Genomic DNA, 356,960 nt, shown 5'->3' with positions numbered 1-356,960 from the left:
CCGCCCGAGCCCACCCCGCCGGACGACCCCCCGCCCCCCCCGCCGCCGCCAATGGATTGCGCGATAATCCCGCGGGCGCCATTCCCTCCGGTCACGATGCGCCCCAGATTGGTCACGCTGACCGCCGCACCCGTTCCACCCCTGGACCCTGTGCCCCCGATCGCGACAAGACCATATGAGTTCGCACCCGTACCGCCGCTGCCGCCGATGGACTGGGCCATGACCCCATCGGCGCCTGCGCCCGAGGTCAGAATGCTTCCGGTACCCTGCACGGTTGCGCTGACGGCATCCCCGCTGCCGCCGTTCGAACCGATGCCGCCAAGCGACAGGGACACCAGACCGCCGCCCGTTCCACCCGAGCCGCCGCCACCGCCGATCGATTGGGCGACAATCCCGCGCGCGAAGTCACCTCGTGTCTCAATCGCACCGCCATGCGAGACAGTGACCCTGCCCCCGTTGCCGCCATTGTCCGCACCGCCGATCAATGAGACCAAAAGGTTACCGCTGGTTCCGGCTGACCCGCCGGAGCCACCGATGGACTGGGCGTAAATCCCGTTCGCGTAGTCGCCCGTCGTCAGAATACTGGCGCTCGAGGTCGTATTCACCACCACCGTACCGCCACTGCCGCCATACCCGCCGTCACCGGACGAGCCGACCAAACCCCATTGCGACCCGCCGTTGCCGCCGTTGTTCGAAACACTCAGCGCATAGATACCATCGGCCGAGTCCCCGGACGTGGAAATGTCACCCCGTTGCGTGACGGTCACATTGCCACCATCGGCCGAGTGGCCGCCTGTGCCACCACCCGGTGCTGCGAAACCGCTACCACCGTCGCCGGCTTCACCACTGCGACTGAACGCAAAGATCCCGTCGTTGTTGCTTCCCGAGGTCTGAATCGCGCTGCTGGAAGCCTGTGTCGCGTTGACCGTACCGCCTTCGCCGCCATCCCCGCCATCGCGCCCGTCCCAGAAACTCAGATAAGAGTCGCCGCCCTGCCCGCCGTCACCACCAACGCTGCCCACTTGCCAACCGACATTACTGGTCGCGTTGACATCTCCGGTCAGGGTCTGGGTCTGCGTTGGGCCATCGGCACCATTGCCGCCCGAGCTTGGCGGCACAACAAGCGCGCCATCGCGCCCGTTGCTGCCATCGCGCCCGTAGACAACCTGACTCACACCATTGGGGCCGGTGACATTTTCAGTCGGGGTTACAGCTCCAGGGGTGCCGGAACTGTTAAAACTGCTATCGTATTGAGCCTGGGTCAGTTGTGTCGACAAACTGGCGGTGCCCGTGGCGCCCGCACTGCTGATCTGGGCAGTTGTTCCTGTTATCGATACAATTTGAAAAGCAAGCGGGGGATTGTCGTCATTGTAAATCGTGTCGCCCGCTGCCTTGACCAGAAAGACATAGCCGTCCGCAGTTTCCACAAAGGCAGTTGTCCCGGCAGTTGGGGTCGAAGCGGGGTCCACGATCAGACCGGTGACAGTAGTATCCAGACCGGTCACCGGGTTGTTGACAGTGTCTCCAACGATGGAATCTGCGGTCGGCGCCGCCATAGAAGACGTTGAAACCAAAACAAAAAAGGAAACTGCATACAGCAGATTTGAATTCTTTGTCACTGCTAAGATCCCGCAACCCAATTCACCAGCACTGATGACAACAAGGCGTAGACCCGAAAAGCAGCAAGCTGCAATTCGACGTTTCCCCATCACCACGTCAAACAGAATATGCGCAAGCTAAAGGAGAATAGATTTCTAAAATTAGCCTAAAATTGGTTTCGAACAGAATATTGCCAAAATACAACACTCCGGATGAACCGATTGATTGGCGCGCGGTTTCTGCGGCAGGGCAACAAAGGCGGCGCGTGCGTATTAGCGGAAGCACCAGCCTGCGACCGTCAAGGATGGAGCCGCGTCACGAACTCCGCGCCCGGAGGCACAGCGGGTGCGTTACAAGTTCGCTAAAACTGCCTTCCAAAACCGAGCACCTCACTGTGAGGAACAAGCCTCGCCATGAGATTGCAAGAGGGTGGCTGTGGGAGACACGAGCCGTCGTTAAGCGGTCATCACTATCAAGAAAACACAATATTAAGACCCAAGCCGGGAGTGGGTAGACGCCTGGCAGTGCTGTCAGACAAATTCGAGCTAGTCTCAGCAAGATCAGTAGCGCTGCCCTTTATGCCACGCAAAGATCGCACTACTCGGCGAGAGCGGCGGTGCGTGTCAGCTTGAAGGTGTCTCGGTCGGCGAGCGATCTTTACTGGCTGAAGCGGTTGTATACGGAGGAACGGGCGGAGGCGAATTTCTCCAAACTTCACCTGTGCCTGAAACGCTGCATGGCGCGTTCTCGTCTTTTCCACCAATAGCGAACAGTTTCGTGGCTCACGTCGATGCCTCGCGCGTGCAACAAATCCTCGACATTCCGAAGCGAGAGCGAGCATCGGATGTACAGCATCACCGCAAGGCGGATGATCTCGGGACTGGTTTTGAGACTTGAACGGCGATTGTTTAATCGTGCGCGAAGGCTACGAGAGCCTCCTACCCGCCTCAACCCAAGTTCTTCCGACATGACCTTATTGATAATAACTCCCCCACATTAACTTGACAAAAATACTATGAAAATCTACTCCGCATCCAGAGCGTGCATGGCACGTGCATCAGCGAGACCGCTGCAGCCGATATATGACGCTTAAGGTCCAGCCAGACATTGAGGGACAGCAAACCCGTGCAGAGGTGAAAACACCCAAGCCAAGCGGGGATGCTTTCGTGTTTCAAAACACATAACGCGCCGACGAAATCCGTCGACGCTTGGAGACGGAATATGTCAACACGAAGCAAGGTTCTGGCAGCAGGGCCATTGATGATATCTGTTGGGCTGGCTGCTCAGGGCGTTCAGGCCCAATCAGAACCGGACGAAATCGTTCTGGACACCATTACGGTCGAAGGTGACGACACCCGACCTTTAGAAAGCGTCGAAGGGTATGCCGCCGAGGCCGCCGGAACGGCCCTGCGCGGTTTGCCCGGGGATTTGAGAACGACACCGCGTTCAGTCACTGTGATCACCACTGAACAGGTCGAAGATCAGGGCGCGCAATCTCTTGAGGATGCAATTTCATATACACCTGGTGTAACCGTTCAGACCTATGGCCAAGACGGGCGTTACGACCAGTTTGCGATCCGAGGCTTTGAGGCCAACACGTCTTCGAACTACCGTGACGGAATGCCACTTCGAACCTATGGCTGGGGTGCGTGGCGGACTGAATTGTTTGGTGCTGAGCGGATCGAGGTTCTGCGTGGCACAACATCGGATCTGTATGGTGCGAACCAGCCTGGCGGCATTGTAAACTCGGTCACAAAACGCCCGAGATTCACTTTCGGCGGTGAGGTTCGTGGAACACTGTTCGGCTACGGTGGCGGCGAAGTTGCAGTTGACGTCACCGGTCCTGCATCGGATCGACTGGCCTATCGTTTTGTCGGTGTCTACAACAATTCGGGCACAATCTTCGACGAGGTGGATCAAAGCCGTATCTATCTCGCTCCATCCTTTACCTGGAAAGCGACCGACCGAACCAACCTTACGGTCTTTGCGCAATATCAAAAAGATGATGTGCCCGACAGCTATGTGATCGTACCCGAGTACGGGTCACTGCGTCCCGACCCCGTGGCGCATTATGGGAATGATTTCTATCCGAACAACCCAGACCGAAACACGATCGAAACGACGCAGAAATACGTCGGGTATGAGTTGGATCACGAGTTTGACAACGGACTAACATTCCGCTCCCGCGCGCGCTTTGCGCGAAACGACTGGTTCAACGAAACTGCCTATACTTCGTTCTTCTTATCTTCGAGCGGGGTTCCAGACGCCATCGACACTGGCGTTTTGACAAACTTCGATGTGGACCAGCGTACCGACGAGACCAGCCTGGATAACGCTCTGATGTATAAATTCCAGACGGGTAACATCGAAGGGACCATCATCGGTGGGATTGACTACTACAAAGCTGACTATGACAACACTTATAGTTTTGGGCCGGGCGGGTTCGTTGACCTGCTGAACGGAACCATAACTCCGGTGCCTCCCGCACCTGCTGTCACGGCAGAGTCGCAGGACATCACGCAGACGGGCCTGTACGTTAACGGCTACGCGACCATAAACAACAATTGGGTTGTTAATCTTGGCGTGCGGCAAGACTGGGTTTCGCGGGATTTCCAACAGACATCGGCAACTGGCACTCTGGATCAAGACAACGACCAAGACTACACCAGTGCGAATGTCGGCGTATCCTACAACTTTAACAATGGTGTAACGGTCTATGGTAACGCCTCGCGTTCCTTTGACCTTCCTCCATTAGGCGCGGATATCAACGGAAACCCGCTGGATGTAGAAAGGGCAAAGTCTTACGAGGTTGGAACGCGGTTTCAGCCCTTGGGCACTAACTCGCTCGTAAGCCTGGCACTGTTCCAGATTGACAAGACGAACACGACGCAGCCGGTTCTGGGCACGCCGTTTGTGCAACAAACCGGCGCCGTCCGGTCGCGCGGCGGCGAGTTGAGCGCCAACTACAACTTTGCAAACGGGCTGTCCGTTCTGGCAGCGTATACCTATCTCGACGCTAAGTTCCGTGATGACGCGACATTCGGCGACAACCGAGTGGCTCGAGTTCCGGAACACTCGGCGTCGATCTGGCTTAGCTATGCTGTACCGCAAGTCGAAGGCCTGACCCTCGGCGCAGGCGCACGTTACATCGGTTCGCGTTTCTCAGATGAGGCGAACACTGCTGAATTTGAACTTGACTCGGTAACGCTTGTCGATGCGTCGATCTCTTACGAGTGGGACAATTGGCAGGCAATCCTTGCAGGTCGCAATCTCGGTGACGAGGAATACCTGACCTATTGCTTCGGAACACCTGGTGCATTTTCGAACGGTTGCTCCTACGGCGCTGGTCGCTCGATCGAGGCTTCACTGACTCGCCGATTCTGATTTGAAAACGGCCTGGGTGGGACAATCCCTGCCCAGGTCATTTGCATAGGACAAGACAAATCATGCGCAGATTATTGACCTGTATGGCATTGGCACTTCTTCCCGTAGGGGTCAGCGCCGATTCATTTCCGGTCGAAATCGAACATCGGTTCGGCGTCACCGAAATCGAGACGCAACCAAAAAAAGTCGTTTCTCTCAGCTTCATCGGTCATGACTTTTTGTTGGCCCTCGGGATCGCGCCTTATGCATTGCGAAAATGGTACGGTCCCGATCGTTTTGGTGTTTGGGCCTGGGGGCACGATGCACTGGGGGATGCAGAACCCATTGTTATGCAGGGCGAAATCAATATCGAGCAGATAGCCGCAATGCAGCCCGATCTAATCCTGGGTCAGTGGTCCGGAATGACCGAAAGAGATTACACCCTGCTTTCGCGCATCGCGCCGACGGTGGCACCCAAAGCTGAATACGGTGACTATGGCACTCCGTGGCAAGAGATGCTGCGAACTGTCGGCTTGGCGACAGGGACATCGGAGAAAGCCGAAGATGTAATTGATCGGCTCGAGGGTCGGTTTGCGGCTATACGCAAAAGCCACCCTGAGTGGCGAGGGGCGTCATCCGTGATGGTGTGGGCCGGGGAAACCGGTGCTTATACGGAACGGGACATTCGCGGTCGTTTTCTGGAGGACCTCGGATTCGAAGTGCCGGAGGCCGTCAATCAACGCGGCACCCTGGACAACTTCTATGTACTAATCCCTGCTGAGGACCTGTCACCTATAGATGCCGACGCTTTGGTATGGATCGACGCGGGCGGCTCTGCACCCGTGCTCAACCGCATGCCTCTACGTCCAACGATGCGGGCCTACAAAGAAGGGCGTGAGGTATATGCCGACCCGCTCTTGTCAGCTGCCCTGTCTCACTCAAGCCCCCTCAGCCTCGACTACGCGCTTGATAAACTCGTGCCCCTGCTGGAAGCGGCGATGGATGGTGACCCAACAACAGTTGTTCCTTCGTCGCGCGATGCCGGCATTCTGCCTGAGGGTTTTTGAAATGACCGTCCAAACAACTTCCGTTCCCTCGGAACCGTCACGCGCTGAAACTCGGAGCCTTTGGCTCTGTGTGTCGGTGCTGGGGCTTCTCGTGCTTTCGGGACTCGCGCTAAAACTCGGATTGCGATCAATAGACTTGTCGCACGTATGGTCGGCTTTCACTGCGTTCGATGTTCAGAGCCCCGACCAGATCGTTATCCGAGAGATCAGACTGCCGCGTCTCGCTGCTTCGGTTCTGGCTGGTGTTTCGCTGGGGATGGCCGGGGCTTTGATGCAAGGCATGACGCGCAATCCCTTGGCTGATCCGGGCCTTTTGGGAGTCAACGCCGGGGCGTCGCTGGGCGTTGTTATTTGCATTCTGGTCTTGGGTGTGACCGATCCCGCCGCATTCATCTGGATCGCGCTTGGAGGCGGCCTCGTCGCATCCCTTCTAGTGTTTCTCTTGGGCGGCGGGAATCAGGCAAACCCGGCGCGTCTGATCCTGGCCGGCGCCGCAGTGTCGGCTCTGTTTCTGGCTCTCAGCCGGTCGCTGTTGTTGATCAGTCAGCAGACCCTGGATGTCTACCGGTTTTGGGTTTTGGGCGGGTTTGATGGCGTCGATTTTGACACCATTCAAGCTCTGCTCCCGTTCTTCGTAGTTGGCGTCGTGATCGCGCTGTTTGCCGCATTTGCTCTGAACGCGTTGATGCTGGGCGAAGACACTGCGCGCAGTTTGGGAGTGCGGGTGGGGTTCGCACAGGTTCTGATCGGTCTGGCGATCGTCATGCTATGCGGTGCCACAGTTTCGATGGCTGGCCCGATTGCCTTCGTCGGTCTGATCGTTCCGCACCTAGCCCGACGCGTAGCCGGAGCCAACATGTGGTGGATGCTTTTGTTTTCGGCCAGCTTCGGTGCCGTGTTGATGACGGCAGCTGATCTGCTGGGCCGCCTGCCCTTGTTCGGAGGCAACATGCAGGCCGGTGTCATGTCGGCCATGATCGGTGGGCCGATCCTAATCTGGCTTGTTCGTCGCTACGGAGTGACCAAGCTATGATTCTGCGTCTGCCCTATCTTTCCTTTCTGTTTTCCCGTCGCGCCATAGTCGCCGGTTCGGCCTTGGCAATTCTGCTTGCGATCACCCTAACGGTTTCGGTGAAGTTGGGTGCCTTTCCGCTCTCATGGTCCCAGATCATTGCGACCTTCGCGCGGCGGGCTGATGACGTGCAGCAAATGATCGTTCTGGACCATCGTCTCCCTCGTATCCTGACTGCAATTGGAGCCGGTGCAGCATTTGGCCTTGCCGGAGCAATGTTTCAGACAATGCTACGCAATCCACTTGCGACCCCGGACGTGATCGGGTTCAGCGCGGGTGCCAGTTGCGGGGCTTTGCTGGCCATGATCCTGACCGGAGGGTTCATACTGCCGGGCGCACTTGCCGGCGGGTTAGTGACCGCGGCCGCCGTCACCGCGCTTGCATGGCATAATGGTCTGCAGCCCTATCGCCTGATCCTGATCGGTATCGGGGCCAGCCTGACCCTATCCGCTGGCGCAGACCTATTGATGACCAAGATTGATGCTTTAACTGCCGCCGAAATGGCCAAATGGCTGATCGGAACGCTCAACACGCGCGACTGGAGCGATGTGAGATTGGTCTGGCTTGGCCTGACCTTTCTTTTCCCTCTGGCGCTTTGGCTGCAATTTCCTCTGAGCCGGATGGCGATGTCAGACGATATCACCACCGGTCTGGGACTTCCTCTTTCACCGCTGCGTTTGCTTGTAACCGCCTGTGCGGTAGCCCTCGTCGCCTTGGGTGTAAGCGTGGCGGGCCCCCTGCCCTTTGTTGCCTTTGTATCTGGCCCCATCGCGCGACGCATCGTGCGCGGCGGAAGCCCAGCAATGTTACCCGCGGCGACGGTCGGAGCTTTGGTCACTCTGTTGGCCGACATGGCAGCACGTTCATTTCCAATCGTACAACTACCGGCCGGGGTATGCACCGCAATGATCGGGGCGCCTGTCCTTATGTGGCTGCTTTTGGTGCAATTTAGAAAAGGAACCCTCTGAGATGTCTCAGCCCTCTCGTCTCATGGCCAAGGATCTCTCGGTTTCCTTTGGCAAATCTTCTGTTTTAAACGAGCTATTCGTGACAATCCCGGACGGAAGCCTGACTGTTATCGTCGGTCCCAACGCATGCGGGAAATCCACGTTGCTCAGATCGCTTGCGCGATTGCAATCGGTGCAAAAAGGGCAAGTCGTCCTGGATGGCAAGGCAATCCACAGGCAGAGCAGCCGTTCGGTAGCGCGCCGCCTTGCGATCTTGCCGCAGATGCCGACCGCACCCGAAGGCTTGTCCGTTCACGATCTGGTCGTCCGAGGACGTACACCGCATCAATCCGCACTCCGTCAATGGTCTAAAGCGGACGCTGCAGCAGTTGCCAATGCTTTGGACAAAACGGGTATGGCGGATAACGCCCATCGCCCATTGGAGTCCCTGTCCGGAGGCCAAAGGCAACGCGCCTGGATCGCGATGGCATTAGCTCAGGATACCGACATACTGCTTTTGGACGAACCGACAACCTACCTTGATCTGCCACATCAGATCGATCTGTTGACACTGGTGCAGAAACTGAACCGGGAAACCGGACGTACGGTTGCCATGGTGCTGCACGACATCAATCTCGCTGCACGCTTTGCCGATCACATTGTCGCTTTGAAAGATGGCAAGGTACATCGCGAAGGATCGCCAGCCGAAGTGATTACCGAACAGACAATGGATCAGGTCTTTGCCCTGCCCTGCACCGTGATCGCTGATCCGGTGCACGGAACCCCCCACGTTATTCCAGCCTGAGAGGAGGCTTCGATGACCATCCGCCCCGAATTTTCTCTGCACGCCGAAACCACATTACCCGAACTGAGTTTTCCGGCGATGCGTATGGTGATGTTGCACGAAGCGCAGGAACACGACCTCCCGGTCATCGAAGACACTGATGAGCGTGTCACGCTGGAAACGCCGTTTGGTCACTACAGCTTTGGCGCAGTGCCCGGAGGCGTCACCGCGACGGTGTCAGCCGCCAAGCAGGATTGGCTATTCATGCTTAAGGAGAGCCTTGTTGAGCATCTGATGCACTTTGCACCGGATGCCGCCGCCGTGCTGAGATGGTCAGATGCTGAAAAAGCCGGTGGCCTGCCGCCCAATTTTCACTTTGCTACGGTTCAATCAGTTCGCGCCATTGGAACGTGTTTTCTGCGCGTTCGGATCAAGGCTCGGGGTTTGTCCAGTTTTCAGGATGATGCAATTCACTTTCGTATCGTTCTGCCCCCGGAAGGAGTTGACGAAGTAGAGTGGCCCTTTGTTTCCGAAAACGGAGCAACGGTTTGGCCCAAAGGCGACAAGGCGCTGCACAGGCCGGTCTATACAACGCGCTGGATCGATCGCGACGAAGGTGTGATGGATTTTGACGTGTTTCAACATGACGGTGGTCGCGTATCGGCGTGGGCCAGTCAGGTTGAGCCAGGAACTAAAGTAGCTGTGGTAGGTCCCGGGGGCGGCGGAATCCCCGACACACGGCGCATTCTGATGTTTGCTGACGAAACCGCCCTGCCCGCAGTCGCACGTATCCTTGAAGACTTGCCGGAAGACAGCGAAGGACACGTTACCGTTCGGGCAGAGGGCGGCCCCGAATGTGCCTATCCTCTCAGCGCGCCCAGTGGAGTTTCGATAACCTGGCTTGGTCCGGAAAATGACCAAAATCTGTCTGATATCGCATTGGCTGAGCACAACGAATTTCCCGACCATTTCCTTTGGTTCGCCTGCGAAAAGGCGGACGCACAGAAAGTCAGGGCTGCCTACAAGGTGAAGGGCGGCGATCCGGCAACTTCTTACATTGCTGGCTATTGGAGCAAGTCATGAAACTCTTCGTATTCTTCACGTGTGATTTTTCGAGCATCGGCGTTCGGGCAGCACTTGGCTTTCGACGGGTAGGTCTGACAGACTTTTTCAAGGCGCGATAACAGGCCGTTCCTTTGCCGGTTTGCCCTCTGTTCGGATCCGAGTAGTTGCGGCGGAATTGCCTCAATGTATGACCTCCGGGACAGATGTACTGATCGTTCCCGGCGTCCCATTCGAAGTCCGCATGGGTCCAGATTCCGTCGTTGCGCCCGGATTTATCAAAGACAGGAATGTGCGGCACGATCTTGCGGTCGACCAGCCATCCAAGAAGTGGCCCGGTGCCGTAAGCGGTGCCGGCGATCAGCCGTTCGGGGTGCAGATCGAACTTGTCCTCTACCCGGTCCAGCATGGTTTTGGTTGATCCGACCTCAGCTTGTCGGATGGACCGTGTGGCTTCCACATCCGTTGCCTGGCAGTCGTTTGCTTTGCAAACGATGTGAGGGGACGATGACGCCATGGTCCGTGTCGATCAGATAGTTGCCGGAATAGCTAAAGAATGCTGGACCTTTACGGGCCGCCGCCCATTGGCTTGCAGGGTCAGAATGTGAGGCGAAATTGGGCTGCACCTCACGCGCAGCTCTGAAAGCCGTCTCATCCAGAGTGTTGAGATACTCCTTCACAGCACGGAGCGCATTCGCCGGATCAATGGCCGATACGTCCCATTCTTCTTTTGGCGTTGAATTCTGTTTAATGGCATCGGCTTCGACTGCCATGCGCTGCCCGTTCACCAGACCTTCTTCGATACACCGCGCAACAGTCGTCTCGAACAGATGACGCAGCAGTTCGCTCTCGCGGAAGCGTCCATGCCGGTTCTTGGTAAACGTCGAGTGATCAGGCGCGCGGTCAGTCAGATCGAGACGACAGAACCAGCGATATGCCAGGTTCAAATGCACCTCTTCGCACAACCGTCGCTCGGAGCGGATGCCGAAGCAACAGCCGACCAGCAGCCCGGGATCGACGGAGGGCCGGCCGGTAGGGCTATAGAAATCCGCCAGATGGGCACCGATGACACCAAGATCGAGGAACCGATCAATCGAACGCAACAGGTGATCTTGAGGGACATGGTCCTCAAGCGAGACTTCGTAGAACAACGCCACCTGCATTGCCTGCTTCGGTCCCAGCATCGCCAATCCTTCCGCTCGTCGAGGAAATTGATTCAGCGACTTACTGCGCGATCAAGCAAAAGTTCTTCAACGCAATACGCCCAAAGCGGACTTCCACGTTCCAAATGCGATGTCGCTCTGCTGTCCGTCAAAGCTGCCTTTGGTGTGACGCATAGCATTTCAGCACCTGAATTGACGGCAGTCCGGCTCAAAGAAGACACTAAGCAACTCTGACGGTGCCGCTGCGCAGCATCAGAAGTGCGAACACTGGATTTTCAAACACACGGCGTCACAGAAGTTTATATCTTCAAGTCGTTCGCCTTGTCGCCAACGATCTCGAGTATTCTGTTTCTCTGAATCTTTCCTGACGGTCCTTTAGGAAGCTCCGGCAAGATATGAACTTCATCAGGGGACTTGAAACGCCCCAATTGAGCTTCACAAAGTTTCGTCAGGCCCAGAGATGTCACTTGGGACCCTTCGCGAATTTTGACAGCTGCCTCGACGGTTTCACCATAGCTTTTGCAGGGACGCGCAAAAGCGGCGGCTTCAACAACATCGGGATGCGAATAAAGCGCTTCATCAATCTCTCGGGGCGCAATGTTTTCGCCACCTTTTATGATCAGCTCCTTCAATCGGCCGGTGACAAAAACATAACCGTCCTCGTCCATGCGGGCGAGATCACCGGTTCGTAACCACCCGTCAGACGTAAACGTGCTCATGGTTGCGTCTTGGTCGTTGAGGTACTCCAGCATTACATTTGGTCCGCGAATGACCAATTCACCTTCTGATCCGTGTGGAACCTGTCGAAGGTTCGCGTCAAAGATTGCCGCCTCGTTCCCATATGCAATGCCGGGTGAGCCTATCTTGCGAACGCCTGGAGGCAACGGATTGGACAGAATTTGTGCCGAGGTTTCCGTAAGACCCATAGTTTCCACGATGGGGATCTCGAAACGGTCTTCAAAGGCGCGCTGTACATCCGGCGCCAATGCCGAAGACGCAGAGCGACCGAAACGCACTCGCTGGCGAGTAAGCGCATCCGGCTTGGAACCCGAATGTAGCAAGTGTGAAATGATAGTTGGTACAACTGAAAACCAGGTTGCCTCGACTTTACCAAGGTTGTCCCAGAAACGGCTGACCGAAAATCGTTCGCACATAGCCAACGACCCGCCTGAGACAAGCGTTCCCATGACTGTCACGCACAGCCCGTTGATATGGTAGATCGGCAAAACGCAAAACCCGCGATCAGCCTCGGACAACTCATGAGCGATCATAGTCGTCCAGCCGCCTGCCAGCAGGCTGGAATGTGTGTGAACCACGCCTTTTGGACGCCCAGTCGTTCCCGAGGTGTACATCAACAGCGCATGGCTATCGGACGAGATGCTGTGCAAGTTACCGCCATTGTCGACAACATCTGCAACTTGTAACGGGGTGATCCTCGCAGGATCGGCTGTGCGCTCGAAGAGTTCCATTTGTCCAGGATGCACAAAGCTATAGCGTGCACCACTGTGTTCCAGTGCATAGGCCACGGCGCTGTCACCAGCGACAAGGTTAATCATCGTCGCCCGGAATCCGCCATACAGGACGCCGAAAAGGATCTCTAGCGCTTCACGGCAGTTAGGGTATAGGATCGCAACGCTTTCTCCTTTCTCCACACCCAGGCCGGTTAACATAACTGCGATGCGGCGGGACGTTTCGCGCAATTCCCCCCAACTCAGGTCCGATGCCCCGTCCGGAAATACGAACCCGGTTCCGCCATGACTTGCTCTGTGATCCAACCAATCGCGGACGGATCCTGCCGGTGGTTCCATCATTTTCCAACCTCCGACCAGTATTCGCCGAAAACCTCCTCCAGCCCCGGTTCGCGCGGGGGGGTTTCCCGAATGATCTTGGTGGTTTGGACGAAATGCCGCCAATGCAGGTTGGTGTCGATGGAATTACCACCCCAGCTGCCACAACCCATCGAAAGGGAAAAAGGCATCCCATTGGTGAAGCTACCACCCGTGGCAAAGGTATGCGGCTGATTTACGATGACCCGGCAGGTTGGCAAATCACGACCCAGCCCAATCGCACGCGCGTCGTCATCAGTATGGATGCCAACCGAATGCCCGGCCCCCTGGTGCGCCAAAATGCGAGACGCAAGGGCCTTGGCCGCCTCAAAATCTGCAGCACGATAGAGAGCCAGGACCCGACTGAGCTTTTCGCCTGACAAAGGATGATCCGGGCCGATTCCGTCTGTCTCCACCGCCAGATATCTAGTCCCCTCAGGTACTTTGCCCGCCATCCCCAAGGCTTCGAGCATATTTTCGGCGTCCTGGGCTATGACTGAACGGTTGAGATGTCCATCAGGCCAAAGTCGCGCCACGATATCACTTGCCTCAGAGGACGGCACCAAAGCGCCGCCCTCGGCAGCCATTGCGGCCACGAACGCGTCATAGACAGCGTCCACCACGACCAGCGCGTTCTCAGAAGAACAAGACGTCGCGTTGTCGAAACATTTTGAAGCCGTGATTTTGGCTGCCGCTGCCTGCAAATCAGCGGTCTCGTCCACAATCACGGTCACGTTGCCGGCACCAACCGCCACGGCCGGGGTACCACAGGATTGCGCACGGTGGACATTATTCTGGCTACCAGTACAAATCACCCGATCAACAGTTTCCATAAGACATTGCGTCTTGGCCTTTGATCCGGGTGCGGGGATCATCTGAACCAAATTGCGGTCCAGCCCCAGCTTGTCGAATTCGGAATGGATGTAGTCAACCAACATTTCGCAGGACGCCACGCCTTTGGGTGAGGGTGCCACCACGATGGAGTTGCCGCCTTTGAGCGCGTTGATGATGTTGTTCGCGGGCGTCGCGGCGGGGTTGGTTGACGGCACAACCGCACCGATCACGCCGATCGGGCGGGCAATCTCAGTGATGCCAGTTTTCGGGTCATCACTAATGATACCATGAGTTTTCGCGCCAGCGATATCCCGTAACAAACCCAGCGTCTTTCGGTGGTTCTTTGTGATCTTGTCCGGCACGTTGCCCAGACCGGTGGTTTCAACCGCAGTTTCCGCCAGCGTCCGATTGCGCGTTGGTTCCATGATGGCCCATCCCGCTGCCAGTGCTGCTTTGTCGTATAGCGCCTGACTTCCACCAGCTTCGAAATCCCTCTGCGCCTTGCGCGCCTGAGCTACGATACGATCTACTTCGGCTATTTCCGGTGAAATCCCGTCCTGAGCGTTCATCTTGGTCCTCGATATGTTGTTCGGGGCGGACCAACTCCGCCCCACTATGTCCGTCCGGATTAGAGACCGGCCAGCAACTCGTTCAGTGTTTGCTGACGCTGCGCCCACATCTCGATCACTTCGTCACGTGTCATGATGTGCATAGGGGAACCGCCAGCCTCCATTTTCTTGGCGACGCGAGAATTGGCGAACATCTCGGGTACGGTTGCCGAGAGTTTCTCGATAACTTCGGGTGGCGTACCTTTGGGCACCATCACACCTCGGAAATTGACTGAGGAGTTGTCTACATCCAGACCCTGCTCCATCATTGTCGGTACGTCCGGCAGGAACGCATTGCGCTCTAGATCGGCAACGCCAAGGATTTTGACATTTCCAGCTTCTTGCGCGCGGAAAGCATCGGAAAGGTTGTTGATACCGCCCATGACTTCACCGGCAATCACCGCTTTCATGGCCGCAGCCCCGCCGCCTTTGGTCGGGATGTAGGCCATTTTGGTTCCAGCAGCCTTGTCGATCTGTAAGGCTGCAATATGGTGGCCAACAAAGAGGCCTGCCCCCGATACAGTTAATTTCCCAGGGTTTTCTTTGGCAAAGGCAACCACGTCTTCCATCGAGTTGAATTCGCTGTCCGCACCGACCACGAAAACCGCTGGGTCAGCGCCCCAGTTTGCGATGGGTTCAAAACTGTCGGCCGAATACTCAACGCCACCCTTAATCGATTGAGCAATAAAGTGCGGCACGTTGTACGCCGCCAGCGTATAACCATCCGGGTCTGCCTGAGTGGCAAACCAGTTCCAGCCTACGCGCCCGCCGGCGCCGGGTTTGTTGATAATGGCTATGGGCATCCCCAGCGCATCCTCGTTCCCGGCGGTCATGGTGACGATCCTCGCCTGGAAATCGGTCGCACCACCTGCACCGTAGCTGACCATCAACATAAGTGGTCGTTCAGGATAGTCCTCGGCCGTCGCCGTGCCTGTCAGGCTCATAAGGGCCAATGCCGCCCCTGCTATCATTCGTCTCATTTGCGTTTCCTCCCAGATAAGGTTCAGCCACGTGGATCATGTGGTCAGAACAGAATTTCCTTTGGTGTGTAGACGTTTAGAAGCATGGCGAAGAGACCGTACATCACCGTCACAAAGACACCCGTGATAATGCAGCGCTTCATCCAGCTTTTTGCCTCGTCGTGCGGGGCCGGGTCGTAAATCGACAGTAAAATGAAAAATGCGATTGCCGTGGCTGTATAGAAGCCCAGCGATTTGGCGGCCCAGAACACGTAGATAAGCGTAATGACCAAGCCCGGCAGCATGTTCAGGAACATCGTGCGTGTTACACCATTTCCGACCTTGGACAGGCCCATCACCGCTTTGCCAAATGTCCACCCGGCCAGAACCACGAAAACTGATGCGATTAGACGCGGGAACAGGAATGCCTCGGCCGGTTGCTGGGTATAGCTGACCCAGGTCACCCATAGACCGACGGCAAATACCAGACCCGACCCGAATACGTGTTGCGAGCGGTTCATGCCTGCGCCTCCTCTTTGGTGGTGTAGCGACGGTGGCGCAATTCCATCCAGACCGAGTAAGCGATTGAGGCAAGCACCACTGCAATCAGCAACAGGTTCAGTCCACCAGTTAAGAAATACGAAGCCTTGCCGACGGTCGCGTCGGCGATCATCCCGCCTTGAATAAAGTTGGCTTCGGCGATGGGGCCAAGGATCAGACCCAGCACCAGCGGTGCGGCAGAGAATCCGAAACGTTCCAGAAAGAACATGCCGATGCCAAGACAGGCCATGACATAGACGTCGCCCATCGACCCCTGCACCGAATAGGCCCCGAATACAGACAGTGCCAGAACGATCGCTGCCATCACCGATTGCGGGACTTGGGCTACACGTGCTGCGAGCCCGGCGACATAGAGGCCAAAGACGCACATCAGAACCTGTCCAATCAGCATCGAGTTGATGAATGTCCATGCCACGTCTGGATGGTTATCGAAGAGGTCGGAACCCGGGAAAATCCCATGTATCAGCAATCCGCCCAGCAGCACGGCGGCGGTTGGGCTACCTGGGATCGAAAGGGTCAGCAGCGGCACCAAAGACGGGCCCACCATCGCGTTATTGGCAGACTCCGCGGCGATTACGCCTTCGGAATGACCTGTGCCGAACTTGTCTTTCTCGGACGAGAATTTCTTGGTCTGATCATAAGCGACGAGCCCCGCGATTTGCCCTCCAACACCGGGGATCAGACCGATGATCGACCCAGTCAATGTTCCGATGCTCAATGCTCGAGTACGGCTGAAAAGCTCTCGGAAAGCTTCGAGGATAGAATGCCGTTGTACTTCAATCACTTCGGCACCGGTGTTGTGGCGACCCTTTGCGAACATTGTCAGCACCTGCGGGATCGCGAACAGGCCAATCAGCGCGGCGATGATATTGATGCCGCCGCCCAACGCGGGGTGAAAGATAAAACGTTGCGCCCCCATGATGTCGTCAAAGCCAATTGTGGCCAGCCACAACCCGATACAGCCTGAAAGCAGACCTTTGACCACCGAGGCGGAATCCAGCGTCCCGATCACTGTTACGCCCAGAATAGCCAGCCAGAACAGATGTGACGGCCCGAAAGCCAAAGCCCATTTCGCCAACACGGGGGTCAGAAAAATCAACAGAAGCACGCCAAAAACGCCGCCCACGGCCGAGGCCAGAAACGACAATTGCAGCGCCCGAGCACCCTGCCCCTGTTTGGCCATGGTATGCCCGTCCAACGTCGTTGCGATATTTGCTGGCGCACCGGGGATCTTAAGCAAAATAGCACTGACCGCACCACCTGCGACGGTCGACGTATAGGCCGCACCCAGTAGGATCAGACCTTGCGCAGCCTCCAGTTGAAAGGTGAACGGGATCAGTAGTGCGACCGCCATTGTGGGCGACAAGCCCGGCGTCGCCCCCAGGATCAGCCCCCCAATCGTGCCCCCCAACAGCAGCATGAAAGACAGCGGCGTGAATACATCTCCGAAGTAATAAATGAAGTCCATTCAGGGCCTCCCAACCCATCGGTTCATGTTTTTACTTTTGTTGACAAATCAGGGTAGGCGATGAAAATAGTATTGCAAATGTTTTCATAAATTCGACCAAACGGGAGAATATTATGTCTAATTTACAAAAGGGTAAGGTAGATATTGTAGCCGTCGCAAAGGCCGCAAAAGTGTCACCGTCAACAGTGTCCCGCACGTTCAATCACCCGAATTTGGTCAGCCCCGCGACTCGGAAAAAGATCAATCGGGCGGTGCAAAAGTTGGGGTATATCCGAAACCGTGCTGCGCAGACGATGCATGGCAAACGTTCCGGTACCATCGGCCTGGTGGTCCCTACGATCAACCACGCCATTTTTGCCGAGGTCATTCAGGCCTTCTCGGACTCAATTGATAAAGCCGGATTCAGCCTGTTGCTAGCGTCCCACGGATATGACCTTGATCGGGAATACGCGATGGTCCGCAAGTTTCTTGAACACCGCGTCGACGGAGTAGCGCTTGTAGGATTGGAACACTCCGACGCCAGCACCCGACTGATCGAACAGCAGAAAATACCCGCGCTCGCTATTTGGAATTATTCGGAAGATTGCATCCTTCCGTGTGTCGGGGCCGACAATCGGCTGGCCGGGCGTCTTGCAACAGAACACCTACTGGCCTTGGGGCACCGTAACATTGGGCTGATCTTTCCCCAAACCAATGGTAATGACCGCGCGCAACATCGAATTTCTGGCGTACATGCTGCGCTTACCGAAATGGGTATATCCGTTCCGAGTGAGCATGAGTCCGAAGCCCCATATAGTGTGTCGCAAGCCAAGAAAGCGGCCATATCCCTTTTGACCGAGCGCTCTCGTCCAACTGCTCTACTTTGCGGAAATGATGTCATCGCGCAGGGAGCATTGTTTGCAGCCCAAAGCCTTGGATTGAAGGTCCCCGACGACCTGTCAATCATCGGCATCGGAGACTTTAAAGGATCAGCAGACGTGGAACCGGGCCTTACCACCATTCGCATCCCAGCAGAAACCATTGGAAAGCTAGCCGGCGAAAGATTTACCGACTACATTACCTCAGAAGATTCAGCTCCTTTTAAAATCTGCTGCGAGCTGGAGCGTGTCGTTAGAGGAACGACAAGCCCTGTGTCCGTATATTAGCCGACTTGGACAGACTATTCCCCCAACGGAATTTGCTAGCAGTTGGACGTTTTCTGGAACGCGAATACAAACCGCTTTAGTATACTAGGTTGACTGAATCTAAGTGTATCGAGTGTCCGCTTTGTGTTCTTGAACAAAGTCGTAGTGCAACCGCGGTGTAGGTCAGCTTTCCAGCCCATTCGGCCCCAATGACCAGGGTTTCGCTGGATGATTCAAGGCCGACCATCGGCCTCGGACTTTGTGTTCTGTTCTACCGCCGTCTGATCTGTTCGCGAGTGCCCTAAAGACGTTCGATATTGATCCAGTGGTCGCGGCCTAGCGCCCGGTAGACCCCCAGTCCCTTGGACCAGTTCAGAAAATGGGCAAAGCTGTCGACCTGATCTTCGTTTCGCACGCGTATAAAGGACTGCAGCTCCTGTTTGAACACCGCCAACAAGGGCGCGTCTGCCTGCAGATACACCTTACCCTATTCGACAGGACCGCAAGCGGCCTGGAACCGGGCTTCCTTGTCCGATTAATGCGTTCGTAGCACCGACGGCCATCACGAAACAACTCGTCCAAAAGCGGTTTGCCTGGGGCAGCATCTTCGATCAGAACGCGATCCGGATACCAACGACCGACAAGCTGTAACGTCTTGGCTTTCAGGTGTGAGTAGTCTACCTGCCCGCGCCAGACCTCGATGAGGTATCACACATTTTCGCCGAACCCCCAAGGTTGTGCAGGCTGAGAGGTCGGACCGGGGATCCGCAGAGATACCCATATCCCAGCTTTGAACGACCAGTTAGAACCAGCGGCAATCTTCGATGGTCTCGTAGGTACGGAACAACTCCCAGCTCAAGGGCGATCCGTCTGGCGCAATCGGGTTCTGCTGATGCTGGCAATTGAACTAGGCCGCGCCCATTTCGCCACGCTTGGTATCCCGCGTGTCCTGATCCAGACTCTAGGGATACCAAAGATCACCCGGTTTGCGGCGCATGGTATTTCCACGCACAGGAGGAACCTGCCCCATAGTCTTGTGCGATAGCGGATAGATTCAAGTACCGATAGGTACCGCGTTCGAACAGGTAACCCGGCGGATCCATCTCGTGCAGCCGTTGCGCGACCATAACCACACGCCCTTCGCACGGGCTGTCAAAGCGCGGCAGCAAGGTTCCCTCAATAACCTCCTGTGCCTTGACCAGCTCGGCTTCGGAACCTGCATCATCCGCTTTCAGCAGATCATCGACGATGATGTAATCAGCGCCATGGCCAGTAACAGAACTGCCGATGGAGATGGCCTTGCGGCTGCCTCCCTTTGTGGTGCGGATTTCTCCTGGGATGTTGCCCGTACGCGCCAGATCCGGCCCGTAGCTCACAACAATGATCTTGGCGCTCGGTGAGCGCCCCAGAAGATAAGCGACATATACGACGGCCATGGTGATCGATTTCAGGCTCCGGGGCGGAATATTGATGATCAACCACTTCGCGCACCGACACCGTGTCAAAAAGACGCCACACGAAGGGGAAGATTGTCCCGACAAATCTCGCGAGCGGCTTGCAGGACCATATTGGGATCGGGAACCGCCACCTTCCGCCTCATTATTTTCCGGACCGCCCCCGCCCTCCGGGTGGCTGGAAAAGAAGTCCCGGAGGATATCGAAGTCGACACCGTCCGGCTCAACCGCAAGAGCGCTTGCTTGCGCGTCCATGTCACTCGTGTTGAACAGATCGGCGTCGACCTCGAGAAGCGCCAGCGCAATTTCGTGTCGCGCTTCAACGCACCAGCCGTGAGCCGCTTGGCAATGCCTCCGCATTGGAAATCCGAGTTTCGTGGTTGCCTTCGCGGACTGTGATCTTGGCTTCCAGTTCGCGTTTCATACTGTCATTCACGCCTTTGGCACCTTTCGACCGCTCTTTTGGATTGCCGGGTCGGCCTTTTTTGAGCCGGGTTACTTTGGGCAGTTTACCGTAACCCTCGTCATACTCTTTCGTATCGCCAGACATGATCTGTCTCCAGCTTTGAGGCGACGTCAGCTGGCAGCAGAACGCGCATCGAACGTCTGACCTGTCACGGCGTGCACGACGCCCTGACCAGTCATCTGCTGCCAACGGCGGATAACAACATCGACGTAAACAGGGTCGATCTCAATGAGTCGCGTCTGATGTCCGGTTTTCTCAGCTGCCAGCAAGTTCGCGCCAGATCCGCCAAAAGCATCCAGCACGACATCGCCGCGATGGCTCACATTGATATAACATCTGCCACCAGTGCTTTAGGCTTCACTGTAGAATGATCAGCAAGATCCGCTTCGCGCCCTGCCCCAAAGCTGTTCACACCGGCATGATCCCAGACATTGGTCCGGTTGCCCCCTTGTTTGCCCAGTTCGACATTGTTGATTTTCGTCGTCCCCGGCTTCTTGAAAATCGCGACCAACTCGTGCCTGGAGCGGTAGAGGCTGCCATCCCTCCGCGGGTCTTGTTCCAAACGCAGAGCTTGGTGAGATCCAATCCGCCTGCCTTGCCCGCCGTAATCAATCCTTCAATGTAACGCCAGAGCAAGCGCTGGCAATGATCAAGCGGGACGCTGGCAAAGCTTTTCTAGATCTTGAGAAGGCAGTCGGTAGTAATTCCACAAAGGCAAAACAGATCCGAGCAGCACAGATCGCTGCTGACAAAGCCACCGCTTGAACACAGAAACGAAACTGTTGGAGCAGCCCCGGTACAGCGGCGCATACAGCCCCAAACTGCACTGAGACAAGGGGGGGTAACCGTCGCAAGGAGTGCAGCGGCGGTGCGGTCTCGGCAACCGCCCATCCCATAGGAAACGGTCGGACGTAAAACAAACGGAACCAGTCGACCACAGCCACTCCTTCCTGTGCGAACCGACAGGCACCCCCGCTACAACCGTCGCGGGGGTGGAGCTCCTTAGTCGGGAATATCTGGTTCGTCACCCCAGCTGGCCACACCTGCGACAGACCCCATTGCTGAACCAGCGACATTGGCGGTGGTGAAGCTGTAACCTCGGGCTGCGCTTTCGGTTGAGCGATAAATTAAGCGACCACCATCAATTGTGCCAACATAACTACCGTTTGGTCCAAAAACCCGGTCATTCGCTATTTTCCCGACAAGCTTGCCCGAACGGCTGTAAACCACATCACCTTGAACCTGAAGCGGGCGACCATTCTTTGTATAAAGGTTCATTCAAAACACCCTATCGTTACGCAGTTCTCACTACTTGCTGCAAAACTGCTACAAATTGCTCACTCAAACCAAGCACCTTTTCAATGACGAACAGCAAGTTTTCATCTTACAGCAAGGCGGCTAGGGAACCATGGCCTATCGTTAAATGGCCGTTTTCTATAAAAATATGAGGAAAGCGACCAAGTCAGGAACGGGCAAACGAGTGGCGGGGAGACAGGGATTCGAACCCTGGGAACGCTCTCACGTTCAACGGTTTTCAAGACCGCCGCATTCGACCACTCTGCCACCTCCCCGCGTGAAGCCGGGTCTAAGACGAGTTGAGCGCAGAGGCAAGCCATAAAGCGGGAAATCTTGCCGAAGCGAAAGCAGTAGTCTTTCCTTGGCCCGATGCCCGCGCTATGATCCGCGTGAAAGACCGCACGAGACTGGCATCAAGAACCAGCGAACACGCGGTGGGGCGCGGCCAGCATGGCCTTGTCAGGCAAGGGATTGAGAAAATGGAGCGAGCTACGGGCACACGCTTTGGGCCACAACGGCTGGCAATTCTGGTCGTGGCGTTGACGGCATTGGCCGGGTGCGAGGAAGGGTTGAACCCGCAAGAGACCCCGACCGAAGATGCCGCAGCTGAAAATGCAGACAACACCAATCGGTTTGAATTGTTCCCCGAGGCTGCATCCGGCAAACAGCGCGATGTTGAAGCGCCCGAAGTATTTCAGGTAACCGAAGCGGGGCTTTGGGATGGGCGGCCATCACTGGGTGGCATCTGGGTGGCGCATCCCGACGTCACGCAACCCGAGCGGGTGGTGATCAAGAACACCGCCAACAACAAATCCGTCACCGGCGCGCTGTTTCGCCGCGAGCGGAACCTGCCGGGACCTGCACTGCAGGTCTCGTCTTCAGCCGCAGAGAAATTGGGGATGCTTGCTGGCGCTCCGACCAAGGTTCAGGTTGTGGCACTGCGGCGCGAGGCGATAGAAGCGCCCCCTGCCCCGGCGGAAACAGAACCAGCCGATGACAGCGATGCGGCGGAAGGAACCGAAGCCGCGACCGAAACCGCTCAAGGCGAGGCATCCGAAAAGCCCGCGAAGCGTAAGTGGTGGCAGAAAAAGCCGTCCAGCGAGACAAGCTCTGGTGCAGCCGCCGTTGCAGGGGCAGCGGCTGGCGCAGCCGTCGTTTCATCTGAGGATGATGCCGCCCCTGCTGATACTCAGGGTACGGAACTGGCCGCGGCAGAGCCGCAAGCGCCCGAAAAGCCGGCCAAACGCAAATGGTGGCAGAAAAAGCCGAGCGACGAGGCAAGCGCTGCTGCTGCCGGGGCCGCCGCCGCAACGGCTGCCGAAGCCGCTTCGTCAGACCCTCAGACCGCCGCCTTGAGCGACCCGGAGCTGACACCTCCGGCTGAAAAACCGGCCAAACGTAAGTGGTGGCAGAAAAAGAACCCTGACGAAATCACCGAAACGCCTTTGGACCCGATTGCCGGGGCCGCAGCAGCCATCGAGGCCTCCGAGCCAACCGCCGCGGCAGCTCCAGCGGCAACAAGCGCCGCAGCGACTGGTAGCTTGTCAAAACCCTATGTTCAGGCTGGCACATTCAGTGTCGAAGCCAACGCCAAGAGTGCAGCGGGCAAGATTCGCCGCAACGGTATGCCCGCCGAAGTGTTTGAGCTGAAAAGCGAAGACAAATCGGTCTGGCGTGTTCTGGTTGGACCGGTCACAACCCGCGCGGAACGCCGGGCACTTTTGAATGACGTGAAAGACCTCGGGTTCACCGACGCCTTTACGGCCAAGAACTGACAGAACAGGAGGCCCATGATGCTTTCCGCTTTGCGATCCACTACCCTGGCCCTCGGGCTTGCGCTTATGGCGCTGCCAGCCCATGCGTTCGACACAACCGCACGCGCAGCCTATGTGATTGATCAGAAAACCGGCACTGTATTGCTGTCGAAAGATGCCGATCAGCCTCTGCCGCCCGCGTCCATGTCGAAACTCATGACGCTCTATGTCGCGTTTGAAGCCCTGCGCGATGGCCGCCTGACGCTGGATGAGACGTTGCCGGTCTCGGAACACGCCATGAGCTATGGTGGCTCGACCATGTTCCTGAACACCCAGGACCGGGTGCGGGTCGAGGACCTTTTGCGCGGGATCATCGTGCTTTCTGGCAACGATGCCTGCGTGGTGATTGCCGAGGCGCTCAGCCCCGACGGAACAGAGGCGGGGTTCGCGCGGTTCATGACCCAGCGCGCGCAGCAAATGGGCATGAATAACTCGAACTTTGCCAATTCCAACGGATGGCCGGCAGCCGGACATATGATGTCGGTGCACGATCTGGCGGTTCTGGCCGACCGGCTGATTACCGATTTCCCGGAATACTATCCGCTCTTTGCAGAAGAAGTGTTCGAATTCGATGGCCGTGCGCCCTCGAACGCGCGCAACCGCAATCCGCTGCTGAAACTGGATATCGGGGCCGACGGCCTCAAGACCGGCCATACGCAGGAAGCCGGGTACGGCCTGGTTGGTTCGGCCAAACAAGGCGATCGCCGGATTGTCTTTGTTCTCTCCGGTCTCGATAGCGTCGGCAAGCGCGCAGAGGAGGCTGAGGCCGTGGTTAACTGGTCGTTTCGAAATTTTGTCGAGAGGACAGTTGCCAATGCGGAAGAACCGGTAACTCAGGCCAAGCTTTGGATGGGTGCTGAAAAAACGGTGGGCTTGGTCCCCGAAGATGACTTGACCCTGTTGTTCCCGGTGCTGGGCGACAAGGATATCGAGGCCGAGGTGGTCTATGACGGCCCGATCAATGCACCCGTCAGCAAAGGCGAGCAACTGGCCGAACTGGTGATCAAACCCGAAGGCTTGCCAGAAATCCGGCGCCCTCTGGTGGCGGACAAGGATGTGCCTCTGGGCGGGTTTGTCGTCCGAATGATGACCGTTGGCGGTATCGTTCTGAAAGACGTGATCAGCACCCCATTGGAGCAAATGTGACAGCGCGCGGGACGTTTCTGACCTTCGAGGGCATTGACGGATCGGGCAAGTCCACGCAGGCGCGCCTGCTGGCCGAGCATCTGCGACGCGAGGGCCGCGACGTCGTTCTGACCCGCGAACCGGGCGGCTCGGACGGGGCCGAGGAAATCCGCAGCCTTGTCCTGCAAGGCGATCCTGATCGCTGGTCAGCCGAAACCGAGATTCTGCTGTTCACCGCCGCCCGGCGTGATCATCTGGAGCGTACGATCGAACCCGCTCTGGCCGAAGGTAAAGTTGTGATCTGTGACCGGTTCGCCGACAGCACCCGCATGTATCAGGGCCTGTCGCGCGGTGACCTGCGGGGTCTGGTCGATCAGTTGCACAAACTGATGATCGGACGGGAACCTGACCTGACTTTGCTGATCGACATGGACCCGGAAACGGGGCTGTCCCGTGCCAAGGGCCGCCAAGGGGCTGAGGAGCGGTTCGAGGATTTCGGCCTTGACCTTCAACAGCAGATGCGGGCCGGTTTTCTGGGCCTGGCCGAGGAGTTCTCGGACAGGTTCCGCGTGGTGGATGGCAATCGAGACATGGACAGCGTCGCGCAGGATGTGACAGACATTGTCATGGTAGCCCTGCGATAGACCAGACATGAGCGACGACACACCATCACCGGATCAAGCCCCCGGCGCCCCGCATCCGCGCGAAACCGTCCGGCTATTTGGGCAGGATGCGGCGGAACAGGCGTTTTTAACAGCGTACAACTCTGACCGACTGCACCACGGCTGGTTGCTGACGGGTCCGCGTGGTGTGGGCAAGGCGACGCTTGCCTGGCGCATCGCGCAGTTCCTGCTGGCCACACCTCCCGCGGATGACGGCGGATTGTTCGGCGCTCCGCCACCGCCTGACACGCTGGACGTCGACGCGGATCACCCCGTCGCGCACCGCATTCAAGCCGGGGCCGAGCCTGGCCTTGCCGCAATCACCCGATCCGTGAATGATCAGGGACGGCTGCGAAACGAAATCGTTGTCGACGACATTCGCAAACTGGGGCGGTTCTTCGGTCTGTCCTCTGCCGACGGCGGTCGGCGGGTCGTCATCGTGGATTCGGCAGATGAGATGAATGTCAGCGCAGCCAACGCGCTGCTGAAAATGCTCGAGGAGCCCCCCGCGCGCACGACATTACTGTTGATCTCACACCAACCCTCGCGCTTGCTTCCGACCATTCGGTCGCGCTGTCGCAGCTTGCGGCTTTCTCCGCTTGGCACCGACGACATGCAGGCCGCGCTGCATCAGACCGGCACAGAGATACCCGGCCAGACTGACCATCTGGCTGCGCTCGCAGCCGGGTCCGTGGGCGACGCGGTCCGTTTGATCAATCTCGGCGGGCTTGAGATTTACGCGGAACTGGTTGCCATTCTCGGCACGTTGCCCCGCTTGGATCGGCAACGCGCCTTGAAGCTGGCGGAAACCGCCGCGCAACGGGGCGCAGCCGAAAAGTTCGACCTGCTGCTGTCGCTGATCGATGTGGCCTTGTCCCGGCTGGCCCTGACCGGCGCGACGGGCGCAGCGCCGATGCCCGAGGCCGCCCCGAACGAGGCGGCAACCCTGGCGCGCCTATCGGGCTCGCCGCGTCAGGCCCGACAATGGGCCGAGGTCGCCGCGCTCATCACCGCGCGGGCACGTCATGGGCAAGCGGTGAACCTTGACCCTGCCTCGCTAGTCCTAGATACGGTGTTCAAGATACAGGAAACCGCCGGTCACCGCTGATGAGCCTCACCCCCGAAATTACCGACAGCCACTGCCATCTGGATTTCCCGGATTTCGACGGTCAGCTGGACGATATCTTAGCCCGTGCCGCGCAGGCTGGCGTGACCCGCATGGTGACCATCTGCACCCGGTTGCGCAACGAACCCACCGTGCGCGCCATCGCCGAGGCCCACGCCCCGGTATTCTACGCTGCGGGCACCCACCCGATGAGCGCCGCTGATGAGCCGATGGCCACGGTCGATGAACTGGTCACTCTGGCCAAACATCCGAAATTCGTGGGCATCGGCGAAACCGGTCTTGATTACCACTACACGGCCGAGTCGGCCGAAGTGCAAAAACAATCGCTGCGCATCCATATCGAAGCCGCCCAGCGCACTGGCTTGCCCCTGATTATCCATGCACGCGCCGCCGATGACGACATGGCTCGTATTCTGGCGGAAGAGTACGGAAACGCCCCTTATTCTTGCGTCATGCACTGCTTTTCTTCTTCTGCGGAACTGGCGCGGGCCGCGCTTGATCTTGGATTTTATCTATCGATGTCCGGGATCGCTGCCTTTCCCAAGAGCCAGGCACTGCGCGATATCTTTGCCGCGGCACCGATCAATCGCATTCTGGTTGAAACCGATGCGCCGTACCTGGCACCGCCGCCCCACCGCGGCAAACGGAACGAACCGGCATACACGGCTCACACCGCTCGCAAGGGGGCCGAGGTGTTCGGGATGAACTATGCCGAATTCGCCGCACAAACGCAGGCCAATTTTGACCGGTTGTTTACCAAAGCCGCCACGTACAAGGCCGCTGCATGAACGAGCTGCGCCTGACAATACTGGGCTGCGGATCTTCCGGCGGTGTTCCCCGACTGGGCGGCCACTGGGGTGACTGCGACCCAGACAACCCCAAGAACATCCGACGCCGCTGCTCTCTGTTGGTCGAGCGTGCAGGGCCAGAGGGGACAACCTCGGTCCTCATCGACACCTCGCCTGATATGCGCAGCCAATTGCTGGATACCGGAACGGGACGTCTGGATGGCGTGCTCTACACCCATTCCCACGCCGATCATACAAACGGGATCGACGACCTGCGGATGATCGTGTTCAACATGAAAACCCGCGTACCCGTTTGGGCCGACGGTGATACCCAGAACGATTTGCTGAGCCGATTTGGCTATGCCTTCGTTCAGCCCGAGGGGTCGCCTTATCCGCCAATACTCGACCTCAAGACAATCGATGGCCCGTTCGAGGTTACCGGCCCCGGCGGCCCCATCCCTTTTCGGCCGTTTCGAGTGAATCACGGTTCGATTGATGCCCTTGGCTTCAGGATGGGTAAGGTCGTCTATCTACCTGATGTCGCTGACCTTTACGACGAGAGCATGGCTGAGCTGGCAAACCTGGATTGCCTTGTCATCGATGCATTGCGCCGATCCCCCCATCCGACCCATGCCCATCTGGAAAAAACACTGGGCTGGATTGAGCAATTGAAACCAAAACACGCGGTTCTGACCAACATGCATATTGATCTGGATTATGCGACGGTCGACGCGGAAACACCGGATCATATCACGCCCGCCTTTGACGGCATGGTGATCCGGCAACCCCTCTAGGGCAAGCCGCTGTTCGCGCTCGTCCTACCCCCTATGCCGAGTATGGCAAGACCATGTTTCAAAGCCTGATCAACGTTATCCTGCCGGTGTTTCTGGTCATCGGCGCCGGGTATACGGCAACGCGGTTTGGCTATTTCCGTGAAACCCATGTCGACGGGTTGATGAAATTCACCCAGGGTTTTGCCATACCTTGCCTGCTGTTTCTGGCGATCGCCAATCTCGATCTGAGTGCCAGCTTCAACCCCCGGCTTCTGATCAGCTTTTATTCGGCTGCCGGTCTTTGTTTTGTCATCGGGATGATCGGTGCGCGCTTGATCTTCGGCCGCGAGTGGGAAGACTGCATCGCCATCGGCTTTTGCTGCCTGTTCTCGAATTCGGTACTCTTGGGGCTGCCCATCACCGAACGCGCCTACGGGCCCGACAGCCTGACCGGCAATTTCGCGATCATCGCATTCCATTCACCCTTCTGCTACTGCGTCGGCATCACGGTGATGGAGGTCTTTCGAAACCGGGGAAATGGCGGAGGACGGATGGTCAAATCGGTACTGTCAGCCATGTTCAAGAACGCGCTGATTCTTGGCATCGCCTTGGGCTTTATCGTCAATCTTGCGGGCCTCGGAATACCCGCAGTCGTGGATGAGGCGCTGAATCTGATCACCCGCGCAGCCCTGCCCGGCGCCTTGTTCGCACTCGGAGGCGTGCTGGTCAAATACCGGCCCGAAGGGGATTTACGCGCAATCTTCTTCGTCTGCGCCATCTCGCTTCTCCTGCACCCGAGTCTGGTCTGGCTGTTCGGAATGTCACTAGCTTTGCCGCAGGACCTATTCCGCTCGGGCGTTTTGACGGCGGCCATGGCGCCGGGTTTCAACGCCTACATCTTCGCCAACATGTACGGCCGTGCCAAACGCGTCGCCGCATCTTCGGTGCTGATCGGAACAGCTGCGTCAATATTGACCGTCTGGTTGTGGCTGACACTGTTGGGATAACCAAATTGCCGATCCCGCATTGACTCTGACCATAAGCAAGACATCTATCGCAGAACCCATTCGGAGCCCTGTATGCCACACGCCGTTATCGTAGCTCATGGCCAGCCCTCAGACCCGGCGCCCGCCGAGGCGGCCTTGGCTGCATTTGCGCAAAAAATCGATTCTTTATGTCATCGGGTTTCGGTATCTTCGGCCACCCTGGCAGCCCCCCGGGCGCTGGAAGAATGCCTTGATAACTTGCCCGATGGCACAACGATCTACCCCTTGTTCATGGCGCGCGGCTGGTTCGTCACCAGCGCTTTGCCCAAACGGATCGGCGCTCGGTCCGTTACAGTTTTGGACCCGCTGGGGATCGATCCGGATTTGCCGGCGCTTGCGACCGCCGCACTGCATCAAGAGCTGACAGACAGGAGATGGGTAGCGTCCGAGACCCACCTTGTTATCGCCGCGCACGGTTCCGGTCGCAGCCCTAATCCGGCGGCCGTCGCGAGTGATTTCGCAGATAAGTTGGGTCAGATGACCCCATTCAAAACCATCCGTACCGGGTTTGTTGAACAGTCCCCATCCATCGCCGAAGCTGCCACAGCATGTGAAGGCAACGCGCTCTGCCTTCCGTTCTTCGCGTGCACCGGCGGTCACGTGCTGGAGGATGTCCCGCAAGAGTTGGCCCGCGCCGGCTTTAAAGGTCACGTCATGCCGGTCGTTTCAGAACTTCCGCAGATCCAGCTGCACATTGCTGCAAGGCTGGATACCCTATAGCCTGACGGTCGCGAAACCGACTGCGATCAACCGGATTGCTGTGCCCCCAACAAATCGGAATAGAACCGATGACAGGACCGTCCGCTACGTTTTGCTGCGTATAGCGCCAGATCAGCGGCATGAAGAATATCCACCGCTTTGGGCACATCGAACTGGGTCGACAAGGCCGTGCCGACGCTTGCCGATACCTGACAGGGCGATCCTTCGAATTTCATCGGCTGGCAGAGGCGCGAAATCAGGCGCCTGGCGATACCGCCCAGCTTTTCACGGTCGGTCATCCCTTTGAAAATCAGGACAAACTCATCCCCCCCGACGCGGGCAACAGTATCATCGCTCCGTGTCTCTTCGAGCATGATCTCTGCGGCCTGCCGCAGCACATAATCCCCTGCCGCATGACCCAGGCGGTCATTGACTGATTTGAAGAAATCCAGATCCAGATGCATCAGCGCAAAGGTCGATTTCATGGAAATCAGGTGCCCAAGTATGTGATCCATCGCGCGCCGGTTCTTCAGCCCGGTCAGCGTATCGGTATAAGCCTGTTCCTCCGCCGCCAGCATCGCCCCCTGCAGCCGGAGGTTCAGCGAGCGCGATGCCTCCATCGCCGCAGAATTCGCCTCAACCAGATACAACAGTTCAATCGCCAGATCGGTGCCCGAGAAATCGGCGCTTGTCAAAGCGTAGTCCCGTACCGCATCCAGTATCGAAATGCCGAATGACAGGTTGACGACCGCCCCGGCTCCACCGGGCAAAGGGGCAATCAGACCTTTGAACGCGGTCTGCGGTCGGTCCTGAAACCTCAGATGAAGCTTACGGTCCGGCGCTGTCAGCATCTGGGCGACGGTCGTGATCGACCGGGGCCGCACGAGCTCGAAGATATCCAGAAAACTCTGTCCCATCATGCACTGATCCGGGCGCAGCTTCTGCAGCGTTGGACCGACCTGCGTAACCCCACCTGCATCGTCAACAAGGACAAACATCGGGCACAAGGTATTCAGTAGCTTTCCCAGATCTTCGGACTTGATCATGACTTACGTGCCCCGAGGTCGAAATGGCGTCCTTCCGCGAAAGCGCTTTCCACCAATGTGATCGAAATCACCGCCGCCTCGCTTTGGCGCCCTTCATTGGACAGAATGACCAGCGACCCGTAGTCATCCGCCATCGCTCTTAATACGCCGGTCATGACGCTGGAATACCCCGGTAAACCTGCGGAGCAGTGAAGACGGTATTCCGCAGGTGAATGCTCCTGCAGTTCCAGGTCCGGCAGCTTAAGGTCCGAGACAGCCAAGCGTACGCGGTCCGACAAATCATCAAGTGAGTGCAGGAACTCTACATATGTGACCCCTCCGAAGCGCATAAGCCGGCGCAAATCCTCCATATTCGGGTGTGAGACAAGATAGGTCCCCAAATCCTCCAAAAACTCGGACCTCGGACGATTTAGTTCGGCGCAGAGGGCTTCAAGCACGCGGGTCGACAGATCCGCGTCATAAATCAGCATCGCCTCGAATTCATCGAAACCCAGCGCAGCGGCTTGGGTCGCGCGCAGCCAGCATTGGCGGCCATAGGTGGCGCAGACAAAGGATTGGATCGCCCTGTTGATCAGCCCGTGCATGAGTCGCCTCAGTTTGAAAGACTGCCTCAGGTGACCGCAGAAAGCTTAATAAACACCCAAAATCCCTCATGGGTTCATGAGAATGCCACGTAGTCTCAACATGAAACACCCGCAGGGGATGGCGATCAGAAATCCGTCGGCGCGCCACCTTCAGCCTTGCGACGTTCGACAAAGTCCGCCAGTTCTTCCCGGATCGCCTCATCCATAGCGGGCGCTTCAAAGGTGTTCACGATTTCCTTGAACATCTGATGGGCGCGTTCCGCCGTCCAGATACCTCCGGCGACTTCCCATGCTTCGAAGTTTTTCCAATCACTCAGGAATGGTTGGTAAAACGCTGTGGTGTAGCGATCCTGAGTGTGCTGGATGCCAAAGAAATGCCCGTCGTTCCCGACCGAACGGATTGCCTCCAACGCGATCTCATCCGGGCCCGTCGCCGTCAGTTCCGGCTGCATATAGCGCTGGATTTGCTGCAGGATTTCGCAATCCATGATGAATTTCTCGGGGCTGGCGATCAAGCCGCCTTCAAGCCAGCCTGCCGCGTGATAAACCATGTTGGTTCCCGACTGAACAGCCGCCCACAGAGAATTCGAGGTTTCCCAGATCGCCTGCCCATCCGGCACATTCGCGGCACAAACACCTGAAGACCGCATCGGCAAGCCATAGAACCGCGCCATTTGCCCGGTCATCTGGGTCGATCGCATGTATTCCGGCGTCCCGAACGCAGGCGCGCCGGACTTCATGTCGACATTCGAGGTAAATGTTCCGATTACGCATGGAATACCGGGCCGAACATATTGGAATAGTGCAATCGCACACAGTGCTTCGGCCAGCGATTGCGCAACCGCCCCCGCCATGGTCACGGGTGCCATCGCTCCGGCCAGTGTGAACGGCGTCACGACAATCGCCTGCCCGCGCCGCGCAAGACGCAGACAACCGTCGATCATCGGCTGGTCGTGCTTTAGTGGCGAGGTGGAATTGATGTTGGTGTACATCCGCGGTGACGCTTCGAATTCTTCGTGACTCAGACCGCCTGCGATGCGCACCATCTCCATCACATCTTCGACGCGCTCCTTACCCAGCGAGTAGGCGTGCATCGCCTTGTCGGTCAAAGTCAGCTTGTCATAAAGCACGTCGAGATGGCGGATGCTGGCGTGGATATCCACCGGTTCGACCGGATAGCCGCCGGCAAAGTGAATGCAGTTGAAATACTGCGTCAGCTTCAACAGATCCTGACACATGCGCCGCGTGCCGGGCACCTTCTTACCGATCTCCATATCCCAGTAATTCGGCGGAGAAGAGACATTGCCGAACAGCATGGTCTTACCGCCAATCTCGATCTGACGATCCGGGTTGCGCGGCGTGATGGTAAACTTGCTGGGCGCCTTGCCCACCATTTCCATCACGAAATCCCGGCCCATGCGGACGTTGTCGCCGGAAATTGTGCAACCAGCTTGGCGCAGAATGTCAATGGCTTCCTGATTGTAGAACTCGATGCCGATCTCTTCGAGGATGCGCATCGCACCTTCGTGAATCGCCTCGATCCCTTCCAGACCCAGCGGCTCGGTCGGCCGGTCAATGTTGATCGGAGGGTTCCAGGGCATCTGGTCGATCACCGCGCTGCCCCGACGAGCGGCCGCACCCGAGCGGCCACCGCTGCGACGTTTACGAGTTTTACTATCGTTCATGGGTGTCCTCCGGAGTTTCCTCTTGCAAGCAAGCCCCGAAGACCCCCGCTCTGGCCGCTCTGTCTGCGACAGATCGTGTCGGTTTTACTGCCTGGACCGACGATTTTAACGCAGGATGATCAGGCTTTCGACAGCCAGCCGGGAATATGGCCAATATCTGGCAGAACCACATCCGCCAGCGGCTCGAGCGTTTCGGCCGTTGCCATTCCGGTCAGTACTCCAATGGTCGCCATCCCTGCAGCGCGCCCCGCCTCGAGGTCGTGAAGACTGTCACCGACCATTGCAATGCAAGACGGCTCGACCTCGACGTGCCTTGCAAAGGCCAACAGTTGCCCCGGGCCGGGTTTGTAGCCATGTCCACTGTCATATCCCGCGACAAAATCGAAATGATCCCGCACGCCGACGGAATGCAGGTGCTGCAGCGCAGGCATTTCAGCGTCATTTGTCGCAACGCCCAGCTTCAGCCCGGCCTGCCGTAGCTCATCAAGAAATGGTGCCAGAGGAACAGCCGGTATCTGCCGCGCCTCTGCCGAGGCGCGGTTGAGCGTTTCCACCAGTTGTTCAAGCGATAGTTCGGGCAGATGCGGTTTCAGGGCGCCGGCAACCTCATCGACCGTTCCTGCAATGACCACACTGTCGGGCTCGTAACTTTCCTGTGCCAAATCGAAACCAATAGCGCGCCCTAGTTCCGACGCAAGTCGCATGTCGCCGTCGGACAGACGCTCCAGCGCCGTACGCCCGAAGGTGCCCCAGGTCGCTGCAAAATCAAAAAGAGTGCCGTCCTTGTCGAACACGAGGGCGTCAATTGCCATAAGAGAGGGCTCCTGTAGGTTAGGTCCAGTGCATATCCGAATTGCCCGACAACGTGGCACGGGCCTGGCCCGGCTCATCGTAGGGTACGGAATTGGCGTCACAAAAAGCGATCACCCACGAATCGTCAAGCATCAGAAAATCCAGAACCGACCCCAGAAACTCCGCCTCGCCTGCGCGATCACGCAGATCCTCGGCAGAGGCCCCGGTCGCCCCCAGAAAGATCGGTAGAAGTTCATCATTTCCCACCAGCCAACCAAGCACATTCAAGGCCAGAGTTTCAGCGGAATTGGCAGAGATCGGCATAAACTGGCCTCGGATGCTGTCTTGGAAAGGGTTTGTTAACCAGAGTCATAAACACTTTGGCAACGCATGCAATCTAACGGTGAATGGCTATGTCTGTGCAAGGCACCATACTCGTACTCGACGGTGTTTCGACCAATCGCATTATGCTCAAGGTCCAGTTGACGGCGGCCTGGTACCACGTCGTACAGGGCGAAAGGTTGGCCGGACTTGCCGCATTGCTGCGGCGGACACGGCCCGATCTGGTTTTGACCGCGCAAACCCTGCCCGACGGGACCGCGTCGGATGTAAAGAAAGTGATGGCGGCAGATCCTGCGCTGATCGATGTGCCGATCGTCGCCATCGCTCCGCAAAACGACAAGGCGGCACGATTGCGGGCGTTGTCGGACGGTTTGGACGATGTGCTTGGCCACCCTTTCAAAGACACGCTTTTGCTGGCCCGCGTACGCAGCCTGTTGCGTGCAAGGGCAGACCGGCAGGAATTGCACCTGAGGGACGATTCTCATTCCATTGGCTTTGGCGAGTCGGCACAAGTGTTGCTGGCACCGCCTCCAATCGCGCAGATCGCGATCTTGACCCAAACGGCGCGCACCGGCGCGCTGTGGCGCAAGTGCCTGGCCGGTCAAACCCGGCACCTCCTGACCAACCACACCCTGCCCGATCTCAAAGGTGTGCTGTCCGGTGCCACCCCGGATGCCATTGTTGTTGAACTTGGGTCAGATGCCTCGGGGCGGAACCTTCTGGCGGATTTGCGGTCACGCGGTGCAACGCGCAATACTGTTCTTGTTGGGGTATCGCCCGATGAAAATCCCGGGCGCGCGGCCGAAGCACTGGACAGGGGCGCGGATGCGGTTTGTATGGGCGGATTTCATACTGATGAGATATCACTGAGGCTTGAGACTCTGATCGCCCGAAAGACCCGTGATGATCGGCTGCGCGCGACTTTGCGCAAGGGTTTGGCTGACTCGCTGACCGACCCGCTGACCGGCCTGCATAATCGCCGCTACGCCATGCGAGCACTTGACCAAATCGCGCGTCAGGCACCGGAAGAGGGCCGCGGGTTCGCGTTGATGCTGGCCGATCTCGATCACTTCAAGGCAATCAACGACCGGTTCGGTCATGCGGCTGGTGATCTGGTCCTGACCGAAGCCGCCCACAGGCTGCAAGCCGCGATCGGAGAAACCGGCTTTGTGGCTCGTATCGGAGGCGAAGAGTTCATGATCGGGCTTCCAAATACCTCGACAGAACAAGCGCTGAAGCAAGCGGAAATGATCTGCGAAAGCATCTGTGGACAGCCCTTCCGGCTTCCCGATCATCCCGCGCTGATCCCGGTTACCATCAGCGTGGGTGTGAAACTGTGCGCCCCGCCGGAACTCGCCCGGCGGGATGAGACCGACCCGGTGAGCCAAGCGATCCGTTCGGCGGATAAAGCACTTTACGCCGCCAAGAGGGCGGGCCGCAACCAGGTGTATATCCGGCAGAGCGCTGCGTGAGGCGTCAATCCCGCTTTTTGTGCTTGCGCGGGCCGCGTTTGACCACCTCCTCCAGACGATCTGCATAAACGGCGCGCTCTTCATCGCTCATGGCTGAAATCTGTGCCAACCATTGCCGATGAAGGGCCGCCTGTAGATCAGCCGTGGCTTTGGACTGCTGATCCAATAAGGCCTCAACCGCTGCCGGGTTGAAAGGCACAACCTTCAGGGCCTGACTGAGTGCGCTGAAATCCTGCTTGCGCCGATGCGAACCCTTGCCACGCAGGTTCGACAACTCGCCGCGCAGAGCTTTTCGATCTGACTTGGGCAGAGCATAGTACAAGGCCGGGCCAAAACCGGGGGGAGCTGCCGCATGATCGCCGCCCTTGAACCGAAGGACTGCCCCCAGGACGACCCCGACAATCAGGAGGTTCAGAGCAAGTGAGGCGACCAGCAATATTGGCATCCATTTGCGTTTGGGTACGGGATTGTCGCTCATTCCGCGTCCTCCAGATAGTTCTCGTCCAAATTCAGATCGGCCATCAGATAGGTCGCTTCCTGCGAAACGAAATAGTCGACAGGGTCTGGCAGAAAGGTCGGGGCAGAAAATCCGATCCAGACACCTGCCGCGCTTGCGGCCACAAGGCCGCCCAACCCATGCCAACCTCCAATCACACCTATTCTCTGCCGCCACGTGCGGCGCGACGTTCGCGCAGACCGAGCCAACCGAACGGCTTCGGCATCGATTTCGATGCGAACGGCAAGATCGTCCGGAAACACATCCCGCGCCTCGCGCGCCTGTGCGAACAGTTGGTCGAGTTGTTTGTCTTGGTCAGCCATGTTCGTACCCCAGTTCATCCCGTCGCCCTGCCAGTATCGCGGTCAAAGATCGTTTGCCACGCGCCGTCAAGCTTTCAACCGCCTCGACAGAAATATCCATGATCCCCGCGATTTCGGGGTTGGACAACTCTTCTATATGCCGCAACACCACGGCCTGGCGCTGCCGGTCCGGCAATTGTTCCAGTGCGGCCTGAAGCGCGTCCTTGCGCGCGGCATCTTGCATCCGATCGACCACGCTGGCAGCGCCATCTTCGGGTTCGGCGACATTCTCCAGCGCGTCAGGGCGCTTCTTTCGGCGCAGATCGACGCACAGATTTAACGTCACACGGTAAAGCCATGTCGACAGCTGTGCCTGACCCGGCACCCAATCGGGCGCCATTTTCCACAGGCGCATCATCGCCTCTTGCGTCACGTCCTCGGCTTCCGCTTGGTTTCCCAGCATCCGCAGGGCCACAGAATAGCTCCGTGGCCCCAACCGACCAGTCAGCAGACGGGCCGCAGCAGCATCCCCATCTGCAAACCTGCCCAGCAACTCTTCGTCGCTGGGCTCGGGCACCGCGTGGGATTTGCCGTGCGCCGTATTCGGATAAGAGGTCAGATCCTCCATCCCGTATCAGTTGCCGTCGGTGTCCGACTTCTGATGCCGCTTGTGTTTCCGGCCCATTTTACCCTTTGCATCCGCATATTCCTGCTCCGAGATCGATCCGTTTCCATCCGCATCGATACGCTCGAACATCTTGGAGGCTCGGCGCGGTTTCGGCAATTCGTCTTCGCTCAGAAAACCATCCGCGTTTGCGTCATGCTTCTCGAACATCTTGGTTACACGCTCGCTGGCCTTTGTCTGTGCCGCAGCCTGCATTTCCCCGACACTCAATTGCCCATCGCCATCGGTGTCGGCTGCGGTAAACTTCTGGTTGCGGTGCGCCGCGATCTCAGCCTGCGTCACCTGTCCGTCCCCGTTGGCATCCAGTTCCTGAAACGTTGGGCGTGGACCTTTGGCCAGAGCTGACGTGCCGGTAACTGCAACGGCTGCAAGAACTATGGCCGAGATAAAGGTTGTGGTTTTCATTACAAAGTTCCCTGAATTTAGCGGCCCCATGCCGCTGTTGATATCTATTCAAACGCGGCCCGGACGGGTTTCCGTCGCGGCTGGTGCAGTTTTTTTCATCCTGATTGAAACGTCTGTGAAAGCTGATACGCTAGGGGCCATCGCCACAAAGCGACGCACCCCCCTTTTCCGATGGGCCCCATACAGCCTATATCGCCAAAGGATGAACGCGCGAGACTCATATGACTGATCAGACTATCGACACCTCGGTCGAGGACGACCGCCCGACCAAGCCCGCACTGATCCGCGGGTTCCGGTGCAAGTGCCCGAATTGCGGCGAAGGCAAGCTTTTGCACAGCTATCTCAAGGTAAATGACACGTGTTCAGAATGCGGGCAGGAACTGTTTCATCATCGCGCTGATGATGGCCCGGCCTACCTGACCATTCTGATCGTGGGGCACCTTCTGGCACCTGCACTGCACGTATCCTATGTGCACTGGCGGCCAGACCCCTGGGTTATGGCGATTGGCTTCTCAATCGCATGTGTCGCGCTGTCGCTTTATCTTCTGCCCCGCCTTAAAGGGGCCGTGGTCGCTTATCAATGGGCACGGCGGATGAATGGATTCGGCAAACCCGCATGAGCGTGGATAAAACCGCCATTCGCAATGCCGCAACCGTAATCGTTCTGCGCGACCGGCTCAGCGATCCCTCAATCCTGATGGGTCAGCGCGGTGCGAAGGCGGCGTTCATGCCGAATAAGTTCGTGTTTCCCGGCGGTGCAGTCGATGCTGCCGATGCGGATATACCGCTAGGCACTGCTCTGCCCGATCTCTGCGCCGAGCGCCTGTCCCAGCAATCCGAACCCAACCTGCAGAATGCGCTGGCCGCCGCCGCGATCAGGGAATTGTGGGAAGAAACCGGGCTTATCCTTGGTCAACTCGGAGAGTGGCAGGGAACCGCCCCGCCCGACTGGCAAAGCTTCGCCGCGATGGGTTACATTCCCTCGGCAGATGCGCTGCAATTTGTCTTCCGCGCGGTCACTCCGCCGGGACGGCCCCGCCGGTTCGACGCCCGGTTCTTTCTGGTCGATGCGGATGCGATTCAGGGGGATCTGGATGACTTCACCCATGCCTCGGACGAGCTGTCTCATCTGCAATGGGTCAAGATCCGTCAGGCGCGCGAATTCGATCTCCCCTTCATAACCGAAGTCGTTCTGGCCGAAGTCGCAGCCCGCGCCGCAGACCCGAACCCGCCGGAAACAGTCCCCTTCTTCCTCAACAACGAAGAGGCCAGCCTGTTCCTGCAGCTTCGGGGCTACTCCATGCCTCACGCGGACTAGCGCATCCGGCTGACGACCACCGTCACCTCGGGTTTTTTGCCAATCTCGGCCTGAGCTGTCTGGCGTGCAATTCGGCGCAACCCTTCTTCCAGCTTGTCGTCATCACGCAGGGTCTTGGCACCGGCGCGCATCAGAAACTGGTTCAGATCTTCTTCCAGCACCTCGACCAGCCCGGCGCGGGATGATCCCATCTCGGGCAGCCCCATCGTATCGCACCAAGGCTCGCCCAGCGGCTCATCTTCTTCGTCCAATATGACTGTAATCGTGATATGGCCATTCAAAGCCATGCGAATACGATCGCGCACAACCCCATCCAAAGCACCGATCTTGACTGTTCCATCCAGATAAGTGCGCCCGGTCTCAACATAATCCACAACCTTCGGCGCATTGCCCGTCAGATCCAGCATGGTGCCGTTCACCGCCAGAATCCCGGTACGCCCGCCCGCTTCGGCCAGTTTGGCGTGCTCGCGCAGATGGCGGTGTTCGCCGTGCATCGGGACAACCATTTGCGGATCGACCAAGGCGTGCACTTTTTCAAGATCAGGGCGGTTTGCGTGGCCTGAGACGTGATAAAGACCCGAGCTGTCGTCAACCACATCCACGCCCTTTTCACTGAGCTGGTTCATGATCCGGATCACACCACGCTCATTTCCGGGGATGGTCTTGGACGAGAACAGAAACAGATCGCCCTCTTTCGCCTCAAGCCCGCGGTACTTACCGCGCGCCAGCTGGGCACTGGCCGCGCGGCGCTCGCCCTGGCTGCCGGTGACGATCAGCATCAGGTTCGCACGAGGGACATCCAACGCCTCTTCCGCGCTAATTACTTTCGGGAAATCACTGAGAATGCCTGTTTCGGTCGCCGCCTCGATCATCCTCCGCATCGCACGACCCAGCAATACGACCGAACGGCCAGCCTTCTGTCCCGCTTCGGCAAGCGTTTTCACCCGCGCGACGTTCGAAGCGAAAGTCGTCGCAATGACCATGCCGCTGGCATCCTGAACCAGACGAGTGATCTCGGGCCCGACTTCGGACTCCGAGCGCCCGGGATGGGACGAGAACACGTTGGTGCTGTCGCAGACCAGCGCCTTGACGCCTGACTTTGCCACATCGGTCCACAGATCGGGGTCAAACGGCTCGCCCACGATTGGGTTCGCATCAAGCTTGAAATCACCTGTGTGCACCAGACGTCCGGCTGGCGAGTCGATGACCAGCCCCGCACTTTCGGGGATCGAGTGCGATACCGGCAGGAAGCCTACCGTGAACGGGCCAGCCCTGATCTGCTCGGGCCACGGGGATGCGGTACGCACAGCCTCGGTCGGGTGGCCATGCTCGTCCATCTTGCGCCGCGCGATATTGGCGGTGAACGCACGCGCATAGACCGGAGCCCCCAGCGCCTCGTAGCAATGCGCAACGGCGCCAACATGGTCTTCATGCGCGTGAGTGACAAAGACCGCCTCAAGCTGGTCGGCACGCTCTTTCAGCCATGAGATATCAGCAAAGATCAGATCAACACCGGGCGAGGTGTCCATGTCCGGGAAAGCCACCCCAAGATCCACGAGGATCAACCGTTCCTGCCCCGGAGCACCGTAGCCATAGACATAGGCATTCATGCCGATTTCACCTGCACCGCCCAGCGGCAAATAGATCAGTCGTTCATTGCTCATGTTGAGCTATTTTCCTTGTTGTAGCGATGGATCACAGTCAGCCCGTGCATCGTCAGATCGTCTTCGATTGCGTCGAATCCCACATCGGCCTGATCGAACAGGGGGGCAAGCCCACCGGTTCCAACGACTTTCATCGGCAATCCGTATTCCGTTTTAATGCGAGCGATCAGCCCTTCGATCAACCCGGAATATCCCCAATACACGCCGGATTGAATGCATCCAACCGTATTTGTTCCAATCACTTTTTCGGGTCGGGTGATATCGATATGCGGCAATGCCGCCGCTCCCTGATGCAATGCCTCAAGGCTGAGATTCACCCCCGGCGCAATAATGCCACCGACATACGCCCCATCAGACGACACAACATCGAAGTTGGTGGCTGTCCCGAAGTCGACCACCACCACATCCCCGCCATGCCGGTCGAACGCACCGACCGCATTGGCCAATCGGTCGGGACCGGGCACCGTGCCCTCGTCGATGCGTGGGTTAACAGGCAACAGGCACTCAGGTTTGCCCACCACCAGAGGGCGGCAGCCAAAGAAACGATCCGCAAAGACGCGCAGATTGAATACGACCCGTGGCACGGTCGAGGCGATGATGACATCGGTGATATCAGCCTCGATCCCATAGTGTTTCACCAGCGTTGAATACCAGGTGAAATAGGCATCCGCCGTACGGGCATGGTGGGTCGAGGTGCGCAGGGTGCACAAGAACTCCGCGCCGTCCCAGATCGAGAAGACCGTGTTGGTATTGCCGCAATCAATCGCCAGAAGCATTTGCGCCCCCTTCAGAAATAGACATCCGCGGCAGGAATGCTGACACGGCCTTTGGCGGTGTTTAGGACAAGGCTGCCACCTGCGTCCACCGTTTCGAAGGTTCCAACCGTTTCCGACGCAGCGGTACGGGCGGTTATCACCTCACCCAAACGCGCTGCTCGGGCCAGCCAAGCGGTACGGATCGGCTCGAACCCATATGTCATGAACTGGATTTCATAATGCGCAAAGGCCGAGGCCAGCTCTGCCAGAAAATCATCGGGGGTGACATGGGCCCCGGTTTCGGAAAGCAGTGATACAGGCCGCACTGCATCTGGCTCTACACTATCAGCGCCGGGCGCCTCAGAGAGATTGACACCAATCCCAATCGCAAGATGCGATACACCCCGGCCCTGCCCCGTGCTTTCCAACAATATACCTGCCAGCTTGCCACCGTTAAGCAGCACATCATTGGGCCATTTCAACGACAAGCCCGCCGCGCGCCCGGTCACGGCAACACAGGCATCGAACAACGCAAGTGCCGCAACAAAGCTGCGCAAAGCAGCTTGTTCCGGATCACCAGGTGGGCGCATCAGAAGGGTGGCGGCCAGATTGCCCTTGGGGTTGCTCCAGGCCCTGCCTCGTCGTCCCCGCGCCGCCGTCTGATGATGGGCCATGATCCAGACAGGCCCTGCGGCGGTGGGCGCAAGCCGCGCCGCCTCATTCAGGGTGCTGTCGACCTCCTGCAGCACATGCAGGCCATATCCCGGGGGCCAGTCGCTCATGGCAAAAAGGCCCGGTACAATGACCGAGCCCCCTTGCTGTTCATTATGTTGATATCAGTTGACAAGCGTTGTCGCCGCAGCAGCCGCAGCGCCTTCGATACCGAACTGATAGAATACACCGATCAGCATCAATGCAGCAGACCCCATCAGCGCGCTCCACAGAACGGGTGACGAACGTGTTTCGATCGGGTCTTCGTTTTCATCGCCGAAATACATGTAGAACACGATCCGCAGGTAATAGAACGCGCCAATGACCGAGGCGATGGCCGATACGATGACAAGCCCCGTCAAACCGGCTTGGACACCTGCCTGCCAGACGCCGAACTTGGCGAAGAAGCCCAGCATCGGAGGTACACCGGCCAGGCTGAACATCAGGATCAGAACTGCCAGAGCTTTCCCCGGATCGCGTTTCGAATACTGCCTGAGGGCATCAATATCCGTCACTGGTTTACCGTCGCGCTCCATCATCAGGATGAAGGCGAAAGTGCCGATATTCATCGTTACATAGATGGCCAGATACATCAGCATGGCCTTGACGCCCATCTCCGTCCCAGCGGCCAGACCGATCAGCGCATAGCCCATATGAGCGATCGAAGAAAACGCCATCAGGCGTTTGATGTCACGCTGCCCAATGGCCGCGACGGCCCCCAGCAACATCGACAGAGCCGAAAGCAACACAATCACCTGCTGCCAGTCTTTGACAACCCCACCAAAAGCATCATGAAGCACGCGCGCAAACAGCGCCATCGCAGCCACTTTGGGTGCAGTGGCAAAGAATGCGGTGATGGGCGTGGGCGAGCCTTCGTATACATCCGGCGTCCACATATGGAACGGTACCGCCGACACTTTGAATGCAAGGCCCGATATCAGCAGGACCAGACCAATCAGCAGGCCAAGCGACACATCGTCGTGGTGCACTGTCTGGATGATACCCGAGAACAGCGTGGTCCCGGTAAAGCCGTATACCAGCGACGCACCATAGAGCAGCAGACCAGAACTAAGCGCGCCCAACACGAAATACTTCAGACCCGCCTCGGTCGATTTTGCGCTGTCGCGGCGCAGCGCGGCAACGACATAGAGCGACAGCGATTGAAGCTCCAACCCCATGTACAGAGACATCAAGTCACCCGCGCTGACCATCATCATCATGCCCACGGCTGCCAACGCCACCAGCAGCGGATACTCGAAGCGCAGCAGGCCCCGCCGGGCCATGTAGTCCTGGCTCATCAGCAGTACGGCGGCAGCGGACAGCAGGATGGCAACCTTGGCGAACCGGGCAAAACCGTCATCCACGAACATACCGTTGAACGCGACATTCGTGCCGCCACCATTGGTCGCGATCCAGATCGCCAGCAGCGCCATCAGCCCCGCTGTCGACCAGACCAGCACCGGCGCCAACCCGTCTTTTCGGGTATAAACTGCCCCGATCAGCGCCGCCATCGCATAAAGCGCCAGAACGATTTCCGGCAGGATAATTGTCAGATCAGCCTGGATCATGTCTCCAAAGCCTCCTTAATGCGATGCAGCGGTCTGGGTCGCGGTTTCAGCCGCGGCCAGCGCCGTGTCATAGTTCGAGATCAACGCAGCCGTCGAATTGCCGATCACATCGGTTACCAACGACGGATAAACACCCAGCAGGATGGTCATAAAGATCAACGGCGCGAAGATCAGCCTCTCACGCGAGCTCATGTCGGTGATGGCTTTCAGGCTCTCTTTGATCAGGTCGCCAAAGACAACCCGGCGATAAAGCCAAAGCGCATATCCGGCCGAGAAGATCACCCCGGTTGCAGCAACAGCGGTCACCCACGTATTGACCTGGAAGGCACCCATCAGGGTCAGGAATTCTCCGATGAAACCGGATGTGCCCGGCAGACCGACATTGGCCATGGTGAACAGCATGAAGACCAGCGCATAGGCGGGCATCCGGATCACCAAACCACCATAAGCCTCGATATCGCGGGTATGCATCCGATCATAAATCACGCCGACACACAGGAAGAGCGCCGCTGAGATGAACCCGTGGCTGAGCATCTGGAAGATTGCGCCATCGATGCCCTGCTGGTTTGCCGCGAAAATCCCCATGGTCACAAATCCCATATGTGCGACCGAGGAATAGGCGATCAGCTTCTTCATATCCTCCTGCACCAGCGCCACCAGCGAGGTGTAAACGACAGCAATCGCCGACATCCACAGCACGACATCCGTCATCACCGCTGAGCCCACAGGGAACATCGGAAGGCTGAACCGCAGAAAGCCATAACCGCCCATCTTCAGCAGGATGGCCGCCAGAACGACCGACCCCGCCGTCGGGGCCTGCACGTGTGCATCCGGCAACCAAGTGTGCACCGGCCACATCGGCATCTTCACCGCGAACGAGGCAAAGAAGGCCAGGAACATCAGCGTCTGCATCCCGCCGACGACGTAGATGCCCAGCACGCTGAATCCTTCCGACGAGAACTGATGGCTCATCAGTGCCGCGATGTCCGTGGTTCCCGCATCCGCATACATCGCAACCATTGCCACCAGCATCAGAAGCGAACCAAGCAGGGTATAGAGGAAGAACTTGAAGCTGGCATAAATCCGGTCCTTGCCGCCCCAGATGCCGATGATCAGGAACATCGGGATCAGGCCCGCCTCGAAGAACAGGTAGAACAGCACCAGATCCAGCGCCATGAACACGCCCAGCATCAGCGTTTCCAACAGCAGGAAGGCAATCATGTATTCCTTGACGCGGTCGGTCACGTTCCAGCTGGCCAGAATGGTCAGCGGCATGATGAAGGTGGTCAGCAGCACGAACAGAACGCTGATGCCGTCCACGCCCATCTTGTATTTCAGGCCCATCAGCCACTCACCCTCTTCCACCATCTGGAAGCCGGTGTTCGAGGGGTCAAAGCCCGTATAGATGCCGATCGAGACCAGGAAGGTCACGGTTGTCGCAACCAGTGCAACCCATTTGGCATTGCGCTGCGCGGCGACGTCCTCGCCATGCAGAAACAGCGCCAGAATGCCTGCTGCGATGGCGGGGATGAAGGTGACAATAGATAGGATATTGTCCATTAGTGTGCGCCTCCGCCGATAGACATCCAGGTGACAAGGGCGGCGATGCCCAAGACCATCCAGAAGGCGTAAGTAAAGATATAACCCGTCTGCGCCTTGCCCGCGAGGCGGGTGAAGAACGGAACAACGCCCATGGCGACCCCGTTCAGGAAGCCGTCAATGGTGCCGCCATCCCCGCGTTTCCACAGGAACCGGCCAAGGGCCACGGTGGGTTTGACGAAGATCGCGTCGTAGATCTCGTCAAAGTACCACTTGTTCTTGAGGAACAGGTACAGCGGGCGCTGGTTGGCAGCCAAACGCGCGGGCAGAGAGGTGTCCACGATGTAGAACCAATAGGCCACCACAAACCCAAGCAGCATCGCAACGAAGGGCGAAACCTTGACCCATTTCGGCGCCGCATGGGCCTCGTCCAGCACATGGTTGTCCGGTGCAATATAGATCGCACCCTCACCCGGCTGGCCGGAAAAGACATAGTGGTGATCACCGCCATGCGCGTCTTTACCGTCGTGACCCTCATCCGCATGGGCCGTGTCGGCATGTGCGTCATCTGCGTGGCTGTCTTCGCCGTGATGTGCGTCTGCAGTCCCGTCCGCCTCATGCGCAGCATGGGTATCGGCATCGTGACCCTCAGCGTGTTCCGAGGCTTCCGCAACGGGAATGCCATAGAACTTGCCGACCTTATCCGTATGGCCAAAGAAGTTGCCGTACCAGATCATCCCGGCGAACACCGCTCCGAGCGACAGCACACCCAGCGGGATCAACATGCTCATCGGGCTTTCATGCGCGTGCTCATGCGTATGCTTGTCGCCCCGCTCCTCTCCGTAGAAGGTCAGGAAGATCAGCCGCCAGCTGTAGAACGAGGTGAACATCGCCGCGGTCACCAGCATCCAGAACGCGTATCCGGTTCCGCCAGCAAATGCGCTTTCGATGATCGCGTCTTTCGAGAGGAACCCTGCGAAACCAATCTGAGTAAGCGGAATACCAACACCGGTAATGGCCAGCGTTCCGATCATCATCGCCCAGAAGGTATAGGGGATTTTCTTACGAAGCCCACCATACTCGGTCATCTCCTGCTCGTGATGCATCGCGTGGATCACCGAACCGGCCCCGAGGAACAACAGCGCCTTGAAGAAGGCGTGTGTAAACAAGTGGAACATCGCCGCCGAATACATGCCAACGCCAGCCGCGACGAACATGTAACCCAACTGGGAGCAGGTCGAATACGCGATGACGCGCTTGATGTCGGTCTGCACCAGACCCACGGTCGCCGCAAAGAACGCGGTCGAGGCGCCAAGGAAGGTGATGAACCCGGTCGCGCCCGGTGCAAACTCCATCAGCGGCGACATGCGGCAGACCAGGAATACGCCCGCCGTTACCATGGTCGCGGCGTGGATCAGGGCCGACACCGGCGTCGGGCCTTCCATCGCGTCCGGCAACCAGGTGTGCAGGATCAACTGCGCCGATTTACCCATGGCACCGATGAACAGCAGTACACAGATCACTTCGACAGCAGTCCACTCCCCCCACAGGAAGTGCAGCTTTTCTTCCGCCAGCGCCGGAGCCGCCGCGAAAATGTCCGAAAAGTTGATGCTGTCTGTCAGGAAGAACAGCGCGAAGATCCCCAGCGCAAAGCCAAAGTCGCCAACCCGGTTAACGATGAACGCTTTCATCGCCGCAGCATTGGCCGAGGGTTTGCGATAGTAGAAGCCAATCAGCAGATAAGAGGCAACGCCCACGCCTTCCCAGCCAAAGAACATCTGAACCAGATTGTCCGCCGTCACCAGCATCAGCATGGCGAAGGTGAAGAAGGACAGATAGGCAAAGAAACGCGGCTTATAACTCTCGCCCTCGCGCCATTGCGGGTCGTGATCCATGTAGCCGAAGGAATAGAGGTGCACCAACGCCGAGACAGTTGTCACCACGATCAGCATAATAGCGGTCAATCGGTCGAGGCGAATGGCCCAGCTTGTCGACAGCGAGCCACTCTCGATCCAGCGCATGATCTCGATCTGTTGGGTGACGCCGTCGAAGGTGAAGAACACGATCCACGACAGCAGACAGGCCAGAAACAGCAGGCCCGTGGCGGTCCACATGGCTGCCTTCTCACCGATAAAGCGCCAGCCAAACCCGCAGAGCAGCGCGCCCACCAGCGGGGCAAAGAGGATGGTGGTTTCCATAGTTCTCTTAGCCCTTCATCATATTGACGTCTTCAACCGCGATGGTGCCGCGGTTGCGGAAGAAGCAGACCAGAATGGCCAGCCCAATCGCCGCCTCGGCCGCCGCAACGGTCAGCACGAACAGCGTAAACACCTGCCCGACCAAATCGCCGAGGAAGCTGGAAAACGCCACGAGGTTGATATTCACCGCCAGCAGCATCAGTTCGATGCTCATCAGCAGGATGATGACGTTCTTGCGGTTCAGGAAGAGACCGAAGATGCCGATGACGAACAGCGTCGCCGCGACCGTAAGATAGTGTTCAAGTCCGATCATGATCCTAAGCCTTTTGCAGCACTTTCATTATCAGGCCGATCCAACTGCGGTTGATACCAAGGTGCATTCTCAGCTTCCCAAGGCATCGCGCCATCGCGATCAGGCCAAAACACTTGAAGCGCATTTCCAAGTTTTGGACGCTTCGTTGCTTCCCGAAACGCAACGCTCGCGCCGAAGTGGTTATCAAGATTTGAAGGGTGAACAGGTCTCAATTCCACAGGGTAGTTCTCGATGATCTCGTCGAGTTTTGCGTTACCGCCCTCCCAAACCCAACCAGACTTTGCGCGATCCACAATATCCGAGACAATTCTGTGCGCTGTGTCCTTGGGCAGGCCAAAAACGATCAATTCGGGAAGGCCACAAAACTCATCCAGATTGGTTGAGTATGAAAACTCTGGGGTTTCCTCGGGATCATCTGCGGTTGGAAAGACGCTTGTAAACGCCCAACCAAACTCATCAACCAATGCGATGGTGTTCTTTGTAAAGTCACTCACTTCCGGCAAATCAGGCATCGACTACAACCCCTGCCCCGGTTTCACGTCCTTCAACTCCATCGCCTTGGCCGGGTCGCGCATCATCTGGCCGATGATGTCCTGACGCTTGATGTCCTGACGGTGGCGCAGCGTCAGCACTATTGCGCCGATCATAGCCACCAGCAGGATCAGGCCCGCCAGTTGGAATAGAAGGAAGTATTGATCGTAAAGGATGACACCCAGCGCCTCGGTGTTATGTCGGTCCGCCGGGACCGGCTGCGCCAGATTGGCGGCGGCGCCCTGCGCGCTGTCCCATGCGCCAAAGGCCATGACGAACTGCATCAGGATGACCAGACCGATCAGCAGGGCCAGCGGCATATAACGCGCCATCTCGGCCTTGAGCTCGGCAAAGTCCACGTCCAGCATCATCACCACGAACAGGAACAACACCGCGACCGCGCCGACATAGACGATGATCAGCAGCATCGCCACGAACTCGGCCCCCAGCAGCACGAACAGCCCCGCCGCGGATAGAAAGGACAGGATCAGCCACAGCACCGAGTGCACCGGCTGACGGCTGATTACCGTGAACAGCCCGCCGGTGATGGCGCTGATGGCAAACAGATAGAAGGCAAAGACGGTCATTGATCCTCATCCTCGTTATCGCCAAGAACCTCTTGCGCCAGATCCAGCGCGCGGGTCATGGCCGGGATGCCGGCAAAGACCGACATCTGACCGATCGTTTCCACGATCTCTTGTTTCTTGGCACCGGCCTCAAGCGCGTGCCGCACGGTCTGACGCACCGCCGCATCCGCCTGCGCGCCCTGACAGGTCAGCCCGGCCAGCGTCAGCAGCAGGCGCGTCTTGGCATCCAGCCCATCCTTGTTGACGGTGTTGCCGAACATCATCTCCATGACTTCTTTGGGCATGGTCGGCCACAACGCCTCGAACCCTTTGGGCGAGAAATTCTCCATCGCCGGGTTCATCGCCTTGGCCATGTCCTGAGCTTGCTTCATCATCAGCTCGAACGGATTTGTCGGGCTGTCACTCATCTGTACGGTGCATCCATTTCAAGATTGCGGGCAATCTCGGCTTCCCAGCGTTCACCGTTGTCGAGCAGTTTTTCCTTGTCATAGAACAGCTCTTCGCGGGTTTCCGTGGCGAACTCAAAATTCGGGCCTTCGACGATGGCATCGACCGGGCAGGCTTCCTGACAGAATCCGCAATAGATGCATTTGGTCATGTCAATGTCATAGCGCGTGGTGCGGCGGCTGCCGTCTTCGCGTGGCTCGGCGTCGATGGTGATGGCTTGCGCAGGGCAAATCGCCTCGCACAGTTTACAGGCGATGCAGCGTTCCTCGCCATTCGGATAACGACGCAGAGCGTGTTCGCCCCGGAACCGCGGCGACAGAGGGCCCTTTTCATGCGGGTAGTTCACGGTGGCTTTGGGGGCGAAGAAGTACTTCAGCCCCAGCTTCATACCGACCCAGAAATCCTGCAGCAGGAAATACTTGGCAGCGCGGGTGTAGTCGATTTGAGTCATATCAGCCTCCTACGCTCCAACGGGCAAACGCGCCCCAGAACCAGTCGAATTTCGCCGCGAAGGCAACGAACACCACCCAGACCAGCGAGAAGGGCAGGAAGACTTTCCAGCCCAAACGCATCAGCTGATCATAGCGGTAGCGCGGCGTGATCGCCTTGACCATCGCGAAGATGAAGAAGAAGAATGCCATCTTGGCGACCATCCAAAGCACTCCGTCGGGCAGGCCGGGGATCGGAGATAGCCAGCCGCCGAAGAACAGCAGCGTGGTCAGGGCGCACATCAGGAAGATGGCAATGTACTCGCCCGCCATGAACAGCAAGAAGGGCGTGGCGGAGTATTCGACCTGATAACCGGCCACGAGCTCGGATTCCGCCTCAGGCAGATCGAAAGGCGGGCGGTTGGTCTCGGCCAGAGCCGAGATGAAGAACAGGAAGACCATCGGGAAATGCGGTAACCAGTACCAGCTGAAGAACCCGAATGAACCGTCCTGCGCGCGGACGATGTCGCCGAAATTCATCGAACCGGTCGAAATGATGATGCCGATGATGATCAGGCCGATGGACACCTCATAAGAAATCATCTGCGCGGCTGAGCGCAGAGAGCCGAGGAACGGGTACTTTGAGTTCGACGCCCAACCGCCCATAATCACGCCATAAACTTCCAGAGAAGACACGGCGAAAACATACAGGATGGCGACGTTGATATCCGACAGAACCCAGCCGTCGTTGAATGGGATAACGGCCCAGGCGATCATCGCCAGAACAAAGGATGTCAGCGGCGCGAGGATAAAGACCGTTCGGTCCGCACCCGCAGGGATGACAACTTCTTTGACCACATATTTCAGGGCGTCGGCTACAGATTGCAGCAATCCGTAAACGCCAACCACGTTGGGGCCCCGGCGCATCTGAACTGCGGCCCAGATCTTGCGGTCGCCGTAGACAAGGAACAGCAGTGAAATCATCACGAACGCAACGACAGCAAGCACTTGCGCCAGAATGATGATGGCTATTCCGCCTGGGGTGTTAAAGAAATCAGCCATTGGTCCTCACACCGTGGGTATTCCGTTTTCCGCGAGCGATGCTAAGGCCATATGCCTGCGCAAACTGCGGCTGGGTCGGCGCGTTGGTGTAAACAGCATCTGCCGTTGTTACGCCACCCTTAATCTTGGGTTTCACACGCATTTCTGGCGCGGCTATCTGCCACCCGGCCCCCGCACCTGTCTGCGATATGACGCAGGTCCGGCTCATTCCGCAGCAATCTTCTCGGCCTTGCGCGCCTGCGCTTGCGCCGACAGGTCGGCCATCAGTTGCGAGGCCCGCGCGATTGGGTTGGTCAGATAGAAATCCTGAACTGCGTTGCGGAACGTCGCCTTGCCAAGCGGGCCAGCATCCAACGTTTGAACCTCGTTCTCGATCACTTCGTCGATACGTGCCAGATGCGGCACGGCCTCGATCAGAGCGGTACGGAGTTGCGCCAGCGAGTCAAAGGGCAGCGTGGCATTCAGCTCGGCGGACAGGGCGCGCAGAATAGCCCAATTCTCTTTGGCCTGGCCGGGAGCGAACCCGGCGCGCATCGCAAGCTGTGGGCGGCCTTCGGTGTTTACGAACAGGCCGTTTTCCTCGGTATAGGCGGCGCCCGGCAGGATCACGTCAGCGCGGTGCGCGCCCCGGTCACCATGGCTGCCCTGATAGATCACAAAGGCACCTTCACCGATTTCGACTTCATCCGCGCCGAGGTTATAGATCACATCCGCCGCGCTGATTGCGTCCATACCGCTGTCGTTTGTGGCATCCACATCCATCGCACCTACGCGTGCGGCAGCTGTGTGCAGAACGATCAGACCGCTATCGGTATTTGCCGCAATGGTTTGCGCGGCGGCAAGCACTGCGGCACCATCAGCCTCTTGCAGAGCACCCTGCCCAACGATGACCAACGAGCGTTTGCCTCTGATCGTTTCATCACCGCCCATATCGACGACCTTCCGAAGCGCCTCGCGGTCATCTCCTACATGGTGATAATCATAGGTCAAATCGACCGATGGCCCGACCATCGCCACCTCGGCCCCGTGCGCCCAGGCCTTGCGGATACGCGCATTCAGAACCGGTGCCTCATCTCGCGGGTTTGTACCGATCAGCAAAATGCGCTCGGCGGCGTCGATGTCCTCGATTGCCGCCGTCCCCGCATAAGCCGCACGGTTGCCCGCAGGCAGTTTCGCGCCATCGGTACGGCATTCGACCACACCGCCCTGTCCTTCGATCATTTGCTTTAGCGCGAATACCGCTTCGACCGGAGCCAGATCGCCCACAAGGCCTGCCGGTTTTTCAGCCCCTTTCAGGGCTTCCGCCGCCTTGCTCAGCGCTTCTGGCCACGTGGCTGGGCGCAGCTTGCCGTTTTCGCGCACGTAAGGCTTGTCCAGACGCTGCCGGCGCAGACCATCCCAGACAAATCGGGTCTTGTCGCTGATCCACTCTTCGTTCACGCCATCATGGTTGCGCGGCAGAAACCGCATGACTTCGCGGCCCTTCGTATCCACTCGGATATTGGAACCAAGGGCATCCATGACGTCGATGGATTCGGTCTTGGTCAGCTCCCAAGGACGGGCGGTGAAAGCATAAGGTTTCGAGGTCAAAGCCCCGACCGGGCACAGATCGATGATGTTGCCCTGCAGGTTCGAATCCAGCGTCTGGTTCAGATACGAGGTGATCTCAGCATCCTCACCGCGTCCCGTCTGCCCCATCTGGGTGATCCCGGCCACTTCGGTTGTAAACCGCACACAACGGGTGCAGCTGATGCATCGAGTCATCGCTGTCCCGACCAGCGGCCCCAGATCCAGATCGTCAACGGCTCGTTTCGCTTCCTTGAAACGCGAGCCCGACAGACCATAGGCCATTGCCTGATCCTGCAGATCGCACTCGCCGCCCTGATCACAAATCGGGCAGTCCAGCGGGTGGTTGATCAGCAGAAACTCCATCACCCCTTCGCGGGCTTTCTTGACCATGGGCGAGTTGGTTTTGACCTCGGGAGCCTGCCCTTCCGGCCCCGGACGCAGATCGCGTACCTGCATCGCGCAGGAGGCCGCCGGTTTCGGCGGCCCGCCCACGACCTCGACCAGACACATCCGGCAGTTGCCGGCGATGGACAGACGCTCGTGATAGCAGAAGCGCGGCACCTCAACTCCGGCCTGTTCGCAAGCCTGGATCAGAGTCATCGCACCATCGACTTCGATTTCCTGCCCGTCGATATTGACTTTGCGGAGGTCAGACATGGCCTAGTTCGCCCTCAAATACACGCCAATGGCGCTGTTTCTTTCGATTTCCCTCTGACCCAACGTGCAGAAGGAACTGGGGTTGTCATAAGACACACCGTTCTGGGCCAGATAGGTTTCACCCTTGGCGCGCATACGATCCTTTTCGGCATCCGATTCCACGTAGGCCCGGATTTCCTTGTCCGAATACCCCAGCTTGTTTGCTTTGGATTTCAATCCCCACATCACCCCGATCGCCTTGAGCCGGCGCCCGCTGATCGACGGGCAATATTCCGAAATCTCATTTGCGATGGCGATGTAATAGAGTTCATTGTCGATCTCTTTGACATCCCTCAAGGGCGGCTTCGCCTCGGCCAGAACGGGGACAGAGATCACACAAATCGCGGCAACCAGTCTTACAACAGACATGACATTTCCTTTCGTCTTGGGTTCCCCAAGACGGCGGGTTGAACGGTTGCTATGCAATAGCGGTCCGCTGGTCCGGCCATGATATGCGATACGATGGCTCATGGTCGTTGACAGGTTCCGGCAAAGTTCAGTTTATCGTTTTCAATACGTAACTTCTGAGGTTCCGTGTCCGGGCCCACTTTCCACGCAATTCGGGACGATCCGAAGTTATCGATGCAGAATTTTATTCCCTCATAGCGTCCCGCCTCGCGGGCACCATCCAGCGATTGGGAAACGCCGTTCACCGTAACGGTGAATTCAGTGGGCGCAGCCTTCTTGTTCACGTGCTTGGCACTTGCGCGAAAGAAAACGCCGTCAAACGCCACGCGGGTCGCCTTTGAGGGTGCATTTCCGCAGGCGGTCACCAGCAGGCTTCCCGCCAAAATCATCGCCGTCACGTATGTATGTTTCGCCATTAAGGCCACTCCTGTTTCGTGGCTGGCGCCAGTGGCATCCGGCGGTGTGTGATGGATTTCAATTGCTTGCTCATCCCGCTCACTCCGCCGCGACCTGTACGCAACGATTGTCGCGCCACTTGCTGGCCTGTTTCAATTGCGCCCATCCAAAGGCGTGCGCGCTTGGACCTTCCGAGCGCAGATGCTCCAGACGGTTCAACGCTTCTTCCAAACCGGGTTGATGCCCTTCCGGGACCCACCACATGACAAAATGCTGCTCACCCAACACCTCGAACCAGTCGTGCCGCCGCTCGTAGAACTGTTTGTGGATGGTCCCCCAAACGAATTTCTCAAGGCTGGCGACGTCTTTCCAAACCGTCAGATTCGCAACAAACTGCGGATCATCACCGATGCTGTTTTCGGTGTTACCGGTTCCCGGCTCACCCGAGCCTTCCATCATCCAGACAAAGCCGGGCATCCGCTTGCCAAGCCCATTGATGCGATCAAGATTGGCCATGAATTCAGCCACGCGCGGATCATCGGTCGGCGCCAACAAGCGACCGACATTCAGCTCAGCCAGGTGATATCCGTCAGGTTGGATCAAAACGCAGCCACCAAAGCGATAAGACCAAGGACGACCATGCAGGCCCAGCCCACTACATACGTCACCGACCGCAGACCGCTGTGCGGCTTGCCGATCCCGCGCAGGTGGATCACCAACATCAAGATGCGCGCCAACAGCGCCAGACTTGCCAGCAGGTTGACCCAGAACGGGCTTCCCCCAAGCAGGATCGCCGCAACCGTAACGGTCAGAAACGCAGGAAGCGTTTCCGTACCATTCAGATACGCGCGGTTCAGGCGGTAGGCTTTGTCCGAATAATCCTGATCCGGAGTCGCTCCCGGCGCCAGCCCCTTGCCTGCCTTGGCCAGCGCCGAGAACGGCGACAGGCACAGGACGATCAGGGTAAAGATTACCAACGAGGCAATCGCGTGGGAATATTCGGCATAGATTTCCATGGGGTTACTCCGCTGCCATCGCACCCATACGGCCCGATTTCTGGGCTTTGATGCGATCCTCGATCTCTTCCCGGAAGTTGCGGATCAAGCCCTGAATCGGCCATGCGGCCGCATCACCAAGCGCGCAGATGGTGTGGCCTTCGACCTGTTTGGTCACATCGAACAGCATATCGATCTCTTCCAGTTCCGCCTCACCGCGCACCAGACGATCCATCACCCGCATCATCCAGCCGGTGCCTTCACGGCACGGTGTGCACTGACCACAGCTTTCGTGCTTGTAGAATTTCGACAACCGCCAGATCGCCTTGATGATATCGGTCGACTTGTCCATCACGATGACCGCCGCCGTTCCAAGACCCGATCCGAGCTCGCCGCGCAAGTAGTCAAAATCCATAATTGCGTCGCGCATGTTCTCTCCGCGCACGCAAGGCACCGACGAGCCGCCCGGGATCACCGCCAGCAGATTATCCCAACCGCCGCGAATGCCGCCGCAATGGGTCTCGATCAGTTGCTCAAAGGGGATCGACATCGCCTCTTCAACGACGCAGGGGTTGTTCACATGACCCGAGATCGCAAACAGCTTGGTTCCCGCGTTGTTCTGACGGCCAAAGCCCGCGAACCAATCCGCGCCTCGGCGCAGGATGGTGGGCACAACGGCAATCGATTCCACATTGTTCACAGTGGTCGGGCAGCCATAAAGCCCCGCGCCCGCCGGGAACGGAGGTTTCATCCGCGGCATACCCTTCTTGCCCTCAAGGCTTTCGATCAGAGCGGTCTCCTCGCCGCAGATATAGGCCCCCGCGCCGTGATGCAGGAACAGGTCAAAATCCCAACCCGAGCCAGCCGCGTTCTTGCCCAACAAACCCGCATCGTAGGCTTCGTCAATCGCGGCCTGCAACGCCTCGCGCTCGCGAATATACTCGCCGCGCAGGTAGATATAGCAGGTATGTGCGTTCATCGCGAAGGACGCGATCAGGCAGCCCTCGATCAGCGTATGCGGATCATGGCGCATGATCTCGCGGTCCTTGCAGGTGCCGGGCTCGGATTCGTCTGCGTTCACAACAAGATAGGATGGGCGACCGTCGCTTTCCTTGGGCATGAATGACCACTTTAGACCAGTCGGGAAGCCCGCACCGCCACGACCACGCAGCCCCGAGTCCTTCATCGTCTGGATGATCCAGTCGCGGCCTTTTTCAATCAGGCCAGCGGTGCCGTCCCAATGCCCGCGAGATTGCGCGCCCTTCAAAGTACGCTCGTGCATCCCGTAGATGTTGGTAAAGATCCTGTCCTGATCCTTCAGCATCGCTCAGTTACCCTTGGCTATCCTGACGCATGCGCCAGAGTTGAAATATGTTGACGCCCGCATAAATGAATCCTGCCAAAGCGGCGAAATCAAACAGCAGCGCATAACGTCCCGGCATTCCCAGCGCCGGGCCGATGAATAGGGACATGCCAAGCCAGATCACCATCGTCACTGCGATGACGATGCCGATATGTCGGCCCTTACGGGCGATGGCCTGTTCCTTGTCCTTATCCATCTCGTCCTGATGCCCCGGACGGGCGTCTGTTTAGTCCTCGTAAGTGCCATCTTCCTTGGCACGTTTGGCAAACTCGGTTTGCTCGCCCGCCGCCAGTTTCGCAGCCTGTTCGATCCAGCCATCCCGCTCAATCCGGCCTTTGAATTTCAGACGCGCATCCACCCAGGCCACCTGCTCGGGCGTCCATTTTGCAATCTGGTCGTAATGGTAGAAACCCAGCTCATTCAGGGTTTCTTCCAGCTTTGGCCCCACACCTTTGAGCATTTTAAGATCATCGGGCTTGCCATCCCGCGCACCGGTCAGCGTTTCCGGCTGATCCTCTTTCGCAGCCTTCGCTTCTGCGGCCTGTTTCACCGCAGGTTTCGCCGGAGCCGGAGCTTTGGGAGGCTTCGGCGCGGCTTTGGTCGCAGCCGCCTTGCCATCCTTGCCCAGCCACGGCGTCAGGATCGGAACCTCGGTTCCGTCGATGCGCTTGACCGTATCGCCCAGATCGCTCGCAAGCTGAACGCTGGCGTTATACTGCGTTCTGCCGCTGTCATACTCCGTCAGACTGGTCAGCCCTTTCAGAGGCTCCGCCGCGTAACGCCCGTTCTGAGGACCCGGAGTCGGCACTTGGCCCGAAACCAGATCATCGAGAATTCTACCAAAGTTCTCAGCCGTCAGATCTTCGTAGTAATCTTTGCCGATAAGAGCCATCGGCGCATTGGTGCAAGACCCGAGGCATTCCACCTCTTCCCAACTCAACTTACCATCAGCGGACAGTTCATGAGGCTTGGAGGCGATCTTGTCCTTGCAGACCGCAATCAGATCCTCGGCCCCGCAGATCATGCACGACGTCGTGCCGCACACCTGAATATGCGCGACCGAACCAACCGGCTGCAGCTGGAACATGAAGTAGAACGAAGCAACCTCTAGCACGCGGATGTAAGCCATGCCCAGCATGTCGGCGACGGTTTCAATCGCCGGACGGCTCAACCAGCCCTCCTGCTCCTGCGCGCGCCACAGCAGCGGGATAACCGCGCTGGCCTGACGGCCTTCGGGGTATTTTGTGATCTGCGCTTCGGCCCATTGCTGGTTGGCAGCGGTAAAGGCAAAGCTTTCGGGTTGTTCGGGATGAAGACGGCGGAGCATTTAGTCAACTCTCTCCAATACAAATGTCTCAGCATTCGGTAGTCTGGCGTCATTGTCTCCGAGCACCAGCAACGCCTCGCCTCCGATATTCCTACCGTGCACCATTCGATAACCTTTAAAGCCATCCGGACGAACAACGACCTTTGAACCCGACAGCAATGCGCTTTTTTGCATAACTTCGATATCATCCTTGATTTTCTCCAAATCTTCAGATGTCAAAAGTTCATCAATGCGCTCTTGTAGCTGAGCAATTTCCGCCCGAACTTCCTCAATTTGTTCGCCAGCGCTTGAGATTTCGTCCACAAATGGCCGAGCAACAAAACCACCAATCACGCCGGAAACAATCAATCCACCCAAGTACACCAATCCTCTTGTTGTGTTGGAGAGCTCATTCCAATTCATCGATCAATCTCCCCGAACACAACATCCATGGTGCCGATAATCGCGGCGACGTCGGCCAGTTGGTGGCCTCCGGCAACGTGGTCCATGGCTTGCAGGTGCAGGAAGCCCGGGGCACGCAGTTTGGCGCGGTAGGGTTTGTTGGTGCCATCAGCGACCAGATAGACGCCAAACTCGCCCTTGGGGGCCTCGACGGCGGCATAGACCTCGCCAGCAGGGACGTGGAAACCTTCGGTGTACAGTTTGAAGTGATGGATCAGGCTTTCCATCGAAGTCTTCATGTCCGAGCGTTTCGGCGGAGTAATTTTGCCACGCGCCAGCACGTCACCAGGGCAATCACGGATTTTGGCGATCGCCTGACGGATGATCAGCAGCGACTGGCGCATCTCTTCCATGCGCACCAGATAGCGGTCATAGCAGTCGCCATTTTTGCCGACGGGGATCTGAAACTCGAACTCGTCATAGCATTCATAGGGCTGCGCGCGACGCAAGTCCCAAGCCAGTCCCGATCCGCGCACCATAACACCCGAAAAGCCGTATTTCTGAATGTCATCCTCGGTCACGACACCGATATCGGCGTTGCGCTGTTTGAAGATGCGGTTTTCGGTCAGCAGCCCATCAATGTCGTCCAAAACGGCGGGGAACTCGTGGCTCCATGCCTCAATATCGTCCAGCAATTCTGGCGGCAGGTCCTGGTGGACGCCACCGGGCCGGAAATAGGCGGCATGCAGGCGGGCACCGCAGGCGCGCTCATAGAACACCATCAGCTTTTCGCGCTCCTCGAACCCCCACAGAGGCGGGGTCAGCGCGCCGACGTCCATGGCCTGCGTTGTCACGTTCAGCAAATGGTTCAGGACACGTCCGATCTCGGAATACAGAACCCGGATCAGAGAGCCTCGGCGCGGCACCTCGACGCCGGTCAGCTTTTCGATCGCCAGACACCAGGCATGTTCCTGGTTCATTGGCGCCACGTAATCCAGACGGTCGAAATACGGCAGGTTCTGCAGATACGTCCGGCTTTCCATCAGTTTTTCGGTGCCACGGTGCAGCAGGCCGATATGCGGATCACAACGCTCGACGATCTCTCCGTCCAGCTCAAGCACCAGACGCAGAACCCCGTGTGCCGCAGGGTGTTGCGGGCCGAAGTTAATGTTGAAGTTGCGGATCTTCTGCTCGCCGCTCAGCGCGTCCGTGCTGCCGTCATCATATCTTGAGCCGTCCATCAACGCCCTCGTTTCTTCTTCGCTTCGGCCCGAACCCGGACCTTTTCCGCATCAGCCGCTTTGGCAGCGGCCCCGGCCAGCAGAACCCCCAACGCCCCCAGCGCGATCAGTTCCCCCAGCCCCATCAGCGGCGCTCCAACTCTTGCAGTTTAAGCCCGACCCACCACAGCAACGCGATCGTGCCGAAGGGAACCAGACAGAGCAGGCACCAGTATTTGTTGATCCCGAAAAACGGCAATATCTTCACCATCGGAATGATGGTCAGTGCAGACAGGATCAGCCACCAGATGCCACCCATTATTCAGTCTCCTGTTTTTCATCCCCCGGAAGAATGTAGTTCGCACCTTCCCACGGGGACATGAAATCAAACTGACGGTATTCCTGCACCAGCGACACAGGTTCATAGACCACGCGCTTTTGCGCCTCGTCGTAGCGAACTTCGGTATAACCGGTGGTCGGGAAATCCTTGCGCAGCGGATAGCCGCGGAACCCATAGTCGGTCAGGATGCGCCGCAAATCGGGATGACCCGAGAACAAGATGCCGAACATGTCGAACACCTCACGCTCGAACCAGTTGGCCGAGGGGTGTACGTCGACAATCGAGGGCACCATATCTTCTTCACGGATCGACACCCGCAGGCGAATACGCTGGTTCTGGTACATCGACAGGAAGTGATAAACCACGTCGAACCGCTTGGCGCGTTCGGGGTAGTCGACACCGGTAATGTCAACGAGTGTCGAGAACTGGCAGCTACGGTCGGCTTTCAGGAATTCGATGAATTCCACAAGGTTCGACGGAGCCACATCGACATTCAGCTCATCATGGGTCACATCCCAGGACAGAACGCAATCTGCCCGCTTCAGCTCCAACTGCGCGCCGAGTTCTTTGAGTGCTTCGTTCATGAAGTGCCCCCATCAAAACTGACCATTCGTGCACCACATTGTCTGACAGATTCTTCAAGCACCGACATTAGACGTTCATCATCAGGGCTTGAACCGTGCCGCACTATCGGCATGTTTTCCAGCACGCCACGAACGATTCCGTAATTCGCTCTGAACCTCTCGGTCACACACCCACAATCACCCCCTTCAACCAGCGAAGGACAAACGACCGCGACACTTTCGATATTCTGCTCGAATCCGCGATAGCCGAAGAATCCAGCAAGCGGGATCAGGATGACCACCGCACCCAAGTATTTCTTTAGCTTGTCAAACACAGTTCAACTTTCGTGTAAGCATAGTTCAAGCCTATCGCACAATGGTGCCGGTGCGGCGGATTTTGCGTTGCAGCTGCATCAGGCCATACAGCAATGCCTCAGCGGTTGGAGGGCAGCCGGGCACATAGATGTCCACGGGCACAACCCGGTCACAACCGCGCACGACAGAATAGGAATAGTGGTAGTACCCACCGCCATTCGCGCAGGAGCCCATTGAGATCACATAGCGCGGCTCCGGCATCTGGTCATAAACTTTACGCAGTGCTGGGGCCATCTTGTTGGTCAGGGTTCCGGCCACGATCATCACATCAGACTGACGGGGGGACGCGCGGGGCGCGATACCAAACCGTTCCGCATCGTAGCGCGGCATCGACGTGTGCATCATCTCAACCGCGCAGCAGGCCAGACCAAATGTCATCCAGTGCAAGGACCCGGTACGGGCCCAGTTGATGATGTCTTCGGTCGAGGTCAGCAGAAACCCTTTGTCCTGCAGCTCGGCATTCAGGGCCTGGGTCGCGACCTCTTTGTCGACGCCCGCGGTGTTTGCGCCCGTCATCACTCCCATTCCAGGGCCCCCTTCTTCCATTCATAGGCAAAGCCGATGGTCAGCACCGCCAGGAACACCATCATGGACCAGAATCCAACATCGCTGATGTCCTTGAAGCCGACGGCCCATGGGAACAGGAAGGCGATTTCCAGATCGAAGATGATGAAGAGAATCGAGACCAGATAGAATCGGACATCGAATTTCATCCGCGCGTCGTCGAACGCGTTGAAACCGCATTCATAGGCGCTGACTTTTTCGGGGTCGGGATTGCGGACGGCTAGAACCACAGCGGCAAGAATCAAGACGATTCCAAGGCCTGCGGCGACGGCCAGAAACACCAGGATCGGGAGATATTCCCGCAACAGGTCTTCCACGAATAGCTCCTTTCCTGCGCACAGTCCAAAACGGGTGCGCCGTCAATTGGCGTGTTGACTGGACATTCTGTATCCCTGTGGGATCAGAGGGTCAACCGAACACAGACGCGCAGGCGGGTATTATTGTACGTGTTTCCTCGGTGGTGAGCGCTGATCGCCAACACCGGCTATGGTTCATATCAGAAAGGGTTAAACCTATTTATTCCATACAGGTTTTCGTTTGTCGAAGAAGGCGGCGATTCCCTCTTGAGCCTCGTCGGTTTCCCAGCGCGCAACCAGCCCACGAATGGTATGATCTATCACCGCATCGTCGATACGTGGACCCAGTGACTGTACCAGTTCCTTGGCCGACGCCACCGCGCCCGGCGCGCAGGACAGATATGGAAGCACCTCGGCCTCGACCGCGTCCGCCAACGCGTCAGAAGGCACCGCCTTCGCCAGCAGCCCGAGCTCAACGGCCTCGTGCGCATCAAACAATCGGGCGGACATGAAGACCCGCCTTGCCCGCGCTTCCCCCATCCGGGCAATCACATAAGGCCCGATAGTTGCCGGAATCAGGCCGAGACGGGTTTCGGTAAGGCCCATCTTCAGGCTGTCGACGCCAATCGCCACGTCACAGACAGCGGCCATCCCTACACCACCGCCGAACGCGTTGCCCTGCAACGCCCCGATCAGCGGTTTGGGCAGAGTGTTCAGCGCATTCAGCATCTCGGCCAGCTTGCGCGCCTCAACAAAGCGCGTCTCGGAATCGGCGGCCATCTGTGCCTGCATCCATCCCAGATCACCTCCGGCACAGAAGCTCTTGCCAGAGGCGGCCAATACGACCACGCGCACCGCCTCATCGCTGGCAAGTTGTCCGGCCGCCTGTGTCAGTTCGGCAATCATCTGCGCTGACAGCGCGTTGTGCTTTTCAGGGCGATTCAGCACCAGAGTCGCGACGCCACGTGTGTCCGTATTCAGGGTAACAGTTTCGAACATATCCTAATCCGCCCGCATTGCCCGCGCCATATCGGCGGCCTGTTCCAGAACAGACGCATCCAAACCGGTTTCATATCCCAAACGTTCCAGATGCGCAGCCACCGCTTCGGTCGCCACATTACCTGCCGCTCCCGGAGCGTAGGGGCAGCCGCCAAGACCGCCCACTGCCGCATCAAACACCCGTACGCCCAGCGCAAGCGACGCATCGATATTGTCGATTGCCCGCCCGTTGGTGTCATGGAAATGACCCGCAAGCCGGGTGACCGGCACCCGCTCCCGTACCGCCAGCAGCATATGAGCAATCTTGTCCGGAGTTCCCTGCCCGATCGTATCGCCCAGAGAAATCTCATAACAGCCATGGGCAAACAGCGCGTCCGCCACTTCGGCCACTTTCTCGGGCGGGGTTGGTCCATCATAGGGACAGTCAGTCACGCAGGAGACGTAGCCCCGCACCGGCAGATCAATATGCCGCGCCGCTTCGAGGATGGGCGCGAACCGTTCAATGGATTCGGCGATGGTCGCGTTGATATTCGCTTTTGAAAACCCTTCCGACGCGGACGCAAACACCGCTATTTCATCCGCTTTGGCCGCAAGTGCGTCTTCGTATCCGCGCATATTCGGCGTCAACGCAGCATAACGCACGCCGTCTGCCCGTGTGATCCCCGCCAAAACCCCGGCACTGCCCGCCATCTGGGGCACCCATTTCGGAGAGACAAAACTCGCGACCTCGATCCGGTTAAAGCCGGCCATGCTAAGACAATCAACAAGCGCCACTTTCTCGGCCACGGGGATTTCAAGCTTTTCATTCTGGAGCCCGTCGCGCGGCCCGACTTCAAAGACTTCTACGCGTTCACCCATTCTACACTCCCCTCGTTTTCACACCCACTTACCTCAGGTGACCTCATCGTCACGACTCAGGTGTCAGTGGGAGATAAGTAGCGGCTATTGTCTTTTGCCGCTTCGTCCGCCCCCACCATGAATTCAGGTTGGGGTATCCTGCAAGCATTTCCGCAGCAGCTGGATACCGCCCGAACGCATCAATCATTGGAAACAAAATACAATCCTCGGGCGCGCAGCCCGCAGCAAGAACAACGCCATCCGCAGCGATCTCTTCTAACGCTTTCAGGACGACCGATGCCTCAGCAAGGCCCGTGTCAATTTTGGATTGATCCCAGTCCAAGTTCAGCGCCGGCCGAAATACGCCATGTGAATAAACGCAACGAACAAGCGGCCAGTATGCGTAAGCAGAAGCGATACCGGCCAGTTGCGCAGCGCGTGCATTCGCAAGCGGATTTCTTTCGGGATACCGATCACAAACCCGATAGAGATATTCAAGAATTGCCCAGCATTCGTAAATCCTAATGTTGCCATCGAAAAGCACTGGAACCCTGTTGAAAGGGTGAAACTTCACCCCTTCATCGAAGGGATCGGCCTCCTCCCAAAGATATGGAAGAGCCAGTTCTTCCAATGCAATGCGCACGGACCTTGAATAGACGCTGTGGCCGTAACCTATAAGCTTCAAATCGCTCAAGCGTTATCCTCAAGGCGCACCAATGCCGCCCCTGCCTCGACCTGAGCGCCAGCTTCGGCCAGCACTTCTGCGACCACACCGTCACGGGCAGCCAGCAACGAGTGCTCCATCTTCATCGCCTCCAGAACGGCCAGCCGTTCGCCTTCCTTCACCGATTGTCCGGCACTGGCGAAGACGGCCTTGACCAATCCGGGCATCGGAGCCTCGACCACATTCGTATCACCGGCAGCACTTGCGTCGCGGTCAAGCGGGTCGACTATCCCGAACACCTGTCCGTAGTTCTCGAACACCGTGATTTGCGACCCGGCCATGGCGGCGCGCGGCATAGGCTTGCCATCGATCATCCAGTCGCCGCCGCGCCGCTGTGCGACCATGTGGGTCTCACCGATCCGCCATACCTGACGATCCGGCCCTTCGACCTGAACATCCAGGTCAATTATATCTTCGTCTCGCAGCAACTGCACCGCCCGGTGCAGAGGCGCCCAAAGGGTGAATCCGGTTTCCGACCCGCTCTCAACCAGATCGAGCGCCATCATCGCCGCCGCAACCACGGCCACGGGCGAAGCCTCTGCCTCTTTGGACAATCCGTCGATATCCCGCCCGATCAGGCCGGTATCCACGTCGCCTGCAACAAACCCGGCATGTCGCGTCAACGCCCCCAGAAACGCAAGGTTGGTAACCGTCCCGGCAACCTCGGTCCGACGCAAAGTACGATGTAAGGATTCCAAGGCAACGGCGCGTGTTGGCCCATGCACAACAACCTTCGCAATCATCGGATCGTACCAGGGGCTGATCGTATCCCCGGCGCGCACGCCACTGTCCGCGCGCGACTCGGGCGGGAACAGAAGATGGGTCAGCGTGCCTGTCGCCGGCAGGAAACCCTTGGGCACATCCTCGGCATAGAGACGCGCCTCGAACGCGTGCCCGCTGATCGACAGATCGCTTTGTTGTTTCGGCAGGCTCTCACCGGCAGCCACACGCAACTGCCATTCGACGAGATCGACGCCCGTGATCGCTTCGGTCACCGGGTGTTCGACCTGCAATCGCGTGTTCATTTCCATGAACCAGAACCGATCTGGCCGCAGTCCGTCCGAGGCATCGACGATGAACTCAACCGTCCCCGCGCCTTTGTATCCAATAGCCTCAGCCGCGCGCACGCCCGCCTGCCCCATCGCTTCGCGCATTTCAGCGGTCATGCCGGGGGCCGGAGCCTCTTCGATCACTTTCTGATGCCGCCGCTGCAACGAACAATCGCGTTCGAACAGATGCACCGCTTGGGTGCCATCGCCGAACACCTGCACTTCAATATGACGTGGCTTTGCGACAAATTTTTCGACCAGTACCGCGTCATTACCAAAGGCCGTCTTCGCCTCACCGCGCGCACTATCCAAAGCAGCCGAGAATTCCTCGGGCTTTTCAACCAGCCGCATACCCTTGCCACCACCACCTGCTACAGCCTTGATCAGGACAGGATAACCAATGGTATCCGCCGCGCCTGCTAGGTGTTCGGGGTCTTGATTGTCGCCATGATAGCCGGGCACAACCGGAACGCCCGCCTGCTCCATCAAAACCTTTGCCGCGTCCTTAAGACCCATCTTTCGGATCGCGTCCGCCGATGGCCCGATGAAGGTCAGGCCTGCTGCCTCAACCGAATCCACGAAGTCTGGATTCTCGGACAGAAAGCCATAACCGGGATGGATCGCTTGCGCGCCCGTATCCAGCGCCGCCTGAATGATCACATCACCCCTCAGATAACTGTCAGCCGGGGCCGCGCCGCCGATATGAACAGCTTCATCGGCCATCTGTACATGCTTGGCCAAGGCATCGGCATCCGAATAAACAGCCACGCAGGATACGCCCATCTTCTGGGCGGTTTCCATCACACGGCAAGCAATCTCACCGCGGTTGGCAATCAGGATTTTGTTGAACATAGCTTACCCCTCAACCGCCAGATCTTCGACAAGGCGGAACCGTTCGCAAAGCAATTCCATCTCGGGATCAAACCCACCATTTCGTTCGAAATAACGGCGATGATCCTCGCGCCAGCCCTCAAGCGTTTCATTCTCGCCCTCGGCCAACGCAAAATCCTCAGTTACATCGCAATATCGGCAGGTCGAGACCTCGACCGTTTCGATCACCAAGGCCGGGCGATCATCCCATTCCAGCGCAATATCCTGCCGCCCAACAACGGGTGTGTCGGGGCTACCCTCCGGATAGTCGCGCAAAGCACCACAGGTTGCCGTTTTTTGGCCTGATCGCACCAACGCCAGCAGCTCCGCACTCAGCGTTGCGTTGTCTCCAAACTTGAAGGTCTGCGCACTTGGATAGCGGACCATGACGTCATTCAATGAAACGCTCATCTTACATCCTGAACACGCAGAAACGTGCCTCCTCGACCGGAGCGGACAGCGCGGTCATTTGGGTCAGAGCCAGATCAACGTGCACATTGGACGAGGAGACAATACCCTTTCCGATCAACACTCTATCAAACATCAGCAATTCCTTGCACTTTCCATGTCACAACTGCAGGGTCCGCGCTATGACCCATGACATCTACGATCCCGAGTTTGTAGCAGGCGTATTTGACAGGTGTTCCGGCGCGTACCGAAACTGGAGCGCAATTGCGTCTTTCGGATTGATCCGTGCCTGGCGCAAATCCTGTATCGACGGCCTGACGTTGCCGCATGACACATCTGCGTCCGGCGTAGATCTGATGGCGGGAACAGGTGAGGCGTGGCCGCACCTGTTTGCGCGTTTTCCCAAAATAGAAAAAGTAACCGCCATTGACATCAGCCCCGGGATGCATCGTCAGGCCTTGAAAAGGCTGCATATGGGTCGCGAAGATCGCGTGTCGCATCTTTGTGCTAATATGCTCACGACCGACCTGCCCAACGAAAGTGCGGATTTTGCCATCTCGACCTTTGGCCTCAAGACGTTCAATGCGGATCAACACCTGATTTTCGCCCGGCAACTGCGCCGCATTCTCAAACCCGGTGCGCCTTTTTCGTTGATCGAAGCGACCGATCCCGTGGGCTGGTCGCTGCGTCCCCTCTACCGACTTTATCTGGACGGTGTCCTGCCGCAGATTGAACGCCTGTTTCTGAATGGTGCTCAGGATTTCACCATGATCGGAGAGTATACCCGCAACTTTGGAAGCGGCGGCTCGGTTGCCGATGCCTTGAAATCTGTTGGTTTGAATGTCGACACAAGATACTACGTCTACGGCAGCGCCATTCGGCTTTCTGGACACAAACCTGACTAAGTCCCCCATGATCACATCCTGAACACGCCGAAACGTGTCTCCTCAATCGGGGCGTTCAGTGCGGCAGTCAGCGATAGGGCCAGCACGTCGCGGCTTTTGCGCGGGTCGATGATGCCGTCATCCCAGAGACGGGCCGAGGCATAAAGCGGGTGCGATTGCTCCTCGAACATGTCCAGCGTCGGGCGTTTGAATTCGGCCTCCTCCTCGGTGGACCACGTACCGCCCTGCCGTTCGATCCCCTCGCGCTTTACAGTGGCCAGGACACCCGCTGCCTGCTCGCCGCCCATCACTGAAATCCGGGAGTTCGGCCAGGTCCACAGGAACCGAGGCTGATAGGCCCGACCCGCCATGCCGTAGTTTCCAGCCCCGAACGAGCCGCCAACCAGCATGGTGATCTTGGGAACGCTCGTCGTTGCCACCGCCGTCACCATCTTGGCCCCGTGCCGCGCGATGCCTTCGTTTTCGTATTTGCGACCAACCATGAAGCCGGTGATGTTCTGCAGGAATACCAGCGGTGTTTTGCGCTGCGAACACAGCTCGACAAAATGCGCGCCCTTCTGCGCGGCCTCGGAAAACAAGACGCCATTGTTGGCGATGATCCCGACCGGGCAGCCTTTGACATGGGCGAACCCGGTTACCAGCGTCTCACCAAAGCGCGGTTTGAATTCGTCGAAGCGCGAGCCATCGACAAGCCGCGCGATCACTTCACGGATGTCATAGGGGGTTCTCAGATCGGCGGGCACAACGCCAAGAATCTCTTCGGGGTCATAAGCTGGCTCCTCGGGTGCCTCAAACTGTAGGCCGGGCTTCAGCCCGGCACCACCCAACGACCCAACCGCGCGGCGGGCCAAGGCCAGTGCATGTGCATCATCCTCGGCCAGATAGTCCGCCACACCCGACAGGCGCGTGTGCACATCACCGCCGCCCAGATCTTCAGCTGTCACAACCTCCCCCGTCGCCGCCTTGACCAAGGGCGGCCCGGCCAGAAAGATTGTCCCCTGCTCTTTCACGATGATCGTCACATCCGACATCGCAGGAACATAGGCCCCGCCCGCCGTGCACGAGCCCATCACGACAGCGATTTGAGGGATACCCTTCGCGCTCATCCGCGCCTGATTATAGAAGATGCGGCCAAAGTGGTCGCGATCAGGAAAAACCTCATCCTGATTGGGCAGGTTCGCGCCGCCACTGTCGACCAGATAGATGCAGGGCAGATGGTTTTCCTCGGCAATCTCCTGCGCGCGGAGGTGTTTCTTGACCGTCAGCGGATAATATGTGCCACCTTTAACGGTGGCGTCGTTGCAGACTACCATGACCTCGCGCCCCTGTACCCGGCCAATCCCCGCGATCACGCCGGCACAGGGCGCGGCATCCCCATACATCCCATGTGCCGCCGTCGCGCCGATTTCCAAAAACGGAGAACCCGGATCGAGCAGGTTCGCCACCCGACGACGCGGCAGCATCTTGCCCCGCGATTCATGTCGCGCCCGGGACTTCTCGCCGCCACCCATGCGGGCCGCTTCGGCGGCCTCGGCGATCTGTGCCAGTGCGTCGAGGTGAGCTACGCGGTTCGCCTTGAAGCTCTCCGAGGCAGGCATGGCTTTGGAATTTAGCTTGCTCATGGTGTGCCTCCATAACCGATAAGATCCAAAGCCCGCGTCGCAGTGACTCGCAAAAAACAATCTGCTCCGTCTTCGAAATGAGCGGTACCGGTCGTGAGATTCCCGCGCGAAAGGCATTCAGCGTCCCGGAATTTGATCCAGGCCCGCTGGGCATCGGTCAGAGCCTCCGCCGCCACGGGCAGCATATCCGGTGCGGATAAATCGGCGCGCAGAGACTGGTAAGCAGTGTTCAAAACCGCATCCCAGCCTTCCGTTTCAGCGTCTCTGCACTGAGCGACCGTGATACTGTCGAAGGCACCGCTCTCTTCGATGCAGGCATCAGCGAACTGTCCGATACAAGTGACCCCGGCGTGCCAACCGCTACCGGCCTGCACTACACAATCCCAAATTCCAGCCTCGGCAACCGGCTTCGGAGCCCAATCTGCCGCCGCGTGCGTTGGTATCGCCATACAAGCAATGATTAAAATACGCCTCATCTCAACTCTCCTGCCGCCCGCACTCTCAGTTCTTTCCGAATGACCTTCCCCGTCACTGTCATCGGCAATTCCTCAAGAAATGCCACCTCACGTGGGTAAGAATACTGCGCCAGCCGATCCTTGACCCAATCCTGCAACTCTTGCTCTGACGCTTCAGTCCCCGACTTTAACACGACATAGGCCTTCACAATTTCGGTCCGCAGCGGGTCGGGTTTGCCGACCACGCCCACCGTGGCGACTGCTGGGTGAGTCAGCAGGCAATCCTCGATCTCAGCCGGGCCGATGCGATATCCGGCCGAGGTGATCACGTCATCGTCGCGGCCCAGGAAACGCAGATAATCGCCCTCCCATACGCCGCGGTCTCCGGTGATCAGCCAATCGCCGCGAAACTTCTTGGCGGTCGCATCAGGCCGGTTCCAGTATTCCAACAGCATCGAGGCCGAACCGCGCCGGATGGCCACGTCACCCTCTTCATCCGTCGGGTTGCCATCCTCGTCGACCACCGCGACCTCATGCCCCGGCACAGGTTGGCCAATGCAGCCCGGTCGCACAGGGAAATCCTCGGCGCAGGAGGAAACAACCATGTTGCACTCGGTCTGACCGTAAAATTCGTTGATCGTCAGGCCAAACGCCTGCTGTCCCCAGGCCAGCATTTCAGCCCCCAGCGGCTCACCCCCCGACGCCACCGAACGCAGGCTCGGAATCTCCTGATCTGCCGCCTTGAGCATCCGCAGCGCCGTCGGTGGAAAAAAGACATTCCGCACGCCGCCACGTGAAATCACATCGACACAGGCCCCGGGCGTGAATTTGTCCAGCCGCGCAGCCACGACGGGGATGCCCAAAGCCAGACCGGGCATCAACACATCAAACAGCCCCCCGATCCAGGCCCAGTCAGCCGGAGTCCACAGGCAGTCACCTTCCCGCAGGTGGTTGTGACTGATCGAAACACCCGGCAGATGGCCTGTCAGCACACGATGCCCGTGCAAAGCTCCCTTTGGGCTGCCGGTGGTGCCTGACGTGTAGATCAGCACCGCCGGATCTTCGGGGCCGGTATCGGCAAAAGGGACTGGCGCTTCCCACCTTTCAATCTCATCGATCAACAGGGGCCGGGCCAGATCACCTAGCAAAGCGGCCCCATCGACATCCGTCAAGACGATCCGTGCTCCCGCATCCCCAACACGCGATGCCAGCGCATCGCGCTTGAACAGCCTGAACAACGGCACTGAAATCGCCCCGATCTTCCAGATCGCCAGATGCGCCGCCGCGCACCACGGCGACTGGCTGAGCAATACGCCCACTCGTTCGCCGGACCGGACCCGCTCTGACAGAGCACGCGCGATACTGTCGGTCATTCGCTCCAGATCGCCAAAGGTAACCGCACGTATATCGCCTTCGGTCAGATCCAGAACGGCAACCTGCTCGGGCGGCTGCGAAAGGCATTGCCGCGCCATGTTCAGCCGCGCCGGAATCGCCCAGCTTTGATCACTGTGCAAACCCGGTATGACCTCAGCAGGACACATGCCGATTTCCCCTTATTTTACTGGCATTTAAGCCGCTCCGCATCGCCACCTCGCCTGAGGGGAATTGATGCAGATCAGGGTTGGGCGGCAACGGTGCATTCACAAAGCCCATATTAACGCAACCAAAGGCATGAATATGACAAAGAAACTCGCCGCTTTGACCCTTGCTACCGCACTTGTCGCGCTGGCCGCTCCGGCGTTTGCCCAATCTCAGGGCGACTGGACGCTTGGCGTTGGTGTGGGCTACCTGAAGCCCAAATCCGACAACGGCACACTTGCCGGGTTTGATGCAGACATCGACTCGGACACCCGTCCTATCTTCACTGCCGAGTACTTCATTCAGGACAATCTCGGGATCGAATTGCTTGCCGCGACGCCGTTCAAGCACAACGTCACCCTTGGCGGAAGCGTTGATGCCGGCAGCGTGAAGCACCTGCCGCCCACCCTGTCGCTGAACTATCACTTCGCGACCAACAGCGCATGGAAACCCTATGTCGGCGCGGGTCTGAACTATACCATCTTCTTCGACGAAGACTCGCCTCTGGGTGATCTGGATGTCGACGACTCGTTCGGTGTCTCGCTGCAGGCCGGTCTGGACTACATGGTGACCGAGAAAGGCGCCGTGCGTCTGAACGTGCGCTGGTTCGACATCGACTCGGACGTCACCCTGGACGGCAACGACATCGGCAAAGCCGAGATCGATCCCTTCCTCGTTGGCCTGTCCTACGTCCATCGTTTCTGATCCATAACTTTCAATGCCCCGTAGTTTTCTGAACTGCGGGGCTTGTTGCGCTCAGCGCATCTCGCCCATCATTTCGCGGCCGATCAGCATCCGGCGGATTTCGCTGGTGCCCGCACCGATCTCCATCAGCTTTGCATCGCGGAAAATCCGGCTGACCGGCGCATCCGACAGGAACCCGGCGCCGCCCAGCGCCTGAACCGCCTGATGCGCCTGAACCATGGCCTGTTCCGAGGCGTAAAGGCAGCAGGCCGCCGCATCCTGACGGGTCACATCCCCCCGGTCACAGGCTTTTGCGACCTCATAGACATAGGCCCGGGCTGAGTTCATCGCCGTGTACATATCCGCGATCTTTCCCTGCATGAGTTGGAAGCTTCCGATCGGTTTACCGAACTGCTTGCGTTCGGCCAGATAGGGCATCACCTCATCCAAGCAGGCCGCCATGATCCCGGTTCCAATTCCCGCAAGTACCACACGCTCATAATCCAGACCGGACATCAGAACCGCCACACCACGGCCCTCTTCTCCAAGGACGTTTTCAAACGGGACCTCGACATCTTCAAAGATCAGCTCCGCCGTGTTCGATCCGCGCATCCCCAGTTTGTCGAAATGGGGCGAGGTCGAGAACCCTTTCATCTCTTTTTCGATAAGAAACGCGGTGATGCCTTTTGATCCGGCATCAGGATCAGTTTTGGCATAAACCACCAGCGTATCGGCGTCTGGCCCGTTGGTGATCCAGTATTTGTTACCATTCAGCCGGTAGTGATCGTTCCGCTTCTCGGCGCGTAGCTTCATTGACACCACATCCGACCCGGCGGAAGGCTCGGACATCGCCAGCGCCCCCACATGATCCCCGGATATCAAACGCGGCAGGTATTTCTTCTTCTGTTCTTCATTGCCGTTCAGCTTGATCTGGTTGACGCACAGATTCGAATGTGCGCCGTAAGACAACGATACCGAAGCCGAGGCCCGTGCCACTTCCTCAACCGCAATTGTGTGCGCCAGATACGACATGCCGGCACCGCCATATTCCTCGGGCACCGTAACACCCAGCAGGCCAAGCTCACCCATCTCTTTCCACAACGCGTTCGGGAAGGCGTTGGTCGAGTCGATCTCAGCCGCCATCGGCTTGACCCGCTCCTGCGCCCAGCGATGAACCATCTCGCGCAGGGCGTTCACGTCCTCACCCAGATCGAATTGCATTGCGGCCATAAACATGCAGGGTCCCTCCGGCTGCGTTAATGAACAAATGTTCAATAATCAAATAGCAGCGAATCCACCCCCGGTCAACGACGACGCGCGGACCAAAACAAGAAGCCGCCCCTCCATGGGGCGGCGTTTTCAAGAATATCGAGCGTGCGCTGAAAGCACACTCCACTGGATTACGACTGATAAACTGCGCTGACCTCGGCGCGGATAATGCGCGCGATCTGACGACAATCCTCCAGCGAGAATGTCAGTGGCACGCGCATATCCATGATCCCTGACAAGATTCGGTCACTTGCGGGCATCCGGTCGCTCTCTGCATAGCGCCAGCTGTCATAGCGTGAGGTAAAGCCCGAGGGCTCGGCCCCGCCGAACCATTTCAGCTCGACCCCGCGCGCGGCGCAACGGCGGATCACATCAGCAATGCGCTCGGGCGACCAGTCCAGCAACAGGAACTGGATTGATGAGCCCACATATGTTTCGCCTTCCGGTCGCTCCACAATCGTCAATCCGGGCGTCTCCCGCAGACCGCGCTCGATTTCATCATAACGCTCATTCCAGCGCTGCACCTGCCGGTCCAGATCGCGGAGTTGAGGGCGCAGGATCGCGGCGCGCAGATTGTCCATCCGGCCCGAGACATTGGGTGTGGTGTATTTGATCCGCTCGAAAACCTCGGGCCCAGGCGCGGCCAGGTGACGCTCGTACAGCATGTAGGACCCGGACAACATCGTGGCCTTCGCCGCCAGTTCCGGGTCATCGGTGATCAGCAGCCCGCCCTCGCCCGAGTTGACATGCTTATACGTCTGGCACGAATAGCATCCGACAGCCCCCTGCCGCCCCGACAGCTGCCCGCGCCACGCGGCACCCATTGTATGCGCGCAATCTTCGATCACGATCACACCTGCCGCGTCGCACATCTGCATCAGCCGATCCATATCACACAGATGCCCGCGCATATGGCTGAGCATCAGCACACGCGCCTGATCCAGCTTGGCCTCGAGATCATCCAGATCGATGGTCAAGTCCTCGGTCACACCAACAAAGACGGGTCTTGCACCCACTGACGCAATTGACCCAGGCACCGGAGCCAGCGTGAACGCGTTGGTCAGCACCGCATCGCCCGGTTTTACGCCAACAGCGCGCAGCGCCGTGGCCAAAGCGTAACCGCCTGAAGATACAGCCAGACAGTATTTCGCGCCCATTTGCGCAGCGAATTCCTGCTCCAGCAAAGCCGTCTCGCTCAACTCCCCCGGCGCGACGTTGTAACGATGTAGCCGACCATGGCGCAGCACGGTCATTGCGGCTTCGATTGCCTCTTCGGGAATGGGTTCCTGCTGGGTGAAATTACCCGTGAATGTCTCGGTCATACGCCTGTATTGATACTGTGCATGAGGCAGGTCAAGGGATCACACGGCTGCTCCGATCAAATCGGAGACCAGTTTCGGTAAATTATCGAAATGATCCAACAGCCCCTCGGGCTCCAGCGCGGCCATATCGTCGCCCGAAGGGCCGAACGTCACCAGAACCGATGGCACACCTGCAGCCCGAGCCGTGTTCCGGTCGGTATCCGAGTCGCCGATCAGAACGCAGTGATCGGGATGCCCTCCGGCGCGGCGGGCCGCTTCGCGAAGAGGCTCGGGGTCGGGTTTGCGCACCGGCAACGTATCGGCCCCCACCAACGATGCGAACCGGTCCCGAACACCCAATCGGGTCAGCAGCAAATCTGCAAGACCCTCGGGTTTGTTCGTGCAGATACCCACCCCATAGCCCGCGCCTTTGAGCGCCTCTACGGCCTCAAGCGCGCCGGGGTAGAAATAGGTATGCGTATCGATCGCCTGACCATAGACGTCGAGAAAGATCGGATAGTAGGCCTCGACAACATCCGCATCATAGGCACCGACCCGTTTCAATCCATGAGACAACATCAGTCGTGCCCCACGCACTGCGACCGCCGCATCACGCTCGGGCGTCAGCACATCGCCATGGCCCATCTGGCGGAAACACTGGTTCGCGGCGGCCAGCAAATCGCCGGATGTATCCGCCAAAGTTCCATCCAGATCGAAGATTACCGTTCGCATACTCACCTCCTGAACCGGCGGGAATCCGCCATGTCGTGTTGCAAACGGCAATCTTCTTTGATGGCTGAACCGCTTGCGCCTTTGCCCACAGCGGATAAAACGGGCGGCGACAAAACAAAAGAGAAAACGATTTCATGAGCACCGCCCTTGTCATTCTTGCCGCCGGAAAAGGCACAAGGATGAACTCTGATATTCCCAAAGTCCTGCACCCTATTGCGCAAGCCCCGATGCTGGTCCACGCCATGCGTGCCGGAGCGGTTCTGTCACCCGAACGCACCGTGATTGTCACCGGCCACGGAGCCGAAGCCGTGGCAGCCGTAGCAGAAGCCGAAGATGAAAACGCCAGCATCGCAGTGCAGGAAGAGCAGCTTGGCACTGCTCACGCCGTTGCCCAAGCGCGGTCGGCGCTGGACGGTTTTCAGGGGGATGTGGTTGTCTTGTATGGAGACACCCCGTTTTTGCAGCCGGACACTCTGGAACGGATGATCGCGACACGAGCAGACAATGATCTGGTCATTCTTGGATTCGAAGCCGCAGATCCCGCGCGATATGGCCGCTTGGTCATGAATGGCGACACACTGGAGCGGATTGTCGAATTCAAGGACGCTTCGGATACTGAGCGCGCCATAACCTTCTGTAACTCAGGCCTTTTGGCTTGTAACGCTGAAACCCTGTTCTCGTTGATTGATGCGGTTGGAAACGACAACGCCTCTGGTGAATACTATTTGACCGACGTCGTTGAGATCGCCCGCGGAAGGGGTTTGAACGTGACTGCCGTTGCCTGCGATGAAGCGCAGACATTGGGTGTTAACTCCCGCGCGGATCTGGCGGCGGCAGATGCGGTGTTTCAGGCACAGGCACGATCCGAACTGCTCGGTCTTGGGGTCACTCTGATGGCACCCGAGACGGTCTATCTGGCTGCAGATACCGTCATAGGCCGCGACACCGTGATCGAGCCCAATGTGGTTTTTGGCCCCGGCGTGACCGTGGAAAGCGGTGCAACGATCCGGGCGTTTTCACATCTCGAAGGCTGCCATGTCAGCCGGGGCGCGGTGGTTGGCCCCTACGCACGGCTGCGTCCGGGAACGGAACTGGCCGAAAACGCAAAAATCGGCAACTTTGTCGAGATCAAGAACGCCGATATCTCCGAGGGCGCAAAGGTGAATCATCTCAGCTATATCGGCGACGCCTCGGTCGGGGCGGCGACGAATATCGGGGCGGGGACCATCACCTGCAACTATGACGGCGTGATGAAGCACAAAACGACCATCGGGGAAAACGTGTTCATCGGATCGAACACGATGCTGGTGGCCCCGGTCACTCTGGGTGACGGCGCGATGACCGCCACCGGGACCGTAGTGACCAAGGATGTTGAGCCAGACGCATTGGCCGTGGCGCGTGCCAAGCAAGAGAATAAGCCCGGCTATGCGCGCAAATTGTTTGAAATTTTGAAGGCGAAGAAGGCTCGCCGCGACAAAGGAGCCTGAATTATGTGTGGAATTGTTGGTGTTCTGGGCAGCCACGAAGCCGCCCCTATTCTGGTCGAAGCCCTGAAGCGACTTGAGTATCGCGGCTATGACAGTGCGGGTATCGCTACAGTTAATGATGGCGCGCTTGGGCGTCGTCGGGCTGTCGGCAAGTTGGTGAACCTGAGCGACCTTTTGGTGCATGAGCCATTGGCCGGGAAATCCGGCATCGGTCATACCCGCTGGGCGACCCATGGGGCGCCATCAGTGAACAACGCGCACCCACACAAGGCGGGACCTGTCGCTGTTGTGCACAATGGTATCGTCGAAAACTATCGCGAACTGCGGGCAGAGTTGGCTGAACACGGTGTTGACTTCGTCACGGACACTGACACCGAGACCGTTGCCTTGATGACAGAACGGTACATGTCCGAAGGACAATCACCGATTGACGCAGCGTTCAAGACCATCGACCGGCTCAAAGGCGCATTCGCACTCGCCTTCCTATTCGACGGACAAGAAGATTTGATCGTCGCAGCGCGTAAGGGCTCGCCTCTGGCGATAGGCCATGGCGAGGGTGAGATGTTTGTCGGTTCGGACGCTATCGCATTGGCCCCGCTGACCGATCGCATCACCTATCTTGAAGAAGGCGATCGGGCGGTTCTGACCCGCACTTCGCTGGAGATTCGAACCGAAACCGGTGAGCTTGCCAACCGCGAAGTCCGGCAAATTCAAATCGATCAGACCCGTGCCGACAAAGGCGGCCACAAGCATTATATGGCCAAGGAAATTGCCGAGCAGCCTGTTGTGGTGGCCGAAGCCATCCGCTCGTATCTTCCGACCGGTGGTAATCATGTGGTGTTGCCGGGTGGTGATCTGGATTTCACCAAGCTGGACCGTCTGACCATGGTGGCCTGCGGCACGGCATTCTATGCCTGTCTGACGGCGAAGTACTGGTTCGAACAACTGGCCAAGATGCCTGTTGAAGTCGATATCGCCAGCGAGTTCCGCTATCGCGAACCTCCGATCTCGGACCGGACTTTGGCGCTGTTTGTCAGTCAATCCGGCGAAACCGCCGACACGCTGGCGGCGTTGCGCTATTGCGAGGGCAAGGCGGACAAGATCGTATCGGTCGTCAATGTCGCCGAAAGCTCGATTGCGCGTGAAAGCGATGTTGCATTGCCGATCCATGCTGGCGTTGAAATCGGGGTCGCTTCGACCAAGGCCTTCACTTGCCAGCTTAGTGTTCTGCTGATGCTGGCCCTGAAGGCGGCGGCAGATCGCGGCACTTTGTCAGATGAAGAGATTGCCGATCACGCGGCCGCCCTTCGTGGATTGCCGACAGTTCTGAATGCAGCTCTGGATCAGAACGACGCTGTTCGCCAGTCTGCCCAGCGCCTGTCCGAGGCGCGCGACGTGCTGTTCCTGGGGCGCGGCCTCATGTACCCGCTGGCCATGGAAGGTGCGCTGAAACTCAAGGAAATCAGCTATATCCACGCCGAAGGTTATGCTTCGGGTGAACTTAAGCACGGCCCGATCGCCCTGATTGACAAGCATATGCCGGTCGTCGTCATGGCCCCGCGAGATGCGGTATTCGACAAGACTGTTTCCAACATGCAGGAAGTGATGGCGCGTAAGGGTAAGGTCATCCTTGTCTCGGACGACGATGGTATCGACGAGGCGGAGGACGGTGTCTGGAGCACGATCCGGATGCCGCATGTCCACACCAGCCTTGCGCCGATCCTGTACTCAGTTCCTGCACAGTTGCTGGCCTACCATACGGCTGTTGCCAAAGGCACAGACGTCGATCAGCCTCGCAATCTGGCGAAATCAGTCACGGTCGAGTGACCCCGTATGCAAGCCTATCTGGATCAGATCAAAGCCCATGCCGATCCTGACCGCGCAGAACAAGTGGCGGCCTACCACAAGGTTGACCGCCCCTATCTGGGTGTTCCGAACCCGGTTCTGAACGATCTGACCAAGGCTTGGCGGCGCGAACTTGACGTCGCCGACCGCATAACTGTTGCCGACGGTTTGTGGCAAACCAACATCCACGAGGCGCGGGTCGCTGCGGCCAAGCTGCTGACCCAGGCCCGTATCCGTCCCGATGACGCAGTGTGGGATTTGTTGCAAAGCTGGTTGCCCGATTTCGACGCCTGGGCCGTGGCTGATCACGCCTGCATGGCGATGCAAAAGCGCCTGTCTGCCGCCCCTCAGCGGCTGGATCAGGTCGAACGCTGGACCGGGTCAGGGCATATGTGGACCAAACGTGCCGCTTTGGTCGCCACCCTGCCCTGGACGAAACAGAACCATCCGAAACCCGAAGAGTTGCTTTGCCGCGACCGCATTCTTGGTTGGGCTGCAGGCTACGTCCCTGACCGGGATTGGTTTATCCAGAAAGCCATCGCATGGTGGCTGCGCGAGTTATCAAAGCATGACCCCAAACGTGTGCTGGAGTTTCTGGAAAAGCATGGTGAAGCAATGAAACCCTTTGCCCGCAAAGAAGCCGGAAAATACCTGCGCGCTCAGTCGGAATAAACTTCCAGCTCCACCAGTTCATCGAATGGCACCAATAGTGCGCGCATCGCCTCGAGCGACAGCCGACTACCGCCACCTGCGGGCCCTGGCGCGGGAACAAGCGTAACATAGGCTTGTGCACCTGTACGCGGCACGACAACACGACCGTTGATTTCCGTTTGAACCAGCGGAGTTTGCAGCCAGCGTCCCGGTGTATTTGGATCGCCCAGCCCGGCGACAGTCGTTTTAGCACCAGCCCACCCGGTCGCAGCGGCCACCGGCACGGGGGGGGCCTCAGTGACCTCCGCCGCTGCTGGGGCGGCCTCTGCTTCGCCCGGCGAACCTCCGAAAACCCGATCCGTCGTGGAGCGAACAGCATCACAGCCAGCGACCAGAACAAGAACCAAAATCAGCATGTATTTCATAACAGAAAGCCTAGTGCCCTGCGCCTATCTGTACCAGCCCAAAACGCAGTTGACCCTTGCCGCGAACCGGCCTCCGCTTTACCTATGAGCCATGACAGCTCCGCTTATCGACCCGTTTGCCCGCGCCATCACCTATCTTCGCGTCTCCGTTACGGATCGCTGCGACTTCCGCTGCGTCTATTGCATGTCCGAGAACATGACCTTTCTGCCGAAGAAAGACCTGCTGACGCTGGAGGAACTTGATCGGATGTGCACGACCTTCGTGAATATGGGCGTCGAGAAACTGCGCATCACCGGGGGCGAACCTCTGGTCCGTCGCAATATCATGAGCTTTTTCAACAGCATGACCCGGCATCTGGACAGCGGCGCGTTAAAAGAGCTCACGCTGACCACCAATGGCTCTCAGCTGCATCGTTTCTCGGATGATCTTTATGCGGCCGGAGTGCGGCGCGTGAATGTCTCTCTGGATACACTGGACGACGATAAGTTCGCCCGGGTCACCCGCTGGGGCCGCCTGAAACAGGTGCTGAACGGCATCGATGCAGCGCAGAAAGCCGGGCTGCGGATCAAGATCAACGCCGTGGCTCTGAAGGGCTTCAACGAGCCCGAATTGCCCAGAATCACCGAATGGTGCGCCGAGCGTGATATGGACCTGACCTGGATCGAGGTCATGCCCATGGGCGATATCGGCAATGAAGACCGGCTTGATCAGTACTGGTCTCTCAAGGACGTTCGCAAGGAATACGAAAGCCACTATACCGTCACCGATCTGACGGAACGCACCGGCGGGCCGGCCCGCTATGTCCGACTTGAAGAAACCGGTCAGAAAATCGGCTTCATCACGCCGTTGTCCCATAATTTCTGCGAAAGCTGCAATCGCGTGCGCCTGACCTGCACGGGTGAGTTGTACATGTGCCTCGGGCAGGAAGACATGGCCGACCTGCGTGGCGCGCTGCGGGATCACCCTGATACCGAGCAGCCGCTTGAGGATGCGATCCGCACCGCGATCAACCTCAAACCCAAGGGCCATGACTTCGACTATTCCCGGCAGGCAATCGACGGCCAGATGAGCCGCCATATGAGCCATACGGGCGGCTGAAATGCCCGATACCCGCGCACAGCCGACGCTGCTGTACAACCTGTACTGCGGTCTCACCACAATTGCCGGACCACTGGTCTGGCACAAAGTGCGCAGCAAACTGCAAGCTGCGGGTGTTCCCGAGAATCGCCAGCAGGAACGGCTCGGCCACGCCAGCCTGCCCCGCCCCAAAGGGCAACTGATCTGGTTTCACGCCGCCAGCGTGGGTGAAAGCCTCTCGGTCCTGAGCCTGATCCGGCGCTTGGCCAAGCGTCTGCCCACTACCGAGTTCCTGATCACCTCGGGCACTCCAACGTCCGCAGCGCTGATCGCCCAGCGCCTGCCCCCGCGCACCCGCCACCAATACCCGCCACTGGACAGCGCCGCTCCGGTGCGGCGATTTCTGGACCACTGGAAGCCTGATGCCGGGATCTTTGTCGAAAGCGAAATCTGGCCCCGCCTGATTGTGGAGACCGCCAAACGGGGCACGCCGCTGGCACTGCTCAATGCGCGACTGTCTGAAAAATCGGTCACCGGTTGGAAAAAGCGTCCAAACACCGCACGCTTCATTCTGGGTCATTTCAACGTGTTTTTGACCCAGAACAGTAGAACCGCCGATAACCTGATCGACATGGGCGCTGATGCGGACCGTATTGAACCCGGCACCAACCTCAAAGCCATGTCCGATCCGTTGCCAGTGGATCAGGAAACCCTGACCGATATCGGGACTCAGATAGCGAACCGCCCGTTGTGGATCGCCAGTTCCACGCATACAGGCGAAGAGGACATCGTTCTGCAGGCTCACAGGCAATTGCTGCAGCGCTGGCCCGACCTCCTGCTGCTGCTGATCCCGCGCCACCCTGAACGCAGGGGCGAGGTCCTAAACCTCACCAACGACGCCGGTATGTCCACAGCGCAACGCAGCACGGGTCAGCCGATTACGCCAGACACACAGGTTTATGTCGCTGATACTTTGGGTGAAACCGGAACCTGGTACGCGCTTTGCCCGATCGTATTCCTGGGGGGATCGCTGAAGGAAATCGGCGGTCACAATCCCTTTGAACCCGCGCAGGCGGGGGCCGCAGTGATCACCGGGCCGGGTTATTTCAACTTTTCCGAAACCTTCGAACCAATGATCGAAACCGGAGGCGCGGTCCAGATCAACTCGGCCAGCACGTTATCAGATGCCGTTGCCCTCTGGCTGTCAGACGAATCTGCGTTAGCTGCCTCACAAACGGCGGCCAAAGCCTGTGTGAATACACAGGAATCCGCGCTGGACACGGTGATCAATACGCTCTGTTCCCGCCTGTCGCTCAACTGACAAAACGCACCGCCCCCCTTCATCTGGCCGAAAATATCCCGGGGAGCGCGAGGGGCTGGCCCCTCGCTTCAACCCCTCAGGCCGCAGGCATACGTTGTTCGACAATTTCAGCCCACCAGCTGCATCCGGCTGGAATGGCTTCGTCGTTGAAGTTGTATTCCGGGTGATGCACCGCAGCCGTATCGCCATTGCCCACCAGGATATACGCCCCCGGGCGCTCCTCCAGCATAAAGGCAAAGTCCTCACCGCCCATGACCAGAGGTGCTTCATCGCAGCTACCGGATACCGATTTCGCCACCTCGGCCGCAAAATCCGTCTGCTCGTCGCTGTTCACCATCACCGGATAACCGCGAATATAGGTCACATCCGCCGTGCCACCGAATGTTGCGGCAACACCGTTGCAAATTTCATTGATCCGCTTCTCGGCCAGATCACGCATCTCCTTGCTCATGGTGCGCACGGTGCCTTTAATCTGCACCGTCTGCGGGATGACGTTGAACGCTTTCGACGACGTCTCGAACGATGTCACCGACACCACGACCTGATCGATGGGGTCCGCATTGCGCGAGGCAATTGTCTGCAGCGCCAGAACCGCCTGCGCCGTCATCACGGTTGTGTCCACCGTCTCCTGCGGCTTGGCAGCATGACCACCGCGCCCCTCAAAGGTGATGTCAAACTGATCGGTCGCCGCGAAGAACGAGCCCGGACGAATGGAGAAGCTGCCCACCGGACGCCCCGGCCAGTTGTGCATTCCATAGACCTCCTGGATGTTCCAGCGCTCCATCATACCGTCTTCGCACATCTCGCGACCACCGCCGCCACCTTCTTCGGCAGGCTGGAAGATCACCACCACGGTGCCATCGAAATTTCGCGTCTCAGACAGGTATTTTGCCGCCCCCAACAACATCGCCGTATGTCCGTCATGACCGCAGGCATGCATTGCGCCATCGGTTTTCGACGCGTAATCCAACCCTGTCGCCTCGTGGATCGGCAGCGCATCCATGTCGGCGCGCAGACCGATGACTTTGCCTTTCGAGTCCGATTTCCCCTTGATCACACCGACAACCCCGGTGCGGCCGATCCCGGTGACGACCTCGTCACAGCCGAACTCTTTCAGCTTGTCTGCGACCAGAGCGCTGGTGCGGTGAGTTTCGAACAGGATCTCGGGGTTTTCATGAATGTCCTGTCGCCATGCGGTGATTTCATCCTGCAATTCGGCAAATCGGTTCTTAACTGGCATGTCTTTCTCTCTCTGCTAACTCAAGCAGCCGGCATCCGGCGCTCGACCATTTCGGCAAACCACGAACACCCCATCGGGATGATCTCGTCGTTGAAATTGTATTCGGGGTGGTGCAAACCGGCGCTATCGCCGTTGCCCAGGATGATGAAGGCTCCGGGCCGCTCTTCCAACATGAACGAGAAATCCTCACCGCCCATCACCATGGGGGCCTCACCACAGCTGCCACCAACCGACACTGCAGCCTCAGCAGCGTAACCGGTCTGTTCCTCGGCATTGATCGTGACCGGGACACCGCGTTTGTAGGTGACCGTCGCAGTTCCGCCGAATGTCTCTGCAATCCCCTGAACCACCTCGCTCAGGCGCTGTTCGATCAGATCACGCATCTCGTTGGAATGGGTTCGCACGGTGCCCTTCACCTGCGCTGACTGAGGGATCACGTTGAACGCTTTCGAGGACGTCTCGACCGATGTCACCGACAACACTGCCTGCAGTATCGGGTCAGCGTTGCGCGACACGATGGTTTGCAGAGCGACGATCAATTGCGACAGCATCACCGTTGTATCGATTGTTTCATGTGGCTTGGCCGCGTGTCCGCCACGCCCGTCAAGGTGGATATCAAACTCGTCCGCCGCTGCCAGCAATGGCCCCGACCGGATAGCGAACTGACCGGTTTCCAGACCCGGCACATTGTGCATGGCATACACTTCCTGAATGCCGAAACGGTCCATCAGACCATCCTTGCACATGGCTTCAGCTCCGTTGCCACCTTCTTCCGCCGGTTGGAAAATAACGATGGCTGCGCCGTCGAAGTTCCGTGTTTCAGACAGATATTTTGCAGCGCCCAAAACCATCGCCGTGTGCCCGTCATGGCCACAGGCGTGCATGGCGCCGCTGGTTTTAGAGGCATAGTCAAGGCCAGTCTGTTCCTGCATCGGCAGCGCGTCCATATCCGCGCGCAGACCGATGACACGGCCCTGCGTATCGGTTTTGCCTTTGATCATGCCAACGACCCCGGTCCGGCCAATCCCGGTCACCACCTCATCACAGCCGAACTCTTTCAACTTTTCAGCCACCAGTGCGCTGGTGCGGTGCGTGTCATAGAGGATCTCGGGGTGCTGATGTATGTCCCGTCGCCAACCGGTGATTTCTTCGTGCATTTCCGCAAGGCGGTTCTTGATTGGCATGTGATCCTCCGCTGTTTGTCAGGTGACGGGCAATCGTCGTTCCACCAGCTCGGCAAACCAGCTGCAGCCGGCGGGAATTGCGTCGTCGTCGAAATTGTATTCCGGGTGGTGGCACATGGCCGTGTCCCCGTTCCCGATAAAGATGTAGGCTCCGGGCCGTTCTTCAAGCATGTAGGCGAAATCTTCCGACGGCATGATCGGATCGGTGTTGTCATTGACCTTGCCTGCCACCGCCTCTGCGGCGTCGGCGGCATAGCCGGTCTCGACCTCGGAATTCACCGTCACCGGATAACCCGGCGTCCAAGTCATCGCTGCCGTTGCTTCAAAGGCCGAGGCCGTGTCTTCAGCGATCCGGCGCACGCGTTCCTCGGCGATTTTGCGGTATTCGGGGTCCAGCGTGCGAACGGTTCCCTGTAAACGCACCGTGTGTGCGATCACGTTTGACGCCACACTGTCAGTTTCAAACGTTCCTACGGTCAGCACAACGCGTTTGATCGGATCAACCGTGCGCGATACAACCGACTGTAAAGCCACAACAATGTGAGAAGCCACCAAAGTGGTATCGACCGCATCATGGGGTGCAGCCGCGTGACCTCCTTTGCCGGTCACAACAATCTCGAACTCATCGGACGAGGCAAGCAGTGCACCGGGTCGGATGGCGAATTCCCCGACCGGCAGCCCTGGCATGTTGTGCATACCATAGACTTCCTGAATGCCCCAGCGATCCATCAGCCCGTCCTGACACATGGCCAGACCACCTGCCCCACCTTCTTCGGCCGGCTGGAAGATCAAGACAACAGTGCCATCGAAATTCCGCGTCTCGGCCAGATATTGGGCTGCCCCAAGCAGCATCGATGTATGCCCGTCATGCCCACACGCGTGCATTTTACCCGACACGGTCGAGGCATAGTCCAGCCCGGTTGCCTCTTCAATCGGCAACGCATCCATGTCGGCGCGCAAACCAATGACGCGGCCATTGGTGTCCTGTCGGCCTTTGATCACCGCCACGACGCCGGTTTGACCGATACCCGGTGTGATCTCGTCGACGCCAAACTCTTTCAGCCGGTCGACCACAAAGGCCGCAGTTTCCTGTACATCGTACATCAACTCGGGATGCGCGTGCAGATGGCGGCGCCACCCAGTGATCTCGCCATGCATTTCCGCAAGCCGGTTCTTGACAGGCATTTCAGTCTCCCTCCGGGTCGTTAACGGGACAATACCCCGACCAGTTTCTGCATGAACTTATGGCCCTGATCGAATTGCGCAACCTCGATAAATTCGTTGGGTTGATGCGCCTGAGCAATGTCTCCGGGCCCGCAGATCACAGCCGAATAGCCCGCTTCCTGAAACTGCCCGGCCTCGGTTCCATAACTGACAACATGGGTCGCGTTATCGCCGGTAAGTGAGCGCACAAGTGCCTCGGCCTCACCTCCGTCTTCGGGGATCAGGGCCGGTACCGCAAAGTCTTCCGCAACCTCTATGCGCGTCTCAGGGTGGACCGCCTGCATCCGTGCTTCGGCTTGCCGGACCTCATCGAGATAAGCGTCGCGCCACTGATCTGCGCTTTCGCCCGGCACAACCCGGAAATCCATCATGAACCGACAATCCTTGGCGGTGATGTTATGCGCCGTACCCCCATCGATCATCCCAACATGACAGGTTGTCCAGGGTGGGTTGAACACCGCAGCAATGTCCGACGGTTGTGCCGCCATATTCTCAGCATTGCGCTTGTTGGCCCAGTCGATCAGCGGTGCAGCCTCCATGATCGCATTGACGCCCGTGTGCATGATCGAGCTATGAACTTCGAAACCCACCATATGCGTGGCATACCCAAACCCACCTTTGTGACCAGTGACGGCCTGCATCATCGACGGCTCGCCCACAATCACGGCCGAGCCCTTGGGCAAAACCTTTTGCATCGCCTCGATCATAGGCGGCGCACCGGTGCAGCCGACCTCTTCATCAAAGCTCAGCGCCAGTTGAAGGGGGCGTCTGACACCAGCATAATGTGCCTCGACCAAGGCCCAGATCGCCAGAGCATCAAAACCCTTCATATCGCAGGTGCCGCGCCCGAAATACCTGCCGTCTTTAAGGGTTACGACGAATGGATCGGTATCCCAGGGCTGTCCATCGACGGGTACGACATCCGTGTGTCCCGAAAGCACGATGGCGCCTTCCTCCCACGGTCCGACATGGGCGAACAATGCCGCCTTGTGCGGCTGCTCCGGGTCGGGCCAACGATGAGAGCCAATCCCGTGACTTTGCAGATAATCCTCGACCCAATCCACCAGCGGCAGGTTTGTGTCGCGGCTGACAGTCGGGTACGAGATCAGCCGGGTCATGATCTCAAGCGGCGTCAGGCGTTCAGCCATAAGGCTCAGTACCCGCTGTCTGTGGTCAGCACAAAATGGCCGGGCTCAACCTCATTGTATTCCGACGGCTCCGGCTTGTATCCGATCGGATGAATAGGAGAGGGGATCGGTTTGAAATTCAGGTCTTTCTCCGATTTCCGCTTGTTTGGATCGGCAATCGGCACCGCCTTCATAAGGGCCTGCGTATAGGGGTGCTGCGGGTTTTCAAATACGCGCGCACGCGGGCCCAGTTCGACGATCCGTCCCAGATACATCACACCGACATGATGGCTGACCCGTTCGACCACGGCCATATCATGGCTGATGAACAGATAGCTGAGGTTAAGCTCGGATTGCAGTTCCATCATCAGGTTCAGAACCTGCGCCTGAACCGAGACGTCCAGAGCCGAAACGGCCTCGTCCGCGATAATCAGCTTGGGGTTTAGGGCCAGGGCGCGGGCGATTGCGATCCGCTGACGCTGACCACCCGACATCTCATGCGGGAAGCGGCGCATGAAACTGCGGGGCAGTTGCACCTTGTCGAACAGTTGCGCGACACGATCCTGCAGTTCGGAACCCGACGCGACACCATAGTTGCGCATCGGCTCCGCCACCTGATCGATCAGCTGCATCTGCGGGTTAAGCGAGGCGAACGGGTCCTGAAAGATCATCTGCATATCCAGCCGCGCCTTACGCAGCCCGGCCTGATCCAGCTTCATGATGTCGACACCGTCCAGATCGACCTCTCCCGCCATCGGCTCAACCAGCCGCAGGATCGAACGCCCCGCCGAGGACTTCCCACAGCCCGATTCGCCTACCAGACTAAGTGTCTGCCCCCGGTTCAGCGTAAAAGAGACATCTTCAACCGCATGTACGTTCGAAATCGTGCGGCGCAGCAATCCACCTTTGACAGCGAAGCGCGTGGTCAGGTTCTTTACGGTCAGCAGAACTTCGTCAGTGCCCGGGATCGGCGCGATTTTCTGACCTTCCTCACCCAGCAGTTTCATCGGTTCAGGTGCTGCTTTACCCTGCATTTCACCCAGTTTCGGAACGGCCGCCAACAGCGCCTTGGTGTAATCATGTTGCGGGTTTTCGAAGATTTCGTTGACCGTCCCCTCCTCAACCTTGTTGCCGCGGAACATAACCACAACGCGGTCGGCCATCTGCGCGACCACCGCCATGTCATGGGTGATGAACATCACCGCCGTGCCCGTTTCGCGCTTGAGACGGTCCATCAGCGCCAAAATCTCGGCCTGAATGGTCACATCCAGCGCAGTGGTGGGCTCGTCCGCGATCAGCAGGCGCGGCTCACACGCCATCGCCATGGCGATAACCACGCGCTGGCGCATACCACCGGACAGTTCATGCGGATACTGTTTCAGGCGCCGCTCAGGTTCGGGGATGCGCACCTGACGCAGCAACTCCAGCGCGCGTTCTTCAGCCTGCGCCTTGTTCATGTCCTTGTGGATTCGCAAGCCTTCAGTGAGTTGCCGACCAACGGTGAACACCGGATTGAGGGCCGTCATCGGTTCCTGAAAGATCATTCCGATCTCATTTCCGCGAATCTGCTTCATCAGATCCTGATCGGCACCGGACAGGTCCAATTCTTCGCCATCGCGACGATCGAACAGCAACTGCCCCCCGGCAATTTCACCACCGCCGAACTCTACCAAGCGCATCAGCGAAAGGGATGAAACCGACTTACCCGACCCCGATTCGCCAACGATACAGACGGTTTCGCCCGGATTGACCTCGAATGAGACATTCTCGACCCCGACCACCGGGCCGTCCTTTGTTTGAAATTCGACCCGCAGTTTTTTGATCTGGGCAATAGGCTGATCCAGCACGCGCGCTCTCCCCTTGGCGGCTTTTCGGATTGAGTGCCAAACGCTACGGCGGGGCGGCGGGAAAAGTCAAACCCATTGCAGCTTTTCCCTACGCCAAGGCTTGCAATTTTCCAAAACTCTGTTTCGATACGCCGCGTAACCGTTATTGGGAGAGAACGGAAAACAGACTAACGAAGCAATCGTTTTCGTTTGATTTCAGATTCTTAAACCCTGAAACGGCCACGCCCAACCCGCGGGCATCGCGGAGATAATCGAGACACGTATGTGTCCAACATGGAGTGTATGATGAAAATCAAAACCCTTTTGCTTGGTGCGATTGCAAGCACGGCAATGGCCCCGATGGCCATGGCCGAGCGTGGATCGGACGGCAATGTCAGCATCATTTACTGGCAAGCCCCGTCGATCCTGAACCCGTTTTTGTCGGGCGGCACCAAGGATGTGGAAGCGGCCTCGTTGGTGATTGAGCCGTTGGCCCGCTACGACCAGGACGGCAACATGGTGCCCTATCTGGCCGCCGAGATTCCAACCGTTGAGAATGGCGGCGTCAGCGAAGACCTGACCTCGATCACCTGGAAAATCGCACCGGGAATCACCTGGTCCGATGGCACGCCGTTCACTTCGGCAGATGTTGTGTTCACCGCAAACTACTGCATGGACCCCGATGGCGGCTGTGCTCAGGTAACGAAATACGAAGGCGTCACCAGCGTCGAGGCGTTGGATGATTTGACCGTAAAAGTCACGTTCGACGCACCGACCCCCTTCCCTTACGGACCCTTTGTGGGTGGCGAAAGCCCGATTATCCAGGCCGCTCAGTTCGCGGACTGCATGGGTGCAAAAGCGCCCGAATGCACCGAAGAGAACTTTAACCCAATCGGCACCGGACCGTTTGTTGTCACCGAGTTCAAACCGAACGACGTGATCACCTTCAAGGCCAACGAAAACTATCGTGATCCGGCGAAACCGGCCTTTGCTACCGTAACCTTCAAAGGTGGCGGCGATGCAACCGCGGCTGGCCGCGCGGTTATGGAAACAGGCGAGTTCGACTATGCCTGGAACCTGCAGCTGGCACCCGAGGTGATCGCGCAGATGGAAGCAGGCGGCAAAGGCACGCCGGTCGCAGGCTTTGGCCCGTTGGTCGAGCGGATCATGCTGAACCAGACCAACCCCTCGCCCGATCTGCCGGAAGGTGAGCGTTCGACCGCTCAGCATCCGCACCCGTTCCTGCAGGACCCGGCCGTCTACAAAGCGCTGTCCATGGCCATCGACCGGCCGCTGCTGGTGGAAATCGGCTACGGCCAGGCAGGTAAAGTGACCTGTAACTGGGTTCCGGCCCCGACAGCGTTCAACTCGACCTCGATGACCTGCGACACGCAGGACATTGACGGCGCAAACGCGCTGCTGGACGAAGCGGGCATTGTTGATACCGATGGAGACGGCATCCGCGAAAAAGACGGCGTACCGTTGAAGATCGTCTATCAGACCTCGACCAACGCGGTCCGTCAGGACTTTCAGGCGCTGATCAAGGAATGGTGGAGCCAGATCGGCGTGGAAACCGAGCTGCGCAACATCAACGCATCGGTCTTCTTCGGTGGTGACCCGGGGTCGCCGGACACCTTCCAGAAGTTCTATGCCGACGTTGAAATGTACGCCAACACCTTCAACGGCACCGACCCGCAGTCCTATCTGGGCAACGGCCTGTGTGACAAAGCTCCGCGTCCTGATACGCAGTGGCAGGGTGAGAACATCAGCCGCTTCTGCAACGAGGAATTCGACAAGCTGCACGCCAAACTGGCCGAAACCGCCGGTCTTGAGCAGCGCGCCGAGATCGCGAAACAGCTGAACGACATCATCGTTGAAAACGGCGGCATGATCCCGCTGGTTCACCGTGGTCGTCTGTCGGCACACGCAAACACATTGGGTGGCGTTGTCCTGAACGTTTGGGACAGCGAGCTGTGGAACGCCGCGGACTGGTACCGCAAGACCGGCTCCTGAGACTGACTTGCAATGCCGCGCCCCGACCGATATCGGGGCGCGGTCATCTGCACACCACCCCAAAAAGAAGACGCATATAAAGGCGCCTCTTGATGCTCAATTTCACAATCAGACGACTGGTGCTGGCGGTTCCAACGCTTTTGTTCATCAGTCTCGTCATCTTCCTGCTCCTCGAACTCGCACCCGGCGATCCGATGGCGCAGGTTCCACTCACTGTTCCGCCCGAAGTCAAAGAGAAGATGCGCGAAGCGCTTGGCCTCGGCCAGCCGATGCATATCCGGTTCTGGAAATGGATCGTGCAATTTTTCTGGATCGAACCGCAGGTGCTGATCGACTCGATCTTTGGCACAACCTTCTCCGAAGGTGACCTGCGCGTGATTTCGTGGCAGACCCGCTCGCCCGTTATGGACATCGTCGTTCAGCGTATCCCGCAGACCCTGTGGGTTGTCGGCACCGCTTACGTGGTTGCCATCCTGATCGCTCTGCCGATCGGCATCTATTCGGCCTATCGCCAGTATTCCTGGTTCGACCAGATGGGCACCTTCGTGTCGATGGTCGGATTCTCGGTTCCGCCCTTCTTCTCGGGCGTTCTGGTGATCGTGATCTTTTCGGTTCAACTGGGCTGGTTCCCGTCGATCTATGACACCACGCTGGTGGTCAACAGTTGGGACAGTTTCATGTTGCAACTGAAACAGATGATCATGCCAGTTATGGTTCTGGCGTTGCAGATCACCGCGCAGCTGAGCCGCTTCATGCGCGCCTCGATGCTGGACAACCTCAATCAGGATTACGTGCGCACCGCCCGCGCCAAGGGGCTGAGCGAATACACCGTGGTCATGGTTCATGTCCTGCGCAACTCGATGATCCCGGTCGTTACCGTGATCGCGCTGGGTATCCCGGCGATCTTTGGCGGCGCCATCATCACCGAGCAGGTGTTCAAGGTGAACGGTATCGGCCAGTTGCTGATCGGCGCGATCCAGGCCAACGACCTGCCCATGGTGCAGACGTTGACCTTCATCTTTGCCGTGCTGATCGTGTTGTTCAACCTGATCGCCGATGTTCTCTATGGCATCCTGGATCCGAGGATTCGTTATGACTGATCATGATCGCACTGACTCACTTGTTCCGGATGAAGGGATCGTTCCCGTATCAACCGTCTTGCCCGGGGCGGCGGGTGTCATGGAAGAGTTCACCACCCCACCAAGTAGCCAGTGGCGGGATGTGTGGGATCAGTTCAAGACTCACAAAGGTGCGATGATCGGGGCAGTGTTGTTCATCTTCATCGTCGCTGGCGTTTATCTGGGGCCTTACCTCTGGAGCATCGACCCTACGCAGATCGACATCCGCGCACGCAATCAGGGCCCCAGTTGGGCGCATCCCTTTGGGACCGACCAGTTGGGCCGCGATATTCTGGCGCGCATGATGTCGGGGGGACAGACCTCAGTTTCGGTGGGTATCACCGCAATGCTGCTGGCGCTGTTCCTCGGGTCATTGATCGGCGTGGTTGCCGGGTTCTTCAAACGCCTTGACGGTCCACTGATGCGCCTGACCGATCTGTTTCTGGCGCTTCCTCTGCTGCCGCTGCTGCTGGTCATGATGCTGCTGTTCCGCGAACCGCTCTCGGCCGCTTTCGGGCTGGAGCGCGGAATCTTCATCCTCATCGTCTGCGCCATCGGCATTACCTCGTGGATGCCGACGGCACGGATCGTGCGTGGTGATGTGCTGGCCATCAAGGAGCGCGAATTCGTACTGGCAGCCCGGTCTATCGGCACCAGCAACACGCAGATCATCACGCGGCATATCCTGCCGAATGTGCTGTCTCCTATCATGGTATCTGCAACGCTGGGGATCGCGACAGCAATCATCACGGAAAGCGCGTTGTCCTTCCTCGGGTTGGGCTTTCCGCCGGACTTCCCGACATGGGGTCGGCTGCTGTTCGATGGTGTCGACTATCTGCAGCAATACCCCGAACGCGTGTTCTGGCCTGGTCTGGCGATTTCACTGACCGTGCTGAGCGTCAACTATCTGGGCGATGGCTTACGCGACGCGCTCGACCCCCGCATCCGTGGGCGGTAAGATATTTTAGTCGGCGCGCCTCAGCGCGCCGGCCAACAGGATGATCAGGACAGCCAGCGGCAGCAGTACCGCAAAGGCCAGTCTCAAGGTGATCAACTCGGCCAGAAACCCGATCAGGGGCGGCCCGATCAGCAGCCCTCCGTACCCCAAAGTCGCAACACTGGCGATCGCCTGCCCCGGCGGGACATGCGGATCATTTGCAGCACGGCTGAACGCCAAAGGCATGATCACGGCATAGCCGATCCCCATCAGAGCAAACCCGGCCAGAGCCAGCCCTGACTCACCCGCCGACACCACGGCAAAAACACCCGCTGCGGCGCAAATCCCGCCGAAACGCGCCGTCGCCACAGGCCCGAAACGGGAGATCACAAAGCCACCCGCCAACCGGAACAGCACCATCGTTACCGAGAAGATCGCATAGCCAAGCGCAGCGACGCTTTCAATCGCGCCGGTGACGTCGCGCAGGAATATCGCGCTCCAATCCGCAACGGCGCCTTCGCCCAAAGCGCCGCACAGCGCGGTGAAACCGACAAGTATCAAAGCGCCGGAGGGCAAGGCAAAGACCGAACTTTTCGCGGCGTCTGATTGCCGGGACGTCCACCGCACCCAGGACAGGGACAGGGCCAGCCCAACCACGATCCCCCCCGCCAACAGAAAATGCTGCATCACGGTCAGCCCCATCTGAACCGCTGCATAACCACTGAGCGCACCCAGCCCGGCGCCAAGACTCCACATCGCGTGGAACGAAGACATGACCGGCTTTTCATAGGCTTGTTCGACCTCAGCCGCCCAGGCGTTCATCGCGACGTCCATCGAACCGTGAAAGGCGCCAAAGACAAACAAAAACACCGCCAGCGCCCAGAACCCGTCGGCAAACGCAAGCAGGATCAGCGAGGCGGTGTAGAGGACCGCAATAACCCGCGTGATAGTCACGGCTCCGAACCGATCCGTCAGTTTCCCGGTGATGGGAAAGGAACACACGGCACCTGCGGCCATGAACAGCAGACCATAACCCAGCGCCTCATGGCTCAGCTCCAGCCGGTCGCGCACCGCCGGGATACGCGAAGCCCAAATGCCGAACAATGCACCATTCAGGATGAACATGGCGGCGACCGCGCGCCAGGCGGTTACAATACCAATCACGGAATACCCTCAAGAGAAACCTGCCAAATCACATCCGTTCTACAGGTCCCTTGGCATTTGGCAAATACAGCCTATTCCAACCGCCTGCGGATTTGGTGAATGGCGAACCATACCCCCAGCACGACCGGCATCGTCACCGCTGCAGTCAGCACGCCCTTGCTGATCCCGAGACCGGTCAGCGGATACAGCAGATAACTGACAAGCGAGACCGCGTAGTAGCTGATCGCCACCACCGAGAGCCCCTCGACCGTGTGCTGCAGCCGCAACGCAAGATCGGCACGACGGTCCATGCTCTCCAGCAATGCCTGGTTCTGCGCGCTGCGTTCAACGTCCACGCGGGTCCGCAGCAACTCACCTGCCCGAATGGCCCGGTCAGACAGGGCCTGCAGGCGGCGCTCGGTGGATTTCACCGTGCGGATCGCCGGGTCATAGCGGCGCATCATGAAATCGGCAAAGCTCTGACGGCCCTGAAACCGTTCCTCGCGCAATACCGCTATCCTCTGGTTCACGATCGCCTCGTAGGCCCCGGTCGCCCCGAATCGGAACGAACTGCGCGCGGAAAGGGTCTCCAGCTCGGTCGATATCGACAACAGGCGCGGCAACAGATCATCAGGCGCTGCGGAATCGTCCGTCATTTCGACCATCAGATCGGATAATTTCTGATCGAGCTCACCGATGCGTGGCATCAGATCTTTGACGCGGGCAAAGCCAAGCATGGACATCGCCTTATAGGTTTCAATCTCGCAGAGGCGCTGGATAACCCGCCCGGTTCTGCGTCGCCCGACACCTTCAGACACAAACAGTGCAAATCGCATGTGTCCGGCCGGATCGATGCGGAAATCGCTGGCGCATATGGCCGAGTCATCCAGAACACGGGCGACAGCGAGGCTCTCGGGCTCGAACCAGTCCGACAGGGCCTGCGTGACCCGGGCATCCTCAATACGTTGAACCGCACGCATCATAATCGAAGTGATCCGCTGCCCCGGGCTGGCCATCAGCCAGTCGGGTGGGAAGACCTCGAAATCCGCCGGGTTAAAGGCTCGGTCGCTGACATTCTGCGCGATGGCCGTATAGGTCACAAACTCGGTGTGCTGTTCCCATTTCAGCCAGTACCGCCCGATCTGCCCCGCATAATGCGTCGCACCAGGTTGCGGATGCAGTGCACCGTGCCGGTTCAACAGATCGATCAGATGAGCCATATCCAGATCTCGATCCCGTGCTGCCGCAGCCTCGGTCTTCTTGATCGCCAGAAAGACCACGGTACAGGGTGCCGCCGCGACCGGGAAGGGCCGCGCGTGCAATTCGTTCGCCAGCGCATAGCGCAGCGGATGATCATCGATTGGTGTCATGACTCTTTCCCCAAGGCTCCCGGCACTATACGCCGCTTGGGAAATACATCAATTATCATTTTATTTCAGATAGTTAAGAGAATACAACAGTATACAATCCGCTATCCTATTGATTTGGCTCCCAGAGCTCGACCGGGTTCCCTTCGGGATCGTGGATACGCGCGAATTTCCCCACCGCGCTGTCCCATTCGGGCCGGGTTTCGACCGTTATTCCGGCGTTTTCCAACTGCGCGATCATGGCACCAAGGTCATCGACCCGAAAATTGATCATCCATTGCTGATCAGCCCTGCCAAAGTAATCCGTGTCCTGTGCAAAAGGCGCGAAAACCGTAGCCCCTTCGCGCTGCTTCCAGGGCACAGGGTCATAATGTTTCACGCCCAGATGCGTCTCATACCAATCGCTCAGCGCTTTGGGATCTTTGGCACGGAAAAACACGCCGCCTATGCCGTTTACCTTCTCCATAGCCCGGCTCCTGCTTAACTTTCTTTGAAGCTATTGTACCACATTCGCCCGCTTCATCTGGCCCAAATATCCTGGAGGTCAGGAGGCAACGCCTCCTGCAAACAAAAAAAGAAAAGGGCGCCCGCAGGCGCCCTTTGCAATTTCGTTGAAACGGTCGATCAGTCGATCATCGGCAACAGTTTGTCCAGCGATGCCTTGGCGTCGCCATAGAACATACGGGTGTTCTCCTTGAAGAACAGCGGGTTTTCGATGCCCGAATAGCCGGTGCCCTGACCGCGCTTGGATACAAACACCTGCTTGGCCTTCCAGCATTCCAGAACCGGCATCCCGGCGATGGGGCTGTTGGGGTCCTCCTGCGCCGCAGGGTTCACGATGTCGTTCGAGCCGATGACGATAGCCACATCCGTGTCCGGGAAATCATCGTTGATCTCGTCCATTTCCATCACGATGTCATACGGCACCTTCGCTTCGGCCAGCAGCACGTTCATGTGACCGGGCAGACGCCCCGCGACCGGGTGGATCGCAAAGCGCACATTCTTGCCCCTGGCCCGCAGCTTACGCACCAGTTCGCTGACCGACTGCTGCGCCTGCGCCACCGCCATACCGTAACCGGGGATGATGATCACGCTGTCGGCATCATTCAGAGCCGCGGCCACACCGTCGGCCTCAATGGCCACCTGCTCGCCCTCGACCTCCATCTGGGGGCCTGATGTGCCACCAAAGCCGCCCAGGATCACGCTGACAAAGTGACGGTTCATCGCCTTGCACATGATGTAGGACAGGATCGCACCGGACGAGCCCACCAGCGCTCCGACCACGATCAGCAGGTCGTTGCCCAGCGAGAAGCCGATCGCCGCTGCGGCCCAGCCTGAATACGAGTTCAGCATCGACACAACCACCGGCATATCGGCGCCACCGATGCCCATGATCAGGTGATAACCGATGAACAACGCGGCCAGCGTCATCAGGAGCAGCGGGAAGAAACTACCCGAACTGGTGTACCAGATCAGGCAGATAAGCGACAAAGCCGCAGCACCCGCGTTCAGCGCGTGACCACCCGGAAGCTTGGTTGCCGCCGAAGTCACCTTACCGGCCAACTTGCCATAGGCGACGACCGATCCGGTAAAGGTGATCGCACCGATGAAGATACCGAGGAACAGCTCAACATGCAGAATCGCCAGCTCCGCCGGAGTCTTTTTCGCGATCAGCTTGGCGAAAGCGCCCAACCCATCGAGTTCGATTTCTTTCGCGGCATCCGCAATCGCGTAGACTTCGGCAACATTCCCGATCTCGAAATGCGCGTTGAACCCGACGAACACAGCCGCCAGACCAACCAGCGAGTGCATCGCGGCCACCAGCTGCGGCATCTCGGTCATCTGTACGCGCTGCGCCACATATTGACCGATCAGACCACCGCCCGCGATCAGCAGAAGTGACAGCAGCCACAGGCCCGAGCCGGGACCAACCAGCGTCGCAAAAACCGCCAGCGCCATACCGACGATGCCATACCAGACCGCGCGCTTGGCGCTTTCCTGGTTCGACAGTCCGCCGAGTGAAAGGATGAACAGAACAGCCGCAACGACATAGGCGGCAGTGGTGAAGCCAAATTCCATGTGCCCGGCCTCCTTAAGATTTCTGGAACATGGCTAGCATGCGCCGGGTTACGAGGAAGCCGCCGAAGATGTTGATCCCGGCCATGAAGACGGACAAAGCCGCCAACAGTATGACGAGGAACGACCCCGACCCGATCTGCATCAGGGCCCCAACGATAATGATCGACGAGATCGCGTTGGTGATCGCCATCAGCGGCGTGTGCAAGCTGTGCGAGACGTTCCAGATCACCTGGAAGCCCACAAAGATCGCCAGCACGAAAACGATGAAGTGCTGCATGAAGCTGGCCGGAGCGATCAGCCCCACCAACAACATCAATGCACCGCCGACACCCAGCAAGGTGAATTGCTGCTTGGTCTGTGCCTTGAACGCCGCGATTTCCTGCGCCTTTTTCTCTTCCGGGGTCAGTTCTTTGACTTCCGGTTTCTTTTGCGCTGCAATCGCCTGTACCTTGGGCGGTGGTGGCGGGAAGGTGATCTCACCCTCGTGGGTTACGGTTGCGCCACGGATCACGTCATCTTCCATGTCGTGAATGACCTTGCCGTCCTTCTCGGGCGTCAGGTCGGTCATCATGTGACGGATATTGGTGGCGTAAAGCGACGAAGACTGCGCTGCCATCCGGCTGGGGAAGTCAGTATAGCCGATGATGGTCACGCCATTGTCGGTCACGATCTTCTCATCCGGTACGGTCAGTTTGCAATTGCCGCCCTTCTCCGCAGCAAGGTCAACGATCACCGAACCCGGCTTCATGCTTTCGACCATATCTTTGGTCCAAAGCTCAGGCGCTTCCCGGTTGGGGATCAGGGCCGTGGTGATGACGATGTCCATCTCGGGCGCCAGTTCACGGAACTTGGCAAGCTGCGCCTCGCGGAATTCCTCGGACTGAACGCTGGCATAGCCGCCGGTCGCCGCACCATCCTGCTGTTCTTCCTTGAAATCCAGATAGACGAACTCGGCCCCCATGGATTCGACCTGCTCGGCCACCTCGGGGCGTACGTCGAAGGCATAAGTGATCGCGCCCAGCGAAGTCGACGTCCCGATCGCGGCCAGTCCGGCGACACCGGCACCAACGATCAGCACCTTGGCAGGCGGCACCTTACCGGCCGCCGTCACCTGACCGGTGAAGAAACGGCCAAAGTTGTTACCCGCCTCGATCACAGCGCGGTAGCCCGCGATATTGGCCATCGAAGACAGCGCGTCCATCTTCTGCGCCCGTGAAATACGCGGGACCATCTCCATCGCGATCACGGTCGCGCCCTTGGATTTAGCCGCCCCCATGCCCTCTTCATTCCCCGCAGGATTGAAGAAGGAAATCAGTGTTTTGTCCTTGGTCAGCCGCTTCAGCTCGGTGGCATCCGGTTGACGCACCTTGGCAATGATATCCGCCGCCTTCCAAAGCGAGGCAGCGGTCTTCATGACCTCAACGCCTGCGGCTTCATACGCGGCGTCCGAGAACCCCGCTGCCGCGCCCGCGCCCTTTTCGATCAGGCACTCATAGCCCAGTTTCTGCAACTGCAAAGCCGAGTCCGGGGTCATCGCGACCCGGTTCTCGCCCTTGTACGTTTCCTTCGGCGTCCCAATTTTCACCAGTCGGTTCCCCCTAATTTTCGATTCAGTCCAGGTGGGTGTTCAGCATAGAATGACAAGCAGACATGTATCCTGCGCAAGATTGTTTCGCAAGCGCAGCAATTGAGGCGCTGTGTCATGATGACCACACCCTCAGATCCAGCGCCGGGTTTTGCGTTCATACCGGGCGAAATCGGCGCGGAAAGTGCGGCGCAGGCGGTCTTCTTCGGGTATGATAAAGCGGCGTTCCAGGACCCAGACGAAAATCGGGATCAGCACCAGGGACAGCACCGCGTCAAAGCGCAGGATCAGTCCGGCCAGGATCAGCACATCGCCCAGGTAAATCGGATTCCGGCTGCGTTTATAGATGCCCGACTGTACCATGGCCGAGGGTGTTTGATGTGGGATCACGGTCGTACGGTGACGACGGAATTCGACAACCGCCATGATCGCTAGGATGACGCCACCACCGATCAATATGCCGCTGAGCAGATCGGACACCGCGCCTTCCAGCGACAACCCAAATGGCAGCACGCGCGCCTGAATCCAGGCCAATGCGGCGAAACCCACAAGCCAGACAGGTGGAAGGTCGATCCGATGCATGGCCGTCCCCTAATCGGCGACACGCACCCACGCATGTCGTTTCTGAACGATGTGTTATCGCTTTCCGACCTCGAAGGCAAAAGTTCAGGATGTCGCATCGGGGAACGCTGAGACTCGCAGATCCGCAAAAGGTGCAGATCTGCGGGAATGGACAGGTTGTTCCGGATCAGATAGGCCAAGTCCGACCATCAAACCGATAACACTGTTAAAGAGAAACCATGACCGATTTTGCCACCACCAAGTCCATGTTTCACCTGCCTGAAGGCGTATTGTATCTGGATGGCAACTCTCTGGGTCCGTTGCCGAAATCTGCTGCGAACCACGTTAAAGACATGATGCAGGACGAGTGGGGACAGATGCTGATCACCGGATGGAACAAGGCCGGATGGATGGGTATGCCGACCGGTCTGGGCGATCGGATCGGACGGCTGATCGGCGCCGAAGCGGGCAGCGTTGTGGTGGGCGACACGCTGTCAATCAAGGTATATCAGGCGGTTGCGTCGGCGCTGGAATTGAACCCGACCCGCAGGGTGGTTCTGTCGGATAACGGCAACTTCCCATCGGACCTCTACATGGCTGACGGGCTGCTGCGGTCGCTTGGACCGGACTATGAACTGCGTGTGGTTGATCCCCAGGACGTCGCCGCGCATGTCACCGAAGAGGTCGCTGTTCTGATGTTGACCGAAGTCGACTACCGGTCGGGCCGAATGCATGACATGAGAGCTTTGACGGAACAGGCCCATGCCAAGGGTGTCGTGACAGTCTGGGATCTGGCGCATTCCGCAGGGGCGATCCCTGTCGACCTGTCCGGTTGTAACGCCGACTTTGCCGTTGGCTGCACCTACAAATACCTCAACGGTGGTCCTGGCGCGCCTGCGTTCATATATGTCGCCCCCCGTCTGTCGGACCGCGTGCGCCCGGCGCTTTCGGGCTGGTTGGGGCATGAAGCTCCGTTTGCCTTCGATCTGGACTATCGCCCCGGCACGGGGATCGAGCGGATGCGGGTTGGCACCCCTCCGGTCATCCAGATGGCGGCGTTGTCGGCGGCGATGGATATCTGGGATATGGCTGACATGACCGATGTGCGCGCCAAATCCATCGAACTGACCGAGCTGTTTATCGCTCGCGTCGAGGCCACCTGCCCCGGGCTGACCCTCGCCAGCCCCCGCAACGCCGCACTGCGCGGCAGCCAGGTCTCATTCCATTTCGACGAAGGCTACGCTGCCATGCAGGCACTGATCGCGCGCGGGGTGATCGGTGATTTTCGCGCCCCCGACATCATGCGTTTTGGCTTTACTCCGCTATATGTCGACGAAGGGGACGTAGAACAGGCCGCCGAAATTCTGGCCGATATCATCACCAACAAATTGTGGGACAAGCCGGAATACAAAATCCGTCAGCGCGTTACCTGATCTCCAGTGCCGCGCCCAAAAGCGTGGCCAACTGGGAGATACCTTGCTCAAACTCTTCAGCGCTGGAGGCCGTCATTTTGATGCCCTTCAGCGATGTCGTGATTGTCTTTGCGGCCTCATCCGGGCCGACAGGCAAATGCGCACGACCAGCAGAATCTTCACGCCGCAACCAATCGGCATAAAGACGGGTCAGTTTGGCCTCACCTTCCTGGACGATATCCGTCGACATGGACTTTGTTGCGTCCAGCATTTCAAGCCCATGAGGTGATGCCAAAATCTCGGCCATCCCTTTTGATTGCGCTTGCACAGCCTGCGCGAGAATTTCCGGCAAAGCGCCCTCACCAGTCAGCGCATCAGCTACCAGAATGACTTTCTCGTCATAATAGAACTGCGTCAGTTCGCGGACGATGGCCTCTTTGTTTTTGTAATGCAGATATACTGCGGGCCGCGACATCCCTGCACCTTTGGCGATGTCATCCATCGAGGTCTTGCGAAACCCATAGGCCGCAAAAGCCCGAAAAGCTGAATTCAGAATGGCTGCTGTCTTGGATTCTTCACTTGTACTCGTCATGAAAAACTTCTGACATTTCTCGTCTATTTTGTCAATTGACAAGCTGACATTATTCATTAATTATGTCAGAAACCTGCCACAGCTAAGAGAGGTGCGCCATGGCGACGGCCCTGAAGATCAACGGAAAGACCCATCAGGTTGATCTGCCTGATGACGTGCCCCTGTTGTGGGTTCTGCGAGACGAAGTTGGCCTGACCGGCACAAAGTTCGGTTGCGGCGTGGCCGCCTGTGGCGCGTGCACCGTACACATCGATGGCGAGGCGGTACGGTCTTGTCAGGTGGCGCTTTCGGATGTCTGGGGCGACGTGACCACGATCGAAGGTCTGGGCACGCCAGACGCGATGGCCACAATCCAGAAAGCCTGGGTCGACCATCAGGTTGCGCAATGCGGGTATTGCCAGTCAGGCCAGATCATGCAGGCGGCGGCCCTGCTGGCTGAAAACCCCTCTCCCACTGACGAAGACATCGACGACGCGATGCAGGGCAATCTGTGCCGCTGTGGCACCTATCCCCGCATCCGCGCCGCCATCCACGACGCCGCATCCAAGCTGAAGGAGGCCTGAGCCATGGGACGCATCGGTAAAATCGTTCGCCGCACTTTCCTGATCGGATCAGCCGCCATTGTCGGTGGCGTGGCCTTCGGCGCGTATTACGTCACCCGCCCGGCCGCGAACCCGTTGAAACCAACCAAAGGCGAAACGGCTCTCAGCCCGTTTGTCCTGATCGACCAGCAGGGCGTGACGCTCTTCGCACCGCGCGCTGAAATGGGTCAGGGTGTGAAAACAACCTGGGCCGCATTGATCGCCGAGGAACTGGATGTCGACCTGAACGATATCCGTGTACTGCACGGTCCGGCCGCAGCAGCCTATTACAATTCGGCCCTCATAGGTGAAAGCCTGCCGAACAAAGGCTATGACATATCGAATTTCCAGCACAATCTGGGCGAAGCTCTGGGCGTTCTGGCCAAGCCTCTCAGCCTGCAGGTGACCGGCGGCTCAACCTCTATGAAAGACGGGTTCGAGCGGATGCGCATGGCCGGGGCCACTGCGCGCGAGACGTTAAAGCAGGCCGCTGCGGATCGGCTGGGCGTGGATCGTACAGCGCTGACGACCGAAAACGGAGCTGTGATCGCTCCGGACGGCACCCGCATTCCCTATACCGAACTGGCCGAAGCTGCAGGCAAGATCGAGCCACCCGAGGTCGCCCTGCGCGATCCTTCCGAGTGGCGCCTGCTGGGCAAATCCATTCCTCGTGTCGATGTTCCGGCCAAATCCACAGGCACCGCTACCTTCGGCATCGACGTACGGCCAGAAGGGCTGAAATTTGCTTCGGTCCGTATGAATCCCAAGCTGGGCGGCGCCATGAACGGCTTCGACGCCAGCGCGGCTGAAACCATGCCCGGCGTCGAAAAGATCGTCGATCTGGGCACGGGCGTTGCGGTGATTGCCAACAACACATGGCTCGCCATTCAGGCGGTTGAGGCCATTGATGTGGATTGGGGCGATGCCCCCTACCCATCCGACACCGATGCGCTGTTCGAACATATCTCCAAGGCGTTTGACGACGCCCCGAACTCGACCATGCGCGATGATGGTGATGTGGACGTCCTGCCCGAAGGTGCCACCGAGATCACGGCGGATTACACGGTGCCCTATTTGGCCCACGCCACGATGGAGCCGATGAACGCAACCGCGCTTTATACCGGCAACAAGCTGGATCTGTGGTGCGGCAATCAGGCCCCGACGCTGATCCAGATGCGGGTGGCAAACACCGCTGGTCTTGAGACCGAGGCGGTCGACATCCACACCACCTATCTGGGCGGCGGCTTTGGCCGCCGGGGCGAACTGGACTTCGGCGAGATCGCCACCAAGGTTGCCATGGCCATGCCGGGCACCCCGGTTCAGACCACCTGGAGCCGCGAAGAGGATATGCGCCACGACTACTACCGCCCCGGTGCGATGGCCCGGATGCGGGGTGCGGTGATGGATGGCAAGGCCGTTCTGATCGACGGCAAGGTCGCCTCGCAGTCTCCGACCCAGCAGGCGGTCAAGCGCTATACCGGCTTTTCCGGCGGTGGCCCCGACAAGGTTCTGGTCGAAGGTTTCTTCAACCAGCCCTATGCGGTGCCGAACTACCGGATGAGTGGCTATATCTCCGATTTGGCCGTACCCGTCGGCTTCTGGCGTTCGGTTGGCAACAGCCATAATGGCTTTTTCCACGAGACCTTCATGGATGAGATGGCACATGCTGCTGGACGTGACCCGCTGGACTTCCGGATAGAGCTGACCAAGCCTGTCTACGCCCCGGCAGCGGGTTGTCTCGAAGCCGTCAAGGAGATGTCCGGATGGACCGGCAAAACCCCCGATGGCGTCGGACGCGGCGTGGCGATGGCCTACAGCTTTGGCACTCCGGTCGCGCAAGTGATCGAGGTGGTAGACGAAGACGGCACCATCCGCATCAGCAAGGCCTGGATCGCCTGCGATGTCGGTCTTGCACTCGACCCGGCCATTGTTGAGGCGCAGATGATCAGCGGCATGATCTATGGCCTGTCTGCAGCGACACAGGAAGAGATCACCTTCGCCGATGGTGAGGTCGAACAGTATAACTTCCCGGATTATGATGCTCTGCGTATGCAAAACGCTCCGGTGACCGAGGTGCGGATACTCGAGACCCAAAAGTATCTGGGTGGCGTGGGGGAACCCGGCACACCGCCCTCAATGCCCGCTTTGGGGAACGCACTGTTCGATCTGACCGGGAAACGCGCGCGCAGCTTACCGCTGAACACGCAATTCGACCTGTTGGTCTAAGAACAATTTGGTCCGGCGAGGCGCTGGATCAATCCACTTTCAGGCGGTGCGTTGCAAATGCGCCGCCCTGCTGCCTTCGGCCCAGGCATACACAGCACGCCCGAACGCCTCGAACAATGGGCGCGACACCGGATCATTCGCCGCATCCCACTCAGGATGCCACTGAACAGACAGGGTAAAGCCAGGCGCATCCTTGACGTAAATCGCTTCGGGCGTGCCATCGGGGGCGTGGCCGTCAATCACCACATTCTCACCCAGCGATTTGATCCCCTGCCCGTGCAAAGTGTTAGTCATCACCTCGCGGGCTCCCAACATGCGGTGAAACACACCGCCTTCGGTCAGCGTCACGACATGGCGCAAGGCGAATTTCTCTTCCAAGGTACCATCGGGCGGCATCCGGTGATTCTGACGCCCTGGCAGGTCGCGAATTTCAGGATAGAGGGTTCCGCCCAAAGCGACGTTTACTTCCTGAAAGCCCCGGCAAATCCCAAAGAACGGCTGCCCCCGCTCGGCGCAAGCCCGGACCAGAGGCAAAGTGATCGCATCCCGCGCGCGATCGAACTCACCATGCGCCGCCGTTGCCGGTTCGCCATACTCCTCGGGATGCACGTTAGGACGGCCCCCGGTCAGCAGAAAACCGTCACAAACTTCGAGCAGCTCGTCGACCGAAACATAGCGCGGATCGGCGGGGATCAGCAGCGGCAAACAATCCGACACGTTCGACACCGCGTCAGAATTCATCGTCCCGCCCGCATGGGTCGGGTATTGGTCATTCATCAGGTAGGAGTTGCCGATTATTCCGACGACGGGGCGCGCCATTCCATGTCCCTTGTTTCGCTCGTATCCCGCAAAACCTATCGGCAGCCATGGCCGCGCGCAACGGCACAGACCCTGCATGGCAGCGCAAGCGCTTGTTCAGCGGTGCACAGCCCCAGCGAATCCCAACGTCAGGTTCAGATCTCACCCACCAGCCCTGCGGCCTCGATCCCCGCCAGCGCGGCCTGCGCATCATTGTCGGACGTATCGCCGGTCACACCGACCGCTCCGATCACCGCACCCTTGCGGTCACGCAACAGTACACCGCCCGGAACGGGAATGACCTGACCGCCGTAAACCCCGTTTACCGCAGCCATGAAATAAGCCTGCCCCTCAGCCCGCTGCATCTGAGCGGTGCCCGCCATGCCCAACATCACCGACCCGTAGGCTTTGCCATGCGCAATGGCGAACCGTCCCGGCGCAGCGCCATCTTCACGCTCGAACGCAATCACATGGCCACCGGCATCCAACACCACGACCGAGAGGGGCTTCAGCTCCATCTCGCGTCCTTTTTCCAAAGCCTTACGAATAATAGTACGCGCTTTGCGCAAAGAAATAACCATGCCCGATCCCTTTCATCTGGCCCCAAATATCCTCGGGGAGCGCGAGGGGGCAGACAGCCCCCTCGTTCCTGCCGCTGTCGTTAGCGCAAGCTCGCCTTCAGTTCCAGCCTGCGGGCGTGCAGCACCGGTTCGGTATAACCCGAAGGCTGCACACGCCCCCGGAAGACCAGATCGCAAGCTGCCTGAAAGGCAATTCCGTCAAAACCCGGAGCCATCGGCTTATAGTCCGCATCACCCTTGTTCTGACGATCCACCACAGCGGCCATCTTCTTTAATGCCGCCATCACCTGTTCCTGACTGATCAGATCATGATGCAACCAGTTGGCAAGCGCCTGAGATGAAATCCGACAGGTCGCGCGGTCCTCCATCAGACCGATATCGTTGATATCGGGCACCTTCGAGCAACCAACCCCCTGATCGACCCAGCGCACCACATAACCCAGAATGCCCTGCGCGTTGTTCTCGATCTCGCGGGCGATCTCGTCCGCGCTGAGGTTACGTCCACCCAGCAAAGGGACAGTCAGCAGGTCATCCAGCGTGCCACGAGCCCCGCCAGCGGCCAGTTCGTTCTGACGCGCCAGCACATCGACCTTGTGATAATGCGTCGCGTGCAGGGTTGCGGCGGTGGGTGACGGCACCCAGGCGCAGGTCGCACCGGATTGCGGGTGGCCGATCTTGGCCGCCAGCATGTCCGCCATCCGATCGGGCATGGCCCACATGCCCTTACCGATCTGCGCCTTGCCCTTCAGGCCACAGGCCAAGCCGATATCGACGTTACGATCCTCGTAAGACGCGATCCAAGGCGTGTCCTTGATATCGCCCTTGGGCAGCATCGGACCGGCCTCCATCGAGGTATGAATCTCATCCCCCGTCCGATCCAGGAACCCGGTGTTGATGAAGGCCACGCGCGACTTCGCCGCGCGGATGCACTCCTTGAGGTTGGCCGAGGTGCGGCGTTCCTCATCCATGATGCCCAGCTTCACGGTGTTACGCGGCAGGCCCAGAATGTCTTCAACCATGTCGAAAATCTCGACCGAGAACGCAACCTCTTCGGGCCCGTGCATCTTGGGCTTGACCACATAGACCGACCCTTTGACCGAGTTCCCGCCCTCGCGGTTCAGGTCATGCATGGCGATCAGAGTGGTGCAGAGCGCGTCCATCAACCCCTCACCAATCTCGCGGCCCTCGGCATCCAATACGGCGGGGTTGGTCATCAGGTGGCCCACGTTGCGCACCAACATCAGCGACCGGCCTTTCAGCACGGCTTGATCGCCGCTGGCAGTGGTGTAGCTCACATCACCCGCCAATTTTCGGGTGAAGGTGTTGCCGCCCTTGGTGACCTCTTCGGTCAAGTCACCTTTCATCAAGCCCAGCCAGTTTCCGTAGGCCACAACCTTGTCCTCGGCATCGACACAAGCCACTGAGTCTTCGCAGTCCATGATCGTCGACAGGGCGGATTCCAATCGAATATCCGCGATGCCCGCAGGGTCAGACGCACCAATGATACTGGACGGGTCGATCACTATTTCAGCGTGGAGGCCATTCTTCTCTAACAAGATTGAAGACGGCGAATCCGGATCGCCTTTATAGCCTACAAAGCGCCCCACCCCATGCATTTGCGATCCATATATGTACGCTCTTTCATCATCGTCCATTGTGACGACCAGGTCCCCCTCCTCGACGGAAAAACCTACAACACTTGACCAATCGTCAATCGCTGGCGTGCAGAAGAAGCCAAGATGGTGTTTGGCCCACGCAATCACTCTTGCGCCACGTTCTGCGTTATAGCCTTTGCCAGCGGGCAGACCACCCATTGCATCGGTGCCATAAAGCGCATCGTAAAGGCTGCCCCAACGCGCGTTCGCCGCATTCAACGCAAAGCGTGCATTGGTGATCGGAACAACCAGCTGCGGGCCCGGGGTCAGGGCGATTTCAGGGTCGACATTGGTGGTCTCGATCTCGAAATCGTCACCCTCCTCCACCAGATAGCCAATCTCGCGCAGGAAGGATCGATATTCGCCCGCGTCGATGGGCAAACCCCGCCGCGCCGCGTGCCAGCCATCGATCCGGCTTTGGATATCGGCGCGTTTTGCCAGCAGCGCGCGATTCTTGGGGCCCAGTTCATTCGCCAGACGCGCCAGACCCGACCAGAACTGATCTGCGGAAACCTCCGTACCGGGCAGCGCCTGCTGTTCAATGAAGTCCACCAGAACCGGGTCGATCTGCAGCCCGTTGCGGGTCTCTCTGCTGCTCATGGTCCGAATCCCCTACGATTGTGTGCCATTGTATGCCTTCATCAATTACGGCCTTCGTTTCCGATAGGCAACTTGTGCCCGTACGTTCAGCGCGTTCGGCCTTGCGCGAAACTGTTTCAAACAGGCGAAGACAATGGCGCGCCGGTTGCAGCCACGCGGTGAAGGCCATAACGTCGCGCCAGATTCCCAGTCGATGAGGCCCCCGATGCGCGATGCCGCCCCCACCACGATCTACCTGAAAGACTACACGCCGTTCGGCTATCTGGCAGACAGCGTGCATCTGACATTCGATCTGGCTCCGCACGCCACGCGCGTGACCTCTCGCATTGCGTTTCGCCCGAACCCCGAAACCTCCGACCGCACCTTCTTCCTGCATGGTGAAGACCTGAAACTGATCCGCGCCGCAATCGACGGCACTGAGGTCACGCCCGAAGTGACCCCCGAGGGTCTTACCGCGAAAGCCCCTGATGGGCCCTTCATTTGGGAGGCCGAAGTCGAAATCGATCCGGGCAACAACACCGCGCTGGAAGGCCTCTACATGTCGAACGGCATGTATTGCACCCAGTGCGAGGCTGAAGGCTTTCGCAAGATTACCTACTATCCCGACCGCCCGGATGTAATGTCCACCTTTACGGTGCGCATCAACGGAGACCTGCCGGTGCTGCTGTCCAACGGCAACCCCTCGGGCAAGGGTGAAGGCTGGGCAGAATGGATCGACCCATGGCCCAAACCTGCTTACCTGTTCGCGCTGGTCGCCGGAGAGCTGACCGCCCATCCCGGCCAGTTCACCACCAAGTCGGGCCGCGATGTCGAGTTGAACCTCTGGGTCCGTCCCGGTGACGAAGGCAAATGCGCCTTCGGGATGGAGGCGCTGAAAAAGTCGATGAAATGGGATGAGGACGTCTATGGCCGTGAATACGATCTGGATGTGTTCAACATCGTCGCCGTGGACGATTTCAACATGGGCGCGATGGAAAACAAGGGGCTGAATATCTTCAACTCCTCGGCCGTTCTGGCCAGCCCGGAGACCTCGACCGATATGAACTTCGAACGGATCGAGGCGATCATCGCGCATGAGTATTTCCACAACTGGACCGGCAACCGCATCACCTGCCGGGACTGGTTCCAACTGTGCCTGAAAGAGGGGCTGACGGTGTTTCGCGACGCGCAGTTCACCTCGGACATGCGCTCGGCCCCGGTGAAACGTATCCACGACGCCATCGACCTGCGCGCACGCCAATTCCACGAAGATAACGGGCCGCTCTCGCATCCGGTTCGGCCCGAAAGCTTTCAGGAAATCAACAACTTCTACACTGCGACAGTCTATGAGAAAGGCGCCGAGGTCATCGGGATGCTGAAACGGCTGGTCGGAGATGACGCCTATGCCAGGGCGCTGGACCTCTATTTCGACCGCCATGACGGACAGGCCTGCACAATCGAAGATTGGTTGAAAGTGTTCGAGGACACCACCGGGCGCGATCTGAGCCAATTCAAACGCTGGTACAGTCAATCTGGCACCCCACGCGTGTCAGTCGCCGAGGACTGGGCCGATGGGACCTACACGCTGACACTCAGCCAACGGACCGAGCCGACGCCGGGCCAGGAAGACAAGCAGCCTCAGGTCATTCCAGTTGCCGTCGGCCTGCTTGGTCCGAATGGCGATGAGGTGCGTTCGACTGAGGTACTGGAACTGACCGAAGCCGAGCAGAGTTTTACCTTCACGGGTCTCGCCGCAAAACCCGTGCCTTCGATCCTGCGCGATTTCTCGGCCCCGGTGATCCTTGAGCACGATCACACGAATGCCGAACGCGCGTTCCTGCTGGCCCACGACACCGACCCGTTCAACCGCTGGCAGGCGGGGCGGTCGCTGGCCGAGGACACCCTGCTGCGCATGATCACGGAGGAGGCAACGCCGAATGCCGACTATCTTGACGGTTTGCTGGCGGTGCTGCGTGATGAGGCGTTGGACCCGGCCTATCGTGCACTGATGCTGGGCCTGCCGACGCAATCGGAACTGGCCACAGCGCTGCATGACAAGGACATCACCCCCGACCCGATGGCGATCTGGCGCGCCGTCGAAACCTTGCGGCAAGCCACCGCCCAACACGTTCAGGACCTGCTGCCCCGACTTCACAGCGAAACGCTGGTGGACGCGCCTTACAAGCCGGACGCCGAGCAATCAGGCAAACGCGCCTTGGGCGGCGCGGCGCTTGCGCTGACATCGCGACTGGATGGAGGCGCCAAGGCCGCCGAGCAATATGCGGATGCTGACAACATGACTCTGCAATTGGCGGCGCTGTCCTGCCTGCTACGCGCGGGCAAAGGCGAAGGTGAACTGGCTGCTTTCTATGGTCAATGGCAGCATGACCGGCTGGTCATGGACAAATGGTTCGCACTGCAGGTCCTGATGACTGGACCGGAAGAATCGGTTGCGACCGCGCGCAGGTTGACCGAGCACGCTGATTTCAATTGGAAAAACCCCAACCGCTTCCGTGCGCTGATGGGATCTCTGGCAGGAAATCATGCAGGCTTTCATCAAGCGGACGGCGCGGGTTATGCGCTGTTGGCCGACTGGCTGATCCGGCTTGATCCGGTGAACCCGCAGACCACCGCCCGGATGTGCAGCGCCTTCCAGACCTGGAAACGCTATGATGCGGATCGTCAGGCCCTGATGCGTGCGCAACTGAGCCGCATCGCGGAGACACCGGATCTGTCACGGGACACGACCGAAATGGTCTCGCGTATCCTCGGCGCATGACCCCGTACCGCTTCATCCGGCAGAACCGAAACCCGCGTACGGTTCTTATTCTGATCTGCGTGTATGCAGTTCTGATCGGGTTGATGATCCTGCTGGATGCGGTCTGGTGGCTGATCGCCGCGCTGGCGCTGACCACCCTCCCCGCGCTGTGGGATGTCGTCAAAGATACCAGCGCAGGCATGGAACTGACCGATGGCACCCTGCATTGGCACACGGGCCAACGTCGGGGAAACGTCAAATTGTCCGAGGTCGACCGTTTCCGTTTCGATACGCGATGGGATTTCTCGGTCCGCGTCACGGCAACGCTGAAATCCGGTAAACGCCTGCGTTTGCCGGATGAATCACTGCCCCCGCATCGGCAGTTGGAGGCGGTCCTGCACCAAGCAGGATTCGCTGTTGAGCGTCATCATTTTAGAGTTTTCTGAAACGATTCATGGCTTAATGGACGCATTGGCACCAGAATCACGACCTCTACGTGATGTGCACTTGATTTGAGGGCAGTTTTTGGCAAACTGAACAGGTTACACGTTTGTTCCAGTTCGAGTTTCGCCATGTTTCGGTCTTACAAGGCTTTTGCCGCCCGTATTTTCGGTTCTTCTGATCCCACCCCAACGCCTCTGCCTGCGTCAGTCGCCGATGCCACGGCATGGCTTGTCGCGTCGGGACAACTGAACATCCCCACCGCCGAAACGGATGCGAACGATGCGATTGGGCATCAGGTGATTGAACACGGGCGTCACTTGGTGCGGCAAGACATGTGGGCCGAACTTTCGCAAGAGATGCGTGCCGCAGATACCGAGCGCAAAACCACACCCTGCGGGCAACCGATCACGGACCTGTTGGCCTTTGGTGCCCGTTCGGATGTGGTGTTGGCTGCGGAACATGCACTGTCGAACGGCAGGGCATTGTCGGATTATGATCTGCTGGGTGGCGTTTCCGAACTGGAAGGTGAAATTCAAAACCATCCCGACGACCCGATGATCGCCCTGGTGGTGGCTCTGGCCCATATCGATCTGGCCTGGGCCTGGCGCGGAACGGCGCATCCCGACGCGCTGCCACCGCTGCACCAGTCCCGCTGCGCCGCGCATTTCGACCGCGCCGCCGCTCTACTCTCGGTCAGCCGGTCGGAGATGCCGAACAGCCCCGCGATCGCCGCTGCGGATTGCGCTCTGCTGGCCGGTCACGTCAGCCCCCGAACCCGTGTTGCGGATAAGTACGAGGCTTTGATCACCCTGGACCCCCAGAACCACCGCCACATGCGCGCGATGGGCAGCCACCTGTTACCGCGCTGGTTCGGCAGCTATGAGGAACTTGAGGTCCAGGCCCTGCGCAATGCCGCACGTACGCAGACAATCTGGGGTGCGGGCGGATACACCTGGGTACAGTTCGACGCAATTGCCCTGGACGACGAAGCCTGCGCACGCGTGGATGTCGAGTATTTTCTGGAAGGTCTGCGCGACATTGTTGCGCGTCGTCCCGATCAGCAGACGATCAATCTGTTGGCCGCCTATTGCTCTGTCACGCTGCAGAACCCGATGGGCCAGCACCCGGGTGCCGATACCGCGCGCAAGCAGATTTGCGCGGCTGCAAACTGGCTGATCCGAGACCACCTGACCGAGCTGCACCCACTGATCTGGGCCCATGCCGCAAACGGGTTCAACAACAGCCTTCGCGTCAACTCGGCCGAGCGGTTCGCCGCCCGGGGCCGCCGCGATGCGCTGCGCGCGATTGCCAACCAACTGCGGGATGAGCTTCGCAGTGGCCAGCGCGTGACATTCACCCCGACGGGCCTGCAATTCTCGGGGAACTAAACCGCCATTGCCCCTTGCTCCTTTGGCGCGGCGCGCCTAATACGCAGGCTTAGACTTCTGCGGAAATGAGGCGCGCCATGCTCGACCTGACATATGAAATGCCCAAACCCAAAACCATTGCCGGGGCCAAGCACGATTGGGAGCTGGTGATCGGGATGGAGGTGCACGCTCAGGTCTCATCCAATGCCAAGCTGTTCTCGGGCGCGTCGACCCAATTCGGGGCCGAGCCGAATTCGAACGTGGCGTTTGTGGACGCCGCGATGCCGGGGATGCTGCCGGTGATCAACGAGTATTGCGTTGAACAGGCCGTGCGCACCGGGCTGGGTCTGAAAGCGGATATCAACCTGAAATCGGCCTTTGACCGCAAGAATTATTTCTACCCTGATCTGCCGCAGGGCTACCAAATTTCCCAGCTTTATCAGCCTATTGTGGGCGAAGGTGAAGTGTTGGTCGAGATGGGTGACGGCACCGCGCGTATGGTGCGGATCGAACGCATCCATATGGAACAGGACGCGGGCAAATCGATCCACGACATGGACCCGCATATGTCCTTTGTCGACCTGAACCGGACCGGTGTCTGCCTGATGGAAATCGTCAGCCGCCCCGACATTCGTGGCCCCGAAGAGGCTGCCGCCTATATCGCCAAGCTGCGCCAGATCATGCGTTACTTGGGCACCTGCGATGGCAACATGCAGAACGGCAACCTGCGGGCGGACGTGAACGTCTCGATCTGTTTGCCGGGTGCTTATGAGAAGTATCAGGAAACACAGGACTTTTCGCATCTGGGCACGCGCTGCGAAATCAAGAACATGAACTCGATGCGCTTCATTCAGCAAGCGATCGAGGTCGAAGCACGTCGTCAGATCGCCATCGTCGAAGGTGGTGGCAAAGTCGATCAGGAAACCCGCCTGTACGATCCGGACAAGGGTGAGACACGCTCGATGCGGTCCAAGGAAGAGGCGCATGATTACCGCTATTTCCCCGATCCCGATCTGCTGCCGCTGGAGATCGAACAAGCGTGGGTCGATGACATCGCCGCCAAGCTGCCCGAGCTGCCAGACGACAAAAAGGCGCGTTTTATCAGCGAGTTCGGACTGACCGACTATGATGCTTCGGTGCTGACAGCCGAGGTGGAATCGGCTGCGTATTTTGAAGACGTCGCCAAGGGTCGCAGCGGTAAACTGGCCGCAAACTGGGTGATCAACGAACTGTTTGGCCGCCTGAAAAAAGACGATGCAGACATCACCGACTCGCCCGTTTCTCCGGCACAGTTGGGTGGGATCATCGACCTGATTGCGTCAGATGCGATCTCGGGCAAGATCGCCAAGGACCTGTTTGAAATCGTCTATACCGAAGGTGGAGATCCGGCACAGATCGTCGAAGAGCGCGGCATGAAACAGGTGACCGATACCGGCGCCATCGAGGCCGCTTTGGACGAGATCATCGCTGCCAATCCGGCGCAGGTCGAGAAGGCCAAGGTGAACCCGAAACTGGCTGGCTGGTTCGTCGGTCAGGTGATGAAGGCGACCGGCGGCAAGGCCAATCCGAAAGCCGTTAACGAATTGGTCAGCAAGAAGCTGGGTTCGTAAATCTTCCGAGTTGTACAAACCCCGGACAGGGGTTTGTTCGACTTGTACATAACGAAAACTTAATTTCAGAGCGCTCAAAACGGGCAAGCCATCGGCTTGACTCCCCGACCGAATGGGCATTCTTCTTCCCGCAACGCGGAGAGGAAGCAGACATGAAAAATCGGTTTGATCAGGAACTGGAAACCCGGCTGGTGCGCTATGCGGCCATCGACAGCCAAAGCGATGAGACCTCGCCCTCGACCCCCAGCACCAACATCCAGTTCGACATGCTGAATTTGCTGCAGAAAGAACTGACCGAGATCGGCGCGCAGGATGTGCAGATGACCGGCGACAGCGTCGTGGTGGCAACCATCCCCGGTACGGCCGACGGGCCGACCATCGGATTTCTGGCGCATGTGGACACCGCGCCTCAGTTCAATGCGACCGGGGTCAAGCCGCGGGTGATCAAAGGATATAATGGCGGCGAGATCACCTTTCCCGATGATCCCGATCTGGTGCTTTCGCCCGAAGAGCATCCCTATCTCGCCGAAAAGATCGGGCATGATCTGATCACCGCGTCGGGCACCACCCTGCTGGGGGCCGATGACAAGGCGGGTGTTTCGATCCTGATGACGATGGCGCGGCACCTGCTGGAAAACAAGGACGTGCCCCACGGCCCGATTCGCATCGCCTTTACCCCAGATGAAGAAATCGGGCGCGGCGTTACCGAACAGCTGCCCAAGGATCTGGGCGCAGATTTTGCCTATACGCTGGACGGACAGGAACTGGGTGAGATCGAATACGAAAGCTTCTCGGCGGACCGTGCGGTGATCAAGATCACCGGCGTGTCGATCCACCCCGGGTTGGCGAAGGACAAGATGGTGAACGCAGCACATCTGGCGGCGAAAATCGTGCAGACGCTGCCCCAGGCGACGATGACGCCCGAGGTCACCGACGGGCGCGAGGGGTTCATCCATGTCACCGATATGAATGGCGGCTCGTCCGAGATGGAGATCAAGCTGATCCTGCGTGATTTCGAGATGGATGCGCTGGAAGCCCAGCGCGATATTGTCCGTCAGGTCTGCGCCGCCGTACAGGCGACCGAACCGCGCGCGACCATCACCTGCGAGATTTCGCACCAGTACCGCAACATGCGCTATTGGCTGGAAAAGGACATGACGCCCGTCGATCTGGCGCGCGAGGCCTGCCGCGAACAGGGGATCGAGCCCATATCCGTCCCGATCCGGGGTGGCACCGACGGCTCGCGCCTCACCGAATTTGGCACGCCCACGCCCAATATCTTCACCGGAATGCAGTGCATACACGGCCCGCTGGAGTGGATTTCGGTGCAGGATATGGCAGTCGCGACCGAAACTTGTCTGTCGCTGGTTGGCAAAGCGGCGCGGAGCTAAAGCCACAGTGCGGGCCAAAATTCGCCCACAAATTTAACCTGGGCGTGATCTTGGCTTTCGCCCGCCTGTCAAAATGTTAATTTGCCCCGACACGGCAATCAGGACCAGTCGATGCAGCGTTACGAATACAAAGTTGTCCCCGCTCCGCAAAAAGGCACCAAGGCGAAGGGCGTGAAAACACCCGAAGGCCGGTTTGCGGCCTCGATCGAGCAACTGCTGAATCAGATGGGCCAGGAGGGGTGGGAGTATCAGCGCGCCGAACTGCTGCCGAGCGAAGAGCGCGCGGGGCTGACCGGATCGACCACGAACTGGCGCAACGTGCTGGTCTTCCGCCGCGCAGCAGGAGACGAGGCTATACCGGAGACCGAAACGCCCGAGGCCGACACCTCCCCCACCGCACGCGCGGTCCCCGGCCCGCAAGACGTACTGGCAACGCCGCCTGCCGCCCCGGCCCCGATTTCGGAAAAGCCACAAGACCCGCCGCTGTCGCTGAAGCCTTCTGACGGCGTGACAGATGGGAACGCGGACGACCCATCCGACCCAACGCGCTGATCATAGCCTTCGTCTTAGGTGTGTTTCGTTTTGCGGGTAGGCGAAAGGCAAAGGCCTCGAACAGTTTTGTTCTAGGGCAGTAACTTTGGGTGAATCTAATGAACCTCCCCAACTGGACTGATCCGCCGCGATGTTTAGAAAACAGAATGCCAAGAATGGCAAACAAGCGACCAAAGCCCAAAGAGGTTGTCTCGAAGTCGCGGCAGGTTGGGGTTCTGATGGGGCAGAGCCTGTTGCTTCTCGGTGCGATCAGGCAGCTTGGCATTATGGAACAACCTGTTGCCGCTGGTGAAAGAAATAAGCCATTGAAGGCACCATTGGTTCGATCCCAGCGACAAACCCGGAATTGACGTCGATCATTTGAAAAAACCGAAGCAGCTTCGGAAAGAGAACGAACGACTACGACAAGCAGTTTCTGATCTGACGTCGGGCAAATTGGCTCTGACGGGCGTCGCAAATCTTCGCCTCATCTTAACTTTGTACTGATTTGCCTTAGGATAACAAAAAGATCAGGCCTTATCCGAGTTTGACTGTGCCCGGGACAGGTTGTAACCCAAGCGGCACCCCCGCCCGAGGTAAGGACAATTCCCGTATGCAGATGGTCATCCAAGCCGGAGCGCATTTTACCGACGACGCTCAGCTGCTGCATCTGCTGCAAGCAAATGCGCAGATTGTAGGCGAGAATCATACGGCCTTCTGGGGCCTGCGCCCATTCAGAAAGATCTTCCGGCCCGCGCTGAAGCCTTCGGACAATCGGCCATCGCAACAAGATACTCTAGCGCAGTTTCGCAAGCTGCTTCCCAAAGATCAGCAGGTCGATCGGGCAATCCTGTCCAGTGCGCTGTATCTTGGAGAACGATCTTCGATCATCATGGACGGGCAGTTTTATCCCAACGCCGGGCAAAGGATGGCTTATCTGGATCATCTGTTCAGCGATTCGACGGTGGAACTGTTCGTAGGGCTGCGCAATCCCGGCAGTTTCATCCCCAACGTGCTGATGTTGCTGTCGGCGCGAGAGCGTGAGCGTATCATTGACACGACTGACCTGAGTTGCCTGAGCTGGCTCACCGTGATCGAAGACATCCGCGACCTCGCACCAGACGTCAAGATCACCTTATGGAGCAACGAGGATTCCCCATTGATCTGCGGACAGATCGCGCGCGCGCTAGCCGGACTGCCGGAGGACACGCCGCTTGAACAGGAATTCGCCCTCTTAACCTCGCTGGTGTCGGAGGTAGGCAAGCGGGAGATACAGAGCCTGATCGAACAACGGGACGCCGCCCACAATCCTGCATTCAGGGACAGCCTGGCGCAGATATTTCAGCAACATGCGCTGACGGACGCGATCGAAGAAGAGGTGAAGCTGCCCGGCTGGAACGAGGATATCGTTGCGGCCTTCACCGAGCTCTATGAGCAAGATCTGGCACGGCTCCAAACCATGCCAGATATTCGGTTCCTGAAACCTTAAGCAGCGGGCGCTACATGCCCAGCGCTTCCTTGTACATTTCCAGCACGGCCTCTTCTTCGGCGACGTCGTTAGTGTCACGCTTACCGAGCGCCACCACCTTGCGCATCGTGGGCTTGTGAAAATCAGATCTGGTTCAATGCCCTTGCCGCGCAGCTCAGCGAAAAAGCCTTCGATTTCAACCGTCGGGGTTGCCAATTTGCAAGTGAACACGTCGAACCAAGCGTCATATTCCCGTTCAGTCATATCGCGGGGTGCGATTGGTGCATCGAGGGCAGCTTTGACGCGCTCAGTTGTCTCTGATCCACGTATCAACTTCCCGCCATTGTTGAGACCGACACCAAGCCCAAGCCTGCGGAGATTGGCGTACCCCGGTCAAGATTACTGCAATTTAACTTCATCTCACGTGCTTCGGTGAAAGTAACTGACCAACGGAGACGTTCAGACATACAACAACGATGATTGTGCACGGCGAGCCTGTTGATATTGGCTCGAACGCGAATGAGCATTGACGCAAGAAACTGGGCGCGGCGTACCGCGTCCAGGATCGTCAGGTAGCGACGTGAGAAACGTCTCTGTCCGGCGAATATATGTCCAGGATGTTCCAATGTCCGGTCGTTGGTGTCGGATTGTTGATCATTGGCACATCAAGCACGGTTGGCTTACCGCTCGCGATTGCCGCTTCCAATGCGGGCAACAACTCGTCAGCAGCGCTGAGCCTGTGCCCTTCCGCGCCATAAGCTCGCGCAATGTCAGCGTAACCCGGTCCGTTTGCGGGAGCGGCGGCTGATCCGGGGAACGTAGTTCCGTAAGTCAGACCGTAGTGCGCTTTTTGAAGACCTGCGATGGTGCCGAAGGCGTTGTTGTTCATAACCAGCCAGATGATGCCCAGATCGAGTTCGACGGCCGTTGCCAGCATTGATGGGTTCTGACCGAAACCACCATCGCCAACCAGACTGATCACCACGCGATCTGGCGCTGCCAGTTTCGCACCGATCGCTCCTGGCGGACCAAAACCCATCGTAGCGAACCCGCCCGGGGTCAGTATTGAACCGGGGGTCAGGATATCGAATTGCTGTCCGACACCGTTCTTGTTCCACCCAACGTCCGTAGTGATGATGGCATCTTCAGGCAGTGCCTTGCGGGTATCTGCCAGAATGCGCTCGGGCATCATCGGAAAGGCTGATGAGGTTGCCATGTCCACGTTGCGCGCTTTGAAGTCCGTCCGGAAGTCAGCGATCTTCTGCTCCAGCACGGGGCGCTTGAAGCCGTCCGGATACATCTCGCGGGCGACCCGGTTGAGGACTCGTAAAGCGGCCTTGGCGTCTGCAACGACCCCGATCTCGGTGGGATAATTCCGACCGATCTCCTGCGGTTCGATGTCGATATGAATGACCCTCGAGCCAGGGATGTTGAACGTATAGCCGGGATACCAGCTGGAACAATCGGCCTCTTTAAACCGGGTTCCCACCGCAAAGATGTAGTCCGCATTCAGGCAGGACTGGTTGACCAACTCGGTGCCCCAAAACCCGGTCATTCCTAGCACAAGCGGGTGGTCATCCCGCAGGGCACCTTTGCCCATCAGTGAATGCGCAACGGGCAAGCCCATATGTTCAACGAACGCGCGCAGTTCTTCGCTGGCTTGTGCCAGAAGGATACCGCCGCCGACATAAGCGACCGGGTTTTCGGCTTGTGCCAAAGCTTCGATAATCTCACGCGCGGTCTCGTCATCCATCGACGGCTTCCTGAGCGCGCCGGTGTTGCCGCGAATACGGTCGAAACTGTCTGACGGGATCACCTCTGAGAATATATCCATCGGCACGTTGACTAACACGGGGCCTGGCTGGCCGCTTTCGGCAAGATGAAATGCCTTTTCCAAGATTTCGGCCATCAGATCGGCACGATCAACGCGCCACGCACGTTTAACAAAGGGGCGATAGATCTCCCACTGGGCGGCGTCCGCGTGCAGGTTCACCTCCTGATGCGGATGCTTGCCATAGTAATGCGTGGGAATGTCACCTGCGATCACGACCATGGGGATACAGTCCAGCGCCGCGTTGGCGACCCCGGTGGCGCAGTTTGTCAAACCTGGGGAGAGGTGAGACAAGACCACCGAGGCCTTGCCCGTCACGCGGGCATATGCATCCGCCGCGTGGCTGGCGATCTGCTCATGCCGTACGGTGACGAAATCGATGGGACTTTCCGCCAGCGCAGCCAGAACCGCGATGTTCGTGTGCCCGCACAGGCCAAATACATGCTTGACCTCGCGACGCTCGAGAAAGTCGACGATATGTTCGGCGACGGTTTTGCCTTCCAGTTTCGCTCCGTCCATCACGCGACCTCCTGTCCGTAGAACTCACCGAACAGGTCCGGTTCCGAGGGGCGATCCTCGGGGATCGGACGGCTAACCCAAGTGTAGTTCATCATGTGTTTCATGGTGACGTTTTCGTTGGTGATGTTGCCGCCCCAGATGCCACAGCCCAGGCTGCTGGTCATGGGCATGCCATTGGTCCAAGCACCCGCATTGGCCTTAGACTGAGGCTGTCGAACCATCATGCGGCTGACCGGAGCCAGACGCGCCAACCGGTCGATGTGATCGTCATTGTGGCTGTAGATACCGCAGGAATGGCCCTTGCCCCCGGTGTTGTAGATCTGGCTGACCGTTTCTAGCGCGTCATCGAACGTGTCGAAGTGGTAAAGCGCCATCAATGTGGTCAGTTTTTCCTTGGAGAACTTGTGCTGCGGCCCGATTTGCCCCTGATTTTCAACCATCAGAAACTTGCGATCCTCGGGGATGCTAAAACCGGCGACCTTGGCCGTTTGCTGCGGCGGGCACGCGATGGTCGGGAACGTGCGATTGCCCTTTTCATCCCACATGGCCGCTTCGAGCATGGCCTTCTCTTCATCCGAACACAGGTAGCCGCCCTCGGCTTGAAGTGCGTTGACCATATCGTCGTAAATCGAACGCTGGATAATGATGTTACCGTCGGCCGAACAACCCGAGCCAAAGTCGGAGGTCTTAGAGATGCGAGTGTTCTGCGCGGCGATGTCCAGATCGGCGGTCTCATCGATGACAATGGACGAATTGCCCGCGCCGACGCCATAGGCCGGACGCCCTGAACTATAGGCCGCTTTAACCATGGGCTTGCCGCCCGTCGCCAGCGTCAGGTCACAAATTTCCATGAGGTGCTGTGTCAACGGGATCGATGGTTTGCGGATAGACTGGAACAGGTCTTCGGGGGCACCGGCGGCGCGGCATGCTGCGCGCATGACCTCGACCATCTCAAAGGTGGTATGGGCGGTTCGCGGGTGCGGGCTAAAGATGACGGCATTCCTGGCGTTCGCGGCGGACACGCCGGTCACCGGTGGTGTCATCGCAGGATTGGTCATCGGGATCAGGGATGCGATGACGCCAGCAGGCTTGGCATATTTCACCAGTCCTTTTTCCTCATCCACCTCGACGATACCGATCGATGGTGTGCGCAATACATCACGCAGCACCATGTGAATCTTGAACCGCTTTGCCGGGCGTCCCGCACGATCTCCGATACCGCTTTCGTCCACGCCTTGCTGGGCCAGGCGGGTGAAGGTTTTCTCGTTCCCCGCATACCACGCGATGGCTTGAGACAGGCGATCCAGCCTGCCCTGATCCCAATCCTCGATCTCGGCCATGGCAGCGCGGGCGCGTGCCAGCATATCGGCCGCCATGTTGCGATCGTTTTCAGTGAGCTCTTTGCCCATGATAATCCTCTTGGTGTTTTGGAATTGCTGCATCGGGCATACGGCGCTGTGACCGCGCCTCGCCGAATGTTCGCTTGGCGTGGCTGAGACAGCGACGCGCGTGTTCTTCATATCCCAACTCGGCAACGCGGCTTTGGTTGGGCAGTTCAATAGAATAATCGACGGGCGGCATCCGTTCGATGATGCCTGTGAAGTCAATCCAGCCTTCGCCGGGATAGAGCCGCGCATCGCGGGCCAGTTGGATCATGCCCTCGCGCGTATCAGCTATGCCGGGCAGGCAATCAGAGATATGCAGGAAGTGAAACAGGTCCGAAGGGACGTGCAAAAGCTCCCCGAGATCCACTCGGCTGAGGTGCAGATAAAGCGTATCGACCAGAATACCGCCATTCGGCTGATCAGAGGCGCGGACAATATCCAGCGCCTCATCCAGAGTACGAAGGCGGGAAAAGCTTGGGAACTCAAGGTCCACCGTCAGTCCATAGGGTGCTGCCAGTTCGCAGGTCTCAGAATAGACGTCGATCAGGAAGTCACGATCATCGTGGGTGTTGGTCCACGCGCTCATGATCATGCGTTTGGCGCCCAGTTCTCCGCCGATCTCCAACGAGGGCTCAAAGCTGCGCGGATCGACATCTTCGGTGATGCGCGCAAGTTCGACATCAAGGACCTTCAAACCGGTAGTAGACAGAGCCGTTTTGGTCGCCTGTACCTGGGTCCTGTCGATCGGGGATTGGGTGAATTCACCGGGCACATGCATCGGAATGAACCGGGGACTGACGGCATCGTAACCGGCCCGCGCGGCGATATAGACCAGCTCGGGCGGCGTACAGCCAATCAGCGTCAGATGCGCCAAGGAATAGAGAGAGGGGCTTGCGCCAGTCTCTTCGGGTTTCACCATGAACGGCAGCTCCACGTGTCTGCGAATCTCAATTTCATCACACGTAGTAAAAAATATCTGATATTTTTTAAAATATCAACTTTTAATGCTGAGCAGGAAATGAAAGCGCCCGAGCAACTGCCCGAGCGTGTTTTACATTCGTGTTGGCAGAGCCTTAGAGAGTGACCCAGTCACCTCCGGACTGGTGAGAGCGCACAGAGGCGTCAATGAATCGGACACCGTCCGCGCCTTGACCGACGCCGGGATAAGCAAGCCAATCGGCCGGAACAGTAACGCCATCCCGACGCGCGGCGACGGCCATGGCAAATTCCGTATACAGGTTGGCCCAGGCTTCGATAATCCCTTCGGGGAAGCCGCGCGCGGTACGGATCAGACGTTCCGCTCCGGGTCCGATGCCATGCCCGTGACCTCGGCTGATGATACGGTCCGGCTCACCAAACCGATTGAATTTCAGGTGCTCGGAGTTCTCCAGATCCCACTCCAGACCACCTTCGCTCCCAAATATCCGCAACCGCAACCCACCCCGATTTCCGGGGGCAAGGCGCGTCGCCATCAGGGTTCCTGGAACTTCATTTTGGTAACGGGTGAACATGAACACCGTATCTTCCAAAGGCTTTGGCGCGCCGCAGACATGGAACTCGGCCCTCAGGTCGGTCATCGGCAGGCCCGAGACAAAACTGGCGAGATGCGCGGCATGGGTACCGATATCGCCGACACAACTGGTCGGGCCTGAAATCTTTGGGTCCAGCCGCCACTTTACATGAGGCGCATCAGCCACATCGTCGGGCGTCATCCAGTCTTGCATGAACTCAACATGGATTTGGTTGATCTTGCCGATGCCGCCTTCTGCAACGATCTGCCTGGCCTGACGGATCACAGGAAAACACGACATCGCATAGCCGACGGCAAAAACCTGCCCCGTGCGCGCAGTGATCTCCTCAAGCCCATCGGCCTCGGCGACTTCGTTGGTCAAAGGCTTGTCGCACAACACCTCAATGCCCGCCTCCAGAAACGCTTTGGCCGCGCCGAAATGAACGTGGTTTGGGGTAGTGATCATGACGGCATCTACGCCATCCGAGCGTGCCGCCTCGGCCTGTGCCATCTCGTCGAACGACGCATAGCACCTGTCTGCTGGCAGGTACCACTCGGCCCCGCGCGCCTTGCTGCGTTCGGGATCAGAACTGAGAGCGCCTGCGGCAACCTCCCACCGGTCGGTCATCCGCGCAGCCGTTGCTTGCGTGATAGAGATCCGTCCACCGCCAACAACGCCCAGCCGCAAACGGCGAGACAACCGGGGGAATGGGCCGTCAAAGTTCAGGTCTTCGGGTAAAAGTCTCTCAGCCATTCTGAACCTCCATTTCCGGGACCAGTGCACCCTCGGGCAGCATTTCCACCGCCATGAAGATACTGGGGGTAATTGTCTCGTACTGATGCCAGGGATAGTTGCCTTCGGCGTCATACATCGGTTTGTGCGTCGTGCCTGGAGCCATGAATTCTTCTAGATAAAGCGTCTCAACGTCCCGTTCTCGGCATTGCTGCATTTTACCGAAGCCTACGATTTGCGTATGCACTTCGCGAAACCCCGGTACCGGGCAGAACGGATGATCCTTATGCAATCCGACATTCAGCGGCACCGAGCCGGAATGGTACATGGTCAGCCCAACGTTACCCACAAAGACCTTTGGCGACATGTAGTGGCTAACGCCACGCAGACGCTCCTCTTGGCGGATATCAAAAGCAGATGGCCACGTATCTTTCACCCATGCGAACAGCTCATTGTCATCAGCATGGGCGTCGAATCCGTAGACAATTACTGCGCGTACTACGCCTTTGAGTGAGCTATCTTGAACGACAACAGACGAAAGCGGTGCAATGGTTTGATCCTCAACAGAGATATCCCGCTCCCCTAGGTTCAAAACAATTGCACGACCCTCGACAGATATTCTGTCTTCATCGGTGATGTGCTGGACGCGAAAGAATGGCTGAGCAAAGTCGAGTGTCTCAATCGGCATGAACCAATTCCTTCCTCTCATCGTTAAGGAAATCGACCGGCAAAGGCTCCGGAGCCGCGCAACGGCTTTCTATTGTCTGATAGGCGCCAAATTTCGGCGCCCGTTCGATCGCGTCCATGACCTCGAAAACGTGGTAGGCGAGCGCTCCACTTGCACGGGGTTGGCGTCCTTCTTGTGCCGCCAGGGCCAGATCCAAAAGGCCGAGGCCACGGCTGTCTTCGTTAAACCCATGTTTGTTGTCGACCACCTGCCAGTCATCGCGACCGGTTGGACGAGGCTGATGAGACCAGCGTGAGGTCTCCCGCGTTTTTAGCCAGACATCCCCCTGAAAGATGTTGGCACCATGTACCGGGTCAGGATCAGGGATGCTGATGGTGCCGTTTTCACCGTAGATTTCGAACCGCGGAGATTCGCTGTCCCAGACGTCAAAGCTCATGGTCATCGACCCTATAGCTCCGGAAGAGAACTGCAGCAGGCTTAGGGAGTGCGTGTCGACCTCGACGTCCATCCATTCGCCGCTGCGAGGGCCGTTTTCGATCATCCTATTGTCGAAAGTGCGCCGAGCCATTCCGGCAACCCGGTCAACGGGACCAAGGCAGCAGATCATGGCGGTCAGGTAATAGGGCCCAAGGTCCAGCAAAGGCCCTCCGCCCGCTTGGTAATAGAAATCCGGGTTGGGATGATGGCGTTCCGTCCCGTGGGTACCGACATGGGCAAAAACCCCTGTCGGTTTGCCAATGGCACCCTCGTCGATCAAGCGCCGAACGGTCTGCCAGCGACCGCCCAGAAATGTGTCGGGTGCGCAACCGACCAGTAACCCCTTTTCAGAGGCCATGTACAGGATCGCTTTTCCATCCGATCGGTTCATGACCAATGGCTTTTCCGAATAGACGTGCTTGCCAGCCTCCAAAGCGCGCAAGCTGATGTCGGCATGAGCTGCCGGAATAGTCAGGTTCAGAACACAGTCAATTGTCGGATCGTCGAACACCTCATCCGGCGTGCAGGCCTTGGCTATACCGTATTGATCCGCCTTGGCGCGGCTTTCCGAAGGATCGAGGCTTGCGCAAGCCACGACCTCGATGTTCGAGAATTTGGATAGTGTTTTTAGATAGATATCGCTGATACGACCACAGCCAATAAGGCCGACCCGGAAGGATTTCGATGTCTCACCTGTCATCATTCCTGTCTTCGTAGAGGGGTAAGTAATTCGGGGGCATGGGCCCTTTGTTGCGACCGCCCTGGTTCATCTGCTCCCAGGCGTGGGCGAGTATTCCGACTGAGCGGGACAGGCAGAACAGCCCTCGCGACAAGGGCGCAGGAAAGCCAAGTTCACAGAAGATCACAGCTGTCGCGCCGTCGATATTCATGGCAATTGGCCGACCGCCGCGTTGACGGCCGAGTTCGGCCTGAACCTCTTCTCCGATATCGGCAAACCGGCCAGAAACTGTGCCTTCTGCCGCCGCATCTCGAACAAGTTGCATCAATCGTGGTGCGCGTGGATCGACGGGCTTGTGAAACCTGTGACCAAAGCCCGATACAATCTTGCCGTAGGTCTCGCGCCAACGGTCCAAGCCATCCCGAATAGCGTCATTCAGCGAAGCTCCCGCATCCATGCGAACCGCGATATCATAGTACAGCTCGGCGCACTGCTCTCCTGCCCCGCCATGCACGTCGCCCAGCATGTTCACCGCAGTCGCCATCGCATTATTGAGACCTACCCCACAGGTGGCGGCCATACGCGCAGCCGCGATTGAGGGAGCCTGTGGGCCGTGATCCACGCCTGCGACCAAAGCGGCCTCGAACAGGCGTGCCTGAGCATCGCTGGGCAGATTGCCCCGCACCATCAGCCATATCATCTGCGGGAAAGATACGTTCCCGATCAGGTCCTCTATGGCGTTGCCGCGAAAAGCGATCTGTCCGGGTTTCATGTCGATGATGGAGGTACGCCACCATTGGCGAATGGCGCGCTCATCCATTGTCATGTTTTCATCCAACACGGTCATTGAGCCTGCACCCCTTTGAGCGTCTGGGTTTTGCTTTGCGCGGCAAGGCGAATGGGTGCATTGCGCGCGCCATAACCGGCATAGCCCATACGGCGTTCAACGATTTCGAAGAAGAAGCCGTTAAAGATCGGGCGGCTATAGATCTGATAATACTCTGCACCCGCTGCCCGGTCGTAGAGAATGTTGCCCTCGCGCAGTTGGGCGATCAGATCATCATCCAATCCGAATGTCGCTTGCAAATCGGCATAGTAGTTCTCTGGGATCGTCAAACTGGGAAAGTTTGATTTGCGCAACTGATCCGACGTTTCAAAAATATCGTCCGACTGGAAGGCGATGTGCTGAACACCGGCCCCAAACCCATCTTCAAGGAACGAAGCGGCCAGTGTTCGGCGCCCAACGGCCCCGTTCAGGTTCAGGCGCACTTCGCCCTCGGGGCTTTCAATAGCTTGGCTTTGCGCGACGCCGGACGGGTCGGCGACGTTCACGATAGGAGACTTTGCCATCTCAAAAGTCGAGATGTAGTAGAGCAGCCAGCTTTGCATCTCATCATGACGCATGGTTTGGGCCAGATGGTCGATGCGGCGCAGACCGGCAGGTTGGGTGGCTTTGGTTTTCGCGACCGGCTCGAACTCGATATCCCATACCCGATGCAGGTCGGATTTCTCATCGATGAAATGAACGACGTTGCCACCAACGCCCCGAATGGCCGGGATATCCAGTTCCCCTGTTCCCACCGGCTGTGAGAAATTCGGCGCGCCCAATGCGGTCGCCCGCTGAACCGTCTGATCCGCATCCCTGACCCGCAACCCCATGTCACAAACGGAGGGACCGTGACCCAGGAACGCCGAATGGGCAAAACCTTCCTTTTCGGTATTCACAACGATGTTTATCGCGCCCTGCCGCCAGAGCTCGACAGACTTGCTGACGTGTTTTCGTTCCATGCGAAAACACATTGCTGACAGCATGTCTGCCAGCTGCGCGCCGCTTGTTTCGTCGGCTGTAAATTCGACGAACTCAAAGCCTGACGCATAGACGCGTTCCGGTAGATCCGGGATGCCGAAATCGGTTCCCGGCTCGGTCCGGGATACCTCATCCAGGAGGTTCACCAGCGACCTGTAGCTGTCTCGGGCCAGTGTTCGGCCACCGAGTTGCGGCGCTGCTTCGTTGACGCGCGCAATGGACCAAGGCCCCGTGTATCCGGCGCGGGACAGCACCCGTACGAAGCCCGCTAGGTTCAGCGATCCAAGCCCCGGCAAGAGCCCGAAATGCCGCTTGAGCCTGCGGATATCCATTTCAAGCCGGGGTGCATCGGACAGTTGCACATGGAACAGGCGCTCTCCGGGAATGTCTCGAAGGCGCGCGGGCTTGGACCCGTCAGCCAGCGAGAAAAAGGAGTTTAAGGCCAACCCGAAATGCGGGCTGTCAATCGCCTCGACAATGCGCAGCGCCTGTGCGTCCGAGTGGATGAGGTCGGACCATGGCAAGCCCATATAGGCCAGACGTACCCCCATCGCCTTTGCAATCTCGGTCGCTTCGCCAAGGTCTGTGATCACCTGATCTTCGGTGGCGTCGGCGTCCACCTCAAAAGCAGAGCCAATGAGCAACAGTTCTGTGCCCAACTCGCTCATTAGGTCGAGTTTGCGCTTCAGCCGATCAAAGGCGCGCTCCCGACTGCTGCCGAACTGGCCTTCAAGGTTATGGAACGGCTGCAGCAGGCAAATCTTCAACCCGAGATCTGATGCAATCTCGCGAATTTGCGATGGCGACCCGTCAAAGGCGGTCAGATCCGGTTCATGCAGTTCAACTCCGTCAAATCCGGCCCCGGCGATGGCATTCAATTTCTCCGCAAGATCGCCGGGGATCGACGTTGTCGAGACCGAGAGGCACATTACCCCTGATACCCAAACATGCGCGGCAGCCACAGGACCAGATCAGGCATCAGCATCATAATCACCAAGGCGAAGATGAGCACCGCTAGGAAGGCCCAGATTTCCGAGATGATTTCACGCAGCGGAATGTCCGTCACGGCGTTGATCACAAAGAGCAGAATGCCATAGGGCGGTGTGATCAGACCGATCATCGAGTTCACGACGACCAGCACCCCGAAATGCACCAGATCAATCCCAAGCGCTTCGCAAGTGGGAATGAACAGGGGCACGATCACCAGGATGATCGTCGTTGCGTCCAACACGCATCCCAGCGCGAGGATCAGCAGGTTTACGAGGATCAGGAATACAATCGGGCTGACGTCCGAACCCTCCAACAGGGCCGAGATCGACTGCGGTATTTGCTCCTGAATAACAATGAAGTTCAGAATGAACGCGCCGCCAATGACCACCCCGACGGCTGCGGAAGAGCGCGCGCTGTCGACGAAGACTTGATAAAGACCACGAAACGACAGGGCACGATAGAAGAACGCTGCTAGCAACAGGGCATAGAATGCTGCAACTGCGGCGGCTTCGGTCGGCGTGGTGACACCCCCGTAGATGCCATAAAGTAGGATTGCGGGCATCAGCAGCGCCGGAAACGCATTGGCGGTTTTAGCCGGTAACTCGCGTAGTGGAACTGGTTCTTCCAAAGCAAAATTCCGCTTTCCGGCCAGATAGTAGTTCATCGCCATCAGGACGACGCCCATGATCAGGCCGGGCAGAATGCCAGCAAGAAACAGCGACCCGATAGATGCTTTGGAAACGAGCGCATAAAGAACCATCGGGATCGAGGGCGGAATGATCGGGCCGATCGTCGCCGACGCCGCCGTGATTGCGGCTGCGTAGCCCCGGCTGTAGCGGCCATCCTTGGTCATCATTTCAATGATGATCTTGCCAATCCCCGCGGCATCCGCGACGGCCGAGCCGGACATGCCAGAGAAAATCAACGAAGCCACAACGTTCACATGCCCAAGGCCGCCCTTGAACCGCCCGACCGCCGCAACGCAAAAGTTAAGCAGCCGATCCGTGATCGACCCCGCGTTCATGATATTCGCGGCGACGATGAACAAAGGCACAGCAAGCAGGATCGTGCTTTTGTAGAAGCCTTGCAGGATCTTCTCACCCGCCAGCGCGACGTCCAGGCCAGCGACACCCAGATACATCAGTGACGCTAAAAGGATGGAATAACCGATAGGTGTCCCGATGCCTGCCAGAACAAAGAGCGTCAGCAGGCAGGAAAGAAGTTCAAAGCTCATTTGCTTGCGTCCTCGTCGTCTTCCACATCGACCCGCGGATGATCGTCGACCACGTTGAATCCCACGACCATTTCAAGTTCGGTTTTTGGTGGGCCATTGCGCATGATGTCAAAGAACAGCCACGCATACCGCGCGGCGACGACCAGCATGAACACGGCATAGATCGAAAACACGGTGCGCAGCGGTATCTTCTCGCCCGAGAAGGGGTTGCGAACGGTCGCGGTCTTGCGGATCTTCATCCAGTCGATGTAGTCCCAGGTCGGCAGAAAGCTGTAGAGCATCCCGACCACGATTGCCGCTGCCGCCAGCATCGCAAAGACCTGACGGACGCGTCGGGGTACAGACAGATAGATAATGTCGAATTTTACGTGATCCCGCTCGCGCACGATGAAGGCGCAGCTGAAAAAGATCACCCAGACCCAGAGGATGCCGATCAGTTCAAGCGTCCAGCCCGCTGGGGTAAAGAAGTACCGCAGAAGAATTTGCAGTAGGAAGATCAGGAAGATTGCCGCCAGCATCCCGCCGGCAATCGCTTCGGTCAGTCGGGAGAACCCTTTGATAAAGGCTTTCATTGTGGTTCTCCCTCCCTTGTCTTACTGGGCTCAGTTGCCCAAAGCGTTGATTTGGTCCAGAACACCATCCGGCCAAGATCCAGCGAATTCGCTGTCCAGATACATCGACTGTACCTGATCGCGGAACGCGGCGAGATCGGGTTCGTAGATCTCCATCCCCTGCTCTTTCAGGAAGCTTACAAGATCTGCTTCTTTCTGAAGCTGCTTTTGGCGACCCGATTCAGCCGCGGCGTCGGCCGCTTCCTGGACCTTGGCTTGCTGTTCAGGGGTCAGGCTGTCCCAAACCTCTTTGCCGATGGCGATATAGTTCAGGTCAACCAGATGTGACGTCAGAACAATCTGGTTTGTCACTTCGTAGAACTTTGCATCCACAACTGTCGGCAGCGGGTTGTCCTGACCGTCAACAGCACCGGTCGAAAGCGCGGTATAGACCTCCGAGAACGCCATTGGCGTTGGAGCGGCACCCAGAGCCTTACCCAGGAACTGCCATGCATCGGTGCCCGGCATCCGCAGGTTTACGCCCTCCAAGTCGGCTGGCGTAGAAACCGTCAGTTCATCTTTGGGCTGACGCAGGTTCACCTGACGACGGCCCAGATACATGACCGACAGCAGTTTGACGCCCAGTTCTTCTTCGGCCTTCTGCTTGAACGCATCCATCAGCGGATCGTTGAAGACAGCCACCTGATGCGCGGCGTCCTGATGAACATAGCCCGCAGTAAAGATCGAAAACTCGGGGAAGAACTGCGCCAGTTCCTGCGCCGAGGTGATCGACATTTCCAGGTTGCCGCGGCTGATAGCATCCAACTCGGTACCTTGAGCGAAGATGGTGCCGTTATAGCTGGGCTCATAACTCGCGAAGTCCGCGACCATCGGCGCGAAAACCTCGGCCATGGCGACCGAACGTTGATCAGTTTCTGACCCCGACGTTGCAAGGCGAAGTTGTACTTTGTCGTCTGCAAGCGCACCGCTTGTTGCGCTGAACAGAACACCGGTTGCGACCAAGGCTGATACAGCAGCCCGGCGGGTAAGTTTGAAAGTCACTTTTTTCCTCCCTGAGACATCATTGATGCTTCTTTTTGACGATTCCAAGTTTTGACCTATTTTGGGCATTTTGCAAGATTTTTTACAAAATATATGATATTTTATAAAGCCGATACATTTGCAATCGGTGTCTGTCGAAAGCTATCTATCCTGATCGTTTCACCTGTTCTGCAAGAATTCTGAATGGCCTCAATGACTTGAAGCGTTCTGAAACCTTCCCATCCGGACACAATCGGATCTGCTTCGCGCCGAGCAACCTCAACAAAGTGCCGAAGTTGATTGACCAGGGGGTCAGAGGCACCCTTCTTCAGCGCGGTGGATGAGATTGGCGTCCACCAGTCCCTTTGCTCGCTCTGATAACTCCAAAGTCGAAGATCAGGGACGGACAACGACCCATGAGAGCCACCGATCATGTAGCTACTCTCGGTGGTCGAAGGATAGATTGGATATTCCCGAGACGTCATCTCCCAGCTCCATGGGGCAACGATGCTGTCGGACACACTTATGGTCCCTATTGCCCCGCTTTCGAACGTCAACAACGCTCCGGCGACATCTTCGTTGTCGTAACCCCGCTGCGATGCAGCCGACTGAGCCTGTACGGTCATGACTTCTCCGGCCAAGTATCGCAGCAGATCCACATCGTGGACAAGATTGACCGAGATGGGCCCTGCACCGGGTTTCTTTCTCCAGGGCGCAGCATCAAAGTACTCGTCTGGCTTATAGAACCAGCAATTCGCATGGACAGCGCGCACATCTCCAATCTTCCCATCGACAATGGCTTCCTTAGCCGACCGGATCAGAGGATTGTGCCGACGATGATGTCCGACCATCAGTGGTACATTGGCCTTCTCCGCTGCTTGAACAAGCTCAAGTGCAGCGGTGGCTTCCACGGCGATCGGCTTTTCGACAAGAACAGGACAACCATGTCGAACACACGTGAGGCCTTGTTCGACATGAAGCGTGGTCGGGGTCGCCAGAACAGCTCCGTCCGGCGTCTGATTTGCAAACATTTCCTCGAGGGTCTCGTAACATGCGACCCCGTTCTCAACGGCGTAAGCACGGCCTTCATCGCTGGGGTCGACCACCGCGACGAGATCAACATGGCGCAACGCACGGATAGCGTCTGCGTGGCGGCGTCCAACAAGGCCAATGCCGACAATGGCAATGCGAAAGTTCTTAGACACTTTGCTTCCTTCCGGAGGGTCCGGATAATCCCGAAACCAATGATTGCGATCGGGCTGCTTTGCCCAATTTGAGCTTGACCGTATTGGGGTTTTTGCGATTCCGCAATAATGTATGATATTTTTATTTTTACCATACATCAGTTTGGATTGCTGATGTCTCTGAAAAATGCTAATTGAACGAGGAAACCAAGAATATCGGGTGAAACGCATGGCGAAACAGCCGTCCACGATAGGTGCAAGCACCTATCAGCGCATCAAGCGGGATATCATCTTCGGGGAGCTGCAGCCCGGCTCCAAACTGAAGCTGGACGCTTTGAAGGAACGCTACTCGGCAAGCCTTTCGACACTTCGTGAAACGCTGAACAGGCTCGCCAGCGACGGATTTGTCGAAGCTCCCGAGCAACGAGGTTTCCTGGTCACACCAGTTTCACGAGAAGACCTGACCGAGATTTCAGAGCTGCGGGTCCTGTTGGAATGCCACGCGCTTGAGTTGTCCATCGCGAACGGCGACACGGACTGGGAAGGCAACCTCGTTGCCGCACACCACAAACTGCACCTGATGGAACAGCAGCTTCTTAAGGGCGACGAATCCGAGAAAGAAACCTGGAAACGATATGATTGGGAATTTCACCAGGCGATGATCGCGGCCTGCAACTCCAGGAACCTTCTATCTCTGCACTCGATCATTTACGATAAATATCTGCGCTATCAGATGCTTGTGCTGACCTATCGCGGTGAAGAGGCCGTCCAGGAGCATAAGGGTATGTTCGATGCCGCATTGGCCAGAGACGCGGACACGGCCAAGAAGCTGTTGGAAGATCACATCCGAAACGGCCTCGCGCATACCTTGGAGGCTATGTAAGGCGGCATTCTGATTGCGTGCTTCGACGTCTTCAGGTCAATTTGGCAGGGAATATCTCAACATTCTAAATCTAAATTGAGAAGCTTGTGAACGGCGCGAACCCGCCGTTCGCCCAACCTCCAACCTGCTGCGGCAGCAGCCCCATAGCGAACATTGGCTGCGTGAGTAAAAACCGGGGCTTCTCGAACCGGCACTGCGCTGACATAGCGCCAATTCGCTGCGTTTGCTCAAATGTCGGCAATTTGGTCAATGCTTGGGTTGGAACCACATCTTCAGTGCGGCCTCCGAATTTTGCCGGTCATTCGCAAACCATCACGAATGTTCAGTCCCATCATCGTGAGGTTGACTGCCCCGGCGATCAGCTCAACCACCTGAACCAGATAAAATGTGCCGTCAAACTCACCGGCGGCGGCTTTGCCAGCCAGAAACCATGCGGCAGGTACAAGGATCAGCAAGCCGTTCAGCGCAATGACAGGCATTCGGGTTTTCTTGGCTCTCGTGAGGGCATCCTTGCGTTTCCTGCCCATTGCCATGCCCGATCCGCCAGCAATGGCCATTGCCGGGATGAGGATGAACATACCTTTCAGGATCAATGCCTTGACGGTTGCGACTGTTTCATGGCTCGCAAAGAGTTCGCTGGTGGCCGTTGATGTCCAGAAGAGGAGGATCATCACAAAGCCGATGCCCCCCGCGATGGCGTGAATCTTTGTTTTCATAGCGGTTCGCTCAAATTGGCTTTTGGAAAGGATTTCGTCAGGCCGTGCAGCAATTCGGCACGGCAACCTTCTCGAACAGATGGTGGGCGGTCACAGCGCTGGAAGGATAGTGGCTGAGCTGCTGCTGAAACTCGGGGTTTGAAAACGCCGCGCGGAAGTCCGCGACAGACTCCCAGACCGCGTAGTTCAGGTACATGCTGCCGTCACCAACGGCTTTATGCAATTGAGTGCTGATGTAGCCCGGCTGCTTTTTCATCCATTGGGCATCGCTCTTCCAAGCTTCAACCAAGGCGACTTGGTCTACGGGATCGACAGTGAAGAGATTGACGAGAACGACGGGTCCAGCGTCAATGCCCAATTGCCGTTCAATGGGAAACTCGGGGTCGAGGGGTTTGAAACTAACCATTTCGGCGCTCCTTGAAAGTTGCTTCAATTTGGTGTCATATTGTCATATATAGGATCAATAATTCAATTGACAATATGTTGTCAATAAAATGAGGGGCCGATATGCCTGACGAACAAAGGACCAAAGCAGGAGAAGCGGTGACGGCGTTGATACTGGATGTGTTTCGGCTGAATGGTCGATTGCAGCTTGCCGGTGATCGCCTCGTATCAGAACTCGGTCTGACAAGCGCCCGATGGCAAATCCTTGGCGCCATTGCTTATTCTGATCGACCGGAATCCGTTGCCTGCCATGCGCGGACGATGGGTGTTCACCGGCAGGGCATTCAACGGATCGTCAATGAGTTGAAAAGAGAGGGCATTGTGGAACTTCAGCCAAATCCACACCACAAACGCGCGCATCTTGTTGTTCTGACTCAAAAGGGGCAGGAGTTGTACGAAGCCGCGATTGCGAGGCAAATCCCATGGGTGAATGAACTCTCGGAAGGCCTGTCGCCAGATGATATAGCCACAGCGCAGAATGTTGTTGACCGTCTCAAGGCACGCCTCGAAGAGGCCTCAATGCGGCAAGATCAGAGCTCGCCCCCTGAGGGTTCCATGAACTGACCAACGATCAGCAGAATGATGTTGGCGACCACCAGAAACATCACCGCCCCCAAACCCGCAGGCAGCAACGCATTGGCGACTTGCTTCGGGATTTGCTCGGCCATCAGCTCATGTTTCAGGATCAACGCGTTACCGCGAAGTAGATAGTTTTAGGCCGCCGTGTAGCGGAAATTGCGGCCTTTGCTGCGGTCCTCAACGCGGTTCAGGTCGTTTATGAGGGGCGCGCGGACCGGCTGGCCGTTTGGCTCAATGCCATTTGCGATACTTGCCCTTTTGGTGGCAGCCGAATCTTGATGCGGCTGCGCTCAATCTCCCCTGTTATTGGATAACAATTTACATCAGTCCTAAGGTTCGGGATTGGATGCTGATTTATCGACGACTAAGAACTCTATTTCGGCTCTCAAAGAAGTGGAAAGGTGTATTTATGAAGCGGAGTGCTTTGGCATGTGTAGTTTTGTTGCTGGCGGGATGCGCGTCATCCGTGCCTCCGCCATCGGCACCTATACCAAATCCCGGTCGCGTAAGTGCACCGGTCAGCTCACAGCAGGCACAAGTGAGATTTCGACAGGTCGCCTCTCGAATTGAGCCCGTTGCAGAGCGAGAATGTCGCCGCCAAACTCGGGGAGTGAATTGCGATTTTTTGATCCGCATTGATCCAAACAAGAATGCGCCCTCAAACGCGTATCAGAGTTTAAGCAGGTCGGGACGCCCCGTAATCACAATGACTCAAGCGCTGACGCGCAATGTGAGCAATACCGATGAACTTGCATTTGTTATGGCGCATGAGGCCGCGCATCACATTCAAGGGCATTTGGCACGACGGGCCCAAAATGCGGCGGCTGGTGCGGTGCTTTTGGCGGGGCTGGCAACAATTGCGGGGACTGGGCCGAATGACATTGCCGCAGCACAAGATCTTGGAGCCTTTGTTGGCGGGCGAAGCTATTCAAAGAACTTTGAATTGGAAGCTGATCGATTGGGCACGGTCATAGCCTACAAAGCGGGCTATGACCCACTAAAAGGTGCGCTGTACTTCGCACGAGTTCCTGACCCTGGTGATCGTTTTCTAGGCACACACCCCCCCAACGCGCAAAGATACTACGCGGTGCAAGATGTAATGGCTCAGATCGGTCGTTGACCAATTTGCGTTTACGTTTTGCAATCCTGATCTCGGTTCCGCAAAGCTGAGTGATAAGGGGATCTTTCTGCAATATTTGAGGTCCTCACCCTAGTGGGGAGTGCTCCGCCCCAATCTATGGCCAGCATTTTCCTGGCCCAATAACGACATCACTGTTAGCGGTAGGTTGAAACACTATTCTCTTTAGGTCATCCCTAATGCTTCTTTGTACATCTCCAACACAGCTTCTTGCTCTGCGATTTCGTCTTTGTCTTTTTTCCTGAGGCTTACGATTGCTCTCAGCGCTTTTTGATCGTAGCCACGCGCTTTGCTTTCAGAATAGACCTCTCGAATCTGATCCGCGATATCCTTCTTTTCCATCTCAAGGCGCTCAATTCTCTCGACGAACTGCCGCAGTTCTCCGGCTGTAACCTTGTAGCTGTCTTGGACCGAATCCTGTTCCATCATTTACCTCATTAGTTCCACCTGCGTCTCTTCCAGGGGCGGACAACAGGGCGCCGGGTCATCGGGCAATATGCCGGATACATCGGCACCGGCCCGACCGCAAGCGCGCATTCGGCGTGACGGGCTTGTCTGCCCTGCACCAATCCGATAAGCGCGGTCACGGGTTCAAAGGATGAGCGTAGACAACCATGTTCGACATTATCGTCTGGGGCGGGGCCGCCCTGTCAGTGGCCGGGCTTTTCGGTCTTGTCTGGTGCATCCTGCAGGTAATGAAGGCACGTAGGTCCAACCTGACAGATGACGAACTTCGCGCTGCGGTTCAGGGCGTGCTGCCCTGGAACCTCGCATCGCTTTTCTTGTCCGTTCTGGGGCTGATGATGGTCATCCTTGGGATTTCGTTCGGATAACCGAACCGATCAGACCGGCATATTGTCGAACCGTGCCTCCAGTGCATCTTCGCACAACGCGGCATCCAGACGCCTCAGGCGCGAAGGTATCTGAACACGCTGCGCACGCATTTTGTCCAGAACCAAGCTGACGCTGGGCTGAAGCGCCAGACGGGTCTCCAGACACGCACCATGCAGCTTTTCTTCAAGCCGTTCCGCTTCGGTATAAAGATCCTGAGCAGTCATTTCCTTCCTCCCATATGGTGCCAGTGTGCCTGATATAGGTAACGAGATTAAGACCAGCACGAGACCTGACTGAAACATCGCGGAATCTTGCCTGTGCGGGCGAAAAACCGACAATATGCAACAGGTCGCCCAAAGCGTACGCTCAAAATGCACAGATTGCTTTGACAGACATCAATTCGTGATTTGGTACTTTAAACATATTCCGCTATTGCTATATGAATGAAAGCTGAACGGAGAATCCCATGACGCCCATTGTGAAAGCCTTTTTCGACCCCCAGACGTTTACGGTCTCGTACGTGGTGCAGGAGCCCGAGGGTCTGGCCTGTGCCATAATCGACAGTGTGCTGGATTTCGATCATGCGTCGGGGCGCACCGATACCAGCTCGGCCGATCAGATCGTAGAATATGTTGAGGCGCAGGGGCTCAGGGTGGAATGGATACTGGAAAGCCATGTCCATGCCGACCACCTGTCGGCGGCACCTTACCTGCAGGAAAAGTTGGGCGGCAAAATCGGGATCGGCGAGAATATCGTGGTCGTTCAGGACACGTTTGGCAAAGTCTTCAACGAAGGCACCGAGTTTCAGAGGGATGGCAGCCAGTTTGATGCTCTGTTCGCCGAGGGCAGCAGTTTTCACATCGGCCAGATGCGCGGGGACGTCCTGCATACGCCGGGCCATACACCTGCCTGTATGACCTACGTGATTGGCGATGCGGCCTTTGTGGGCGATACGTTGTTCATGCCGGATTTCGGCACTGCGCGCTGCGATTTTCCCGGCGGGTCTTCGGAGGACCTTTTTGCCTCGATCCAGAAGATTCTGTCTCTGCCGGATGAGACGCGGATTTTCGTGGGCCACGACTATAAGGCACCCGGTCGCGATGAATTCGCGTGGGAAACCACGGTGGGCGAACAGAAGGCACTGAACGTTCATATCGGACAGGGCCGCAGCATCGAAGAGTTCGTCGAAATGCGCGATGCCCGCGACGCGACCCTAGCGATGCCGCGTCTGATCCTGCCCTCGCTGCAGGTCAACATGCGGGCCGGCCAAATGCCGCCGGCTGATGAACAGGGCGACGTTTTCATGAAGATTCCCGTCAACAAGCTGTGACGCGGAAGCGGGAGAGGAACCTGTCATGAACGTAGAGTGGCTGTGGGGGCTGGCGGGTGGTCTGCTGATCGGGTTGGGTGCCGCCGTGTACCTACTGTGCAATGGTCGCATCATGGGGGCCAGCGGTATTCTGGGTGGGCTGGTCGAACGCAACGACCGAAGCGCCACGACCGAACGGCTGGCCTTTGTAGCCGGCCTGATCGGAGTGCCGTTTCTGCTGCGCCCGCTGATCGCGCCACAGGCGCAGACTCATCTGACCGGCGATATGGCGATCGTCATCCTTGCAGGATTACTGGTCGGGGTTGGCACGCGCATCGCCAATGGCTGCACCTCGGGTCATGGGGTCTGCGGCATATCGCGGTTCTCGCTACGCGGGATCGTCGCCACGGTGTTCTACATCCTTGCGGGCGGGCTGACGGTGGCGCTGTTTCGCCATGCTCTGGGGGTAATCTGATGCGGGGTCTGTTTGCCTTTCTCGCAGGGTCCCTGTTTGGCACCGGCCTTCTGATATCGGGCATGACCGATACCACAAGGGTCCAGGGCTGGCTGGATGTGTTCGGCAATTGGGACCCGACACTGGCTTTCGTCATGGGCGGGGCGATTCTGCCCATGCTGGTGGCGTGGCGGCTGACACGGAACCGCGCACCTCTGGTGGTTGACCGCTTCCCTGCCCCGCCTCGCGCTGAGCTGGACCGCCGCCTGATCGTCGGGTCGGTTTTGTTCGGGGTCGGCTGGGGATTGGCGGGTTTGTGCCCGGGCCCCGCGATGGCGTCGCTGAGTTACGGCGGCGTTGGCGGAATTGTGTTCCTGATTGCGATGATTGCGGGCATGTTTGCGGCACCAAAACTCGGGGCGCAACTGGACAGGGTGGCCAACGCGGCCTAAGCACTTGCCATGGAGATTCGACCGATCACACCCCGCTATGCCGTCTCGCCCCAGATCTCGGTCGAGGACGTGCCAGCCATCGCCGAGGCAGGATTTGTCAAGGTAATCTGCAATCGTCCAAATACCGAAGTGCCGCCGGATCAGCAGTCTGATGCAATCGGGCAGGCCGTGCGCGATGCAGGGATGGAATACGAAGTGCTGGAGTTGACGCACCAGACGATGACGCCGGAAAATGTTGCCCTGCAACGCGATCTGGCCGAAAGCTGTGGCGGGCCGGTGCTGGCGTATTGCGCGTCCGGGACCCGATGCTCGGTTGTCTGGGCGCTGGGGCAGTGCAACCGGCTAAGCACGGACGAAATTCTCGATGCAACCGGCAAAGCCGGCTATGCGCTTGACGGGCTTCGCCCGGCGCTGGAGCAGTTGCGCGAGCAAGGCTGAGCCGCCTACCCGTCGCGATCACCTGCGGGTGCCGGCAAACCGGCTAGGTGCGAAATTTCAGCAACCCTTTGATTGGAACTGGCAGACAACAGGTCATCCGGGTCCAGCAGAGCGTCATCCACCGCCGGGTCTCCGCTTACGATATCCTCCGGGATCTCCGATGTAAGCATATCCTCCATGGGCGGGGAAACCGGGCCGGTCCTGCTGGCCAGAAATGTCTGCCCGCCATCGGCTGGCAGCGCAGGGGCCGGGCGCTGTTCGTTGATCCGAACCGCGCGCATTCCCCCGCATTGCCCCAAACGCCCGATGGCCATGCGGGTGCGGTCGATTGCAAACACTTCGACCCGATCCACCCGCGCGCCCTGCAGCGGCAGGACGTCCCCGACGGACAGTTCCGACAGCGAGGTCAGCGGCAAGGACATTCGGCTGATCACGGTGTTCAGTTCCGCCCGCATCACGCCTGACGCCTGATCCAGACTCAGGCCCGATTGCGCAGACTCCTCTGCCTGTTCTTCGTCAGAGAGCGGGCGTTTGGGCAACAGGATACAAACCTCACCCTGCCGGGCGCCCCCGGCAAGTTCGACCGTCAGATCGAACACACGATAGGCTTCATCCACCAGTGCAAGGATCAGGCTGCGCCGGTCTTCGGCCCGTGAGGCAAACTCATACCCCGACAGGCTGGCCACATCCGCAGAGGTTTCGACCAGGTTCACCGCCCGGCCCAACATATCCTCGAGCAGCGGTGCAACCATGGCCGCGTCCGTATCTGTGAAGGCGCGCTCGGGCGGTGGATCGGAGGTGACCATTGCAATGGTCTGCTGCTGTACGATGGCCGACACGCATCCGGGGTTCAGACACACCGCCGCAACGCCGCCCTGATCTGAGGTGAAGATCAGCAGCAGCCAGCCATCGTGAAGCCGCCCGGCCATATCCTCCTGTGCGCGCACGGCCTGTTTTGCCCCGATGACCGACAGCGCCAGCCCCATGCCCTCGCCGGCAGCGCGCGCGAGCCCCAGCCGCAAAGCCCGCAGAACGGATCGGGGCGTGTCGACAGCACCTTGCTGCTGCGCTGAAAGCTTGCGCGCCAAAGCTGTATCGACCCGATCCGTCATCGCCCCGTTCCGCCGTTTGCAAAGGTTCCGACGCTTGGTGTAACCCGGTGACCGTTACGAATGTCTTTATGACATCCTCATTGCGCGGCCTGACGGTAGGCCAGTGGCAGGTTGACGCGGAAGGCCGCGCCCCCCTGACCGGGCAGATAGGCGACGTCACCCCCAAGGCGCTGCATGATCTCGCGGCAGATCGCCAGCCCCAGCCCGGCCCCGCCCGCCTTGTCGGACCCAACGCGCGCGAATTTCTCGAACACCATCGACTGCGCCTCGGGCGGAATGCCACCGCCATTATCGGTGAAATCAATCACCACCTGCCCCCCGACATCATGGGCAGAGATTGTCAGCACGGGCTCAGCCGCGTCACAGTATTTCTGGGCGTTTGAGATCAGGTTGATGAACACCTGCCCCAACCGGTCCAGATCGGTGTGCAGCGGAATCCGTTCACTCGCGCGGACCCGCCGTACGCTAAGCTTGCGATCCCCGCCGGCCAACGCGCTTGAAACCGCACGATCCAGAACCTCATTCAAGCTCGCGTCGCCCATGTTCAGACTGACCTGTCCGCTTTCCAGCACGCTCAGGTCCAACAGATCGTCCAGCAGCCGGGTCAAACGCAGCGCCTCGTCGTGAATGATCGCGGCATAGCGGGTCTGTTCGGCCTCGCTGAGCCCGTCAGTGTCGCGCATGATCTCGGAAAACGCGCGGATCGAGGTCATGGGCGTGCGCAGCTCATGGCTGACCTGGCTGAGAAACGCGTCTTTCTGCATCGAAACCTGCGTGAGCTTTGCGTTTGCCTCGCGCAGCTGGCGTGCGGTGCGGCTGAGTTCGGCCGATTTCGCCTCAAGCTGGCTGGAGTATTCAAGCATCTGCGCGGATTCGTCGGCCACGGCCAGCAGGTCCTCGACCGAGACGGACGCCCCGCCCACGATCTGGCCGATCATCGCATGGGCCGTCGCGGCACCGACCGAGCCGCTGAGTTCGCGTTCCAGCCGCTCCAGAAACTGCGGTGTGGGCTCGGGTAGACGTCCGGGGCGGCCATTCTGACGCTCGGCCTCAGCCTGAAAGAACTCCTGCGCCGGATTGGTGCCCAGAATCCGCTGTGTCATGATCATCAGGTCTTCGCTTTGCGCCACCGAACCCGTCCAGCCACGCGGTGCGGCTGAATGGTCAAAGACGTTGACGAATTGCGCGCCCTGCAGGCGTTCCAACGGGCTTGGGAAGCTGAGCATTGAGGCGACGCAGAATGCGATCGTATTCAGTGACAGCGACCACATGACCGTGTGCACCATCGGGTCGATCCCATCGATTCCAAAAAGCGCCTGCGGGCGCAGCCACCCCCAGCCGAAGGGGCCGTTTTCGATTACCGAAGCGGGGATGATCCCGCCCTCCATACCGGGCAGCAGCAGGGTGTATATCCAGAGAAGGAATCCGACGCTGAGCCCGACCAGCGCCCCGGTCCGCGTGGCACCGCGCCAGAACAGGCCACCGACAAGCGCGGGCACGATCTGGGAGATACCCGCGAAAGCCACCAGACCGATCGAGGCCAGCGCGGCCCCGCCGCCCGACAGCCGGTAGTAGAAATAGCCCAGCGCCATGATCACCGCGATGGACACCCGCCGCGCCATCAGCACGATGGTCCGGACGTCGCCCGAGACCGACGCTGTACCTTCCTGTGTGTTCAGCCAGATTGGCATGACCACATGGTTCGAGACCATGGTCGACAACGCCATGGCCGTGACGATCACCATCGACGTGGCCGAGGAGAACCCGCCAATGAAGGACAGCATCGCCAACCAGTCATTGCCTTGCGACAGCGGCACGGTCAGCACGAACAGGTCCGGGTTCGATCCCTCAGGCATCAGGTCCAGCCCGACCACCGCAATCGGCACCACGAACAGGCTCATCAACAGCAGATAAAGCGGAAAGGCCCAGGCGGCGGTGCGAAGGTGGCTTTCGTCATCATTCTCGACCACCATGACCTGAAACATCCGCGGCAGGCAGACAAATGCCGCCGCCGAGAGGAAGATGAAGGTGGTCCAGCGACCCGCATCCACATGCCATTGACCGATCTCGGAGGCGTCAATCTGGTCCATCATCGGCCCCAATCCGCCAGCGATCCCCCAAACGACGAAGATGCCAACAGCTAAAAGCGCGAACAGCTTGACCACTGATTCCAGCGCAATAGCGGTGACAACACCGTGGTGGCGCTCATTGGCATCCAGATTGCGGGTACCGAAGAGGATCGCAAAGACGGCCAGACCGGCAGCCACCCAGAACACGCTGGAGCCTTCGCGGTAGAGGCCGGTGGGATCGGCCTCGGCAAAGATCGAAAAAGACAGCGTGATCGACTGCAATTGCAGCGCGATATACGGCGTGCCGCCCAGCACCGCCAAGATGGTCACGCAAACCGCCAGCGTGTTGGACTTGCCGTAGCGCGACGAGATCAGGTCAGCGATGGATGTGACACGCTGGCTGCGCCCGATCCGCACCAGCTTGCGCAGGCCCCACCACCAGCTGATCATTACCAATGTCGGGCCCAGATAGATCGTCACGAACTCCAGCCCGGACCGCGCGGCGTTGCCGACCGCGCCATAAAACGTCCATGCGGTGCAATAGATCGACAGAGAAAGGGTGTAGATCAGCGGGGACCGCAGCCATTTTCCACCCCCGCGCGCGGCAAGACGATCTGCCGCAAAGGCCACGCCGAACAGCAGCACCACATAGCCCAGACAGACCAGAATCAGGATATTCAGCGTTGCCATGGCTCGGCCTCGGGTTCGGCATCTTCGCGCGCGGCCATGCGTCGGGCGGCGATGCCGAAGACCACGCTGATCAGGATCAGAACACCCCAGCAGGCAAAGATGTAGAACATGGCCGACGAGAGCGGCAAAGCCTCGGCCGCTTCGCTTTCATCGGGCCACAGCAGAGGCAGTGCAAGCATGGCGGCACCCAGAAACGGCAACAGCCGTGCCGCATCCGCCAGCCTGCGCCTGCGGTAACTTTGCCGTTCCAAAAACAGCGAGGGCCGGACCGGCGCGGGCCGACCTTTGCCGTCGCCCGGGGAACTCATGATTGCGACGCCTGCGCGTGCAGATCGCGCACCGCCGTCAGAACCTCGGTATTCGAGAAGGGTTTGGTCATGAAACGGCTGACCCCGGCCTGTTCGGCCATCTCCCGATCGCGGGATTGGCCGCGCGCGGTCAGCATCAGAACCGGCAGCACCTTCATCTCGTCATGCTCGCGCAGATCACGCAGCACATCCATCCCGCTTTTGCCCGGCAGCATCACATCCAGAATCACCAGATCAGGCCGGGCGGCCAGAATCACCTGCACCGCATCCGTCCCCTCGGCATGGGTCTCAACCTGCCAGCCTTCACGCGTCAGCAGAAACCGGATCGCCTCGGTGATATTGGGCTCATCCTCGATCAACAGAACCTTGCGGCTCATATTTGCATGTCCTCCCCATGACCGGTTGCGCGTCCAGCCACCTGTCGGACCCAGACTAAGCGCTGTGTCACGAAACTGTCAAAACCCTTCGCTCAGGATCGATGGTTCGCGCCGCGCGCTGCAATCGCGTTTTGGACATATGCGGCAACTGGCCCCGGCCTGCGCCGCGGTTTCCGTTGGCTGCACCGTATCTTCGACCGGTAGCACCAGCATGACCGAACGATAGACCGGCTCGGCCCCGAAAGCCTTTGCCGGTTGTGGGGTTGCGATGGCGAAACATTCGAACTCAGCCGCCGTTCTGCCAAGCTGGACGACCCGTTGTCGGACCGGAACTAAAGGCCGGTTCAGCGCTGTGAACAGCGGCCAGAGCGGACACGCCTCACCATGGCGCGGCAGGGCGAACCCCGGAGCGGGCTTGTAGAACAGAACGCTGCCCGAGGCGTCGCAGATCACCAGCCCTGCGGGACGGGCCAGCGTGCCCTCGGGCAAAAACGCCAGCCGCCGCAGCACCGCGGCCAGATCCACCGCGAAAGTGGCGGCCAGCGCCAGCGGGTCGGGATTTGCTGCATCAAGCGCCGCGCAGACCTGATCCAGCGGCATGACGCGCGCATCGGCTGCGTAGAGATCCAGCAGATCCGAGGCCACGGTTCTGGCCGCAGTCGAGCCCAGCGCATCAAGCGGAGTGTCGTCGGCTTGCCCCCCGGCTTCGAGTGCGGGGAAATGAAACCCCTGTTCGGCAAAAAACGCTTCGACCGCATCCAGAGGGATGCCGCGCAGATCGCGTTGCCCGTCGCTGTCATCGAGATAGGTTACCAGTGCCTTGGAGCTTTCCGCCAGCCGTTCGGCATCCTGATGCAGGTTGCGATGGAAACGGTCGCGCCATTCCGCCTCGATCTCTCCGGGTTCGGCCAGAATCGCGGCGGTCGAGCGGATGGCGGCTGCGGTCGAGAGCACCTCGTGCATCGAAGCCGCCAGATGCGGGTCGTGGGTCAGCCGGTCCGACAGAGTTTCCACGGTGCGTTCCAGTGACACAACACGGCGGTGCATCTGGGCCAGAACCCCGGACCAGCCGGGAAAGCGCCCGGCGAATTCCTCAAGCCCGTCGACCTCGGCCTTTTGCCCCACCGCATCCGCCGCCGCCTCGCGCAGGGCGGAGATGAGCGTCTCTTCGATCCCTTGCGTCAGCAGTGACGGCTCGACCGACAAGGCCGCCGCGATGTCGACCAGCAGTTTGCCCCCGATGCGGCGGCGATTGTGCTCGATCAAATTCAGATACGAGGCCGAAATCCCCACCTGTCGCGCCAGCTCGGCCTGACGCAGCCCCGAGATTTGCCGCCTTTCGCGTATCCGGCTTCCGGTCAGGGTGTCTCGCATCACGTCCGTTTCCTTGGCTACCGCATATGGATTTGCAGAATAACTGCATGATTTTTATCTGTTGCCACCAAATTTTCAAAGCGGATTTACAACCTTCACAAATCCCGTCGGGCGAAACCGCTACCTCCCCTTCTCTTTCCGCCCAATACGCGTCACCATGAGACCATGAGCGACCCCGCCTTCGAATACGCACCCATCGGTCTTGTCGAGCTTGAAAACCGGATCATCCGCCGCTGCAATCTGCAATTCGCGCGCACGTTCGGCGGGGATGAGAGCGATTATCGTAACATGCCGCTGCTGCATCTCTACCCGTCGGTCGCTGACTGGGAGCGGATCGGTGCGCGCAGCCTGCAGGTGATGCGCGACACCGGGTATTACACGGACGAACGGGTGATGCGGCGGCGCGACGGAGACCTGTTCTGGTGCCGCGCGCGGGGGCGGTCGCTGACGCCGGACGACCCGTTCCGGCATGGGATCTGGAGCTTTTCGGACATCTCGGAAGAGCGCCCGCTGGTTCAGTTAACCACCCGCGAACGCGAGGTGGCGATCCTGTCCTGCCGCGGCTTGTCCGCCAAGGAAATTGGCGTCGAACTGGGGCTGAGCTATCGTACCATCGAAGCCTATCGCGCCCGCCTTCTGGAGAAATACGGCGCCCGGAAACTGCCCGAACTGGTTGCGAAACTGTCAGGAACGCCGCTGTAATCGCAACCGCCCTCGCAATTAACGCAAAAACCCCCATTTAACAGGCTCAGACGGCGCTTTTCATGGCCGTCTGCATGGCTTATAACGCTGCGTAATCAGACCAAGCCCGCAGGGAACAGACGGGCCAAAGGGGAACCTTCGAGGACACTCATGACAGATACCAAACACGAAGCGGATGTCGCGTTTATCAAGGCACTGGCCGAACTGCTGCGCGAAAACGACCTGACCGAACTGCAGGTCAAACGTGAATATGGCGAGGAAGACAGCCTGAATGTCCGCGTGAGCCGTATGTCGCAGGCTGTCGCTGCTCCGGTACAGGTTGCGGTTCCTGCGGCTGCGCCTGCAGCACCTGCTCCGGTTGCCGCCCCCGCCGCTGCTGAAGCCCCCGCTGCCGTTGACGATCCCGCAAGCCACCCCGGCGCCGTGACCTCGCCCATGGTGGGCACCGTTTACATGCAGCCCGAGCCGGGTGCGCCCGCGTTTATCTCGGTAGGCGCTTCGGTGTCCGAGGGCGACACGCTGCTGATTGTCGAAGCCATGAAGACCATGAACCACATCCACGCGCCCAAATCGGGCACCATCAAGCGCATTCTGGTCGGCGATGGCGACGCTGTTGAATTCGGCACGCCTCTGGTCATCGTTGAGTAAGGCGGGCCCATGTTCGACAAAATCCTGATTGCCAACCGAGGCGAGATCGCCCTGCGCGTGATCCGTGCTGCGCGCGAGATGGGGATCAAGACGGTTGCCGTCCATTCCACCGCCGACAGCGACGCGATGCATGTGCGCATGGCGGACGAATCGGTCTGCATCGGCCCCCCGCCCAGCCCGCAAAGCTATCTGTCGGTGCCCGCGATCATCTCGGCCTGTGAAATCACCGGCGCGCAGGCGATCCATCCCGGCTATGGCTTCCTGTCCGAGAATGCCGAGTTCGTGCAGATCGTCGAAGACCACGGCATCACCTTCATCGGCCCCACCGCGGAACATATCCGCGTGATGGGTGACAAGATCACCGCCAAGGACACCATGAAGGAACTGGGTGTTCCTTGTGTTCCCGGTTCCGATGGCGGCGTTCCCACCTTGGAAGATGCCAAGCGCATCGGCGAAGAGTTCGGCTATCCCGTCATCATCAAAGCCACCGCCGGCGGCGGCGGTCGCGGCATGAAAGTCGCGATGACCGCAGATGAGATGGAAAGCGCCTTCATGACCGCGCGCGCCGAAGGCAAAGCTGCCTTTGGCAATGACGAGGTCTATATCGAAAAATACCTGACCACGCCGCGCCATATCGAGATTCAGGTCTTTGGCGATGGCAAAGGCAAGGCGGTTCACTTGGGCGAACGCGACTGTTCGCTGCAGCGCCGTCACCAGAAGGTGTTCGAAGAGGCCCCCGGCCCCTGCATCACCCCCGAAGAGCGCGCCAAGATCGGTAAGGTCTGTGCGGATGCTGTCGCCAAGATCAACTATATCGGTGCGGGCACCATCGAGTTCCTCTATGAGAATGGTGAGTTCTACTTCATCGAGATGAACACCCGCCTTCAGGTGGAACACCCGGTGACCGAAGGCATCTTCGGCGTCGATCTGGTGCGCGAACAGATCCTCGTTGCCGCTGGTGAGGACATGTCGTTCGGTCAGGACGATCTTGAGATCAACGGCCACGCCATCGAGGTTCGGATCAATGCCGAGAAACTGCCGAATTTCTCACCCTGCCCCGGTAAGATCACGGCCTATCACGCGCCCGGCGGCCTGGGTGTGCGCATGGATTCGGCGCTCTATGATGGCTACTCGATCCCGCCGTATTACGACTCGCTGATCGCAAAGCTGATCGTGCAAGGTCGCGACCGTGCCGAGGCGCTGGCGCGTCTGGAGCGCGCATTGGGAGAGCTAATCGTCGACGGCATCGACACCACCGTGCCGCTGTTCCACGCGCTGCTGCAGGAACCTGACCTGCATAGCGGTGACTACAACATCCACTGGCTGGAGCACTGGCTTGCGGAGAACATGGCCCAGTAAAGTTTTGGGGCCGGAGGCATATGCCCACCGGCCCCGGCACATCTGATATGAGCCTTTCCCCCGAACTTTTACTGCACGGTTACTCAATCGGGATATTCCCGATGGCCGAACACCGTGACGACCCGGAACTGTTCTGGGTCGACCCGAAAATCCGGGGGGTCTTTCCGCTGGACGGTTTTCACATCTCGCGCAGTTTGGCGCGACGCATTCGAACCTGCGCATTCGAGATAACCATCGATCGCGATTTTGCTGGTGTCATAGATGGCTGCGCCGATCGCGCTGACACCTGGATCAACCCCGAACTACGCCGCCTGTATCAGCAGTTGCACCAAACCGGGCGCGCGCATTCGCTTGAGGTCTGGGACGGTTCGTCGCTGATTGGCGGCGTTTACGGCGTGGTCCTCGGCGCGGCTTTCTTTGGCGAAAGCATGTTCTCGCGCCGTACGGACGCATCGAAGATTGCACTTGCCTATCTGGTGGATCGGCTGCGCCAAACCGGGTTTACGCTGTTCGATACGCAGTTTCTGACGGCACATCTGGCCTCACTGGGCGCGATTGAAATCCCACGTGCGGTATATCACAGCGAGTTAAAACAAGCGCTTGATCTAAAAGCGGATTTCACCACTGATTTGCTGCAGACGCCTCAGGGTGTGATACAGCGGATCACCCAGACGTCATAGCGCGCATGGTCCAGAGCGTTCAGTGCAGGAGAGGTCGCAATCATCCAGCCATCAAACAGCTGCTGCGCCTTGCCCTGCTCCCAGATCGTGAGATAGGCGAACGCATCCCCCGTCGGGTTGTCCGCAGGGTACCGGCAATCCCCCAACGCAACATCCAGTCCGAACACGGTCGCAGTCTCGCCGTTCTGCACCTCGATATCCAAGGTCTGCCCACTGACTTTATCGAGCCCACGCAACATGGCTCCGGGGCCGGATTCGACCTTCTGCTGTGCAGCGGCTCCGGTCGCGGTGACCAGCAGCGCTACAAGAGCCGCACGGATCATTCGCTGCCGTCCCCGGCCACGAACTTGACCAGCAACGAGATCAGGCTGACCGCGCCTTGGGTATCAGTGATCTCATCACCCGCCTCGAAATAAAACGGGGAACCACCCGGCATGACCTCAACAAAGTTGCCACCCAGCAATCCTTCGGACGAGATCACGACCGCGCTGTCATCCGGGATAAGGATACCATCAGCCACGGAAAACTGAGTATCCGCGCGATACGTGTCAGAGTTCAGTGTAACACCCGTCACCGTCCCGATCTTGACGCCGGCAAGGCGCACATCGGTGCCGACGCCGACACCTTCGAGCGAGCGGAAAGACGCACCCAGCTCATAGCCTGTGTTGGATTGAGACAGGCCAGTTGACTGGCTGGCGTAAACGCCAAACGCGATGGCACAGGCCAGCACGGCGCCGCCGACGATAACTTCGGTCTTTGTATGAGTAGACATCTATGCTTCGCCTATTCCGGGCTCCACGCCTCGTAATCACTGCGTTCAACCGGATCGGCACGGCGCAGCGAACCCGCAGGTGCATAAGCCAGCGCGGTGCCTGTCAGGTTTTCCTGATGCGGTTTTTCCCAGGGCTTGTGCGCCAGAGGTTTGTCGGTTGGCGGCTCATCCCACGTGCGGTGCAGCCAGCCATGCCAATCGGGGTCGATCCGGCTGGCCTCGGCCTCGCCATTGAAAATCACCCAACGCTTGCTGTCGTCGGCGTTGCGATAGAACACGTTGCCTTCATCGTCTTCACCGACCTTGATCCCCTTGCGCGCAGTGTAAAACTGCGTGTTCAGGGTGGCCCCGTTCCACCAGGTCACGGCCCGCAAAAGACTGTTCAGGATTCCCATCGGCTGCCTCCGGCATTTCTGTCCCCGCAGATATGGACCAAAGGCACGCCAAGGTCCAGTACTGCCAGCGCTGCCTGCGTCATTCCGGCAGGATAGCGGTGACTTCAATTTCAATTCGGTACTTCGGGTCTATCAAGCCACATTCGATCATCGTGGCCGCAGGAGGGTTCGCACCAAATGTCTCGGCCAGAATAGGCCAACAAGGTTCAAACTCGGTTCGATCCGGCAGCATATAGGTCACACGCACGACATCCTGAAACGACGCGCCAGCCTCGGCCAGTGCGCTTTCGATGATTGAAAGCGCGGAACGGCACTGCTCTGCAGCCGTTTCCCCTTGCCCTACGGTACCAGCGACATGAACCCAGCCCCCCGCGACAACGGCGCGGCAATAGCCAACCTTGGCCTCGAATTCGCCGCCTGATGAAATACGCCTAACCGTCATGTATCCCTCATCACTTAAACGCCGCTGTGCTGACAACGCCGAATCCTTGCGAGGCTCTGCCTCGCGCTCCGGGATATTTTTTGGCCAGATGAAGAACCGATCCCCTGCTTCATCTGGCTGTAAATATCCCGGGGGAGACGCCCAAAGGGCGGCGGGGGCAGCGCCCCTTACCCGGCACGCCGATGGTTGTCCGAATGAGATAAAGAGCGCGCTTAACCAGCCGAAGCCGATTCCGCAGCGTCCGCATAGATGATCAGAGGCTGAGAGTCCGATGTCACCGCCTCTTCGTTGACCACAACTTCGGTCACGTTCTTCATGCCGGGCAGTTCGAACATCGTGTCCAACAGAATGTCTTCGAGGATCGAACGCAGACCACGTGCACCTGTTTTACGCTCGATCGCTTTCTTGGCGATCGCTTTCAGCGCATCATCTGTAAAGGCAAGCTCAGCATCTTCCAGTTCGAACAGGCGCTGATACTGCTTGACCAGAGCGTTCTTCGGGCTGGTCAGAATTGTCACCAGCGCATCCTCGTCCAAGTCTTCGAGCGTCGCCAGCACCGGCAGGCGACCGACAAATTCCGGGATCAGGCCGAATTTCAGCAAATCTTCCGGTTCCAGATCCTTGAAGATTTCACCCACGCCGCGGTCGTCATTGTCCCGTACATCGGCACCAAAGCCCATGGCCGAGCCTTTGCCGCGCTGCGCGATAATCTTGTCGAGGCCCGCGAAGGCACCGCCACAGATAAACAGGATATTCGTGGTGTCTACTTGCAGGAATTCCTGCTGCGGATGCTTGCGGCCACCTTGCGGAGGAACGCTGGCGACGGTGCCTTCCATCAGCTTCAACAGGGCCTGCTGCACGCCCTCGCCCGACACGTCGCGGGTGATCGAGGGGTTTTCCGATTTACGGGTGATCTTGTCGACTTCGTCGATATAGACGATGCCGCGCTGCGCGCGTTCGACGTTGTACTCGCTGGCCTGCAGCAGCTTGAGAATGATGTTCTCGACATCCTCACCCACGTAACCGGCCTCGGTCAGTGTGGTTGCATCCGCCATGGTGAACGGCACGTCCAGAATCCGCGCCAATGTCTGCGCCAACAAGGTCTTGCCGCAGCCGGTAGGGCCAATCAGAAGAATATTGGATTTCGCCAGTTCGATATCACTGCCCGCTTTCTGGGCGTGATTCAGGCGCTTGTAGTGGTTGTGAACCGCAACCGAGAGCACCCGTTTGGCTGTCGCCTGACCGATCACATAATCGTCCAGAACCTCGCAGATATCCTTGGGCGTCGGCACGCCGTCCGAGGATTTCAGGCCGCTGGCCTTAGTCTCTTCACGGATGATGTCCATGCAGAGTTCGACACACTCGTCGCAGATGAACACGGTCGGGCCTGCGATCAGCTTACGCACCTCATGCTGGCTTTTGCCGCAAAAGCTGCAATAGAGCGTGTTCTTGCCGTCTCCGCCTGAATTCGTCGCCATACTTTACCCCTCGGGCTCCGTCTCAGCGGCCCCTTTCAGGGCCGCGATTGCCGTATATGCCTGCAGCTTAGGCCAGCGCTCTGGCAGCTACAATCTCAAAATCATTCCTCACGCCCGACGCGCGCGGATTTGAACCTAGTCTTCGTCGCCATCCATTTTGGCGCGATTCTCGACGATCTCGTCGATGTGGCCCCAATCCTTGGCCTCTTCCGGGCTCATGAAATTGTCGCGGTCCAACGCTTTTTCAACCGCCTTTTTGGTCTGCCCGGTATGACGCACATAGATGTCATAAAGGCGATCCTTGAGTTTCTGCGTCTCAGCCGCATGGATCATGATATCGCTGGCCTGACCCTGATACCCGCCGCTGGGCTGGTGCACCATGATCCGGCTGTTGGGCAGCGAAAACCGCATCCCCTTCTCGCCACCGGCCAGCAGAACCGAGCCCATCGACGCGGCCTGGCCGATCACCAATGTGGAACATTTCGGCTTGATATACTGCATTGTGTCGTAAATCGACAAACCGCTGGTCACGACACCACCCGGCGAGTTGATGTAGATCGAGATTTCCTTGTTCGGGTTTTCCGCCTCAAGGTGCAGCAATTGCGCCACGACCAGATGGCTCATCCCATCGTGAATAGGACCGTTGATGAAAATGATCCGCTCTTTCAGAAGGCGCGAGAAAATATCGTATGCACGTTCGCCCCGGCTGGTCTGCTCGACGACCATGGGGACGAGTGTGTTCATATATGTATCAACTGGATCGAACATTCGGAACCTGCCTGTTTTGCGATGGATCGGGACATTACCCGAAGAGAAGTTACCCGAGTCTTAGTGCCGCCACAGGGGGGCTGCAAGGGGGGCCGCGCGTTCCGGGGCTTTCCATTGGCTCGGGTGATCTGCTTGCATCCTCTGCGGTGGCGTGACAATCGCCCTGCGCGGATTCGCGCTGGTCACATCACGCTATTTTGATCCGTGCATATGGAAATACATGCTTAGAAATTGTACCAAGAGTTCCCGCTGCAAGGTGGCTTCGGACAGCCCCGGGATTCGGCGATAGTAACTAGGGAATACGATTATGGCTCTGCCACAACTGACCGAGGATATGTCGCCGACCGAACTTGACCGGATGGTCGAAAACGCAACGCGGGCATCGAACTTCCTCAAGGCCATCAGCCACGAAGGGCGCCTGATGATACTGTGCCACCTCGTGTCCGGTGAGAAATCGGTGACTGAACTGGAGCGACTGCTGTCCGCCCGGCAGGCGGCCGTATCGCAGCAATTGTCTCGTCTCAGGCTTGAGGGGCTGGTTGTTCCCCGGCGGGAAGGCAAGGCGATCTATTACAGGCTGGCCGATGAGCGACCTGCCCGCATCCTTGAGGTGGTTTATGAGCTGTTCTGCAGCCAGGACTCAAACTGATCCGCTTCGCTGCCCCTTTCATACGGCTGAAATTACAGCTTTCTCGACACGATGGGTACCGCCAGTCAGCCCGTACGCGATGCGTTGATTGATGACATACGAAACCTGTAGCTCTGTCCGTTGAAAGCTGCTAACCAATTCGAAACAAGCACTTATGGAGCAACCGATGATCCGCACAATCCTGATTGGCCTGGCCCTTGTAACCCTGACCGCCTGCGAAACCGCAAAGGGCGCCGGCAAAGACATCGAAAACGCCGGTGACGCCATCCAGAACGCAGCTGAGGACGTTCAGGAAAATATCTGAGCGTGACGGGATATTGCGCCTGAACGATACCTGACCGCAATATATAGTTGCCATATTCTCCTTAGACGACTAACATTGTCGCCACAGGTGCATAGACGCGGCATTGCATTTCTGACACTTCCACGGGGTTCTTTTGCGCAAGCGAAAGAACCCCGTTCCGGTCCGGGTGGTGGTGCGTGGTAGCCTGTATGAACCGATGGTTCTCAAAAAGGAAAAGGCGTCAGGTGCTCAGACGCGGTCTTTGCATGCATCCTTGCGGACACTCCTGACGCCTTGCCGGTCCGATCCGCCCGAGGGGCGTTTCGATCCAGTTGCCGTAGCCCCCGAAGGAACCCCAGCGACCGCCACACGCGCTATGTCGCGTCGCAGCCCGCGCAGACCTTCTGAGAGGCTAATCAACTTACCCGAACCGAAGCCCGGCCAAACTGATCCACCACCGGTAAGCCATTACAACCAAGGACAAATCCTAGAACCTGCCTTCGTCGCTGCGGCCCCCTTGGCCTTTGCGTCCCGCCCCTGTCCCGAAGAACTGAAGCCGTAACCAGACTGTTGCATCAGCGCCTTCATCGGACAAGAAAATAGCACTGCAGCATGAAAATTAGACGGGGATAAACTGTTGATATCCACCGGGAGAGCCATGTGGATAACCCGAGATTTCGCGGCAAGAAGCGGGCTTGGGGGCGGAAAAGTTCAAACGGTGGTCACGGGCCGGAATCCGACCGATTTCTGCACCTGCAAAGGCCCCGTGCGCCGCGTTAGCGGCGAATTGTCCGAGTTGTACAACACTCAACTCCCCAATCTTTCGAATCGTACAACCGGAGATTCGCTGATGCGCTGCACCATTTCGCAAGCCCGCACCCAATTGGGAGAGCTGGTGACCCTGACACAAGACCCGCGTGCGGTGATCGTGCTGACGCGCTATGGTAAACCGCTCGCCGCACTGGTCTCGATGACCGAGGCCGAGCGGATATGGGATCTGCAGGATGATGAACTGGTGGGGCACAAACACCCGCTCAGCGGGCTGCGCGGGTGGTAGTCCAAAGTGCGTGGAATTCCGGGAATGGAACCGGGGCCGGACGGCAGGTACCTCATCGCGCGTGACGCCGCGCTGAAGGTCCGCGAGATCCAGATGACCCGTGCCGAGGAACGCCGCATCCTCAAGCGCGGGGGGCTGGAGCCTGTCGCGGGCGGCGAGATCGCCGCCCGGCCCATCGCCTCCCTGTGGAGACTTTTATTTATGAGAAGCGCTCCGACCTGACCGGGTACCTACTACTCCTGCCGCAATCACGCGTATCAGCGGCAATACCCCCTTTAACATCCGATCAGGCCGGAAACGCTTCAGTTCACCTGACGTTCCAGAACGGTGCTATAGGTCGTTCCGTTCCGCAGGCTACGGAAATCGGCAAAGATCTTGCCGTCCTCGTACCGCGCATCGATCAACGCATTGGCGCCAATCACCAGCGGGGATGTTTCAACGATGCCGATCGCGCCCGATCCATCGAGGCTGATGGTCCCGGTGGCTTCGTATTCGTTCCATTCAGAGTCGCCCTCGCGGCGCCATTTGCTGGGGCCCCAGAAGACATTGTCTTCCTGCATCTGGACGTCGAGCATCCATTCGGCCTGATTAAAGCGGGGCTGATCCCCCTTGTAATAATGGCTGGGCTGCACGGTCGTATAACTCCCCAACCACGTGCCACGCAGGTCCGGCGTGGTGTCGGCCAGTGCAGCGGTTCCGAGGGCGAGGGACGTGGCCAGGGCAGCTGCTCCGGCAGTCATGTATCTGGTCATGGGGATCTCCTCCTGAATGCGACCATCTGGAGTTCAAAAGCGAACATCCTTGCTGTGGCCTACAGATTGGGCGGAGGTGTGCCGGTTACAACTTACCTAAGGGAAACTTCATGAAGCGTTTAGCTTGGCGTTAGATGGCGCTGCCAACGTGCACCCTGCCACCCCAGAACCCCACGACATTCAAACGATGGACTAGAGAACCCATCCTACGTATCCCATGAAGCAGATGTAGCATGGGGTCGGATCGGAATCCGAATTTTGGGCGCCGATCACTCTCAGCCAGATTGAGCCTATTCTCGCCGGGCCTGCCACCACTATTGGGCCTACTGTTCCCACTGCCAAGTTAAGCGCAGATTGTTAGCCAACAGGCTAAGTGGGATTTCCTTAGCGCCAAGTGTCGACGCCCTTACAAAGCGGCCCTAGATGAGAGCCAGAAAGCGAGAATTAATCGCGACAATTCATGGGTAAGCTCAACCAGCTGTTGACCTCGGCCAGCATTATCCGGGCGACGTTGGGATTTCACCCAGCCGGTCAAACACTCAGCTTGTAACGTTTTCAGTGTGTCGGTTTCGTTGCCAACAACCATAACACCTGCAAACGACTAAAGAATGTCTAGTGCACCAGCTTGATATCAACACCATACTCGAATACTTGGGAGCTACGATAAGCCAAATAACAAATAACAAGACAATTGGGGTTGTTGAGTGTTCATTAGACTTCCTCTCTCGATATGCACGGCAGCTATGTTGTCTGTTGTCTGTTGGCTGTGCATACGCGCAACTTCAATCGAATGAGGCTGAAATACACTTTTCTCAGCCATCGGCTGACATCATTCAAAAAATGACGCCTCCAATAATACTCCTAGATGAAAGTCAGGAAGAGAGCGTCGAACGAGTTGGTCCATTCGCCATAGTCAATAACTATCCCTACTATCGATATCGACTCTTAGGAAGGGATGATGCGTGGGCGCGTCATCCATCTGCCTTAGGTGGAGCATTTCAACTCATTGCTGAAAGCGGGGATTTTGAGAAACTAGATGCCATCGTCGATGAAGCGATGAAATCTGCCGTCTCCCTAGAGAACGGCGGTATTACTTGGTATTATCCAGAAGTCTACCCGCTTGCTCGTATGAGAGGTCCCAAGCTTCAATACAGCGCGCTTAGTCAATCGAGCCTGCTGGCGGCGGCAATGCGCATGGAAGCAGACGACCCTGAGAAATACGGACAGTTTCTGGAACAAACAGCCAGGGGGTTAGAATTCGACTACCATAAGGGCGGCGTACTTTGGCAGGATAGCGTTTTTCTGGAAATGCCCCTATTCCACTCCCCGCCTGAAATAATCCTGAATGGCTGGATACACGCGCTGCTCAACTATGGGGATTATGTAGCGACTTTTCCATCTGCAGAGAACAGACGAATTTTTGACAACAACATAAAGTACTTAGTAGAGTTGCTGCCAAGTTTCGATGATCCCGAACACAATATCAGCTTATACTCAAACGCAACCCCGTTACGGCTTAAGCTGGACAGTGGAAGCGAGGCGCTAAGAGCAGATTTCGAAAGCTTGGATGACAATTTTCCTGACTACTTCATGGATATTGAGGAACTGGAACTACCTTCCGTTAATGGTGAAGTTAAAGCTGCTTCCTATGACACTCAAATCAGAGAGTTTAAGAAGGGCAACCCAGTAATAACTGTCACCTGCAACAGGTTGTACAACACCAAAATCTCCAGTGAAAAGCCTTTTGAAGCTCAATACTATCGAGCTGTATTTGACCGCAAAAGAGCGACACCGAACAACAACAAGGAAACCATCGTTCTAAGGAGCCAAAAGGCCGGTAATCGCCACGAAATTGTGATAAACGCTGAGACCGACGGTGTGTTTTGTGGCTATGGCACAAATTTCGCGAAACCCGGAGGCAAAAACCTTTACCATGCTTATCATGTGGTGGGATTAGCGTATCTAGCCACCCACTCATTTGTAAGCGAGCAACAGCGCGAGATATTACTCGAATATGTACGAAAGTGGGATGAGTATACCAGCTTTCACGTTGGAGAAGGCAGGGTTTTTTATCCATATGACCAGTTACTGATGTCTATGAACGGGCGCAAATTGGTTAAGTCTTCACTTGACTGGGAAGAACTGAGAGCAAAAACAATTGACGCTGACTAGAAGCTGATACTGACGCTCTTTCCTGGCGAGTTTTAGCCACCATTTATAGCGTGGAGTTGGGGATGAATCCTTTTCCAGCTTAAAGCCAAAGGCGCCGGTCTCGTCTATGAATACCAGCAATCAGGTTTTCTAACTGACGTGCTGCCTGAAGGGATGGCCACTATGTGACTATCACTACCTTCAAATCCAACGCCGCCTGAACCATGACCTGCCTCCCGAAACGCCCCTCGTTCTGATGTAGAGTTTGCTCAACCTTCCTGACCAATTTTTCAGGATATTGATTGGCATCGGGCCTTTGGGGAAGGTTTACAGCACTTTGCAACCTGTTCGTCAGCCGCAATTGGATAAATCGTACAATTAAAAGCACTAATATCATCCAACAGCCACCGAAAGGTGGTCTGCAAATATAAAAACGCGCTTAAATTATTGAATTGCAAGAGTATTCTTAATTGAAATGGTGCCCCCACACGGACTCGAACCGCGGACCTACTGATTACAATCGTGGAACAGTAGATTGACCACCAGAACCCTTTGGTAATCCTCAGGATTTCTCCGAGAACCAACATGGTTCGAGTACGACTGTTACTGTAACAGAATCCGGGTGGTCAACCCGTACATGTAAGGGTGAGTCAGATTGACTCAGTTGGGGAGTGCCAAACTAAACCATTGGAATAGTCTCACAAACAATCAGTAAACCAACTGCACTTTGCGTGTTCCGACTAACCTTCCAGAATGATAGGGGAGCCCTACGACAGAATCTTCCGGGTCTGTGCTCATGGCCACCATGGACAGTTGGCGTTGCTCGGACAAACTCCGACCGCGCCCACCTTAGCACCAGAGCTTTCTGCGACGCAGAAGAAAACTAAATTGTCGCCCCCCGCTCCAGTGGCATAATCGTCTAAGGCACCGTTCTTAACAACCGCCATAAGTCTTACGTGCACCTCTCTCCCATTAATCGACTTGTCTTTTTTCCACTCTGGGCTGCTGCCAAGTGATGTCATATCGCATGTTGCTCCCACGAGACGGAGCGAATTCTCAGTCGAGTCAATTCTTTGATTCTGCGTTAGGTTAGCTGCCTCTAAAGCTCCGATCCGATCTTGCAAGCCTGTTATTACTTCTGCCTGAGTTGCTATACGCGCAGCTTGGTGACCAATAAGAGTCTCAAGCCTCTTCAAAACGGTGTCTGGTGTTGGCAGTTCTGCTGACGCCTCTGCTGCTCGGCTATTAAATCCAATTGTCGCTAGTGCATTGTTCAATCGGCGACACTCCAATGCAGCGGAGTCAGCATCAGTTTCAAATGTATCAGCGAACCTACCGTTTCCTTCACGACACTCTGCGTTCACAATCCTAATTCTCTGGCTTGATATGCCTGGGGTATTAAATACGAGCCTCGCAGAGAATGAAGTCAAGTCACTTCCTGGGGTAATAACCGCAAATATTGGCAGCCCCGGCGCACAACGCGATAAAACTTCGCCTATGAACTCCCTACTCGGATAGCGTTCCCCGACGGAATTGGCCCTGTATGAACTAAGTGTCTCTGCATAATCTCTCGAATAATCAGAATAACGTTCCGCGAAGCTGCCAGTTTGGCGCGAACTCGAACTACCATGAGAGAAACTAAAAAGTTTGAAAGAAGCGCCAGAGTCGCTGTTATTTGACCATTCAGAGAATTCCTGCTCGGATTGGAAATTCTGATTGCGACTAGAATCCCAAATCTGCCGCGTGACAACTTCAACAGAAGCAGACGTGCTAGTCGTAAAAGGTATGTTCTTTGCGGCAACTTCGCAAAAACTTTGCTGCGCATTGGAAATTGTGGGCATAGCATTAGCAACAAAGAGCGCAGCGTAGAAAAGAGACATAGTCTTCATCAATTTTTCCTTCCAAGAGCTTCTAAAAATGGTCCAACCATGCACCGCTCCGCTGCGTTGAACAAGTAACAAGTGAAGCGGTGGTTTTGAAACCATCGGTCAGTGGTCCGCAGTATCAGAAACTAAGTCTCGACCAACCCAATAGAAATTAGATAAATTCGATCCAACCCTCGCTCGTATAGATCTTGCGAAGATGTCTTTCTTTCTCCAAGTCACCTTTCGAAATACTCGCCAAAAACTCAAGTTCCCCGCTCTCCCAACCGTCCTCAAACGCTTGGTTCAATCGCCGCTTCTCTGCCTCCGACTTCGAGCAGGGATAACAGAGCCCGACTATGTTCTGATAATCTGCGTGACCTCAACATTCCCAGTGTTTGCCTCAAGCGCCTCAAGGTGCTGCCTGTATCTAGCTTTGGTTGCGTTCTTAACACCATCGGACTCGGCCAACCATCGATGTGCCGTTTCGCTAATGGTTGTACCTTCTCTCGCAGATCGGTTCTTGTTCGTTGCGCGAACAGTTGGGGCGGTTTTCCCCTCGCTCATAGACGACAAGATTTCGGCAATGACTTCTTTTTGAAGCACCAAGGCTTCGGCCAAATCCTGAGTGCCCAAACCCCTGACTATCTCTTTCTTACCTAGAATCGGTTGGTAGTTGGTCAGCACCGCGACCCTCACGGCGTAACCTTTGCCTCGCTTAAAGAGGCCTTTGGGTAACCGTACATCCATAACAAAAGGCCCCACTTCCAGTTACAAAAACCGGAAAAACCCTTTGAAAACAATGAGTCTGGTGCCCCCACACGGACTCGAACCGCGGACCTACTGATTCATACCACTACGACTTTCGCCGCCACGCTCAACGCGCTTTGTGGTCTGGACTTTCTCTTCACCGTGACCCCAGAGGGCTTTAGGTGGGTGCCGTCAAGTCTCTACACGTTCAATCCGAGTTGCCTCGGAAAGCTTCGCTCGGGATTGCCAGCAGCATAACCTGCTCAGGTTTCCCCGAATTTGACACCAGTTCACCTCAACGTTTCCATTGAGGGCTGCAACATTACCTTAGAGTTTGAGCCTAAGGCGGAGCTACAAATCAGTTGCTCTACCAGCTGAGCTATAGGGGCACTTCTGTTACTTCGCTTCCGGCTAAAAACAAATCCACTTTCTACTTGTGGATCAAGCAATTAGCACAGCTAAGCTTCAAAAGTTAAGACGCGCTTTGGAACACATTCACCAATGTTCCTTAGACAACATCTCACTGGATGGGCAGGCGTATATGGGAAAAGTTTCTGGCTCGCAACCCGCTAATTGCCAGCTGCGCCACTCTTTCTGAACTGGCCCTGATTTGGACCGGCCGCTCGGCGGATCAAAGAGACATGAGGGTAGCGTGAAGCACATGGTGATGCCCGAAGTTGCAATCATTTTTGTCAGTGGTCGCCGCCGTCGTTGGTTTGCGGCTGACAACCTGCGGATCTTGGAGGAAACGCTGTATGAAGACGAAAGCACCTCTGCCCTTACCGTCCGCAATGGCGTGATGCGCAATCCGCTATACCGTCGACGCAAGCTCATACTTGAAAGAGGCCGTATCGCTGCGGCGGAAGACGACAGCGTCGCACCATCTTTGGTCTCGGAGATAATGATAGCCTGACACTGCGCAACACCTGGATTTGCGAGTTTTCAAGCGACGCGTTCAACTTCGGGTAAGTCGAGGCCTGAACGCGCGACCTCAGGTTCGCGGTCAAGCGTAAGACTTTCAAACCAAGTTGAAAAACGCCTCGCGCCACACCGTCGCAGCAGCACTTTCTCGCCTTGCCCTACGAGTACCTTACTACTATTGTCGACTTTATTGGGGGTGCCTATGTTGCTTCCCAATAGCTTTGAGTCGGTACACCCCTATGCAGGCAGTCAGACAACTTCACTCCGAGCGCCCTTTGGCGCCCATCCTTCCGCAGTTTTCCGAACGGTCGATGTGGATCATCAACCATCTGCGGCTAGTGGCGCTGCAGTGTCGATCTGCTGCACGGGTCGATCTGGATCAGGCCTGCGCACTACTCTTGGCTGACCCGGCAGATGCGCGGATGCGCCATGCCGAGACCCTGATGCGCGGTTTTCGTCAAGCGGTCACCAAACGTCCTGTCTTCTTTCGTCCCGGCACGGATGAGTTGTCATTTGACGAAGCATGGTTGTGCAGACTTTTTGAGGCCATTGAGCGCACGGATGATGACAGCTTTAGATTTCTCATTCAGTCACGGGTTCCGCGTTGGACCCAACAGAATCTGGCCTTTCTAATCCGTTCAATTTCTGAGGAATTTCATAAGTTTTAGAATTATTCTAAAAATCTCTTGGCAAGAGCGTTTGATCCGCTAAATATGGATCATGTCCCTGTTTTGACGCAGGTGAGAACTCATAAACCAAGGTGAACCTATGACCCAAACAGCTATTGATCTGACGCCTGATTCCCGTGCTGCAATCGCGGACGCTCTGAACCAATCCGTGGCCGAAACCGCCGTAACAACGATGCTGGCGCAGAACTTTCATTGGAATGTGACCGGAATGGCCTTTGGCCCGCTGCACGAGTTGTTTCAGAAGATTTACGAAGACCATTTTGTCGCACAAGATGATCTGGCCGAGCGTGTCAGAGCCCTGGACGCCCATGCCGAAGGCACCTTGGCCGGTATGCTGAAACGCTCGAAAGTCAGCGAGTTTGACGGCACCGCGTCAGACAAGGAAATGATCAAGATGATGCTGGATGCGCAGGAAACGCTGGCCTCGACGCTGGCGGGCGCAGGCGAACTGGCCGCAGGGCATGGCGACACCCTGACCGAAGACCTGTGCATCAGCCGCGGCCAGACGCACGAGAAATTCGCCTGGTTCCTGCGCTCTCACCTGCGCTGAGTTAACCCGGCAGGGTGAGTTTCACCTTGGCTTTCTTTTTCTTGAGCTTCTTGAGATAGGCCGGTGCCCAATGCGTGTACCGGCCCATCGTTGATTGCTGCCCCATCAGCATGGTGATGAACGCTTCCTGGTGATCCGCACGTTTGATGGATTTGAACAGCTTTTTCTGGCTCTTGGTCATCGAACAGCCGATACAGTGCCCCTCACGGCGGAACTTGCAGACATCGATGCAGGGCGACGGAACTTTCTTGCTCATGTCTTCAAACTCGCTGGCGCGACCACGGGTCTGCGGCTGGTTTCATATGCAGGTCATGACCGAGTTAGCTCGGGTCGTCGAGATGGCGAGTGTCCAGCCCTGCGGTGTCGCAGTTCAGAAATGCCATCCCGACACTTGTGATGGCGATGGCCGCAGGCAGCGCTGTCGTGGTGTTGGTTTCATAATCGATCAAGCCCCGTTCTTTCAGTGCCGCCAGTGTATTGGAGAACACCAGATTGATCTCTTCCCCGAATGAGGCCGGAATACCGGTCGCAGCGGGGTAGAACGCTGCAAGGTAGGTCAGAATCTGCACCTGTTCTTGATCACTGAGGAGGGATGTCACGGTCTTATCCCTCACAAGCGCTGCTTCGAATAGCCGGTTTTGCCGTTCACATCGGATTTGCGGCGCATACTCAGCTCCGTGTCGCGCAGCCGCTGCGCGCGACGGCGCAGATAACGCCCCATATCCGCAAACGGGCGAAGATAGATATCCAGCAGTTGCGATGGATGCGCCTGCGAGGGCGGCAGGCCAAAGGTCAGATCCCGATCGGTCTCGGACAGGTGCAGCGAGCCGAACAGCCAGTCCCAGACGGCGAAGGCGACGCCAAAATTCTTGTCGTGATGTTCGTGCGCGATGGAATGGTGCACCTGATGCTGCGCGGGCGAGATCAGCAGATGCTCCAACCACGGCCAGTAGCGGATTGAAATATGCGTGTGCCTCAGGTTTGACCCGGTGACGTGAAACACAAACGACAGGATATTCACGCCGATCACCGTGTAAAGATCGACCGCATTGCCGAAGAAAAACAGGAATGCCGCCATCGTCGTACCCTGCGCCACGGCGGCGCGCAGACCATAGAGAATACCTTCGAGCGGATGAACGCGATAGACGGTGATCGGCGTCATCGTTTCGGCAGAGTGGTGGACCTTGTGAACGGCCCAGAGCAGCGGCCAGCGATGCATCCAGCGATGCACAAGATATTTGGTGAAATCATCCACCAGAAAGATCGTCACAGTGAAAAGCGCTACGATCACACCCTGCGGCGTGTCTGCAAACAGGCCCCGTTGTAGAAAGTCGATCTCATGCAGCGCGTAGTAGAGAGCCGTCGCAATCGCCAACTGGGATACGAGCAGCGGCGAGATGAACATTGTGAACACGCGGTTGATCACGAAAATCTTGTAATCCGCTTTTGAGGAGGCCGAGAACAGTACCTTGCGGTCAAAGACCTCGCGCAGTGCGGCTCGGATCGAGGATCTTCGGACCGCCACCAGCCAAATCAGCGCAATCAGGACCGTAAGAAGCAGATACCCGATGAAGATGCGTTTCTTCGGGTTTGAAAAGTCCGCAAAGACCGCGCCTATGTGGTCCAGAAATTCCAAGTCTCAACTTTCTAAAAACCCGGCGACGGATTGGGGCGCCGCCGGGTGCGTGGCACGAACTGAAATCAGTCGCTTTCAGCGGATTCGTTTGTACCGAGCTTGTCAGCCAGCGCCGCCAGATCGGCGGTCGCATCATTCGCGCGGCTTTCGATGCCGAAGGTGTCGATCAGCAGTTTCTGAACCTTCAGCATGTTGACCTGGTAGTCCTCCAGCGTCATCTCACGTTCGCGAACAAAGTTACCATCCGCATCGATGTCCGAGACCATCAGACCATCCGGCATGGCAGGGCCAAAGCCGATCAACCAGTTCATGTCAATAGCCGCAGCACCGAGGTTGTTCTTACCCGATTGCAGCGCCATCGAGAAACCCTTCAACTCACCCCAGTGCTTGACATAGTTGCGCAGCGCCTTGTCGGTGTCTTCGCCCGATTTGATCTTGTCGATATCTTTGTAAACCGAACCGGCATATTTGAACGTGGCTTCGGCCAGCGTCTTTTCCCAGTTGGTTTCGATGATATCGGCATAGTTCTTCAACTCTGCACGCTGCGCGTCGGTCAGCGCCTCGCCATTGGCGGATGCGATCAACGCACGCCCGTCGCGGAAGGCGTTAAAGATGGTGGTCATGTACTGGGTGTTCTTGTTGCCACCTTTGTCAGCACCTGCGGCGTAGTAGGCCGGGCCAAAGACAAACTCGGTCTTCAGGTCGATCACACCGTCGCCATTCGCGTCCGCTGCGGCCAGATCCTTTTGTTTGGACACGGCATAGTTCTGCTCGGGAGACAAGCTGACCGAATGCGCCGCGGCACCGAAATACCCGAAGGCTTCGTCCCAGCTGTGCTCTTTGCCTGTGTAATGCGCGCCCTCGGAATAGGGCTTGTCGTTGGGCTTGTTGTCAGCTTCGAGCTTTTCGTCGAGATAGTTGTCGACCGCCTGATTATACGCCATCGCGCCCAGCGTGAATTTCGAGATCAACTGACCCCAGTCCATACCGTTCACCGGGTCGTAGCCCTGGTTCGACGCGGCGGCCAGATTGATCATTTGCAGCGCCACATCGACGCCCGACTGATTGCCCGGCCACGCTGGCATTGCGCCGTTGTAGAACTTGCCCGAGATGTTCTTGCCTTTCGAAATCTCATTCACGGTCGATTGCTTGACCGGGAAGCCGTCTTTCGAAACCGGCGCGATAATGGCGAGGTCTTCTTCAGACCCGTTGAAATAGGCCAGCATCAGCGCCTCTACTTCGGCCGCGTTGTTGCCACCATCACCCTTGCCTGCAGCTTTCTTCAGGCTGTCGTGCAGAACGTGGCGCGCGACCTGACCGGAATAGGAAACCGAATTGGTTTTGTCGCCTTCATAGCCTTTGACCGTGACCGGGAACGGACCATAGGCCTGATCGGCGAATGCCCCACCACCGAGCATAGTCGCGACGACAAAGGCTGTGGTGAGTTTGAGGTTGGATTTCAGCATGGGGACTCCTCTTTTATCCGATAAAAACAATCGGAATTTTATCCCGACCCTTTTAGTCGGCTAATTGGGCGCTGAGTCAAGGGGTCATTTTGGGGCTGAAACAGGATTGTTTGTGTCACTTCGGGACTTCGAGGCTGTATTTGCGGTCAATCCGCAGCCATTGCGACCTGTGGAAGTAGAAAGACCCCGGTTTCGGGGGTGCGATTTACTGCGATCCGGCAGCCATAGGCTCGGCTGAGCAGATCGTTCCGTAGGGTCTCTTGCGACCCCCCCTGATGCAGAAGCGTGCCGCCTGCCATAAGGATAACACTATCGGCGCACATCGAGGTCAGGTTCAGATCATGCATTACCATCACCACGCCGCCGCCCTGGGCTGCAAACTGCTGAATGATCTGCATAACCTGCAACTGATGACCGATATCGAGACTTGAAACCGGTTCATCAAGGAACAGCCATCGCGGGCCTTTCGGTCCGACGGGCTCCCAGACCTGAACCAGAACACGAGCCAGTTGCACCCGCTGCTGTTCACCGCCTGAAAGTTCTTGATAGAAGCGGCCTGCAAAGCCGACTAGGCCAACCCGTGCCAGCGCTTCGGCGGCGATCCGGTCGTCATTTGCCCGGCGCAGGCGCCCCATACGGACGACCTCCAGCACGGTGAAGGGAAAGCTCATCGGTGTGGCCTGTGGCAGCACGGCGCGCAGATCGGCAAGCTCGGCCGCGCTGGCCTTTGCCAGATCGCGTTTGTCCAGTGTAACGGACCCGGAATAGTCGATATCGCCGGTCAGGGCGGCCAGCAGCGTGGATTTGCCCGCCCCGGACGGTCCAACGATGGCCGTAACGTGCCCGGCCATCGCGCTGAAGGACAGATCTTTCAGAATCATACGGCGCCCCAGACGGACCGAAAGCTGATTGGCAGTCAACATCATCCTACAGGTCCACAATGCCGCGTTGACGCAACAATATCCACAGGAAGAACGGGGCTCCGATGACGGCAGTGACAATCCCGATCGGCAATTCCGACGGTGCGATAACGACCCGGCTGATCAGGTCAGCCAGCACCAGAAGCGCTGCGCCCAGCAGCGCGGAATTAACAAGCAGGTAGCGGTGGTCAGGCCCGGACGCCAGCCGCAGCAGATGCGGCACGACGATGCCGACAAATCCGATACCCCCGCTGACGGCCACAGCCGCCCCGGTTGCGGCGGCGACGATCAGCACGGCGCTGGCCTTGAGACGCTGCACCGGAATACCGATATGTCCGGCTGCAGCCTCGCCCAGCGAAAGCCCGTTGAGGCCGGTGGCCAGAAGTGGTGACAGCAATAGCGGAACGATGATGATCGGCCCGGCGATGGTGATCTTGCTCCAACTGCTACCGGCCAGTGAGCCCATTGACCAGAAGGTGAAATCGCGCAGTTGCGCATCGTCGGCCATGTAGACAAGGATACCCGTCAACGCCATCGCCAATGCCGTCAAAGCGATCCCGGCCAGCAACATAGTCGCCACCGAGGTCTGCCCCCTCCGCGTGGCAACACGGTAAAGCAGGATCGTGGTGATCCATGCACCAACAAAGGCTGCGACCGGAACCAGCCATGTGGCGAAGGTGCCCGCGAATGGTAGCGCCGCGCCCAGGACAATCGCGCTGACTGCGCCCAGGCTTGCCCCGGCGCTGACGCCGACAATGCCCGGATCGGCCAGCGGATTGCGAAACAGGCCCTGCAGCACCGCGCCCGATACAGCCAGCGCCGCGCCAACCATGCATCCCATGACCACGCGCGGCATACGAATATCCAGCAGTACAACGCGGTCGCGCAGACTCAGGTCGTGGCCGTGCAAGAGATCCGACAGCGCCCGCCACAAGGATGTTCCGGCGGCTCCGATGGCCAACCCGGCAATCGCGGAAGCGCCGAGCAAGACCAGCAGGACCCAAGTCAGATGCCGGGCGGTGACACTGCGGTCACCCGCCAAAACGACCGGAGCGGTCTGATCAACCATTGGCACCGCGCAACCCGGCAGCCAGATCGGTGATCGCCTGTCCGGTACGCACCGAGAAGCCTAGTAGCAGCATTCCATCCATGCGTAGAATATCTCGGTTCTGGCCAGCTGGCGTGGCGGCAATGGCGGGGTGGGACAGTACTTCTTCATCCGTAACCGAGACCGCGCCTCCGGCCTTCATCATCAGGATGACATCGGGGGCCGCAGTGATGACGGCCTCATCCCCCAGCGGTTTGTAACCCTCAAAGCCTTCGACCGCGTTGGTCGCACCAGCCATTTCGATCATGCCCTGCGCGGCGGTATTTGCCCCGCCCGCCAGAACGCGCCCGCCTTGCAGCGACAGGACAAACAGAACGCGCTTATCGGCCAGACCGCTCTGCGACGTGGCAGCGTCAATGGCCGAGGCCACCTGATCGGCCAGTTCCTCCCCTTGTTCCGAGACCTCCAGCGCGGCGGCAACGGCGCGGATCTTGGCGACGACCGCATCACGGTCATGCCCCATCGGGATGCTGATCAACGGAATTTGCGTTTCGGCCAGAACTTCCAGCGTTTCAGGTGGACCCGCGCCCTCTTCGGCCAGAATCATATCGGGATTGACCGACAGAAGCCCCTCGGCAGACAGGCGGCGTACATAACCGACATTGGGCAACTCGCTGACCTCTGCCGGATGGTTCGAGGTGCTGTCGCGCGCCACCAGACGGTGTTCCTGCCCCAGCGCGTAGATGATCTCGGTGATCGACCCGCCAGCCGAGACGATCCGCTGCGCCGGTTCCGCGCTTAAAGACGTGCCAGCCAGCAGGGCGAGGCTGAATGCGTAGAACAGTCGTTTCATGCCGAAACCTCCTGTGGCAGACCGTCCAGCGACCGCACCAGTTCGTTCCACTTGGCCGCCGCTTCCGGCTCGGCCAGCACACCGAAAATCTGCAGGATCAGAGCACCATGTGCGTCAAACGCCTCGACCGAGATTGCATCACCCCGGCGGGTAGCCTTGGTGGCCTGCCAAACCTCGGCAATGTGATCGGATCGCAGATGCAGGTTGAACCCGGGATCGAGCACATTCAGCCACGGACCCATCTGTTTGATCTCGTTGACGGGGCCGGTGTGAATTTCGATACAGCCCTGATTGCCGACAAAGACCATGATCGGCAGGCCCATCTCAGCCGCGCGGTGCAGGATCGTATCCACTGCCGAAATCGCCAAAGGCCGCACATAAGGTGCACCGGCCATGCGGTAGGCCCCCAACCGGTTCAGTTTGAGGTTGCGCACCATCTGCAGAAACTGGTGCGTGTCGGTGATTTCGTCCCAACCGGCGCGCAGCTTGTCCAGCTTGGCCGGGTCGGTCTTTGCAGACTCAATCGGGGCACGGGGCTCAACGGCCACCGTATCGGACTGATCCGGCGATTTCAGCGTCTCTACCATGGCGTCCCATTCTTCGATCACCGAGCTATCGCGCAGGAAAATCTTGTGCACGGCATCGCCCGCCGCGTCGAAAATCTGGATGGAGAGGCGTTCAGACCCGTCATCCAGCCTTTTGGTGACGGCAAATGCGTGCACCCAATGCTTGGGGAACATCCTCAGATCGATCTCGTGATTGACCACCAGCGCAGCGTGAGGGCCGCCGCGATAATCGTCGTAAATCCCGACTTTCTCGATTACGCAGCTTTCGTTTCGGGTCAGCGCCATCACCTCACCCAGCCGGTTCACCAGTGGAATCAGGTCATCCATCACCGCTGTGATGCGCACCACATCCGCACCCACATTGGCTGCGATCAGCTGCGCCTCGGAGATACCCAGCATATCGGCCAGATCGCGCGGGCGCATTTTGTGGTTATCCTGCTGGGCCGCACGGATTTCGGAAGGGGTCGGGTTTGCCATGGTCATCTCCCAAACAGCTTTGAAAGGGCGCAACTTGCTGGGACCGAAACCGACCGGGCTATGCACAATCTACATTTGCATTTGCGCTGGACCTACAGGCTTGAGCCTGTGGCATCAAGAGCACGCCTTCATTTTCTGACAAAAATACTATGGTATTTGAGAGTCAAGTCCAATAAGGACCCCTCCAGATGGCGCGTTGCAGAAATTCTGAGCGCAACGGCCAACACCACACCCAGCAGACGGCAAGGTAGCAAGCAACCAACGCTCACATCGGGCGGATGCAGCACTCACTGCGTCTTATGAACTTCTGGGGGTTTCAATGAAATCAGCGCTCAAGCGTTCCACCGCCGCTGCCGCTTTGGTCGGCGCGGCATTTTCCGCATTGCCAGTTCTGGCACAGGACTTGGATGATAACGTGATCGAACTGGACGATATCATCGTCACTGGCACGGGCATCCCGACCGAGGTGTTCAAAAGCCCCGGCTCGGTCACTGTAGTCGATGCGGAACAGATCCGTGAAATCCCCCCGACATCGGTGGCGAACCTGCTTTCGGATGTACCGGGTGTCCAGGTATCCGAGAACGATCTGAATCGTATCCGCATCCGGGGCGAGGAATCGCAACGCGTTGCCATCATGCTGGACGGCCAGCGCCTGTCGGATCACAACCGCTATGGCACGCCACTGCTGATCTCTCCGACCGAGATCGAGCGGATTGAAATCGTGCGCGGCCCGTCCTCGGTTGTTTCGGGCAACCGTGCCATTGGCGGGGTTGTGAATATCATCACCAAGCGCGGCGCCGACAAACCGCTCGAGGTGTCGGGTACCGCGGGTTACATCGGTTCCAACAACGGACATCGCGCAGCGCTCAGCGCGGCCGGCACCTACGAGAATTTCGACTATCGACTGTCCTATTCGGAGTCCGATCTGGGCGACCGGAAAACACCCGACGGCGACCTTGTTCCTTCAAGCAGCAATGATCGTGGTCTGCTTGGGTTCTTAGGATATGATTTCGGTCAAAGCTATGTTGGCTTCCGCGCGCAAGATTATCACGCCTCAACCGAGGTCTTCACCGGCGATCCAAGCGCGCGTATCAACCTGCCCAAACGGGACCTGCGCAAATACAGCGCATTCTACGAAGGCGAAGACCTGACGCCATGGATGTCGATGCTGAAATTCAGCGCCTATCAACAAAAAGTTGACCGGGAGTTCGAAAGCTCGTTCGACATCGTATCACCCTCGCCGTTCGCACCGAACAACGTCGTGTCTCTTTCGGATGACGATCAGACGACCAAGGGTTTTCTGGCAACAGCGAATTTCGAATTCGCACCGGGGCATCGCTCGGTTCTGGGCTTTGAATATGAAGACGACCGGTTGGAAACCGACAAGACCAGCATCGTGTCTTTCGCAAGCCCGTTCGTGCCAACGCAGACTACGCTCAGATATGTGGATGCGTCTATCAAGACCTACAGCATCTATGGCCAGCACGAGGCGACCTTTGGCAATTTCACCGCCACGGCAGGCGCACGCTACTACAGCGTCGACAGTGATCTTGATGAGTTCACGGTCGATGGCGTCAACCAGCCGACGCAAAGCAACAGCGATGATCGGTGGCTGGGCTCTGTGGGTCTTGTTTACAACCTGTCGGATCAGGCAATCCTGCGGGCCAACATCTCGCAAGGATATACCTATCCCTCTCTGTCCGAGCTGTTTCTGACGACGACCGCTGGTGGCCAGACTGTTAATGGCAATCCAAACCTGCGGCCAGAAACAGCTACGAACTATGAGATCGGCGGGCGCATCGATCGTGGAAATATCGTTCTGGATGCGGCAATCTTCTATACCGAGGCCAAGGATTATATCACCACGGTCGCGGACCCTTCAAACCCGGGTCAGCTGATCTATGACAACGTCGACAGTGCCGACAGCTGGGGCTTTGAAGTCGCGGCAGAGTTTGACCCGGGCTGGGGTGGTGTGCGGCCTTATGTGGTCCTTTCAAATGTCACGCGCGAATTCACCTATGCAAACGGGTTCGCCACCAAAGACAGCGGGACGCCCGAATGGACCGGAACGGTTGGTCTTCGGTCCGACTGGCAGGCGGCGAGTTTCGGTGGCACGTGGGATGTGTTCCTGCGCGGGGAAAGCTCGTCCACGCTGGAGGATGAGAACGGCGATGTGGTGGATACCGGAACGCCGACGGGCCTCAACCCGACCTCTGGCTGGACCACTCTCAATTTCCGCGGCAGCATGGAGTTGACCGAGAATGCGCGACTGAACCTTGAGGTGAACAACATTCTGGACAAATCCTATCGCGCCAACGATCAGATTCCGGCCGCGGGCCGCAACATCAGCCTGTTTGTGACCGCAACGTTCTAATAAAATCGAGCAGAAACGCAGATGCGCCCGCCGGGAAAACCGGCGGGCGCTTTTTCATACCTGCATGGACCGCAAATTCGGGTCAGGACACGACCCGCAACCGAGCGCCTGACACACGCTGTGCGTCGGGGCGCGGACCGCTGGGAAAGCGGTCCGCAAAAGTCAGACCAGACCGGATCACGTCCGGATCTAGGCGTCCGAGTGTCAGGTCTTCAACCGCCTGTCGGGCTGCAGGTGTCTCATCGCGGCGCATATGGTGCAGAACGAACAGCAGCGAAGCCTCATCCGTCGTGATCAGATCGCGGCTGTCTGCGCAAAACGGGTCAATATGGGCGAACACTCCGTCGCGGCTTTGCACAACAAACTTCAGGAATCGTGCCAGCAGATGGGCCACAGGCAATCCAATTCGATCGCCCCATCGCTCGGATGCTATGGAATAGGCCAGATGCCAAGCCTGAGTTTCCGGGCAACGCAGCGCATCCAGATGATGCCGCGCGACAATCAACAGACCCTTCTCGAAGTTGTCGAATGGAAAGGAGTCGCCGACCTGCATTCCGTCGTTCGGGTCTGCGAGATGATGTGCCGTCATGCTGATGACCTTTGCTTTGGGGGCGTTTGCACTGACAGCCTCATGACATTCGCAGGCAAATCGTTTTGTATCTGCCCGGGTTGAGGAAGCGGCGATGCAGCATGTACCGGAAACCTCAGATCGGCTTGGATTGCCGCGCGCAGCTGGGGTTTCAGCTTGCATCCGAACTGGCTGGCGACATCATCGGTGGCCAGCATCGTGCTCAGGATCGATTTCATTGCCTGTTGTCCTTACGATCAGACCCCACTGTCCTTGGGCCGCTATGAACTGAAATGTTGGGAAGGCCGGGCGTGATTCCGAAGGATCTGACTAAGCCGAAAAATATATGACAAAAATAGTCGGAAATTACAACAGGGGTGCTCCATCAGGGGCTTCTGAGGTTTACAGCCATAAACTTGACAAGATCACACAGGAATTTTAGGACGGGACGGATGACGGGGTTTTGAACCCGTCAGCCAGATTGCGTTTCACCCCTCTTGTTTCCGCGATCCAGCCAAATCTCGTGAACAGATCGACGATTGCCGGGGCCCGTGCGGGCCAACCGTCGTATGAGGTGGATGGCGCCATGAACCTTACAGATCAAACCGGGATGCAGATGCCTTGACCCTGCATTCCGATTTCCCGCAACAGTCTGAGGCGCATATACCGGGGCTGACCTTCGATGCCATCCGCAGGGTTCTGCGGCACGAGGCAACAACCCGAGACCTGACGGTCCACGCGGACAGTGATGTTGAAATCACCGTTCAGCTCATGCGCGGCCTGCTGTCGTTCTCACCGACCGCGCGGGGCGTTCAGGCGCGTGTGCAGTCCTCTCGTCCTGAATGGGTGCAAGTTCTGAAAGAAGGGCTGGTGGAACGGTTGGCTCAGGTCGCCCCGGAAATGGTCGAAGGTTTGCGCTGGTCGGGTGCTGATCAGGCTGGAGAGCAGCCTTCGAACTTCCATTTCGCGCGGGTGCAGTCCGTGACGCCCGTGGGCCGCGCTTTTCTACGGGTGCGGGCATCCCTACCGGATCTGTCCGGGTTTCAGGATGACGCGATTCATTTCCGTCTGGTGCTGCCGCCTACGGGTGTTGCGCCCGCTCAATGGCCGACACTTGCGGCGAACGGCACGACGATCTGGCCCAAAGGGGATCACGCGCTGCACCGTCCTATCTATACGGTGCGTTCGATCGATCGCAAAGCCCGTACTCTGGATGTCGACATCTTCCTGCACGAAGGCGGTCGTGTGACCGATTGGGCCAGTTCTGCCCATCCTGGCGCCGAGTTGGGGATATCCGGCCCGGTTGGGGCGGGCATTCCGCCGACCAACCGCCTGCTGGCCTATGCGGATGAAACAGCGTTTCCCGCCCTCGCTCGTATTCTCGAGTCCCTCTCTCCCGACACCATCGGTCACGTGAACCTGCTGGCTGACGAAGGCGCGAACTGCAACTATCCGATCACCGCGCCCAAGGGCGTCTCGGTGATCTGGCATCGACGTGCGGCAGGGTTGGATCTCGGCGCGCTTGCACTCGCCGGGCATCTGGAAAGGCCCGACCATTATCTCTGGGTTGCCTCCGAGAAAAGCGAAGTTCTGCGCGTTCGCGCGGGTTTCAAAAACCGCAACGGCGATCCCACCCAATCTTATCTCTCGGCCTATTGGAGCCGCTCATGACCCCGCGAATGATCCTTGTGGCCGCGCTTGCCGTGACTCCCACCTTTCTGGCCGCGCAGGAGACGCAACCTGCCCCCGAAGTTTCTACGCAAAGCCCTGCTTTGGCAGAGACAGCACCATCGCTGCCCGAAACCCCCATTCCGACACCTGCGCCTGACGGAACCCCGGTCGCCTCCGAAGCCGCGACCGCAAACCCGGAGGAGGCGCCGGTGGTTCTGTCGCCGGTCGAACCGCTCACCCCTCAGCAAGAGGTTGTGCAGGCAGCGCAGGACGCCTCGGCCGACGCGACTGCGTTCCTGCGTGATGGCGGTCCGTCCATCTGGGCCATTGCGGCACTGTCGGTCATCACCGTTGCGCTGATCCTGTGGAAAATCTGGCGGCTGGCGCTGATCGGTGCGTGGTCACGCGGTAAAGCCGGCAAAGCGGTGGATCTGTTTGAAAGCGGTCAGCCAGATGCTGCGTTGGCCACCGTGGCCGGGCGCAGGGGCATCCGGTCCAGGGTCGTCGCCCATGCCATCGGCGCAATCCGCGCTCTGCCCGAAGACCGGGCGCGCGAGGAAACCGCGCGCGTCGCCAAGCGTGAAATCGCGCAGGCGGGCACCGGGTTGCGAGCGCTCGAACTGATTGCGACCATTGCCCCACTGCTGGGTCTGCTGGGCACCGTTCTGGGCATGATCGCCGCGTTCCAGGCTCTGCAACAGTCCGGAAACCGTGCTGATCCCGCGCTGTTGGCGGGCGGCATCTGGGAGGCGCTTCTGACCACCGCGGCCGGGATGGCCGTCGCCATTCCAGCCTCGGCTGCGCTGACCTGGTTCGAGGCAGTGATCGACCGCATCCGCCGCGATGTTGAGGACGGCGCGACCCGTTTGTTCGTGTTTCAAGCGCCCGATGACCTGAAACTGGCAGCGGAATAGCCCATGCAGTTCGCCCCGCCCGGCCGAGCAAGACGCAAGCCCAGCCTCACCCCGATGATCGACGTGGTGTTTCTGCTGCTGGTATTCTTCATGCTGGCTTCGCGGTTCGGGGTGGATGCGATCGTGCCGTTGCCGCTGGCATCGACGGGTGGTGAGTACACCGGACCGCCGCGCCTGATCGATATCTATCCGGACAAAGTGACGTTGAACGGGGTTGATATGGTGGACCTGCCGCAGGCGCTGGCACCGCTGATGCGGTCCCCTACGGACATGCTGATCTTACGCGGCCAGGACGGGACCAGCCTGCAGCGCATCGTGACCGTGACCGAGAGCTTGCGACAGGCCGGATACAGCTCGGTCGTTCTGGTGGAGTAGAGTGATGGATTTCTCAGCCCCAACCCGCCGACCGCGTTCTGAATCGATCGTGCCGATGATCAACGTCGTATTCCTGTTGCTCATATTCTTCCTGATGACCTCGAACCTTGCGAGGCCCGAACCCTTTGACGTGGCACCGCCCAGCGCCAGCTTGGAAACCGAACCCGAGGTCGAGCGCGTTCTCTATGTCGACAAAACCGGGAAGACATCGTTCGAAGGTGCCGAAGATGCCGCGGCTCTGGCCGCGATCACCGCGATCGCTGACGACGAACAGGCCATTCAGGTTCGGGCCGATGGCGAGGTTGAAGCGCGTGTGTTGGCCGGACTGTTGCAAAAGCTTGCCTTGGCCGGTCTGTCGCGCGTCGAATTGATTGTGACGGCGCAATGAGGCGGGGGGTCGAGTTCGGCATCTTCGTGGTTCTTGCCATCGCGCTGCATATCCTCGCCTTTGCAAAAGGTCCGGTATCAGGGGTCCAATCGGGCGGCAGCGGTGGTGATGCGATGGTCTCGATTCAAGCCGCCGCCCCAACGGTGGTCGAGATGGTCAAATCCTGGGAACGCCCACCCGTTGTGTCTCCTGTCGTACAACCCGAGCTTGCCGCGCCGCAAGCAATTAGGGCAGAAACACCCACCTTGCCTCAGATTGATCTGACACCCGCACCAAATGCAGCGATGCGTGCGGCCATCTCGCAGCCCGAGATTGAGCAGGACGTCGAAATCGAGACAACACCTCCGCCCCCCCCACCGCCGGAGCCGAGGGTCGAGGCAGACCCGACACCCGACACGCGGCCCCAACCCCGTCCTGTGCAGAAGCAGCCCAAAGAGGGACTGAAGGCCAATCAGACCTCGGCCGGGCGGCAAAAAGAGGTCGCGGTCGGGTCTGGTGGCGGTGCGCAAGCCGGTGCAGGCGACGCCAAGGTCACAACCGGCGACCCCGGCAAGACGGCCCGGTTACAGGCCGTCTGGGGTGCCAAGATCCGCGCACGGATTGATCGCAACAAACGCTATCCAAGTAGGTCAAAAGCCAGCGGAAGTGTGACCATCGAGATGCAGGTATCACGCGATGGAAAACTTGTGGCTTATCGCCTGAGAAGCTCTTCCGGCGTGCCAGAACTGGACAAAGCAGCAATGGACGCCGTGGCCCGCGCAAAACGCTTTCCCAAAGCGCCAAAGGAACTGAGGGGAGAAACCTTTAAGTTCAGAGTCCCAATCCAGCTAGCCAAGCGATAGAAGGCAGGCTTCGGTGAACATGATCTCAGTTCAACCTCGGACCTCTGGAGCTTCCGTCCAAACTCGAGTTGGTCTTACAAGCATCGCGTTTCTACCGTGAAGCACTTGGTGACGACATGTCCAGAAAGTGCCGCGAAGGACAACTTCGTCCGAAACATCTGAAGACGAGCTCGAGGGTCTGAGATAATCAAGACCCATGATCGTTGTTGGGCATTTCCACCCTGCTACTTTCATGCCTTCTTCGTAGATGCATTCTAAAAATTGAAACTGAACGCCGTCACGCTGCGGCGCATCAATTCGCTCCCAAGCTCGCTCAGCACCTTTCCGATTGACGCCTAGAATATAGGCGCGATGTTCAGATAGTAGAGCCCGCCGCCTGCCGATCCGTACATTGATTGATTTCGTAGCAAACGATTTCGCCGAAATTGGACGCGATTGAAAAAAAGTAAGAGGACCCAAGAAATGTGGGAATGGTATGTCCTTACAGCATACGACTAAGCTCTATTTAGCACCCACCCTTAACAAATGGCTACTTACATGGTGCTACAGTCCCCGATATCCAGAACTCATTTCGCCTGGACCTGACCTGCTTGGCCAGAAAATCGACCAACAACCGGACCCGCGCCGTATTTCGAAGATCACGATGCAGCAAGAGCCAGATGTTTCGATAAGGCATCGGCTTTTGGAACGGTGCACGGATCAGGCTGGGATGACGGTCTCCAAGGTTGCACGCAAGATAGGCCATGCCCAACCCCGAGGCCGCCAGCGTGATCAGGGGAACCAGTTCAGAGACGCGGTGCTTCAGGGTGGCCTTGGGGTAGTAGCTGTCTTTCACCCACTTCGCGGTGGTGGCATCTTCAGGCTCATGCCAGCCGATCAGGTGGAGCCCCTCGCCGCCATTGTCGCTGATCCGTTCGGCGTAGCCGCGCGTGCAATAGGCTGCCTGTGACATCCGGACAAGCTTTCGCCCGACCACATCGTCCGTCACCTCATCGGCGATACGCAGCGAAACGTCAGCTTCCCGACGCATCAGGTCGCGAATATCGTTTGTGAAATTCATGTTGAGCGTAATGTCCGGATAAAGGTCTGCAAAGGCCGCAAAATCATCCATTAGTGATGTCATCGCCAAGCCATGAGGAAGAGTTACGTAGACTGTGCCCGACGGTTGCGCATCCCGGCCAACAATGACACGTGACGCTGCGGACATTTCCTGCTCGACGCGTTCGGCATGGGGCATCAGGTCTTCGCCAAGCTGTGTCAAGGCGAGGCCGGATCTTGAGCGATCGAACAACCGGCTGCCGACGCGCTCTTCCATGACTGAAACTCTGCGCGTCAGCGTGGTGTGGTTCACCTGAATACTGTCAGCTGCGCCCCGAAGAGTTCCGGTTCTGGCAACGGCCAGAAAATACTTCAGATCGTCCCAATTCAGAGAGTGGCTTTCCTTGATCGACATGAGATGTGTGTTTCATTTTTGATGCATCATGTCCAGAAATTCCTATCTATAGATCATATGTTGACCGGATTACCTTGGACCTATCAAACACAAACCCAGGGACTCTACCCGATGAACCAGATACAATCTGTATTGATCACCGGCGCAAATGCCGGGCTTGGTCGCGAGGCGGCCCGGCAGCTTGCGCTGAGAAAAGGCATATCCAAAGTCTATCTGGCCTGCCGCAACCCAACCAAAGCGAAAGCCGCAAAAACAGCGCTGGAACGTGAGACCGGACGCAATATCTTTGAAATTGTCCTGATGGACGTGACCGATCCGGTTTCGGTTCGCGCAGCTGTGGCCGAGCTTTCCACCCAGATCGACGCCGTAATCCTAAATGCGGGTGGAACGGGCGGGCAGAACCCAAACAGCCTCACTAGCGATGGCGTGACCAACATTTTCGCAACAAACGTTCTGGGGCACGTGGTGTTGGTAGACGCGTTGCTTGAGCGTCAGTTGGTAACATCCACAATCCTATACGCTGGGTCCGAGGCTGCTCGTGGTATTCCTAAAATGGGTATGCACCGCCCCGACCTGTCCGATGGAACAGTGGACGAGTTCAAATCAATCGCCGACGGCAGCAAGTTCGGCCCCGAGGGCGATCCGATGCAGACCTACGGTTACGCCAAACTCACCGCGACTCTGTGGATGGGAGCGATGGCGCGTCAGCACCCCCATATTCGCTTTGTCACCATGAGCCCCGGAGGCACCGCAGGAACTGCTGGCTTTGACGACCTGCCACTTATGAAACGCATTGTCTTCAAACATGTCGGCGGCGTGCTGATGCCCCTGTTCGGCATGATGCACAGCGTTGAAGCCGGGGCAAAACGGTATCTGGACGGCTTGCTGAACCCGGAATTCAAGACCGGCCACTTCTACGCCAGTCAAATCGGGTACCCTACCGGGCCGGTTGTGGATCAAGCCAACATTGATGGGACTCTGTCAGACATCACCACTCAGGACAACGCGCAGCAGGCATTAAGGCAATTCGCCTGATTCAAAGGAGAAATGAAATGGAAACCACACTGAGCATCTTGGTCATACTCGCGGCCCTCATGCTGTCCGGTCTCGGCATCATGTCGATGTTTGCTCCGCGACGCATGGTCGCCAACTTTGCCATCGAACCGGTGGGAACTGCTGGGCTCAGCACGATCCGTTCGGTGATCGGCGGTCTGTTTCTGGCCTCTGTGGCTTTGCTGGCAATCGGTCTGACGACGGGGCAGACGTTGGGCTATCTTGCCGTTGCGATCCTTATGGCGGTTGTCGCCGTTGGGCGCATAGTCGGCATTCTGGCGGACGGGTTCGACAAGGCAGTTCTGCCACCGCTGGTCGTTGAATTGGCAATCATCGCAGTGTTGATGACGGCGTATTACCAGCTTTCCGTGTAGTCGGATCGGCTTGGGAGGGACGGCGGCTAGAGCAGAAGGGCTTACTCGACTGATCACGAGGACGAAAGGTGGCACGAAAGCCAAACTGGATGCCATCATCGGCAGTTTCCATCGCCCGATCCGCGGCACTACTTTTTCTGGCCAAGTGAGCGATCAAACGGGGCAAGGGTATTGATCAACGGCCTTCCATCGGCTGCTTGGCGGCTGGGCGTCTTTCATCGTTTGCGATGCAAGACGCTGCCGGGCAACGGGTCGCGGTTCCCTGCAATTCTCTGTTGCTATTTATCACTACATACGGCCGGTCAGGGACGCCTCAGATGTGAATTTTCTAACACATCCAATCGGCATTCATGTTCTCTGCTTTCCACAATCAAACTCTCATCTTTTCGAACGTTGCCCAAGCGGATTCGAATGCCTCGAAATCAAACTCCGGCTGGCGGGCTGCATCTAAGACAATTCGTTCCGTCGAAAGCAGCTTTTGTATTGCAGCTTCTAGTTGGTCGACGACATCCTTGGGCACGACCAGCGCTCCGTGACGGTCGGCGTGAACCAAATCTCGCGGCTTGACTGTCAGGCCAAAGACTGAAACTGGCGTATCGATCTCTCGGATGTGGACGAAACCGTGGCTCGGCCCGACAGAACCGGCAACAACCGGGAACCCCTCGGGCAAGTCTCCGAGATCGCGCATGACACCGTTGGTTACGACACCGGAAAGTCCGAACCCCTTGTGGACAGAGGTATTGATTTCACCCCAATAGGCACCGATGCAATCCGGATAATCCAAATCCTCAATCACCGCGACGCAGGGGCTGGGCGCTTCGGCCATGTATTTGTAATAGGCCATGCGCCGAGCTTTGATGACGTCAGATGGCTCGGTTGGCGGATTGACGGCCGCAATCTTGGCCGTGCGCGCATAGCCGACGATCGCAGGCTCTTCGGGCGCTGAACACAGCATGGTGCCGCGCGTAAAATCGTCGAAACCGCGCTTGCCCTGCGCCACTTCGATGGCATTGCAGACGGTGGGGGTGTCGACCTTGCGAAGCAGGGACAAAAGGGATGGGGTCATGTGTCCTCCAGCCAGCGGATCAACGCCGCTGTGGTTTCTTGTGGTTGTTCCAATGTCGGGAGGTGCCCCGCACCTTCAATGATCTCCAACGAGCTCTGCGACAGCTGATCATGCATCATCTGGTGGCGCTCAACAGGGCATAACTTGTCTTCGCGCCCGCACAGGACCAGAGCCCTTCCGGCAAATGACCTCAGTGTCACGCATTGGTCCGGGCGATCCATCAAAGCCTTTGATTGGCGGAGAAACACGTCTGGGCCCAAGTCTGTGGCCATCGCCATGCAAAGATCCAGAATAGCCCCCCGAGCAGGTCCGTCGGCCAGATAATTTGGTTTCATCTCGTCGCGCATCACCGCCTTCAGTTTGCCGTCGCGAACTGCCGCCATTTGAGGGGCACGGCGGGCTTTGACCTCTGGACTTTCAGCCAGCGGGTTTGTGTCGAGCAATGCCAGGCGCGAGACGCGTTCAGGTGCCTGACGCAGTACTTCCATCGCCACGATCCCGCCCATCGACAAACCTGCCAGCGCGAAACTGGGTGGCGCATTTTGCAGGATGTCAGCCGCCATTGCCTGCACAGTGTCGTGCCAGGATAACGGGAACATCATCACGGGCCTGCTGCCCGACAGAGCATTGATCTGCGGGCCAAAGAGGCGGGCATCGCACATCATACCCGGCAAGAAGATCAAGGGTGTCATGCCGAGGCCAGCTTTGCCCCCTCAGACAGCGCCGACAACTTGGCATAGGCGATCTGAGGGTCGACTGCGCCAAATCCGGCGAAGGTGCCAAAGCCGCAGTCGCTACCTGCGATTACCCGTTCTCCGCCGACGATCTGCGTAAAGCGCTCGATCCGCTGGGCTACGAGTTCGGGATGCTCAACGAAGTTAGTGGTCGTATCAACCACACCGGGCACCAGAACTTTGTCATCGGGTATCTCGGCCTTGCGGTCGCGGAACACCGTCCACTCGTGAGCGTGGCGGGGGTTCGAGGTCTCAAACAGGACATAGCGCGATTTGGTCGCCATCAGGGTGCTGAACACCTTGTCCATCGCAATATCGCAGCAATGTGGGCCCTCATAGTTGCCCCAACAGATATGCACGCGCACGCGATCCTGTGGTACGTTCTGAAGCGCGTGGTTCAGAGCCTCGACATGCATGTCAGCAATCTTGACGAACTCATCGTCCGAGAGATCGGTGAATAGCATATGGCGCGACAAGGCGAGATCGGGGCAATCCAGTTGCAGATCCAGACCAGAAGCCACGATGGTTTCGTATTCCTCTTTCATGGCGTCGGCCAACGCCGCCAAATAAGCCTCGCGCGTTGAGTAGAAGTCGTTCTGCAAAAACAGAGAGATCACACCGGGCGACGCGGCGTTCATGAAACCGCGCTCTGCCCCATGCTGCTGCATTGCGGTCGTAAGGTTGGCGATATCCTTTTCCAACTCGCCTTGCCCTTTTGAGCGAACTTCACCGGTGCACATCGGTCGTGCGTATTGGGGTGTACCACCGTCATCGGCAAGTCGTTGCAGAAAGCTGGGGAACATCTTCAGGTCCGCAGGCGCATTTCGGGGACTGTCGCCAGAAAACCCGGTGTATCGATCCTTGACATAGGTCGCATATGAAATCTTTGAAGTCTCGCCGTCACTGACGATATCGATACCGGCTTCAACCTGTTTACGAACTGTTTCTGAGACCCCATCGGTCATGCAGGCATCAAACGCAGCCGCGTCGTAGGGGTCACCGTTTTCACGGGCGAAAATGAAATCCACCACGTTTTGCGTTCGGGGCAGAGATCCAACATGTGTGGTTTTGATTGCCATCAGAACCTCCTTACAGTTTTCGTGCCATCAGGATCGTATGGCTTTTGGTTTCGGGGCCTTCGGCAAGATACCCGGTCATTTGCAGTCCATTTTCTTCGAGACAGGTCGCGTAACCGGCTGGAGACAGTGACGCGTGGTAGACGAGTTCCGACGCCACAGTGCCATTTACCTCCCCGGCGCGAGGTCCAACGGTCAACATGAGCATCCCACCGGGCCGCAAATGCCGTGCCATGCGGGCGATACAGTCTTTTTGCTCATCCGCCGTCAGATGGAAAAAGCTGTTCCAAGCGATGATACCCTCGAACTGCCGGTCCAACTCAAAGTTCCGCATATCCGCATTTTGCCAGTCCCCATCCGGCCAACGATCCCGGGCAAGGGCCAGCATCGCATCGGAAAAGTCCACACCCGTTACTGCGAACCCCTCAGCCATGAACCAGCGTGCAATCGGATCGCCAGTGCCGCATCCCAGATCCAACACATGGTCCCCCGGCTTGAGGCTGGCCGTGAAGCGCGCCAGCCAGCGCGCTTCGAACAGCGCTTTCGAGCGACGTTTGTCGTATTCCGTGGCTTGCCGCTCATAAACGGCCTGAGTGTTGTCAGGGTCAGCGGTCATCCTGTCCAGGTCGCTCCTGCCGGGTCATCGGTTGCGGTGATCCGGTACAGTCCTGCGTGCCCGGTCATCGATGGCGCGGCACTATAGGTCTCGCCGGGCAATACCAAAGCTGTGTCGCCGGTAGATAAAGTGGTGTTATGATCGCCGATCGAAACACGCCAATGGCCGCTGGCGGGCATCAGAACCACAGGTTTTTCAGCTGCAACCGGTTCGGTCACAGCAGACCCACGCCCAAGAAAATCAACCTCGAACCCGGGCTTGTCCTTGATCATTCCGTTTTCGCCAATCACCTGTGCGGGCTTGTTGGCCGACAACGCCATCAGGTCCCAATACCGCGCGACATATTTTCCGACGACATCCTCAACCGGAACTTCGGGGTAATCCTTCAACTGCTCTTCGGTCAGCAGAGGCATCGGGTGTACGTTGTGAGGCAATTCCTGCCCTTTTTTGGAATCGTAAAGCACGCCATTATCGCCCAGCATCAGCCCATGCGCCTGCGCATCTTCGATGACTTGAGGGGCCCAGGTCACCCCGCCGCCCGCGTCGTCACCGCCAAGGATCGACATGATCATGCCGTAGTCCTGACCGACGTTCTCGAAGCCGCGGAAGATACCGGTGGGGATGTTGAAGATGTCACCCTCCTCGGCGATGAACTCACCAGCCGTGCCGTACCGGCCCCAGAAAAATCGCCAACGGCCCTTGGCGACGAAAAAGACCTCGGCCGTCGTGTGGCTGTGCAGCGAGTTTCGGCATCTCGGGGGCTGGCCCGCAGCACCGATGTTGAAGCCGATCTTGTCAGTGATGTGCACATGCTGGTCCGGAGATTCCGAGACACCACCGCCGATGATCGTGAAATTCTCTTTCTGATCGCTGCCCGGTGTGTGGGCATCGATAAACGCGGTTTTGCAGGGTTGAAGCTCGCCGTAGCGAACGATGCGGGAGGAGATGGTTGATTCCGACATTTTGTAAGTTCCGATACTACGTTTTCAGGAGCGGTGGATTGCGTGCTTGTGCGGCACACGCTCTCACTCTCCGGGCGGACGCAGGTTCAAACGCCGTGCACGCAGGCTTTGGCGGTGCATATGGAAACGCCGAAGGGGTCCAGTCTCACTCAAACCATCCACAAGGATGCGATATGCAACCGGGCGCGCCACTCAGACCTCACCACTCTGCAACAGGATTTGCTTCCAGACCGAGGTTTCATCGAACAGAGTATATTCGCGGCGCAGCTGCGGCTGTTCGCCAATCAGGGCGCCGAACTCGGCGTGGCTGATGCCCAGGACATATACCTGTGCTCCCGTCGGTGCGCCAAACGCGCCCCAGCCGTCATGTTTGCCCCAAAGGCTCCAACGTATTGCCGCACGCGGCGGCATGTTCGGATCACTGCGGCCGATCTGATGCTCGATCTTGAATTCAGCATTCGGGAAACTCGCCCGCAAACCCATCCAGAAGCGGTCAACCGCATCCCAGCCATGACCGGTAACGCCGCCGACATATTCTGACTGGACAGCCCGGTCATACTCGGACTCGATCGCGCCCATATCGGCATTCATGATCCGGGTCAGAATATCTGCGTATCGCTGTCCCCACTCGTTATCGTTTCCATGGCCCTTATATGGCCCCGGCTGGTCGGTTTCGGGGGTCAGAGGCTTGACGCAGCTCTCTTTACCTCCTTCGCGGGTAATCAGATCGGCGGCGTATTCCTTTGGCTCCCATCCCATCTGGCGCACGATGGCGCCCTGATCGCGGATGAGCCATTCGTCGTTGATCTGATTATCAATCGCGTGGCAATCGGCCAAAATCCGATAGCGCAGTTTTGTACCCGTGGGCTTGCCGTAAACACCCTCGGCCAGATGCGTGGCTGTTGACAGGATGCGATGAGAACTCAGCATCCCTTCTTCGGGCGTGCCGGACCAGATCACATCCTCACCCAGCAATTGCCGATCCGGGAATTCGGCCAGCGTTGCCATAGTCGCGCCGATCACATTCTGATTGCCCAGAACCACCGACCCGGGTGAACGGACAACGATGTCCTCGCTGTAATAGTCGTGCAGCGTCGCGATCCCCCGGTCTTCCCAAATCTCTCTGGTGATACCGATGATATAATCGGGGAAATCCCGGAACTTGGGATCAAAGCCTTTCATGTCTTCATCCTTTGCGGTGTCCAACCCTTGGGCAGCCGTGCCGACGTACGCACGATCAGCGGCCCATCAATCGCGACCTTGCGCGAAGCGGCGGTCGTCGGGTTTTCAATATGGTCCAACAAGGCGTCAACAGTTTCGGCAACCATCAAATTGGCCCGCTGACGAATGGTGGTGAGGTTATAGGCAAGCCACCCTGCCTGAGGGACGTCGTCGTATCCTACAACCGAAACGTCTTCGGGTATGCGCATTCCCAATTCAAATCGGAGGACATCCATCACAGCCAACGCCATGTGGTCATTGGCAACGAAGACCGCATCTGGCCGTTCCTGCGGTTCGATATCAAACATCCGGCGCGCGGCCAGCCGCGCATCTTCGGTCAGGAACTCTCCGATGTCGTAGGCGTACAATTCCTGACCGGCCTCGCCGAGTGCCGCACGGAATCCGGCCTCGCGGTCGCGTTGCGTTGATGCACCCTGCCATCCAGCGATATAGGCAATGCGGCTGTGACCGGCGGCGATAAAGAACTCAGCCACCTTGCGCCCCCCCGCATAATTGTCTGACGTGACCGAGGTGATCCCGTCTATGTCCTGACTGCGGTTGAACAGTACAACCGGAACGCCTGCCTGTTGGCACCGCGTTGCAATATCAGACGACATCGCGACCGAGGCGAGAATGACACCGTCAACCTGATAATCGAGGATCTCATCCATCACATCGTCTATGTTTCCGGCAGTTCTGGACGCCATGAAAATCAGGACGTGATAACCCTGCTCCTGCAGCGCATTGGATAGCTTCTCAAGTGCTTCGGGATAGAAATAATTGTCCAGATAAGCGACCACCAAACCGATGATGCGACTTTTGCCCGACACCATCGCACGCGCCAACACATTGGGGCGGTATCCCAGTTCCGCGGCGGCTTTGCGCACCTTCTCTTCTGTCTTCTTGCTGACCGAGGCTCCGGGCGTGAATACGCGACTTACGGCAGACTGGCTGACACCGGCAAGTTGCGCGACCTGAAGGGATGTGACTTTCTCGGCCATTAGTCCGCCGTCCAACCTCCGTCGATAAGCATTGATGTTCCGGTCACCAGTGCCGAGGCGTCGGAGGCCAAATAGGCGACCGCACCCATGATGTCCTCAACCTCTCCGACCCGGTCCAGCTTGATCTTCTCCATGATCCACGCGGCGCGTTCAGGATTGTCAAAGGTCGATTGCGTCAAAGGCGTTCGGATAAAGGTCGGGCAGACCGTGTTGATCCGGATACCCTGCTTGCCCCATTCAACCGCCATGGCTTTGACCATGCCCTCAAGCCCGTGCTTGGTTGCGCAATAAACCGCGCGGTCGATGCCCCCCACATGGCCCATCTGGCTGGAGATATGGATGATCGACCCCCGCTTGCCCGCTGCCATCAGAGCTTTGGCCGCATAGGATGACAGGAAATAGGCGGACCGCAGGTTGACGTTTGTTACTGCGTCGAAATCGTCGGGCGTTGTTTCAACGGCTGGCCCATGACGCGCCAATCCGGCCGAGTTCACTACGACTTCGAAACAGTGGTCGTCAAACAGAGTTTGCAACGCATCCAGATCGCCCTGATCCAGCACCCGCGCCTCGGCCGACCAGTCCTGCGCCTGAAGCGCAGCAACCGTTTCATTCAGACGAACCGCGCCGCGCGCGGCGCAGACCACATGTGCCCCCGCCTCAGCCAGTGCGACGGCACAGCCTTGTCCAATGCCCGAAGACGCCCCGGTGACAAGGGCGGTTTTTCCTTTCAGGGAAAACGACGGGGTGCGGGGAAGATCGGTCATCAGCTCATTCCATCCGGTATTTCAATGCGGCCCATGTTTCGGGCCTTGTTGAATTCCCGCAGACGGGCGAAGACGTCAACACCAAGCTGCCGGTAGGCGTCCAGCAAATCCACCAGAACCCAGTTCTCACGGATTCTGCCATTCTCCAACCGCCAGAAATCGAGGCTACGCATGGTGATTTTCTTGCCCGATGGCGCAATACCCATCCAACCGTCATGAGTGACGGTCTGGATCATATTGGGCCAGCCGGTCACGGCGGCGTATTCGCCGTCGCCGAAGAAGTGATAGGTGATCTCATCCACATACCGACCCCGGTCCGGCATTCCACTCAGGAAAGGAATCTGGTGCCAGTTGCGAAACCCTGCATAGCCGCGCCCGGTTCCGATCCCCGCAGGGCCGTACCAGTTCATGCGCGGATGCCAGAACCGCTCCATCTCCATCACCTCGGGGCCGCCCTGCGACGGGTGTTTCTTAAGATGCTCCAGCATGTCGATGATGTGCTGGCACGTCGCTTTACCTTTGGCCTCGTCATATGGCCCGGCTACAAATCCGTCCTGTGTGGCTGGGCCGGGCACATGCCATTCGCGCCCCAGACTGGGGGCCATCGGCCAGGCATTGGCTTGCATCATCACTTCGGGAATGTCCCAAAGCGCCTGCATCTCAACAACCTTGCCGTCCTCAAAGCGGTAGAATTCGTGGAACCGCATTGTCACCTGATGGCCCGTTGGCGGAATGTCCAACCACGGCCCGGTGAAGGTGCCAGTGTAATAGCCACCACAACCGACCCAATCCGCCCCGGCTTCATCCGGACCTGCCATGACGATATAGTCGCGCCGCTCCAGATCGGGCCATGCGTTCAGGAGGTCTTTGTAGGCGCTGTCATAAAAGGTATCGCTGCCTGTGCTGTCCCCGAACGGATGGCACAGGTGAAACACAGCATCCGGTTCCGTCAACTCGGCCAGCGCTTTACGAACGCCGGCCTCGGAGAAGTCGTACATCGCAGCTCTGAGCGGAGCGATCAGGGCTTTGTGCAGCGTTTGCCTGTCAGTCATTCAGCCGCGTCTCGATAAGGCGCCCCTTCGCCATAGGGCACGTTGATGCCGCCATAGCGACGCACGCGGACATTGCACTGCTCGGCGTGACCGACAAAGCCTTCCAACATGCACAGGCGCGAGCCGTATTCGCCGATCAGCGTTGCGGCCTCGTCGGTCAGAACCTTCTGATAGCTGTGGGTTTTCAGGTATTTACCGACCCAAAGCCCGCCAGTATAGCGCCCAGCCTTTTTGGTCGGCAGCGTATGGTTGGTGCCAATGACCTTGTCACCGTTCGAAACATTGGTCCGCGGGCCCAGGAACAGCGCGCCATAGCACGTCATGTTATCAAGGAACCAATCATCGCGATCCGTCATGACTTGTACATGTTCAGATGCGATGTCATCGGCGACTTGCAACATCTCGTCATAAGTGTCGCAGACGATGACTTCACCGTACTCTTCCCAAGACACTTTCGCAGTGCCTGCGGTCGGCAAAATGCCCAGAATGCGGTCAACCTCGGCCATGGTGTCCTCAGCCAGCTTGCGTGAGTTGGTCAGCAGCACGCAGGGGCTGTTGTATCCATGCTCGGCCTGCCCCAGCAGGTCAGTCGCGCACAACTCAGCATCCGCAGCGGTCTCGTCGGCGATCACCATCGTCTCAGTTGGTCCTGCGAACAGATCGATACCCACTCGGCCAAACAACTGGCGTTTGGCTTCGGCGACAAAGGCATTACCAGGGCCGACCAGCATATGCACGGGATCGATCGTCTCAGTTCCCAGCGCCATTGCGCCAATGGCTTGAATGCCACCCATGACATAGATTTCATGCGCGCCACCGAGATGCATCGCAGCAATCACGGCTGCGTTGGGCCTGCCGTTGAACGGAGGTGTACAAGCGATGATACGCGGGACCCCGGCGACCGAGGCTGTCGCCACCGACATATGGGCCGAGGCGACCATCGGAAACTTGCCACCCGGAACATAGCATCCAACCGACTGAACGGGGATGTTCTTGTGACCAAGGATGACCCCGGGCAGTGTTTCAACTTCAATATCCAACATCGAGTCGCGCTGTGCCTGCGCAAAGTTACGCACCTGTTCCTGCGCGAATTTGATATCGGCCAATTCCCTGTCTGTCAGCTGACCGATCAGGTCGTCGATCTGCGCTTGCGACAGGCGGAATGACTCGGGCGAGTAGTTGTCGAACTTCTCGCTCAATTCGCGCACGGCAGCGTCGCCACGGGTTTCAATGTCTTTCAGGGTGGCTTCGACCACCGCACGGGTTTTGGCGTCATCTTCGGCCCGATCAGCGTCAGACTTGCCGCGTTTGAGATACTCGATTGCCATTTTTTGATCCTCAATTTTCGGGCCGGGGCGGATGTTTCTCACCCCGGTCAAAAGCTTCCCAGCCTTCACCCTGGAATAGGTCGACACCCAGTTGCGCCGCGACATGAGCGAAATCGACGTTCACCCAGTTGTCGACGATCTTGCCATCGACCACTTTCCAGAAATCCATGTACCGGATCTCGACCCGTTTGCCGGTGGGCTTGATGCCCAGAAACTCGCCCGAATGGGTCGCTTCCTGACGACCAAAGGCAGCAGCCCACTCGCCCATGTAAAGTCGGGCCTCGTCGATACAGGTCTTGTCCGAGAACGCCGCCTGAAACGGGCGCTGCCAGTTGTCCTGAAACTCTTTCAGCCCGGTTTTGGTGCCGCAGCCCTGGTTCCCCATCCAGCGGAAACCTTGCGAGAAGAACTCGCCGATGTCGTCTATGCGATGGTCGTTCAGGCCGTCGACCATAGTTTCGATCACGCGGCGCGTATCTTCGGTTTTGCTCATGTCCGTATCGCGGGTCAAAACCGCTTGTTCAGGGCGGGAACCTTTCATCTTTTTACTCCGGTCATAGATTTTTCGTCGAAAAATCTCGTCATCCCTTAACTGCACCGGCGGTCAGACCACTGACGATCTGGCGCTGGAAGATCAGGACAAGAAAGATCAGGGGCGCGGTGATGGACACGGCGGCAGCCACGGCTACCACCTGATCGGTTGTCGTTGTCTCGCGGTTGAACATGCCGACGATGGCAGGAACCATGGTCTGGTTTTGTGCGTCCAGCAGCAGAGCGGTGACGAGAAAATCGTTATAGGCCAGCAGGAAACTGAACAGCCCTGTGGTGATCACACCCGGCCACATCACTGGCATGATCACGCGGCGGAATGCCTGGAAATGGCTGCATCCATCCACGCGGGCGGCCTCGTCCAGTTCTGCCGGGATGTTCTGAAAGAATGAACGCAGCATCCAGATGGTGAAGGGCTGATTGATCGCAACGAGCACAGCGATTACCGCGAAGGGTTTGCCGTAAAGCGTCGGCGCATTCTCTCCCAATATCGGAGCCAGCCATTCGGCAGAGTTGATGAAGACCGGCAGATAGCCCGCCACCAGGACCGAGTGCGGCAATGCGCGGAAAACCAGCGCGACAATCAGTATCCAGAACGCCAGAGTTGAGCCCGAGCGCGCCAGACCATAGCCTGCCAACGTGCCCACCGTCAGCGAAACCGTCACCACGCCCGTCGTGACGATCAGCGAGTTCTTGAAGTTGTTCGAAAAGCCCCGGTCGATCCAGACGGTCTTGTAGTGTTCCGTTGTCAGGCCCAGAACGTCCCGCCCCAATGGCCCAAACCAAGGGTTCAGCACGCTCAGAATGGCCGGAAGAATGACAAAGAACGCCACCAGAAAACTCACCAGAACTACCAGCACCCCGATGACCCACCCGAACCACTCCTGCCCGGGTTTCGAGTAGGATTTAACCATCGACGGTAGAGTTTTGGTCGAGAATGCAATCGTGACCCAGATCACCGCGATGCCCAGTATGATATCCAGCAGCGAAAGACCTTTACCTCCGCCCAGCGTGGCCGGGCCAAAGATCACATTCAAAGCATTGCTGTCGAAGGCATCGACTGGTGATTTGAAGCTCATCACCACGATCCAGAAGATCGGGAACGCCGCGATCAGGCACCAAAGCGCCAGAAAGATGTTCGAGGTCAGACGCAGGCTGAAAGGTTGGCGAAGCGCGCGCGAGGACATGTCAGTGACCTCCTTTGTGATCGCGCCACGTGCGGCGCAGCGGCAGGATAAGCAGTATGACGACACCGATCATGGTCAGCATCGAGTTGGCCGAGGCCCGGCTGATCGACCGGTTCCCCGCCTGATCCGGTGTCAGGTAATCGAAGGTCAGCCACTGCAGCGAGATAACATAGCCCTGGCTTGAGAAGCCCACGATTTCTTCGAACACTCGGTAGGAGTCCATCAGGTGGATCATCGCAACAAAGATGATCAGGGGCATCAGATGCGGGATGACGATGTATTTCAGGCGTTGCCAGCGAGTAGCGCCGTCGATCACCGCACTTTCCAAACTGTCCTGATTGACCGTTTGCAAACCGGCATAGAAAATGATCGCCGCAAAGGGCGCGACGTGCCAGACGCGGTAAAGCATCATCAGAACCTCGATGGTCCACGCTTGCGCAAACAAAGCGATGTCGCGGTTCAACCACCATTCCATCATTGCGGTCAGAATCCCGTCACCGCGAAACAACCAGTTGATCGCCAGCACACCGATCACGGGTGTGATGATGAATGGCAGCAGTGAGACAAATATCACCGGTCCGCGGATCGCTCGAGCGGCGTTGTTGATAAGGATTGCAATTCCAAGACCGCACCCGACCACCAACGGCAAAGTGATCAGCGTGAAGGTCAACGTGAACCGCAGGGCCTTCCAGAAGTTAATCGTCGAAAGCACATGCCAACTGCCATCGCTTATGGCGCGCCAAGCCCGTTCGGGCTCCAGAACGTTACGATAGCTTTGCAATCCGACATATTGGGTTTGCGTAATGATCTCGCCATGCTCATCCAGCTTTGGCTGCGACACTTGCTCGGTCACACAGGTTTGGGTCAGAAAGCCCGGAGTACATGTTTCCTTTTCAACCGTCTCATAGATCGGCTGCGTGACGTAGAAGCTTTGCTTGAACACGCTGACCAGCGGAAATGCGATAAAGAGAAGCATCATAAAGACAGAGGGGCCAACAAAGGCGGCAAATGTCCGGGAATTCATGGCTCTGCCTTTCTCATGGTTCTCAAGGGATAAGGTCGGGAGGGCCGTAGCCCTCCCGCAGGAAGGATCAGTTGCTGATCAGACCGGCCTCTTTCGCGGCGGTGATGTAATCCGCCTCGATGTCGGCCAGCGTGGTTTGCGCATCTTTGGCGCCGGTCAGATAATCGGCCAAACCGTTACCCAAGGCGGTGTGCATGATGCCCATCGGGCCCGAGGCAGGATACGCCTTGGCGCCCCCTGCTGCGGAAGCTGCGGCTCCGGCGGCCAAATCGCCAGCGGAATAGGCCGGGCTCAGCCAAACGGCGGCATCGTTGTTCGCGCTGACCATATCGCCATCCATGCCCTCGAGCGCTACGCGGAAGGCGGCATCGGCCTCTTCGTCGCTCATGTTCGACGCCAAAACGATGCCATCCCACCAGATCGTGGTCGCTGGCGCTGCCGAACCCATCGGCGCCGCGGCCATGGTCACCTTGCCAACAACCTGGCTTTCGGCTTCGTCATTCATTGCGGCTGCACGGCTGGCCCACAGGTTCGCCATGGCAATCTTGCCCTGCTGGAACTGCTGCTGCACATAAGTCGAGTCAGAAACCAGATATTCCGGGTCCATATACTCGGTCATGGCCTTTAGCGTCTCAAGCGCCTCAACGCCTTGCGCGTTGTTGATCGCGGGCATGTTGCCATCGCCAAAGAACGACCCGCCTTCACCCATATACATGTTGATGAATTCCTGGCCGAGGTTCCAACCTGTCTCGAACGTGCCCCCGATCGGGTAGTCCATGACTCCGGCTTCCTTGATCTTGGCAGCCGCGGCCAGAACGTCATCATAGGATTTCGGTTCTTCGATGCCCAGTTCGGCCAGAACATCGTCGCGATACATCAGGTGCTGAGCATTCACCATCATCGCGATGGCCATGGTCTTACCATCCACTTTGATCAACTGGTTGGGCAGCAAATCCTGACCGTACTTTTCGACCAGATCGTCCAGCGGGCGGATTGTACCCGCATTCAGCAACGGCACCAGCGTCGCATTGGATACACCACCGATCTGATACAGCGCCGGATCTGCCGCAAATGCTTCGGGCTGCTTTTCACGGAATTCCTGGTCCAGCGAAGCGCTGAAATTGCCGCATTCAGCCATCGCGTCGGTGACCGCTTTCCAAGCTTCGAACCCTGCAGAAAGCGATTTCAGCGGCACTTCATTTTCGAAGGCGCAATCTGCCCACGCACCGGTGGTGGCGATGGACATGGCGCCTGCCATGAGGATCGTCTTGAGTGTCATACGTTTCTCCCTGTCAGGATCGGTCCGTCGTCGACGTCCGGACCGGTGTTAAGCCCGTTTGGGCTGTTTGTGGGGTTGCTCCCCAATCCGCGCACCGCTTCCAGCTTCGAAGAGATGACAGATTTCTGTTGGCACCGAGAACGAGACCAGCTCGCCAATTTCTGCGCGAAAAGCTTTGTCTGCTTTGACCGAGACCAGAGCACCACCGACCCGGACCGAAATCATGGTCGCGTCACCCAGCAGTTCCAGCGTGTAGATCGGTGCGGTGATCTGCCCCTGCCCTGCGGCAAGGCTGGCATCCTCGGCCCTGAATCCCAGCGTCATCGGACCATCCGGCGCATCGACCGGAATTTCGACATGTTCGGCACGGAACACGCCGCCCGAGACCTCACCATCCATCAAGTTCATCGCGGGAGAGCCGATAAAGCTGGCCACGAAAGTATTCGCTGGCCGGTCATAGATTTCGGTCGGGCTACCAACCTGCTGCACCACGCCCTGCTTCATCACCACGACACGATCAGCCAGCGTCATCGCTTCGATCTGGTCATGGGTCACGTAGATGGTCGTCACGGCCAGCTCGTGGCTGAGGTTCTTGATTTGCGCTCGGGTTGAGACGCGCAGCTTTGCGTCAAGATTCGAGAGCGGCTCGTCCATCAGGAACACGTTCGGCTCGCGTACAATGGCGCGAGCCAGTGCCACACGCTGTCGCTGACCGCCTGACAGCTCGGCAGGCTTACGGTGCAGGAAATCGTCCAACTCGACCATCGCGCTGGCGCGGCGCACCTTCTCGTCATGGGTCGACGGATCGATACCCCGCACCTTCAACGGAAAGCGGATGTTCTCGTAGACGTTCATATTGGGATACAGCGCATAGCTCTGGAACACCATCGCGACATCACGGTCTTTGGGTTCCAGATCGTTGACCACATTGCCATCGACCAGAATCTCGCCTTCGGTCACGTCTTCAAGGCCAGCGATCATGCGCATCGTGGTTGTCTTGCCGCAGCCCGAGGGGCCAAGCAGCACCAGGAACTCGCGATCCGCAATCGTCAGGTCGAAGTTGTGAACCCCAACGAATGAGCCCCATCTCTTGCCGACGTTCCGCAATTGAATTTCCGCCATGGTGCCCCCTGCAAGGAATCATTTTGCATACGCTTGCAAAACTGTAATTCGCATATACCAAATCAGGCAAGACTTTTTTGCATACGTATGCAAAACTACTCCTGACACCCGACTCACACCGGCCTCGCGCCTCTCGTAAAATCTTGATTAAACTGGTAAAAGCCGTGACCTTTCAGACCGAAAAAAACCTGGTTTCCGCGTTTCACACCGCCTTGGTGTCTGCGCCAGAGCATGAATCCCCGAAGGTACTGAGCCAATACTGCGCGTCAGAACTGAAGTGGCGCGGCTTTCATCCATTCGACGAAATCCACGGCGTCGAACAGGTTGCCCGGCAATTCTGGGAACCGCTGAAAGGAAGCCTTACCCACATGCAGAACCGCGTGGATATTTTGTTTGCGGGGCAAAACTCACTGAGTGACGAGGCTGACGTTTGGGTCGTGTCCATGGGGCATTTGATGGGACTGTTCGACCGACCGTGGTTGGGTATTCGACCAACCGGCAAGATGGCGTTTCTGCGATATTGCGCATTCCATAAAGTCGCCGGTGACAAGATTGTCGACACGGCGATGTACTTCGACATACCGCACCTGATGATGCAGGCCGGACAGAACCCGTTCCCCCCTCAAACGGCGTCGCATTTGGTGCAACCTGGACCAATGCCCCATGACGGGCTGCTGCTGAACGAACAGCCCGTTGAGGAAGGCGAAAAGACGCTAACGCTCATCAATGCGATGATCTCCGATCTCGGCCAATGGCAATCTGGATTGTCACTTGAGGATGAGTTGGCCCGAACCTGGCACCAAGACATGATCTGGTGGGGCCCCGAAGGAATTGGTGCGACCTACACGATAGAACGCTATGCCAAGCAACACTCTGGACCGTTCCGCGCCGCTTTCACAGACCGATCAAAAACCAATCATGTCTGCCGCCTGGCCGAGGGGCATTATGGCGGTTTTTTTGGCTGGCCCAACTTCACTGCGGTTCCATCGGGAGGGTTCATGGGTATGCCAGCCACCGGTAAACCCGGCGAATTCAGGGTGATTGATATCTATCGCCGCGCTGGCGACAAACTGGCCGAAAACTGGGTCTTCATTGATCTGCTCCACTTCTGGAATGGTCAAGGAGTTGACATTCTGGCGCGCACCACGGGAATCGAAACACCATGAAGATAGACGCGCATCACCACCTGTGGGACCTCACGGCTGTGAACTATCCATGGCTCATGGAGAAAGGCACCGTTCGTTTTTTTGGTGACCCGTCTTCTATCCAGCGGGATTATCTGCTGCCTGAGTTTCGTGCCGATGCCAAAGCTATGGGCTTTGGCGCTTCGGTACATATTCAGGTCGGTGCTGCTGACCCCTGGGCTGAGGCTCAATGGGTGCAATCCGTGGCCGACCAGTTCCCCGACTGGCCGTTGGTGCAGGTGGCGTTCTGTGATCTGACAGCTGATAATCTGGACGAACAACTTGACCACCTTCAAACCCTGCCTTCCGTGCGCGGCGTTCGCCAGATCATTGGCCGTGCTCCGGGTGAAGATGCGTCAACGGGCACAAACGCTCTGCTCAAAGACCCCGCGTTTTTGGCTGGTCTGAAGCAACTGGGCACCCGCGGCCTTTCCTTCGACCTTCAACTGCTGCCTGAATTAATGGACCAAGCCGCAGATGTCCTTGCACAAGCTCCGGAAACCCGAATAGCCCTGTGCCACGCAGGTTCACCACATGACCGGACTCCACAAGGTTTGCAAAGGTGGGCAGATGAATTGACAGCATTGTCAAGCCAGCAGCAGGTCTATTGCAAACTCTCGGGTCTCGGAATGTTCGATCACAACTGGAGCACTGCAAGTGTCGCGCCTATCGTTTCAAACTGCTTGTCCCAGTTTGGCGCCGAACGCTGCATGTTCGGATCGAATTTCCCGGTCGACAGCCTCACTTCAACTTACAAGGACGTTGTTTCCCGGCATCAGGAACTCATCCCAAGCTTAAACCAAGAACATGTGTTCCATGGCACATCAAAACGTTTCTACCGCATTTGATAGCGAAGAAGCGTACAAGCCAAAGGTCTTTGATTCCATTTCAAAACAACTGCTTTGCAGTCGCAGCGAACGAAAGATATGTTGCAGAACCTCCCCAACTGAACTGGTTCACCGCTATCTTGCCGCGCTGCAGCCTCCCTCAAGCCGCCATTTTGTGAATCATGACGAGGTCGTCTCGATAATCCTAAGCCGCGCCTTTGGAAACGTTGTCGATCGGGGAATCCGCAAAACACGTTGGTATCAGCCGTCTAAGCCACCTTAGGCGCCTGATTTAAAGCGGCCACGTGCAATCCAGCGAATACCGTACCCCCAAAACCCGAGCATTGCGGACCTATTTGACGCCCCCGAATGCGTCTGTGTTCCACCGGGAGTTTTGAGGCAAACAGCAGTTATCCGTGTTAGCTAGATAACATCGCGGCACGACGAAGTTTTGCTATGTTGATCCAACCGTGTACGAATATTTGTCCAGAGAGAACTGCGGCCTGCTGTATTCAGGTTAGTTATTTTCAGCGGCAGGATACCCAAGACCAGCGATCGAAGGAGAGCCAAATGTCCGATATCAAGCCTCTCTGGACACGTAGGCGCCTTTTGATTTCTGGCGGCGCGCTTGGTCTTTCACAGGTTCTGAAACCTGCGGTCGCCCAAGCCTTCAACCCTGACGATGTCATGCCGATTGCTCCGGGGTGGGACAATGCGGATGGCACCGATCTCAATTATCGTATTGACGGCTACGCCAAGGTGACGGGGGCCAAGCTTTATGCGCGGGATGTGCGTGGGGCGGATATGGCTGGCTGGCCGGATGAGACGCATCACGCGATGCTGATCTTCACGCCTCATGCCAAGCGGATTTACAAGGGGTTGAACCTGTCGGCGCTCGCGGCTGACCTGCATCCGGACACGATTGTGACAGCGGATGATCTGGACAAGGCCGGGCTGGCCGCCACCGGTTTTTTTACCACCGACCTGTTCTGCAAACCCGGCAGCGTGCCGCTTTACCTCAGCCAGCCGGTGGCGATGTTCATCTATAAGGACCTGATCACCTTCAAGCGTGCGCAGGCCGCGTTGATCGGCAGTGATGCGATCATCGACTATGGCGCCGCCGCGCCTGCCACCAGTACCGATCCTTATGGGGCCAACCGATTCACTCGCGTGCAGGGAGACAGCCCTTATGGGCCGGATGTCTTTTCGCCGGTCAAGGATGGCTGGGTTGGCCCGCTGCGCTATCAGAAGAACCACAGCCCGGTCTGGGCCAAGGAGGATATCAAGGGCGATGTGTCCCAGCAGGCCAGCGCTTACGGCGATCAGATCCGGGCCGATCTGAAAGACGGTAAATCCGGCAAGCTTTATACTCAGTCCTTCCAGACCCAGAGCATCGATCAGGTGTTCATGGAGCCGGAAAACGGTCTGGCCTGGTATGATGCCGCGACGGGCAAGCTGTCGCTGATGCTGGGCGTGCAATCGCCGCTGGCGATCCTGAACGCGGTCGGCAATCTGGTGAAAGACGCCAAAGCCTCGGCCAATGTCAGCGAGGTGGACGCTCATTTCGCCTATATCGGGGGCGGGTTTGGCGGCAAGGATCACACGATCGTACCGCTTTACATCGCAATCGCGGGCCTCTTCGGCGGTGGCAAAACCGTACGGCTGGCTCTGGATCGGTTCAACCAGTTCCAGTTCGGGCTAAAGCGCCATGCGTTCGAGATCGAAACCCAGATGGGCGTAGACCCGGATACCGGCAAGTTTCTGGCCTTTGCCAGCACCATGTCTTGCGACGGAGGCGGGCGGTCCAACTTTTCCGCCTCGGTGGCGGATGTGGGGGCGACGGCGGCCACGTCCGTCTACTACCTGCCCAAAAGCGATATCGAGGTCACGGCCAATCAGTCCATCGGCGTCACCGCCGGGTCAATGCGGGGCTACGGCACCTATCAGACCATGACCGCGATGGAATGTCTGATGGATGAGGTGGCCGAAGATCTCGGCAAGGACCCTTTTGAGATACGCCGCCAGAACGCGATGACCACGGGGCAGTTGAACCTGACGGGCAATGCCGCCAGCGGGGCCATGCGCACGGGCGAAGTGCTGGATGCGATGGAGGCGTCCGACCTCTGGCAGAACCGTGCCGCCAAAAAGGCCGCATTCGAGGCTGCCAACCCCGGCAAAAGCTATGGCGTGGGCGTCGCCTGCGTGATGAAGGATTACGGCACGGGTGCGGATGTGACCCTTGGCTCGGTCAGCCTGTCTCCCGAGGGCAAAATCACCGCAGCGTGTGCTGCGATTGAAATGGGCACCGGTGTTTCCACCGCCGTGGCCCGCCGCGTGAGCGAGTATCTGGGGCGTAACGCCGATACGGTGGAGTTGGATCAGCAGGACCTGTGGGATGCGCTGAAGCTGGAAACCTCGGGCGACCCGTTTGGGATTTCACAGGCCGATCAGGACAAGGCGCAGGCCAACCCGCGATGGGTGCCCGCAATCTCCAGCCCCTCCAGCGCTTCGATCGGGGCCAGCGTCAGCAGCCATGGCCCGGCGCAGGCCGCCTATATCATCATGCGCTACGGGCTGTGGCCCGCCGCCTTGTCGATCTGGAGCGAAGGCCCGCTGGGCGGCGAGGCCGCCGGACAATTCCTGACCTTTGACAAGCTGCGCTGGGTCGATGGAAAGCTGACCGGTGCGGGCATGGAACCGCTGCCGCTGGAACAGCTTGCGGCGCGTGCGCATAAGGACGGGTTGGTCACAGGCGCGATGGTGCACGGGTTCAACCGGTGGAGCTGGGCCAGCGCCACGTTCGCCATCGGCACAGACGACCTGACCACCGCAATCGATGCGCTGGCGATCCAGAAGGGCAGTGATGACTGGGATCTGCTGAACCGTAAAGCGATCGACTACCCGCCCGCCAAGTTCGAGCGCATCGCCGTGAACTATTACTCGGCCTGCGGTGCGGTCGTGGCGCTGAGCGCAGACAAGATCAGCGGCGATGTCACCATTGAGGCGGTGCATCAGGTATTGGAGTGCGGCAATGCGATCGTCGAGGATTTGGTTTCGGGTATCGCCCAGGGCGGGATCGCCATGGGGATCGGCCACGCATTGCACGAATACCTGCCCCCGTTCGAGGACGGTCCGGGCGATGGCACATGGAACCTCAACCGCTATATCGTGCCTAAGGCGGGACAGGTGCCGGTGTGGAAAACCACGCTGGAGATCCTGCCACCGCTGAGTGAGACCGACCCGCCCAAAGGCATGGGTGAAGTGGTGATGATCCCCGTGGTTCCGGCCATCCTGAACGGCATCAACAATGCGATTGGCGCGCGGGTCCAATCCTTGCCCGCAACGCCCGAGAAAATCCGCGAGGCCCTGAAATGACCAAGCTGACCATGACCGTAAACGGCAAGGATGTAGGCCCGCATGAGGTGCCCGATGATCTGCCGATGGTGGATTATCTGAACGACACGCTGGGCCTGACCGGGACCAAGTTCAGCTGCGGCATTGGTGTATGTCATGCCTGCGTTGTAATGGTCGAGCAGCCGGACGGGACAATAACGACACGGCGCACCTGCATCGCCGGGGCCACCAGCTTTGCCGGGGCCAAGGTCACGACGGTTGAGGGCCACGCCAAGGACGGCAAACTGTCGGATGTGCAACAGGCTTATGTCGATCACTTTGCCTTTCAATGCGGCTATTGCACCTCGGGCTTTGTAAATGCAGGCACCGCGCTGATTGAACGACTGCGCAAGGCTCCGGTCGCCAAAAGCCAGGTTGAGGATACGGTGCATTCCGGCCTTGGCGATCACATCTGTCGATGCAGCGGATATGTCCGCTATTACGAGGCGCTGCGACGCCTGATCCTGACCGACCCAACCCTGACGAAGGAGGGCTGATCATGCGCAGGTTCTTTGGAAGACTGATCCTTCTCGGCATCTTCGGCCTGATCGGCTATGTTGTGTTTGCCTTTGTCTGGGGGGTGCCGTCAGTGCCCGCCCGCCCACTGGCGACAGATGAAAAGACCATTGCCGAGGGTAAGTATCTGGCAGTCGTAGGCGACTGCACCTCGTGTCATACAGCCGAGGACGGGGCCTCGTTTGCCGGGGGTCGACTGCTGGAAACCCCGTTTGGCGGCGGTATCTATTCGTCGAACATCACCCCGTCTGAGGACGGCATCAGGGGCATGACCTCAGCCGAGTTCTACCAGATCATGGCCTACGGTGCGGACAGCGTGATGCGCCCGCTCTATCCCGCCATGCCTTATCCGTCGTTTCATATCGTCACCCGCGATGACAGCGACTCGATCTTTGCCTACCTGATGAGCCTTGACCCGGTGGATGCCAAGGTGCCCGCCAACACGCTGCCTTTCCCGTTCAACATCCGGCAGAGCCTGTTCGGCTGGAACTTCCTATTCGCCGGGCGCGGCGCTTTTGAGCCAGACAGCAGCAAGGGCGCTGTATGGAATCGTGGGGCCTATCTGGTCGAAGGGTTGGGCCATTGCGGCGGCTGCCACACCCCGCGCAACCTGTTGGGCGGAGCAGAAGAAGACAAAGCGCTCAGCGGGGCGAAGCTGACCGGGTTCGAGGCCCCGGACATCACCCCCGACGGCCTGGTAAGACGCGGCTGGACGCAGGATCACCTGCTGACCTATTTCCGCACCGGTGACAGCCCCCAAGGTACCGCCTTCGGCGAGATGCATCTGGTTGTGAAAAACTCGCTCAGCCATATGACATCCGCAGATCAGTTGGCCGTCGCGACCTATCTTCTGAACGGAGAAGAACCGAAAGCCGATACCAAGCCACAGATCAGCGCCGCAACGTTAGCCGCCGAGGCAAACTACACTGCCGATCATACAGCGGGTCAGGCGCTCTATCTGGCCAATTGCTCATTGTGCCACGGACGCCAGGGTCAGGGTATTCCCAACACCATGCCGCCCCTTGACGGAAATGGTACCGTGGCACAGCGTGATGGCGTGAATCTAGCTCTGGTGATTGCCCACGGGCTTAGTCAGGAGGAATCAAGCCGCATCGCAGCCTTCGGCCCGATGCCTGCCTTTTCAGACCGGCTGAGCGTCATACAGATGACCGACCTGATGAACTACCTGCGCAAAACATTTGCAGATCATGGCGAACAACCGTCCGAATTAACAGCGAAAGAGATAAGACAGGCACTTGGAACACGGTAGGGTGAAACGCTAAGGCTGAGATTACCTTGACGCAGCCGGTTGGTTCACCGTTGAATTCTCATCATCGTCTTGACACTCAGCCGCCGAATGAAACCAGCGTAGTGTTGAAGTCTTGATGGAGAGCCCTTTCTTAGTTTCATTTGGAGGAATTCGGCGAGATGTGAACGAGGCCATTCGTCCAAATTCTCCGGCCAGACCAACCGATAGTGAATTCTTTTGCGAAAAACCCGCCAAACACCAACTCCCTTAGTTACTTCTAACCGCGCATTGGGGTCGAATTCATTTAATATTACCTCTTCCGCGCCCTCGCGGCAGCAATTTGTTCGAGCAGTGTTTCTCGGGTCACTCATTCTGGTGTGTTCCAAAATGGAACAGATCCATTCCAAATCGCTAGCGCGTTGGGAAAAGTTGCAACGCTCCATTTGACATTGCCTGTCCACATACAAAAAACCTTTTTGTATCAACACACTATTATCACAACGGTACGGCATATTGACCAAAAAAATTTCGCAACGAATTGCCTTCATTTATAGGAGTTACTGATTGTCTCTCCGACACCTGGGAAAAAACAAATCCTCACTCGATTGCTCTAGAGACCAAACTGACAATCTGATTAGTAGCGCCTTATCAGAGATCCGGCGTGCCGCCGTTCGTCCAAACGTTCCTGAAGGTCAATTGCGCGGGACAAACTCGACCTTGGATTTTTCCTCCTTCGCTCACGCAGCATCCGCTCGCACCCGCGCTACAATTGTTGTTGCAGCTCAGCATAAGGGTCGGTCGGAAAACCCTAGTACTTTCATTCTGCAGCCACCTTCCAGACAACTCCCCTGTTCTTTGAATTGTTTTTGGGGCTTGGCTTCGGTTGCTTCGGCGAAAACAACAGAAAAATAGAGGGCAGCGCAATCAGCGTGAACATCGTACCAATCAACATTCCCGCGACGATAATGATACCGATGCTGCCGCGCGCCGCGGCGCCCGGTCCTTCAACCAACAGTAGGGGAATATGCCCGACTATGGTAGCGATGGTCGTCATCAAGATGGCCTGCAACCGCGATTGTGCGCCTTCGATAATGGCAGTCACCCTGTCGCGCCCCTCTTCGATCAGATGGTTTGCGAACTCGGTGATCAGGATGCCATTTTTGGCGACGAGCCCAACTAATGTGATGATGCCGATCTGCGAGTAGATGTTGATCGAGGTCAGACCAAGGAACGCGATCATGACGGCTCCTGAGAGGGCTAGTGGCACCGAACCTAGCAGGATGATCAACGGAGAGCGTAAGCTGTTGAACTGAACAACCAGCGCCAGATAGACGATCGCCAGTGACATCGCCATGGTCACGATCAACGAATTCGATTCCTGTTTGATCTGCCGCGACACCCCCGCATAGTCGATGGTGTAGCCGGGTGGCAGAAGGGTTTTGGCCGCCTCTTCAAGCGCCGCGAGCCCCTGTGCCGGCGTAGTGCCGGGAATGACACCGCCCGTGATACGGAAGGCGCGCTGCTGGTCAAACTTTCCAAGCGCACGGGGTTGTGCCACCACTTGCACATCAGCCAGCGTGTTCAGTGGCACCATGGTTCCGTCCGCCAGACGAATGCGCAGCGCCCCAAGCCGGGCAGGTTCCGCGCGGTATTGCTCGTCCGCCATCGGGATCACCTGATAGGCCCGTCCACCTGCATCAAACCGGTTAACGTAGCGATCCGACAAGAGCGTCGACAGCTGTGTGGTCACATCGCGACTGGTCAAACCCAGATCAGCCAAACGCTGATGATCATAGTTCAACTGAACCACCGGCAGGTCACCTTTCAGATCCGTATCGACATAGAGGAACTTACCGCTTTCAAATCCGGCGGCGAGAAACCCATAGGCCAGTCCCTGCATCTCGGCGTAGGTGCCCGGCCCTTTCACCACCATTTCCACGTCAAACTGACCAGCGGTGGGCAGGGCCGCGCCGAGGAAAGGCAGCACCTTGACCTCGCCGATCTGCGCCAGCGCGCCGTAGAATTGCGGCAAGACCTCTTTCACGTTCTGCTCACGCTCAAAGAAATCCTTGAACACGATGCCACCAAAACCGCCTTCTTTGGTCACGATCTGCCAGAAACTTTCCGCATCAGGCAAGGTCAGACTCAGGTCTACGAGTTTATCCATGCTGTCATTGGTCGCCTCAAGGGAACTGCCCGGTGCGGATTGGATCACCACACTGATCAGGCCCTGATCCTCGGTTGGCGCCAGTTCTTTGGCGGAAAACATGTAAAACGGCACCACCAGCATCGAGAAGACCAGCGAAAACACAAGAATCTGACCGCGCCAGTTCAACAACAGGCGCAAAAGCGCAGCATAGGCGGATGCTAACCGATCAAAAACACCGTTGACCTTGCGTGTCAGCCAGACCTCTTTTCCTTTGTCTCCGGTCAGGAAGGCGCTCATCAATGGTGACACGGCAATCGCCACAACACCTGACAAAAGAATGGCGGTCGCCATGGTGAATGCAAATTCCCGGAACAGCGCACCGGACAATCCCGCTGTAAAGCCAATCGGAATGAATACCGCAGCCAGCGTGAACGTCATCGCGACAATCGGTTTGAACAACTGGCGCGAACTGAGCAGTGCCGCCTCGATCCCGGATTTGCCAGCCCGTTTGTGGCGTGCGACGTTCTCCACCACAACAATTGCGTCATCGACCACCAGTCCGACCGACAAAACAATCGCAAGGATGGTCAGAAGGTTCAGCGTGAACCCCATCGCGACCATGCCGATCAGCGCGCCAAGGATGGAAAGCGGAATGGCCACAAGTGGGACCAGTGCCACACGGATCGACCCCATCATGAACAGGATTACAAGCCCAACCAACACAACGGTTTCGGCCAGCGTCTTGAAAATCTCGGTCAGGGCCGCACGCATATAAGTGGTGCTGTCATAGACGATGTCGAGCGTTAGGCCTGCAGGCAGGCCAGCGTTGATCTGATCCAACAGAACATACAGTTCGTCGCCGATTGCGATCTCGTTGGCGCCGGGCAAAGGCCAGATAGACAGAAAGACCAGCCGGTCACGATCTTCCCGCGCATCTACCGGTGCAGTGTCTTCGCCCATCTCGACCCGCGCGACATCGCCGAGTTTCAGCTGATAGCCATCCAGATCACGCAGAACGAGGTTCTTGAAATCCTCGACAGTACGCAGGCTGGCATTGGTCAGGATATTGAGCTTTTGCCTGTCGCCCTCAAGGTTGCCAACAGCGGCGACAAGATTGTTGTCCTGAAGCGCGCCCATCACCTCGTCCATCGACAGGTTCACCGCCGCGAGCCGGGGTAAGTCCAGCCAGATCCGCAATGCCGGTTTTCGCCCACCTTCCAACCCTACCCTTTGAACGCCCTCAATCGAAGACAGCACCGGCAGCACGTTGCGATCCAGATAGTCGGTGACGTCCTGCCGGCCCCAGAACTCGGACCGGGCAGACAGGTAAAACGCACCTGCCACCCGGTCGGCGCGTTTGACCGAGACCGCAGGATCATCAGAGCCAAGTGGCAAATCCGAGCGCACCTTGTTCAGTTCCGCCGAGAGCTGTGCCAAGGCGGTTGCACTGTTTTCTCCAAGTTTAAGCCAGGCGGTCACCGTGCTCTGGCCTGCGACCGTACTGGAATCGACAAAATCGAGGCCTTCTACGGCATTGGTGGCCCGCTCAATCGGCTCAGTAATGAACCCCTGCACCACTTCGGCCGAGGCACCGGTAAAGTGGGTTTTCACCTCAATCGCAGCGCTTTCCAGAACCGGAAACTGTACGATGGGCAGACGAAGGATGGCAAAAAGCCCCCCCAGCACGATCACCAGAGATAGTACAATCGGCAAAACGGGTTTGCGAACAAAGATTTCCATCGCTCCTAGCTCCTGGTCACCAGCCGCCCGCATCTTGCGGGGCCTGGGGCAGATCATCGACCACATAGGTCAGAACACCGGGATACAGTTTGAACGCGCCATCCGCCGCGACCAGTTGGCCCTGTCCCAGACCACCGCCGATCAGCACGCGATCGCCGTGGTAATACACATCGGTCACATCGTTGCGCTTGGCACGGAAAGCGCCCTCCTGTTCAGCAGGCTCCAGCACGTTCACAAACTGCCCATAGGCGTCGGACTGCAGGGCGGTGACCGGCAACTCGACCACTTGCACAGGTGCGCTCAGCGAAAGCTCAACCTCGACAAAGCTACCATGTGACAGATAACGAACGGGGGCTTCCAGCTGAACTTCGGCGCGATAAAGACGGGTGCGCGTATTCGGCGCAACCTCTGGACCCCGCGAGATGATACGGCCAGCCAGTGCCTGCCCCTGAACATCTTTGATCTGCAAATCATCGCCAACAGCAAGATCCCCAAGGAACTGCGGAAGGCGGAAGTCCACCCAAAGCGTCTCGCGCTGGTCGGTGATCCGCGTCACCTCGGCCCCGATTGTCAAATACTGCCCCATCGAAAGCAGCCCCGGACGGGTTTGCCCGGAAAAGGGTGCACGGATGGTTTTTTGCGCAATGGTCTGTTCGATCACAGCCACCTCAGAACGCGCCATGTCATAGGTCGCCTGCGCCTGATCCAGCCGCACCTTATTTGCGTTGCCCGAACCAAAGAGCTTTTCCGCCCGGTCAAGGTCCAGTCGCGCCAATTCAACCTCGGCACGCGCACCGGTCAGACGCGCCAGCTCAGACCCGACATCCAGCTGCACAAGCAACTGCCCTTCTTCAACTCTATCTCCAGGATCGAAGCCAAGCTCAGTGATCTGACCTGCATGTTGACTTTGAATAACAACGTAGTTCGGAACAACAACCTCACCGGACAGGCGGGTGACAGGGGCGAAGGAAGAAAGCTCGGTTGTCACTGCTTCGACGCTCTCGGAATGCTCGGGATACGCCTTCCCCGCAGCGATAGCCGCCGAGATTTGAGTGAATTTAATAAACCCAAGACCGCCAATTACAGCGGTCAAGAATATGGTTAAAATGATCCAACGCAGAAACTTCATTTGATCACCTCAAAGGGAGTGGCCGGTGTTGCCCGGCCGGTTAAGTTCAGATGTGGCGAAAAACCATCGTGGCGAGAGTGGAGATCCAAAGCAGTTGGAGTGCGCGTTCCCAAAGGCCGATCCGCCGGGCGATGGCCTCCAGCTCAGTTTGCGCAACGCCGTTGCTGCGAGACCTGGCCAGTTTTTTCCACCCCATCGAAATGGGTAAAGCGCCGATCACGAACATCACAATCGCAAGGTAAGCCCCCACGTGAATAGGGGTAGGCTGGTCTTCCCAACCACCGGTCTGGGACATGAGCCACGTTCCTGCTGCGAGCGTTGCAAAACCTGCAAAGGCACCCAGGATGCCATTCTTTAAGAGGAAGGTTTTGGGATCGGTCCGTTGATCCAAACCTTCACGGGCAAACAGCAGAGCCTTCTGCCCACCACCAATAGTCAACCCGAACCAAAGTGCGGCAAACAAGATATGAACAAAGCGGGCTGCGAGATAAGGGTCCATGACAACCTCTCTTCATGGCGATGGGATTTGTTTCAGAGTCGAGAGGCATATAGAGGTGTTCAAATTTACCTTGAACGAATAATAATTGGCATGAGTTGTTAAAAAAATGGACATATCATGCCTCTCCCCCCATCTGCTGATCGCTTGATAGAGTTCAAGGCCATTGTTGAGGCTGGCAGTATTTCCAGAGCAGCCGATCTCCTACAACTCACACGTCCGACATTGAGCCGTCGCCTGGGCGAGTTAGAGGATATCTTGGGGCTCAGGCTACTCCAACGCACCACCCGCGATCTCTTTCTGACCCCAGCCGGGCGTGAGCTTTATATCCGTGCAGAACGGATCGCCGCCGACGTCGAAGCCACTTGGGGTGCTATGAAGCAATTTGATGAAGAGCCGCAGGGCGTTTTGAGGGTCTCTGTTCCCGACAGCGAATTGGCCGCAGTTCCCCTGTTTACAGACTTTGCGGCCGAATTCCCCAAGGTTGAGCTGGATGTATTGGTGGCCAATGTCAGCATGGACCTACGCGCAGAAGGTATCGATGTCGCTTTGGTTTTTGACGAGGTCGGCGACCCGTCCCTGATTGCAAAAAGCATGTATTTCAATCGGAATTTTGCGATGGCGACCAAGAGCTACCGAGACAAGTTTGGCCTGCCGGAAAGACCAGAAGATCTTCAGAATCACGACTGCATCGTGATGCGCGACAACGAAGGGATGCCCCAGCTTCAGTGGCCTCTTACAAACGGGGAAACGATTAAGGTCAAACCAAAGATGTTGGCTTCCGGGTTTCGACTGATGGTTCAGGCCGTCTATGCGGGATTAGGAATAGGATTGCTGCCCGAGAATGCCCTTGTAAAAAACAAAGATCTGATCGCATTGTTTCCGGATCTGTTGTGCCGTGAATCCCATTTCAGACTTGTCTATGTCGAGCGCGAATACCAACTTCCTCATGTTCGGGCGTTTATTGAGAGATCCGACAAGTTCTGGAATAACTGGCTGACTCAGTGGTGATCATCATGCTTGGTGTGAGCAACCACCCCTGCCACTTACGCGCCCGGCAGCTATGGCAACTGCGCTCATGAGCTTGCGGCAGGCTTTAGCTGTTTTGCCGCTATCATCCAGATCGCCGTTCCAGCCGCTGAGAGACAGTGCACAGATACGATTGTTTGTGGCGAATTCCGAACAATGCTCGATCACCTCCTCCAGGGGCAGGCCATTGGGAACGGGATAGTTGTTGGCAGGAACGTCCAGGGCGTCAACGACATCATTGTCGATATGAAGATGCACCGGTCGGTCAAAGAACAGGTTTTTTAACTCCGTGACGCTGATTTCATGCACGTCAGAGGCGTCAAGACCTTCGCGCTCGGGTGGGTCATAGTCACGCGCGCCGACCAGCCAACAATCCGATTCTGCCAATGGGACATGACCCGTCGTCTTGGGTAAAGAAAGGTTGCCCCGACCAACCATCTTCGCAAGAGGCATACCGCCCAAGAAACCAGTCGGCGAGTTTTCTTCTGTATTGAAATCCGGATGGGCATCAAGCCAGACCAGAACCGGGTTTAGCCCTGCCTGTTGCAGGCCTGACATAACCGGCAGACTGGCCCCGCAGTCACCGGCAATTGAAACAGGAAGATCACCACTCAACACTGCCTCTTTCACAAATCCAGCTATTGGGCGGTGCGTTCGCTGCAAAGTTCCAGGCGACCTATCCGCCAATGGGCCAACATTATTCAGGTCAAAGGGCATATCGTCAGGAACGGCATTCATCAAAGCGGCATCGTGTTCATCGAAGAAGTAGGGCGTTACTATCCAGCGCTGGCGCATTGAGTATCTCACCTTAGAAATGGGTGTATCCGCAAAATCATCTGGCATTGCTGCCGCCACATAGCCCAGATGCAACTCAAGATTCTGGGCCCTGGCGCGCTCTGCCGGTTTGACCTCGGCAGCAACCTGCTCCCGTCCGTTAATGTGTGGAGCTGGTCCACAACCTTACGGCGCTCACGGCCATCGGCATCGACAATCTCAATGGCAGGCGGCGGCTCGGCCATGTCAGCCAAGGGTAAAGATAAAGATGCAGCATTGGCCATGGTAACGACTTTCACACTTTCACAGACTGATGCAAAGCCTGATCAGTAGCTGAGCAAAGCAGCCAGGCTTCTTTTCCAGACCACGCAGCTCATGATAGCAGTCATTGGTACAGATCGTAGCGAACAGCGGAAGAGAGCCCAAAGTGTTCGGTGCTGCACCACTAACGAACGTCAGGTCATATCTTGAGTCATGCTGACGTTGTTGAATTGACCTGCCGCCAAGTCTTCCGGGCTGATCCATAACTGAACAACCATGTCTGGCCCAAACTCTATAGGAAGACCAAAGCTGTCGCCGAATTGCATGAGCAGTACATCATTTGCGTGATCGGTTACAGCAGATTGAATCTCGAAACCTTGCCCGAACATTTGCAAGGGCATCGTACCGAGGGAGAAATCATTTGGCGATGAAGTGCCGCTTGCATGTATGATGCGACTATTCCAGCGCGAGTCCTGCGGCAGGCGATCAAACAGAGATTTATGCCGAATTTCCGCGTTCTTGCTTGCGTCGGAAAACGCTTCTAGAGCGGCAACGAACATATTACCCGCATGTTTGTCATGCCCTGGAATAGCATGATCCAACAAACTAACTCGTAGACCCAAACTGTAACCTTCGTTATCTTCTTCGGTACCGTGTCGGTCAATCTCCACCAGCATTTCGACAAATGCCCGCAACAAGACCTCTGACGGATATCCAATTTCGAATTGAGATAGAGCCATCCAACGCAAGGCTTGATAGTCGAAACTCAGCTCAATGGGTGCAGAGTCACTAAAATAGCGAAAGATTGGCTTTCGACCTTTGCCAAATACCCTGATTTCAGCACGTTCTCTCTTTTTCTGACATTGGCGCACCCTTCGTTTCGGTAAGAAATGCGTATATCCAGCCTCCAACATTTCCTGAAAATGACCCAAAGCGATGTCACAGCAATTTAGGTAAAAGTTCCGGGACCAATCAAAAATGAAACTCCAGTCTAGGTGGTGGGGCTCCAACGAACTGTTGAATTGAAGAAAGTTTCGAGGGATTGCTTTGTGAAACTTGTTGAGGTCATAGAAACCGCTTGCTGAAATTCGTTCAGGAGGGTGTGGAAATGGACGTTCTTTTTTAGCTTTCTGAAGAGCTTTAGCAATGGCGCCCTCGTGGTGCGCTATATCTGTCTCATGCTCACGTTTTAAGTTTGTAACTAGTGGGTTAGTGGCGCGGGATGACTTGAACGGCAATGCATCGGCAAACTATCGAACGAGAACCTTGCCCCCGTCCGTAGTGCCGTCTTGGTGCACATGGTACGCCTTAGACCAATCGTCACCAATGAGCGATGTTAAGTTTTCGGGCGGTTCTCTTTCTGGAATATCGGAGACAGCCTCTGGCCAGTATCGTACCTCGGCATTGGCAAAACCGTAAATCATATCGCTGTCGAGCGGTAAAAAAAGAGCGCACCCCCGTGCCGCGCCACCAATAGTAGTCGCTCGCATTTTCTTTAGCCGCGCTTTCAACAGTGTATTTTCCAATTTGGCCGGTTAGTGCGAATTCGATGGCGTCACAGATTGCACTCTTTCCCACGCCGTTACGGCCACTGATTACAGTGAACCCGCCCCCAAACTCAATTCGTACTTTGTCACGAAAGCCACGAAACCCAGAAACTTCGATAAAGTCTAACTTCATCTTTTTGACCTCAAGAGCTCTGCCACTTCAGCTGGCGATGCCGAACCGAGAAAGCCCTCCAAGGCTTCCGGCGAAATATCCGTCGATCTTTTCCTTAAACGCTCGTCGAGATCAGCGTTGCTTATGACAGGACGGGCCCGGAGCGGGGCCAATGGCATCAATGCGTTCTCCAAGTCATCAACGGTTTGGACATTGTGGCGAGCTATTTTTCGGGTCATAGAGAAATCTTCTTCCAGCTTTTCCACGGGTCGCCGCAAATCTGGCGCATGCTCAGCAGTAAGAAAAACCGAATAGACATTCCAAGCCTTGGCACCAGCTGATCGTAACGCGATAGCGTGGCGTGCAAGCACTTGGTCTTGTTTGCTTTGCCAGTCCGATAGAAGTTCTTGAGCGGTTTCAAATACATGTAAAAATCCAACAATCGACTGGTTTTCAAAACAAGTCGTCGGCGGTTGTGCTCCAGGCCAGGTCCAAGTCTCATAGCCTGCTTCACGTAAGATCGCCGTCATACATTTTCTGCGCTCTGCTATTTTCTACCATTGCATTTCTTCCGTATTGCTGCATGTTGCCTTTAGCAACACATAGAGATATAAGTCAACATGATGGATGAAAACGTCGCCGCCTTTCGGGAATTCAACCGCTTCCACACACGTCTTGTCGGGGCGCTAAATGAGCGTTTGCTGGCTTCCGACTACACGCTTCCACAGGTGCGGGTGCTTTATGAGGTCGCAAATGCCGTGCCTGCCAACCCGCCTTCTGCCCGCGATTTGGGCGAAGTATTGGGAACGGATACCGGCTATCTCAGTCGCATCGTGAACGGGCTGGTAAAGGACGGGCTGATTGATCGGATTCCGTCAAAAACCAATGCAAAGAGACTGGAACTCACCCTGTCTGATAAGGGGCGGGAGGTGTTTGCCGGATTGAATGCAGCCTCTGCCGAAGAAGCCGCCGGACTTCTTGAAAAACTGTCGGATACTGAGCAGAGGGAGTTGATTGGCGCTATGGGCCGTATTCGTCGCCTATTGGGCGACACACCAAAGGACAGCACCTTTGTCCTGCGCGACCCTGAACCGGGCGACCTTGGAACGATCACGCACCAACATGGACGCCTCTATGCCAAGGAATATGGCTGGGATTGGACCTTTGAAGCGCTGGTGGCCGAAATCGTCGGGCATTTCGCAAAGTCCTATGATCCGGATTGCGAGCGTTGTTGGGTTGCTGAACGCGATGGCGCAGTGATCGGATCGGTGTTTATCGTCCGCGAGGACGAGGAAACCGCCAAGCTGCGCTTGCTCTACGTCGATGAAAGCGCGCGCGGTCTGGGCCTTGGACGGAAGCTGGTGGAAGAAACCCTGCGTTTCGCCCGCGCCAAGGGCTACAAGCGCATGGTGCTATGGACCAATGATGTGTTGGTCTCGGCCCGGCGCATTTACGAGGCGGCAGGGTTCGAGCTGCTGGAAGAAGAACCGCATCACAGCTTTGGCAAAGACCTCGTTGGTCAGGTTTGGGGGCGCGATCTGTGAATCTGACACTTTGGGCAGCGGTGGCAACCGGTTTGCAGGTCGGCGCAGCCATGGTCGCCAGTGAGGCGGTTGTGGCCGAGGTCGGTGCCGGGCGGCTTGGCTTTCTGCGCTATGCCATCGGACTGATCGTTCTGCTGCCCTTCGCGCTCCGTTCTCCGACAGAACGGATCAGTCGCCGTGATCTGCTACCGGTTGCCTTGATCGGTATGGGGCAGTTCGGCTTGCTGATCGCTTTCCTCAATCTGGCCGTTCTAAACACCAGTTCCGCACAGGTGTCGCTTGTCTTTGCAACGCTTCCGCTGATGACAATCGCGGTCGGCTGGCTGGTTTTTCGAAGCCGGATTGGCAAACGGGACTTTGCAGCCATCATTCTGACGATTGCTGGCGTGGCTGTGCTTGTGGGTAGCGATGCACTTGCCGGGGCAATCACCAACCCAGAACTTACGGGGTTGATCTTTGCTGCGTTGGCCACGTTGACTGGTGCGGTCTGTTCCACATTCTACGGGCCGTACCTCAAACGCTACGGCGTATTAAATGTCAGTGTGGTTGCTATGGCAGCGTCGCTCATTCCCCTTGGAGTGATGGCGTCGCTCGAAGGCGGTGGCAAACCTGCTCAGGATTGGTCAGTTCAAACCCTAACGCTTGTCGGCCTTATAGGTCTGTCCAGTGGCATTGGCTATCTTCTGTGGCTCTTCGCCTTGAAACACGCAGCCGCAGGTATTGTGACGGGGTTCCTGTCCCTTAGCCCGATGACCGCTGTTCTCCTGTCCATCCTGTTCCTCAACACTACTGCAACTGCCTCACTGATTTTGGCCCTCACCCTCGTAATCGGTGGGTTGGCCATCACGGCAACTTCAACGAAACAAACGCATCCTGCCTGAAAGGAAAAACACCATTGCTGGACACCCTGCAACCCGGCCTGAAACACGAGGCCAGCCTGACCGTCACTGATGCGATGCTGGTTCCGAACGTGAATAGCGATCTGGCCGCCTTTGCCGACATGCCGCACGTCTTCGCGACCGCCATGATGGTGGGCTTCATCGAGGCGACCTGCATTGAATGTCTGCAAGGCCATCTGGAACCGGGCGAACATACCGTTGGCACCCACATCAATGTTAGCCATACCGCAGCGACACCGCAAAGTATGACCGTGCGGGCATCCGTCACATTGGACCGCATAGAAAGGAAGATGCTCTGGTTCCGAGTAGAGGCATTCGATGAGAAGAGCCTGATCGGCAAAGGTAGTCATCAGCGGGCGATCATCAATGTTGATCGGTTCGTGAAGCAGGTGAAAGACAAAGCGGGTGCGATCAGTTAACTCCAGAACTTCAGGACGTCGAACGGAAGTGGATCAGGATATGCGACCAAAGGAATTGGTGTCTGCTTGGGTTAAGGCCTTTAATGCAGGAGATGCCGATGCAATCGGTGAATTCTACGTAGATGAGGCGGTAAATCATCAGGTTGCAAATGCACCGATAAAAGGAAAGTACGCCATCGTTGAGATGTTTGCTTCGGAGTTTTCCCAGGCCGAAATGACCTGCATCGTGGAGAACATTTTTGAAGACGGGGAATGGGCTATTCTGGAATGGAAAGATCCAAATGGCCTTCGCGGGTGCGGCTTCAGCGAAGTTCAGAACACCGTGCATCTGAGCTGTCAGCCAGGTCTGCTCGCTCGCGCGAACGGCAAGACCAGCCTTGACCTCGTCGCCTGCCCGCAGCTTGTCGCATTTGAGCGTGGTGATATCTGTCCCAAAGAAGATCTCCAATGGAGAGAGGTTATAGGAATAGTGCATCGTCGAGGCATGGATCGGCCAAAGGTCGGTCGGCGTCGCTAAAGCACAGGTTCTTTCCGTCTCCAGAATGGATTTTAATAGGTCCAGCCCATCGCTTTCCATATTATTTTTCCTAAAGCTTGAGATACCTTCGCTATTGGATGATTAATAGATGAAGGGCAGGAATTTGGCTGTTTTCGCAGCATAAGCTTTGAACTCATCGCCATAGCGGTCGGCCAGATACTCATCCAGCGGCGGGATGTGATACGTGATGAACAGATAGGTCATCAGCGCGGGGATCGCGAAAGCCCAAAGCGAGGCGGTCAGGATGGCCCAGCCGGTAAACAGGATACTGTCGCCCAGATAGTTGACGTGCATGGAATAGCCGAAGAGCCCACCCGTATAGCAACGTCCTTTGGATCCCGGCAGCTTCTTCCAGGCACGGCGCTGCAATTCCGACCCTGTGTTCATGCACGAGCCGATCAACAGCAGCGCGACACCAAACCAGTCCCAGCCACCAAATGGTTTCTCTACGCCAGACAACAGGCCAGCACCAAGCAGCAGGAAGCCGATTTCAAAGATGGCGATGAAGACTGTCAGACCCAGACCTTCCCCCAGTTCGACCTTGCGCTGAAGCAGCACGAACAGGGTGATCAAGTGGCGCAGGAAGTACAGAACGGCAGCTGCAGCCAGCACTTTGGCGCGCGTCGGGTCCGCCCATTCAAAGCCGCCGAATGCCAACCACAGACAGATTGACACGATGATGGCATGTAGCAGGGCGAAAGTTACTTTTACCCCGAAGGAGCGGTCATAAGAGCGGTCAACGCCGCCATATTTGGTAGACATTTCAGCCCTCCATTCAGAATGGTTTGAAGATCATAAGGATTAGGGCGACGATGCTCATCACAAAGGCTGCACCGCCAATAGGCGAGGCTTTGGAAAAGGTTGTCTGATAGGAGGCGGGCAAAGCAGTTAGCGCTTCGTCCGCAGCCGCGGTTGCAATGTCGCGTAATTTCCGCTCGATCCTGTCCCCGATCACAAAGGCCAGAAGCAAGCCTAGGCTTAGGACGAATGCGGCAGCCAGCCAGCCGGTCGACCAGTCATAGCCCAGAAGCGTCATCATCCACAGGCCGGACGCCGGGATTATCAACAGCGACGGTCCCATGAACAGCTTGTTGATGCGCGTTACGACCCGCAGTAGTGCCGCCGCTTCCACTGGCGTTGAAGCCTTCGCCTGTGCATGGATCACACCATTAACTATGGTCGCTCCTACCATGACGATAGTGGCTAGGATGTGGATCAATTTCATTGAAAGGAATAGGTCCGGCATGGCGCTCCCACCTTTACCGTCCATCTGGACTATTTAAGCCCTATGGACCCTATGTTCAATTCATGTCAATCCTAATTTGGACCAAATGGACGAAAAAATGCCGAAGATAGTAGATCACAAAGCCCATAGCCAGGATCTGGCGCAGCGGGCGACCAAGTATTTCTCGGAACATGGATATGCTGGAACCAGCATGCGTAACGTCGCGACCTATCTGGGCGTGTCAAAAAGCGCGCTCTATCACTACTTTCCAACCAAGGAAGACCTGTTTCTGGCGTGTACAAAAGAGGTGATGGCAACGTTCGATGAGGGTTTTGTCGATCCAGAAGCGACAGAAGAACAAAACCTCGCACGTCTGACGGATGTCATGCGCCAGGATTTTCCAACCGAAATCGCCCTAGTCTGTGACTATCTGCGCGGCAAATCGGCAGCGGAAATTGCCGGAGATGAGGCCATGCAGGTTTCAATGGAAGTCTATCGCAAGGTGTTTGCAGAGATCGTTGGGGAAGGACGGGCCGAAGAGGTGATGGCCCGTCTGTTTGGTGAGTTGTTGTTGGATTACATGTCAGGAAGATAGGGCAATACCTATTCTGGCTGATAGGGTTCTTCGCGCAGCACGTGGCTGATCAGTATTTTGAAGAACAGGATCGGTAGAAAACACTCAAGATGCTCGGACGCGCCAAACACGTAGAGTGACATGAGCAGGGCGACACCAAAGAGCGACACCGCCCAACTGAATACGACAATCTGGATCACATGGATGGCAACAAAGGTCATATGTTCTTTGAAGCCTTCGCCCGCGCGGAAGAGCCATCACTTTGCCGCTGAGGCTGCATTAGTGATCACCCCTGTTGATCTACACCAATTCAAATTGCGTCGTCGTCGCGACTCGATCTGACATTACGACAGGAACAAGGCCGGCGGTGCCAACACTGGCTGGGTCAGGTGTTTGCAGCAACCGGACTTCGCCAAATGACGAACCGTTACCACGATAGATCAAGTACATTCTTTGCATCGCGTTAATCAGTTAAACAAAGGTTTCAGTTTTATAGTCCAAATGGTCTAAATAAATTGACAAGCTTAAACAGCCCGCCTATCTCGGTCACGTAGCTGTAAGCCCGGGCCACTCAATGGACTCAAACCGACCGAGAGCCAGACAGGCTTAGGGACAACTTACAATGTATCGAAACGATCACGGACTTGATCGTTGCCTTATAAACAAGGAATCAAACGAATGATTACCAAGCTTTCACGCAGCGCAGGCCCGGTATTGGGTTTTGAAATATCTGGCGAAGTGACCCCAGAAATGGCCGCACATCATCGCGAAGTCATTGACGCTGCGATTGCCGAACACGGTAAGATCAGCGTGCTGGCCCATATCACAAAAAATGTGGACTTTAGCGTGGGCACCGCACTTCACCACATTTCCTGGGCGCTCACTCATACGGCTCAATTCAACAAGCTTGCTATTGTCACAGACAACCAGGCTGTCGATTTTTTGGTGAAGGAAATGGACGAACATTTGGCGAAGTTCGCCGCCGTTGACCAAAAGTTCTTTACCTATAAAGAAATCGAAAAAGCGTGGGCGTGGGTCGAAGAATGATCTCCAATATATTGGGGCGTGGATTATCAAAAATTCCTACGAAGCCCCAATTAGATCGCCTTCAGACGTTATCAAAGGCGTCGACTTCGTCAATGGCATCCAGCCATCAAACTACGATCAAACCGCCGCATGACAAACGCTTGGACACCAGAGTTGACAATAATTCAAGTTGACCCTGCGATCAAATAAAGCCGGAAAAATGCAGCAAAATAGGAACTTAGAAATGACCGAGACAAAAAATATCGCTATACAAAAACCTGAACTAACTGAGGCTGAGATTCTTGAAATTCAGGGGCAAGTCACCGAGAAATTAAATAGTTACTACGCTATGGGTCAATACGACGAGCGGGTTAAGACAGACATCTATCATTTTCCGTTCCTCTATTTGGGTGATGAGTTTGCGCCAGCGTTTGCAGGCCAAGATGAAGAAGAAATGTTTGAAGTATCGAAAAAGAGATTTGAGATGCTTGCGAAGGCTGAACCAGATCTGGATCATTCGATTTATTCAATTAACAGCATAACCATTCTTAACAAACTTTCAGTAATTGTTACAGGAAACAATCACTCGTTTCGTAAGGATGGTAGTTTAATCCTTGATGAAGGGGTTATTTACATCTTGAGCAACATCGAAGAAAAAGGCTGGAGGATTACGGCGATGACTTCAATTCCTGTGAATACGAGTTTGGGACTGACGAAAAATTCTACATCTGTCATGTAGTAGATAATAAGAAGTAGGAAGGTCTTTGATATTGATCGTCGAGACCTAAGGACTAGTTATTTTCATAAATCTCGAAAAACCGCCTAGTAGGGCGGTTTTTCTTTGTGATCAGAATATAACTGGATGTACTTGGTGAACAGTTTCGAGAAATTTTGGACACGTTAGTCTCCAGCGCCAACACGGGCTACAAACTTTGACCATACTGAACACCACGCTGAAAGTGCGCGCAGTTAGCAGAGAAGCCGGAACCGCCTAAGGGTTCATTGTCCACACGACCCAACAATAAATGAATGGCTAAACGCCGCCTCGCTCAATGAGTAGTTTTGACACGTTAGCTCTTAATAGCTTTTCGAGTTGTCGGCTGTCCGGCGCGCCACAATCAAAGTGCACTCGTGCAAGCAGGTGAGCCCTCAGGTAGTCGTCGGAACTCTCGTTGATAAATGTATGAGTGCGGGTATCGAGATTTTTTCGACCCAATAGATTGCGAAGTTCCGAAAGGTCTCCAAAATTTGCGAGGCGTCACCACTCTTGCAGTATGGGATTTCCGTCTATTTGATCTTCTGCTTTGCGCTCCAAACCGACGGTCGAAGTTGTTAGGTACCGCAAAGACACTTGCAGCATGGGATTGTCGAGATGAAGTTCGACATAGCTGTCTATAGCGGCCAAAACGCCGGGCGAGTTTATCGTCACCCTGCTGCTTGTTTCCTTGACCTGAACGGCTTTCAATGCACTGCCAGCGGCCATCAGATAATCTTCAGAGACTTCTAGCCAAATGACACCCTCAGGTGATGCCTTTATCCAAGCGAGGGCTGACTGATAAATCTGATAAACGTAGCCGCTTAGTGCGGCTACAGCGTCTCTCTTTGTCGTGCCTTTCGGGGGGAGGGCTGCCAAGTATTTTCCGATCAAAAGTAGTTCTCGAGAGACTACAACTTGTGAGTCTCAATTCAAGCCGAACTCCAAATGAACAGACATAACCTATTGCCAAAAGGGAAAGAGCATTTCTCGCTTGGTGTGCCGAACGAGGCCGAAGGTCGGCACCTATTGCCGCGACGTCCGCTTTTGTGTTTGGAACTGGTTTGTCTCGCACCCGCAGCGAACTTCCGCTTCCCGCCCCTCGCATCAAAGCCTGATAATATCTTCAGCCCAGCGCCATCTCATTCGTCTGTCCTTGTCAGACTTGCGAATGGCCCCAGAAGAAATCCGAGGCCGTATTCTCATATCACCAGCCAAAATGACCTATTGAAACGTTTAGGTCATGTCACATGAAACGCCACACAAGAAGTTTACACACAGCTTCATCCATCACATTTCGAATAACCACAACTGCGGCACGTCATGCAGCCTTCGATCATCACCATGTCGAACTGACCACAGGATGGGCACGCCTTGCCCCGTGGCGCGTCCATGTTGACCACCTGGGCCTGGGGGTCGGATTTCAGACCCATCCCCTCGCCCTCAAGAAAACCGATGGTTACCATATGTTGCTCTATCACGCCGCCGATCGCTGCCAGGATTGAGGGAATATACTTACCCTTCACCCAAGCCCCGCCACGTGGATCGAAGACTGCTTTGAGCTCCTCAACGACGAAGGAAACATCGCCACCGCGCCGAAATACGGCCGAGATCATCCGGGTCAAGGCCAGCGTCCATGCGTAATGCTCCATGTTTTTCGAGTTGATGAAAACTTCGAACGGACGACGGCGGCCGCCGATCACGATATCGTTGATCGTGAGATAGATCGCATGTTCGCTGTCGGGCCATTTTAGCTTATAGGTCGACCCTTCCAGCGATTGCGGACGATCCAGCGGCTCTGACATATAGACGACTTCGCCACCATCGACCTCGTGTGGCGCCACGGCACTTTCCCCCGGCGCTGCGTCGGTGCTTTCCGAAACGGTCAGAACAGAACCGGTCACATCGTTGGGGCGATAGGTCGTGCAACCTTTGCAGCCCTGATCCCAGGCTTGCATATAGACATCCTTGAAGGCGTCAAAGCCGATATCTTCAGGACAATTGATCGTCTTGGAAATCGAACTGTCGATCCATTTCTGCGCCGCCGCCTGCATCCTGACGTGATCAGACGGGGACAGCGTCTGCGCATTCACGAAATAGTCTGGCAGTTCTTTGTCGCCGAACTTGTCGCGCCACATCTGAACGGCATAATCTACAACCTCTTCTTCGGTGCGCGAGCCGTCTTTCTGCAGCACTTTGCGGGTATAGGCATAGGCAAATACAGGTTCGATCCCCGACGACACGTTGCCCGCATACAGGGAAATCGTGCCCGTCGGCGCAATCGAGGTCAGCAGCGCATTACGGATACCATGTTCGCGAATCGCATCTCGGACGTCTTCATCCATCTGCTGCATCGTGCCGCTTGCCAGGTATTTGTCGGCGTCAAACAGAGGGAATGCCCCTTTTTCCCTCGCCAAATCCACCGACGCCAGATACGCGGCGCGTGCAATCGCGTGCAGCCAGCGCTCGGTCTGACGCGCCGCCTCGTCCGAGCCATAACGCAGGCCCAGCATCAGCAGAGCATCGGCCAGACCGGTCACGCCCAGCCCGATGCGGCGTTTGTCCTGCGCCTCGGCCTCTTGTTCGGCCAGCGGGAATTTCGACGCGTCAACCACGTTGTCCATCATGCGAACGGCGGTGGCGACCAGATCCTGCAAAGCGTCCTCATCCAGATGCGCTGCATCCTCAAATGGTTCGGCCACAAGCCGTGCCAGATTGATCGAACCCAGCAAACAGGCGCCATAAGGCGGCAGAGGTTGCTCTCCGCACGGGTTGGTCGCGGCGATGGTTTCGACGTAACTCAGATTGTTGGCCGTGTTGATGCGGTCGATGAAGATCACACCAGGCTCGGCATAGTCATAGGTCGCCTGCATGATCTTGTTCCATAGATCACGGGCCTGAACGGTCTGATAGACCCTGCCCTCGAATGCCAGTTCCCACGGTCCGTCAGCCTTGACGGCCTCCATGAACGGATCTGTCACCAGCACGGACATGTTGAACATGCGCAGGCGCGCCGGGTCGGACTTGGCGGTGATGAACTGTTCGATATCCGGGTGGTCACAGCGCATGGTCGCCATCATTGCCCCTCGGCGCGAGCCTGCGGACATTATCGTGCGACACATGGCGTCCCAGACATCCATGAAGCTCAGCGGGCCCGAGGCATCCGCAGCAACCCCTTTCACATCTGCGCCGCGCGGGCGGATGGTCGAGAAATCATAACCGATCCCCCCACCCTGCTGCATGGTAAGTGCGGCCTCTTTCAGCATATCGAAGATACCGCCCATGCTGTCGGGGATCGTGCCCATCACAAAGCAGTTGAACAGGGTCACCTGACGTGCGGTGCCCGCCCCAGCAGTGATGCGACCAGCCGGCAGGTATTTGAAATCCTCAAGCGCCGTGTAGAACTTTTCTTCCCAATGCGCCGGGTCCTTTTCAACCTGTGCCAAATCGCGCGCAATGCGCCGCCAACTGTCCTCGACCGTCTGATCGATGGGTGTGCCATCCGCCTGTTTGAAGCGGTATTTCATGTCCCAGATCTGCTCGGCGATGGGGGCGGCAAAGCGGCTCATTGGTGATTCCTATTTAACTAAGAGGCATCCAAGATAGACCAAAATCTATGCTGATTGCCACAACTCTTTGACCTCTTCACTTGATGATCTACTATATAAGCTAACCCTTGGGGACGACTCTGTGGATAAGTATATCAACCTCATCAAACTTTCGGTCGGATCAGAAAGCGTCGACACGCTGATCGCATGGCAGGACAGCCGGAAACCTCTCTATGAGGACGGATGCCCGCGCCATGTCACACGCATGTGGCCCAAACGTGAATCCGAGATTTTGAATGGCGGATCAATCTATTGGGTGATCAAAGGAGTCGTCCGATGCCGTCAGCAGATTCTACGGCTGGACGAGGTGCGCGGTGAGGATGGAATCCGCCGCTGTGCCATCGTTCTCGATCCCGAGGTGCACCGCACGCAAAACGCTCTGAAACGCCCGTTCCAAGGCTGGCGCTATCTGAAACCCGAGGATACTCCGGCCGACTTGCCCAAAGGGCGCGAGCAGGACGATGCCCTGCCCGACGACCTGAACCGCGCGCTGGCGGATATCGGCGTGCTTTAGCGCAGCCGATCCAGCAGGTCGTTCAGAACGGTCTTCTCTGCCGCATCGTAACTTGCCACTCGGCTGCGCCACAACGTCGCCTGCGATTGCAGGATCAACCCATCCGACAGGATTTTCAGGTGGTTGGCCCGCAGCGTCTCGCCGGTCGAAGTGATATCAGCAATCGCTTCAGCGGTTTCATTCACGACCGTGCCCTCAGTCGCGCCCTGACTATCGACCAGCGTGTAATCGGCCACCCCCGCTTCGGTCAGAAATTCACGAACCAAACGGTGATACTTGGTGGCGATACGCAACCGGTGCCCGTGCGCCTTGCGGAAACCCGCAGCTGCCGCATCCAGATCGTCCAGCGTATCCACGTCGACCCAGCAGGCAGGTGTTGCGATGATCAAGTCAGCCTTGCCGAACCCAAGCGGGGCGACCTCTTCGACCTGCTGTTCCCACCGCGGCAGTTTCTCTTGCACCAGATCGACGCCAGTCACGCCAAGATGGATACGCCCCGCCGCCAGTTCGCGCGGTATTTCTCCGGCGGATAACAAGATTAGCGAAACGTTTTTGATCCCTTCTACCTTGCCCGCATATTCCCGATCCGATCCGCTGCGCGACAGCGTGATGCCGCGCTTTTCAAACCATGCGAAGGTCTTGTCCATCAATCGGCCCTTCGAGGGCACGCCCAGCTTCAGGCTCATTGTGCACCCTCCTCGACTTCCAGCATCAGGTCCGGACGGATCACGCCGCCGATGGCCGGTATCTCAGCCCCCTCGCCCAACTGCCGGGTCAGCGCGTCATAGCGCCCGCCGGTTGCGACCGGTGGCAGATCGGGACGGCCCTCTGCGTAAAAGCCAAAGACGAAACCGTCGTAATACTCCATCGAGGTTCTGCCATAAGAGGCTTCGAAATCCAGTGTATTCACGTCCACGCCCCGCGCCTGCAAGGCTGCAATACGGGCTTCCAAACGATCCAGCGCGGGCGTGATCTGCGGCAGGTCAACCGCCACGTCGCGCAGTTGTTCCAGCGCAAAAGGCATGGTTTCGCGCACATTCAGCAGCGTCTCCAACCCGGCCAATTCATTGTCCGAGATCGGCGGCGCGGCGCGGTCTTCGCGCAGGGCTTCAATCCGCTCGAGTATTTCGGGCGCGCGGCGTTTACCGATCATGGGCACGTCAATCGCCAACGGGTCAGCTGCGTCAAGCAGAGCATCGCGACCCTCAAGGCCCGCTTTGCGCCCGGCGTATCGGTCCAGCAGAACGCGGAACCGGCGAGGCCGCCAGAGATGCCGCATCAGCGCGGCCTTGCGGCGGTCAGTTGTCTTCAGGCCCGCGACAGCGGCGATCAGAATGCCGATATCACCGGTCGCTGCCCGCAAGGGTAGCCCGCGCAGTTGCAGGGCAAACAGCGAAAAAACCTCGGCATCGGCGCCAGCGGGGTCTTCGCGATCAAAAACCTCGTAGCCGACCTGAATATACTCATTGGACCGGTCCGGATCGTGTTCCTGACGGCGGAACACCTCACCCGAATAGGTATAGCGCGCAGGTTCGGCCCCTTCGGACATGTGCATCTGCACCACCGGCAGAGTAAAGTCCGGGCGCAGCATCTGCTCACCCCGCAGCGCGTCCGAGGTCACATAGGCACGCGCGCGGATATCCTCACCATAGAGGTCTAGCAGCGTACCAGCAGGTTGCAACAGAGGTGTATCGACCACATGCGCACCCGCGGCCTCGAACCGGACACGCATCATCGCGGCGCGAGCCTGTATCTGGGAACGGTTGGGCATGGGTCAGTCCTGACTGTCCAGAATTTCGCGCACCTTGGCGACCAGATCTCCGCGCAGCACTTCAAACTGGCTGGGGCGTTCTTTCCATTCCTCAAGCGTGGCGCTTTCGGCAATCTTTGCGCCAAGAATCAGGTCCTTGATTTGCACAATTCCCTTATCTTTTTCGTCACCACCTTCGATCACAGCGATCGTAGAGTTCCGTTTGTCCGCGTATTTCAGCTGGTTGCCAAAGTTCTTGGGATTGCCCAGATAGACCTCGGCCCGAATGCCTGCATTGCGCAGTTCGGCCACCATGGACTGATAGTCAGCCATCCGATCCCGATCCATGACGGTGACGACCACCGGGCCTGTGGCTTGCGCCGCGATCCGACCTTTTTCGCGCAGAGCGGCCAGCAAGCGATCAACACCGATGGAAATACCCGTCGCGGGCACTTCTTGCCCCGTGAAGCGCTTGACCAAATCGTCATAACGCCCACCGCCAGCAACTGATCCGAACTGACGTTTACGACCCTTTTCATCGAAAATCTCGAAGGTCAGTTCGGCCTCGTAAACCGGTCCGGTGTAGTATCCAAGCCCGCGAACAACCGAGGGATCCAACCTAACCCGATCCGGTCCATACCCTGCTGCAAAGAGTAGTTCGAAAATCTGCCTAAGCTCTTCGACGCCCTGAAAACCGGTGTCTGATTGGCCAACGATTTTTCGCAGATGGTCTAAAACTCGCGTGTTCCAGATTTTGAGTGCATCGAGATTTTGGGAGTATTCGGGATCGTCTTTGAACTCCGGGGAAACTGCATACCTTGCAGCGTCCAACTGTTTGCCGCGTTCTTCATTGCCCTCATCGTATGCGCGCGTCGCTTCGTCCGCTAAAGCTTCGAACACGAACGAATAATAATTGATAAACCCAAGCACTGGCTGCATTTGCGCTTCACTTAGTCCGACACCGTCAATGTAAGCGCCCGACGCATCAAGGCGACCCTTGCCCAAAAGCTCTCGAACGCCAGTCTCCCCGACCTTGTCGAATTTGTCGATTGTTCGAAGAACCGCGTCACGTTGGGCTTCGTCGGCCAGCCCCATGGTTTCGAGCACACCATTCAGAACCTTGCGGTTGTTGACGCGCACCAGATAGTCGCCCCGGGGAATGCCAACGGTCTCCAAAGTGTCCGACAGCATCGCACAAATCTCGGCATCTGCAGCCATCGAGGCCGTGCCTACCGTATCAGCATCACACTGATAAAACTGACGATACCGCCCCGGCCCCGGTTTCTCGTTCCGCCAGACCGGACCCATCGCATAGCGACGATAGGGCGTCGGCAAATCGTTGCGGTGCTGCGCATAGACGCGGGCCAGAGGCGCGGTCAGATCATAGCGCAGGGCCATCCAGTCGCCATTGCCGCCCTCGTCAAACTCCTGCCATGCAAACACACCCTCGTTCGGACGATCCACATCGGGAAGGAACTTGCCCAGCGCTTCGACGGTCTCAACCGCGCTGCTTTCCAAGGCATCGAACCCGTAACGATGATAGACGCCCGCAATCGTCCGCAGCATCTCGGTGCGCTGCGTAACTTCCTCGCCGAAATAGTCACGGAACCCTTTCGGCGTTACGGCCTTGGGGCGGGGCTGTTTCTTGGGCTTGGCCATATGGGGCGTCCTTGGGATTTAGTGTTCCGCGCGCGGTCTATCCCATGGCCTGCATAGGGGCAAGGCGGGGTTTCGCTGGCATTGGGGTCATCGGGTCGCTAAGAGACGCCTATAAGGAGAGCCCCATGCAGCATCTGGAAGAACAGATCGCCCATCTGACCCGCACGGTTGAAGAACTGAACGCGGTCGTCACAAACCAACAGAGCGAGATCGACCGCCTGACCCGTCGCGTCGAGATGTTGCTGCAACGCGAGGCTGAACGGGCGCAAGAAGGCTCAGGTGGCGTTGTGTTCGGTGACGAACGCCCGCCGCATTATTGAAAAGCTAAGACAGGCTAAGCGTCGTTCGATGCTCTAGGCCAGTCATTGACCAGTCTCTTTTTCCACGCGATCTGGCGGCAAACCCATCCAAGGCGTCGCCGAGTTGATCATCGAACCAAAGCGCCAACGCCGTTCGCGGCAACATGGCCTTTTGGTGGTGAAATGCTGTGACCAAGGTTCCACTTTTTCCATCGGGTTCAAGCTTTACATCAAACTCCCCGTCTGTGAGGCGCCGGTTTCTCCCGTGCACGTCACCGGAAAAGCGATAACTGTAATGGGTTGGTGCGTCGCTTGCCAGAACGGTTTGCCGTTGTTTCAGAAAGATGGACGGACCCATCAAATAGGAAACGTCGAAACTGTCGGGCTCTCCGGGCACTGGCTGCACATCGTGCAAAATCTGCTCCCAATTCGCATCAGAGCCGCATTCTGCAAGGGCAAAAGCGGGCCAAACTTCTTCGATCGGGCGTTTGACACGCACGCGTCGGCTGGACTTCCAATCCAGACCAAAGCGAAATCGATCAAGCACGGTGCCGTATATGACGGACATACAGGCCAGAAACAGCGCGACAGATATGATGGCGGTTGCAGCTGCGGGCAGGCCAAATTGCTCGGCTAACCGCTCCGCAGGTCGAAGGGAACAGCTGAGCAACATCCAAAATGATACAATTTCAACCACCATTCGCCAGCGGCGAAAGATCAGAACAAACAGTGCAAGCCCGGCAAATACGATACCGCCGACCACTATGATTGTCAGGCCGGCCGTCAACCACGTGATGAGCGGCCCCGAGAACGTGATCATTTCAACAGATTGTTCTTCGAATTGCCGTCTTCCCTGAACCGCGGCGGTCAACATCAGGAAAATGGTTCCAAACAGCAATCGGCGACGTTGCCTGTAAATCAGTCGAAACATGCTTTGCACACTTAAGTGGTATTACTCAAAGGCAGTTATCGTTGGAGATGTTGTCCACAATATGACCAGCCCAAACTCAATTGAGAGAGCTTGAGCGGAAAATTTCAGGATATCAACCGACTATAAGCCGAGCGTCGATTTCACCGCATTATCGACCACACCACCCAGCAGGGCGTTTTTATCGGCGGCACAACCCTCGGACAGCGCGGCAATAAAGGCCTCGCGCAGCTGGGCCTTTTCCTCGTCGGTGGTCGCGTGGTCTTCAATATTGATCTGACGATTATAAAGCGACAGGGCCGTCATCTTGCCAACAACCGCCACCACAAATTCCTCGTCACCATTCGCCTCTTCTGCGATCGAGGCGCATGTGTAGTGCATCACCGGCAATGCTTCCTGAACCATTTGCTGAGCAGCCTCATCCGTCAAAGCGAATGTCGGGGCCAGAAGGAAGACGGTGCCAACCGTGAGTTTGAACGCAATTTTTTTCATCACATTCATTTCCAGTTATGTCCGATAATCGCTCCGGCGACGCCACCAATCGCAGCCCCCTTGCCGTCTCCGACCAAAGCGCCGACGCCGGCACCGACCAGAGCGCCCGTGACGGTATTTTTCTTCTTATCGTCCGCTTGTGCGGCGGTGGCCAGCACCAAGGCGCACACCGCCGCCACGCTTAGTGATCTGAAAACAATACCTGAATTCGCCATTTCGGAACCCTCCTGTGAAATGACCTTTGAGGATGTTCATCCAGCCTAAAGGTGTCGATCTCGTGTGGCAACAATCTGGTAAGGGATCAGACCTCTTCGATCTCCGATATCCCTTCGAGCGATTTGAGCGCGCCCTTGATCTCCGGGTTGATTGCAAAGCTCCGACCCAAATCCATTTCGACCTCTCCGGGTAGTCTAGGATCGAACAGGCGAACATACACCGGTCCTTTCGCGGCCCTTTTGGCCGAGGTCTCAGCATCTTCCAGCACCTTTGCCATGTTGGGAAATACCTTCGAATCTTCGACAAATACACGCAGGCCCGTGGCCCCGGCCTCGGCCACCACCGCGTCGACCGGACCAACCGAGCGACCCAGCAGTTTCAGCTGATCCGCCTCCATCGTGGCTTCGGCGGTCAAGACGACCTGAGCGCCGGTTTCCAGAAACTCGCGTGATTTCTCGAGCGTCTCCGAAAATAGCGTAACCTCGTATGCGCCGGTAGGGTCAGAGAGCTGGGCAAAAGCGAACCGATTGCCGCGCGCCGACTTACGCTCTTGCCGTCCGGCAACAACACCGGCCATCTTGGCGATAAACGGACCAGAGCGCGCCTTTTCCGTCACCTGATCAAGTGTCAGCACCTGTTTACGTTTCAAGGCGGGCATGTAGTCATCCAGCGGGTGGCCAGACAGATAGAACCCGATGGCCTTGAATTCTTCGCTCAGGCGCTCGGCTGGCAGCCAATCGGGCGAAGGAGATAAGCGGGGTTCCGGCAAGTCGTCGCCCGCCTCGCCAAATAGCGAAACCTGGTTTGAATTCTTCTGATCGTGAATAGCAGCCGAATATTGCACCAGCGGATCGAGGCTTTCGAACACGCGACGACGGTTCTTGTCGAGCTGATCGAATGCACCGGCCCGCGCCAGCATTTCAAGTGGGCGCTTGCCGACCTTCTTCAGATCAACCCGACGTGCGAAATCGAAGAGATTGACGAACGGCTTGTTGCCGCGCCCTTCGACCACAAGGTTCATCGCCTCGACGCCTACGTTTTTGAGCGCGCCCAGCGCGTAAACCAAATGACCATCGGTTACGTCAAACGTGGCCTGAGACCGGTTTACACAAGGTGGCACATAAGGCAGGTCGAGCCCCTTGCGAACCTCTTCGAAATAGATAGCCAGCTTGTCGGTCAAATGGATATCGCAGTTCATGACGCCCGCCATGAACTCGACCGGGTGGTTCGCCTTCAGCCAGCCGGTCTGATAACTGACCACCGCATAGGCCGCTGCGTGGGATTTGTTGAAGCCGTAGTTGGCGAACTTCTCCAGCAGGTCGAAAACCTCGGACGCTTTCTTGGCATCAACACCATTCTCACCCGCACCCTTTTCGAACTTGGGACGCTCGGCATCCATCGCCTCTTTGATCTTTTTACCCATCGCCCGGCGTAACAAGTCGGCACCACCAAGGCTGTACCCTGCCATGACCTGCGCGATCTGCATCACCTGTTCCTGATAGACGATGATGCCTTGGGTCTCCTCAAGGATATGGTCGATCAGCGGATGCACGGATTCGATCTTGCGCAGCCCGTTCTTGACCTCGCAATAGGTCGGGATGTTCTCCATCGGGCCGGGACGATACAGCGCCACAAGAGCCACGATGTCCTCGATGCAGGTCGGCTTCATACGCTTGAGCGCGTCCATCATCCCCGAGGATTCCACCTGGAACACAGCAACCGTCTTGGCCGCCGAGTAGAGTTTGTATGTCGCCTCGTCGTCCAGCGGGATGGCGTTGATTTGGTTCTCGGCCCCCTCGGCCGGTTCGTAGAGTTCTGTACCGTCTGCGGCGATATGCAAGGGACGCCCGGACTTGAAGATCAGATCCATCGCATTCTGGATCACGGTCAAGGTTTTCAGGCCGAGAAAATCGAACTTCACCAGCCCGGCTTGCTCGACCCACTTCATGTTGAACTGGGTCGCGGGCATGTCGGATCGCGGGTCCTGATAGAGCGGAACAAGCGCATCCAACGGACGGTCCCCGATCACCACCCCCGCCGCGTGGGTTGAGGCATTCCGCAGCAACCCCTCAACCTGCTGGCCATAGGTGAGCAGCCGCTCCACGACCTCTTCGCTGCGCGCCTCTTCCCGCAGGCGAGGTTCGTCCTTCAGCGCCTTTTCGATGGAAACGGGCTTGACCCCTTCCACTGGAATCATCTTTGACAGACGGTCCACCTGACCATAAGGCATCTGCAGCACCCGCCCGATATCGCGCACGGCAGCTTTCGACAGAAGCGCACCAAAGGTGATGATCTGCCCCACCTTGTCGCGCCCGTATTTCTGCTGCACGTAACGGATCACCTCTTCGCGGCGGTCCATGCAGAAGTCGATATCAAAGTCAGGCATCGAGACCCGCTCGGGGTTCAGGAACCGCTCGAACAGCAGGCTGTAGCGCAACGGATCAAGGTCGGTGATCGTCAGCGCATAGGCCACCAGCGACCCCGCCCCCGAGCCCCGCCCCGGGCCAACCGGGATGTCTTCATCCTTTGCCCACTGGATAAAGTCAGCAACGATCAGGAAATAACCCGGAAAGCCCATGCCTTCGATGATGTCGAGTTCGAAATCCAGCCGCTTTTGATATTCTTCCGGTGTCACCGCATGGGGGATCACGGCCAGACGCTTCTGCAAGCCCTCATTGGCGATACGGCGCAGTTCGGCGACCTCGTCATCAGCAAATTTCGGCAGGATCGGATCCCGACGATAGGTCATAAAGGCGCAGCGCTTGGCGATCTCAACGGTGTTTTCAATCGCTTCGGGCAAGTCGGCGAATAGAGTCGCCATCTCTTGCTGCGACTTGAAATAATGCTGCGCGGTCAGACGGCGGCGACCTTCCTGCTGATCCACATAAGCCCCCTCGGCGATGCAGATCAGCGCGTCATGCGCCTCGTACATGTCCGAGGTCGGGAAATAGACATCGTTCGTGGCGACCAGCGGCAGGTTCTTGGCATAAGCCATCTCGACATGGCCGCGCTCGGTCAGGCGTTCGGCCTCGGGTTGGCCCTCTTCCCCAGGATGGCGTTGTAGTTCGACATAGAGGCGATCCGGGAACATCGCCGCCAGGCGGTCCACCAAAACCTCCGCTGCCGGAAGCTGCCCGTGTTGCAGCAACATCCCGACCGGCCCGTCCGGCCCGCCGGTCAGACAGATCAGACCGTCAGATCGCTCCGCCAATTCCTCCAACGTAACCTGCGGCAACTGCCCGCCCTTGTCGACATAAAGGCAAGAGCTAAGCTTCATGAGGTTTTCGTACCCCACCTCGGATTGCGCCAGCAGTACCAAGGGAGCAGGCTTTTCTACGTAGGTGCGACCGGGAGGGGCGGCGCTTTCGAGCCCAAAATCTCCAAGATCAACCTGGCACCCCATGATCGGCTGCACACCCGCACCACTCGCGGTGACCGAGAATTCCAGCGCCGAGAACATGCTGTTGGTATCAGTCACCGCGACAGCGGGCATCTCCATCTGCTCGCAAAGACCTGGCAGCTTTTTCAGCCTTACAGCGCCTTCCAGCAGAGAATATTCGGTGTGAACGCGGAGGTGAATGAATCGGGGATTGCTGCTCATTCCCGCAAGCTATCCCAGCAAACAGAGATGCAAAAGCACGAACCTATCTTGTGGAATCGACGAAATAATCATTTCGATTATTCGGATATTTCTGAAGGTGCTTCTGGCCCCGCAAGCACCTCATGGCAGAAAACACTTTAGTTTCAGTCCACTGAGCAGTCGGCAGATACGACAATAGACCGCCATTTGCGTTAAATGATGCATCACTGGGGCAGTTTTTCTTGCCAGATCACACAGCCTCTTTCTAACATCGGATGGCAAGCTATACGCCCGCTACTCTTTCTACGTCGCATCGAAGGAGAGCACCCAAAGGGCGCAACCGGGTAACGCGACGGGTTTCACTCATGAATATCACGTTTCTTCTGAACGGAGAGACTGTGGAGTTGGCGGATGTTGATCCGACGGCGACCCTGCTGGATTGGCTGCGCGAGGATCGCGGTCTGACCGGCACCAAAGAGGGCTGCAACGAAGGCGATTGCGGCGCCTGCACCGTCATGGTGACGGATGAAGGCGGCCACAAGGCGCTGAATTCCTGCATTCTGTTTTTGCCGCAACTCCACGGCAAGGCCGTGCGTACGGTAGAAGGCGCCAGCGGTCCGAATGGCGAGGCACATCCGGTTCAACAAGCCATGGTTGACCTGCATGGCTCTCAATGCGGTTTCTGCACCCCCGGTTTTGTCATGTCGATGGTCGCAGGTCATGCCAGTGGCGCGACGGATCATGACACCCAGCTTGCCGGAAATCTGTGCCGTTGCACCGGTTACGCACCGATTATTCGTGCAGCCCAAGCTGCCGTGGATAAACCCGTTCCGGTCTGGGTCCGAGACACACCCGTTGCCACGCGTGTGTCCTCGCCGATGTTACCGGAATCCTCGGATGAGCTGGCTTCTGTTTATGCCAAACACCCGGATGCCACGTTGGTCGCGGGTGCGACCGACGTCGGGCTTTGGGTTACCAAGCAACTACGTAAACTTGACCCGGTTATCTTCCTGAACCGCTGCGATGATCTGAAAGACATCAAGGTGACGGACAACGAAATTCGTTTCGGCGCCATGGTCGACATGAACCGCATGGGCGATGCGCTGGCCGATCTGCACCCGTCCTATGCCGAGATGATCCGACGCTATGCCAGTGTTCAGGTCCGCCACGCAGCTACCGTCGGTGGCAATATCGCCAATGGCTCACCTATCGGAGACAACCCGCCCGCGCTCATTGCGCTGGGTGCCACGCTCCACCTGCGTAAAGGCGATGCCCGCCGCACGATCCCGTTGGAAGAGTTCTTTGCCGACTATGGCAAGCAAGATCGCGCCCCCGGCGAGTTCGTCGAGGCGGTCAGCTTTCCGCGTCAGACTGATCGACTGAAAACCTACAAGCTCAGCAAACGGTTTGATCAGGACATCTCGGCAGTCTGCGGATGCTTCAATATCACGGTTTCAGAAGGTGTGATCACCGATGCGCGTATCGCTTTTGGCGGCATGGCCGGGATTCCGAAGCGCGCGAAGCATGTCGAAGAAGCATTGATTGGCAAGCCATGGGAGCGTCAAACTATCACTGCCGCGCTGCCGGAATTCACGAAAGACTATACTCCGATGACAGACATGCGCGCCTCGGCCACATATCGGTTGGAGACCGCCAAAGCGATGCTTGAGAGGTACTTTCTGGAGGATCAGGGCGAGGTGGCCAATGTACTGGAGGTGTCGGCATGAGCGTGACCAAACCTCTCCCGCATGACGCGGCACCTCTGCATGTCTCTGGCGCAGCGCGCTATGTTGACGACATCCCGACGCCCAAGGCCACGTTGCATCTGGCCTTTGGTGTCAGCCCGATTGCCAAAGGCAGAATCAGGTCAATGGACCTGTCGGCGGTAAAGGCCGCCGAAGGCGTTGTCTTGGTTATGACGGCCGAGGATCTGCCCTTTGCCAACGACGTATCGCCGTCGATCCATGACGAGCCGCTACTGTCTGACGGCACGGTCAATTACATCGGACAACCCGTCTTTCTTGTCGCCGCAACAAGCCATTTGGCTGCACGCAAGGCGGCACGGATGGGCAAGATCGACTATGCCGAAGAGACCCCGATCCTGACCGTCGAAGAAGCTCTCGCGGCCGATAGCCGGTTCGAGGAAGGCCCGCGCATCTACACTAAAGGGGATGCGGATGCGGCCATTGCAGGATCGGAACATGTGATTGAGGGCAGCTTCGAACTGGGCGGGCAAGAGCATTTCTATCTGGAAGGACAGGCTGCGTTGGCCGTACCGAACGAAGGTGCGGATATGCTTGTGCATTCCTCGACCCAGCATCCCACCGAGATTCAGCACAAAGTGGCGGATGCATTGGGTGTTCCCATGCACGCCGTCCGTGTTGAAACCCGCCGGATGGGTGGAGGGTTTGGCGGCAAGGAAAGCCAGGGCAATGCACTGGCCGTCGCTTGCGCCGTCGCCGCCCGCATCACCGGTAAGGCCTGCAAGATGCGCTATGACCGCGATGATGACATGATCATCACCGGAAAACGCCATGCGTTCCGAATTGCCTATCGCGCCGGGTTCGACGAGCATGGGCATATTCAGGGCGTCTCGTTCCTGCACCATGCGATTTGTGGATGGGCGCAGGATCTGTCCCTGCCCGTCGCGGATCGGGCGATGTTGCATTCGGACAATGCCTATCTGCTGCCCAATGCGCGGATCGAAAGCCACCGGTTGAAAACCAACACCCAATCCGCCACCGCCTATCGCGGTTTCGGCGGCCCACAAGGGATGGTCGGGATCGAGCGCGTGATGGACCATGCCGCCCATGAACTTGGAGTTGATCCGGTCGAGTTGCGTCGACGGAACTACTATGAACCAGCCCATGAAGCTGTGGAACGCGAACCGGCAGAGCAATCCGTGGGGCACGCGGACCCACATCAGGACCTGACCAGCCGAGGAGCTGTGAAAACGGGTTTTGCCCCGGTTCGCCCTCTGCCCGCAGGCGGCAACACGACGCCCTACGGCATGGAGGTCAGCGATTTCGAACTGCACGGCATGACCGAAGCGCTGCTGAAATCCAGCGACTATGCCGCACGCAAAGTAGCCATCGAAAAATGGAACGCCGAGAACAGCGTAATCAAGAAAGGCATCGCCTTCTCTCCGGTCAAGTTCGGCATTTCCTTCACGCTGACACACCTCAATCAGGCCGGAGCGCTGGTACATGTCTATCAGGACGGCTCGGTTCACCTGAACCATGGCGGAACCGAGATGGGCCAGGGGTTGTTCCAGAAAGTGGCGCAAGTAGCGGCATCTCGTTTTGGCATTCCGCTGGATATGGTGAAAATCACCGCGACCGATACGGCAAAAGTGCCCAATACCTCGGCGACGGCGGCATCTTCGGGAAGCGACCTGAACGGCATGGCGGTCAAAGCGGCTTGCGACACGATCCGTGACAGGATGGCCGACTATTTGGCCGAGCGGCATCAGGCGGACCCATCTTCCGTGGTATTCGCCGACGGACATGTTTCGGTCGGCGAGGAACGCTATACCTTCGCCGAAGCTGCAGCACTGACCTATCAAGGCCGGGTCAGCCTTTCAGCCACAGGTTTCTACAAGACTCCCAAGATTGAATGGGATCGGATCAAGGGGCGCGGTCGTCCATTCTTCTATTTTGCCTATGGTGCGTCCATCACCGAAGTCGCTGTCGATACATTGACCGGTGAGAACCGCATCCTTCGCACGGATATCCTGCATGACGCTGGTGCGTCACTGAATCCAGCGCTGGATATCGGACAGGTCGAAGGTGGCTATGTGCAAGGCGCGGGTTGGCTGACGACCGAAGAATTGGTCTGGGACGACAAGGGTAACCTGCGAACTCATGCGCCCTCGACCTACAAGATTCCAGCCTGTTCCGATCGACCCGACATCTTCAATGTTGCACTTTGGAATGGCGAAAACCGCGAGGACACAATCTATCGCTCCAAGGCGGTAGGGGAACCGCCGTTTATGTTGGGCATCTCCGCCTGGTTGGCGCTGTCAAACGCGGTGGCGGCCTGCGGGGATAGGTACCCTGCGTTGGATGCGCCCGCGACCGCAGAAGAGGTCTGGCGCGGTGTCCAAAGGATGAAGGGAGGCATCTGATGGGATTTGATCGGGAAGCTTTGAGGGAGGCCGTCAAAACCCATGGGTCTGTGGTCCGCGTGGTCATCGCCGGGATCAAGGGATCGTCCCCCCGCGAAGTTGGCGCGTCAATGCTGGTCTGGAAAGACGGGCAAAGTGGTACGATCGGCGGTGGCACGCTGGAGTATCAGGCCGCGGAGGCCGCGCGCCGTCAAATAGATCCGGTACGGTTCAGCCAGCACGCACTTGGCCCCGACATGGGCCAATGCTGTGGCGGCGCTGTTTCATTGCTATCAGAAATCCACGACACCGCATCCTTGGTGCGCCTCGAAGGAGAGGTGATCGCGCGGCCGGTAGCCCCTTTTTCCGAAACGGAAAACGGACCGGAAACCTCGCAGGTCTCCAGCTCCCAGCCGATGGCAGTCAAACGTGTTCTGGCACGATCCCGTGGTCAGGGAGTCGCGCCCGAGCCGCAACTGATTGAGGGCTGGATGATCGAGCCCGTCCACAAGCCAACCCGCAATCTGTGGATCTGGGGCGCAGGGCATGTTGGCCGTGCCTTGGTGGATGTTCTGTCTCCCCTGCCCGATCTCGCGATTACTTGGGTTGATACAGGACCTGAACGCTTTCCGGATGCAATCGCTACGGGCGTGACTGCTGTTCCGGCTAGGAAACCGGCCGAACTCGTACGCCATGCACCCAGCGAAGCGGAACATCTGGTGCTTACTTATTCACACAATTTGGATCTGGAACTGTGCAACAGGCTGCTTTTGCATGATTTCCGCTTTGCGGGACTGATTGGCTCAGCTACCAAATGGGCGCGATTCCGGTCGCGGCTGGCGGCACTTGGGCATCCGCCCGAACGGATAAGCCGGATTACCTGCCCGATTGGTGATCCCTCGCTGGGCAAACACCCACAGATGATCGCCGTTGGCGTCGCAGCACATCTTCTGCGCCCGGCCCGACAGAACGAATTGAAGAAGGACCTGAGCGCGTGACCACTCCACTACTGAGCTTGCAAGGGCTGACCAAAGCCTATCCCGGCGTCGTGGCCAATGATCAGGTGTCCTTTGACATCGGCGAAGGCGAGGTTCACGCCCTGCTGGGCGAGAATGGCGCAGGTAAATCCACACTGGTCAAGATGATCTATGGTCTGGTGAAACCGGATAGCGGCACGATGCTTCTGCGCGGCCAGGCCTTTGCACCACCTGAACCACGGGCCGCCCGCGCTGACGGGATTGCGATGGTATTCCAGCACTTTTCGTTGTTCGATGCTTTGAACGTCGCCGAAAACATTGCGCTGGGGATGGAAAATCCACCTCCAATGGGTGATCTGGCATCCCGTATCCGCGAGGTTTCGGAAACATACGGGCTGCCACTGGACCCGTTCCGCACTGTGGGCGACCTGTCGGCTGGTGAGCGCCAACGGGTCGAGATCATCCGCTGCCTGTTGCAGGACCCCAAGCTGTTGATCATGGATGAACCAACTTCGGTCCTGACCCCGCAGGAAGTTGATATCCTTTTCGAAACGCTGAATAAATTGCGTTCCGAGGGTACTTCGATCTTGTACATCTCGCACAAGCTCGAAGAGATCAGAACGCTGTGCGACCACGCCACAATCCTTCGTCTCGGCAAGAATGTTGGCGAGTGCGTGCCAAGCGAAACCTCGGCCAGAGATATGGCCGAGATGATGGTCGGCTCGACCCTGCAAACTCCGGAACGCTCAGGGCGTGAGTTTGGGGAAGTTGCGTTGGATGTAAGCGGCCTCTCGGTCCCCTCTCCATCAGAATTTGGCACCGCGCTGAAGAACGTTCACATGACTGTGCGCAAGGGCGAGGTACTGGGCATTGGCGGTGTCGCAGGAAATGGTCAGGACGAACTACTGGGCGTCCTTTCCGGCGAGATTCAAACTGCTGCCGATGCTATCAAGTTCAACGGACAAGCCATTGGCAAGAAAGGCCCCACGGCTCGCCGCAAACTGGGCGTGTTAACCGCGCCCGAGGAACGGCTGGGCCACGCGGCTGCACCTGATATGAGTTTGACCGAAAATGCTCTGCTGACCGGCTCGGTTCGCGAAGGATTGGAAAGCAACGGCTTCCTGAAATGGAACGAAACCAAAGGGTTCGCCGAGAAAATCATCGAGGCGTTCGATGTGCGCACTCCGGGACCCGAGAACGCGGCAAGGTCGCTTTCGGGCGGAAACCTGCAGAAGTTCGTGATTGGTCGCGAAGTGTTGCAGAACCCGGATGTGCTGGTGGTGAACCAGCCGACTTGGGGGGTGGATGCAGCCGCCGCGGCTTCGATCCGACAGGCCATTCTGGATCTCGCGGCCAAAGGCACAGCGGTTGTCTGTATCAGCCAGGATCTGGATGAGCTGATGGAGATATCGGACAGCTTTGCCGCGCTGAACGAAGGACGGCTCAGCGCCCCGCGCTCGACCACAGGTCTGACGGTCGATGAGATCGGCCTGATGATGGGTGGCGCGCATGGCATGGAGGTGGCGCATGTATGACCGTCAAATCCGCCTTCGGCGAGAGTATTTACAAAAAGATGAAAAAACCCGGGGGATGAGCAGATGATTGTGTTGGAGAAACGGCCACAGCCATCAAAGGCGTGGTCATATGCGACCCCTCTGGTCGCAGTGATCGCAACGATGGTCTTTGGCGGCATTCTGTTCGCTATTCTGGGCAAGAACCCCATCGAGGCCATCGGAACGATTTTCTGGGAGCCGCTTTTCGGCGAGTTCGCCTTCTATTACCGCCCGCAACTGTTGGTGAAGGGCGCCCCTCTGGTATTGATCGCGATTGGTCTGTCTTTGGGCTTTCGCGCGGGGATCTGGAATATCGGCGCCGAGGGGCAATACATCATGGGTGCGATTTTCGGCGCGGGTGCGGGGCTGGCCTTTTATCCGCTGGAGGCCTGGTTCATCTTTCCAATCATGGTGCTGGCCGGTGCGTTTGGCGGCTGGTTATGGGCGACGATCCCGGCCTTTCTGAAAGTGCGCTTTGGCACCAATGAAATCCTTGTTTCGCTGATGCTGGTCTATGTCGCCGAGCAGTTTCTGGCCTCGGTGTCGCTGGGCCTGCTGAAAAACCCCGAAGGCTTCGGCTTTCCCGGCTCACGCAACCTGCAATCTTATGAGAGTGCGCATAATGCAGAACTGATCGCGGGATCGGGTATGCACTGGGGCGTGGTTGCCGCGTTTATCGCGGTGATCTTTGCCTATGTGCTGCTGAACCGACACATGCTGGGCTTTCACATCCGTCTGACCGGTGAGGCCCCGCGCGCGGCAAAGTTTGCCGGTGTGAACCCGGCGCGCCTGATCCTGTTCTGCCTTGGTCTGTCCGGCGCATTGGCGGGTTTGGCGGGAATGTTCGAGGTGTCCGGCCCGTCGGGTGTGGTCAGCATCGACTTTAACGTGGGCTACGGCTTCACTGCGATCATCGTGGCCTTTCTGGGCCGTCTGCATCCGGTGGGCATCCTACTGGCCGGCGGCATAATGGCGCTGACCTATATCGGTGGTGAAATCGCGCAGTCTCAGCTGGGTCTGCCTGCCGCCGCCATTCAGGTGTTTCAGGGGATGCTTCTGTTCTTCCTGCTGGCCTTCGATCTTTTGACCAATTACCGCATCCGTGCGGCCCGTAGCGAGGTGGCGTGATCCATGGACCTTGGTGAAATCAATCCGGTACTTCTAGTCGCCTCACTGATGGTGGCCGCAACCCCCCTGCTGTTGGCCGCGATCGGCGAACTGGTCGTAGAAAAGGCAGGTGTTCTGAATCTCGGTGTCGAGGGCATGATGATCGTTGGTGCGATCAGCGGCTTTGCCATCTCGGTCGAGACCGGTTCACCCTGGCTGGGTTTCGTTGCCGCCGCCATTGGAGGCGCCGTACTGTCGCTGCTGTTCGTCCTGCTGACGCAAGTGGCGCTGGCCAATCAGGTGGCAAGCGGGCTTGCGCTGACGTTGTTCGGCTTGGGATTCAGCGCTCTGTTGGGTCAGAGCTATGTGGGAATCAAACCACCCAGCATGGGCGAAATCCATATCCCGGTCCTCAGCGACATCCCGGTGATTGGCCCGATCCTGTTCCAGCATGATCCCATACTCTATGTCGGCATCACCCTGACTGCCGCCGTCTGGGCCGCGCTGAAATACACGCGCGCCGGTCTGATCCTGCGTGCGGTGGGCGAAAACCACGATGCCGCCCATGCGCTGGGTTACAAGGTCATCAAGATCCGCATCATGGCAATCATGTTTGGTGGTGCCTGTGCCGGACTGGGGGGCGCCTATATCAGCCTGATCCGGGTTCCACAGTGGACCGAAGGCATGACCGCCGGTGTCGGCTGGATCGCTCTGGCATTGGTGGTGTTCGCCAGCTGGAAGCCATGGCGTGTCCTGTTAGGCGCTTATTTGTTCGGCGGAATCACCGTCTTGCAGCTTAATTTGCAGGCGGCAGGCGTTGCCATTCCCGTCGAGTATCTGGCAATGTCGCCCTACATCATCACGATCCTTGTGCTTGTGATCCTTTCGGCCGACAAGAGCAGCGCACCTGCCTCACTGGGCCGGACCTTCCATGCCTCGCACTAGACGGGGCCAACTGAACCAACTTTGGGAGTAACCACATGAAATTCACGTCACTTCTTGCAAGCGCCGCCATGGCCCTGGGTCTGGCGACCGGCGCCATGGCTCAGGACAAAACCAAGGTCGGATTTGTCTACGTCGGCCCGGTCGGCGACGGCGGCTGGACCTACGAACATAACGAAGGTCGTCTGGCCGTCGAAGAACACTTTGGCGATAAGGTCGAGACGGTTTTCGTCGAATCCGTACCCGAAGGCCCGGATGCCGAACGTGTGATGACGCAGATGGCGCTGGAGGGGGCTGACCTGATCTTTACCACATCGTTTGGGTATATGGACCCGACCATCAACGTGGCAAAGAAATTCCCGGACGTTAAATTCGAACACGCTACCGGCTACAAAACCGCACCAAACGTGTCCGTTTATTCTGCCCGGTTTTATGAAGGTCGCGCAGTTCAGGGCCTGATCGCCGGAAGCATGACCAAATCGAACATCATCGGGTACATCGGCTCTTATCCGATCCCCGAGGTGATCCGGGGCATCAACGCAGCATATCTGGCGGCAAAGGAAGTCAACCCGGATGTCGAGTTCAAGATCGTGTGGGCCTACACCTGGTTTGATCCGGCCAAAGAAGCAGATGCTGCGAAAGTTCTGATCGAACAGGGCGCTGACGTGATCCTGCAGCACACCGACTCAACCGCGCCACAAGCCGCCGCGCAAGAGGCGGGCAACGTGATCACCTTTGGTCAGGCATCGGACATGAGCGAATACGCTCCAATGCCGCGGGTCTCCTCGATCATTGACAACTGGGCACCCTATTACATTGACCGGACGCAGGCTGTGATGGACGGCACATGGGAAACCGTGAACACCTGGGACGGTATTGGTGACGGCATGGTCGGCATAGGTGAGATTTCGGACGCGGTTCCAGCGGATGTCAAAGAAAAGGCGCTTGCGCTGAAGGACGCGATTGCGTCTGGTGAATATCATCCGTTCACAGGCCCGATCAACAAGCAGGACGGAAGCGTCTGGCTGGCCGAGGGCGAAACCGCCGATGACGGCACGCTGGCAGGCATGAACTTCTATGTCGAAGGACTGGAAGGCGAAATTCCGCAGTAAGAACCGAACCTGTTTGACAAGATCAAGGCTCGTAGAATCCTGCGGGCCTTTTTTTGTTCACCCGCTCAGGGTGACATCATCTGAAAGAAATGGGCTTTCAGCGGCATTGTCGACGGCTCTGGTCCGAAACGTGCGCGCATATTGTTTGCGAGGTCGCCGGCAATTTCGCCATGGTCCCCGTCACGTTCGAGAACCTCGAAATACGCAGGGCTGCCAAGCATCAAACCCAGCGCAAAATTATCAAAATTCGCAACAGATGAAGCATGTTCCACACATTCGTGACATGGCTCAACAAACCCCGCTTGCACAACCTCATCCAGAATCGCGGCGGCGTCGTGTAGTGAGAACGGGACTTTCATGAAACCCGGCGGGTCACTTTCAAACGCACCGGACAACGTTTCGATGACCATTTCGGAATATGGGTTCTCGGCGTTGGTACCCCATGTCGAAAACAAGTAAATGCCACCTGGCTTCAACACGCGACGCGCCTCGGCATAGGCCCGGGCACGATCAGGGAAAAACATATGCCCGAACTGGCAGATGACAGCGTCAAAACTTGAGTCAGCAAACGGAAGCTCCTGCGCATCTGCCGACTGAAAACTCACGTTACTTGTCTCACTGAACTTGGTGCGTGCGATATCAAGCATCGGTTCGTTGAGGTCTGTGACCACAACATGCGCATCATCCAACGCACGAGACAGATGCCGGGTCACAATCCCCGTGCCTGCAGCGAGTTCCAAAACATGTCCGGGCGAAACAGCCGCAGTTTTCTGCGCCATAATGCGGGCCATATGATCGAATATCACCGGCCCCATCTCTCGGTCGTAATTCCCCGGGATATCTCCCACAAATGCAGAATTTGTATCAACCATTGCCGCCTCCTTTGCGCCTCAAAAAAGCTCAGCCGAACAAACTCGGCTGAGGTGGCGCTGAGGCACAATAACACAGGCGAACCGCGATCAGGAAACCCGCCGCCTTCTACGCGCGGGTGTCGGAGACAGGGGCACCAAGTGGATTGGTGTAGTGGTTTACCTAGTGCCCAGTCAACACGAGCGTGTTCACCGGCATCAGGATCAGTCGCAGGCGTAGACCTGCAGCGTGAACGACACCGATGGTGTCCACCACATGCAGGAAAGACTTCTCCCAGAATCCGATGTTCTCGTCTTCAAGCTTGGCATGGTTGTCCGTATAGACATTCGCCAGACAGTTGCTGCCCGGCGGCACGTCATCCGCCATGCTTTCATAAAGCGGCTCAAGATAGACGAGAATCGAACCCGGGTTGGTATTGGTCTGGACATCGCGCAATTCATCGGTTGGCCGGATCTGCCCCGATGGGATCACATCCTGCACCTCGACGACAACAACGGGGATCACTGTGAAGGGTTTGGTCATACAGCCCAGCTCGCCAATCATACCCGGCTTGATCACCTGTGCCGAGAGTTGGCTGAACGCTGCCTGAAACCGGTCATGTCCGGAAGAGGACGGCACAAGGATACCCGCCGGGCGCAGCAGAGGGCTGACGTAGTCCCCGACCTGAAGCCCAAATTGTTCGACCCGGCCGGTTACCCCGGCGCTGACTATGGTTTTGTCCAGTTCGGTCAGCGCAGCATCAAGCTGGGCATTGGCGCTGGCAAGCTGGGCCGGGATCAATTCCTCGATCTGCTGTACAACGGCAGCCCGCTGAGATGTCGCGGCGGTGACCTGCGCCTCACGCTCAGCAACCAGGTTTTCCAATCGGTCAATTTCGGCCATGCGCACGGCACTGGAGCCTTCGTCACGCAGCGTGGTATTACGCTCAAGATCTTCAAGCGACTGAGCCAGTGCCGCCCTTGCCCCCGCGATGCCTGCCTCGGCCTCGGCAAGATCGGTTTCTGCCACTTTCAGCGACGCCTGCACCTGAGCGATCTGCGCATGAGCTGCCTCGACTTGGGCCGTTTGGGTGAAATCCTCGATCCGGAAAATCGGCTGCCCGGCGGTCACCTGTTCATTGTTGCGCACATAGACCTCGGAAACGCGACCGCCGAGTTGTGGAAGGATCGTGACCGTCCGGAAATAGGAGGCCGCCGTTTTGCTGGACGGGTGGAAATAGAACAGCGTAGTGATCACGGTCAGCGCCAGTATGGCACAGGTCGTCAGCCCCCAACGCAATTCGTACCACATGGTGAACAATGTGATCTCGTGCCCGATCCGTTTCCCCTGAACAAAGCGGCGATACAAATAGTCGGGAAGCACAGTAACCAGTGCGCACAGCATTGTCTCGATCATGGTTCAGTGCCCCTGCGCTGTGGGTTCGGTTGGTTCGGGCTCAATATCCGGTTCAGCAGGATCAGGCGCCACCTCGTCGTCCCGCCCAGGCCCCAAAGATCGGATCGCATCCGCGATCGACCGCAGCGGAGCAGCAAAATCAGGGAACTGGAACCCGGCAACAAGAATTGCCGCAATCCAGAAAATGCCATTATGGGTGAACAAGGCCAAAAGCGCCAGAATCCCAACCAGCTGAAACTGAGGGTGATTGGTCTCATGCGCCATCTTTTCCGGGATCGAATGCAGCGTGAAATAGGCAACTCCGATCAGCACGACCATCCCGACAGTGAACACGATCATAAAGGTAAAGAGATAATCGCTCCCGTCCGCCTGCGTGACATATGACGGAATGTGACCCGTCGCCATAGGGTGAATATCTGCCGCGTTCACATCTATCTCCGAATCTTGCGTTGTTTGCACTAAAAGCAGGCTGACCGCTTGCAATCAAGTTTCCATTGCCTTTTGCTTAGGACTTTTCGTCCGGCAAGCCCCATGCCATGGTCGATCAATGACTTGCCCCGCAGACCCACCACACCGCTGCACCGACGATTGAAAGCGAAAGAGAGCCTATGATTGATTTCCTGATTGTTGGTGGAGGCATCGCCGGGCTGAGCACCGGAGCGCGACTGTCCAACCACGGCTTAGTCACAGTTTTAGAGGCAGAGGATGCGCTGGGGTATCACACTTCGGGCCGATCTGCCGCCATGTTCGCCAAAGGGTACGGTCCGGCCTCGGTCAAAGCCTTGAACGAAGCGAGCATCGGGTTCCTTGAAACGAATGAATACCTGACACCACGCGGATTGATGCTGGTCGGTGGTAAGAAACAGCGCGAGTCGTTTCAAAAGGAAGCTGCCGACCTTGGGGTACGGCAGATTACGCTGAGCGATGCTCAAAGCCGCATCCCGATCCTGAATCCCGACACCGTTGGTTATGCAGCCATCAGTGACAACGCCTTCGATATCGATACCGATCGCATGTTGCAGGGCTTTGCGCGGGTCATCCGGCGAAATGGTGGATCAATCCTGACACGGCAGAAGGTCAGGACCATTGGCAAATCAGATCACTGGATCGTCGAGACTTCTGAAACGTTCGAAACCCGCAACCTGGTAAACGCTGCCGGGGCATGGGTCGACGAGATTGCCCAGATGGCAGGAATACCAACGATCGGGATCACACCGTATCGCCGATCTATAGCCCGCATTCCCGCCCCCGGAGGACATGATCTGCGAAACTGGCCCTTGATGCTGGGCGTGGATGAGACGTGGTATGCCAAACCAGACGCCGGCAAGCTGCTCGTCTCGCCCTGCGAGGCGGACCCGACCACGCCTCATGACGCCTATGCCGATGACATGGTTCTCGCAGAAGGGTTAGCGCGGTACGAAGCGATGGTCACAGAACCTGTAACCCGCGTCGAAACCAATTGGGCGGGGCTTCGCAGCTTTGTCGCCGATGGCACGCTGGTACTGGGACCCGATCCAACTGATCCGTCGTTCATCTGGTCGGCCGCGCAGGGAGGGTACGGGTTTCAGACTGCTCCTGCCGCCTCGCAACTCGTGGCAGATCTTGCAACCGGTGCGGCACCAAAGCTTGATATGGCAAGCGTGAAGGCGTTGACGCCCAATAGGCTGGGTCGATGACGATGCGCAAGTTACCTTCAAATGCCAGCGTCGCCACCGAGGGCAATGGCGGCAGGCTCATCGCTCCGGCCGCGAACCGAAACGCGGCGGCGCTATGCGGTTTGATGGCTCGGGTTGCCCCATCGTCGGGTCGTGCATTGGAACTGGCCAGTGGAACGGGGCAACATGTCTCGGCCTTTGCCCGGCGGTTGCCGGGGCTTTACTGGCAGCCAAGCGACGTCACCGCCGAGCGTCGCAGCAGTATCGATGCCTACACCAAGGGTCTACCAAATACAGCCGCAGCGCTTCATCTGGACGCAACCGCGTCAGGCTGGCACAAGACCATTGCCCGACAGGATCTGGTTGTGCTGATCAACCTCCTGCACCTGATCAGTTGGACCGAGACAAAAACTCTTGTCGCGGAAGCTGCGCGTGTACTGAACACGGGTGGTCGTCTGGTGCTATATGGACCGTTCATGCGAGCCGGGCAGCTGACAAGCGATGGCGACCAGAGGTTTCACGATGCGTTGGTCCAGCAAGATCCTGAGATTGGGTACAAAGATGACGCCGAGCTACTTGCGTTGCTGAAGAACAGCGATCTGGAACTGGTCGAGATCACTCACATGCCTGCAAACAACCTGGCATTCGTTGCCGAAAAGGCCGTGACCTGATCAGGATCAAAGTCTGCCCCATCCCCATTCATTCATATGCGCATTATCATATGTATTTAGAAGGATGTCGCAATGAACTGGCAGGACTCACTTGATGGCACACGTAAAGGTTTGCGCAATCTGAACGGCGCCATTCCCAATACCGCCCGCGCCTTTGGCGCATTAGGGAAATCGGTCAAAGCGGGCGGGACGCTAGACTTCAAAACCAAAGAGTTCATCGCGTTGGGCATATCCATCGCCGTTCGATGCGAGCCCTGCATCACTCTGCACACAGAAGCATTGGCCAAGGCTGGCGCCACGCGCGAAGAGATCTCGGATGTCCTGGCGATGGCGATACAAATGGGCGGGGGGCCATCAATGATGTATGCCTCCAAGGCGTTGGAGTGCTTCGACGAACTCAGTTCGTAAGACCCGAAAAGCCTGCAAATGCAGGCTTGCCTCCGGCGGAGGTATTTTCAAACAGAAGAAGCGGGGACGTAAAAAGTCCAGCCCCCCGCTGTTGGCAGGGGGCCTTCTCCTGTTGCGGTCATCGGCGCCTCCGCCTGTACCGCATCCCTATTCTCGGCAAGGAGAATTAACGATCCGTTACTTCTTCTGTTCAAAAATACCTCCGCCGGAGGCATGTGCCGTTCAAACGGCACATTCTTTAGGCGCGCCGCCCGCTTCGGTTTCCGACTTAGCCGTCCTTGCGGATGGTTTCGTTTTTAGGATCATAGGGGCTGTCGCAAGTCACCACCGCATCCCACAGCTTGTCCTGAATTTTGACTTGAAGCTTGGTGCCTTCGACCGACAGTTCGGGCTTCACATAGCCCATACCGATGGACTTCTCGAACGCCACCGAGTAGCCGCCCGAGGTCAGACGACCGACGCGCTCGCCTTCTGGCGTGTACAGCGCCTCGCGGCCCCACGGATCGGCATCGTCCGGTCCGTCGATCAGCAGGGTGCAGCACTTCACGCGTACGCCGGTCTCTTCCAGCTTGGCCTTGCCGTAGAAGTCTTTCGACAGATCAACAAAGCGTGGCAGGTCAGCTTCCAGTGGGGTCGCGTCACGGCCCAGTTCTGTACCAAACGCGCGATAGGATTTCTCCTGGCGCAGCCAGTTTTGTGCACGTGCACCGACCAGCTTCATACCGTGCTTCTCACCGGCTTTTTCCAGCAGGTCGAACAGGTAATTCTGCATCTCGATCGGGTGGTGCAGTTCCCAACCCAGTTCACCGGTATAGGCCACACGGATCGCGTTCACGGGGCACATGCCGAGTTCGATCTGACGGGCCGACAACCACGGGAAGCGCTTGTTGGACAGTGCAGTTTCCGGATCGGCGTCCTTGATCACCTCTTTCAGCACGTCCCGCGACTTGGGTCCGGCGATGGCGAATACGCCCCACTGGGTGGTCACGTCCTGGATCTCGATATAACCGAACTCCTCCATCTTGTCCTCGGCCGCCTTGCGCAGATAGTCGGCGTCGTACTCGGTCCAGGCACCGGCAGAGACGATGTAGTAGTTGTTCTCGCCGTTGCGGACGATGGTGTATTCGGTGCGGGTGGTGCCGTGTGAGGTCAGCGCGTAGGTCAGGTTGATGCGACCAACCTTGGGCAGCTTGTTGCACGTAAACCAATCCAGGAACTGGGTCGCACCAGGGCCTTTGACGACATGCTTGGTAAAGGCCGACGCATCGATCAGGCCAACGCCTTCGCGGATCGCTTTGGCTTCTTCGACGGCATACTGCCACCAGCCACCACGGCGGAATGAACGGCTTTCCTTGTCAAAGTTGTCCGGCGCATCCAGCGGGCCGAAATAGTTCGGACGTTCCCAACCGTTGACCCAACCGAACTGAGCGCCACGGGCTTTCTGCCGATCATAAGCCGGAACAGTACGCAGTGGACGGCAGGCTTCACGCTCTTCATCCGGGTGGTGCAGGATGTAGACGTGTTCGTAGCATTCTTCGTTCTTGCGCGCCGCGAACTCGGTGGTCATCCAGTTGCTGCTGTAGCGCTTGGGGTCCAGCGAGGCCATATCAATCTCGGCTTCACCATCGACCATCATCTGCGCCAGATAGTAGCCGGTGCCGCCCGCGGCGGTGATGCCGAACGAGAAACCCTCGGCCAGCCACATGTTACGCAGGCCCGGAGCTGGGCCTACCAGTGGGTTGCCGTCCGGGGTATAGCAGATCGGGCCGTTGAAATCGTCTTTCAGGCCGGATTCAGCGCAGGAAGGTACGCGCTCAGCCATCGCCATGTACTGATCGGCGATCCGGTCGAGATCCAGCGGGAACAGGTCAGCGCGGAAGCTGTCCGGCACGCCGTGTTCGAACTGCGCAGGAGCGCCATGTTCGTAGATACCCAGAATCCAGCCGCCGCGTTCTTCGCGCGCATAAGATTCGTTGTCGGCATCACGGACAACAGGGTGTTCGGGGTTGCCCGCTTCGCGCCATTTGACCAGCTCAGGATCTTTGTCCATGACGATGAAGGTATGCTCGACCGGGATCGCAGGCATCTTGATGCCCAGCATCTTGGCCGTCCGCTGCGCGTGGTTGCCTGATGCGGTCACGACATGTTCGGCGGTGATCACAACCTGCTCATCTGAAGGAACGAGGTTGCCGCCCTTCTCAACCATCTTGGTACAGGTGACTTCCCAGTGGGTGCCGTTCCAGTGGAACGCATCAGCTTGCATCTTGCGAACAATGTCGACACCGCGCTGACGAGCCCCCTTGGCCATCGCCTGAGTGACGTCGGCGGGGTTAATATAGCCATCCTCGGTGTGGTAGATCGCGCCTTTCAGATCGCTGGTTTCGATCAGCGGCCAGCGTTCTTTGATCTGGTCGGGGGTCAGCCACTCATAGGCAACGTCACATGTCTCGGCGGTCGACGCGTAGAGCATGTATTCGTCCATACGCTCTTGCGTCTGTGCCATGCGTAGGTTGCCCACGACAGCGAAGCCAGCATTCAGCCCGGTTTCTTCCTCAAGCGTCTTATAGAAATCGACCGAGTACTTGTGGATATGGGTCGTCGCGTAGGACATATTGAACAACGGCAACAGACCGGCAGCGTGCCAGGTGGAGCCGGACGTCAGTTCGTCCCGTTCGATCAGCATCACATCATCCCAACCAGCCTTGGCCAGATGATAGGCAATCGAGGTCCCAACGGCGCCACCGCCGACAACCAGTGCTTTGACTTGGGTTTTCATAACCGGGCGTCTCCCCTTGAATTCAGTTGACACCATATGGCGCATTTGAGGCGCCCTGCGCGACATTCATCCGACCAGTGATAATAGAAAAACGACCCGCAATTGATGCGGGCCGTTGTTTGCGCATGATTAACCGATCAGTTCTTGCCGAAACTGCAGCGTTTGGCGGCTCCGCTCATCGCGCAGGAAGAGCCCTCATTTCCTTTACGCACGCGCACTTCGGCTGGTGCCGCCTTTGTTGCAGCCGCAACTTCGTTCCCCCCATCCGATGATCCAAAGACGGGAATCTTCTGCAGCAGGCTCTTGAAGAACTCGCCGCCCGATTTTGACGGACCAGCATCGGCATGGCGTTGATCCGAGAGCAAGATCATCTCAAGCGCCTTTCCATAGGCCATCTGCAAATTGTCCTGATTCTCGAAAACTTTGCCGCCTGTGATATCCTCCAAGCCGGCTGCACTAAAGTCTGTCGCCGTCAGCGTATTCAACATCACCGCGCCGATATCCATATTTTCAATTTTCTGCTGTGTCACCCTGTCCTGCATAGCCTGCATCTTGTCATAGAGGATGAGCATTATGTCAGCCTTTTCAGGCTGCTCGCTGAGAGGAACAGAGATTCCCTGCCCTGTTGCGGCTGATGGGAACTCTAGCAGTGCGTTCAGCCCGGCCAGGTCGACAGATTCCAGAAACTGGCGTATCGTTGCGTCATCTGCATTGGTGTGCAGTCGCAGGACAACCTCTTCATCAAACCCGATACGGCCTTTGATTTTGCGGATATCACTTTCCTGAGCGTTGCCAGAAACCCCGCCGGTCACTTCTGCAAAAGCCACGCCATCAATGACTGCGAAACCGCTGGCCGTCTCCATCGCATTCATAAAGTCAGCTTGCCGACCCAACGCCAGACCAACCAATGTGTTGCGCGCCTTCTTGGGCTTCAAAGCGATATCAAACCAGACGATTTCGCCATTTCTTTCATAAATATAACCTGATCTGGCCAGTTTACGGATCAGACCTTCGCGCCCCCCATTCGTGAGGCGTTGCAACTCTGCCTGATCGGAAATGGAACTGATCAATGGCGAAAGTTCATACCTCGACAAGACCGTCTGGACCGGCTCGCTACCGGCATCTGTCAGGTCATGGCGCCTCCACCCCTCGGGTGGCGCAGGCAGATAAGATTTTGCACCCGTGTCCCAGCTTTTCTTGCGATCACGTTCGGTTTGTTTGGCAGCCTGCTCGGCCTTGAAAACACCCAAACGATCATTGATCGTCCCGACATAACCGGCAAAAGACAATGTGCCGTCGTGCTTTTTGTCTTGCTGGTAATAGTCAAGGCCCGTGACAACAATCGCGGCGATCAGCAAAAATCCAACGAAACGCAGCGCGCCCATAAACCAACCTCTGAATCAAGTACTGCTCCGAAGAGATTCAGTTCCATAAAATTGAGGCGTGTGTGTGGCCGATCGTTGGAATTGTCTGTCTGTCGACCTCCAACCTGCAAGTTAAAGAATCTTTCCCGGATTCATGATATTGTCAGGGTCCAGCGCAGCTTTGATCGCCGCCATATAGGTGGTCGCCGCACCAAGTTCTTTCATCAGATACGGGCGCTTTCCCTGCCCGATCCCGTGCTCTCCGGTACAGGTACCCTCCATCGAAATAGCCAGTTCGTTCAGCCATCCCACGAATTCCTCTGCGCCCGCGACCTCGGTCGCGTCGCTCATGTCGATCAATAACAAGGTGTGGAAGTTACCATCGCCGACATGGCCCACAATCGGGGCCAGCAATCCCAGTTCTGCGGCCTTGTCCTGTGCTGCTGTCACGCAATCGGCCAAACGCGAGATCGGAACACAGACATCCGTTGAAATCCCCTGCGCGCCCGGGCGCAGTTGCAGACTGGCCCAGTACATATCGTGCCGTGCCTGCCAAAGCCTGTTGCGCTCTTCGGTCGTTGAGGTCGCGGTGAAATCGGTTCCGCCGAAATCTTCGGCAATCTGGCCAAAGGTTTCAGCCTGTTCGACAGCCCCGCTGTCCGAGCCGTGAAACTCCAACAGCAGCAGAGGCGTTTCAGGAAGGTCCAGCCCTGAATAGGCATTTGCCGCTTTGACCGACATCTGGTCCAGCAACTCGATCCGGGCAACCGGGATACCGTATTGAATCGTCATCATGACGGCCTGACAGGCCGCATCAACCGATGGAAACGAACAGCGGGCTGAACGAATAGCCTCGGGGATACCCTGCAACCGTAGTGTGATTTCGGTGATGATGCCCAATGTGCCTTCCGCGCCAATCAACAGACGCGTCAGATCATACCCGGCCGAGGATTTGCGTGCGCGATGCCCGGTGCGGATTACCTGGCCATCTGGCATCACCGCCTCAAGGCTGAGCACGTTATCCTTCATCGTCCCATAGCGCACCGCGTTGGTGCCGGACGCACGCGTCGCAGCCATCCCGCCCAGCGACGCATTCGCACCCGGATCAATGGGGAAGAACAGCCCCTGATCCCGCAGATGCGTGTTCAGATCGGCGCGGGTCAAACCGGGCTGCACAACGCAATCCAGATCCCCGACGTTGACAGCCAGTATCTTGTTCATCTGGCTCAGATCGACAGAAATGCCGCCGGCAGGTGCATTCACATGCCCCTCAAGAGAAGTGCCGGTTCCGAATGGTATGACCGGCACCTTATGCTCGGCGCAGACCCTGACGATATCGGCCACGTCCTCGGTTGAATGAGGGAAAACAACCGCATCGGGGCTCTGGTTCTCAATCCATGTCGTGGTGTGCCCGTGTTGTTCACGAATAGACGCGCCGGTCTGCAGCCGGGCGCCGAACCTCTGCTTCAGGATTCCCACGACCGTTTCTATCCCGGCCTCGTTTCGTGGCAAAGCGGCTGCCTGCACCATCGCGTTCCCCTTCACTCAGACCGCAGCCTATAGCATCGCAGGAACAACCTGATCGGGCGGGCGGTGGCCATCCTCGAAGGTCTTGATGTTGATGATGACTTTCTCACCCATCTCGATCCGCCCTTCGAGCGTAGCCGAGCCCATATGAGGCAGCAGCACCACATTCGGTAGCTGCCGAAGGCGAGGGTTCACGTCCGTGCCCTGCTCATAAACATCCAGACCCGCCCCGGCGATTTCTCCCGCGCGGATCATGCGCGTCAACGCGTTTTCATCGACAACTTCGCCACGCGAGGTGTTCACAATCACAGCCGAAGGTTTCATCAGTTTCAGCCGCCGCGCATTCATCAGATGAAATGTCGAAGGCGTCGACGGGCAGTTGATCGATATGACATCCATCCGCGCCACCATCTGGTCCAGACTGTCCCAATATGTCGCTTCCAAATCCTGTTCGACTTCCGGGCGCAACCGGCGGCGATTGTGATAGTGCACCTGCATTCCAAATGCGCTGGCGCGACGGGCAACCGCCTGCCCGATCCGGCCCATCCCAAGAATGCCCAGCCGACGCCCGCCAACCCGGCCACCCAGCAATGCAGTTGGCGCCCAGCCAGCCCAATCGCCCTTTTGCATCACGCCCAAGCCCTCTGGGATACGTCGGGTAACCGCCAGAATCAGGGCCATTGTCATATCAGCCGTATCATCGGTCAGAACACCCGGTGTGTTCGAAACCAGAATGCCCCGCTGGCGCGCCGTCGCGACATCGATATTGTCAACTCCGGCACCGTAATTCGCGATAAGGCGCAAATTTTCACCAGCCTGCCCCAAAACACCGCCGTCAATCGTGTCGGTGATCGTTGGAACCAGCACATCTGCCTCTTTGACCGCAGCGGCCAGTTCCTCGCGTGTCATCGGGTCGTCATTGTCGCGCAGCTTTACATCGAAAAGCTCGCTCAACCGGGTTTCCACCGCTTCGGGTAACCGTCGCGTAACGACAACACTCAGACGTTCTCTTGGCACCTTAGCCCTCCTACCGCTTTGCAAACAGCCGCGCGCCATGGCATCGTGGCGCAGGATTACACGGGGCACAAGAACCCCATGGGCATCGTCTCAACCTTTTTTGCATACGATCCACAGGCATAAGAGCAGACAGGCAGTGAGTGCTAGTTTTTCAGTGAACCGCCGTTTTGTGGCGTTGATCTCGGTATTTCTTCTCGCGTTCGGCGTCGTCGCTGCGTCTGCGCAGGAAAAACGTGGCCAGGTGACGAATCTGCCACTACCACGATATGTCTCGATGAAAGCAGCCGAAGGCAATGTACGACGCGGACCGTCCCTGACCCACCGAATCGACTGGGTTTTCAAAAGACGCGGCATGCCTTTGCAGATCACGGCCGAATACGGCAACTGGCGCAAGGTTCAGGACCGCGACGGCGCCGGAGGCTGGGTACACTACGCGTTGCTTTCAGGCGTGCGGACTGTCCTCATCGAATCCGATTTGCTGTCGGTTTACGCGATGCCCGATCCCAAATCGCAGGTTAACGCGCATTTCGAAACCGGTGTTGTCGCCCGGCTGGAAAAGTGCACACCCGACTGGTGCCGTATCTCGGCAGGTGGCTATCGCGGCTGGACCCTCAAAAGCAATCTTTGGGGGGTCGACCCTGCCGAAGTTCGGGAATAGCGGACGCCCCCTGCCCTCGTTGTCAGTCGTGTTTATGCGTCCGACTGACCGCCGCCACGCTTGGCAAGTTCCTGATCCAGCAGCAACAGATTCCAACGATCCCCGCTGGCCGCCTTTGCTTTATCCAGGATCGACGTAAACAGATCCTCTTCCTCGATCTGCTCAGCCAGGAACCAGTTCAGCATGTTCTGCGTACTGTATTCCTTGACCTCATGCGCCAGCTCAAACAACGCATTGATTTGTCCCGTTACCATCTGCTCCTGCGCCAGTGCCTGCTCGAGAACGTCTACAGGCGACGCATATTCCGTTTGCGGCTTGGCGATCCCGTCCAGATTGATCCGCCCGCCCCGCTTTGCGATAAAGTCGAATATACGCATCGCGTGCGTATCCTCTTCGGCAGAATGGCCCCGGAACCAGCTGGCGAATCCGGGCAGGTCCTGCGCTTCGAAATAGGCGGACATCGCCAGATAGGTGTATGAGGCATGAAGCTCATTGTTGATTTGCTTGTTCAACGCCTCTGCGACTTGCGTGTTCAGTTTCATCGCTCGCTCCTTGTTGCTGGATAGCACACTTTGACTAGCTAGACCTTCAGGCATTCAAATTCAATCGGCATAGAGCTTAGTTTATCGATACCAATCAATAATTTACGCGCACAATAGCGCAATTGAAACGCAATCGCAGATAAAAGCCCTGACACTTTGCCCAGGCGGTGCCCGCAGGCGATTAAGCCCAGGAATGGCCTCTTGGATTTGAATCGCAAAAACAGGCCACGCACCGATCATTCACCCCTCCATGAGGAAGCGAGGCCCACAGTCAAACCGCAACCGCATAAATTTGCAGAGCGGCATCATTTTTGTCCAAAAAAGCCCTTGAACCCCGAAAGCAACAGTCGTAGATAGCCGCTCACCGTTGGGGTGTAGCCAAGTGGTAAGGCAGCGGTTTTTGGTACCGTGTATCGTAGGTTCGAATCCTACCACCCCAGCCACAAAACTTCTTAAAAATCAAATACTTAGAAGCGATCAAGATGTAAGTTATACTTACCTTGATTTCTGCCCCACACCTCCCCCACAGATAGTGCATGGTCGCGGTTCCGGCCGGCTGCGTCCCCCAAAAAACAACGGGAGACAACGACATGCGCAGCAAAAGCGTTCGTATAAGTGACAGAATCATTGGCGATTCCAGACGGTACAGAGTGCGTTGGTACTGTGATTGGAGTGAAAAATATAAGGAGGAGACTTTCAAGTCTCTGGCTGAAGCTAAGCAACGCAAGCGAGAAATCGAGGCAATGAACGCTTCTCAGGTCGGTCCGGGCATGCGGGAGATGAAATTCTCTCAGCTCGCCGAACAATATATGGAAGCTTCAAAGCGCGGCAGGTATGGGAAAATGCCGCTCGAGTACTCAACGCTTAAGGGCTATCAACATTACTTGGACGAGCACGTACTCCCGTACATTGGGAATGTACCTCTGAACGAACTGACCAGAGACAAAATGAGCATGTTCATGGGACAGCTCACTGAGAAGTTCACCTCTAGACAAACCGCCAAGCATGCATTCGACCTTTCCAAGTCAATCTTGAACTGGGCTGTAGCGAGGGACCTTATCGTCAAAAGCCCTGCCTACAAATTGGCAGTTCAGTTGAACGACGGCAGGAGCGGGCCTACTTCACGATCACTGCATACTCGAGCGGAAGTCAGTATCATTTTTCAAACTCTCGCTGAACTTCGCAAGCACCCCAACAAGCAAGTTAGGCGGAGTTGGATAAAATACAGCGCACTAATTGCATTGATTGCGTCAACCGGAGTTAGAATTTCGGAAGCCCTTGGCATCAAGCGAAGCGATATTTCTGAGGATTTCACGTCTATTACTCTGCGCAGGAAGGTTGATCAAAGTAGGCGCGGCAGACCAGACAGCGACAGGGTCGGGAAAATGAAGTCTGCTAATGCCTACCGCGCGGTCCCCATCGGTTCGCTGGCGCGACGCTGGTTAATTGATTACCTTGCTACCCATGAACACGACTTTGTTTTCTGCACCAAAGCCGGGCTTCCAATGCATCATTCTCAAGTCAACAACTACGGTTGGTATCGAGTCCAGAGAATTGCAGGGGTCAGACAACGGGGCCTCCACACCTTGCGGCACAAGTTTGCTTCTGAGTTGATGCTTCGTGGGAAGTATTTGGAAGCTCAAAAACTTCTTGGTCACCACAACGCGTCGTTCACTATGTCGCAGTATGGTCATCTCATCAGTGATGAAAAAGAAAAAATGCAGGCCATAGCCGAAATGGTAGCGGAGACCTTCATGCCTCCCCCTGATCAAGTTTCACTAAAAGATGACACAGGTGAAGCGTCAAAACACAATGAAGAAACCGACCTTGAGGAACGCGAACCTCTTGATCGCGACGACTCCTCAGAGTCTTAGCCAAGTCACAGAGGGGGCATCATATGAACTTCAACGCGATGCACCGATCGTGTGCTAGCCTCGTGTTTGCCCCCCACTTTCAGTGCCCGTATACACAGGCCTTCAAAATTCTCTATTTGATTGCTTTTACTGTGAAAAAAATGTTGCTAACAAAGCCCCTAGATTGTCCTAAACTCAGAGATTTCTAGCTGAAATGTGTGAGGCTGCATTTCATGTCGAGAAGTCTTAGGCATATACTGATATCTAATTTATTAGGCTTGCAGCATGGTTGTAGATCACTACTCGCAGTTACTATCACGCAGTCAGACAGCTCTTAGCGAGCTACAGAATGACGGCGAAAAAATGGCTCAATTCACGGTAGCACACAACGACGCCGCAGATATTGATCAGCTAGAGCGTCTAATAGCCGATAGAACTGAAGCAACCATGTTCAAACTGGCTCGAGTTGAGTACCAACATGCTCTTTATTCGGCTTCATTCGCACAATACCGTCAGGCGCACATAAGCCTTCGGCTGTTTTTCGAGCTTTCGCTATGCTGCATTCTTTTCTCAGCTCATGAGATCGACATTCGCTTGTGGCTCAAAGATCAAAAAGACTCGAATTGGCAATCAATCATAAACGAACAGAACGGAGTGTTCTCTAAGCACTTTGTCGGGGCCTTTTTTGAAGAGATGAAAGAGCACTGCGATCAATACCGCAGCCTTGCAAAGACCCTGTACAGAGAATGCTCGGAGTTCGTTCATGGGAACAGACAATCCTATGAAGGCATAGATACCGAGATTTCATATAATCCGGATGTACTAGAAGCTTGGGCTGACCGAGCTGACACTGCAAGACTGATCGTTAAATTCGCTTTCATATGTCGACACTTAAGGGATGCTTCGGCAGAAGTGAAAAACGAGCTTGAAGACTTGGTGCTCGAAGGGTTTGGTGACCTGGCCCCAATTCAAGCAATTTTTGAGGATTAAGGCCGATGAATGAATTTTTTTATAGAACGGAAGACATCGGGCCAACCGACATCCTCAAATATTTTGTCGAGACTCAGGAAGATCGTTTGGCCATAGACCAATTGAAGGGTAGAAATCCAACAATACTGGTTGGCAGCCGAGGTGTCGGAAAATCCTTCCTGATGCGTGTAGCCGAGAAAGAGTTGGCCACCGAGTACAAAACATCGAAAGTGGTGCCGGTTTATGTGACGTTCGTTAGTAGCTCACTCTTGAGAACTGGTGATCCAGATCAATTCCGACATTGGATGCTCGCAAGAGTGTGCAGAGCTGTGTTGCGCAAAGTCAAAAAAATGGGTTTGCTTGGTACCGTGCCTAGCAGCGCCAACATCCTTGCTGGGTTACCCGCAGATCATTCCGACACCGATGGCTTGGAACGAATAATTAAGTCTTACGAAGAGTCTTGGAGAAATCCCAACCAAAAGATTGACAGCAGCGCAGTACCGGGCATCGAAGACGTTAAGGAAGCTTTGGAGGATTTGTCGGAAGAGCTCGGCATCCAAAGATTCTCACTCTTCATGGACGAGGCTGCTCACATCTTTCTGCCCACTCAACAAAGGCAGTTCTTTACCCTCTTTCGTGACCTTCGCAGCCACTGCGTGACATGCAATGCCGCCGTTTACCCCGGAGTTACAAGTTACGGGGATACTTTTCAGCCGACTCATGACGCCACGATGGTTTCCATTAATCGGGACATTGGGTCAGATGAATACGTCGCAAGCATGCGAAAAATCGTTGAAAAACAAGCTGACTCTGGCCTGTTGAAGAGTATTACCCGTAACCGGCAGAATTTCGCAATTTTGGCTTACGCCGCTACTGGAAATCCGCGTCTGCTACTTAAGACAGTTGCTACAGCTCCAAAGATGAATTCTAGCGAAGTGAACTCTGTCATCCGCGAGTTTTACCGTGGTGGAATTTGGGCGGAGCATTCTGCCCTGTCAGATAAATACCTTGGTCATAAATCGGTAATCGACTGGGGCCGCGATTTCCTTGAAGACACCGTTCTTCCGGAGCTTAAGGTCAAGAATGATGGGTATCTTGAAAGAGAAAAGAACTCAACTTCGTACATTTGGATTCATCGGGATGCCCCAGAAATAGTCAAAGAAGCTCTTCGAATCCTATGTTACACCGGCGTACTTACAGAACACTCGGGGGGTATTCGTGCGACCCGCAGCGAAGTTGGCAAGAGGTACATAGTCAACTTAGGTTGTTTGTTCGCCCTTGAGGCGACACCCGCGACAACTTCGTTCCAGATCGCCACTGCACTCACTCCCAAACGTATGAGCGAATACGGGGCAAATCACCCTGCATTTGCACCACTACTCCAACAGAACATCGATCTTTCTCAGATTCAAGAAGGGTTTGATTTGGCTGACCAATTGTCCAAGCCTAACACAGTTTTGGACATTACCGATTGGCAAAGATCCAAACTGGATGAACTTGAACTCAAGACTGTCGGTGACGTTTTAGCTGCATCAGAAACCAAATTAAAAGAAGCCCACTATGTTGGTGACGTGAGAGCAAGGCGTATGCGTAACGCCGCCATTGCATCAGTCCTAGAGTACCTATCGGGCTAGCTTTTTATTGTCGTTTGCCGATGATGTGCGTCCTTCGGCAAACGACGAATGTCGGTGCTTCAGTTCGGAATAAAGCGACAGCCTTCCGTTCAGCGGAGCCTCCAGCCGACGTCTGGTGTTTCACAGTTCCCCTTCAAGGATTTGGTCGCCCAATACAACAATTGTGACTTTCAGCGATGCCACAAATTTATTTTCCATGTTCTTGTTATCTCTCTCTGAATTCAGGAACTTCAACTTCAAGTCGATTTCTAAGACATTAAGCCACTTTTTGCTTCCCCAATCGAAAATGTATTGGGCAGCTACCCAAAATTGGGTGAATTTGTCATTTTAACTTACAATTTTTTTAAATTTAGATGAGTTCCCAAGATTGTCAGTTTTAATGACCAAAGCGAATCAGCTTAACCTCTTGAAAATCAACATGTTGTATTTTATCCTAATTTCACGGTTGGACTTTATACTTTTTTGGTACCGTGTATCGTAGGTTCGAATCCTACCACCCCAGCCATGAATTTCCCAAAAGCCAATGAAATCAAAGGGCGAGACCTGTCCCTGACGCGCCGCGTGTCACAGTCCTCAGAAACTGTGATACAGAGTGTAACACATGCCGTTGCGCGCTATGCCCGCAAGCGTGCCGACTCGTCCCGTCGAAAACCCAAACACTGCGCCTGTCCCTACCTTATGCGAAGGGGCCGGTTTTTCTATTTCCGCAAACGCCTGCCGAAGACCCTAACAAACTTACAAACAAACTCATTTCTCTGTTTTTCGTTGCGAACCGATCTCCCGCACGACGCCGTGATGCGCGCCGCAAGGCTCCTCGCGGTCTACGAGCAAAAGGAGATCGAAATCGTGGACATGCTGAAAACAACTACCCTGGCCCCCGCCGATGCAAAGGCTCTGCTGACCGAAGCCCTTCGGGCGGAACTGGCCCGGATTCTTATCGAGCAACAGAGCATGGGCAACATGTCCGACGAAGACGTTGATGTGCGCATTGAGAAGCTCGAAGCTGAAAACAAGAAACTGCGCCGTGCCGCCAGAACCGAAGATTGGGCAGGAGTGCAAGCCCTGCTCAAGCAAGCCAATGGAATGATCTCGCTTTCCTTGCCTGACCCGCTCTCGCCGGACCTTGGTCGCCAGGCAACTTCGTTAAAACGACGCATCAACGATGTCGAAAGCGACGTCATAGAGGGCGACGATGTGCAGTCAGCGAGTCGCGCATTGCTCAACGATCATGGTATTGAGGACTTTGACAACTTCGTTCAGGAACCCGTCCTACTTTCCCAAGCGTGGGCCCAGACTCGGGCGAACTATCCAACCAAGTCAATGCAGGGCAATATCAATGCGTTGGAAAGGCTGACATTGGAATTCTTCGGGGACATTCCCGTCCCAGCGATCTCAAAAGAACGTCAAAAAGAGTTCTTTGCGTGGGAAGCCCGATTGCCCCGCACCCAAGGTCGCAGTCACGGCAAAAACCGCTTCAACAAAGATGGCAAGAAAATCTTGAAGGCAACTGAGATCTCAACGGCTGATGCTCATGACCTTTTGGTGACCGAAGAGATCAGGGAACGGGATGATATTTCAATCGCGGAAAAGCGGGCGATCCTTGCCGATAACCTGATACCACGCCGCACGATGACGACCATCAAGCGAGATCGGGACGGACTGAACCGCATGTTCAAGAGCGCCAAAGATCTCGGCATCGAGCCACCGGAAGCGTTGTCCTATAAGGAGGTTGAATGGCATATCGCGGCACAGGCTCCAAATGACGAACTCTATGTGCGTGTGACCAAACCCAAGATCCGTATGCCCTGGACGGAAGAGCGGCTGGCGAGCTTCCTGACATCGCCGATATTCACCGGTTGCGCATCCGAGCATCGCCGTTCGAAACGTGGACCGATGATCATCCGTGACGCCACTTATTGGGTGCCACTTGTAGTCCTCACAATCGGCTCGCGTATTGAGGAAATCCTGCTTCTGAAACGCAGCGACATCCGATATCGTAACGGTCACTATTGCTTTGCCCTCGGGACAGGGCCAGAACAACCGGGCAAAACCGAGGAAAGCAAGCGCGTTGTTCCAGTGCCTCAGCTTCTTCTGGATCTTGGGTTCATGGATTGGTTCCACTCACTCCGGGAAGAGCATGGAGTGCTCCTTTTCCCTGAAGCGGCACGGCGGACAACCAGCGGCGATGTGACAAGCGCCTTCGGCAAACATCTGCGCCGTATTCTCGACCGGTTGGATCTTGGTGATTTCGACGAGGACTTCTACGCCATGCGTAAAACCCTGTCGAGCAGGCTGAATTCCGCGCTGGTTTCAGACGGTCAACGCCAAGCCATCGCCGGGCACACCCGAGCGGAACTCCTGACCAGGAAAGAGGCAGGGAAGAAAAGGTCGCCGAAGACTGGTGATGCCATGCCGAGGGGGCTCACCCAAGCTCAGAGGTTCCGACAGATCATGGATGACTTGGAGACCTTCCGGACCTACTGCGGCGGGGTGGTTCCAGTCGGCCATCGTAACACCTGGCTGCATTTTTATGCGACCTGTCTGACGTATTTCCCGAACGCCGGTGACATCGAAGCGCAGATCACCAACATGGCCGCCATCGCCACACCGGGGCTGAAGCCGAATGACGTGCGGGCAACCATCAGGCAAGCCTTGGACAAGGCAAGCCGTCCGACTTCCCATTGTGTCTGGAAGGATGGGCGCTACAGCTACAAGGGGTCAACGATCGCCGAAAAGCTGGGAATCTCGGCCCAGTTGGCTCGGGATCTTGGTTTGCGGCAGGTCGTCCCGGTTGAAGAGCGTAAGCACCGCAAGGCGGTTACTGAGCGCGCGCGGCAGGCGGCACAGGGTGCAGCCACACGCGACGAATACCTGGCCGAGAACAATGCCTCCCGGACAAAGCCCTGGCTGGCACTCGGCATCGGCAGGACCAAGTATTATGAGCTGAAAAAGGCCGATTCCTTGCCGGAATTGGCTACTGCGTAAGGCCGGACAGGTCCGTGTCCGCAACAGGGGGGTATTGAGACCCCCTGGGGAACGCAGGGGAGAAAAGAGCCCGCCCACCACCCAGATCACCACCTGACAGATGGGACCGGATCAACAGCGGCCCACCGGACAGGCCCGCGCCTGCAGTGGACGGCACCGACTTGTCCGGCGGGCCGCCGGCACAACGCCGCAACCAGTATGAAACGCAGATCAGAAAGGAAAACGTAAGGCAGACGGTATTCATCGACTTTGAGGCTTCGAGCCTGAGCCCCGCGAGTTGGTCGATCGACGCTGGCATAGCACGGATCGAACAGGGAGATGCTTGTCGACAGCAAATTGATCCGGCCGCATCCATCATGGTTCATGTCGGAGTGGCATCTGGACAGCGCCGCCGTCCATTGCATCTCGTTGGAGGAACTCGCAGATGCCGAACTGGCGAAAGACATCGCGGGCTGGCATACTGATAAAGTCGCCCGAGAATTCACTCTCAACGATGCGCCCGTATTCGACCAATACTGGCTCGACCGGCTAATGAGTGTGTTCGATGCCGACCATGGTATCGAACTGGGTGCTTTCGATATGTCCGTCTGTCAGGCCTGCGCTCAGGAAGGCTCCAGTGCGACAGGCCGCATCCACAAAATCTTCATGGTCAGGGCAAACAGATCGTCGACCCACCGAGCAGGCACCGATGCGGCCGATCTCGCTCAAGCTTGGTTGGCTGGCTTCAGTTTCTGAATTGACATCTAAGCCGAGCCAACGGTCAACATTCACTAAGTTGTCGCTGTCAATGTGTTTGAATTCATACTAAGTAAATTCGGCAGCGAACGGCGGCAGATGCTCCACCTCACACCGCTCGACGATACGATGGCTCAGGACCCGAACTGATTTTGGATCAACAACACAATAGGAATCCTCACCTTTTTGCCCTTCATGTTCGTTTGGATAACGGAAAGCGGAAACACCTGTTGGCACGAGGTTGTCCACCACCTGCATCAGCGCTGAAAACTGATCCTGTCTCTGCATTTCCGAGACTTTCGCCATAAGTTCGCGGTAAGACCGCCGATCCCAGCCCAGCAAATTGATCTGCTCGAACAGGAGAATGAACCCTGCAGGCTGAGCCACAATCCAGTCTGACACTTGTTTAACGTGATCGCCCAAGTCTACTTCGCAACGGTAGAGGATGTTTGCTACTTCCCGACCAGGGAGACAATCATGATAGTTGGTTGCGATTCTTCCCAACGCCGCATCCAAAGTCCCGAAGTGTTGCAAGGGCCAAACAGAATTGTGGTCCGGAAATTTACCGCCGTGATAGAGCTCAAGAGTTTCATTTTTCATTTGTCGAATTAACTTCCCTGGTTGTCACTTCACAGGTTATTACTCCTGCATGGATATGTTTAAGTATCTGATTTTAATTAACAAGGGTGAGGGTCAAGAATATGCCTCTGTCCCATTTCTTAAGTCGATATTCGCCCTGAACGCGAGTGGCAATCAAATTTCTTCGCATTGATGCACTAAAGGTCATTCCGTTTTCATTCGCTCCCTTGTGGTGAGGGAGCGAACTGATAACGAACGCCCTTCTTGAGTTGGTCAAGGTAAGTTCAAGCTGAAGAACTTTGGCCCTTCGCGAGTGAAGCCTGGGTCTTAATTCCCACCTCTTACGGAGGCCCGGGCAAACCAATGAAACCCCAAAAGGAAAACCAAACATGCCGCGCTTGAATCTGGCTGCATCCTGCGGCCGGCGCCAAACGGAGAACAACTATGTTCGACCAATTTCCCGACGGTCTCGCGGAACTACAGGATTTCTTCCTGACACATTCCGAAGGCCTCCAAAACGCCTCCTTGTTGCTTGGCGGCAAGCCGGAACTGAAGGCTACCGCCGATCTAATAGACGACATATGCACCACCACTGTGCTGACACGCCGCCTCAAGACAGGCCTGCTGCGCCTTTTGGATCTGCTGACCCTGCAACACATCCATGATCCGAAACGACCCGAGAGCGCCTATTTCGCTGACTTAGATCCCAGCGCTCCTTATGTCGAGGATATCTGCCTACTGTCCGAAGCCTATTTCGACGTTCTTCTCTGCCTTGATGCGGTAGATGAAATCCCCCTCCCCCTCGCCGCCTGAGGTGGCTGCCCTGCGCTGGCAGACAGTCATCTGCCAGTGCCTTGAGAGATTGCCCTTCGCAATCTCATACTTAGGAGGATGAAAACATAGATATATCGATTGAGGCAAAGCTTCATGAAATCGTTCTGTCTGCCATCCAGCACGGTAGGCGGCTGGCAGAAGAGTGGCGTGAAGTCAGGGCTGGTCACTTTGATGGGATCGTTGGGGTCGCAATCGGGCATGTTTGCAGAACTCCGCCCAACCCGCCGATCACTTCGGAAGAAATCCTTCGCCGGGGTCTTAAAGGTTTCGATGTGCCAATTTTGGGAGGTCTGCCTATCGGGCACCATCCGGATGCCGAATCCGTAGTAATTGGCGCTGAAACCGTGATTGACGCCGACGCAGGAATATTAACTCAATGGACCGATTAAGAACCCAAGCGAGACATTCGAAGTTATTGATCATACCATGTTGATATGACAGGTCAGATCAAATTTGTCGCCGCAAACGAAGAGCACGCCGAAGGCATCAGCAAGGTAATTTGCGATGCGATCCGAAGGGTCAACGCCGAAGACTACCCAGCCGCCGAGATTGGGCGGCTTGTTAGCAACTTCTCGACATTTCATGTTCTTGATTTCCTAAAGAAGAGGCTGACCATCGTAGCCTTATCTGACAACGAGGTCGTCGGAACAGGTTCACTGCAAGACTATGAATTAAAGTCTTTATTTGTAACACCTGATCTGCATCGCAGGGGTATTGGAAGCACTTTAGTGGCCGAGCTTGAGAAGGCTGCTTCCGAACGAGGTTTAAGAGAACTCAAAGTTTCGTCTTCGTTGTCAGCGATAAAATTCTACTCGTCATTGGGCTATGTTGAGGAAAGTCGCCAGTTCTTTGGGGAAGAAGAGACGGTTGTAATGGTCAAGACAAAAATCTCGCCGTAAGCGCAAAGCAGTTTTGCCCCACGCGCCGGACAATGTGCAATTGCTGTGAGCAAGGGCAGAGAAAGCTGCCCCTGCTCGGTCGGCTACTCAAAATGGCACCCGATGGTGCGTCGGCGGTGGGCGTTCAACTTCCGGCGGGAGGCCAACGTCCTTCCTCAGATAATCCGGCAGTTTGTCTATCCTGCGTAGAACAGGCCGCCCCACACTGGGTGGCGGGGTGAAAATAGCCACCAGCCGCAGCAAAAGACCACGCGACCGGCTGATTGGAACATAAAGTGATAAGCTTGGCATTGTTCTCTCCATGGTTGATGGAAAGCCGCCACATGAGGAAAATACAAAAAAGGCCGCTCATGAGGCGGCCTTCAGATCGGAAACCTGTCAGACCGCTTTAACGGGCTACTGCGCCTGCCGCGCGAAGCATTGAGGTCTGACAATTCAGCATATCTGATCACTCCTGTATCAGGGTTTCCAGTTCCGTAAGTTACCAGAAGGATAGCCTTGGCTCAACAACCTATACGTTTATTGGTCGATTTTCGCCGGAATGCGAACTCTCGCTCCTTTTGGAACCTTGTTTTACGCCGCTGATCTGGCCGCCTTGATCTAACCTCACCGTGCGCGCCACGCGCCCGTCAGTCGCTGAGATGCCGCAAGTCGGGAAAGAGACAAAGTGACGAATGCTGCGTGACGGACGAATGTCGGCTTTCGCACAGGTTCGAAGTTTAATACACGCCTGATTTTCGGCGGCACCTTTATTTGAGTGTGGTAGCTGTGTCGCCATGCTTTTTGATCTTCCAGACCACGACACCTTGTATCAGGCGCTTTTGGACCGTGATGCTTCGTATGACGGACAGGCCTATGTTTGTGTTTCTTCTACCGGCGTATTTTGCCGACTAACTTGTCCGGCTCGCAAGCCCAAGCAAGAGAACTGCACCTTTTTCGGAACAGTCGGGGAATGTATCGAAGCAGGGTTCCGCGCTTGCAAGCGCTGTCATCCGCTGCAACCGATGGCGCTGGCAGACCCAGCAATTGCGGCATTGTTGGCCGCATTGAATGAGTGCCCCGACTATCGTTGGCGCGAGGGAGATATTGAACGTATGGGGTTCGATCTTTCCACTGTCCGGCGGAGTTTCAAACGCCAGTTTGGAATGACTTTTCTGGAAATGGCGCGTCAAAGGCGGCTCCGGGACGGATTTGAAACAATCGCTGATGGCGGCGCGGTGATCGAAGGCCAACTTGACGCCGGTTTTGACTCTCCGAGTGCGTTCCGCACAGCTTTCCTTAAACTGATGGGAAAGGCACCGGGCAACTTGTCCTCGGACCCGTTGCTATTTGCGGATTGGGTTTCGACGCCGCTTGGAGACATGATCGCAGTCAGCAGCAAGTCACAGCTGCACCTCCTTGAGTTCTTTGATCGCAAAGCACTGCCGAAGGAGCTTGCGCGACTCGATACGTTCGCCAAAGGTCGCCTAGGCATCGGGCGGGCTGAGCCGTCAGAGCAGATCAAGGTGGAACTTGCGGCCTTTTTTGACGGGTCATCGTCAGATTTTCAAACCCCGCTCGCATATCACGGTTCGGATTTCAGTGGATCTGTCTGGGATGCGCTCAGACAGATTCCGGCGGGTAGTACCCGCAGTTATTCCGACATTGCCTCAAGCATTCGACGACCCTCTGCCGTCCGCGCAGTTGCCCGTGCGAACGGTGCAAACCAGATCGCTCTAGTCATTCCCTGTCATCGTGTCATCGGAGCTGATGGATCGCTAACCGGTTATGGCGGGGGGCTCTGGCGCAAACAGAAGCTCTTGGAAATTGAGCGGCAATATCTGCCAAAGAAAACAAAAGGAAACAAACATGTCGCAAGCTGAAAAGGCGTCTCGTTTCGCGGGCCTGCATCAAAGAGGCAATCCGCTTGTGCTCCACAACATTTGGGACGCGGGAGGTGCGAAGGCTCTAGCGAAGGCGGGTGCCCCTGCTATCGCCACCGGGAGCTGGTCAATGGCGGCAGCGCACGGGTATGAGGATGGCGAGGCGATACCGTTGGAGTTGGTCTTGAGCATCGCCAGGCGCATCTGTGTCAGTGTTGATGTGCCTGTGACCGTGGATTTCGAAGGTGGGTACGCGACTGAGCCCACCAAGGTCGCTGAAAATGTCCGCAAGGTGATCCGTGCTGGTGCCGTCGGGATCAATTTCGAAGACAGGATCGTTGGGGGTGGGGGGCTCCATCCAATCTCTGAGCAAGTGGCCCGCCTCAAGGCAATCAGATCCGTCGCTGCCGAAGAATCTGTTCCTCTCTTTATTAATGCGCGCACCGACCTGTTCCTCGGAACAGACCCTGAAACGCATAAAGACAGTTTGCCGGAAGCGCTGGAGCGCGAGACAGCTTATGCCGAGGCCGGCGCAGACTGCTTTTTTGTGCCGGGCCTCACCGAAGCCTCATTGATCTTACAGGTCGCAGACGCAGCGTCATTGCCCGTGAATGTCATGATGATGGGTGATCTGGCGGCGGTTGATGACGTTGCTTCCATGGGGGTGTCCAGAGTGAGCTACGGCCACGGGCCTTACTTACAGTTTCTTGCAGATCTCAAGAAAGCTTACGCTGACGCATCGTAACACACATCGCCCTGTATTCTCCTAAGAGTAGGCATTCGTGCTGCAATAGCGAATGCCCGCTTTAATCCGCATTGCCTCCTTTGCCGGTACCGTAGTGAAAGATCAGTTTAGAAGGGCCTGGAATGATCAAAATCATTTGGATGTCCGATCCGCATTTCCAGAATGAAGGCACAATCGACGGGCTGGATCCACGCGCGCGGCTCGCCGCCGCAATCGACCACGCCAACACCCATCACGCAGATGCCGATTTCGCCGTACTTTCCGGAGACCTGGTCGGGGACGATATCGAGGGCGACTATACTGCCTTGGCGGAATACTTAGCCAACTCAAAACTGCGTATCTACCCAATGGTGGGCAACAACGACGACAGGAAGGGCTTTCGTTCACAGCTTTCCTTGCCCCGGACCTCGATGTCGGATTTTGTCCAGTATTCGCTCGACACTGCAGACGGGACAATAATCTGCCTAGATACGCATAAGGTTGGATCACATGCGGGTCAGTTTTGCGAGGTGAGGCGAGCTTGGCTAGATGAGTTGTTGCGCAAGACCAGTGATAAACCGGCATACATTTTTATGCATCACCCACCGCTGGCTCTCGGGTTGCCCAAGCAGGATGAGATTATGCTTGAGGACGGCGATTTGTTCCTCGACCTCGTTAGCCAGCATCCAAACGTAAAACACCTGTTCATGGGGCACGTCCATAGGCCGACCTGCGGTAGCGTTCGCGGTATTCCCTTCGCGACAATTGGTGCGCTGTCTTTTCAAGCGCCTGCGCCGCGTCCAGCATGGACCTGGGATAACTTCAAGCCAGCAAAAGAAGCACCGCAATATGCTGTAGCTGAGATCGCAAACGGCAATTTGACATTGCAGTACACCCAGTTTTGCGAGTTTGAGTTCGGCATGGAGAGTTAATATGTATGTAGCTGATCACGGCTAGCGTGCGACAAAGGTGGGCGAAGAAACCCGTCCGCTTCACCAAAGGCTTACAGCGTAGGTCGGCTATCGAGATTTGACACGAAAAACCGCCTCAACTTCAACGGCTGCGTTCGCTGGTAAGCTTGCGTTTCCAACGGCAAAACGCACATGATTTGCTTTCTGCGGACCAAACACTTGCACCATCAGATCAGACGCACCGTCGACGACTTTCGGGTGCTCCGAGAAATCCGGAACAGCATTTACGAACGCACCAAGCTTTAGGAGCTTCTCAACTTTCTCAAGATCGCCAATCGCGGCTTTGGCCCGTGCAAGAATACCAATCGCACAAAAACGCGCGGCTTCGTAGCCCCGTTCAAGATCAACATCCGCACCAAGCTTGCCTCTGACGACCTCGCCGTCTGCGTCAATCGATATCTGCCCGGAGATGTAGAGGTATTCACCGTCCAAGAGATACGGGGCAAAATTCCCCAGAGGGCGCGGCGCGTCGGGAATTTGAATCCCGAGCCGCTCCAGGTTCTTTGCAATGGTATCCAAAACAAACTCCTGTTCCTTACCGCCTCAGTAAGCTGTATTTCGCGAAGACGTCGGCGGCTTCAACCCTCCTTACAAATACTGCCAAAAGTCAGTATTTGAAGGTGTTTACATGCTCGGGCACCATGACCTGAGGCAGATTTCGCTCGTCCGGGATTGGCGCACCAACTTCAGTTCGGACGGGGATAACCCCCGCCCATATCGGCAAAGCGTAGTCCGCCTCTTCATCGTTGGGACCGCCTGTGCGGATTTTGGCGCTGCCTTCACTGATCTGCATTCCCAAAACCATTGTAGCTTTCAGATCCTGATCATGATCGGGGCGCAGCCCCTCATAGCGACCTGGGAACAACCCATTCACGAAACGGGCCAGTTTCCGCAGCTTTTCTTCCGGATCTTCCACCTTGGCGGCAGTTCCAAACAAAGTGACTGACCGTGAATTCACGGAATGATGCATCCCGGAACGCGCTAAAACGAAGCCGTCCAAAATAGCAACACTGAGGCAGACCTCAGCATCGCGCGATTGGCGCAGTGCTCGGCTGGCGGATGAGCCATGCCAATAGACATGATCGCCCTCACGCCATTGCAGCGTCGGCGTCACGAAAGGTTTGCCATCAATGACATATCCGACGCTACACATAGGTTGCGCGTCAAGAATGGTGTTGATGGTTTCGCGGTCGAAATGCCCGCGCGCATGTGAACGACGCAGGCGCGACCGTTCGGTGACGGGGAGCGAGTTTGTCATGTCCGTAGTCCATTGTTTGTCTTGCTCCGCTTGGATTGAAGCAATAGTGGTAACTTGTGAATGTCCAATATTGATAAAAAATACCAGACCAATTTGAGTGGAGAACTCTTCGCTCTTTCGCTTGATCCGAAAGCAAAGCCAACCTTGCAGGCGCAATTGCTAGAGGGGTTGCGCCGCATCATTGTGTCTTCTCGCGCATATGCAGGTGCGCGGCTCCCAGCCAGCAGGATGCTCGCAGCCGAGTTGTCAGTTTCGCGCACGACGGTTCAAGCCGCTTACGATCAACTGATCAGCGAAGGGTATCTAATCACACGCCGAGGAAGCGGAACGTTTGTCGCCAAAAACGTAAGTCATCTCACACCGCCGCCCTCTCGACCCGTTTCTGATCAACCAATGATCAAGGCTTGGCAGCCCTTTCAGACCGGCCTGCCCGACACTTCACTCATGCCACATGCCCAATGGGCGCGGCACCTTGACCGAGCGTGGCGCAAACCGGAACCAGGCTTGTTGGCGCGGGCGGATTCATTGGGTTGGTATCCCCTGCGCATGGCAATCTCGGACCACCTTGCAACATGGCGGCATCTGAGCTGCGATCCAGAGCAAGTCATCATCACGTCTAGCGCATGGGAATCTCTGGAGATGATCGCTCGCGCATTCATTGGAGAAGGAAAATCGGTCACCATCGAGGACCCGTGTTGGCACAAGACCCGAGATGTCCTGAGAATGAATAGGTTACACGCCCAGCCTACTCGAATAGATCGCGACGGGTTAGATCCCGCGAGAATTCGACACGGATCTGCTGCGGCCATTGTTACACCCTCTCGACATTATCCGACAGGTCGCAATCTTCCGATGCCACGCCGAATTTCTCTACTGGATTGGGCAACCCAGTGTGGCAGCCTGATAATTGAAGACGACTACGATAGCGAGTTCCGGTATCAAGGACATCCCTTGCCATCCCTGTCCGGTCTCGATGGGTTGCAGCACACTTTGTACCTTGGGAGTTTCTCAAAGCTCATCAGTACCGCATTGCGGATCGGTTACCTGGTCGTTCCAAAGCATCTTGTTGGTACAGCCCGCGCCTACCTCGAACGGGTTGGGCCCCGCGCATCGCTTGTTCCACAACCGGCTTTGGCAGCATTCATGCAAAGCGGCGAGTTTGCGGTACACCTACGTAGGATGCGCCGCATCTATTCGCAGCGCCAATCTCATTTGATCTCTGAACTTCGGGTGGTCGATGATCTACTCGAGATCCAACCAGATGATGCCGGTATGCACTTGTGCTTGCCGTTTCGGCCCACCCTACTCCAGAAAACCACCGATCAAGACATCAGCAGCCAAGCACGCCGCTCAGGCCTTTCTGTCGGCGCACTGTCCGCACACTGCGTCTTGCCAAATAAACCTCAGGCGCTTTTGCTGGGCTATGCGGGATTTGCCCAAGAGGTTCTTTCCAAAGCTGTCCGCGTGCTAGAGGGTTTGCTGAGAGTTTGAAGCAAATAGAAAGCAGACCCTCTTTCTTTCCTTCACAATACCAAGATTTTCCCGATAGAACCCGTTGCAAAAATCCGGGGTAAACTCTGATGGTAGTCCAGATGCCTGAAGTTGGTTCGCCGCGCCCTTCCCTAACGGCCGTTTTTCTAGCACTGGCTTCTGGCCGAATTCTTTGAACTAACAAGATTCAACTTCTGCTTGGATTAAATCGAATCTCTTTTTGGACGAGAAATCCAATACTTCATGAAATCAGTAAGTTACGAATTCACCAGATTCAAATATTCACCGGACGCCACATTTCCCTTAATTGTTCCGTCCGGCATGAATCGCGACTTGTCCGGTTAGAAAGCCAACTTTTGTAGGCCAAGAACGCAACTTTCAGCGGGTTTGATAGTGGATTCTCGGCCTAGTTGGCTGATTTAATCACTTCCAAAAACGACCGCGGCGCATACGGCCTAGCGGCTTGGAAATCGGCACATGCGGCGGAAAGCAGACTTTTGCCGCACATGTGAGCTGACTAGTCTCTCAAACGCTAAGCAGACCTTCAATGATATCCATTTCGGCCTGAGGACACCCGTGGTTGATGGCCTTGCTTGGCGCAACTGTCGTATTTACCCGTGTTCCGGCGGCAGACCGTATTCTGGACGCGATCCGCAGCCATGGGGTGACTCATTTTTGGTGCGGCACCCATCGTGTTGCAAATGCTGGCCGAAGCTAGGAACGACGCGGCCCCCTTCGATCCTGCAATCCGCGTTTTAACGGCAGAGGCACCACCACCGCCTTCGGTGCTGGAAAAAACTCGCGCGATGGGGCTCGACGTGATGCAGGTCTACGGCCTGACTGAGACCTACGGCCATATCTCACAATGTCTTTGGCAGGATGATTGGGATCACCTTAGCCCAGCGGAGCAAGCCGAATTGCAAGCACAGCAAGGCATCGCCTTTCCGATGGTCGAAGAGGTTACGGTGATCGACCGTAGCAGCGGCGCACCTGTAGCACGCGATGGTGTTACACAGGGCGAAATCGCCATTCGAGGTAACACTGCGATGGCGGGGTATTACAAGGACGCCGTGGCCACGTCGAAAGCTTTTGAGGACGGTTGGTTCTGGTCCGGCGACGGCGCTGTCTTACATGAAAACGGCTATATCCAGATACGTGATCGGCTGAAAGACGTCATCATTTCTGGCGGCGAAAACATCTCTTCGGTCGAGGTCGAAGCAGTACTCTACCGCCATCATGCCGTGCAGGCCGCTGCCGTGGTTGCGATGCCCCACGAAAAATGGGCAGAAGTCCCTTGCGCCTTTGTCGAACTGCGCGAAGGTGCCGAGACAACGTCTGACGAGATCATAGCCTTCTGCCGAAACCATCTGGCCGGGTTCAAGGCCCCCAAAGCCGTCGTTTTCGAAACTCTTCCCAAAACCTCCACCGGTAAGATTCAGAAGTTCCAGCTTCGGGATCGCGCCAAAGCAATGGACCTTTGAGATGCGTCTGCTGTCCCAGTCTCGCCGCCTGCGCCAGACACCTTTTTCCGAGGGCGTCGAAGACAAGGGCGTTACCGCCTACACCGTCTACAACCGGATGCTGCTGCCGACGGTTCAGGCATATCGGCATCCTTTAATCTTAGGTTTTCAAGAATCTAAAGTTAGTCCTCAAACCTCAAGGCGATGCTTTTATGTGTGGCAATACTCTGGCAGGTCAGAATAAGCCCTTTCGATACGTCGGCGTCTTCAAGTGCCATGCGGTTCCTCATATGGACGGTCCCGCCTGTCAGCCTCGCTACGCAAGCACCACAGACTCCCGATTGACAGCTGAACGGTGGGTTTAATCCGGCTGACCGAACTGCTTCGAGAACGGTTTGACCAGCCTTGATCGGAACGTCTGTCGATGCTCCGTTCAGTTCTATCCGGGCCGTTGCAGCGACGCCCGACACACTCAGGTCGTCGTCCGCATCACCGCCGAAACTCTCTGAGTGAATGCGATTATTCGGGACGTCCATGTTGTTGAGTACAGTGCGGATATCTGCGTTCATGCTGCCCGGCCCGCAAATCCAATACTGGGTGTCTTGCGCGACCGGGGGTGCTTCGGAGATCGCCTCCTGAACGGTACCACTATCCAGCCGACCGGTGCGCCAGGGTGTAAACCAACTGAGCATGGCGGGACGAGACAATACATGCCGTACAGTGAATCGTTGCGGGTATTGCGCTTGCAACTGCTCCAGTTCGTCCTTGAAAAGGATATTGTTCGCGTTGGAATTCCCGAAGATCAGATGCGCCGAGGAATGCGGCTCGTGCGCGAGTACAGCATTGACCATCGCGTAAAGCGGCGTGATGCCACTGCCTGCGCCAAAGAAATAGTGGGTCCGGCGTTTCAAAGCTCCGGGTTGAAGCGCGAAGTGTCCGAACGGGGGCATGACATCGACCGTGTCGCCTGCCTTGAGGGTGTCACCCACGTGGTTCGAGACGATCCCGCCTTTAACGCGTTTGACAGTTATACGCAGCGCGGACCCGGGCGGGTTCGAGATGGTGTAGCTGCGCCTGTGCTCCTCTGTGTCGATCAGAAGCCTGACCGTCAGATGTTGCCCGGCCGTCCATCGGAACAAATCTGTTATCGAGGACGGAATGTCGAAGATAACACTGGTGGCCGCGCCGCCGATTTCCTTGCGGATTTCGGATACGGTCAGCGGATGAAAATCACGTTGCATCAGCGAGCCCAATCATCGGTAATCGTAAGTTGTTGTCAAAGACCGGATCACGTTTCCACCCAGGTAGGTTTCAAAGACAAACGCGTCGGTCTGACGCATCTTTCCAGCGTATCCCTGCCATTCGTAGTCCACCTGGCTCACCGCAGTGACATACTGGATGTCTGCCTCGGAGCGCGCAGTCATCCGAGGCTCAGATCGTGCGGTTTCCGAGTACCCCTCCAAAGCCTTGGTGAGGTCGGCATCTTCCGCATCGGCGCTATCAGCGATCCGATATGAAAAGCTATCATCCTCCTGACCCGGCCCGTATTTAAGAACGACCCGGTGCGTGGCCTCGGGGTGCCAATTGCCCCATGTGGCCAACAGGCTCTGTTCATCCTGGGCCTGCAGAATGCGCGCCGCGATGTCCTCAGGGGCGTCCGCCTGCGCCGTCAGCACCAAAGCCGAGGCGACTGCAACACCGATCACGGTGGCTTGGGCTGGTTTCATGATCCGTCTCCGCATCGTTCAATCGTCTTGCATGAACGCAAGCACAGCCTTCTGGTGCTGGGTGATCGGGCTTTCGCCGACACTGGCTGGACCGATTTCAAGATACGGGCTTTTCAGAGACTTCTGCTGTTGTTCGCAAGCATAGATATCCTCGGTCGTGAAATCCCCGGATGCCATTGGGTCGTCTTCGCCAGTGGCGTCATCCCCTCGGTATTTTGCACCGCCAAAATCCTTCCAGAAGCCCCAGCTTTTCCACTGTTGTTTCTGAAACGCCCAGTCCGATACGTTGGCGAGCTTTGTGCGGTTCTCGATCCGTGTCAGATCGGGCGCCAATGGAGTGATAATGAACAGGTTCCAGCTTTCCTCGCTGGCTCCAATCCCGATCCCGGGAAACAACATTGGAACCCATGCGCCGACATGCGGTTCAGGGATCGTACGCGGCATTGGCAGGTTGGCTTCATGGTCTTTGGCGTACTCCGCTGAAGGGGGCTCCCAAAAGTGATAGTGTGGACCCTTCCAACCGTATTCGGCCTTGGCATGGTCATACATGTGCAGCGTGTTCGAATGCAGATGGCTCAGGTGGTAGACGTCGATGTAGTTCTCAACGACGATCTTCCAGTTGGCCTTGATCTCATAACTATTGCGCCCTTCGGCGTACTCGACCAGTTCTTCGGGCTTGTGCGGACCGAGCAAAGGATCAACCTCTCCGAACCATTCCGCCAAAGTTGGCGCGTCTGGGTCAGGGTGCACAAACATCATGCCGCGCCAAACGTCGACGCTCGCAGGCTTGAGCCCCAAGCAGGACTTATCGACACCGTCAGGGAACTCGGACGTCTCATCAGGGACCGAGATAAGGTTACCTTCCAAGTCATAGGTCCAGTCATGATACGGGCAGGTCAATGCCTTTTGCGTCTTGCCGACCGCCCGGATCAGCTGGGTGCCCCGATGGCGACAGATATTGTGAAAAGCACGCAGGCGGTGGTCACGACCCATGACAATGAACAGGTTGTTCAAACCTGCCTGAACTGAAATGTAGTGCCCCGGACCTTCGATGTCCTCAACCAGTCCCGCGAACCTCCAGGTGCGCGAGAAGATCAGGCGTTGTTCCCGGTCGAACCAGTCCTGCGAGGTATAGGCCCCGACCGGCAAATGGTGGTACATTTTCGTCATCTCAGTTCCTCAGGCAAGCAGATAGGCGTATTGGGGAAACAGGCTGGCGGCGATCATCATCAATCCCGACAAAGCCCAGAGGCAGACTATGGCCCAGTAAAGCAGCGGGTCGTCGTCTCGGTTGATCTCGAAGACCAGAAAGGCCTGCCCATTTAGAATTGTCGGAATGATCCACCAGATAAAGAGCAACCCCCAAACCCAGTAGAACCCAAAAACAGCGGCAGTCAGCAGGATGGGCAGAGCAATGTAGTTCGCGGTTCTGGCACGGCTCATGAGCTTGCCTCCAGTGTGGAAGCCAGCAAAGACGCCGCCAATTTCAATTCCGCTCGCCAGACTTTGGGCGGGTCGAGTGGCGACAGGGCGTCCATGCTGACGAAGATCGCGGACATACCCTGCGTTACTGCGCGAATGCTGGTATCCGGCGCGTTGGGGGTGGCACGCCTCAGGATATCCTCGACCACATCGAAAAAGTCCGTGAGGCTGTCCATTAGATCTTGTCTAAGCTCCGGACGATCCGGAACAGCGGTCACCAAGGCCTGATAGGCCAGCATCAACCGTGGATCAGTCCCGCTATCTCCGGCAAATAGTGCTTCCACAAGGTCAGACGGTGTTGCTCCGCTTGGCAGGGCCTGTCGCAGCCCTTCCAACGCTTCAGCGAAACCTGCAACGACGTATTTCGCTAAGGCGGCTACCATTTCGTCCTTGTTTCCAAGGTAGTGACGAAGAAGTGGACGCTTGACGCCAGCCACCTCGGCAATCCGTTCTTGTGTTGCACCGTCGAGCCCGAACCGCGCCACACATGTGAGATACGCCTCCAAAATTTCTTGGGATCTTTGGTCTTTCAACGAAGGTCGTGGCATATTGGCCCCATAAGCTGTCATTATTGATAAATAACGATATGCGCCAATTTGTCAATAATGACAATTTACTTTTCTCATCTTAAGGACAACCATCCGTTATCGGCTGCGACATAGGAGGCGAGACTATGCGTGGGAGGCATTCGAGTGAGGGCCGCCTGCCACCAATCTCTGCATCACGCCGGAACCCACGGCCAGCGACTTCAGCATGTGACCTGACCACTGCAACGCGCCCTAAGTCGGAAGAAACGTCTCGGGCACAACGACCCACTCTCCAATCCGGACACCTCCGGATCGCTTATGTTCGTGCAGGGTTATTCCCCAATCTGCTCAGCGCGTTGGCGCCCCAAGCGAGCAACCGCCACACCGAATTCTGATGCCCGTTGATTTCTTCTGTGTTTCGTTGCCGAGGATGCACCTTTGCCAGGCTCACGCACTTCGGCGAATTCACCAATGTCAGACGATGAAAGCTGATTGACATTGTGCGCGATTTTGCAAAGCGTCCCGCATAGAGCACCGAAAACTATGACGATGTCGGCCACGCCGTCACGCGCATTCTACCAATGTGGTTCGACCACGTTCGAACCCAGTGAAGTTGCACCCCCCTGTTTAACCTGCTGGCCTGTGCCGTTTTCATATCCGCGCAGATCACCCACGGGACCGCTGATCTGAACATTAAAGCCACGTCCCGCTGTTGCATCCAACGCCGGAACCCTGAGCTCCAACTCGGATCGCCAGACCTTGAATTTCGATGCCAAGTAGATCGGAACAGCGTGTTGGCCGTTGGTGCGGCTCATGATCGTCATATCCTGACAGGCCGCGATGTAGCCATCGATCAAAGCCAAGACTGCAGTAATACTGCTTTGGACATGGTTGAGCCCGAGCTTCATCTGCAAGACCATCGCGGTGTCCATAATGTCCTACGTTGTCGCGCGGAAATGAGCATGGGACGCATAATAATCCAACAGCAATCCGCGCAACTGCCGGACCAGCCCAATGATTGGGCGGCCAAAAAGCATCATCTCGGCTTGTAACTCGGCTTGATTCAGATCGCAGATTGAAACCGCTTGGATCGCCCCCGCAGCCTCGGCCGGGATCAGATCGAGGCTCGGCTGACGCTCAGCAAGGACCTGTTCGGTCTTGAGCTAGGCCGAAATCGTGGCATGTTCCGACCAGATTGCGCGCATTTCGGTGTTGGAAAAACAGTCCCGGTAGATACCATAGTCAAGCATCTTCCAGCTCTCCCGCTACGATCCGGCGTTCCCTTAGGATTCCACGAATACGGAACGCGGTGGCGGCGACCCCTATGACCAAGAACGCCAGCGCGATTGGGCGCTCGACAAAGATCATCGCACCACCTTCGGACATCAGCAGTGACTGCCGGAAGGTCTCTTCAGCGCCTTTGAATGCGTGCTATGCGGAGGACAACGTTCTATTTCGCTACATCTACGCAAATGACCGCTTCCGGAAATCATGGAATGCGAAAGACGGCAGTTTCGCTAGTGCCACGAACGTATGAATTTGGCGGAATGATCGACGTCGAAGTCAACGATAGGAAGCGAATGTCGACGGCGAGAACAAAGCTGCCTTCCAATAAGAACCTTGCTATTCGGAGTTCATGTCGAACATGATCAAGATTGCCCCCCTGAGACCAAGTTCAAGTCAGCTTGAAAGGTTGGCCATTGAGGCAAAAGAGCAAGGTTATGCATTTGTTGGACGCCTGATCAATGAAGCCAAATCTGGCACCAACAATTTCGATAAAACAGGCGAGTGCTTTCTTGGCGTGTTCATTGACGAGGTATTAGTTGGATGTGGTGGGGTCAACGTCGACCCCTTCACTGATCAAGACATTGGACGTCTCCGTCATATTTACGTTCTGAAAGCTTACAGAAGAAAAGGAATCGCCAGTAAATTGGTCAAACAACTCCTGAACCATAGCAAAACCCCGTTTACTTCTGTCAGACTTCGCACGCCTGATCAAAATGCAAACGCGTTCTATGAAGCCATTGGTTTCTTCCGGGTCAGCCATGAATATGCAACTCATACTATCGAGACGTGATATCTAGACGTGTGACCCTCATTGACGCCAGGGACCGCTTTACGGACAAACCCCGCTTTCGCTGCACGTGTTTCAATGACCGCAATTTCGTCAACTAAGTCAAAGCGTCTTTTGCCCAACCCACAAACGATTTGACGAGTGCAGACTTTTCATGTTTTCGCCAGACAGCCTTGTGCTGAACCTGCTTGGAAACCTGCCCGCTGTCATTGCTTGGCTTGCTGTTTTGAACAAGAGCATCAGAGGAGTGATCATCATCGCGAGGATCAACAGCCGGGCAGCCCATTCACCGGTCGGGTGAACCAGTAGGTGGAAAATTCTGGGTTCGGTCGAGGCGACGACCTCGTAGGTCCAAAAAACGGTGGCAGGCTTAGCAATACCCATAGCCAATAAGGTGAAGAACGGTTCAACACAGTCGGCCTCCGATATGACGGGGACCACACATGAACGGTGAGGATGATCATCGACAACACGCGGCTCGTTTGGTCAGAGGGAAGACGGAATGACTTCTAGGACGCCAAGAGTGCATCGCGCTTACTGTTTAACGAAACCAATGGATGTTTCCGTCGGCGCGGCAGGCGTTTTTCCAGGGAATTGATTTTGGCGCGTTACCTATCAGAAAGAATGAGCCTGTCGCTGCCGAATGCATCTGAAAGGCTGGGTGCACGGGGCACCAAACCTTCCTCGTGTCTTAGCGAAGATTATTCCTGAATCTGCAACTCTGTGTTGATGACAAGCTCCATCTCTCCGACCGGGAATGGCCCAACGCCAAAGGCTTTCGGATATTCGATGGTGCCGGTGGCCGAGAAGGCAACCCAGTGACCCGCGTATTCGGCAAACACGCCGCCCTGCGGATGTTCATCATCAAAGGTCAGAGTCGTACTCAGGGTGATTGGCAAGGTCACGTCACGAATGGTCAGATCGCCTGTGACTTCGGCAGTCTTTTCACCGGTCAAGGTGATCTGCGTGCTTTCAAAAGTTGCTTCCGGCAGACTCGCCGCATCGAAAAAGTCCGGCTCTTTCAAATGTTCGTCCAGCATCGGGACACCGGTCGAAACGCTGTTAATGTCGATTTTGACCGATATCGTCGATGCGGTCAGATCATCGCGGTCCAGAACAAGCGTGCCATCAACCTTGTGAAATTCGCCGGACTGGTTTGACATCCCGCTATGGTTCCAGCCAAAGCGCAGCTCGGTATGGGTCGGGTCGGCTTTGTAGACTTCCTGCGCGCTGACCTGAGCACCTCCCAGAGAAGTCACGGCGACGCCCAGGCCGCACCCAACGACGCTTGTTTGGCGAAACCACCCAGACGCGATGGGGTGCGGGTGGCCTGTTCATGTTTTTGCATATCCATAATGTGTTCCTGTCTCATTGGAATCTGGTAAGTCTTGAAACGTGTTTGAAATAAGAATGTGCAGGAAATTTGCAGGCCAGGGTTATTTTCCAAGCATGGACAAGCACGGGCAATCCGCGCGAAGTGGGCACAGTGTCTTAGCCTCAATCAGAAGTTTTCCAGTCGGATATTCATTGCTCTCATTGCATTTCAGGGACTTTTCCACCGCCTGTCTGGTAGTCACATCTGAGCGGAAAAACCTTGCAATTGATCTTTGATGGAATCTCGCAAAGTTACTGCACAATTCGCCGTCACAAGCGATAGCATGAATGACATGACACGCTCTCTTACGGCTCAATTCTTCTTTGCCTTCGTGGCCTCATCCATGTTCATCATCGCCATGCTGGCGGCGGCAGTGATTTGGTCGATGCACGATGGTTTTGCCCGCTATCTTCTGCATGAAGAGTTGGGGATGTTTGCGGGCATGGCTGAAACTCTTGGGCAGCGCTATGACCCTGAGAACCCCCATTGGCCCGATCTGACAAGCGACCCGAATGCCTGGCAGGACTTCGTTGCCGAACATTACGCCCATCCAAAGATTGAAGAGAATGACACAGGTCTGGGCGAGACAGTTGGCGGGCCTCCATCGTTGGAAGCGAAGCTGTTTCTGCTGAATCAAGATGGGGCCGAAATCATCGCGCCACAGATCCGCGGTGATGTTGTCGAGACATTGCCGATACTATTGCCCGGACAAAAGGAAGCTCCGGTCGGGTGGGTCGGACTTTCTTCTGTAGCCGATGTTTAAGTGGATACCACCAGTTTCTTTTTGCGAGGCCAGCATCGCAACCTCTTTTTCGTCTTCATCGGGGCGCTGTTGCTTTCGGTTGTCTCGGCGCTGTTGTTGGGACGCAGGTTGGTGAATCCTATCCGGAAACTTGCCGCGGGTGCACGTCGCATGTCCGGCGGTGATCTGAGCGTGCGGATCACCAATGACCGGCACGATGAGTTAGGTGAGTTAATTGATGATACCAACGCAATGGCACACAATCTTGAAAAGGCCCGAGCGGCAGAGAAGCAGTGGATATCCGACACGTCGCACGAATTGCAAACACCGTTGGCGATCTTGCGGGCTCAGGTCGAGGCAATTCAGGATGGGATCGAGTCTGCAGATGCGCGGACACTGGCGCTGATGCACGACGCGGTGATGCGATTGTCGCAATTGGTGGAAGATATCAAGACGTTGTCATTCGCGGGTGAAGGTCAGATGTTGACTGCTGGTATCGCCGCCCCGTTGGACATGTCTGAGGTGCTGCACGAACAGGTTCGCAGTGCCGAAGCGCGGCTGAAAGCGGCTGGGATTCAAATCGATTTGCAGTTTGAAAACAATACCTTCGTCACCGGCAATGCCAAGCGCCTTACACAGGTGATCGACAATATAATTGAAAACTCCTGTCGCTACACCGACGCGCCAGGTCGGTTGTGCATTCGCGGCTGGTCAGATCAAGGTCAAGTTTTCCTGCAATTCGACGACAGCTCTCCCGGCCCGGCGACCGATACAATCGAACAGATCGTTGAGCGGTTCTACCGCGCCGAGACGTCACGCTCACGCGCGCATGGCGGGTCAGGGCTGGGCTTGGCGATTTGCAGAGCCATCATCCTGGCGCATCACGGAACGATCTCGGCCGGAGCTTCACCGCTCGGGGGGTTGCAGGTTTTGATTGGACTGCCAGCAAGGGAAGACAAACATGGCCGCGCGTGAATGCATCGTCATTGTCGAGGATGAAACAGCGTTGGCAGGTATCCTCCGAAAGTATCTGGAAAACGCCGGGTTCGAAGTAACGCATATTTCAGAAGGCACGGATGCAGTGAAGCACATCGCCCGGATAGATCCGTCGCTGGTTGTGCTTGATCTCATGCTGCCCGGCAAAGATGGTGTGTCCATCTGCCGCGAGCTGCGCAGCACCAGCGACGTGCCGATCATCATGGAAACCGCAAAAACCGAAGAAATCGACCGGCTACTGGGTCTTGAGATCGGTGCCGATGATTATCTTTGCAAACCGTTTTCCCCCCGCGAAATGGTTGCCCGCGTCAAAGCAGTGCTTCGCCGCAGCCGCGCTCGGACTAGGAATCTAACGCAGGAGCGGGTTCGGGTGGATCCAGATCGCCGCGTTGTCTCGCTCGACGGGAGAGACCTTCACCTGACGCGGCGCGAATTCCAATTGTTTCAGGTTCTGCATCGTCATCCAGGGCGCATTTATTCCCGCGGTCAACTTTTGGATATGGCGTACTCTGATGACGTGGAAGTCTTTGATCGGACAATCGACAGTCATGTTCAAAACATCAGAATGAAGGCGAGAGCGCTCCAGCAGGATTGGGAGCCCATCCGGTCTTCTTATGGCGTGGGGTATTCATATGATGAGATCCCGAATTGAACCTTTTGGCCAACGTCCTTTCGGCATTGAAATCGTCCGGGCACATGACAGGATTATGCGCGAGCAATGAGTTCGTTTGCATCTCGATTTCTATGATTTGGCGAATGTCAGCATTTCAAGCAACTATCATCACCAAGCTTTCGTACGCACAAAGCGGAGAAAGCTTGTCTGGAAAGGCTTAATAGACACTTCCAAGTGTTGCGTTTTCCGGCAGAGATGGAAACCGACGTTTGATTCAATTTTCTTTCAATCTTGTTTTGGATAACTTTGTCTCAAAGTGAGGAGCCTATGTTGTTTGCGTAACCATAAAGCAAATCCAGGTTCCGCACAGAGATTCTGTTGAAAACTGCGCGCGGTAAGTTTGCCTGACGACACCCCAGAATGTTCGTCGTTAGGTTGGCGCCACCATACAGCTTAATAGAATGAACAATAAGTGGGCCAATTGGAGGCTTGATGCAACGCTTACATTAGATCACTCCGTGAGCTTGTGGATCACTTGAAATGCACCATATCAATCTACCATCACCAATCGCATCCGTAACGCGGTCAAGCCCTAAATCTTTCCGGTAGGCGCTGACGTCAGACAAACTAAACCTGCAGACTCTCGTTATGAATGGCGGAGCCTCGGGTACAGGTCAAATCCCGGCATGACTCGCCAATGGCCACGATGCGCGAGCGAAGCTGCTGTTTGCCTTGAGAAAGAAAACAGCAGCTTTGGAAGCTTAGACAAACAAAAACTGGTCCTCAGTCAACGATGCAACGGCAATGCCATCAAGCTCTACAGAACCATTGTTCCATTCCACCCGTGTGCTTGAACCTGTATCGATGAAGGTCAAATCAGCATAGGTGCTCCCTTCGAGTTCGATGGTATCAATCCCTAGTTCGAAGTCAGTGATACTATCGACACCTTCAGCTTCGAGAGCATTGAAAACAAAGACGTCCGCTCCGCCGCCGCCAGTGAACACCTCATCAGCCTCAGTGCTGGTGAGAATATTGTTGCCAGACGTGCCAGTAACTTCGAGAGGCGCAGCGGCTGTCGCCGCTGCCGGAGGGATACTGCCGGGTGCGACAACATCGATGAACACCGATCCTGTTGAGCTGGTGCCGCCATAGTCGGTAACCGTGTAGACCATCTCAACGACGCCTGTGTAGTTGGCCAGCGCTTCATACTGGATCATCCCGTTAACGAATTGAAGACTCTGGGCGATCGTTGGAGCGACATTTGAGATGTATATACCATCTCCATTCGGATCACTGTCGTTCGCCAAGGCATCAATCAGAATCGTTCCGCCGCTCTCGACCGTGACATAGTCGTCAACGACAATTGGAGCGCCGTCGATCAGTTCTGCCACATCGATCTGCACCGAAGCTGTTGCCTCACCACCGTTGCCATCTGAAATGGTGTAATTGATCGTATCCGAGCCGTTGAAGTCCGTGTTCGGGGTATAGCGGATTTGCCCATTCTCGATCACAGCCGTGCCGCTCAGAGCGGCGGTGACCGAAGCGATGCTGAGTGTTCCGCCTCCGGCATCATCATTGGCCAGAACATCAATCAGAACAGATTCATTTTCTGTGGTCGAAGCCGTGTCGTTATTCGCAATTGGTCCGGTGTTTGGAGCAACGATGTCGATGAACACGGTACCGGTAGTGCTGTTGCCGTCAAAGTCTGACACTGTGTAGTCCATCTCGACAATACCGGTGTAATTTTCGAACGCTTCATATAGGATCTTGCCATCAACAAACTGAATACTCTTGGCAATTGTCGGGGCGACACTGGAGATGTAAATCTGGCCACCCTCGGGATCGCTGTCATTCGCAAGCGCATCAATAAGAATAGTACCGCCACTGACAATCGTGACATAGTCATCCACGACGATTGGAGCGCCCGTTGGTACCGCGTTGACCTGGATTGCAACCGATGCCGATGCAGTGCCGCCAGCTCCGTCCGAAATCGTATAGTTGATTGTGTCGGTCCCGCTAAAGCCGCTGGCTGGCGTGTAGCGGATCTGACCGGCTTCGATTACCGCTGTCCCGTTCAACGCACCCACAACGCCCGTGATGGTCAGAGCATCCCCATCCGGATCGCTGTCATTGGCCAGCACGTCGATCAGAACCGTGCCATCCTGATTCAGGCTTGCCGAGTCATTGATTGCGATTGGGACGTCATTGCCCTGTATCACGGTGACAGACACGGTTGCGGTGTCCGTGCCACCATTGCCGTCATCAATCGTATAGGTAAGGGTCTCGCTCCCGGCGAAACCCGCGTTGGGCGTGTAGCGGATCTGACCGGCTTCGACGGAGGCAGTCCCATTTGCCGCGCCTATGACACCCGCGATAGTCAACGTATTGCCATCTACGTCACTATCGTTGGAAAGCACATCAATCAGGATCGTTCCATCCTCATCAAGGCTTGCCATATCGTCTGAGGCCACCGGCGCGTCGTTCGCAGGTGTAACGGTGACGGTCACGGTTGCGGTATCCGTTCCATCGTTGCCATCGTCAACGGTATATGTCAGCGTCTCGCTGCCGTTGAAGTCGGCATTTGGCGTATAGCGGATTTGGCCTGCTTCGATGACAGCCGTACCGTTTATTGCCCCGGCAACCCCCGTGATCGTCAACGTATCCACGTCGATATCCGTGTCATTTGCCAGAACATCGATCAGAACCGTGCCATCTTCGACTACACTCGATGCATCGTCGACTGCTTCCGGGGCATCGTTGCTCGCGATCACGTCGATTGTCACCGTAGCGGTATCCGCCTCACCGTTACCGTCGTCGATTGTATAGGTCAGTGTTTCTGTGCCGTTGAAATCAGTAGTCGGCGTATAACGGATTTGACCCGCTTCGATGACAGCCGTGCCATTTGTTGCGCCGGAAACGGCGGTAATCGTGAGCGCATCGCCGTCAGCATCACTGTCGTTGCCCAAGACGTCGATCAGAACCGTGCCGTCTTCTGTCACGGTGATGCTGTCGTCAACGGCATCAGGTGCCGAATTTGCTGTTGCACCCCCCGCGAAAAGAAGGCCTCCGGAAAGCGCAAGGATTCCAGCAGTTTCGTTGGTGTGACCAACCTCAACGTTCTTGGATTGCTCTTCAGCCACAAACAAGGACACACCCGTCGCATCCAGGCTCTGCATCCGCACAGTTGAAGTGTCGCCACCATCTGTGCTTTGCATATCTGCTAGAAGTACGGGAGCCGACCCGAACGAGGTTGTAAAATCAAACCGGTCTACCCTTTCGTCCAGCTGATCCGCTGTACGGAAGGCTTCAAACCCGGCACCCGCCCCGCTTTCGAGCGCAATCCAGGAAACGGTTTCCGCAACATGCGCTCCGCTGCTTTCCTGTTCTTCGATCTGTGCCTGGAACCCGGTGTTGGTCACGTTGCGCATTCGGGTTGTGACCGCATCCGTTTCGTTCACGGATGTGACTTCCGAGAGCACGATTGGATTTACAAGGGTCTCGCCATAGCTCAGTTGTGTGAAGCCGGTCGAGACTGACGCTGTTCCGGCCACAATCTTTTGGCCAGACTCCAGTTCATGCGTCCCGGCCGAAACCGCAAGCCAACCGAGGCTTTCCAGGCCATGGGTCCCATCAAGGTAATCCCATTCATCAATCTGGAATTCAAAGCCAGTGTCCGTGACGTTCCTGACACGTGTCGTCACCGGATCGCCATCCACGTTTGTTACTGGCCCCAAAACAACCACCGCGTCGCTGATAGCTGCCGAGAACGAAACGCTGTGCCACTGATCGGGACCCGTCTGAGCGACCGAAACCGTTCCACTTTCGCCTATGGGCGTCGGAGCGGTGCCGCGACCGGAGATGGTGATGTTCGCTACAGCAGTCGCCGTGCCACCATTGCCGTCATCGACCGTGTAGGTGACCGTTTCCTGAGCGGTTTCTCCGTCGTTCAAGGTGGTATAGGCGCCATTCTGTTCAAACCGCAGACTGTTGTCCGGCATCAATTCAACCGACGCGCCAGAGTTTAGTGTTACGACAGACCCGACGGACACGGCCTGACCGTCTATCTCAGTGATAGTGAGCGTATGACCTTCGATATCCCCGTCATTGGCAAGGACATCAATCACAACCGCTATGTTCTCATCCGCAACAACGCTATCGTCCATGGCGGTGGGATCATCATTCTCAGCCGTTACCGTGACGGTCACACTTGCAGTATCCGATCCGCCATTTCCATCATCGACCGTATAGGTCAACGTCTCACTGCCATTGAAGTCGGCGTTCGGAGCATAGCGGATCTGGCCGTTTTCTACAGTCGCTGTGCCGTTAACCGCACCCGATACATCGCTGATCGTCAACGGGTCACCATCAATGTCGATGTCGTTGGCGAGTACATCGATAAGCATTGAGCCATCCTCGACAACAACAGCCGCATCCTGATTGGCCACTGGCCCATCGTTCTCGGGTGTCACGGTGACGATCACAGTCGCCGTTGCCGTGCTGCCATTCCCGTCATCGACCGTATAGATCAGTGTCTCGCTGCCGTTGAAATTCGCGTTCGGTGTATAACGAATCTGACCGTTTTCTATACCAGCCGTGCCGTTCAACGCACCGCTTACGCCAGTAATAGAAAGCGTATCACCATCAACGTCGCTGTCATTCGCCAGCGCATCGATCAGAGTGTCGCTGTCTTCAGCAACGGTGGCCACATCACTGACAGCGATCGGAGCATCATTGTCAGCTATCACGTCGACGGTAATCGTCGCCGTTGCCGTGCCGCCATTTCCGTCATCGACCGTGTAGGTCAAGGTTTCGACACCGTAGTAGTTGGCGTTCGGCGTATAGCGGATCTGATTAGCTTCGATGCTAAGGGTGCCATTTGCTGCACCTGTCACAGAGGTTATTGTCAGGCTATCGTCGTCAAAGTCGCTATCATTGGCGAGGACATCTATCAGAATTGACCCATCCTCGACTACACTCGCCGCGTCACTGTCAGCCGTAGGTTGGATGTTGCCATCACCGACTTTGATCTGGGTGGTCGCCGAACTGATGGCGCCAAAAACGTCAGTGACGGTGTAAACGAATTCTGCCAAGCCTGCGAAACCGGCGGACGGAGTGAAAGTTACCGTGTTTCCATCAAGTGCAACATCACCGCCAACCGGTGCCAGAACTGACGTGAGTGTCAGCGCATCGCCGTTCGGATCGCTGTCATTGGCCAGAAGTTCGCTGACATCAAAGGATATAGCCGTGTCCACAGCGGTTGTTGCCAGATCATCGGACGGAGTTGGAGCGTCGTTGTTGAGAGCTGGATCGGACAGGCGCAGAAGCTCGAAATAGTCCCAGTACGTGCCGTCGTCGAACTGCACTGCATCTGCTGAGGCACGAACGTCAACCAACCGGTTTTCCAGCGTCAGTGTGTCGCCAGTAGCAGTGATCGTCAGAACGATGTTATCGCCATCACGAGATACGACAACCTCGTCCGGCAATATTCCCGCGCCCAGACGCAGGACATCGATTTCGTGCTCATCCGAACCGCCATCTCTAATGATGTCGCTGCCATCACCAAGTCCGTATTCGTAGATGTCTTCGCCACCAAGGCCCTGCAGTATGTCATCCCCGCCGAAACCAGCCAGAGTTTCACCATCCGCCGAGCCGATCACGGTATCATCGCCAGCACCCGCGTTGTTCATGCGCGCAATGAACTCTTCCTGAAGCCATTCGGTGCCATTGTCGAAAACAATTCGGTCAATTTCACCACCGGGCCGGATCAGGTGATCCAAGACCGTAATGCTGTCGCCTGATCCGTAGGTGACAATCAGGTTTTCACCATTACTGCTGCGTGAAAAGCTGACATCCTCTTCGCTGACAGTGCCATCAAAAACAATGGAGTCTGATCCAGTCGTCACATGTTCATCAATGATATCAGCCCCATCGCCTGCTGAGAACCAATACTCATGATCGCCATAACCACCGCGCAGCAGATCGTTACCCTCTTCTCCGACCAGCACACCGCCGTAACCGGGATCAGAAAGTGTGTTGTTGCCGCTATCTCCGCGTATATGCGCTAGATTTGCAATCGCCTGACGACCGTTAATGCTCGAACCGTCCTCGAACTCGATCCGTTCGATCCCGCGCGCCTCATAACTGCGATAGAATTGGTTGGCGACGTTGATGACCTCGCCAGTTGGCAGGATGTCTATTCGCAACGTATGTCCGGAACGCGAGAGCTGAATATCAGCTTGATTCAGGTCGAGGAAAACAAGGCGGTCATCCGCGTCGAAAGACCGGTTGTCATCGAATATCCAGTCGTTTCCGTCGCCCGCCCGATACAGGAAAGTTTCCGCCGCGTCGTCATCTTCGAATGTGGGTCCGGAAACCAGAGTATCATTGCCCAGGCCACCATCGAAGGTATCGCCCCAATAGCCACCATCCAAACGTTCATCCGCACTTGTACCTAGCACGCGCGTTGCATTGTCGATTTGGTCGCGACCGTAGTATCTGCCATCGTCGAAAACTATCTCTTCAACGCCAGCGCGATACCCGTCGGTCACAGTGCGGCTATGGTGATCTGTGACTTCAAGAACTTCTCCGGTCGGAACATGTGTAATCAACAGATGGTCACCGGAAATAGTGAGCGTGACGTCGTTGATAGAAACACCCTGCATCACCAGAATATCTCTCTCTTCGACGTAGTCCCCGCCGGTTGCATCTACAATGCGATCGTTGCCGTCGCCGGGGCGCCACAGGTAGACGTCACTTGCGTTGATGGAACCCGTCAACACATCGTCACCCAACCCGCCATCAAAGGTGGTATCGGTGTACGAGTTGGTGCCGTTGCTCAGTGTATCCGCGTCTGTTGTACCAGTTTGCACATTCGCCGAGGCTGACGAAGCTGTCGCATTTGCGCGCAGCCAATCCCCATCGAGGATAGTTCCGTCAGATAAGATGATTTCTTCGATACCGCTGCCAGGTGCCGGAGCAACCATATCAACCAGTGTAATCGCCCGGTTGTCAGAGAACTCCCAAATCAGGAGGTCCCGACCGTTGTTATCGATACTCACATTGATGGGTTCGGACACGGAACCAAATTCAAGGTGCAATCTATCAACATCGGACACGTCCCCGATATCTTCGATTCTCACCCCATGGTCCGCTAACGCCCCTGGCAAATAAGTATCGCTGCCAGAACCGCCGGATAGATTATCATTGGCGGTATAGACCAGAGTATCGTCGCCCGCACCTGTGTTAATTGTACCGCCTTTACTGAAGGAGTATGTACCGCTGCCGCGATATAGATCGTCGCCATCGGTCGGGATTGCCTCAAGATAGGCCTTGGTGACATCGTCCAAATCCCAAGTTATCCCGGCGTCTTCGAACCTGACTTCATACTGCATCCGTCTGCCAAGATCGATGTCATCGCCGATGGTGATGCTTTCACCCGTATCTGCGATTACAAACCGATGGTAGACTCCCGATTGCGCATCGGGGCCCTCGATCCGTTCGACGCGAACATCCTCGGGTCGAATGTTCCCAACGAAACGGATTACATTCAGGTCTCTTTCAAAGAGGTTATACGGGCCGTACTCTTTGATTGTATCGTGACCGTAACCTCTTCCGAAGACATACACGTCGTCGCCGCCGTATCCCATTAGGACATCGTCGCCCGCCCCTCCATCCAGAACATCATCCTGGAATTCGTAGCCGTGCAGCACCTGATCGTCAGGTGTACCGGTGGTAAACAGGTCTCGAATGTACTCATAATTCCAGGCCGTGCCGTCGGAAAAACGAATTTCATCTATGACCGGAACCAAAACAAGCCGTTCATCGGAAGAGTTGGGGTCAAATTCTTCTAAGCTCACCTGGAATTGGCTACTTATCAAAATGGACTCACCGGTCGGAATGATATCGAGATAGAGATTATCCGATTGGTTTCCTTCACCACGCCGCATAACAACGTCGTTGGCGGTCAAGCTACCACCCAGCTGTAGAATGTCGAATGTTCTGTCGTCGCTTTCAGTGATTACGTCGTTGCCATCACCGGGTGCCCAGAAATAAATGTCATCCCCGAGCCCCCCGTAAAGCCGATCAACACCCGCCCCGCCTGTGATTAACTCATCCGCAGTTGTGCCAATGATAACATCATCTCCGGCAGTTCCGGTTCTGGCACCGTCACCAACGATCAGGTTATCCAAGTCCTGCAGTGTGAGTTCCGTTTCGTCTTCGAAGACAAAGCGATCAATTCCATACGAGCGACCAATCTGGAACATGTATTGATCAGTCAAAAGGATTGAGTCATCCGGAGAATCCTTCAGCCCGATACGCAACCCTGCGCGTCCTGGTGATGAACTAAGCCAGTTGGGTGCCTCATTCGTTAACTCGAACGTCAGGTCATCCACCGAAATTCCCGGTCCGAACCTGAGCGTATCTATGGTTATGGGTTTGTGGTCGTCACGGAGATCTATGATCTGGTCGTGGCCTGACCCATATCCAAACACATAAGTGTCGTTGCCGTAACCGCCTGCCAGCACATCGTCACCGGCTCCGCCATCCAAAGTATCGTCGCCATATAGTCCGATTAGCGTCTCGTCTGCGGCGCTTCCTGTAATAATATCGTCTGTAGAACCACCAACGATTTCCGAAGACGGCACGAGAAACGGCGCAACAAGATCATCGGCAGTCCAAATCGTTCCATCATGGAATTCCACGCGACTGATCGTCGGTTTTCCGTCGACCATTGGGTCAAACTGACCTTCGATTTCAAGTCGATCACCCGGCGAATTGGCAAAGGTGATGATCAGGTCATTCTCGTAATACTCATAATCTGCAATACCTGCATCATCAGTGTACCCTGTGCGGCTTAGGACAATGTCATCCGCAGAGATACCCTCGCCAAAACGAATTGTCCCTCCGGTTGAATCATCGCGTCGAGAGTCGGTATTGTCGCGGTCAATATAGTCCTGCCCGTCTCCCAGACCGAAGACGTAAATATCATCGCCACCGTTTCCTCGGAACGTGTCATTTCCCTCGTAACCTTGGAAAATATTTGCACCGCGGCTGCCGGTGAGGGTGTCGTCGCCAGTCGTTCCGTCCCTTGTACTTGTCGGATCACTTCTACGAACAGAGAGCGTAAAGTCCTGTTCGACTGTGAGCCCTGCATCATCCTCGGCGATCAGTCTCAGTTCAATCCCCAGCACAGGGTCTTGTGCAGACACAAGGTAAGATGGCGGTCTGCCAGTAACCGTCATAGCCACCTGGTCAAAACTCAACCATGTCGGCAGGTCCGAACCGTCAGCCATTTCAAGCCTCAGGAATAGCTCAGAATCATCCTCATCGGAAAAGTCAGCCGACGAAAGATCAACGAACATGTCCTGGTTCGAAAGCACTTCGGTGTCCGCAATGCTCCCGTTGGCTACAGGCGCGTCATTTACATCAGCAACACCAACATACAGGGTTTCGGTCCTGGGATCACCATTTGCATCAAGCCCTGAGAGTTCAAGCTCCAGCACTCCGACATCATCCGCGCCAGGTGTTCCTGTGAATGTACCATCCGCGAAGCTTAGCCAACTAGGAAGCGGATCGCCATTTGCAAGACTTATGACAACGCTTCCTGCATTTTGGAACACGCCCGATGGTAGCGTGAAGCTAAACGCTTCGTCTTCGATGGCCACCTGCGCTTCAAAAGGTCCACTTGGGGGAACGGGCACCATTTCGGGTTCAGCACCCGGCAACATTGTGCCGTTCTCAGCCATATGGCTGACCATCTCCGCCGACCACAGGGCACCGTCCGAGAACAAAATGCCCGCAACCGCATGACCATCGAAATGGTCCGTGATAGTGATTTGGTCGCCGGGCATTCCAGGGAATGTCAATACCAGATCGTCTCCGACCCGCGCGAAGGAAACATCGTCAGACGTCAGGCCACCGCCGATTGTCAGACCATCTTCATTGCCCGCACCACTATCTGCGATGACGTTGACGCCGTCTCCGGGATTGAAGGTGTAGACATCCGCTCCCAGACCTCCATCAATCTGGTCATTACCCTTGCCGGCACGGAAGACATCTGCGCCGTCTGTGCCGACGATAAAATCGTCACCATCAGATTGTGAATCTGCAAGGCTCCGCTCTTCGATGGCAACGCGATTTAGGAAAGTGCCATCCGTAAAGCGAATCTCTTCCAATCCGCCATCCGCAAACTGATCGACAACTCGAACCGTGGCACCATCCTGTGTACGGATCAAAAGATCGTCCGGGTTTGCTACGTCGCGCAATAGCTGCGTGGATTGGCTGTCGACAGATGTTTCAAACTGCAACCGATCCGTGCCGGTCGTAGCGCCTTCAACGATGACATCGTCACCATCACCAAGACGATAGACATACGTGTCGCCACCTGCTCCACCATCAAGCGTATCGCTCCCGGTGCCGCCGTCCAGCGTCTGCTCGCCTTCGCCGCCGCTTATCACGTCATCTCCTGCGCTGGACTGTTCCTCCGCCAGCTTCGAGATCAGAGTATCCCGGGTCCAGACATCGCCATTTGTAAAGGCTACGCGCTCAACCCCCGCGCCACCTCCCGACAGTTGACCCGACAAAGTGATGGTCTCAGACCCAATAGTCAAAATCAGATCATTACCGTTGCGCTCGACCGTTACGTTTTGCGGTACAATACCCGCCCCCAGTTCAAGGGTGTCGGTTTCACCAGCTTCCGCACCGCTGTCTGCGATCACATCCGAACCGCCGCCTTGTTCGTAGACATAGGTATCGTCACCACCTGCGCCATCGAAGGATTCATCGGAGCTGGTTCCGGTGATCGTCTCATCGGCGTCCGAACCCGTCCCCGAGGCATCGCCGGTTCGCCGTGCCAGTTCATCCGCATTCCAGATCGTTCCGTCTTCGAACCTGATGCTGTCAATGCCGTCATTCGCAAACAGACCTGCCGGTCCAAAGTGGTTAATATCGGTAAGTGTATCGCTGCCCGTGGTGAACGAGATGATCAGATCATCATTCTCGGGTCCACCCCGGCTGATGATCGTTTCGTCGGAGGTATAGCCAAGGATCTGAACTCTGACGTCATACTCTCCGTTGAACAGGAATGTATTGTCGCGCACATGGACCCGATCATTGCCATCGTTTCTGCCAAATATGATCGCAGTATTGGCATTCAGATCGTTGTGGAAATCATCTCCGGCCCCGCCATACTGAATCTTCCAGTTTCGATCTTCAAACTCCGCAGAACCAACAATTGCATCGTCCCCGTCGGTAGAGCCAACTGCCAAGGTTAAGAGCTCTTGTCCGGTAATGCTGAAACCGTCCGAGAACCGGATTTCCGTCGGCAGCCCGCCAGAGAGTGCATCGACCAGATGAATGTGATCCGTTGTACCGTTTGCAAAAGAAATACGCAGCCCAGGCGGCGTATTTACTGTGCCATCGAAGAACTCGAACCGCATCATGTTCAGCGTCAACCCAGGCCCCAGCTCAAGGATTTCCACATCGCCCGAGGCACCGCCGGACCGCATGTCGATCTCGTCCTGACCGTCGCCGAAATTGAAATGGTACGTGTCAGAGCCCGCACCACCGGTTAGTTCGTCATTTCCACGTCCACCCGTCAGGATGTCGTCACCACCATCTCCGTGTAACTCATCATCGCCCGCCCCTCCGGACAGGGTGTCGGCACCGGCGCCACCTCCAACAAAGTCGTTATCGCCGTCGCCTGAAAGGTCATCCGCGCCAGCCCCACCAAAGATCAGGTCGTCGCCGGTTCCCGCATGGACCGTGTCGCCACCATCACCGCCGGTGATGACGTCCGCGCCATCATCGCCGGTGATCTGGTCCTCTCCAGATCCGCCCAGCAAATAATCCGCTCCGTCGCCGCCGGAGATCTGATCATCGCCATCCCCTCCGACAATACGGTCGCGCTGTTCTGTTCCGTTCAAGACGTCGGCACTATCGGTGCCATGCTGAGATGAAGGAATCTCGCCAGCGATTTCTGCGATGGCTGCGATTTGTGCAGAGGAAACGATCTGCCCGTCCGCGAACTCAAAATCACCAAGGCTTTGCCAGCGGATTTCGCCCCATCCACCGCTGGTACTTACCCATTTGCGTTGAACCCAGTTCTGAACATAGACACTGTTCAACCCGTCACTGGTTTGCATCAACAGGTCCAACCCCTGGTCGCCCGTTGCCAGGAACGTGAAGTCGCTCAGAGTATGGTGCGTGAAAACCATACGGTTTTCAGAGCCGTCAGCGAATTCGCTGCGTCCGTCGATGACGCGGTCATTTCCGAACCCTGCACCAAAGACATAGGTGTCTCGACCTGTCCACCCAATCAGTGTGTCATCACCCGCCCCACCGACAAAGGTGTCGTCACCTTCGCTGGAGTACGCGCGCCCCAATTCGTCGTCGCCCGCTCCGCCGATCAGCGTATCATCGCCAGCACCATCCTCAATAAGGTCATTGCCGGCACCACCGTCGATCACATCGTCATCGGGTGTCCCGTAGATCCGATCATTTCCATCTGTAACCTGCTCCTGGTTGGACCGTTCGTAAATATAGTCGCGGGTCCACACTGTCCCATCGGCGAAGTTTATCAGATTGATCCCACGGCCATCGAAATAACCGTTGATTTCGATCATTCCACCGTCATCGCCCGCGATGATCAGGAACAGATCACCGGGATTGCTAGCGGTCTCGACATATTCCTCACCATTCCAATAGACACCCGAGACCTCGCCACCGCCGCGCTGGATGGAGACATCTTCCGGTGCGATGCCCTCGCCCAGCAACAGTCGGTTCGAAGCCGAGGGGTCGGACGAGGTCGCGCCATCGGTGATCTGGTCATTTCCGTCACCGAGGTTCCAGATGTAGTCGTCTGCCCCGCCAGCGCCGGACAGATGATCGTCGCCCTGCCCGCCGATCATGATATCTCGGCCGTCGAAACCGATCAGGTTATCGGCTCCGGATGTGCGGTTTTGCGCAAGGTAGATCTGTTCGATATCGGTGCGGTTCCAGATGACGCCATCGGCAAACTCGATGCGATCCACCCCGCCTGAACCCGCGCTGCCGTCGGACGCATACTGACCGAAAATCGTGACGGTTTCACCGCTGGAAGCAATTGTGAGGACCGTGTTCGACACGGTACTGCGCGTGATCTGGATATCTGACGCAACGATTCCGGGGCCGAAACGCAGCGTATTGAAACCGCTGCTATCGGTGATTGAATCGGCACCGTCACCAAGATCGAAGAGATAGGTGTCGTTGCCGCCGCCGCCGTTCAGGATGTCACGACCGATTCCACCTGCCAGGATGTCATCGCCGTCCCCTCCATCAAGCTGATCGCGCCCGGCACCGCCCAGCAATAGATCATTACCAGATCCGCCGGTGATGATATCCGCGCCGCCACCGCCCGAAATATCGTCATTGCCGCCGTAACCTTCCATTACGTCGGCTCTTTCCGTGCCGCGCAATGTGTCGTCGTCTGCCGTGCCCTGCAATATCGGCGTCGGCTCACTGCGATCGGGAACGTCCAGATAGCTTTGCGGTACATCCGCTGTCGGGCCCAACTCCTCGAACGTCCAGGCCGCCTGGGTCGCGGTGTCGAGTTTCGACCAGTCCTTGATCCGGATACTGTCCCCGGTGCCATAGGTGATCAGATAATCCGTCTGTCCAGCATCGCCCGGCACTTCTTCATAAGTGATGGATGCGAAATCCACGTCACTTCTGAACCGGATGACGCCGCCTTCGGAACTTGTATCGATGATCGTGTCGGCACCGTCGCCGACGTCGAACACATAGACATCACGCCCGCCAGCGCCGACCAGCGTATCGTCCCCCGCGTGGCCGATCAGCGTGTCGGCACCTGCGCGCCCTCCGAGTGTTTCGGATTGATCCGAGCCCTGACGCACGAAACCGCTATCGCTGCCCGACGATCCCTCTGGCGCGGCCGCCGCCGCTGCCATCGGTGGCTCCGGGTTTTGTCCTGACGAAAGATTCTGCGGAACAAAGCCGAGTGGCTCGAGAAGACCGCGAATATACTCGTCCGAGAAATTCGCGTCGCTTAGATCTTGTTCGGTGACGAGCTTCCCATCTCGTGCCGTACCGTTGCCCGGAATATCAAAGCCCTGACCGGCTGCCTGAATCTCGAGCCGGATGCCCAAGTCGCCCTGCTTCCAGTTGTTGACGATGATCTCCTGCCGCGCAGCGGTGTCCTCGGGGTCAACGATGATCGTCAGCTTTTGCCCGCCGCCTTCCTGCTGTTCGCCCAGAATGTACTGTTCACCATGCACCCCAAAATACTTGCGGCTCTGGATCGGCTGATAGGCGGTCTTGAACTTTGTGTTCTCCAGTATCGCCATCGCGATGAATGTGGTCCCCATGAGGCCCGCCCAGAGTGCGCCGCCAAGTCCCCCCGTTGCGCGTGCGGTCAGCGCACCGATCCCGCCGCCGACGCCGGCAACTGCAAGGCCGATATCCGCGACCCTCTGATACGCCTCCAGCGCGCCGTCGAGATAGGCCTGCTCTTCCAGGATTGGGTCGTAACCGGTGTTGTTGAATGCAGGGTAGTAGCGAGACGCACCCAGATTGTGGGCATAGTCGAACTTGTCGAGGTCAAACCCCGCGCCGCCAAGCAGCTGCTTGTCGCCGTCAATGGTCAGCAGCTGATCCTGACGCGCGGCATCTGTCAGCGTCGGGTCCAGCGTTATAATACGAGTGCCTTCGGTGCCCTGCGCTGCCACGTCGAAATTGTGAACCAAGAACCCGCCATCCGGTATCTCTTCGGGATCGGTCGAGTCAGTTGCGCGTTGCGCGAACGTGACCTCGGCCTCTCCCCAATCCAGCTCCAAAAACGGGGTTTGTTTTTCACCATCGGCAGCCGCGTCACCGGTCAGGCTCAGGCCATCAATGCCCGAGATATCCCAGGCCCCCATTTGGCCCAGATCCAGCTCTGCCTGTTGCGGGTTTTGATAGGACAGAATCGCGTCGAAATGGTGCGACGCCAGATCGAAAGCCTCGAACGAAATAGCCTGATCCACGACCGCACCGTTTTGATACGTGGCCGACAAAACGCCATCTTCTTCGGCAATGGACATGTTCAGCGCATCGCTTTTTGCGCTCAGGTTCAGGGTATCGTCACCGTCCTGACCATCCAGAATGATGCCCGCTGCCGTGTTGGAGGATTCCCCGACCAGATGGAGGACATCGTCATCGGTACTAAGCTGAAAACGCTCCTGACCGGTTCCATCATGTCCAAGCAGGACGTTTACAAAATTGTCCCCGTCCTTCTGCGGATCTGCGATATCATAGAGCTTTCCAACAAGCTCTGCCGGCAGTGCCGACCTGATAAAATCGTCAAACCCGTCCCGCGCCGGCTGATCGCCGGTGGCGGCACGGTCTTCGGTCGTGCGCTTCATGAAGTCTTCGGGTGTTGCGCGTTCGTCCGAGAAGATTAGGGCCGTTTCGACAGGCTGGCTGGACGTGACGAACAGCCGGTAAAGATCCTCATTGGCGTCCCCGTCCATGTGGATAATGTTGGCGTTCCAGTGATTTCCGTCGGACGTATCGATACCACCTTGCAGCCATACCTCATCCGTACCATCGCCAGCAGAAATAAAGTTGAAACCGCTACCCGCGAAAATAGTATCGTCACCGGCATCGGTGCGAATCCAGTCGTTCCCGGCATTCGATGTTTCGCTGAAGCCCTGAACCCGGGCATCACCCACGGTATAATCGACATCGCCGGTCAACAAGGCGCGGTCGTGCCCGTCGCCCAAGTAGACGTGGAGAAACTCCTGCGCACCACCTTCAAAATGGGCTGTCACAATATCGTCGCCGCCCATTGCGCTGATCACTTGCAGGTTGACAATATCCTGCGCGGACCCGTTTATGTCCGCGTCGTCCGTTATCTGAATGATGTCGGCATCGTTGTCGCCATTTAGAACTGTGGAGACCTCATCATCGGTCGCCAACAATGTGCTAAGACGAATATCTGGAACAAACTCGGCATACTCTTTGACCACGTCGAAACCGGCGCGGGCAACGTCCACCCACTCGGCGTCCGGATATGCGATTTTTAACAAGTCAAGCGCTACATCAATCAGATCGATGCTGTCTAGCACGCTATATACAATACGAATGGCGAACCCAACGCCGCCAGAGACTGCCCCCAGTACAACGGATTCAATACCAACAATGAGTGCCTCTTTGGCAGCTGCGCGAAGCGTATTCGCGTTGAGGACGTCGGTAAGTTCCAAATCCTCCATCAACTCACCGAGCGTTTTGTCTTGCCGCTCCGCTATTTTTACCAGCGCCACACCAATCGCACCGATGGCAACGACAGAGACCGGCCCTTCCCCCTTTAACCCTCCTGAGTCATTGGTGAGGTTTCGGAGATCCGGCACCGTCGCCTTTAAGTTGAGCAAGTTGACTTTGTCGACGAGTTCTTGGGAAATACCATTTAGGCCACTTATCCCCGTTAACAGCGTCCTGAACGGCAGCCCATCATCCGCCCCACGCATACCGCTAAAAATGTCCTCAAGAGTTCCAGAGCCTATACCGTCAGGAAGGTTCAGCAGCGAAGTCCGCAGCGCGGTATTTGTAAAAATTTCACTTGAAGTAAAAGCGTTCGCGTTCACTTCTTTGGCGAGTAATTCGTCAAGTATTGCGCCCGTTGATTTACCTTCAACAGCCGATAGCTCTGCGAGTCTCGGGTCTGTTTGATTTAAGAACACTGAAGGGCGCGCATCCAATTCGCCCTCAAGGTCAAGATGGTCTCCATCTAAAAAGTCGGCGTCGTTTTGTAGTTCGAGTATCTGGCTTGCACCTGGTACAAGTTTCGTTCGCAGATAAATGGAGGCTAATTTGAATATCTCTACTTCTTCTGCAAATGTATCCGCTACCCTTGCCTTGAAAGCGGCCTCGTCAACAATCTCACCTGAGGCATCTATTATGTCACTTCCTTCTGACGTTATTTCGTCAATTAGCTCCGTTACCTTTGCCTTGAAGTCAGTTTCTTTTAATCCGTCTATGCCATTGAGCATCCGCTCGGTGGCAAGGTCATATCTAGGGTGCGAACCAGTATGGGACGAACCTTTGGTATCCAAGACACCTTCAGGGTGAATAGTCTCTGGATTCGGTAGGTACCCCAAGTTTACAACGCCATTTACATCAATGGCTCCAAACGAATGAAGAAATCTTGTTGCAAAGACGTCATTGGCCACGTCCGTGCCAACAAAATGGTGGCGTTGACCTTCGCTGATAGAAGGCATGCTACTTGGGAAGCTCTTTGAAACAGAAGGGAGGTTCTCAATATCAAGCAGAATGTCATTAATATTCATCAATTCTCACCTCTAGAACGTATTTCTTTTAATGATTTTGCCGACCAGTTTTTTTGAGTGCGCTAGGCTTTCCTTAATGCAACGCCTTCTCCCACACGCTCTAACCCGGTCAACTTGGCATTCTCTATCTCGCTCCAAAGGTTTGAAGAAAAATAGTAACTTCCCTGCTCATCCTTCCAGAACAAAGAGTTTTCCAGCTGGGCCTTATCAACCACGTCTGGGTCAAAAGCGTCCAACCCGAGTTGTCCGGTCAGCCTGATACCTGCGCTAATTTTTTTCGATATTTCCGGAATAAAAGGCCGCAGAATTTTGGGTGTAACAACACAATACCCCTCAGGTTGCGGAAAGCCCTCGCTGAACTGGGTTTGCACAAAGGTAACCGGAGTAAAAGTTACATCATTTGCCGCAAATCGCCGCAACACATCTTGTGCCTTAGGGGACGCAAGTAGTCTGGAACTGTCCCTGAAGAAGTCTGTGTATTTCTTTTGCGTTCTGGCAGAAAGACGAATAACAGCATCAGTATCCCGAACTGACGAGTCTGCATTCGAAGGCGCACCACCAGTTTCTGCGCTTCTAATCCATGGAATAACAAAAGTGGTATCACTGGGCTCGTAGACACCTTCGAACAGCTTCGGCGCTCCGGTCGCCACCGTCGCAGTGTCGCCGTCGTCGAGCAATGTGACTTCATAAGCCGGGCCCAAGCCCGTCACATTCTCAGCCTGTAGTTTTTCCATCACTTCATCAGAACAATACGTGAAACCGGGAGAGGCTACGTTGCAGGGCGCGGTTCTTTCATTTCTAATTCCCGACCAAAACCGATAACCCGAGACAGAACTTCTCTTCGCATAAAGTTTGGGGTCTTGATCGTGGTCGGCCAGATCCCAGCCAGCCCACCGACGATAGATCGAAATCAGGTTGGAGCGATCCTCCAACAGCACATCCGCAAATTCCCGGAACATCATCAGGTACCAGTCCTGCTCGAGTATCGCGAATTTTGGTCCAGACAGCTTAACCTTTTCGAAATGCACAGCGCCGGGTGCAACACCGTCCAAAATCAGGCGAAAACGATCTGAAACAAAATAATTTCCGCCAGCACCAAAAATAACATCGGGGAACTTACCGCCAGCCTCTTCCAACGGAACATTTTTGCCATCAGCGTCATAGCACATCAGCTTAAATGCAATCGGAAGATTGACCGGATCAAACGCGGTATCAGGATTTCGAGATCTAGGCAGATTGCGCTTTGTTACCAGCTGGGAACCAAGGCCAACAGATCTGAAAATTCGCGCATCATCTTTGTTATGCCAATATTCAGATAGACCGGCGGTCACACGGAACGAATACCCGAGGTTTTCGCAAGAAGGTTGCTGAGGAAGTATCAACCACGTCATGTTTTTTCCGCCTGATCGATACCGAACTCCATTATTTCAATTAAACCTTCGACTAGAGGACAGCACTGCACCTGCACACATTGTCGGCACGTATTGACGGCACGCGCTTTGGTAGAAGTTAGCGGCAATCGACAAACGCTCAGAGCGAATACTCAAACAGTATTCCCCTTAAGGTAGTTTTGTGAACCCCATTTTTTTAATTTTTTCAGAGATGCTTATTTCTTATCAGAGACATAAGGTTGTTATGCACAATCTTAAGGGGATTTGATGGCGTGCTGTTTCTCGATACTTAACCGGATTACAGGCGCGTTTGAACTGAAGCCGTGATCTGAAAGGGTTGCCCTCAAAATCATATTGTCATCCAATCCCAGCGTGTCGCCAGAACTTATTTCTGCCCCTGTCTCGATCAGATAACGCGCTACAAAGAGGATCTGTCGAGCCACTTCAGAAGCTTTTAGGTCGCACGGCAAGAAATCAATTTCGCGATCACCAAATCTACTCAAACCTTTTGTGGAGGCGGCAAGCTGTACGCGGCCATTTGGTTTGTCAGAGTCGGCGCGATACCATTTGATATGAACCCACGTACCTATCAGACCGATTGAGATCGGGTCTTCTTGAATAGCTTCTACAAAAAAATCGGTGGGAACCAACGCGCCAGATGAAGGCCAATACAAAGCCAATGCCTCGACTTTCTCTGCATACAAGGCAGCCAGCTTTGATACTGCGCGGTACGACTCGACGATGTCGGCAGACTTCGGCACAACTTCATTTGTTCCGATCACAAGACATGCAGAGCATTGCTGTAAAACGGTTGTCGCTTCGGGCCATGTTCTGGCCTCTTCTATTGCTTTCTGAGCAATGGGCTCACTCAACGGATTTGGGTCGAAAGCAGCAGACACTGAAGTGCCCGCAACATCGTATTCTATGAGCGGTACAGAAAGCTCACGGTTGATCTCAGTGATAGTATTTTGTGTCTCTCCGAGTTCAAGCACTTGCTGAATAGATGAAGCTTCTTTGAGCAACACAATCGCAACTACGGGGTTGTCGTGGTCCATTGGGAAAACTCCACTAAATGTCATTATAGAACAAAAAAACTCGTGAGAGCGCAGGCTACCTGCGGCCGGAAATTATGCTTAGAAGGCAGATTTCGTGACGTTTTTCTCACGTCTCCAAGTCCTTTCTGCTGACAATCTCCCAAATCACACAATCACTAATTTCTTTGCCATGTCAACCTTCAATTCCAAAATTTCTCCTTTTACTTCAATGCATTAGATTGCAATCCGATGTTTGCTAGCTGATGTGATTCAGGCGGCTTATTTTGGACTCACGACTGTTAACCAAAATGATCAGTCATTTTATCTCTCACTTTCGTGGCCTGGATCATATGACCTGACCGAGACCAAGGGACTACGAGTCGAGACAAAGCCAGCACAAGAAAACCTCAGAATGTGCCGACTTTGTTTTGTGTTATCTCAGTTCGCTAGCCGCCACCTTACGGATACCCGACACGTTCCCTATTGGAGCAACGTGTCAATCAAGAATTTCATTCTGCGATGTCATCTTTGTAGCCGTCGATGAAGCACTGGAAAGGCATGGCATCCGGCTTGGAAAACCGTGGTTGTACAATTGGGTGTTTCAATACCTCGCTACCAACGAACATTCTGCCTTCCAAAAGCACAGGCAGACCATAGCACCCGCTCCGCTCATTTGTCGGGTTGTCGACTTACAAATCAGGAAGGTCGGGAGACGCACCGTCATGGATTAGAAATGCGCTCATCACAGACAGACATATACCTCCGAGCGACATTCCTGAACAACACTATATCAACAACGGTTTGGACCAGTGGCGAATACACATTGTCAGCCTACACAATAGCCTAAATACAAAGACGGCGGCATGGCATCTTGATCTCGGCTGCGCTGGGGTTCACCAAACGCAAGTTCCTCGTGCTCATTCATTAGCTTTTCGGCAAATTGTGTTGAGCACGGGGCTATGAACGCCGATCGGCTATAGACGGTCAGAGACCGCTTATGACGTTACATTAGAGTAAACACTGATGAGACAGCCATCGGACTAAATCGAATGGTCATCTCAGAGTTGATCCGTGACCTTGACCGGCCCCGGCAATTCTTCACCGAAACAGCAACACATGATCACCGACAATGCTCGGGCGCAGATCGCCATTTGCCCGGGGCGATCGGTTTCGATCAGTCTGGCCCGAAACCACACACACTATCTGCTCACCGGCACGACATCGGTCAATTGATCACCTTACCACCAACGACCACGATTTTGTTTTTTGCACCAAAGCCGGGCGTCCAATGCATCATTCTCTGGTCAACAACTAAGGTTGGTATCGACTCCAGCGAATTGCTGGGGTCAGACAACGGCAACTCCACACGCTGCGGCACGTGTTTGCATCCGAGTTGATGCTTTGCAGGAAGCACTTGGAGCCAAAAAAACTGCTCGGCCACCATAAGCGCTTGGAAGTTCGGGTTGTTATTGGGAGCGAAGCAGATCACTTGCCTTTTCGCCGATCATGATTGCAGGCGCGTTGGTATTTCCGCTGACGATTTCCGGCATGATGGAGCAATCGGCGACGCGTAGGTTTTCGATTCCTCTCACCTTCAATGCCGGGTCCACAACAGCATTGTCAGATGTGCCCATCGCGCACGTCCCTGTCGGGTGATAGATAGAGACAGAATTCGAACGCGCCCAATCCAGGGTGCCCTCATAATCCTCGCGTGATAAATCGGATGTGGGCCTGAACTCTTCCGATATTTTGGACGCCAGAGGGTTATGCCGGGCGATGTCGCGGGCAATGTTCACGCCGTCAACGATTGTTCTGCAATCCGTTTCCGTCGACAGATAGTTTGGAACGATCTTGACGTAGCTGGTTGGGTCAGGGCCATTCAGGCGTAGTTCCCCCCGGCTTTCCGGCCTGAGCTGACAGACAGACATAGTAAATGCCGAGAACGGATGCACACCCTCTCCGGGGCTGTCAGCAGACCATGGCTGAACGTGGAACTGGATGTCCGGCGTCTGAACTTCGGGGCGGGTTTTCAGAAAACCGGTGGCTAGGCTGGCCGCCATCGTCATAGGCCCGGCACGAAACAGCGCGTATTTGAGAGCTATGCGCGCCTGATTGAAGAGGCTTCGAACCTCATCGTTAAGCGTCGGTTCGTTGCACTTGAAAACAAGGCGCGCTTGCAGGTGATCCTGTAGCCCTTTGCCAACGCCCGGCAGAGAATGAACGGGATCGATGCCGTTGGCTTTCAAATGATCCGGGTCGCCGATACCGGACAACATCAAAACCTGAGGGGAGTTGATTGCCCCCCCCGACAGAATAATATCGCGTCGCACCTTGATGGACTTTAATTCGCCAGAGCGATCACGATAGACCAGCCCGGTTGCTTTTTTGCCGTCCAACTCGACGCGCGTCACTAGCGCATGGGTTATGATATTCAGGTTTTGCCGGTTGCGAATTGGCTTCAAGTAAGCAACCGCAGCACTGCAGCGGCGACCGTTGCGCGTGGTCAGTTGGAAATACCCGACGCCTTCCTGATCGGCCCCGTTGTAATCGGGGTTGAACGGATAACCTGCAGCTTGCGCAGCGGATACCCAAGCGTCACAGATTGGACGCTGTATGCGCATGTTTGAGACCGAGAGAGGTCCCCCGATGCCATGATATTCATCCTCGCCCCGTTCCTGATCTTCGCAGCGTTTGAACAGGGGCAATACATCGTCCCAGCCCCATCCGACATTTCCCATCTGGCGCCAGCGGTCATAATCCTCTTTCTGACCGCGCACATAGAGCAGACCGTTCAGAGACGATGATCCCCCCAAAACCTTTCCGCGGGGCCAATCGATTGAGCGCCCGTTCAATCCCGGGTCCGGCTCCGTGCGATAGCACCAGTCCACGGATGGATTGTGCATCGTTTTGAAATAGCCAACCGGAATGTGAATCCACGGGTTGATATCGCGTCCGCCAGCCTCGAGCAGGGCAACCTTGGCGTTGGGATCGGCGCTTAGACGATTGGCAATGACACAGCCCGAAGATCCGGCTCCGACAACTGCATAATCTACCTCCATGATGGCCTCCTCCAAAAGTTGTTGAAAAAAACCCTATGCAAATTGATCGAACTATACTAGCATTTTTTGATACAAAACGTCTCATTATTTGCGAACAGGGAGGTAAGCAATGGAGATCGGCAAGAAACTAAGCGGAATTTCACGTCGGGATTTCTTCCGCGTGGCCGGGCGCTATGGCATGAGTTCGACACTGCTGGCAGCAGGCGGGTTTGGCGGGGCAATGAGCCTGGCGAACCTGGCGCAGGCTGCTGAATCCACGTATGAAAAACGGTTCTCGAAAGAGCCAAAGCACACATTGAAATTTGGCGCGTCGGGCTTTAACACGCGAAATCTGTTGATCGAACGCGCAGGTGCAATTGAATTCGCCCGTGATCTGGAAGAGCGCACAGACGGAGAGATTCGCATCGAGTTTATCGGTGATAACCAGATTTGCGGACAGCTGAGCTGCGTCGAGAAGACTCAGCAGGGAATAGTCGACATCTATGCGGCGTCGACCCAGAACTCGGCCGGTGGGGCGCCTTATCTGAACGTTCTTGACTACGCCTACATGTTCCCCAGCCGTGCGGCACAGTATCATTTCTTCTACAGCCCTGCGAGCCAGCGCATCCTGCGTGATCCGCTTGAAAAGCGTCACGGTCTGAAGTTCCTGTTTACGCATTGTGAACTGCGCGGCCTGCAAATGGGCTCGACCTTTGCCGACAAGCCGACTGTCACAAAGCTGGAAGAGCTTTTTGGCACCAAAAACCGTGTAACAGGTACTCAGTTGGGCCGCATTGCCATGCAGTTGCTGAACCTGAACCCGGTACCGGTGGCCTGGGAAGAAACGCTGGATGCGCTGAAAACCGGCCTGATCGACGGCGCCGAGACATGGGCTTCGGCGGTGGCCTATGCGAACATGTCGCCCGTTGTCTCACAATCGGTGAATTTGAAGTTCTTCTGCGGTACCGAGCATACCTCGATGTCGGCCAAGGTTTTCGATAGTCTTGGTGGTGATCTGCAGGACGCAGTTATGGAGTCGTCTTACTTCACTCAGGCACTTATCCAAGGTGCGAACGAAGCTGCGCTTCTGAACACCGTTGGCTTCTCGGACCCGCAGCTGCCCCACACCATCTTCGCCGAAAACGGCGTGCGTCCGGCCTTCCTGCCGGATGACCAGATCAAACTGGCGGAAGAGATGTGTGCGCCGAACTACAACCCGGAACCATGGGCGCAGTGGCGTGAGCGTTTGAACAAATGGGCCGGCGGCATCGACACATATCAAGAGATCTACGACATCGCGCGTCAGATCCCGGCGGATACCTTGGCCGAAAATGTCGAGCCGCGCCGTTGGTGGAGAGGCGAAGCCTGATCTAGAATTACGAACTGGCCCCTTGTGGGCCAGTTCCGTCAAACACCGACCGGGAGGATGGGGTTCATGTCTTTAGGGGCAGATATCGGCGCGATTTTCAGCGCTTTGCTCAGCCAGGATTCATTCGAGATTCAATCCGCATTGGAATCCGACGCCGCATGGGTGGTGGGCACGGTTTTTGCCGCAATCGGCGGCTTTCTTGTTATGCTGATCTACCGCAAGGTGCCGTATATCGAGCGACATCTCGAACGTTCGGTCATGGTCTATTCTTATCTCGCCATCGCACTGATTATCTTCTGGGGCGTGATCGACCGTTTCGTTTTCAACGATCAGGAGCCCTGGTCCACAACGATACCTCCACTTCTGTTCATGGTGATGGCCTGGTTTGGGGCCTCCTACAACGTGCGTCTGCGAACGCATCTGAGTTTCAGCGAGTTTCGCACTTCGATGCCGCGCGGCGGGCAGCTTGCCTGTCTTTTTCTGGATGCGGTGTTGTGGTTCATCTTCGCCGTCATCGTGATCGTTACCACGACCCGGCTGGTCGCATTGTCCGCGTCCAACTTCCAGATCGTGCTGGGAACCGACAACATCATGCAGTGGTGGTTTCTGCTGGCCGCACCCTTGTCGTTCTTCCTGATGGTGGGGCGCGTGTTTCAGAATCTCGCCGATGATCTGCACAACTGGAAAACCGGAGAGCCGCTGATCAAGCAGGCCGTGATAGGGGCAGACTGATGACAGACGGAACCATGGTTACATTAATCTCGCTTGCTGTGACGTTTCTGTTCATGCTGGGCGTGCCGGTACTGCTGGTCATCGGATATTGGGTGATCGGCTGTTCATTCGTCCTTGGCCTGACGCTGGACAATATGGGGGCCGAATTGTTGAACGTGTTCAACAAGGGTTTCGCTTTGTTGGCAATGCCTCTGTTCATCCTGACCGGCGATCTGATCAACAAATCGGGTATTGCACGGCGGCTTAGCGATTTTGCTTACGCCTGTCTGGGCTGGATACGCGGTGGGCTGGCCATGGCCTCGCTGGGGGCTTGCGGGCTGTTTGCGGCGATCTCAGGTTCAAACTCGGCGACGACGGCGACTATCGGATCAATGTTGCACCCAGAGATGGTCAAGGGCGGTTATGATGAGCGGTTCAGCGCCGCGACCGCCGCGGCAGGTGGTACGGTGGGGATCATCATCCCGCCATCCATCATCTTCATCGTTTACGGGTTTTTGATGAACCTGCCGATTTCCGAGTTGTTCGTGGCCGGTATCCTGCCGGGGGCGTTGATGGTCATAGGGATGCAGTTTGCGTGCTGGATCATCTGCCGGATCAACGGCTGGGGCTACCTGATCCCGCTACAACTGAACCGTGTGCTTAAGACCGCGTTCGGAGCGTGGCTGGGCTTTTTCGCCATCGGACTGGTGCTCTGGGGTATCTACACCGGCAAGTTCTCCCCAACCGAAGCCGCTGGAGTCACCGTCGGGTTCTGTGTGATCGCCGGTCTGGTCAGTTATCCGATCAACCGGGTCATGGGGGCTCGGAATGATATTCCGCCGACCGAGAAAAGCTTCGCCGAGATGTTCGTGGTTGAAGGATTCACCATCCCCGAGATCCCCTCGATCGTCATCCGGTCCGCCCAGATCACCGGTATTCTGGCGCCATTGATCGCAATTTCCGTCGTGATGCAGCAGATCCTTTCGCTGTTGGGCGCGCAGCAAACCATCGGCGATTTCGTGACGTCAATGGGCGGGTACTATGCGGTTCTGTTCACATCGATGGTCATTGTCTTTTTCTCGGGTATGGTGCTGGAAAGCCTGCCGGTGACGATCATCCTGGCACCAATTCTGGCTCCGATTGCAGCATCGGTCGGCGTCGATCCGATCCATTTCTCGGTGATTTTCCTTGTTGGCGCGTCGATCGGGTTCATTACTCCGCCATATGGTCTGAACCTCTATGTCGCATCGGGGGTGACGGGCGTGCCCTACTTCCGGCTGCTGCGCTACACCGTACCATATTTGGTCGCACTGCTGTCAGTGTGGATTTTGGTGTCGTTAGTACCTGATCTGGCCTTGATCCTGTTGCCGAACAACTAGAATGTAGCGGGATGTCCAATTCCGATGCACAAGAGAGTGATTCCAAGATTCCAACAAACTTGCGGTTGCTGCTCATTCTCGAAGAGGTGGCAAAGCGCGGGGTTGCACTCAAGCCGTCAGACCTGATCGAGGCATTGGGTCTGGCGAAGCCCACAATCCACAGGCTTTTGCAGACTGCGGAGGCAGAGGGGTTTCTTCAGCGCGATTTGGATGGCCGCTCTTATGGGCCCGGACCGCGCCTGCGGCAGCTTGCAGTAAACACCGTGTCGTCAGAACATCTGCGGACCGCGCGTCTGGCAATCCTGCGGGGCGTTGCGGATGAAATCGGCGAAACCTGCAACCTGGCCATCCCTGATCGCGAAGGGATGATCTACCTAGACAGGGTCGAGACCAAATGGCCCCTGCGCATCCAGTTACCTGTCGGCACCCAGGTTCCGTTTCACTGCACCGCCAGCGGAAAAATGTATCTTTCCACACTTCGCCGCAACACCTTGGACGGTTTTGTATCTTCTCATAAGTTGAGGGCTAATACCGAAAAAACCATAACCGAACCTGAGGCGCTGAACGCGGAAGTCAGACGTATTGCGCGAAATGGCTATTCAACCGATGACGAAGAGTTCATGTCGGGAATGGCTGCGATCGCAGTACCGGTTCTGGATGAGCACAACAGGCTTGTTGCAACATTATCTGTCCATGCGCCAACCCAACGTCATGAATTGGCAAGCCTGACACAATTCCTTTCCTTGCTGCAGAGCGGAGCAAGCAAACTCTCAGGTTTGCTCGCCTCTTAGAAACGTTTCGGATTCTGTCCCAACCATCGCATATCTCTGAAGCACGAAGTACAAACCGCATCAGCTACAAAACCCGCGTCGCGACGATTACGAAATAGACCAGTCGCGGCTCCAATTCGAATTAGGATGTACTTTCCTCAATAACCTTGCGTGCGACGCGGAAGCATTCCAGAGCCTGCGGAACGCCGCAATAGATTCCGATCACGTGGATGATGGCGCGGATTTCCTCGGTGCTGACACCATTGTTGATTGCGCCTCGGCAATGGATTTCCCATTCATGCATTTTGCCCAATGCACCGATCATCGACAGGTTCATCATCGAACGTGTTTTGGCGTCGATTACGTCATCGCCCCATCCGAAGCCCCAACACCATGCGGTCATTGCCTCCTGAAACGGGCGCGTGAACTCGTCTGCTGCGGCGAGGTTCTTCTCGACATAAGCCGCGCCGAGGGTCGCCTTGCGTTGTTCGAGACCCTTCAGAAACAGGTCTTCGTCAAATGCACTCATTCTCTCTTCCTTCTCTTTCGGCATCTACGCACTTTATGCGCCATCCACGGCATCGCGCATCCATTGCTGCAGATGCATGACGGGATGCTCCGAATTCACACCACCTTTGGGGTCGATCACCAGCGGGCCGGGTTTGTACCCGCGCGAATGAAGCCCGCGCTGCACGGATTCCACCAGCCGAATATCTTCCTCCACGGTTGTCGCGCGGTCCTGCATGGCCAGTTGCCGCACCTTTGGATCGTCGACACCCCCCAGCGAATACCAGCCGCGCCACACCACCACATGGTTCGCATCCAAAGCGCGCCAGTGATAGGTGTTCAGCACATTGCCCGGATAAACCTGAAACGAGAACATCGGCCAGAGGAACCAACTGGAATATTCGTCGAAATGGTCAAAGCCTGACTCGATATCATAGGTCATGTTCTCAAGGCTCTGACACTCGGTGGTGTGTCGCAGGCACATGCCTTGGGGCTGAATGTCATAGGTTTCCGGTCTGACAACACCATTCGCAAAAGTCGGGTGGTTCAGCGAACAGTGATAGCATTCGGAATAGTTCTCGACCGACACTTTCCAATTGCAGTGCTCGGGGATCTCCACCCACTCGAGCGGTTTGAGATCCGCCCAGTTTGGCACCCACTCTTCCAATTCGACGCGAGTGCCCGGAAACCAGTCATCCATGGGCGCGGCATTCGGATCGAGGTTTACGAATACAAAACCCAGAAACTCTTCGGCGCGCACCTCGGTCAGGCACACACTCGATTTGTCGAACCCTTCAACCGCCTTGAGGTTGGGACCTGCCCGAAGCTCTCCGGTCAACTCATAGGTCCAGGCGTGATACGGGCAGACGACGACCCGGGTTGTACCTGACCCGCTGACAAGTTGATGGGCCCGGTGTTGACAGACGTTGTAGAACACACGGATCTGCTGATCCCGTCCCCGGATGGCAAAAAGGTCTTGCCCGGCAATCTCAAATGCCACGTAGGCGCCGGGCTCCGCCAGTTCCGACGCATGGCAGCCAAACTGCCAGGTTCGCGCCAGAACGCCTTCGGTTTCGGCCTGAAACACGACCGGGTCGATATAGTATCGGGCGGCAAGGGATTGGATTGGCTCTGTCACGGCTCCTCCGCATGATAAAGGCCTAGCTGATGGCGGCGTTTGTGAAAGGTTTCGACCCGCTCGACGATTTCGTCGCTGGCAACGGCGATCACAAAAGACAACAGAGTTTCCAGCAGGGCGACCGTACTGACCGAAGACGGGAAGAATTGCGGCGTGTCGGCTGAGATGACAAAGCCATGATCGGCATTGCGCAGGATCGGGCTGGCCGGGCTGTCGGACAGGCCCACAACGGTCAACCCCTGTTCGCGCGCGACCTGCACCGCTTCGACCACTTCGTTTCGATAAGGCTTGCAGGTCATGGCGATCAGCACATCACGCTTGTCCGCCCAGGCCAGATCGTCAATCGGATTTGACCCGGGGCGTGGGATCGCGTGGAACTGCACCATTCCGGTCGACGCAAGATAGACGAAGTTCCGCGCGTTCGAGTTGTTCACGCCCACGCCCAACACAAATACGTTGCGCGAGTTCCAGATGTCTTCGGCGGCAGCTTTCAATTGCTCGGACGAGATATTGGCAAAGGTTTCTTCAACATTGCGCAGGGCGTCCTGAACCATATCGGCATAAAGCCCGCCCATATTGCCTGACTTGCGAATGTCCTGCAGCCAACGGGCACGATCCGGGAAATCGGCCTGCCCACGCCGGATCGCCTCGCGGAAGGGCACGCGGAAATCCTCGTAGCCTTCGAACCCCACTTGCCGTGCCATGCGGACGATGGTGTTGGGTTTCACGTTTGCGGCCTCGGCGATTTCGCGCACGGTCGAAACCCCCACGTCACGCGGGTTTTCCAGAACGTAGGTGGCGGCTTTGCGCGCCTCGGGTGTCAACTCGGACAGTTCATCCGCCAGCCGTTCGAGAATCGTATTTGATACATTTGTCCCATTCATGATTGACGATGGTACTTTTGTTTGCTTACGCTGTCGAGACAAAATCGACTCAGAGGATTGATCCGATGGCATCTGATTTCCCGACCCACGCACGCGTGGTTATTGTGGGTGGCGGCGTGATGGGCGTGGGCCTTGCCTACCACCTTGGGCACGAAGGATGGGGCGGTGATACGGTACTGCTGGAAAAGGCCGAACTGACCAGCGGCAGCACCTGGCACGCGGCAGGGCAGATCACGCACTCGACCTCAAGCTTTGGTTTGGGCAAATGCGTCGATTACAATATCGGTCTGTATTCCGGTGCGTTGGAGGCCGAAACCGGGCAGGCCGTGACGTGGCATGGCTGCGGTTCTTTCCGGTTGGCCTACACGCAAGACGAGATGGACTGGTTGCGCCACACGCTGTCTGTTGGCCGTTCGCTGGGTTTCAACATCGAACTGGTCGGCCCGGATCGCGTGACCGAGCTGCATCCGTTCTACAATCTTGATGGCGTGTTGGGCGCGCTTCACACCCCGGATGACGGCCACGTGGACCCGACAAACGTGACCATGGCGATGGCTGCGGGCGCTCGTCAGAAAGGTGTGCGGATCATCCGTCACTGTCAGGCGACGAACATTACGCAGGCCGAGAACGGCGAATGGGTTGTCGAAACGCCCAAGGGCACGATCACCTGCGAACATGTGGTCAACGCGGGCGGCACCTATGCGCGGCAGATGGGCGAATGGTCGGGTCTGCAATTGCCCATGACCTCAATGACGCACCATTATTTCGTGACCGAACCAGTTCCCGAATTCGAGGCGCTGGACAAAGAGCTGCCGGTGATCCGCGATGACAAGAAGGTGTCGGGCTATATCCGGATGGAGCAAAAGCGCGGTCTGATCGGGATTTACGAGAAAGAGAACCCGAATTCGGTCTGGCACGATCATTGCCCGTGGGACTACGAGAACTGGCTGTTCGATGCCGACTATGATCGAGTGATGCCATGGCTTGAGGAAAGCCTGAACCGGATGCCGATCTTTGCCGAACTGGGCATTCAGCGCGAGGTGCACGGTGCGATCAGTCATCCTCCAGATGGCAACCCGCTGATCGGGCCTGCTCCGGGTGTGCGGAACTATTGGTGCTGCTGCGGTACTCAGATCGGGATTGGCTGGGGGCCGGGCCTGACGCGGGAACTGGCGCGCTGGATGGTGCATGGCGCAGCCGATATTTCGATGCGCGAGTATGACCCGCGCCGGTTTGGCAGCTATGCCACCAAGGACTGGCAGGTGATCAAGGCCGAGGAAGACTATTGCCTGCGCCACGAGATCCCCTTCCCGCATTTCAACCGGCTTGCCGGACGTCCCATCAAACCGTCGCCTCTGCATGAGGTGTTAAAATCCAAGGGCGCGGTGCATGAAGAGGTTTACGGCTTCGAACGGCCCCGCTGGTTCGCCCGCGATGGCGTGGCGCAGCGGGATCACTATTCCTTCCGTCGTACCGTGGCCGATGACATGGTAGCGGCCGAGGTTGCTGCAGTCCGCGAACGGGTCGGCATCATGGACGTCACCGCCTTTACCAAGGTCGAGGTTTCCGGGCCGGATGCCTACGCGCTGCTGGACCGTTTGACCGCGAACCGGATGCCGCAGAAAAACGGTTCGATCACGCTGACCCATATGCTGAACCGTCGGGGCCGGATCGAGTTGGAAACGACCATCGTTCGCATGGCGCAAGATCGCTACTATCTTGTCTGCGCGGCGTTTTTCGAACAGCGCCTGCTGGATCATCTCGCGCAGCAGCGCCGCGATGAAGATGTGGTCGTCACGGCGCTTTCCGACGACTGGTCAGCGCTGTCTCTGAATGGACCCCGCGCCCGCGATGTCCTGTCAGCCTGCACCTACACCGAGCTGAGCAATGCCTCTTTCCGCTGGCTGTCGGCCCAGCAGATTAAAATCGCAGGCCATGACGTCTGGGCTTTCCGCATGTCATACGCGGGCGAGCTTGGTTGGGAGCTGCATATGCCCAACGCCGCATGTCTTGACGTTTATTCCGCGCTTTGGGCTGCGGGTGAGCCCTTTGGCATCGCCGACTACGGCAGTTTCGCCATGAATGTCATGCGCATGGAGAAAGGCTTCAAAGGGGCCGGTGAACTCACGAATGAGGTCACTTTGGCCGAGGCGGATGTGCTCCGCTTTGCCCGCACGGATAAGAACTATCTTGGCCGTGACAACACGCTGAACACCGATCTTCCCTGGGTCTGCGCCTATCTCGAAATCGAACCGGACGGTGAGATCGACGGGCATGGTGGTGAGGCGGTACTGCTGAACGGATGCGTCGTAGGATCAACAGCTTCTGTCGTTTACGGGCACAGCGTCGGAAAGATTCTCGCCTTTGCTTACATCAAACCCCGGGCCGCTGCGGCGGGCACCGAATTGGAAGTGGTTATCCACGGTGCACCCCGCGCTGCGTGGGTTCTGAGCGAACCGGCCTATGATCCGCAAAGCCTGCGTCCCCGGATGGATACATCAATGGAGGTTGCCGAATGACACGGCCCGAAACGATGAAAGCAATGGTCACAATGGGGCATGGCGATCTGGATCAGATGGTCTGGCACGACGCGTGGCCCTGCCCCAGCCCCAAACCGGGCGAGGTTCTGATCCGGGTTGGCGCCTGCGGCCTGAACAATACAGATGTGAATACCCGATCCGGGTGGTATTCGAAAACCGTCAGCGACGCGACAACCGGAGGCGCGTTTGAAGACGTCGGCGCAGACGACCCCACATGGGGCGGCGCGCCCCTTGTGTTCCCGCGCATTCAGGGCGCGGACGTCTGTGGGCGGATCGTAGATGTTGGAGCAGGCGTCGACCAGAGCAGGATAGGTGAGCGTGTCATCACCGATGGCTGGCTGCGCGATCCGGCGGACCCGCTGAACAAGGATAAAACAGGTTATTTCGGGTCCGAGCGGGATGGCGGCTTCGCCGAGTACACAACCACCCCGGCGCAAAATGCGATCGCTGTCCACTCATCCCTTTCGGATGCAGAACTGGCGACTTTTTCCTGTTCGTACTCCACTGCCGAAGGCATGTTGACCCGTGCCAAAGTCACCGAGGCCGATACCGTGCTTGTTCCGGGTGCATCAGGCGGCGTGGGTGGTGCCTTGGTTCAACTGGCCAAACGGCGCAACGCGCGGGTCGTCGCGCTGGCGTCCGAAACCAAACACGAAGACGTGGCGCGTTTGGGTGCTGACCTCATCCTGCCCCGCACACCGGATGATCTGCGCAAATCGCTGGGTGATGAGAAGATAACGGTGGTCGCCGACGTGGTGGGCGGGCCCTGTTGGCCAAAGCTGATCAGCATTCTCGAACGTGGCGGGCGATATACCTGCTCGGGCGCTATCGCCGGCCCGATGGTCGAGTTCGACCTGCGCACTTTCTACCTGCGCGATCTGACGTTTACCGGCTCAACCGTAATCGATCCGGAAGTGATGCAGAATCTCGTGCGCTATATCGAGGCGGGCGAGGTAAAGCCCGCCCTCGCCGCGACCTATCCGCTGAGCCAGCTGCACGAGGCGCAAACCGCATTTATCGCCAAGAAGCACACTGGCAATATTGTGGTGATCCCATGACGATGGAGGACGTACTGGAAGCCGCCAGACAGGTACACCAAACCCACCCTCACCTGACGGGTTTTGGAGAATGGCCAACTGATCTGTCCGATTCCAACTTACAGCCTGCATCCGTTCCCGCGACCCGGCTAGTCGGCGAGTTTGACCTAGCGGGGACGACCGCGACGCAGGCCCTGGTCAACGCTGTCGTTGCGACCGCAGAGCTCGCGCATTGGAGACTTACCTATACCGAAGACGAAGTCGGCGCGGACTTTCTGGCCCGCTATGGATATTATGAGCTCTTCGGCCCCCACGGACATTTCCACTCGACCCAGCTACGTGGCTACATCGCGTTCTGGGGCGCGGGCCTGAATTATGGCTGGCACAGCCATCAGGCTGAGGAGTTGTATCTGACACTTGCGGGCGAGGCGCGTTTCAAAGTCGAGGGCAACGAGGCAATCATCACCCCGGGCCAAACCCGTTTGCACGAAAGCTGGCAAAGCCATGCCATGACCACAACCAACAAGCCGATCCTGACATTTGTCTTGTGGCGGGGCGACGGAATTGGCGATCTGCCCCAGATGGATGCCGCATGAAGATTACCCGCGTCCGCATATATCAGACCACACTCCCCTATGTCGGGGGTGCATATGCCTGGGGTGCAGGAAATGCGATCGAGGCCGCAACGGCCTCGGTGGTTGTTATCGACAGCGATGCCGGTCTGCAGGGTTGCGGTGAGTTCACACCCTGCGGGGAAAACTACATGGTGGCTCATTCCGAGGGCGTCCCGGCACTGGCCAGGCTGGTGGCACCCAAGCTATTGGGCGAAGACCCGCGGCAGGTAGGACGGATCGAGCAATTGATGGATCATCTGGTACAGGGCCATGGCTATGCCAAGGCGCCTTTTGATGCAGCCTGCTGGGATATCCTGGGCCAGGCCTGTGATCAGCCCGTCTGGATGCTGCTGGGAGGCAAACTGACCGACGGCGCACCGATGTATCGGGTCGCACCTCAGAAAGAGACGGATCAGACCATCGCCGAGATGAATGCCTACCGGGATCAGGGCTATCGCCAGTTCCAGATCAAGGTTGGCGGTGATTGGGCCAGCGATATTGACCGGATACACACCGCGGTGCAGATGCTGAACCCCGGTGAAGCAGCAATGGCGGATGCCAATCAGGGGTGGCGGGTGGACAATGCCATCCGGGTTGCACGCGCCACGAAAGATTTGGACTTCATCCTCGAACAGCCCTGCCGGACTTATGAAGAATGCCTGCAGGTGCGACGGGTGGCCGAACAGCCGATGAAGCTGGATGAATGCGTTACCGGAATGCACATGGCCCAGAAGATCGTTGCCGACCGCAGTGCCGAAATCTGCTGTCTGAAAATCTCGAACCTCGGCGGGCTTAGTAAGGCACGGCGGGTCAGGGATTATCTGATCGAAAACCGCATTCCCGTAGTTTCCGAGGACACCTGGGGGGGTGAAATCGCAACGGCTGCAGTCGCACATTTCGCAGCTTCGACACAGCCGGAATATCTGCAGAACACGACCGATCTGATGAACTATAATACCCGCTCGACCGGGATCGGCGGGCCCGTGGCAAAGGGCGGCAGGCTGTTTGCACCCGACACACCGGGAATGGGTGTTACCCCCGACTTTAAAAACCTGGGGACACCGGTAGAGGAGTTCACACTGTGAGACCACAAGCCACCGCAACCCAGATGATCGACGACGCACGTGTCCGCGTAACCCGTTTCGACTTCGCACCCGGAGCTGAAACCGGCTGGCACCGGCACGCGATGGATTATGTCATTACGGCCATTTCCGAGTGTCATATGTGTTTGGAGTTGCCGGATGGCACAACCAACTTGGTGACGGTTCCCGCCGGAACAGCCTATCGCCGAGACAAGGGGGTTGAGCATAACGTGATTAACGTAGGAGAGTCGCCGATGTCCTTTGTGGAAGTGGAGCTGAAATGAAGATCTCACAGATCTCGGTCTTTCAAATCGACCTGCCATTGCAACACCCCTATTGGCTGTCCGGCGGTCGTCTGAAATTTGAAACGCTGGACGCGACGTTGGTGAAAGTTGAAACCGACGGCGGGCTGGTTGGCTGGGGTGAAGGTACCCCTTGGGGCCATACCTATGTTCCGGCGCACGGGCCGGGTATTCGCGCGGGAATCGAGACGATGGCCCCGTTTGTGCTGGGGCTCGACCCGCGCCATGTGCTGGATGTCGAACGCGCGATGGATCTGGCTCTGCCGGGTCACCTCTACGCCAAAAGCCCGCTCGATATGGCCTGCTGGGACATTTCCGGCCAGGCCGCTGGCCTACCGATAGCCGATCTGATGGGCGGCGGATCGCGCACGCCGCGCCCAATCGCGTCATCCGTAGGTGCCAAAACGATCGAGGAAACCCGTACGGTCATCGAACGCTACCGCCAGCGCGGCTATATCGCCCATTCGGTCAAGATTGGCGGCGATGTGGACCGTGATATTGCCCGCATCCGAGATGTCGAAAACCTTCGCCGACCCGAAGACATCATTCTTTATGACGTCAATCGAGGCTGGACCAGACAGCAGGCCCTGCGCGTGATGAGCGCGGTCGAAGACCTCAATGTCATGTTCGAACAACCTTGCGAAGCGCTGGATGACATTGCGGCAATCTCTGGCAGACATGCCTCACCTGTTTCAGTCGACGAAAGTCTTGTGACCTTGCAGGATGCGACGCGCATCGCCCGCGATGGAATAGCCGAGATTTTCGGCATCAAACTCAACCGTGTCGGGGGGCTGACGAAAGCGGCCCGGATGCGGGATGTCGCGCTGGCTCACGGGATTGACATGTTTGTCATGGCGACCGGCGGTTCGGTTCTGGCCGATACCGAGGCCCTGCATCTGGCCGCAACCATTCCGGATGCGAATTGTCATGCGGTTTGGGCCTGCCAGGACATGATCACCGTCGACATCGCGAGTGGCCGTGGCCCGCGGAACATTGATGGCCACCTTCACCTGCCCGAGGCACCCGGCCTGGGCGTTCACCCCGATGAGGACGCGCTGGGCGATCCGGTGGCGGTGTACCGATGAAGATTACGCGCCTTTCCCTGTGGTCCGTCCCTCTCACCAGCCACGAGACCTACTATATGGCTGAGGGCAAGACCTGCGACACGGTAGACAGCCATGTCTTGTGCCTTGAAACCGATACCGGGCTGAAGGGTTGGGGCGAGGTCTGCCCGATCCCGCATTACCTGCCCGCCTATGCCAGGGGCGTGCCAAGCGCGATCGCCGAGATGGCGCCTGAAATCCTCGGCATGTCCCCATTTGGGGTGGATGCGCCGATGTACGCGCTGGATGGTTTTCTGCAGGGCCACGCATACGCCAAATCGATTGTCGATATCGCCATGTGGGACCTGTTTGGCAAAGCAACGGGGCAACCGGTCTACGCTCTGCTGGGCGGGCGCACGCGAAAGGACATGCCGCTTTACCACTCGATCACGTGCATCGCACCGGACGACATGGTCCGGATCGCAAAAACCGCGTATCAGACCGGCATCCGGCAGTTTCAGGTCAAGCTGGGCGTTGAAGGCGACTGGCAGGCAGATGCAGAACGCTTGATCAAAGTGCGCGAGGCCGTGGGTCCCGGCCCGCTGGTTTATGGAGACTGGAACTGTGGTGCCTCGCGTCTTCAAGCCACGCGGACGGGCCGAGCCGTATCGCATCTGGACATCATGCTGGAACAGCCCTGCAAAACTCTCGAAGATTGCGCTGCGGTGCGTCAGGCCACCGGGCTGCCGATGAAGATAGACGAAAACGCCCACGATCTGGCCTCGTTGATGCGGGCATCTGAATTGGGCTGCATGGATGCGGTCGCATTGAAACTGTCCAAGTTCGGTGGCCTGTCCGCCATGCGTCGCGCCCGTGACCTGACCGTGCATCTGGGGGCCGAGATTTGCGCAGAATGCACCTGGGGTTCCGATATAGTGACCGCCGCAGCATTGCATTTTGCCGCCTCCACACCGCAGGGTTCGCTGATGAACACCTGCGATCTGTCCTGCTACGTCTCACCCCGGCTGTGCCCGGATGCGCCACAGCGGGCTGACGGCAGGATTGCACCGCCGGACGGTCCGGGACTGGGCGTGACACCCGATCTCGATATTCTTGGAACTCCGATCATGGAAGTGGCCTGACATATGCTGAAAACCCACACTCAAGCCGAATGGATCGCCCGCGCCAAGCAGGTCCTGCCCGCCGGAGGGTTCGGCAACTTCGACCCCGGCATCATCATCGCCCGTGGCGAAGGCAGCCGGGTCTGGGACGAAGACGGCAAGGAGTATGTCGACTATCTGATCGGGTCCGGCCCGATGTTGCTGGGCCATGGCCACCCCGAAGTGATGGAGGCCGTACTGGAACAACTGCCGCTCGGCATGACTTTTTTTGCCAACAACAGCAAAGGCGTGGAACTGGCCGAAGCCATCGTCAACGCCGTGCCCTGCTGTGAGCAGGTGCGCTTTGTCGCGTCGGGTGGCGAGGCGGATATGTATGCGATCCGTCTGGCACGTGCCTACACCGGCAAGGATAAAATCCTGAAGTTCGAGGGCGGCTACCATGGCATGAGCGCCGAGGCGCAGATGAGCCTCGCCCCCGCCAAACGTGTCAATTTCCCGCAGGCTGTGCCGGACAGCGCCGGCATCCCGCAAGGTGTCGCCGATCAAATGCTGATCGCGCCCTTCAACGACCTCGAAGCAGTTGCGGCCCTGTTGGCCGAACATGACGACGTGGCGGCGATTATCGTCGAACCCCTGCAGCGGATCATCCCGCCAGCGGACGGCTATCTTCAGGGGCTGCGCGATCTGTGCGACCGGCACAATGTCCTGCTGATCTTCGATGAGATCGTCACCGGGTTCCGTCTGGCCTATGGCGGCGCGCAGGAACGCTATGGCGTGACGCCGGATATCTGCACATTGGGCAAGATCATTGGCGGCGGCTTCCCTCTGGCCGCACTTGGGGCGAGCACCGAGATCATGGAGCATTTCGACAAGGACCGGGTTGGTGCGGACAAGTGGCTGATGCAACTCGGAACACTGTCCGGCAATCCCGTTGCAGCCGCAGCGGGGCTGAAAACGATGGAGATTCTGGCTCGCGACGGTGCATACGATCACCTGCGCGACATCGGGCGCAGGCTGCAGGTGATGCAATCCGACGCTTTGACCAAAGCAGGGATCGCGCACCGGATTTGCGGGGATGAAACACTCTTCGACATCTACTTCACTGAACGATCCTGCCGCGACTATCGCAACGCGAACCATGACGATCCGGGCCGGAATGCCCGCTACAATGCAGTCCTGCGTCAGAAGGGTATTTTCAAGTCTCCCGGAAAACTCTACCCCTCGCTGGCGATCACGCAGTCTGATCTGGAGCTGACCGAAGATGCGGTACGCGCAGCCGTCAGGGCGATCCAACCCGGCTAGGCTCTGGTTGACCTTGCGTCTTAGCCGTGGGAACCATGCGCGACGGCTTAGTCAGACAGGATACCGCAATGAAGATCGAACCCTTTGGCGTCGAAATCTGGATGGACGAATGGGAAACCAGATGCGCCTACAATCTTGCGGAAACCTGTGTCGAAAGCCTGACCATCGCCGAGCTGTTGCAGCTTTCCGGTAAGAACTCGGATGATCTTTCCGAATTGCTGGGGATGAAGATGACCTATGGCGCGATCCGGGGCTCGGACCGGCTGCGTAATGCGATCTGTGGTCTCTATGACCAGCAGAAGCGCGAGAATATTATCGTCACCCATGGCACGATCGGGGCCAATATGCTGGTCCACAAAACACTGGTCGAACGCGGCGACAAGGTAGTGGCGGTCGTGCCCACCTATCAGCAGCATTACTCGATCCCGGCCAGTATCGGGGCCGAGGTGACGCAAATCCAGCTGCAGGCAGAGAATGGCTATCTGCCTGACCTGGATGCGCTGCGTGCCGCCGCAACGCCCGGCACCAAACTGATCGCAATCAACAATCCCAACAACCCGACAGGCGCGGTGATGGATCGTGCCTTCTTGCTGGACGTCGCTGAGATTGCGCGCGCCGCCGGGGCCTGGCTGCTTTGCGATGAGGTTTATCGCGGCACCGGGCAAGAAGGCTCGGGCATGACGGATTCGGTTGCGGACCTTTACGAAAAAGGCATCTCGACCGCTGGCATGTCCAAGGCGTTTTCACTGGCAGGGCTTCGGCTGGGCTGGATCGCCGCCGCGCCCGAACTGATCGAGGCAGCCTCGATCCACCGGGACTATGACACGATCTCGGTTGGCATGATCGACGATCACTTCGCGACACTAGCACTGGAACACCACGATAAAGTCCTGGCACGCAGCCTTGCCATCACACGCGGCAACCTTGCGATTCTGGACGCCTGGGTCGCAGACGAACCCCGGATCAGCTGGGTCAAACCCAGGGCCGGAACAACGGCGTTGTTGAACTATGACTTCGACATGCCCTCACGCGAGTTCTGCGTGAAACTGTTGCAGGAAACCGGAGTGATGTTCACACCGGGTTCCGCACTTGGTCTCGAAGGGTGCGTTCGGATCGGCTACGCCAACACCCCGTCAATCATTCGGGAGGGGCTGGCGAGGGTCTCCGAATTCCTCGCCAAACAGGTCTAACCCTGGCGCCGCATCGACTGTCCGTTGTGAAACAGATGCACCTTCTCGGGTGCTGCAGTGACCGAGACGCTTTGCCCTCGCAGGTTGCGCTGAATACCGGGCAGCTTGGCGATTACGGCCTCCGTCCCTTCGGGTGCCGCAAAATAGAGCAACGTGACCTCACCCAGAGCCTCGGTGAAATCCACGACGCCCGAGTAGATCGAAGTGTTTTCGGTGATCACCAGATCCTCAGGCCGAACACCGATATTGACCGTCTTGCCTTCGTCTGCGGCATCGGTCGGGATCGACGACACCGCAATACCGCCATCATTCAGCGTCACTGTTGTTGATGCTCCGGTCCCGGTGATTGTTCCCGGCAGCAGGTTCATTGCAGGTGATCCGATGAATTGTGCGACAAACTCGTTGTCGGGCGCCTCATAGAGTTCCAAAGGCGTGCCAACCTGCGCGATTCCCTTATTGGCCAGAACCACAATACGGCTGGCCAGCGTCATCGCCTCGACCTGATCGTGGGTGACGTAGATCATCGTGCTGTCAGGCATCGCCTCTTTCAGGCGAGCGATCTCGATCCGCGTCGCCACGCGCAGGGCGGCGTCGAGGTTCGAGAGCGGCTCGTCGAACAGATAAACCTTCGGGTCGCGCACGATCGCGCGGCCAATGGCAACACGCTGGCGCTGCCCGCCCGACAGCGCCTTGGGCAAACGGTCAAGCAGCGGTTCAAGCTGTAGGATCTGGGCGGCGCGTTCCACGGCCGCGTCAACCTCGGCGCTTGGCATCTTGGCGATCTTGAGGGCAAAGGCCATGTTCTCGCGCACCGTCATATGCGGATAGAGCGCGTAAGACTGGAACACCATCGCAATGCCACGCTGCGCCGGCGGCACATCGTTCACCACCTGCCCTTCAATCTCAAGCGTGCCGCCGGTGATTTTCTCAAGGCCCGCAATCATCCGCAGCAACGTGGATTTGCCGCAGCCCGAAGGGCCGACAAAGACAATCAGCTCGCCCTGCTCGATTTCGAGATCGATATGTTTCAGAATATCGACCGGACCATAGGATTTGGCCACATCCGTAAGCTTGAGTTCCGACATGGTTTACCTCTTTTTTCGGGCCAGCAGACAGAATTGAGCGGCGTCCAGCGTTACCGTGCCCGCGCCATGAACGCCGCCCAACTCCTCCCCGATCACGTGCCAGTCTCCGCCGGGCAGGGTCACCTCGGCAGGTTCCGCTCCCAGATTGAAGGCGCAGAACACCTCTTCTGCCGCATCCTCGCGGGAGAAGGTCAGGGCCGCTCCGGTTTGTGTCATCCCCGTCTGTGACCCTGCCATCAGCGCGGAATGTGCGTGTCGCAGCGCGATGGCGCGGCGGTACTGGTGCAGCATCGACGCCGGGTCCTGTTCCAGCCGATCCACCGCCCGCTCGGCCTGAGGCGAGCTGACCGGCAACCACGGGCGACCCGTACTAAACCCGGATTGTTCGTCCTGCGCGGCCCAGACCATTGGCGTTCGGCACCCGTCACGGCCTTTGAACTCTGGCCAGAATTCGATGCCGTAGGGGTCCTGCAAATCCTCAAACGCCACATCGGCTTCGGGCAGGCCCAGTTCCTCGCCCTGATACAGGCAAGCGGACCCACGCAGGCACATCATCAGAACCGCGTGCTGCCGGATCGCGGCATCATCCAGCCCCCAGCGTGAGGCATGGCGCTGGACGTCGTGGTTCGAAAACGCCCAACACGGCCACGCATCGCCAGCCTTGTCTTGCAGCTGATCAAAAACCTGCTTTGCATACGCCGCCGTCAGTGCCCGCTTTTCGAGGAATTCAAAGGCATAGCACATATGCATCCGCTTATCGCCGCTGGTGTATTCGCCCATGATCTCAAGCCCGCGCTGCGCATCGCCGACCTCACCCAGACAGGCGCGGCCTTCGTACGCGTCGGTCAGGGCGCGCAGCCGTTCTAGGAAGGCGATATTTTCGGGTTGGCTTTTGGAATAGAGGTGATCTTGATGGTTATACGGGTTCACCATCGGTGCAATCGACGAGTTACGCTGATCCATCGGCAGGCCGGGATTGTCGCGCAGCTGAGCGTCGTGGAAATAGAAGTTGATCGTGTCCAGACGGAAGCCGTCAACTCCCATATCCAGCCAGAACCGGGCCACATCCAACAGGGCATCCTGAACGTCCTTGCAGTGGAAGTTCAGATCCGGCTGCGAGGTCAGGAAGTTGTGCAGGTAATACTGCAGCCGCCGCGCATCCCATTGCCACGCCGAGCCACCAAAGATCGACAGCCAGTTGTTGGGTGGCGTTCCATCCGGTTTAGGATCAGCCCACACGTACCAATCAGATTTTGGATTATCCCGGTTGGCGCGGCTTTCGCTGAACCATGGATGCTGATCCGAGGTGTGTGACAGCACGAGGTCAATCATCACCTTCAGCCCATGCGCATGGGCCTGATCCAGCAATTCCTTGAAATCCGCCATGGTGCCGAACATCGGATCGACATCGCGGTAATCGCTGACATCATACCCGAAATCCTTCATCGGAGATTTGAAGAACGGCGAAATCCAGATCGCATCGACCCCCAGCGAAGCGATATAGCCTAGCCGTTGGGTGATCCCCCTCAGGTCTCCGATCCCGTCGCCATTGCTGTCCTGAAAGCTGCGCGGATAGATTTGATAGATCACGCCTCCGCGCCACCAGTCTGATTTCGCTTCGGTTGTTTTGAATGCTGTGGTTTGCACGTTCATCACACGCCCTTATTTTACGGAACCGGCCAACAAACCGCGGACCAGATATTTCTGCATTGCAAAGAAGACCGCCAACGGCACCGCTATCGACACGAACGCCGCCGTGGCAAGGATTTCCCAGTTTCCGCCCCGCGTGCCTAACAGTTCGACAATACGGTTGGTCATCACCGTGGTCTGGCCGGTGGCATCGATCAGGAACACCTTCGCGACCAGCAGGTCATTCCATGTCCAAAGGAATTGGAAAATCGCGAACGAAGCCAGCGCCGGGAAGCTGAGCGGCAGGATCAGTTTGGTGAAGATCTGAAACTCAGTCGCACCATCGACCCGGGCGTTTTCGATCAGATCGCGGGGCAGTCCGGCCATATAGTTGCGCAGCAGGTAGATCGCAAGCGGCATTCCAAAGCCGGTATGTGCGAGCCACACGCCCAGATATCCTTTGGGAATACCGATATGCAGGTGAAACTTCAGCAGCGGGATCAGTGCCAGTTGCAATGGAACAACCAACAGACCGACCACCGCGGCAATCAGCAGGGCGCGGCCCGGGAAATCCATCCATGCCAGCGCATAGGCCGCAAAGGCGGCGACAAGGATCGGGATGATCGTTGCCGGGATCGTTACCGTGAGCGTGTTGAAGAAGGCCTTGCCCATGCTGTCGGTACTGTCCTCCGCCAGCAGCACCTTGTGATAGTTATCCAGCGTGAATTCAGGCGGCAACTCGGCCGTCACAAAGACACGCGACCCGCGACTGCCCGAGAACTCTTCGGTGTTTTCCATTCGGTAGTTGCCATCAACGTCAACCGTGATCGTGCCGCCCTTGCGCAGTTCAGCCGTTTCGCCCGGTTTGAACGCATCAATCGCACGAGAGCTTACACCCCATTGTGAAATCTTGGCCGTCACGCCCGCATCAAACAGATTGCCCTCGATCACATACAAACCGTTCTCCAACACCTGTGTCTCGGGTGCGGCGCTGCGCAGGGTCAGGTTCTGCTCGGACGGAAACAGCGAACGCCACCAGCCGCTGGTCGCGATCTGATCCGCCGTCCGGAAGGACGAGATCAGCAGACCCAACGTCGGAAACACCCACAACACCACCAGCAGCACAACCGAGCCATGGACCACCCATCTGAGGGCCGGTCTGGTTCCTGCAATATCGTTCATGCCCGCCCCCTACTTCATCTCTTGGCGCGCGTTGCGCACGTTCCAGATCAGGATCGGAGTGACCAGCAGCATGATTACCATGGCCGAGGCCGACCCCACGCCCCAGTCATTGGCGCGGAACAGTTTGTCATACATGTAATTGGCCAGAACCTGGGTCTCCCATTGCCCGTTGGTCATGGCAAATACGATGTCGAAGACCTTGAGCACGGTGATGGTGATCGTCGTCCACACCACCAGGATGGTGGTCTTGATCTGCGGCACCTTGATCTTGAAGAAAATCTGGAACGGGTTGGCGCCGTCCAGGATGGCAGCCTCGATGGTTTCCTCGGGGATACCCCGCAGCGCGGCGGACAGGATCACCATGGCAAAGCCCGTCTGAATCCAGACCAGAACAATCATCAGGAAAAAGCTGTTCCAGAACGGGATCGTCAGCCAGGTCTGCGGCTCGGTCCCGCCAAAGAAGATGTAAAGCGCGTTCAGGATGCCGATCTGATCCTGTTCCGCAGGACGCGTATCATAGACCAGTTTCCAGATCACCGAGGCCCCGACGAAAGAGATCGCCATCGGCATGAAGATCAACGCCTTGGCCACGTTCCCCCAGCGGATACGGTCGGTCAGCTGCGCCACCAGCAGCCCGAATGCAGTCGACATCGCCGGAACCACGATCAGCCACAGCATATTGTTGCGCATGGCCTCCCAGAATTTCGGCTCTGCGGCCATCTGACGATAGTTCTCGAGCCCGACCCATTCGTAGCCGCCCCCGGGGATGCGATCGGTGAGCGACAGGCGCAGCGTCTCGACCACCGGATAGGCCAGATAGAGACCCAGCGCCAGCAGCGCGGGAAACAGAAACAGCCAGGGCCGGATCACGTTGGCGCGGTTGATATTGCGACCCGCATTTGGCCCGCGCGCCGGGAACAGCACCTTGTCCAGAAACTGGTTCGACAGATAGAAATAGCCCACACAGCCCGACACGCCTATGGCGATGGTCAGCAGGCCCTGAAGTGCAGGATGCATCACGCTCTCCGTTGCGAAAGGGGATTGGGCGGCCTGTTGCGCAGGCCACCCGGCCTCAGATGCGCTTAGTCCAGCGCATCCCAGGAGGATTGGATTTCGTCGGCGACCTCCTGTGCAGGTTTGCCACCAGCATAGTCGACCATACCGGTCCAGAAGGTACCGGCCCCTACACCACCCGGCATCAGATCCGACCCATCAAACCTGAACGTGGTCGCGCCCAGCAGAATGTCGTTCATCTTCTTAAGCGTCGGGTCCGAGAACACGGACGTGTCCACCCCCTTGTGCGGGGTCAGGAAACCGGTCAGGGCCATCCATGTCTCGTGCGCCTCGGGGGTCTGCAGATAGGCAATCAGATCATGTGCGGCGGGGCTGTCGTTGGTAATCGCCCAGAGTGTACCGGCCCCCAGAACCGGGCTGCCGAGGTCTTTGCTTTCATATGCGGGGAAATAGAAGAAATCGGCATCTTCGCCAACAACTGTACCCTCGGGAAAGAACGCGGGGATGAAGGACGCCTGACGGTGCAGGTAGCATTGCGGAGGTGAGCTGAACATGCCCTTTGGGCTGTCGCGGAAATCGGTCGTCGCGACGGCACCTGCTCCGCCGGCAACGTAATCGTCATTGCGCGCAAACGCGCCAAATTCCTCGATGGCGGCAACGACTTTCGGGTCGTTGAACTTCATCTCGTTCGCAACCCAGGCGTCATAATCTTCGGGAGACTGGGTGCGCAGCATCATGTCCTCGACCCAATCGGTCGCAGGCCATCCGGTCGCACCGCCAGAGCCCAGACCGATACACCAGGGCGTTTCTCCGTCAGCGACGATCTGATCGCTCAGTGCCTTGAGCTCCTCCATCGTGTTCGGCACCTCGTAACCGGCATCCTCGAAATTCTCAGGCACGTACCAAACGAGCGATTTCACATCGACCTTGTAAAACAGCCCGTACAAATGGTCCTGACCGTCCGGACCCGGATAGGTGCCCAGATCCACCCACGACTGACCCGCCGCATAGTTGTCGCGAATCCAATCCGCAGTCCCATCGCCCAGCGGGGTCAGAAAACCCGACTTGGCCATATCGGCCGCCAGACCGGGCTGAGGGAATACGGCAACATTCGGCGCCGATCCCGCCTCGGCATCAATCCTGATCTGCTGTTCAAAGCTGTCTGAACCGACATATGCGTATTCATGCCCGGTTGCGGCTGCAAATCCATCCAACACTGCCTCGACGTTCTCCTGATCCGGCCCCAACCACGGCCCGAACACGGTAACCTTGTCAGCCTGAGCCGCGCCCGCCATCAGGGCGAACGTAGCGGCACCTGCATAAAGCGAGTGTTTCATGAGTTCTCCTCCCAACATAATACGCGCATTTGAGACTCGTTTTCAAAGCGCTTTGAATATTGCGCTTTATCCGCTAACATTCGAATTCTGTCAACGCCCCATGGAAAAATAGCTGATATAACGATATATCTCGCCGGTACTCGAAACAGGTTGACGAAACCAAAAAATCAAAAGAGAACAATACAGACTCTGATTTTAAGGCGCTTTGAAAGCCATGAACCTAAAGCAGCTCTCTGAGATTCTCGGTCTTTCACAGACAACCGTCAGCCGCGCTCTGAACGGCTATCCCGAAGTGAATGAGGGGACGCGCATCCGCGTTCAGGCGGCGGCCGACAAACACGGATACCGCCCCAATAGCCGCGCCAAGGGGTTGGCCACGGGCCGATCGATGGTAATCGGGCATGTGATTCCCACCTCATCCCAACACGAGATGGTAAATCCGATCTTCGGGGATTTCGTCGCTGGTGCAGCACGAACATATGCCGAAAACAACTATGACATGATGTTCACCCATGCGCCCGATACATCAATCGAAGAATCGTATCGCAGCTTGTTCAACAGGGGCGTCGTAGACGGCGTTGTCCTGCAAGGCCCCAAAGTGCATGAGCCGCGGATTTCAGTGCTGTCGCGTATGGGCGTCCCTTTCATCGTCCATGGCCGATCGACCCACGCCGAGGAGCCCTATGATTGGATCGACGTGAACAACCAGCGATCATTTGAACGCGCGACGCGGTTTCTGATCGATCTCGGCCATAAGCGCATAGCTTTGATCAACGGCCTCGAGGAAATGGATTTTGCCCGCCGCCGCCGAAACGGGTATATGACAGCGCTCGAAAAAAGCGGGATCGCTCCTGACCCCAATCTGTTGCGCAGCGCGGAAATGACCGAGATTTACGGCCATCAGACAGCGTGCGACATGCTGAAACTGAGCGACCCACCCACGGCCATTCTGGCTTCGTCGATCATTTCGGCCGTTGGCGTTCGGCGGGCGCTTGAAGAGAACGGCCTTAAGATGGGTCGCGACATCTCGGTTATCGCCCATGATGATGAACTGTCTTACATGCGCAATGGTATGGATGTTCCAATTTTCACGGCAACACGGTCGTCGGTCAGGCACGCGGGTGAGTTGGCCGCCGAAATGTTGATCGAACGGATAAACGCGCCCAACGCTCCCCCAAAAACACGTTTGCTGGAAGCCGAACTTGTGGTTGGCAGTTCCACTGGGCCGGCTCCGCAAAGGACTTGAAATGAAACATAAACGAACAGATTTTCCGCCGGATTTTCAGTTTGGTGTAGCGACTTCGGCCTACCAGATCGAAGGACACGCGCAAGGTGCTGCGGGCACGACCCACTGGGACAGTTTCGCAGCCACCCCGGGCAACGTTGCAAATGCCGAAAACGGAGATATCGCCTGCGATCATTACAATCGTTTCGAACAGGATTTCGATCTGATCCGGGACGCCGGTTTCGACTGCTATCGTTTCTCCACCAGTTGGGCCCGTGTCCTGCCCGAAGGTCGCGGCACCATCAATCAGCAGGGCCTTGATTTCTATGACCGTCTGACCGACGCGTTGCTCGAACGCGGCATCAAACCCTGCGCCACGCTATACCATTGGGAACTACCCTCACCGCTTGCCGATCTGGGCGGCTGGCGGAACCGGGACATCGCGGAGTGGTTCGCGGATTTTACTGAAATCGTCATGGGGCGCATCGGCGATCGGATGTTCAGCGTTGCCCCTATAAACGAACCGTGGTGCGTAAGCTGGCTCAGCCATTTCGAGGGTCACCATGCCCCGGGTTTGCGCGACATCCGCGCAACAGCCCGCGCCATGCACCATGTCCTGCTGGCACATGGCCGCGCGATTGAAACCATGCGCGGGTTGGGCATGTCCAATCTTGGTGCTGTGTTCAACCTCGAGTGGGCCGAACCAGCCGATGACAGTAACGAAGCGCGAATTGCGGCAGAGCTTTATGACGGGATTTACAATCGGTTCTTCTTGGGGGGTGTTTTTGACAAATCCTATCCCGGGAACGTACTGGACGGCTTGGAACCTCATCTGCCGACCAACTGGCAAGACGACTTCGATACTATCGGCACACCCGTGGACTGGTGCGGCCTCAACTATTACACACGCAAGCTGATCACACGCGCCGATGCTCCGTGGCCGGGCCTGAAAGAAGTCCCCGGCCCCTTGCCCAAAACGCAGATGGGATGGGAGGTCGACCCCGCAGCCCTATCCCGGTTCCTGATCCGAACCGCACGCGATCACACCGGCGATCTACCTATTTATGTGACCGAAAACGGCATGGCGAGCCCGGAGCGCCACCATGACACAGACAGAATTGGCTATCTGGATCAGCATCTTGCCGAAGTTCGCAGGGCTCTGGACCAAGGCGTACCGATCAAAGGCTATTTTGTCTGGTCTTTGCTGGACAACTACGAATGGGCATTGGGGTATGAAAAACGGTTCGGGCTGGTCGACGTGGATTTTGAAACGCTGGAGAGGACTCCAAAGGCTTCTTACCACGCGTTGCAGGCCGCTTTGGCCCGGGATTAAAGGTGGCCGGCGACCCCCGCCCCGATCAGTGGCCCGGACGGCCTCAACTCATACCAGCCTTCGCCGGGTAACAAGCTTTGAAACAAAGCGACCCCGCCTGTCACGGGATATGCCAGCCTAATTGCGCAAATTCAAAACTGGGTTTTCACGTTCCACTGTCAGGTTCTGCACCCCGTCGGGCGACATCAACTCAACAACAAGACGCTCTGCGCGGGAAAACCGGTCAAAATAAGCAAACCGGATAGATGTCACCAAGGCAATTTCCTGACACTGCAACAAATAATCGGCCTGAAATTCGGTGTGATGCGCTGCGTCATCACTGGATTGCGCCTGATCATGAACGAAGACGTCACCAACAAGTGCCACATTGGCGGTCGCGGTCATACAGCCCGCCTCGGATGGCACTTCAAAAATCGCCAGTGGCCTGGAAAGATCCGAAATCGCAACCGCAACATCCGCCCGTTCGTCTTCGTTCTCGGCCGTATGCTCGAACCCTACAATATCGACGCCAGGCACCTCGAGGGTCAGGGCAAATCCAGTCTCTTCAAATGAAATTGTCATACGGCCGGCACCATGAGTATGTGCCTCAGTTGTAGACAGTTGCTGAGCCATCGGCGCGACGGGCAAGAGCGTAAGAAGAAAGGCCGCGCATCTCATATTACTCACCATTCACGAAACAAACTGTACGACAGTTTAGTACAATTGTGACCCAGCGCAATGATTGGCAGGCGTTCTGACCTCCCCAGATATGGTTAGGCAGAAGCGGGACAAATTGTCCGACAAAAAAACTCAGGTTGACTTTACTGACTAATTCTCTCAGAAAATTCTGCGTCTACCCCGCGGCACTGCGGGGATCGAATCCCGTTAAGCAGGAAAGAGTTCCAAATGACCAGACTATTCGCCGCGGCCAGCGCCCTGACCTTGTGCATCGCAAGTGCAGCCGTCGCCGACGCCCCGTCCAAAGCCGATGTTCTGAACACATATGCCAACATCGCAGAAGCCAAGTATGACGACAGCCTGATCGCTGCAAAAACGCTTCAAGCTGCGGTTAACGCGCTGATCGCCGACCCGTCGGATGCAACCCTGAACGCTGCCCGCGCCGCGTGGGTCGCCGCTCGTGTACCCTATCAGCAGACCGAGGTTTATCGCTTTGGCAACGCCATCGTCGACGACTGGGAAGGCAAAGTGAACGCGTGGCCTCTGGACGAGGGCCTGATCGACTATGTGGACGCCTCGTACGGCGGTCCCAGCGACGAGAACGAGTTCGCCGTGCTGAACGTCATCGCCAACCCCAGCTTCGATCTGTCGGGTGAAACCATCGACGCCAGCGAAATCACCCCTGCTCTGCTGTCCGACACCCTGCACGAGGCAGACGGGATCGAGGCCAACGTCGCGACCGGCTACCACGCCATCGAATTCCTGCTGTGGGGTCAGGATCTGAACGGCCACGGCTCGGGCGCAGGAAATCGTCCTTACACCGACTATGTGCAAGGTGACGGTTGTACCGGTGGCAACTGCGACCGCCGCGCGCAATATCTGAGCGCCGCAACCGACCTGCTGGTCAGCGATCTGGAGTGGATGACCGCCCAGTGGGCCGAAGGCGGTGAAGCGCGTGCCGCGCTGACCGCAGACGAGAATGCCGGTGTCAGCGCGATCCTGACCGGCATGGGCTCACTATCCTATGGCGAGCAGGCGGGTGAACGTATGCGTCTGGGCCTGATGCTGAACGATCCCGAGGAAGAGCATGATTGCTTTGCCGACAACACCCACAACAGCCATTACTATGACGGCCTGGGCATCCAGAACGTTTACCTGGGCGACTACACCCGCATTGATGGCACCCCGGTCACGGGCGCGTCGGTATCGGACCTGGTCGTCGCGGTCGATCCGGCGCTGGATACCGAGATGCAGGCGAAACTGGCCAATACCATGCAGGCCCTCGGCCGCATCAAATCCACCGCAGAAGCGGGCTTTGCCTATGACCAGATGCTGGAACGCGGCAATGAAGGCGGCGAAGCTCTGATCATGCGCGGCGTTAACGGTCTGGTCGATCAGACCAAAACCATCGAGCGTATCGTGACTGCGCTGGAGCTCGACCAGATCGATTTCGAAGGCTCGGACAGCCTGGATAACCCGGACGCGGTGTTCCAGTAAAGCTCTGGCCGGGTTCACTCATCCGGCCACGCCGGGAGCGTTTCTCCAGATCCACTCCCGGCACGACGAATACTCTGAAGACGTGTCTTTGATCTGGACGCGCACCAAGTAACCTACTATTTAACTAAGAAATCGCTGAGCAGGCCGAGTTGCCATGATCGTATGCCACTGCACCAATATCTCTGACCACGACATCCGGGCCGCAATCGACTGGATGCGCACATCAGATCCGCAGACCATCATCACCCCCGGAAAGATCTATCACGCCCTTGGCAAGTCTGCGGATTGCGGCGGGTGTATGCCGCTTTTCCTAGACACAATGCGTTCAGACGATAATCTGGAAGTCCCCATGCAGCTACGCGCCTTGCGCGCCAGGCCAACAGAGGAGACAGACCATGAAGGGCGATCCCAAGGTTATCGAATATCTCAACAAATCACTGCGGCATGAACTGACAGCGGTTAGCCAGTACTGGTTGCACTACAGGTTGCAGGAAGACTGGGGCCTTGGCCACATGGCCAAGAAAAGCCGTGAAGAATCCATCGAAGAAATGGAACATGCCGACAAACTGATTGAACGTATCATCTTTCTCGAAGGTCACCCCAACCTGCAAAAACTTGATCCATTGCGGATTGGCCAGACGCCGAAGGAAACCCTTGAATGTGATCTGGCGGCCGAAATTGATGCAAGAGCCCTTTACAAGGAAGCGCGCGAATACTGCCGGGATGCCGGCGACTATGTGTCGATGTCGCTGTTCGAGAGCTTGATGTCCGATGAAGAGGACCATATCGACTTTCTCGAAACGCAGCTCGACCTGTATGAAAGGATCGGCGAAGCCAACTATGCGCAACTCAACGCATCAACCATGGACGAAGGCGAGTAAGCTTGCCCTTGCATCGGTGGCCGCTCTCTCGGCCACCCCCACTCTGGCGACCGAGCTACGGGACCCACATCTGAATATCCTTCCCAGAACAACCGAAGAACGCGCACGGATCGACGCCGTTACGACGACTCCCCGCGATTTCAGTGCATCACAACAGTTCGAAGATTTATCCGCAGGTGCCGCGACCGTTCGGGTTCGCACCAATGCGGATGCGTTTTCTCAGCCGTCGGCCAACATCAGTTTCGAGCAGGAACTGGATTTCAAGGTCGGCAACGGGTTGTTCAAAAAGATCTGGGTCTCGTCCCCGTCTTCCACGCTGGCCTCGGACGGGCTTGGCCCGCTTTACAACGCCCGTTCCTGCCAGCGCTGTCATATCAAGGATGGGCGCGGTCATACGCCCAACGGACCCGATGACAGTGCCGTGTCGATGTTTCTCCGGGTTTCCATCCCCGGCAGGCCCGAGGATGCGCCTGCCGGGATCGAAGACTACATCGCCACCTTACCCGACCCGAACTATGGCGGGCAGTTGCAGGATTTCGCGCTGGCAGGTCACCCCGCAGAATATCGGCTGGACATAACCTACGAAGAAGTCCCAGTTGAACTGTCCGACGGCGAAACGGCCTCGCTGCGCCGCCCCACCTATACGGCTGCCGATCTCGGCTATGGCCCGCTGCATCCCGATGCCATGCTCAGCCCCCGGGTCGCTCCGCAGATGATTGGGTTGGGGTTGCTCGAGTCCATTCCGGTCGAGGACCTGCTGATCAAGGCCGATCCCGAGGATGAAGATGGCGATGGCATTTCAGGTCGCCCGAACATCGTCTGGTCTGAAGAATTCGGTGAGCCCATGATGGGTCGCTTTGGCTACAAGGCCGGAATGCCCACAGTTATGGAGCAATCCTCGGCCGCCTTTGCAGGCGACATCGGCATCTCGACGCCACTCTACCCGGCGCCCTTTGGTGATTGCACCGAGGCTCAGACCAACTGCATCGCCGCCCCGCACGGGGACAACGATGTGCGCGGTTTCGAGATCGACGAGGTCGGTATGGATCTGGTGGCCTTTTACAGCCGCAATCTGGGCGTTCCCGCCCGCCGTGACACGGATGATCCAATGGTACTGCGCGGGAAAGAAGTGTTTCACACCTCCGGCTGCGCGTCCTGCCATACGCCCGCGTACGTCACCCACAGGATGCCTGACCGGCCCGAACACAGTTTTCAGCTGATCTGGCCCTATACCGACTTGCTCCTGCACGACATGGGGGAAGGGCTGGCAGACAACCGCCCAGAGGCACGTGCCACCGGCCGCGAATGGCGCACGCCACCCTTGTGGGGCGTCGGCCTGACCGAACGTGTCTCGGGTCATACCCAATTCCTGCACGACGGTCGGGCGCGCAACCTGCTTGAGGCGATCCTGTGGCATGGTGGCGAAGCACAGGCCGCACGCGACACGGTTGTTTCAATGCCCAAAGCCGACCGTGATGCCCTGATCCGCTTTCTGGAGAGCCTCTGACATGCGTACCTTCTCAATCATCACCGCCCTTTTGTTGCCATTGGGCGCGCAAGCACAGGATCGCGCTCCGATCCTGATGGATGCGACCGAAACCCACATCCTGCCGCGATTTGCGCAACTGGCGGACGCGACCGAAACCTTGGCAACCACCGCGCAAGCCGATTGCGCACCGGATTCGGAGGATCTGCGCACGGCCTACAGGGCCGCCTTCGATAGCTGGATTTCAGCCAGCCATTTGCGCTTTGGCCCGACCGAAACGGACGATCGGGCATTTGCCATGGCCTTCTGGCCCGATACCAAAGGCTTCACGCCCAAGACCCTCTCCCGGCACATCGCAACCGAAGACGCTGCGGTAGGCTCTCCCGAAGCGTACGCCGAGACCTCGATCGCAGGGCGCGGATTCCTCGCGCTGGAAAGGATGCTCTACGACCCGGCCATGGCCGAGCAGGGCAGCGCGGCCTATCGCTGTGCGCTGATCCGCGCCATCGCTACCGATATCGACCGAAACGCCGAGGCGATGAACACAGACTGGCAAACCTATGCGCCGAACCTGACGCAACCGGGCGACGACAGTCTTTACCGCTCAGGCGATGAGGCGATGCAGGAACTGTTCAGAGCTTTGACAACCGGTCTGGAGTTCACCGCCGACACCCGGCTTGGCCGTCCATTGGGGACATTCGAACGCCCGCGCCCAAATCGCGCCGAAGCGCGCCGGTCCGGGCGGTCGTTGCGCCATGTTGAGCTTTCGCTGATCGCATTGCGCGATCTGGCAGCACGTCTGTCTTTTGATCACCCTCAGATAGCAGCCGATCTGGATGTCGCCTTTGCGCGGGCCATCGACCGGGCGCAAGCGCTGGACGACCCCGCCTTTGCGGGCGTCGACACGCCTCAGGGTCACATTCGGGTCGAAGCGCTGCAACAGTCGATTAACGACATTCGAGAAATCGCTTCAACCGAGCTTGGCCCGACCCTCGGCATCAGCGCCGGTTTCAACTCGCTGGATGGGGACTGACCGTTGACAAGCCGACGTGATTTCCTTGCGGGCCTTGCCGCCGCCAGCCTTGCCCCGGTGCCGGGCTGGTCATCGGTGGGCGCGCCGGACTTCCTGGCCGCCGCCCTGTTTCCCGATGGCAGCTACCGCCTTTCTGGTTTGGATGGCAAGGGCGCAATTTTATTCTCTATCCCTCTGCCCGCCCGGGGTCACGCCGCTGCGGCCCACCCTTTCAAGGCGCAAGCCGTCGCCTTCGCCCGCCGCCCCGGCACATTTGCGATTGTGTTCGATTGCGCAAGCGGAACCGTGATCAAACGATTGGAGGCTCCGAAAGGCCGTCATTTCTATGGCCACGGCACTTTCTCGGCCAATGGCGACCGGTTTTTTACAACCGAGAACGATTACGAGGCAGCAGAGGGTGTGATTGGCGTCTGGGACGCCGTCAATTATATCCGGCTAGGGGAGTTTCCCTCTGGCGGCGTTGGCCCCCACGACATGCGGCTGATGCCTGATGGCGAGACGTTGGTCATCGCCAATGGCGGCATCGAAACCCACCCGGAAACAGGCAGGACCAAGCTGAATCTGCCCACCATGCAGCCCAACCTGACCTATGTTGATCTTTCGGGGTCGGTACTGGCACAGGTGGAGCTAACCGATGCGCTCCGCAAGAACTCGATCCGCCATCTTGCGGTGCGTGGTGACGGGCTTGTCGGCTTTGCGATGCAATGGCAAGGCAGCCTGACCAAGCACCCCCCATTGCTGGGTCTGCATCGGCTGGGCGAAGAACCGCGTCTTTTGTCAGCCCCGGAAACAGATCAAAGCGCGTTGCAGGGCTATGCCGGAAGCATTGCCTTTGCTGCTGACGGCAACTCAATCGCGATCACCTGCCCGCGAGGGAACGCTCTGCTTAGGTTCGACGTGGAAAGCGCTGCTTTCACGGATGCCTTTGCGCTTGAGGATGTCTGTGGGCTGGGCGCTGGTTCGGAAGGTCTGGTTTTTACCACCGGAACTGGTGCATTTGGCGCGCTGAACGCCACGCGCGCTGAAATCTCTGCCCAACCGGATTGCCAATGGGACAACCACCTGATCCCGATCCGGACCTTTGGATAAGTCTCGGCAGGAACCCGTTTCATAGATTACACTTGGACGAATCGAACGGCTGCCGTATTGGCGGGCGCGAAACCTGCACCCGAACAGCAAGGATTGACCTGATTGAAACAGCCGCCCACCGCACCACATTCCATCTACGGGGTTGAGAAATGGGGCAAGGACCTCATCGAGGTGACGGAGCAGGGTGAGATCGGTCTGCGCAATCCGTTGGCCCCCGAGGCCGCCGCGATCAGCCTGCCCGGTATCCTTGGCGATCTGGATGAGCGTGGCATCAAGGCGCCCATGGTCCTGCGTGTCAGTTCTTATCTCGAAAACGAGATTGCGCATATCAACGAGAGCTTTCGCGACGCGATCGACCGCACCGGATACAAAGGCAAGTATCGCGGCGTGTTCCCAATCAAGGTCAATCAACAGGCTCAGGTCGTCGACCGGATCGTCGAATTCGGAAAAAGGTACAACTATGGGCTTGAGGCCGGCTCAAAACCCGAACTTGTCGTTGCGCTGGCGCATCGTCTGGCCAGCGAGGCTCTGATTGTCTGCAACGGCGTCAAGGACGCCGAGTTTATCCAGTTGGCCATTCTGAGCCGCAAGATCGGTTTCAACACGGTGATCGTGCTGGAAAGCCCGAAAGAGGCCGACACTGTCATCGAAGTCTACAATGAACTGGGGATCGAACCTCTGATCGGTGTCAGGGTTAAACTGACCAACCAGATCAGCGGAAAATGGGAAGAAAGTTCGGGGGACCGATCCGCCTTTGGTATGAACACCGATCAATTGGTCGCCACAGTGGACAAGTTGAAAGCGGCCGGACTGCTGCATTGCCTGAAGTTGCAGCATTCGCACCTGGGTTCGCAGGTGCAGGATGTCAACGATGTGCGCCGCGCTGTTGGTGAAGCCTGCCGCTACTACACCGAACTGTCACGCGAGGGCGTGCCATTGACCCATCTGGACCTCGGCGGCGGCATGGGCGTGGACTATACCGGTGAAAAGAAAGCGGCCGAGAACTCGATCAACTACACGGTCGAGGAATATTGCGCCAACGTGGTCGAAACCGTGGCCTACGCCTTGGACGAGGCCGAAGTGGACCACCCCACGCTCGTAACCGAGAGCGGTCGCGCCGTGGTGGCGACGTCTTCGATGCTGGTGTTCAACGTGCTGGAAAGCACTCTGTACGATGCCCCCAACGGCCCCGAGGTCGAAGCGGATGATCACCACATGGTCTCAGACCTTGCAGCCGTGCACGGATATCTCAGCAAAGACCGCCTGCAGGAATGCTGGAACGATGCCACCTTCTACCGCAACGAACTGCGTGCGCTATTCCGCCGTGGCTATGTCGACCTGCGCCAGATGGCCCGCGCCGAGCGCATCTACCTGTCGCTGATGGCGCGACTGAAAGCACTGGCCGCCAGCGATGATCTGGACACGGATGTCGACGATCAGCTCGAGAAAGTGGCCGATATCTATCACTGCAACTTCTCATTGTTTCAATCCCTGCCCGATGTATGGGCCATCGACCAGCTACACCCGATCGTACCGCTGCAGGGTTTGAACCGGGCGCCGGATCGCCGCGCCGTTCTGTCCGACATCACATGCGACAGCGACGGTAAGATCGACCGCTTTATTCTGGCTGATGGCGTGTCCCCCAGCTTGCCGGTGCATTCGCTGCCCGAAGAGGGCGAATACCTCATGGGCGTCTTCTTCGTCGGCGCTTATCAGGAAACCTTGGGCGATCTGCACAACCTGTTCGGCGATACCAACGTTGTCACCATCGACCTGCGCGCCGATGGCGGCTTTGATCTGCTGCACGAACAAGAGGGCGATACCATCGGTCAGGTCCTCTCTTACGTCGAGTTCGACCCGCAGGACTGTGTCGCCGCCTTCCGCAAAATGGTGGACGAGGCGATCTCGACCGGTACTCTGAAAGCCAAGGACCGCAAAACCCTGATGAGCGCCTATCGCGACTCGATCAACGGCTACACCTATTACGAATAAGAAGGAGACAGACCATGGGCAAAACACTGGTTGTCGGCGCGGGCGGCGTATCCCACGCAGCCGTACACAAGATGGCGATGAACTCGGATATTTTCACCGAGATCACTCTGGCCAGCCGCACGAAATCAAAATGCGATGCCATCGCCATCGCCGTTAAGGATCGCGTCGGTGTGGACATCAAAACCGCCGAACTGGACGCCTACAAGGTCGAAGACACGGTCAAACTGATCAAGGAAACCGGCGCCGAGATTCTGGTGAATCTCGCCCTGCCCTATCAGGATCTGGTGCTGATGGATGCCTGCCTTGAGGCCGGTATCCACTACCTCGACACCGCGAATTACGAGCCCGAGGATGAGGCCAAGTTCGAATACCATTGGCAATGGGCCTATCAGGACAAGTTCCAAGAGGCCGGGCTGACAGCGATCCTTGGCTCGGGCTTCGATCCGGGCGTGACCAGCGTATTCGCCACTTGGCTGAAGAAACATAAGCTGGACACCATCCGTCAAATCGACGTGCTGGACGCCAATGGCGGCTCGAACGATCAGGAATTCGCCACTAACTTCAACCCCGAGATCAACCTGCGCGAAGTGCTGGCCGAAGTACGTCACTGGGAGAACGGCGAATGGAAACATTCCCCCGCCATGACCCATAAGGTCGAGTTCGACTTCCCTGCCATCGGCCCCAAAAACATGTACCTGATGTATCACGAGGAACTGGAGTCGCTCTCGACCCATTTCCCCGAAATCGAACGCGCCCGTTTCTGGATGACCTTCGGCGACGCTTACATCACCCACGCCAAAGTGCTCGAAAATGTCGGCATGACCCGCATCGACCCGGTGATGCATGACGGTAAGGAAATCATCCCGATCCAATTCCTGAAAACCCTGCTGCCCGATCCCGGCGATCTGGGGGCCGAGACCAAAGGCAAAGCCTGCATCGGCGACATCGCCACAGGCCAAGCCAAAGACGGCTCGGGCGAGAAAACCTATTACATCTACAACATCTGCGATCACGAAGAATGCTACCGTGAGGTAGGATCGCAGGCCGTCAGCTACACCACCGGCGTCCCGGCCATGATCGGCGCGGCACAGGTGTTGAAAGGCAACTGGAGCCAGCCGGGCGTGTGGAACATGGAGCAACTCGATCCCGACAACTTCATGGACATGCTGAACGAACATGGCCTGCCATGGCAGGTCCACGAACTCGACGGCCCGGTCGAATTCTAGAACCAGAACTTCATCTGGCCAAAAATATCCCGGGGGGTCCGGGGGGCTGGCCCCCCGGCCTCTCCGCAATCGGAGACACCAGCTATGTCCGACATGATGACCACACAGGCCGGTGACGCCGGAGCTTTCCGCAAGTTCGACCTCAACCGCGTCCCCACCCCCTGCTTCGTGGTCGACGAAAAAGCCGTCGGGCGCAACCTCAGCATCCTCTCCGATATCGGCACCCGATCCGGCGCGCATGTGCTCAGCGCCCTCAAGGCGTTCTCGATGTTCTCGCTGGCCCCGCTAGTCAGACAGCACCTCGGCGGCACCTGCGCTAGCGGTATCTACGAGGCGCGTCTGGGCCGCGAAGAATACGGCGGTGAAGTCGCAACTTTCTGCGCCGGGTACAAAGACACCGATATCGATGAGATCCTGTCGCTGTCCAACCATATCATCTTCAACAGCCCGGCTCAGAAGGATCGGTTTCTTGCCAAAGCTCAAGCCGCAAGCGTTCACGTCGGCCTGCGCATCAACCCCGAGCATTCCGAGGGCGAGATTCCCAAATACGACCCCTGCGCGCCGTGTTCGCGTCTCGGCACGCCGGTCAGTCAGTTGACGGCCGACACCCTGACCGGAGTCGACGGCCTGCACATGCACACACTCTGCGAACAGGGATTTGAGCCCCTGCAACGCACATGGGCTGCCGTCGAACCAAAGCTCAAACCATATCTCGGACAGCTCAAATGGCTGAACTTTGGCGGCGGCCATCACATCACCCGAGATGACTATGACCGCGAGGGTCTGGTCGCCTTCATACAGGCCATTCGCAAGACATACGGCGTCGACGTCTATCTCGAACCCGGTGAGGCCATCGCGCTGGACGCAGGCATTCTGGTCGGAGAAATCCTCGACCTGCCGGCCAATGGCATGAACCTCGCGATCACCGATATCTCAGCCACCTGCCACATGCCCGACGTGATCGAGGCGCCCTATCGCCCTGCCCTTATGGACGAGGCAGATACGGGTCATACCTACCGTTTGGGCGGCCCGTCTTGCCTCGCGGGGGACGTGATAGGGGACTACACGTGGGACAAGCCACTGGAGATCGGTCAGCGCTTTGCCTTTCTGGATCAGGCGCATTACTCGATGGTCAAAACCAACACCTTCAACGGTGTTCCGCTGCCCACCATCGCACTGTGGAACAGTGAAACGGACGCGCTGAGAATCATCCGACAATTCGGCTATGAAGACTTCAAAGAGAGACTCTCATGAGCATTTTCCTCGACAGTGAACTAACGGCCTCGGAACGCACCGAAGACGCCCGGTTTCGCGTGATTCCGGTGCCGCTGGAGCGTACTGTCTCATACGGTTCAGGCACCGCAAAAGGCCCCGAAGCGATCATCGAGGCCAGCAACGAGCTGGAACGCATCACCGGTCACGCCGAACCTTGCGTCGAAGGTATCTTCACCGAAGAACCCGTGGATTGTGACGCTGCTCTTTCCGAAATTATGGAACGCCTCGCCCAGCGCACCGAGGCCGCCGTCCGCGCAGGCAAAGTGCCGGTCACGCTGGGCGGAGAGCACTCGCTCAGCTATGGCGCAGTTATCGGCGTGACACGTGCCCTCAAGCAGCCCATCGGCATTGTTCAGATCGACGCCCATGCCGACCTGCGCAACGCGTATCAGGGAGAAAAGCACAGCCACGCCTCGGTCATGCACCTGCTGGCCGAGGAAGGCATCAGACTTGCCCAGTTCGGCGTCCGTGCCTTTTCCAGCGAAGAGGCCAACAGCCGCCTCAAGAACCATGTCTTCCACGTGGATGCCGAGGAATTGGTGACCTGTAATATCCATTCGGTCGATCTGCCCGAGGACTTTCCAGAACTGGTCTATGTCAGCTTTGACGTCGACGGTCTGGACCCGTCACAGATGCCTGCCACCGGGACGCCCGTCCCAGGCGGTCTGGGGTATTATCAGGCACTGCGCCTGGTGGAACATGCCCTGAAGGGCCGCAAATGCGTAGGCTTCGACGTGGTTGAACTGGCCCCGGATGGCAATGCCGCCTGGGATTTTACTGCCGCTCAGATCGTCTATCGCCTGATGGCGGCCTGTTAATCCTCGGCGGTCTCGTTCAGTTCCATGTGGCCCTCGCCCTTGTTCAGCACCCGGCGCAGCATGGGCTCGAAGAACTCCAACGGCTTGGTCGGATAATCCGGGTCGAACGCTTTCTGATCGTATTCGTGGCAGAAATAACGGCAATCCTCCCAGTAGGGGCTGTCGCGATACTTGTCGCGGGCGTTGCGGTCGCCGCCGAGATGGTGGTTGTAGTAGTAACCCTGAAACACGCAATGATGCTTGAGAATCCAATGGGTTTTCTCACTGACATAGGGCTTCATCATCGCCGCTGACAATTCCCCATGGTTATAGGGCGACAGGATATCGCCGGTGTCGTGGATCAGAGCGGCCACAACCAGCTCTTCATCCGCACCGTCCTCATAGGCGCGTGTCGCAGCCTGCAGGCTGTGCTGATACCTATTCACGGGATAAGGCGTCCACTCTTCATCCAGCGATCGGATTGCGTCAAGAATGCGGTCCGGAAGCGCCGCATTGTAAGCCTCTTCATAATCCATGACCGCATCCCAATCGGCCTTGGTTGCCTCTTCAAAACTGGTCCAGGTGGGTTTGTGGCTTTTGTCCAGCATGGCGCGCTCCTATCGCTGCTTGCCCGGTCAGATTAGCGAGACCGGTCAGCAACGCAAAAGAAATCTACGCCTTGCGTACCCACGATCACGTGGAAGCAATGGCCTTGGTCCTGTTGCCCGATGATCGGCGGAAAAGCGGGCGTCCCGCGATGGTCAGGAAAAGGCCAGACAAGATGACGCCCAACATCGCCGGCAGATAAAGCAGCATCCAAAGCCGGGGGTTTTCAATCACCAAGGGTGAGACGAATCCTCGCACGCCTTCTAGCAACACCAGGATCGTGAAGGCCCCAAAAATCTGCGGCCACAAACCAAAACGCGAAAAGCTGCCAAGCATCAGTGCTGAATATCCAACCAACGCAACCGCGATACATATGGCGATCCACGAGAACCGCTGATGCAGTTCGTCTACCAAATGACCAATGCTGAGATCATCCTTCTGAGAGACGGCCTCCCGATCCCAGATCAGCTCGATCGTTGGAATCGCCTCAAGGCTCCGGTGGCCCATTTCCGAGTTCTTAGTCAGCTCCGAAATATCATAAGATGCATCTTCAAACAGAGTGGATGACAGCGTGTTGCCAGCCTGATCAAATCGCAATGCAACGCCGTCCAGCATCACCAGATGTATGCCCGAAGCCTGATTGACCAGATAGGCCGTAGTGCTTGAATAACTAACAGGATTTATATCGTCGCGCCGGTCGGAGACAAAGACTTCGCGCAGCGTTCCATCCAGATCGATACCGCCGATATAGACGGTCACACCGTCCGCCGGGTGGAGGAACTCACCTTCGTTCAGCAACTGCGCAGTAACATCACCGGCGACTTCGTCCTGTCTCTGTTCGAGTTGATCGACCGATGCAGGCCGCAGGAATACACTAATGACCGCCATCATCAGACCCGCACTGAGCCCGAACATCAAAACCGCCCGTGCAAGCCGCCAGGGGCTGGAGCCCGTTGCCAGCATCACCGTCATTTCGCTTTCTCGGCTCAGTCGATTGGTCGCATAAACCGCAGCTGCAAAGACTGCCATGGGCATGACGGTCCGGATCAGCGTCGGCAGGGTCAGCGCTGTGAATTCGAGAAACACTATCGCCGATTGTCCGCCGCTGATCACCCGGTCGAACAGGCTGACTGAACGGGTGATCCAGAAGACGCCGACCAGAACAAGGGTGAAAAATCCGAACAGCACCAGCAATTGCCGCAGGAAGTACCCATCAAAACGCGACATGCGACCTCTTCGTTGGCTGTTGGCGTCGTGAGCGGACCTTATGCCATTCGGCTGGCAGAGGAAACCGGGATTACATCGTCTTCGTCGACCGGAACCAAAACCCTGTGGTACCAGAGCCATCGAAGCACTCGCGCCACGCGCCGGGCATCCAACGTATCCGACCACTGTTGGGTGATGTGATCGGCGGTGGCCCATCCGCCGAGCCGCTGCAGAAGCGGGGCAAGCGGCACGTCATCCAACACCGCTACAGGGCGCGGCAGATTTGGATGCATCAATACAGCGCGAGGTTCGATCAGAGTCGCCGTTTGAACACCAGACACCGCCAACCGAGCCTTGGGGGCAAGACGCAACAACTGATCGCCGTCCAATTCTTCCGGATTATGATCGCGCGGCAAATCTGGCAGCCACGCCACCGGTTCGGCCCGCTCGGCCCAGAAGGGTGCCGGGCAGACGGCTTGCTGCTGCGCATAGAAATCGGCAGCCAGCGCAGAATGGGTCTGCACGCGCTCGGATTGCCTGTCAGCGTAGAACGACAGTGCCAGATCTGAATACTCCGGTTTCATCAAAAGCGTGTTCACGACAACCGCCGCCTGAACGGCTTGCGCCATCGCCAGTTGAACCCCCTGAGAAGACAGTGCATCGACCGAGAAAGCGGCCTCACCAACGCGGAGAAAATCGAAGGCCGGAGGTGTTGTCTCGGACCGGCTGGTCGCGTCGGAGTGCCGGACCGGACCGATGCGCCTCTGTTCTAGGCAAGGAGACAGCAATGTCGATTGCGTGAGCAAATTCAGATAGAGGTCGCGCCGCGCCGCAGGGGCCAGCCCGGTGCAAACGGACGGGTCCACAAATACCATGGCATTGACGATGCCTCCGGGCAGCGACCCCCCCCAATACCAGTGCGATGAACCGGCTTCGACCCGTGTCAGCGCACCGAAGCCCGGCGGAGATTGCCAGTAGGCATAAAGCGCCAATAGCGGCTTGGACGTTGGGCGAAACCTGCGGCCCAGACCGGCTTGTCGGCCAGCGGCATCAACAAGAACCTGTGTCCGGATCTGATGCGTGCCCATGTCCGAGCGCACCGGGATTTTCCAACCGCTTTCGACGCGCACAGGACGGTATGCACGAGCCGGTTGCACAACCTGTACGCCGGCAGACAAAGCGGCCTTCAGCAACAGGGCATCAAACTGTCCTCGATCCACCAGCAGCCCCGGCTGGTTGCCGTCGGCCCCTCGACGCTCGAACGCGCCGCCCCAATTCAGTATCGAGCCCGCCGCGCGTAAGAAACCCGCCTGCAGAACACGTTCGGCAACACCCAACACCTCCAGAATAGGCCAGACAGACGAGGGCAGAGATTCACCGACATGCTGCCGGGGGAAAGCTGCCCGCTCGACCAGACACACCCGACGGCCGAGCTGTGCCAGCCTCAGAGCCGTGGACGCTCCGGATGGTCCCGCTCCGATCACACAGATTTCAGTTTCGATATCGGTCGGCATCTGATCAGGCTGAAACTGCCCGGGCGGGTGTGCCGAAATAGTCCGGTCGCACCTCGGACAGGCGGACATAGGCTTGCAGGCAATAGTGCAGCCATCCCCGGATATAATCGCAGGCAGGGCGGCCGCGATGAATGACCTCGTGATGGCACCCGCCGCCACAGAGATAGCGCGCCCAGCAGGTTTTACAGGGCGATTGGGTATGAGCGTGGCGATCCGCCAGCCAGTTTTCGCGCCGCAGATCAGGGCCATCATAAACATCGCCCATAGCCCCGGCCTCATCCTCGACAAAGCGGTGACAGGCGAACAAACCACCTTCGGCAGACACACCAAAATATCCGCCCCCTGCCCCGCAGGCATAGGGACGATGCGTACCGCGATGTATTTCCTGCATCGCCGCTGCCATGTTCGAGAATGGGTAGCGCCGCCCTTCGGTCACCGCCGCCTCGAACACCCCACCGCAACGGATCATCTGGGTCAGCATTTCATCCAAATCGTTGCGGTCCAGCTCATGCTGGCCATTGGGCGAGGCCAGCAAAGGTGAGAAGCCGATCGAATGGAAACCCATCGCCACGAACCGATCCAACGTCTCGGGCAGGTCCATGTTCTGCGGCGTTACCGTCACCCGGGCCCCCACCTGCATACGATGTTGCGCGGCCAGCAAGGGTTCAACGCGTTTCAGGATCGCGTCAAAACTGCCCCGCCCGCCGCGATTCGGGCGCAGCCTGTCGTGGACCGCACCCACACCGTCCAAACTGATGGTAACTGCAAACCCATGTTCTTCGAAAAACACTGCATCCTCGGGGCGCAGCAACGTGCCGTTGGTGGTGATCGAGAACCCGACGCTCAACCCGTTTGCCCGCGCCCGCTCCACGGCGTAGTCCGTGGTTCGTCGTACCAAATCGCGGTTGATCAGGGGCTCGCCGCCCAGAAAGGCGAGGTTGATCCGCACGCCAGGCTCTGCCTCGGCCACCAGCCGGTCGACCGATGCTTGAGCGACCTCCCATTCCATGTTCCGCGCGGGGCCGCCAAATTCGCCACCCGCTGCATAGCAGTAGGTGCAGGCCAGATTGCATTTCTGCGCCACCGCCAAAGACAGAGACCGCACGGGCATATCCTGCGGCGGCTCATCATTGATGAACGGCGTACCATCGAGCCCCATCGACCTGAGAAAAGCGCTTTGGCCGGGTTCATCCATCACCCCAAACCGGGCCGCCGTCCCCGCAGGTACGTCAAACACGCGCGAGCCGTCGACGGCCAGCAGGTGATCCCCATGCCCGGTTTCAAAGAAATGTACCTGCGCGCCGGGTGGGATCACGCCTTCGCCTCCGTCCAGAACGGAATGCCGATGCCTTTGGCGGCCAATGCTTCGCCCTCGGCCCGGAACAGCTTCATGTCATCGCGCACTTGCTGGATATAGGTCTGGGACTCTTCGAACTTGCCAGCCGCTTCAAGCGTATAGGCCTTGGCCAACCCATCCTTGACCTTAGCGTAGAGTTCCAGCGCCGTTTTGGCCTGTGCTTCGGTGCCGATTTCAATCGGGCGCAAGTAGGCAGGAGTGCCCTCACCCGTGTCATATTTGGCCAGAACGTCCTTCATTTGACTAAAGCGCAGGAAATGCTCGTCCCCGTCCGTATCGATCCGCACCGCCAGCGCATAGAGGCGACGTTCCGGGAACAAATCCTCCTGCTCCAGCGTCGCCACGCACTGTGCATACGCGCGGTCGATAAAGCCCCCGGGGCGTTCGATCTCAATGAAATCCGCAAGCGCCTCGGCCGTCAAAGGCCTCAGTTCTCGGGGCTGCGTCTTTCCCTTTCCTGCTGGCAGGGTTTCAGACGGGGTCAGGATCGGTTCATACCCCTCAGGCTCAAGCTCCCACAGCAGCTGGTTTGCCCAGCGCATATGGGTCATCTCGCCAATCGCGACCTCCGCAATGGAACGTCGCGCAAAGATCAGATCGTCCTTCAGTGTCGGCCATTTCTGAGTGTCCGCCGTTTCGGGATCGGCCAGCGAGAAATAGGCATAGAGATATTGTAGGCTCAGCGTCATTTCCATCGCGGCGAGGCGTATCTTGAGGTCCTTGATCATGTCCTCCGGCGTGTCATAGGGCTCCACGCCGGGCAATTCAGGATCAACCTCATAGACCTCACCGGTTTCGCGGCCTTCGACGACGATGGGCAGCTCGCTCCACATCTGGTTCACCTGATAGTGGTCGATCTGATAGGGGCGGTTCTGTTCCACCGTATTCAGCGCCGCCACGTTGCCGGATGGAGATTTGTCCGAGCGCAGCCAATCCAGATAGGTCTCGGCCTCGATCGGGTTCTTAGACTGGCCCGATGGCAACTGATCGTCATGAGCCACCTCGGCCATCACCACATCGGGGTGATTCGAGGGCCAGTAGTGGCAGCCGCAGTCACGGAAGTCGTGGGACCATGGGTTACAGAGGCTCTGGGTCAGCTCTCCGGGATCATAGGCTTCGCTGAAGACACCCGCCTCGGTCCGGTACTGGCGCCGGAAACCGTGCAGGATAACTTGCTCGGCATCCACTTCACCTTCGTGATTGCGACGCTCCAACGCGATGCTGACCGGTTTGTCATCGCCATGTTCCAGACTGCGGATAAAGCGCCAGATCATCAGCCCGTCATAGGGTGTGCCGTCTTCTTCCTTGAAGGTGATGCGCTTACCGCTCTGCTCGACCCATGACAGGAACCAGCGCCCCTGGCTGAGATTTGCGCCCACGTCGCCGCTGTAGGCCTCTAGCAAGGTCTGCACCCATTCTTCGGGGCTGTTATCGGGCAGCATCGGGTCGTAGAAATAATCGACAAAGACCAGATGGAAGCCCTGCGAATTCTTCGGCGCCTCAGGCACGGGGTTCAGCGGCACGCGCGCGGCGTTGAACACCAGACCGGGGAAAAAGCGCCGATCAAGGTTACGTACATCCATTTCCAGACCGGGAAAGCAATTGCCCACCGATCCATCCAGTCGCGTGTTGTCGGGGTTGCCCGGTACCTTATAGGCCGCGCGGGCGGTCAGGTTGCGGGGTTTGACGCGGATTTGGCCGGGTTGATCAGACATTCTGAGCCTCCGATTCCTCTGCGACCAGATAGTCGATAAACGAGATCACCAGATGGTATTGCCTGCGTGACAGGGATAGCGGGTAATAGTTGGAATCGCGCATATACGGCGGCATCCGCGCGTCGTGCATCGAGTCTCGAATTATCCGCGGATCGCGGAACTCCGGGTTCGGGGCCTGATCGGGGTTCGGGTCGGTCTCAAGCTCGGTCAGGATGCCGTAAGGCGGGCGCAGCAGCGTTTTCACAAAATCCGGGCGGCGTCGCAGGAAATCCAGCAGGTTGGCCTCGTCGATCAGTTGCTCATGCACGAACTTCGTCGCCACTGTATAGGGCAGCCGGTCATTGGGTACGGAGTTGGAAAAGACTGAGATCGGTTGCGGGCGGATCAGTTCATCAATCTTGTCGGGTGGCCTTGCATCCTCCTCTGTCATGGATTTCGCGTCGGTTGACGGCAAGCCCGGCGTCGGGGAAATCCCGGTCTTCGCCTGCAGCTTGGCATTGTCTTTCAAACCCTGCGCGCGGATATCGTCGAGGTTGATCAGGCTGTTGGTTTCAAAGGCGCGGCGGAAGATATCGACCACCTCGTCTTTGGCCTGGGTATAGTTTTCTTCAGTTACCGAGATCAGCGACAGATCACGATCGGCCAGATCATCCTCAAGGCTATAGAACGGCCGCGCATCGGGTGCAAAATCGGGCGGTCCGGTCATGATCGTTGCGCGCGCGGTCAGACGCTCGCCGCGTACAGCCAGCGTCGCCTCGATCACGCCATCACTGGTGTCATCGGCCACGCCCCAGGATTGGTCATTGCCCACACGGGCGCCATCATAGCTATCATGCGGCTCCGGGTCATCTGAGGTGCCAGACATCATGATCCATTTCGACCAAGGCGTGTCGGGGTTCAGGATACGGTTCTGTTCCGGGACGACTTCGTGGATGCGGCCATATTCCGATTTCGGCGGGTCGTTCTGATATCCCGGCACGGCCAAGGTTGCCGGGCCATACGCCGCATCGGGCGGGCCATAGACCTCACCCTTCGGAGGCATAAAACGCAGACGCAGGATGCTGCGGTCGATGAACTCTCCGTCGACAGGCTCATCATGGCCCTGCACCGGATGCATCGCGCGGATCGAGCCTAGCGGGATCGGGTTATGCTCATAGACCATCGGCTGTTGTTCGGACGTATACGGGCTGAAGGCCAGCAGGGGTTTCGGCGTGAAATCCTGCCCCGCAATCTCGACCCGTGCACGAAACCCGCAAGCCGCGTCGCCAGTCCGACGCTCGGCTTTGGTGTTCCCGACGGTGACCGAATAACGCACGTTCTGCAGCGACAGGCTCTGATCGTCGAGCAGGTCCAGCGTCACCGGTGTCTCATATTCCTCGCCCGTCTCGGCATCATGCATCCGCGCCCACAGCTCAAAGAACGGCGCAACCGGACGCAGCGCGCCGCCTTCGTCGCGAAAGCGGATCGTGTCGGGGTCGGGGAGGTAGGCAGTGACGCTTCCATCTTCGACTTCGCGCAGGGTTATGTTCGACCGGATGACTGTCTTGTTGTTGCCGTGGGCATCCATGTCTTGCTGCCACTCATAGCTTTCCAGCGGCGTCTCGCCCGGTCCCAGACGTGCAACCGCCATGGGTGGCAGAAAGAAAATCTCCTGTATCGTATCCATGCTGGGCCCTCCCCCGTTTGGCCTTGGCTCCCCCCGCTTTCAGGGGTTCGAATAGCTTTCGTACGTGATCGTCGGGTCGTCGAAGATCGACTTGGATGTATCGCGGATAATGTCAGGCGGAGCGTCATCCGGCACCGGCGAAATGCTCTGCTGATAATGGAAGAAATTATGCGGGTCGAATTTTTGCTTCACGAACAGCAGCGAGTTGAAATACTCGCCCCAATATTGCCAGCGATAGTTCTTTTGGGTGCGGCGCGGATAGTTCTGATAAACCCGATCGATAAAGAACCCTTCTTCGGTCATCAATTTCATGAACCCATCAAGCCATGGAACAACGACCTCTTTTTCTTCTTCCGACAGCCAGAACACATCGACGTAAAAGTTCAGCGACACGTCACGGTGGATAAAGGCGTTGCCGTCTTTGCCCAGCGGCATCCGGTTGATCGCGCCGCCATAAGGTTCGATAGCCACCGCGCCATAGGGGTTGGGAGTGGAAGCCAGATAGTCCACAACACGCTGCCATTCGGCCTCGCTGAGCTGTCGTTTGATATACCCGGCCTGTTTGTCTTCGCGCGCCTGATCCGGCACGACGGGGATGTCGTACTTGTCGTCATAGAGCCACGAATTGATTTCCTGATAGGTGCCGTAGTTCTGATCATCATCACCCATATGCCCGCCGATATCTTTGCTGAGCAATGGCTTAACGAAATCATTGCCCTCTTCCGCGGTGCCATCGTACAGGGCTGACAGTAGCAGAACCTTTTTGCCCTGTTGCTCGGCAAGAAAGATATAGGCGCCGAACCTGTCGTCTTCGCAATTGCTCATGTAGTTCGATTGCAGGAACTCCAGCGCTTTGGCGGCCTTTTCAAGCGGCCAAGTGATGTGACAGCCCCAGACGTTATAAAGCTCGTGCAGTTTGTAGCGGATTTCCAACAGCACTCCAAAGTTGTTGCCCGTACCACCCCGGATCGCCCAGAACAGGTCAGAATTTGCACCCTTGTCTGCGATCACGATACTGCCGTCCCAAAGCATTACCGTGACACCCATAACGCTGTCGCAGGCCATGCCAAAACGGCGCGAGGTAAAGCCATAGCCGCCGCCCATCATGAAGCCTGCCACGCAGACATCCTGACAGGCCCCGCCCGGCACATGCAGATGATAGGAATTCAACACCGAGTTCAGCATCTTGAATGGCGTACCCGGACCCACATAGGCCATCGGAACATCCGGATCGACGGTCACATACCGCATTCTGCTGGTGTCCAGCACCATCTGGTTGTTGACCGAATATCCCGCGGTGCTGTGCCGCCCGGATCGGGCGACTACCCAAAACTTATGCTCACGTGCGAAAGCGAGGCTGGCTCGCACGTCTTCGATCGTTTCGCAATAAACGATGATCTCGGGGTAATCCTGAAAGGCCGGGTTCCAGACCTGCCGGTCGGTATTGTAGTTCGGGTCAGTTGGAAGAACCACAGACCCGATCAGCTTCTTCTCAAACGCCCGTATCTGTTCGGGCGTGATCGGGTGGTACCGCTGCAGCGCCAGATCTGTGCGCCCCTGGGCAGTAATATCCTTGGCCAGAAGGGTTTTGCTGATCTTACGCATCGGGTCTCCTTACACCAAACGTGTCGCTGGCGCGGAGGATGTGATCTCCGCGTTCTGGTATCAAATTTCAGGTATCATCCCATTTCCGCCAGTACCCAAGCTGGCAGCAATGAGCCCCACCGGTCAAGTGGTCGTTTCCATCAGCACGCGTGCGTCTTTCAGGTCCGGCGACTCTGCATCCTGTTGAAAATGCGACAAGGCTGCAATCAACGCCTCACCAACCGGTTCACCGCGACCTTGCCGCCACTCTGCCAATGCGACCGCTGCCCGCAACTCATACAGTCGCGCACCCTGCCGCCGCGCCGTTTCGATTGCCCGCAATAACAGCGGCTCGGGATCGCCCCCGGTTTTGGCCACCAGCGCGGCCCCGATACGAAACTGTTCGGCCTCGGCCCATTTTTCTTCAGTTTCGCTTAGAACATCCCTGGCTTGTGCCAAGGTCTGTTGCGCCGCTTCGTGGTCACCGGCATTTGTCTGAATTTCAGCAATCAGCGAAGGGAAGAAAGCCTTGTAGTTTCCGGCCCCGACCGACCACCAGTCTTCCGAAGCCTGACGCAGGCTTTCGATATGCTCGACCTCAGAGGTCTCGGTAGCCTTCGCCCAGCTCTCCCAAAGCCGTGCGATGGTTGCCATGAATGGCAGAGAATGCTCGTCAGCAATCTTGGACAACGCCTGTACATCCCTTTGCAAGGCAGGGATGTCGCGTGCCAACAGGTGGACCTTGCACATGTAGACAAGGACCTGCGCCACACTATGGGCATGTTTAAGGTCTTTGGACCATTCCAGCGCCGTTTGCTGCACCTGCAGGGCTTCCTGATGCCGCCCCATCAGGCAATAGCATGTCCCCAGAAAGCCCGACGTGATCGCAGCATGATCCGTTCCGTAAACATAGGCCAACTGGCTGTGCTGATCGAAATCATAAAGAGACCATGCGTGTTCAAGGTGACACTGCGCCTCGGACAAACGGCCCAAATGCAGCTGCACCGCCCCCATGGCGCGATGACCGACCATTCGGTGTTCCGTCTTGCCACTCTCCGCTGCCAGATCGAGAATCTGGGCCGCCACATCCTGCGCCAGCCGATACTCGGCGCGCACCAGATGAAAGGCGTATAGCCCGTTAAGAACAGGGAACAGCCGCTCGGTCTCGTCCGCCCGATGACACAGGTCGCGCAAGCGCCCATAGGCGTCACCCGTCGCATCCCCTGAGATACCGTTGGTCGAGCGCAACACGCCAGCGCGCAGAATCTGGATGTCGATCTCCTGCAAATCCCGTTCGCGGCTCTTGGGCAGGTCGTGCAACTGGTCCAGCGCCTTCGACAAATGCGTCAGAGCTTCGGTCTGTGCCGAACGTTCGATCGCCCGCCGACCCGCGCTCTGCCAATGCATCACGGCCTCATCTGCGCGTTGGGCCAATGTATAATGCTGCGCCAGAACCTCGGGCTGGGTCTGAGCCAGCTGTGGCTGATTTTCCAGCAACGCACCCGCTGCCCTGTCGTGCAGGACCTGCCGCTCTGTGCGCAGCAAGCTGTCATAGGCCATGTCGCGGATCAAAGCGTGGCGGAAGATGAATTCATCTTCGGTCTCGTCCGGAGCCTCCAGTATGATCCCGGCGGATGAAAGCTGTTCCAGCCCGGCCTGTAAGACGGTCGGGGACAGAATCGAGACCGATGCCAGCAACGCAATCGAAAACTGCCGACCGAACACGGCACCGGTCTGGGCAACCTCTTTGGCCGTCCCCAGGCGGTCCAGACGCTCCATCAGCGAGTCCTTAAGCGTGTTCGGCACCGACAGCGACGGCAGAGGTCCCCGTAAGGTATATCCTTGGTCGGTCAGCCTCAGTTGCCCGGATTCCAGCAAGCCACGCGTTACTTCCTGAACGTAAAGCGGGATACCATCGGTTTTCGCCGCAATCAGGTCGCAGACCTCGGGCGGCACCGGGTTCCCTTCCGCCACCTCTGCCACGATCTCGGCGACCTCCCGCGTCGCCAGGCGTTTGAGCGGCAAGTGCAACGTATTGTTATGATGTCCCCAACCCGGATCAAAACCGGGACGGGCTGTGACGATAATCAATACCGGCAAATCCCGAATGCGTTCGATTACCCGATCTGTCAAAGACAACGTGGTCGGATCGACCCAATGAGCGTCCTCGAACACCAGCAAGACGGGTTTCTCATGTGCCAGCGCCGCAAGCTGCCCTGTTACCGCTTCCAGTGTCTGCTCGAGCTTTGCCTGAGGCGGCAGGTCGAGCGGCCCAAGCGCAGCGTCTGCTTCAACGCTCAGTAAATCAGCAATCAGGCGTAGATTTTCACGCGGATGATAGCGCAAGAGATGTGCAAGCTTCCCGAGCTTATCCTCGTCACCGTCTGTCGGGGAAAATCCTGCCGCGCGCTCCAAATGCTGAATGATGGGGTAAAGCGCGCTGTTGGCGTGAAATGGCGAACATTGGAAATTCAGCCGAAGCGCGCCCTGATCCTGCAATTCCTGACTCAGCCCTTCGATCAGGCGCGATTTGCCGATCCCCGCCTCACCTGAAATCAGCACCGACTGGCCCGCACCCTGACACGCCTCCTGCCATTTGCCGGTCAGCTTGCGGAATTCGGAATTGCGCCCGACAAGCCGTCCCGCCCCGGCCTCCGGCATGATGTCAAACCGTCGCTCGATATGGGCCTGCCCTGTGACAGTCCAGGCTTGTATCTGTTCCGAAAACCCTTTGAGCGCGAAAGACCCCTGATCCCGAAGCTCGAATGCGTTTCCGATCAGCCTGCGGGTCGATGAGCTGATGATCAGGGTGTTGGGCTCGGCCAACCCCTGCAAACGCGCGGCCAGATTGGGTGTACGCCCCATGACCACGTCATTTTCTCTAAACCCTTCACCATGGATTTCACCTACAACAACAAGGCCGGTCGAAATACCTATCCTTGCGCTGAGCTTTTCCTGACCTTCAATGCGGGTCAAACCATCCAGAATTTCCAGACCGGCATGAACAGCACGCGCGGCCGCATCTTCAAGCGCGTGGGGGTAACCAAAATATATCATCGCCCCATCGCCCATGAAACAGGCGATATGTCCACCGAACCGCGCCACCGAGGTTGAACAGATTTCCTTGAAACGTCGAAGCAGCTCACCCAGATCTTCGGGGTCCAGACGCTCGGAGATGGCCGTCGAACCAACGAGATCGACGAACATCACGGTCAGTTGCCGACGCTCAGCCACAATCTTTCCACTGCCCTGCGCCGGCACGGGATTCGCTTCCCGCGCCTGCCCCATAGCCGCCATCAACCGTCGCCTTGGCCCCAACGGCAGACCCAGATCGATCAGATCGTGTTCTGACAGATGTGCGAGATCAGCCAGAGAGACTTCATTCGACGCAAAAACGGGCGCATATTTTGACAGCCCAAGGTCTCGAAGAAATACGTCGATCTCTGCCATTATCCCCATTGCCCACGATCGGCCCCAGGCTCCTCCACACCGCCTGCCCACTCCGGCACAAAAGTCGAACGACTTTGGCACGCGAGGCAGTGAACCCTGACGGGTTTTCCCCAAGCCTTGTTCAAGCTTTTTCGTTCTTGCCCCGAACGTCAAGTGAATTGCGCCAAACATGCGCTTGGGCGCATCTGCTCTGTGGCAGTAATCGCATTAGTTCTGGAGGAAATGGCAGGGGCAGCAGGGTTCGAACCCGCGACCTACGGTTTTGGAGACCGTCGCTCTACCAACTGAGCTATACCCCTAGGCTGGGCCATCAGATATGCCAGAGGCGCAGCGGACTCAAGAGGCTTTTTAAGTTTTTGCGTCCGACAAAAAAGTTGCACCCCGCGCGCAGTTCTTTAAGACAAGGTTCGGCCAGCAAAAGGAGCGCAGCCTTGAGCATCCGCAAGAAAATCGCTGACAGCGAAGCCGTCCTGAACTGGGTCGCACGGCGCATTGCCAGCTATATCAGGATGGTTAATCGCAACACGAACTGGCAGCGCATAGGCTACGAAGAACTGGACCGACTGGCCGAGCAGGGCGAGCCGGTCATCGTCGTATTGTGGCATCAACGACTGGCGCAGTCGCCCTACTTCTTCCCACTGGACAAGGGTCGCATCTGCTCGATCACCTCTGCCGCACGCGCAGGCAGTATGGTGGGCCGGGTGCAGAAACTGTTCGGCATGGACACGATCGCGATGTCCAGCCGCAAACGCCACGTCGCCTTGTCCCGCGAGGTGCTAGGCAAAATGAAACAAGGCATCTCGATCGGTATCGCCGCCGATGGCCCCCGCGGCCCCGAGCGTGTGTCCTCGACCGTACCACTCGTCTGGGCGCGCACCTCGGGCAAGCGAGTCTTCGGAATCACCTATTCTGCTCGGCACGGGCGCGAGGCCGGAACCTGGGACCGGCTGCTGATGCCCCGTCCATGGCGCAACGAAGGCGTGTTCCTGTGCCGCGAATGGACCGATCCGGTTCCACGAAAAGTGACTGAGGAGCAGATCGAGACTCTGCGGTTGAGCCTTGAGCAGCACATGAACGATATCACAGCCGAAGCCGACCGGATGGTGGGCCGCGAGCCTTGGGCAAAGAACGCCTGAGCCTTCTCTGCTCCACGCCACTTCAGTCTGCAAGCAGGCGACGTTCAGCCCGTTTCATGTCGTGTTTTCCGGTTGCGCACCATCTTTGGTGTCACGCGCCAACCGCTCAGGCCTTGCCAGACAGTTCACCGTGCCTGATGTCAAAACGCTGACGCTCGCGGCAGAAATCGCTGACGTTGCAATCGATTTCTTGATCATCGTCATCAAGAACGGCGGCGCGCATATCGTCCAGATCCTTGCTGTGAAGGATTTGCGCCCCGTAGTTCAGAAATTCAAAGCCAAACATGGTCCTCTCCCTTACTCCCTGCGTTTCGCCCAACGAGCGTCACGCATTCCTTGTTTCAGGGCAGAGGTGGGTGCTCAGGCTTCATTTGACGTGGGCATCAGATTAAGAATGCTCAATTGCGGTTTTTCGATTGAATGCGCTCGACTTGTCCGGGGTCACTTACCACTTGAATTCCGCCGCCTGACCGGTTTGCGCAGTAGGTTCAGCCTCGCCCCCCCCACAAACAAACAGTACCCGTTCTCCGCCAAGAATAACGGCCGCCCTCTTTGACAAGCGTCTCACCATAAGTGTTGTAGCAAGCGGCTGATCTTATCAGACGCATTCCGTATTCCGGGGCACACAAATAAAGCACCCTGTTGCGTTCATCACGGCGGAGCATTTCATTTGAACGGCGAGGCGCGTTTTCATCGATGGCTACTACAGGTTTGAGTGCTCACGGGTATTTTCTTGTCTCACGCCCTTGCAATGTCAGTTTTTGGCCTTCAAATTCACCGGCGACCTATCCCGGAATTCCCAAACCAAGCGGTTGCAGTGTCAAAGCCGACGATAACAGATGCTTGCGTGCGCGAAGCGATCCATACTCGATTGTGGGTGCAAGTGATGCAGCGCGACCGCATGCATCGAGAAGACCCGGCCCAATTGGATTGGCGGCCAGATCCGGATGTATATCCAGGCGAATGGTATGAAGGACCCGGCCGAACAAATCCCGATCCGCATGCTTATCCTGAAGAATTTCCAGGCTCCCGCCGTTTAGAGGACTGGCTGTGCGAAAGGGGAATCGTGTGCGCGCCAAACGAGCCCAACGATATGAGCCAGTATATGACGCGCGTCAAAGGCCCAGAACGGACCTTGAGAGCGTCTCTTGAAGCGCTGAATGTCGATGAGGAGTGGGTGCGGGAAACAGCGCTCTGCTATGCGCTTTGGGCGGGGGCGTATTTTTGGATGGTGATTGGAGAGCAAACGGAACACCACCTTTGTCGTCTGCCGATCGGTTGGGGAATACACGAATTGCCCCCGCATTTCTCACTTTTCGTTGATTGCCTCGCTGTTGGTGGATTTTGCGAACGAGTAGATTTGAACCGCTTCCGTTGGAAACCCGAGATTGCCCCGTATGGTGCAAAGGCTCTACCGCAGCTTTGGGGCGATGGGCCGAACAAATGGGAACAACGAAAATGGGAACTTCTCTATATCTGGTCGAAAATGCCGCAGTCGTTGAAAACCAAGTATCTCTGGAGCAATGAGCCACTCAATTTAATTCTTTTGCAGAGGGATCTCGATTCCTATTTCCATGTAAAAACCCGTCGCTGGAGCGAAGCCCCCGATGCGCGACCTGGTTTCAAAAGCCAAATTGCAGAAGAGTTGCGCCGTTTGGATTGTGAGGATGGACTTCCAGGGCGAAAGTCGCGGGCTTAGCGAAGGAAGTGAGCCTTGACGCAAAAGGCGCCGAAGCCCAACCTGTATCCGGCAAAAAGGGAAGTGCCCCTCGCTGGGACAACCTTCTTCAGTTTCGCCGGTGCGCCGGGCTGAAGCCCGGCCTACCGGTTACTCGTTGATTTTCGGTGCATCTTTCTGGTGCGTCTCGGGGTCATTGAGTTGAAATCAAAGGCCGC

The 356,960-nt window shown here is 57.2% G+C and carries 329 protein-coding genes, 3 tRNA genes and 6 pseudogenes; 139 read left to right on the top strand and 199 right to left on the bottom strand.

The features are described 5' to 3' along the window. Window positions 1-1,619, bottom strand: a pseudogene (locus RA27_RS24305) (hypothetical protein); the annotation flags it as partial. Window positions 1,620-2,358: 739 nt separating this feature from the next. Next, window positions 2,359-2,472 (bottom strand): annotated as a pseudogene (locus RA27_RS24640) (IS6 family transposase); the annotation flags it as partial. Between the two features lie 348 nt (window positions 2,473-2,820). Between RA27_RS24640 and RA27_RS01665 the strand changes: the two are divergent. The 6 genes from RA27_RS01665 to RA27_RS01640 all read left to right on the top strand — a co-directional run bounded on the left by RA27_RS01665 (window position 2,821) and on the right by RA27_RS01640 (window position 9,915). Beyond that, window positions 2,821-4,983, top strand: coding sequence for a TonB-dependent siderophore receptor (locus RA27_RS01665; protein WP_039534368.1), 2,163 nt, complete (start codon window positions 2,821-2,823; stop codon window positions 4,981-4,983). 62 nt (window positions 4,984-5,045) lie between these two features. After that, complete coding sequence (locus tag RA27_RS01660) at window positions 5,046-6,029, top strand: iron-siderophore ABC transporter substrate-binding protein (protein WP_052265133.1); 984 nt, start codon at window positions 5,046-5,048, stop codon at window positions 6,027-6,029. After that, a complete protein-coding gene (locus RA27_RS01655) occupies window positions 6,001-7,062 on the top strand; it encodes an iron ABC transporter permease (protein WP_343294153.1) in 1,062 nt (353 codons plus the stop codon). Before RA27_RS01660 ends, RA27_RS01655 begins: the two co-directional genes overlap by 29 nt. Beyond that, on the top strand, window positions 7,059-8,069 hold the full coding sequence (locus tag RA27_RS01650) for an iron chelate uptake ABC transporter family permease subunit (RefSeq protein ID WP_039534365.1): 1,011 nt from the start codon (window positions 7,059-7,061) through the stop codon (window positions 8,067-8,069). The genes RA27_RS01655 and RA27_RS01650 overlap by 4 nt, the downstream gene beginning before the upstream one ends. Window position 8,070: 1 nt before the next feature. After that, window positions 8,071-8,853 carry an ABC transporter ATP-binding protein gene (locus RA27_RS01645; protein ID WP_039534364.1) on the top strand — a complete coding sequence of 261 codons (783 nt, stop codon included), beginning with the start codon at window positions 8,071-8,073 and terminating at the stop codon, window positions 8,851-8,853. Window positions 8,854-8,865: 12 nt separating this feature from the next. Further along, a complete protein-coding gene (locus RA27_RS01640; protein WP_039534362.1) occupies window positions 8,866-9,915 on the top strand; it encodes a siderophore-interacting protein in 1,050 nt (349 codons plus the stop codon). A gap of 2 nt (window positions 9,916-9,917) precedes the next feature. On the opposite strand, the pseudogene RA27_RS01635 reads toward RA27_RS01640, so the two are convergent. The 6 genes and pseudogenes from RA27_RS01635 to RA27_RS01610 form a co-directional block, all read right to left on the bottom strand. Further along, window positions 9,918-11,078, bottom strand: a pseudogene (locus RA27_RS01635) (IS1182 family transposase); the annotation flags it as partial. A 278-nt stretch (window positions 11,079-11,356) separates the two neighbouring features. After that, window positions 11,357-12,868 (bottom strand): AMP-binding protein, encoded by a 1,512-nt coding sequence (locus tag RA27_RS01630; protein ID WP_039534360.1) that lies wholly within the window; start codon window positions 12,866-12,868, stop codon window positions 11,357-11,359. After that, on the bottom strand, window positions 12,865-14,286 hold the full coding sequence (locus RA27_RS01625) for an aldehyde dehydrogenase family protein (RefSeq protein ID WP_039534357.1): 1,422 nt from the start codon (window positions 14,284-14,286) through the stop codon (window positions 12,865-12,867). The genes RA27_RS01630 and RA27_RS01625 overlap by 4 nt, the downstream gene beginning before the upstream one ends. A 59-nt stretch (window positions 14,287-14,345) precedes the next feature. Further along, a complete protein-coding gene (locus tag RA27_RS01620) occupies window positions 14,346-15,305 on the bottom strand; it encodes a tripartite tricarboxylate transporter substrate binding protein (RefSeq protein WP_039534355.1) in 960 nt (319 codons plus the stop codon). Window positions 15,306-15,349: 44 nt separating this feature from the next. Next, window positions 15,350-15,805 carry a tripartite tricarboxylate transporter TctB family protein gene (locus RA27_RS01615; protein ID WP_039534353.1) on the bottom strand — a complete coding sequence of 152 codons (456 nt, stop codon included), beginning with the start codon at window positions 15,803-15,805 and terminating at the stop codon, window positions 15,350-15,352. Further along, window positions 15,802-17,313 carry a tripartite tricarboxylate transporter permease gene (locus tag RA27_RS01610; RefSeq protein WP_039534352.1) on the bottom strand — a complete coding sequence of 504 codons (1,512 nt, stop codon included), beginning with the start codon at window positions 17,311-17,313 and terminating at the stop codon, window positions 15,802-15,804. The genes RA27_RS01615 and RA27_RS01610 overlap by 4 nt, the downstream gene beginning before the upstream one ends. A 113-nt stretch (window positions 17,314-17,426) precedes the next feature. Between RA27_RS01610 and RA27_RS01605 the strand changes: the two genes are divergently transcribed. Then, complete coding sequence (locus RA27_RS01605) at window positions 17,427-18,458, top strand: LacI family DNA-binding transcriptional regulator (RefSeq protein ID WP_039534351.1); 1,032 nt, start codon at window positions 17,427-17,429, stop codon at window positions 18,456-18,458. Window positions 18,459-18,738: 280 nt separating this feature from the next. Here the strand turns inward: RA27_RS01605 and RA27_RS01600 are convergent, their stop codons facing one another. From RA27_RS01600 to RA27_RS01575, 7 genes are all read right to left on the bottom strand, one after another. After that, entirely contained in the window at window positions 18,739-18,918 is a 180-nt protein-coding gene (locus RA27_RS01600) for a hypothetical protein (RefSeq protein WP_039534350.1), read from the bottom strand. 496 nt (window positions 18,919-19,414) lie between these two features. After that, a complete protein-coding gene (locus tag RA27_RS24570) occupies window positions 19,415-19,873 on the bottom strand; it encodes a hypothetical protein (RefSeq protein WP_206539979.1) in 459 nt (152 codons plus the stop codon). Between the two features lie 337 nt (window positions 19,874-20,210). Next, complete coding sequence (locus tag RA27_RS01590) at window positions 20,211-20,441, bottom strand: DUF5681 domain-containing protein (protein WP_039534349.1); 231 nt, start codon at window positions 20,439-20,441, stop codon at window positions 20,211-20,213. 26 nt (window positions 20,442-20,467) lie between these two features. Beyond that, a complete protein-coding gene (locus tag RA27_RS24300) occupies window positions 20,468-20,680 on the bottom strand; it encodes a DNA methyltransferase (protein WP_052265131.1) in 213 nt (70 codons plus the stop codon). Further along, the gene (locus RA27_RS24565) at window positions 20,677-20,868 is read right to left on the bottom strand and encodes a hypothetical protein (RefSeq protein WP_052265130.1); all 192 of its coding nucleotides are present in this window, start codon (window positions 20,866-20,868) and stop codon (window positions 20,677-20,679) included. The genes RA27_RS24300 and RA27_RS24565 overlap by 4 nt, the downstream gene beginning before the upstream one ends. A 491-nt stretch (window positions 20,869-21,359) precedes the next feature. Continuing rightward, window positions 21,360-21,635, bottom strand: coding sequence for a 4-fold beta flower protein (locus RA27_RS01580; RefSeq protein WP_039534348.1), 276 nt, complete (start codon window positions 21,633-21,635; stop codon window positions 21,360-21,362). 203 nt (window positions 21,636-21,838) lie between these two features. Continuing rightward, window positions 21,839-21,928, bottom strand: a tRNA-Ser gene (locus RA27_RS01575). A gap of 204 nt (window positions 21,929-22,132) precedes the next feature. On the opposite strand from RA27_RS01575, the gene RA27_RS01570 reads away from it, so the two are divergent. The 8 genes from RA27_RS01570 (at window position 22,133) to RA27_RS01535 (ending at window position 29,707) form a co-directional block, all read left to right on the top strand. Continuing rightward, window positions 22,133-23,428: an SPOR domain-containing protein gene (locus tag RA27_RS01570; protein ID WP_039534347.1), complete on the top strand. Its 1,296-nt coding sequence runs from the start codon at window positions 22,133-22,135 to the stop codon at window positions 23,426-23,428. Between the two features lie 18 nt (window positions 23,429-23,446). Then, window positions 23,447-24,613 carry a D-alanyl-D-alanine carboxypeptidase family protein gene (locus RA27_RS01565; RefSeq protein WP_039534345.1) on the top strand — a complete coding sequence of 389 codons (1,167 nt, stop codon included), beginning with the start codon at window positions 23,447-23,449 and terminating at the stop codon, window positions 24,611-24,613. Continuing rightward, entirely contained in the window at window positions 24,610-25,236 is a 627-nt protein-coding gene (tmk, locus tag RA27_RS01560) for a dTMP kinase (protein WP_039534344.1), read from the top strand. Before RA27_RS01565 ends, tmk begins: the two co-directional genes overlap by 4 nt. 7 nt (window positions 25,237-25,243) lie before the next feature. Next, complete coding sequence (locus tag RA27_RS01555) at window positions 25,244-26,362, top strand: DNA polymerase III subunit delta' (RefSeq protein ID WP_039534343.1); 1,119 nt, start codon at window positions 25,244-25,246, stop codon at window positions 26,360-26,362. Further along, window positions 26,362-27,168: a TatD family hydrolase gene (locus RA27_RS01550; RefSeq protein ID WP_039534342.1), complete on the top strand. Its 807-nt coding sequence runs from the start codon at window positions 26,362-26,364 to the stop codon at window positions 27,166-27,168. Before RA27_RS01555 ends, RA27_RS01550 begins: the two co-directional genes overlap by 1 nt. Further along, on the top strand, window positions 27,165-27,962 hold the full coding sequence (locus RA27_RS01545; protein ID WP_039534340.1) for an MBL fold metallo-hydrolase: 798 nt from the start codon (window positions 27,165-27,167) through the stop codon (window positions 27,960-27,962). Before RA27_RS01550 ends, RA27_RS01545 begins: the two co-directional genes overlap by 4 nt. Before the next feature lie 53 nt (window positions 27,963-28,015). Beyond that, window positions 28,016-28,948, top strand: coding sequence for an AEC family transporter (locus RA27_RS01540; protein WP_039534338.1), 933 nt, complete (start codon window positions 28,016-28,018; stop codon window positions 28,946-28,948). A gap of 72 nt (window positions 28,949-29,020) precedes the next feature. Further along, a complete protein-coding gene (locus tag RA27_RS01535; RefSeq protein WP_039534336.1) occupies window positions 29,021-29,707 on the top strand; it encodes a CbiX/SirB N-terminal domain-containing protein in 687 nt (228 codons plus the stop codon). 26 nt (window positions 29,708-29,733) lie between these two features. On the opposite strand, the gene RA27_RS01530 is transcribed toward RA27_RS01535, so the two are convergent. The 5 genes from RA27_RS01530 to RA27_RS01510 form a co-directional block, all read right to left on the bottom strand. After that, window positions 29,734-30,732: a GGDEF domain-containing protein gene (locus RA27_RS01530; RefSeq protein WP_039534333.1), complete on the bottom strand. Its 999-nt coding sequence runs from the start codon at window positions 30,730-30,732 to the stop codon at window positions 29,734-29,736. Next, window positions 30,729-31,316 (bottom strand): heme NO-binding domain-containing protein, encoded by a 588-nt coding sequence (locus tag RA27_RS01525; protein WP_039534331.1) that lies wholly within the window; start codon window positions 31,314-31,316, stop codon window positions 30,729-30,731. Before RA27_RS01525 ends, RA27_RS01530 begins: the two co-directional genes overlap by 4 nt. A 125-nt stretch (window positions 31,317-31,441) precedes the next feature. Next, on the bottom strand, window positions 31,442-33,001 hold the full coding sequence (locus RA27_RS01520; RefSeq protein WP_039534329.1) for a trimethylamine methyltransferase family protein: 1,560 nt from the start codon (window positions 32,999-33,001) through the stop codon (window positions 31,442-31,444). Window positions 33,002-33,120: 119 nt separating this feature from the next. Then, on the bottom strand, window positions 33,121-33,813 hold the full coding sequence (locus tag RA27_RS01515) for an HAD family hydrolase (protein ID WP_039534326.1): 693 nt from the start codon (window positions 33,811-33,813) through the stop codon (window positions 33,121-33,123). A 19-nt stretch (window positions 33,814-33,832) separates the two neighbouring features. After that, on the bottom strand, window positions 33,833-34,117 hold the full coding sequence (locus RA27_RS01510; protein WP_039534324.1) for a DUF3572 domain-containing protein: 285 nt from the start codon (window positions 34,115-34,117) through the stop codon (window positions 33,833-33,835). Window positions 34,118-34,206: 89 nt separating this feature from the next. Between RA27_RS01510 and RA27_RS01505 the strand changes: the two genes are divergently transcribed. Continuing rightward, on the top strand, window positions 34,207-35,607 hold the full coding sequence (locus RA27_RS01505; protein WP_052265129.1) for a diguanylate cyclase: 1,401 nt from the start codon (window positions 34,207-34,209) through the stop codon (window positions 35,605-35,607). A 4-nt stretch (window positions 35,608-35,611) separates the two neighbouring features. Here RA27_RS01505 and RA27_RS01500 read toward each other — a convergent pair whose 3' ends face one another. The 4 genes from RA27_RS01500 to RA27_RS01485 are packed head-to-tail and all read right to left on the bottom strand — an operon-like array spanning window position 35,612 to window position 37,495. After that, the gene (locus RA27_RS01500) at window positions 35,612-36,085 is read right to left on the bottom strand and encodes a periplasmic heavy metal sensor (protein ID WP_039534322.1); all 474 of its coding nucleotides are present in this window, start codon (window positions 36,083-36,085) and stop codon (window positions 35,612-35,614) included. After that, complete coding sequence (locus RA27_RS01495; protein WP_039534319.1) at window positions 36,082-36,426, bottom strand: hypothetical protein; 345 nt, start codon at window positions 36,424-36,426, stop codon at window positions 36,082-36,084. Before RA27_RS01495 ends, RA27_RS01500 begins: the two co-directional genes overlap by 4 nt. Then, complete coding sequence (locus RA27_RS01490) at window positions 36,419-37,033, bottom strand: RNA polymerase sigma factor (protein WP_039534316.1); 615 nt, start codon at window positions 37,031-37,033, stop codon at window positions 36,419-36,421. Before RA27_RS01490 ends, RA27_RS01495 begins: the two co-directional genes overlap by 8 nt. A 6-nt stretch (window positions 37,034-37,039) precedes the next feature. Further along, window positions 37,040-37,495, bottom strand: a complete 456-nt coding sequence (locus tag RA27_RS01485; RefSeq protein ID WP_039534314.1) for an EF-hand domain-containing protein — start codon at window positions 37,493-37,495, stop codon at window positions 37,040-37,042. A 221-nt stretch (window positions 37,496-37,716) separates the two neighbouring features. Here RA27_RS01485 and RA27_RS01480 point away from each other — a divergent pair, with 221 nt between their 5' ends. Together RA27_RS01480 and RA27_RS01475 are read left to right on the top strand one after the other, a co-directional pair. Continuing rightward, window positions 37,717-38,115 carry a DUF983 domain-containing protein gene (locus RA27_RS01480; protein ID WP_039534311.1) on the top strand — a complete coding sequence of 133 codons (399 nt, stop codon included), beginning with the start codon at window positions 37,717-37,719 and terminating at the stop codon, window positions 38,113-38,115. Beyond that, the gene (locus RA27_RS01475) at window positions 38,112-38,813 is read left to right on the top strand and encodes an NUDIX domain-containing protein (RefSeq protein WP_039534310.1); all 702 of its coding nucleotides are present in this window, start codon (window positions 38,112-38,114) and stop codon (window positions 38,811-38,813) included. The genes RA27_RS01480 and RA27_RS01475 overlap by 4 nt, the downstream gene beginning before the upstream one ends. On the opposite strand, the gene RA27_RS01470 is transcribed toward RA27_RS01475, so the two are convergent. The 34 genes from RA27_RS01470 to RA27_RS24860 form a co-directional block, all read right to left on the bottom strand. Continuing rightward, window positions 38,810-40,477 (bottom strand): ribonuclease J, encoded by a 1,668-nt coding sequence (locus tag RA27_RS01470; RefSeq protein ID WP_039534308.1) that lies wholly within the window; start codon window positions 40,475-40,477, stop codon window positions 38,810-38,812. The genes RA27_RS01475 and RA27_RS01470 overlap by 4 nt on opposite strands. Continuing rightward, complete coding sequence (locus RA27_RS01465; RefSeq protein ID WP_039534306.1) at window positions 40,474-41,253, bottom strand: type III pantothenate kinase; 780 nt, start codon at window positions 41,251-41,253, stop codon at window positions 40,474-40,476. Before RA27_RS01465 ends, RA27_RS01470 begins: the two co-directional genes overlap by 4 nt. 11 nt (window positions 41,254-41,264) lie before the next feature. After that, window positions 41,265-42,014 carry a biotin--[acetyl-CoA-carboxylase] ligase gene (locus RA27_RS01460; protein WP_039534304.1) on the bottom strand — a complete coding sequence of 250 codons (750 nt, stop codon included), beginning with the start codon at window positions 42,012-42,014 and terminating at the stop codon, window positions 41,265-41,267. Between the two features lie 54 nt (window positions 42,015-42,068). Continuing rightward, a complete protein-coding gene (nuoN, locus tag RA27_RS01455) occupies window positions 42,069-43,511 on the bottom strand; it encodes an NADH-quinone oxidoreductase subunit NuoN (protein ID WP_039534301.1) in 1,443 nt (480 codons plus the stop codon). Window positions 43,512-43,526: 15 nt separating this feature from the next. Beyond that, complete coding sequence (locus RA27_RS01450) at window positions 43,527-45,071, bottom strand: NADH-quinone oxidoreductase subunit M (RefSeq protein ID WP_039534299.1); 1,545 nt, start codon at window positions 45,069-45,071, stop codon at window positions 43,527-43,529. Then, window positions 45,071-47,248 carry an NADH-quinone oxidoreductase subunit L gene (nuoL, locus tag RA27_RS01445; RefSeq protein ID WP_039534297.1) on the bottom strand — a complete coding sequence of 726 codons (2,178 nt, stop codon included), beginning with the start codon at window positions 47,246-47,248 and terminating at the stop codon, window positions 45,071-45,073. The genes RA27_RS01450 and nuoL overlap by 1 nt, the downstream gene beginning before the upstream one ends. 7 nt (window positions 47,249-47,255) lie before the next feature. Then, a complete protein-coding gene (gene nuoK, locus RA27_RS01440) occupies window positions 47,256-47,561 on the bottom strand; it encodes an NADH-quinone oxidoreductase subunit NuoK (RefSeq protein ID WP_005984024.1) in 306 nt (101 codons plus the stop codon). After that, the gene (locus tag RA27_RS01435; RefSeq protein ID WP_039534295.1) at window positions 47,558-48,073 is read right to left on the bottom strand and encodes a DUF4262 domain-containing protein; all 516 of its coding nucleotides are present in this window, start codon (window positions 48,071-48,073) and stop codon (window positions 47,558-47,560) included. The genes nuoK and RA27_RS01435 overlap by 4 nt, the downstream gene beginning before the upstream one ends. Window positions 48,074-48,076: 3 nt before the next feature. Beyond that, entirely contained in the window at window positions 48,077-48,679 is a 603-nt protein-coding gene (locus RA27_RS01430; RefSeq protein ID WP_039534292.1) for an NADH-quinone oxidoreductase subunit J, read from the bottom strand. Continuing rightward, entirely contained in the window at window positions 48,676-49,086 is a 411-nt protein-coding gene (locus RA27_RS01425; RefSeq protein WP_039534290.1) for a carboxymuconolactone decarboxylase family protein, read from the bottom strand. The genes RA27_RS01430 and RA27_RS01425 overlap by 4 nt, the downstream gene beginning before the upstream one ends. Beyond that, the gene (nuoI, locus tag RA27_RS01420) at window positions 49,083-49,577 is read right to left on the bottom strand and encodes an NADH-quinone oxidoreductase subunit NuoI (RefSeq protein ID WP_039524264.1); all 495 of its coding nucleotides are present in this window, start codon (window positions 49,575-49,577) and stop codon (window positions 49,083-49,085) included. Before nuoI ends, RA27_RS01425 begins: the two co-directional genes overlap by 4 nt. 1 nt (window position 49,578) lies before the next feature. Then, on the bottom strand, window positions 49,579-50,616 hold the full coding sequence (gene nuoH, locus RA27_RS01415) for an NADH-quinone oxidoreductase subunit NuoH (protein ID WP_039534288.1): 1,038 nt from the start codon (window positions 50,614-50,616) through the stop codon (window positions 49,579-49,581). A gap of 204 nt (window positions 50,617-50,820) precedes the next feature. Next, window positions 50,821-52,842 carry an NADH-quinone oxidoreductase subunit NuoG gene (nuoG, locus tag RA27_RS01405; protein ID WP_039534284.1) on the bottom strand — a complete coding sequence of 674 codons (2,022 nt, stop codon included), beginning with the start codon at window positions 52,840-52,842 and terminating at the stop codon, window positions 50,821-50,823. A 3-nt stretch (window positions 52,843-52,845) separates the two neighbouring features. Next, a complete protein-coding gene (locus tag RA27_RS01400) occupies window positions 52,846-53,250 on the bottom strand; it encodes a DUF5333 domain-containing protein (RefSeq protein WP_039536779.1) in 405 nt (134 codons plus the stop codon). A gap of 98 nt (window positions 53,251-53,348) precedes the next feature. Continuing rightward, complete coding sequence (locus RA27_RS01395) at window positions 53,349-53,705, bottom strand: hypothetical protein (RefSeq protein ID WP_039534282.1); 357 nt, start codon at window positions 53,703-53,705, stop codon at window positions 53,349-53,351. 79 nt (window positions 53,706-53,784) lie between these two features. Then, window positions 53,785-54,288 (bottom strand): DUF3291 domain-containing protein, encoded by a 504-nt coding sequence (locus RA27_RS01390; RefSeq protein WP_039534279.1) that lies wholly within the window; start codon window positions 54,286-54,288, stop codon window positions 53,785-53,787. Further along, complete coding sequence (locus RA27_RS01385; protein WP_039534278.1) at window positions 54,285-54,701, bottom strand: MAPEG family protein; 417 nt, start codon at window positions 54,699-54,701, stop codon at window positions 54,285-54,287. The genes RA27_RS01390 and RA27_RS01385 overlap by 4 nt, the downstream gene beginning before the upstream one ends. A gap of 4 nt (window positions 54,702-54,705) precedes the next feature. After that, a complete protein-coding gene (nuoF, locus tag RA27_RS01380; RefSeq protein WP_039534275.1) occupies window positions 54,706-56,004 on the bottom strand; it encodes an NADH-quinone oxidoreductase subunit NuoF in 1,299 nt (432 codons plus the stop codon). Between the two features lie 7 nt (window positions 56,005-56,011). Next, window positions 56,012-56,239 (bottom strand): DUF5337 domain-containing protein, encoded by a 228-nt coding sequence (locus RA27_RS01375; RefSeq protein WP_039534272.1) that lies wholly within the window; start codon window positions 56,237-56,239, stop codon window positions 56,012-56,014. 30 nt (window positions 56,240-56,269) lie between these two features. Continuing rightward, complete coding sequence (gene nuoE, locus RA27_RS01370; protein ID WP_039534270.1) at window positions 56,270-57,370, bottom strand: NADH-quinone oxidoreductase subunit NuoE; 1,101 nt, start codon at window positions 57,368-57,370, stop codon at window positions 56,270-56,272. Then, window positions 57,371-57,772, bottom strand: coding sequence for a hypothetical protein (locus RA27_RS01365; protein WP_039534267.1), 402 nt, complete (start codon window positions 57,770-57,772; stop codon window positions 57,371-57,373). Next, on the bottom strand, window positions 57,769-58,992 hold the full coding sequence (locus RA27_RS01360) for an NADH-quinone oxidoreductase subunit D (RefSeq protein ID WP_170597059.1): 1,224 nt from the start codon (window positions 58,990-58,992) through the stop codon (window positions 57,769-57,771). The genes RA27_RS01365 and RA27_RS01360 overlap by 4 nt, the downstream gene beginning before the upstream one ends. Then, complete coding sequence (locus RA27_RS24865) at window positions 58,992-59,117, bottom strand: hypothetical protein (RefSeq protein WP_255353504.1); 126 nt, start codon at window positions 59,115-59,117, stop codon at window positions 58,992-58,994. Before RA27_RS24865 ends, RA27_RS01360 begins: the two co-directional genes overlap by 1 nt. Then, window positions 59,117-59,290, bottom strand: a complete 174-nt coding sequence (locus tag RA27_RS24290; RefSeq protein WP_010442775.1) for a hypothetical protein — start codon at window positions 59,288-59,290, stop codon at window positions 59,117-59,119. Before RA27_RS24290 ends, RA27_RS24865 begins: the two co-directional genes overlap by 1 nt. Beyond that, window positions 59,290-59,895, bottom strand: coding sequence for an NADH-quinone oxidoreductase subunit C (locus RA27_RS01350; RefSeq protein ID WP_039534262.1), 606 nt, complete (start codon window positions 59,893-59,895; stop codon window positions 59,290-59,292). The genes RA27_RS24290 and RA27_RS01350 overlap by 1 nt, the downstream gene beginning before the upstream one ends. Beyond that, window positions 59,892-60,209, bottom strand: a complete 318-nt coding sequence (locus tag RA27_RS01345; protein WP_039534259.1) for a hypothetical protein — start codon at window positions 60,207-60,209, stop codon at window positions 59,892-59,894. The genes RA27_RS01350 and RA27_RS01345 overlap by 4 nt, the downstream gene beginning before the upstream one ends. Window positions 60,210-60,240: 31 nt before the next feature. Beyond that, complete coding sequence (locus RA27_RS01340; RefSeq protein WP_010442777.1) at window positions 60,241-60,774, bottom strand: NADH-quinone oxidoreductase subunit B; 534 nt, start codon at window positions 60,772-60,774, stop codon at window positions 60,241-60,243. Then, window positions 60,765-61,130 (bottom strand): NADH-quinone oxidoreductase subunit A, encoded by a 366-nt coding sequence (locus RA27_RS01335; protein ID WP_039534254.1) that lies wholly within the window; start codon window positions 61,128-61,130, stop codon window positions 60,765-60,767. The genes RA27_RS01340 and RA27_RS01335 overlap by 10 nt, the downstream gene beginning before the upstream one ends. Window positions 61,131-61,325: 195 nt before the next feature. Next, window positions 61,326-62,108 (bottom strand): crotonase/enoyl-CoA hydratase family protein, encoded by a 783-nt coding sequence (locus RA27_RS01330; protein WP_039534251.1) that lies wholly within the window; start codon window positions 62,106-62,108, stop codon window positions 61,326-61,328. 3 nt (window positions 62,109-62,111) lie between these two features. Next, window positions 62,112-62,966: a hydroxymethylglutaryl-CoA lyase gene (locus RA27_RS01325; protein ID WP_039534249.1), complete on the bottom strand. Its 855-nt coding sequence runs from the start codon at window positions 62,964-62,966 to the stop codon at window positions 62,112-62,114. Between the two features lie 49 nt (window positions 62,967-63,015). Then, entirely contained in the window at window positions 63,016-63,639 is a 624-nt protein-coding gene (locus tag RA27_RS01320) for a glutathione S-transferase family protein (RefSeq protein ID WP_039534246.1), read from the bottom strand. Next, window positions 63,636-65,570, bottom strand: coding sequence for an acetyl/propionyl/methylcrotonyl-CoA carboxylase subunit alpha (locus tag RA27_RS01315; protein WP_039534245.1), 1,935 nt, complete (start codon window positions 65,568-65,570; stop codon window positions 63,636-63,638). Before RA27_RS01315 ends, RA27_RS01320 begins: the two co-directional genes overlap by 4 nt. Before the next feature lie 3 nt (window positions 65,571-65,573). Continuing rightward, window positions 65,574-65,999, bottom strand: coding sequence for an ASCH domain-containing protein (locus RA27_RS01310; protein WP_039534243.1), 426 nt, complete (start codon window positions 65,997-65,999; stop codon window positions 65,574-65,576). A gap of 1 nt (window position 66,000) precedes the next feature. After that, complete coding sequence (locus RA27_RS24860; RefSeq protein WP_255353503.1) at window positions 66,001-66,132, bottom strand: hypothetical protein; 132 nt, start codon at window positions 66,130-66,132, stop codon at window positions 66,001-66,003. Window positions 66,133-66,178: 46 nt separating this feature from the next. On the opposite strand from RA27_RS24860, the gene RA27_RS01305 reads away from it, so the two are divergent. After that, entirely contained in the window at window positions 66,179-66,901 is a 723-nt protein-coding gene (locus RA27_RS01305; RefSeq protein ID WP_039534241.1) for a class I SAM-dependent methyltransferase, read from the top strand. 11 nt (window positions 66,902-66,912) lie between these two features. Here the strand turns inward: RA27_RS01305 and RA27_RS01300 are convergent, their stop codons facing one another. The 3 genes from RA27_RS01300 to RA27_RS01290 are packed head-to-tail and all read right to left on the bottom strand — an operon-like array spanning window position 66,913 to window position 70,519. Beyond that, the gene (locus RA27_RS01300) at window positions 66,913-68,523 is read right to left on the bottom strand and encodes a carboxyl transferase domain-containing protein (RefSeq protein WP_039534239.1); all 1,611 of its coding nucleotides are present in this window, start codon (window positions 68,521-68,523) and stop codon (window positions 66,913-66,915) included. Continuing rightward, the gene (locus tag RA27_RS01295; RefSeq protein ID WP_082025007.1) at window positions 68,520-68,999 is read right to left on the bottom strand and encodes a lysozyme inhibitor LprI family protein; all 480 of its coding nucleotides are present in this window, start codon (window positions 68,997-68,999) and stop codon (window positions 68,520-68,522) included. Before RA27_RS01295 ends, RA27_RS01300 begins: the two co-directional genes overlap by 4 nt. Beyond that, window positions 68,996-70,519: an AMP-binding protein gene (locus tag RA27_RS01290; protein WP_039534236.1), complete on the bottom strand. Its 1,524-nt coding sequence runs from the start codon at window positions 70,517-70,519 to the stop codon at window positions 68,996-68,998. The genes RA27_RS01295 and RA27_RS01290 overlap by 4 nt, the downstream gene beginning before the upstream one ends. A 136-nt stretch (window positions 70,520-70,655) precedes the next feature. On the opposite strand from RA27_RS01290, the gene RA27_RS01285 reads away from it, so the two are divergent. After that, complete coding sequence (locus RA27_RS01285; RefSeq protein ID WP_039536776.1) at window positions 70,656-71,261, top strand: OmpW family outer membrane protein; 606 nt, start codon at window positions 70,656-70,658, stop codon at window positions 71,259-71,261. A 51-nt stretch (window positions 71,262-71,312) separates the two neighbouring features. Here RA27_RS01285 and RA27_RS01280 read toward each other — a convergent pair whose 3' ends face one another. From RA27_RS01280 to RA27_RS01270, 3 genes are all read right to left on the bottom strand, one after another. After that, on the bottom strand, window positions 71,313-72,476 hold the full coding sequence (locus RA27_RS01280) for an isovaleryl-CoA dehydrogenase (RefSeq protein ID WP_039534232.1): 1,164 nt from the start codon (window positions 72,474-72,476) through the stop codon (window positions 71,313-71,315). Between the two features lie 164 nt (window positions 72,477-72,640). Next, entirely contained in the window at window positions 72,641-73,831 is a 1,191-nt protein-coding gene (locus tag RA27_RS01275; RefSeq protein ID WP_039534229.1) for an aminotransferase class I/II-fold pyridoxal phosphate-dependent enzyme, read from the bottom strand. Window positions 73,832-73,870: 39 nt separating this feature from the next. Continuing rightward, a complete protein-coding gene (locus tag RA27_RS01270; protein WP_039534226.1) occupies window positions 73,871-74,542 on the bottom strand; it encodes an HAD-IA family hydrolase in 672 nt (223 codons plus the stop codon). A gap of 134 nt (window positions 74,543-74,676) precedes the next feature. On the opposite strand from RA27_RS01270, the gene glmU reads away from it, so the two are divergent. The 3 genes from glmU to RA27_RS01255 are packed head-to-tail and all read left to right on the top strand — an operon-like array spanning window position 74,677 to window position 78,546. Continuing rightward, the gene (gene glmU, locus RA27_RS01265; RefSeq protein WP_039534223.1) at window positions 74,677-76,029 is read left to right on the top strand and encodes a bifunctional UDP-N-acetylglucosamine diphosphorylase/glucosamine-1-phosphate N-acetyltransferase GlmU; all 1,353 of its coding nucleotides are present in this window, start codon (window positions 74,677-74,679) and stop codon (window positions 76,027-76,029) included. 3 nt (window positions 76,030-76,032) lie between these two features. Beyond that, complete coding sequence (glmS, locus tag RA27_RS01260) at window positions 76,033-77,856, top strand: glutamine--fructose-6-phosphate transaminase (isomerizing) (RefSeq protein ID WP_039534221.1); 1,824 nt, start codon at window positions 76,033-76,035, stop codon at window positions 77,854-77,856. Between the two features lie 6 nt (window positions 77,857-77,862). After that, window positions 77,863-78,546, top strand: coding sequence for a DNA alkylation repair protein (locus RA27_RS01255; protein ID WP_039534217.1), 684 nt, complete (start codon window positions 77,863-77,865; stop codon window positions 78,544-78,546). On the opposite strand, the gene RA27_RS01250 is transcribed toward RA27_RS01255, so the two are convergent. Next, window positions 78,534-78,950, bottom strand: a complete 417-nt coding sequence (locus RA27_RS01250) for a hypothetical protein (protein WP_039534215.1) — start codon at window positions 78,948-78,950, stop codon at window positions 78,534-78,536. The genes RA27_RS01255 and RA27_RS01250 overlap by 13 nt on opposite strands. A 91-nt stretch (window positions 78,951-79,041) precedes the next feature. On the opposite strand from RA27_RS01250, the gene moaA reads away from it, so the two are divergent. Together moaA and RA27_RS01240 are read left to right on the top strand one after the other, a co-directional pair. Beyond that, window positions 79,042-80,049 carry a GTP 3',8-cyclase MoaA gene (gene moaA, locus RA27_RS01245; RefSeq protein WP_039534213.1) on the top strand — a complete coding sequence of 336 codons (1,008 nt, stop codon included), beginning with the start codon at window positions 79,042-79,044 and terminating at the stop codon, window positions 80,047-80,049. 1 nt (window position 80,050) lies between these two features. Beyond that, the gene (locus RA27_RS01240) at window positions 80,051-81,349 is read left to right on the top strand and encodes a 3-deoxy-D-manno-octulosonic acid transferase (RefSeq protein WP_039534212.1); all 1,299 of its coding nucleotides are present in this window, start codon (window positions 80,051-80,053) and stop codon (window positions 81,347-81,349) included. A gap of 76 nt (window positions 81,350-81,425) precedes the next feature. On the opposite strand, the gene RA27_RS01235 is transcribed toward RA27_RS01240, so the two are convergent. Genes RA27_RS01235 through RA27_RS01215 form a run of 5 tightly spaced genes read right to left on the bottom strand, consistent with a single transcriptional unit; the run spans window position 81,426 to window position 87,971 of the window. Beyond that, window positions 81,426-82,589: a M20 aminoacylase family protein gene (locus tag RA27_RS01235; RefSeq protein ID WP_039534209.1), complete on the bottom strand. Its 1,164-nt coding sequence runs from the start codon at window positions 82,587-82,589 to the stop codon at window positions 81,426-81,428. 20 nt (window positions 82,590-82,609) lie between these two features. Further along, complete coding sequence (locus RA27_RS01230) at window positions 82,610-83,773, bottom strand: M20 aminoacylase family protein (RefSeq protein WP_039534207.1); 1,164 nt, start codon at window positions 83,771-83,773, stop codon at window positions 82,610-82,612. Between the two features lie 18 nt (window positions 83,774-83,791). Next, a complete protein-coding gene (locus RA27_RS01225) occupies window positions 83,792-84,958 on the bottom strand; it encodes a M20 aminoacylase family protein (RefSeq protein ID WP_039534205.1) in 1,167 nt (388 codons plus the stop codon). Window positions 84,959-84,978: 20 nt separating this feature from the next. Next, window positions 84,979-86,145: an acetylornithine deacetylase gene (gene argE / locus RA27_RS01220; RefSeq protein ID WP_039534203.1), complete on the bottom strand. Its 1,167-nt coding sequence runs from the start codon at window positions 86,143-86,145 to the stop codon at window positions 84,979-84,981. 5 nt (window positions 86,146-86,150) lie between these two features. Continuing rightward, a complete protein-coding gene (locus RA27_RS01215; RefSeq protein ID WP_039534200.1) occupies window positions 86,151-87,971 on the bottom strand; it encodes an ABC transporter ATP-binding protein in 1,821 nt (606 codons plus the stop codon). Between the two features lie 285 nt (window positions 87,972-88,256). Between RA27_RS01215 and RA27_RS01210 the strand changes: the two genes are divergently transcribed. The 3 genes from RA27_RS01210 (at window position 88,257) to RA27_RS01200 (ending at window position 92,039) form a co-directional block, all read left to right on the top strand. Next, on the top strand, window positions 88,257-89,963 hold the full coding sequence (locus RA27_RS01210; protein ID WP_039536774.1) for a peptide ABC transporter substrate-binding protein: 1,707 nt from the start codon (window positions 88,257-88,259) through the stop codon (window positions 89,961-89,963). A gap of 92 nt (window positions 89,964-90,055) precedes the next feature. Further along, on the top strand, window positions 90,056-91,063 hold the full coding sequence (locus tag RA27_RS01205; protein ID WP_039534198.1) for an ABC transporter permease: 1,008 nt from the start codon (window positions 90,056-90,058) through the stop codon (window positions 91,061-91,063). Further along, window positions 91,056-92,039, top strand: coding sequence for an ABC transporter permease (locus tag RA27_RS01200; protein WP_039534194.1), 984 nt, complete (start codon window positions 91,056-91,058; stop codon window positions 92,037-92,039). Before RA27_RS01205 ends, RA27_RS01200 begins: the two co-directional genes overlap by 8 nt. Window positions 92,040-92,045: 6 nt before the next feature. Here RA27_RS01200 and RA27_RS01195 read toward each other — a convergent pair whose 3' ends face one another. The 6 genes from RA27_RS01195 to RA27_RS01170 form a co-directional block, all read right to left on the bottom strand. Further along, complete coding sequence (locus tag RA27_RS01195) at window positions 92,046-93,182, bottom strand: MFS transporter (protein WP_039534192.1); 1,137 nt, start codon at window positions 93,180-93,182, stop codon at window positions 92,046-92,048. Between the two features lie 71 nt (window positions 93,183-93,253). Beyond that, on the bottom strand, window positions 93,254-94,531 hold the full coding sequence (locus tag RA27_RS01190) for a DUF3422 domain-containing protein (protein ID WP_039534190.1): 1,278 nt from the start codon (window positions 94,529-94,531) through the stop codon (window positions 93,254-93,256). Window positions 94,532-94,637: 106 nt separating this feature from the next. Further along, entirely contained in the window at window positions 94,638-94,994 is a 357-nt protein-coding gene (locus RA27_RS01185) for a VOC family protein (RefSeq protein WP_039534187.1), read from the bottom strand. A 158-nt stretch (window positions 94,995-95,152) separates the two neighbouring features. Next, window positions 95,153-96,607: an NAD(P)(+) transhydrogenase (Re/Si-specific) subunit beta gene (locus RA27_RS01180; protein WP_039534185.1), complete on the bottom strand. Its 1,455-nt coding sequence runs from the start codon at window positions 96,605-96,607 to the stop codon at window positions 95,153-95,155. A 13-nt stretch (window positions 96,608-96,620) separates the two neighbouring features. Continuing rightward, on the bottom strand, window positions 96,621-98,192 hold the full coding sequence (locus RA27_RS01175) for a Re/Si-specific NAD(P)(+) transhydrogenase subunit alpha (RefSeq protein ID WP_039534182.1): 1,572 nt from the start codon (window positions 98,190-98,192) through the stop codon (window positions 96,621-96,623). Between the two features lie 132 nt (window positions 98,193-98,324). Continuing rightward, entirely contained in the window at window positions 98,325-98,774 is a 450-nt protein-coding gene (locus RA27_RS01170) for an isoprenylcysteine carboxylmethyltransferase family protein (protein WP_039534180.1), read from the bottom strand. Between the two features lie 218 nt (window positions 98,775-98,992). On the opposite strand from RA27_RS01170, the gene kynU reads away from it, so the two are divergent. Beyond that, window positions 98,993-100,186 carry a kynureninase gene (kynU, locus tag RA27_RS01165; RefSeq protein ID WP_039534178.1) on the top strand — a complete coding sequence of 398 codons (1,194 nt, stop codon included), beginning with the start codon at window positions 98,993-98,995 and terminating at the stop codon, window positions 100,184-100,186. Here the strand turns inward: kynU and RA27_RS01160 are convergent. Then, window positions 100,179-100,757 (bottom strand): TetR/AcrR family transcriptional regulator, encoded by a 579-nt coding sequence (locus RA27_RS01160; protein ID WP_039536772.1) that lies wholly within the window; start codon window positions 100,755-100,757, stop codon window positions 100,179-100,181. The two genes, kynU and RA27_RS01160, sit on opposite strands and share 8 nt — an antisense overlap. A 98-nt stretch (window positions 100,758-100,855) precedes the next feature. Here RA27_RS01160 and RA27_RS01155 point away from each other — a divergent pair, with 98 nt between their 5' ends. Continuing rightward, a complete protein-coding gene (locus tag RA27_RS01155; RefSeq protein ID WP_039534175.1) occupies window positions 100,856-101,320 on the top strand; it encodes a (2Fe-2S)-binding protein in 465 nt (154 codons plus the stop codon). A gap of 3 nt (window positions 101,321-101,323) precedes the next feature. Beyond that, window positions 101,324-103,564 carry a molybdopterin cofactor-binding domain-containing protein gene (locus tag RA27_RS01150; protein ID WP_039534173.1) on the top strand — a complete coding sequence of 747 codons (2,241 nt, stop codon included), beginning with the start codon at window positions 101,324-101,326 and terminating at the stop codon, window positions 103,562-103,564. Between the two features lie 39 nt (window positions 103,565-103,603). Here RA27_RS01150 and RA27_RS01145 read toward each other — a convergent pair whose 3' ends face one another. The 3 genes from RA27_RS01145 to RA27_RS01135 form a co-directional block, all read right to left on the bottom strand. Continuing rightward, window positions 103,604-104,383, bottom strand: coding sequence for a gamma-glutamyl-gamma-aminobutyrate hydrolase family protein (locus tag RA27_RS01145; protein WP_039536770.1), 780 nt, complete (start codon window positions 104,381-104,383; stop codon window positions 103,604-103,606). 134 nt (window positions 104,384-104,517) lie between these two features. Then, window positions 104,518-104,943, bottom strand: coding sequence for a heme-binding protein (locus RA27_RS01140; protein ID WP_039534171.1), 426 nt, complete (start codon window positions 104,941-104,943; stop codon window positions 104,518-104,520). Window positions 104,944-105,023: 80 nt separating this feature from the next. Continuing rightward, entirely contained in the window at window positions 105,024-107,198 is a 2,175-nt protein-coding gene (locus RA27_RS01135) for a malate synthase G (protein ID WP_039534168.1), read from the bottom strand. A gap of 205 nt (window positions 107,199-107,403) precedes the next feature. Between RA27_RS01135 and pepN the strand changes: the two genes are divergently transcribed. The 7 genes from pepN (at window position 107,404) to RA27_RS01100 (ending at window position 116,767) form a co-directional block, all read left to right on the top strand. After that, window positions 107,404-109,956: an aminopeptidase N gene (gene pepN / locus RA27_RS01130; RefSeq protein WP_039534166.1), complete on the top strand. Its 2,553-nt coding sequence runs from the start codon at window positions 107,404-107,406 to the stop codon at window positions 109,954-109,956. Continuing rightward, window positions 109,953-110,381, top strand: a complete 429-nt coding sequence (locus RA27_RS01125; RefSeq protein ID WP_039534164.1) for a hypothetical protein — start codon at window positions 109,953-109,955, stop codon at window positions 110,379-110,381. The genes pepN and RA27_RS01125 overlap by 4 nt, the downstream gene beginning before the upstream one ends. 126 nt (window positions 110,382-110,507) lie before the next feature. Beyond that, entirely contained in the window at window positions 110,508-111,767 is a 1,260-nt protein-coding gene (locus RA27_RS01120; RefSeq protein ID WP_039534162.1) for a hypothetical protein, read from the top strand. A gap of 77 nt (window positions 111,768-111,844) precedes the next feature. Then, window positions 111,845-113,356, top strand: coding sequence for an Asp-tRNA(Asn)/Glu-tRNA(Gln) amidotransferase subunit GatB (gatB, locus tag RA27_RS01115; protein WP_039534159.1), 1,512 nt, complete (start codon window positions 111,845-111,847; stop codon window positions 113,354-113,356). Window positions 113,357-113,508: 152 nt separating this feature from the next. Next, entirely contained in the window at window positions 113,509-114,747 is a 1,239-nt protein-coding gene (pepT, locus tag RA27_RS01110; protein ID WP_039534155.1) for a peptidase T, read from the top strand. A gap of 111 nt (window positions 114,748-114,858) precedes the next feature. Continuing rightward, on the top strand, window positions 114,859-115,299 hold the full coding sequence (locus RA27_RS01105) for a DUF4177 domain-containing protein (RefSeq protein WP_039534153.1): 441 nt from the start codon (window positions 114,859-114,861) through the stop codon (window positions 115,297-115,299). A gap of 592 nt (window positions 115,300-115,891) precedes the next feature. Beyond that, window positions 115,892-116,767: a hypothetical protein gene (locus tag RA27_RS01100; protein WP_039534151.1), complete on the top strand. Its 876-nt coding sequence runs from the start codon at window positions 115,892-115,894 to the stop codon at window positions 116,765-116,767. Window positions 116,768-116,777: 10 nt separating this feature from the next. Here RA27_RS01100 and RA27_RS23455 read toward each other — a convergent pair. From RA27_RS23455 to RA27_RS01040, 13 genes and pseudogenes are all read right to left on the bottom strand, one after another. Continuing rightward, a pseudogene (locus tag RA27_RS23455) lies at window positions 116,778-116,873 on the bottom strand (GapR family DNA-binding domain-containing protein); the annotation flags it as partial. Between the two features lie 441 nt (window positions 116,874-117,314). Then, entirely contained in the window at window positions 117,315-119,096 is a 1,782-nt protein-coding gene (locus RA27_RS01095; protein ID WP_039534148.1) for a thiamine pyrophosphate-binding protein, read from the bottom strand. Beyond that, window positions 119,096-120,505, bottom strand: a complete 1,410-nt coding sequence (locus RA27_RS01090) for an aldehyde dehydrogenase family protein (RefSeq protein ID WP_039534147.1) — start codon at window positions 120,503-120,505, stop codon at window positions 119,096-119,098. The genes RA27_RS01095 and RA27_RS01090 overlap by 1 nt, the downstream gene beginning before the upstream one ends. Next, a complete protein-coding gene (locus RA27_RS01085; protein WP_039536769.1) occupies window positions 120,486-121,400 on the bottom strand; it encodes a sugar phosphate isomerase/epimerase in 915 nt (304 codons plus the stop codon). The genes RA27_RS01090 and RA27_RS01085 overlap by 20 nt, the downstream gene beginning before the upstream one ends. Before the next feature lie 154 nt (window positions 121,401-121,554). Continuing rightward, window positions 121,555-122,745: a Gfo/Idh/MocA family oxidoreductase gene (locus tag RA27_RS01080; protein WP_039534145.1), complete on the bottom strand. Its 1,191-nt coding sequence runs from the start codon at window positions 122,743-122,745 to the stop codon at window positions 121,555-121,557. Beyond that, window positions 122,738-123,412: a hypothetical protein gene (locus RA27_RS01075; RefSeq protein WP_039534143.1), complete on the bottom strand. Its 675-nt coding sequence runs from the start codon at window positions 123,410-123,412 to the stop codon at window positions 122,738-122,740. The genes RA27_RS01080 and RA27_RS01075 overlap by 8 nt, the downstream gene beginning before the upstream one ends. Continuing rightward, window positions 123,402-124,589: a Gfo/Idh/MocA family oxidoreductase gene (locus tag RA27_RS01070; protein ID WP_241483992.1), complete on the bottom strand. Its 1,188-nt coding sequence runs from the start codon at window positions 124,587-124,589 to the stop codon at window positions 123,402-123,404. Before RA27_RS01070 ends, RA27_RS01075 begins: the two co-directional genes overlap by 11 nt. Next, window positions 124,579-125,415: a citryl-CoA lyase gene (locus RA27_RS01065; protein WP_241483991.1), complete on the bottom strand. Its 837-nt coding sequence runs from the start codon at window positions 125,413-125,415 to the stop codon at window positions 124,579-124,581. The genes RA27_RS01070 and RA27_RS01065 overlap by 11 nt, the downstream gene beginning before the upstream one ends. Continuing rightward, window positions 125,412-127,304: a sugar phosphate isomerase/epimerase and 4-hydroxyphenylpyruvate domain-containing protein gene (locus tag RA27_RS01060; protein WP_039534138.1), complete on the bottom strand. Its 1,893-nt coding sequence runs from the start codon at window positions 127,302-127,304 to the stop codon at window positions 125,412-125,414. Before RA27_RS01060 ends, RA27_RS01065 begins: the two co-directional genes overlap by 4 nt. After that, window positions 127,304-128,599: a TRAP transporter large permease gene (locus tag RA27_RS01055; RefSeq protein ID WP_039534137.1), complete on the bottom strand. Its 1,296-nt coding sequence runs from the start codon at window positions 128,597-128,599 to the stop codon at window positions 127,304-127,306. Before RA27_RS01055 ends, RA27_RS01060 begins: the two co-directional genes overlap by 1 nt. Next, window positions 128,596-129,171, bottom strand: coding sequence for a TRAP transporter small permease subunit (locus RA27_RS01050; RefSeq protein WP_039534135.1), 576 nt, complete (start codon window positions 129,169-129,171; stop codon window positions 128,596-128,598). Before RA27_RS01050 ends, RA27_RS01055 begins: the two co-directional genes overlap by 4 nt. A gap of 30 nt (window positions 129,172-129,201) precedes the next feature. After that, window positions 129,202-130,212, bottom strand: coding sequence for a sialic acid TRAP transporter substrate-binding protein SiaP (locus RA27_RS01045; RefSeq protein WP_039534132.1), 1,011 nt, complete (start codon window positions 130,210-130,212; stop codon window positions 129,202-129,204). A gap of 101 nt (window positions 130,213-130,313) precedes the next feature. Next, a complete protein-coding gene (locus tag RA27_RS01040) occupies window positions 130,314-131,396 on the bottom strand; it encodes a Gfo/Idh/MocA family oxidoreductase (RefSeq protein ID WP_039536767.1) in 1,083 nt (360 codons plus the stop codon). A gap of 208 nt (window positions 131,397-131,604) precedes the next feature. On the opposite strand from RA27_RS01040, the gene RA27_RS01035 reads away from it, so the two are divergent. After that, window positions 131,605-132,258: a GntR family transcriptional regulator gene (locus tag RA27_RS01035; protein ID WP_039536766.1), complete on the top strand. Its 654-nt coding sequence runs from the start codon at window positions 131,605-131,607 to the stop codon at window positions 132,256-132,258. A gap of 272 nt (window positions 132,259-132,530) precedes the next feature. Here RA27_RS01035 and RA27_RS01025 read toward each other — a convergent pair whose 3' ends face one another. Further along, window positions 132,531-132,974 (bottom strand): hypothetical protein, encoded by a 444-nt coding sequence (locus RA27_RS01025; RefSeq protein ID WP_039534128.1) that lies wholly within the window; start codon window positions 132,972-132,974, stop codon window positions 132,531-132,533. Between the two features lie 37 nt (window positions 132,975-133,011). Next, window positions 133,012-133,380, bottom strand: coding sequence for an antibiotic biosynthesis monooxygenase family protein (locus RA27_RS01020; RefSeq protein ID WP_039534125.1), 369 nt, complete (start codon window positions 133,378-133,380; stop codon window positions 133,012-133,014). 101 nt (window positions 133,381-133,481) lie between these two features. Between RA27_RS01020 and RA27_RS01015 the strand changes: the two genes are divergently transcribed. Continuing rightward, window positions 133,482-133,982, top strand: coding sequence for a MarR family winged helix-turn-helix transcriptional regulator (locus tag RA27_RS01015; protein ID WP_039534123.1), 501 nt, complete (start codon window positions 133,482-133,484; stop codon window positions 133,980-133,982). Here RA27_RS01015 and RA27_RS24000 read toward each other — a convergent pair. Next, window positions 133,961-134,128, bottom strand: a pseudogene (locus RA27_RS24000) (TRAP transporter large permease subunit); the annotation flags it as partial. The gene RA27_RS01015 and the pseudogene RA27_RS24000 sit on opposite strands and share 22 nt — an antisense overlap. 298 nt (window positions 134,129-134,426) lie before the next feature. On the opposite strand from RA27_RS24000, the gene RA27_RS24945 reads away from it, so the two are divergent. Continuing rightward, entirely contained in the window at window positions 134,427-134,567 is a 141-nt protein-coding gene (locus tag RA27_RS24945; protein ID WP_343294139.1) for a hypothetical protein, read from the top strand. A gap of 55 nt (window positions 134,568-134,622) precedes the next feature. After that, on the top strand, window positions 134,623-135,117 hold the full coding sequence (locus RA27_RS01010; protein WP_343294138.1) for a M48 family metalloprotease: 495 nt from the start codon (window positions 134,623-134,625) through the stop codon (window positions 135,115-135,117). Window positions 135,118-135,300: 183 nt separating this feature from the next. On the opposite strand, the gene RA27_RS01005 is transcribed toward RA27_RS01010, so the two are convergent. Continuing rightward, window positions 135,301-135,561 (bottom strand): DUF2312 domain-containing protein, encoded by a 261-nt coding sequence (locus tag RA27_RS01005; protein WP_241483990.1) that lies wholly within the window; start codon window positions 135,559-135,561, stop codon window positions 135,301-135,303. A gap of 188 nt (window positions 135,562-135,749) precedes the next feature. Here RA27_RS01005 and RA27_RS01000 point away from each other — a divergent pair, with 188 nt between their 5' ends. Continuing rightward, complete coding sequence (locus tag RA27_RS01000; protein ID WP_039534117.1) at window positions 135,750-135,968, top strand: hypothetical protein; 219 nt, start codon at window positions 135,750-135,752, stop codon at window positions 135,966-135,968. Window positions 135,969-135,977: 9 nt separating this feature from the next. Here the strand turns inward: RA27_RS01000 and RA27_RS00995 are convergent, their stop codons facing one another. Continuing rightward, window positions 135,978-136,193: a hypothetical protein gene (locus RA27_RS00995; RefSeq protein WP_039534114.1), complete on the bottom strand. Its 216-nt coding sequence runs from the start codon at window positions 136,191-136,193 to the stop codon at window positions 135,978-135,980. A 242-nt stretch (window positions 136,194-136,435) separates the two neighbouring features. Between RA27_RS00995 and RA27_RS00990 the strand changes: the two genes are divergently transcribed. From RA27_RS00990 to RA27_RS00975, 4 genes are read left to right on the top strand one after another with little or no spacing between them, the layout of a single operon-like run. Beyond that, window positions 136,436-137,299 carry an MBL fold metallo-hydrolase gene (locus RA27_RS00990; protein WP_039534112.1) on the top strand — a complete coding sequence of 288 codons (864 nt, stop codon included), beginning with the start codon at window positions 136,436-136,438 and terminating at the stop codon, window positions 137,297-137,299. Window positions 137,300-137,324: 25 nt separating this feature from the next. Next, entirely contained in the window at window positions 137,325-137,753 is a 429-nt protein-coding gene (locus RA27_RS00985) for a YeeE/YedE thiosulfate transporter family protein (RefSeq protein WP_039534110.1), read from the top strand. Then, complete coding sequence (locus RA27_RS00980) at window positions 137,753-138,184, top strand: DUF6691 family protein (protein ID WP_039534108.1); 432 nt, start codon at window positions 137,753-137,755, stop codon at window positions 138,182-138,184. The genes RA27_RS00985 and RA27_RS00980 overlap by 1 nt, the downstream gene beginning before the upstream one ends. 9 nt (window positions 138,185-138,193) lie before the next feature. Next, entirely contained in the window at window positions 138,194-138,622 is a 429-nt protein-coding gene (locus RA27_RS00975; protein ID WP_039534105.1) for a TIGR01244 family sulfur transferase, read from the top strand. A gap of 5 nt (window positions 138,623-138,627) precedes the next feature. On the opposite strand, the gene RA27_RS00970 is transcribed toward RA27_RS00975, so the two are convergent. The 5 genes from RA27_RS00970 to RA27_RS00950 all read right to left on the bottom strand — a co-directional run bounded on the left by RA27_RS00970 (window position 138,628) and on the right by RA27_RS00950 (window position 144,552). After that, window positions 138,628-139,734, bottom strand: a complete 1,107-nt coding sequence (locus tag RA27_RS00970; protein WP_039534102.1) for a flagellar motor switch protein FliM — start codon at window positions 139,732-139,734, stop codon at window positions 138,628-138,630. 77 nt (window positions 139,735-139,811) lie between these two features. Then, window positions 139,812-142,493, bottom strand: coding sequence for an ATP-binding protein (locus RA27_RS00965; RefSeq protein WP_039534100.1), 2,682 nt, complete (start codon window positions 142,491-142,493; stop codon window positions 139,812-139,814). Then, entirely contained in the window at window positions 142,481-142,801 is a 321-nt protein-coding gene (locus RA27_RS00960) for a hypothetical protein (RefSeq protein WP_039534098.1), read from the bottom strand. Before RA27_RS00960 ends, RA27_RS00965 begins: the two co-directional genes overlap by 13 nt. Then, window positions 142,798-143,178, bottom strand: a complete 381-nt coding sequence (locus tag RA27_RS00955; protein WP_039534095.1) for a response regulator — start codon at window positions 143,176-143,178, stop codon at window positions 142,798-142,800. Before RA27_RS00955 ends, RA27_RS00960 begins: the two co-directional genes overlap by 4 nt. Window positions 143,179-143,256: 78 nt before the next feature. Continuing rightward, the gene (locus tag RA27_RS00950; RefSeq protein WP_039534092.1) at window positions 143,257-144,552 is read right to left on the bottom strand and encodes a helix-turn-helix transcriptional regulator; all 1,296 of its coding nucleotides are present in this window, start codon (window positions 144,550-144,552) and stop codon (window positions 143,257-143,259) included. Between the two features lie 165 nt (window positions 144,553-144,717). On the opposite strand from RA27_RS00950, the gene RA27_RS00945 reads away from it, so the two are divergent. The 4 genes from RA27_RS00945 (at window position 144,718) to aat (ending at window position 147,941) form a co-directional block, all read left to right on the top strand. Beyond that, a complete protein-coding gene (locus RA27_RS00945; protein ID WP_039534090.1) occupies window positions 144,718-145,254 on the top strand; it encodes a helix-turn-helix transcriptional regulator in 537 nt (178 codons plus the stop codon). 150 nt (window positions 145,255-145,404) lie between these two features. Next, the gene (accB, locus tag RA27_RS00940) at window positions 145,405-145,902 is read left to right on the top strand and encodes an acetyl-CoA carboxylase biotin carboxyl carrier protein (RefSeq protein WP_039534087.1); all 498 of its coding nucleotides are present in this window, start codon (window positions 145,405-145,407) and stop codon (window positions 145,900-145,902) included. Between the two features lie 9 nt (window positions 145,903-145,911). Continuing rightward, window positions 145,912-147,261 (top strand): acetyl-CoA carboxylase biotin carboxylase subunit, encoded by a 1,350-nt coding sequence (gene accC, locus RA27_RS00935; protein ID WP_039534085.1) that lies wholly within the window; start codon window positions 145,912-145,914, stop codon window positions 147,259-147,261. A gap of 47 nt (window positions 147,262-147,308) precedes the next feature. Next, on the top strand, window positions 147,309-147,941 hold the full coding sequence (gene aat, locus RA27_RS00930; protein WP_039536765.1) for a leucyl/phenylalanyl-tRNA--protein transferase: 633 nt from the start codon (window positions 147,309-147,311) through the stop codon (window positions 147,939-147,941). Here the strand turns inward: aat and RA27_RS00925 are convergent. The 6 genes from RA27_RS00925 to RA27_RS00900 form a co-directional block, all read right to left on the bottom strand. Beyond that, window positions 147,905-148,264: a DUF2155 domain-containing protein gene (locus tag RA27_RS00925; RefSeq protein ID WP_039534083.1), complete on the bottom strand. Its 360-nt coding sequence runs from the start codon at window positions 148,262-148,264 to the stop codon at window positions 147,905-147,907. The genes aat and RA27_RS00925 overlap by 37 nt on opposite strands. Next, window positions 148,261-148,713, bottom strand: a complete 453-nt coding sequence (gene mlaD, locus RA27_RS00920; RefSeq protein WP_039534081.1) for an outer membrane lipid asymmetry maintenance protein MlaD — start codon at window positions 148,711-148,713, stop codon at window positions 148,261-148,263. Before mlaD ends, RA27_RS00925 begins: the two co-directional genes overlap by 4 nt. 11 nt (window positions 148,714-148,724) lie before the next feature. Then, window positions 148,725-149,108 (bottom strand): NADH:ubiquinone oxidoreductase subunit NDUFA12, encoded by a 384-nt coding sequence (locus RA27_RS00915; RefSeq protein ID WP_039534078.1) that lies wholly within the window; start codon window positions 149,106-149,108, stop codon window positions 148,725-148,727. Window positions 149,109-149,187: 79 nt separating this feature from the next. After that, complete coding sequence (locus RA27_RS00910; RefSeq protein WP_039534077.1) at window positions 149,188-149,550, bottom strand: RidA family protein; 363 nt, start codon at window positions 149,548-149,550, stop codon at window positions 149,188-149,190. A gap of 212 nt (window positions 149,551-149,762) precedes the next feature. Continuing rightward, window positions 149,763-151,028 carry an ATP-dependent Clp protease ATP-binding subunit ClpX gene (clpX, locus tag RA27_RS00905; RefSeq protein WP_039534074.1) on the bottom strand — a complete coding sequence of 422 codons (1,266 nt, stop codon included), beginning with the start codon at window positions 151,026-151,028 and terminating at the stop codon, window positions 149,763-149,765. Window positions 151,029-151,163: 135 nt separating this feature from the next. Further along, window positions 151,164-151,796, bottom strand: a complete 633-nt coding sequence (locus tag RA27_RS00900) for an ATP-dependent Clp protease proteolytic subunit (RefSeq protein ID WP_039534073.1) — start codon at window positions 151,794-151,796, stop codon at window positions 151,164-151,166. Window positions 151,797-152,103: 307 nt separating this feature from the next. Between RA27_RS00900 and RA27_RS00895 the strand changes: the two genes are divergently transcribed. The 4 genes from RA27_RS00895 (at window position 152,104) to RA27_RS00885 (ending at window position 154,007) form a co-directional block, all read left to right on the top strand. Beyond that, window positions 152,104-152,445, top strand: coding sequence for a metalloregulator ArsR/SmtB family transcription factor (locus tag RA27_RS00895; RefSeq protein WP_039534070.1), 342 nt, complete (start codon window positions 152,104-152,106; stop codon window positions 152,443-152,445). A gap of 166 nt (window positions 152,446-152,611) precedes the next feature. Then, window positions 152,612-152,749 (top strand): entericidin A/B family lipoprotein, encoded by a 138-nt coding sequence (locus RA27_RS23450; RefSeq protein ID WP_082025048.1) that lies wholly within the window; start codon window positions 152,612-152,614, stop codon window positions 152,747-152,749. Window positions 152,750-153,578: 829 nt separating this feature from the next. Then, window positions 153,579-153,785: a type II toxin-antitoxin system Phd/YefM family antitoxin gene (locus RA27_RS24285; RefSeq protein WP_193746449.1), complete on the top strand. Its 207-nt coding sequence runs from the start codon at window positions 153,579-153,581 to the stop codon at window positions 153,783-153,785. A 6-nt stretch (window positions 153,786-153,791) separates the two neighbouring features. After that, the gene (locus RA27_RS00885) at window positions 153,792-154,007 is read left to right on the top strand and encodes a hypothetical protein (RefSeq protein ID WP_152610626.1); all 216 of its coding nucleotides are present in this window, start codon (window positions 153,792-153,794) and stop codon (window positions 154,005-154,007) included. Between the two features lie 80 nt (window positions 154,008-154,087). Here the strand turns inward: RA27_RS00885 and RA27_RS00880 are convergent, their stop codons facing one another. Continuing rightward, the gene (locus tag RA27_RS00880; protein WP_039534063.1) at window positions 154,088-154,537 is read right to left on the bottom strand and encodes a hypothetical protein; all 450 of its coding nucleotides are present in this window, start codon (window positions 154,535-154,537) and stop codon (window positions 154,088-154,090) included. A gap of 615 nt (window positions 154,538-155,152) precedes the next feature. Between RA27_RS00880 and RA27_RS00875 the strand changes: the two genes are divergently transcribed. After that, entirely contained in the window at window positions 155,153-156,709 is a 1,557-nt protein-coding gene (locus tag RA27_RS00875) for a D-glucuronyl C5-epimerase family protein (RefSeq protein ID WP_152610625.1), read from the top strand. A 773-nt stretch (window positions 156,710-157,482) separates the two neighbouring features. Here the strand turns inward: RA27_RS00875 and RA27_RS23995 are convergent. Further along, on the bottom strand, window positions 157,483-158,577 hold the full coding sequence (locus RA27_RS23995) for a hypothetical protein (RefSeq protein ID WP_152610624.1): 1,095 nt from the start codon (window positions 158,575-158,577) through the stop codon (window positions 157,483-157,485). A 330-nt stretch (window positions 158,578-158,907) separates the two neighbouring features. Further along, complete coding sequence (locus RA27_RS00865; protein WP_039534055.1) at window positions 158,908-159,300, bottom strand: DUF6538 domain-containing protein; 393 nt, start codon at window positions 159,298-159,300, stop codon at window positions 158,908-158,910. A 661-nt stretch (window positions 159,301-159,961) separates the two neighbouring features. Between RA27_RS00865 and RA27_RS00860 the strand changes: the two genes are divergently transcribed. The 3 genes from RA27_RS00860 to RA27_RS00850 all read left to right on the top strand — a co-directional run bounded on the left by RA27_RS00860 (window position 159,962) and on the right by RA27_RS00850 (window position 161,460). Next, on the top strand, window positions 159,962-160,213 hold the full coding sequence (locus RA27_RS00860; RefSeq protein ID WP_052265127.1) for a hypothetical protein: 252 nt from the start codon (window positions 159,962-159,964) through the stop codon (window positions 160,211-160,213). Window positions 160,214-160,496: 283 nt separating this feature from the next. Beyond that, the gene (locus RA27_RS00855) at window positions 160,497-160,889 is read left to right on the top strand and encodes a hypothetical protein (protein ID WP_152610622.1); all 393 of its coding nucleotides are present in this window, start codon (window positions 160,497-160,499) and stop codon (window positions 160,887-160,889) included. 100 nt (window positions 160,890-160,989) lie between these two features. Continuing rightward, a complete protein-coding gene (locus RA27_RS00850) occupies window positions 160,990-161,460 on the top strand; it encodes a DNA starvation/stationary phase protection protein (protein ID WP_039534050.1) in 471 nt (156 codons plus the stop codon). A 1-nt stretch (window position 161,461) separates the two neighbouring features. Here RA27_RS00850 and RA27_RS00845 read toward each other — a convergent pair whose 3' ends face one another. The 8 genes from RA27_RS00845 to RA27_RS00810 form a co-directional block, all read right to left on the bottom strand. Further along, window positions 161,462-161,716: a DUF1289 domain-containing protein gene (locus RA27_RS00845; protein ID WP_039534048.1), complete on the bottom strand. Its 255-nt coding sequence runs from the start codon at window positions 161,714-161,716 to the stop codon at window positions 161,462-161,464. A 64-nt stretch (window positions 161,717-161,780) separates the two neighbouring features. Continuing rightward, the gene (locus RA27_RS00840) at window positions 161,781-162,059 is read right to left on the bottom strand and encodes a hypothetical protein (protein WP_152610621.1); all 279 of its coding nucleotides are present in this window, start codon (window positions 162,057-162,059) and stop codon (window positions 161,781-161,783) included. 11 nt (window positions 162,060-162,070) lie between these two features. Further along, entirely contained in the window at window positions 162,071-163,096 is a 1,026-nt protein-coding gene (locus RA27_RS00835) for a sterol desaturase family protein (protein WP_052265125.1), read from the bottom strand. Between the two features lie 65 nt (window positions 163,097-163,161). Further along, complete coding sequence (locus tag RA27_RS00830; RefSeq protein WP_039534044.1) at window positions 163,162-164,562, bottom strand: DUF4856 domain-containing protein; 1,401 nt, start codon at window positions 164,560-164,562, stop codon at window positions 163,162-163,164. A 146-nt stretch (window positions 164,563-164,708) separates the two neighbouring features. Further along, a complete protein-coding gene (locus RA27_RS00825; RefSeq protein WP_039534042.1) occupies window positions 164,709-165,488 on the bottom strand; it encodes a heme ABC transporter ATP-binding protein in 780 nt (259 codons plus the stop codon). 1 nt (window position 165,489) lies between these two features. Then, window positions 165,490-166,551: an iron ABC transporter permease gene (locus tag RA27_RS00820; RefSeq protein WP_039534039.1), complete on the bottom strand. Its 1,062-nt coding sequence runs from the start codon at window positions 166,549-166,551 to the stop codon at window positions 165,490-165,492. Beyond that, a complete protein-coding gene (locus RA27_RS00815) occupies window positions 166,544-167,383 on the bottom strand; it encodes an ABC transporter substrate-binding protein (protein WP_039534037.1) in 840 nt (279 codons plus the stop codon). The genes RA27_RS00820 and RA27_RS00815 overlap by 8 nt, the downstream gene beginning before the upstream one ends. Next, complete coding sequence (locus tag RA27_RS00810) at window positions 167,380-168,426, bottom strand: ChuX/HutX family heme-like substrate-binding protein (RefSeq protein ID WP_241483989.1); 1,047 nt, start codon at window positions 168,424-168,426, stop codon at window positions 167,380-167,382. The genes RA27_RS00815 and RA27_RS00810 overlap by 4 nt, the downstream gene beginning before the upstream one ends. A gap of 319 nt (window positions 168,427-168,745) precedes the next feature. Between RA27_RS00810 and RA27_RS00805 the strand changes: the two genes are divergently transcribed. After that, window positions 168,746-170,800, top strand: a complete 2,055-nt coding sequence (locus RA27_RS00805; protein WP_039534035.1) for a TonB-dependent receptor — start codon at window positions 168,746-168,748, stop codon at window positions 170,798-170,800. 82 nt (window positions 170,801-170,882) lie between these two features. Here the strand turns inward: RA27_RS00805 and RA27_RS00800 are convergent, their stop codons facing one another. After that, a complete protein-coding gene (locus RA27_RS00800) occupies window positions 170,883-171,389 on the bottom strand; it encodes a hypothetical protein (RefSeq protein WP_039534033.1) in 507 nt (168 codons plus the stop codon). 101 nt (window positions 171,390-171,490) lie between these two features. Between RA27_RS00800 and RA27_RS24560 the strand changes: the two genes are divergently transcribed. From RA27_RS24560 to RA27_RS00770, 6 genes are all read left to right on the top strand, one after another. Beyond that, window positions 171,491-171,655: a hypothetical protein gene (locus RA27_RS24560; RefSeq protein WP_206539978.1), complete on the top strand. Its 165-nt coding sequence runs from the start codon at window positions 171,491-171,493 to the stop codon at window positions 171,653-171,655. Between the two features lie 334 nt (window positions 171,656-171,989). Continuing rightward, a complete protein-coding gene (locus tag RA27_RS00790) occupies window positions 171,990-173,039 on the top strand; it encodes a siderophore-interacting protein (RefSeq protein WP_039534028.1) in 1,050 nt (349 codons plus the stop codon). Next, window positions 173,036-173,953 carry a MotA/TolQ/ExbB proton channel family protein gene (locus RA27_RS00785; protein WP_039534025.1) on the top strand — a complete coding sequence of 306 codons (918 nt, stop codon included), beginning with the start codon at window positions 173,036-173,038 and terminating at the stop codon, window positions 173,951-173,953. Before RA27_RS00790 ends, RA27_RS00785 begins: the two co-directional genes overlap by 4 nt. Before the next feature lie 3 nt (window positions 173,954-173,956). Continuing rightward, entirely contained in the window at window positions 173,957-174,328 is a 372-nt protein-coding gene (locus RA27_RS00780; protein WP_039534023.1) for a biopolymer transporter ExbD, read from the top strand. Between the two features lie 4 nt (window positions 174,329-174,332). Next, entirely contained in the window at window positions 174,333-174,716 is a 384-nt protein-coding gene (locus RA27_RS00775; RefSeq protein WP_039534021.1) for a biopolymer transporter ExbD, read from the top strand. Continuing rightward, window positions 174,713-175,558 carry a TonB family protein gene (locus RA27_RS00770; RefSeq protein ID WP_039534017.1) on the top strand — a complete coding sequence of 282 codons (846 nt, stop codon included), beginning with the start codon at window positions 174,713-174,715 and terminating at the stop codon, window positions 175,556-175,558. Before RA27_RS00775 ends, RA27_RS00770 begins: the two co-directional genes overlap by 4 nt. A gap of 529 nt (window positions 175,559-176,087) precedes the next feature. Here the strand turns inward: RA27_RS00770 and RA27_RS00765 are convergent. Next, window positions 176,088-177,011, bottom strand: a complete 924-nt coding sequence (locus RA27_RS00765) for a LysR family transcriptional regulator (RefSeq protein WP_039534015.1) — start codon at window positions 177,009-177,011, stop codon at window positions 176,088-176,090. A 111-nt stretch (window positions 177,012-177,122) separates the two neighbouring features. Between RA27_RS00765 and RA27_RS00760 the strand changes: the two genes are divergently transcribed. Together RA27_RS00760 and RA27_RS00755 are read left to right on the top strand one after the other, a co-directional pair. Further along, a complete protein-coding gene (locus RA27_RS00760; protein WP_039534012.1) occupies window positions 177,123-178,046 on the top strand; it encodes an SDR family NAD(P)-dependent oxidoreductase in 924 nt (307 codons plus the stop codon). Between the two features lie 17 nt (window positions 178,047-178,063). Continuing rightward, window positions 178,064-178,438, top strand: a complete 375-nt coding sequence (locus tag RA27_RS00755) for a DUF4345 family protein (protein WP_039534009.1) — start codon at window positions 178,064-178,066, stop codon at window positions 178,436-178,438. A 370-nt stretch (window positions 178,439-178,808) separates the two neighbouring features. Here the strand turns inward: RA27_RS00755 and RA27_RS00750 are convergent, their stop codons facing one another. The 15 genes from RA27_RS00750 to ugpC (RA27_RS00680) all read right to left on the bottom strand — a co-directional run bounded on the left by RA27_RS00750 (window position 178,809) and on the right by ugpC (RA27_RS00680) (window position 193,419). Beyond that, window positions 178,809-179,504 carry an RraA family protein gene (locus RA27_RS00750; protein ID WP_039534007.1) on the bottom strand — a complete coding sequence of 232 codons (696 nt, stop codon included), beginning with the start codon at window positions 179,502-179,504 and terminating at the stop codon, window positions 178,809-178,811. After that, complete coding sequence (locus RA27_RS00745; RefSeq protein ID WP_039534005.1) at window positions 179,501-180,196, bottom strand: alpha/beta hydrolase; 696 nt, start codon at window positions 180,194-180,196, stop codon at window positions 179,501-179,503. Before RA27_RS00745 ends, RA27_RS00750 begins: the two co-directional genes overlap by 4 nt. Then, window positions 180,193-181,320, bottom strand: a complete 1,128-nt coding sequence (locus RA27_RS00740; protein WP_152610620.1) for a cobalamin-independent methionine synthase II family protein — start codon at window positions 181,318-181,320, stop codon at window positions 180,193-180,195. The genes RA27_RS00745 and RA27_RS00740 overlap by 4 nt, the downstream gene beginning before the upstream one ends. A gap of 7 nt (window positions 181,321-181,327) precedes the next feature. Beyond that, window positions 181,328-181,930, bottom strand: a complete 603-nt coding sequence (locus RA27_RS00735; RefSeq protein WP_039534000.1) for a class I SAM-dependent methyltransferase — start codon at window positions 181,928-181,930, stop codon at window positions 181,328-181,330. Next, window positions 181,927-182,892: a cupin domain-containing protein gene (locus tag RA27_RS00730; RefSeq protein ID WP_039533998.1), complete on the bottom strand. Its 966-nt coding sequence runs from the start codon at window positions 182,890-182,892 to the stop codon at window positions 181,927-181,929. The genes RA27_RS00735 and RA27_RS00730 overlap by 4 nt, the downstream gene beginning before the upstream one ends. 192 nt (window positions 182,893-183,084) lie before the next feature. Continuing rightward, window positions 183,085-184,074, bottom strand: coding sequence for an ester cyclase (locus RA27_RS00725; RefSeq protein WP_039533996.1), 990 nt, complete (start codon window positions 184,072-184,074; stop codon window positions 183,085-183,087). Next, complete coding sequence (locus RA27_RS00720) at window positions 184,071-185,114, bottom strand: LacI family DNA-binding transcriptional regulator (protein ID WP_039533994.1); 1,044 nt, start codon at window positions 185,112-185,114, stop codon at window positions 184,071-184,073. The genes RA27_RS00725 and RA27_RS00720 overlap by 4 nt, the downstream gene beginning before the upstream one ends. Continuing rightward, window positions 185,114-185,878, bottom strand: coding sequence for an SDR family oxidoreductase (locus RA27_RS00715; RefSeq protein ID WP_039533991.1), 765 nt, complete (start codon window positions 185,876-185,878; stop codon window positions 185,114-185,116). Before RA27_RS00715 ends, RA27_RS00720 begins: the two co-directional genes overlap by 1 nt. After that, window positions 185,878-186,930, bottom strand: a complete 1,053-nt coding sequence (locus RA27_RS00710) for an ester cyclase (RefSeq protein WP_039533989.1) — start codon at window positions 186,928-186,930, stop codon at window positions 185,878-185,880. The genes RA27_RS00715 and RA27_RS00710 overlap by 1 nt, the downstream gene beginning before the upstream one ends. Then, window positions 186,927-188,258, bottom strand: coding sequence for a histidinol dehydrogenase (gene hisD / locus RA27_RS00705; protein ID WP_039533987.1), 1,332 nt, complete (start codon window positions 188,256-188,258; stop codon window positions 186,927-186,929). Before hisD ends, RA27_RS00710 begins: the two co-directional genes overlap by 4 nt. Before the next feature lie 10 nt (window positions 188,259-188,268). Next, window positions 188,269-188,799, bottom strand: a complete 531-nt coding sequence (locus tag RA27_RS00700) for an ester cyclase (protein ID WP_039533984.1) — start codon at window positions 188,797-188,799, stop codon at window positions 188,269-188,271. Between the two features lie 40 nt (window positions 188,800-188,839). Further along, a complete protein-coding gene (locus RA27_RS00695; protein WP_039533982.1) occupies window positions 188,840-189,994 on the bottom strand; it encodes a carbohydrate ABC transporter permease in 1,155 nt (384 codons plus the stop codon). A gap of 1 nt (window position 189,995) precedes the next feature. Beyond that, window positions 189,996-191,018 carry a sugar ABC transporter permease gene (locus RA27_RS00690; RefSeq protein WP_039533979.1) on the bottom strand — a complete coding sequence of 341 codons (1,023 nt, stop codon included), beginning with the start codon at window positions 191,016-191,018 and terminating at the stop codon, window positions 189,996-189,998. Window positions 191,019-191,085: 67 nt separating this feature from the next. Further along, the gene (locus tag RA27_RS00685; protein WP_039533976.1) at window positions 191,086-192,297 is read right to left on the bottom strand and encodes an extracellular solute-binding protein; all 1,212 of its coding nucleotides are present in this window, start codon (window positions 192,295-192,297) and stop codon (window positions 191,086-191,088) included. A gap of 48 nt (window positions 192,298-192,345) precedes the next feature. After that, window positions 192,346-193,419 (bottom strand): sn-glycerol-3-phosphate ABC transporter ATP-binding protein UgpC, encoded by a 1,074-nt coding sequence (ugpC, locus tag RA27_RS00680; protein WP_039533974.1) that lies wholly within the window; start codon window positions 193,417-193,419, stop codon window positions 192,346-192,348. A gap of 164 nt (window positions 193,420-193,583) precedes the next feature. Here ugpC (RA27_RS00680) and RA27_RS00675 point away from each other — a divergent pair, with 164 nt between their 5' ends. The 5 genes from RA27_RS00675 (at window position 193,584) to RA27_RS00655 (ending at window position 200,609) form a co-directional block, all read left to right on the top strand. Beyond that, window positions 193,584-194,585 (top strand): nuclear transport factor 2 family protein, encoded by a 1,002-nt coding sequence (locus RA27_RS00675; protein WP_039536758.1) that lies wholly within the window; start codon window positions 193,584-193,586, stop codon window positions 194,583-194,585. Then, window positions 194,582-195,451 carry an amidohydrolase family protein gene (locus RA27_RS00670; RefSeq protein ID WP_039533972.1) on the top strand — a complete coding sequence of 290 codons (870 nt, stop codon included), beginning with the start codon at window positions 194,582-194,584 and terminating at the stop codon, window positions 195,449-195,451. The genes RA27_RS00675 and RA27_RS00670 overlap by 4 nt, the downstream gene beginning before the upstream one ends. Window positions 195,452-196,000: 549 nt before the next feature. Next, window positions 196,001-198,805: a molybdopterin cofactor-binding domain-containing protein gene (locus RA27_RS00665; RefSeq protein ID WP_052265124.1), complete on the top strand. Its 2,805-nt coding sequence runs from the start codon at window positions 196,001-196,003 to the stop codon at window positions 198,803-198,805. Beyond that, window positions 198,802-199,320: a (2Fe-2S)-binding protein gene (locus RA27_RS00660; RefSeq protein ID WP_039533970.1), complete on the top strand. Its 519-nt coding sequence runs from the start codon at window positions 198,802-198,804 to the stop codon at window positions 199,318-199,320. Before RA27_RS00665 ends, RA27_RS00660 begins: the two co-directional genes overlap by 4 nt. Window positions 199,321-199,322: 2 nt before the next feature. Next, complete coding sequence (locus RA27_RS00655) at window positions 199,323-200,609, top strand: cytochrome c (RefSeq protein WP_039533967.1); 1,287 nt, start codon at window positions 199,323-199,325, stop codon at window positions 200,607-200,609. Between the two features lie 796 nt (window positions 200,610-201,405). On the opposite strand, the gene RA27_RS00650 is transcribed toward RA27_RS00655, so the two are convergent. Genes RA27_RS00650 through RA27_RS00640 form a run of 3 tightly spaced genes read right to left on the bottom strand, consistent with a single transcriptional unit; the run spans window position 201,406 to window position 206,105 of the window. Further along, window positions 201,406-204,477, bottom strand: a complete 3,072-nt coding sequence (locus RA27_RS00650) for an efflux RND transporter permease subunit (RefSeq protein WP_152610619.1) — start codon at window positions 204,475-204,477, stop codon at window positions 201,406-201,408. 16 nt (window positions 204,478-204,493) lie between these two features. Beyond that, on the bottom strand, window positions 204,494-205,606 hold the full coding sequence (locus tag RA27_RS00645) for an efflux RND transporter periplasmic adaptor subunit (RefSeq protein ID WP_039533966.1): 1,113 nt from the start codon (window positions 205,604-205,606) through the stop codon (window positions 204,494-204,496). Between the two features lie 46 nt (window positions 205,607-205,652). Beyond that, window positions 205,653-206,105 carry a hypothetical protein gene (locus RA27_RS00640; RefSeq protein WP_039533964.1) on the bottom strand — a complete coding sequence of 151 codons (453 nt, stop codon included), beginning with the start codon at window positions 206,103-206,105 and terminating at the stop codon, window positions 205,653-205,655. A 117-nt stretch (window positions 206,106-206,222) separates the two neighbouring features. Here RA27_RS00640 and RA27_RS00635 point away from each other — a divergent pair, with 117 nt between their 5' ends. After that, on the top strand, window positions 206,223-207,113 hold the full coding sequence (locus RA27_RS00635; protein ID WP_082025003.1) for a LysR family transcriptional regulator: 891 nt from the start codon (window positions 206,223-206,225) through the stop codon (window positions 207,111-207,113). 3 nt (window positions 207,114-207,116) lie between these two features. Here the strand turns inward: RA27_RS00635 and RA27_RS23015 are convergent, their stop codons facing one another. From RA27_RS23015 to RA27_RS00610, 3 genes are all read right to left on the bottom strand, one after another. Continuing rightward, window positions 207,117-208,001 (bottom strand): arginase family protein, encoded by an 885-nt coding sequence (locus RA27_RS23015; protein ID WP_082025002.1) that lies wholly within the window; start codon window positions 207,999-208,001, stop codon window positions 207,117-207,119. Between the two features lie 359 nt (window positions 208,002-208,360). Continuing rightward, entirely contained in the window at window positions 208,361-209,098 is a 738-nt protein-coding gene (locus tag RA27_RS00620; protein WP_152610618.1) for a hypothetical protein, read from the bottom strand. Between the two features lie 744 nt (window positions 209,099-209,842). Continuing rightward, window positions 209,843-210,355: a hypothetical protein gene (locus RA27_RS00610; protein ID WP_039533952.1), complete on the bottom strand. Its 513-nt coding sequence runs from the start codon at window positions 210,353-210,355 to the stop codon at window positions 209,843-209,845. Between the two features lie 90 nt (window positions 210,356-210,445). On the opposite strand from RA27_RS00610, the gene RA27_RS00605 reads away from it, so the two are divergent. The 4 genes from RA27_RS00605 to RA27_RS23435 are packed head-to-tail and all read left to right on the top strand — an operon-like array spanning window position 210,446 to window position 213,204. Beyond that, window positions 210,446-211,369 (top strand): bifunctional helix-turn-helix transcriptional regulator/GNAT family N-acetyltransferase, encoded by a 924-nt coding sequence (locus RA27_RS00605; RefSeq protein WP_039533950.1) that lies wholly within the window; start codon window positions 210,446-210,448, stop codon window positions 211,367-211,369. Further along, the gene (locus RA27_RS00600; protein WP_039533949.1) at window positions 211,366-212,250 is read left to right on the top strand and encodes a DMT family transporter; all 885 of its coding nucleotides are present in this window, start codon (window positions 211,366-211,368) and stop codon (window positions 212,248-212,250) included. Before RA27_RS00605 ends, RA27_RS00600 begins: the two co-directional genes overlap by 4 nt. A gap of 14 nt (window positions 212,251-212,264) precedes the next feature. Next, a complete protein-coding gene (locus RA27_RS00595; RefSeq protein WP_039533948.1) occupies window positions 212,265-212,687 on the top strand; it encodes a thioesterase family protein in 423 nt (140 codons plus the stop codon). 40 nt (window positions 212,688-212,727) lie between these two features. Continuing rightward, window positions 212,728-213,204, top strand: a complete 477-nt coding sequence (locus tag RA27_RS23435) for a nuclear transport factor 2 family protein (protein ID WP_082025047.1) — start codon at window positions 212,728-212,730, stop codon at window positions 213,202-213,204. Window positions 213,205-213,306: 102 nt separating this feature from the next. Here RA27_RS23435 and RA27_RS00585 read toward each other — a convergent pair whose 3' ends face one another. Next, window positions 213,307-213,987 (bottom strand): DUF1295 domain-containing protein, encoded by a 681-nt coding sequence (locus RA27_RS00585; RefSeq protein WP_039533945.1) that lies wholly within the window; start codon window positions 213,985-213,987, stop codon window positions 213,307-213,309. A gap of 13 nt (window positions 213,988-214,000) precedes the next feature. Further along, complete coding sequence (locus tag RA27_RS00580) at window positions 214,001-214,471, bottom strand: DUF2269 family protein (protein WP_193746448.1); 471 nt, start codon at window positions 214,469-214,471, stop codon at window positions 214,001-214,003. A gap of 97 nt (window positions 214,472-214,568) precedes the next feature. Between RA27_RS00580 and RA27_RS00575 the strand changes: the two genes are divergently transcribed. Beyond that, a complete protein-coding gene (locus tag RA27_RS00575) occupies window positions 214,569-215,045 on the top strand; it encodes a TetR/AcrR family transcriptional regulator (protein WP_039536753.1) in 477 nt (158 codons plus the stop codon). Between the two features lie 8 nt (window positions 215,046-215,053). Here the strand turns inward: RA27_RS00575 and RA27_RS00570 are convergent, their stop codons facing one another. Then, window positions 215,054-215,245 carry a hypothetical protein gene (locus RA27_RS00570; RefSeq protein WP_052265122.1) on the bottom strand — a complete coding sequence of 64 codons (192 nt, stop codon included), beginning with the start codon at window positions 215,243-215,245 and terminating at the stop codon, window positions 215,054-215,056. A gap of 457 nt (window positions 215,246-215,702) precedes the next feature. Here RA27_RS00570 and RA27_RS00565 point away from each other — a divergent pair, with 457 nt between their 5' ends. Continuing rightward, window positions 215,703-216,071, top strand: a complete 369-nt coding sequence (locus RA27_RS00565; RefSeq protein ID WP_039533942.1) for an STAS/SEC14 domain-containing protein — start codon at window positions 215,703-215,705, stop codon at window positions 216,069-216,071. Between the two features lie 223 nt (window positions 216,072-216,294). Beyond that, a complete protein-coding gene (locus RA27_RS00560; RefSeq protein WP_152610617.1) occupies window positions 216,295-216,789 on the top strand; it encodes a hypothetical protein in 495 nt (164 codons plus the stop codon). Between the two features lie 519 nt (window positions 216,790-217,308). On the opposite strand, the gene RA27_RS00555 is transcribed toward RA27_RS00560, so the two are convergent. After that, window positions 217,309-217,683 (bottom strand): hypothetical protein, encoded by a 375-nt coding sequence (locus RA27_RS00555; RefSeq protein ID WP_039533937.1) that lies wholly within the window; start codon window positions 217,681-217,683, stop codon window positions 217,309-217,311. A 404-nt stretch (window positions 217,684-218,087) separates the two neighbouring features. Beyond that, window positions 218,088-220,373, bottom strand: coding sequence for an adenosylcobalamin-dependent ribonucleoside-diphosphate reductase (locus RA27_RS00550; RefSeq protein ID WP_039533935.1), 2,286 nt, complete (start codon window positions 220,371-220,373; stop codon window positions 218,088-218,090). Window positions 220,374-220,494: 121 nt separating this feature from the next. Between RA27_RS00550 and RA27_RS00545 the strand changes: the two genes are divergently transcribed. Then, window positions 220,495-220,926, top strand: a complete 432-nt coding sequence (locus RA27_RS00545) for a DUF1489 domain-containing protein (protein ID WP_039533931.1) — start codon at window positions 220,495-220,497, stop codon at window positions 220,924-220,926. Here RA27_RS00545 and hisG read toward each other — a convergent pair. From hisG to hisS, 3 genes are read right to left on the bottom strand one after another with little or no spacing between them, the layout of a single operon-like run. Beyond that, entirely contained in the window at window positions 220,923-221,612 is a 690-nt protein-coding gene (hisG, locus tag RA27_RS00540; protein ID WP_039533929.1) for an ATP phosphoribosyltransferase, read from the bottom strand. The two genes, RA27_RS00545 and hisG, sit on opposite strands and share 4 nt — an antisense overlap. Continuing rightward, window positions 221,609-222,697, bottom strand: a complete 1,089-nt coding sequence (locus RA27_RS00535) for an ATP phosphoribosyltransferase regulatory subunit (RefSeq protein ID WP_039533928.1) — start codon at window positions 222,695-222,697, stop codon at window positions 221,609-221,611. Before RA27_RS00535 ends, hisG begins: the two co-directional genes overlap by 4 nt. A 3-nt stretch (window positions 222,698-222,700) precedes the next feature. After that, a complete protein-coding gene (gene hisS, locus RA27_RS00530) occupies window positions 222,701-224,335 on the bottom strand; it encodes a histidine--tRNA ligase (protein WP_039533924.1) in 1,635 nt (544 codons plus the stop codon). Between the two features lie 125 nt (window positions 224,336-224,460). Between hisS and RA27_RS00525 the strand changes: the two genes are divergently transcribed. Further along, window positions 224,461-224,655 carry a SlyX family protein gene (locus RA27_RS00525; protein WP_039533922.1) on the top strand — a complete coding sequence of 65 codons (195 nt, stop codon included), beginning with the start codon at window positions 224,461-224,463 and terminating at the stop codon, window positions 224,653-224,655. A gap of 4 nt (window positions 224,656-224,659) precedes the next feature. On the opposite strand, the gene RA27_RS00520 is transcribed toward RA27_RS00525, so the two are convergent. The 4 genes from RA27_RS00520 to dnaE all read right to left on the bottom strand — a co-directional run bounded on the left by RA27_RS00520 (window position 224,660) and on the right by dnaE (window position 229,871). Then, on the bottom strand, window positions 224,660-225,565 hold the full coding sequence (locus RA27_RS00520; RefSeq protein WP_039533920.1) for an SRPBCC family protein: 906 nt from the start codon (window positions 225,563-225,565) through the stop codon (window positions 224,660-224,662). A 120-nt stretch (window positions 225,566-225,685) separates the two neighbouring features. Continuing rightward, complete coding sequence (locus tag RA27_RS00515) at window positions 225,686-226,054, bottom strand: hypothetical protein (RefSeq protein WP_052265207.1); 369 nt, start codon at window positions 226,052-226,054, stop codon at window positions 225,686-225,688. A gap of 5 nt (window positions 226,055-226,059) precedes the next feature. Continuing rightward, window positions 226,060-226,269: a YMGG-like glycine zipper-containing protein gene (locus RA27_RS00510; RefSeq protein WP_039533917.1), complete on the bottom strand. Its 210-nt coding sequence runs from the start codon at window positions 226,267-226,269 to the stop codon at window positions 226,060-226,062. Between the two features lie 86 nt (window positions 226,270-226,355). Continuing rightward, window positions 226,356-229,871 (bottom strand): DNA polymerase III subunit alpha, encoded by a 3,516-nt coding sequence (dnaE, locus tag RA27_RS00505; protein WP_039533915.1) that lies wholly within the window; start codon window positions 229,869-229,871, stop codon window positions 226,356-226,358. Between the two features lie 344 nt (window positions 229,872-230,215). Here dnaE and xdhA point away from each other — a divergent pair, with 344 nt between their 5' ends. From xdhA to RA27_RS00470, 7 genes are all read left to right on the top strand, one after another. Beyond that, a complete protein-coding gene (xdhA, locus tag RA27_RS00500) occupies window positions 230,216-231,577 on the top strand; it encodes a xanthine dehydrogenase small subunit (RefSeq protein WP_039533912.1) in 1,362 nt (453 codons plus the stop codon). After that, window positions 231,574-233,976, top strand: a complete 2,403-nt coding sequence (gene xdhB / locus RA27_RS00495; RefSeq protein WP_039533909.1) for a xanthine dehydrogenase molybdopterin binding subunit — start codon at window positions 231,574-231,576, stop codon at window positions 233,974-233,976. Before xdhA ends, xdhB begins: the two co-directional genes overlap by 4 nt. Continuing rightward, a complete protein-coding gene (xdhC, locus tag RA27_RS00490; protein WP_039533907.1) occupies window positions 233,976-234,953 on the top strand; it encodes a xanthine dehydrogenase accessory protein XdhC in 978 nt (325 codons plus the stop codon). Before xdhB ends, xdhC begins: the two co-directional genes overlap by 1 nt. Continuing rightward, on the top strand, window positions 234,950-236,467 hold the full coding sequence (locus tag RA27_RS00485; RefSeq protein ID WP_039533904.1) for an ABC transporter ATP-binding protein: 1,518 nt from the start codon (window positions 234,950-234,952) through the stop codon (window positions 236,465-236,467). Before xdhC ends, RA27_RS00485 begins: the two co-directional genes overlap by 4 nt. A gap of 63 nt (window positions 236,468-236,530) precedes the next feature. After that, a complete protein-coding gene (locus tag RA27_RS00480; protein ID WP_039533902.1) occupies window positions 236,531-237,613 on the top strand; it encodes an ABC transporter permease in 1,083 nt (360 codons plus the stop codon). A gap of 3 nt (window positions 237,614-237,616) precedes the next feature. Further along, window positions 237,617-238,537, top strand: a complete 921-nt coding sequence (locus RA27_RS00475) for an ABC transporter permease (protein ID WP_039533900.1) — start codon at window positions 237,617-237,619, stop codon at window positions 238,535-238,537. A 35-nt stretch (window positions 238,538-238,572) separates the two neighbouring features. Continuing rightward, window positions 238,573-239,646: a BMP family ABC transporter substrate-binding protein gene (locus RA27_RS00470; protein ID WP_039533898.1), complete on the top strand. Its 1,074-nt coding sequence runs from the start codon at window positions 238,573-238,575 to the stop codon at window positions 239,644-239,646. A gap of 65 nt (window positions 239,647-239,711) precedes the next feature. On the opposite strand, the gene RA27_RS00465 is transcribed toward RA27_RS00470, so the two are convergent. The 3 genes from RA27_RS00465 to RA27_RS00455 form a co-directional block, all read right to left on the bottom strand. Next, window positions 239,712-240,518 carry a class I SAM-dependent methyltransferase gene (locus RA27_RS00465; protein WP_039533895.1) on the bottom strand — a complete coding sequence of 269 codons (807 nt, stop codon included), beginning with the start codon at window positions 240,516-240,518 and terminating at the stop codon, window positions 239,712-239,714. Between the two features lie 160 nt (window positions 240,519-240,678). Beyond that, window positions 240,679-241,911 carry a biotin/lipoyl-binding protein gene (locus tag RA27_RS00460; protein ID WP_039533893.1) on the bottom strand — a complete coding sequence of 411 codons (1,233 nt, stop codon included), beginning with the start codon at window positions 241,909-241,911 and terminating at the stop codon, window positions 240,679-240,681. Window positions 241,912-241,914: 3 nt separating this feature from the next. Further along, window positions 241,915-242,316, bottom strand: a complete 402-nt coding sequence (locus tag RA27_RS00455; protein ID WP_039536751.1) for a hypothetical protein — start codon at window positions 242,314-242,316, stop codon at window positions 241,915-241,917. 203 nt (window positions 242,317-242,519) lie between these two features. On the opposite strand from RA27_RS00455, the gene RA27_RS00450 reads away from it, so the two are divergent. The 3 genes from RA27_RS00450 to RA27_RS00440 all read left to right on the top strand — a co-directional run bounded on the left by RA27_RS00450 (window position 242,520) and on the right by RA27_RS00440 (window position 244,645). Continuing rightward, window positions 242,520-243,587 (top strand): FAD-dependent oxidoreductase, encoded by a 1,068-nt coding sequence (locus RA27_RS00450; RefSeq protein WP_039533892.1) that lies wholly within the window; start codon window positions 242,520-242,522, stop codon window positions 243,585-243,587. Further along, window positions 243,584-244,237 (top strand): DUF938 domain-containing protein, encoded by a 654-nt coding sequence (locus RA27_RS00445; RefSeq protein WP_039533888.1) that lies wholly within the window; start codon window positions 243,584-243,586, stop codon window positions 244,235-244,237. The genes RA27_RS00450 and RA27_RS00445 overlap by 4 nt, the downstream gene beginning before the upstream one ends. Before the next feature lie 72 nt (window positions 244,238-244,309). After that, the gene (locus RA27_RS00440; RefSeq protein ID WP_039533887.1) at window positions 244,310-244,645 is read left to right on the top strand and encodes a carboxymuconolactone decarboxylase family protein; all 336 of its coding nucleotides are present in this window, start codon (window positions 244,310-244,312) and stop codon (window positions 244,643-244,645) included. 268 nt (window positions 244,646-244,913) lie between these two features. Here RA27_RS00440 and RA27_RS00435 read toward each other — a convergent pair whose 3' ends face one another. The 4 genes from RA27_RS00435 to RA27_RS00420 form a co-directional block, all read right to left on the bottom strand. Continuing rightward, a complete protein-coding gene (locus RA27_RS00435) occupies window positions 244,914-247,421 on the bottom strand; it encodes an FAD-dependent oxidoreductase (protein ID WP_039533886.1) in 2,508 nt (835 codons plus the stop codon). Window positions 247,422-247,558: 137 nt separating this feature from the next. Further along, window positions 247,559-248,806: a hypothetical protein gene (locus RA27_RS00430; protein WP_039533885.1), complete on the bottom strand. Its 1,248-nt coding sequence runs from the start codon at window positions 248,804-248,806 to the stop codon at window positions 247,559-247,561. A gap of 111 nt (window positions 248,807-248,917) precedes the next feature. Then, complete coding sequence (locus RA27_RS00425; RefSeq protein WP_039533883.1) at window positions 248,918-250,315, bottom strand: FAD-linked oxidase C-terminal domain-containing protein; 1,398 nt, start codon at window positions 250,313-250,315, stop codon at window positions 248,918-248,920. 27 nt (window positions 250,316-250,342) lie between these two features. Continuing rightward, window positions 250,343-251,329, bottom strand: a complete 987-nt coding sequence (locus RA27_RS00420; RefSeq protein WP_039533882.1) for a D-glycerate dehydrogenase — start codon at window positions 251,327-251,329, stop codon at window positions 250,343-250,345. Window positions 251,330-251,504: 175 nt separating this feature from the next. Here RA27_RS00420 and RA27_RS00415 point away from each other — a divergent pair, with 175 nt between their 5' ends. Then, the gene (locus RA27_RS00415; RefSeq protein ID WP_241484026.1) at window positions 251,505-251,987 is read left to right on the top strand and encodes an SH3 domain-containing protein; all 483 of its coding nucleotides are present in this window, start codon (window positions 251,505-251,507) and stop codon (window positions 251,985-251,987) included. A 32-nt stretch (window positions 251,988-252,019) separates the two neighbouring features. Here RA27_RS00415 and RA27_RS00410 read toward each other — a convergent pair whose 3' ends face one another. Next, the gene (locus tag RA27_RS00410; protein WP_039533879.1) at window positions 252,020-252,529 is read right to left on the bottom strand and encodes a ferritin; all 510 of its coding nucleotides are present in this window, start codon (window positions 252,527-252,529) and stop codon (window positions 252,020-252,022) included. A gap of 368 nt (window positions 252,530-252,897) precedes the next feature. Between RA27_RS00410 and RA27_RS00405 the strand changes: the two genes are divergently transcribed. From RA27_RS00405 to RA27_RS00385, 5 genes are all read left to right on the top strand, one after another. After that, window positions 252,898-252,972: transfer RNA gene (locus tag RA27_RS00405), tRNA-Gln, on the top strand. A gap of 147 nt (window positions 252,973-253,119) precedes the next feature. Continuing rightward, window positions 253,120-254,403: a tyrosine-type recombinase/integrase gene (locus RA27_RS00400; RefSeq protein ID WP_039533877.1), complete on the top strand. Its 1,284-nt coding sequence runs from the start codon at window positions 253,120-253,122 to the stop codon at window positions 254,401-254,403. A gap of 264 nt (window positions 254,404-254,667) precedes the next feature. Then, a complete protein-coding gene (locus RA27_RS00395) occupies window positions 254,668-255,372 on the top strand; it encodes a hypothetical protein (protein WP_152610616.1) in 705 nt (234 codons plus the stop codon). A 5-nt stretch (window positions 255,373-255,377) separates the two neighbouring features. Next, window positions 255,378-256,985, top strand: coding sequence for a hypothetical protein (locus RA27_RS00390; RefSeq protein ID WP_039533874.1), 1,608 nt, complete (start codon window positions 255,378-255,380; stop codon window positions 256,983-256,985). Window positions 256,986-257,489: 504 nt separating this feature from the next. Beyond that, window positions 257,490-259,970: a DUF6538 domain-containing protein gene (locus tag RA27_RS00385; RefSeq protein WP_343294152.1), complete on the top strand. Its 2,481-nt coding sequence runs from the start codon at window positions 257,490-257,492 to the stop codon at window positions 259,968-259,970. Here the strand turns inward: RA27_RS00385 and RA27_RS24555 are convergent. Then, a complete protein-coding gene (locus RA27_RS24555) occupies window positions 259,960-260,268 on the bottom strand; it encodes a hypothetical protein (protein WP_152610615.1) in 309 nt (102 codons plus the stop codon). The two genes, RA27_RS00385 and RA27_RS24555, sit on opposite strands and share 11 nt — an antisense overlap. A gap of 20 nt (window positions 260,269-260,288) precedes the next feature. Between RA27_RS24555 and RA27_RS00375 the strand changes: the two genes are divergently transcribed. Then, window positions 260,289-260,705 carry a hypothetical protein gene (locus RA27_RS00375; RefSeq protein WP_039533868.1) on the top strand — a complete coding sequence of 139 codons (417 nt, stop codon included), beginning with the start codon at window positions 260,289-260,291 and terminating at the stop codon, window positions 260,703-260,705. 69 nt (window positions 260,706-260,774) lie between these two features. Here RA27_RS00375 and RA27_RS00370 read toward each other — a convergent pair whose 3' ends face one another. Further along, entirely contained in the window at window positions 260,775-261,305 is a 531-nt protein-coding gene (locus RA27_RS00370) for a hypothetical protein (RefSeq protein WP_039533867.1), read from the bottom strand. Window positions 261,306-261,728: 423 nt separating this feature from the next. Here RA27_RS00370 and RA27_RS00365 point away from each other — a divergent pair, with 423 nt between their 5' ends. From RA27_RS00365 to RA27_RS00340, 5 genes are all read left to right on the top strand, one after another. Further along, window positions 261,729-262,097 (top strand): hypothetical protein, encoded by a 369-nt coding sequence (locus RA27_RS00365; protein WP_039533866.1) that lies wholly within the window; start codon window positions 261,729-261,731, stop codon window positions 262,095-262,097. A gap of 455 nt (window positions 262,098-262,552) precedes the next feature. After that, window positions 262,553-263,017 (top strand): GNAT family N-acetyltransferase, encoded by a 465-nt coding sequence (locus tag RA27_RS00355; RefSeq protein ID WP_039533861.1) that lies wholly within the window; start codon window positions 262,553-262,555, stop codon window positions 263,015-263,017. Window positions 263,018-263,793: 776 nt separating this feature from the next. Further along, entirely contained in the window at window positions 263,794-264,879 is a 1,086-nt protein-coding gene (locus tag RA27_RS00350) for a trifunctional transcriptional activator/DNA repair protein Ada/methylated-DNA--[protein]-cysteine S-methyltransferase (protein ID WP_039533858.1), read from the top strand. Continuing rightward, entirely contained in the window at window positions 264,824-265,624 is an 801-nt protein-coding gene (locus tag RA27_RS00345) for an isocitrate lyase/phosphoenolpyruvate mutase family protein (protein WP_343294137.1), read from the top strand. Before RA27_RS00350 ends, RA27_RS00345 begins: the two co-directional genes overlap by 56 nt. 122 nt (window positions 265,625-265,746) lie before the next feature. Next, window positions 265,747-266,535 (top strand): metallophosphoesterase, encoded by a 789-nt coding sequence (locus tag RA27_RS00340; RefSeq protein WP_052265121.1) that lies wholly within the window; start codon window positions 265,747-265,749, stop codon window positions 266,533-266,535. Window positions 266,536-266,622: 87 nt separating this feature from the next. On the opposite strand, the gene RA27_RS00335 is transcribed toward RA27_RS00340, so the two are convergent. Both RA27_RS00335 and RA27_RS00330 read right to left on the bottom strand, forming a co-directional pair. Continuing rightward, window positions 266,623-267,093 carry a RidA family protein gene (locus RA27_RS00335; RefSeq protein WP_039533853.1) on the bottom strand — a complete coding sequence of 157 codons (471 nt, stop codon included), beginning with the start codon at window positions 267,091-267,093 and terminating at the stop codon, window positions 266,623-266,625. Window positions 267,094-267,181: 88 nt separating this feature from the next. Continuing rightward, window positions 267,182-267,832, bottom strand: a complete 651-nt coding sequence (locus RA27_RS00330) for a pyridoxamine 5'-phosphate oxidase family protein (RefSeq protein ID WP_039533851.1) — start codon at window positions 267,830-267,832, stop codon at window positions 267,182-267,184. Between the two features lie 60 nt (window positions 267,833-267,892). Here RA27_RS00330 and RA27_RS00325 point away from each other — a divergent pair, with 60 nt between their 5' ends. The 3 genes and pseudogenes from RA27_RS00325 to dmdA all read left to right on the top strand — a co-directional run. Then, on the top strand, window positions 267,893-269,323 hold the full coding sequence (locus RA27_RS00325) for a PLP-dependent aminotransferase family protein (RefSeq protein WP_039533847.1): 1,431 nt from the start codon (window positions 267,893-267,895) through the stop codon (window positions 269,321-269,323). Window positions 269,324-270,024: 701 nt separating this feature from the next. After that, the gene (locus tag RA27_RS00320; protein ID WP_241484024.1) at window positions 270,025-270,804 is read left to right on the top strand and encodes an AMP-binding protein; all 780 of its coding nucleotides are present in this window, start codon (window positions 270,025-270,027) and stop codon (window positions 270,802-270,804) included. A 1-nt stretch (window position 270,805) separates the two neighbouring features. Further along, a pseudogene (gene dmdA / locus RA27_RS24630) lies at window positions 270,806-270,919 on the top strand (dimethylsulfoniopropionate demethylase); the annotation flags it as partial. A gap of 46 nt (window positions 270,920-270,965) precedes the next feature. Here dmdA and RA27_RS00315 read toward each other — a convergent pair. The 7 genes from RA27_RS00315 to RA27_RS24280 form a co-directional block, all read right to left on the bottom strand. After that, window positions 270,966-272,024 carry a ferredoxin--NADP reductase gene (locus RA27_RS00315; RefSeq protein ID WP_039536747.1) on the bottom strand — a complete coding sequence of 353 codons (1,059 nt, stop codon included), beginning with the start codon at window positions 272,022-272,024 and terminating at the stop codon, window positions 270,966-270,968. A gap of 12 nt (window positions 272,025-272,036) precedes the next feature. Next, the gene (locus RA27_RS00310; RefSeq protein ID WP_039533846.1) at window positions 272,037-272,510 is read right to left on the bottom strand and encodes a hypothetical protein; all 474 of its coding nucleotides are present in this window, start codon (window positions 272,508-272,510) and stop codon (window positions 272,037-272,039) included. Between the two features lie 18 nt (window positions 272,511-272,528). Then, window positions 272,529-273,680 (bottom strand): SRPBCC family protein, encoded by a 1,152-nt coding sequence (locus RA27_RS00305; RefSeq protein WP_152610614.1) that lies wholly within the window; start codon window positions 273,678-273,680, stop codon window positions 272,529-272,531. Between the two features lie 9 nt (window positions 273,681-273,689). After that, window positions 273,690-273,953 (bottom strand): hypothetical protein, encoded by a 264-nt coding sequence (locus tag RA27_RS00300; protein WP_039533844.1) that lies wholly within the window; start codon window positions 273,951-273,953, stop codon window positions 273,690-273,692. Beyond that, a complete protein-coding gene (locus tag RA27_RS00295; protein WP_039536743.1) occupies window positions 273,950-274,540 on the bottom strand; it encodes a TetR/AcrR family transcriptional regulator in 591 nt (196 codons plus the stop codon). The genes RA27_RS00300 and RA27_RS00295 overlap by 4 nt, the downstream gene beginning before the upstream one ends. A 554-nt stretch (window positions 274,541-275,094) precedes the next feature. Beyond that, the gene (locus RA27_RS00290; protein WP_039533842.1) at window positions 275,095-275,451 is read right to left on the bottom strand and encodes a lyase family protein; all 357 of its coding nucleotides are present in this window, start codon (window positions 275,449-275,451) and stop codon (window positions 275,095-275,097) included. Between the two features lie 310 nt (window positions 275,452-275,761). Continuing rightward, complete coding sequence (locus RA27_RS24280; RefSeq protein ID WP_193746446.1) at window positions 275,762-275,905, bottom strand: hypothetical protein; 144 nt, start codon at window positions 275,903-275,905, stop codon at window positions 275,762-275,764. A gap of 259 nt (window positions 275,906-276,164) precedes the next feature. Here RA27_RS24280 and RA27_RS00285 point away from each other — a divergent pair, with 259 nt between their 5' ends. Beyond that, on the top strand, window positions 276,165-276,596 hold the full coding sequence (locus RA27_RS00285; RefSeq protein ID WP_052265206.1) for a GNAT family N-acetyltransferase: 432 nt from the start codon (window positions 276,165-276,167) through the stop codon (window positions 276,594-276,596). 698 nt (window positions 276,597-277,294) lie between these two features. Here RA27_RS00285 and RA27_RS00275 read toward each other — a convergent pair. Then, window positions 277,295-277,852: a YceI family protein gene (locus RA27_RS00275; protein WP_052265118.1), complete on the bottom strand. Its 558-nt coding sequence runs from the start codon at window positions 277,850-277,852 to the stop codon at window positions 277,295-277,297. Between the two features lie 408 nt (window positions 277,853-278,260). Between RA27_RS00275 and RA27_RS00270 the strand changes: the two genes are divergently transcribed. Genes RA27_RS00270 through RA27_RS00260 form a run of 3 tightly spaced genes read left to right on the top strand, consistent with a single transcriptional unit; the run spans window position 278,261 to window position 280,358 of the window. Next, window positions 278,261-278,731, top strand: coding sequence for a hypothetical protein (locus RA27_RS00270; RefSeq protein ID WP_152610613.1), 471 nt, complete (start codon window positions 278,261-278,263; stop codon window positions 278,729-278,731). After that, window positions 278,732-279,685: an ATP-binding protein gene (locus RA27_RS00265; protein ID WP_052265117.1), complete on the top strand. Its 954-nt coding sequence runs from the start codon at window positions 278,732-278,734 to the stop codon at window positions 279,683-279,685. It abuts the gene before it with no gap. Further along, window positions 279,672-280,358, top strand: coding sequence for a response regulator (locus RA27_RS00260; protein WP_039533836.1), 687 nt, complete (start codon window positions 279,672-279,674; stop codon window positions 280,356-280,358). The genes RA27_RS00265 and RA27_RS00260 overlap by 14 nt, the downstream gene beginning before the upstream one ends. Before the next feature lie 722 nt (window positions 280,359-281,080). Here the strand turns inward: RA27_RS00260 and RA27_RS00255 are convergent. From RA27_RS00255 to RA27_RS00235, 5 genes are all read right to left on the bottom strand, one after another. Next, window positions 281,081-296,704 (bottom strand): Ig-like domain-containing protein, encoded by a 15,624-nt coding sequence (locus RA27_RS00255; RefSeq protein ID WP_152610612.1) that lies wholly within the window; start codon window positions 296,702-296,704, stop codon window positions 281,081-281,083. 998 nt (window positions 296,705-297,702) lie between these two features. Continuing rightward, a complete protein-coding gene (locus tag RA27_RS00250; RefSeq protein ID WP_039533832.1) occupies window positions 297,703-299,031 on the bottom strand; it encodes a DUF1629 domain-containing protein in 1,329 nt (442 codons plus the stop codon). 254 nt (window positions 299,032-299,285) lie between these two features. After that, window positions 299,286-300,086 carry a DUF4261 domain-containing protein gene (locus RA27_RS00245; protein ID WP_039533829.1) on the bottom strand — a complete coding sequence of 267 codons (801 nt, stop codon included), beginning with the start codon at window positions 300,084-300,086 and terminating at the stop codon, window positions 299,286-299,288. Window positions 300,087-301,290: 1,204 nt separating this feature from the next. Continuing rightward, window positions 301,291-301,554 carry a hypothetical protein gene (locus RA27_RS00240; protein ID WP_152610611.1) on the bottom strand — a complete coding sequence of 88 codons (264 nt, stop codon included), beginning with the start codon at window positions 301,552-301,554 and terminating at the stop codon, window positions 301,291-301,293. Further along, a complete protein-coding gene (locus RA27_RS00235) occupies window positions 301,532-303,124 on the bottom strand; it encodes a GMC family oxidoreductase N-terminal domain-containing protein (protein ID WP_039533825.1) in 1,593 nt (530 codons plus the stop codon). The genes RA27_RS00240 and RA27_RS00235 overlap by 23 nt, the downstream gene beginning before the upstream one ends. A 109-nt stretch (window positions 303,125-303,233) precedes the next feature. On the opposite strand from RA27_RS00235, the gene RA27_RS00230 reads away from it, so the two are divergent. The 4 genes from RA27_RS00230 (at window position 303,234) to RA27_RS00215 (ending at window position 307,353) form a co-directional block, all read left to right on the top strand. Then, window positions 303,234-304,472: a TRAP transporter substrate-binding protein gene (locus RA27_RS00230; RefSeq protein WP_039533823.1), complete on the top strand. Its 1,239-nt coding sequence runs from the start codon at window positions 303,234-303,236 to the stop codon at window positions 304,470-304,472. A 66-nt stretch (window positions 304,473-304,538) separates the two neighbouring features. Next, a complete protein-coding gene (locus RA27_RS00225) occupies window positions 304,539-305,204 on the top strand; it encodes a TRAP transporter small permease subunit (protein ID WP_039536738.1) in 666 nt (221 codons plus the stop codon). Next, on the top strand, window positions 305,204-306,562 hold the full coding sequence (locus tag RA27_RS00220; RefSeq protein ID WP_039533820.1) for a TRAP transporter large permease: 1,359 nt from the start codon (window positions 305,204-305,206) through the stop codon (window positions 306,560-306,562). The genes RA27_RS00225 and RA27_RS00220 overlap by 1 nt, the downstream gene beginning before the upstream one ends. A gap of 11 nt (window positions 306,563-306,573) precedes the next feature. Continuing rightward, a complete protein-coding gene (locus RA27_RS00215) occupies window positions 306,574-307,353 on the top strand; it encodes an IclR family transcriptional regulator (RefSeq protein ID WP_039533818.1) in 780 nt (259 codons plus the stop codon). A 121-nt stretch (window positions 307,354-307,474) separates the two neighbouring features. On the opposite strand, the gene RA27_RS00210 is transcribed toward RA27_RS00215, so the two are convergent. Genes RA27_RS00210 through RA27_RS00200 form a run of 3 tightly spaced genes read right to left on the bottom strand, consistent with a single transcriptional unit; the run spans window position 307,475 to window position 309,861 of the window. Then, window positions 307,475-307,861, bottom strand: a complete 387-nt coding sequence (locus RA27_RS00210) for a carboxymuconolactone decarboxylase family protein (RefSeq protein WP_039533816.1) — start codon at window positions 307,859-307,861, stop codon at window positions 307,475-307,477. A gap of 33 nt (window positions 307,862-307,894) precedes the next feature. Beyond that, on the bottom strand, window positions 307,895-308,977 hold the full coding sequence (locus RA27_RS00205; protein ID WP_039533813.1) for an aromatic ring-hydroxylating dioxygenase subunit alpha: 1,083 nt from the start codon (window positions 308,975-308,977) through the stop codon (window positions 307,895-307,897). Then, window positions 308,974-309,861: a MurR/RpiR family transcriptional regulator gene (locus tag RA27_RS00200; protein ID WP_039533811.1), complete on the bottom strand. Its 888-nt coding sequence runs from the start codon at window positions 309,859-309,861 to the stop codon at window positions 308,974-308,976. Before RA27_RS00200 ends, RA27_RS00205 begins: the two co-directional genes overlap by 4 nt. A gap of 65 nt (window positions 309,862-309,926) precedes the next feature. Between RA27_RS00200 and RA27_RS00195 the strand changes: the two genes are divergently transcribed. The 9 genes from RA27_RS00195 to RA27_RS00155 all read left to right on the top strand — a co-directional run bounded on the left by RA27_RS00195 (window position 309,927) and on the right by RA27_RS00155 (window position 320,092). Continuing rightward, window positions 309,927-312,380 (top strand): FAD-dependent oxidoreductase, encoded by a 2,454-nt coding sequence (locus tag RA27_RS00195; protein WP_039533809.1) that lies wholly within the window; start codon window positions 309,927-309,929, stop codon window positions 312,378-312,380. Beyond that, window positions 312,377-313,459, top strand: a complete 1,083-nt coding sequence (locus RA27_RS00190) for an alcohol dehydrogenase family protein (protein WP_039533806.1) — start codon at window positions 312,377-312,379, stop codon at window positions 313,457-313,459. Before RA27_RS00195 ends, RA27_RS00190 begins: the two co-directional genes overlap by 4 nt. Next, entirely contained in the window at window positions 313,456-314,034 is a 579-nt protein-coding gene (locus tag RA27_RS00185) for a dimethylsulfonioproprionate lyase family protein (RefSeq protein WP_039533804.1), read from the top strand. The genes RA27_RS00190 and RA27_RS00185 overlap by 4 nt, the downstream gene beginning before the upstream one ends. Then, window positions 314,031-315,137 (top strand): enolase C-terminal domain-like protein, encoded by a 1,107-nt coding sequence (locus RA27_RS00180; protein WP_039533801.1) that lies wholly within the window; start codon window positions 314,031-314,033, stop codon window positions 315,135-315,137. The genes RA27_RS00185 and RA27_RS00180 overlap by 4 nt, the downstream gene beginning before the upstream one ends. Before the next feature lie 23 nt (window positions 315,138-315,160). Then, window positions 315,161-315,418: a cupin domain-containing protein gene (locus tag RA27_RS00175; RefSeq protein ID WP_039533799.1), complete on the top strand. Its 258-nt coding sequence runs from the start codon at window positions 315,161-315,163 to the stop codon at window positions 315,416-315,418. Then, window positions 315,415-316,521: an enolase C-terminal domain-like protein gene (locus RA27_RS00170; RefSeq protein WP_039533795.1), complete on the top strand. Its 1,107-nt coding sequence runs from the start codon at window positions 315,415-315,417 to the stop codon at window positions 316,519-316,521. The genes RA27_RS00175 and RA27_RS00170 overlap by 4 nt, the downstream gene beginning before the upstream one ends. Further along, on the top strand, window positions 316,518-317,621 hold the full coding sequence (locus RA27_RS00165; protein ID WP_039533793.1) for an enolase C-terminal domain-like protein: 1,104 nt from the start codon (window positions 316,518-316,520) through the stop codon (window positions 317,619-317,621). Before RA27_RS00170 ends, RA27_RS00165 begins: the two co-directional genes overlap by 4 nt. A gap of 3 nt (window positions 317,622-317,624) precedes the next feature. Then, window positions 317,625-318,902: an aminotransferase class III-fold pyridoxal phosphate-dependent enzyme gene (locus RA27_RS00160; RefSeq protein ID WP_039533790.1), complete on the top strand. Its 1,278-nt coding sequence runs from the start codon at window positions 317,625-317,627 to the stop codon at window positions 318,900-318,902. Between the two features lie 68 nt (window positions 318,903-318,970). Next, window positions 318,971-320,092, top strand: a complete 1,122-nt coding sequence (locus RA27_RS00155; protein WP_039533788.1) for an aminotransferase — start codon at window positions 318,971-318,973, stop codon at window positions 320,090-320,092. Here RA27_RS00155 and ugpC (RA27_RS00150) read toward each other — a convergent pair. From ugpC (RA27_RS00150) to RA27_RS00130, 5 genes are all read right to left on the bottom strand, one after another. Next, a complete protein-coding gene (gene ugpC, locus RA27_RS00150) occupies window positions 320,089-321,177 on the bottom strand; it encodes a sn-glycerol-3-phosphate ABC transporter ATP-binding protein UgpC (protein WP_039533786.1) in 1,089 nt (362 codons plus the stop codon). The genes RA27_RS00155 and ugpC (RA27_RS00150) overlap by 4 nt on opposite strands. A 3-nt stretch (window positions 321,178-321,180) precedes the next feature. Then, complete coding sequence (locus RA27_RS00145; protein WP_039533783.1) at window positions 321,181-322,830, bottom strand: alpha-glucosidase; 1,650 nt, start codon at window positions 322,828-322,830, stop codon at window positions 321,181-321,183. Between the two features lie 9 nt (window positions 322,831-322,839). After that, window positions 322,840-323,988: a carbohydrate ABC transporter permease gene (locus tag RA27_RS00140; protein WP_039533781.1), complete on the bottom strand. Its 1,149-nt coding sequence runs from the start codon at window positions 323,986-323,988 to the stop codon at window positions 322,840-322,842. 9 nt (window positions 323,989-323,997) lie between these two features. After that, complete coding sequence (locus tag RA27_RS00135) at window positions 323,998-325,005, bottom strand: sugar ABC transporter permease (protein ID WP_039533778.1); 1,008 nt, start codon at window positions 325,003-325,005, stop codon at window positions 323,998-324,000. Between the two features lie 65 nt (window positions 325,006-325,070). After that, the gene (locus RA27_RS00130) at window positions 325,071-326,339 is read right to left on the bottom strand and encodes an ABC transporter substrate-binding protein (protein ID WP_039533776.1); all 1,269 of its coding nucleotides are present in this window, start codon (window positions 326,337-326,339) and stop codon (window positions 325,071-325,073) included. Between the two features lie 214 nt (window positions 326,340-326,553). On the opposite strand from RA27_RS00130, the gene RA27_RS00125 reads away from it, so the two are divergent. Beyond that, window positions 326,554-327,585, top strand: coding sequence for a substrate-binding domain-containing protein (locus tag RA27_RS00125; RefSeq protein WP_039533774.1), 1,032 nt, complete (start codon window positions 326,554-326,556; stop codon window positions 327,583-327,585). Between the two features lies 1 nt (window position 327,586). Further along, on the top strand, window positions 327,587-328,897 hold the full coding sequence (locus RA27_RS00120) for a GH1 family beta-glucosidase (RefSeq protein WP_039533772.1): 1,311 nt from the start codon (window positions 327,587-327,589) through the stop codon (window positions 328,895-328,897). A gap of 117 nt (window positions 328,898-329,014) precedes the next feature. Here RA27_RS00120 and RA27_RS23010 read toward each other — a convergent pair whose 3' ends face one another. Next, window positions 329,015-329,509 (bottom strand): DUF2796 domain-containing protein, encoded by a 495-nt coding sequence (locus tag RA27_RS23010; protein WP_255353517.1) that lies wholly within the window; start codon window positions 329,507-329,509, stop codon window positions 329,015-329,017. Between the two features lie 273 nt (window positions 329,510-329,782). Here RA27_RS23010 and RA27_RS00105 point away from each other — a divergent pair, with 273 nt between their 5' ends. The 10 genes from RA27_RS00105 (at window position 329,783) to speB (ending at window position 340,851) form a co-directional block, all read left to right on the top strand. Further along, window positions 329,783-331,051 carry an imelysin family protein gene (locus RA27_RS00105; protein WP_039533771.1) on the top strand — a complete coding sequence of 423 codons (1,269 nt, stop codon included), beginning with the start codon at window positions 329,783-329,785 and terminating at the stop codon, window positions 331,049-331,051. Window positions 331,052-331,205: 154 nt separating this feature from the next. Then, window positions 331,206-331,499 carry a (2Fe-2S)-binding protein gene (locus RA27_RS23425; protein WP_082024992.1) on the top strand — a complete coding sequence of 98 codons (294 nt, stop codon included), beginning with the start codon at window positions 331,206-331,208 and terminating at the stop codon, window positions 331,497-331,499. Beyond that, window positions 331,447-331,932: a bacterioferritin gene (bfr, locus tag RA27_RS00100; protein WP_039533769.1), complete on the top strand. Its 486-nt coding sequence runs from the start codon at window positions 331,447-331,449 to the stop codon at window positions 331,930-331,932. The genes RA27_RS23425 and bfr overlap by 53 nt, the downstream gene beginning before the upstream one ends. 16 nt (window positions 331,933-331,948) lie before the next feature. Then, a complete protein-coding gene (locus RA27_RS00095) occupies window positions 331,949-333,439 on the top strand; it encodes a di-heme oxidoredictase family protein (protein ID WP_039533766.1) in 1,491 nt (496 codons plus the stop codon). Window position 333,440: 1 nt separating this feature from the next. Continuing rightward, the gene (locus RA27_RS00090; protein ID WP_039533763.1) at window positions 333,441-334,451 is read left to right on the top strand and encodes an imelysin family protein; all 1,011 of its coding nucleotides are present in this window, start codon (window positions 333,441-333,443) and stop codon (window positions 334,449-334,451) included. A 3-nt stretch (window positions 334,452-334,454) separates the two neighbouring features. Next, the gene (locus RA27_RS00085; RefSeq protein ID WP_039533761.1) at window positions 334,455-335,540 is read left to right on the top strand and encodes a DUF1513 domain-containing protein; all 1,086 of its coding nucleotides are present in this window, start codon (window positions 334,455-334,457) and stop codon (window positions 335,538-335,540) included. A 102-nt stretch (window positions 335,541-335,642) separates the two neighbouring features. After that, entirely contained in the window at window positions 335,643-337,532 is a 1,890-nt protein-coding gene (gene speA / locus RA27_RS00080; protein ID WP_039533759.1) for a biosynthetic arginine decarboxylase, read from the top strand. 14 nt (window positions 337,533-337,546) lie between these two features. Next, on the top strand, window positions 337,547-338,758 hold the full coding sequence (locus RA27_RS00075) for a saccharopine dehydrogenase family protein (RefSeq protein WP_039533757.1): 1,212 nt from the start codon (window positions 337,547-337,549) through the stop codon (window positions 338,756-338,758). 84 nt (window positions 338,759-338,842) lie between these two features. Beyond that, window positions 338,843-340,012 (top strand): carboxynorspermidine decarboxylase, encoded by a 1,170-nt coding sequence (gene nspC, locus RA27_RS00070; protein ID WP_039533754.1) that lies wholly within the window; start codon window positions 338,843-338,845, stop codon window positions 340,010-340,012. Continuing rightward, window positions 340,009-340,851, top strand: a complete 843-nt coding sequence (speB, locus tag RA27_RS00065) for an agmatinase (RefSeq protein WP_039533753.1) — start codon at window positions 340,009-340,011, stop codon at window positions 340,849-340,851. The genes nspC and speB overlap by 4 nt, the downstream gene beginning before the upstream one ends. Here the strand turns inward: speB and RA27_RS00060 are convergent. From RA27_RS00060 to RA27_RS00020, 9 genes are all read right to left on the bottom strand, one after another. Beyond that, on the bottom strand, window positions 340,848-341,438 hold the full coding sequence (locus tag RA27_RS00060; protein ID WP_039533751.1) for an HD domain-containing protein: 591 nt from the start codon (window positions 341,436-341,438) through the stop codon (window positions 340,848-340,850). The two genes, speB and RA27_RS00060, sit on opposite strands and share 4 nt — an antisense overlap. A gap of 85 nt (window positions 341,439-341,523) precedes the next feature. Beyond that, on the bottom strand, window positions 341,524-342,663 hold the full coding sequence (gene lptF / locus RA27_RS00055; protein ID WP_039533748.1) for an LPS export ABC transporter permease LptF: 1,140 nt from the start codon (window positions 342,661-342,663) through the stop codon (window positions 341,524-341,526). A 38-nt stretch (window positions 342,664-342,701) separates the two neighbouring features. Continuing rightward, on the bottom strand, window positions 342,702-344,156 hold the full coding sequence (locus RA27_RS00050; RefSeq protein ID WP_039533747.1) for an FAD-dependent oxidoreductase: 1,455 nt from the start codon (window positions 344,154-344,156) through the stop codon (window positions 342,702-342,704). Window positions 344,157-344,160: 4 nt separating this feature from the next. Next, entirely contained in the window at window positions 344,161-345,471 is a 1,311-nt protein-coding gene (locus RA27_RS00045) for a radical SAM/SPASM domain-containing protein (protein ID WP_039533745.1), read from the bottom strand. Next, entirely contained in the window at window positions 345,468-347,228 is a 1,761-nt protein-coding gene (locus RA27_RS00040; protein WP_039533743.1) for a ferritin-like domain-containing protein, read from the bottom strand. Before RA27_RS00040 ends, RA27_RS00045 begins: the two co-directional genes overlap by 4 nt. After that, window positions 347,221-348,894, bottom strand: coding sequence for a hypothetical protein (locus tag RA27_RS00035; RefSeq protein ID WP_039533740.1), 1,674 nt, complete (start codon window positions 348,892-348,894; stop codon window positions 347,221-347,223). The genes RA27_RS00040 and RA27_RS00035 overlap by 8 nt, the downstream gene beginning before the upstream one ends. A gap of 39 nt (window positions 348,895-348,933) precedes the next feature. Next, window positions 348,934-350,499: an FAD-binding oxidoreductase gene (locus RA27_RS00030; RefSeq protein WP_039533738.1), complete on the bottom strand. Its 1,566-nt coding sequence runs from the start codon at window positions 350,497-350,499 to the stop codon at window positions 348,934-348,936. 123 nt (window positions 350,500-350,622) lie between these two features. Continuing rightward, complete coding sequence (locus tag RA27_RS00025; protein ID WP_241483988.1) at window positions 350,623-353,928, bottom strand: adenylate/guanylate cyclase domain-containing protein; 3,306 nt, start codon at window positions 353,926-353,928, stop codon at window positions 350,623-350,625. Window positions 353,929-354,151: 223 nt separating this feature from the next. Continuing rightward, window positions 354,152-354,227, bottom strand: a tRNA-Trp gene (locus RA27_RS00020). A 132-nt stretch (window positions 354,228-354,359) separates the two neighbouring features. Here RA27_RS00020 and RA27_RS00015 point away from each other — a divergent pair. Next, window positions 354,360-355,064: a DUF374 domain-containing protein gene (locus RA27_RS00015; RefSeq protein ID WP_039533734.1), complete on the top strand. Its 705-nt coding sequence runs from the start codon at window positions 354,360-354,362 to the stop codon at window positions 355,062-355,064. A gap of 106 nt (window positions 355,065-355,170) precedes the next feature. Here the strand turns inward: RA27_RS00015 and RA27_RS00010 are convergent, their stop codons facing one another. Beyond that, window positions 355,171-355,350, bottom strand: a complete 180-nt coding sequence (locus RA27_RS00010; protein ID WP_039533732.1) for a hypothetical protein — start codon at window positions 355,348-355,350, stop codon at window positions 355,171-355,173. Between the two features lie 600 nt (window positions 355,351-355,950). Here RA27_RS00010 and RA27_RS00005 point away from each other — a divergent pair. Further along, window positions 355,951-356,763 (top strand): hypothetical protein, encoded by an 813-nt coding sequence (locus RA27_RS00005; protein ID WP_152610610.1) that lies wholly within the window; start codon window positions 355,951-355,953, stop codon window positions 356,761-356,763. Window positions 356,764-356,960 lie beyond the last annotated feature (197 nt).

Source organism: Ruegeria sp. ANG-R, from assembly GCF_000813985.1.
In the GTDB taxonomy this organism is placed as follows: domain Bacteria; phylum Pseudomonadota; class Alphaproteobacteria; order Rhodobacterales; family Rhodobacteraceae; genus Ruegeria.
The sequence above is the reverse complement of the archived record's forward strand: the minus strand, read 5'-3'. Positions and strand labels throughout refer to the sequence as shown.

Coding starts and splice junctions, on each gene's coding strand:
- RA27_RS01665 (WP_039534368.1), top strand. CDS start 2,821: ATGTCAACACGAAGCAAGGTTCTGGCAGCAGGGCCATTGATGATATCT.
- RA27_RS01660 (WP_052265133.1), top strand. CDS start 5,046: ATGCGCAGATTATTGACCTGTATGGCATTGGCACTTCTTCCCGTAGGG.
- RA27_RS01655 (WP_343294153.1), top strand. CDS start 6,001: ATGCCGGCATTCTGCCTGAGGGTTTTTGAAATGACCGTCCAAACAACT.
- RA27_RS01650 (WP_039534365.1), top strand. CDS start 7,059: ATGATTCTGCGTCTGCCCTATCTTTCCTTTCTGTTTTCCCGTCGCGCC.
- RA27_RS01645 (WP_039534364.1), top strand. CDS start 8,071: ATGTCTCAGCCCTCTCGTCTCATGGCCAAGGATCTCTCGGTTTCCTTT.
- RA27_RS01640 (WP_039534362.1), top strand. CDS start 8,866: ATGACCATCCGCCCCGAATTTTCTCTGCACGCCGAAACCACATTACCC.
- RA27_RS01630 (WP_039534360.1), bottom strand. CDS start 12,868: ATGATGGAACCACCGGCAGGATCCGTCCGCGATTGGTTGGATCACAGA.
- RA27_RS01625 (WP_039534357.1), bottom strand. CDS start 14,286: ATGAACGCTCAGGACGGGATTTCACCGGAAATAGCCGAAGTAGATCGT.
- RA27_RS01620 (WP_039534355.1), bottom strand. CDS start 15,305: ATGAGACGAATGATAGCAGGGGCGGCATTGGCCCTTATGAGCCTGACA.
- RA27_RS01615 (WP_039534353.1), bottom strand. CDS start 15,805: ATGAACCGCTCGCAACACGTATTCGGGTCGGGTCTGGTATTTGCCGTC.
- RA27_RS01610 (WP_039534352.1), bottom strand. CDS start 17,313: ATGGACTTCATTTATTACTTCGGAGATGTATTCACGCCGCTGTCTTTC.
- RA27_RS01605 (WP_039534351.1), top strand. CDS start 17,427: ATGTCTAATTTACAAAAGGGTAAGGTAGATATTGTAGCCGTCGCAAAG.
- RA27_RS24570 (WP_206539979.1), bottom strand. CDS start 19,873: ATGGCCGTCGTATATGTCGCTTATCTTCTGGGGCGCTCACCGAGCGCC.
- RA27_RS01590 (WP_039534349.1), bottom strand. CDS start 20,441: ATGTCTGGCGATACGAAAGAGTATGACGAGGGTTACGGTAAACTGCCC.
- RA27_RS01580 (WP_039534348.1), bottom strand. CDS start 21,635: ATGAACCTTTATACAAAGAATGGTCGCCCGCTTCAGGTTCAAGGTGAT.
- RA27_RS01570 (WP_039534347.1), top strand. CDS start 22,133: ATGGAGCGAGCTACGGGCACACGCTTTGGGCCACAACGGCTGGCAATT.
- RA27_RS01565 (WP_039534345.1), top strand. CDS start 23,447: ATGCTTTCCGCTTTGCGATCCACTACCCTGGCCCTCGGGCTTGCGCTT.
- RA27_RS01555 (WP_039534343.1), top strand. CDS start 25,244: ATGAGCGACGACACACCATCACCGGATCAAGCCCCCGGCGCCCCGCAT.
- RA27_RS01550 (WP_039534342.1), top strand. CDS start 26,362: ATGAGCCTCACCCCCGAAATTACCGACAGCCACTGCCATCTGGATTTC.
- RA27_RS01545 (WP_039534340.1), top strand. CDS start 27,165: ATGAACGAGCTGCGCCTGACAATACTGGGCTGCGGATCTTCCGGCGGT.
- RA27_RS01540 (WP_039534338.1), top strand. CDS start 28,016: ATGTTTCAAAGCCTGATCAACGTTATCCTGCCGGTGTTTCTGGTCATC.
- RA27_RS01535 (WP_039534336.1), top strand. CDS start 29,021: ATGCCACACGCCGTTATCGTAGCTCATGGCCAGCCCTCAGACCCGGCG.
- RA27_RS01530 (WP_039534333.1), bottom strand. CDS start 30,732: ATGATCAAGTCCGAAGATCTGGGAAAGCTACTGAATACCTTGTGCCCG.
- RA27_RS01525 (WP_039534331.1), bottom strand. CDS start 31,316: ATGCACGGGCTGATCAACAGGGCGATCCAATCCTTTGTCTGCGCCACC.
- RA27_RS01520 (WP_039534329.1), bottom strand. CDS start 33,001: ATGAACGATAGTAAAACTCGTAAACGTCGCAGCGGTGGCCGCTCGGGT.
- RA27_RS01515 (WP_039534326.1), bottom strand. CDS start 33,813: ATGGCAATTGACGCCCTCGTGTTCGACAAGGACGGCACTCTTTTTGAT.
- RA27_RS01510 (WP_039534324.1), bottom strand. CDS start 34,117: ATGCCGATCTCTGCCAATTCCGCTGAAACTCTGGCCTTGAATGTGCTT.
- RA27_RS01505 (WP_052265129.1), top strand. CDS start 34,207: ATGTCTGTGCAAGGCACCATACTCGTACTCGACGGTGTTTCGACCAAT.
- RA27_RS01500 (WP_039534322.1), bottom strand. CDS start 36,085: ATGAGCGACAATCCCGTACCCAAACGCAAATGGATGCCAATATTGCTG.
- RA27_RS01495 (WP_039534319.1), bottom strand. CDS start 36,426: ATGGCTGACCAAGACAAACAACTCGACCAACTGTTCGCACAGGCGCGC.
- RA27_RS01490 (WP_039534316.1), bottom strand. CDS start 37,033: ATGGAGGATCTGACCTCTTATCCGAATACGGCGCACGGCAAATCCCAC.
- RA27_RS01485 (WP_039534314.1), bottom strand. CDS start 37,495: ATGAAAACCACAACCTTTATCTCGGCCATAGTTCTTGCAGCCGTTGCA.
- RA27_RS01480 (WP_039534311.1), top strand. CDS start 37,717: ATGACTGATCAGACTATCGACACCTCGGTCGAGGACGACCGCCCGACC.
- RA27_RS01475 (WP_039534310.1), top strand. CDS start 38,112: ATGAGCGTGGATAAAACCGCCATTCGCAATGCCGCAACCGTAATCGTT.
- RA27_RS01470 (WP_039534308.1), bottom strand. CDS start 40,477: ATGAGCAATGAACGACTGATCTATTTGCCGCTGGGCGGTGCAGGTGAA.
- RA27_RS01465 (WP_039534306.1), bottom strand. CDS start 41,253: ATGCTTCTGGCGATTGATTGCGGCAATACCAACACGGTCTTCTCGATC.
- RA27_RS01460 (WP_039534304.1), bottom strand. CDS start 42,014: ATGAGCGACTGGCCCCCGGGATATGGCCTGCATGTGCTGCAGGAGGTC.
- nuoN (WP_039534301.1), bottom strand. CDS start 43,511: ATGATCCAGGCTGATCTGACAATTATCCTGCCGGAAATCGTTCTGGCG.
- RA27_RS01450 (WP_039534299.1), bottom strand. CDS start 45,071: ATGGACAATATCCTATCTATTGTCACCTTCATCCCCGCCATCGCAGCA.
- nuoL (WP_039534297.1), bottom strand. CDS start 47,248: ATGGAAACCACCATCCTCTTTGCCCCGCTGGTGGGCGCGCTGCTCTGC.
- nuoK (WP_005984024.1), bottom strand. CDS start 47,561: ATGATCGGACTTGAACACTATCTTACGGTCGCGGCGACGCTGTTCGTC.
- RA27_RS01435 (WP_039534295.1), bottom strand. CDS start 48,073: ATGCCTGATTTGCCGGAAGTGAGTGACTTTACAAAGAACACCATCGCA.
- RA27_RS01430 (WP_039534292.1), bottom strand. CDS start 48,679: ATGACCGTCTTTGCCTTCTATCTGTTTGCCATCAGCGCCATCACCGGC.
- RA27_RS01425 (WP_039534290.1), bottom strand. CDS start 49,086: ATGAGTGACAGCCCGACAAATCCGTTCGAGCTGATGATGAAGCAAGCT.
- nuoI (WP_039524264.1), bottom strand. CDS start 49,577: ATGACTCAAATCGACTACACCCGCGCTGCCAAGTATTTCCTGCTGCAG.
- nuoH (WP_039534288.1), bottom strand. CDS start 50,616: ATGGCTGATTTCTTTAACACCCCAGGCGGAATAGCCATCATCATTCTG.
- nuoG (WP_039534284.1), bottom strand. CDS start 52,842: ATGTCTGACCTCCGCAAAGTCAATATCGACGGGCAGGAAATCGAAGTC.
- RA27_RS01400 (WP_039536779.1), bottom strand. CDS start 53,250: ATGTCTGTTGTAAGACTGGTTGCCGCGATTTGTGTGATCTCTGTCCCC.
- RA27_RS01395 (WP_039534282.1), bottom strand. CDS start 53,705: ATGGCGAAACATACATACGTGACGGCGATGATTTTGGCGGGAAGCCTG.
- RA27_RS01385 (WP_039534278.1), bottom strand. CDS start 54,701: ATGGAAATCTATGCCGAATATTCCCACGCGATTGCCTCGTTGGTAATC.
- nuoF (WP_039534275.1), bottom strand. CDS start 56,004: ATGCTGAAGGATCAGGACAGGATCTTTACCAACATCTACGGGATGCAC.
- RA27_RS01375 (WP_039534272.1), bottom strand. CDS start 56,239: ATGGATAAGGACAAGGAACAGGCCATCGCCCGTAAGGGCCGACATATC.
- nuoE (WP_039534270.1), bottom strand. CDS start 57,370: ATGCTCCGCCGTCTTCATCCCGAACAACCCGAAAGCTTTGCCTTTACC.
- RA27_RS01365 (WP_039534267.1), bottom strand. CDS start 57,772: ATGAATTGGAATGAGCTCTCCAACACAACAAGAGGATTGGTGTACTTG.
- RA27_RS01360 (WP_170597059.1), bottom strand. CDS start 58,992: ATGGACGGCTCAAGATATGATGACGGCAGCACGGACGCGCTGAGCGGC.
- RA27_RS24865 (WP_255353504.1), bottom strand. CDS start 59,117: ATGGGGCTGGGGGAACTGATCGCGCTGGGGGCGTTGGGGGTTCTGCTG.
- RA27_RS24290 (WP_010442775.1), bottom strand. CDS start 59,290: ATGGGTGGCATCTGGTGGCTGATCCTGTCTGCACTGACCATCATTCCG.
- RA27_RS01350 (WP_039534262.1), bottom strand. CDS start 59,895: ATGAACGAAGCACTCAAAGAACTCGGCGCGCAGTTGGAGCTGAAGCGG.
- RA27_RS01340 (WP_010442777.1), bottom strand. CDS start 60,774: ATGGGAGTGATGACGGGCGCAAACACCGCGGGCGTCGACAAAGAGGTC.
- RA27_RS01330 (WP_039534251.1), bottom strand. CDS start 62,108: ATGTTCGAAACTGTTACCCTGAATACGGACACACGTGGCGTCGCGACT.
- RA27_RS01325 (WP_039534249.1), bottom strand. CDS start 62,966: ATGGGTGAACGCGTAGAAGTCTTTGAAGTCGGGCCGCGCGACGGGCTC.
- RA27_RS01315 (WP_039534245.1), bottom strand. CDS start 65,570: ATGTTCAACAAAATCCTGATTGCCAACCGCGGTGAGATTGCTTGCCGT.
- RA27_RS01310 (WP_039534243.1), bottom strand. CDS start 65,999: ATGAGCGTTTCATTGAATGACGTCATGGTCCGCTATCCAAGTGCGCAG.
- RA27_RS24860 (WP_255353503.1), bottom strand. CDS start 66,132: ATGTTTGATAGAGTGTTGATCGGAAAGGGTATTGTCTCCTCGTCCAAT.
- RA27_RS01305 (WP_039534241.1), top strand. CDS start 66,179: ATGACCCATGACATCTACGATCCCGAGTTTGTAGCAGGCGTATTTGAC.
- RA27_RS01300 (WP_039534239.1), bottom strand. CDS start 68,523: ATGAGCAAGCTAAATTCCAAAGCCATGCCTGCCTCGGAGAGCTTCAAG.
- RA27_RS01295 (WP_082025007.1), bottom strand. CDS start 68,999: ATGAGGCGTATTTTAATCATTGCTTGTATGGCGATACCAACGCACGCG.
- RA27_RS01290 (WP_039534236.1), bottom strand. CDS start 70,519: ATGTGTCCTGCTGAGGTCATACCGGGTTTGCACAGTGATCAAAGCTGG.
- RA27_RS01285 (WP_039536776.1), top strand. CDS start 70,656: ATGACAAAGAAACTCGCCGCTTTGACCCTTGCTACCGCACTTGTCGCG.
- RA27_RS01280 (WP_039534232.1), bottom strand. CDS start 72,476: ATGTTTATGGCCGCAATGCAATTCGATCTGGGTGAGGACGTGAACGCC.
- RA27_RS01275 (WP_039534229.1), bottom strand. CDS start 73,831: ATGACCGAGACATTCACGGGTAATTTCACCCAGCAGGAACCCATTCCC.
- RA27_RS01270 (WP_039534226.1), bottom strand. CDS start 74,542: ATGCGAACGGTAATCTTCGATCTGGATGGAACTTTGGCGGATACATCC.
- glmU (WP_039534223.1), top strand. CDS start 74,677: ATGAGCACCGCCCTTGTCATTCTTGCCGCCGGAAAAGGCACAAGGATG.
- glmS (WP_039534221.1), top strand. CDS start 76,033: ATGTGTGGAATTGTTGGTGTTCTGGGCAGCCACGAAGCCGCCCCTATT.
- RA27_RS01255 (WP_039534217.1), top strand. CDS start 77,863: ATGCAAGCCTATCTGGATCAGATCAAAGCCCATGCCGATCCTGACCGC.
- RA27_RS01250 (WP_039534215.1), bottom strand. CDS start 78,950: ATGAAATACATGCTGATTTTGGTTCTTGTTCTGGTCGCTGGCTGTGAT.
- moaA (WP_039534213.1), top strand. CDS start 79,042: ATGACAGCTCCGCTTATCGACCCGTTTGCCCGCGCCATCACCTATCTT.
- RA27_RS01240 (WP_039534212.1), top strand. CDS start 80,051: ATGCCCGATACCCGCGCACAGCCGACGCTGCTGTACAACCTGTACTGC.
- RA27_RS01235 (WP_039534209.1), bottom strand. CDS start 82,589: ATGCCAGTTAAGAACCGATTTGCCGAATTGCAGGATGAAATCACCGCA.
- RA27_RS01230 (WP_039534207.1), bottom strand. CDS start 83,773: ATGCCAATCAAGAACCGCCTTGCGGAAATGCACGAAGAAATCACCGGT.
- RA27_RS01225 (WP_039534205.1), bottom strand. CDS start 84,958: ATGCCTGTCAAGAACCGGCTTGCGGAAATGCATGGCGAGATCACTGGG.
- argE (WP_039534203.1), bottom strand. CDS start 86,145: ATGGCTGAACGCCTGACGCCGCTTGAGATCATGACCCGGCTGATCTCG.
- RA27_RS01210 (WP_039536774.1), top strand. CDS start 88,257: ATGAAAATCAAAACCCTTTTGCTTGGTGCGATTGCAAGCACGGCAATG.
- RA27_RS01205 (WP_039534198.1), top strand. CDS start 90,056: ATGCTCAATTTCACAATCAGACGACTGGTGCTGGCGGTTCCAACGCTT.
- RA27_RS01200 (WP_039534194.1), top strand. CDS start 91,056: ATGACTGATCATGATCGCACTGACTCACTTGTTCCGGATGAAGGGATC.
- RA27_RS01190 (WP_039534190.1), bottom strand. CDS start 94,531: ATGACACCAATCGATGATCATCCGCTGCGCTATGCGCTGGCGAACGAA.
- RA27_RS01185 (WP_039534187.1), bottom strand. CDS start 94,994: ATGGAGAAGGTAAACGGCATAGGCGGCGTGTTTTTCCGTGCCAAAGAT.
- RA27_RS01180 (WP_039534185.1), bottom strand. CDS start 96,607: ATGGAATTTGGCTTCACCACTGCCGCCTATGTCGTTGCGGCTGTTCTG.
- RA27_RS01170 (WP_039534180.1), bottom strand. CDS start 98,774: ATGCATCGGATCGACCTTCCACCTGTCTGGCTTGTGGGTTTCGCCGCA.
- kynU (WP_039534178.1), top strand. CDS start 98,993: ATGACCGATTTTGCCACCACCAAGTCCATGTTTCACCTGCCTGAAGGC.
- RA27_RS01160 (WP_039536772.1), bottom strand. CDS start 100,757: ATGACGAGTACAAGTGAAGAATCCAAGACAGCAGCCATTCTGAATTCA.
- RA27_RS01155 (WP_039534175.1), top strand. CDS start 100,856: ATGGCGACGGCCCTGAAGATCAACGGAAAGACCCATCAGGTTGATCTG.
- RA27_RS01150 (WP_039534173.1), top strand. CDS start 101,324: ATGGGACGCATCGGTAAAATCGTTCGCCGCACTTTCCTGATCGGATCA.
- RA27_RS01145 (WP_039536770.1), bottom strand. CDS start 104,383: ATGGCGCGCCCCGTCGTCGGAATAATCGGCAACTCCTACCTGATGAAT.
- RA27_RS01140 (WP_039534171.1), bottom strand. CDS start 104,943: ATGGTTATTTCTTTGCGCAAAGCGCGTACTATTATTCGTAAGGCTTTG.
- RA27_RS01135 (WP_039534168.1), bottom strand. CDS start 107,198: ATGAGCAGCAGAGAGACCCGCAACGGGCTGCAGATCGACCCGGTTCTG.
- pepN (WP_039534166.1), top strand. CDS start 107,404: ATGCGCGATGCCGCCCCCACCACGATCTACCTGAAAGACTACACGCCG.
- RA27_RS01125 (WP_039534164.1), top strand. CDS start 109,953: ATGACCCCGTACCGCTTCATCCGGCAGAACCGAAACCCGCGTACGGTT.
- RA27_RS01120 (WP_039534162.1), top strand. CDS start 110,508: ATGTTTCGGTCTTACAAGGCTTTTGCCGCCCGTATTTTCGGTTCTTCT.
- gatB (WP_039534159.1), top strand. CDS start 111,845: ATGCTCGACCTGACATATGAAATGCCCAAACCCAAAACCATTGCCGGG.
- pepT (WP_039534155.1), top strand. CDS start 113,509: ATGAAAAATCGGTTTGATCAGGAACTGGAAACCCGGCTGGTGCGCTAT.
- RA27_RS01105 (WP_039534153.1), top strand. CDS start 114,859: ATGCAGCGTTACGAATACAAAGTTGTCCCCGCTCCGCAAAAAGGCACC.
- RA27_RS01100 (WP_039534151.1), top strand. CDS start 115,892: ATGCAGATGGTCATCCAAGCCGGAGCGCATTTTACCGACGACGCTCAG.
- RA27_RS01095 (WP_039534148.1), bottom strand. CDS start 119,096: ATGGACGGAGCGAAACTGGAAGGCAAAACCGTCGCCGAACATATCGTC.
- RA27_RS01090 (WP_039534147.1), bottom strand. CDS start 120,505: ATGGGCAAAGAGCTCACTGAAAACGATCGCAACATGGCGGCCGATATG.
- RA27_RS01085 (WP_039536769.1), bottom strand. CDS start 121,400: ATGGTGAAACCCGAAGAGACTGGCGCAAGCCCCTCTCTCTATTCCTTG.
- RA27_RS01080 (WP_039534145.1), bottom strand. CDS start 122,745: ATGGCTGAGAGACTTTTACCCGAAGACCTGAACTTTGACGGCCCATTC.
- RA27_RS01075 (WP_039534143.1), bottom strand. CDS start 123,412: ATGCCGATTGAGACACTCGACTTTGCTCAGCCATTCTTTCGCGTCCAG.
- RA27_RS01070 (WP_241483992.1), bottom strand. CDS start 124,589: ATGACAGGTGAGACATCGAAATCCTTCCGGGTCGGCCTTATTGGCTGT.
- RA27_RS01065 (WP_241483991.1), bottom strand. CDS start 125,415: ATGACCGTGTTGGATGAAAACATGACAATGGATGAGCGCGCCATTCGC.
- RA27_RS01060 (WP_039534138.1), bottom strand. CDS start 127,304: ATGTGCCTCTCGGTCTCGACAACGTCGATCCCCGGCGATCTTGCGGAG.
- RA27_RS01055 (WP_039534137.1), bottom strand. CDS start 128,599: ATGAGCTTTGAACTTCTTTCCTGCCTGCTGACGCTCTTTGTTCTGGCA.
- RA27_RS01050 (WP_039534135.1), bottom strand. CDS start 129,171: ATGAAAGCCTTTATCAAAGGGTTCTCCCGACTGACCGAAGCGATTGCC.
- RA27_RS01035 (WP_039536766.1), top strand. CDS start 131,605: ATGGCGAAACAGCCGTCCACGATAGGTGCAAGCACCTATCAGCGCATC.
- RA27_RS01025 (WP_039534128.1), bottom strand. CDS start 132,974: ATGAAAACAAAGATTCACGCCATCGCGGGGGGCATCGGCTTTGTGATG.
- RA27_RS01020 (WP_039534125.1), bottom strand. CDS start 133,380: ATGGTTAGTTTCAAACCCCTCGACCCCGAGTTTCCCATTGAACGGCAA.
- RA27_RS01015 (WP_039534123.1), top strand. CDS start 133,482: ATGCCTGACGAACAAAGGACCAAAGCAGGAGAAGCGGTGACGGCGTTG.
- RA27_RS24945 (WP_343294139.1), top strand. CDS start 134,427: ATGTGTAGTTTTGTTGCTGGCGGGATGCGCGTCATCCGTGCCTCCGCC.
- RA27_RS01005 (WP_241483990.1), bottom strand. CDS start 135,561: ATGGAACAGGATTCGGTCCAAGACAGCTACAAGGTTACAGCCGGAGAA.
- RA27_RS01000 (WP_039534117.1), top strand. CDS start 135,750: ATGTTCGACATTATCGTCTGGGGCGGGGCCGCCCTGTCAGTGGCCGGG.
- RA27_RS00995 (WP_039534114.1), bottom strand. CDS start 136,193: ATGACTGCTCAGGATCTTTATACCGAAGCGGAACGGCTTGAAGAAAAG.
- RA27_RS00990 (WP_039534112.1), top strand. CDS start 136,436: ATGACGCCCATTGTGAAAGCCTTTTTCGACCCCCAGACGTTTACGGTC.
- RA27_RS00985 (WP_039534110.1), top strand. CDS start 137,325: ATGAACGTAGAGTGGCTGTGGGGGCTGGCGGGTGGTCTGCTGATCGGG.
- RA27_RS00980 (WP_039534108.1), top strand. CDS start 137,753: ATGCGGGGTCTGTTTGCCTTTCTCGCAGGGTCCCTGTTTGGCACCGGC.
- RA27_RS00975 (WP_039534105.1), top strand. CDS start 138,194: ATGGAGATTCGACCGATCACACCCCGCTATGCCGTCTCGCCCCAGATC.
- RA27_RS00970 (WP_039534102.1), bottom strand. CDS start 139,734: ATGACGGATCGGGTCGATACAGCTTTGGCGCGCAAGCTTTCAGCGCAG.
- RA27_RS00965 (WP_039534100.1), bottom strand. CDS start 142,493: ATGGCAACGCTGAATATCCTGATTCTGGTCTGTCTGGGCTATGTGGTG.
- RA27_RS00960 (WP_039534098.1), bottom strand. CDS start 142,801: ATGAGTTCCCCGGGCGACGGCAAAGGTCGGCCCGCGCCGGTCCGGCCC.
- RA27_RS00955 (WP_039534095.1), bottom strand. CDS start 143,178: ATGAGCCGCAAGGTTCTGTTGATCGAGGATGAGCCCAATATCACCGAG.
- RA27_RS00950 (WP_039534092.1), bottom strand. CDS start 144,552: ATGCGAGACACCCTGACCGGAAGCCGGATACGCGAAAGGCGGCAAATC.
- RA27_RS00945 (WP_039534090.1), top strand. CDS start 144,718: ATGAGCGACCCCGCCTTCGAATACGCACCCATCGGTCTTGTCGAGCTT.
- accB (WP_039534087.1), top strand. CDS start 145,405: ATGACAGATACCAAACACGAAGCGGATGTCGCGTTTATCAAGGCACTG.
- accC (WP_039534085.1), top strand. CDS start 145,912: ATGTTCGACAAAATCCTGATTGCCAACCGAGGCGAGATCGCCCTGCGC.
- aat (WP_039536765.1), top strand. CDS start 147,309: ATGAGCCTTTCCCCCGAACTTTTACTGCACGGTTACTCAATCGGGATA.
- RA27_RS00925 (WP_039534083.1), bottom strand. CDS start 148,264: ATGATCCGTGCGGCTCTTGTAGCGCTGCTGGTCACCGCGACCGGAGCC.
- mlaD (WP_039534081.1), bottom strand. CDS start 148,713: ATGTCTACTCATACAAAGACCGAAGTTATCGTCGGCGGCGCCGTGCTG.
- RA27_RS00915 (WP_039534078.1), bottom strand. CDS start 149,108: ATGGGAATCCTGAACAGTCTTTTGCGGGCCGTGACCTGGTGGAACGGG.
- RA27_RS00910 (WP_039534077.1), bottom strand. CDS start 149,550: ATGACGGTTAGGCGTATTTCATCAGGCGGCGAATTCGAGGCCAAGGTT.
- clpX (WP_039534074.1), bottom strand. CDS start 151,028: ATGGCGACGAATTCAGGCGGAGACGGCAAGAACACGCTCTATTGCAGC.
- RA27_RS00900 (WP_039534073.1), bottom strand. CDS start 151,796: ATGTTCGATCCAGTTGATACATATATGAACACACTCGTCCCCATGGTC.
- RA27_RS00895 (WP_039534070.1), top strand. CDS start 152,104: ATGGCTCTGCCACAACTGACCGAGGATATGTCGCCGACCGAACTTGAC.
- RA27_RS23450 (WP_082025048.1), top strand. CDS start 152,612: ATGATCCGCACAATCCTGATTGGCCTGGCCCTTGTAACCCTGACCGCC.
- RA27_RS24285 (WP_193746449.1), top strand. CDS start 153,579: ATGCGCTGCACCATTTCGCAAGCCCGCACCCAATTGGGAGAGCTGGTG.
- RA27_RS00880 (WP_039534063.1), bottom strand. CDS start 154,537: ATGACCAGATACATGACTGCCGGAGCAGCTGCCCTGGCCACGTCCCTC.
- RA27_RS23995 (WP_152610624.1), bottom strand. CDS start 158,577: ATGAAGACTATGTCTCTTTTCTACGCTGCGCTCTTTGTTGCTAATGCT.
- RA27_RS00865 (WP_039534055.1), bottom strand. CDS start 159,300: ATGGATGTACGGTTACCCAAAGGCCTCTTTAAGCGAGGCAAAGGTTAC.
- RA27_RS00860 (WP_052265127.1), top strand. CDS start 159,962: ATGGTGATGCCCGAAGTTGCAATCATTTTTGTCAGTGGTCGCCGCCGT.
- RA27_RS00850 (WP_039534050.1), top strand. CDS start 160,990: ATGACCCAAACAGCTATTGATCTGACGCCTGATTCCCGTGCTGCAATC.
- RA27_RS00845 (WP_039534048.1), bottom strand. CDS start 161,716: ATGAGCAAGAAAGTTCCGTCGCCCTGCATCGATGTCTGCAAGTTCCGC.
- RA27_RS00830 (WP_039534044.1), bottom strand. CDS start 164,562: ATGCTGAAATCCAACCTCAAACTCACCACAGCCTTTGTCGTCGCGACT.
- RA27_RS00825 (WP_039534042.1), bottom strand. CDS start 165,488: ATGATGTTGACTGCCAATCAGCTTTCGGTCCGTCTGGGGCGCCGTATG.
- RA27_RS00820 (WP_039534039.1), bottom strand. CDS start 166,551: ATGGTTGATCAGACCGCTCCGGTCGTTTTGGCGGGTGACCGCAGTGTC.
- RA27_RS00815 (WP_039534037.1), bottom strand. CDS start 167,383: ATGAAACGACTGTTCTACGCATTCAGCCTCGCCCTGCTGGCTGGCACG.
- RA27_RS00810 (WP_241483989.1), bottom strand. CDS start 168,426: ATGGCAAACCCGACCCCTTCCGAAATCCGTGCGGCCCAGCAGGATAAC.
- RA27_RS00805 (WP_039534035.1), top strand. CDS start 168,746: ATGAAATCAGCGCTCAAGCGTTCCACCGCCGCTGCCGCTTTGGTCGGC.
- RA27_RS00800 (WP_039534033.1), bottom strand. CDS start 171,389: ATGACGGCACATCATCTCGCAGACCCGAACGACGGAATGCAGGTCGGC.
- RA27_RS24560 (WP_206539978.1), top strand. CDS start 171,491: ATGTACCGGAAACCTCAGATCGGCTTGGATTGCCGCGCGCAGCTGGGG.
- RA27_RS00785 (WP_039534025.1), top strand. CDS start 173,036: ATGACCCCGCGAATGATCCTTGTGGCCGCGCTTGCCGTGACTCCCACC.
- RA27_RS00780 (WP_039534023.1), top strand. CDS start 173,957: ATGCAGTTCGCCCCGCCCGGCCGAGCAAGACGCAAGCCCAGCCTCACC.
- RA27_RS00775 (WP_039534021.1), top strand. CDS start 174,333: ATGGATTTCTCAGCCCCAACCCGCCGACCGCGTTCTGAATCGATCGTG.
- RA27_RS00770 (WP_039534017.1), top strand. CDS start 174,713: ATGAGGCGGGGGGTCGAGTTCGGCATCTTCGTGGTTCTTGCCATCGCG.
- RA27_RS00765 (WP_039534015.1), bottom strand. CDS start 177,011: ATGTCGATCAAGGAAAGCCACTCTCTGAATTGGGACGATCTGAAGTAT.
- RA27_RS00760 (WP_039534012.1), top strand. CDS start 177,123: ATGAACCAGATACAATCTGTATTGATCACCGGCGCAAATGCCGGGCTT.
- RA27_RS00755 (WP_039534009.1), top strand. CDS start 178,064: ATGGAAACCACACTGAGCATCTTGGTCATACTCGCGGCCCTCATGCTG.
- RA27_RS00750 (WP_039534007.1), bottom strand. CDS start 179,504: ATGACCCCATCCCTTTTGTCCCTGCTTCGCAAGGTCGACACCCCCACC.
- RA27_RS00745 (WP_039534005.1), bottom strand. CDS start 180,196: ATGACACCCTTGATCTTCTTGCCGGGTATGATGTGCGATGCCCGCCTC.
- RA27_RS00735 (WP_039534000.1), bottom strand. CDS start 181,930: ATGACCGCTGACCCTGACAACACTCAGGCCGTTTATGAGCGGCAAGCC.
- RA27_RS00730 (WP_039533998.1), bottom strand. CDS start 182,892: ATGTCGGAATCAACCATCTCCTCCCGCATCGTTCGCTACGGCGAGCTT.
- RA27_RS00725 (WP_039533996.1), bottom strand. CDS start 184,074: ATGAAAGGCTTTGATCCCAAGTTCCGGGATTTCCCCGATTATATCATC.
- RA27_RS00720 (WP_039533994.1), bottom strand. CDS start 185,114: ATGGCCGAGAAAGTCACATCCCTTCAGGTCGCGCAACTTGCCGGTGTC.
- RA27_RS00715 (WP_039533991.1), bottom strand. CDS start 185,878: ATGACCGATCTTCCCCGCACCCCGTCGTTTTCCCTGAAAGGAAAAACC.
- RA27_RS00710 (WP_039533989.1), bottom strand. CDS start 186,930: ATGACTGACAGGCAAACGCTGCACAAAGCCCTGATCGCTCCGCTCAGA.
- hisD (WP_039533987.1), bottom strand. CDS start 188,258: ATGGCAATCGAGTATCTCAAACGCGGCAAGTCTGACGCTGATCGGGCC.
- RA27_RS00700 (WP_039533984.1), bottom strand. CDS start 188,799: ATGAAAGGTTCCCGCCCTGAACAAGCGGTTTTGACCCGCGATACGGAC.
- RA27_RS00695 (WP_039533982.1), bottom strand. CDS start 189,994: ATGTCCTCGCGCGCGCTTCGCCAACCTTTCAGCCTGCGTCTGACCTCG.
- RA27_RS00690 (WP_039533979.1), bottom strand. CDS start 191,018: ATGAATTCCCGGACATTTGCCGCCTTTGTTGGCCCCTCTGTCTTTATG.
- RA27_RS00685 (WP_039533976.1), bottom strand. CDS start 192,297: ATGACACTCAAGACGATCCTCATGGCAGGCGCCATGTCCATCGCCACC.
- ugpC (WP_039533974.1), bottom strand. CDS start 193,419: ATGGCGGAAATTCAATTGCGGAACGTCGGCAAGAGATGGGGCTCATTC.
- RA27_RS00670 (WP_039533972.1), top strand. CDS start 194,582: ATGAAGATAGACGCGCATCACCACCTGTGGGACCTCACGGCTGTGAAC.
- RA27_RS00665 (WP_052265124.1), top strand. CDS start 196,001: ATGTCCGATATCAAGCCTCTCTGGACACGTAGGCGCCTTTTGATTTCT.
- RA27_RS00660 (WP_039533970.1), top strand. CDS start 198,802: ATGACCAAGCTGACCATGACCGTAAACGGCAAGGATGTAGGCCCGCAT.
- RA27_RS00655 (WP_039533967.1), top strand. CDS start 199,323: ATGCGCAGGTTCTTTGGAAGACTGATCCTTCTCGGCATCTTCGGCCTG.
- RA27_RS00650 (WP_152610619.1), bottom strand. CDS start 204,477: ATGGAAATCTTTGTTCGCAAACCCGTTTTGCCGATTGTACTATCTCTG.
- RA27_RS00645 (WP_039533966.1), bottom strand. CDS start 205,606: ATGAAGTTTCTGCGTTGGATCATTTTAACCATATTCTTGACCGCTGTA.
- RA27_RS00640 (WP_039533964.1), bottom strand. CDS start 206,105: ATGGACCCTTATCTCGCAGCCCGCTTTGTTCATATCTTGTTTGCCGCA.
- RA27_RS00635 (WP_082025003.1), top strand. CDS start 206,223: ATGCCTCTCCCCCCATCTGCTGATCGCTTGATAGAGTTCAAGGCCATT.
- RA27_RS00610 (WP_039533952.1), bottom strand. CDS start 210,355: ATGACGGCGATCTTACGTGAAGCAGGCTATGAGACTTGGACCTGGCCT.
- RA27_RS00605 (WP_039533950.1), top strand. CDS start 210,446: ATGATGGATGAAAACGTCGCCGCCTTTCGGGAATTCAACCGCTTCCAC.
- RA27_RS23435 (WP_082025047.1), top strand. CDS start 212,728: ATGCGACCAAAGGAATTGGTGTCTGCTTGGGTTAAGGCCTTTAATGCA.
- RA27_RS00585 (WP_039533945.1), bottom strand. CDS start 213,987: ATGTCTACCAAATATGGCGGCGTTGACCGCTCTTATGACCGCTCCTTC.
- RA27_RS00580 (WP_193746448.1), bottom strand. CDS start 214,471: ATGCCGGACCTATTCCTTTCAATGAAATTGATCCACATCCTAGCCACT.
- RA27_RS00575 (WP_039536753.1), top strand. CDS start 214,569: ATGCCGAAGATAGTAGATCACAAAGCCCATAGCCAGGATCTGGCGCAG.
- RA27_RS00570 (WP_052265122.1), bottom strand. CDS start 215,245: ATGACCTTTGTTGCCATCCATGTGATCCAGATTGTCGTATTCAGTTGG.
- RA27_RS00565 (WP_039533942.1), top strand. CDS start 215,703: ATGATTACCAAGCTTTCACGCAGCGCAGGCCCGGTATTGGGTTTTGAA.
- RA27_RS00560 (WP_152610617.1), top strand. CDS start 216,295: ATGACCGAGACAAAAAATATCGCTATACAAAAACCTGAACTAACTGAG.
- RA27_RS00550 (WP_039533935.1), bottom strand. CDS start 220,373: ATGAGCCGCTTTGCCGCCCCCATCGCCGAGCAGATCTGGGACATGAAA.
- hisG (WP_039533929.1), bottom strand. CDS start 221,612: ATGAGCCTGAAGCTGGGCGTGCCCTCGAAGGGCCGATTGATGGACAAG.
- RA27_RS00535 (WP_039533928.1), bottom strand. CDS start 222,697: ATGCCCAACCGTTCCCAGATACAGGCTCGCGCCGCGATGATGCGTGTC.
- hisS (WP_039533924.1), bottom strand. CDS start 224,335: ATGGCCAAGCCCAAGAAACAGCCCCGCCCCAAGGCCGTAACGCCGAAA.
- RA27_RS00525 (WP_039533922.1), top strand. CDS start 224,461: ATGCAGCATCTGGAAGAACAGATCGCCCATCTGACCCGCACGGTTGAA.
- RA27_RS00520 (WP_039533920.1), bottom strand. CDS start 225,565: ATGTTTCGACTGATTTACAGGCAACGTCGCCGATTGCTGTTTGGAACC.
- RA27_RS00515 (WP_052265207.1), bottom strand. CDS start 226,054: ATGAAAAAAATTGCGTTCAAACTCACGGTTGGCACCGTCTTCCTTCTG.
- RA27_RS00510 (WP_039533917.1), bottom strand. CDS start 226,269: ATGGCGAATTCAGGTATTGTTTTCAGATCACTAAGCGTGGCGGCGGTG.
- dnaE (WP_039533915.1), bottom strand. CDS start 229,871: ATGAGCAGCAATCCCCGATTCATTCACCTCCGCGTTCACACCGAATAT.
- xdhA (WP_039533912.1), top strand. CDS start 230,216: ATGAATATCACGTTTCTTCTGAACGGAGAGACTGTGGAGTTGGCGGAT.
- xdhB (WP_039533909.1), top strand. CDS start 231,574: ATGAGCGTGACCAAACCTCTCCCGCATGACGCGGCACCTCTGCATGTC.
- xdhC (WP_039533907.1), top strand. CDS start 233,976: ATGGGATTTGATCGGGAAGCTTTGAGGGAGGCCGTCAAAACCCATGGG.
- RA27_RS00480 (WP_039533902.1), top strand. CDS start 236,531: ATGATTGTGTTGGAGAAACGGCCACAGCCATCAAAGGCGTGGTCATAT.
- RA27_RS00475 (WP_039533900.1), top strand. CDS start 237,617: ATGGACCTTGGTGAAATCAATCCGGTACTTCTAGTCGCCTCACTGATG.
- RA27_RS00470 (WP_039533898.1), top strand. CDS start 238,573: ATGAAATTCACGTCACTTCTTGCAAGCGCCGCCATGGCCCTGGGTCTG.
- RA27_RS00465 (WP_039533895.1), bottom strand. CDS start 240,518: ATGGTTGATACAAATTCTGCATTTGTGGGAGATATCCCGGGGAATTAC.
- RA27_RS00460 (WP_039533893.1), bottom strand. CDS start 241,911: ATGATCGAGACAATGCTGTGCGCACTGGTTACTGTGCTTCCCGACTAT.
- RA27_RS00455 (WP_039536751.1), bottom strand. CDS start 242,316: ATGGCGACGGGTCACATTCCGTCATATGTCACGCAGGCGGACGGGAGC.
- RA27_RS00450 (WP_039533892.1), top strand. CDS start 242,520: ATGATTGATTTCCTGATTGTTGGTGGAGGCATCGCCGGGCTGAGCACC.
- RA27_RS00445 (WP_039533888.1), top strand. CDS start 243,584: ATGACGATGCGCAAGTTACCTTCAAATGCCAGCGTCGCCACCGAGGGC.
- RA27_RS00440 (WP_039533887.1), top strand. CDS start 244,310: ATGAACTGGCAGGACTCACTTGATGGCACACGTAAAGGTTTGCGCAAT.
- RA27_RS00435 (WP_039533886.1), bottom strand. CDS start 247,421: ATGAAAACCCAAGTCAAAGCACTGGTTGTCGGCGGTGGCGCCGTTGGG.
- RA27_RS00430 (WP_039533885.1), bottom strand. CDS start 248,806: ATGGGCGCGCTGCGTTTCGTTGGATTTTTGCTGATCGCCGCGATTGTT.
- RA27_RS00425 (WP_039533883.1), bottom strand. CDS start 250,315: ATGGTGCAGGCAGCCGCTTTGCCACGAAACGAGGCCGGGATAGAAACG.
- RA27_RS00410 (WP_039533879.1), bottom strand. CDS start 252,529: ATGAAACTGAACACGCAAGTCGCAGAGGCGTTGAACAAGCAAATCAAC.
- RA27_RS00400 (WP_039533877.1), top strand. CDS start 253,120: ATGCGCAGCAAAAGCGTTCGTATAAGTGACAGAATCATTGGCGATTCC.
- RA27_RS00395 (WP_152610616.1), top strand. CDS start 254,668: ATGGTTGTAGATCACTACTCGCAGTTACTATCACGCAGTCAGACAGCT.
- RA27_RS00390 (WP_039533874.1), top strand. CDS start 255,378: ATGAATGAATTTTTTTATAGAACGGAAGACATCGGGCCAACCGACATC.
- RA27_RS00385 (WP_343294152.1), top strand. CDS start 257,490: ATGAATTTCCCAAAAGCCAATGAAATCAAAGGGCGAGACCTGTCCCTG.
- RA27_RS24555 (WP_152610615.1), bottom strand. CDS start 260,268: ATGCCAGCGTCGATCGACCAACTCGCGGGGCTCAGGCTCGAAGCCTCA.
- RA27_RS00375 (WP_039533868.1), top strand. CDS start 260,289: ATGCTTGTCGACAGCAAATTGATCCGGCCGCATCCATCATGGTTCATG.
- RA27_RS00370 (WP_039533867.1), bottom strand. CDS start 261,305: ATGAAAAATGAAACTCTTGAGCTCTATCACGGCGGTAAATTTCCGGAC.
- RA27_RS00365 (WP_039533866.1), top strand. CDS start 261,729: ATGTTCGACCAATTTCCCGACGGTCTCGCGGAACTACAGGATTTCTTC.
- RA27_RS00355 (WP_039533861.1), top strand. CDS start 262,553: ATGACAGGTCAGATCAAATTTGTCGCCGCAAACGAAGAGCACGCCGAA.
- RA27_RS00350 (WP_039533858.1), top strand. CDS start 263,794: ATGCTTTTTGATCTTCCAGACCACGACACCTTGTATCAGGCGCTTTTG.
- RA27_RS00340 (WP_052265121.1), top strand. CDS start 265,747: ATGATCAAAATCATTTGGATGTCCGATCCGCATTTCCAGAATGAAGGC.
- RA27_RS00330 (WP_039533851.1), bottom strand. CDS start 267,832: ATGACAAACTCGCTCCCCGTCACCGAACGGTCGCGCCTGCGTCGTTCA.
- RA27_RS00325 (WP_039533847.1), top strand. CDS start 267,893: ATGTCCAATATTGATAAAAAATACCAGACCAATTTGAGTGGAGAACTC.
- RA27_RS00320 (WP_241484024.1), top strand. CDS start 270,025: ATGCTGGCCGAAGCTAGGAACGACGCGGCCCCCTTCGATCCTGCAATC.
- RA27_RS00315 (WP_039536747.1), bottom strand. CDS start 272,024: ATGCAACGTGATTTTCATCCGCTGACCGTATCCGAAATCCGCAAGGAA.
- RA27_RS00310 (WP_039533846.1), bottom strand. CDS start 272,510: ATGAAACCAGCCCAAGCCACCGTGATCGGTGTTGCAGTCGCCTCGGCT.
- RA27_RS00305 (WP_152610614.1), bottom strand. CDS start 273,680: ATGACGAAAATGTACCACCATTTGCCGGTCGGGGCCTATACCTCGCAG.
- RA27_RS00300 (WP_039533844.1), bottom strand. CDS start 273,953: ATGAGCCGTGCCAGAACCGCGAACTACATTGCTCTGCCCATCCTGCTG.
- RA27_RS00295 (WP_039536743.1), bottom strand. CDS start 274,540: ATGCCACGACCTTCGTTGAAAGACCAAAGATCCCAAGAAATTTTGGAG.
- RA27_RS00290 (WP_039533842.1), bottom strand. CDS start 275,451: ATGGACACCGCGATGGTCTTGCAGATGAAGCTCGGGCTCAACCATGTC.
- RA27_RS24280 (WP_193746446.1), bottom strand. CDS start 275,905: ATGTCCGAAGGTGGTGCGATGATCTTTGTCGAGCGCCCAATCGCGCTG.
- RA27_RS00285 (WP_052265206.1), top strand. CDS start 276,165: ATGATCAAGATTGCCCCCCTGAGACCAAGTTCAAGTCAGCTTGAAAGG.
- RA27_RS00270 (WP_152610613.1), top strand. CDS start 278,261: ATGACACGCTCTCTTACGGCTCAATTCTTCTTTGCCTTCGTGGCCTCA.
- RA27_RS00260 (WP_039533836.1), top strand. CDS start 279,672: ATGGCCGCGCGTGAATGCATCGTCATTGTCGAGGATGAAACAGCGTTG.
- RA27_RS00250 (WP_039533832.1), bottom strand. CDS start 299,031: ATGACGTGGTTGATACTTCCTCAGCAACCTTCTTGCGAAAACCTCGGG.
- RA27_RS00245 (WP_039533829.1), bottom strand. CDS start 300,086: ATGGACCACGACAACCCCGTAGTTGCGATTGTGTTGCTCAAAGAAGCT.
- RA27_RS00235 (WP_039533825.1), bottom strand. CDS start 303,124: ATGGAGGTAGATTATGCAGTTGTCGGAGCCGGATCTTCGGGCTGTGTC.
- RA27_RS00230 (WP_039533823.1), top strand. CDS start 303,234: ATGGAGATCGGCAAGAAACTAAGCGGAATTTCACGTCGGGATTTCTTC.
- RA27_RS00225 (WP_039536738.1), top strand. CDS start 304,539: ATGTCTTTAGGGGCAGATATCGGCGCGATTTTCAGCGCTTTGCTCAGC.
- RA27_RS00220 (WP_039533820.1), top strand. CDS start 305,204: ATGACAGACGGAACCATGGTTACATTAATCTCGCTTGCTGTGACGTTT.
- RA27_RS00215 (WP_039533818.1), top strand. CDS start 306,574: ATGTCCAATTCCGATGCACAAGAGAGTGATTCCAAGATTCCAACAAAC.
- RA27_RS00210 (WP_039533816.1), bottom strand. CDS start 307,861: ATGAGTGCATTTGACGAAGACCTGTTTCTGAAGGGTCTCGAACAACGC.
- RA27_RS00200 (WP_039533811.1), bottom strand. CDS start 309,861: ATGAATGGGACAAATGTATCAAATACGATTCTCGAACGGCTGGCGGAT.
- RA27_RS00195 (WP_039533809.1), top strand. CDS start 309,927: ATGGCATCTGATTTCCCGACCCACGCACGCGTGGTTATTGTGGGTGGC.
- RA27_RS00190 (WP_039533806.1), top strand. CDS start 312,377: ATGACACGGCCCGAAACGATGAAAGCAATGGTCACAATGGGGCATGGC.
- RA27_RS00185 (WP_039533804.1), top strand. CDS start 313,456: ATGACGATGGAGGACGTACTGGAAGCCGCCAGACAGGTACACCAAACC.
- RA27_RS00180 (WP_039533801.1), top strand. CDS start 314,031: ATGAAGATTACCCGCGTCCGCATATATCAGACCACACTCCCCTATGTC.
- RA27_RS00175 (WP_039533799.1), top strand. CDS start 315,161: ATGATCGACGACGCACGTGTCCGCGTAACCCGTTTCGACTTCGCACCC.
- RA27_RS00170 (WP_039533795.1), top strand. CDS start 315,415: ATGAAGATCTCACAGATCTCGGTCTTTCAAATCGACCTGCCATTGCAA.
- RA27_RS00165 (WP_039533793.1), top strand. CDS start 316,518: ATGAAGATTACGCGCCTTTCCCTGTGGTCCGTCCCTCTCACCAGCCAC.
- RA27_RS00160 (WP_039533790.1), top strand. CDS start 317,625: ATGCTGAAAACCCACACTCAAGCCGAATGGATCGCCCGCGCCAAGCAG.
- RA27_RS00155 (WP_039533788.1), top strand. CDS start 318,971: ATGAAGATCGAACCCTTTGGCGTCGAAATCTGGATGGACGAATGGGAA.
- ugpC (WP_039533786.1), bottom strand. CDS start 321,177: ATGTCGGAACTCAAGCTTACGGATGTGGCCAAATCCTATGGTCCGGTC.
- RA27_RS00145 (WP_039533783.1), bottom strand. CDS start 322,830: ATGAACGTGCAAACCACAGCATTCAAAACAACCGAAGCGAAATCAGAC.
- RA27_RS00140 (WP_039533781.1), bottom strand. CDS start 323,988: ATGAACGATATTGCAGGAACCAGACCGGCCCTCAGATGGGTGGTCCAT.
- RA27_RS00135 (WP_039533778.1), bottom strand. CDS start 325,005: ATGCATCCTGCACTTCAGGGCCTGCTGACCATCGCCATAGGCGTGTCG.
- RA27_RS00130 (WP_039533776.1), bottom strand. CDS start 326,339: ATGAAACACTCGCTTTATGCAGGTGCCGCTACGTTCGCCCTGATGGCG.
- RA27_RS00125 (WP_039533774.1), top strand. CDS start 326,554: ATGAACCTAAAGCAGCTCTCTGAGATTCTCGGTCTTTCACAGACAACC.
- RA27_RS00120 (WP_039533772.1), top strand. CDS start 327,587: ATGAAACATAAACGAACAGATTTTCCGCCGGATTTTCAGTTTGGTGTA.
- RA27_RS23010 (WP_255353517.1), bottom strand. CDS start 329,509: ATGGCTCAGCAACTGTCTACAACTGAGGCACATACTCATGGTGCCGGC.
- RA27_RS00105 (WP_039533771.1), top strand. CDS start 329,783: ATGACCAGACTATTCGCCGCGGCCAGCGCCCTGACCTTGTGCATCGCA.
- RA27_RS23425 (WP_082024992.1), top strand. CDS start 331,206: ATGATCGTATGCCACTGCACCAATATCTCTGACCACGACATCCGGGCC.
- bfr (WP_039533769.1), top strand. CDS start 331,447: ATGAAGGGCGATCCCAAGGTTATCGAATATCTCAACAAATCACTGCGG.
- RA27_RS00090 (WP_039533763.1), top strand. CDS start 333,441: ATGCGTACCTTCTCAATCATCACCGCCCTTTTGTTGCCATTGGGCGCG.
- RA27_RS00075 (WP_039533757.1), top strand. CDS start 337,547: ATGGGCAAAACACTGGTTGTCGGCGCGGGCGGCGTATCCCACGCAGCC.
- nspC (WP_039533754.1), top strand. CDS start 338,843: ATGTCCGACATGATGACCACACAGGCCGGTGACGCCGGAGCTTTCCGC.
- speB (WP_039533753.1), top strand. CDS start 340,009: ATGAGCATTTTCCTCGACAGTGAACTAACGGCCTCGGAACGCACCGAA.
- RA27_RS00060 (WP_039533751.1), bottom strand. CDS start 341,438: ATGCTGGACAAAAGCCACAAACCCACCTGGACCAGTTTTGAAGAGGCA.
- lptF (WP_039533748.1), bottom strand. CDS start 342,663: ATGTCGCGTTTTGATGGGTACTTCCTGCGGCAATTGCTGGTGCTGTTC.
- RA27_RS00050 (WP_039533747.1), bottom strand. CDS start 344,156: ATGCCGACCGATATCGAAACTGAAATCTGTGTGATCGGAGCGGGACCA.
- RA27_RS00040 (WP_039533743.1), bottom strand. CDS start 347,228: ATGTCTGATCAACCCGGCCAAATCCGCGTCAAACCCCGCAACCTGACC.
- RA27_RS00035 (WP_039533740.1), bottom strand. CDS start 348,894: ATGGATACGATACAGGAGATTTTCTTTCTGCCACCCATGGCGGTTGCA.
- RA27_RS00030 (WP_039533738.1), bottom strand. CDS start 350,499: ATGCGTAAGATCAGCAAAACCCTTCTGGCCAAGGATATTACTGCCCAG.
- RA27_RS00025 (WP_241483988.1), bottom strand. CDS start 353,928: ATGGCAGAGATCGACGTATTTCTTCGAGACCTTGGGCTGTCAAAATAT.
- RA27_RS00010 (WP_039533732.1), bottom strand. CDS start 355,350: ATGTTTGGCTTTGAATTTCTGAACTACGGGGCGCAAATCCTTCACAGC.
- RA27_RS00005 (WP_152610610.1), top strand. CDS start 355,951: ATGCAGCGCGACCGCATGCATCGAGAAGACCCGGCCCAATTGGATTGG.